The sequence below is a fragment of the Streptomyces sp. NPDC003023 genome, assembly GCF_042888225.1.
Lineage (GTDB): Bacteria > Actinomycetota > Actinomycetes > Streptomycetales > Streptomycetaceae > Streptomyces.
This window is the reverse complement of sequence record NZ_JBIAPL010000003.1, coordinates 290542-691161: the sequence shown is the minus strand read 5'-3', so window position 1 is coordinate 691161 and position 400620 is coordinate 290542. Positions and strand designations below refer to the sequence as shown.

Sequence of the window (400620 nt, the reverse complement as noted above, 5' to 3'; positions counted from 1 at the left end):
AGGCTCCCAGTAGACGACTGGGTTGATAGGCCGGATATGGAAGCCCTGTAAGGGGTGGAGTTGACCGGTACTAATAGGCCGAGGGCTTGTCCTCAGTTGCTCGCGTCCACTGTGTTAGTTCTGAAGTAACGAACTCGCCCGATCCCTGTTGTGGGGGTTGCCGGCTGGTAGTTCGGACATCTTCATAGAGTTTCGGTGGTCATTGCGTTAGGGAAACGCCCGGTTACATTCCGAACCCGGAAGCTAAGCCTTTCAGCGCCGATGGTACTGCAGGGGGGACCCTGTGGGAGAGTAGGACGCCGCCGAACAATCATTGTGGGAAAGCCCCGCACCTCTGGTGCGGGGCTTTCCTGCGTTCAGGGCATTCTCCGTCGATTAGGGTCGACCGCATGCGCTATGACCTCGTCATCTTCGACAACGACGGTGTGCTCGTCGACAGCGAGCCGATCTCCAACACCATCCTGGCCGGCTATCTCACCGAGCTGGGCCACCCCACCTCGTACGAGGAGTCCCTGCGCGACTACATGGGTGCCGCCGTCCACCGGGTGCACGACGTCATACTCGAGCGGACCGGTCAGTCCCTGCCCGCGGATTTCGACGACACCTTCCACGCTCGTGTCTTCGCCGCTTTCGAGCGGGAGTTGACCGCCGTCACCGGAGTGACCGAAGTGCTGGAGAAGCTCCGGGCGGATGCCGTTCCCTACTGCGTCGCGTCCTCCGGGAGCCACGAGCGCATCCGCGTCGGGCATCGCAGGACAGGGCTGGACCACTGGTTCACCGAGGGCATCGTCTTCAGCGCCCAGGACGTCGGCAAGGGCAAGCCGGCACCCGACCTCTTCCTCCACGCCGCGGAGCGCATGGGTGTGGCACCCGACCGATGCGTCGTCGTGGAGGACAGTCGCCTCGGGGTGCAGGCCGCGCAGGCCGCCGGCATGGATGTCTACGGCTTCACGGCCATGACCGCCGAGGCCGAACTCGACGGTGCCCGCGGCTTTTTCGCATCAATGGAGGAGCTGCCCGCGCTGCTCGTGTGATCTGTCTACCGCACAGTAGGACCCGGGCTTACGCTGTGCCGCCATGACAGATCCGCGGTTGCGCCACGGACGGGCCTCGCTGGCGTTCAGCTTCTTCTCGCAGGGCGTCGCGTTCGCTCTGCTGGTGACCCGCATCCCCGCCGTCCAGGAGCGGTACGGGATGTCCGACGCCCTGCTGCCGCTGTTCCTCGCGGCCGTACCCGTGCTGGCCGGAGCGGGAAGCGTGCTCACCGAGCGGGTCGTGCGCCGGGCTCCGGCGAGCGCGGTGCTTCGCTGGTCCCAGCCCGTGGTGCTGCTGTCGCTGCTCGCCGTCGCGGCCGGGGACGAACTGTGGCAGGTGGCCGTCGCCCTCGGCGTGTTCGGTCTCTCCGTCGGTGCGCTCGACGCCTCGATGAACATGCTGGGCGTCAGCCTTCAACGCTCCTACGGCCGCAGCATCATGCTCGGCTTCCACGCGGCGTACAGCCTCGGCGGCATCATCGGCGCCTCGCTCGCCTGGGCGGGCGCGCACTGGGACCTGGCACTCGTCGTCTCCTACCTGCCCGTCGTCGTGGTGCTCGCGCCGGCGGCGCTGGCGGGCAGCCGCTGGTACGTGGACGGGGACGGTGACACCGCCCGCGACGGCGACAACGACAACGACGGGGACGCGGCCGACGCCAACGTGGCGTTCCGGCTGCTGCTGCCGCTCTGCCTGGTGATGACGTTCGCGTACATCGGGGACTCGACCGTCTCCAACTGGAGCGCGAAGTACCTCACGGACGTCCTCGGCAGCTCCGAGGAACTGGCGACCGTCCCCTACAACGCCTACATGGTGACGACCCTGGTCGGCCGGGCCGTCGGCGACCTGGGGGTGCGGCGCTTCGGAGCCGTCGCCGTCGTCAGATGCGGGGCGGTGCTGGCGGCGGCCGGGTTCGCCGTGGTGGCGGTGGCGCCAGGGGCGTGGGTCGGGATGCTCGGGTTCACGCTCCTGGGGCTCGGGTTGTGCGTGATCGTGCCGCAGACCTTCGCGGCGGCGGGCCGCCTGTTCCCGGGCGCGCGCCGCAGTGATGCCGCGGTGGCCCGGCTCAATGTCTTCAACTACGTCGGCTTCCTCGTCGGGTCGCCGCTGGTCGGTGCGCTCGGCGACGCCTGGAGCTACCGGGGCGCGATGCTCGTGCCCATGGCGCTGGTCCTGCTGACGCTGGTGTATGCCAGGTCGTTCGGCGAAGGCGGCGCCCGATACGGTGACGGGCATGAGCGGCCGCGGGTTGTTGATGTGGGACGAGGCGGTGACGAAGTATGACTTCGGACCGAGCCATCCGATGGATCCGGTACGGCTCGCGCTGACCATGGGGTTGGTGCGGGCGTACGGGCTGGACCGGGCGATGAACGTGGTCGCCGCGAAGCCCGCCGGGTCGTCGACCCTACGGCTCGTGCACCGTGAGGACTACGTCGACGCCGTACGCGCGGCTTCCGCCGACCCGGCAGCCGCCGACCAGTCGTACGGCCTCGGCACCGTCGACGACCCGGCGTTCGCCGGGATGCACGAGGCTTCGGCACTCATCGCCGGACAGTCCGTCGGAGCGGCCGAGGCGGTGTGGCGCACAGACGTCGCGCACGCGGTGAACTTCGCGGGCGGGCTGCATCACGCGATGCCCGGCGGCGCCGCCGGATTCTGCATCTACAACGACGCGTCACTGGCGATCGCCCGGCTTCTGGAGCTCGGCGCGGAACGTGTCGCGTACGTCGACGTGGACGTCCACCACGGAGACGGCGTCCAAGCGGCGTTCTGGGACGACCCGAGGGTCCTGACCGTGTCGATTCACGAACACCCACGGACCCTGTTCCCGCAGACCGGCTGGCCGGAGGAGACCGGTGCGGCCGACGCGGCGGAGGGCTCGGCGGTGAACGTGGCCCTGCCGGCGGGAACGGGTGACGAGGGGTGGCTGAGGGCCTTCCACGCGGTCGTACCGGAGCTGCTGGCCGACTTCCAACCCCAGGTGCTGGTGACCCAGCACGGGGCGGACACGCACTTCGAGGACCCGTTGGCGCACCTGGCGGTGTCCCTGGACGCGCAGCGAGCGGTTCAGGAGGCATGCCACGCGCTGGCCCACGAACATGTGGAAGGCGGCCGCTGGGTGGCGCTCGGCGGCGGGGGTTACGCGGTGGTGGACGTGGTGCCCCGGTCGTGGACGCACCTGGTGGGCATCGCCGCGCACCAGCCGGTCGAGCCCGAGTCGGTGGTTCCGCCGTCGTGGCGGGACGAGGTGTACGCGAGAACGCGGCAGTCGGCACCGATGCGGATGACGGACGGCCGGTGGCCGGTCGCATGGCGGGGCTGGGAAGAGGGCTACGACCCTGCCGACCGGCTGGACCAGGCCGTGCTGGCGACCAGGCGGTCGGTGTTCCCGCTGAGGGGACTGCTGGCGTAGAGCGCATTGCGCCTTACGCCAACCGTGCGGGTTCTTCGTCGTTTTCGCGTGCCGGTCCTCCGGGTGCGCCAGCATCGGCAGGGTGTTGAGCATCCAGGCGCTGCGGGCGCATCTGCTGGCATCCCGGCTCGCCGGCGACGTCGCCACTTCCCGTGAGACGAGTCTGCGCAGCTATCGGGCCTTCGTCGCGCGCGATCCGCGGGTCACGATCGGGCTCGACCCCCAGTGGGCCTGGAGCGTGCGCGACGTGGTCGCGCTCATGGCCGACAAATGCGGGGTCTCGGCCGATCCGGAGCATGTGACCGGCGCGGACGTCATCGATCCGGAGCGGACGCTGGCCGGACTCGACGCGTTCGCGGAACGGCTCGGCACGGTGGCCGCACAGGGCGGATCCGTACTGTTCGGAACCGGGCATCCGCACCGGCTGCTCGGGTTCTACGCCGACCTGGCAGACGCCGTGTCGGCGGCGGGGTGTTCCGTACTCACACCCACGCAGGGGCGATGTGTCGACATAACGACCCGGTTCGGCGTACGCACGTACCGCCTCGACCATGTGCGGGGAGTGGCGCTGCTCCGCGAACCGGGGACGGGTGGCGCGGGTGTCCACAGCCATTCCCCGCTACCGGTCAGGGTCGCGCTCCGGGCGGCCGTGGACGCAGGCGAGCCGCTGCCGGACCTGGTGGTGGGCGATCACGGCTGGGTCTGCGGAGCAGGTCAACTGGGTATCGAGGCCATCGGGCTGGCCGACACCGACGATCCCGCGCTGTTCGTCGGAGAGGCCGAAGGGCAGGTGTCGGTCGCGGTTCCGCTTGACGACGCCGTACGGTCCGATTTCTACCGGCCGTTGACACGCTATGTGCTCAATCGGGCGTGTCTGTCACGGTAGGCACGGGATCGCTGCTCCTCTTCCCCACTCGTATCACCCGCCCCTAGTCTGGGCAGTGAGCGCACAGCGACGAAGAGTCACCGGAGGGGAAGCCGGTGCGCGTCGGGTGCGGAAGGTACAGGTGGGTCATGGCTGCTGGCAGCGAGAGGCCTCTCAACGAGGTCAAGTTTCTTACCGTGGCGGAGGTTGCCTCGGTGATGCGGGTGTCGAAGATGACGGTGTACCGCTTGGTGCACAGCGGTCATCTGCCGGCGATCCGGGTGGGGAGGTCCTTCCGGGTACCGGAGCAAGCGGTTCACGAGTATCTCCGCGAATCCTTCGTGGGGGTGGAATCCGCGTAACGGAGGGTGGACGGTTCCCCTCGGATTACGTCCCTCACTCGGCGGCAGGTAGGCTAGGCCGACGTAGGTCGTGTGGGCCCAGACGCCCCGCACCAGTGAAGAGAAGTGAGCGAGGGTAGTCGTGGGCTCTGTTATCAAGAAGCGGCGTAAGCGGATGGCCAAGAAGAAGCACCGCAAGCTGCTCAAGCGCACCCGCGTTCAGCGTCGCAACAAGAAGTAAGCGGCAGCTGTACGTGTTGTCTCGGCCCCTCCACCGGCACGGTGGAGGGGCCGAGGTGCTCCCGGGCCGGCGCGGCGAGCGGTGGCGAAAGTCCGTCGCGCGGTCATCACAGCGCAACAGTGACGCGCTACGGTGACGCCAGGTTTCTACGGAAGGCGCTGATCTTGGGCAAGGTCGTGCTCGTCACCGGAGCGGCCCGCCAGCTCGGTGGCCGCCTCGTACGGCGTATCCAGCGGGATCCCGAGGTGGACCGGGTGATCGCGGTCGACGCCGTGGGGCCCGGACACCATCTGGGCGGTGCCGAGTTCGTACGCGCCGACATCCGGCGGCCCGCCATCGCGAGAGTCCTCGCCGAGCACGCGGTCGACACCGTGGTGCACATGGACGTCACAGGCACCCCGCTGGGAGCGGGCGGCCGTACGGCGGTCAAGGAGACCAACGTCATCGGCACCATGCAGCTGCTCGGCGCCTGCCAGAAATCGCCGACCGTGAAGCGGCTGGTGATCAAGTCCAGTACCAGCGTGTACGGCTCCGCCCCGCGCGATCCGGCGGTCTTCACGGAGACCACCCCGCCCAAGTCGCTGCCGAGCGGTGGCTTCGCGAAGGACGCGGTCGAGGTCGAGGGGTACGTGCGCGGCTTCGCCCGGCGCAGGCCCGACGTGGCGGTATGCGTGCTGCGGTTCGCGAACATCCTCGGGCCCTGTGCCGACTCGCCGCTCGCCGAGTTCTTCTCCCTGCCGGTGATGCCGACCGTCTTCGGGTACGACCCCCGGCTGCAGTTCGTCCACGAGGACGACGTCATCGACGTGCTGCGGATCGCCCTGCACGAACCACGTCGCGGCACGCTCAACAGTGGCACCTTCAACATCGCCGGGGACGGCGTGCTGACGCTCTCGCAGTGCTCGCGCAGGCTGGGGCGGCCCACGATGCCCGTGCTGCTGCCCGCGGTCACGTGGGTGGGCTCCGCCCTGCGGACCGTGGGCATCACCGACTTCTCGCCCGAGCAGATCCGGCTGCTGACGCACGGGCGGGTGGTGAGCACCGTACAGATGCGCGAGACACTGGGGTTCCGGCCCAAGTACACGACCGCGGAGACGTTCGCGGACTTCGCGCGCAGCCGTGGGCCCGGTCTGCTGCCGCCGGAGGCGCTCGCCAAGGCCGTGGACCAGGTCGCGGCGGCCCTGCCGTTCGGGGACGGTGCCCCCGGCGATGGCGTGGGCGACGGCGATGGTGGCGGCGACGTGGCCACCCAGACGACGCACAGCAGCGGACAGCCCGGATAAGGAGCGCAGCCGACGATGGCGGACGCCAAGGTCATTCCGTTCGACGACGACCGGTCGCGCGGCGGCGGCGCTCAGCGCCCGGCGCGGCGGCGCTCCGCGTCCGGAGGTCGCCGCAAGGCAGAGCCCGCGGTGGTGGGGGAGGCTGTTGTGAGCCCGCTGCCGGGGCAGCAGGGTGGCGAACCCGAGGTGCTCGCGGCATCCGAGGGGCCGGCGGCCGCGGAGCCGTCAGGGACGGCTGCAGCCGCCGCCCCGGCAGAGGAGACGCCCGGTGAGGGCGGCAGCGGATGGGACCGGAGGATCGCCGGGGGACTCGCGTTCCTGCGGCGCCGGATCACCGGAGACTACGAGGTCGACGAGTTCGGTTACGACGCGGAGCTCACCGACCAGGTCCTGATGTCGATGCTGCGGCCGATGTACCAGAAGTACTTCCGGGTCGAGGTGAAGGGCATCGAGAACATCCCGTCGGAAGGCGGGGCGCTCGTGGTGGCCAACCACTCGGGGACGCTGCCGCTGGACGGGCTGATGATGCAGGTCGCCGTTCACGACAACCACCCTGCGGGCCGTCATCTGCGGCTGCTGGCCGCGGATCTGGTCTTCATGCTGCCGGTGGTCAACGAACTGGCCCGCAAGGCCGGCCACACCCTGGCGTGCGCGGAGGACGCCGAAAGGCTTCTGCAGCGCGGCGAGGTCGTGGGCGTGATGCCGGAGGGCTTCAAGGGCATCGGCAAGCCGTTCGGTGAACGCTACAAGCTCCAGCGCTTCGGGCGCGGTGGTTTCGTGTCGACCGCCCTGCGGGCCGGTGCGCCCATCGTGCCGTGCTCGATCGTCGGCGCCGAGGAGATCTACCCGATGATCGGCAACGCGAAGACGCTGGCGCGGTTGCTGGGCTTCCCGTACTTCCCGATCACCCCGACCTTTCCGTGGCTCGGACCGCTGGGCGCGGTGCCGCTGCCGACGAAGTGGACGATCCAGTTCGGGGAGCCGATCGCGACGGACGGCTATCCGCCGGAGGCCGCGGAGGACCCGATGCTGATGTTCAACCTCACCGACCAGGTGCGGGAACAGATCCAGCACACGCTCTACAAACTGCTGGTGCAGCGCCGCTCCGTCTTCTTCTAGGGGGCGCATGCGTGAGGGTTGGGCCCCGGGCAGGGGCCCAACCCTCACACATGCCGTGCCGCCGTCGACCCGGCCGTCGCGCTAGTCGTCGTCCTCGGCTTCGAAGCCGAGGCCCGGGAGGATCCCCGGAAGCAGCGGCGGAATGGTGACCTCCGGGACCGACGGATCGGAGACCTTGCCAGACGGGGACGGGTTCGTGGCGTCCTCCGGCGGGTCGAGCAGGCCGCCGGTGTTGCCACCGAGCAGTCCGTCGTCCTGCGAACTCGTGCTGGACCCGGAGGGACTGGGCGTGCTGCTCCCGCCCGGGTACCCTTCACCGCCGCCCGGCGTGCCGGGTGCCGTACGGCCCGGATCCGTGCTGCGGTCCGAACCCTGCGATGCGCCGGGACCCTGTGAACCGCGGTTCTTCTCAGGAGCCTGCGGCAGCATCGACTCGAGTGGGCCGACCTGCTCGTCTATGGCGTCGAAGGCGGAGTCGACCTCGTCGCCGACGTCGGTCAGCTGGGCGGGAAGCCGGTCGCGCAGTCCGTCCCACGCGTCGCGGTGCGAGCGGGAGAACGAGTTGAGCGCGGCCATCGGGGCGAGTGAGCCGTCCCGCTCGTACGCGGCACTGAGCAGGCGGTGACCTTCGGTGACGTCGTGCCGCATGCCGGTGAGCGTGCGGCGGACCTCGCCCAGGGACTCGTGGTCCAAGGTGCCGACGCGGCCCCGCTCCATCAGGCGGCGGGCCTCGCTCAGGCGCGTCGACGCCTGGTCGAGATAGAGCTCGCCGCGGTCGGTGTCCTCGTCCGCAAGGCCGAGTTTGAAGTCCTCCATGCCGCGCTTCAGCCCGTACAGCGAGTCACCGGGGAGGGCGTCGGAACTGGCAGCGGCCACCCCGCCGAAGGCTCCCGCCGCCACCCCCACGGTCAGTCCGCCGGCCGCGAGCCCTTTCGACCAGCGGGAACGCGGTCGCAACTTCCGGAGCGGGGACGCCCGGTGGGCGCCGCGGCCGGAGGCCCGCTGCTCGGGCACCGTAGGGCCCGCGGACGCACCCCCTCTGCCCTCTTGCAGCAGCGATTCCATGGCCGCCACGAGCTGCGCCCGCTGCACCACCTTGACCTCGGGGTCCATCTCAGGTTTCGGCAACTCGCCGAGACCGTGAGCCAGGGTCAACAGCCGCTCGTGTTCGGGCGGTTCGACGGACTCGACCGATTCGTCGGGCTGTTCGGCCGCCTGGTTCTCCAAGGCCTGGGCGAAGGCGTTCGCCCGCCGGTGCGCCGATACGTTCGCGATCACTGGCGGCACCTCCTCTCGTCATGACGATCGACTCCCCTGGGTGTCTGGAGGGTTGCACACCTTGAGCACATCCACACGAACGAGTGAGTGGCTGCGGGCATGGCGTGTCCAGAGGGAGCCTGCATCCCGCACAACGAGCGGCGCGGCACTTGGGTTACGCGCGAAAGATGATCGGACCAGTGCGTCATCGAGGCGTCACCGATTGTGAGTTGGATTCGGGTTCCGGCGGGTGGTGCGCGGACGGTGCGGGGACTTCGCGACGGTGGGACTTCGCGACGGTGGGACTTCGCGACGGTGGGACTTCGGGGACGGGGATCTTCGGGACGGGGATCTTCGGGACGGGAGACGGTCGTGGAACCGAACGGTCGTGAACCGGCTCAGCGCGCGTCGTCGGGCAGAAGCCGGGCGAGGGTGCGGACCGCCCGGTACTGCAGGGTCTTGATCGCGCCCTCGTTCTTGCCCATCGCCCTGGCCGTCTCGGCGACGGACAGGCCCTGCAGGAAGCGGAGCGTGACGCACTCCTGCTGCTGTGGGTTGAGTCTGCGGACGGCCTCGAGCAGTGCGGCGTTGGAGAGGGACTCAAGTACGGAGTCCTCCGGACTGCGCTCCACCTCGTTGGCGTCGAGCATCTCCCCCGTGGTCACTTCCAGGCGGAAGCGGCTCGACTTGAAGTGGTCGGCGACCAGGTTGCGGGCGATCGTGACCAGCCAGGCGCCGAAGTCGCGGCCCTGCCAGGTGAAGGTGGAGATACGGCGCAGGGCGCGCAGGAAGGTCTCACTGGTGAGGTCCTCCGCCGTCGCCTTCCCGCCGACGCGGTAGTAGATGTAGCGGTAGACGGTGTCGCTGTACTGGTCGTACAGCCGGCCGAAGGCCTCGGCCTCGCCCGCTTGCGCGCGCTCGACCAGATCCATCATGCGGGCGCTGTCGCTGTCGGCGGCGGGCCGGCGGGTGGCGGCGTGGGCGCCGGAACCGCCGCGGCCCGCTCTTCTGCCGGCAGCCCGTCCGTCGACCGATCGCCGCCCCTCGTCGACGGCACTGCTCGCCGGCCCCTTTTGCAGGCCGTCGGTCAGGGCATAGCAGGGGGCGGTCGGACCGCCGGCAAGGCGGGGGGTGGCGAATGCGGGGACGGCGTACGCGGCGGGGACAAGGCCGCGCAAGTGGTCGAGGACCGCTGCGCGCAGCGTAGCCAGGCCCGAGGCGTCAACCCCGACGTGTGGGTACACGGGACTCCCAGAGGCAGAGCTTCCATCACGAGCAGTGCGGGACCGTTCACCCGTCGTGGGGACCGGTGGGGTCCGTCATGCGTCTGAGGAGAATAACGCTTCGTACAGGCAGCGCTACACCCAGTTGCTCAAATCGTCGTTTCCGTCGCTTCTCTTACGTCTACGCGACGCATTCAGTCGCACATTGTGAGCAGTTATTGATCGAATCAAGTCGTGATCTGTCTTGTCGGACGGTGCGTTGTGCCAGGACCGTGACAAGAGGACTGGCCGGGGGCTCGGCAGGGCAAGACCTGCGGATTGCCGGCCGACACGCGCGGGATCACATGTTCGGGAGCGGGCGGGGCCTCTGGCGGGGAGTTCGGGGCCGTCAACGGCGGCGGCGGTGGAGCGCGACCGCGGCGGCGGTACCGCCCGCCAGTGCGCCCACTCCGGCCGCGGCGGGGATGCCGACCTTGGCCGCCTTGCGGCCCGTGCGGTAGTCCCGCAGGCGCCAGTCCAGTCGCCGGGCGTGCTTGCGCAGCTTGGTGTCCGGGTTGATCGCGTAGGGATGGCCGACGAGCGACAGCATGGGGATGTCGTTGTGGCTGTCGCTGTACGCGGCGCAGCGGGACAGGTCCAGGTCCTCCGCGACCGCCAGGGCGCGCACCGCCTCGGCCTTCGCCGGGCCGTGCAGCGGTTCGCCGACGAGCTTGCCCGTGTAGACGCCGTCGACGGATTCGGCGACGGTGCCGAGGGCCCCGGTCAGCCCGAGGCGGCGGGCGATGATCGTCGCCGTCTCGACGGGGGCCGCCGTCACCAGCCAGACCTTCTGGCCGGCGTCGAGGTGCGCCTGGGCGAGCGCGCGGGTGCCGGGCCAGATGCGGTCGGCCATGTACTCGTCGTAGATCTCCTCGCCGATGCTCATCAGTTCGGAGACGCGGTGGCCCTGGACGATGGAGAGAGCGCTTTCCCGCGCGTCCTGCATGTGCTCCGGGTCCTCGACCCCGGCGAGCCGGAACCACGCCTGCTGCCAGGCGAACCTGGCCAGTTCGCGGCGCTGGAAGAACTTCCGTTTGTACAGGCCCCGGCCGAAGTGGAAGATCGCGGCGCCCTGCATGACCGTGTTGTCGAGGTCGAAGAAGGCGGCGGCGCGTTCGTCGCCCGCGACGGGGAACTCCGGTTCCACGGCAGGGGCGGTGACGTCCTGCGCCTCGAGCGCCTCGATCGTCTGCGAGGACTTGCGTGCTGCCTCGGCTGCTGCCTCGCCCGCGAGCACGCTGCGTGCCGTGGCGGAGCGCCTGCGCGGGGTGAGCCATCCCAGTGCGGCCATGTCGTGAGCATAGCCAGTCTGTTCGGTACTTCCCGACCCGCCGGGATGCCATGACGTGAACTCTCCGCGTCCGGGCTGTTGCGTGAGCCGGAGACAATGGGCTCATGAGTCCCCTGCTGCGCCGTGCGAAGAAGAACCCCGCCGAACGTACGGTCACCCTCATCGGGAAGCCCGGGTGCCATCTCTGCGACGACGCGCGCGAGGTGGTCAGGGAGGTGTGCGCCGAGGCGGGCGCCTCCTTCGAGGAGAGGGACATCAATGAGGACAGTGAGCTGCACCGTGCCTACTGGGAGCAGATCCCCGTGGTGCTGATCGACGGCGAGCAGCACACCTTCTGGAAGGTGGACGCCGGTCGGCTGCGCCGCGCGCTGGGCCTGTAGGGCTCCGCCGCGGCTCTATCGGGACGCGGAGGGGACAGGGCACAGTAGGCGGAATCAGGCGGGCCCGGGGGCGTATCGAGAGGAGTGTGTCCGGCTTTGCACCCTTCGGCACCCCAACGGTCACGAAGCGCTCACGGTTCCGCGGTTCGGCCGCCGAATCGCGTGACCCCGGTCACTTTGGACGGACAAAGCGGACACCATCTTTGTGCACGCGTTCACAAAGACATAGCCTGCTGTCGACGGGGCGGTCATGAAGCACCTGGCCGCCTGCAGCCTCGCTCATCCCCCAGGAGCACCGTGGCAACTGGCCGAAATCACCGACCGGCGACCCGTAGCCGAGGAATCCCCGAGGCCACCGTCGCCCGACTCCCGCTGTATCTGCGGGCTCTGACCGCGCTGTCCGAGCGGTCCGTACCCACGGTCTCCTCCGAGGAACTCGCGGCCGCGGCCGGCGTCAACTCCGCGAAGCTGCGCAAGGACTTCTCCTACCTCGGCTCCTACGGGACCCGCGGCGTCGGCTACGACGTGGAGTATCTCGTCTACCAGATCTCCCGTGAACTGGGTCTGACCCAGGACTGGCCGGTTGTGATCGTAGGAATCGGTAATCTCGGTGCCGCGCTCGCCAACTACGGCGGCTTCGCCTCCCGTGGTTTCCGGGTCGCCGCACTGATCGACGCGGACCCGGCAATGGCCGGAAAGCCCGTCGCCGGCATCCCGGTCCAGCACACGGACGAGCTCGAGAAGATCATCAGCGACAACGGGGTGTCGATCGGTGTCATCTCCACGCCCGCAGGTGCCGCTCAGCAGGTCTGCGAGCGTCTGATCGCCGCGGGCGTCACGTCCATCCTCAACTTCGCCCCCACCGTGCTGTCGGTGCCCGACGGGGTCGACGTACGCAAGGTCGACCTCTCGATCGAGCTGCAGATCCTCGCCTTCCACGAGCAGCGCAAGGCCGGCGAGGAGGCCGACGCCTCGACCCGCAAGGGCCCCGAGGGCGACATCTCCGCGGTGATGCCGGCATGAGTCTCCTGGTCGTGGGCCTGAGCCACCGCAGCGCCCCCGTGAGCGTCCTGGAGCGGGCGTCGCTGCCCGCCGACGCGCGGATCAAGCTGCTTCAGGACACCCTCGCCGCGGAACCCGCCACCGAGGCCACGGTCCTGGCCACGTGCAACCGCATCGAGCTGTACGCGGACGTGGACAAGTTCCACGCCGGCGTCGCCGAGCTCTCCACGCTGCTCGCCCAGCACAGCGGCGTGGGTCTCGAGGAGCTCACCCCGTATCTCTACGTGCACTACGAGGACCGGGCCGTCCACCACCTCTTCTCGGTGGCCTGCGGCCTGGACTCGATGGTCGTCGGCGAGGGGCAGATCCTCGGGCAGATCAAGGACGCCCTGGCGCTCGGGCAGGAACTGCACACCGCCGGACGGCTGATCAACGACCTCTTCCAGCAGGCACTGCGGGTCGGCAAGCGCGCGCACAGCGAGACCGGGATCGACCGGGCCGGGCAGTCGCTCGTCACCTTCGGTCTCGAACAGCTCGCCGCGGGCACGCCGGTCGAGACCTGGGCGCGGGACAAGCGGGCGCTGGTGATCGGCGCCGGCTCGATGTCCTCCCTCGCCGCCACCACCCTGGCCCGCCTGGGCGTACGCGAACTCGTCGTCGCCAACCGGACCGAGGAGCGCGCGGAGCGGCTGGCCGCGGTGCTGTCCGAGTCGGGCGGCGTCAGGGCGCACGCCGTGAGCATGTCCGAGGTGCCCGCCGAGCTGGCCCTGGCCGATGTGGCGGTCTCGTGCACCGGCGCGACGGGACTCGTGCTGACGGCCGAGTCGGTGGCGGCGGCGCTCACGGAGCACGTGGTGCCGGGAGCGCCCGCCGGCGCGGACCTGAGGGCTCCCGAGGGCAGTGTCGTCGCACGGCTGGCCGCCGCGGCGGCCCGTGACGGCCGCGTGGCCGAACTTCCGGGCGGCGCGGACGACCTGGCCGGCCTGCCCGGTGTGGACCGGGCGGGCGGGCCGGACGCCGGCCAGGCCCGTGGCGGAGACGTCGCGGGGGCGGTCCCCGGATCCGCAGGTGCGAACGTTGCCCAAGGCGCCGAGAGCGCCGAGAGCGCCGTGCGCGACGACGTGATCGACGCGACCGGACCGGCCGGCTTCGCGGACGGCGAGTGCCCCGTCGGGCTCGACGACTCCCTCGTGCAGCACGGTGCCTGGGTCGACAACGGTGCCCGCGCCCCGCGCGGCGCCGACCGCACGGTCACCGCGCACGGCAACGGGCCGGTACGGCTCGCGCTGCTCGACCTGGCCATGCCCCGTGACATCGACGCCGCCGTCCACCGCCTCGCGGGAGTACGGCTCGTCGACATCGAGTCCCTCGCGGAGGCCTCGGCCGACGCGCCCATGGCCGCCGACGTGGACATGGTCCGCTCGATCGTCTCGGACGAGGTCGCCGCGTTCGGCGCCGCCCAGCGCGCCGCGCACATCACGCCGACGGTGGTCGCCCTGCGCACCATGGCCGCCGATGTGGTCGCCGGTGAAATGGCGCGCCTCGAGGGGCGGCTGACCGGGCTCGACGAGAAGCAGCGGGCCGAGATCACCCAGACGGTGCGCCGCGTGGTGGACAAGCTCCTGCACGCGCCCACCGTGCGGGTCAAGCAGCTGGCCGGAGAACCCGGCGGCGCCGGGTACGCGGACGCGCTGCGGACCCTCTTCGACCTCGACCCGGAGACGGTCGCCTCCGTCAGCCGGGCCGACCTGAATGACGCAGACGTCAAGAACCGAGGGCGAGTATGACCGAGAGGGCACTGAGGCTCGGAACCCGGCGCAGCAAGCTGGCCATGGCCCAGTCCGGGCAAGTGGCGGAGGCGGTGCGCCGCGTGACCGGCCGCGACGTCGAGCTCGTCGAGATCACCACGTACGGGGACGTGTCCCGTGAGCATCTGGCGCAGATCGGCGGCACCGGCGTGTTCGTCGCCGCGCTCCGCGAGGCGCTGGCGCGCGGGGAGGTCGACTTCGCCGTTCACTCGCTGAAGGACCTGCCGACGACGCAGCCCGACGAGCTGGCGCTCGCGGCCGTGCCCAAGCGCGAGGACCCGCGGGACGTGCTGATCGCGCGCGACGGCCTGACCTTCGAGCAGCTGCCGAACGGCGCGCGGATCGGGACCGGTTCGCCGCGCCGGATGGCGCAGCTGAACGCGTACGCCCGCACCCACGGCCTGACCATCGAGACGGTGCCGATCCGCGGCAACGTCGACACCCGCATCGGTTTCGTCCGTGACGGGGAGCTCGACGCCGTCGTACTCGCCGCGGCCGGACTCAACCGGCTCGGCAGGACCGACGAGGTGACCGACTTCCTGTCGGTGGACTTCGTTCTGCCCGCCCCCGGCCAGGGGGCACTGGCGATCGAGTGCAGGGCCGGGGCCGACGGCCACGATGCTGCACTTGTCGCCTCGCTCGCCGAGCTCGACGACCCGCACACGCGGGCCGCCGTGACCGCCGAGCGTGTCCTGCTCGCCGCCCTGGAGGCCGGCTGCTCCGCACCTGTGGGTGCGCTGGCCGACCTGTTGGGCGACGGCCAGGCTGTCACCGAGATGCGCCTGCGCGGCGTCGTCGGCACGACCGACGGCTCGACGCTGGTGCAGTTGTCCACCACCGGCCCCGTACCCACGTCGCACGACGACGCGGCGGCGCTCGGACGCGAACTCGCGGACGAGATGCTCGCCAAGGGTGCGGCCGGTCTTATGGGGGAGCGAGCACTTTGAGCCCCACCACCTCGAACCGTCCACCCCTCCCGGCACACGGACAAGGGCACGTCACCTTCCTGGGCGCCGGTCCCGGCGATCCCGGTCTGCTGACTCTGCGCGCCGTCGAGGCGCTCGCGGGCGCCGACGTGCTGATCGCGGAACCGCATGTGCTCGACGTCGTACGCGGGCATGCGCGGCCCAACGTGAGCACGCCTGCGCTGACGGTTGTTGACGAGGCGTCAACAACCGCCGGAATCCCCGTACTCAGGGATGCGGCCAATCTTGTCATGGAGGCCGCGCGCGGCGGCAAGCGGGTCGTCCGTGCCGTGACCGGCGATCCGGGCCTGGACACCGACGCAGGTCAGGAGATGCTCGCGTGCGCCGGCGAAGGGATTCCCTTCGAGGTCGTGCCGGGTGTCGCCACCGCGGTGGGCGTGCCCGCCTATGCCGGCATCCCGCTCCGTGACGAGAACGGCACGGACGTCAGGTTCATCGACGCCCGGACCGCCTCCGACCGGTGCTGGACCGAGGTCGGCGCGAGCGACGGCACGGTCGTCGTCTCCACCACGCTGGAGACCGTCGCCGTCGCGGCGGGCGAACTGGTCGCGGCCGGCCGCAAGCCGGACACCCCGCTGACCGTCACCGTCGCCGGTACCACCACCCGGCAGCGGACGTGGACGGCGACGCTGGGCACGATCGCGCAGACCCTGAAGCAGGCGAAGGTGCTGCCGTCGCCCGACGGCCACCAGCCGGTCATAGCCGTGGTCGGCGAGCGCACCTCCGCCGCCCGGCGCGACCAGCTCGCGTGGTTCGAGTCCAAGCCGCTGTTCGGCTGGAAGGTGCTCGTTCCGCGTACGAAGGAGCAGGCCGCCTCCCTCTCCGACCAGCTCCGCTCCTACGGCGCGGTGCCGCACGAGGTCCCGACCATCGCCGTCGAGCCGCCGCGCACGCCGCAGCAGATGGAGCGCGCGGTCAAGGGTCTGGTCACCGGCCGTTACGAGTGGATCGCCTTCACCTCGGTCAACGCGGTGAAGGCGGTGCGGGAGAAGTTCGAGGAGTACGGGCTCGACGCGCGTGCCTTCGCCGGGATCAAGGTCGCGGCGGTCGGCGAGCAGACGGCCGCGGCGCTCGTGGACTTCGGTGTGAAGCCGGACCTGATGCCGAGCGGCGAGCAGTCCGCGGCGGGTCTTCTCGAGGACTGGCCGCCCTACGACCCGGTCTTCGACCCGATCGACAGGGTCTTCCTCCCGCGTGCCGACATCGCCACGGAGACGCTGGTCGCGGGGCTCATCGAGCTCGGCTGGGAGGTCGACGACGTCACCGCCTACCGGACGGTGCGCGCCTCGCCGCCGCCGGCCGACACCCGTGAGGCGATCAAGGGCGGCGGGTTCGACGCGGTGCTCTTCACCTCGTCCTCGACGGTGCGGAACCTGGTCGGCATCGCGGGCAAGCCGCACAACGTGACCGTGATCGCGTGCATCGGCCCGGCGACCGCGAAGACGGCGGAGGAGCACGGGCTGCGGGTGGACGTGCTGTCGCCTGAGCCGTCCGTGCACCGGCTGGCCGAGGCGCTCGCCGACTTCGGCGCGGCACGGCGGGCGGCGGCGGTCGAGGCGGGCGAGCAGGTGACCCGCCCGTCGGAGCGGCGCCCCGGCGGACGCCGACGCCGTACGACGACCTGAGCCGAAGTGCTTGCGGAGGCGGGGCGGACGGGTGTTTCCCGTCCGCCCCGCCTCCGTCGTGTTCGACAGGCCGGGCCGGTGGGCGTACACCGGAAGCAGAGCTGCCGCCTGGGTGAACGAGTGGGTGACCGTCATGAGCGCCGAGACGTCGCGCGTCGATCCGTCCAACGCCGAGCAGGCACTCGCGTGGGACGGTGACGAGGGCGCCTACTGGGCCGCGCACCATGACGAGTTCGACCGTGCGATCCGCGCGTACCAGCGGCCGTTCCTCGACGCCGCCGCCCTGCACCGCGGCGAGCGTGTCCTCGACATCGGCTGCGGCAACGGGGTGACGTCCCGTGCCGCTGCCCGGCTCACCGTCGGCGGGCCGGTGCTCGGCGTCGACCTGTCGGGCGCGATGCTGCGGTTCGCCCGGCAGGAGGCCGCGCGCGAGGGGCTCGACAGCGTCCGCCACGAGCAGGCCGACGCCCAGACGTGCCCCTTCCCCGAGGCGTCCTTCGACGTGGCGATCAGCCGTGCCGGGGCCATGTTCTTCTCCGATCCGGTGGCGGCCTTCCGCAACATCGCCCGCGCGCTGCGGCCCGGCGGCCGGCTGGTGCTGCTGGTGTGGCAGGGCCTGGAACGCAACGAGTGGTTCCGGTCGCTCGCGAACGCGGCCGCGGCCGGCCGCGAGCTGCCCCTGCCGCAGCCGGGTGCGCCAGGACCCTTCGCCATGGCCGACCCCGACGTCGTGAGGGAGAGACTCACCGCCGCCGGGTTCGAGGAGCCGGAGGTGACCGGGCTGGAGCGGCCGATGAACTTCGGGCGGGACGCCGAGCAGGCGTACGCCTTCGTCTCCGGGATGCTCGCCCGGCTGGTCGAGGACCTCGACGAGGCGGGCCGTGCGCGGGCCCTGGCCGGTCTGCGGGCGGACATCGAGGCGCACGCGACGCCGGAGGGTGTGCTCTACACCTCGGCGACCTGGATCGTCACCGCGACCCGGCCGTAGAGACCGGGCACCGACGGGCCCTGCCGGACCGGACCGGACGGGAGCGGGACCGGCCCGGCCCCTCACCGCCCCGGCCCGCCCCGCCCCGCTCCGTCGCCGACGGGCTGTCGGTATTCGCACCCTTGCGGCGGGCGTAGCGTGGCATGCATGACTGTGTACGGATCCTTTCCCGGTGCGCGGCCGCGGCGGCTGCGGGTGAATCCTGCGATGCGGCGCATGGTCGCCGAGACCCGGCTGCATCCGGCCGATCTGATCCTGCCCGCGTTCGTGCGCGAGGGGATCAGCGAGCCCGTGCCGATCCAGGCCATGCCGGGCGTCGTCCAGCACACCCGTGACACGCTCCGGAAGGCCGCCGTCGAGGCGTGTGAGGCCGGCGTCGCGGGGATCATGCTCTTCGGCGTGCCCGAGGACGCCAAGAAGGACGGGCTCGGCACCGCCGGCACGGACCCGGACGGCATCCTCCAGGTCGCCATCCGCGACGTCCGCGCCGAGGTCGGCGACGAACTCGTGATCATGTCGGACCTCTGCCTGGACGAGTACACCGACCACGGGCACTGCGGTGTTCTCGCCGAGGACGGCCGGGTCGACAACGACGCCACGCTGGAACGTTATGCCGAGATGGCCCAGGTCCAGGCGGACGCCGGCGTCCACGTCGTCGGCCCGAGCGGCATGATGGACGGTCAGGTCGGCGTGGTCCGGGACGCGCTGGACACCATCGGCAAGGAGGACGTGTCGATCCTCGCCTACACCGCGAAGTACTCCTCCGCCTTCTACGGCCCCTTCCGCGAGGCCGTCGGTTCGTCGCTGAAGGGCGACCGCAAGACCTACCAGCAGGACTCGGCCAATGTGCGGGAGTCGATGCGGGAGCTGGCGCTCGACCTGGAGGAGGGCGCGGACATGGTGATGGTCAAGCCCGCGGGCCCCTACCTCGACATCCTGGCGCGCGTCGCGGACGAGGTGGACGTGCCGGTCGCGGCCTACCAGATCAGCGGCGAGTACGCGATGGTCGAGGCGGCGGCGGAGAAGGGCTGGATCAACCGCGAGGCGGCGATCGCCGAGACGCTGATCGGCATCAAGCGGGCGGGCGCGAGCATGATCCTCACCTACTGGGCGACCGAGGTCGCACGCGGCCTCTGACACGTGGAACGTGGGAGGAGCGGGCCCCTACCAGGCCCGCTTTTCAGTTGCTTCACGCTAGCGCGTCACTACTGAGAACCGGGGTTCTCAGTAGTGACGCGCTTTGCGCGCTTCCCATGCGGGGAAGATCGCGCTACATTGAACTCATCGCGGTGATGGGGCATCAGCTCACTCATCACGGCCAGAACAGTGATGCCCTGTACCGCCCAATCTGCGTGGGCGGTACAGGGCGATCACCAGGCTCTACCCCGGGCTGTGTGCTGTGCGGTGAAGCAAGCGGTGACAGGACTCCAAGGCATACCCCGGCAGATTAACACGCCTGCCGGTGCGACGAAAGGGCGGGGCCGATGACGAGGAACGGTGACGAAGAGCAGTTAGTGGCGGCCATCTCGCCGGAGCGGTTCCAGCCGTTCCTGGACGCCTGTGGCGGGGACACCGTGATGGCACTGCGGCTGTACGCCTGGGACGGGGAGGCGGCTCGTGCCCTGCACAGCCCTCTGCGTGACCTGGAAGTCAGCCTGCGCAACCAACTGCACCGCCAGCTGAGCGGCAAGTTCCAGCAGGCCGACTGGTGGAACCTCTCGCGGGCCCGGCCCAACGACTACGGAATGGGCGAGGTGCGCCGGGCCGAGGACGACCTGGCGGAGCGCGGCCGGCGGTTCGGTCCGAGCGATGTCGTCGCAAAGCTGCCCTTCGGCTTCTGGGTGGCCCTGCTCAGCAGGGGCGGCAGTGGCAACTACGAAATGAAGTACTGGTACCCGTCACTGCGGCACTGCTTCCGCGGCCATGGGCGGGACGCGCTGTACCAGCGGTTCAACAAGATGCGGACCCTGCGCAACCGCATCGCGCACCACGAGCGCATCGAGCACCGCCACCTGGAGCAGGACTTCCGGACGGCCGTCGACCTGATACGTCTGGTCGCCCCCGAACTCGCGTCCCGCCACGAGAAGTACAGCCAGGTCCCCACGGTCCTGGCCCGCAAGTCCCGGGTCCTGTCGGGTGAGGAGGAGGTCGTGCTGTGACCGAGCAGCGGCGGTACGAGCCGGTGACCCTCGGCGAGATCAAGGAGCTCGCCGGGGTCGGCCGGCCCACGGTGAGCAACTGGCGACGTCGGCACGACTCGTTCCCGCAGCCGGTCGGCGGCAGCGACAGCAGGCCGCTGTTCGACGCCGACGAAATCGCACAGTGGCTCGACACCCGGCCGGTGCCGGACGCCGAACTTGGCCTTGACGGCACGCTCCCCACGTACGGCGAACGCTTCCGGGACGGGCTTCGCCTGCGCCGCATGGTCGCGCTCGCACACGAGGAGCGGGATGTCGACGACCTGCTCGTACGGGCGATGGCCGTGGCGGCGATGGAAGGCGAAGGCGGTGGCACCCACATCGAGTTCCTCTACGACGGGCTGCTCCACGACTACGACCGCGCCGGACCTCAACTCGTAGGCATCGTCGAGGAGCTCATCGAGGAGCAGGACAGCGCCGGCGCGGCGGCCGACACCATCCTCGGTCTCGCCGGCCGACTGCAGTCCGACTTGGCGATGGACGAGACGCCGGCTGCAGTGGCGGAACTGATCGCCGCCCTCTCGAATCCCCTCCTGCACGGGCCGGAGCCGCATGCCGTCGTCAATCTGTGTGCCGGGACGGGGGAGGTGCTGTTCGCCATCGGAGACGTGGACGCGGTGGGCGACGCGGTGGCGGTCGAGCCCGACCCGCTTCGACGCCGACTGCTGGCCTACCGACTCCTCGCGCATTGGACGGCCGACCAGGTGGCGGTGTGCGCGGACGTGACGGAGTTGTCCGGCCTGCGCCCTCAAGGACAACAACTGGCGGAGGACATCGAGACCAGGGAGGCGCAGCCGTGGGGATTCCCGGCGGCGGACCTCGTCGTCGCCGACCCGCCGTACGCCTCCGGTGAGCGTGAGAACGACGAACACGGCCCGCTCAGCTGGGCCACGGAGGCCGTGAGCAGGCTCGCCGCCGACGGGCTGGGACTCGTCGTCGTACCTGCCTGGACGCTGTCCCGGCCTCGCGGCGGCACGCCGACGGCCAACGTCCGGATGCGGGAGGACCTGTTCCGGTCCGGCGTCGTCCAGGCGATCGTCCAACTCCCGCGCCGCATCCACACGTATCGGACCGGCGCCGAGCACGCCCTGCTCGTCCTGCGGGGCTCCGGCGGCGGGGCCACGGACGGCCGGGCCCTGCTCGTCGACGCGGACCGGCTGGCGCGGCGGGTCGGCCGTGACTGGGTGCGCCATGTCGTCGGCCTCCTCGGCAGCGACGACACACCCGTGGCCCAGGAGGCGCAGCGACTTGCCGTCGAGGCACCGGGCCGTGGCGTTCCGCATCTTCTGGACGGTCGTTCCGTGCTTCCCGCCCATCGGCTGGCCGTGCCGGAGAAAAGGTTCGGCCACATCACGGCCACGATGGAGGCGCGGAAGAACGCGTTCATCGTGCTGCCGCAGCTGAAGCAGTGGATCGGCGGACTCGGCATCGCCGGACGTGATCCGAAGGCCGGCCACCACAGGGTGGACGCGCAGTTCAAGGCCGGTCAGCTGCGGCCGCTGCCGGGGCACCGCATCGCCGGGTACGACATCGGCGACGCGGGGGTACCGGTCATCGGCCGTGAGGAGATGCTCGGCGCACTGCCGATCGGCGCACGACGCATCATGCCCGAGCGACTGGCCGACTACCCGCAGGCGAAACTGACCGACAAGGGCGACGTACTGCTGCTCACCGAGCACGGTGTGCACGCCCAGGTGGACGACGCGGGTGGCTGCGTACTGCTGGCCCCGGTGCAGGGCGTGCAGATCACGGCCTACCGGAAGTACCTGGCCGAGCTGGCGGCGGGAGGGCGGGTACGTCCGGAGACGCTGTGGATGCGCCCGTACACCTTGGCCGCGCTGCTGTCCGCCCCCCGCAACCAGCAGCGGACCAGCGGCTCCCTGGTGCGGCGGGTCAGCGTACGGGACATGGACCTGCCCCAGTTGTCCCCGCAGGAGGTCGCCGAACTTGAGGCCGTCCTCGTCGAGACCGAACGGCACCGGGCCGAGGTGCGGCGGCAACTGGCCGCGCTCGACACCCTCGCCGAACAGCTGGCGGCCGGTGTCGCCGACGGTGAGCTGCTCGTACGGGGGCGGTCCGACGGCCGCACCTGACCCGACCACCGACGATCCCCGCCCGGCAGGGCGGACCACGAGAGAAGCGAGACCCGCAGTGCCACCACGGAAGAAGTCCGCACCCGAGGACATGAAGACGATCCTCTGGAAGTCGGCCGACAAGCTGCGCGGCAGTCTGGACGCCGCGTCCTACAAGCATTTCGTGCTCGGTCTCGTCTTCCTCAAGTACGTCTCGGCCGCGATGAGCGAGAAGCGCGTGCAGCTGGAGGCCGAGCTGCGTGAGGAGGGCGGCTGGAGCGAGGAGGACATCCTCGTCACCCTGGAGGAACGCCGTGAGTACACCGGCGCGGGCATCTTCTACGTGCCGCAGAGCGCCCGCTGGGAGACGGTCCTGGAGCGGGCCGGCGCGTCGGTCGAGGGCGAGACACTCGGCGAGGCGATCGACGCGGCGATGCGCGCGATCGAGGCGCAGAACCCGGCGCTGAAGAAGACCCTGCCCAAGATCTACGCCAGTGGGCGCGTCGACGAGGAGCGCCTTTCGGGTCTGGTCCGGCTGCTCGACCGCCTCGCCTTCCAGGAGCAGTTGGGCGAGGACGGAAAGCGCAAGGGCGCCCGGGACATCATGGGCGAGGTCTACGAGTACTTCCTCGCCGAGTTCGCCCTCAAGGAGGGCCGCAAGGGCGGCGAGTACTTCACCCCGGAGAGCGTGGTCCAGCTGCTGGTGGAGGTGCTGGAGCCGCAGCAGGGCGAGCGGGTGTACGACCCGGCGTGCGGGTCTGGCGGCATGTTCGTCCAGGCGGAGAAGTTCATCGAGTCGCACGGCGGCAACCCGCTCAACGTCTCCGTCTTCGGCCAGGAACTCAACCAGACCACCTGGCAGCTCGCCCACATGAACCTCGCCATCCACGGCGTCGAGGCCAACCTCGGCGACGAGCCGGCCGACACGTTCCGCAACGACCAGCACGGGGATCTGAAAGCGGACGTGGTGATGGCCAACCCGCCCTTCAACATCTCCGACTGGGGCGGAGAGCTGCTGGGAATGGACCGGCGGTGGGTCTACGGCACCCCGCCGGTCACCAACGCGAACTACGCCTGGCTCCAGCACATGATCAGCAAGCTCGCGCCGAGCGGGCGCGCGGGAGTCGTCCTCGCCAACGGTTCGATGAGCAGCAAGCAGTCCGGCGAGGGCGACATCAGGCGCGGCATGGTCGAGGACGACCTGGTGATGTGCATGATCGCCCTGCCGGGCCAGCTGTTCCGGTCCACGCAGATCCCGGCGTGCCTGTGGTTCCTCGCGGAGGGCAAGGGCAAGCACTCGGAGTGGGTGCAGGGGCGCAAGGGCGAGGTCCTGTTCATCGACGCGCGCGAGTTCGGCGAGATGAAGAACCGCACGCTGCGGGAGCTGACGGAGGCGGAGATCGTCGGCCGTATCGGCGACACGGTGCGCGCGTGGCGCGGCAAGGAGGGCACCGGCACGTACGAGGACGTGCCGGGCTTCTGCGCGAGCGTCGCGCTGGAGGCCATCGCGGAGCACGACTACGTGCTCACACCGGGTCGGTACGTCGGCTCGGCGGAGGCCGAGATCGACCCGGACGCGGAGCCGGTGGAGGCGAAGATCGCCCGGCTGACGGGGCTGCTGCGGGAGCAGTTCGCGGAGTCGGAGCGGCTGGCGAAGGTCGTGGACGAGCAGTTGGGGAGGGTGTGATGGGGGAGTGGCGGACGGTTCGTTTTAGGTCCCTCGGGGACGGAGGTCGAGGGGACTTCTCGCTCGGCCCTTTCGGGTCGAAGGTCACTACGCACGACTACGTGACAGCGGGCGTCCCCTTTGTTCGGGGAGTAAATCTGGGTGCTGGGCGGTTTGTGGATCGAGACTTTGTGTTCATCTCTGAGGCCTTGGCGGATGAGCTCGATTCGGCGACCGTGCGACCTGGCGAGCTGATTTTCACGAGGAAGGGGACGATTGGCCAGGTTTCTGTGATCCCTCAGAATCCTCGTTTTCCGCGGTACGTGATCTCGTCGAGTCAAATGAAGGCTCGCCTCGATCGGGACAGGGCCGTGCCGGGCTTCTACTACTTTTGGTTCCGCTCTCCGCAAGGGCAGCGCGCACTGCTGGCAAATGCGTCACAGGTCGGTGTACCCAGCATTGCGAATTCGCTTGCGACGTTGAGAGACGTGCTGGTCCCGTTCCCGGCCCGAGCGGAACAGCAGGCCATCGCCGAGGTGCTTGGCGCGCTGGACGACAAGATCGCGCTCAACGAGCAGATCGCGGCCACCGCACGCTCACTCTGCCGCGCCACCATGGAAGCCGTCTGGCACGCTGAGCGCATCACTTCCCTGACTGATCGCGATGCGGCCCTCCCTGCTGAGTGGCAGCGCACCAACCTTGGCCGGCTCTGCGCCGCAGGCGGTGGTGCAATCCAGACCGGGCCGTTCGGTAGTCAGCTCCACGCCGCCGACTACGTTGAGTCCGGAATTCCGAGCGTCATGCCGCAGAACATCGGCGACAACGTCATTTCAGAAGACGGGATCGCCAGGATCACGGCCGTGGATGCGCAGCGCTTGTCCAAGTACCTCTTGGCTGAGGGAGACATCGTGTACTCCCGGCGAGGCGACGTGAAGCGCCGCGCGCTCGTGCGCAGCTACGAGGAGGGATGGCTCTGCGGCACCGGCTGTCTGCGTGTGCGAGTCGGAACAGCCGCGAGTCCGTTGTTCATCAGCTACTACCTCGGTGAGCCTGAGATTCAGGACTGGATCGCGCAACACGCGGTGGGTGCCACTATGCCCAACCTGAACACCTCGATCCTCGGAGAGGTCCCCGTCGTCCTGCCGCCAGAGCCGGTGACGGAGGCAACCCGTGTACGCCTGGCGGGGCTCGATGCCGCAGCGGCGCACGTGACACACGAGAACCGCACCCTCGCCGAGCTGCGCGACACCCTCCTCCCGCAGCTCGTCACAGGGAAACTCCGCGTCAAGGACGCCACCCGCCTCGTCGAGGAGGTCGTATGAGCAGTGGCAGCAGCCCCGGCCCCGGCCCCAGCCACAGACAGCCGCCGCCACCCCACCCGCCCGGTGAGCCCCCCGTCGACCGGCTCACCGAGTGGGAGCTCGAAGCTCACGCGCTCGGGCTGCTCGCCGAGTACGGGTGGCTGCATGTGCCCGGGGCCGAACTGGGCCCCGCGTACAACGTCCGTGCGGACTGGAGCGACCTCGTCCTGCGGCCCAACCTCCGCAAGGCGATCCTGCGTCGCTACCCCCGCCTGCCCGAGAGCGCCGCGGACGACGTCGTCGCCGAGCTGCTGACGCAGCTCACGCAGAACGACCTGCGCGAGAACCAGCGTTTCTACGAGTACCTGACCACCGGCGTGTCCGTCGCGCACGACGACCCCGCCACGGGCGAGACGCTCCACACCGTCGTCCGGCCCGTCGACTTCGGCGATCCACACGGCAACGAGCTGATCGCCGCCAGCCAGGTGCGTGTCAAGAGCGTCAAGGACCGGACGTTCATATTCGACATCGTCCTGTACGTGAACGGCCTCCCGCTGGCCGTCGCCGAGTTGAAGAAGGCCGACAGCAACGACGACGCCCGCGCCGCCTACGATCAGATCCAGGGCTACCGCCGCGAGCTGAAGCAGACCGGCGCCTTCGGCACGATCCTCGTCGCGCTCGTCTCCAACGGTGTCACGGCCCGCGTCGGCACCCCGTTCACGCCCTGGCAGCACATGGCCCCGTGGAACGCCGACGAGGACGACGTCATGCTGCGCAAGCACCAGCGCGGCGACGGACGGGCGCTGGAGCGCATGATCTACGGCGCCTTCGAACCGGCCCGGTTCCTCGACCTGATCGCCCACTTCCTCTCCTACTCGGCCGAGAAGTCGGGAGGTGACGTCGACACGGTCAAGCTGGCCAAGGCTCACCAGTACATCGCCGTGAACGAAGCGGTCCGCGCCACCGAGTCCGCGATCGCGACCGACGGCCGGGCCGGTGTCGTCTGGCACACGCAGGGCGCCGGCAAGAGCGAGGAGATGCTCTTCTACGTCGGCAAGGCGTCCTCCACCCCCGAGCTGGCCGGCCCCACCTTCGTTGTCCTCACCGACCGGATCGACCTCGACAGCCAGCTCTTCAACACCTTCGCCGCCAGCGCCACGCTCCGCCGCAGGATCAGCGGCGAGCCCGTCCAGGCCATCGACACCCCGCAGTTGCGCGACCTGCTCAACACCCCCGACGCCAACGGCGGTGTCGTCTTCGCCACGCTCCAGAAGTTCCGCCTCACCGAGGCGGAACGCTCCGCCGGGGCCCGGCATCCGCAGATCTCACCGCGCCGCGACGTGATCGTCGTCATCGACGAGGCGCACCGCAGCCACTACGACTTCATCGACGGCTACGCCCGCAATCTCCGCGACGCCCTCCCGAACGCCACCTTCATCGCCTTCACCGGCACCCCCATCAACAACGCCACGGGCAGCACCGAGGGGGTCTTCGGCGAGAACATCCACACCTACGACCTCACGCAGGCCGTCGACGACGGCGCGACCGTCCCCGTCTACTACGAGCCGCATCTCGTCAAGGTGGACCTGATCAAGGACGCCGACCTGGACGAGCTCGACGCCCGCGCCGAGGGCCTCGTCGAGGGGCTGACGGACGAGGAGCGGAGGCAGGCCCGCCGGCTGTTCGGCCAGTACGAGGACCTGATCGGCTCCAAGGCCCGCATCCGGGAACTCGTGGGCGCGCTGCTGGAGCACTGGGACGCCCGCAGCGCCGAGATGCGCAAGCTGACCGCCCGGCCCGACAAGCCGGGGCACACGGGCAAGGGCATGGTGGTCTGCGCGTCGCGTGCGATTGCTGCCCGCGTGTTCGAGGAGGTGATCCGCCGCCGTCCCGACTGGGCCGGCGAACGGAACCCGAAGTCGGGCCTGCTGACCGACGACACCGGACGCGTACGCGTCGTGTTCACCGGCAGCCCGGCACGGGACACCGAAGAGGTCGCCGACTACGTCCGGACCCCCGACCAGCTCAAGGACATCCAGAAGCGGGTCGTCGATCCGGACGACCCGCTGGAGCTGATCATCGTCCAGTCGCTGTGGCTGACCGGCTTCGACGCACCGCCCCTGCACACCCTGTACCTGGACAAGCGGATGCGGGGCGCGGCCCTCATGCAGGCGATCGCGCGGGTGAACCGCACCTGGCCCGGCAAGACGGCCGGCCTGGTCGTCGACTTCCAGGGGGTCATACGGGAGATCAAGGAAGCGCTCGCCGAGTACTCGAAGGAGGACCAGGACGACCGGATGCTGGGCGCGGACCTGGCCGGGGCGGTCCAGCTTGTCCGGGAGAGCCACCAGCGCCTGGAAGACCTGCTGCACGGGTGCCCGTGGCGCAGGGTCCTGGCGAGCGGCAGGGGCCAGGCGTACCGCGAGGCGGTGACGGAGGTGCTGGAGTTCCTGATCGTGCCCGAGCCGGGTCTCGATCCCGACCAGGCCACGCGGAAGGAGCTGTTCCAGCACTACGCGAACAAGCTCCGCCAGGCGTTCGCGCTCTGCCCGACCGACGCCCGGGTGCAGGACCTGCTGCCCGACATCCGGTTCTTCGAGACGGTGCGCAACGCGCGGGAGCGGCACACGGCCGAGGAGCGCGCCCTGGAGGGCGCGACCAGCGCGGTGGACGTCAAGCTGCTGATCGAACAGCTCAACGCGTCCGTCGTGGCGGCCGACGGCGTCGTCGACATCTACGACGCGGCCGGTCTGACCAAGCCGGACCTGTCCCACCTCGACGAATCGATGCTGCGTGACCTCCAGAACTCCAAGCACCCGAATCTCGCCATCGAGGCGCTGAGGCGTCAGCTGGTGAAGGACATCAAGGCCGCCCACCCGCACAACCTGACCCGGCAGGAGAGCTTCACCAACCGGATGAAGGCCGCCATGAACCGCTACACCAACGGTCTGCTGACGGCGGCCGAGTTCATGAAGTTCCTGGTCGACCTGGCGCGTGACGTGGCGGCCGACCGGGGACGCGCACGGGACCTCGGGCTCACGGACGACGAACTCGCCTTCTACGACGCGCTGGCCGCCGACCCGTCGGCCGTTGAGCAGATGGACGACTCACTCCTCGCGAAGATCGCACACGAGCTGTACGAGCAGATCAGCAAGGACGTGACGGTCGACTGGAAGCTCAAGGAGCAGGCCAGGGACCGGATCATGGCACGCGTGCTGAGGCTGCTGCGCAAGTACGGCTACCCGCCGGACAAGCAGCCCGCGGCGATCGAGCGCGTGCTGAAGCAGGCGGAGGAGATGGCGGAGTCGCTGGCGTGACCCCGCCGGCCGTCAGCCCACGTGCGCGGTGAAGGCCGTCCAGGCGGCCGGTGCGAGGCTGAGCACCGGGCCGCCGGCGTCCTTGGAGTCGCGGACGTGGATCGCGGCGGGGTGGGTGGCGACCTCGACGCACGCGCCGCCTTCGCTGCCGCTGTGGGTCGACTTGCCCCAGTCGTAGGCCACTTCGAGGCACTGGCCGCCCTCACTACCGCTGTAGCTGGACTTGAACCACTTCAGTGCGGTGCTCATTACTCTCCCAGCAGCCGGTCCAACAGACCCTTGCTGTCCTCCGGGTTGAGGGCCTGTGTCCGCAGCATCGCATACTTCCGCGCCAGGATGCTGACCTCGTCCGGGTCGGAGATTAGCTGGCTGCCGCGCTGACTCTCGGTGTAGCCGAGGAGCTGATGGTCCAGGGTCTCCAGCAGCGTGAAGGGGCCGTCCAGCCCCGCATGGCTGGTGCGGCCGAACGGCATCACCTGGAGCGAGACACCCGGCAGTTCGGCGCACGCCCGCAGGTGGCGCACCTGCTCCTCGTACACCTCGTCCCCGCCCAAGCGGTCCATGAGGATGGCCTCCCACATCACGAAGCTGATTGTCGGCGGCCGGGTCCGCGCCAGGATCTCCTGGCGGGCCACGCGGGCGGCGACCTGTGCCTCGATCTCGTCCGCGTTGAACGCGGGCACGCGGCTGCGGAAGACCCCGCGTGCGTACCGCTCCGTCTGGAGCAGACCGGGCACGACCTGGTTGTCGTACCAGGACAGTGCGATCGCATCCCGCTCCAGGTCCATGTACTCCTCCGCCCACGCCGGGATCAGGTCCACCTCCGGCAGGTGCTCCAGCGCCACCGACAGCGCGCCCTTAGTGTCGAGGCGGTCGTCGAATCTCTGAGCGAGGTCCGGCTTGAGCGGGCGGCGGCCCTGTTCGACGGAGGCGACGGTCTCTTCACCGAGGTTGAACTCGGCGGCGAGCTCACGCTGGGTGAGGCCCGCGGCCTCGCGGAAGCGGGCCAGCTGGCGGCCGACCATCCGCACGGCGGTCGCGTTCTTGCGAGGGCTTCTCCTGGGGTGCATACCCGTGCAACTCCCCGGGCCGGTCCGTACGTTACGCCTCCACCGCCCGTACAAATCAAATGTACGGCTCGACGAAGTGCCGCACGTCGCTGACTCGACGCGACGCTCGTCGCCGTGGACAAGACCATGCGACACGAGGACCTGCGCGAACTGTTCTGCCGCCGCGAACGCCGATCGGTGCGCACAGCCCGCGAGTTCGTCCGCGACGCGCTGACCGCCTGGAGCTGGGACGCGCGGGCCGGCGACGTCACGCTGTGCGTGAGTGAGCTCGCGACGAACGCGCTGGTGCACGGTGTGCCGCCGGGGCGCGGATACCTGCTGCGGCTCTGGCTGTACGAGCAGGGGAGCGCGCTCCGCGTCGAGGTGCACGACAGCGGAGACGGGAAGCCGCGCCTGCGGGACCCGGACGGCGAGTCGGGGCGCGGCCTGCTGCTGGTGGACGCGCTGGCCGATCGGTGGGGGGTGGGGCCGCGCGCACCCGGCAAGGTGGTGTGGTGCGAATTCGAGCGGCATAGGCCATTTGCTTCATCCTCCCGTTTCCGTTCCGGGACTCATGAATGACCTGCTGACCTGGGGAGATGCGGCTTCGCCGGGCCCGGGGGCGGGGTGATGCGGACGTGTCGTTGCCGGTGATCGCGGCGAGTGTGGTGCACGGCACAGATTGGCCAATCTCCCGGGACTTCTCCGGGACGGTGCTCGTGTGGAGGAGAGAAGGATGCGGTTTTCCCGGATAGCGACAGGAGCCGGCGTCGCCGGCATGGTGCTGGCCTTGTCGCCGGCAGTGGCGTGGGCGGGCGGTGCGCCGGACGGAGGCGGGCCGACGAACGTGCGGGTGAGTCCGTCGCAGGTCCATCAGGGCGCGACGCTGTCCGTGACGGCGAGCGGCTGTACGAACGGCGGTACGGTCACCTCGGCGGCGTTCCCCGCCGTGCGACTGCCCGCAGGGGCCACGACGACGACCACGGCACGCGTGAACAACACGGCCACCCCCGGAGCGGCGACCCTGACCGTGACGTGCTCGGGCCGCAGTGCCCACGCGGGCTTCACGGTGCTCAAGGGGACGGCGACGCAAGGTGGTCTGGGCGGCTCCCAGCCCTCCGGCACGGCGGAGACGGTCATCGGCACCGCCATGGCTGCCGGGGCTTTGGCCGCCGGGGCGTTCGTCGTCGTCCGACGGCGTCGTCGCGTCGGCGTTCACGGCTGACGACGCCCTTCCGACAGGTGCGGGCGGTGAACCGTGGGACGAGCACGGTTCACCGCCCGCACCGTCGTGTTCCCGCACTACGGACAGGACCAGCCGTACCCGTCTGCGCCGCCCCACCGGGCGAGCCCGGACATGGTGCGGCCGCGGCCGGGGGCGACGTCTCCCCGGTCCGCGGCCCGTTCAGCGGTGGCCGGACCTCAGCAGTAGAGGTTCCCGCCGGTCGGCACGCCCAGTATCTGGGCGAACTGCTGGTACTTGCTGACCCGGCTCTGGACCTGTGCCGGGTTCTTGCCGTCGCACTCCAGGGAGCCGTTGATGGAGCGGATCGTGTGACCGAAGCCGGCCTGGTTGACCATGGCGTTGTGGCCGGTCATCGTGCCGGGACCGTTCTGGGTGTTCCAGTACCAGAGGCCGGTCTTCCAGGCCACGGCCGCGTCGTTCTGGACGAGCCAGGGGTTGTTCAGCAGATCGATGCCGAGGGCGTCACCGGCGGCCTTGTAGTTGAAGTTCCAGCTGAGCTGGATCGGTCCCTTGCCGTAGTAGGCGGCCTGACCGGCCGGGCAGCCGTACGGCCGGCTCCAGTCGCAGTAGTGCGGGTAGTTGGCGGTGTTCTGTTCGACGATGTGGACCAGGCCGCCGGTCTCGTGGCTGACGTTCGCGAGGAAGGCCGCGGCCTCCTGCTTCTTCACCGTGTCGCTGCCGGTGTTGGCGAAGGCCGGGTAGGCGCTCAGGGCCGCCTTGAGGCCGCTGTAGGTGTAGAAGGAATTCCGGTTCGGGAACATCTGGTTGAACTGGGACTCACTGACCACGAAGCCGGTGGGGGACGGAGTGCCGCCGCCACCGCAGTTGTAGGGGTCCCAGTACCAGGTGCTGATGGTGGGGCTGTAGCCCGGATTGTCGTGTTCGGCTATGTAGTAGGAACCGTTGTACTTGACAACGTTGCCAGCCGTGTACCAGGCGCCTTGCTGCCAGTTGGGGGCGGTGTCGCAGGGCGAGGCGGCCGACGCGGAGGCCGTCAGGCCGACGGCTAGGCCGGCGGCCACGAACAGGGAGGTGAGCAGGGCCATCAGGCGGGTTCTCAGCACTCGATCACTCCTTCTGAGCGCAACGGCCCTGCCCGGGAGGGCAGTTGCTCTCCGGGGCCAGGCCGCGGTGGGGGGCTGTGGGCACACTCAAGCGCGCTTGACGTGATCGAGTCAAGGTATAGACCAATGAGACTTGCGGGTAGGTTCGCGGCGGAGGCCGTCGGCAGGGCGCGGTATGCCGCGCGTCCCCGGGGTGAGGGTTCGCGATCAGCGGCCGTGCGGAGCACCCTTGAAGTGGTAACGCCGGAGGTGATTCCGTCATGCAGACACTCGTCGGATGGCACATCGAGATGGAGTTCAAGGAAGAGGGCGACCGCACCCGGGCGGCCGCCATGGTGCGGCTCGGTGACGGTACGGAGTACCGCGGTCACGGAAACGCGAACCGTCACAGGTCCGACGAACCGCAGATGCTGGTCGGCGAGGAGATCGCGGGCGCGCGCGCCCTGATGGACCTCGCCTCCCAGCTGCTGCAGAAGGCCCACACGGAGATCGACGACGCCGCGGGCAGGCCGTCGCACGAGATCCGTTGAACGGCCGCCCCGTGCTCACGGGGCGGCCGGTTCGTCGCCCGGGATGCCGGTACCCGGGACGTCAGTGCATGAGGGCGTCTTCCATGGAGCCCTGCCAGTAGCTGACGGTCGTGGACGTGTCGGTGTACGTGTCGGCCGGCAGGCTGATCACGGCCGGTGCGTCGTCGGTCGAGCCGGAGCCGCTGCGCGGAGCGAAGCCGACGGCGAGCTTCGCGGCCGTGCGGCCGTCGTCCCCGCTGCCGTCCGCCGCCGCCAGCATGATCGAGGCGTAGGCCGACTCGCCCGGGGCGAGGGTGACGACGGCCTGCGGTTTGCTGTCGACGTCGACGGCGGTGGCGGCCTGCCCGTCGTCGAAGCGGAGCAGCGGCGCGTGGTACGCGTTGCAGGCCTTGGAGCCCGTGTTGGTCATGGTGAGCAGCGCGTGGTTGATGGGACGGCGCACCGTGCTGTAGGTGACCTTCACGTCCGCGCCGCAGGCTGCCGTGACCGGGCCCGGGTCCTCGGCCCCGCCGCCGCCCGTGCCGGCGGCGGAGCCGCCGTTTCCGGCGTCTTCTCCCTTGCCCTTGCCGGCACCGGCCGGCTTGTCGGTCGGCGTGCTCGCGGGTTCGGCCGGGTCCGAAGTCGGCTTCGTGGTGGAGTCCTTGGCCGGCTTCTGTGCGGTCGGCGCGCTCGTGGAGGGGGCGGCGCCCTCGTCACGGGCGCCGTCGTCGCTCTGGCAGGCGGTGAGCGAGAGGGCCGCGATCAGGGCCGTGGCGGCGACGGACGTGCTGCGGATCAGGTTGGTGCGCATGGTGGTGGTTCTCCCCGTTCGGATGGTCGTGCTCGGTCTTGCCGGGTCGTGCCTTGCGGCGTGTTCACAGGTTGGGCGGGGGTGGATTCCGGCCGCAACGCCTGCCGGACCATTGGGGATGCCGGAACGGCTGTGAGTACCCTGACCTGGGCGGAAAGCCCTTGCCTGGAACGCCGTTCCGGGACGCGGCACCGGGACGACGTGGGGGGAGAACCGCAGTGGCGACGACGCCGGAGGCCGAGCAGCTCGCAGGTGTGCTGCGGCAGTTGAAGGATCGCTCCGGGCTCAGCTACGGAGCGCTGGCGGGCAAGCTGCACGTCAGCACGTCGACGCTGCACCGGTACTGCAACGGTGACGCCGTTCCCGCCGAGTTCGCCCCCGTCGAGCGGCTGGCTCGGCTGTGCGGTGCGGGGCGCGAGGAGATGGTCGATCTGCACCGGCGGTGGATCCTCGCGGACGAGGCCCGCCGGCGTGGACGCGCGGGCGCGGAGACGGCCACGGCGGGGACGGCCACGGCGGGGACGGCCACGGCGGGGACGGCCACGGCGGGGACCTCGGAGACGTCTTCGGCGGCGGACGCGGGCGCGGCACCGGAGACCGTTTCCGGGACGGTCGGTACGGCGGACGCGACTGCCCCGACTGCCCCGACTGCCTCGCCTGCCGCGACTGCCTCGCCTGCCGCGCCGGAAGAGCTCGGACCTCCGCCTGTCACCGCCCCCGGCACCGGGGAGGGCCCCCGCCGCAAGCGCCTCGTCGTGGCCCTGGCCGCGGCCGCCGTCGTCGTCCTCGCCGTCCCGGTGGCCGTCGTCGCGAGCGACACCGGTGACTCCCGTGATCCGGACGCGAGGACCGGCGGGTCGGCCGGAGCCGTCGCGCCGACCGGGGAAACCCGGTCCCCTTCCGCCTCCCGCACCGGCTCCGCCTCACCCTCGGCGAGTGCCTCACCCGGCACCGGCGCGGATCCGAGTGCCTCCCGCCCGGGCGCGGCCCCCTCCGCGGCGGCGTCGCGTGCCGGCGAGACCTCCGCCGGGACCGGCGGTGTGCCGCTGCGCGTGGGGATCAGTTCGTACAACTGGGCCGCGCCGTGCGGGCAGTACTACCTCCTCGGCAAGAAGCCGGGCACGGTCCCCCCGCAGCCCGCCCCGCAGGACCATCGGACCTGGGCACGCGTGCTCGGCGGCGTCGACGCCGGCCGTATGCAGCTCCAGCTGACCGCCACCGGGAGGACCGAGGACTCGGTGGTCATCACCGACGTGCACGTGCGGACCGTCTCCCGGGAGAAGCCGCTCGAGTGGGACGCCTACTCCATGGGTGAGGGGTGCGGCAGCGGTGTCACTCCGCAGACCTTCGACGTGGACCTCGACGCGGGCCGCCCCGTCGCGACGCCCGTCGCGGGTACGGACGGCGACCTGATCGTGCCCGCCAAGGACTTCCCGTACAAGGTGGCGTCGAACGATCCGCAGGTCCTCAACTTCGACGTGCACACCGAGGAACACCACGTCGGCTGGTACCTGGAGGTCGCGTGGAGCAGTGGTGACCGGCGCGGGACCGTCCGCGTCGACGACGACGGCAGGCCGTTCCGTACCAGTGCCGTGGAAGGCCGTCCCATGCACGACTACTGGCCGGACAAGGGCGAGTGGGTGGCTCGCTGACTCGTCCGGCCAGTGCGCGAACGGTGTGTTCGCGGGTGCAGGTGTGATCAGAGGCGCTCGGGCGTCCGGATGCCCAGCAGCGCCATGCCCTGGTGGAGCGTGCGTCCGGTGAGGTCGACCAGGAAGAGGCGGTTCTCCACGACCTCCGGCGAGTTGTCCGGGCTGAGCACGTGGCACTGGTCGTAGAACGTGGTCAGGTGCGACGCCAGCTGGTACAGGTACGCGGCCAGTTTGTGCGGCTCGTACGAGCCGGCCACCTCGGCCAGCACCTCGGCGAACCGGTCGAGGTGCAGACCCAGCGCCCGCTCCGCCGGGGCGAGCGGCAGCTCGCTGTGCGCGGCGGGACGCCGCTCGCCGGCGTTGCGCTTGATCGACTGGATACGGGCGTACGCGTACTGGAGGTAGACGGACGTGTCGCCGTTCAGCGACACCATCTGGTCCAGGTCGAACTTGTAGTCGCGCACCGCGGACGTCGACAGGTCGGCGTACTTCACCGCGCCGATGCCCACGTACCGGCCGTTCTCGGCGACCTCCTGGTCGGTGAGGCCGACCTTCTCCCGCTTCTCGGCGACGACGGCCGTCGCCCGGTCGATCGCCTCGTCCAGCAGGTCGACCAGCCGCACCGTCTCGCCCTCACGGGTCTTGAACGGCTTGCCGTCCTTGCCGAGCACCGTGCCGAACGCCAGCTGGACGGCCTTGACCTCGTCGCTCAGCCAACCGGCCCGTCGGGCGGTCTCGAAGACCATCTTGAAGTGCAGGGACTGGCGGGCGTCCACGACGTACACAAGGGTGTCGGCGTCGAGGTTCCGCACCCGGTCGCGGATCGCGGAGAGGTCGGTGGCGGCGTACCCGTAACCGCCGTTGGACTTCTTCACGATCAGCGGCACCGGGTTGCCGTCCGGGCCCAGCACATCGTCGAAGAAGACGCACAGCGCGCCCTCGGAACGCACGGCGACGCCGGAGTCCTCGAGGATGCGGCAGGTCTCCTCGAGCATGTCGTTGTACCCGGACTCGCCGACGACGTCGGGGTCGCGGATCTCCATGTCGAGCTTGTCGAAGACCGAGTAGAAGTAGATCTTCGACTCGTCCACGAACTTCTGCCACAGCGCGAGAGTCTCCTCGTCGCCGGACTGGAGCTGCACCACACGGTCGCGGGAGCGCGCCTTGAACTCCTCGTCGGAGTCGAACAGCACGCGCGCGGCCTTGTAGAGGCGGTTGAGGTTGGACATCGCCTCCTCGCCGGAGACGCCCTCCTTGTGGTCCAGCTCGTGCGGGTGCTCGATCAGGAACTGGATGAGCATGCCGAACTGGGTGCCCCAGTCGCCGATGTGGTGGCGCCGGATCACCTTCTCGCCCGCGAACTCCAGGATCTGCACCATCGCGTCACCGATCACGGCGGACCGCAGATGGCCGACGTGCATCTCCTTGGCCACGTTCGGCTGGGCGTAGTCGATGACCGTGGTGCCCGGGTTCTGCGCGTACGGGACGCCGAGACGGTCGTCGGCGGCACGGGCGGCCAGCGTCTCGGTGATCGCCTTGTCGGTGATCGTGAGGTTCAGGAAGCCGGGGCCGGAGACCTCGATGTCCTTCAGCACGTCGTTCGCCGGGATGGCCTCGACGACCTTGGCGGCCAGCTCCCGCGGGTTGCCCTTGAGCTTCTTCGCGAGCGCCAGGATGCCGTTGGCCTGGAAGTCGGCCCGGTCGCTTCGTCGCAGCAGGGGGTCGACGGCGCCGGCCTCCGGCAGGGCTGCCGTCAGGGCGTCCGCGAGACGCTGCTGCACGTTCGAAGCGAGGGAAGGGACCGAGGCCATGAGCTTCCGTTCCTGTCAGGGGGCTGTTGCGGTTGTCAAGTATCCCATGGAGAAGCAAACCGTTTCCCGGAAGAATGGCCGGGGACGGGCAACCCCGGAGGAACACCCTCCGTCTGGGAGAATGGCCGGGAGCTCCACCCAGCTTTCGAGAAAGAAGGACGTGCCGACCGTGGCTCAGAGCAGCACCGAGACCGACTGGGTCTCCCGTTTCGCGGACGAGGTCATCGCCGAGTCGGAGCGACGTGCGCCTGGCAAACCGGTCGTGGTCGCCTCCGGACTGTCCCCCTCCGGCCCCATCCACCTGGGCAATCTCCGTGAGGTCATGACCCCGCACCTGGTGGCGGACGAGATCCGGCGGCGTGGCCACGAGGTCCGCCACCTCATCTCGTGGGACGACTACGACCGCTACCGCAAGGTGCCGGCCGGTATCGAGGGCATCGACGAGTCCTGGGCCGAGCACATCGGCAAGCCGCTGACCTCCGTCCCGGCGCCCGCCGGTTCCTCGTACCCGAACTGGGCCGAGCACTTCAAGGCCGCGATGACCGCGGCGCTGGACGAGCTCGGTGTCGAGTACGACGGGATCAGCCAGACCGAGCAGTACACGGCGGGCACCTACCGCGAGCAGATCCTGCACGCGATGAGGCACCGCGGCGACATCGACGCGATCCTCGACCAGTACCGCACGAAGAAGGCACCCGCGAAGAAGTCGCAGAAGCCGGTCGACGAGGCCGAGCTCGAGGCGGCGGAGGGTTCCGGCGCGGCCGCGGAGGACGACGGCAGCGGCGGCGCGGGCGGGTACTACCCGTACAAGCCCTACTGCGGGCAGTGCGGGAAGGACCTGACCACCGTCACCTCGTACGACGACGGGACCACCGAACTCGCCTACACCTGCACGGCGTGCGGGTTCGGCGAGACCGTCAGGCTGAGCGAGTTCAACCGCGGCAAGCTGGTCTGGAAGGTCGACTGGCCGATGCGCTGGGCGTACGAGGGCGTGATCTTCGAGCCGAGCGGTGTCGACCACTCGTCGCCGGGCTCGTCGTTCGTCGTCGGCGGGCAGATCGTGCGCGAGGTGTTCGACGGCGTCCAGCCGATCGGCCCGATGTACGCGTTCGTCGGCATCAGCGGCATGGCCAAGATGTCCTCCTCGCGAGGCGGCGTGCCGACCCCGGCCGACGCGCTGAAGATCATGGAGGCGCCGCTGCTGCGCTGGCTGTACGCCCGTCGCAGGCCCAACCAGTCCTTCAAGATCGCTTTCGACCAGGAGATCCAGCGGCTCTACGACGAGTGGGACAAGCTCGCGGGCAAGGTCGAGGACGGCAGCGTGCTGCCGGCCGACGCGGCCGCGTACTCGCGAGCCGTCCGCACCGCCGCGGGTGAGCTGCCGCGGACGCCGCGCCCGCTGCCGTACCGCACGCTCGCCTCGGTCGTCGACATCACCGGCGGCCACGACGAGCAGACCCTGCGCATCCTCAGCGACCTCGACCCGGCGAACCCGCTGACCTCGCTGGACGAGGCCCGGCCGCGGCTCGACCGGGCCGAGAACTGGATCACCACCCAGGTCCCGGCCGACGCGCGGACCGTGGTCCGCTCGGAGCCGGACACCGAGCTTCTCGCCTCGCTGGACGACCAGGGACGCGAGTCGCTCCGCCTGCTGGTGCAGGGCCTGGACACGCACTGGTCGCTGGACGGGCTGACCACGCTCGTCTACGGCGTGCCGAAGGTCATGGCGGGCCTGGAACCGGATGCCAAGCCGACGCCGGAACTGAAGATCGCCCAGCGCTCGTTCTTCGCCCTGCTCTACCGTCTGCTGGTCAGCCGTGAGACCGGCCCGCGGCTGCCCACGCTGCTGCTCGCGGTGGGGGCGGACCGGGTGCGGAAGCTGCTGGCCGCCTGACTCTCGCGGACTGCGGAGGGCCTCACCCGACACGCGACGCGGGTGAGGCCCTCCGTCCGTTCGCCGTCCGGGACAGCCCTCAGGCGATGTGGTCGTCCATCAGTTCGCCGTTGAGCCGGGCGGTGAATCGGTCCATGTAGTGGTTCACCTCGCGGGCCTGCATACGAAGTCCGTACGCGGCCTCGACGTTTCCGGCGAAGGCGCCGGGCGTCGGCATGCCCTCACCTTCTATCGAGTGCCGGAACACCTGGTACAGGTCGTCTTCCGAAGGCAGGGCTTCCTTCACACCCTCACCGAGCGGCCGGGTACCGCCCGCTCCGTTCGGCACCTGGAACTGCGGCTCCGGCTCCGGAACCGGCACCGGAGCCTCGGGCTCCGCCGGCTCCTGCTCGGGCTCTGTACGGCGCTGCCGCGGCATCGGGATCTGCTGCGGCTGCTCGGCGTACCAGGACTGGTGCTCCTGCTGCGGCTCGTACACCGGCAACTCGTAGTTCGGGTCGTACTCGCCGTGGTACTCGGTCTTCTGAGGGGTGGAGAACCACTGGCTCTGCGCGTCCTCGGCGGCCGCGACCGGGACCGCGACCGGTTCATCGGCCCGGGACGCTCGGGACTCCAGTTCCGGCTGGGCCGCGATCGGGGCCGGGGGCAGCAGAACGGGCTCGATGCCGGCGGCCGCCAGGCCCGCCGGGGCCGTCTCGGCCAGCGGTACGCCAAACTTCGCCAGCCGCAGCGGCATCAGTGCCTCGACCGGGGCCTTGCGCCGCCACGAGCGGCCGAAACGTGCCTGCAGACGGGCCTGGTAGATGAGCCGGTCCTGCTCGAGCTTGATCACCTGCTCGTAGCTGCGCAGCTCCCACAGCTTCATCCGGCGCCACAACTTGAACGTGGGGACGGGGGAGAGCAGCCAGCGGGTGAGACGCACGCCCTCCATGTGCTTGTCGGCCGTGATGTCCGCGATCCGGCCCACGGCGTGCCTGGCGGCCTCGACGGAGACCACGAAGAGGATCGGGATCACCGCGTGCATGCCGACGCCGAGCGGGTCGGGCCACGCCGCGGCGCCGTTGAACGCGATCGTCGCGAAGGTCAGCAGCCAGGCCGTCTGACGCAGCAGCGGAAACGGTATTCGCATCCACGTCAGCAGCAGGTCGAGCGCCAGCAGCACACAGATGCCGGCGTCGATACCGATGGGGAAGACCAGGGAGAAGCTGCCGAAGCCCTTCTGCTCCGCGAGCTCGCGCACGGCGGCGTACGACCCCGCGAAACCGATCGCCGCGATGATCAACGCACCCGCGACAACGATCCCGATGAGCACTCGGTGTGTTCGTGTCAGCTGCATCGCGGCCACCCGCGACCCTCCCCAATTCCTGAACCGGATGAAGAACCGGACTCCCGAACCGGCGGGCACAGCCTGGCACATGCCACCGGACTCGGACCGTCCGGGCTCCCGGTGTTATGCAGTTGTGTACTACTTGTTGGCGGTGGCGACCGAGGCCACGGCCTCCTTCGCCGCCTTGAGGGCGTCCTCCGTCAGATCGGCGACCGAGGGGTTCTTGGCGCCCGCGTAACCCGTGCCGTTGTAGGTGAGGGTGACCACGCCGTTCTCCGTGCGGGCCACGATCACGGCGTACACGAAGTCCTCTTCGGTCTTGCGCAGCTGGTAGTTGACCGTCGTCGCCTCGTTGCCGATACCCGCGGCGGCAGCGGTTTTGACGTCCTTGGCGCCCTCGGTCGCCTTGGCCTTCGCGATCTCCTTCGCGTACGAGTCCTTGGCGCGCTGCTCGGCGCTGACGGCGAGCGAGGCGTCGGAGTCGTAGCGGAGGAAGGAGACGTCGAGCCAGCGGTACTGCGAGCCCTTCACGCCGTTGTCGTCCAGGCCGTTCCAGGAGCAGCTGCCGCGTCGCGTGACGTCCGACGACTTGCCGGAGTCGCCGTTCTTGGACTTCACGCTGGGCACCAGGGACTCGATCGTCTTCTCCGTGATCGAGTCGCACGGGCTCGGCAGCTTGCTGAACTTGGCGGGCGCGACGGTCGGGGACTTCTTCGCCTCGGGGGTGGGCGAGGCGGTGGCTGAGTCCTCGGACTTGCTGTCGGAGTCCGATGAGCAACCTGCGACGACGAGCATCACCGGGACGGCGGCGCAGGCGAGTATGCGGGTGAGTCGCGGGGCTGAACGGTGCATGGTTCCTTCAGTCGGTCGTTCGGTCGGTCCGTCGGCGCGCCGGTCGGCGGCCTGTCGGCCAGGCCACCGTACGCGGACACGGCACGTCGGTGGGCCGGACCGCTGTACGAGGGCGTGGGTCACTGCCGGTGCCGCAGCCGCTCACTCGTCGAACTGCTCCGCCAGCTTTCTGGCCAGACTCTGCGCCTTGTCCTGCAGTTCCTTGCTGTCGGGGACCTCCGACATCAGGGCCGGCTGCTCGCCGTAGACGATGGTGACGATCACATTGGATGTGCGGAACACCACGCTCACCGTGCGGCGCTGAGCCGTGGAGCCGGCACTGCCGAGCACATCGTCGAGGAACGCCGCGTCGCCGAGTCCTTCGAGCGTCCTGGGCTGGAGCCCGTCCTGCGAGGTCCCGGAGGACGGGCCGGTGGAAGTGGAGCCCGCCGCGGACCCGGTCGCCGACGTGGACAGGGGCGAAGGGGCGGCGCCGGCCGCGGCGTCCGCTCCGGCGCCTGGCTGGGGCAGGCCTTTCTCGCCCGCGCCGCCGGGGCTTGGCGTGGCGGACGGCGAGACGCCGTCCTCCTGGTCCGGTTCCTCCTCGGGCGCCTTCGGGGGCACGGTGGCGATCGGGACGGACGCGGAGGCCTGCTTCTGCGCGAAGACCTCCTGCGCACGGTCGTCGTCGCTCACCGCCGGGTCGTAGGACACGACACGTTCGAAGTCGACCCGCAGCTGGTGCGAGGCGTCCGGGGAGTCGCCCTGCCAGCTGCACGCGACCCGGCGGTCCGTGTCGTAGGTGACCGCGGCGGTGCCGCGCAGCACCTTCTGCTGCTGTTCCTCGGGCAGAGTGACGGTGCCGGGCAGCAGATCCCTGAGGGTGGAACGCCCGACGGCCCCGCAGGGTTCGAGGAGCGTGCGGTACTTGCCGGGGGGCGCCGCGGATGCCTTGGCCCCGTTGGCCTTGGCGTCGATGTCGGAGCCCTCTGTGCCGTTGCCGGCGGTGCAGCCGGTGACGAGCGCCGCGAGAAGCGCCGCCGCGACGGGCACGTACGCCTTTCGTTGCACGCCCGGGCTCCCTTCTGTCTGTGCTCCGCGCCGCTTCCGCGGCGAAAACTGGTTGCCGCCGGTCGGAGGCCGATGGACACAATGTCTATCGCACACGCTGCCGTGGCCGCCGGTCTGCCGAGTCATTCGCGGAATTGATCACGGATTTTGCTTTTCAAGTCATTTCGGGGGAATCGAGTAGTCATGTCTTACGTGGAGATGCCGGGCGCCAAGGTCCCGATCCGGATGTGGACCGATCCCGCGACCGTCGAGGACGTCGCGATGCAGCAGCTGCGGAACGTGGCCACGCTGCCGTGGATCAAGGGCCTCGCCGTGATGCCGGACGTCCACTACGGCAAGGGCGCCACCGTCGGCTCGGTCATCGCGATGCACGGTGCGGTCTGCCCGGCAGCCGTCGGTGTCGACATCGGCTGCGGAATGTCGGCGGTGAAGACGTCGCTCACCGCGAACGACCTGCCGGGAGACCTCTCGCGGCTCCGCTCCAGGATCGAGCAGGCCATCCCGGTCGGGCGCGGCATGCACGACGAGATGGTCGACCCGGAGCGGGTGTTCGGTCTCCAGGCCGGGGGCTGGGACGGATTCTGGGACCGGTTCGACGATGTGGCGGACGCGGTCAAGTTCCGCCGCGAGCGGGCGACGAAGCAGATGGGGTCACTGGGCGGCGGAAACCACTTCGTGGAGGTCTGCGTCGACACCACCGATGCGGTGTGGCTCATGCTGCACTCCGGGTCGCGGAACATCGGTAAGGAACTCGCCGAGTACCACATCGGTGAGGCGCAGAAGCTGCCGCACAACCAGGGCCTGGTCGACCGCGACCTCGCGGTGTTCGTCTCGGACACTCCGCAGATGGCGGCCTACCGCAACGACCTCTTCTGGGCACAGGAGTACGCGAAGTACAACCGCGCGGTCATGATGGGGCTCCTCAAGGAAGTGGTCCGCAAGGAGTTCAGGAAGGCCAAGGTCGCCTTTGAGCACGAGATCAGCTGCCACCACAACTACGTGGCGGAGGAGCGGTACGAGGGCATGGACCTGCTGGTCACCCGCAAGGGCGCGATCCGTGCCGGCAGCGGTGACTACGGGATCATTCCGGGCTCCATGGGAACCGGTTCGTACATCGTGAAGGGCCTCGGCAACGCGGCGTCCTTCAACTCGGCGTCGCACGGAGCGGGCCGGAAGATGAGCCGCAACGCGGCGAAGCGGCGATTCTCGACGCGGGACCTGGAGGAGCAGACGCGGGGCGTGGAGTGCCGCAAGGACTCCGGTGTCGTGGACGAGATCCCGGGTGCGTACAAGCCGATCGAGAAGGTCATCGACCAGCAGCGGGATCTGGTCGAGGTGGTCGCGAAGCTGAAGCAGGTCGTCTGCGTGAAGGGCTGAGCGGCCGGCCTCCGCGCGCCTCTCCACCAGGGTCCCGGACCGACGGTCCGGGACCTTCCGCGTCGCCCGCCTGCTTCAGGCGGGCAGCGACTTGTGGAAGAACGTCGTCGGGCGCAGCGCGCCGGAGGGGTCGGCGGCGTAGTCGGGGACCGTGCCGAGAGGGGTCCAGCCCGCGGCGCGGTAGAGGTGCTCGGCCGCGCTGCCGGTCTGGGTGTCCAGCATGAGCAGGGTGCGGCCGCCGGTGCGGGCGAAGTGCTCCGCGGTGGCGAGGAGACGACGGGCGGTGCCGCGGCCGCGCGCGGTGCGGTGCACGAGGAGCTTGGCGATCTCCGCGCGGTGGCGGCCGTTGGGTGAGGTCTCGCATCTGAGCTGGACGGTGCCGGTGAACCGGTCGCCGTCGTGGGCAACCCACAGGACGACACGTTCGTCGGTCAGCTCGGTCGCGAGGGACGCCCACCAGGCGGTGGCCTGTTCGGCGGTGAGGGACGCGGTGAAGCCCACCGATGCCCCGTCGTCAACGGCGTCGAGGAGGAGCGTGGCGAGGCCGTCGGACGCGGTGGGCAGATCCCCGGCCGTGAGGCGGCTGATGGTGATGTCGTCGCTCATCACAGCTCCCTGTGCACCTTCGAGTTGGACGCCTGCGCCCGCGGGCGGACCACGAGCAGGTCGATGTTGACGTGGGGCGGGCGGCTGACCGCCCAGGTGATGGTGTCGGCGACGTCGTCGGCGGTCAGCGGCTCCGCCACGCCCGCGTAGACCTTGGCGGCCTTCTCGGTGTCGCCCCGGAAGCGGGTGGTGGCGAACTCGTCCGTCTTGACCATGCCGGGGGCGACCTCGATCACGCGGACCGGAGTGCCGACGATCTCCAGGCGGAGGGTCTCGGCGAGGACGTGCTCGCCGTGCTTGGCCGCGACGTAACCGCCGCCGCCTTCGTAGGTGCCGAAGCCCGCGGTGGAGGAGAGGATCACGACGGTGCCGTTGCCGCTCGCGGTCAGGGCGGGGAGCAGCGCCTGGGTGAGGTTGAGCGTGCCGATGACGTTGACCTCGTACATGCGGCGCCAGTCGGCGGGGTCCCCGGTGGCGACGGGGTCGGCGCCGAGCGCGCCGCCGGCGTTGTTCACGAGGACGTCGCAGCGGTCGAGGGACGTGGCGAAGGAGTCCACGGCCGGGCGGTCGGTCACATCGAGGGCTCGAGCGGTGGCGCTGTGTCCGGCGGCGGTGAGTTCGGCGGCGAGCGCTTCGATGCGGTCCTTGCGACGTGCGGTGAGGACGACGTGGTAGCCGGCGGCGGCCAGTTGCCGCCCGGTTGCCGCGCCGATGCCGCTGCTGGCTCCGGTGACGACGGCGACAGGGGTCCCAGCGGTGGTCATGTCGTAGCTCCTCGCGCGTGTGATCGATGTTGATCGGCGTGCGGCCAGGATAGATCGACCGTGTGCGCCGGAACCGGCTGCCTGCAGGCCCGGACCGGGGCGAACCGGCGGCCTCCGGTCGCGCCTGCGCGGTGCGGGCCCTGTGGGCCCTGCGGGCCCTGCTGGCACTGCCGGTCACCCACGGGCACCGCGATCGGAGGCCCAGGCGATGTAGCCGTCGGGGCGGACCAGGAGCGTCGTTCGCCGGTCCGTCGTCCAGTGGGCGCGTATGACGCGGCCGGGGGCCGCCGGGGCTTCGGGCACGGGCCCGGAGGGGCCCACGAGCACGAACTCGCCGTTGCGGAGCAGTTCGTGGAGCCGCCCCTGTGCGAGCCGCAGATCGGGGGCGCGCCGGCCGGTGAGGCGATGGGAGCCGCGTGGCCCGCCGTACGAGATGCCGATACCCGAGATCAGGCCGATCGCCTTGGCGGAGGCGGGCCGGACCGAGCTCAGCAGACGGGCCGCGAGTGAGCGGGCCGCCCGCTGGAGCGGAGTGCGCGCCATGGCGAGGCGCACGATCGCGCCGCTGCTGCGCAGGACCGCCGCGCCGACCGGATGGCGCTCCGACTCGTAGGTGTCGAGCAGTGCTTCGGGGTCGGGGGCACGGCCCTGAATGACCGAGACGAGCTTCCAGGAGAGGTTGGCCGCGTCCTGCAGACCGGTGTTCATGCCCTGGCCGCCGGCCGGTGAGTGGACGTGCGCCGCGTCGCCTGCGAGGAGGACGCGTCCCTTGCGGTACGAGGGGGCCTGGCGCTCGTCGCTGTGGAAGCGGGAGATCCAGCGGGCGTCGTGCATCCCGAAGTCGGTGCCGAGCGCGAGGCGGGCGATCTCGCGCACCTCGTCGAGGTCGACGGGCTCGCTGTCGGGCACCTGGCGGCTGCGGTTCCAGCCCATGACCCGGTACCAGCCGTCGCCGAAGGGGGCGATGAACGCGAAGGCGTCGCCGACACCGTTGGCCGTGAGGAGGTTCGCGGGCTCGTCGGCGAGCTTCACGTCGGCGAGCACGATGGACCTGATCACGGCGGTGCCGGGAAACGGCATGCCCATCGCATCGCGCACCGTGCTCCGCACCCCGTCGGCGCCCACCGCGTACCTGGCGCGGAGGGTGGCGTGCGTGCCGGAGGCGTCCCGGAAGCGGGCGGTGACGGAGCCGCCCGACTGATCAAGGCCCGTGAGCTCCGCCCCGTGGCGGAAGACGGCGCCGGCGGCCAGGGCGCGTCGCTCCAGCAGCTTCTCCACCTCGTACTGAGGGGTGATGAGGAGGAACGGGAAGCGGGACGGCAGCCGGGACAGGTCGAGGGACAGGCGGCGGAACAGCCGCAGACCGGTGACCTCCGTGCCCGTCTTCACCAACTCGTCCGCCAAGCCGCGGGAGTCGAGGAGCTCCAGGGTGCGGGCGTGCACTCCGAAGGCACGGGTGAGGTTGCCGGCCTCGCGAGGGCGGCGCTCCAGGACCGTGACCCCGACGCCCGCGGAGGCGAGATCGCCGGCGAGGAGCAGCCCGGTGGGGCCGGCGCCGACCACGACGACGTCGGTGTCGAAGCGGGACTCCGGGGCCGGGCCGGTGCCGGTCTCGGCGCGGGCGCGGGCGGCAGGGGTGGGGGCGGAGTCGGGGTGGCGGGGGTCCGTGCTTCCGGTGCTGGGCGTGCCGGTCATGGCTGCCTCCTGGATCCGGGCGCTCGAAGGTCTGCGCCGTTGGTCAACGGTTGTTGGTCAACGCTTGTTGGCAATTCTGGATCCAAAGGCCCTGGTGTGTCAACACCTGTTGGCATACAGTTGTTGGCATGACGACGGAAGCACCGACGGGACCCCGCCGCTCCGATGCCACGAGGGCCGCGATCCTGGAAGCCGCACGCGAGCGCTTCGCGACCGACGGGTACGAACGCGCCACCATCCGCGCGATCGCCCGCGACGCGGGAATCGACCCCTCGATGGTCATGCGCTACTACGGGAACAAGGAGGGCCTCTTCGCCGCCGCCTCCGAGTTCGATCTGCGCCTGCCGGAGCTGGGCGCCCTCCCCGCACGGCACGCCGGTGCCGTCCTCGTCTCCCACTTCCTCGACCGCTGGGAGCAGGACGACGTGCTGACGGCGCTGCTGCGCGCGGCCGTCACCCAGGGCGCGGCCGCCGAGCGCGCCCGCGCGATCTTCCGCGACCAGCTGGGCCCCGTCGCCATGGCGCTCTGCCCCGACCCCGCTCAGGCGCCGCGACGGGCCGCGCTCATCGCCTCGCAGATACTCGGCATGGCGATGGCCCGGTACGTCCTGCGGCTTCCGCCCGCCGTGGAGATGACGCGGGAGGAGATCGTCAGCTGGCTGGCACCGACGGTGCAGCGCTATCTGACGGAGGAACGGCCCTGAGCGACGGCCGCCTGGCCGTGCTCCCGGGCCGTGCTGTCGGGACCTATGCCGGGACCTGATGCCTGGCTCGCGGCAGCCGGGACTTGATGCCTGGCTCCGCGGCAGCCGGGACATGACGCCGCCCCGCGCCGCCCGCGGCGGCGCGCCGCCGGGCTCTGGCGGCAGCCCGCCCGGCTGTTCTACGCGCCGGTGGAGCGGAGCGCGTCGGCGACGATGGCCTCGAGGCGCGAGTGGTGGGCCCCGCGCCAGTAGACCCGGCCGCACGCCGTGCACTGGGCGAAGACGTCGTACGTACGCTGCGTGCCCTGTTGCAGCTGCTCCTGCACGGAGTCCTTGTCCGCCTCCTTGAGCGGGCCGTTGCACGCGGTGCAGCGTGTCCAGGGTGCGAGCGCCGGCGCGAACCGCTCCAGCACGTCCCGCAGTTGTTCGTCGGGCCGGTCGCTGTAGATGTAGGCCCCGGCCCACAGCTCCCGGCGCCGCAGCAGCCCGCGGTCGCGGGAGAGCAGCACGCGCCGCTCCCTCGCCGAGTAGGTGGCGAGCGCCGGGTCGCCGATGTCCTCGTTCTCGTACGCCGCGTCGACGCCGAGCAGACGCAGCCGCCGGGCAAGCGTGCCGAGGTGGACGTCGAGGAGGAAACGGAGGGGCGCGCCGGGGATCCGCTGAGGGCGGTCCACTCCGCACACCTCGACGTGCTCCCCGTCGCCCGGGATGTGGGAGACAGACACCTGGCTGCCGTCGACCAGCAGCGTGCCCGCCTCGGTGAGCGGCACACCCAGCGACTCGACGACATGGCCGAGCGTCGACGAGCCGTCCGTGGCCAGCGGCCTGCGCCCCTGGCGGTAGTCCGACGGGACGAAGAGTCGCAGCTCGGGGGCGACGTCGATGGTGATCTCCGGTCCGTTCACAGGCCAAGCATGTCATCGCGGGCCACGGACGGGCCAGGCGTTTGTGCCCGCCCGCGACGGCCGCGGACCGAAGACTCCGCAGCCCTCTGCCCGAGCCGGCCGCGGCGGCTCAGTCCCGCACCGGCCCCAGGTCGAGGCACCAGTCGTTCGAGCGCAGCAGGTTGCCCGGCGGGTACTCGAAGTCGCACTCTCCGACGAGGAAGAAGCCCGCCTTCCTGCACACCGAGTTCGACGGCCCGTTGGAGACGGAGGGGAAGGCGTGCAGGAAGCGGTGCCTGCGTTCGGCCCTCGCGGCCTCGATCACCGCCAGCGTCCCGGCCGTCGCGATGCCGCGGCCCTGGAACCCGGGCAGGACGCTCCAGCCCGTCTCGTAGACCCGCTCGTCCTCCCAGCTCTGCTCCCAGAAGCCGACGGTCCCCGCCGCCTCGCCGCTTCTCCCGTCGCCACCGTCCAGGACCACGCGGAACATCCGGCCGCGTCCGGTGCGGTCGGCGCTCAGGGCGACGTACCGCCGATGGCGGTCGAGGAGTTGTTCCTCCGTCTCAGGGCCGCCGAGGTGGTCCATCAGCTCCGGCGCGTTCGCCGCGCGGAGCAGGCCGAGATCACCCTCCGACCAGGGCTCGATTCGTACCTGGATCGCTTCACCGTCCATGTCCGCACTGTAGGGCGGGGGACCGACAGCTGCCCGGCCGTGCGCCTACCGTTCGGCCCTGGCGTATGCCGACGGGGGTACGCCCACCGTCGCGGTGAAGTCCCTGACGAGGTGCGCCTGGTCGCTGTAGCCGAGCTCCGCGGCGAGCCCGGCCCAGTCGACGCCGCCGCCCGGTCCGCCGGTCTCCTCCGCGCGTTCCAGCGCCTCGTGGATGCGGTGGCGCAGGATGACCCACTTGGGGCCCACGCCGACGTACGCATGGAACAGGCGTTGCAGCGATCGGACCGACACGCCCTCCGCGTCGGCGAGTTCGGAGACGCGCCGCAGGGAGCGGTCGTCACGGATCCGGCCGACGAGCTCCGTCGCGTACGCCGCCTGCCGGTCGGGCTGCGGGTCGAGGCCCAGCAGGAAGGCGTCCAGGGCCGCGACCCGTGCGTCCTCCTCCTCCGGGTCGACGATCGCCCGTACGGCCCGGCTCAGCTCCGTCCCCGGCGCGTCCCGCAGGAGTACGTCCCCGAGGGGAAGCCGCCGGCCCGTCCAGTCGGACACCGCCCGTCCCGGCGCGAACGGCCGGAAGCCGCCGGGCCGGAACTTGGCCCCGCAGACCCGTCCCCGTCCGGAGAGCTTCTGGGTGAACAGGTCGAGCCCGATGCCCGCGACCTCCGCCCAGGCGGGCTCGTCGCCGTACTGCTGGAACACCACGTTCACCGACGGGTGCGGCACTACATGGGAGGCGTACGGCTCGGTCAGGTCCCAGTCGATGAGCCAGTAGTTGTCGACATACGGACCCAGCGCCGGAGCGGGCTCACGGCGGCGGAAGCGGACCCGGGCGAAGAGCTCACGGGCATCCACGATCCCCCTGGTGTCACGCCGTGGACCGGTCATGTTCCGATTTTAGGACCGCCGGACCGGGGCGGCGGGCGGTGGGCGGCGGGCGGTGTCGCGTTTCTTCAAGACGTCGTCCCGGCGGCCCTGCCTACGGTGGCTCCATGACGAAGCCCCTCAGCGAATTGCTCGCGACAGCGGCGGAGCGCTCGGTTCCGGTGGTGCGCGGCATCTCCGACGAGCAGCTCGGCCACCCCACTCCGTGCTCGGAGTACGACGTGAAGGCAGTCGCCGACCACCTCTTCCAGGTGGTGGTCAACTTCCAGGCGCTCGCTGCGAAGCAGGACGCCGACTTCTCCGCCGCACCAGACCGCGTCGGCCACGGAGACTGGCGCACGGCCTTCGCCGACGAGACGGCCGCGCTCGTGCGGGCCTGGGCGGCGCCCGGCGCGGAAGAGGGCACCTCGGGCACGATGGGGATGCCGGCCGGCCTCGTCGGCCGTATGGCACTCGGCGATCTGACCGTGCATGCCTGGGACCTCGCCCGCGCCACCGGGCAGCAGTACACGCCCGACCCGATCGTGGTCGGCGACGTCCTCGTGGCCTTCGGCGAGCTGGCTCCCACGGGTCGCAGGATGGGTGCGTTCGGAGCGGAGTTCCCGCTGCCGGCCGACGGCGTGGGGGCGTCCGACTTCGACCGCCTGCTGGCCGTGACCGGCCGCGATCCCGGATGGCGGGGCCCTCTGGGAGTCCCGTCCTGATCGCCTCGGCTGTCGTGCCCGGCCGTTCGGCGCCGTCCGGCGCGCCCGGACGAGTGCCGAGGACGCGCCGCCATGCCGTCGGCGAGCGAACGCCCTGACGGGGCATGGCGCTTGGGTCGGACAGTGACGGGTGATGAGCCTCAGAGGATCGGCGGGCGGCCCAGCCGTGTCATACGCCATACGGTGCGCCACCTCATCGGCTTGCGTGGGCCGCACGGCGTCCGCGCACCCTCGACGAAACCGCCCCACCATGCCTTCAGCCCCGTCATGGACCGCATCCGCACCATGGAGAGAAGGATCCACACGCCGAGGTAGACGGGGATCAAAGGCACCGGCAGTCGCCGCCGGGCCAGCCAGACGCGGTTCCTGGCGGTGTACCGGTAGTGCGCCGCGTGCCGGGCGGGAGACGTCCTGGGATGCTGGAGAACGAGCTCGGGCTCGTAGAGGATCTTCCATCCGGCATCAAGCGCACGCCATGCCAGGTCGGACTCCTCGTGCCCGAAGAAGAACTCCGCCGGCCACAGACCGGTCTGCCGGAGCATGGGCATCGAGAAGGCATGGCCCCCGCCGAGGAAGGCGGTCACCGGGCCGCGGCGCATCGGATCGTCCGCACGCAGCCGGGGCACCCAGCGGCGTTCCGTGTGCCCGTGTTCGTCGGCGACCCTGAAGCCGACGATCCCCAGCTTCGGGTCCTTCGCGAACAGCTGCTGGACCTTGCGGAACACGTCGTCGGCGATGAGCAGGCCGTCGTCGTCCAGCTCGATGACGACATCGACCTCGCCCGACTCGCGCAGCGTCCGCAGACCGACGTTGCGGCCGCCGGGGCAGCCCAGGTTCTCCTCGAGCGGGATCCTGGTCGCGTCCGTCGCGACGTCGGTCAGGGGCGTCGCATTGCCGACCAGCACCACCTGTGCCGCAGGGACGTCCTGCTTCTCCACCGAAGCGAGCAGAGCCTCCAGCTCCCGTGGGCGGGTGCCCATGGTCACGATGACGACTCCGATACGCGGCAACGACATAGCAGCGAACTCCAGTTGTCGGAAGGGTGTCGATGCTAGTGCCCCGCCGGCAGACCCTGCCCTGTCGCACGGCCCTGTCGCACGGCCCGGCCGTTCACGGCCCGACGCACACCTCCCGCCGTGCTGTCACGCGTCAGCAGGCGAGTTGGGTGTCCGGAGGCCGGAATCACGAGGAGGCCGGCCCCGTGAGCCCCGCCCTTGCCGGCGCCTGCCCGGACCGGGCGCCGGTGGTCCTGTCCGGTCGGAGCACTCCTTGACGCCGCCGGGTGCGCCGTAAGGGAACCGTCATGTCCTCTGGGGCCCGCGGGCGCCGGCCGTCTCCTTGAATGGAAGTCGACAGCGGGTTCGTTCGAAGGAGACGGTCATGGGACGTGTACGCGGGGCGCTGGGCAGACCGGTGGGTGTCGTGGTGGTGATGCTGACCGTCGTGGTGGTGGCGGTGGGCCTGTACTGGTTCCAGCCGTGGAAGCTCTGGCAGGACGAGACCGTGGACGAGGCGGTGCCCGGCGCGGTGGCGGCCTCGGCGGCGCCCGCGACCGGGCCGGCTTCGAGTGCGTCGCCCTCCCCCGAGCCGCAGGGTCCGCAGACGCTCGCGGGCGGCGAGCTGATCAGCCACGAGCACACGACCTCCGGGTCCGTCCGGCTGCTGCGTCTGCCCGACGGCTCCCACGCTCTGCGGCTGGAGAACCTGGACACGAGCAACGGCCCCGATCTGCGGGTCTGGTTGACCGACGCGCCCGTCAAGGAGGGCAAGGCCGGCTGGCACGTCTTCGACGACGGCGAGTACGTCAGCCTCGGCAAGCTCAAGGGCAACAAGGGCGATCAGAACTACGTGCTGCCCGCCGGCGTCGACCCGACCCGCTTCAGCAGCGTGAGCATCTGGTGCGACCGGTTCGACGTGTCCTTCGGCGCGGCGGAGCTCAGCCGCACCTGAGCGGCGCAGCGGCGGCGAACGGCCGGGGAGGCGACACGCGGTGGGCGGAAGGGAGTTCGAGCGGTCGGATCAGGGCCAGACCAGGCAGTACGGCTGGTGCCCCGCCTCGTGCAGACGATGGCTGAAATCTTGCCATTCGTGGAGCAGTTGGTAGACGTTGAACGCGTCCCGCGGCCCTCCGCGGTCCGGGACCGTCGACCATATGAAGGCCGCCGCGCCCACCGACTCCTCGCCGATCCCCCGCAGCGGGTCGACCACGGTCATGGGCAGCCTCACCACCGCGTAGTCGGGGTGCAGCACCACGAGCTCCAGCGGCGGAACCTTGTTCAGGGGCATGCCCTGAATGCCGGTGAGCACCATCGCGGCTATGGTCTCCGGCTTGATCTTGGTGAACATCCCGCCCATGCCGAGCTCGTCGCCCCCGAGTTCCTCGGGGCGCATGGAGATCGGCACCCGCGCGGCAGTGGCTCCGTCGGGCGCGCCGAAATACTTGTAGGTCACCCCCACTCGGCCGCTCCTGCCTCCCACGGGCTCATCCGCTTCGCCTCGCCGGTGCTTTCCGCGCCGAGCGGGCTCAGGACCCAGGTCGTCGGTCCCCTCGCCCAGTTCGCCACCGCGATGCATATCTCCACCCGACCACTCGCAGCCCCTGCCGCGCAACCCGATCATCGTGACAGTGACCTCCCCCACGAACGTGCGGTGAAACACCTGTCCGCAGATATGTCCGAGCCTCTGAGACCATGGATTCCGTGAGCTTTCCCTATGACGCCCCAGTTTCGCAGACGCTTTTCGACCGCGCGTCCCTCGTGACGCCCGGCGGCGTGAACTCTCCCGTCCGTGCCTTCCGTGCTGTGGGCGGTACGCCCCGGTTCATGGTGTCCGGTACCGGTCCGTACCTCACCGATGCCGACGGGCGCGAATATGTCGACCTCGTCTGCTCGTGGGGGCCGATGATCCTCGGGCACTCCCACCCGGCCGTCATCGAGGCGGTGCAGGCGGCCGTCGCGCGCGGCACCTCGTTCGGTACGCCCGGCGAGGGTGAGGTCGCCCTCGCCGAGGAGATCGTGTCCCGTGTCGGGCCCGTCGAGCAGGTCCGGCTGGTCTCCAGCGGCACCGAGGCGACGATGTCCGCGATCCGTCTGGCCCGCGGTTTCACCGGCAGGCCCAAGATCATCAAGTTCGCCGGCTGCTACCACGGACACGTGGACGCACTGCTGGCCGCGGCCGGGTCCGGTGTCGCGACGTTCGGACTGCCCGACACGCCCGGCGTGACGGGTGCGCAGGCCGGTGACACGATCGTGCTGCCGTACAACGACCTGGAGGCGGTGCACGCCGCGTTCCACGCCAACGCCGGCGACATCGCCTGTGTGATCACCGAGGCGTCGCCCGGCAACATGGGCGTCGTCCCGCCCCGGCCCGGCTTCAACGAGGGGCTCAAGGCCGCCTGTGCGCAGAACGGCGCGCTGTACATCTCCGACGAGGTGATGACCGGGTTCCGTACGTCGAAGGCCGGCTGGTACGGCGTCGACGGTGTCGCGCCCGACCTGATGACCTTCGGGAAGGTCATGGGCGGCGGTTTCCCCGCCGCGGCGTTCGGCGGCCGCAAGGACGTCATGGCGCACCTCGCTCCGGCCGGCCCGGTCTACCAGGCGGGCACGCTCTCCGGTAACCCGGTGGCCACCGCCGCGGGCCTCGCGCAGCTCAGGCTCCTCGACGACGCCGCGTACGACAAGGTGAACGCGGTCTCCAAGGAGATCCAGGGCCTCGTGACCGGCGCGCTGGCCAAGGAGGGAGTCGCGCACCGCCTGCAGACGGCGAGCAACATGTTCTCGGTGTTCTTCACGGCGACCGAGGTCAGGGACTACGACGACGCCAAGAAGCAGGAAGCCTTCCGCTTCAACGCGTTCTTCCACTCGATGCTCTCCCAGGGCGTCTACCTGCCGCCGTCCGCCTTCGAGTCCTGGTTCGTCTCCACGGCCCACGACGACGCGGCGATCGAGCGGATCGCCGCCGCGCTGCCCGCCGCGGCGCGCGCCGCAGCGGAGGCCACCGCATGAGCGACGACATGCAGAGCGACAGGCAGAGCGGCATGCGGAGTGGCATGCAGAGCGACATGCGGAGTGGCATGCCGAGCGGTGGCGCGGAGCGCAGCGCCCTCGACGAGGCGGTGGACCGCGCCGCCGAGGCGAGTGCCGACGTCCGGCGCGAGGCCGACGGCGGCGAGATCACCGTCGTGCATCTGATGCGCCACGGCGAGGTGCACAACCCCGACGGGGTCCTCTACGGCCGTCGCAGCGGCTACCACCTGTCCGAACTCGGGCGGCAGATGGCCGACAGGGTGGCCGAGCACCTCGCCGGCCGCGACATCACGCACGTCGTCGCCTCCCCGCTGGAGCGTGCGCAGGAGACGGCCACGCCGATCGCCAAGTCGCACGGCCTCACCCTCGGCACGGACGAGCGGCTGATCGAGGCGGCCAACGTCTTCGAGGGCAAGGCGTTCGGCGTCGGTGACGGCGCGCTGCGCAGGCCGGGCAACTGGAAGCACCTGACGAATCCGTTCCGGCCGTCGTGGGGCGAGCCGTACGCGGAGCAGGTCGCACGGATGATGGCGGCGCTGGACGCGGCGCGGGACGCGGCACGCGGACACGAGGCGGTCTGCGTCAGTCATCAGCTGCCGATCTGGACCGTCCGCAGTTTCGTGGAGAAGCGCAGGCTGTGGCACGACCCGCGGCGCCGGCAGTGCACGCTCGCCTCGTTGACCACGTTCACGTATCAGGGCAACAGGATTGTCTCCGTGGGCTACACGGAGCCGGCCCGGGATCTCGTTCCGGCTCATCTCCTGGCGGGTGCCAAGCCCGTCAAGGGAAAGAGCAAGGCATTCGGCGCATAGCCGGTCCGTGATCATTTCAAGCTCGTTCGCTGACGTTCAAGAAAAATAAGCAGAAGTCCCCGGAACCTCTTTGTTCCGACGCGCATCTCAACTTGTGCCGGTTTGCTGTGCCGGTTTCAACAGCTCTCCTGACCAAGAGAGCGCGGATGGGGACGATATGCGGGACATCAGTCGAAGGGGTCTGCTCGGAGCGGGACTTGGGGCCGCGGCCGCGATCGGGGTGGCGGGCTGCGGCTCGGGCGGCCCGGGCGGAGACGGGCACGCCGACCCGGCCGGCGGGGGTGGCGGCCCGGACAAGAGTGGTCACAAGCCCTCACCGTCGAAGCCTCCCGGCCGGCTGATCGGGGACGGCTCCACGTCCGACACCGGCAAGCAGCCGCACCAGCCGCCGAAGCCCGTCCCGCTCGAACCGGGGCAGACGCCCCCGCAATTCGTGGTCTTCTCCTGGGACGGGGCGGGCGAGGTCGGCAACGGCCTCTTCCCCCGATTCCTCGAACTCGCCAGGAACCACGGCGCGGGAATGACCTTCTTCCTCTCCGGGAACTACCTCCTGCCCGAATCGAAGAAGACGCTCTACCGACCGCCCAACAATCCGATCGGTGCGTCCGACATCGGTTATCTCACCGACGACCACATCAAGGACACGCTGAAACACATACGCCAGGCGTGGTTGGACGGCCATGAGATAGCCACCCACTTCAACGGGCATTTCTGCGGGGGCCGCGGATCGGTCGCCGAATGGACCTCCGCGGACTGGCGCAACGAGATCGACCAGGCTGTGAAGTTCGTCACCGAATGGCGCACCAACAGCGGCTGGCACGACATCGACCCGCTTCCTTTCGACTACCGCAAGGAACTCGTCGGCGCCCGCACCCCGTGTCTGCTCGGCCAGGACAATCTGCTGCCTGCGGCGAAGCAGCTCGGCTGGCGCTACGACGCCAGCTCACCCGGCGGCCGCCAGACGTGGCCGGACAAGAAGCTCGGCATCTGGGACCTGCCGCTCCAGGCCGTCCCCTTCCCCGGCCACAGCTTCGAAGTCCTCTCCATGGACTACAACATGCTCGCCAACCAGTCGAAGAATTCGACCAACGGCATGCCTTCCCGTTATCCGGGGTGGAAGGAACAGGCGAGGGACGCGTATCTCGCGGGATTCAATCGGGCCTACGAGTCCAATCGCGCCCCCTTCTTCATAGGCAACCACTTCGAACAGTGGAACGGCGGCATCTACATGGACGCCGTGGAGGAAGCACTCAAGGGCATGGCCGACAAGAAGGACGTACGGCTGGTGTCCTTCCGGCAGTTCTGCGACTGGCTCGACGCACAGGATCCCCAGGTGCTCGCCAAGCTGCGAACCCTTGGCGTCGGCCAGGCGCCGGCGGGCGGTTGGAACACATTCTTTAAGGCGGCTTGACAACGGCCTCAAACGGGCACGCAGGGGGGCGCGGAAGATCACGGAAGACGCCATGCGAAACTTTTCACATGAGCCGTAGCCGTGCCCCCCGCGCCGCCCTGCTGACCGCCGTGTTCGCCGTCGGTGCGCTCACCCTGTCCGCCTGCGGTGAAGGCGGCAGGTCCGGTGGTGGCGGCGACACCAACTTCGTCACCGGCACCGGCGGCATCGCCACCGTCGCCAAGGGGGAGCGCCAGGCTCCCAACAAGCTCGCGGGCGAAACGCTCGAGGGCGAGCAGCTCGACATCGCCGACCTCAAGGGCAAGGTCGTGGTGATGAACGTCTGGGGATCATGGTGCGCGCCGTGCCGCGCGGAGGCCCCCCACTTCTCCGAGGTCGCCAAGGAGACCGCGGGAAAGGGCGTGGAGTTCGTCGGCATCAATACCCGCGACACCAACAAGGCGTCGGCCATCGCCTTCGAAGAGGATTACGGCATCGAGTATCCGAGCCTCTACGACCCGATCGGGAAACTGATCGTCAACGGTTTCCCCAAGGGCAGTCTCAATCCGCAGGCCATTCCCTCCACGATCGTCCTCGACCGTGAGGGAAAGATCGCCGCGCGTTCCCTCAAGGCGCTCGACGCCGAGGAGCTCCACAAGATGATCGACCCGTTGATCGCGGAGAAGTGATCCCGTGGAAATCCTCGCCGCGACGCCCGGGGTGAACGAGACGATCATGGGGGGCGCGCTGCTCGTCGCGCTGCCCATCGCCGTGCTCGCCGGACTCGTCTCCTTCTTCTCGCCGTGTGTGCTGCCGCTCGTACCGGGCTACCTCTCGTACGTCACCGGGGTCGGCGGCGCCGACCTGGCAGAAGCCCGGCGCGGCCGGATGGTCGGCGGCGCGTCCCTCTTCGTCCTCGGCTTCACGGTCGTCTTCGTGTCCGGAGGCGCCCTTTTCGGCTACTTCGGCAGCACCCTCCAGGGGCAGCGCGAGATCCTCTCCAAGGTCCTCGGCGCCCTGATGATCCTGCTGGGCGTGTTCTTCATGGGCCTGATGCCCTGGCTCACCCAGCGCGAGTTCCGCTTCCACAAGCGCCCCACGGCCGGCCTCGCCGGCGCTCCGCTGCTCGGCGCGCTGTTCGGCATCGGCTGGACCCCCTGCCTCGGCCCGACCATCGCCTCCGTGAACACCCTCGCCTTCAGCGAGGCGACCGCGGGCCGCGGAGCCGTGCTGATGGTCGCCTACTGCCTCGGCCTCGGTGTGCCCTTCGTGATCGCCGCGATCGCCTTCCGCAAGGCGCTCGGTGCGTTCGGCTGGGTCAAGCGCCACTATGCATGGGTGATGCGGATCGGCGGCGGCATGATGATCGTGACCGGTCTGCTGCTGCTCACAGGTGCGTGGGACACCCTGGTGCAGCAGATGCAGGGATGGTCCGACGGCTTCACGGTGGGGATCTGAGTTCATGAGCAAGACCGAAGAGCGCGACCTCGGCGACGCCGGGGCGCAGCTGTCCACCGCCCCGACGGAGTCCCCCGCGGACCAGGTGATCGGCGGACCCACGCTCGGTGTCATCGGCTGGCTGCGCTGGTTCTGGCGACAGCTGACCTCCATGAGGGTCGCGCTGATCCTGCTGTTCCTTCTCTCGCTCGGTTCCATTCCGGGCTCGCTGATCCCGCAGAACAGCGTGGACGAGCTCAAGGTGGAGGCGTTCAAGAAGCAGCACGACGTCCTGACGCCGATCTACGAGAAGCTGCAGCTGTTCAACGTCTACAGCTCGGTGTGGTTCTCCGCGATCTACATCCTGCTGTTCGTCTCGCTCATCGGCTGCATCGTGCCCCGCAGCTGGCAGTTCGTCGGGCAGCTGCGCAGCCGGCCGCCGGGCGCGCCCAAGCGGCTGACCCGCCTGCCCGCCTACACCACCTGGCGTACCGGGACGGAGCCGGAGCAGGTGCGGCGGGCCGCGCTCGAGATACTGCGAAAGCGCCGCTTCCGGGCCCACACGGCGGACGACGCCGTCGCTGCGGAGAAGGGCTTCCTGCGCGAGGCGGGGAACCTTGTCTTCCATGTGTCGCTGATCGTGATCCTCGTGGCGTTCGCACTCGGGGTCCTCTTCAAGTCCGAGGGCGGCAAGCTCGTCGTCGAGGGCGACGGCTTCTCCAACACGCTCACCCAGTACGACGACTTCAAGTCGGGGTCGCTGTTCACGACCGACGAGCTCTCGCCCTTCAGCTTCACCCTCGACAGTTTCACCGGGACGTACGAGAAGAACGGCCCGCAGCGGGGCACCCCGCGGACCTTCGAGGCGGCCGTGACCTGGTCCAGGGGCGACGGGGCCGAGCAGAAGTCGGTCATCGAGGTCAACAAGCCGCTCGAGGTCGACGGGACCAAGGTCTACCTGCTGGAGCACGGCTACGCTCCCGTCGTGACCGTCAGGGACGGCAAGGGCAAGGTCGTGTTCAACGGCGCCGTGCCGCTGCTGCCCATCGACGCCAACGTCTCGTCCACCGGCGCGATCAAGGTGATGGACGGCTACCGGGACAAGAACGGGAAGAAGGACCAGCTCGGTTTCGCCGCGTTCTTCGTACCGACCTACGGCGGCGAGAACAGCGGCCAGATGTTCTCCCAGTTCCCCGGGCTCGAGTACCCCGCACTCAGCCTCGGCGCCTTCCACGGCAGCCTCGGCGTCGACGCCGGTCTGCCGCAGAACGTGTACCAGCTCGACACCGGCAAGATGGAGCAGTTCAAGGACGCCGAAGGCAACAGGCTCACCGAGCGCCTGCTGCCCGGCGAGACCATGAAGCTCCCGGACGGCGCGGGCTCCATCACCTTCGAGAACGAGGTGAAGGAGTGGGCGAGCTTCCAGATCTCCCAGCAGCCCGGCAACGGCTGGGCGCTCACCGGCGCGGTCGCCGCCATCACCGGCCTGATCGGCTCGCTGTTCATCCAGCGCCGCCGGATCTGGGTGCGTGCCGTGCGCGGCGCGGACGGCGTCACCGTCGTGGAGATGGCCGGGCTAGGCCGAGCCGAGTCGTCGAAGCTCCCCGAGGAGCTCGCCGAACTGGCCGCCACCCTCAATGCACAGGCGCCGACGGCGTCTGAACCCGTAGAAGTTCCTGCCGAAGGGGCTGAGAAGTGACTCTCGCCGCCGCAACCAACGCGAACCTGGCGGAGATCAGCAACTACCTGATCTATTCGTCGATGGCCGTCTACACGCTGGCCTTCTTCGCGCACATCGCCGAGTGGACCCTCGGCAGCCGCAGCAAGGTGGCCCGTACGGCCGCCGCGCTGACCGCCCCGGCCGGCCAGGACACCGCGGCCGAGGCCCCGAAGATCCAGGTGAGGACGGCCGGCGGCACCGCCGTGCTGGACAAGCCGAAGGTCGTCACCCGTGCCGCGAGCGGCGCCCGCGACGTCCCCGACGGCCCCGGAGCGCACGGCGGCACCGAGAAGGGCGACCTCTACGGCCGGATCGCGGTCTCGCTGACCGCGCTCGCCTTCCTGCTGGAGGCGGTCGGTGTCGTCACCCGTGCCCTGTCGGTGCAGCGTGCGCCGTGGGGCAACATGTACGAGTTCTCCACGACCTTCTCCACGGTCGTCGTGGGCGTGTACCTGGCGCTGCTCCTCGCCAAGAAGAACGTCCGCTGGGCCGGTCTGCCGCTGGTCACCACCGTGCTGCTGGATCTCGGGATCGCGGTCACCTGGCTCTACACCGAGAGCGACCAGCTGGTTCCCGCCCTGGACTCCTACTGGCTCTGGATCCATGTCTCCACCGCGATCTTCTGCGGCGCGGTCTTCTACCTGGGCGCCGTCGGCACGGTGCTGTACCTGTTCCGCGACTCCTACGAGAGCAAGCTCGCCAAGGGCGGCAAGCCCGGCCGCTTCGCCACCTCGGTCCTGGAACGGCTGCCCGCCTCCGCCTCCCTCGACAAGTTCTCCTACCGGGTCAACGCGGCGGTCTTCCCGCTGTGGACGTTCACGATCATCGCGGGCGCGATCTGGGCCGGTGACGCGTGGGGCCGCTACTGGGGCTGGGACGCCAAGGAGGTCTGGTCGTTCATCACCTGGGTCGCCTACGCCGCCTACCTGCACGCCCGCGCCACCGCCGGCTGGAAGGGCCGCAAGGCCGCCTACCTGGCCCTGATCGCCTTCGCCTGCTGGCTGTTCAACTACTACGGCGTGAACATCTTCGTGAACAGCCTGCACTCGTACGCGGGCGTGGAGTGAGCCGGCGGTATTGCCCGGTGAGCTAGCGCCCGCGCCGCCCAGGGGTGAGGCTGGATACATGAGTGACGTGATCCCCGACGGCACCGCGGAGACCCGGCACGACGGCATCCGCGTGCTGCGGTACGAGCTGCGCCTGCCGTATCCGGTGATCCGGGTGTGGGCCGCCGTCGCCACCCCGGAGGGGCTGCCGACCTGGCTCTGCGCCGCCGACATACTCGAACCGAGAGTCGGCGGCGCGATCGCGCTCCGCTGGCTCAACGCGGACGCGAAGGGCCACCACACCGTCGCGGAGGGCCGGGTCACCGCGTGGGACCTGGAGCGGGTCGCCGAGTACACGGTCTCCGTCCACGGCCGGATCCGCTTCCACCTCGAGCCGCACGGCGACAACGGCACCGTGCTCCGTTTCACCAACGAACTGCGCTGCGACGACGAGGTGCTGCTGGACTGCCTGGCCGGCTGGCACAACCACTTCGAACTGCTCGTGGACGCCCTGGAGGGCCGTCCCACGACCGACTGGGAGACCTGGACGCCGGCCCGCCGGCAGCAGCTGAGGGACGCGTACGGGGCCGCGTGACGCTCAGGCCCCGATGTCCTCCTGCCAGAGCTCCGGCCTGGCCGCGACGAAGTCGCGCATCATCGCCCGGCATCCGGCGTCGTCCAGCACCACGATCTCCACGCCGTGCGCGGCCAGCCAGTCATGACCGCCGTGGAAGGTCTCCGCCTCGCCGATCACCACTCGCGAGATACCGAACTGGCGCACCAGCCCGCTGCAGTACCAGCACGGCGAGAGCGTCGTCACCATCGTCGTGCCGCGGTACGACCGCTGCCGTCCGGCGGCCCGGAACGCGGCGGTCTCGGCGTGCGCCGAGGGGTCGCCGTCCTGGACACGGCGGTTGTGGCCACGGCCGAGGAGTGTGCCGTCCGCGCCGTACAGGGCGGCGCCGATCGGGATGCCGCCCTCCGCGAGACCGGCCCCCGCCTCCGCCACGGCCGTCGCCAGCCATGCGTCGTACCCTCCGTGCGTCATCCGCTTCCTTCGGGTCAGGGCTTCTCGTTCTCGCCGTCCTGGTCGCGCTTCTTCAGCTCTTCCTCGCGGCGGCGCAGGTCCGCCTCCCAGTCCTTGAGGACCTTCTCGTCCTTCTTGTTCTCGTCCTTGAGGGACTTCAGAAAGTCCGGGTTGTCGTCCGGGGCGACCCACTGCGTGCGGTGGTTGCGGTGCCACTCCGACGGTGTGCGGCCGCCGGCCGGGGCGTGCCGCATCTTGCCGGCGGCGAACCAGACGATCGGGCCGACGATCCAGAAGAGCAGGATGATGAACACCCAGGCGAGCTTGGGAAGGTGCTTCGCCTCGTCCTCGGGGGTGTTGAGGCAGTCGACGAACGCGTAGATCGTCAGCGCCAGCGGCAGGATGTACATCAGTGCCCTGAGCATGTGGGACAGCCCCCTGGAGACATAGGTGGGGCGGCGTTTCCCCTGCCCCGGTGACGGGGCCAGGGTAGCGGGTGACCGATACTTGACCCCATGGCTTACGACGATCTTCGCTCCCTGCTCCGGGCGCTGGAGCGCGAGGGCGACCTCAAGCGCATCAAGGCCGAAGTCGACCCGCACCTAGAGGTCGGCGAGATCGTCGACCGGGTGAACAAGGCAGGCGGCCCGGCGCTGCTCTTCGAGAACGTGCGCGGCTCCGCGATGCCGCTCGCGATGAACGTGTTCGGCACCGACCGCAGGCTGCTGAAGTCGCTGGGCCTGAAGTCGTACGCGGAGATCAGCGAGAAGATCGGCGGGCTGCTCAAGCCGGAGCTTCCGCACGGTTTCGTCGGGGTGCGCGAGGCGTTCGGCAAGCTCGGTTCGATGGTGCACGTGCCGCCGAAGAAGGTGAAGGACGCGCCCGTGCAGGAGGTCGTCCTGCGCGGCGACGACGTCGACCTCGACCAGCTGCCCGCGCTGTTCACCTGGCCCGACGACGGCGGCTCCTTCTTCAACCTGGGCCTCACGCACACCAAGCACCCGGAGTCGGGCGTGCGCAACCTCGGCCTGTACCGGCTCCAGCGGCACGACCGGCGCACCATCGGCATGCACTGGCAGATCCACAAGGACAGCCGCAACCACTACGCCGTCGCCGCGGAGCGCGGCGAGCGGCTGCCGGTCGCGATCGCCTTCGGCTGCCCGCCTGCCGTGACGTACGCCTCCACCGCCCCGCTGCCCGGTGACATCGACGAGTACCTCTTCGCCGGCTTCGTCGCGGGCAAGCGGATCGAGATGGTCGACTGCAAGACCGTGCCGCTGCAGGTGCCGGCGAACGCGGAGGTCGTGCTGGAGGGCTGGCTCGAGCCGGGGGAGATGCTGCCGGAGGGCCCCTTCGGCGACCACACCGGTTTCTACACGCCGCAGGAGCCGTTCCCGGCGCTGACCATCGACTGCGTCACGATGCGCAAGCGGCCGCTGCTGCAGTCGATCGTGGTGGGCCGCCCGCCGACGGAGGACGGGCCGCTGGGGCGGGCGACGGAGAGGTTCTTCCTCCCCCTCCTCAAGATCATCGTGCCGGACATCGTGGACTACCACCTGCCGGAGTCGGGTGGTTTCCACAACTGCGCGATCGTCTCGATCGACAAGAAGTACCCCAAGCACGCGCAGAAGGTCATGCATGCCATCTGGGGCGCGCACATGATGTCCCTTACCAAGCTGATCGTGGTGGTGGACAAGGACTGCGACGTCCACGACCTGCACGAGGTCTCGTGGCGCGCGCTCGGCAACACCGACTACGCCCGCGACCTCACCGTGGTCGAGGGCCCGGTCGACCATCTCGACCATGCCTCCTACCAGCAGTTCTGGGGCGGCAAGGCGGGTATCGACGCGACGAAGAAGCTGCCGGAGGAGGGGTACACCCGCGACGGCGGCTGGCCGGACATGGTCGTGTCGGATCCGCAGACGGCTGCCAAGGTCGACCGTCGCTGGAAGGAGTACGGCCTGTGAGCCCCGTCGCGGGCGGCCCGGCCCTCTTCATCGGCACCGACACCGACTACGTGGCCCTGGTGCGGCCCGAGCTCGACCCGGCGGACCCGGGCGTCCGGCTGGCCGCCGAGCAGGCGGGTGTCACACCCGAGGAGTTCGCGGGCTCCGGTGACACCTGGACGGTCCTGTTCGAGCACGACGGTGAGGGCGACGGCTTCGAGCTGCCCGGTGTGCGCGACGCGGAGCCCGCCGGTTTCGCTGAGCGGCTGCGGGCCGAGCTGTCTGCGGCGTCCGGGCCGTTCACGGTGGACGGCGGCGCCGTCCTGAGTCTGGACGCCCGCCCGGCCGGCGAGGACGGGTACGCCTTCACGGCGCACATCACCCCGCCCGACGACGCCGCGACGCGGCTCACCGTGGCGACGGGACCGCTGCCCGTCGCCGGGCTGCTGGCCGACCTCGACGCGTTCCTCGGGAGCCTCGCATGATGACGACCGCCGACGGGGTCGTGGACTCCGGTCCCGCTCCCCGGCCGACGGGGAAGGTGAAGGCCTTCCTCCGTCTGGTGATGATCGAGCACTCGGTGTTCGCCCTGCCGTTCGCCTACATCGCCTCGCTCACCGCGATGTTCCAGCTGGACCGGAGCATCCACTGGCTCGACCTGCTGCTGGTCACCGTCGCGATGGTGGGGCTGCGGACCTTCGCGATGGCCTGCAACCGGATCATCGACCGCGAGATCGACGCGCGTAATCCGCGTACGGCGGGACGGGAGCTGGTCACCGGCGCGGTGTCCGTCCGCTCGGCGTGGACCGGCGCGCTCGTCGCCCTGCTCGTGTTCCTCGGCGCGGCGGCGCTGCTGAACCCGCTGTGCCTGGCGCTGGCGCCGGTCGCCGTGGTGCCGATGGTCGTCTACCCGTACGGCAAGCGGTTCACGAACTTCCCGCACGCGATCCTCGGACTGGCCCAGGCGATGGGCCCCGTCGGGGCGTGGATCGCGGTCACGGGGGAGTGGTCGTGGGACGCGGTCATCCTGGGTCTCGCGGTCGGTGTGTGGATCGGCGGCTTCGACCTGATCTTCGCCTGCCAGGACGTCCAGGCCGACCGTGCCCACGGCGTGAAGTCGGTCCCGGCACGGTTCGGCATCCCGGCGGCGCTGCACGGGGCGCGTGCCTCGCACGTCGTGACGACCGGTCTGCTGGTCTGGTACGCGCTGGCCACGGACGCGGGGTTGTTCTTCTGGGCGGGGCTGGTGATCGTCGTGGCGGCGTTCCTCTACGAGCACACGATCGTCCGGCCGCACGATCTTTCGCGTCTGAACAGGGCGTTCTTCACCGTCAACGGGTTCATCGGCATGGCCCTGTTCGTGTGCGCGCTGCTCGATCTCGTGGTGCGGGGTCTGACCGTCTGACCGTCTCTACTGCTCGGCGGCCGTCCGGGCAGCTCGGCCGCCCGGCCCGGGCGCCCGTTGCTTCACGCGTCAGCGGCGCGACGGCGGAAGAGGAACGCCGCGGCGATGCCCGCGAGCAGACCGAAGAGGTGGCCCTGCCAGCTGACGCCGGTGTCGGACGGGGATATGCCGAGCAGGATCGAGCTGCCCCAGACCGCGCCGACGAGCAGCCCGACACCCACCTCCAGCAGTTTCCGCTCGACGAAGCCGCGCACCACCAGGAAGCCGAAGAGGCCGAAGACGAGGCCCGACGCACCCGCCGTGTTGGCGTCGGAGGGGGAGAAGAGCCACACTCCGACGCCGGACACCACGATGATCATCAGTGACACCGCGAGGAACCGGCGGATGCCGCCGAGCGCGGCGAGGAAGCCGAATATCAGGAGCGGGGCGCTGTTCGCCGCGACATGGGCGAAGCCGAAGTGCATGAAGGCCGAGGGGACCACGTCCACCAGCTCGCCCGGTTCACGGGACACGACCCCGTAGGAGTCGAGGGCGTGTGCCGTCGCCACGTCGACCGCTTCGAGCGCCCACAGCAGCGCGACCCAGGCGGCCATCAGCTTGATCGCGGCCCCGGCCCGGTCCGATCTGTTCCAACCACCGACTTCCGGCAGTGTCATCGTGGCCCCCTGCGGTCTGCGTACGCCTCTCCCGGGGAACGACCGGCGCACCTTACTCAGTTCCGCCCGCACGCCGCCGGATAGGCTCAACGGTGTGGAGCAGCGAGAAATGAACAGTCGTCGGCCGTGGGTCGTGGGGGTGTCAGGTGCTTCCGGCACGCCGTACGCGGCCGCCGTGCTGCGCGGGTTGCTGGCCGCCGGGGAGAGTGTCGACCTGGTGATCAGCAGGGCGTCACGGCTGACGCTGCTCGACGAGACCGGGATCGGCTTCCGGGACGCGCACTGGCAGGACGACCTGCGGCAGTGGCTGGCCCGCGGAGCCGACGGGAAGCCGGACAGCTTCGAGGTCGATGTGACGGACGTGCGGCACTGGGCGGCCGGAGACCTCGCCGCCGGGCCGTCGTCGGGGTCGTACCCGGTCAAGGGGATGCTGATCGTGCCGGCGTCGACCGCCTGCGTGGCGGGTGTGGCGCTGGGGCTCTCGAAGGATCTGCTGCAGCGTGCGGCGAGCGTGACGCTCAAGGAGCGGCGCCCTCTGGTGGTCGCCGTACGGGAGACCCCCCTGAACGGGCAGACGCTGAAGCACCTGGTCGCGCTGGACGAGGCGGGCGCGGTGGTGCTGCCCGCCTCTCCGGCGTTCTACGCGGGTGCGACGCACATCCAGGATCTGGTGGACTTCGTCGCGGGGCGGGTGCTCGACGCGGCAGGGGTGCCGCATCGGCTGTACCGCCGTTGGGAGGGGGAGCTGGGTGGTGGCTCCGGAGGCGACTAGCGCCGCTTGTCCACACGGGGGGCGCGGGTCCGGTCGACCTTGTGGGCGGCGGAGGGCAGGTGGGCACGCGAGCGGTTGGCCAGCTCCTGCAGCTGTCGCATGTGGGCGTGGGCCATCTCGATCGTGTACACGGTGAGTGTCATCTCCTGTATGGATCGTGATCCTGTGGGATCAACTGTGATCGTTTAAGTAAATCGCAGGGTGTCGTCCCTGCATGCCTTAGATTCTACACGTAAACTTGCGGTATCGCTGAATAATGGAAGGCTTGAGTCTATGGACGCCGTGGATAGGCAGCTCATCCAGGCCCTGCGCGAGAACGGCAGGGCTTCGTACGCCGAGCTCGGCCGGCTCGTGGGGCTCTCCGGTCCCTCCGTCACCGACCGCATCAACCGCCTGGAGGCGGCGGGCGTCATCACCGGGTACCGCGCCACCGTCGACGCGGCCTCGCTCGGCCTCGGAGTCACCGCACTGATCGGCATCTCGCTCTCCGACGCCGCCGACCACGAGGACGTGGCCCGCAGGCTGAAGGACCTCGCCGAGATCGAGGACTGCTGGTTCATCGCGGGTGACGACTCGTTCATGCTCAAGGTGCGAGCGGACAACGTGGACGGCCTGGAGAAGACGATCCGCCGGCTCTCCGGGACGCGCGGGGTCTCCCGTACCCGCACCACCATCGTGCTGTCCACCAAGTGGGAGAACCGGGTCGGCGACCTGCCGGAAGAGGGCTAGGGATACCTTTGGTGGAGCCCGATTGGTAGACGTATGGGAGGCGGCCCGAAGTGGACGCAGGACTCAAGCGCGAGCTCGAGGAGAAGGTCCGGGCCGGTGAGCGGCTGACGCGTGAGGACGGCATCGCCCTCTACGAGTCGGACGACCTGGCATGGCTGGGCGGACTCGCCCACGAGGTGCGCACCCGCAAGAACGGCGACGTCGTCCACTTCAACGTCAACCGCCATCTCAACATGACCAACGTGTGCACCGCGTCGTGCGCGTACTGCTCGTTCCAGCGCAAGCCGGGTGAGAAGGACGCCTACACCATGCGCATCGAGGAGGCCGTCCGCCTCGCCAAGGCGATGGAGGGCGAGAACCTCACCGAGCTGCACATCGTCAACGGGCTCCACCCCAACCTCCCCTGGCGCTACTACCCGCGCTCGCTCTCGGAGCTCAAGAAGGCCCTCCCCGAGGTGTCGTTGAAGGCCTTCACCGCCACCGAGATCCATCACTTCGAGACGATCTCCGGGATGTCGGCGTCCGACATCCTCGACGAGCTGATCGAAGCCGGTCTGGAGTCGCTGACCGGTGGCGGCGCCGAGATCTTCGACTGGGAGGTCCGGCAGCACATCGTCGACCACCGCACCCACTGGGAGGACTGGTCGCGCATCCACCGCCTCGCGCACGAGAAGGGTCTCAAGACCCCGTGCACGATGCTGTACGGGCACATCGAGGAGCCCCGGCACCGGGTGGACCACGTGCTGCGGCTGCGTGAGCTGCAGGACGAGACCGGCGGCTTCCAGGTCTTCATCCCGCTGCGCTACCAGCACGACTTCGTGGACGTGCAGGACGGCAAGGTGCGCAACAGGCTCCAGGCGCGCACCACGATGGCGACCGGCGCGGAGGCGCTGAAGACCTTCGCCGTCTCGCGGCTGCTCTTCGACAACGTGCCGCACGTCAAGGTCTTCTGGGTGATGCACGGCGTGCAGACCGCCCAGCTGGCCCTCCAGCACGGTGCCGACGACATGGACGGCTCGGTCGTCGAGTACAAGATCACGCACGACGCGGACAACTACGGCACGCCGAACAAGCTGACCCGCGACGATCTGCTCGACCTGATCCGCGACGCCGGTTTCCGCCCCGTGGAGCGCAACACCCGCTACGAGATCATCCGCGAGTACCCGGGCCCGGACGCCGACCGCCGCGAGTCGCCGCAGCCCATGCGCCTCTGAACCCCGCGGGACGGACCCGTCTCGCTCTGCGGAACCCCGGCTCCGGCCGGGGTTCTCGTTTTCTAGGCTGGGCCCATGGCTCTCACCTTCGAACTCGACCCGCGGGGCGGAGACGACCTTCGCGACGGCGTCATCGCGCTCTGGCAGGACGTCAGCAACGCGGGTGGCGCCGTCGGCTTCGTGCCGCCGGTGACGGCCGACGAGATCCGGCCCGAGTGGCGCAAGCACCTCACCGCCATCGCGGAGGGCCGGATGCGCCTCCTCGTCGGCCGCGACGAGGACGGCGTGATCGCCGCCACGGCCTTCCTCGCGCACAACACCCACCGGCTGATGACCCACTGGATCTGGCTCTACACGGTGATGGTCCACCCCAGGTACCAGGGCAAGGGCTACGGACGCGACCTCATGGCCGCCGCCGCGGACGCCGCCCGCGGGCTGGAGGGCATCGAGGCGATACGGCTCACCTGCCGCGGCGGCACCGGCGCCGACCGCTTCTACTCCGCCTGCGGATACAAGGAGGTCGGCCGGGTACCGGGCGCGATCCGGGTGGCCGACGGCGACGACCGCGACGACGTCATCATGCTGCTGCCCCTTGCCTAGCCGGAATCCGCGGCGTGCTTCACTGGACGGGCACCCACGTCTTACCCAAGGAAGAAGGCCCGTCGTGTCAGCAAGGTCGAGCGCCGCGATCCGGTACACCGCGATGCGCCTGGCGATCTTCGTCGGCTGTTTCGTCGTCGTGGCCGGACTGGTCCAGATCGGAGCCCTGCCCAAGGGCCTCGGCGACTCCAACTTCGTCTGGGTCGTGCTGCTCGCACTCGTGCTCTCGGCGCCGCTCAGCTTCGTGCTGCTGCGCAAGCAGCGTGACGCGATGTCCGAGCAGATCGTCGACAGGGTCGACAGCGCCAAGGCACGCCTCGAGGCCAACCGCAGGCAGGAGGACGGCGCCGCCGGCTGAGGCCTCTCGTTCGGATCAGGCCCCACGCCCCTGCGGGCGTGGGGGACTTTTGGTTCGGATCGCGCCGGATCCGAACGCAGAACCCGCCGCCCAGGGCCTGGGGAGGCCCGTGCGAGGCCCGCGCGAGGCACGCGCGAGGCACAGGCTCAAAGGGGAACTTTGAGCTTGCATAAGTTCAAGTGTTAACGTGTTCGTGTGAAGACAGCAGTGCGCCACCACGACGCCGCGAGCCTCCTGCTCGTGGCGCGCCTGCATGTCGACCTCTGCCGCTGTACATCCGCGGTCTGTTGCCGGTAGCCCTTCGCGCAACGGCATCACACTGCGGCACCGCGCCTTCGCGCGCCCGGGCGCCGCACACCGTCCCCTGTACTTCCCCACACGCCACCTTGGAGTGCGTCCGTGTCCGCGACCACCGCGTCCACCCCTGCCGGAGAGCAGTCCGGTTCCGGTTCCCGAATACCCAAGATCCCCTTCTGGGCCCAGATCGCCGCCGGTCTGGTCCTCGGTGTCCTGCTCGGCTGGCTCGCCCGCAGCCAGGACATCGGCTGGCTGAAGGACACCCTCGACCAGGTCGGCTCGATCTTCGTCCAGCTGCTGAAGCTGGCCGTCGCGCCGCTCGTCTTCTTCGCGATCCTGGTCTCGATCACCAACCTGCGCAAGGTCAACAACGCCGCACGGCTGGCCTCCCGCACGCTGCTCTGGTTCATGATCACATCGCTGATCGCGGTGGCCCTCGGCCTCGTCATCGGCCTGCTCACGGACCCGGGTGCGGGCACCGGACTCACGCCCAAGGACGGCAAGGCGCCGGAGAACGCCGGATCCTGGATCGACTTCCTCACCGGCATCGTCCCCACGGACGTCATCACGCCGTTCACCGAGCTCGAAGTGCTCCAGATCGTCTTCATGGCCGCCGTCGCCGGCATCGCGGCCCTCAAGCTCGGTGACCGCGCCAAGCCGATCCTCGCGCTGAGCGAGTCGGTGCTCGAGCTGCTGCAGAAGGCGCTGTGGTGGGTCATCCGCCTCGCGCCCATCGGCACCGTCGGCCTCATCGGCTTCGCCATCGCCGACTACGGCTGGGACCTGATCGGCAAGTACGCCACTTTCACCGCGGACGTGTACATCGGCTGCGCGCTGGTGCTCTTCGGTGTCTACCCGCTGCTGCTGGTGACCGTCGCCAAGGTGAACCCCGTCCAGTTCTTCAAGGGCGCCTGGCCCGCGATCCAGCTGGCGTTCGTCTCCCGCTCCTCGGTCGGCACCATGCCGGTCACCCAGAAGGTCACCGAGCGTCTCGGCGTCCCGAAGGACTACGCCAGCTTCGCCGTCCCGTTCGGCGCGACCACCAAGATGGACGGCTGCGCCGCCATCTACCCGGCGCTCGCCGCGATCTTCATCGCGCAGATCTTCGACGTGCAGCTCGGGATCCAGGACTACCTGCTGATCGCCTTCGTCTCGGTCGTCGGCTCCGCCGCCACGGCAGGTCTGACCGGTGCGACGGTCATGCTGACGCTGACCCTGTCCACGCTGGGCCTCCCGCTCGAGGGTGTCGGCCTGTTGATGGCGATCGACCCGATCCTGGACATGATGCGCACGGCCACGAACGTCGCGGGGCAGGCGCTGGTTCCGGTCATCGTCGCGGCGCGTGAGCGGATCCTGGACCGTGACGCCTACAACTCCGCGACGTCCTCGCCGATCGACGACCTCGACGCGGACGCCGGCACGGCATCGGCCGGGCAGAAGACGGCCGTACCGGTCCCTGCGTAACGCCTCAGCAGAACCACAGGACTCGTGGGCCTCTCCCGTCGGCGGGAGAGGCCCGCTGTCGTCGGTGCCCTCATACGGCCGAGACCCGTCGCGTCCGGTTGACCCCGTCACGCTGGGTGGACCTTAATGGCGGCCCATGAACGCCGTCACGACGCAGTCACCTGCCAGGGTCGTAGTCTTACTGCTGAGTAAGGAAACGGGGCGGGAGGAACACTGACAATGAGTGCTGTGAAGGGCGTGAGGGCCAAACGCATGCCGCGCGCGGTGCGCGAGCAGCAGATGATGGACGCCGCCGTGCAGACCTTCGGGCAGCGCGGCTACCGGTCGGCCTCGATGGACGAGATCGCGGAGCTGGCGGGCGTCTCCAAGCCCTTGGTGTACCTCTACCTGAACTCCAAGGAAGAGCTCTTCACGGCCTGCATCCGGCGTGAGGCGCAGCGCCTCACCGAGGCCGTGCAGGCGGCGATCCAGCCGGGGCTGACGGCCGACCAGCAGATGTGGGCCGGGCTCGAGGCGTTCTTCCGGCACACCCAGGAGAACCCGGACGGCTGGTCGGTGCTGCACCGCCAGGCGCGCACGCACGGTGAGCCCTTCGCGGCCGAGGTCTCCAAGATGCGGGAGGACATCGCCGCCTTCGTGACCGTGCTGATCGGCGCGGCGGCCCGCCAGGGGGTGCCCCCGGCGCCGGGGGCGGCGGGCTCGAACCGGAGCGCGGAGCTGGCCGACCGCGACATCGAGGGGCTGGCCCAGGCGCTCGTCGGGGCCGCCGAGTCGCTCGCGGGGTGGGCGAACGACGCCGGCGGCCTCTCCGCGAAGGAGGCCGCGGGCCTCCTGATGAACTTCGCCTGGACGGGCCTGGGCAACCTCATGCAGGGCGAGCGCTGGTCCCCCCGCTGACGGCCTCCCCGCTGACTGCCTCCCCGGTGAGGTGCACGCGGTCGGCGCCGCGCAGCTCGAAGGCGGTGCCTTCCGCGGTGGTCCGCGCGGCGTAGGTGACATCGGCGGGCAGCAGTACGGGCGCCTTGAACTCGGCCCGTGCCCGGTCCGCCGGCCCGGCGGTCCGCTCCGCCTCCGCCAGGCAGCGGGCGAACGTCCACATGCCGTGGGCGATCGCGCGCGGAAAGCCGAAGAGCTTCGCCGTGAGCGGGTGCAGATGGATGGGGTTGCGGTCGCCGGACGCCGCTCCGTAGCGGCGGCCGAGGTCGCCGGGGACCTCCCACCGGGCCACCGCGGGCAGCGGCGCGGTCCCGGCTGGGGAACTCTCCCGCGGCCCGTCGTCGGTGGTGCGGTGGCGGGCCAGATAGGAACTGCGGGACTCCCAGACCAGCTCGCCCTCCAGTCTCGCCTCCGTGACCACGACCACCTCGGTCCCGCGCCGGTGGGCGACCAACCGCTCCGCGTAAACCGCCAGTTCGGGCCGGTCGTCCCGCACCAGGACCCGGCCGTGCCGGGCGATCCCGATACGGGTGTGGACCAGGCCGAGGAGCGGCAGCGGGAAGGCGCGGTCGGCCATCAGCCGCATGGCGAGTGGGAATCCGAGGATGTGCGGGTACGGGAGGGGCAGCGCATCGCCCGCGGGGAATCCGCAGATGCCGGAGTACGCCGAGAGCCGGGCGTCGTCGGTACGGGCGGCGGGCAGCACCAGCCGGGTGCCGGGGAGCGCCGCCCCGGCGTGCACCCCGCGCTTCAGCGGGGAGAGGGCCGCGCCGCGTGCCAGCAGCGGGGCGAGCGAGGGGGTCTTCGTCAGCGTGGTGGTGGGCACGGTCACGCGCCCAGCAGGCTCTGGCCGCAGACGCGCAGGACCTGTCCGTTGACGGGGCCGGAGGACGGGTGGGCCAGGTAGGCCGTGGCCTCTGCGACGTCGGAGGGGAGGCCGCCCTGGGCGAGGGAGTTCATGCGGCGTCCGGCCTCGCGGATGAACAGGGGGACGGCGGCGGTCATCCTCGTCTCGATGAAGCCGGGGGCGACGGCGTTGACGGTGACGCCGTGCGCGGCCGCGGCCCGCGGGGCGAGCGAGCGGACCAGTCCGATGATCCCGGCCTTGCTCGCCGCGTAGTTGGTCTGGCCGGTGTTGCCCGCGATCCCGGCGATGGAGGCCGTGGCGACGATCCGGCCGCCGCGGCGGATTGCGCCGGTCTTCAGCAGGGCGTCCGTGGTGTCGAGGACCGCGGCGAGATTGACGTCGATCACCGAACTCCACCGGTCGGCGGGCATGTTGACGAGCCTGCGGTCGCGGGTGATGCCCGCGTTGTGCACGAGGACGTCCAAGTGGCTGTCGGGGAGCGCGGAGGCGATGTGGTAGGCGGCGTCGTCCGCGGTGATGTCGAGCGGCAGGGCGGTCGCCTCCAGCCGGTCGGCGGTGCGTACGAGATCGGCCTGCGCCTGGGGGACGTCCAGGCAGATGACATGGGCTCCGTCGCGGGCGAGGATCTCGGCGACGGACGCGCCGATGCCGCGGGCGGCTCCGGTGACGAGGGCGGTACGGCCGGCGAGCGGGCGGGCGGGGTCGGCGGGCGGGGTCGGCTCGGAGTCGGTCAGCTCGATGACCTGGCCGCTGACGTACGCGGACTTGGGCGAGAGGAGGAAGCGCAGTGTGGACTCGGCGGCGGCCGGTGACGGGGCGCTCAGCCGGACCAGGTTGACGGTGCGCCCGCGGCCGATCTCCTTGCCGAGGGACCGGACGAAGCCCTCGAGCGCCTGCTGGGCCGCGGCCTGGTGGTGGTCGTCGGCGGAGGGACGGGCGCCGAGGACGACGACGCGGCCGCTTTCCGCGACGTCGCGGACCACCGGGTGCAGCGCGGCGTGCACCTCCGCCAGTTCGGCGGCGGAGGCGACGCCGGTCGCGTCGAGCAGGACCGCGGCGGGGCGTTCCGCGGGATCGGTCACCGTCTGCCCGGTGACGGGCAGCGGGCCTTCGAGCCCGGACACGCCTGCGGTCAGCACCAGCAGCGGACCCTGGAGGGAGGGGTGCTCAGGGCTCCAGCGGCGCAGCGGCGCGGGCTGGGGGAGGCCGAGCCGGCCGGCGAGGAAACGGCCCGGCGCTGTGCCGGTGAAGTTCAGATAGCGGTCGGCCATTGTCCTGACTCCCTGCTCGGTCGTAGATTTACTCTTGAGTAAGGTTACTCAAGAGTCAGGAGCTGGTCGAGATGTTGCCGATGTTGCCTCGGAGGGTTGCGGTGATCGGCGGCAGCCGTATCCCCTTCGCCCGGTCCGACGGCCCCTACGCCACCGCCTCCAACCAGGCGATGCTCGGCGCCGCGCTCGACGGCCTCGTCGAGCGCTACGGCCTGCGCGGGCCCGGCGCCGTCGGCGAGTTCGTGGCGGGCGCGGTCCTCAAGCACAGCCGGGACTTCAACCTCGCCCGCGAGACGGTGCTGGGATCCGGGCTCGACCCGAGGACCCCCGCGTACGACATCCAGCAGGCTTGCGGCACCGGCCTGCAGGCCGTCATCGCCGTCGCCAACAAGATCGCGGTCGGCGCGATCGAGAGCGGCGTCGCGGGCGGCGCGGACACCACGAGCGACGCGCCGCTCGGCGTCAACGACGAGCTCCGGAGGATCCTGCTCGAGGCACGTCGGGCCAAGGGCAGCGGCGCACGGATCAGGGCCCTCTCCCGGATACGCCCCCGGCACCTCGTACCCGACATCCCGCAGAACGCGGAGCCGCGCACCGGCCTGTCCATGGGCGAGCACGCGGCGATCACCGCCGCGAAGTGGGGCATCGGCCGCGAGGAGCAGGACCTGCTGGCGGCGACCAGCCACCAGCGGCTCGCCGCCGCGTACGAACGGGGCTTCCTCGACGACCTCGTCGTCCCCTACCGGGGCCTCGAGCGGGACCAGAACCTCCGCCCCGGATCGACGGTCGAGAAACTCGCCACGCTCAGGACGGTGTACGGCAACGACCGGCCGGGCGCGACGATGACCGCCGGCAACTCGACGCCGCTCACCGACGGCGCCGCGACCGTGCTGCTGGCGAGCGAGGAGTGGGCCGAGCAGCACGGCTTCACACCGCTCGCCCACCTCACCGCCTACGAGACCGGTGCCGTGGACCATGTGAACGGCGACCGGGCCGACGGCGACGACGGTCTGCTGATGGCCCCCGCGTACGCCGTGCCGCGGATGCTGCAGCGGGCCGGGCTCACCATCGAGGACTTCGACCTGGTCGAGATCCACGAGGCGTTCGCCTCCCAGGTGCTCGCGACGCTCGCCGCCTGGGAGAAACAGGGCCTCGCGCCCGTCGACCGGGAGCGGCTGAACGTCGCCGGGTCCTCACTGGCCACGGGTCACCCCTTCGCCGCCACCGGCGCCCGGATCGTCGCCACCCTGGCCAAGCTGCTCGCGGAACGCGAGGGACCGGCCCGTGGGCTGGTCTCCATCTGCGCGGCGGGCGGACTGGGCGTCACCGCGATCCTCGAAAGCCCCTGAGCCCTCCCACGCACCATGCCGGCCACACCCTGACCCATGACGAGGAGCCGCACGTGTCAGTCGATCTGGTTGTTCCCGCCGGTGCGCCCACGCCGGTGGCACCGCACAAGAAGCAGGTGGACGGCGTGGTGAGGGAGGTGTCCGTACCGGCGCTCGTGCAGCCCGTCACGGACGGTTCGCTCGCCGACATCCCCTTCGACAACGCCCGCGAGGCGCCCGGGGACGCGGTCCTCAGCCGCAAGGACGCCGACGGCGTCTGGCAGGACGTGACCGCGGCCCAATTCGCCGAGGACGTCCTCGCCGTGGCGAAGGGGCTGATCGCCGAGGGCCTCGAGCCCGGCGACCGCGTCGCGATCATGTCGCGTACGACGTACGAGTGGACGCTTCTCGACTTCGCGGCCTGGGCCGCCGGGCTCGTCACCGTCCCGATCTACCCGACGTCGTCCGCCTTCCAGGCCCGCTGGATCCTCGAGAACTCCGGCGCCGTCGCCTGTGTCGTCGAGAGCGCCGCCCAGGCCAGGATGGTCAGCCAGGAACGCAGGCAACTGCCCGGCCTGGCCCACCTGTGGGAGTTCGACACGGCCGCCGTGGCACGACTGCGGAAGGCCGGTGAGAAGGCCGGCGTCCCCGACGCGGTCGTCACCGCCCGCAGGGCGGGGCTCACGCCCGACACCGTCGCGACCCTGATCTACACCTCCGGCACCACCGGCCGGCCCAAGGGCTGCGTGCTCACCCACGCCAACTTCTTCGCGGAGGTCGACAACGCGATCGAGTTGCTGCACCCCGTCTTCAAGTCCGTCAGCAAGGAACCCGCCTCCACTCTTCTCTTCCTGCCCCTGTCGCATGTCTTCGGACGCATGGTCGCCATCGGCTGCCTGCGCGCCCGGGTGCGGCTCGGGCACGCCCCGTCCATCCAGACGGACGACCTGCTGGCGGACATGGCCGGCTTCCGGCCGACGTTCCTGCTGGCCATCCCGTACGTACTGGAGAAGGTCTTCAACACCGGCCGCGCCACCGCGGAGAAGATGGGCCGGGCCTCCTCCTTCGACCGGGCCGCGAAGATCGCTCAGCGGTACGGGCAGGCGGTCGAGGCCGCCCAGCACGGCACCGGCCCCGGGCCCTCCCTCGGGCTGCGGGCGGCGCGTGCGCTGTACGACCCGCTGGTCTACCGGCGCATCCGCGCGGCCCTCGGCGGAAAGGTCCGCTACGCCATCTGCGGCGGCTCCCCCCTGGGCCGCCGGCTCGCCTCCTTCTACGCGGGCGCCGGTATCCAGGTCTTCGAGGGGTACGGCCTCACGGAGACCACGGCGGCGTCCACGGTGACCCCGCCGCTGCTGCCCCGGCTCGGGACGGTCGGCTGGCCGATGCCGGGCACGGGGGTGCGCATCGCCGAGGACGGCGAGGTGCTGTTGCGCGGCGGGCAGGTCTGCGGCGGCTACTGGGACGCCGAGAACGGAGCGGCCGTCCCGCTGACGGACGAGGAGGGCTGGCTGCCCACGGGTGACCTCGGGGCGCTCGACGAGGACGGCTATCTGACGATCACCGGCCGCAAGAAGGACATCATCATCACCTCCGGCGGCAAGAACGTCGCCCCCGCCCCGCTCGAGGACTGGCTGCGTGCCCACCCGTTGGTGTCCCAGTGCATGGTCGTCGGGGACAACCGCTCGTACATCACGGCCCTGCTCACGCTCGAGCAGGACGGGCTCGACCACTGGCGGCGGATGAAGAAGAAGGTGCATCTGCCGCTGGCCGACCTGGTGAAGGACGAGGAACTCCTCGGCGCGTTGCAGCGCGCGGTCGACGAGGCGAACCGCCTGGTGTCGCGGGCGGAGTCGATCCGCCGCTTCACGGTGCTGACGGCGGACTTCACGGAGGAGAGCGGCCATCTGACGCCGTCCCTGAAGCTGAAGCGCTCCGCGATCGCCCGTGACTTCGAGGCGGACATCGAGGCCCTCTACGACGGCCGGCGCGGCTAGGGTCTTTCGTTTGGATCAGGCCGGATCAGCGAGCGGGGTCTGGTGCCGTGCATCGACAACGCAGCGAGGTGCGGTGCCAGGGCACGCGAGCCCGGCAAGATCCGAACAAGAGGCCCTGGGGTCCCTCCGCCCGGGGCGCCCGCAAAGGCAGGAGCCCCGTCCCGTACGACCGTACGGGACGGGGCTCCTTGGGTACTGCGAGTCGTGCGCGATCGCCGACCCTGGCTGACTAGGCCGGGGTGACGTTCTCCGCCTGCGGGCCCTTCGGACCCTGGGTGACGTCGAAGTTCACGACCTGGTTCTCCTCGAGGGAGCGGAACCCGGACGCGTTGATCGCGGAGTAGTGGACGAAGACATCCGGGCCGCCGCCGTCCTGGGCGATGAAGCCGAAGCCCTTTTCAGCGTTGAACCACTTGACGGTTCCGGTAGCCATAAGCCCTCCTATGGGCCAAAGGGTTGCCCTGCTCCAGAACCTGCAAGAAGTCTGAAAACTACAAAAGCCTGCGGGTTACATGCTCCGCAGGCTCTGTACTGCAAGGGAAACCAAACTGCAACTTGCGTCGAGCCTAGCACGCAGCGTGTGGGCAGCGGTAGAGGTAAAGATCACTTCACCCGGACGTTTGACTGATCCCCCTCCGAGCTGACGAAGCCCAGCTCGGAGGGGGCGCGCCGGAGGGTCGTGGAGCCCCGGCGCGGGGCGGACGCGGCATCGGGTCTAGCCTCACGATGTGGACAGTCTTGGAGAAAGCACAGCATCCGACCTCCGTCGCAGCCGGCCGCGTGTCGGGCACATCCAGTTCCTGAACTGCCTTCCCCTTTACTGGGGGCTCGCCAGGACCGGAACTCTCCTCGATCTCGAACTGACGAAGGACACGCCGGAGAAGCTCAGTGAGCGGCTTGTCAGGGGCGAACTCGACATCGCGCCCGTCACGCTGGTGGAATTCCTGCGAAATGCAGATGAACTCGTCGCCTTTCCCGACCTCGCGGTCGGATGCGACGGCCCGGTGATGTCCTGCGTGATCGTCTCGCAGCTTCCGCTGGAACAGCTCGACAACGCACGGGTCGCGCTCGGCTCCACCTCCCGCACCTCCGTACGGCTCGCCCAGCTGCTGCTCGGCGAGCGGTACAAGGTCACCCCCGACTACTTCACGTGCCCGCCCGACCTCGGCGTGATGATGCAGGAGGCCGACGCGGCCGTCCTCATCGGTGATGCCGCGCTGCGGGCGTCCCTGCACGACGCTCCCCGACTCGGCCTCCAGGTCCACGACCTCGGCCAGATGTGGAAGGAGTGGACGGGCCTGCCGTTCGTGTTCGCCGTCTGGGCGGCCCGCAAGGACTACCTGGCCCGCGAGCCGGCCGTGGTGCACACCGTGCACGAGGCGTTCCTCGCCTCGCGTGACCTGTCCCTCGACGAGGTCGCCAAGGTCGCCGAGCAGGCGGCGCGCTGGGAGGCCTTCGACGCGGAGCTCCTGGAGCGCTACTTCACCACGCTGGACTTCCGCTTCGGCCCCGACCAACTCGAGGGCGTCCGGGAATTCGCCCGCAGAACCGGCCCGACGACCGGCTTCCCGGCGGATGTGAAGGTCGAACTCCTCGGACACGAAACCCGTCGGAACAGCCCTTAGTCTGAAGCCCTGACCGGCGGGGCGGGCCGAACGGGGGGAGTTCAGATGCAGGCACAGGCACTGGAACCGGGGGAGCCGCGCAGCATCGGCGCGTACCGGTTGCTCGGCAGACTCGGTGCGGGCGGTATGGGCCGTGTCTATCTCGGGCGCAGCGCGGGCGGTCGGACGGTCGCGGTCAAGGTCGTCCATCCCCACTTCGCCCTGGACAACGAGTTCCGGGCCCGGTTCCGGCGCGAGGTGGAGGCGGCGCGCCGGGTCGGGGGCGAGTGGACGGCGCCGGTGCTGGACGCGGACCCGGACGCGGCCCAGCCGTGGGTGGCGACCGGTTACGTCGCCGGACCTGCCCTGGCCGACGCGGTCGCCGAGCACGGGCCACTGCCCGACCGCTCGGCACGGGTGCTGGGGCGGGGACTCGCCCAGGCTCTGACGGCGGTGCACGGGGTGGGCCTGGTGCACCGTGACGTGAAGCCTTCCAACGTGCTGCTGACCCTGGAGGGTCCGCGGCTGATCGACTTCGGCATCGTGCGTGCCACGGACGGGACGGCGTCGCTCACCTCCACCGGGGCGTCCGTCGGATCGCCCGGCTACATGGCCCCGGAGCAGATCCTCGGCAGACGCGTCACCGGTGCGGCCGACGTCTTCTCGCTCGGTGCGACCCTGGCGTACGCCGCGACCGGTGAGGCCCCCTTCCCCGGAGACTCCTCCGCCGCGCTGCTCTACAAGGTGGTGCACGACGAGCCGGAGCTGGGGTCGCTCCGGGGCGACCTGCGGGAACTCGTCGCCGACTGCCTGGCCAAGGACCCCGCCGCACGGCCCGCCCCCGACGACATCGCGGCCAGACTCCTGCCCGAGGGGGTGGCCGGCGAGGGGTGGCTGCCGACGGCCATGGTCGAGCGGATCAGCCGGGCGGCGGTGGCGCTGCTGCATCTGGAGTCCTCGCCCGTGGGCGACGGGCCCGGTCCGGCACTGTCGGGGCCCGTTGACTTCAGCAGCCCCGCGGTCGGTGTGTTCGGCCCGCCTCTTTCCGGGACACCTGCCGCTCCGGAACCCCCGCGGCATCAGCCGTTCGGGCCGAGCGTCGCCGGGCCGGGAGCGTCGGGTCCGTCCGGCCCCTCGGGCCAGTCCGGCGGCCCCGGTCCGTCCGGCCCCTCGAGCCCATCGGGTCTCTCCAATCCCTCCAATCCGTCCGGCACCTTTGGCACGCCGGGTCCGGTCGGCCTGTCCGGTCCGGCCGGCGTCTCCCCCTCCGCCGGTCCGTCCAGTGGCCACGCCCCCTGTGCGAACGGTGTCTCGCCGACGGCCGGCCCTGTCCGGCGCGGACGCCAGATCAGCTGCGCCCTGGCGTTGGCGGTGGCCGGCGCAGTCGCCGCCGTGGCCGTCGGCAGCGTCTTCCTCCTCGAGTGGTTGCCCGGCAGAACAGACACGGGCAAAGGCGGCTCCGAGGCGGTCGGTTCGCCGTCGGGTGACAACGGGAGCGGCGGCTCCGGCGCGACGCGGCAACCGGCGGGCGGCGCCGGAGGCGCCGAGTCGCCGACCGGCTCCCCCGGCAGGGGCGCCACGGTTCCTCCGGCCTTCATCGGCACCTGGACAGGTGACGTGGAAGCGCCGACCACGTATTCGGAACACGTCCTCACCCTCGAGTTCACGGCCGGAAAGCAGAACGAGGAGGTCGCGCGCTCGACCGACCACCTCGTCCTGACGGGCGTCGCCGAGGCCAAGTGCCACGCCCTCGGCAAGCTCGTCTCGGCCACCGACACGTCCGTGCGCGTCGAGGAGCGCCTGGACCCGTACCGACCGAGCACGCCCGGTCAGTGCCAGGTGAGCAACACCGTCTGGGTGTTCACCCTCCAGGAGGACGGCACCCTGCGCTACGAACCCGAAGGCGCTGCGCCGGGACGGCAGTCGGGGACGCTCACCAGGACCGCTGGCTGAGGGCGGAGTCCCTCGCGGCGGACACCCTAGGCTGAGGTGCGACCGGCGCAGAAGGCCGAACGGGGGAGTTCAGATGCATCCGTTGGATGTGGGCGAGCCGCGCGAGATCGGGCCGTACCGGTTGCTCGGCAGACTCGGTGCGGGCGGTATGGGCCGTGTCTATCTCGGGCGCAGCGCGGGCGGTCGGACGGTCGCGGTCAAGGTCGTCCATCCGCACTTCGCGCTCGACGACGAGTTCCGGGCCCGGTTCCGGCGTGAGGTGGAGGCGGCGCGCCGGGTCGGGGGCGAGTGGACGGCGCCGGTGCTGGACGCGGACCCGGACGCGGCCCAGCCGTGGGTGGCGACCGGTTACGTCGCCGGACCCGCCCTCTCCCAGGCGGTCGTGGAGCACGGGCCGTTGCCCGTCCACTCGGTACGGGATCTGGGGGCCGGGCTCGCGAAGGCGCTCACCGTGGTGCACGGGCTGAGCCTGGTGCACCGTGACGTGAAGCCTTCCAACGTGCTGCTGACCCTGGAGGGTCCGCGGCTGATCGACTTCGGCATCGCCCGTGCCACCGACGGCACGGCGTCGCTCACCTCCACCGGGGTCTCCGTCGGATCGCCCGGCTACATGGCCCCGGAGCAGATCCTCGGCAAGGGCGTCACCGGCGCGGCCGACATCTTCTCGCTGGGTGCCGTCCTCGCGTACGCGGCGACCGGAACCGCGCCCTTCCCGGGCGACTCGTCGGCCGCGCTGCTCTACAAGGTGGTGCACGAGGAGCCCGAACTGGGCTCACTGGACGGCGAACTGCGGGACCTGGTCGCCGCGTGTCTGGCCAAGGACCCGGCGGCGCGGCCGGTCCCCGGCGAGATCGCGGACCGGCTGGCCGACGCTCCGCCGCAGGGTGCCGTCGGCCGGCTGCCGGGACCGCTGGTCGAGGAGATCAGCCGGGCGGCGGTCGAGCTGCTGCACCTGGAGTCCTCGTCGCCGGAGCCCGCGTCCTCAACCGCCCCGGAGTCCGGGCCCACGGCGTCGTCCGGGCCCTCGTCCGGGCCCTCGTCCGGGCCCTCGTCCGAGAACCCGTCCGCGCTCGCGGCCCCCTCACCCAATGCGTCCGGCCCCGTCGCGTTCAGCAGCCCGGCCGTCGGAGCCTTCGGCCCGCCCGTGGAACCGGGGACACCGGGGCAGGCCCCCGCGACGTGGGGTCCGCCTGCGGCGCCCGACGCCCCGACCGGTACGGCGTCCACCCCGCGGAAGGGACTCACGGTCTCGGCGTCCGGCGGCAGTCCCGGCGGCCCCGGCCGCCCCGGCCGCAGGATCAGCTGCACCCTCGCGCTCACGGTCGCGGGCGCCCTCGCCGCCGTCACCGTAGGCGGCGGGGTCATCCTCGACATGTGGGGGAACGGCGGTGCCGGCGCCGACAAGGGCGACGCCGGCGCGCAACCCCCGCCCGCAGCGACGGCCTCCACGTCACCGCCCGGTGCCGAAGGGCCCGAGCAGGTCGACGAGGTGCCCAAGGGATTCGTCGGCACCTGGACCGGTCCGGCGACCGAGCGGAGCGGCCTGCCGCACGGCACCCTGACGGTCACCGTCACCGAGGGCAGGAAGGGCGAGGACGTCGTCCGTACGACCACTTCGCTCTCGATGTTCGGCGTCACCGTCGAGTGCCACGGCGTGGGCAGGCTCGCAGCCGGCAGCACCACCGGGAAACTGAGGATCGAGGAACGCACGGACACGGAACGGCCCTCGAAGGGCCAGTGCACCGGGGGCGAGGCCCGATTGGACCTCACGCTCGCCGGTGACGGCACGCTGCGGTACCAGTCCCACGAGGATGCCGCGGGCCGTCCCACCGCGACGCTCACGAAGAAGCCCGGCTGACGGCCCGGCCGAGGCGGTGGCGTAGCCTGGATCGGTCCGTAGCTCCACCGTAAAACCGCCGAAGGGTGACGCCCGGTGACCGAGAAGGCCGATCTTCAGCCCGTCCTGGACCGTGCCGCCGAAGGCGGGCGGATCACGCCGGAGGAAGCGCTCGAGCTCTACCGTTCCGCACCGCTGCACGCCCTCGGCGCCGCGGCGGACGCGGTGCGGCGCCGTCGGTACGCCGGCAGCGAGCACATCGCGACGTACATCGTCGAGCGCAACATCAACTACACCAACGTGTGTGTCACGGCCTGCAAGTTCTGCGCCTTCTACGCACCGCCGAAGGACACCGCGAAGGGCTGGACCCGCGACCTCGACGACATCCTGCGCCGCTGCGCGGAGACCGTCGAACTCGGCGGCACCCAGATCATGTTCCAGGGCGGCCACCACCCGGACTACGGAGTCGAGTACTACGAGGAGCACTTCGCGGCCATCAGGAAGGAGTTCCCCCAGCTGGTGATCCACTCGCTCGGCGCGTCCGAGGTGGATCACATGGCACGGATCTCCAAGGTGTCCGTCGAAGAGGCGATCACGCGCATCCACGCCGCCGGCCTCGACTCGTTCGCGGGCGCCGGTGCCGAGCTCCTGCCCGAGCGGCCGCGCAAGGCGATCGCCCCGCTCAAGGAGTCCGGCGAGCGGTGGCTGGAGATCATGGAGATCGCGCACAACCTGGGTGTGGAGTCCACGTCCACGATGCTGATGGGCACCGGCGAGACGAACGCCGAGCGCATCGAGCACCTGCGCATGATCCGCGACGTGCAGGACCGCACGGGCGGCTTCCGCGCCTTCATCCCTTACACGTACCAGCCGGAGAACAACCACCTCAAGGGCCGTACGCAGGCCACGCTCTTCGAGTACCTCCGCATGATCGCGATCGCCCGGCTCTTCCTCGACAACGTCGCGCACATCCAGGGCTCCTGGCTGACCACCGGCAAGGAGGTCGGCCAGTTGTCGCTGCACTACGGTGCGGACGACCTCGGCTCGATCATGCTCGAGGAGAACGTCGTCTCCTCCGCGGGCGCCAGGCACCGCTCCAACCGCATGGAGATCATCGACCTGATCCGCAAGGCGGGCCGCGTCCCCGCGCAGCGGACCACGACGTACGAGCACATCGTCGTGCACGACGACCCGGCGGACGACCCGGTCGACGAGCGCGTCGCCTCGCACATCTCGTCCACGGCGATCGAGGGCGGTACGGCCCACCCCGAGCTGAAGCTGCTCCCGGCGAACTGACGCGACGGTGCTCACGATCCACGTCGCAGAGGCGTCGCCGGAGCTCGCCGTCCTCGTCGACGGCGCGCAGATCGCCGCCGTCGGCCCGTACGAGGACCTCGCCGCCGTCCGCCCGCAGGCGCGGGTGCGGCGGTGGCCCGGCATCCTCACTCCCGGCCTGCTCAACCCCTACGGTCCCGAGCTCCTCGAGGGCACCTATCACCCCGACCCGCGCGAGGCGGCCGAGTTCGGCACCGAGCCGATCACCGGGGAGCGCGCGCAGGCTCTCTTCCGGGCCGACGAATCGCGGCGGGGCGCCTCCGCGCGCCGGGGAGTCCAGCGGCTGCTCGCGCACGGGACGGTCGCCATCGCGGGCGAGCTGCGCGGCCGGCCCGCCGTCGACGCCGTACGGCGGGCCGGGATCGCCGTGGGCGGACGCCCGGCGAATCTGCGAGGGCCCGTCTCCTTCTCTCCCGTGCCGCTGATCCTGCTGCCGGCACCGGCCCCGGGCGGCCCCGCCCGGTTCGCCGTGTTCGACGTGCCGGACCGGGCCGAGCTGGTGCGGCAGGGGGCGTCGACCTGCGTGGCCACGGTCATCGGCGGCCGCCTGGTCCACCGGAGCAGATAGCGACGCCCCGGCCGCCGGCCACCCGCCCGGGACCGACTTCTGCTTCTCCTCCGTCGGCTGTTCGTCCGCGATCCGGACCAGGTCGAGGAAGGCCAGGGGGCCGGCGGCAACGGGTCGTTGGTCAGCGGAGCCGAGATGATCGACGTACGTGGTCCGGTGCAACCTGTGCTGGTTCGCCCGAGCGAATGCCTCGGAGTCCTGCTCGTTGCCGGGGGCATCGGCCCGCCCCTCCGGGGTCGTGATGATCCGCTGCACGCTTTCAACGCTCTCTGAGCGCCCGCGCCGGGAAACGGTCGCACACGACATGCACGGGCCGGTCGCGGGGCGCGCGGGAACCCGGGTCGGAGCACGGGCAGGGCCGGGTTGCACAATGGGTCCGTGACCCGAGCATCCCTGGAAAAGCAGCCGCACGAAGTCGCCTCGATGTTCGACGACGTGGCGGCGAACTACGACCTCACCAACGACGTGCTCTCGCTCGGCCAGGACCGCCGCTGGCGCAAGGAGGTCGCGAAGGCCGTGGATGCCCGCCCCGCGGAGAAGGTCCTCGACCTCGCCGCCGGTACCGGCACCTCGTCGCTGCCCTTCACCGCCGCCGGAGCGTACGTCGTGCCCTGCGACTTCTCCCTCGGCATGCTGCGCGAGGGCAAGAAGCGCAACCCCTGGCTCCCGCTCACCGCCGGCGACGCGACGAGGCTGCCGTTCGCCGACGACGTCTTCGACGCGGTGACGATCTCCTTCGGGCTGCGCAACGTGCAGGACACGGACGCGGCACTGCGCGAACTGCACCGGGTGACCAAGCCCGGCGGGCGCGTCGTGATCTGCGAGTTCTCCCACCCGACGTGGGCGCCGTTCCGGACCGTGTACGAGGAGTACCTGATGCGGGCGCTGCCTCCGGTGGCACGCGCGGTCTCGTCCAACCCGGACGCGTACGTCTACCTCGCCGAGTCGATCCAGAGCTGGCCGGACCAGCCCGCACTGGCCGGCCGCCTCCAGCAGGCCGGCTGGTCCAAGGTCGCGTGGCGCAACCTCTCCGGCGGCATCGTGGCGCTGCACCGCGGCACCAAGCCTCGCTGAGCACCCGGGTCATGGAGCTGCACGCGGTCGCCGTGGACTACCAGGCGGTCCTGGAGCAGATCGCCGCCGATGTCGCGCCGTTGATCGGCAGCGGCACGCCTGCCGAGTACATTCCGGCGCTCGCCGGCGTCGACCCGAGCCGCTTCGGCATGGCCGTCGCCGACGTCGGCGGCAAGGTGTACGGAGTGGGGGACTGGCAACACCCCTTCTCCGTACAGTCGATCACCAAGGTGTTCACCCTCGCGCTGGCCCTCGCGCAGGGTGACGACCTGTGGGAACGCGTCGGCCGCGAACCCTCCGGCAACCCGTTCAACTCGCTGGTGCAGCTGGAGTACGAGAACGGCATCCCGCGCAACCCGTTCATCAACGCGGGCGCCCTCGTCGTCACCGACCGGCTGCAGACCCTGACCGGTGACGCGAGCAGCGAACTTCTGGAGTTCCTGCGGCAGGAGAGCGGCAACCCGAACCTGGCCTTCGATCCCGAGGTCGCGGAGTCGGAGTCCGCGCACGGCGACCGCAATGCCGCACTCGCCCACTTCATGGCCTCGTACGGGAACATCGGCAACCCCGTGCCGACGCTGCTGGACCACTACTTCTGGCAGTGCTCGATCGAGATGAGCTGTGCCGATCTGACGCTCGCGGCCCGCTTCCTGGCCCGGCACGGACTGCGTGCCGACGGCTCGCGGCTGCTCACGCGCAGCGAGGCCAAGCAGGTCAACGCCGTGATGCTGACCTGTGGCACCTACGACGCGGCCGGTGAGTTCGCCTACCGGGTGGGGCTGCCCGGCAAGAGCGGTGTCGGGGGCGGGATCGTTGCGGTCGTGCCGGGCCGGTGCACGCTGTGCGTGTGGAGCCCCGGACTGGACGCGCGGGGCAACTCGGTGGCGGGAGTGGCGGCGCTGGACCGTTTCACGACGCTCACCGGTCTCTCCGTGTTCTGACGCCACCCCAGCTGGGCGCTGCGGAAGCCGAGTTGACGGGAACCGGCGGCCGGTGAAGATGAGTCAGTTGTCTACGACCGTTTACAACGCCCCTGTCTTCCCGCACGGCCTCCCCTGTTCTCCGGTCTCGTCCCCTGCTCTTTCGGAGTCTCTCCATGGCGTCGTACTGCCCGCACTGCGGCACACCGTCCCCGGACGATGCGCGATTCTGCATGAAATGCGGGAAGGAGCGGCTGCCCGAAGTGCCGGCGGCGCCACCGGCACCGCCGCCGTCAGCGACCCCGGCGGCCCCCGTGATGCCGACGGCCCCGCCTCCACCGGCGTACGGTCCCGGCCCCGCACAGCCGTCGCCCGTCGGCGCCTACCTCGGCCGGGCCTTCCGGGGCGACTGGCTGTCGTCCGCCAAGGCCGCGCTCTGGCCGGCCGGACTGCTGCTCGTGCTCGCGATCGCGCTGGCCTTTCCGACCTACGGCCAGGGCGACGAGGTCGTTGTCGGCTGGAGCGACCGGCTGCGCATCGCGCTGGCGCTGCTGCTGCAGGGTGTCGGCGGCAGCCTCGAACTGAAGGTGGCGGGACCCTCGCAGTACGGCCCCGGCGGTTCCGGCTCGGGGTACGGCTCCGGCTCGGGGTACGGCTCCGGCTCCGGGTACGGCGGGGCCTACGGTGGCTCCTACGGCTCCGACATGGACGAGTTCGCGCAGGGAGCGGCGCAGCTCTCCGTCGTACCGCTGACGGTGACGGCCCTGCTGATCGCGGCGCTCTGGTTCGGCGCGCGGCTGCTGCGGTCGCGCGGCGAGGGCATGGAGGCCGCCGTACGCGTCTCCGTCCTGGTCACGGGCTTGGTGCTGGTCCTCGGTCTGTTCGCGCAGCCGGAGATCGAGGGGGTGCGGGTCTCCTCCGCACCCGTGCTCGCCGCTCTCGGCGCGCTCGCGATCTCGTTCGTCGTCACGGCCTGGGTGCTGGGGCGTGACCTGCTCGCGGCCCGGATCGCCGGGCGGCCGGCAGCCGTGTCCACGGTCCGCGCACTCGGTACGGCAGCCGGCGTGCTGGGTGTGGTGGTCGGGTTGTGCTCGCTGGTCGGATTCATCGTGTTCGCCAACACGGACGACGTGGACGGCACGGCTCTGCTGTTCGCCCTGCCGATCCTGCCCAACGTCGGGTTCGCGGTTCTCGGGCTGAGCTGGGGCGTGCCCGTGGAGTACACCTTCCGGGGCGGCAGCGGCTGGGGCTCCGGAGTGGAGAGCGGCAGCGTCGGACTCGGCGAGATCTCCGACGAGTGGGGCGGCGGTGCCGTGGCCGGTGTGCTGGCGCTGGGCGTCGTGTGTGCTCTGGCCATCGGCCTGTGGACGGCCCGCCGCTCGGCCGACCGTCGTGAGCAGGTGCTGGCCGGGGCGTTCGCGCTGGGGCTCCTGCTGGTGTTCACCGGACTCAGCGGGGTCACCACGGACGCGGCGGGCGGCGTCGCCGACATCGGCGCCCTGGGCAGGGCCGAGATCGCCCCGAGCGTTCCGGACGCCCTGCTGTTCGGTCTGCTGTGGGTGGGCGGAGCGCTGCTGCTCGGCCCGGTGCTGCTGCGGGTCGCGGGCGGAGGGGCGGCGACGGCCGCGGCCGCGCCGCCCGTGCCGCCGCCTGTGTGGCCGGTCGCGGGTCAGCCGCCCACGGCTCCCGCCGGTCCCGACCAGGTGGCGGGCACCGCGCCCGCGGCTCCCGCCGGTCCCGACCAGGTGGCGGGCACCCCGCCCGCGCCGCCCGCCACGGAGCCCGTCGCCGGCCCGGCCCCCGCCGTGACCGTACCCACGCCCACCGCCGTCGACGGCGGAGCCGCGGCGTACGTTCCCGGGCCGTACGCGCCGCCGCCCCCGCCTCCCGGCACATACGACGAGCCTGCCGCCGACGGGGGCCGCAGGCGGCGGGTCCTGGTGTGGACGGCCACCCTCGTCGCCGCGTTCGTCATCGGCGGCGGGGCGACGGCAGGCGTCCTGATGCTTCAGAACAAGGACGACAAGGCCGACCCGTCGGTCGAGGTCGTCGAGAAGCCCGGTACCGACGCGAAGGGATCCGCGCAGCCCTCGGCCCCCTCCTCCCAGTCCTCGCCGTCGCCGTCACCCACCGCGCCGCCGGCCGCCTCCCCGACGCCCTCGCCCCGTGACGCCGGGCCGTCGGACGGCACCGACCCCGGGCTCCCCGCCGGTTTCGTGCTCAAGCAGGACCCCGCCGGGTTCTCCATCGGGGTGAGGGAGGGCTGGTCACGTCGCCAGGTCGGCAGCCAGATCTTCTATGAGGCCCCCACCGGCGGGGACTACGTCCAGGTCGGGATCGTCAGGAACACCCCGATGAGTTCGTACGAGAACTTCGCCGGCCTCGAGCAGAAGCACCTGGCGAACAGCGGCAGCGACTACGAGCGGGTCCGCATGGAGGAGAACACGTACCAGGGACGGCCGGGCGCGATCTGGGAGTTCACGCACATTCCCGAGCCCGACGAGAGCGACCGCCGGCGCCACGTCATCGACCAGGCGTTCGTCGCCGCCGACGGCACGGAGTACGCGATCCTCGCCGCCGGACCCGCCGACGAGTGGGACCCGGTCGAGGACACGGTGTTCTCCACGGCCGTCAGCACGTTCAGGCTGGGCTGAGCCCGCTCAGCTCCAGCCGGAAGCAGTACCCCTGTTGCTTCGACGGAGTCGTGAAGGTCTCGGCCAGCTCCATGCCGAGCCGCCGGGTCACGGCGATGGACCGCTCGTTCTTCGAGTGCACCATCGCCACGACCCGCTCCACCCCCGCCGCCCGTACCCGCTCCAGCGTGGTGCGGGCGGCGGCGGTCGCATAGCCCTTGCCCCATGCGGAACGGGCCAGCCGCCAGCCGATCTCGATCTCGCCGACGGGGCCGAAGTCCTTGTGCGGCCAGGGCTGGGCGCCGGTGAAGCCGATGACGCCGCCCTCCTCGTCGAGCATCGTCCACAGGCAGAAGCCGTACTCCGCGTCATGCCTGCGCTGGCGCGCGGTGAGCTCCTCGTAGACGGACAGTTCGGCCGCTGCTCCGCCGTGGAACTCCATGACGTCCGGGTCGTCGAACACGCGGTGCCATGCGACGGCGTCCTCGTCCGTGGGCACCCGGAGCTGTATGACGGGAAGCGGCCTGCTGGTCATAGACGGAGCCCTTCGGTCGGTTGATCGGTACGCCACCTTAGACTGCACAAGACTGCACCTGTCGTGTGCCGTTCGGTACGCAATATCGACAGCGCCCCATCGAATCCTCGGGAGAAGCCGCCGTGACCGAAGCCCTCACCGAGCACACTGCCGATGTGATCGTCGTCGGGGCGGGCCCGGCCGGCTCCACCACCGCGTATTACCTGGCCAAGGCCGGGCTGGACGTGCTGCTGCTGGAGAAGACCGCCTTCCCGCGCGAGAAGGTCTGCGGTGACGGCCTCACCCCCCGCGCCACCAAGCAGCTCGTCTCGATGGGGATCGACATCTCGGAAGAGGCCGGCTGGCTGCGCAACAAGGGCCTGCGGATCATCGGCGGCGGTGTGCGGCTCCAGCTGGACTGGCCGGATCTCGCCTCCTACCCGGACTACGGTCTGGTCCGCAAGCGCGACGACTTCGACGAGCAGTTGGCGAGGCAGGCGCAGAAGGCGGGTGCCCGCCTCTACGAGCGCTGCAACGTGGGCGCGCCGGTCATCGACGACCGCACGGGCCGGATCACCGGTGTGCACGCCAAGCTCGGCGAGGAGAAGACCCCGGTCACCTTCCAAGCCCCGCTCGTCGTCGCCGCCGACGGCAACTCCTCCCGGATCTCGCTGGCCATGGGCCTGCACCGGCGCGAGGACCGTCCGATGGGCGTGGCCGTCCGCACGTACTTCACCTCGCCGCGCCACGACGACGACTACCTCGAGTCGTGGCTGGAGCTGTGGGACCGCCGTGGCCCGGGCGAGGACCGGCTGCTGCCCGGTTACGGCTGGATCTTCGGCATGGGCGACGGCACCTCCAACGTCGGCCTGGGTGTGCTCAACACCTCCGCCTCCTTCAAGGAGCTGGACTGGCGCGAGGTCCTCAAGGCCTGGTGCGCCTCGATGCCGGAGGACTGGGGCTACACGCCGGAGAACATGACCGGCCCGATCCGCGGGGCGGCCCTGCCGATGGCGTTCAACCGCCAGCCCCACTACACACGCGGGCTGCTGCTGGTCGGCGACGCCGGCGGCCTGGTCAACCCGTTCAACGGCGAGGGCATCGCGTACGCGATGGAGTCCGGCCAGATCGCGGCCGAGGTCATCGTCCAGGCCCACGCCCGCCGGACGCCTTCCCAGCGCGAACTCGCCCTGCACCGCTACCCGAAGGTCCTCAAGGACACCTACGGCGGCTACTACACGCTGGGCCGCGCGTTCGTGAAGCTGATCGGCAACCCGAAGGTCATGAAGATCGCGACCCAGCGGGGTCTGACCCACCCGATGCTGATGAAGTTCACGCTCAAGATGCTGGCCAACCTGACCGACCCGTCGGGCGGCGACGCGATGGACCGCATCATCAACGGCCTGTCCAAGGTCGCGCCGAAGGCCTGAGGTCCGGCATGCCGCCGGGCGGCGTGCGGATGCGTCCGGCGCTGCCCGGCGACGCCGAGGCACTGTGCGCGGCACACGTGGACAACCGGGACCATCTCGCACCCTGGGAGCCGCGCCGCGCCGAGGAGTTCTTCACGGTCGACGGCCAGGCCCGCCGCATCGACGGCGCCTGGCGCGACCACCGCCTGTTCCAGCGCATCCTGCACGACCGGCCCCCGCACCTCTGACAGCGGCGCCCCGGCGTCAACGTCCCTTCGCCACCGGGGCAGGCGACGCGCCGTCGCGGGCGGCCGTGGGCGGCCCGTCCAGGTGACGGACGGGCCGCCCGCCGCTCCGGGGCCGGTGCGAGGATGGGCGCTCGCGGGGATACGGGGAGGCTCATGATGTCCGGGCGGTCCGGTCTGCTCAAGGACGCGTCGCTCACGGCGGTCACCGCCGGGATCGTCGCCACCGTCGTCTCGTACGCGGGACCGCTCGCCCTGGTCCTCGCAGCGGCCGACGCCGCCGGGCTCACCGCCGTACAGACCTCCTCCTGGGTCTGGGCGATCTCCATCGGCGCGGGACTCACCTGCATCGGGCTCAGCTGGTGGAGCCGCGCGCCCGTCATCACCGCGTTCTCCACGCCGGGCGTCGCCATCCTGGTCACGGCCCTGCCGCAGCACGGCTACGCGGAGGCGATCGGCGCGTTCCTCGTGGCCGGGCTGGCGGCCACGCTTCTGACCGTCACCGGGGTGTTCGCCAGGGTGCTGGCCAAGATCCCCGAGGGCGTCGTCTCCGCGATGCTCGCGGGGATCCTCTTCTCCTTCGGCGTCGACATCTTCACCTCGCTGCACGCATCGCCCCTGTCGGCGGGGTCGATGCTCGTCGCGTATCTCCTCGCTCGCCGCTTCGTCCCCACGTACGCGGTGGTGGCGGCGCTCGTCGTCGGTGTCGCCGTCGCGGCCGTGACCGGCGGGCTGGGCGTCGACGTACCGGGCCCCGGCTTCGCCGTCCCGAACTTCACGGCACCGGAGTTCTCGGCAGGTGCGCTCGTCGGCATCGGTGTCCCGCTGCTGGTGGCGACGCTCGCCGGCCAGTACGCCCCGGGCCTGGCGGTCCTGCACGCGTCCGGCTACCGGCCCGACGCCAGGGTGGTGTGCGGGGCGACGGGCGTCGCCTCCGTGCTGCTGGCCCCGTTCGGCTCGCACGCGCTCAACCCGGCGGCCATCACCGCCGCGATCTGCACCGGCCCGGACGCGCACCGGGATCCGTCCCGGCGCTGGGTGGCCGGGGTCGCCTGCGGTGCCGGCTATCTCGTCGTCGGCTGCTTCGGCTCGACGCTGGTGGCCCTCTTCACCGGGTTGCCCGAAGCGCTCGTCCTCACTCTCGCCGGGGTCGCCCTGCTCGGATCGCTGGCAGGAAGCCTGGCCCGGACGGTCGCGGACGACGCGAGCCGCGAGGTCTCCGTGCTCACCTTCCTCGCCACCGCGTCCGGTGTGACCGTCGCCGGGATCGGCTCCCCCTTCTGGGGTCTGCTCGTGGGCGTCGGCGCCCATCTGCTGCTCGGCGGCGGCCGCTCGGGCAGCGGCCCGTCCGGCCCGGAACGTCAGGTCGCTGCGGGCGGCGTCCCGGACAAGGACCGGGCGGCGGAGCGCCGGCCGTAGGGCTCGTCGCGACGGCGCCGCCGTCCGCGAGGGGCGTGGCACGAACTCGACGCGAGGGAGAGCACGCCCCGGCCGGATGAGGGCGCGGACCGTCTTCGGTCACGGGCGCCGGGCGGCTGCCCGGCGCCGACGCGTATGCGGGAAGGCCGCCGCCCCCTGGGGAGCGACGGCCCTTCGTGGCACAGAGGCACTCGGACGACCGAGTGCTGAGGGAATGTCAGAGGACGCGGACCGCGCCGCTCGCCGGGTAGCCGGACAGGTCCTGGATGACGACGCCCTTGCTGGGGTTGGCGGCGTCGAGGTACTGGCCGTCGCCGATGTAGACGCCCGTGTGGTAGGCCGAACCGGCGCCGCCCCAGTAGAGGATGTCGCCGATCTGCAGGTTCGACGTTCCCACCTGGGTGCCGGCCACCGACTGGTCCTGGGAGACGCGGGGCAGGTCGATGCCGACCTGACGGTAGGCGGCCTGGACCAGGCTGGAGCAGTCCCAGGCGTTGGGGCCGGTGGCGCCCATGATGTACGCGTCGCCGAGCTGCGCCTTGAGGAAGGCGACCACGGTCGCGGCGCTGCCGGTGGCGGAGCTGCCCGCGGAGCTGTAGGCGGAGAGCGAGGTGCGCTCGGAGTCGCGGGACGCGCGCTCCTGGGCGGCGGCCTCGGCGCGCTTCTTCGCCTCTTCCTTCTCCTTGGCCTCGGCCTCGCGGTCCGCCTCGGCCTTGGCCGTCCTGGCGTCCTTCGCGGCCTTGGCCGCGGCGGCGTCCTCCTGTGCCTGCAGCTGCGCCTGGAGTTCGAGGTCCAGGGCGACCTGCTGCGTGGCTTCGGCGGACTGCGCGACCGCGTTGATGGCGTCGGCCGTGAGAAGGGGCATCTCGATGGTCTCGGTCACCGGCTCGGCATTCGCCGGCCCGGCGGCACCTGCCACCGCGATGGTGCTGAGGAAGCCACCGGCAACTCCGGCCCGTATCGCCAGTTTCGAGGCGCTGCGGCGGGGCTTCCGGTGGCTGGGTATGTGAGCGGTGTGGGACATGAGTACAACCGCTATCAGGGCTTGACGGTTCCCTTCAAGAAACGTGTGTTGCGCCACAGTTACGACCGGAACCACTGAATCCGCTCCGCATGGACCCTTATTGACGCCGTAACGGGCAAAACGGTCAGGGGTGATCCGGCCCGTGATCACGGTCTTTCCGTAAAAGGTCCGAATTGCCGCAGGCTTACCACCCCTTTACGTCGTTGGCCAAGCCCGCTTTTGTTGAACTCTTGAGGGAGTGGCGCAGGTCACAGAACGGTCAACGTCCGGGCGTCCGGGAGGTCGTGAACCCGCGCCCGGGTCCACCGCGATCCGCCAGATCCCACTGCCGGGTGACCCCGCGTCCAATATCACCCGATGCGGTCCATCTCCAATTTGCGTGTACCTAACACCACTTGATATTGGGCCACGCCTCCGACCAGCGGTGACGGCTCCAGATGTCACGTCTGGTGATCACCCGGGAGCTTCGCGTACGAAGATCACCGCTCATCCGGCTTCATGATCCTTCGTCGGGTGGTGGAGATCACAAACTCCATGACCGACCCCGTGTCGCAGATCACAGACCGACAGGCATAGGATGCGGGGCAAACGGGCTTGTGAACTGCCTCACATGGACACGATCTTCGAGGCGGCGAGGCGGACGGCCCGGTGCGGTCCAACGGTCAGAGACGACTGGAAGGAGCGAGGAGGGTGAATGCTTACGCGCCCATCCTTGTGCTCGGCGCCCTCGGGGCAGGGTTTGCGATCTTCTCCGTGGTCATGGCCACGCTTATCGGTCCCAAGCGGTACAACCGGGCAAAGCTCGAAGCGTACGAGTGCGGCATCGAGCCCACTCCTACGCCCGCCGGAGGCGGACGCTTCCCGATCAAGTACTACCTGACGGCGATGCTCTTCATCATTTTCGACATCGAGATCGTCTTCCTCTATCCCTGGGCCGTCACCTTCGACGCCCTGGGGATCTTCGGGCTCGTGGAGATGCTGCTCTTCGTGCTCACCGTCTTCGTCGCCTACGCGTATGTGTGGCGGCGCGGCGGCCTGGAATGGGACTGAGGGGCTGAGGGGCACACCATGGGAATCGAAGAGAAGCTGCCGAGCGGTTTCGTACTCACGACCGTCGAACAGGCCGCGGGCTGGGTGCGCAAGTCATCCGTCTTCCCCGCGACCTTCGGCCTGGCCTGCTGCGCCATCGAGATGATGACGACCGGCGCCGGGCGGTACGACCTGGCCCGCTTCGGCATGGAGGTCTTCCGCGGCTCGCCGCGCCAGGCGGACCTGATGATCGTGGCCGGCCGGGTGAGCCAGAAGATGGCGCCCGTCCTGCGCCAGGTCTACGACCAGATGCCCAACCCCAAGTGGGTCATCTCCATGGGCGTTTGCGCGTCATCGGGCGGAATGTTCAACAATTACGCGATTGTGCAGGGTGTTGATCATATTGTCCCCGTTGATATCTATCTGCCGGGCTGCCCGCCGCGCCCCGAGATGCTGATGGACGCGATTCTCAAGCTCCACCAGAAGATCCAGAGCTCCAAGCTCGGCGTGAACGCGGAGGAAGCGGCCCGCGAGGCGGAGGAGGCGGCCCTCAAGGCGCTCCCGACGATCGAGATGAAGGGGCTGCTGCGATGACGGACCAGCCGAACCCGGAGAAGGAGCTCTCGGAGCAGAACCTTCCCGGGCAGCGCGGTGAGCACGGCGAGGAGATCCGCGTCCAGCGCGGCATGTTCGGCGCCAACAACGGAGGCGACACGTCCGGTTACGGAGGGCTCGTACGCTCCGTACGCCTGCCGGGGGCGGCCTCACGACCGTACGGCGGCTGGTTCGACGAGGTCGCCGACGAGCTCGAGGGCGCGCTGGAGGAGCAGGGACTCGTCCCGGAGAACGCCTTGGAGAAGACGGTCGTCGACCGCGGCGAACTCACCTTCCACGTCGCCCGCGAGCACCTGCCGCAGGTTGCCAAAACCCTTCGCGACGACCCGGCGCTGCGCTTCGAACTCTGCACCGGCGTGAGCGGGGTGCACTACCTGGAGGACAAGGGCCGCGAGCTGCACGCCGTATACCACCTGCGCTCGCTCACCCACGGCCGTCTGATCCGGCTCGAGGTCTCGGCCCCCGACAGCGACCCGCACGTCCCGTCGCTGGTGTCGGTCTATCCGACGAACGACTGGCACGAGCGCGAGACCTACGACTTCTTCGGTCTCGTCTTCGACGGCCACCCCGCCCTCACCCGGATCATGATGCCGGACGACTGGCAGGGCTTCCCGCAGCGCAAGGACTATCCGCTCGGCGGTATCGCCGTCGAGTACAAGGGCGCCCAGATCCCGGCTCCGGACCAGCGGAGGTCGTACTCGTGAGCTCCCACCCGTCGCCCGACCACCGCCCCGCAATGACTCCCTCCGGGAGGCTGTGATGAGTACCGCATCCGCACGCGAGACCACAGAGGGACCCGTCTACACGGTCACCGGTGGCGACTGGGACGAGGTCGTCCAGTCCGCGGCCAAGGCCGACGACGAGCGCATCGTCGTCAACATGGGCCCGCAGCACCCGTCCACGCACGGCGTGCTCCGGCTGATCCTGGAGATCGACGGCGAGACCGTCACCGAGGCCCGCTGCGGCATCGGCTACCTCCACACCGGCATCGAGAAGAACCTCGAGTACCGGACCTGGACGCAGGGCACCACGTTCGTCACGCGCATGGATTACCTGACGCCGTTCTTCAACGAGACGGCGTACTGCCTGGGCGTGGAGCGGCTGCTCGGCATCGAGGACCAGATCCCGGACCGGGCGACGATCATCCGCGTCCTGCTGATGGAGCTCAACCGGCTCTCGTCGCACCTCGTGTGCATCGCCACCGGCGGTATGGAGCTCGGCGCCACCACGATCATGATCTACGGATTCCGTGATCGTGAACTCATTCTCGACATCTACGAGCTGATCACCGGCCTGCGCATGAACCACGCGTACATCAGGCCCGGCGGACTCGCCCAGGACCTGCCGCCGGGCGCGGTCGACCAGCTCCGCGAGTTCGTGAAGACCATGAAGAAGAACCTGCCGGAGTACGACAAGCTCGCCACCGGCAACCCGATCTTCAAGGCCCGTATGCAGGACGTCGGCTACCTGGACCTGACCGGATGCATGGCGCTGGGCGCCACCGGACCGGTCCTGCGCTCCGCGGGCCTCGCCCACGACCTGCGCAAGACCGACCCGTACTGCGGCTACGAGACGTACGACTTCGACGTACCGACCGCCGACACCTGCGACTCGTACGGCCGCTTCCTCATCCGTCTCGAGGAGATGCGGCAGTCGCTGAGGATCGTCGAGCAGTGCCTGGACCGGCTGGAGCCGGGCCCGGTGATGGTCGCCGACAAGAAGATCGCCTGGCCCGCGCAGCTCGCGCTCGGCCCCGACGGCCTCGGCAACTCCCTCGACCACATCAAGAAGATCATGGGCACCTCCATGGAGGCCCTGATCCACCACTTCAAGCTGGTGACCGAGGGATTCCGGGTGCCGGCCGGGCAGACGTACGCCGCGATCGAGTCCCCCAAGGGCGAGCTCGGCGTCCATGTCGTCTCCGACGGCGGGACCCGGCCCTTCCGGGTCCACTTCCGCGACCCCTCGTTCACCAACCTGCAGGCCATGGCGGCCATGTGCGAAGGCGGCCAGGTCGCCGACGTCATCGTCGCCGTCGCGTCCATCGACCCCGTGATGGGAGGCGTCGACCGATGACGGACGTATCGCTGGGCATGCCGCAACTGCCCGCGCCGGACTACCCGGCCGATGTGCGCGCGAGGCTGGAGGCGGACGCGAAGGAGATCATCGCCCGCTACCCCGGCAGCCGGTCCGCCCTGCTGCCGCTGCTGCACCTGGTGCAGTCGGAAGAGGGCCATGTGACCCGTACGGGCATGCGGTTCTGCGCCGAGATGCTCGACCTCACGACGGCGGAGGTCACCGCGGTCGCCACCTTCTACACCATGTACCGGCGCAGGCCCTCCGGCGACTACCAGGTCGGCGTCTGCACCAACACGCTGTGCGCGGTGATGGGCGGCGACGCGATCTTCGAGGAGCTGAAGGAGCACCTCGGCGTCGGCAACAACGAGACGACCGAGGACGGCAAGGTCACCCTCGAGCACATCGAGTGCAACGCGGCCTGCGACTTCGCGCCCGTCGTGATGGTCAACTGGGAGTTCTTCGACAACCAGACGCCCGAATCGGCGAAGAAGCTCGTCGACGACCTGCGGTCCGGCGAAGAGGTCAGGCCCACCCGCGGCGCGCCCCTGTGCACCTACAAGGAGACCGCCCGCATCCTGGCCGGCTTCCCCGACGAGCGTCCCGGCGCGGTCGAGGCCACCGGCGGAGCCGGGCCCGCCTCGCTGATCGGCCTGCGGCTCGCCAAGGGCGAGACCGCCCCCGCACGGGTGGTCCACCCGCGCGGCGAGGCACCCCGGAACCGTCCCCAGCCGGGCTCCGAACACCTGAGCTCGCACGACGCACCGCAGCAGACCTCGGCGTCCGACCCGGACAACCCGGCCGGACCTGTAGCCGAGGAGGGGGAGTGATGACCTTGTCCACCGAGTACAGCGGCGGCTCCCGGCCGGAGGTCGGAGGAGAGGGCAGCCCGGAAAAGCTCCTCGCCCCGGTCCTGTCGGCCTTCTGGGACGAACCGGAGTCGTGGACGCTGGAGACCTACCGCAGGCACGAGGGCTACGAGGGCCTGCGCAAAGCGCTCGCCATGTCGCCCGACGACCTGATCGCCTACGTCAAGGACTCCGGTCTGCGGGGCCGCGGAGGCGCGGGATTCCCCACCGGCATGAAGTGGCAGTTCATTCCGCAGGGTGACGGCAAGCCGCACTATCTCGTCGTCAACGCCGACGAGTCGGAGCCGGGCACCTGCAAGGACATCCCCCTTCTGTTCGCCAATCCGCACTCCCTCATCGAGGGAATCGTGATCGCCTGCTACGCGATCCGGTCCAGTCACGCCTTCATCTATCTGCGCGGTGAAGTCGTCCCCGTGCTGCGGCGGTTGCACGAGGCGGTGCGCGAGGCGTACGAGGCGGGGTTCCTCGGCAAGGACATCCTGGGCAGCGGACTCGACCTCGAGCTCATCGTGCACGCGGGCGCGGGCGCGTACATCTGCGGTGAGGAGACGGCGCTGCTGGACTCCCTGGAGGGCCGTCGCGGCCAGCCCCGGCTCAGGCCCCCCTTCCCCGCGGTCGCCGGTCTGTACGCGTGCCCCACTGTGGTGAACAACGTCGAGTCCATCGCCTCGGTTCCCGCGATCCTGAACAAGGGCAAGGACTGGTTCAAGTCGATGGGCAGCGAGAAGTCCCCCGGCTTCACGCTCTACTCGCTCAGCGGCCACGTCGCGAGCCCCGGCCAGTACGAGGCACCGCTCGGCATCACACTGCGCCAACTGCTCGACATGAGCGGCGGCATGCGGCCCGGCCACCGGCTGAAGTTCTGGACGCCCGGCGGCTCCTCGACCCCCATGTTCACCGACGAACACCTCGACGTCCCCCTGGACTACGAGGGCGTGGGCGCGGCCGGTTCGATGCTCGGCACCAAGGCACTCCAGTGCTTCGACGAGACGACCTGCGTGGTGCGGGCCGTCACCCGCTGGACCGAGTTCTACGCGCACGAGTCCTGCGGCAAGTGCACGCCGTGCCGCGAAGGCACCTACTGGCTGGTCCAGTTGCTGCGGGCCATCGAAAACGGAGCCGGCACCCTTGCCGACCTCGACAAGCTGAACGACATCGCCGACAACATCAACGGCAAGTCCTTCTGCGCCCTCGGCGACGGCGCCGCGTCCCCGATCTTCTCCTCGCTCAAGTACTTCCGCGACGAGTACGAGCAGCACATCACCGGCAACGGCTGCCCCTTCGACCCCGCCAGGTCGACTCTCTGGGCGGACCGGCACGACAAGAACACGGAGGTGAACGCATGACGGTCACGACGTCTGCCCCCTCCGGGGGCTCGGAGGCCTCCGTACCGCCGGAGGACCTAATCTCGCTGACGATCGACGGCATCGAGATCTCCGTCCCCAAGGGGACGCTGGTCATCCGCGCCGCCGAGATGCTCGGGATCGAGATTCCGCGCTTCTGCGACCACCCGCTCCTCGACCCGGCCGGCGCCTGTCGCCAGTGCATCGTCGAGGTGGAGGGCCAGCGCAAGCCGATGGCCTCGTGCACCATCACCTGCACGGACGGCATGGTCGTCAAGTCGCAGCTCACCTCGCCCGTCGCCGAGAAGGCGCAGCAGGGCGTGATGGAGCTGCTGCTGATCAACCACCCGCTGGACTGCCCGGTCTGCGACAAGGGCGGCGAGTGCCCGCTGCAGAACCAGGCCGTCTCGCACGGCCACGCCGACTCCCGTTTCGAGGGGAAGAAGCGCACCTACGAGAAGCCGGTACCGATTTCCACCCAGGTGCTGCTCGACCGTGAGCGGTGCGTGCTCTGCGCGCGCTGCACCCGCTTCTCCAACCAGGTCGCCGGCGACCCGATGATCGAACTGATCGAGCGCGGTGCGCTCCAGCAGGTCGGCACCGGCGAGGGCGACCCGTTCGAGTCGTACTTCTCCGGCAACACCATCCAGATCTGCCCGGTCGGCGCGCTGACCTCGGCCGCGTACCGGTTCCGCTCCCGTCCGTTCGACCTCGTCTCCTCGCCTTCCGTGTGCGAGCACTGCTCGGGCGGCTGCGCGAGCCGCACCGATCACCGCCGCGGCAAGGTCATGCGGCGCCTGGCCGCCGAGGACCCGGAGGTCAACGAGGAGTGGATGTGCGACAAGGGGCGCTTCGGCTTCCGCTACGCCCAGCAGCGCGACCGGCTCACCACACCGCTCGTCCGCAACGATGAGGGCGTGCTGGAGCCGGCGAGCTGGCCGGAGGCGCTGGAGGCGGCGGCCCGCGGCCTCGTCAGGGGGCGCACCGGTGTCCTCACCGGCGGCAGGCTGACCGTCGAGGACGCCTACGCGTACGCCAAGTTCGCCCGGGTCGCCCTCGACACCAACGACGTCGACTTCCGCGCCCGGCAGCACTCCGCGGAAGAGGCCGACTTCCTGGCCGCGCGGGTCGCGGGACTGGGCCAGGACCTCTCCGGTACAGGAGTCACGTACACCGCGCTGGAGAACGCCCCGGCCGTGCTGCTCGCCGGGTTCGAGTCGGAGGAGGAGGCCCCCGGCGTCTTCCTGCGGCTGCGCAAGGCTCACCGCAAGCACGGACAGCGCACCTTCTCCCTCGCCACCCACGCCACTCGCGGCCTGCAGAAGGCGGGCGGCACCCTGCTGCCCGCCGCCCCCGGCACCGAGACCGAGTGGCTGAACGCGCTCGCCTCGCGGACCGGACTCGACGAGGACGGCACGAAGGCCGCGGAGGCGCTGCGCGCCGACGGCGCGGTGATCCTGGTGGGCGAACGGCTCGCCGCGGTGCCCGGCGGCCTCACCGCCGCGGTACGCACCGCGGCCGCCACCGGCGCGCAGCTGGTGTGGATCCCGCGCCGTGCCGGTGAGCGGGGAGCCGTGGAGGCGGGGGCGCTGCCTTCGCTGCTGCCCGGCGGCCGCCCGGCGACCGACCCGCGGGCCCGCGAGGAGACCGCGGAGGTCTGGCGCGTACGGGAACTCCCGCACCGCTACGGCCGCGACACCGGCCAGATCGTGGAGGCCGCGGCCACCGGCGAACTGGGCGCGCTGCTCGTCGCGGGTGTCGAGGTCGCGGACCTGCCCGATCCGGCGCGCGCCCGTGAGGCGCTCGACTCGGTCGGCTTCCTGGTGTCGCTGGAGCTTCGCCCGAGCGAGGTCACCGACCGGGCGGACGTGGTCTTCCCGGTGGCGGCCGTCGCCGAGAAGCCCGGCACCTTCCTCAACTGGGAGGGACGGGCCCGGATGTTCGAGGCGGCGCTCAAGCCCGAGCAGATGACCCGCAGTCTCGCGCCGACGGACGCGCGGGTGCTGCACATGCTCGCCGACACCCTCGACGTGCACTTCGGACTGCCGGACCTCAAGTCCGTACGCAGGGAACTGGAACGGCTCGGCAGCTGGGACGGCCCTCGGTCCGCGGACCCGGCCGAGACCGCGAAGCCGCTGCCCCGGCCGGGCGACGGCGAGGCGGTCCTCGCCGGCCACCGGCTGCTGCTCGACCACGGCCTGCTGCAGCAGGGCGACGAGGCGCTGGCCGGCACCCGGCACGCCGCGGTCGCCAGGCTGTCGGCGGCCACCGCGGCGGAGACCGGCGTCGAGGACGGCGACGAGCTGGAGGTCTTCGGACCGGCCGGCTCGGTACGACTGCCGCTCCAGGTCAGCGAGATGCCCGACCGGGTGGTGTGGCTGCCGATGAACTCCGTCGGCGGCGGCGTCACCGCTGACACCGGCGCCCGGCCGGGCGAGTTGGTCCGCATTGCCGCGGCGGCGGACGCGACCGCCCCGGCGACGCCGGAGGTGCGGTCATGACCGCCCGTGACCCCGGTCGGGCCGCGGTCGCGCGCATGCGCGGCGCCGCGCGACCGACCGGGTCCCCGACCCCCGCCGGCCTGCCGGGCGCAGCCCCGGCCACCCCCGCATCGGAGGTGCGCGCATGACCACGCTGGCTCATGTCGCCCAAGCACAGCGCAGCGTCCTGGCCCTTGAGGACCTGTCGATGTTCGGACGCGACCCGTGGTGGCTCGTCGTCATCAAGGCCGTGTTCTGCTTCGCCTTCCTGATGGTGACCGTGCTGTTCTCCATCGTGTGGGAGCGCAAGGTCGTCGCCTGGATGCAGCTGCGCATCGGCCCCAACCGGCACGGCCCCTGGGGCCTGCTCCAGTCGCTCGCCGACGGCGTCAAACTGATGCTGAAGGAAGACGTGATCGTCAAGCGGGCGGACAAGATCGTCTACGTCCTCGCCCCGATCATCGCGGCCATCCCGGCCTTCATGGCGATCGCGGTCATCCCCTTCGGCCCGCCCGGCAACGAGGTCTCGATCTTCGGCCAGCGCACCACGATGCAGCTGACCGACCTGCCGATCGCGATGCTGTACATCCTCGCGGTCGCCTCCGTCGGCATCTACGGCATCGTGCTCGCCGGCTGGTCGTCCGGCTCCACGTACCCGCTGCTCGGCGGACTGCGCGCCTGCGCACAGATGATCTCGTACGAGATCGCGATGGGCGCCGCCTTCGCCTCCGTCTTCCTCTACTCCGGGTCGATGTCGACCTCGGCGATCGTCGAGGCGCAGGCCGACCGCTGGTTCGTCATCCTGCTGCCGGTCTCCTTCATCATCTACGTCGTCACGATGGTCGGAGAGACCAACCGTGCGCCGTTCGACATGCCGGAGTCCGAGGGCGACCTGGTCGGCGGCTTCAACACCGAGTACAGCTCCATCAAGTTCGCGATGTTCATGCTGGCGGAGTACGTCAACATGGTCACCGTCTCCGCCGTCTCGGTCACCCTCTTCCTCGGCGGCTGGCGGGCCCCGTACCCGATCTCGACCTTCTGGGAGGGCGCGAACCACGGCTGGTGGCCGATGCTCTGGTTCGTCCTCAAGGTCCAGCTGCTGCTGTTCTTCTTCATCTGGCTGCGCGGCACGCTGCCCCGCGTCCGCTACGACCAGCTGATGAAGCTCGGCTGGAAGGTCCTGATCCCGGTCTCCGTCGTCTGGCTGATGCTGGTGGCGACCGTGCGTGCGCTGCGGAACGAGAACTACGACTTCCAGCAGATCGTGCTGTACGTAGGTGGCGCGGTGATCGCGGTGCTGCTGCTCTCGTTCGTCGCGGACGTCTTCCGCGGCAAGAAGGAGAAGGAGCAGGAGGCCGCCGGCCCGCCGCCGGCCGCGTTCGACCCGATGGCCGGCGGTTTCCCCGTACCGCCGCTGCCCGGGCAGGAGTTGCCACCGGTGCCGCGCCGGCAGCCGAGGCGTGAGCGCGAACTGATTGTCAGTGGTGGGCCCAATACTGACAGTGACGGTCCTCGGGACGGAAAGGAGGCTGACGGTGTCTGAGGAATCCCAGAACAAGGAATCCGAGAGCAAGTTCCTGAATCCGGTTGCCGGCTTCGGCGTGACCTTCAAGGCCATGTTCAAGAAGCGGCTGACCGAGCAGTACCCGGAGCAGCAGAAGGTCACGGCGCCGCGCTTCCACGGCCGGCACCAGCTCAACCGCCATCCGGACGGGCTCGAGAAGTGCGTCGGTTGCGAGCTGTGCGCCTGGGCCTGCCCGGCGGACGCGATCTACGTGGAGGGCGCGGACAACACCGAGGAGGAGCGTTACTCCCCGGGCGAGCGATACGGCCGCGTCTACCAGATCAACTACGCCCGCTGCATCCTGTGCGGCCTGTGCATCGAGGCGTGCCCCACGCGCGCGCTGACCATGACCAACGAGTTCGAACTGGCAGACAGCAGCCGCGAGAACCTCATCTACACCAAGGAGCAGCTGCTCGCGGGCCTCGACGACTACATGGTCGACTCGCCGCACGCGATCTACCCCGGTATGGACGAACAGGACTACTACCGGGGCCTGGTCACGGAGGCCGCCCCCGGCACGGTCCGGCAGGTCGCCGTCTCCAGGGGTGAGCAGGTGCAGGAGGGCGAGTCCACGTTCGGCAAGGACGAGCCGGCGTCGAAGAAGGTGATCGGCGCATGAGCACGCTCGCCGCCTACTCCACCTCGACGGGCGAGGCCGTCCAGTTCTGGGTGCTCGGCACCGTCGCCGTCATCGGGGCGCTCTGCACGATCCTGATGAGGAAGGCAGTGCACAGCGCGCTGTGCCTGGCCGGCACCATGATCGTCCTGGCCGTCTTCTACCTCGCCAACGGCGCGTACTTCCTCGGTGTCGTCCAGATCGTCGTCTACACCGGCGCGATCATGATGCTGTTCCTCTTCGTCGTCATGCTGGTCGGGGTCACCGCCGCCGACTCGCTCAAGGAGACGCTGAAGGGCCAGCGCTGGCTGGCAGTGGCCTGCGGACTCGGCTTCGGCATCCTGCTGATCGCCGGCATCGGCAACGCCTCGCTGAAGAACTTCAACGGACTGGGCGCCGCCAACTCCGCCAACGGCGGGAACGTCGAGGGCCTCGCCGCGCTCATCTTCACCAAGTACGTCTTCGCCTTCGAGATCACCGGCGCGCTGCTGATCACCGCGGCCGTCGGCGCGATGGTGCTCACCCACCGGGAGCGCACCGAGCGGGCCCTGACCCAGCGTGAGCTGTCCGAGCAGCGTGTGCGCGAGGGCAAGCACCTGCCGCCGCTTCCCGCCCCCGGCGTGTACGCCCGGCACAACGCGGTGGACATCGCCGGCCTGCTGCCGGACGGCACCCCGTCCGAGCTCACCGTCAGCCGGACGCTGCGCCGGCGCGGTCAGATCCGCGACGTGTCGACCGAGGCGCTGAACGACCTGAAGGCCCTCGAGCAGCGTTCCGAGGAGCGCCTCGGACGCGACGGCGACACCCGCGACGGCGACACCCGCGGCGGCGACACCCACGACGGGAACACCCGCGACCGGGACGGACAGGAGGCCAAGCGGTGAATCCGGTCAACTACCTCTATCTCGCCGCCCTGCTGTTCACCATCGGCGCGGCGGGAGTCCTGATCCGGCGGAACGCGATCGTGGTGTTCATGTGCGTCGAGCTGATGCTCAACGCGTGCAACCTCGCGTTCGTCGCCTTCTCCCGTATGCACGGCAACCTCGACGGCCAGATCATCGCGTTCTTCACGATGGTCGTCGCCGCCGCCGAGGTCGTGGTCGGGCTCGCGATCATCGTGTCGCTGTTCCGCTCCCGCCACTCGGCCTCGGTCGACGACGCCAGCCTGATGAAGCTGTAAGGGGTCGGAAGAATCGTGGAGAACCTGATTGCGCTGCTCGTCGCGGCGCCACTGCTCGGGGCGGCGGTCCTGCTCTGCGGCGGGCGCCGCCTCGACAAGACCGGGCACTGGCTCGGCACCCTGCTGGCGGCCGCGTCCTTCGTCGTCGGCGCCGTGCTGTTCGTGGACATGCTGGGCAAGGGTGCGGAGGAACGCGCTCTGCACCAGAGGCTGTTCAGCTGGGTCCCCGTCGAGGGCTTCCAGGCGGACATCGCCTTCCAGCTCGACCAGCTGTCGATGACCTTCGTCCTGCTGATCACCGGTGTGGGCTCCCTGATCCACATCTACTCGATCGGTTACATGGAGCACGACGAGCGGCGCCGCCGCTTCTTCGGCTACCTCAACCTCTTCCTCGCGGCGATGCTCCTGCTGGTCCTCGCCGACAACTACCTGCTGCTGTACATGGGCTGGGAGGGCGTCGGTCTGGCGTCCTACCTGCTCATCGGGTTCTGGCAGCACAAGCCCAGTGCGGCGACCGCGGCGAAGAAGGCCTTCCTCGTCAACCGCGTCGGCGACATGGGCCTGTCGATCGCGATCATGCTGATGTTCACCACCTTCGGCACCTTCGCCTTCGGCCCGGTGCTGGAGTCCACGGGCGAGACCTCGGAGGGCATGCTGACGGCCATCGGCCTGATGCTGCTGCTGGCCGCGTGCGGCAAGTCGGCCCAGGTGCCGCTCCAGTCCTGGCTCGGTGACGCGATGGAGGGCCCGACCCCGGTCTCGGCCCTGATCCACGCGGCCACCATGGTCACCGCGGGCGTCTATCTCATCGTCCGCTCCGGGGCGATCTTCAACGCCGCACCGGACGCGCAGCTCGCGGTCGTCATTGTCGGCGCGGTCACGCTCCTGTTCGGTGCGATCGTCGGTTGCGCGAAGGACGACATCAAGAAGGCGCTGGCCGGTTCGACGATGTCGCAGATCGGCTACATGATCCTGGCGGCCGGTCTCGGCCCGATCGGATACGCCTTCGCGATCATGCACCTGGTGACGCACGGCTTCTTCAAGGCCGGGCTCTTCCTCGGCGCCGGTTCGGTCATGCACGGCATGAACGACGAGGTGGACATGAGGAAGTACGGCGGTCTGCGCAAATACATGCCGATCACCTTCGTCACCTTCGGCCTCGGCTACCTGGCGATCATCGGCTTCCCGGGCCTGTCCGGTTTCTGGTCCAAGGACAAGATCATCGAGGCGGCCTTCGCCTACGACGACGGCATCCGCGGCTGGATCTTCGGCGGGGTGGCGCTGCTCGGCGCGGGCATCACCGCGTTCTACATGACCCGGGTGATGATCATGACCTTCTTCGGCGAGAAGCGCTGGCAGCCGGCGCCGGACCCGGAGAAGGCCGCGAGCGTCGAACCGGGCGCGCAGGCGCACCCCGGCGAGATGCCCCACCCGCACGAGTCGCCCAGGTCCATGACGATCCCCATGATCGTGCTGGCCTTCGGATCGGTCTTCGCCGGCGGTCTGTTCAGCCTGAACGAGGCGTTCGTGACATGGCTGGAGCCGGTCACACAGTTCGAGCACCCGCACCCGGTGATGAGCGTCCCGGCCATCACGGCCTCGACGGTCGTCGTGCTGCTCATCGGCGTGGCCATCGCCTGGCTGATGTACGGACGCAAGCCGGTCCCGGTCACCGCACCGCGCGGTTCGCTGCTCACCCGGGCGGCCCGCCGCGATCTCCTCCAGGACGATTTCAACCACGTGGTCCTGGTCCGCGGGGGCGAGCACCTCACCCGGTCCCTGGTCTACGTGGACCACACCCTGGTCGACGGAGTGGTGAACGGGACGGCCGCCTCGTTCGGCGGGCTCTCCGGCCGGCTGCGCAAACTGCAGAACGGCTACGCCCGCACCTACGCGGTCTCGATGTTCGGCGGTACGGCGATCCTGATCGCCGCGACCCTGTTGATGAGGGGGGTCTGAGCCATGTCCGCAGTAAGCACAGGGTTCCCGATCCTGACGGCCACAGCGGTGCTCCCGGCGGTGGGCGCCATCGCCGTCGCCGCCGTTCCCGCCGCGAGGAGGGCCGCCGCCAAGTGGCTGGCGCTGCTCGTCTCGCTCGCCACGCTCGTCCTCGCCGTGATCGTGCTCGTACGTTTCGAGCCCGGCGGCGACCGCTACCAGCTCACCGAGTCCCATTCCTGGATCGCCGACTTCGGCGTCCGGTACGAGCTCGGGGTGGACGGCATCGGGGTCGTGATGGTGGCGCTGACCGCGCTGCTGATCCCGTTCGTCATCCTGGCCGGCTGGCACGACGCCGACCCGCTGGAGGCGCAACCGTCGGCGGGTTCGCGCTGGCGGCCGACCCAGGGCTTCTTCGCCCTGATCCTCATGGTCGAGGCGATGGTGATCCTCTCGTTCGAGGCCACCGACGTCTTCCTCTTCTACATCCTGTTCGAAGCCATGCTCATCCCGATGTACTTCCTCATCGGCGGCTTCGGCGACCGCGCGCACGCGGGCACCGACGAGAACGCGGCAGCCCAACGCTCTTACGCGGCCGTGAAGTTCCTGCTCTACAACCTGGCCGGCGGGCTCATCATGCTGGCCGCCGTCATCGGGCTCTACGTGGTCGCCGGGAGCTTCTCGCTCTCCGAGATCGCCGAGGCCCGGGCGAGCGGCGAGCTGGAGATGGCGACCACCACGGAACGTCTGCTCTTCCTGGGCTTCTTCTTCGCCTTCGCGATCAAGGCGCCGCTGTGGCCGCTGCACACCTGGCTGCCCAACGCGATGGGTGAGGCGACCGCCCCGGTGGCCGTGCTGATCACCGCGGTCGTGGACAAGGTCGGCACCTTCGCGATGCTGCGCTTCTGTCTCCAGCTGTTCCCGGAGGCCTCGAAGTGGGCCACCCCGGTGATCATCGTGCTGGCGCTGGTCAGCATCGTCTACGGCGCGCTGCTCGCCGTCGGCCAGCGCGACATCAAGCGTCTGATCGCCTACGCGTCGGTCTCCCACTTCGGCTTCATCGTCCTGGGCATCTTCGCGATGACCAGCCAGGGCCAGGCCGGTGCGACGCTCTACATGGTCAACCACGGACTGTCCACGGCGGCGCTGATGCTGGTGGCCGGCTTCCTGATCTCGCGGCGCGGCTCGCGGCTCATCGCCGACTACGGCGGTGTGCAGAAGGTCGCCCCGGTGCTCGCGGGCACCTTCCTCATCGGCGGTCTCGCCACCCTCTCGATGCCGGGTCTCGCACCCTTCGTCAGCGAATTCCTGGTCCTGGTCGGCACGTTCGCCGCCTATCCGGTGGCCGGCATCATCGCGACGATCGGAATCGTGCTCGCCGCGCTCTACACCCTGGTCCTCTATCAGCGGACGATGACCGGCCCGGTGAAGGCCGAGGTGCGGAGCATGCCGGACCTCAGGGTGCGTGAGCTGGCCGTCGTGGCTCCGCTGATCGCACTGCTGCTCTTCCTCGGTGTCTTCCCGAAGCCGCTGACGGAGATCATCGATCCGGCCGTGGAGCACACAATGTCCGACGTACAGAAGCAGGACCCCCGGCCCGATGTGGAGGCGGCCAAGTGAGCGCAACAGCTGTCCACAGCCTGTGGACAAAGGCTGCGGAGGTCGAGCCGCTCCGCGAGATCCCGACGCCCCACATCGAGTACGCACAGCTCGCACCGGTGCTGATCGTCGTCGGTGCGGCCGTCCTGGGCATCCTGGCGGAGGCCTTCGTCCCCCGCAGGGCCCGGTATCACACGCAGGTGTTCCTCACCGTCGTCGCGCTCGCGGCCGCCTTCGCGGCGGTCGTCGGGCTCGCCGCCGGCGGATACGCCACCACGGAGAAGCAGATCGCGGCGATGGGAGCCATCGCCGTCGACGGTCCGGCGCTGTTCCTGCAGGGGACGATCCTGCTGGCCTCGATCGTCTCGGTGTTCACCTTCGCGGAGCGCAGGCTGGACCCCCAAGCGCACGGCAACCGCGTCGACTCGTTCGCCGCGGAGGCCGCCGCCGTACCGGGCAGCGAGCACGAGAAGGCCGCGGTCAAGGCCGGGTTCACCACCACCGAGGTGTTCCCGCTCGCGCTCTTCGCCATCGCCGGCATGCTGGTCTTCCCCGCTGCCAACGATCTGCTGACGCTGTTCATCGCGCTCGAGGTCTTCTCCCTCCCGCTCTACCTCCTGTGCGCGGTGGCCCGCCGCAAGCGGCTCATGTCGCAGGAGGCGGCGGTGAAGTACTTCCTGCTGGGCGCCTTCTCCTCCGCGTTCCTGCTGTTCGGCATCGCCCTGGTCTACGGCTACGCGGGCTCCGTCTCGTACGCCCGGATCGCAGACGTCGTCGAGGGCAGTGTCCGCACCATCGACCCGGCACTCGCCGACACCATGGGCAACGACGCGCTGCTGCTGATCGGTGGCGCGATGATCCTCATGGGCCTGCTGTTCAAGGTCGGCGCGGTCCCGTTCCACATGTGGACGCCCGACGTCTACCAGGGCGCACCGACCCCGATCACCGGCTTCATGGCCGCGGCCACCAAGGTCGCCGCGTTCGGCGCGCTGCTGCGACTGCTGTACGTGGCGCTGCCGGGTCTCACCTGGGACTGGCGGCCGGTCATGTGGGGCGTCGCGATCGTCACCATGCTGGGCGGTGCGATCGTCGCCATCACCCAGACCGACGTCAAGCGCCTGCTGGCGTACTCCTCCATCGCGCACGCCGGCTTCATCCTGGCCGGTGTGATCGCGGCGACGCCCGAGGGCGTCTCGTCCGTCCTCTTCTACCTGCTCGTGTACTCCTTCGTGACGATCGGCGCGTTCGCCGTCGTCACGCTGGTGCGCGACGCGGGCGGTGAGGCGACCCACCTCTCCAAGTGGGCCGGTCTCGGGCGGCGTTCGCCGCTGGTGGCGGCTGTCTTCGCGGTGTTCCTGCTGTCGTTCGCCGGCATTCCGCTGACGTCCGGTTTCGCCGGCAAGTTCGCGGTCTTCAAGGCGGCGGCCGACGGCGGCGCGGCCGCGCTGGTCGTGGTGGGTGTGATCTCGTCCGCGATCGCCGCGTTCTTCTACATCCGGGTCATCGTGCTGATGTTCTTCAGCGAGCCGAAGCCGGAGGGGCCCACGGTCGCCGTCCCCTCCCCGCTGACCATGACGACGATCGGTGTCGGCGTGGCGGTGACCCTGGTGCTCGGCGTCGCCCCCCAGTACTTCCTGGACCTGGCGAGCCAGGCGGGGGTGTTCGTGCGCTGACCGGGCGTGCGGCGAGAAGGTCCGGCGTCTCCTCGGGGGAGGGGCCGGACCTTCGTCGTTCCTACAGCTCGCGCGACCGCCTGCGCTTGGGGACGATCTCGGTCAGATCGAGGTCGAAGGGGAACGGCACGTCGACCTTGAGCCGGTCGCGGAAGATCCCCGTGCCGACGTACTGGCCGGTGTTCGGCTCCAGTTCGAAGACGTACACGACGGCGCGGCCGTTGTCGTTCTCCACGCGCCAGTAGGCCGGGATGCCCGCCCGCGCGTACTTCAGGGGCTTGGTCTCCCGGTCCAGGGACTCCGACTCCTGGGAGACGACCTCGATCGCGAGGCGCACGGTCTCGGCCGGGAAGCGGGTCTGGCCGGCGTCCTGGATGACGTGCTCGGGCACGACGATCACATCGGGCTCGGGTCGGTTCTGGCGGTCCACGTCGATGGTGAACTCACGGACGACCTCGAAGTCCTCCGGTGCCAGCGACTGCAGCTGCCACTTGAAGAAATCCACCGTGCGCTCGTGGAAAAGTGTCTGCGGACTCACGAAGACGAGGCTCCCGTCGATCAGCTCCGTGTGCGGAGGCAGGTGGGGAAGCCTGTCCAGGTCGTCAGCGAGCCAGCCGCCCACGGGCGGGACCGGCCAGTCGGCCTTCTGTGCCCTCGGTTCCACGCTCATCAGTGCTCCCATGAGACGGAGTCTCGCGTTCACGTCCAGCGTATCCGGCGGAAAGGGATCAACACCTCGCGCACGTGTGAACGAATCACCTCGTATTGACGCGACCCCCGATCGACCCCACCTGTTCCGCGCCGGCGCGAGCCGTGCCATGGTGATGATGATTGGTCTGGACCTGTCATTTCGCGCAGAGAGGAGCCGGCCCGTGCGCGGCACCACGGTTCCACCGGGGACGGCACCCTGCCCCGCCCCGAGTGAGGGCGTACCGCCCATGCACCGCCTCGAGGTGCCGATGCCCAACGCCATGCCCTTCGCCATCGGCACCTTCGACACCATCGGCCCGATGTCCCGCGCCGACTTCCCGCACCGCCACACCTTCTACGAGATCGTCCACGTCACCGCCGGCACCGGCGCCCATGTCGTGGACCTCTGCCGCTGGGAGCTGCGCCCACCCCACCTCGGAGTCGTCACGCCCGGCCGGATCCACCACTGGGAAGGTGCGAGGGGACTGGACGGATCCGTCGTCCTGTTCACCGAGGACTTCCTGCTCGACCACCCCGGCGACCGGGAACTGCTGCGGCGGCTGGGGGAGCGGCCGTGGCGGGACCTCGACGGACCGACCCACGAGCGGACCGGACGGCTGATCGCCGACCTCGACGACGAGTACCGCACCGGCGCCGACGGGTTCGCGACCGTGCTGCGGGCACTGCTCCACATCCTCGTCGTACGCGCCTCCCGGCTTCCGGAGCCCGCCCCGGCCCGCCCGCCCAGCCGGCCCGGCACGGTCGCGGAGGAGTTCGTACGGCTGATCGCCCGTAACGACCCCGCCCTGTGGTCGGTTCGAGCCTGCGCGGACCGGATCGGGGTCAGCGGCGGCTATCTCGCGGAGGCGGTCAGGGCGGCGACCGGGCGGACGCCCGGCCAGTTGGTCCGTGAGGCCCGCACCCACGAGGCCAAGCGGCTCCTGGCCAGGACGGACCTCTCGGTGCGGCAGGTGGCGGGCCGCGTCGGACTCGCCGATCCCGCGTATTTCTGCCGCTTCTTCCGCCGCGAGACCGGTGTGAGCCCGGGGGACTTCCGGCGGGGCGGGGACGTGTCAGGAGCCAATCACCACGAACACCGGATCCAGTCCATCGCCCGGCCGCGTCCGCCTGCGTAGGTTCGTTGCCGATCCCCCACGCCCCACGAAGGAGCAGGCATGGACGGCGCCACCGGCACGAACGGGGAACACCCCGAGGAGATCACAGCAGGCACACAGACCCCCGGCCCCAGCCGCAAGACGCTGCTGCGTGCGGCGCTCGCCGCGTCGGTGGCCGCGCCCGTCGCCCTGATGGGCTTCCCCGCACTCGCGCGCACCGCCTCGGCGACCGGTGGGTCGCCGGCCCTGACACCCGAGTGCGACGACGGCGACGACCCGACACCACCGCAGATGGAGGGCCCGTACTTCAAGCCCCACTCGCCACGGCGTTCCTCGCTGCTGGAGCCGAACACGCCGGGCACCCGCCTGACCGTGACCGGCTACGTCTTCGGACTGGCCTGTCTCCCCCTGAGCGGGGTCCTGCTCGACTTCTGGCAGGCGGACGTCAACGGCGCCTACGACAACGTGGGCTTCCGCTTCCGCGGGCACCAGTTCACCGACGCCAAGGGCGCGTTCACGCTCACCACGATCGTGCCGGGTCTCTACCCGGGCCGCACACGGCACATCCACGTCAAGGCGCAGGCCCCCGGCCGGCCCGTGCTCACCACGCAGCTCTACTTCCCGGGAGAGCCCCGCAACAGCACCGACTCGCTCTTCGATCCGAGGCTGCTGATGACCGTGCGCGACAGCGGCGGCGCCAAGGAGGCGGCGTTCGACTTCGTGCTGAACGTGCCGCAGAACCCGGGGCCGGGCCCGACCGGAAGCCCCACCACCCCGCCGCCGGGCGGTACATGGGCGGTGGGCACGACCTACGCCTCCGGCGCGCGGGTCACTCATGGCGGAGGCGCCTACGTGTGCCTCCAGAGCCATGTGGCCCAGCCGGGCTGGGAGCCACCGTCGGTCCCGGCGCTCTGGCGGGCCGAGTGACCACGGCGGGGCGCGGCTGAGGGGGCCGCGCGAAGGCCCGGCACCCCTGGAAACCGCCGAGCCGGGGGAGCCGGGCCTTCATGGTGAAGAGGTGCGATCAGCGTGCGGGGACGATCCGCCCGGTGACCTCGCCCAGCCCGACACGGACCCCGTCCGCGCCAGGAGCCCACGCGGTCAGGGTGACCACGTCGCCGTCCTCGAGGAACGTCCGCTTGCCCTCCGGCAGTTCGAAGGCGTCGCGACCGTTCCAGGTGAGCTCCAGCAGCGAACCGCGCTGGTTCACCTCGGGGCCGCTGACGGTGCCGGAGCCGTACAGGTCGCCGGTGCGCAGGGAGGCCCCGTTGACGGTCATGTGCGCCAACTGCTGGGCGGCGGTCCAGTACATCGTGGCGAACGGAGGCTCCGCCACGACCTGGCCGTTGATCGCCACCGAGATCCGTACGTCGAAGCCGCCGGGCTCCTCGTCCTGTGAGTCGTCCAGGTAGGGGAGGAGGTCGAAGTCACGGGCGGGCGGCGCGGTCCTGGCCGCGTCCAGCGCCTCCAGCGGGGTCACCCACGCGGAGACGGACGTGGCGAAGGACTTGCCGAGGAAAGGGCCGAGCGGCACGTACTCCCAGGCCTGGATGTCGCGCGCCGACCAGTCGTTGAGCAGGAACAGCCCGAAGACGTGGTCGCGGAAGTCGCCGAGAGCCACCGGGGTGCCGAGCTCGGAGGGCGTGCCGACGAGGAAACCGACCTCGGCCTCGATGTCGAGCTTCACGGAAGGACCGAACACCGGAGCGGCGTCGGTGGGCGCCTTCCGCTGCCCGGAGGGGCGCACGACGTCGGTGCCGGAGACGACGACCGTGCCGGACCGGCCGTGGTAGCCGATCGGCAGGTGCTTCCAGTTGGGGGTGAGCGCATCGCCGTCCGGGCGGAAGATCCGGCCCACGTTGGTGGCGTGGTGCTCGCTGGCGTAGAAGTCGACGTAGTCCGCCACCTCGTACGGCAGGTGCATCGTCACGGCGCCCAGCGGGTGCAGCAGCGGCTCTATGTCGGGCCGGTGCGCCGGCACCGTGACCCACGCGGTGATCGCCCGGCGGACGTCACGCCAAGCGGTGCGCCCGGCGGCCAGCAGGGGATTGAGGTTCGGCTGCGCCAGCAGGCCGGCGTAGGGGGAGCCGAGCGCGAGCGCGGCGGCCCCGGCGTCGAGCACATGGTTCCCGATACGGACGCCGAGCCGTCGACGGTCCGGTTCGTCGGCCGTGGTGAAGACGCCGTACGGAAGGTTGTGCGGGCCGAAGGGATCGCCCTCGGCGAGATCGAGCGGGCTCTGCTCGGGCATCGGTGCTTGCCTCGCTTTCCACGGATGTGGATGACACGTTACGTGCCCACCCGGTGGTCACGGCACTGCGCCCGGCGAGTGATCCCGCACGCCCGTCCGCAAGATGCGCTTCTCCCAGGTGCGATGGAACACGATCTCCTCGCCGGCCCGGCACACCAGCTCGTCGGAGGTGGTGAAGTGCGTCGCGTCGCATCCGATTTCGGAGCGCGTCTCGACGCGCACGTCCCACGACAGCTCCGGCCGGTGCAGCCGGATCGCCCACTCGGAGCGGGCCCGGGCGGAGAGCGGGTCAGCCTCCTCGACCGTGTACGTCTCGTGACTCTCCTGCGTGTACTCCAGACCGTCGGGATGGACGTGCGTACCACCGCGGTCGGGCGTCGCCTCCAGCGTCCAGCGGCCGGCCTGGACGTCACGGGTGAGCAGCAGCCGGGGCCGCTGCTCGTCCAGCGTCTGCGGGACGGCGACCGCGGGCGGCGCGGAGTGTTCCGGCTCCGGGAAGCCGATCCTCTCGTCGGTCGGTTCGCGCACCGGCAGCTCGAGCCGGGATCCGGCCGGGTCCAGGGTGAAGCCCGCCGGGGTCGGACGCGGCCAGATCCAGGGCCAGTACGCGGAGGAGACCGCGAGCCTGATGCGGTGTCCGGGGGCGAAGACATGAGCCGCCACGGAGAGCTCGAACGTCACGTCCTCCGTCGTGCCGGGAGGCCACGGTTCCGCCCGCTCCGGACCCCGGCGGGCCGCGAGATCCAGCGCCCCGCGCGTCACGAGGGTGGCCGCACCGTCGGGGGCGATGTCGCAGAGCCGGGCCACGGCGACTGCGCCCGGTCCGGCGGGCCGCAGCCGCACGGTCACCCTGGGGCGGCCCAGGACGTCGATCGGGTCCGCGCCGACGGGAAACTCGAAGCACGCCGACCGCGCGTCCTCCTCGCGCTGGTCGGGCGGCAGCTCGGCGCCGCGGCCGACCGGCAGGTAGCGGCCCGCGTCCGTCCCCGTGTGCTGCGGCGAGTCGACGACGACCGGCCCGCCGCCCAGTGCGTACGGGACGACGGTGACGTGCGGGGAGGGCCAGGCGGGCTCGGCGGCCCACCGGCCCCGGGACGGCTCGGCCGCCCCCAGCCGGCAGCGCAGCAACGGCTCCGGCAGAACGCCCGTGTCCCGCTCCTTGAGCCAGTGGTCCCACCAGCGGAGGGTCTCCTGGAGAAAGCCGATCGCCTGCCAGTCTCCTCCCTGCTCCGGGGGCCGGTCGGGGTACTGGCGCGGCCACGGCCCGATCAGCCCGCGCACCCGCTCCGCCGGGAGCCGCTCGACCAGCCGGAGGACCGTGTCCCGGCACGGGCCGTGCAGGCCGCTCACCGCCAGTACGGCGGCTCGCACCGCCGCGGTGTCGTCGCTGATGCCGGCGCTCCGCCAGAAATCGTCACGCAGCCGATGGTCCAGCCAGGTGTGCACGACGGGAGTGAGTGCCGCCAGCCGCGCCGTCCACACCGAGAGCCATTCGTCGCCCGTGTGGAGCGGATCCGGGGGCCTGGCCGCGAGCGCCAGCCTGCCCGCCGCCCGGGAGTGCAGCCCCTGCGCCGCGGTGGCTCCGCCGATGTACGGTCCGTCGTTGTCGTAGGGGTCGTCCGTCGCGTCCACCACGACCACGGCCCTCAGCGGCTCCGGAGCGAGTGCCGCGATCTGCAGCGCGCTGCGGCCGCCGCGGCCGATCCCGAACATGCCGATGCGGCCGGTGCACCACGGCTGCCGGGACAGCCACTCGATCACCGCGACGCCGTCGGCGAGCTCGACCGCGTCGTAGTCGCCGCCCGGGACACCCTCGCTGTTCCCGTGCCCGCGCACGTCGACCCGCACCGAGGCGTAGCCGTGGCCCGCGTACCAGGGGTGGCGCTCGCCGTCGCGGACGGCCGTCACGTCGGTGAGCCGGTGCGGGTCGTACTCGAGCAGCGCGGGCACGGGGTCCGCGGTGTCCGGCCGCCACACCCGTGCGTACAGCAGAGTGCGGTCGGGCAGCGGGACACGGAGATCCTCGCGGACCGTCTCGTACGGGAAATCGGTGCGGATGCGCATGTGGGGACCTCTGCGGGCGCGTGAGGGGAGGTGGCTCGACGGTAACCAGCGAATGCCGCATTTATCGCCATTGAGGCTGATCGCGAACATACCGGCGGCGGCGGGAAGGCGCTCTCGGTGATCGAAAGGCGACCGGATACGCTGACTTGAGTGAATCCAGCGACACATCGACAATCCGTGTGATCGTCAGCAGACAGGAGATCTCCTCGTGACCGTCGTCGAGCCGTTCGGGCTGAGCGTGCGGGACCAGGCTCTTGAGGCCGATGTCCGGTCCGGGTTGTCGGCCGTCGAGGCAGGCCTGCTGGATGCCACGAAGAGTGAGGTCCCCTTCATCACGGAGGCCGCCCAGCACCTGGTCCGGGCGGGCGGGAAGCGTTTCCGTCCGCTGCTGGTGATGCTCGCGGCCCAGTTCGGTGACCCGTACGCGCCGGGAATCGTGCCCTCCGCCGTGGTCGTCGAGCTCACCCACCTGGCGACGCTGTACCACGACGACGTCATGGACGAGGCGGACGTGCGGCGCGGAGTGCCGAGCGCCAACTCCCGCTGGGACAACTCGGTCGCGGTGCTGACCGGTGACTTCCTGTTCGCCCGCGCCTCGCACATCCTGGCCGACCTCGGACCGGAGGCCGTACGCATCCAGGCGGAGGCGTTCGAGCGGCTGGTGACCGGCCAGATCCTGGAGACGGCGGGCCCCCGCGACGGCCGCGACCCGGTGGACCACTACCTCGACGTGATGGCGGGCAAGACCGGTTCGCTCGTCGCCGTGTCCGTACGGTTCGGCGCGATGATGGCCGGCGCCGACGACCGTGTCGTGGGCACTCTCACCCAGTACGGCGAGCGGCTCGGCGTCGCCTTCCAGCTCGCCGACGACGTGCTCGACATCGCCTCCGACTCGCACGAGTCCGGCAAGACCCCCGGCACCGACCTGCGCGAGGGCGTCGCGACGCTGCCGGTGCTGCGGCTGCGCGCCATGGCGGAGGCCGAGGGCAGGCAGGAGGACCTCGACCTCGTGGCCCTCTTGGAGAGCGACCTGACGGACGACGGCCGGCACGCCGAGGCGCTGCGCCGGCTGCGTGAGCACCCGGCGCTCGAGCAGGCCCGCGGGGACACCGTGCGGTACGCGCAGGAGGCGCGGGCGATGCTCGCCCCGCTGCCGGACTGCTCGGCGAAGGCCGCGCTGGAGGAACTGTGCGACGCGGTGGTCCACCGCGCCGGCTGAGTGCCCTGGTCCCTTACGGGTCGGGGGAGTTGCCGCGGGTCCTTCTCATCCCAGAGGGGTACGCCAAGTTGCGCCCGGGGTCTGACGCTTCCCGGCTCCTCATTTGGTCATATGGATGTCACCACCCCTGACCAAACCACGGAGGTAGGGCACACCATGGCACCGAACGACAGCGCACAGACCACCGAAGAGGCCAAGGACCTCGCAGCGGGACGTCGCAGGGCTGCCCGTTACATCGTCCCGGTCGCGGTGGCCGGGGTGGCGGCGGCGACCATCGGGCTCGTCCCGGCGCTCGCTGCCTCCGGTGACCCGGATCTGCCGAAGATCAGCGCGCAGCAACTCATCGAGAAGATGGCCGCGTCGGACACCGAGCAGTTCTCCGGCACGGTGAAGATCAGCACCGACCTCGGGCTGCCGTCCCTGGACGCGTTCGCCGGCGCGATGGGAGCCGACAGCGGCGAGGGATCGTCCGCCGACCCGCAGTCCAAGCTCACCGAGCTCGCTACGGGCACCCACACCCTGCGGGTCGCGGCCGACGGCCCCGACCGGCAGAAGGTGTCCATCCTCCAGGACTCGTCCGAGTACAGCCTCATCCACAACGGCGACGAGATGTGGGGCTACGACAGCGCCTCGAACGAGGTCTTCCACGCCGAGGAAGACGCACAGCGCGACGGCAGGGACGGCAAGGGCGGCGACCGGGCCCCCGAGGACCTGCCGAAGGATCTTCCGACCACGCCCAAGGACCTTGCCGACGAGGTGCTGAAGGCCGCCGGTGACACGACGTCCATCACTGTCGGCGGCACCTCCCAGGTGGCGGGCCGGGACGCGTACAAGCTCGTCGTCAAGCCCAAGCAGGCCGGCTCGACGATCGGGTCGATCACCGTCGCGGTGGACGCGGAGAACGGTGTGCCGCTCAAGTTCACGCTCACGCCGAGCAGCGGCGGCAAGGCGGTGATCGACGCGGGCTTCACCAAGGTCGACTTCTCCAGGCCGGCCGCCTCGACCTTCGACTTCACCCCGCCCAAGGGCGCCAAGGTGACCGAGGCCGGCGAGCTGGAGCACGGCGAGTCCGAGCACGGCCGGGGCCACGAGAAGGCCCCCGAGGAGTTCAAGGGCCTCGAGAGCATGGGCGGCCTCAATGTGATCGGCGAGGGCTGGACGTCCATCGCGAAGATCGAGGGGCCCGCGGGCGAGGGAACCGGCGGCCCTAAGGGCGGCGAGGGCGACGTCCCGGCGGAGGCGCAGCAGTTCCTCGACGCACTGGGCGACAAGGTCGAGGGGAAGTTCGGCTCCGGCACGGTCTTCAAGACGCGCCTGGTCAACGCCCTGATGACGGACGACGGCACGGTCTACGTCGGCGCCGTCACCAAGGACGCCCTCGTGAAGGCCGCGAACGAGGCCAAGTAGCACGAGGCCGAGTAAGCCGAGTAATAGGCCAAGTGGTACGAGGCCGAGGAGTACGGGCCGGGTGACGAGCCCGGCCGGTACACGCGGCCGACCGCACGACGACCGGCCCCGGCGTCCGCCGACCGGTCACCCTCCGCCCCGTCGTACGCTCCTCACGACGGGGCGGAGGACCGCACGACGACCGGACGAGCACGAACGGGGGCGAGCCGATGACCGCCGTCATCGAGACACACGGGCTCACCAAGCGCTACCGGGGCGGACCGCCGGCCGTCGACCGGCTCGATCTCAGCGTGCCGGCCGGCAGCGTCTTCGGTTTCCTGGGGCCGAACGGGTCCGGCAAGACCACCACGATCCGCATGCTGCTGGGTCTCATCGAGCCGACCGCCGGCCGCGCCACCGTCCTCGGCCGGCCCATGCCCCGCTTCGCGGGCACCGTGCTCCCACAGGTGGGCGCCCTGATCGAGGGACCGGCGCTGTACGGGTTCCTCAACGGCCGGGACAACCTGCTGCGCTTCGACTCGGCCGACCCGGCCGCCGATCCGCGCACCCGCAAGGCCCGTGTCGCGGCCGCGCTGGAGCGGGTCGGCCTCACACAGGCGGCCGGCAAGAAGGCGAGGGCGTACTCCCTCGGTATGAAGCAGCGACTCGGCCTGGCCGCCGCTCTGCTGCAGCCGAGGGAGCTGCTGGTGCTGGACGAGCCCACGAACGGTCTCGACCCGCAGGGCATGCGCGAGATCCGCGCCCTGGTGCGGGAACTCGCCGCGGACGGCGCGACGGTCTTCCTCTCCTCGCACCTGCTGGACGAGATCGAGCAGGTGTGCACGCACGCCGCGGTGATGACCCGGGGCAGGCTGATCACCCAGGGCCCGGTCGCCGAACTCGCGGCGGCCACCCGGGGACGGCTCGCCGTGCTCACCCCGGACGCGGCCGACGCGGCCCGGATCCTGAAGGAGCACGGCCTGTCAGGGATCACCCTGGACGGGGAGCGGGTGAGTGCCGAACCGCCGTCGGACGAGCAGGACCTCGCGGAGCTCAACGCCGCGCTGGTGCACGGTGGAGTACGGGTACGGGGCTTCGGGGTGGAACGCGCCTCGCTGGAGGACGCGTTCGTGGCGCTGACCGGGGAGGGTTTCGATGTCGCGGGCTGACACATCGATCACGGGGGCCCCGGAGCCGGCCGTCCCGCGCCCGCCCGGGCCGCTGCGACTGCTCGGCCTGTTCCGTTCCGAGCTGACGCTCACCTTCCGACGCTGGCGCACGCTCGCCCTGCTCGGGGTGCTGGCCGCCGTCCCGGTGCTGATCGGCATCGCCGTGAGGATCGAGACGAGTGACGGCGGCACGGCGGGCGGCGGTGGCGGCCCCGACGGCGGTGCTGGGCCCGCGTTCGTCGCCCAGATCACCAACAACGGGCTGTTCCTGGTCTTCGCCGCCCTTGCCGCGACCCTGCCGGTCTTCCTGCCGATGGCCGTCGGAGTCGTCGCCGGAGACGCCGTCGCGGGCGAGGCGAGCGCCGGAACCCTGCGCTATCTGCTGGTCGCCCCCGCCGGGCGTACCAGGTTGCTGCTGGCCAAGTTCACCGCAGTCTGCGCCTTCTGCCTGGCCGCGACCCTGGTGGTGGCCGTGTCGGCGCTCGCGGTGGGAGCGTTGTTCTTCCCGCTCGGCGAGGTCACGACCATCTCGGGCACTCCCGTACCGTTCGCGGAAGGGTTGTGGCGTGCCGTGCTGATCGCGGCGGTCGTCGCGGCCTCACTGGTGGGGCTGGCCGCGGTCGGTCTGTTCGTGTCGACCCTCACGGGCAGCGGCGTCGCGGCGATGGCGACCACCGTGGGGCTGCTGATCACGGTGCAGATCCTGGACTCGATCCCGCAGCTGGACGGAGTCCACCCGTATCTCTTCTCGCACTACTGGATGTCGTTCTCGGATCTGATGCGGGAACCACTCCTGTGGGACGAGGTCCTGAAGAACCTCGGTCTGCAGGCCGTGTACGCGGCAGTGTTCGGCTCCGCGGCCTGGGCCCGCTTCACCACGAAGGACATCACGGCCTGAGGCGGCGGCCGCCGGGGTCACGCGCGGCCGCCGCCGCGCGTGACCCCGCCCGCTGCTAGAAGGTCAGCTTCCAGCTGTCGATGTAGCCCGTGTCGTAGCGGGCCACGTCCTGGACGCGCAGCTTCCAGTCGCCGTTCGCCGTCTCGGTGGACGTGTCCACGGTGTACGTGGTCACGACGTTGTCCGCCGAGTCGCTGCTGCTCGAGTTCTTCAACCGGTACGCGGTGCCGTCCGGGGCGACCAGGTCGATGACCAGGTCACCGCGCCAGGTGTGCTTGATGTCCACGCCGACCTTGAGCGCGGCAGAGGAGTTCCCGCTGCGGCCGGAGACGGACACGGTCGAGGTGACGGCGGCTCCGGCGTCCGGCACCGCGACGTCGGCGGTGTTCTCGTAGAGATCACCGGGCGGTTCCGTCGTGCCCGCGGAGAGCGTCCAGATCGCGTGGGCGATCGCGTCGCTGTTGCGGTCCAGCGCGGTGTCGTTGATGTTCGACGTGGTGTCGCACGAGGAGTGGTAGCAGCGGTCGAACGCCTGACCTGCCGTACCGCCCCACTTCTGGGCCTGGGCGCTGGTCTTCGTACGGCCGGCGCCGGTGAACAGACCGCCGACCGGTATGCCGACGTTCTTGAACGACGCGTGGTCGGAGCGTCCGTCGCCCTCGGTCTCGATCTCGGTGGGGACGCCGAGACCGGCGAAGTAGTCCTTGAAGGTCTGCTCGATCGTCGGGTCGTCGTCGTAGACGAAGTAGCCCGGATTCGGGGAGCCGATCATGTCGAAGTTCAGATACCCCGCGAGCTTTGAACGCTCCGTGGAGGGCAGGTTGTTCACGTAGTGCTTCGAGCCGACCAGGCCCAGCTCCTCCGCGCCCCACCATCCGAAGCGCAGGTGCTTCGTGGGCTGGAGCTGCGCTCGGGAGACCGCGAGCGCCGTCTCGAGCACGGCGGCCGACCCGGAGCCGTTGTCGTTGATCCCGGCGCCCGAGCTGACCGAGTCGAGGTGGGCGCCGGCCATCACCGTGCGGTTGACGTCGCCGCCGGGCCAGTCGGCTATCAGGTTGTAGCCGGTGGCACCGCTGGTGGTGAACTGCTGGACCGACGTGGTGAATCCGGCGGCGTCGAGCTTGGCCTTCACGTAGTCGATCGACGCCTTGTAACCGGGTCTGCCGTGGGCGCGGTTGCCGCCGTTGGCACCGGCGATGGACTGGAGCTGGTTCAGGTGCGCCTTGACGTTGGCGAGCGGTATGTCGGGCGCCGCGAACGCCGGTACCGGCGCGGCCGGTCTTGCCGCCGGTGCGGCGGATGCCGCGGGCGCGGCGGACGCGAGCAGCCCGGCCAGGGCGATCGCGGCGGCCGTGGCGGCACGTCTGGGAACGGAGAGGTTCATGTGGGGGCTCCGGATTCCGTACGGGGATGGGACGGAACGTGCAGGACGCCCCGGGTCGGCTGTTCCCGGGGCGCTGGAGCTTGCTTGCCGCACGCGATACGTGCGTGTGTGCGTTGTGCGTGCTGATGTTCAGTGACGGCCTGACACGGCGTCAAGGGCGGGAATCGGTCATGTCCGTTCGCATTGCGGACGTCATTGCACGCAGAACTCGTTGCCTTCCGGATCCGTCATCACGACCCACCGGCCGCCCGGCTCGTCCACCCGGCGCAGCACCGCCGCCCCCAGTGCCTCCAGCCGGACGGTCTCCGCTTCCATCTCCCCGGGAGCCGAGTGCAGGTCGATGTGGAGCCGGTTCTTCCCCGTCTTCGGCTCCGGCACCCGCTGGAACAGCACACGGCGGCCCAGTCCCGCACCGCTTCGCTCGTCATGGGCGTCGTCCGGATGCCGGACCGCGGCCAGATCACGCCACGCCCTTCGGCCGTGCCTCTCCACGGTCAGCTCCTCGGGTGCCGCCTTCTGCGCGAGGAGCTGCTCGATCAGTGGGCTGTTGTCCTCGACCAGGTATCCGAGCGCCTCGGCCCAGAAGTCGGCCTGGGCGTGCGGGTCCGCGGCGTCGATCACGAGCTTCCAGTGCAGTGTCATGGAAACCGGTTATAGTGGTTACATGATGTGCGCCGCAAGGGACACGCCGGGTCTGCTGCTCGAACCGCCGTCCGGGGGCTCGTTCCGCTTCGATCCGGGCGCGCTGTGCCTGGAACTGCTCCCCACCGGAGGCCCCGGCGGGCTCGCCGCGTACGAGGTGCTGCACGACCCGCCCGCACTGCTGCGCTGGATTGCCGACAGCCGGCTGCCCGCCGGTCTGCGTCTCCCGGTGGACGACGCGGAGGTGGCGGCCGCCCGGGAACTGCGGAACGCCCTGTGGGGCCTGGCCGGCGCCAGGGCACACGGCGCCGACGCACCCGCCGCGGATGTGGTCGTGGTCAACGCGGCGGCCGCCGCGCCCGCCCTCGTGGCGCGCATCGGCGCACGAGGAGCCCGGGAGTGGGCGCCTGACGCGACGGTGTCGCAGTTGCTGTCGACCGTCGCCCGGGACGCCGTGGAACTCTTCACCGGCGCTTACGCGCACCGCGTCCGTGAATGCGGCTCCCACGACTGCCGGCTGCTGTTCGTCGACACCTCGCGCCCCGGCCGCCGCCGCTGGTGCTCGATGGAGCGGTGCGGCAACCGCAGCAAGGTCCGGGCGCACCGTGCCCGCCACTCGGAGGCGGACGAGCAATGACAACCGGCCCGCGAAGGCCTCTACGGGAGAGCGGGACCTCGTCGGCGAGGCGCTCGGGGCGGGCCGGCGCACGGCGCGGCCGCTGATCCACGGGGGCGGTCTGCGACGGAAGTCACGTCTTGGGGTGGCTGTTCCACGTTTACGGTGTAGGGATGGACGCACTGCCCCACAGCGGGCCGCCCGGCTGCCCGCTGGTCGGCGTAACCGCCACGTACATGCCCCGGCTCTCGGAGTTCTCCTTCGAGCCGGGGCTTGTCGCTGCCGTCGATCAGCATGCGGCGGCGGTGCGCGATGCGCTCGTGCCGCTCGTGCCCGCTCCTCGCCGGCCGGACCAGGCCCCCCGGGAGGAGCCGTACGGCATGGTGCGGCGCGAGGACCTCGCGGACTACGTTCTCGGGTTCACCGACTGGCTGTCGGAGATCGACTGGTCGGAACCGGTCGGCTACGACTTCGCCACCCTGCGGCTCACCGCCGTCTGCTGGCTGATCCGCGAGCACGACCTGCTCGCCCACTGAACTTCCGGAGCCGCGCGCTCCGGTGGTCACATGGGGTCGTGGTCACATGGGGTCGCGTCCGTTGCCCATGGGTGGGCCCTCGCCCATGTTCCGTCCGCGGCCCGTGTCGCGTCCGCGTCCCATGTCGTGGCTGCCGCTCTCGCCGCGCGTCCGTCCGCCGCTCTGGCCCATGCCCGGTCGCGTCGCCTGACGCTCGGAGGCGGGCTGACCCGATTCGGCGTCGGATCGGCCGCGCTGGTAGGCGGAGACGTTCGACTTGGCGCGGCCCGACTCGGCCTCCGCCGTGGCGAGCCAGCGCTCCCAGCGTTCCCGCATGGGGCCGATGAGGCCGCCGCCGACACCGACGATCATGATGCCGGAGATGGCGGCGAGTACCGCCCACAGGACCGGACCGGTGACGGAGGTCGCGATCTGGGCCTGGCTGAGCGCCGCGATGGCGCCGAGGGCCACGATGAAGGCCCAGGCGATCGTGCCCAGGGTCCGGCCGTAGGAGGTCCCGGCCAGGGCGCCCTGGATGATGTCGCGGACACCGCGGGCGATGGCCATGGCCACGACGACGATGACGCAGGCGACGATCGCCTTCGGGATCCAGGCGACGGCCGAGTTGATCATGTTGCTGACCGGGTTGGGGCCGAAGACGCCGAAGGCCAGCTGCAGGACGATCAGCAGAATCGCGTAGTAGAGGATCTTGACGAGGATGCCGGTGGCGTCGTACTTCGAGTTGCGCAGGGTGTTCGAGACGCCGCTGCGTTCGGACATCCGCTCGAAGCCGATCTTGCGCAGCAGCTTGTCGGCGACCTTGGCGAGCGCCTTGGCGATGAACCAGCCGATGAGGAGGATCGCCAGGAAGGCGATGAACTTCGGCACGAACGTGACAACGCTTTTGAACGCGTCACTCAAGCCTTGACCGAAGTCGACCGATAGCGCGAGGGGTTGCTGCATCACGCACTCACTCCGCTCTGTGGGCTACCTCGGTCCTGGTGACCGGGGCCTGGACTTCCGGTGGTAACACCGGTCTGCAGGCACCGGCCTGCGCCCAGGTGCGGAGCTGAGCCGTTCGAGTGGACATTGGGCCCTGATGGACGTGTCCCGGCCGTGGAGCGCGGCCGGGACCGTGTAGGAGCGCTCAGCGCTCAGCGCTCAGGCCACGGGGCCGTCGGCGGTCGCGGCGGCCACCGTGCCGGCCTGCCCGGTGGCTGCCGGCGGTGCGCCCGTGCCGGCCTGTCCGGTGGCTGCCGGCGGCGCGCCTGCGGCCGCGGCCTGCGCGGCCAGCCGCAGGGCCTGGGCCTTGCTGCGGCGTGCGGTGCGCAGTGCGTCCCAGGTCAGGCAGGTCAGGGCCAGCCACACCAGGGCGAAGCCCGCCCAGCGCTCAGCGGGCATGGCCTCGCGGAAGTAGAGGATGCCGAGCAGGAACTGGAACACCGGGGCGAGGTACTGCAGCAGCCCCAGGGTGGAGAGCGGCACCCGTATCGCCGCCGCACCGAAGCAGACCAGCGGCACGGCCGTCACCAGACCGGTCGCGGCGAGCAGCACCGCGTGCCCGGCTCCGTGCGAGCCGAAGGTGGCCGAGCCGTCCGCGCCCAGCCAGACCAGGAACGCCAGCGCCGGGAGGAACTGGATGGCGGTCTCCGCCGCGAGGGACTCCAGGCCTCCGATGTTGACCTTCTTCTTGACCAGGCCGTACGTGGCGAAGGAGAAGGCCAGCGTCAGCGAGATCCAGGGCGGCTGCCCGTAGCCGATCGCGAGCACCAGGACCGCGGCGAAGCCGATGCCGACGGCCGCCCACTGAGCCGGGCGGAGCCGTTCCTTCAGGAGCAGCACGCCCATCGCGATGGTGACCAGCGGATTGATGAAGTAGCCCAGTGAGGCCTCGACGACATGGCCCGAGTTCACGGACCAGATGTAGACGCCCCAGTTGATGGTGATCACCGTGGCGGCGACGGCGACGAGCCCCAGCTTCCGCGGTTGCCGGACCAGCTCCCGCAGCCAGTCCCAGCGCCTCAGCACCAGGAGGGCGACGGCCACGATCGCCAGCGACCAGACCATCCGGTGGGCAAGGATCTCCACGGCACCGGACGGCTTGAGCAGCGGCCAGAAAAGGGGGACCAGTCCCCACATCCCGTAGGCACCGATCCCGTACAGCAGCCCTGCCCGCTGTTCGTTCTCCGACTTCACTGACCCTCCTGCCCTGCGCGCGCGTTTCTTCAAGGTACGCCCGGGAGGGGGCCGATGTCATGCCCGTATCGCAATACGGTCATGACCGATCATGCTCGGCCCGTGCGGTCGCGGAGATGGCCTCTGAACAGCATCGAGGGGAGGCCGGAGCCTCCCCTCGATGCGATGCGATGCCGGTCCGGTCCGGCGCCCGGCGTCAGCCGACGACGGTCCAGGTGTCGTTGCCTGCGAGCAGGGCGGCGAGGTCGCCCTTGCCGTTCTGTTCGACGGCCGTGTCGAGCTGGTCGGCCATGAGGGTGTCGTAGACGGGGCGCTCGACGCTGCGGAGCACACCGATCGGCGTGTGGTGCAGCGTGTCCGCGTCGGCCAGCCGGGACAGCGCGAAGGCCGTGGTCGGGGACGAGGCGTGCGCGTCGTGGACCAGGATCCGCGACTCGTTCTCGGGTGTGACCGCCACGACCTCGAGGTCACCGGTGGCCGGGTCGCGCACGACGCCCTTGGCCCCTGCTCCGGAGCCGGCGGCCGCCCCGAAGCGGATGGGCTGCCCGTGCTCGAGGCGGATGACCGCCTCCTGCGCCTGGTCCTTGTCCTTGAGGACCTCGAAGGCACCGTCGTTGAAGATGTTGCAGTTCTGGTAGATCTCCACCAGCGCCGTGCCCTGGTGCTCCGAGGCCTGGCGCAGCACCTCTGTGAGGTGCTTGCGGTCCGAGTCGACGGTGCGTGCCACGAACGAGGCCTCCGCGCCGATCGCGAGCGACACCGGGTTGAACGGGGCGTCGAGGGAACCCATCGGCGTCGACTTGGTGATCTTGCCGACCTCGGAGGTGGGGCTGTACTGGCCCTTGGTGAGTCCGTAGATGCGGTTGTTGAACAGCAGGATCTTCAGGTTGACGTTGCGGCGCAGCGCGTGGATCAGGTGGTTGCCGCCGATGGACAGCGCGTCCCCGTCACCCGTGACCACCCACACCGACAGATCACGGCGGGAGGAGGCGAGCCCGGTGGCGATGGCGGGCGCGCGGCCGTGAATGGAGTGCATCCCGTAGGTGTTCATGTAGTACGGGAAGCGGGAGGAGCAGCCGATACCGGAGACGAAGACGATGTTCTCCTTCGCCAGGCCCAGCTCGGGCATGAAGCCCTGCACCGCGGCCAGGACCGCGTAGTCGCCGCAGCCGGGGCACCAGCGCACTTCCTGGTCGGACTTGAAGTCCTTCATCGACTGCTTGGCCTCGGCCTTGGGCACGAGCTTGAGCGCCTCACTCATCGATGGCCTCCTTGAGCGCTGCGGCGAGTTGCTCCGCCTTGAACGGCATGCCGTTGACCTGGTTGAAGGAGCGTGCGTCGACCAGGTACTTCGCCCGGATCAGGGTGGCGAGCTGGCCGAGGTTCATCTCGGGCACGACGACCTTGTCGTACTGCCCCAGTACCGTGCCGAGGTTCTTCGGGAACGGGTTCAGATGGCGCAGATGGGCCTGCGCGATCGGAAGGCCCGCGGCGCGCAGTCGGCGTACGGCGGCCGTGATCGGCCCGTATGTGGAGCCCCAGCCCAGCACGAGCGTCCGCGCCCCGTCGGGGTCGTCGACGTCGGCGTCCGGCACCTCGATGCCGTCGATCTTGGCCTGGCGGATGCGCACCATGAAGTCGTGGTTGGCCGGGTCGTAGGAGATGTTGCCCGTGCCGTCCTGCTTCTCGATGCCGCCGATACGGTGCTCGAGGCCCGGCGTGCCCGGCACGGCCCAGGGGCGGGCCAGGGTCTGCGGGTCGCGCTTGTAGGGCCAGAACACCTCGGTGCCGTCGGCCAGTTCGTGGTTGGGTCCGCTCGCGAACTGCACCCGCAGGTCCGGCAGCTCGTCGATGTCCGGGACCCGCCACGGCTCGGAGCCGTTGGCGAGGTAGCCGTCGGAGAGCAGGAACACCGGCGTGCGGTAGGTCAGCGCGATCCTCGCCGCGTCGAGTGCGGCGTCGAAGCAGTCGGCGGGGGTGCGCGGCGCGACGACCGGCACCGGCGCCTCACCGTTGCGGCCGTACATGGCCTGCAGCAGATCCGCCTGCTCCGTCTTGGTCGGCAGACCGGTCGAGGGGCCGCCGCGCTGGATGTCCACGACCAGCAGCGGCAGCTCGAGCGAGACCGCGAGACCGATGGTCTCCGACTTGAGAGCCACACCGGGCCCGGAGGTAGTGGTGACCGCGAGGGAGCCGCCGAACGCCGCGCCCAGCGCCGCGCCGATCCCGGCGATCTCGTCCTCCGCCTGGAAGGTCCGCACACCGAAGTTCTTGTGCTTCGACAGCTCGTGCAGGATGTCGGAGGCCGGGGTGATCGGGTAAGAGCCCAGGTAGAGCGGCAGGTCCGCCTGCCTGCCCGCGGCGATCAGACCGTACGACAGGGCCAGGTTCCCGGAGATGTTGCGGTACGTGCCGGTCGGGAACGCCGCGCTCGCCGGGGCGACCTCGTAGGAGACCGCGAAGTCCTCCGTCGTCTCGCCGAAGTTCCACCCGGCGCGGAAGGCCGCGATGTTCGCCTCGGCGATGTTCGGCTTCTTGGCGAACTTCTGCCGCAGGAAGCTCTCCGTGCCCTCCGTGGGGCGGTGGTACATCCAGCTCAGCAGGCCCAGCGCGAACATGTTCTTGCTGCGCTCGGCCTCCTTGCGGGACAGACCGAAATCCTTGAGCGCCTCGATCGTCAGAGTCGTCAGCGGCACCGGGTGGACCCGGTAGCCGTCCAGCGACCCGTCCTCCAGGGGGGAGGCGTCGTACCCGACCTTCGCCATGGCACGCTTCGCGAACTCGTCGGTGTTCACGATGATCTCGCCACCGCGCGGCACATCGGCGACATTCGCCTTCAGGGCGGCCGGATTCATCGCGACCAGCACGTTCGGCGCGTCGCCCGGGGTGAGGATGTCGTGGTCGGCGAAGTGCAGCTGGAAGCTGGAGACGCCGGGCAGGGTGCCTGCGGGCGCCCGGATCTCGGCGGGGAAGTTCGGAAGTGTGGAGAGGTCGTTGCCGAACGACGCCGTCTCCGAGGTGAACCTGTCACCCGTGAGCTGCATACCGTCACCGGAGTCACCCGCGAAACGGATGATCACCCGGTCCAGGCGGCGGATCTCCTTGGCGCCGGCGCGTCTGCGCTGCTCGCCGACGAGGGTCTCGTCGGACCCGTTGACCTCATCGGCCTGCTCGGCCGGCCTGCTGACCTGGCTGGTCACTGAACTGGACCTCCCTCGAGGCGGTTCCTCGGGCCCGACCGGCCCACCGGCCGACCCACAGGCAACCCTACGACGGTAAGGGTCGCCTTCCCCGGACCGCTCACATGTCGGACGTCCTGAGGCGACGCCGCGACGCCCTCTTTCGTCATGTTTTCCCTGCCCTCATGGCCTTCCGGACGGCCTTCCGGACGGCCTCCTGGGAAGTCGCTCCCCGCTCATTCTTCGGTTCCCGAGCTACCGCGTGGCTCGAGCGCCACCGGAGTGCCGTGTGACCTGTCCGGCGGTGTCCTCCCGGCCGGTGCCCGGCTCCACGCCGGGTCACGAGTTCAGATAGGTCAGCACCGCGAGCACGCGCCGGTGGTCCCCCTCGCTGGGGGACAGACCGAGCTTCAGAAAGATGTTGCTGACGTGCTTCTCCACCGCGCCGTCGCTCACCACGAGCTGCTTGGCGACCGCCGAGTTCGTCCGGCCCTCCGCCATCAGGCCCAGCACCTCGCGCTCGCGAGGGGTGAGGCCCGCGAGCACATCCTGCTTGCGGCTGCGGCCCAGCAGCTGCGCCACGACCTCCGGGTCCAGGGCCGTACCGCCCTGCGCGACCCGCACCACGGCGTCCACGAACTCACGCACTTCCGCCACCCGGTCCTTGAGCAGATAGCCCACTCCGCGACTGCTGCCGGCAAGCAGTTCCGTGGCGTACTGCTCCTCCACGTACTGGGAGAGGACCAGCACCCCGACCGAGGGATGGTCCCGGCGCAACTGCACGGCCGCTCGCACACCCTCGTCCGTGTGCGTCGGCGGCATCCGTACGTCCGCGACCACGACGTCCGGCAGCGCATCCTGCGCCGCGAGGTCGTCGACCGTCTTGAGCAGGGCCTGCGCGTCCCCCACCCCGGCGACCACATCGTGCCCCCGGTCGGTCAGCAACCGGGTCAGGCCCTCCCGAAGCAGTACGGAATCCTCGGCGATGACCACTCGCACTCTGTCCTCCACAGTCCCGCAGCCCCCTGTTGATGTGCCACCCGACCCCTGCGCGCTCGCTCCAGCATCCCAGGATCGGGGCGCGTGCGGGGCTGTGCCGCGGATTTCCCCCGGTCACCGCATCGGGGGACGCAGGAAAGGACGAGAGGGTTGCCGCAGCCGGGCTGCCTCGCGGGGTTCCGGCACCGCCGGCCCGTGGGGCCGGACCGCTGTCAGCCGCGCCAGGGGAGCTCCGCGGTCACGGTCGTCGGACCGCCGGCAGGCGAGTCGACGGCGAGGATTCCGTCCACCGCGCCGAGTCGTTCCGCGAGGCCGGCGAGACCACTGCCGGTCGTCTGGTCGGCGCCGCCCCTGCCGTCGTCCGTGACCTGGAGCATCAGCCGGTCCTGCGAGCGCCACACATCGACGGAGGCGCGGGTGGCCCGCGCGTGCTTGCTCACGTTCTGCAGCAGCTCGGAGACGGTGAAGTAGGCGATGCCCTCGATCGCCGCCGCCGGACGACGGTCGAGATCGACCTCCACCGACACGGGAACGGCGCACCGCGAGGCGACGGAGGAGAGGGCGGCGTCCAGTCCCCGGTCGGTGAGCACCGCGGGGTGGATACCGCGGGCCAGGTCACGCAGTTCCTGCAGCGCCACCTTCACCTCGCCGTGCGCCTCGTCCACCATCCGTGCGGCTGCCTCCGGGTCCTCGGCCAGCTTCTCCTTCGCCAGACCGAGATCCATCGCCAGGGCCACCAGCCGGGCCTGCGCGCCGTCGTGCAGGTCGCGTTCGATACGGCGCAGATCCGCCGCCGCGGTGTCCACGACGACCCCGCGGTCCGACTCCAGCTCCACGACGCGGGACGCCAGCCGGGACGGTCCGAGCAGTCCGCTCACCATCAGCCGGTCGACACCGGTCAGAGCACGCATGACCCAAGGGGTGGTGATCGTGAGGAGCAGCCCGACGGCGCTGGTCACGGCGATCTCGAAGGGGGTGTCGAGATAGAAGTTGTGCGCCCCGTCCCCGTACAGCTGCAGACCGTCCACGCCGCCCCACATCGGGAAGACCCACTGCCACAAGGGGTACGCCAGCAGGGACCAGCCGGTCACCCACAGGGTCACGGACACGCAGAAACCGAACACGGCCCAGGGGAAGTGGAGAAAGGCGTACAGAAGGTGGCGCCACGACGCCCCGCTCTTGAGCGTGCCGGCCATCCACGCGGCGACGCCGTTCGTCTTCGCGCCCCTGGCGGCCCGCACCGGTTCGGGCGCGGCGACGTCCACCCCGAGCAGCGCCCGCGCCCGAGCGCGCTCCAGCGCCCCGAAGCCGCGCAGAGCCGACAGGGACAGCGCGAACACCGGAACGCCCAGGAACGTGACCAGCAGGCCGGCGCCGAGCGAGGTCATGGTGACCGCGAACACGAAGGCGGCGGTCGCGATCGGCATGCTCAGCACCAGATAGCCGAACTCCCGCCAGGCGCGGCCCTCGAAGGGGGCGCGCAGCACAGGAGGGAAGAAGTGCTTCCGGCCTGCCGGGGAACCGTGTCCGTGTCCGTATCCGTGTCCGTATTCCGTGGCCATCGAAGTCGTCCGTTCTGGGATGCGGGCTGTCATGACCCAAGCGTGCTGTGGCCGCCCGTAGCGCACCATGAGGCCGGTATCCGTCTCTGCGGGGGGTTTTCCCCACCATGCCGAGGCGTCGGGGTCGGCTGTGCCGGCGGGCGTTGCCGCCGATTCGTGCCAGGGGTGGTCGGCGGCGGGGAGGAGCGGTCACCGTCGCTGCCTCGGTGCCGCGGGTGAGGGAAGCCGGCCGGTCACCGGGTTTTGCCCCAGCCCCTCGACCTCCCGGACAGTCGTATGTCCGCCGGGAGGCGTCCCCGTACGGGCTGAAGGATCAGCTTCGCCGCCGTCCACGGAGCGCCGCACGCCCGCCAGGGGCGCCGCCCTGCGCCAGGGGGAGAAGCAGCACGCCGCGCAGCGGCGGCCGGGGACGCGGCGCACCGCTCCGGCCGCGGCACGCTCGCTCAGCGCGCTTCTTGTCCCTCGCGCTCACGCCACGGCAGCTCCGCCGTGACGGTCGTCGGACCGCCCGTCGGCGAGTCGACGACGAAGTGCCCGTCGACCGCCTTCAGCCGCTCGGCGAGGCCGGCGAGACCGCTGCCGCCGTCGAGCGAGGCCCCGCCCTTGCCGTTGTCCGTGACCTGGAGCATCAGCCGGTCCTGCGAGCGCCACACATCGACGGAGGCGCGGGTGGCCCGCGCGTGCTTGCTCACGTTCTGCAGCAGCTCGGAGACGGTGAAGTAGGCGATGCCCTCGATCGCCGCCGCGGGCCGTGAGTCGCCGAGCTCCACGTTCACCGTGACCGGAGCGGTACAGCGGGACGCCACGGAGGAGAGGGCGGCGTCCAGTCCGCGGTCGGTGAGCACCGCGGGGTGGATGCCGCGGGCCAGGTCGCGCAGTTCCTGCAGCGCGAGCTTCACCTCGCCGTGCGCCTCGCCCACCATCGCGGCCGCCGCGTCCGGATCCTCGAGGAGCTTCTCCTTGGCGAGGCCGAGCCCCATCGCCAGTGCGACCAGCCGGGCCTGCGCGCCGTCGTGGAGGTCGCGTTCGATGCGGCGCAGGTCGGCCGCGGCGGTGTCCACGACGACTCCGCGGTCCGACTCCAGTTCGGCGATGCGCCGTTCCAACTCGTCGGAGGGCGACAGCAGGCCCCACACCATGGCGCGGTCCGCGTTGGACAGCCCTCGTGCGATGAAGGGGAGCACGGGCCAGAGCACGAACAGGCCGACCGTCATGACCGTGAAGGTGACGATTCCCCAGGGCAGCCGGATGACCGAGTACAGCACCGTGCGCCAGCCCACCGGATCCTTCAGACGGGACCAGACCGACACGATCAGGCCGTCGCCGCGGCCCCGGCCGGGCAGCGGACTCGGCTCGTCGATCCGTACGCCGAGCAGGGCCCGCGCCCGTGCCCTCTCCGCTCGCCCGATCAGGCGGGCGCCCATGAGCGCGAGGGCGAGCAGGGGCAGGCCGACCACCGTCACGGTGAGTCCGGCGCTGGTGGTGATCGTGACCGTCACGTAGACGAATCCGAGCAATGCGGCCGGCAGATTGCCGAGCAGGTGCGCGATCTCCTTCCAGGTGTGGCGGCCGAAGGCGAAGCGCGCGGGTGGCGGCCGGTCGTTGTCGGGTGCGGTGATGCTCGCGGTCATGCGGGCCAGCCTGCCGGGCCGGACCGCCGCACGCCATGGGGTGGATGGGTGGGGGTCGGTAGGGATAACCCCACCCGGGGACGGCCCGAAGCGTGACACGACTGCTTACGCTCGCTTTAGCAGGGCCTAGACTCCCGTGCGTACAGATCGTGCGCAGTGATTGTCGAACGAGGCGACAAGGCACCGGCGACGCCACGCAACGCCAGGTAACGCCAGGGCAAAGCCAGGTAACGCCAGGCAGCGACAACGCAACGCCACGCGACGACAAGGTCGACTGGGTCAGGGAGCGAGGAGACGGACGTGCCGGAACCGACCGTGGTCGTGTTCGCGACGGACTACTTCCAGAGCTACTCCGTCGTCGGGCTCCTCGCGGTGATCGGCGTGCTGTTCGTGGCCGTCGCCTTCGCCGCCGGCCGGCTGTTGCGGCCGGTCGTGCCGACACCGGAGAAACTGCTCACCTACGAGTGCGGTGTCGACCCGGTGGGTGAGGGCTGGGCACACACCCAGGTCCGCTACTACGTCTACGCCTTTCTGTATGTGATCTTCGCGGTCGACTCGATCTTCCTCTTCCCGTGGGCGACGGTGTTCGCCGCCGACGGCTATGGCGCGACGACCCTCGTGGAGATGTTCATCTTCCTCGGCTTCCTCGCCGTGGGACTGCTCTACGCATGGAAGAAGGGGGTCCTGACATGGACGTGACCCCGACCCCGGAGCTCCTGCCGGAGCCACGGCGACTGGGCGCGCTCGCGCGTCTGGCACCGGAACCGATGAAGGTGGTCCTCAACTGGGGCCGCCGCTACAGCCTCTGGGTCTTCAACTTCGGACTCGCCTGCTGCGCCATCGAGTTCATCGCGGCGTCGATGGCACGGCACGACTTCATCCGGCTCGGCGTGATCCCCTTCGCACCGGGGCCCCGCCAGGCGGACCTCATGATCGTGTCCGGCACGGTGACGGACAAGATGGCTCCCGCGGTGAAGCGGCTGTACGAGCAGATGCCCGAGCCGAAGTACGTCATCTCCTTCGGCGCCTGCTCGAACTGCGGCGGCCCGTACTGGGACTCGTACTCGGTCACCAAGGGCGTCGACCAGATCATCCCGGTGGACGTCTACGTACCCGGCTGCCCGCCCCGCCCCGAGGCACTGCTCCAGGGGATTCTCAAGCTTCAGGAGAAGATCGCGCGAGAGTCGCTCGGCGAGCGCTACGGGCACGGTGGCGACGCCGGCCGCGCCACGAGCACTTCCCCTGCGGCACTGCGGAGCGGCCTGGTCGCACCACCGCCGCCCGCTCCTTCGGGTACGGAGGAGGAGCGGTGAACGCGAACCCCTACGACCGGCTTCCCGACGCCGTCACCGAGATCTTCGGCGAGGAGGCGACGGCGGAGCGGACGTACGAAGTGCTCACCGTCGACGTGCCCGTCGGCTCCTGGATCGCGGCCCTGGAGATCGCCCGCGACAAGCTGGGATGCACGTATTTCGACTGGCTCAGTGCCGTCGACGAGCCGGGCACCGGTTTCCGGGTGTGCGCGCACGTCGTCTCGCTGGAGAACCGCGCGGTGCGACGGCTGCTGGTGCGCACGACCGTTCCACACGCTGCTCCCTCACTGCCCTCGGCCGTCGACGTCTACGCGGGCGCGGGCTGGCACGAGCGCGAGACCCACGAGATGTTCGGCGTCGACTTCACCGGGCACCCCAACCAGCTTCCCCTGCTGCTGCCGGACGGCTTCGAGGGGCACCCGCTGCGCAAGGACTTCGTACTGGCAGCGCGTGTCGCCAAGGCGTGGCCGGGCGCGAAGGAGCCGGGGGAGTCCGAGCACGGTGGCCCCAAGCGGCGGCAGATGCTGCCGCCCGGTGTTCCCGACCCGAACGAGTGGGGCCCCCTCAAGGGCCAGCTCCCGCCCGCCCCCGCCCGGCCCGCCCGCGGGGCGCGCGCGGGTGCCGGCTCGGGCGCCGCAGGCGCAGCGGGCGCGGGTGAGCGGCCGGTCCGCCGCACCCGCACCGCCTCCGAAGGCTCCGCCAGCCAGGCGGAGACGCCCACACCGCGCCGCTCGCGCAGCGCGAGCGAGGGTTCGGCGTCCCAGGCACAGGCAGAGGCCCGGTCACAGGCCCAGGTTCAGGCCGAGGCCGCCGCGCCTACCGGCGCACCGCGCCGCTCGCGCTCCGCGAGTGAGGGTTCTGCGTCGCAGGCACAGGCCGGCACGCCGTCCGGGCCGTCCGGGGCCACGGACGCGGTGCAGGAACCGGCTCGCTCCCGCAGCACCGACGCGCCGTGGCACCACGCCCGACCGGCCTTCGGCGACGCCGACACCCCCGCCGGACAGCCGGCGCCCGAGGCCACCCCCGGCCCGGCAGAGCCGGCTCCGGACGCATCGGCACCGGCACCGGCACCGGGTCCCGCCGCACCAGCGTCTGCTCCGGATGCGCCGCCTACGGACACCGGCACTCCCGACACCGCCGACGAGCCCGCTCCCGAGAGCGACACCTCAGGACCCGAGACCTCCGCTCCAAAGACTCCAGGACCCGAGACCTCTGGACCCGAGACCTCTGGACCCGAGACTTCGGAACCCGGGACTTCAGAACCCGCGACCCCACGGCCCGCGCCCGGATCCGACGACGGACCGGACACCGCGCCCGACCGACCCACCGGAGGCGAGCCCGCGTGAACGACGCACTGGACATCGCACTCCGGCTCGTCGTGGTGTTCGCCGTGTTCCTCGTCCTCCCCCTTGTCATCGGGCAGACCGAGCACAAGGTGATGGCCCACATGCAGGGCCGCCTCGGCCCGATGTACGCCGGTGGCTTCCACGGGTGGGCGCAGCTCGTCGCCGACGGTGTGAAGTTCGCGCAGAAGGAGGACGTGGTGCCGGCGCAGGCCGACCGCCGTGTCTTCCAACTCGCTCCCGCCGTGGCGCTTCTGCCCTACCTCCTCGTACTCGTGGCGATCCCGATCGGACCGAGCGAGGGCGCGGTCGGCCAGGTCGTCGACGCCGGTATCTTCTTCGTCCTCGCCGTCATGGGCGTCGGGGTGCTCGGCTCGCTCATGGCCGGCTGGGCGTCGGCCAACAAGTTCTCCCTGCTCGGCGGTCTGCGTACGGCAGCCCAGCTGCTCGCGTACGAGCTGCCGATGCTGCTGACCGCCGCCTCCGTCGCCATGGCGGCGGGGACGGTGTCACTGCCCGGCATTCTGAACGCCTTCGAGTGGTGGTGGCTGCCCTGGCAGATCGTCGGCGCGATCGTCTTCTTCGTCGCCGGTCTCGCCGAGCTGCAACGCCCGCCGTTCGACATGCCCGTCGCCGATTCCGAGATCATCTTCGGCGCCTACACCGAGTACACGGGGCTGCGGTTCGCTCTGTTCCTGCTGGCCGAGTACGCGGGCATCGTCGTCCTGTGCGGTCTGACCACCGTCCTGTTCCTCGGCGGCTGGCACGGCCCGTTCGGCGAGGACGGCCTCGGCTGGGTGTGGACCCTGCTCAAGACGGCCGTGCTCGCGTTCATCGTCATCTGGCTGCGCGTGACCTATCCCCGGATGCGCGAGGACCAGCTGCAGAAGCTCGCCTGGACCGTCCTCATCCCGCTCGCCCTCGCCCAGATCGCCCTCACCGGCATCGTCAAGGTGGTGATCTAGCCGTGTCCCCGATCCCCGGATCCGGTCTTGCCAAGGGCCTGGCCGTCACCCTGCGGACGATGACGAAGAAGACCGTCACCGCCCAGTACCCCGACGTCCAGCCCGAACTCCCGCCCCGCACCCGCGGTGTGATCGGTCTGTTCGAGGAGAACTGCACGGTCTGCATGCTCTGCGCCCGCGAGTGCCCCGACTGGTGCATCTACATCGACTCCCACAAGGAGACGATGCCGGCGGCGGCACCCGGTGGCCGCGAACGCAGCCGTAACGTCCTCGACCGGTTCGCCATCGACTTCTCCCTCTGCATGTACTGCGGTATCTGCATCGAGGTGTGCCCCTTCGACGCGCTGTTCTGGTCGCCCGAGTTCGAGTACGCGGAGACGGACATCCGCGAGCTCACCCACGAGCGCGACAAGCTCCGCGAGTGGATGTGGACCGTTCCCGCACCGCCTGCGCTGGACCCCGGCGCGGAGGAGCCGAAGGAACTGGGCGCGGCCCGCAAGGCGGCCGACAAACTGGCAGCCGCGCAGGCGGCGGAGAACGCCCCCCTGGCCGGCGGCGACAGCCCGGAGCCCGAAGACGGCCCGGCCTCGGCCCAGGGAGGCCCGGCATGACGCTCGCCGCAGCCGCGACGCACGGCTTCCTCTCCCCGACGGGCGTCGAGATCGCCTTCCTGCTCGTGGGCATCGCCACCCTCGGCGCGGCCCTCATCACCGTCACGACCAGGCAGCTCGTGCACGCCGCCCTCTGGCTGGTCGTGGCGCTCGGTGGCCTTGCCGTCGAGTACCTCCTGCTCACCGCGGAGTTCATCGCGTGGGTGCAGGTCCTGATCTATGTCGGTTCCGTCGTCGTCCTCCTTCTGTTCGGTCTGATGCTCACCAGGGCGCCCATCGGCCGCTCGCCCGACGCCGACTCGGGCAACCGGTGGGTCGCCCTCGCGGTGGCGGCAGCCGCCGCGGCGTCCCTGGTGTGGGTCGTCGTCGACGCCTTCCGCACCACCTGGATCGACCTGGACGGTCCGGCCCAGGGCTCCACCAAGGTGTCCGGCGAGATCCTCTTCCGGCACTGGGTGCTGCCGTTCGAGGCGCTCTCCGTGCTGCTGCTCGCCGCGCTCATCGGCGCGATCGTCCTGTCCCGCAGGGACGAGGACGCACCGGCCCCGGACCGAGGGGCCCGAGAAACCCGAGCGGCCCGAGAGGGGACCAGCTGATGCACCTCGCCTATCCCGCCGTGCTGGCCGTGCTCCTCTTCAGCGTCGGGCTTTACGGGGTGCTCGCACGCCGCAACGCGATCCTCGTCCTGATGTCCGTCGAGCTGATGCTCAACGCCGTCAACCTCAACCTGGTCGCCTTCGACGTCTGGCTGCGCGACACCCTGCACGCCGGCCAGGCGCTCACCCTCTTCGTCATCGCCATCGCGGCCGCCGAGATCGGCATCGGTCTGGCGATCGTGCTGATGGTGTACCGCAACCGAGGCAGCTCCGACGTCGACCGCCTGCGCGACACCGCGGAGACGCCGCACGGCGACGACCGCCCCCGCTCGGACACCGACGGCGAAACACCCGCAGACCGCGAGGAGAAGGCCGAGGCCACCGCGTGACCACCACGACCCTCGCCGTCCTCGTCCCCCTCCTTCCGTTCCTCGGCGCCGCGGCCGGGCTGCTGTTCGGCCGCACCGCACCCGGGTTCGTACGCCCGCTTGCCGTACTGCCGACGCTTGCCGCGGCCGCCCTCGCCGTACTCGTAGCCGTACGTCAGGACGGCGACAAGGCGATCGACGCCTCCACGCGGCTCACCCCGACAGGTTCGGTCCCGATCGACCTCGCGATCCATCTCGACGGATTCGCGGTCCTCGCCGCCGTCCTCGTCGGGGTCGTCGCCTCCTGCGTACAGATCTACTCGACGGGCTATCTCCGCGACGACCCGCGCTATCCCTCGTACGCCGCCCTCGTCTCGCTGTTCACCTCCGCCATGCTGCTCGTCGTCTACTCCGGCGATCTGATGGTGCTGCTGGTCGGCTGGGAGATCATGGGCATCTGCTCGTACTTCCTCGTCGGCCACTACTGGGAGACGCCCGAGGCACGTGCCGCCTCCCTCAAGGCCTTCCTGGTCACCAAGCTCGGTTATGTCCCCTTCCTGATCGGTCTGTTCGCGCTCGCGGCCGACGCGGGTACTTTCCGGATCACCGGGATCCTCGGAGCGGTCGCCGCCGACGCCATCGAGCACCCCACCCTCATCGCGCTGCTGCTCCTCGCCGGAGTGGCCGGCAAGTCGGCGCAGTTCCCGCTGCACACCTGGCTGCCCGACGCGATGGCGGGCCCCACCCCCGTCTCCGCGCTGATCCACGCAGCGACGATGGTCGCCGCCGGTATCTACTTCGTGGCCCGGCTCCTTCCGCTGTTCGCGGCGTCCGCGGCTGCCATGACCGCGCTCGCCGTGATGGCGGCCGTCACGATGGTCGGCTCGGCACTCGCCGCCCTCGCGCAGGACGACATCAAGCGTGTCCTCGCCTACTCGACCATCGGCCAGCTCGGCTACATGTCCGGCGCCCTGGCCGCAGGCGACCGCGGGGCCGCCGTCTTCCACCTCCTGTCCCACGGTGCGTTCAAGGCGCTGCTGTTCCTCGCCGCCGGTGCGGTCATCCACGCCGCCGGGACCAACTCGCTCGCCGCCATGTCCCGTATGAGCGGCCTCGCCAAGCGCATCCCCGACGCGTACTGGACGATGACCGTCGCTCTGCTCGCGCTCGCCGCGATCCCTCCCTTCGCCGGTTTCTTCTCCAAGGAAGCCGTCCTCGTGGTCGCCGAGCACACCGCTCTCGGCGACTCCGCCGTCGCGCCCGCCGCGGCCGGCTGGCTCGTGCTCGTCGCCGCGCTGCTGACCGCCCTCCTGACCGCCGCCTACGCGATCCGGCTGTGGCTGCTGGCCTTCCGCGGCCGCGGCACCGAGGCGCCCGACCACGGCCGGCAACCCCTCGCGATGACCACGGTGCTGTGGGTCCTCGCCGTCCCCTCGCTCGCCTTCGGGCTGGCCGCCGGCAGCCTGCCCCGCTGGTTCGACGGCCACGACCTCACGCCCACGCTGACCACCGCCGTCCTGGGCACGGGGGTCGCACTCGTCGGCGGACTGATCACCTACGGAGCCTGGCGGCACGCCACCGCGGTCGCCGCCCGCCCTCCGATCGGCGCCGTCGCCGCGCACCCCGCCGCCGAACCGGCCGTCTCCGAGGCCGAGGCCATCGCCACCCACGTCCCTGCCTACGGCGACATCGCGGCCGCCCCCGATCCGGCCGACCCCGCGCGACTGCTGCTGGGCCCGTTCCACCGCCACGCGGCCGCGGGCTTCCACGTCGACGCCCTCTACACCGCGCTGTTCGTCCGCCCCGTCCGGGCAGCCGCCCGACTGGTCCGCTTCCTGGACCGCGAGGTCGTCGACACCTACGTACACGGTTCCGGCACCGGCATGCGCTGGCTCGGCACGGCCGTCCGACGCGCCCAGACCGGGAACGTCCAGACCTACCTGAGCGTGCTGCTCGCCGGCTCCGTGGTCCTCGCGATCGCTGCCGTCGTCCTTTCCAACGTCAACGCCGGATCGTGAGCCGTGATCGATATCAGCGAGTCCGTGATGCAGTTCCTTCTCGCGCTCATCGTCGTCGGCCCGCTGCTCGGGGCCGCCGCCGCTCTGCTGCCCGCCCCGCCCGGGCTGCGCGGCAGCAGCCCCGACCAAGCGGTACTGCGCCACGGCGTGACCGTCACCGGCGCGATCCTGGTCGCCGCGATCGTGCTCGCTCTCGGCTTCGACCACGACCACCCGTCCACGATGCAGGCCACGACCGACATCAGCTGGATCCCCGCACTCGACGTGCGGATCCACCTCGGCATCGACGGCATCTCGCTCCCCCTTCTGGTCCTTACGGCGCTGCTGACCTTCCTCTGCGCGCTCTACAGCTACTTCAAAATGCCTGCGGGCCCGTCCCCGAAGGCCTTCGTCGCCCTGCTGCTCGTCCTCGAGTCCGGCACGCTCGCGACCTTCGCCGTCCTCGACCTGCTGCTGTTCTTCCTGGCCTTCGAGATGGTGCTCATCCCGATGTACTTCCTCATCGCCCGCTGGGGCGGCGAGGCCAGGCAGCCCGCCGCCTGGAAGTTCATCCTCTACACGCTGCTCGGTTCCGTGGTCATGCTGCTCGGTCTGCTGCTCATCGGGCTGAAGGCCGGCACATTCGACATGGTGGCACTCGCCACTGACAACGGCCGCGGACTGACCACATCAGTGCAGGTCGTCGCCGTTCTCGCGATCGGTCTCGGCCTCGCCGTGAAGACGCCGATGTGGCCGCTGCACACCTGGCTGCCCGACGCCCACACCGCCGCCCCGACCGTCGGCTCGGTCCTCCTCGCCGGCGTACTGCTGAAGATGGGCACGTACGGGTTCGTCCGCATCGTCCTGCCCGTCGCACCCGACGGCATGCGGACCTTCGCGCCGTATCTGGCCGCGTTCGCCGTCGTCGGCATCATCTACGGCTCCCTCGCCTGCCTGGCCCTCGCACGGAGCGGCGCCGGCGGTGACCTGAAACGACTGATCGCGTACTCGTCGGTCGGCCACATGGGCTTCGTGCTGCTCGGCATCGCGACGATGACGCCGACCGGAGTGAACGGCGCGCTCTTCGCCAACATCGCCCACGGCCTCATCACCGGCCTGCTGTTCTTCCTGGTCGGAGCGATCAAGGACCGCTACGGCACCGCCGATCTCGACACCCTCGCGGGAGCCACGGGAGCAGCGCTGTACGGCCGGGCTCCCCGCCTCGGCGGCCTGCTCGCCTTCGCGGCGGTCGCCTCGCTCGGGCTGCCTGGGCTCGCCGGTTTCTGGGGCGAGATGCTCGCTCTGTTCGGGGCGTTCGACCCGGCCGACGGCCTCAGCCGCCCCGCGTTCCTGACCTTCATGGCGATCGGCGCGTTCGGCACCCTGCTCACGGCGGCCTATCTGCTGGTCGTGGTACGCCGCGTGTGCATGGGCGGCAGGCCGCAGGAAGGCGGGGACGAGCGGCGGGCCGAACCGTTCGCAGACGTCCGTGGGTACGAATTCGCCGCGTGGACGCCGCTCGTGGCCCTGACCGTCATCGCCGGACTGTGGCCCGCGGTCCTCCTCGGCCTGACCGACCCGGCCGTGCAGAAGCTCCTCGCAGGAGGCAAGTCGTGATCGTGGCAGCCGAGAGTGCCAGTCTCGTCCAGTCGGTCGACTGGGCGGCGATCGCGCCGCCCACCGTCACCGCGGCCGTCGCTCTGATCGTCCTGGTCGCCGATCTCTTCCTCGAAGACCGGCGCAAGCCCCTGCTCGGGGCGGTCGCCGTCGCCGGGCTCGTCGTCTCGATCGTCGCACTCGTACCGCTGCGCAACGGTGACCGCTCCACCTTCTGCCTGACCGACAACCCCGTGGCCTGCAGTTACACGGCCGACCACTTCACACTCGTCATCCAGTTCCTGGTGCTGGGCGGGGCGCTGCTGACCGCGCTGCTCTCCCTCTCCGACACCAGGGACAAGCTCCCGGCAGGCGAGTTCTGGTTCCTGCTGCTGTCATCCGCGGCGGGTGCGGCGCTGCTGCCCGCCTCCCGTGACCTCGCCACCCTCGTCGTGGCCCTCGAGGTCGCCTCTCTGCCGGCATTCGCGCTGGTCGGCCTCAGGCGCGGTGACCGTCTTTCCAGCGAAGCCGCCCTGAAGTTCTTCCTCTCATCCGTCACCGCGACGGCCGTGACGCTGCTCGGCGTCAGCTTCGTGTACGCGACCACGGGAACACTGCACCTGACGCAGGTCGCGGCCGGCCTCGAGGACGTCCCCGGCCAGTTGGACACACTCGCCAAGGCCGGCGTCGCACTGACCCTCGTCGGCTTCGCCTTCAAAACGGCCGCCGTCCCCTTCCACTTCTGGGTGCCGGACACCTACGTGGGTGCCCCGCTGCCCGTCGCCGGCTACCTCTCCGTGGTCGGCAAGGCCGTCGGATTCACCGGGCTCATCCTGGTGACCGTCATCGCCTTCCCGGGGTACGCCGACGTCTGGGGCCCGGCGATGGCCGTCCTCGCCGCCCTGACCATGACCGCGGGCAACGTCGCCGCGCTGCGCCAGGCACCGGCACGCGCGTGGAGCGCGGTACGTCTGCTCGCCTGGTCCTCGGTGGCCCAGGCCGGCTACCTGCTGGTGCCGATCGCCGCCGCCGCGTACTCCAGTGACCAGCAGATCGGTTCGACGGTCGCGTACGCCCTGATGTACGCCGTCGTGAACCTGGGCGCGTTCGCCGTGGCGGCCCTCGTCGCCCGGACACGGCCGCTCAACCGGATCGCCGACTACCGCGGCCTGTACGCCACCCGCCCGCTCACCGCACTGGCCATGGGCTTCTTCCTGCTCTGCCTCGCCGGGCTGCCGCCGGGCATCGTCGGCCTGTTCGCCAAGGTGACCGTGTTCTCCGCGGCCGTCGACGCGGGCCTCGGCTGGCTGGCCGTCGTCATGGGCATCAACGTCGTGATCGCCCTCTACTACTACCTGCAGTGGACGGCGACCCTCTTCCGTGCCCCCGAGGCGGCGGAAGCCGGCGAGCCGGTCGGCAGGAGGACACCCGCCCCGGTGACCGCTGCCGTGGCCCTGACCGCGGCCGGGGGTGTCGTCCTGTCGGGCTACCCCCAGCTGGTCCTGCGGTTCGCGGCGGACAGCCTCTTCTGAGCGGCGGTCGCTGCAGCTCACCCGAACGGCCCGGACCGTGGCCGCGGCAATCAAGGGAACCAGCGTCCTTCGCCTGGCGTTGACCAGTACAGAAGGGTCCACTGGACAGTGGAGAGCACCACCACGCAAAGGGTCCCCTGCCGCACCACTTGGAGGGCGTACCGTGCACCGCCGGCACAACGGGCTGAAGACCGCAGTACTCCTCGGGGGACTGTCCGCGCTGATCCTCGTCATCGGCAGCTTCTTCGGACGTACGGGGCTGATCGTCGCGCTCGTCGTGGCGCTCGGCACCAACGCGTACGCCTACTGGAACAGCGACAAGCTGGCGCTGCGGGCCATGCGTGCCCGCCCGGTCAGCGAGTTCGAGGCACCGGCGCTCTACCGCATGGTCCGCGAGCTCTCCACAGCGGCCCGCCAGCCCATGCCGCGCCTCTACATCTCTCCGACCCAGGCCCCCAACGCGTTCGCGACGGGCCGCAACCCGCGCAACGCGGCGGTCTGCTGCACCGAAGGGATCCTGCGCATTCTCGACGAGCGGGAGCTGCGGGGAGTCATCGGTCATGAGCTGAGCCACGTCTACAACCGGGACATCCTGATCTCGTCGGTCGCCGGAGCTCTTGCCTCCGTCGTGATGTTCCTGGTGAACTTCGCCTGGCTGATCCCCATCGGCCGCTCCGACGACGACGACGGCCCCGGCCTGATCGGCATGCTGCTGATCATGCTGCTCGGTCCTTTGGCGGCATCTGTGATCCAGCTCGCCGTCAGCCGCTCTCGCGAATTCGAGGCGGATGCCTCGGGCTCTCAGCTCACCGGAGACCCACTGGCCCTCGCGAGCGCACTGCGCAAGCTCGACGCCGGTACCAAGCAGCTTCCGCTGCCGCCGGAGCCACGACTGGAGACCGCGAGCCACATGATGATTGCCAACCCCTTCGGTCCCGGCCGCGGGTTGTCCAGGATGTTCTCGACCCACCCGCCCATGGCGGAACGAATCGCCCGACTCGAGCAGATGGCAGGTCCTCGCACGTGAAGACAATCCTGAACGTCATATGGCTGGTCCTGAGCGGCTTCTGGCTGTTCCTGGGATACCTGCTGGCGGGTGTCATTCTCTGTATCACCGTCATCGGCATCCCGTTCGGCCTCGCCTCGTTCCGGATCGGCGTCTACGCCCTCTGGCCGTTCGGCTACACGACCGCGGACCGGCGTGACTCCGGCGCACCGTCTCTGGTGGGCAACGTCCTGTGGGTCGTCCTGGCCGGTTGGTGGCTCGCACTCGGGCACATCGTCACAGGCATCGCCCTCTGCTTCACGATCATCGGAATCCCCTTCGGGATCGCGAACTTCAAGCTGATCCCGGTGTCCCTCATGCCGCTGGGCAGGGAGATCGTGAGGACCGATCAGCCGTTCACCGCGCGCTGATCAGGCCCGGCGGTGGCGGCCCTGCTCACCGGGCCGCTTCCTCGGGCTCCCGCTGCGGGCGCGGCTGACGCCGGTCAGCGGGCGAGCCGTATCCGCGTCCCGTACACCGCCGCGCCCACAGCCAGTACCGCCGCCCCGGAGACCACGGACGACAGCGGCAGCGAGAAGGCAAGTCCGAGGCAGCCCGCCATCCCGCAGGCGGCCGTCACCTTCACGGTCCAGGACACTCGAACGGGTGTATCGCCCCGTCGCCCGGAACTCAGGGTCCACGCCGAGGCGTTGGCGATTGTGTAGTAGACGAGCACTCCGAACGACGAGAAGCCGATCGCCCCGCGCAGGTCCGCGGTCGCCGCCACCACCGCGACGACGACCCCTACAGCGACCTCTGCGCGGTGCGGCACCTGGAACCGCGGATGGACGGCGGCCAGGGCACCCGGCAGATGGCCGTCACGAGCCATCGCGAGCGTGGTCCTCGACACGCCGAGAATCAGAGCGAGCAGCGACCCGAGCGCCGCCACGACAGCACCGACACCCACGACCGGCACCAGCCAGGAAGCACCGGCGGCCCGCACGGCATCCGCGAGCGGAGCCGTCGCCTGCCCGAGCTTCCCCGCACCGAGTACGGAAAGGACGGCGAAAGCGACGCACCCGTAGACGACCAGCGCGATGCCCAGGGCCAGCGGCACGGCCCGCGGGATCGTACGAGCCGGATCCCGCACCTCCTCACCCAGGGTCGTGATCCGCGCGTACCCGGCGAAGGCGAAGAACAACAGCCCCGCCGCCTGGAGAACTCCGGCCGCCGACGAGTCGTCGGCCGGCTCCAGCCGGCCGAACTCCGCGGACCCACTGCCCAGACAGACCACCACGACCGCCGCGAGAACCGCCAGCACCACCGACACGATCACCCGCGTCAGCAGAGCCGACTTCTGAATGCCCCCGTAGTTCACGGCAGTCAGCGCGACCACGGCGCCGACCGCCACCGCATGCGCCTGTCCCGGCCAGGCGTAGGCGCCGACCGTCAGCGCCATCGCCGCACACGAGGCCGTTTTTCCGACGATGAACGCCCAGCCGGCCAGACAACCCCAGAACTCGCCCAGCCGCTCCCGTCCGTACACGTAGGTGCCGCCCGACGCGGGATACAGGGCGGCGAGGCGAGCCGACGACATGGCATTGCAGTAGGCCACCGCCGCCGCAAGGGCAAGGCCGAGCAGCAGACCTGTCCCGGCTGCCCGGGCCGCCGGCCCCAGCGCGGCGAAGATCCCCGCCCCTACCATCGATCCCAGACCGATCACGACCGCGTCGAAAACTCCGAGCGACCGCCGCAACTCCCTCGTCATACGCCGCACCTTACTGATCACCGCAACCGTGCCCCGTGGGGGCGGCGTCTTCGACAACAACAACGTACGAAAGGCAGGTCACGGCATGACCATCGTCGGCTGGATCGTTCTCGGGCTGCTCGCCGGAGCCATAGCCAAGATCCTGCTGCCGGGCCGCGACCCCGGCGGCCTGGTCGGCACCACCCTGATAGGCGTCGCGGGGGCCTTCATCGGCGGCTGGGCCTCCGCCCGTTATCTGGACCGTGAGATCGCCAACGAGTTCTATGACGGACCCACCTGGATCGCGGCGATCGGCGGCGCGCTCGCCCTGCTGATCGTCTACCGGATCCTGTTCGGTCATTCCCGCTCGCGCTGAGCGCCGCGACGTCGGCCCGGCCGGGTCAGCCCGCCAGCCCGGTCTCGCGCAGGGTGATGTTCAGCCGTCCGCTGCGCATCCCGCTCGCGGGGTCGGCAGTGCCGGGAAACACCTTCGGCACGCCGTGGTAGGCGAACCGGGAGGCGCCACCGAAGACGAACAGGTCACCGGACTCCAACTCGACGTCCGTGTACGGGCGGCCGCGGGTCTCGGTGTTCCCGAACCGGAAAACGCACGCGTCGCCGATGCTCAGTGAGACCACCGGCGCACCGGACCGCTCCTCCTTGTCCCGGTGCATCCCCATCCGCGCCGCGCCGTCGTAGAAGTTGATCAGTGCGGTGTCGGGGGAGTACCCCTGATCCTCACCGTAGGCCTCGACCAGGGCCTCTCGCCCCAACTCCACGAGCCACGCTGGGAATGCGGCGACCGGTGCGCCGTTCACATCGTCGGCCGTCCTGGAGTACCGGTACGGCTGCCAGTGCCAGCCCACGCACACCGTCTGCACCGACATCACGCCCCCGCCGGGCAGGGCCGTGTGCCGGATCGGTACCGGCCCGCGGGCCCAGCCGCGGCACGCGTCCACCAGTTCGCGCCGGCGCTCCACCGGCAGCCACCCGGGCACGTGCACCGCGCCCGGGGCGACGACAGCGCGCTCCCGCGGGAACAGCGCCCGGCTCACGACGACGCTCCCGTCACGGCACCCGTACGCCTTCGAGCCCGAGGAGCCGGGCCTTCGACTCCAGACCGCCCGCGTATCCGCGCAGGGCGCCGTCGGCACCGATTACCCGGTGACAGGGCCGCACGACGAGCAGCGGATTCCGTCCGATCGCCGTGCCCACGGCCCGGACACCCACCGCGGAGGTACCGACCATCTCTGCGATCTCCTTGTACGTGGCCGTCCGTCCGTACGGAAGGTCCTCCAGCACCTTCCAGACACGGCGCTGAAAGGCGGTTCCGCCCTCCACGAACTCGATCTCGAACCGGGTCAGCGACCCCGCGAAATACGACGACAACTGGCGCCGGATCTCCTCGAAGGCCGCCGGATCGCGGCGCCAGCCGTCCTGAACGACAGCGCCGCCCTTCTGCCCCGGCAGCGAGAGCCAGGCCAAGGCGGTGCCGCCCTTCGCCGTGGCCGACTCCTGGCCGACCAGCAGCAACCCGCCCAGCGGGCTGTCGACGACGTCGTACACACTGCTCATGGCTCGCGTCCCTCCTTGCGCCGTCATTCCGTACCGCGAGACGTTCGGTCCGTCCCGCTCCTACGAGTCTGCGACCCGCGCGGCGAAGAAGCTGGCGGGTTTCGGACACCGCGCCTGGGGGGGCGTCTCCGGGACGCGAGGCGGGGCGGTGATCTTCGTTCCAGGTGGTGCGCCGGGCGCCGCACCCGGCCCGCACCGCGACTGCCAGTCTGCCCGAGAAGACCTCAACGGGTCCCCGCCCGAAAACCCCGCGGCCCTTCACCGGCGCGCCACCACTGAACCAGCGCAATGGCGCAGCGGGTCGGGTAGCGGTCCGGCGGCCATACTGCGGCCGATGAGGGCCGCCGTCAGACGGACGACGCACACCGGGTCGCGTACGTCGAGCCCCGTCAGTTCCGTGAGGCGACGCAGCCGGTAGTCCACGGTGTTCGGATGGACGTGCAGTGCCGTCGCCGTCCGCTTTCGGCTCTGACCGTGGGCCAAGTAGCCGGTCAGGGTCTCCAGCAGTTCCGGCGCCGCTTCCAGTGGGTCGAGGAGCCGCGCCAGACGATCCCGGGCGGGCCCTGGGCGGCTCAATTGCACACCTGGGTGTCCGCGTCAGCCGCTGCCGCGAAACGTCTGTTCACGCACCCGCCAGGCTCCCGGAAGCTTCCTGGGCGAGGTGGGAAACGGCGGCCCTGCTGCCCCGTTTCCCCCTCCTGAGACACTCCTGGCAACCTCGATCGAGTCGTGACCTCGAACGGAGAGTCCGGCGCCGCGCCACCGACGACTCGGATGTCGTGCCGACGGAGCACCGCGCCGGCCGCGGGCCTTCGCCGAGGCCGTCCTCGGCGACGCGCTCCCGCTGTGCCCTGTGAAGTCTGCTCAGTAACGTTCGTGCGGGCCGGGCGAGTTGATCACCGGTAGTTCACGAACTGCAGCGCGAAGTCGAAGTCCTGCCCCTTGAGCAGCGCCTGCACGGCCTGCAGGTCGTCCCGGCTCTTCGAGCTGACCCGCAGCTCTTCGCCCTGCACCTGCGCCTTGACGCCCTTGGGGCCCTCGTCGCGGATGATCTTGGCGACCTTCTTGGCGTTCTCCTGGGAGATGCCCTCCTCGATGGAGGCGAAGATCTTGTACTCCTTGCCGGAAAGCTGCGGTTCGCCGGCGTCCAGGACCTTCAGCGAGATGCCGCGCTTCACGAGCTTGGTCTGGAAGACGTCCAGGATCGCGTTGACACGGTCCTCGGAGTTCGCCTGCATCAGGATCTTCTCGCCGGACCAGGAGATCGAAGCACCGACGTTCTTGAAGTCGTAGCGCTGGGAGATCTCCTTGGCGGCCTGGTTGAGGGCGTTGTCGACCTCCTGCCGCTCGACCTTCGAGACGATGTCGAAACTGGAGTCGGCCATGTCCTGTGGCTCCTTGTATCGGGTGCGTGGAGGCGCGGCCCGATCACCCGAGCCGCTCGGCCAAGCCTAGCCACCCGCGCCCGTCCCGGGCGCTGATCAATCCAGTGGCGAAGCACCCCTGTGCATCAGGTATCGTTTACGTCGTTGCCACGGAGCGCCGCCTCAAAGCGGTCCTCGCGGGCGACATCCCATGGCGGTGTGCCCGAGTGGCCAATGGGAGCGGACTGTAAATCCGTCGGCTTAGCCTACCCAGGTTCGAATCCTGGCGCCGCCACGCGATAGATACGGCCCCTGATCTGCGGAAACGCGATCAGGGGCCGTTCTGCGTCGGCGGACCCTCCGGGCGGGCGAGCGGGCGAGACGGCTTGCGAACCCGATCAGTTCTCGTTGTTCGTCCTGGTGGGCAGTTCGGGCAGTTCGGGCAGGCCGGCGCGGGTGAGCTGTGTCGGGTCGAAGCCGGGAAGCATGGCGCGGGCGGTCAGGGCTTCGGCGAGCGCGGTGGCGTAGGCGGCACCCTCGCGGGCCACCTCGATCTGCGTACGCGACCGCATGGCCTCGACGCGCTCGAGGTGGCCGTGGTCCTCGCGCCTCTCGGTCATGCGTCGTTCGAAGCCGATGGTGTCGCGACGGTCGGTGCGCCAGTAGCGGGCAGCGAGTCCGTACGCGACGGCGGTCGCGAGCGCCCACAGCAGCAACGGCAGAACGAGACCGTCGGCGTATCCGGCGACCCCGGCGAGAGTGAGCCCGCCGGAGACGGCGAAGCACGTTCCGGCCAGGACTCCGTCACCGGCCCGGCCGAGGGAAGCGCAGGCACCGGCCCCTGCCGCCGCGGTGGCGAGGACGACCATCAGCGTGGCGTTGCCGACGGAGTGCTCGGCCCCGTTCGCGTTCCAGACGCGCCCGAGGACCAGCACGGTGGATGTGGCGAGGGCCGGGGCCGCCTTCGGGGCGAGGACGGCGAGCGGGTGACGGACGAGGACGGGCTGGTTCATCGCGGGCTCCTCAGCTGATCCGGTGGCTGGCCTCGATGACAGCGGTGGTGAGCCGGTGGACGGTCTTGGCCGCGCCGGTGGATGCGAGGAAGTACCCGAACGCTGCGGCGCGAAGGGCGGTACCCAGGTCGAAGCCGAAGCCGAAGCCGAAGCCGAAGCCGAAGCCGGGAACGGTCCGGCGCCCGCGGTGGAGCAGGGAGCAACAGGAGGCGGCACCGAAGCGGGGCGGGCGGTGACGGGCACGGCGGCAGGGCCGCGCATCGCCGATGACTCTGGTCTGCGGAAACGTTGACCGGAGGCCCGCCCAACGGCGGCGCCGTGACGTCAGTCGGCCAGGCGGAACGCGAGCTCGATCTCCCACTTGGACATGTCCGGCTCAACCCGGGGGTCGGTCCTTACGACTCGGTCCGGCAGGCCCAGTGCTCGACCCCGTCGACCACCGTCATGTCCCACTCCAGACCCTCCCGCGTCGCCCACTCCCGCATCGCGGTGACGACTCCGGAAAGCTGGTCCGGGTGGCCGAGGTGGGTGGCCGTCGCGTAGCGCCCGGAGGGGAGTACGGCCACGCCGATGTCTCCCTCGGGTTCCGGAGCGGCGACGACGGGTACGCCGGCCTCGACCACCGACTCGGCCGCCATGTCGAGGGTGTTGTAGCGGAAGAAGGGCGCCCCGGCGAGCTCCGCGCCCTTGCCCGCCAACCAGTTGACCAACTCGGGCAGCCGGTCGGCGATCCTGGCGAACGCGTCCATGCGGACGGAGCCGCGGATGTACGCGTAGACCTGTTCCTCGCGTTCGACGACCACCGGCCGGATTTCCTGTGTGTGACTGCTCATGAGCTCAAGGACCCTACGGGCGAAAGCGTTTCATCGGACCGGAACGCCGGTGCCGGCGTCGGTGTCAGTTTCCCGCGACGTCCTTCACCGCGACGGTGACCGGCGTCGACCCACTGACCAGTTCCAGCGTCAGCCCGGCCGTGGCCGATGTCTCCACCATCTCTGCGAGCACCGCCGCGACGTCGTCACGCGGCACCGGCCCGCGTCCCGTCGAGGCCTGCAACCGCACGAGACCGGTCCCCGCGTCACTGGTGAGCGCGCCGGGCCGGAGGATCGTCCACTCCAGGCTGGTGCGGGACCGTACGTAGTCGTCTGCCGCGCCCTTCGCCCGCAGGTAGGCGTCGAAGACCTCGTCGCCCTTGTGCTCGGCATCGGCGCCCATCGACGAGACGACGATGTACCGCCGTACGCCTGTCCGTTCGGCCGCGTCGGCGAAGAGCATCGCCGCGGCGCGGTCGACGGTGTCCTTCCGCTCGGTACCGCTGCCCGGGCCCGCGCCCGCGGCGAACACCGCGGCACCCGCGCCCTGCAGTACGGCGGCGACCTCCTCCACCGAAGCCGACTCCAGATCGAGGAGCACCGGTTCGGCGCCGGCGGCCCTCAGGTCGTCGCCCTGCTCCGGGTTGCGGATGATGCCCGCGACCTCGTGCCCGGCCGCCGAGAGCAGGCGCTCGAGTCGGAGTGCGATCTGACCGTGTCCTCCTGCGATGACAATGCGCATGCCTACGACGTTACGTCCGAAGCCCCCACCGTGCGCAGGCGACACAGCCCCCGACGGCTCGTCCTCGGCGCGCGGTCCCGTTCCGTGCACCCCGCTCAGGGGCGTCCGTTGTCATCCCGCTCGCGCCTGCGGCCGTCCTGCTCAGGCATGCTCCCACCCCCTCCGGAGGCTGCTCCCACCGCGTCAGGGATCGCTGTCCGGCCGTCCCTGGCGCGGCAGTTCGAAAGCGATGGCCGCCGAGTCGCAGTACTCGCGCACAGCGCTGGTACGCGCCACCACCCGCCCGCGGTGGATGACGATCCGGCTGTACGCGAGGGAGAGCACCCCCGAGATCCGTTCGCCGCGCACCGCCAGCAACTCCGCCGGGAACCCTGCTTCGACCCGCACCTCGGGCAGGCCCATCACCTCACGGGCGGTGCCGGCCACACATTCGTACGCGTCGGAGGGCCGCATCCCCGCCTGGGACGACAGGAGGTACGCCGCTTCCAGCGGATCCCCGCGGCCCACCGGGTTGCTCAGGTCGCGCAGTGCTCCGCTGCCCGCCGCGACCCGTACGCCCGCCGCCCGCAGCAGCCTGACCGGTGCGTTGCCGCGGTGCTCCACACCGGCGCAACCGCCCTGGGGGAGCGAGACGACGGTGACGCCCGCCGCCGCGAGCCGGTCGGCGGTACGGGAGGCGATGTCCCTGGGCAGCCGGGCGAGACCGGCCCCGGGGCCGATCGTGACGCCGGTCCGAAGTCCCCCGGCCATGACCGCCAGCCGCGCCAGCCGGGCCGGGTCGTCGCCGTGTGTGTGCAGGTCGACGGGGCAGCCGTACTCGGCGGCGATCTCCAGCACCGCCTCCACGTATCCCGTGGGGTCCGGGTCGGCGTCGGGGCAGCCGCCCACCACGCCGGCGCCCATCTTGAGCGCGTCCCGGAGGATGGCCAGCCCGTCCGCGCCCGCGACGCCCGTCAGCAGCCTGGGTACGGCGACGGCGGTCAGGTCGGCGAGCCCACGCAGCGAGCGGCGCGCCTGCAGCACCGCCTCGAGCGGTCCGAGGCCCTGTACGTCCCCGATCCTCACGTGCGAACGAAGCGCCGTCGCCCCGTGCCCCAACTGCAGCAGCGCGGCCTCGGTGGCACGCCGCTGAACGTCCGACGGGTCGTAGGAGACGGGCCCCGGTGCCTCCGCGCTGAGCGCCGTGTCGCCGTGGAGGTGCGGTTCGGCGGGGGCGGGGAGCAGGAGGAAGCCCGTCAGATCGACCCGGGCCGAGTGCGGCGGGAGGCTGCCCACGGTGCCGACCGCTTCGATGCGGTCGCCGCTGAGCCGTACGTCGACGATGCGGCCGTCCGCGAGCCTGGCGCCGCAGAGCAACAGCGCGGTGGTGTCCGCGGTGGCACCGTCGGGGGGCCGCGGCTGGCTGTCGGGCATCGCGCTCCTGCGTGGGGCGGTCGGGCTCGGACGGCGTTCACACTGCCCGGGCGGTGTGGGAGCCGTGGCGTGGGAGCCGGAAAGGATCACACAGCGTGTGACGAGCCTAGGGGCGCTCGCGGTGCGCTTCGAGGAGGAGCGAAATAGTCGTACCGGTGTGGCCGCAAGTGGCGTACGAGGCGGGCGGGGTGCGGGAGATGCCGCGCAGGTGGGGGGCGCGTGTTGTGCCGGTGACGGCCGGGAGACCGGTCGGTGATCGGGCCGTGGGAGAGGCCGGTGATCGGGCCGTGCGGAAGGCGGGCCGGGTGCGGGAAACGGATTTGGGCGATCGGCGGCGGACCGTGTAATGTCTTCATCGCTCGCCCCAATAGCTCAGTCGGTAGAGCGTCTCCATGGTAAGGAGAAGGTCTACGGTTCGATTCCGTATTGGGGCTCTGATGTTCGGTGATCCTCGCCTTCGGGCGAGGGGATCCGGCATCGCAGCGGTGTAGCTCAGTCGGTAGAGCAAGCGGCTCATAATCGCTGTGTCACCGGTTCAAGTCCGGTCACCGCTACACACAGTAGCCGATTGCGGGGTCGGTCCTCCGATCGGCTACTCTTTTATGCGCACCCACAGTTTCGACTGTGGATGAGCCCCATCCGTCCACCGTCCGTCCAAGGAGCACTCACGTGGCTGCCACCGACGTCCGCCCGAAGATCACGCTGGCCTGCGTGGAGTGCAAGGAGCGGAACTACATCACCAAGAAGAACCGGCGTAACAACCCGGACCGTCTTGAGATGAAGAAGCACTGCCCGCGCTGCAACTCGCACACGGCGCACCGCGAAACTCGCTGAATCAGGCTCGTGCACGAGGCCGCCCCCTCTGGGGGCGGCCTCGTGTCGTTTACCGTGCGGCCTCTTACGTCTGCCGTGCCGTCTTCTTTGTAGTGATCAGTTTCAGGAGGGAGCCAGTCCATGGCGCTCGACCAGTCGTTCGTGGGGCGGACTTATCCGCCCACCGCGCCGTACGAGGTGGGCCGGGAGAAGATCCGCGAGTTCGCCGCAGCGGTGGGTGACGCGAATCCCGCATACACGGACCAGGAGGCCGCCCGTGCGCTGGGTCACTCCGATGTGATCGCTCCGCCCACTTTTGTGTTCACGATCACCTTCAGGGCCTCCGGCCAGGTGGTCCAGGACCCGCAGTTGGGGCTGGACTACAGCCGTGTGGTGCACGGTGACCAGAAATTCGCGTACGTGCGTCCGGTGCGCGCGGGGGACCGGCTCTCCGTCACCTCGACGATCGAGGCCATCAAGTCCCTTGCCGGCAACGACATTCTGGACGTCCGCGGTGACGTGCACGACGAGAGTGGTGAGCTGGTCGTGACGGCGTGGATGAAGCTGGTGGCACGCGCCGCCGAGGAGGCGTGATGGCAGCGAAGATCTCTTACGCGGACGTCGAGGTCGGCACCGAGCTGCCGGCGCAGAGTTTTCCCGTCACCCGCGCCACGCTGGTGGAGTACGCGGGCGCGTCCGGCGACTTCAACCCGATCCACTGGAACGAGAAGTTCGCCACCGAGGTCGGCCTGCCGGACGTGATCGCGCACGGCATGTTCACCATGGCGGAGGCCGTGCGGGTCGTGACCGACTGGCTGGGCGACCCGGGTGCCGTCGTCGAGTACGGGGTCCGCTTCACCAAGCCCGTCGTCGTCCCGAACGACGACAAGGGCGCGCTCATCGAGGTGAGCGCCAAGGTGGCGGCGAAGATGGACGACAACCGCGTCCGGGTGGACCTTGTCGCGACCAGCGAGGGCCGGAAGGTGCTCGGCATGTCGCGCGCGGTCGTGCAGCTCGTCTGACGGTCACCACCGGTTGCCTAGGCCACCACCGGTTGCCATAGGCCGCCACCGGTCCCACGGGCCGCCGTCGGCCGCCATGTTCGACCGGCTGGCGGCAGGACGCCGACGATGCGGCCGAACGCCCGGTAAGGGGCGTCCTCCCGAGGGAGGGCGCCCCTTACGTACTTCCGTCGGATCCCTTGCGTACTTCCGTCGGATCCAGGACCACCCGGGTCCTTGACTTCATTAGTGATTGACCAATAACTTGAACCCATGGTCAGGATGAGCGCAGACGAGCGACGCGAGAGTGTGATCCGTGCCGCGATCGCCGAGTTCGCCCGCGCCGGGTACAACGGCACCTCCACCGCGGTCATCGCCAAGCGCGTCGGTGTCTCGCAGCCCTATCTCTTCCGCCTCTTCCCGAACAAGCAGGCCATCTTCCTCGCCGCGTCCTCGCGATGCCTCGCGGACACCAGGCGCGTCTTCGCGGAGGCGGCCGAGGGGTTGGAGGGCGAAGACGCCCTCACCGCGATGGCGGCCGCATATCAGCGCCTCATCGCGGACGACCCCGAGAAGCTGCTGATGCAGATGCAGATGTACGTCGCGGTGGCCGCGGCGGAGGCGACGGGCGACCACCGGTTCGGTGAGCAGGTCCGAGCCGGCTGGCTGGAGCTGTGGGACGAGACGCATCTGCATCTCGGTGCCGATGTCGGCGAGACCACGACCTTCCTGGCCTACGGCATGCTCGTCAACGTCCTTGTCTCGATGGGCTTCCCGGCCGACCATCGCATCTGGTCGGGCTTCTACGCCGCCGCGCGTCCCACCGAGGACTGAGGCCCGCGCGCGTGGGTGCGCGGGTGCGTTCCGCGCACTTCTTTATGCGTAAAAGTTAGTCATCAATAACTAACCTCAGGGGGAGCAGTGAACCAGAACCAGCAACCCGCACAGCGCGCCGGCGCCGTCTGGGTACTCGTCATCACCAGCGTCGCCGGCTTCATGGCGGCCCTGGACAACCTCGTCGTCACCACCGCCCTCCCTTCCATCCGCGAAGATCTGGGCGGAGCGCTGGAGGACCTCGAGTGGACAGTGAGCGCCTACACGCTCACCTTCGCGGTGCTGCTCATGCTCGGCGCGGCTCTGGGGGACCGCTTCGGCCGCCGCCGGCTGTTCATCGTGGGCCTGGCCGTCTTCACCGGGGCGTCCGCCGCTGCCGCCCTGGCGTCCGGCACAGACGCCCTGATCGCGGCCCGCGCCGCCCAGGGCGTCGGCGCGGCGATCATGATGCCGCTCACGCTGACGCTGCTCACCGCCGCCGTCCCCGCCGCCCGCCGCGGTGCCGTGCTCGGCGCCTTCAGTGCCGTGACCGGCGTCGCCGTCGCCACCGGCCCGCTCATCGGCGGCAGTCTCACCGAGCACTTCTCCTGGCAGTGGATCTTCTGGCTGAACGTCCCGATCGGCCTGCTGCTCCTGCCGCTCGCCCGGCTGCGCCTCGAGGAGTCGTACGCGCCGAACGCCCGGCTCGACGTGCCCGGCACCCTCCTGGTCAGCGGCGGTCTCTTCGGCATCGTCTACGCGCTGGTCAACGGCAACGGCGACGGCTGGAGCAGCCCCCGCATCCTGTTCTGCCTGATCGCGGGCTCCGTGATGCTGGTCGCCTTCGTCGGGCACGGCTCCACGGCGAAGAACCCCATGCTGCCGACGCGTCTCTTCCGCAGCCGCGCCTTCTTCGGGATCAACATCGCGAGCCTGCTGATGTTCCTGGGCATGTTCGGCTCGATCTTCCTGCTCAGCCAGTTCCTGCAGGGCGTCGCCGGCTACTCGCCCACCGAGGCGGGGTTGCGGATGCTGCCCTGGACGGGCATGTCGCTGCTCGTCGCACCGGTCGCCGGCGTTCTCTCCGACCGGATCGGCGGCCGCCCCGTCGTCACCGCGGGCCTGCTGCTCCAGGCGATCGGTCTGGCGCTCTTCGCCCTGGTCCTCGAACCGGGTGTCTCCTACGCGGCCCAGCTGCCCGCGCTCGTCATCAGCGGCGTCGGCATGGCGCTCTACTTCGCGCCCGCCGCCAGTGTGGTCATGTCCAGCGTCCGTACGTCCGAACAGGGCATCGCCTCCGGGGCGAACAACGCCCTGCGCGAGGTCGGCGGCGCACTCGGCATCGCGGTGCTCGGAGCGGTCTTCGCCGCCCGGGGCGGCTACGAGTCCCCAAAGGCGTTCTCCGACGGCACGGTCTCCGCGGTCTGGGTCGGAGCCGGGGCGCTCGCTCTCGCCGCCCTGGTCGCGCTGCTGATCCCCCAGGGACGATCCGTTCCCGAAGGCCCCCGGGCCGGGACCGGCACCGATTCCGTCGGGTCCGAGGAGGACCTGGCACCGGTCACGGTCTGACGCGCTCAGCCCCTCACGGGCCGTGGCCCCGCCGAAACGGTGGCGCCGCGGCCCGTACCCTTGTCCCGTGCAGGAACTTCACGACGCCCCCCTCGCCCCCCTGACCACCTTCCGGCTCGGCGGCCCCGCGACCCGACTCGTGGTGGCCACCACCGACGACGAGGTGATCGCCGTCGTACGCGAGGCGGACGAGACCGGCACGCCGCTGCTGATCATCGGCGGCGGCAGCAATCTGGTCATCGGCGACAAGGGCTTCGAGGGCACCGCGCTGCGCATCGCGACCCGCGGCTTCGAACTCGACGGGACCAGCCTCGAGCTGGCCGCCGGGGAGACCTGGAGCGACGCCGTCGCCCGCACCGTCGAGGCCGGCCTCGGCGGCGTCGAGTGCCTCGCCGGCATCCCCGGCTCCGCGGGCGCCACCCCGATCCAGAACGTCGGCGCCTACGGTCAGGAGGTCTCGTCGACGATCACCGAGGTTGTCGCGTACGACCGCCGCGGCGGCGAAACGGTGGTGCTGTCGAACGCCGAGTGCGAGTTCTCCTACCGCCACAGCCGTTTCAAGCAGGACCCCGAGCGCTACGTCGTGCTCCGCGTCCGCTTCGAGCTCGAGGACGCGGACGGCCTGTCCGCGCCCGTGAAGTACGCCGAGACCGCCCGGGTTCTCGGCATCGAGGCGGGCGACCGGGTACCGGCGGCCACCGCCCGCGAGACCGTGCTCGGTCTGCGCGCGGGCAAGGGCATGGTGCTCGACGCCGACGACCACGACACCTGGTCGGCCGGTTCCTTCTTCACCAACCCGATCCTGACCGCCGCGGAGTACGAGGCCTTCCTGACCCGCGTACGCGACCGGCTCGGCGACGGGGTCGCCCCGCCCGCCTTCCCGGCCGGTGACGGACGCACCAAGACCTCGGCCGCCTGGCTGATCGACAAGGCCGGCTTCACCAAGGGCTACGGCACCGGTCCCGCGCGCATCTCGACCAAGCACACGCTCGCCCTCACCAATCGGGGACAGGCCACCACCGAGGACCTGCTGGCCCTTGCCCGCGAGGTCGTGGCCGGCGTGCGGGAGGCCTTCGGGGTCTCGCTGGTCAACGAGCCGGTAATGGTGGGCGTTTCGCTCTGACCGGCGCCCTGGGCTACTCGGCCCGCCCCCGGCCCCGCCTGTAGGCGGGGCCTTTTCCATGTGCGTGGCGACTCGCCGCAAAAACGCGAGTTGGCAGGTTGATGCGCGTAGAGGCCACCGCCGGTCCGGACGGTCATACGCTCCCGGACGGCGCCCACGTTGACAGGTTCCGGTCATCCAGGGCGCTCCGCGGTGCGGGCTCGTGACGACCGGAGGCCCCCCGCCCCGGTGGTGCGGGAACCGGCCGCGGCCCCCGTCCTGATGAACAGACAGGAATGTCATGAACCTGTTCCGCAGAGCCTTCGCGGCCCTGGTCACCACACTGCTCCTGGCGGCCGCCACACTTCTCGCCGGCGCCACCCCCGCCGCCGCGGCGGCACCGCCCTACGTGGCGCTGGGCGACAGTTACTCCTCCGGCGTCGGCGCCGGGGACTACGGCGTCAGCGGTGACTGCAAGCGCAGCACCAACTCCTACCCCGCGCTGTGGGCGAGGGCCAACCTCCCCTCCTCCTTCGCCTTCCGTGCCTGCAGTGGAGCCACCAGCGTCGACGTGGTCAACAACCAGCTGTCGGCCCTGAACTCGGGCACCGGAGTGGTGAGCCTCAGCGCCGGAGGCAATGACATCGGCTTCGCCGACGTCATGAGCACCTGCGTGTTGCAGGGCGAGAGCGCCTGCATGTCCGCCATCTCCACCGCCCGCAGCAAGATCAGCTACACCCTGCCCGGCCGGCTCAACACCCTGTACTCCAAGATCAGGTCCAAGTCCCCGAACGCCAGGGTCGTGGTGCTCGGTTACCCGCGCATCTACCAGCTGGACGGCACCTGCATCGCCGGGCTCCGGGAGAGCGAGCGGGCGGCGCTGAACAGCGCGTCCGACCTGCTCAACTCGGTGATCTCCCAGCGCGCCGCCGCCTACGGCTTCCGCTTCGGCGATGTCCGTGGGGCCTTCGGCGGGCACGAGGTCTGCTCCGGCTCCGCATGGATCCACGGCCTGACCTTCCCGACGAGCAACTCCTACCACCCGAACAAGTCCGGTCACGCCTACGGCTACCTGCCGGTCTTCCGCAGCCGGCTCTGACCGACCCCACCGGGCCGGCCGCACCGCTGCCGGCCCGGTGGGCACGCGCGTCTACGGTCGCCCGGCGTACTCAGGGGCAGCAGTGCCCGGTTCGGCCTCCCGCGCAGAAGCGCAACGAGCCGCCCCGGCCGCAGTCCCGGCAGGCCGATGAGCCGGAAGGATGCGGACGTCAGGACCCGGCGCGTCTCGGTGCGGCGGTGCCCGCCGCTACCGCGACCGCCCCGTGAACCCGCCGAGGACGGGGCATCAGGCCGCCGGGTCGGCCAGCCAGTCGTCGATCCGGGCCAGCAGCTTCTCCCTGACCCCTTCCGGTGCCGCCGAGCCCCGCACCGACTGACGGGCCAGCTCCGCGAGTTCCGCGTCCGTGAAACCGTGGTGGCGGCGGGCCAGCTCGTACTGCGCCGCCAGACGGGATCCGAACAGCAGCGGATCGTCGGCTCCGAGCGCCATCGGGACACCGGCCTCGTACAGCGTGCGCAGGGGCACGTCCTCCGGCTTCTCGTAGACGCCGAGCGCCACGTTCGACGAGGGGCACACCTCGCAGGTGATGCCCCTCTCCGCGAGCTTGCGCAGCAGACGCGGGTCCTCCGCCGCCCGTACGCCGTGGCCGATCCGCGAGGCACGCAGGTCGTCCAGGCAGTCGCGTACGGACGCGGGACCGGTCAGCTCGCCGCCGTGCGGAGCCGCCAGCAGGCCGCCCTCACGAGCGATGGCGAAGGCGCGGTCGAAGTCGCGGGCCATACCGCGCCGTTCGTCGTTGGACAGTCCGAACCCGACGATGCCCCGGTCGGCGTAGCGCACCGCCAGCCTGGCGAGGGTGCGGGCGTCCAGCGGGTGCTTCATCCGGTTCGCCGCGACCAGGACGCGCATCCCGAGCCCGGTCTCCCGGGAAGCCGTGTCCACGGCGTCGAGGATGATCTCCAGCGCCGGGATCAGCCCGCCGAGCCGCGGCGCGTACGAGGTCGGGTCGACCTGGATCTCCAGCCAGCCGGAGCCGTCCCTGATGTCCTCCTCGGCCGCCTCACGCACCAGCCGCTGGATGTCCTCCGGATCACGCAGGCACGAGCGGGCCATGTCGTACAACCGCTGGAAGCGGAACCAGCCGCGCTCGTCCGTGGCGCGCAGTTTCGGGGGCTCGCCCCCGGTCAGCGCGTCCGGAAGGTGCACACCGTGCTTGTCGGCGAGCTCCAGCAGGGTGGTGGGCCGCATCGACCCGGTGAAGTGCAGATGAAGATGGGCTTTCGGCAGCAGGCTGACGTCTCGTACGTGCTCCATCGGGTGATCCTGCCCCAGGTGGGCGCCGCCCGGCAGGGGGTTTCCCCGATCGGACTGTCGTCCGAACGGAGAAACGGTCCCGCCGAAACGCCGGAGCGGCGCCCGCACCCCCACGAGGGGGGCGGACGCCGCTCGACGGAACCGCGGGCTGCTAGGCCTTGGCCTCTGCCAGCAGCTTCTGGATCCGGGACACGCCCTCCACCAGGTCCTCGTCGCCCAGCGCGTACGAGAGGCGCAGGTAGCCCGGCGTACCGAAGGCCTCACCCGGGACGACCGCGACCTCGACCTCGTCGAGGATCAGGGCCGCGAGCTCCACGGAGGACTGCGGCCGCCGGCCGCGGATCTCCTTGCCCAGCAGCTCCTTCACCGACGGGTACGCGTAGAACGCGCCCTCGGGGGTCGGGCAGAGCACACCATCGATCTCGTTGAGCATCCGCACGATCGTCCGGCGGCGGCGGTCGAAGGCCTCACGCATCTTGGCCACGGCGTCCAGGTCGCCGGAGACGGCGGCCAGGGCGGCGACCTGAGCCACGTTGGAGACGTTCGACGTGGCGTGCGACTGCAGGTTGGTCGCGGCCTTGACGACGTCCTTCGGGCCGATGATCCACCCCACGCGCCAGCCGGTCATCGCATACGTCTTGGCGACGCCGTTGACCACGACGCACTTCTCGCGCAGCGCAGGGACGAGAGCGGGCAGCGAGGTGAACTTCGCGTCGCCGTAGACCAGGTGCTCGTAGATCTCGTCGGTCAGCACCCACAGGCCGTGCTCGGCGGCCCACTCGCCGATCGCGAGGGCGTCCGCCTCGCTGTAGACGGCGCCGGTCGGGTTGGACGGGGAGACGAAGAGGACGACCTTGGTCTTCTCCGTGCGCGCCGCCTCCAGCTGCTCCACGGAGACGCGGTAGCCGGTGGTCTCGTCGGCCACGACCTCGACGGGGACGCCGCCCGCGAGCCTGATCGACTCGGGGTAGGTGGTCCAGTACGGCGCCGGGACGATGACCTCGTCACCCGGGTCGAGGATCGCGGCGAACGCCTCGTAGATCGCCTGCTTGCCGCCGTTGGTCACCAGGATCTGGGCGGGGTCCACCTCGTAGCCCGAGTCGCGGAGCGTCTTCTCGGCAATGGCCTTCTTCAGCTCGGGCAGACCGCCGGCCGGGGTGTAACGGTGGTACTTGGGATTGCGGCATGCCTCGACGGCGGCGTCGACGATGTAGTCGGGGGTCGGGAAGTCGGGCTCACCGGCGCCGAAGCCGATCACCGGACGTCCGGCGGCCTTGAGGGCCTTGGCCTTGGCGTCGACGGCGAGGGTCGCGGACTCGGAGATCGCGCCGATGCGCGCGGAGACCCGGCGCTCGGTGGGAGGGGTAGCAGCGCTCATGCGGCCCATGCTCCCAGACGGCAAACGGACGCGGCACACAGGTTTCGAGGAGCGGACAGAACCGGTCAACCACGGTCGGCGGGGTCGACAGGAAACGGACGGCGGGGCTTTGTGTTCGACGCCGGGCCTGGGAACACGTACACTCACTGGCTGTTGGCCCTCACCAGCCACGTCCGAGCCGGGCACTTAGTGCATCCGGACGGATGCGGTAGGTTGGGGAAGTCACAAAGGGTCGTAGCTCAATTGGTAGAGCACTGGTCTCCAAAACCAGCGGTTGGGGGTTCAAGTCCCTCCGGCCCTGCTACACACACTCCGCCGGACTGTGTGCGCATGTACGTACTTCACTGCACCGCCGTGCGGCTCAACCGGGCGCGGCACGGCCACGACCCGGGAATCAGGTGAGAGATCTTGACGGACGCCGTAGGCTCCATCGACATGCCTGATGCCGAGGACGAGACTCCTGAGTCGAAGAAGAAGGCCCGCAAGGGCGGCAAGCGCGGCAAGAAGGGCCCGCTCGGCCGTCTGGGACTCTTCTACCGCCAGATCGTCGCCGAGCTTCGCAAGGTTGTCTGGCCGACTCGCAACCAGCTGACGACGTACACCACAGTCGTGATCATCTTCGTTGTGATCATGATCGGTCTCGTGCTCGCGCTCGACTACGGCTTCCAGGAAGCCGTCAAGTACGTCTTCGGCTGATCCGCGGAGGGCGCCGTAATCGGCGCCCCTTTCGCATGTTCCACCCATCTGTATCCAGGAAGAAGCAGCCACCGTGTCTGACCCGAACCTGAACGACGCCGACCGTTCCGGCGAGAGCTTCGAGTCCGCCGAGGACGAGCTCGACATCGTCGCGGCGGCGGACGCAGTGGAGCCGGACCAGGCCGAGGCTGCCGACTCCGCGGCCGGCGAGCCGGCCGAGGAAGAGGCCCTGCACGTCGAGAGCGTCGACGAGGACGAGGCCGACGCCGAGACCGTCGACGACGAGGCGGACGCCGAGAACGTCGAGGACGCCGACGCGGAAGAGGCGGAAGAGGCCGAGGAGGAGCCGGCGGCCCCGGTCGACCCGGTCGCCGCTCTCCGCGACGAGCTTCGCGGCCTGCCTGGCGAGTGGTACGTCATCCACACCTACGCGGGCTACGAGAAGCGCGTGAAGGCCAACCTGGAGCAGCGCGCCGTCTCGCTGAACGTCGAGGACTTCATCTACCAGGCCGAGGTCCCCGAGGAAGAGATCGTCCAGATCAAGAACGGCGAGCGCAAGAACGTCCGGCAGAACAAGCTGCCCGGATACGTGCTCGTCCGCATGGATCTGACGAACGAGTCCTGGGGCGTCGTCCGCAACACCCCCGGCGTCACCGGCTTCGTGGGCAACGCCTACGACCCGTACCCGCTGACCCTGGACGAGATCGTCAAGATGCTCGCCCCGGAGGCCGAGGAGAAGGCCGCCCGCGAGGCCGCCGAGGCCGAGGGCAAGCCGGCTCCGGCCCGCAAGGTCGAGGTCCAGGTGCTGGACTTCGAGGTCGGCGACTCGGTCACCGTCACCGACGGACCGTTCGCGACGCTGCAGGCCACGATCAACGAGATCAACGCCGACTCGAAGAAGGTCAAGGGCCTCGTCGAGATCTTCGGCCGCGAGACTCCGGTCGAGCTGAGCTTCGACCAGATCCAGAAGAACTAGCGTCTCGGACGCAAGACTTCCGAACAGGTCAGACCGCCTCTCACAGGCTGTCTGACCTGCTCGGTTTTTGGCCGCACATGGATACCCGTTATCGTTGTGCGGTATGCCTCCATCCGGATGATCGGATGGCAGGCGGAAAACTCTCACTAGGACCCGGAGAGAGCAATGCCTCCCAAGAAGAAGAAGGTCACGGGGCTTATCAAGCTCCAGATCCAGGCCGGTGCGGCCAACCCGGCTCCGCCGGTCGGCCCCGCACTGGGCCAGCACGGCGTCAACATCATGGAGTTCTGCAAGGCCTACAACGCCGCGACCGAGTCGCAGCGTGGCATGGTCGTGCCGGTGGAGATCACGGTCTACGAGGACCGTTCCTTCACCTTCATCACCAAGACTCCGCCGGCCGCCAAGCTGATCCTCAAGGCCGCGGGTGTGGACAAGGGCTCCGGCGAGCCTCACAAGACCAAGGTCGCCAAGCTGACGGCTGCCCAGGTCCGCGAGATCGCCACGACGAAGCTCCCCGACCTGAACGCCAATGACCTCGACGCCGCGTCGAAGATCATTGCCGGCACCGCCCGTTCCATGGGCATCACGGTCGAGGGCTGACAGCCCCCTAGCAAGCCCCAGTGGTAGGACCAAGCGCTGGTCCGCACCACGACTCCACGCTCAACACATCAGGAGCAGAAGTGAAGCGCAGCAAGACTCTCCGCGCTGCGGACGCCAAGATCGACCGGGAGCGCAACTACGCCCCGCTCGAGGCCGTCCGTCTCGCCAAGGACACCGCCGGCACCAAGTTCGACGGCACCGTCGAGGTCGCCTTCCGTCTGGGCGTTGACCCGCGTAAGGCCGACCAGATGGTCCGTGGCACCGTCAACCTTCCGCACGGCACCGGCAAGACCGCCCGGGTCCTGGTCTTCGCGACCGGTGACCGTGCTGCGGCCGCGGAAGCCGCGGGCGCCGACATCGTCGGCTCCGACGAACTGATCGACGAGATCTCCAAGGGCAACCGCCTGAACGAGTTCGACGCGGTTGTCGCCACTCCGGACCTCATGGGCAAGGTCGGCCGTCTCGGTCGCGTGCTCGGTCCGCGTGGTCTGATGCCGAACCCGAAGACCGGCACCGTCACCATGGACGTCGCCAAGGCCGTCACCGAGATCAAGGGCGGCAAGATCGAGTTCCGTGTCGACAAGCACTCGAACCTGCACTTCATCATCGGCAAGGTCTCCTTCGACGAGACGAAGCTGGTCGAGAACTACGCGGCGGCGCTGGAGGAGATCCTCCGTCTGAAGCCGTCCGCCGCGAAGGGCCGCTACATCAAGAAGGCGACCATGGCCACGACGATGGGCCCCGGCATCCCGCTGGACTCCAACCGCACCCGCAACCTCCTCGTCGAGGAGGACCCGGCCGCGGTCTGAGCCTGACCGGCTCGCGTGCCTCTGACGGGCCCCGCAGACCTCTTCGAGGTCTGCGGGGCCCGTCGTCGTGGGCGGGCGCTCCTGGAGCCCGGTGCGGCCCGCACCGCGGCCGCGGCGGCCTTCGGGAGCGCGACCGCGAGGTGCGGGGACGGCGTGGGGCCGGTGGGTCGGCCGCCGTCGATGACCCGATTTGCCTGACGGGGAACCATTCCCGTACTCTTCCCCAGAAGCCAAAGACCGCTGGTCGTTGCCGTGCTCTCCTTCCGAGGGTCCGGTGGCCGAAGGATCCGCTCAGCAGCGGACGACCCGCGCAGGTGACTGTGGATGGTTCCCGGAAGCAATTCCGGTCGAGCTGAGCCCCGTGCGCCTGCGCCGGGGCGTTTCGTTTTGTTCAGCCCCTTCTGAGCGGTCCTCATCACCCGGAAGGAGGCCGACGCTCATGGCAAGGCCCGACAAGGCTGCCGCGGTAGCCGAGCTGACGGAGTCGTTCCGCAGCTCGAACGCCGCCGTGCTGACCGAGTACCGGGGTCTCACCGTGGCTCAGCTCAAGGAGCTGCGCCGTTCGCTCGGTGAGAACGCCCAGTACGCCGTGGTGAAGAACACGCTGACCAAGATTGCGGCCAACGAGGCCGGGATCAACTCGCTCGACGACCACTTCACTGGTCCGACGGCGGTTGCCTTCATCACCGGTGACCCGGTGGAGTCGGCGAAGGGTCTTCGTGACTTCGCCAAGGACAACCCGAACCTGATCATCAAGGGCGGTGTCCTTGACGGCAAGGCGCTGTCCGCCGATGAGATCAAGAAGCTTGCGGACCTCGAGTCCCGCGAGGTTCTGCTCGCCAAGCTGGCGGGCGCCATGAAGGGCAAGCAGTCCCAGGCTGCCGCGCTCTTCCAGGCGCTTCCCTCGAAGTTCGTCCGCACCGCGGAGGCGCTTCGTGCCAAGCAGGCCGAGCAGGGCGGTGCCGAGTAATTCGGCTCGCGCATTGACCGCCGCCTGAGGCGACGGTCGCAGCGGGCCGAACGTCAACGAAGTAACGCCGTCAGGCGAACGCCCGCCTCACATGTACACACGGCACCTGCCGAATGAGTGGAAGGACGCCATCATGGCGAAGCTGTCCCAGGACGACCTGCTTGCGCAGTTCGAGGAGATGACCCTCATCGAGCTCTCCGAGTTCGTGAAGGCCTTCGAGGAGAAGTTCGACGTCACCGCCGCCGCCCCGGTCGCCGTTGCCGCCGGTGGCGCCGCTGCCGCCCCGGCCGAGGCCGAGGCCGAGCAGGACGAGTTCGACGTCATCCTCACCGGTGCCGGCGAGAAGAAGATCCAGGTCATCAAGGTCGTGCGTGAGCTGACCTCCCTGGGTCTGAAGGAGGCCAAGGACCTCGTCGACGGCACCCCGAAGCCGGTCCTCGAGAAGGTCGCCAAGGAGGCCGCGGAGAAGGCTGCCGAGTCCCTCAAGGCCGCCGGCGCCTCCGTCGAGGTCAAGTGACCCCACGGAGTCCGCTGACTCCCGCGCTGTAACGCGCACACACTGAAGGGCGATCACCCAAGCGGGTGGTCGCCCTTCGGCGTGCTTCGGCGTGCCAGTGGAGGCTGCCTTGCTCTTCCCGCCTCGGGGAGTATGGTGATCTTCGCCGTGCGCCCCTCGCGGCGGCCGACGAGGACCCTGAGCAGCAGCTCAGGGCAGGGGGCCTTGACGAACTGCACGCAGCGCGCAATTCTCAGGACGCGTCGTCACAACGATCCACGTTCCGAGGCATGGATCGACGACGGAACGGGCAGTATCGATGTGCGCCTCACGGCGCATGGGGTTCGCAGCGGAGATGAGAAAAACGAGGGTCTCGAGGGTCTCGAAAACCCGCACTGGACATCAGTGTGCCAAGTGGCTACACTGACCCTTTGCGCTGCCTGTTAGCTGCCCTCTGCCCGTCACCAGGGGCATGCCCGTGTCTGAGCATCGGTTGAAGAGCATTCCCCAGCTGGGGTTTCTCCCGCCGTGAACAGCATGGGACCGGTACGCGCGTAGTGAGTCCGAGCCCTCGGAAGGACCCCCTCTTGGCCGCCTCGCGCAACGCCTCGACCGCGAATACGAACAACGGCGCCAGCACTGCCCCGCTGCGCATCTCCTTTGCAAAGATCAAGGAGCCCCTCGAGGTTCCGAACCTCCTCGCGCTGCAGACCGAGAGCTTTGACTGGCTGCTCGGCAATGCCGCATGGAAGGCTCGTGTCGAGGCGGCTCTCGAAAGCGGACAGGACGTCCCCACCAAGTCCGGTCTGGAAGAGATCTTCGAGGAGATCTCGCCGATCGAGGACTTCTCCGGGTCGATGTCGCTGACCTTCCGCGACCACCGTTTCGAGCCCCCGAAGAACTCGATCGACGAGTGCAAGGAGCGCGACTTCACGTTCGCTGCCCCGCTCTTCGTCACGGCCGAGTTCACCAACAACGAGACCGGCGAGATCAAGTCCCAGACGGTCTTCATGGGCGACTTCCCGCTCATGACCAACAAGGGCACCTTCGTCATCAACGGCACCGAGCGTGTCGTGGTGTCCCAGCTGGTCCGCTCGCCGGGTGTCTACTTCGACTCCTCCATCGACAAGACGTCCGACAAGGACATCTTCACCGCCAAGATCATCCCGTCCCGGGGTGCCTGGCTCGAGATGGAGATCGACAAGCGCGACATGGTCGGTGTCCGCATCGACCGCAAGCGCAAGCAGTCCGTCACCGTCCTCCTGAAGGCTCTCGGCTGGACCACCGAGCAGATCCTCGAGGAGTTCGGCGAGTACGAGTCGATGCGCGCCACCCTGGAGAAGGACCACACCCAGGGCCAGGACGACGCGCTGCTCGACATCTACCGCAAGCTGCGTCCGGGCGAGCCCCCGACGCGCGAGGCCGCTCAGACGCTGCTCGAGAACCTCTACTTCAACCCGAAGCGCTACGACCTCGCCAAGGTCGGCCGCTACAAGGTGAACAAGAAGCTCGGCGCGGAAGAGCCGCTGGACGCCGGCGTGCTCACCACCGACGACGTCATCGCCACGATCAAGTACCTGGTCAAGCTGCACGCCGGCGAGACCGAGACGGTGGGCGAGTCCGGCACCCAGATCGTCGTCGAGACCGACGACATCGACCACTTCGGCAACCGTCGTCTGCGCAACGTCGGCGAGCTCATCCAGAACCAGGTCCGTACGGGTCTGGCTCGTATGGAGCGCGTCGTGCGTGAGCGGATGACGACCCAGGACGTCGAGGCGATCACGCCGCAGACCCTGATCAACATCCGGCCGGTCGTCGCCTCCATCAAGGAGTTCTTCGGCACCAGCCAGCTGTCGCAGTTCATGGACCAGAACAACCCGCTGTCGGGTCTCACCCACAAGCGCCGTCTGTCGGCTCTTGGCCCGGGTGGTCTCTCCCGCGAGCGGGCCGGCTTCGAGGTCCGTGACGTGCACCCGTCGCACTACGGCCGCATGTGCCCGATCGAGACCCCCGAAGGCCCGAACATCGGTCTGATCGGCTCGCTCGCCTCCTACGGCCGGGTCAACGCGTTCGGTTTCGTCGAGACCCCGTACCGCAAGGTCACCGACGGCCAGGTCACCGACGAGGTCGACTACCTGACCGCCGACGAGGAGGACCGCTTCGTCATCGCCCAGGCGAACGCGACCCTGAACGACGAGCTTCGTTTCACCGAGGCCCGCGTGCTGGTCCGCCGTCGTGGCGGCGAGGTCGACTACGTCCCGCCGACCGAGGTCGACTACATGGACGTCTCGCCGCGCCAGATGGTGTCGGTCGCGACGGCCATGATCCCGTTCCTCGAGCACGACGACGCCAACCGTGCCCTCATGGGCGCGAACATGATGCGTCAGGCCGTTCCGCTCATCAAGGCGGAGGCCCCGCTCGTCGGCACCGGCATGGAGTACCGCTGTGCCACCGACGCCGGTGACGTCATCAAGGCGGAGAAGGACGGTGTGATCCAGGAGGTCTCTGCCGACTACGTCACCGTCGCCAACGACGACGGCACGTACACCACGTACCGCATCGCGAAGTTCTCCCGCTCCAACCAGGGCACCTCGGTCAACCAGAAGGTTGTCGTCGCCGAGGGCGACCGCGTCATCGAGGGTCAGGTCCTCGCCGACGGCCCCGCCACCGAGAACGGTGAGATGGCGCTCGGCAAGAACCTGCTCGTGGCGTTCATGCCGTGGGAGGGTCACAACTACGAGGACGCGATCATCCTGTCGCAGCGCCTCGTGCAGGACGACGTCCTCTCCTCGATCCACATCGAGGAGCACGAGGTCGACGCCCGTGACACCAAGCTCGGCCCCGAGGAGATCACCCGGGACATCCCGAACGTCTCCGAGGAGGTCCTGGCGGACCTCGACGAGCGCGGCATCATCCGTATCGGTGCCGAGGTCGTCGCCGGCGACATCCTGGTCGGCAAGGTCACGCCCAAGGGCGAGACCGAGCTGACCCCGGAGGAGCGCCTGCTCCGCGCGATCTTCGGTGAGAAGGCGCGCGAGGTCCGTGACACCTCGCTGAAGGTGCCGCACGGCGAGACCGGCAAGGTCATCGGTGTGCGCGTCTTCGACCGCGAGGAGGGCGACGAGCTTCCCCCGGGCGTCAACCAGCTGGTCCGCGTGTACGTGGCCCAGAAGCGCAAGATCACCGACGGTGACAAGCTCGCCGGCCGTCACGGCAACAAGGGCGTCATCTCGAAGATCCTCCCGATCGAGGACATGCCGTTCCTGGAGGACGGCACCCCGGTCGACATCATCCTCAACCCGCTCGGTGTCCCGTCCCGAATGAACCCGGGACAGGTCCTCGAGATCCACCTCGGCTGGCTCGCCAGCCGCGGCTGGGACGTCTCCGGGCTGGCCGACGACTGGGCCCAGCGTCTGCAGGCCATCGGCGCCGACCAGGTCGCCCCCGGCACCAACGTCGCGACCCCGGTCTTCGACGGTGCCCGCGAGGACGAGATCGCCGGCCTCTTCGAGGCCACGATCCCGAACCGTGACGGCGACCGCCTGGTCCAGTCGTCCGGCAAGGCGAACCTGTTCGACGGCCGCTCCGGCGAGCCGTTCCCGGACCCGATCTCGGTCGGGTACATGTACATCCTCAAGCTCCACCACCTGGTCGACGACAAGCTCCACGCCCGTTCGACCGGCCCGTACTCGATGATCACCCAGCAGCCGCTGGGTGGTAAGGCCCAGTTCGGTGGCCAGCGATTCGGTGAGATGGAGGTGTGGGCACTGGAGGCGTACGGCGCCGCCTACGCCCTCCAGGAGCTGCTGACGATCAAGTCCGACGACGTGACCGGCCGCGTGAAGGTCTACGAGGCCATCGTCAAGGGCGAGAACATCCCCGAGCCCGGCATTCCCGAGTCCTTCAAGGTGCTCATCAAGGAAATGCAGTCGCTCTGCCTCAATGTGGAGGTGCTCTCCTCGGACGGTATGTCCATCGAGATGCGCGACACGGACGAGGACGTCTTCCGCGCTGCGGAGGAGCTCGGTATCGACCTGTCCCGGCGCGAGCCGAGCAGCGTCGAAGAGGTCTGACGGGCCTGGCGGGGGCTTCCCACAAAGGAGCCCCCGCCATCCCCGGGACCGTTCAGACCATGATGAAGCGCCTTTTTTCTCGCTAACGCGAGGGGCACAACCCCGAAAGAGGGATTGACGCACAGTGCTCGACGTCAACTTCTTCGACGAGCTGCGGATCGGCCTCGCCACCGCGGACGACATCCGGACCTGGTCCCACGGCGAAGTCAAGAAGCCGGAGACCATCAACTACCGCACGCTCAAGCCCGAGAAGGACGGACTCTTCTGCGAGAAGATCTTCGGTCCGACCCGGGACTGGGAGTGCTACTGCGGCAAGTACAAGCGTGTCCGCTTCAAGGGCATCATCTGTGAGCGCTGTGGCGTCGAGGTCACCCGCGCCAAGGTGCGTCGTGAGCGGATGGGCCACATCGAGCTGGCCGCTCCCGTCACCCACATCTGGTACTTCAAGGGCGTCCCGTCGCGTCTGGGCTACCTGCTGGACCTGGCGCCGAAGGACCTCGAGAAGGTCATCTACTTCGCCGCGTACATGATCACGTTCGTGGACGAGGAGCGCCGCACGCGTGACCTGCCCTCGCTGGAGGCCCACGTCTCCGTCGAGCGTCAGCAGGTCGAGAACCGCCGCGACGCGGACCTCGAGGCCCGTGCCAAGAAGCTCGAGACCGACCTGGCCGAGCTCGAGGCCGAGGGCGCCAAGGCCGATGTGCGCCGCAAGGTGCGCGAGGGCGCCGAGCGTGAGATGAAGCAGCTGCGCGACCGCGCCCAGCGCGAGATCGACCGTCTCGACGAGGTGTGGAACCGCTTCAAGAACCTCAAGGTCCAGGACCTCGAGGGCGACGAGCTGCTCTACCGCGAGCTGCGTGACCGCTTCGGCACGTACTTCGACGGCTCGATGGGTGCCGCGGCGCTGCAGAAGCGCCTGGAGTCCTTCGACCTCGAGGAGGAGGCCGAGCGTCTCCGCGAGATCATCCGCACCGGCAAGGGCCAGAAGAAGACCCGTGCGCTCAAGCGCCTCAAGGTCGTCTCCGCGTTCCTGCAGACGTCCAACAGCCCCAAGGGCATGGTGCTCGACTGCGTGCCGGTCATCCCGCCGGACCTGCGTCCGATGGTGCAGCTGGACGGTGGCCGCTTCGCGACCTCCGACCTGAACGACCTGTACCGCCGCGTGATCAACCGCAACAACCGTCTGAAGCGTCTGCTCGACCTCGGTGCCCCCGAGATCATCGTGAACAACGAGAAGCGGATGCTCCAGGAGGCGGTCGACGCCCTCTTCGACAACGGCCGTCGTGGTCGCCCGGTCACGGGCCCCGGCAACCGTCCGCTGAAGTCCCTCAGCGACATGCTGAAGGGCAAGCAGGGTCGCTTCCGTCAGAACCTGCTCGGCAAGCGTGTCGACTACTCGGCGCGTTCCGTGATCGTCGTCGGTCCGCAGCTGAAGCTGCACCAGTGCGGTCTGCCCAAGGCCATGGCGCTGGAGCTCTTCAAGCCGTTCGTGATGAAGCGTCTGGTCGACCTGAACCACGCGCAGAACATCAAGTCGGCCAAGCGCATGGTCGAGCGTGGCCGCACCGTGGTGTACGACGTCCTCGAAGAGGTCATCGCCGAGCACCCGGTGCTGCTGAACCGTGCGCCCACGCTGCACCGCCTCGGCATCCAGGCCTTCGAGCCGCAGCTGGTCGAGGGCAAGGCCATCCAGATCCACCCGCTCGTCTGCACCGCGTTCAACGCGGACTTCGACGGTGACCAGATGGCCGTGCACCTGCCGCTGTCCGCGGAGGCGCAGGCCGAGGCCCGCATCCTGATGCTGTCCTCGAACAACATCCTCAAGCCGGCCGACGGCCGTCCGGTCACCATGCCGACCCAGGACATGGTGCTGGGCCTCTTCTTCCTGACCACGGACGAGGAGGAGCGCAAGGTCATCGGTGACGGCCGCTCCTTCGGTTCCACCGCAGAGGCGATCATGGCGTTCGACGCCCGGGAGCTGTCGCTCCAGGCGAAGATCGACATCCGCTTCCCGGTCGGCACCATCCCGCCGCGCGGCTGGACCCCGCCGGCTCAGGATGGAGCGGACGACGGCGTCGGGGAAGGCGAGTGGCAGCAGGGGGACTCGTTCCGTCTGCGCACCACCCTGGGCCGCGCGCTCTTCAACGAGCTGCTGCCCGAGGACTACCCGTTCGTCGACTACACGGTGGGCAAGAAGCAGCTCTCCGAGATCGTCAACGACCTGGCCGAGCGCTACCCCAAGGTCATCGTGGCGGCGACGCTCGACAACCTGAAGGCGGCGGGCTTCTTCTGGGCGACCCGTTCCGGTGTCACCGTGGCCATCTCCGACATCGTGGTGCCCGACGCCAAGAAGGCGATCGTCAAGGGCTACGAGGAGCAGGACGAGCGGGTCCAGAAGCAGTACGAGCGCGGTCTGATCACCAAGGAAGAGCGCACTCAGGAGCTCATCGCGATCTGGACCAAGGCGACCAACGAGGTTGCCGAGGCCATGAACGCGAACTTCCCGAAGACCAACCCCGTCTCCATGATGGTCAACTCGGGTGCTCGCGGAAACATGATGCAGATGCGTCAGATCGCCGGTATGCGTGGTCTGGTGTCGAACGCCAAGAACGAGACCATCCCGCGTCCGATCAAGGCGTCCTTCCGTGAGGGCCTGTCCGTGCTGGAGTACTTCATCTCCACGCACGGTGCCCGTAAGGGTCTGGCGGACACCGCCCTGCGTACCGCCGACTCGGGTTACCTCACCCGTCGTCTGGTGGACGTCTCGCAGGACGTCATCATCCGCGAGGAGGACTGCGGCACCGACCGCGGCCTCAAGCTCAAGATCGCGGAGCGTGGCGCCGACGGCAGCCTGCGCAAGACCGAGGACGTCGAGACCTCCGTCTACGCCCGGATGCTCGCCGAGGACGTCGTCGTCGAGGGCAAGGTCATCGCGCCTGCCAACGTCGACCTCGGTGACGTGCTCATCGACGCGCTCGTCGCGGCCGGTGTCGAGGAGGTCAAGACCCGCTCGGTCCTGACCTGTGAGTCCGCGGTCGGCACCTGTGCCTACTGCTACGGCCGTTCGCTGGCCACCGGCAAGCTGGTCGACATCGGTGAGGCGGTCGGCATCATCGCCGCCCAGTCCATCGGTGAGCCCGGCACGCAGCTGACGATGCGTACCTTCCACACCGGTGGTGTGGCCGGTGACGACATCACCCAGGGTCTGCCCCGTGTCGTCGAGCTCTTCGAGGCTCGTACGCCCAAGGGTGTCGCCCCGATCTCGGAGGCGGCCGGCCGCGTCCGTATCGAGGAGACCGAGAAGACCAAGAAGCTCGTCGTCACCCCGGACGACGGCAGCGACGAGACGGCGTTCCCGATCTCCAAGCGTGCCCGTCTGCTGGTCGGCGAGGGCGACCACGTCGAGGTGGGCCAGAAGCTCACCGTGGGTGCCACCAACCCGCACGACGTGCTGCGGATCCTCGGTCAGCGCGCGGTCCAGGTCCACCTGGTCGGCGAGGTCCAGAAGGTCTACAACTCGCAGGGTGTGTCGATCCACGACAAGCACATCGAGATCATCATCCGGCAGATGCTGCGCCGTGTGACGATCATCGAGTCCGGCGACGCGGAGCTGCTGCCGGGCGAGCTCGTCGAGCGCTCGAAGTTCGAGACCGAGAACCGTCGTGTGGTCACCGAGGGCGGTCACCCCGCCTCCGGCCGTCCGCAGCTGATGGGTATCACCAAGGCCTCGCTGGCGACCGAGTCCTGGCTGTCGGCGGCGTCCTTCCAGGAGACGACCAGGGTTCTGACGGACGCGGCGATCAACGCCAAGTCCGACTCCCTGATCGGCCTCAAGGAGAACGTCATCATCGGTAAGCTCATCCCGGCCGGTACGGGCCTGTCCCGCTACCGCAACATCCGGGTCGAGCCGACCGAGGAGGCCAAGGCCGCGATGTACTCGGCCGTCGGCTACGACGACATCGACTACTCGCCGTTCGGCACGGGCTCCGGCCAGGCCGTTCCGCTGGAGGACTACGACTACGGTCCGTACAACCAGTAAGGCGTACGTCAACGCCGCAGGGCGGTCACCCCTAAGGGGGTGGCCGCCCTGCGGCGTTCTCCGGGGTTGTACGCGGCACAGGGGCCACCGGCCCGCCGGCGCGGGTGACCCGGTCTCGAGCGAGCCGCGCAGCCGTTCCGACTCGTCGGCGCCGACCGGTGCGCTGTGGCGTCGACCTGGATTACGGCGATCATCAGGTACAACGTGACGGTCGCTCCGTCTCGGCCTCTGTGAGATTTCTTCCGGAACTGTCCGCCTTTCCTAGTTTCAGTTCTCCTGAATATCGGCGAATTCGCTTCTACCGGCGTGAGCGGCGGTAGGCCGGCAATTCTGGGCAACGTCCGCCGCATTCCTGGGCCTGCCGTCCCGGTAATGTATGGAGAGCCCCGGAGTGCAATTGCTCGTGTGGCAGCTGAATGCAATTTTCGGCGCACTTTTCCTTATGCGGGAGTTGCGCTTCTTCTGGTACTCCCCGACCGAGCGGCGACCCTGGGGAGTCGCGTGTACCGGTCGACGGTCTCCTGTGAGGGCGGCCGTATCGTGCTGGTGCCGGGCTCTGCCGCCGCCTTCGCGCGCCCCCCGCGGCCGGAAACAGAGGGGTGGCGCGCCGTGTCGGACGCTCTCGCCACGGGATGCGCCGCATGCTTCCCGCTCCTCGTGAGGGCTCCCTCCCCGGGCTGCGGAATGGCGGTCCGTGTGGATTTCCCGCCGGGCGCTTCCGGTGTCCGGAGGTTCTTCTCGATTCGCGGAAGCGGCACAGCAGAATCCTGTGGGGGTGAGGGTGAATTCGGCCGGTGTGTGCGACGGAGGAATTCCGCCCGTGGCACCCTGCGAGAGGTCGCGCTGATCGCTGTTCTCGCGTCGAGGGCGGGCCCCGGCGTGATCCATCGGTCGTCCGGGGCGACGGTGGCCCGCGACGCGCCGGGTCCCGGCGTTCGCCGAGGTCGGCCGGGCCGTCCTGCGCGTGGGCATTTGTTTTGACCGGAGTGGATACGGTAGGTACGCTCAGACCTTGTGCCTGGGGTGTGCCTGGGCTCCTGTGCGTGTCCTCAACCGCATGGCGAGTCAGATATCGGCCACCGCAATCTGCGCTCCTTCCGCCTGTCGGCGGGGGTCTGCAGCATTCGACACACCCGACCGCGTGGGTCGGCGATGTTCCAGGTTAGCTTCACTGACGGCACACAGAAACCGGAGAAGTAGTGCCTACGATCCAGCAGCTGGTCCGGAAGGGCCGGCAGGACAAGGTCGAGAAGAACAAGACGCCCGCACTCGAGGGTTCCCCTCAGCGTCGTGGCGTCTGCACGCGTGTGTTCACGACCACCCCGAAGAAGCCGAACTCGGCCCTCCGTAAGGTCGCGCGTGTGCGTCTGACCTCCGGCATCGAGGTCACGGCCTACATCCCGGGTGAGGGACACAACCTGCAGGAGCACTCCATCGTGCTCGTGCGTGGCGGCCGTGTGAAGGACCTGCCTGGTGTTCGTTACAAGATCATCCGCGGTTCGCTCGACACCCAGGGTGTCAAGAACCGCAAGCAGGCCCGCAGCCGCTACGGCGCCAAGAAGGAGAAGTAAGAATGCCTCGTAAGGGCCCCGCCCCGAAGCGCCCGGTCATCATCGACCCGGTTTACGGTTCTCCTCTGGTGACCTCGCTCATCAACAAGATCCTGCTCAACGGCAAGCGTTCCACTGCCGAGCGGATCGTCTACGGCGCCATGGAAGGCCTCCGCGAGAAGACCGGCGCCGACCCGGTCATCACGCTGAAGCGCGCCCTCGAGAACGTCAAGCCCTCTCTCGAGGTCAAGTCCCGCCGTGTCGGTGGCGCCACCTACCAGGTGCCGATCGAGGTCAAGCCCGGTCGCGCCGCCACCCTCGCGCTCCGCTGGGTCGTGGGTTACTCCCGCGCCCGTCGTGAGAAGACCATGACCGAGCGCCTCATGAACGAACTGCTCGACGCCTCCAACGGCCTCGGCGCTTCGGTCAAGAAGCGTGAGGACACGCACAAGATGGCCGAGTCCAACAAGGCCTTCGCGCACTACCGCTGGTAGTCGCTACCCACATCGAGACCGAGAGAAGATTGAGCCTTATGGCCACCACTTCGCTTGACCTGGCCAAGGTCCGCAACATCGGGATCATGGCCCACATCGACGCGGGCAAGACGACGACCACCGAGCGCATCCTGTTCTACACCGGTGTGAGCTACAAGATCGGTGAGGTCCACGACGGCGCTGCCACGATGGACTGGATGGAGCAGGAGCAGGAGCGCGGCATCACGATCACGTCCGCCGCGACGACCTGCCACTGGCCGCTCGACGACGTCGATCACACCATCAACATCATCGACACCCCGGGTCACGTCGACTTCACCGTCGAGGTGGAGCGTTCGCTCCGCGTCCTCGACGGCGCTGTCACGGTGTTCGACGGTGTCGCCGGTGTCGAGCCGCAGTCCGAGACCGTCTGGCGTCAGGCGGACCGCTACGGCGTGCCGCGTATCTGCTTCGTCAACAAGCTCGACCGCACCGGTGCCGAGTTCCACCGCTGTGTCGACATGATCGTGAACCGCCTCGGCGCGACCCCGATCGTGATGCAGCTGCCGATCGGCGCCGAAGCGGACTTCAAGGGCGTCGTCGACCTGGTTCGCATGAAGGCGTACATCTACTCCGCCGAGGCGACCAAGGGCGAGATGTACGACACCGTCGACATCCCGGCCACGCACGCCGAGGCCGCCGAGGAGTGGCGCGGCAAGCTGGTCGAGACCGTCGCGGAGAACGACGAAGAGATCATGGAGCTGTACCTCGAGGGCACCGAGCCCACCGAGGAGCAGCTGTTCGCCGCGATCCGTCGTATCACCATCGCGTCCGGCAAGGGCGGCGACACCACGGTCACTCCGGTGTTCTGCGGTACCGCGTTCAAGAACAAGGGCGTGCAGCCCCTGCTCGACGCCGTCGTGCGCTACCTTCCGTCCCCCCTGGACGTCGAGGCCATCGAGGGCCACGACGTCAAGGACCCGGAGACGGTCGTCTCGCGCAAGCCGTCCGAGAGCGAGCCGCTGTCGGCCCTCGCGTTCAAGATCGCGAGCGACCCGCACCTCGGCAAGCTCACCTTCATCCGGGTCTACTCGGGTCGCCTGGAGGCCGGCACCTCGGTGCTGAACTCCGTCAAGGGCAAGAAGGAGCGCATCGGCAAGATCTACCGCATGCACGCGAACAAGCGTGAGGAGATCGAGTCGGTGGGCGCCGGCGACATCGTCGCCGTGATGGGCCTGAAGCAGACCACCACCGGTGAGACGCTGTGCGACGAGAAGAACCCGGTGATCCTGGAGTCCATGGACTTCCCGGCGCCGGTCATCCAGGTCGCGATCGAGCCCAAGTCCAAGGGTGACCAGGAGAAGCTGGGTGTCGCCATCCAGCGTCTCGCGGAGGAGGACCCCTCCTTCCAGGTTCACTCGGACGAGGAGACCGGCCAGACCATCATCGGTGGTATGGGCGAGCTTCACCTCGACGTCCTCGTCGACCGTATGCGTCGCGAGTTCAAGGTCGAGGCGAACGTCGGTAAGCCGCAGGTCGCGTACCGTGAGACGATCCGCAAGACCGTCGAGCGTCACGACTACACGCACAAGAAGCAGACCGGTGGTACCGGTCAGTTCGCCAAGGTGCAGATCGCGATCGAGCCCATCGAGGGCGGCGAGGCGTCGTACGAGTTCGTGAACAAGGTCACCGGTGGCCGTATCCCGCGGGAGTACATCCCGTCGGTGGACGCCGGTGCGCAGGAGGCCATGCAGTTCGGCATCCTGGCCGGGTACGAGATGACGGGCGTCCGCGTCATTCTTCTCGACGGTGGCTACCACGAGGTCGACTCCTCCGAGCTCGCGTTCAAGATCGCCGGCTCGCAGGCCTTCAAGGAGGCCGCGCGCAAGGCTTCTCCCGTGCTGCTCGAGCCGATGATGTCCGTCGAGGTCACCACGCCCGAGGACTACATGGGTGAGGTCATCGGCGACATCAACTCCCGCCGTGGTCAGATTCAGGCCATGGAGGAGCGCAGCGGCGCTCGCGTCGTGAAGGGCCTCGTGCCCCTCTCGGAGATGTTCGGCTACGTCGGAGACCTCCGCAGCAAGACCTCGGGTCGCGCAAGCTACTCGATGCAGTTCGACTCCTACGCCGAGGTTCCCCGGAACGTCGCCGAGGAGATCATCGCGAAGGCCAAGGGCGAGTAACTCTTCCGAGTTCACGCTTTAGGCTTGTCACCGGAGTCCCGAGGGCATTCCAGCCGTTTCGCAAGAATGCGACCGGAATGCCCCGGGCCCCGGCCATCCAGCAAAGATCACCTGGCGCCGATGAGTAAGGCGTACAGAACCACTCCACAGGAGGACCCCAGTGGCGAAGGCGAAGTTCGAGCGGACTAAGCCGCACGTCAACATCGGCACCATCGGTCACATCGACCACGGTAAGACGACCCTCACGGCCGCCATTACCAAGGTGCTGCACGACGCGTACCCGGACCTGAACGAGGCCTCGGCCTTCGACCAGATCGACAAGGCTCCTGAGGAGCGCCAGCGCGGTATCACCATCTCCATCGCGCACGTCGAGTACCAGACCGAGTCGCGTCACTACGCCCACGTCGACTGCCCCGGTCACGCGGACTACATCAAGAACATGATCACGGGTGCGGCGCAGATGGACGGCGCCATCCTCGTGGTCGCGGCCACCGACGGCCCGATGCCGCAGACCAAGGAGCACGTGCTCCTGGCCCGCCAGGTCGGCGTTCCGTACATCGTCGTCGCCCTGAACAAGGCCGACATGGTGGACGACGAGGAGATCCTGGAGCTCGTCGAGCTCGAGGTGCGTGAGCTCCTCTCCGAGTACGAGTTCCCGGGCGACGACCTGCCGGTCGTCAAGGTCTCGGCGCTCAAGGCGCTCGAGGGCGACAAGGAGTGGGGCCAGTCGGTCCTGAACCTGATGGCCGCCGTCGACGAGGCGATCCCGCAGCCCGAGCGTGACGTCGACAAGCCGTTCCTGATGCCGATCGAGGACGTCTTCACGATCACCGGTCGTGGCACCGTTGTCACCGGTCGTATCGAGCGTGGTGTCCTCAAGGTCAACGAGACCGTCGACATCGTCGGTATCAAGCAGGAGAAGACCACCACCACGGTCACCGGCATCGAGATGTTCCGCAAGCTGCTCGACGAGGGCCAGGCGGGCGAGAACGTCGGTCTGCTCCTCCGTGGCATCAAGCGCGAGGACGTCGAGCGCGGCCAGGTCATCATCAAGCCGGGTTCGGTCACGCCGCACACCAGCTTCGAGGCCCAGGCCTACATCCTGTCGAAGGACGAGGGTGGCCGTCACACCCCCTTCTTCAACAACTACCGCCCGCAGTTCTACTTCCGTACCACGGACGTGACCGGCGTCGTGACCCTCCCCGAGGGCACCGAGATGGTCATGCCGGGCGACAACACCACCATGTCCGTCGAGCTGATCCAGCCCGTCGCCATGGAGGAGGGCCTCAAGTTCGCCATCCGTGAGGGTGGCCGGACCGTGGGCGCCGGCCAGGTCACCAAGATCAACAAGTAATTGTTGCTCTGACCTGGTAGCTCGCTGAGCTGCAAGAAGGGCCCCGCACCGTCAGGTGCGGGGCCCTTCGTCATGCCGGTGTCGCTCGTCAGGCCCCGGCCCACGGCTGAGGGCGCTGATCTCGCGCCGTTCCTGTCGCCTCAGCCCGCCACCGCATCCGTGCCGGGCGACCAGGTCCACGGATGCGCGTCCGGACCGAGCCCGACGACGGTGGGTCCGGCCGGGGTCAGCGCCGGCACCGGGGTGTCCAGCGCCAAGGGCCCCGCCGTACGTGTCAGCACCCGTCCGCCGTGCCGCAACTGGACCCAGCCCTGAAGGTCGAGGCCCACCAGAACAGCGCCGTCGCCCTCCGGCGCGCCCGCCGCGGCGACCCGTCCGTACCCGTCGAAGAGGATGTCCGGCAGCCGGCCGCCGTCGGCACGGACTCGGGTCAGTGCCGCGGAGGCACTGCCGCGGGAGTCCCTCTCGAAGGTCCGCCTCCAAGGCCGTTCCGTGCGGTAGAGCAGTTGCACGGAGCCGTCGGCCTCCGCCAGCGCGGCGGGTGTGCCCACGGCGGCCGGCAACTGACCGCCCGGCCGGTGGACGAGCGGGCGACCGGGTGCGTCCTGCGTCCAGTGGTGAACGGTGTCGAAGCCCGCGCCGAACACATGGATCCGGCCCGCCGCGTCCACGACGGTAGACAGCCCGTCCTGCACCGCGCCGTGTCCGTCGAGCGCCCGCCAGTCGCTCCAGCCGCCGTCCGCCTCGCGGATCCGTGTGCTGACGCCGTTGTCCGCGTTGCGCACGAACAGATGCACCCGCCCGTCGGGGGCGGTGACGGCCACCGGGACGCCGATGCGACGACCGCGGTCGTCGTCGCGTTCCGGGTTGCCGAGTCCCCGCCACGCGAGGAAGGGGCCGCCCGGAGAGCGCTGCTCCAGCAGCGCGATCTCCCTGGCGTTGTCCCCTCCGTGGCCGCTGATCGCCACGAAGCGCAGGGCGAGGAGGAGCTGACGGCCGTCCCCGAGCGCCGTGGCGCCCAGCGTGGGTGCGAGGGGGCCGCCGCCGAGGTCCGAGGGCGGCTCCCACCGGCCGCTGCCCCGCTCGGTCTCCCGCCAGCGCACCGCGCGCAGCCCCAGCACCCCGTACACCGTGAGCCGGCCGTCCGGTCCGGTCGCGACGACCGTGCGCGGGCCGGGATGGCGGTGGTGGGTGGAGCGCACCCAGCCCTTCGTGTTCGTCAGGGGCCTGCCGCCGCCGACGTTGTAGTCGCCGCATCCGCCGCTGTTGCCGCAGCTCCAGCCCGGGTCGCCGCCGTACGGCACCAGATGCGCGGCCTTCTCACGCAGCACCGGGTCCGGCAGGTTCTTCGGCCAGTGACGGTTGTAGTAGCCGCGGAACGAGGTGGCCACGAACGCCGGTATCTCTCCGCCGTCGCGGGCCGACTCGGCCACCCAGCGGATCATCGCGGCCCAGCTGAACGACGCCACCGCGGTGTGGTCCCCGTGATCCGAGTAGCCGTGCTGCTCGCTGTCCGCCCTGCGGGTGGCCTCGTCGCTGTACTGGATGTCGGGGTCCGGGTCGAGGGTCTGCACGACGGTCGGCCGGTAGCGGTCCATCAGCCCGACGAGTACGCCGACGAGCCGGTCGTACCCGTAGCTGTCGATCCTGCGCACCGGGGAGTCGGAGGCGACGACCGTCGGCAGCTCCAGTACCCGGTCCCGCCACAGGCTCGGCAGGCCGGGCCGGTGGTTGCGCGGGGTGTGCATGGCGAGGTTGAGGAAGATCAGGTCCACCCGGCGGGCTCCGGCGGCGAGGCTGTTGATCTCGGCGCGGCGGTCTCCGCGCAGGGACATGACGCCGGTTTGCCAGGTGGTGAACTTGTCGAGCCCGAGCAGGGTCGCGTAGGCCTGGCGCAGGCCCTGGTGGCGGGCGGAGGAGTAGGCGCTCCTGTCCGCGGCGGGGCGTGGCCGCCCCGGCACCTTGTTGACGCCGTTGGCCTCGCCCGCTGTGACGTACACGCAGACGAGGGGGACGCCGGAGTCCAGCATCCGCCGGGTGTCGGGGTTCATGAAGTACAGATCGTCGTCGGGGTGCGCGAGGATCTGCATCAGCACGGCGTGCCGGGAGGCCGCTATCGGGATACCGGGCGCGGGATCCGCGGCAGGGCCGGTGCGCCGGGGCGCGGGCACGGAACACGCGGTGAGCGCGGCGGCCGACGCTGTCGCGGCCAGGGCGGTCATGGCGGCGACGACGCTGCGCCGCCCGGGCCGGGCCACGGGCGGGCGTATTCGTGCCGCGTGCTCCGGTTCGGGCCGTACCAATGCTGCGGCATCCTGCCCAGTCGCGCCGGCCGGGACCGGCGCGGCTCTGCTGTCCACTTGTGATGCTCCGTCCGCTTCCCCCGCAGCGGCCGGGCCGTGCCCCCGTCTGCGTACCGTCCTGCCCCCGGTCGGCGGCCGTGCCGGCCGGAACCGGGGCCGCGGTCAGTGAGACGGACGACGGATGCCAGGGGTTGCCCGGAAGTTCGCACTTTGTTCGATCCGAGACCGGGCCCCGGGACCGGGCCCCGAGACCGGGCCCCGAGGTGGGGGCCGCGGAGGCCTCCAGGGCGGGGCCCGGCCGCGGATTCGAAGAGCGGCGGCGCGGCGGGGCGGTCGGGTCAGGAGGGAGACGGGATCTCGCCGCAGTCCGCGAGGGAGACCGTCGTGCCGCTCAGGCCCCTGAGCCACGGGGCGGCGATCTCGGCGAGCCGGGTGGCGTCGGGCGGAGTGGACCCGAGGCCGACGGCGTAGCGGAGGGGGTCCGTCGTGAACGGGCGGGGCCAGGCGTGGACACCCGGTGCGGTCAGTGCCGTCAGCAGCGCCCGCATCCGGCCCCGGACCGGGCCCTGATCGCCGGGAGCCACGGTCACGACCGCCCAGGCGGCATGACGGCGGTGCAACGGGGGAGGGGCGAGCAGCGGTTCGTCGGGCGCCCCGGACTCCAGGAGCTCCCAGGCCCGGAACAGTTCCTGGGTGATCAGGTCCCTCATGCCCGCCGTGACCTGGTCGGAACAGGGACGCACCGGCTCGGTCGGGGTCATGATCGTGACCGGTAGACCGGTGGCCTCGGTTCCGCCCACCGGCTGCCGCCAGTCCCAGGCCGCCCAGGTCGCGAAGAAGTGGCGGAGCAGTTCCTCCGGCGGCAGGTCACCGGCCTCGCGGACGGTACGGGCCGCGAGCACGGACCAGGCGATGCCCGGCAGACCGCCGAACGGGGCCGAGTCCAGGCCGCGGGCCCTGGCCCACGCCTTGACCTGTCCGGTCAGCCGGGCGAACACCTCGCTCCGGCCGGGCACCGACGCGAGCACCTCGTTCGCGTCGCTGACGGCGCTGAGCGCGACAGCGGACGCTTCGCCGAGTTCGGCGCGGCGGCCGACGGCCTCGCCGGGGTCGACCGTGCCCGTGGCGACGACGACCAGGTCGACGCCCAGCCCTTCGAAGTCGAACCGCAGGCCGGGCACGCGTGCGCCGGTCACCTCCCGTACGTTCCGGGCGTCGGGCAGGGCCGCGCAGAGGCGCTGCCGCACGTCGGCCGGTGCCGGGGCGCCGGGCAGCGCCGCCACCAGGTCCAGGTCCGCGCCGGGCAGCGCACAGCCTGTCCGACGGGAGCCGACGATGTGCACCGCTCCCTCGGGGAACGCGTTCGCCACGCGCCCGGCGACCCGGCCGGTGAGCTCTGTCCCGGTGACGGACAGGGCGCCCGGCAGGGAGTCCGTCGGGCCGTCGACCGCGGGCGCCACGGACTCCGGCACCCATCGCACCTCGCCCGTCCCCAGTGCCACCGTGGCCCGTACCCGCATCGGTTCTTCGCCGCGGCGGGAGAGGAGGGCCAGCTCGCCCACCTGGGCGGTCAGCGGTCGCAGGCGTGCCGAGCACTCCTCGGTCAGCGCGTGCGGATCCCGTGTACGCCCCAGGCTGAGGTGCGGCGTGAAGCCCTCCCGGCGGCCACGGCACCGGGGGAACCGCTGCTCCAGGGCGTGCCGCAGCTCCTGCCACGGCCGATCGCCGTCCGCCGCGGGGTCGAGCCAGACCGTGGCGTCCTCGCGACGGCCGAAGCTGTGCACGCCCTGGAGCCGGGCGGCGAACGGGGCGACCGCGGACGCCGCCTCCGCCAGCAGCCCAGCCGCGGCCTCGAAATCGGACTCCGGTACGAAGCCGAAGAGCACGTTGACGTGCGGCGGCCAGCGGTGGATCTGCGGGTCGTGGTCCCGGCGGACGTCCTGGAGCGGCGGCCACAGCTCGGCGGGCGGGATCCACGCCACGGCGGTACGGGCCGTCGGCCGTGCGTCGAGGGCCCGGCTCCCCTCGTGCACCGGTCCGAGCCCGACCTCCACGCCGTAGTGGTCGGAGACGTACAGCCCGTCGGGGCCGGGTGTGTCTCCGAGCAGGGCCGCCGAGTCAGTGACGAGCCCGTCCGCCCGCAGCAGCACGCGGTCCAGTCGCGAGGCCCGCCCGGTGAGGGACGAGACGGCGGCCAGCGGATTGACCCGTGGGTCGAACGTCGGCGTCGCGTCGGCAGGGCCGTGCGCCTCGCTCCACGCGTCGCGCATCCCGAGCGTCGTCTGCGGCGCGTCCGTGCCGTCGTTGAAGTCCCCGACGAGGATCACGTCCCCGTCCAGCCCCGCCAATCCCTCCGCGATCCGGGCCAGTTCGGTCTCCCGCCGGGCCGCGCCGTCGTCCGAGTGGTCACTGCTGAGGTGCGTCGCCGCGACCGTCACCGGCCCGCCGGCCGTCTCGACGACGACCGCGGTCACCGCCTTGTGCGGGCCGAGGGCGTGGTGGCCCGCTTCCCGGACCGGGAGCCGGCTGAGCAGCAGCAACCCGCACTCGTCGACGTCCCGCCCGGCCGGGTCGGTCGCGAGCGTGTACCCGTCGCGCACCCACGGCGTCCGCAGCAGCATCCCGAGCAGCTCGGGCTCGACCTCCTGGAGCGCGATGACGTCCGCGTCGGCGTCCCGCAGGGCGTCGATCAGCAGCGGGCGGCGCAGCGCGGTGTCGATGCGGTCGGAGTCGTAGCGGTCCCACAGGGTGTTCCAGGTCAGCACGCGCAAGGCCCCCGCGACCCCCTTGGCGGTGTGTGCGGGCACCCAGCCGTCCCGCTCCCACGCGTACGGCGTCCTCGCCGTGAAGAACGGGGCCCGCAGCCGCCGCGCCAGACGCACCCGGCCGGCCTGCGTGTCGTCGATGCGGTCCACGCCCGTCGCCCGGTCCCACACGAGCTCGCCGTCCGCCTCGTAGAAGAGCACCCGGTGCCAGGGGATGTCGCCGCCCGGAGTGAACGCCGACAGCGGCATCCGTTTGGGCGCCGCCTCGCGGCGGCGCACGCCGATCACGAAGCGGGCCGGGTCGAAGCGCGCGTCCCAGCGGACCCGGTGGTAGATCTCCTCGCTGGTACGCACGGCTACGCCTCCTCCTCCACGGTCCCGCTCCGCCCGATGTACCAGGTGCGGTGCGCCTGGCCCGGATACGGCGGGACGAACCGGTGCAGCTGGGCGGTCAGCACGTCCGCCGGCACGGGATGCTCGCGCGTCGCGTTGCGCCGCAGCAGCTCGTCCTCGCCGACCAGCACCACGGCGTGGGTGGTCAGCGCGTCGCGCCGGTGGGCCACCGCGTGGACCAGGGACCGCTGTTGCGGGTTCAGCGACGTGGCGTCCCACACCACGGTCCCGCCGGCGGCCAGGGCGCTGTCAAGCCTGTCGAGCCCCGCGCGCAGGACCTCTCCGTTGGCTTTCTGGTCGGCGCGCGAGCCGCGGCCCCCGCGGATGTCGTCGAGCGAGATGTACGCGTCGGTTCCGACGAGAGCGCGTGCGAAGGTGCTCTTTCCGCTGCCGGACGGGCCCACCATGTGGATCAGCCGCGGGAAGTCGCCCTCCCGCCACCGCCAGGTCGCCGCGACGGCCTCCTCGACGGACGCGATCCGCCCGTCCGCGTATGCCCGGCGGGCCTCGCCGACGCAGCGGGCGGCCGCGTCGGGCCCGAGGCCGGCGAAGGCCTCCCACAGCCCGTCGAGCGCCCCGATCTCCTCGGCGTGCAGCGCGGACCAGGCCACCTGGTCCCGCGCCTGAGCGGTGCACGCCGTCGCCGCGGCGACGGCGTGCAGCACATCGAGATCGACGGCGCAGGACATCCTCACCAGGCCCGCCCGGCGTTTGTCGTCCGGGTACGGGCGGTGCAGCCCCGCCTGCAGTCCGACCAGGTCGGCGACGCGCCGGGCGAGCGGCAGCCCGAGCGCCGGGGCCAGCCCCGGCGCGAGCGCGGCGCGCCGTTCGCGGTGCGTCAGCGCGGCCATCACGCCGGCGAGCCGGTCGTCCCCTGTCCGCCCGCCCGTGTCCAGCCGCGCCACGGCCTCGGTGTCCCCGTCGCCCAGCGCCCGCGCGTCGACGGGCGCCCCGGACCGTACGTCCCACAGGGCGGCGCCCGGTCCGATCCCGTTCTCGACGACGGCCGCGTGCATCCAGTGCGTATCGGTCCGCACATGACAGGGCCGCACCCACTTGGCGACCCGCTGCCCGAACTCCTCAGCCATGAAGCCGTCGGCGGTCCGGACGACGTAGCCCTCCTGCCGCTCCGGGTCCTGCTTCAGTCCCCGCAGCGCCCGCTCGTCGAAGACACCCCGCCACAGCACGCGCGGTACCGGGATCCCGATGTCCCGCAGAAAGCGGACGGTCCGGTCCCAGTCGAGGCACCAGCCGAGCTCGTCCCATACGGAGAACCCGTAGAAGTAGCTTTCCAGCTCCTCGTAGGCGATCGAGTGGCGGGCGAACATGTTCTCCCCGCACACCCGCCAGCCTTCGGGCAGGGCGTGCCCGATCCGGCCCTGCAACGCCTTGACCCATGTGCGGGACGGATGATGGGCCGAGTCGAGGGAGCGGGCGTGCAGTCCGTCCCGGTACAGAGTGGTGTTCTCGCCGTCGAGCTTCTCGGTGACGACCACCTCGCGGCCGCGCAGCCCGCCCAGGTCGGTGACCCGGACATCGTCCGAGGTCGCGCCGGGCGACCACGGCAGATGCCGGGTCCTCGGATAGTGCGTGCGCATGGTGTTCGAGCCCCCGTGTCGATGACGTGCCCGGTCACTGTAGGAGCGCGGGACGAGGGGGATCGACCCAATATCGCGGGCCCGGAGGCCGCGGTACCGGCGGCGGCTCGCGAGGTCCCGGCCGCGACCCCTGCGACCGCGGTGAGGATCTGGTCGGCCTCGGCAGCGACTGCGGCACCCGTCACTCGTACTCGACTCGTCGCGACTGCGGCCCCGTCACTCGTACCCGACTCGCCGCGACTGCGGCACCGTCACTCGTACCCGACACGCCGCGGAACCCCGGCGTCCGCGTGCCGGGGTTTGACGCGCAACGCCCTCGGGGTAATCTTCTCGGCTCGATTGGCCAGGGCCAGGGCCCGTGTGGCAGACTGTCCGGGTTGCTCGGTTGAGTGCCAATGCTGCACGCCTCCCGCCGGGAGGACCGGAAGCGAGTCCCACAGTACTCGTCGACCCCTCGGGTCGGACGTACGGGAATCTTCCGGGAAGTGTCAGCGGGGTACCGGCCAGGCACTCGGCGGGAGCTCTTCCCCCGACACGCGGCCGTAGGCCGCACCCCCTTGGTTGGGAAATCCTTCGGGAGATCTTCGTAGAGGGAGTGCGACACGCCCGACCGCGTGGGTCGGAGAAGAGAGCAGGACCAACCGAGTTCCAGAGCGTTTCACTAGACAAAGGACTACTGAGTAGCCATGGCGGGACAGAAGATCCGCATCCGGCTCAAGGCCTACGACCACGAGGTCATCGACTCCTCGGCGAAGAAGATCGTCGAGACGGTGACCCGCACTGGTGCGTCGGTCGCAGGCCCGGTGCCGCTGCCCACTGAGAAGAACGTGTACTGCGTCATCAAGTCGCCGCACAAGTACAAGGACTCGCGCGAGCACTTCGAGATGCGCACGCACAAGCGCCTGATCGACATTCTCGACCCGACGCCCAAGACCGTTGACTCGTTGATGCGCCTGGACCTTCCGGCCGGCGTCGACATCGAGATCAAGCTCTGAGAGGCGCGGAAGAGATGGCAAAGCAGATCAAGGGCGTCCTGGGCGAGAAGCTCGGCATGACCCAGGTCTGGGACGAGAACAACCGTGTCGTCCCGGTGACCGTCGTCAAGGCCGGGCCCTGTGTCGTTACCCAGGTCCGTACGAATGACATCGACGGCTACGAGTCGGTCCAGATCGCCTTCGGCGAGATCGACCCTCGCAAGGTGAACAAGCCCCTCAAGGGTCACTTCGCCAAGGCCGACGTGACCCCCCGCCGCCACCTGGTGGAGCTCCGCACCCCTGACGCCAGCGAGTACACGCTGGGCCAGGAGATCACTGCCGAGGTGTTCGAGTCCGGCGTCAAGGTCGACGTCACGGGCAAGAGCAAGGGCAAGGGCTTCGCCGGTGTCATGAAGCGTCACAACTTCAAGGGCCTCGGCGCCGGTCACGGCACCCAGCGCAAGCACCGCTCTCCCGGCTCCATCGGTGGCTGCGCCACCCCGGGCCGTGTGTTCAAGGGCCTCCGCATGGCGGGCCGCATGGGCAACGAGCGGGTCACCACCCAGAACCTGACCGTTCACGCCGTTGACGCGGAGAAGGGCCTGCTCCTCATCAAGGGCGCAGTTCCTGGTCCGAACGGCGGCCTGGTCCTGGTCCGCACTGCGGCCAAGGGGGCCTGAGGACTATGAGCACCATTGACATTCTGTCGCCCGCAGGCGACAAGTCCGGGACCGTAGAGCTCCCGGCCGAGATCTTCGACGCCAAGGTCAGCATCCCGCTGATCCACCAGGTCGTCGTCGCGCAGCTGGCCGCTGCCCGTCAGGGCACGCACAAGGTCAAGCGTCGTGGCGAGGTCCGCGGTGGTGGCAAGAAGCCTTACCGCCAGAAGGGCACCGGCCGCGCCCGTCAGGGTTCGACCCGTGCGCCTCAGTTCGCCGGCGGTGGCGTCGTTCACGGCCCCACCCCGCGTGACTACTCGCAGCGGACCCCGAAGAAGATGAAGGCCGCCGCCCTGCGCGGTGCCCTCACCGACCGGGCCCGCAACTCCCGTATCCACGTCGTCACCGGCGTGGTCGAGGGCGAGGTCTCCACCAAGGCCGCGAAGACCCTGCTGGGCAGGATCAGCGAGCGCAAGCACGTGCTCCTGGTCGTCGAGCGGGCCGACGAGGCCGCGTGGCTCTCCGCCCGCAACCTGCCCCAGGTGCACCTCCTGGAGCCGGGCCAGCTGAACACGTACGACGTGCTCGTCTCGGACGACGTGGTCTTCACCCAGGCCGCCTTCGAGTCCTTCGTGTCCGGCCCCAAGGCCGCCAACGACACCGAAGGGAGCGAGGCCTGATGTCCGAGGCCACGATCACCAGCAAGACCTTCACGGACCCGCGCGACATTCTCGTCAAGCCGGTTGTGTCCGAGAAGAGCTACGCCCTGCTGGACGAGAACAAGTACACGTTCATCGTCGCGCCCGGCTCGAACAAGACCCAGATCAAGCAGGCCGTCGAGGCGGTCTTCTCGGTCAAGGTCACCGGGGTCAACACGATCAACCGTCAGGGCAAGCGCAAGCGCACCCGCACCGGTTTCGGCAAGCGCGCCAACACCAAGCGCGCCATCGTGACCCTTGCCGAGGGCGACCGTATCGACATCTTCGGCGGTCCGACCGCCTGACGGCGGTCGTGATCGTCCAGATTTCGGAATAGTTTCCGAGGACTGAGAGACAATGGGTATCCGCAAGTACAAGCCGACGACTCCGGGCCGTCGTGGCTCCAGCGTCGCCGACTTCGTCGAGATCACGCGGTCCACGCCGGAGAAGTCGCTGGTCCGCCCTCTCCACAGCAAGGGTGGCCGTAACAACACCGGTCGTGTGACCGTCCGTCACCAGGGCGGTGGCCACAAGCGCGCCTACCGCGTGATCGACTTCCGTCGTCACGACAAGGACGGCGTGCCGGCCAAGGTCGCTCACATCGAGTACGACCCGAACCGCACCGCGCGCATCGCGCTCCTGCACTACGCAGACGGCGAGAAGCGCTACATCATCGCCCCCCGCGGCCTGAGCCAGGGCGACCGGGTCGAGAACGGCCCTGGCGCCGACATCAAGCCCGGCAACAACCTGGCGCTGCGCAACATCCCGGTCGGTACGACCATCCACGCCATCGAGCTGCGGCCCGGCGGCGGTGCGAAGTTCGCCCGTTCCGCGGGTGCCTCCGTGCAGCTGCTGGCGAAGGAGGGCCAGATGGCCCACCTGCGTATGCCGTCCGGCGAGATCCGCCTGGTCGACGTCCGCTGCCGCGCCACCATCGGCGAGGTCGGCAACGCCGAGCAGTCGAACATCAACTGGGGCAAGGCCGGCCGTCTGCGCTGGAAGGGCGTTCGCCCGACCGTCCGCGGTGTCGCGATGAACCCGGTTGACCACCCGCACGGTGGTGGTGAGGGCAAGACCTCCGGTGGTCGCCACCCGGTCTCCCCGTGGGGTCAGAAGGAGGGTCGTACTCGTTCGCCGAAGAAGGCTTCGAACAAGTACATCGTCCGCCGCCGCAAGACGAACAAGAAGCGCTAGGAGCGGGTTTAGATGCCGCGCAGTCTCAAGAAGGGGCCCTTCGTCGACGACCACCTGATCAAGAAGGTGGACGTACAGAACGAAGCCGGCACCAAGAACGTCATCAAGACCTGGTCCCGTCGCTCGATGATCGTCCCGGCCATGCTGGGCCACACGATCGCGGTGCACAACGGCAAGATCCACGTCCCGGTGTTCGTCACCGAGTCGATGGTCGGCCACAAGCTCGGTGAGTTCTCGCCGACTCGCACCTTCCGCGGCCACGTCAAGGACGACCGGAAGTCGAAGCGCCGCTAACGCGGGGTGGAACGACTATGACTTACACCGAAGGGACAACCATGGAAGCCAGGGCCCAGGCGCGGTACATCCGCGTCACGCCCATGAAGGCCCGCCGCGTGGTGGACCTCATCCGTGGCATGGATGCCACGGAGGCTCAGGCGGTCCTGCGTTTCGCCCCGCAGGCCGCGAGCGTGCCGGTCGGCAAGGTGCTGGACAGCGCCATTGCCAACGCCGCACACAACTACGACCACACCGACGCCTCTTCGCTGGTCATCAGCGAGGCGTACGTGGATGAGGGCCCGACCCTGAAGCGGTTCCGTCCGCGTGCTCAGGGCCGTGCCTACCGGATCCGTAAGCGGACCAGCCACATCACCGTGGTCGTCAGCAGCAAGGAAGGAACCCGGTAATGGGCCAGAAGGTAAACCCGCACGGGTTCCGGCTCGGTATCACCACGGACTTCAAGTCCCGTTGGTACGCCGACAAGCTGTACAAGGACTACGTCAAGGAAGACGTCGCCATTCGTCGCATGATGACGAAGGGCATGGAGCGTGCCGGTATCTCGAAGGTTGAGATCGAGCGCACCCGCGACCGCGTCCGCGTTGACATCCACACCGCCCGCCCGGGCATCGTCATCGGCCGCCGTGGCGCCGAGGCCGACCGCATCCGTGGCGAGCTGGAGAAGCTGACCGGCAAGCAGGTCCAGCTGAACATCCTCGAGGTCAAGAACCCCGAGGTCGACGCTCAGCTGGTGGCCCAGGCCGTCGCCGAGCAGCTCTCCTCCCGCGTCTCCTTCCGTCGTGCCATGCGCAAGAGCATGCAGAGCTCGATGAAGGCCGGCGCCAAGGGCATCAAGATCCAGTGCGGCGGCCGTCTCGGCGGCGCCGAGATGTCCCGCTCGGAGTTCTACCGCGAGGGCCGTGTGCCCCTGCACACGCTCCGCGCGAACGTCGACTACGGCTTCTTCGAGGCCAAGACGACCTTCGGCCGTATCGGTGTGAAGGTCTGGATCTACAAGGGCGACGTCAAGAACATCGCCGAGGTCCGCGCCGAGAACGCCGCCGCCCGCGCCGGCAACCGTCCGGCCCGTGGCGGTGCTGACCGCCCGGCCGGCCGCGGTGGCCGTGGTGGCGAGCGTGGTGGCGGTCGCGGCCGCAAGCCGCAGCAGTCCGCGCCGGCAGCCGAGGCCCCCAAGGCCGACGCTCCCGCCGCCGCTGCTCCGGCTGAGAGCACCGGAACGGAGGCCTGACCGAAATGCTGATCCCCCGTAGGGTCAAGCACCGCAAGCAGCACCACCCCAAGCGCCGCGGTATGGCCAAGGGTGGTACGACGGTTGCGTTCGGCGAGTACGGCATCCAGGCCATGACTCCGGCGTACGTGACCAACCGCCAGATCGAGGCGGCTCGTATCGCGATGACCCGCCACATCAAGCGTGGCGGCAAGGTCTGGATCAACATCTACCCGGACCGCCCGCTGACCAAGAAGCCGGCCGAGACCCGCATGGGTTCCGGTAAGGGTTCGCCGGAGTGGTGGGTCGCGAACGTCCACCCGGGCCGGGTCATGTTCGAGCTGTCCTACCCGAACGAGAAGATCGCACGTGAGGCTCTGACTCGCGCGGCTCACAAGCTGCCGATGAAGTGCCGGATCGTCAAGCGCGAGGCAGGTGAAGCGTGATGTCGGCCGGTACCAAGGCGTCCGAGCTGCGCGAACTGGGCGACGAGGAGCTTGTTGCCAAGCTCCGCGAGGCCAAGGAAGAGCTGTTCAACCTCCGCTTCCAGGCGGCGACCGGTCAGCTCGAGAACCACGGCCGGCTGAAGGCCGTCCGCAAGGACATCGCGCGGATCTACACCCTGATGCGTGAGCGCGAGCTGGGCATCGAGACGGTGGAGAGCGCCTGATGAGCGAGAGCAACGTGACTGAGAACAAGGAAGCCCGCGGATTCCGCAAGACCCGTGAGGGTCTGGTCGTCAGCGACAAGATGGACAAGACCGTCGTCGTCGCCGTCGAGGACCGTGTGAAGCACGCGCTGTACGGCAAGGTCATCCGCCGTACGGAGAAGCTCAAGGCGCACGACGAGCAGAACGCCGCGGGCATCGGCGACCGTGTCCTCCTCATGGAGACCCGGCCGCTGTCCGCGACGAAGCGCTGGCGCGTCGTCGAGATCCTCGAGAAGGCCAAGTAATCGCTTGAAGGGGTAACCCTTCGAGTTCGTTCCGCCAGGCTCGGTGGGGGACTCGCCTCGCAGGAGGAGAGCCCCCGCCGGGAACCGGCAGACAATCAGGAGATAGACGTGATCCAGCAGGAGTCGCGACTGCGCGTCGCCGACAACACTGGTGCCAAGGAGATCCTTTGCATCCGTGTTCTCGGTGGCTCGGGTCGCCGCTACGCGGGCATCGGTGACGTCATCGTCGCCACCGTCAAGGACGCGATCCCCGGTGGCAACGTGAAGAAGGGTGACGTCGTCAAGGCCGTCATCGTTCGCACCGTCAAGGAGCGTCGTCGTCAGGACGGCTCGTACATCCGCTTCGACGAGAACGCCGCTGTCATTCTCAAGAACGACGGCGACCCTCGCGGCACCCGTATCTTCGGCCCCGTGGGCCGTGAGCTGCGCGAGAAGAAGTTCATGAAGATCATCTCGCTCGCGCCGGAGGTGCTGTAAGCATGAAGATCAAGAAGGGCGACCTGGTTCAGGTCATCACCGGCAAGGACAAGGGCAAGCAGGGCAAGGTCCTCGCGGCCTTCCCCCGCGAGGACCGCGTCCTGGTCGAGGGTGTCAACCGGGTCAAGAAGCACACCAAGGCCGGCCAGACCGCTCGTGGTTCGCAGACCGGTGGCATCGTCACGACCGAGGCCCCCATTCACGTGAGCAATGTTCAGCTCGTCGTGGAGAAGGACGGCAAGAAGGTCGTGACCCGCGTCGGTTTCCGCTTCGACGACGAGGGCAACAAGATCCGCGTTGCCAAGCGGACGGGTGAGGACATCTGATGGCTACCACCACCACTCCGCGTCTGAAGACGAAGTACCGCGAGGAGATCGCGGGCAAGCTGCGTGAGGAGTTCTCCTACGAGAACGTCATGCAGGTTCCCGGCCTCGTCAAGATCGTGGTCAACATGGGTGTGGGCGACGCCGCCCGCGACTCCAAGCTGATCGACGGCGCGATTCGCGACCTCACCACGATCACCGGTCAGAAGCCGGCCGTCACCAAGGCCCGTAAGTCCATCGCGCAGTTCAAGCTGCGTGAGGGCCAGCCGATCGGTGCCCACGTCACGCTCCGTGGCGACCGCATGTGGGAGTTCCTGGACCGCACCCTGTCGCTCGCGCTTCCGCGCATCCGCGACTTCCGTGGTCTGTCCCCCAAGCAGTTCGACGGCCGTGGCAACTACACCTTCGGTCTCACGGAGCAGGTCATGTTCCACGAGATCGACCAGGACAAGATCGACCGCGTCCGGGGTATGGACATCACCGTGGTCACCACGGCGACCAACGACGACGAGGGCCGTGCCCTTCTGCGTCACCTCGGCTTCCCGTTCAAGGAGGCGTAAGCGAGATGGCGAAGAAGGCTCTCATTGCCAAGGCTGCTCGTAAGCCCAAGTTCGGTGTGCGCGCGTACACCCGCTGCCAGCGCTGCGGCCGTCCGCACTCCGTGTACCGCAAGTTCGGCCTCTGCCGCGTGTGCCTTCGTGAGATGGCTCACCGTGGCGAGCTGCCGGGCGTGACCAAGAGCTCCTGGTAGTCCCCTCAATCGGGACAACCGGAGTCTCTCGGTAAGTAAAGGGTCTGCAGAGGCCCCTCTCCGCATGCCGTAGGCTTGTGGGGTTGGGCCTCTGCGCCCTACCGACTTACTACGCCGTAGGTCCCCGCGCCGCACCCGTCCCGCCCCTGTGTGGGGAGAGGGATGGCGCATACAGGAAACCCCGGCGAGAGAGGCCGAAGGCCAATTCATGACCATGACTGATCCGATCGCAGACATGCTCACGCGTCTGCGTAACGCGAACTCGGCATACCACGACTCCGTGACGATGCCGCACAGCAAGATCAAGTCTCACATCGCGGAGATCCTCCAGCAGGAGGGCTTCATCACCGGCTGGAAGGTCGAGGACGCCGAGGTCGGCAAGAACCTCGTCCTCGAGCTCAAGTTCGGTCCGAACCGTGAGCGCTCCATCGCGGGCATCAAGCGGATCTCGAAGCCGGGCCTGCGGGTCTACGCGAAGTCCACCAACCTGCCGAAGGTCCTCGGCGGCCTGGGCGTGGCGATCATCTCCACGTCCCACGGTCTCCTGACCGGTCAGCAGGCAGGCAAGAAGGGCGTAGGTGGGGAAGTCCTCGCCTACGTCTGGTAGTCGGGAACGGAGGAATAGCTAATGTCGCGTATTGGCAAGCTGCCTATCCAGGTTCCCGCCGGTGTGGACGTCACCATCGACGGCCGCACGGTCATCGTGAAGGGTTCCAAGGGCACCCTCACGCACACCGTCGCCGCGCCGATCGAGATTGTTAAGGGCGAGGAGGGCGTGCTCAACGTCACCCGTCCCAACGACGAGCGTCAGAACAAGGCCCTTCACGGCCTGTCCCGCACGCTGGTGGCGAACATGATCACCGGTGTGACCCAGGGATACACGAAGGCGCTCGAGATCAGCGGTGTCGGTTACCGCGTCGCCGCGAAGGGCTCCAACCTGGAGTTCCAGCTCGGTTACAGCCACCCGATCCTGGTGGAGGCGCCCGAGGGCATCTCCTTCAAGGTCGAGTCGCCGACCAAGTTCTCGGTCGAGGGCATCGACAAGCAGAAGGTCGGCGAGGTCGCCGCGAACATCCGTAAGCTGCGCAAGCCCGACCCGTACAAGGCCAAGGGCGTGAAGTACGCGGGCGAGGTTATCCGCCGCAAGGTCGGAAAGGCGGGTAAGTAAGCCATGGCATACGGTGTGAAGATCGCCAAGGGTGACGCGTACAAGCGCGCCGCCATCAAGCGCCGCCACATCCGCGTCCGCAAGCACGTCTCCGGTACGCCGGAGCGTCCGCGCCTGGTCGTGACGCGTTCCAACCGCCACATCGTGGCCCAGGTCATCGACGACATCGCGGGCCACACGCTCGCTTCGGCGTCGACCCTGGACACCTCGATCCGTGGTGGCGAGGGCGACAAGAGCGCCCAGGCCCAGCAGGTCGGTTCCCTGGTCGCCGAGCGCGCCAAGGCCGCCGGCGTCGAGGCCGTCGTGTTCGACCGTGGTGGCAACAGGTACGCCGGGCGCATTGCCGCTCTGGCTGACGCCGCCCGCGAGGCCGGGCTGAAGTTCTGAGCCCCGGTTCCGGGACTAACGGACGTAACAGAGAGAGGTAAATCCAATGGCTGGACCCCAGCGCCGCGGAAGCGGTGCCGGTGGCGGCGAGCGGCGGGACCGGAAGGGTCGCGACGGTGGCGCAGCTGCCGCCGAGAAGACCGCGTACGTTGAGCGCGTTGTCGCGATCAACCGCGTCGCCAAGGTTGTCAAGGGTGGTCGTCGCTTCAGCTTCACCGCGCTCGTCGTGGTGGGTGACGGTGACGGCACCGTAGGCGTCGGTTACGGCAAGGCCAAGGAGGTGCCGGCCGCCATCGCCAAGGGTGTTGAGGAGGCCAAGAAGCACTTCTTCAAGGTCCCCCGTATCCAGGGCACCATCCCTCACCCGATCCAGGGTGAGAAGGCTGCCGGCGTCGTTCTGCTCAAGCCCGCCGCCCCCGGTACCGGTGTTATCGCCGGTGGCCCGGTGCGTGCCGTGCTCGAGTGCGCGGGCGTGCACGACATCCTGTCGAAGTCGCTCGGCTCGGACAACGCGATCAACATCGTGCACGCGACCGTGGCGGCCCTCAAGGGCCTGCAGCGTCCCGAGGAGATCGCGGCTCGCCGTGGTCTGCCCCTCGAGGACGTCGCCCCCGCGGCTCTGCTCCGTGCGCGTGCGGGAGCGGGTGCGTAATGGCCCGCCTCAAGATCACGCAGACGAAGTCGTACATCGGCAGCAAGCAGAACCACCGTGACACCCTGCGTTCGCTCGGGCTCAAGCGCCTGAACGACGTGGTCGTCAAGGAGGACCGCCCCGAGTTCCGCGGAATGGTTCACACCGTCCGCCACCTCGTGACGGTCGAGGAGGTCGACTGACATGGCGGAGAACAACCCGCTGAAGGTCCACAACCTCCGTCCCGCCCCGGGCGCCAAGACCGCCAAGACCCGTGTTGGTCGTGGTGAGGCGTCGAAGGGTAAGACGGCTGGTCGTGGTACCAAGGGCACCAAGGCTCGTTACCAGGTTCCGGAGCGCTTCGAGGGTGGGCAGATGCCCCTCCACATGCGTCTCCCGAAGCTCAAGGGCTTCAAGAACCCGTTCCGCACCGAGTACCAGGTCGTGAACCTGGACAAGCTCGCGGCCCTGTACCCGCAGGGTGGCGAGGTCACCGTTGCCGACCTGGTCGACAAGGGTGCCGTGCGCAAGAACAGCCTCGTCAAGGTCCTGGGCCAGGGCGAGATCTCCGTGGCGCTGCAGGTGACGGTCGACTCCGTCTCCGGCTCCGCCAAGGAGAAGATTGCCGCCGCCGGCGGCACCGTCACCGAGCTCGTCTGAGACGACTTGATGGCTTGAACATCCAACCGGGGATGCCTCTCATATGGGGCATCCCCGGTTGGTCGTTCCTTGGCGGGCACGGTCGCCGGTAAGGTGTCGTGCGTTGTTAACTTCAGCCCGGTGTGCCTACTGGCGTGCCGTGCGGATTTTGCCTGATACGTATTCGTCGATCCTCAATACCGTCACCTCTGACGCAGTAGCGCGGGGGTCGCAGGAGGCACCGTGCTCACCGCGTTCGCCCGGGCGTTCAAGACGCCCGACCTGCGCAAGAAGCTGCTCTTCACACTGGGCATCATCGTTCTGTACCGGCTCGGGTCCCACATCCCGGTTCCCGGTGTCAGTTACCAGAACGTCCAGATCTGTGTCGACGCGGCCACGAAGGGCAATAACAGCCTGTTCGGGCTGGTGAACATGTTCAGCGGCGGAGCGCTGCTGCAGATCACCATCTTCGCGCTCGGCATCATGCCGTACATCACGGCGAGCATCATCCTGCAGCTGCTCACCGTGGTCATTCCGCGGTTGGAGGCCCTCAAGAAGGAGGGTCAGTCCGGTACCGCGAAGATCACCCAGTACACGCGTTACCTGACCGTCGCGCTCGCCGTACTGCAGGGCACCGGCCTGGTCGCCACCGCCCGGAGCGGCGCGCTCTTCGCGAGCTGCCCGGTCGGCAACGAGATCGTCCCGGACCGTTCCATCTTCACCACCATCGTGATGGTGGTCACCATGACCGCCGGTACGGCCGCCGTCATGTGGCTCGGTGAGCTCATCACCGACCGCGGCATCGGCAACGGCATGTCGATCCTGATGTTCATCTCGATCGCCGCCGGCTTCCCGGGTGCCCTGTGGGCCATCAAGGAGAGCGGCAAGCTCGCGCAGGGCTGGATCGAGTTCGGCACGGTCATCCTGATCGGCTTCGTGATGGTGGCGCTCGTCGTCTTCGTCGAGCAGGCCCAGCGGCGGATCCCCGTGCAGTACGCGAAGCGCATGATCGGCCGCAGGTCCTACGGCGGTACGTCCACTTACATCCCGCTCAAGGTGAACCAGGCGGGTGTGATTCCCGTCATCTTCGCCTCGTCGCTGCTCTACATCCCGGCGCTCGTCGCGCAGTTCTCGAACTCGCAGTCCGGCTGGAAAACCTGGATCGAAGCCCACTTCGTCAAGGGTGACCACCCCTACTACATCGTCACGTACTTCCTCCTGATCGTGTTCTTCGCCTTCTTCTATGTGGCGATCTCGTTCAACCCCGAGGAAGTCGCGGACAACATGAAGAAGTATGGTGGCTTCATCCCGGGTATCCGGGCAGGTCGACCGACTGCCGAGTATCTGAGCTACGTGCTCAACAGGATCACTTGGCCGGGCTCGCTGTACCTGGGTCTGATTGCTCTTGTCCCGACGATGGCGTTGGCAGGCTTCGGAGGCGCGAACCAGAACTTCCCGTTCGGCGGGACGAGCATCCTCATCATCGTGGGTGTGGGTCTGGAGACCGTGAAGCAGATCGAGAGCCAGCTCCAGCAGCGTAATTACGAAGGGTTCCTCCGCTGATGCGAATCGTCCTCGTCGGACCGCCCGGTGCCGGGAAGGGAACGCAGGCCGCGTACCTTGCCAAGAACCTGTCGATCCCGCACATCTCCACGGGCGACCTCTTCCGCGCCAACATCTCTCAGGGCACCGAGCTGGGCAAGCAGGCCAAGGCGTACATGGACGCCGGCAACCTGGTCCCGGACGAGGTGACCATCGGGATGGCCAAGGACCGGATGTCGCAGCAGGACGCCGTCGCCGGTTTCCTGCTGGACGGCTTCCCGCGCAACGTGGGCCAGGCCGAGGCGCTCGACGAGATGCTCAAGGGCGAGGGTGTCCAACTGGACGCCGTTCTCGACCTGGAGGTCCCCGAGGACGAGGTGGTCAAGCGGATCGCCGGCCGTCGCGTCTGCCGCAACAACAGCGCGCACGTCTTCCACGTGACGTACTCCCCGGCGAAGTCCGAGGGCGTCTGCGACGAGTGCGGCGGTGAGCTGTACCAGCGTGACGACGACTCCGAGGAGACCGTCCGCAAGCGGCTCGAGGTCTACCACACGCAGACCGAGCCGATCATCGACTACTACCGGGCCCAGGGCCTCGTGGTCACCATCTCCGCGCTGGGCAAGGTCACCGACGTGACCGCCCGTGCGATGGAGGCGCTCAAGGTGGACAAGGCCGCACAGGCCTGAGTACCTGCCCCCGCAGGAGTCCGACAGTCACGGCCGCGGTGTCCTTGGGACGCCGCGGCCGTATTGTTGACAAGCCCCGAGAAGAACCCTCGTCAAGAAAGGCGCCCGCCGTAATGGTGCAGATCAAGACCCCCGAGCAGATCGCGAAGATGCGCGAGGCGGGACTGGTCGTCGCCGCCATCCACGCGGCGACGCGCGAGGTCGCGGTGCCCGGCGCCACGACGAAGGACCTCGACGAGGTCGCCCGCAAGGTGATCGCCGACCACGGTGCGAAGTCGAACTTCCTCGGCTACGGCGGTTTCCCCGCCACCATCTGCACCTCGGTCAACGAGGTCGTCGTCCACGGCATCCCCGACGACAAGACCGTCCTCAAGGACGGCGACATCATCTCCATCGACTGCGGCGCGATCATCGACGGCTGGCACGGAGATGCCGCCTACACGGCCTTCGTGGGCACTGGCCACGCTCCGGAGCTGATCGAGCTCTCCAGGGTGACGGAGGAGTCGATGTGGGCCGGCATCGCCGCGATGAAGAGCGGCAACCGGCTCGTCGACGTCTCCCGTGCCATCGAGACGTACATCCGCCGCCAGCCGCGTCCCGCGACCGGTAAGTACGGGATCATCGAGGACTACGGCGGCCACGGCATCGGCACCGAGATGCACATGGACCCGCACCTGCTGAACTACGTGTCGCGCAAGCGCGGCCGCGGTCCCAAGCTGGTGCCCGGCTTCTGCCTGGCCATCGAGCCGATGGTCTCGCTCGGTACGCCGCACACGGAGGTCCTCTCCGACGACTGGACCGTCATCACCACCGACGGCACCTGGTCGTCCCACTGGGAGCACTCCGTCGCGCTGACGGAGGACGGACCGCTGGTGCTGACCGCCCCCGACGGCGGCAGGGCCAAGCTGGCGGAGCTCGGTGTGACGGCGGCGCCCGACCCTTCCGCTCGGCCCTGACGGCCGGCGGGAGACCCCTGTTGCTCAACGATCTACGTGGACGGGCAGACTTGGCGGATTCGTCTTTTGGATGCCCCTGACGTAGACTGATGCGTCGGCTCTCGTGTATCCGTGTGTCCGCACACGGTTGCGGGAGTCGATCAAGGTAGCCGATTCGAAAGGCGAAGCGTGGCCAAGAAGCAAGGTGCCATCGAAATCGAGGGCACCGTGATCGAGTCCCTCCCGAACGCCATGTTCAAGGTGGAGCTCCAGAACGGTCACAAGGTCCTCGCGCACATCTCCGGCAAGATGCGGATGCACTACATCCGAATCCTTCCGGACGACCGGGTCGTGGTGGAGCTCTCTCCGTACGACCTGACGCGTGGCCGGATCGTCTACCGGTACAAGTAGATCTTGTCGCACCCCCTGTGCGGGGTGCTGACACTGACCCGGAGAACCTCACATCCCATGAAGGTCAAGCCGAGCGTCAAGAAGATCTGCGACAAGTGCAAGGTGATCCGCCGTCACGGCCGGGTCATGGTCATCTGCGACAACCTGCGCCACAAGCAGCGCCAGGGCTGACGCACGACCACCTGCATTCGCAGTTCGCGCGACGCAAGTAATCACGTACATACGCAGAGCCCGCCTGACCACGGTCGGCGACACCCCCGGTGGAGGCCGGGGACCTGGTCCGTACCTCCCTCTCTTGTCCAAGGGGCGGCGGCCACGGAACGGCTCTGCGGAAGACCTCCGAATACATCAGGAGCCATGAATGGCACGCCTTGAAGGCGTTGACCTCCCGCGCGACAAGCGCATCGAGGTCGCCCTCACCTACGTTTTCGGCATCGGCCGCACCCGGTCCCAGGAGACCCTCGCCGCCACCGGTGTCGACCCGAACACCCGCGTTCGTGACCTCGCCGAAGAGGACCTGGTCAAGATCCGCGAGTACGTGGACGTCAACTTCCAGACCGAAGGTGACCTCCGCCGCGACATCCAGGCCAACATCCGCCGCAAGGTCGAGATCGGCTGCTACCAGGGTCTGCGTCACCGCCGCGGCCTGCCGGTCCACGGCCAGCGCACGAGCACGAACGCGCGTACCCGCAAGGGCCCGCGTCGCGCCATCGCCGGTAAGAAGAAGCCGGGCAAGAAGTAGTCCACAGCGGACGACTGTCCACGGTCTTCGCTGTAGGACCGACCACCTCCCGTAGGAGTTATAGATGCCCCCCAAGGGTCGTCAGGGCGCTGCCAAGAAGGTGCGCCGCAAGGAAAAGAAGAACGTCGCTCACGGCCACGCGCACATCAAGAGCACGTTCAACAACACGATCGTGTCCATCACGGACCCGACCGGCAACGTGATCTCCTGGGCCTCCGCCGGCCACGTCGGCTTCAAGGGCTCGCGCAAGTCCACCCCCTTCGCCGCGCAGATGGCCGCCGAGTCGGCCGCCCGCCGCGCGCAGGAGCACGGCATGCGCAAGGTCGACGTCTTCGTCAAGGGTCCCGGCTCCGGCCGTGAGACCGCGATCCGCTCCCTCCAGGCCACCGGCCTCGAGGTCGGCTCGATCCAGGACGTCACCCCCACGCCGCACAACGGCTGCCGTCCGCCGAAGCGCCGCCGCGTCTGACGCACGGCGCGGATCGGCTCCCTGCTGGGGGTCCGGGGGTTACTCCCCGGGTGTCGCAGTACGGCTGCCGTCCGCCCAAGCGGAGGCGCGTCTGACCTCAGGTGCGTGACGCATCTGGGTCGACGTAGGGATTTCGGGCGGTACATCCCATGTGGGACGTACCGCCCGTACCCTGTATCAGAGGACGTCAAATAGCGGGCGTCCACGACTGAAGGAAACACACCATGCTTATCGCTCAGCGCCCCTCGCTGACCGAAGAGGTTGTTGACGAGTACCGCTCGCGGTTCGTCATCGAGCCCCTGGAGCCGGGATTCGGCTACACGCTCGGCAACTCCCTCCGCCGTACGCTCCTCTCCTCGATCCCGGGTGCGGCTGTCACGTCCATCCGCATCGACGGAGTCCTGCACGAGTTCACCACCGTGCCGGGCGTCAAGGAGGACGTCACCGACCTCATCCTGAACATCAAGCAGCTGGTCGTCTCCTCGGAGCACGACGAGCCGGTCGTGATGTACCTGCGCAAGCAGGGCCCCGGCCTGGTCACCGCTGCTGACATCGCCCCGCCGGCCGGTGTCGAGGTGCACAACCCCGACCTGGTGCTCGCCACGCTCAACGGCAAGGGCAAGCTGGAGATGGAGCTGACCGTCGAGCGCGGTCGCGGCTACGTCTCCGCCGTGCAGAACAAGCAGGTGGGCCAGGAGATCGGCCGTATCCCGGTCGACTCCATCTACTCGCCGGTCCTCAAGGTCACCTACAAGGTCGAGGCGACCCGAGTCGAGCAGCGCACCGACTTCGACAAGCTGATCGTCGACGTCGAGACCAAGCAGGCCATGCGCCCGCGTGACGCCATGGCGTCCGCCGGTAAGACCCTGGTCGAGCTGTTCGGTCTGGCCCGCGAGCTCAACATCGACGCCGAGGGCATCGACATGGGCCCGTCCCCGACGGACGCCGCCCTCGCCGCCGACCTGGCGCTGCCGATCGAGGAGCTCGAGCTCACCGTTCGTTCGTACAACTGCCTCAAGCGTGAGGGCATCCACTCCGTGGGTGAGCTCGTGGCACGCTCCGAGGCCGACCTGCTCGACATCCGCAACTTCGGTGCGAAGTCGATCGACGAGGTCAAGGCGAAGCTGGCCGGCATGGGCCTGGCCCTCAAGGACAGCCCGCCCGGATTCGACCCGACCGCCGCCGCCGACGCCTTCGGCGCCGACGACGACGCGGACGCGGGCTTCGTCGAGACCGAGCAGTACTGAGTCTGTGCCGGGCCCCCGGGCCCGGCCCCCACTTCCGGCGGGCGTCCGCCCGCCGGTAACTGACACCGGTACCTGATACGGCCGGTGCAGATCACTAGGAGAAACCCATGCCGCGTCCCACCAAGGGAGCCCGTTTCGGTGGCAGCGCCGCTCACGAGAAGCTTCTTCTCGCGAACCTGGCGAAGTCGCTGTTCGAGCACGGCCGCATCACCACGACCGAGGCCAAGGCCCGCCGCCTGCGTCCGGTCGCCGAGCGCCTGATCACCAAGGCCAAGAAGGGCGACATCCACAACCGTCGTCTGGTGCTGCAGACGATCACGGACAAGGGCATCGTGCACACGCTCTTCACCGAGATCGCCCCGCGTTACGCGGAGCGTCCGGGTGGCTACACCCGCATCACCAAGATCGGCAACCGTCGTGGCGACAACGCCCCGATGGCTGTGATCGAGCTCGTCGAAGGCGAGATCGCGAAGAAGGCGACCGTCGCCGAGGCCGAGGCCGCCACCAAGCGTGCGGTCAAGGAGTCCGACGAGGCCAAGGCCGCCGAGGACACCAAGGCCGACGAGGCTGCCGAGGCTCCGGCCGAGGAGTCGAAGGACGCCTGAACCGCGTTCTGAAGGCTGATGGGCGGGCCCGTATCCCCTCGGGGATGCGGGCCCGCTCTGCTTGAGAGGATGGATCGCGTGAGCGACGAGGTGGAGCCCGGTTTCGTACGGGTGCGGCTGGACCTTTCGTACGACGGCAGGGACTTCTCCGGCTGGGCCAAGCAGGCCCGCGGGCAGCGGACCGTGCAGGGCGACATCGAGGACGCGCTGCGCACGGTGACGCGCTCTCGGACGACGTACGAGCTGACGGTCGCCGGCCGTACGGACGCCGGGGTGCACGCGCGTGGGCAGGTGGCGCACGTGGACCTGCCGGTGGAGCTGTGGGCCGAGCACCGGGAGAAGCTGCTCAAGCGGCTGGCCGGGCGACTGTCGCGCGATGTCCGCATCTGGAGCATTGCTGAGGCGCCGCCCGGGTTCAACGCCCGTTTCTCCGCGATCTGGCGCCGGTACGCGTACCGGGTGACCGACGCTCCCGGTGGTGTCGATCCCCTGCTTCGGGGCCATGTCCTGTGGCACGACTGGCCGTTGGACGTCGAGGCCATGAACACCGCCGCCGCCGGTCTCGTGGGCGAACACGACTTCGCCGCGTACTGCAAGAAGCGCGAGGGCGCCACCACCATCCGTACCCTGCAGCAGCTGTCCTGGGAGCGGGACGCGTCCGGGGTCGTCACGGCGACCGTGAAGGCCGACGCCTTCTGCCACAACATGGTGCGTTCGCTGGTCGGCGCGCTGCTGTTCGTGGGCGACGGGCACCGGCCCGTGGAGTGGCCGGCGAAGGTGCTGGCGGCCGGCGTGCGCGACTCGGCCGTCCATGTCGTACGACCGCACGGGCTCACGCTGGAGGAAGTCGGCTACCCGGCCGACGAGTTGCTGGCCGCCCGCAACAAGGAGGCCCGCAACAGGCGTTCGCTGCCCTCCGCCGCCCCGGCCTTGCCGCTACTGGGCGGGTGCGGTGGCTGCGGCTGACGCCTGGGCCTCGCCGCGGCGCACGATCTGACGGAACGTGAACTCGCCCAGGTCGTCGCCCGTCCGGAAGGCCTTGGTGTCGTCCTTGGTGACGGACTTGGCCGAGGTGTAGCCGGTCGTCGTGAAGTAGGCGTAGCGGCCGTAGGAGTTGAAGGTGGTGCGGCAGACCGGGCCGCCCTTGCAGAACGCGGGCACGCCCGCGCCCGGCAGCGGGACCACACTGCCCGACGCCTTCGACACCACCTGCTTCGCCTTCGCCTCGTTCTCGAAGGTGGCGACGGCGACCGTGACGGCGATGCCGTCCTTGCTGTAGGTGGCCCGGAAGACCTGCTCGCAGCCGTTGGTCCGCAGAACGCCGGCGAGGGCGCCCTTGACGGCGGACCCGCAGTCGCCGGTGCGGGCCAGCTCCCCCTTGCTGTAGACGCGGTCACCCATCGTCAGCTTCTTGCCGGGGAACAGCGTCTCCGCGCTCAGCGGGAGCGTGTCCTTCTTCCGGTCCGAGACGAAGTCCTTCGGGTTCGGCGGCGGCAGCGGGACCACGGAGGAGAAGGACGGCTCCGGCTCCGTGGTGTTCTGCGGCAGGTTCGGCGGCGCGGGGAGCTGACTGCTGTTCTTGTCGGAGCCGCTGTTCCCGCCGTCGCCGTTGGACGAGACGATCGCGGTGGCGACGGCGCCGGCCACCAGCGCCGTGGCGAGTGCGCCGCCGCCGACCATCAGCCAGCGCCTGCGGCGGGTACGGGTGGCGGAGGCATCGGCGAGCGCGGCCCAGTCGGGCGTGCCGGCGTCACTCCCCGACCTGTCGCCGAACGGGTCGAAGGAGTCCTGGCCGAACGGCGCCCGCCCCTGTCCGTACTGGTCCTGGCCGTACTGGTTCTGTCCGTACTGGCCCTGGTTGTACGGGTTCTGGTCCTGTCCGCCGGAACCCCACTGAGGTCCCCCCTGCCCAAAGCTCATGCCGCGCATCCTAAACCGGTTGGGCACAGGCGGTCTCGGCGGTCAGAATCAGCCCCATGGGACATGTAGAGGCCGCGCATCTCGAGTACTACCTGCCGGACGGGCGCCCGCTGCTGGCGGACGCATCCTTCCGGGTCGGCGAGGGCGCGGTCGCGGCGCTGGTGGGGGCCAACGGCGCCGGCAAGACCACGTTGCTGCGGCTGATCGCGGGGGAGCTCCAGCCGCACGGCGGGTCGGTGACCGTCAGCGGCGGGCTCGGGGTGATGCGGCAGTTCGTCGGCTCCGTCCGGGACGAGCGCACCGTTCGGGATCTGCTGGTGTCGGTGGCGCAGCCGCGGATCAGGGAGGCGGCGGCCGCGGTCGACGCCGCGGAGCACGCGATCCTGACAGGGGGCACCTCCCGCGCCGGAACGGCTGCGGGGGCGGATGACGAGTCCGCGCAGATGCGGTACGCGCAGGCGCTGAGCGACTGGGCCGAGGCACGCGGGTACGAGGCGGAGAACGTCTGGGACATGTGCACCACGGCGGCGCTGGGTGTGCCGTACGAGAAGGCCCAGTGGCGCGAGGTGCGGACGCTGTCGGGAGGAGAGCAGAAGCGGCTCGTACTCGAGGCGCTGCTGCGCGGCCCCGACGAGGTGCTGCTGCTCGACGAGCCGGACAACTACCTGGACGTGCCGGGGAAGCGGTGGCTGGAGGACCGGTTGAAGGAGACCCGTAAGACGGTCCTCTTCGTCTCCCACGACCGGGAACTGCTGGCCAGGGCGGCGGAGCGGATCGTGGCCGTGGAGCCGGGGCCCGCGGGTTCCGACGTGTGGGTGCACGGAGGGGGTTTCGCCACCTTCCACGAGGCACGGCGGGAGCGTTTCGCGCGTTTCGAGGAGCTCAAGCGTCGCTGGGACGAGGAGCACGCCCGGCTGAAGGCGCTGGTCCTGCGGCTGCGGCAGCAGGCGGCGAACAGCCCCGACATGGCGTCGCGGTACCGGGCGATGCAGACGCGCTTCAAGAAGTTCGAGGACGCCGGGCCGCCGCCGGAGCCGCCGCGCGAGCAGGACATCAGGATGCGGCTGAGGGGCGGGCGGACCGGAGTGCGGGCGCTGACCTGCACCGGGCTGGAGCTCACCGGCCTGATGAAGCCGTTCTCCCTGGAGGTCTTCTACGGGGAGCGGGTGGCGGTCCTCGGCTCCAACGGCTCGGGCAAGTCGCACTTCCTGCGACTGCTGGCGGGGGACGAGGTGGCGCACTCGGGGCAGTGGAAACTCGGCGCGCGGGTGGTGCCCGGCCACTTCGCCCAGACCCACGCCCATCCCGAGCTGCTGGGCCGCACTCTGGTCGACATCCTGTGGACGGAGCACGCGAAGGACCGGGGCGGGGCGATGTCGGTCCTGCGGCGGTACGAGCTGGAGCGCCAGGGGGACCAGCCGTTCGAGAAGCTGTCGGGCGGACAGCAGGCACGTTTCCAGATCCTGCTGCTGGAGCTGGCGGGGACCACCGCGCTGCTGCTGGACGAGCCGACGGACAACCTGGACCTGGAGTCGGCGCAGGCGCTGCAGGAGGCCCTGGAGGCGTACGACGGCACGGTGCTGGCCGTGACGCACGACCGATGGTTCGCCCGCTCCTTCGACCGGTACCTCGTCTTCGGCTCGGACGGGGTGGTCCGGGAGACTCCGGGGCCGGTGTGGGACGAGCGCAGGGTGGAGCGGGCGCGGTAGAAGCGGTGCGAGGGCGACGGTGACGGTGCCCGGCGAGGCAGGGGCGGTGCGGGGCGGCGATCGGCCCCGCGCGGCGGCTCCGGCGCTGCCCGGCAGGGCGGGGCGCGGTGCCCGGGCGCGAGGGCCGGCGGCAGGCACCGAACCCCTGTTTTGACCCGCCAGGGGGCACACGGGTATTCTGCTGGTTCGTTATGCGTATTGGCTTGCTCTATCTCACGTGAGGGGCCCTTACGCCGGTCCACCGGGCCGATGACCAGCGGCAGGCATTCGGGTTGCGTCCCCGCGTGCCGCCATGGCTGTCGTGATCGTCCGGGTGGCCTTGTCAGGACCACACTCACTGAAGAAGCGAAGGCTACGACCGTGCGTACGTACAGCCCCAAGCCCGGCGATGTCACGCGCCAGTGGCACATCATCGACGCGCAGGACATCGTCCTGGGCCGTCTGGCGACTACGGCAGCGAACCTCCTCCGGGGCAAGCACAAGCCGACCTATGCCCCGCACATGGACATGGGTGACTTCGTCATCATCATCAACGCCGAGAAGGTTCACCTCTCCGGCAACAAGAAGACTCAGAAGATGGCGTACCGCCACTCCGGTTACCCGGGCGGTCTGCGTTCCGTGCGCTACGACGAGCTTCTTGCCAAGAGCCCCGAGAAGGCCGTCGAGAAGGCCATCAAGGGCATGATCCCCAAGAACACCCTGGGCCGTCAGATGCTCTCGAAGCTGAAGGTCTACGCGGGCGAGAACCACCCGCACGCTGCCCAGCAGCCGGTCCCGTTCGAGATCACCCAGGTCGCGCAGTAATTCCGGCCACCCCCTAAGACGAAAAGAAATCTGAGGAGAATCGTGGCCGAGACCACTGCAGAGACCCCCGTCGAGGGCGAAGAGACCTACGCGGAGGTCACCACCTTCGAGTCGGACGCCCCGCTCGAGGGTGAGTACACCTCCGAGTCCGTGGCGTCCCGCTTCGGCGACCCGCAGCCGGCGGCCGGCCTGGGCCGTCGCAAGAACGCCATCGCCCGCGTCCGGATCGTTCCGGGCACCGGCAAGTGGAAGATCAACGGTCGCACCCTCGAGGACTACTTCCCGAACAAGGTGCACCAGCAGGAAGTCAACGAGCCCTTCAAGGTGCTCGAGCTCGACAACCGCTACGACGTCATCGCCCGGATCTCCGGTGGCGGCGTCTCCGGCCAGGCCGGCGCCCTGCGCCTCGGTGTGGCCCGCGCGCTGAACGAGGCCGACGTGGACAACAACCGCGGCGCCCTCAAGAAGGCCGGCTTCCTCTCCCGCGACGACCGTGCGGTCGAGCGCAAGAAGGCCGGTCTCAAGAAGGCCCGTAAGGCCCCGCAGTACAGCAAGCGCTAAATCGCACGCTGGCCTGCAGACAACCTGTACGGCTTTTCGTTCGCCCCGGCGGCACTCCGTGCTGCCGGGGCGTTCGTCTATCGACTGCCTCGGGCGTACAACGGTTCGAGCATTCAGCATTCTCGGAGGACAACAGTGGGACGACTCTTCGGTACGGACGGTGTACGCGGCATCGCCAACGCGGACCTGACGGCGGAGCTCGCGCTCGGTCTGTCGGTCGCGGCGGCACACGTGCTCGCGGAAGCGGGTACGTTCGCGGGCCATCGCCCGATCGCGGTGGTCGGTCGTGACCCCCGCGCATCCGGAGAGTTCCTGGAAGCCGCCGTCGTGGCCGGCCTGGCGAGCGCCGGCGTCGACGTGCTGCGCGTCGGCGTGTTGCCGACCCCCGCTGTGGCGTACCTCACCGGTTCGCTCGGCGCGGACCTCGGTGTCATGCTCTCGGCGAGCCACAACGCCATGCCGGACAACGGCATCAAGTTCTTCGCCCGCGGCGGCCACAAGCTGGCCGACGAGCTCGAGGACCGTATCGAGCAGGTCTACGAGCAGCACCGGACCGGCGAGCCGTGGGAGCGGCCGACGGGCGCCGGCGTCGGCCGGGTGACCGACTACGACGAGGGCTTCGACAAGTACGTCGCCCACCTCATCGCCGTACTGCCGAACCGTCTCGACGGCCTGAAGGTCGTCCTCGACGAGGCGCACGGCGCCGCCTCCCGCGTCTCGCCGGAGGCGTTCGCGCGGGCCGGGGCCGAGGTCGTCACGATCGGCGCGGAGCCGGACGGCCTCAACATCAACGACGGCTGCGGCTCGACCCACCTGGACATGCTGAAGGCCGCTGTCGTCGAACACGGCGCCGCCCTCGGCATCGCGCACGACGGCGACGCGGACCGCTGCCTCGCCGTGGACGCGCAGGGCAACGAGATCGACGGCGACCAGATCCTCGCCGTGCTGGCGCTCGCCATGCGCGAGGCGGGAACCCTGCGCGGCAACACCGTCGTCGCCACGGTCATGTCCAACCTGGGCTTCAAGCTGGCCATGGAGCGCGAGGGCGTCGAGCTGGTGCAGACGGCGGTCGGCGACCGCTACGTCCTCGAAGCCATGAAGGAGCACGGTTTCGGGCTCGGCGGCGAGCAGTCCGGCCATGTGATCGTGCTCGACCACGCCACGACCGGCGACGGCACGCTGACCGGCCTGATGCTGGCCGCGCGGGTCACCGCGACCGGCCGGTCGCTGGCCGAGCTGGCCGGTGTGATGGAGCGCCTGCCGCAGGTCCTCATCAACGTGCCGGACGTGGACAAGTCCCGGGTGCGGACGTCGGCGGAGCTGTCGCACGCGGTCGGCGAGGCCGAGCGCGAGCTGGGCGCGACCGGCCGTGTGCTGCTGCGGCCCTCGGGCACGGAGCCGCTGGTGCGGGTCATGGTCGAGGCCGCCGACCTCGAGCAGGCGCGCAGCGTCGCGGGACGGCTGGCCGACGTGGTGAAGTCCGCGCTGGGCTGAGTGTGATCCGGTACGGGGCGCCCGACCGGGTGCCCCGTACCCCGGGCCCTACGCGGAGAGCTCCCGGGTGCGCCGGCTCTGCCGCCTCCAGAACCACTTCTGGACCAGCAGCGTCAGCGTCCCCGCCAGGACGATGCCCAGCAGGTTGAGCAGCAGCTGCTCCGTCGAGCCCCACGCCTGCCGGTACGAGCCGTAGCCGAGGGCGACCGCGGCGTTCGCGGCCGCCGGGACGGTCGTCACCGAGATCGCGACGCCGACCAGCGCGCCCGACTTCGCCGACGTCAGCGACAGCATGCCCGCCGCGCCGGCGAGCAGGGCGACGATGAACGAGAACCGGTCCGGGTTGTAGACGAAGGCCGTGTTCGGCCGGTCGGCCTGCAGCAGCGACTCCTTGAACAGCCCGGCGGCGTCCATGAAGAGGCTGAAGCCGACCGTCACCACCATCGCCACGGCGAACCCCGCGACCAGGGCCACCAGCGACCTCAGCGCCAGGCGCGGGGCCCGCCGCACGGCCGCCGTGCAGAATCCCGCCAGCGGGCCGAATTCCGGGCCGACCGCCATCGCGCCCACGATCAGGATCGCGTTGTCCAGCACCACGCCGCAGGCCGCGAGCATGGTCGCCAGGGTCAGGAAGGCGAGATAGCTGACGCTGAGCGTGGACTCCTCGTGCGTCGCGTCCGACAACTGCTCCCACAGCACCGCGTCCGAGCCCGCGCCCGGTGCGTCCTTCTCGGCCTTGTCCGCCCGGTGCGACAGCGACAGGTCGATGTTCTCCACGGTGATCGCACCGCACTCGTCGATGCCGAGTCCGCGCAGTTCGGCGAGCAGCTCGTCGCCCGCCTCGCGCGCCACGTCGCACGTCACCACGTCGCCCCGCGGATCACGGGCCGCGCCCACGACGACCGTGAGGTGCGTCGTGCCGACCGTCTTCTCGAGCAGACCGACCACGTCCGCGGTGCGGTCGGCCGGGGTGATCAACCGCAGATGCAGCACGCCGGGGCTCCTAGAGTTTGCGCAGCGACAGCCGCTGCACCTTGTGGTCCGGGCCCTTGCGCAGCACCAGTGTGGCGCGGCCGCGCGTGGGCGCCACGTTCTCCAGCAGGTTGGGCTTGTTGATGGTCCGCCACATGGTGCGGGCGTAGTCGAGCGCCTCCTCCTCCGAGACCTGGGTGTACTTGCGGAAGTACGAGAACGGGTTCTGGAAGGCCGTCTCGCGCAGCTTGCGGAAGCGGTTGAGGTACCAGGTCTCGATGTCCTCGGGCCGCGCGTCGACGTACACGCTGAAGTCGAAGTAGTCGGCGAGACCGACCCTGGTCCGGCCGTCCTTGCCGGGCAGCGCGGGCTGCAGGACGTTGAGCCCCTCGACGATCAGGATGTCCGGGCGGCGCACCGTGAGGCGCTCGTCCGGGACGATGTCGTAGATCAGATGGGAGTAGACGGGTGCGGTGACCTCGTCCTTGCCGGCCTTGATGTCGGCGACGAAGCGGGTCAGCGCCCGGCGGTCGTACGACTCGGGGAAGCCCTTGCGCGACATCAGCCCGCGGGCCTGCAGCTCCTTCATCGGCAGCAGGAAGCCGTCGGTGGTCACGAGCTCCACCCGCGGGTGCTCCGGCCAGCGAGCGAGGAGGGCCTGGAGGAGCCGCGCGACGGTGGACTTGCCGACGGCGACCGAGCCGGCCACCCCTATGACGAAGGGCGTGCCCCGCTGCTCCCCGTGTCCGTTGCCCGCGTCGCCGAGGAACGTGTTGAGGGCGCCGCGCAGACCGGCGGAGGCCTGGACGTAGAGATTGAGCAGCCGGGACAGCGGCAGGTAGACGTCGCGCACCTCGTCGAGGTCGATGACGTCGCCGAGCCCGCGCAGCTGCTCGACCTCCTCGGCGCTCAGCGGCAGCGGCGTTCTCTCGCGCAGGGCGCTCCACTCCGCGCGGGTGAGGTCGACGTACGGCGTCGACGCGTGCTCGGCCCGGCGCTGGGTGCTTCGTGGCGGCGAAGTGATCACAGGGACATTGTCGTGCGTGCGGCTCGGTTATGGGTCGTGTGCTCGGTCACGCGGGGGCGGGCCCGCGTGGTGGAAGGACGGTGGCGTGCGGCACGGTGCGGGCGGTGATCCAGGAGCGCTGCTCTCTGATCACGCGGCCGTCACGATCGGACGCCGCCCTCAGTTTTGTGATCAACAAGTGTGGGATTGGCGGATATCGTTCGTCCAGCAGCAGCGATACGGGTCGGCCAGGCGTGAGCCGCCGTCCCGGGAGGGGTCGCTGCGCATCACACGAGGAAGTACGCACCATGCGAAGCACTGCTGTACGCCGTACCGCTCTGGCCGCCGCCGCGGCGTCACTGGTTCTGCTCGTCACCGCCTGCGGGGGCGAGGGTTCCACCGGGGGGAAGAAGGACGACGCCAAGGCCAAGGAGTCCGCGGCCGCCGAACCCGCGGCGGCCAAGGCGCTGACCGCGGCCGAGCTGGACAAGATCGCGATCGCCCAGGGCGACGTCAAGGCGCACAAGATCGCGAAGGCCGGGCCGCAGGACGACATCGCGGCCAAGGACGTCAAGACGGACAAGCCGGAGTGCGAGCCGGTGGCCCGTGCGGTGGCCGGTGTGCCCATGGGGGAGCCGGCCGCGACGGTGAAGCGCAGGGCGACCGCCGAGCCCGACGTGAAGGGCGCGGCCGAGGACGGTGCGATTGAGGGCCTCTTCGACGTCACCACGTCGCTGGTCGCGCTCTCGTCCTACGAGGGCAAGGGCGCGGCTGACGCCTTCTCGGCGCTCAAGTCCGCGGGCACCGCCTGCGCCGACGGATTCACCGTGACGATGGTCGGCATGGAGCAGAAGGTCCTGAAGCTGACCGAGGCGAAGGTCTCGGGCGGTGACGAGGCCGTGGCGTGGACGATGACGGCCGAGCAGGACGGCGAGAAGGTGCCGTTCAACCTGGCGATGGTGCGCAAGGGCGGCACGGTCGTGTCGTTCTCGTCGTACAACCTCACGGCTCCCGAGGGCGTCCTCCCGCTGCCGACCGCCGTCATCGACGCGCAGGTGACCAAGCTCGGATGACCCGGCCGCAGGGCGCGGACCTGCCCGTCCGCGCCCCTGGCCGTAGGCTGCCGACATGTGCGGAATCGTGGGTTACGTCGGCGGACAGTCGGCGCTCGATGTGGTCATCGCCGGGCTGAAACGGCTCGAGTACCGCGGCTACGACTCGGCCGGAGTCGCGGTACTCGCCGACGGGGGGCTCGCCGCGGCGAAGAAGGCGGGCAAGCTCGTCAATCTGGAGAAGGAACTGGTCGAGCGGCCGCTGCCGAGCGGTTCCACCGCCGTCGGCCACACCCGCTGGGCCACGCACGGCGGACCCACCGACGCCAACGCGCATCCCCACCTGGACAACGCGGGCCGCGTCGCCGTCGTGCACAACGGCATCATCGAGAACTTCGCCGCCCTGCGCGCCGAGCTCACCGAACGCGGGCACGACCTGGAGTCGGAGACGGACACCGAGGTCGTCGCCCATCTGCTCGCGGAGGCGTTCTCCTCCAGCGGGGACCTCGCCGAGTCGATGCGCATGGTGTGCCGGCAGCTCGAAGGCGCGTTCACCCTGGTCGCCGTCCACGCGGACGAGCCGGACGTGGTGGTCGGCGCCCGGCGGAACTCCCCGCTGGTGGTGGGCGTCGGCGACGGCGAGTACTTCCTGGCGTCGGACGTGGCCGCGTTCATCGCCCACACACGGTCCGCCATCGAGCTCGGCCAGGACCAGGTCGTGGAACTCCGCCGCGACGGTGTGACGGTCACCGGCTTCGACGGGGAGCCCGCGGACGTGCGGTCCTACCACGTGGACTGGGACGCCTCCGCGGCCGAGAAGGACGGCTACGACTACTTCATGCTGAAGGAGATCGCCGAGCAGCCCAAGGCGGTCGCCGACACGCTTCTCGGGCGCATCGACGCTTCGGGGTCGCTGACCCTCGACGAGGTGCGCATCCCGCAGGCCGTGCTGCGAGAGGCCGACAAGGTCGTCATCGTCGCCTGCGGGACGGCCTTCCACGCGGGCCTCATCGCCAAGTACGCCATCGAGCACTGGACCCGTATCCCGTGCGAGGTCGAGCTGGCGAGCGAGTTCCGCTACCGGGACCCCATCCTGGACCAGCGGACGCTGGTGATCGCCATCTCCCAGTCCGGCGAGACCATGGACACCCTGATGGCGCTCCGCCACGCACGTGAGCAGGGCGCCAGGGTCCTCGCGATCTGCAACACCAACGGGTCGACGATTCCCCGTGAGTCCGACGCCGTGCTCTACACGCACGCCGGTCCCGAGGTCGCGGTCGCGTCCACGAAGGCGTTCCTGACCCAGCTGGTCGCCTGCTACCTGGTGGCGCTCTACCTGGGGCAGGTCCGCGGCACCAAGTGGGCGGACGAGATCCGGGCCGTCGTGCGGGACCTGGCGCGGATCTCCGGTCAGGTCGACCGGGTACTGGAGACGATGGAACCGGTGCGGGAGCTGGCGCGCTCCCTGGTGGACAAGAACACGGTGCTGTTCCTGGGGCGCCATGTGGGCTACCCCGTGGCACTGGAAGGCGCGCTGAAGCTCAAGGAGCTCGCGTACATGCACGCGGAGGGGTTCGCGGCGGGTGAGCTCAAGCACGGACCGATCGCGCTGATCGAGCAGGACCTGCCGGTGGTGGTCGTGGTGCCGTCGCCGCGCGGCCGCTCGGTGCTGCACGACAAGATCGTGTCGAACATCCAGGAGATCCGGGCACGCGGCGCCCGGACGATCGTGATCGCGGAGGAGGGGGACGAGGCGGTCGTGCCGTACGCCGACCATCTGGTCCGTATCCCGGCGACGCCGGTGCTGCTCCAGCCGATGGTCGCGGCGGTGCCGTTGCAGGTCTTCGCCTGCGAGCTGGCGACGGCCCGCGGCAACGAGGTGGACCAGCCGCGGAACCTGGCCAAATCCGTGACGGTGGAATGAGGGGCGAATGATCATCGGGGTGGGGATCGACGTGGCGGAGGTCGAGCGGTTCGCCGCGTCCATGAGACGGACGCCGGGTATGGCCGAGAGGCTCTTCCTGCGGCAGGAGTTGCTGCTCCCGAGCGGTGAACAGCGTGGGTACGCCTCGCTCGCGGCACGGTTCGCCGCGAAGGAGGCCCTCGCCAAGGCGCTCGGCGCGCCGGCGGGTCTGCTGTGGACGGACGCGGAGGTGTACGTGGAGGAGTCGGGCCGCCCGCTGCTCCGCGTCCACGGCACGGTCGCGGCGCGGGCGGCCGAACTGGGCGTCCGCTCCTGGCACGTGTCGCTCAGTCACGACGCGGGCATCGCGTCCGCCGTGGTCGTCGCCGAGGGATAGCCCGGCCGGACCCGCGGGTGCGGCTGCGGGTACGGGTGCGCCGCCGCGGGCTGGGGCAGACTCGGGGACATGCGTACTGCGTACAGCGTGGAGACCGTGAGGCACGCCGAGGCACAGCTCATGGCCCGTCTGCCGGAGGGCGCGCTGATGCAGCGTGCCGCCGCCGGGCTGGCCGCGGCCTGTGCCGGGTTGCTGGGGAGGGTGTACGGCGCGCGGGTCGTGCTGCTCGTCGGAAGCGGCGACAACGGCGGCGACGCCCTCTACGCGGGCGCCCGGCTCGCCCGCCGCGGCGCCGGTGTCGTCGCCGTACCGCTCGCGCGCGACCGCGTCCACCGCGGCGGTCTCGCGGCGCTGCTCGCCGCCGGCGGGCATGTCGCCGACGACCCGTTCGAGGTGCTCGCCTCCGCCGACCTGGTGCTCGACGGGATCACCGGCATCGGCGGCCACGGCGGGCTGCGCCCGGATGCCGTCCCCGTCGCTAGGGCCGCCCGCGGCTCGAACGCGGTGGTGGTGGCCGTCGACCTGCCCAGCGGCGTCGAGGCGGACACCGGCCAGGTGCGGGGCGAGGCGCTGCGCGCGGACGCGACCGTCACGTTCGGGACGTACAAGCCGGCGCTGCTCGTCGACCCGGCCAAGGAGTACGCGGGCACCGTACGGCTGGTGGGCATCGGCCTGGACGACCACCTGCCGTCCCTGCCGGAGCTGGAGGCGCTGCAACACACGGACCTGGCACAGCTGTTGCCGGTGCCCGCGGCGGAGAGCGACAAGTACCGGCGGGGTGTCGTCGGTGTCGTCGCCGGGTCCGCCCGCTATCCGGGCGCGGCCGTGCTCGCCGTGGCGGGCGCGCTCCGCGGCGGCTCCGGGGCCGTGCGGTACGTTGGACCGGCGGCCGACGCGGTGATCGCCCGCTTCCCCGAGACCCTGGTGCACACCGGCCCCCCGGGCAGGGCCGGCCGCGTCCAGGCCTGGGTCGTCGGCCCGGGGCTGGGCGACGACGCGGACGCGGTACAGGAGGTGCTCGCCTCCGACGTGCCCGTGCTCGTCGACGCGGACGGGCTGCGCCTGCTGGACGCCGCGGCCGTACGGGACAGGGCAGCGCCCACCCTGCTGACCCCGCACGCGGGGGAGGCGGCGGCGCTGCTCGGAGTGGGACGGCAGGCGGTGGAGGCCGCCCGGCTCGACTCCGTACGGGAACTGGCCGCGCGTTTCGGGGCCACGGTGCTGCTCAAGGGCTCGACGACGCTGGTCGCCGCGCCCGACCGGGAGCGTGCGCCGGTCCGGGTCAACCCGATGGGCACGCCGTGGCTGGCGACAGCCGGCAGCGGCGACGTCCTGTCCGGGCTGGCCGGTTCGCTGCTTGCCGCCGGGCTCGGCGCGCGTGACGCGGGTTCGGCGGCCGCCTACCTGCACGGCCTGGCGGCCCGTCACGCGGCCGCGCAGGGCGCGCCGATCACGGCGGCGGAGGTGGCGGCCGCGCTGCCCGCCGCGTGGCGGGACGTGCGCGCGGGCTGACACCGGTGTCCCCGCGTCCGGCCCGTGCGCCTCGGTACGCTCCGGGCGCCTCGGTGCGCTCCGCGTTCCGGTCCGTGCGTGTGCCGCCCCAGGCCGCGGATCCTGCTCCACGCGCCCGTCCGGTGCCGACGCAGCCCCCGAGGCCCGGTCCGTGCTCGTGCTTCGGCGGGGCCCGACGGTCCTGGGCCGCGCTCGGCCTTTCGGCGAGTCCCCGGGCCCTGGTCTGCGCGCCCGTCCGGTGACCGGCGGGGGAGCCGGGCTCACGATGCCCGGTCGCATGTCGGCGACAGCCGGTCCCCGACGCCGGTCCCGACAGCCGGTCCCCGACGCCGGGCGCGGGGGCCGGCGTGGAGACCGGCGAGGAGGCCGGGCAGCCATCGGGAGCGCGTCGCTGAAGCAGTCGATCGCGACGGCCGAGCGGCGTGTCGTCCGGTCCCCGGCGCCCCGCGCCGTGACGCACGCGACCGCCTGCCGTACGGATCGGGTGGCAAGGCTCTGAGAGACTGGGCGCGATGAGCAACACAGCACCGACCAGCCGAACCGCACCACTGCGCGCACGTGCCGAGATCGACCTCGCGGCCCTGCGCGCCAACGTGCGTGCCCTGCGTGCCCGCGCTCCGCGCTCCGCGCTGATGGCTGTGGTCAAGTCGGACGCGTACGGTCACGGCATGGTTGCCTGCGCCCGCGCGGCGCTCGAGGCGGGCGCCACCTGGCTCGGTACGGCCACCCCCCACGAGGCGCTCGCGCTGCGCGAGCGCGGCATCGGGGGCCGGATCATGTGCTGGCTGTGGACGCCCGGCGGTCCCTGGCGCGAGGGCATCGAGGCGGACCTCGACATGTCGGTGAGCGGCATGTGGGCACTCGAGGAGGTCACCGCGGCGGCCAGGGAGACCGGCCGCACCGCGCGCGTCCAGCTGAAGGCCGACACCGGTCTCGGCCGCAACGGCTGCCAGCCCGCCGACTGGCCCGAACTGGTGGCCGCCGCACGCGCCGCGGAGGACGAGGGGCTCGTCGAGGTCACCGGGCTGTGGTCGCACTTCGCCTGTGCCGACGAGCCGGGGCACCCCTCGATCGCCTCCCAGCTCAGTGTCTTCCACGACATGCTCGACCACGCGGAGAAGGCCGGCATCGAGCCCGAGGTCCGCCACATGGCCAACTCCCCGGCGACGCTCACGGTCCCGGAAGCGCACTTCGACCTCGTGCGGACCGGCATCGCCATGTACGGCATCTCGCCCAGCCCGGAGCTGGGCACCTCCGCCGACTTCGGGCTGCGCCCCGTGATGACGCTCGCGGCGTCCGTCGCGCTCGTCAAGCACGTCCCCGGGGGCCATGGGGTCAGCTACGGCCACCACTACGTCACGGACGGCGAGACGACCCTCGGCCTGATCCCCGTCGGCTACGCGGACGGCATCCCGCGTCACGCGTCCGGCCGCGGACCGGTCCTGGTGGCGGGCGAGTGGCGGCGGGTCGCCGGACGGGTCGCGATGGACCAGTTCGTCGTGGATCTCGGCGGGCAGAAGATCCCGGAGGGCTCCGAAGCGGTTCTGTTCGGTCCGGGCGACCGGGGCGAGCCGAGCGCGGAGGACTGGGCGCAGGCCGCGGACACCATCGCGTACGAGATCGTCACGCGCATCGGTGCCCGCGTTCCGCGCGTCTACATGAACGAGGACTCCGCACCACACCCCCACGACTAGGAGAGCGGCACGGTGAGCGAGACCGGTACGGGGGACGTGGCCGAGGCCGCGGTCGAGGCCGCGGCGGCGGTGGCGTCCGGCAACTGGCGCCGCGCGGGCTTCGCGGGCGCGGCAATAGGCGTGGTCGCGGCGGGCGCCGCCGCGGGAGTGGCCCTCGAGCGGCTCACCGTCGGCCGCGGCATGCGGAGGAAGGCCCGCCTCGCGCTCGACGCGTCGGGCCCGTACGGCGCACTGCGCGGCACACCGGGCAAGGCCCTCGCCGACGACGGCACGGCGCTCTACTACGAGGTCGACGACCTCGACCCGGAGGCCGCCGCGCCGCGCCGCCGCCGGCTCTTCGGGCGCAAGGCGCCGGCCCCGGTGACCGTCGTCTTCAGCCACGGCTACTGCCTCAGCCAGGACTCGTGGCACTTCCAGCGCGCCGCGCTGCGCGGCCTGGTCCGCACCGTGCACTGGGACCAGCGCAGCCACGGCCGCTCCGGCCGGGGCGCGGCGCAGGCCGGGTCCGGCGGTGTGCCGGTCACCATCGACCAGCTGGGCCGGGACCTGAAGGCCGTCATCGACGCGGCGGCGCCCGAGGGGCCGCTGGTGCTGGTCGGCCACTCCATGGGCGGCATGACGATGATGGCGCTCGCGGCGCACTACCCGGAGCTGATCCGGGAGCGCGTCGTCGGGGTCGCGTTCGTCGGCACCTCGTCGGGGAGACTCGGCGAGGTCAGCTACGGGCTGCCGGTCGCCGGGGTGAACGCCGTACGGCGGGTCCTGCCGGGTGTGCTGCGCGCCCTGGGTTCGCAGGCCGAACTGGTCGAACGGGGCCGCAGAGCCACCGCCGACCTGTTCGCGGGGCTCATCAAGCGGTATTCGTTCTCCTCGAAGGACGTGGACCCGGCGGTGGCCCGGTTCGCCGAGCGGATGATCGAGTCGACGCCGATCGACGTGGTCGCCGAGTTCTATCCGGCCTTCGCCGAGCACGACAAGGCGGAGGCGCTAGCCGCCTTCCAGGAGCTGCCGGTTCTCGTCCTCGCGGGTGACAAGGACCTGGTCACGCCGAGCACGCACAGCGAGGCGATCGCGGACGTGCTGCGAGGCGCGGAGCTGGTCATCGTGCCGGACGCCGGGCACCTGGTGATGCTCGAGCACCCCGAGGCCGTGACCGACCGGCTGGCGGACCTTCTGGTGCGGGCCGGGGCGGTGCCGGCAGCGGCTACCGTTGGGCGTTATGGAAGCACCGCACAGCCCGGCGGCTGAGGCCGTCACGTCCGTACGTCGCTCGGTGGATTCGCCCGAGGAGATGCAGGACCTGGGGCGCAGCCTCGCGAAGCTGCTGCGCCCCGGCGACCTGGTGATGCTCACCGGTGAACTCGGCGCAGGCAAGACGACCCTGACCCGCGGCCTGGGCGAGGGCCTCGGCGTACGCGGCGCGGTCACCTCCCCGACGTTCGTCATCGCCCGCGTCCACCCGTCTCTCACCGGCGGCCCGGCACTGGTGCACGTCGACGCGTACCGGCTGGGCGGTGGCCTCGACGAGATGGAGGATCTCGACCTCGACGTGTCCCTGCCGGAGTCGGTGGTGGTCGTGGAGTGGGGCGACGGGAAGGTCGAGGACCTCTCGGAGGACCGTCTGCACGTGGTCATCGACCGGGTGGTGGGCGACACCGACGACGACCGCCGCGAGGTGACGCTCGTCGGGTACGGCCTCCGCTGGGCGGACGCCGCCCTGGTCTGAGGGCTCGCTTTTCCCCTGCGTGTTCCCCCGGACGTGCGCTTTTTGGTGTCACGACGCCCCGCGTCGCGGACACCGGCCCCTGGCCGTCCTTCGCCGTCGCCGCGTGACGCCGTGTATTCCGACAAGTCGTCGGGAAAGTGTTGCGCCCGCGACGCCCCCCGTGATGACATGGTACCGAGACCTGGTTAGGTCTACCTAACCTCGCCTGCCCCCGGAGCCCCAGGAGGCGTCCATGCCGGCATCGGAGCGCGAAGCGCAGTCACGACAGCAGCCGTCCAAGCCCACGCCCCCGCCGCCGGTCGCCGTGTCGATGCGGGATCTGCTGGCGTCGTGCGCCGCGGCCAGCGCCGTGTCGACACCGCCGCGCAGGAACGAGACGCACCGCGACGCGGCCTGATTCGTACGCACCGCGACGCGGCCTGATTCGTACGGGGTCGTACGCACGTACCCGTAAGGGTGGGCCGTGGTGTTACGGAACCACGACCACCTTGGAGCCGATCGTGGCGAAGACCCACATCGCGTCGCCGTCGGCCCGCTTCATCCGCACGCCGCCCGTCTTCTTCGTCGGGTCGGGGCTGGCCATCGAACCGTCGACGGCGGCACTGAAACCGATGGCCACACCGTCCTCGCTCGCGAAGCGCACCACGTGCTCGACCGGTACGCCGTCGGAGCCCGGCACGCTGCCCGACCGTGAGGTCACCGTGTAGGAACCGGGACCGGGGCTGACCGTGGACGGCATGACCGTGAAGGTCCGGGTGACCTTCTCGTTCGCGGCCACGAGCCACACCCGCCGGTCACCGAGCGCGTACACGACTCGTACTCCCGTGCCGGATTCCGCGGGAACCGCGAGGGGGTCCGCGGGCTTCGCGGAGGGCGTGGCACCCGGAGTCGTCGCGGACGGGGAGGTGCCCGGCCGCTTCGAGGCGGCGAGATCGGCGGGGACGTTCGCCGAGGCCTGGTAGGCGAGGAAGCCGACGGCGGCCAGCGCGGCCGCCGTGAGCCCGGCCACGATTCCCGAGCTGCTCCGTGCCACCCTGCCCACCTCTCGGATCCGAAAATCTGTACTCGGTGTGACGGTAGCACCGCGGCTCCGTTCGACGGGGCCGCCATGGCCTCCCCGCCGGAGCCGTAGGCTGTTTGCGTGCTCTTGCTCGCCATGGATACCGCCACGCCCGCCGTCACCGCCGCCCTCCACGACGGCTCCTCCGTCATCGCCGAGTCCAGCCGCGTGGACGCCCGCCGGCACGGGGAGCTGCTGCTCCCCGCCGTCGACCGGGTGCTGGCCGAGGCAGGGACGGGCCTCGACTCCGTCACCGGCATCGTGGTCGGCGTCGGCCCGGGACCGTACACGGGCCTGCGGGTCGGACTGGTCACCGCCGCCACGTTCGCGTCGGCGCTCGGCATCCCCGTCCACGGGGTGTGCACGCTGGACGGTCTCGCCTACGCGGCCGGGCTCGACGAGCCCTTCGTGGTGGCCACCGACGCGCGCCGCAAAGAGGTCTACTGGGCGCGGTACGCCGATGCCCGCAGCCGGGTGACCGACGCGGCCGTGGACCGCCCCGCCGAGATCGCGGAGGACGTCGCGGGGCTGCCGGCCGTCGGCGCGGGCGCGCTTCTGTACCCGCAGACCTTCCCCGACGTCCGCGGCCCCGAGCACGTGAGCGCCGCCGCGCTCGCCGCGCTGGCGGCCCAGAGGCTGGAGGCCGGCGAGGAGTTCCTGCCGCCGCAGCCGCTGTACCTGCGTCGTCCGGACGCGCAGGTCCCGAAGAACTACAAGGTGGTCACCCCGAAGTGAGCGCCGCCCACCCTCCTTTGGAGCCGTGCCCAGGAGGTGCCCCCACCGACCGGTCCTCCTCATCGACACCGCCGCGCGGCGGTCGTCCGGCACTGCGTGAGATGCGCTGGTGGGATCTGGAGCCGGTGCTGGAGCTCGAACGCGAGCTGTTCCCCGAGGACGCCTGGTCGCCCGGCATGTTCTGGTCCGAACTCGCGCACGCCCGCGGCCCGCAGGCCACCCGCCGCTACGTGGTGGCCGAGGACGGCGACGGCGGAATCGTCGGCTACGCGGGCCTGGCGGCCGCCGGCGGTCTCGGCGACGTCCAGACCATCGCCGTCGACCGAGGCCAGTGGGGCACCGGGCTCGGCTCCCGGCTGCTCACCGACCTCCTCCAGCACGCCACCGCCTTCGAGTGCGACGAGGTACTCCTCGAAGTGCGGGTGGACAACACCAGGGCCCAGAAGCTGTACGAGCGTTTCGGTTTCGAGCCCATCGGATTCCGCCGCGGCTACTACCAGCCCGGCAACATCGACGCCCTCGTCATGCGACTGACCGTACAAGGAACAGAGACTCACTGATGGCTGACGAACCGCTCGTACTCGGCATCGAGACCTCCTGCGACGAGACCGGCGTCGGCATCGTCCGCGGCACGACCCTGCTCGCCGACGCGATCGCCTCCAGCGTCGACACGCACGCCCGCTTCGGCGGCGTCGTGCCCGAGATCGCCTCGCGCGCCCACCTGGAGGCGATGGTGCCCACCATCGAGCGCGCGCTGAAGGACGCGGGGGTGAGCGCACGCGACCTCGACGGCATCGCGGTCACGGCGGGCCCCGGCCTCGCGGGTGCGCTGCTGGTCGGCGTCTCGGCGGCCAAGGCGTACGCCTACGCCCTGAACAAGCCGCTGTACGGGGTGAACCACCTCGCCTCCCACATCTGCGTCGACCAGCTCGAGCACGGCCCGCTGCCCGAGCCGACGATGGCGCTGCTGGTCTCCGGCGGCCACTCGTCGCTCCTGCTCGCGCCCGACATCACGGCCGACGTACGGCCCATGGGGGCGACGATCGACGACGCGGCCGGCGAGGCCTTCGACAAGATCGCACGCGTACTGGACCTCGGCTTCCCCGGCGGCCCGGTGATCGACCGGCTGGCCAAGGAGGGCGACCCGGCCGCGATCGCGTTCCCGCGCGGGCTGAGCGGCTCCAGGGACCCGGCGTACGACTTCTCCTTCTCCGGCCTCAAGACGGCCGTGGCGCGCTGGATCGAGGCGAAGCGCGCCGCGGGCGAGGACGTGCCGGTGCGTGACGTGGCGGCTTCCTTCCAGGAGGCGGTCGTCGACGTGCTGACGCGGAAGGCGGTGCGCGCCTGCAAGGACGAGGGCGTCGACCACCTGATGATCGGCGGCGGTGTGGCGGCCAACTCCCGGCTGAGGGCCCTGGCCCTGGAGCGGTGCGAACGGGCCGGCATCCGGCTCAGGGTGCCGCGGCCCAAGCTGTGCACGGACAACGGCGCGATGGTCGCGGCGCTGGGCGCGGAGATGGTCGCCCGCGGCAGGCCCGCCTCCGACTGGGAGCTGTCGGCGGACTCGTCGCTTCCGGTGACGGACACGCATGTGCCGGGTGCGCACGACCACGACCATGTGCACGAGGTCAGCAAGGACAATCTGTACTCATGACCGTCGTCGCCCTGATGTGGGAGGCCCGCGCCGTGCGGGACCGCGGCGCGGAGCTGTTGGAGTGGGCCCGCGTGCAGCAGCTCGGGCGCGAGCCGCTGCGCCGGGAGACGTTGCGGGCCGGTGGGGACCGGGTGCTGGTCATCACCTGGTGGGAGGCGCCGGGGACGGACGCCGACCTGCCCGAACTGCCCGAGCCGGCCGCCGATCTGATCACCCGGCCGGTGCACCGCTGGCGTTTCGAATCGCTCGGCGAATAATTCTCGGAAAAACTTCGGCGAGTGTGTCGAACGGGCCGTCGCCCGTTCGACGCAAGGGTGAGAGGCGGGGAACGGCCCCGTACTCACGAGCCGAGGAGTCACCATGCCGCGCTTCCTTTCGATGATCCGTATCGAGGAGAACCAGATCCCCGAGGGCGACTTCCCCAAGGACTTCGAGGAGCGGATGGGCAAGCTGCTCGAGGAGATCACCAAGGCCGGGGTCATGCTGGACACGGCCGGCCTCACTCCCACCGCTGACGGCACCCGCGTGCACTGGTCCGAGGGCAGGATCTCGTACACCGACGGGCCGTTCACCGAGACCAAGGAGGTCGTCGGCGGTTACGCGCTCATGCAGTGCAAGGACAAGGCGGAGGCCCGCGAATGGGCCAAGCGGTTCCTGGAGATCCACCCCCCGGAGTGGAAGGTCACCTGCGAGCTCCGGCAGATCATGGAGGGCTGACCGGGTCGCGCTTGCCCGCCGTCCGTCCCGGCTGCTCTGATGGGTGGCCGTGACGGCAGCAGGAGCGACCGCAATGGTCGAAGCGGTGTTCAGGATCGAATCCGCGCGGATCATCGCAGGTGTCGCCCGCATCGTGCGGGACGTGGGCATCGCAGAGGAACTCGCGCAGGACGCTCTGGTCGCCGCGCTGGAGCAGTGGCCAGAGGCGGGCGTCCCCGACAAACCGGGGGCCTGGCTCATGGCCACCGCCAAGCATCGCGCGATCGACCTCGTACGCCGCAAGGAGACCTACGCCCGCAAGCTGGCCGAGGTGGGGCGGGCGCTCGAGGACGTCGCGCCGCCGGTCGAGCCGTCCGACCCGGACGACATCGACGACGACCTGCTGCGGCTCATCTTCACCGCCTGCCACCCGGTGCTCTCCACCGAGGCCCGTATCGCGCTCACCCTGAAACTGCTCGGCGGTCTGACCACCGAGGAGATCGCCCGGGCCTTCCTCGCCGCCGAGTCCACGGTGGCGCAGCGCATCGTCCGTGCCAAGCGCTCCCTCGCGAAGGCGGGCGTCGGCTTCGAGGTGCCGTACGGCGCGGACCGCGCGTCCCGGCTCGGGTCCGTGCTGGACGTGATCTACCTGATCTTCAACGAGGGTTACTCGGCGACCGCCGGCGACGACCTGGTCCGCCCCGCGCTGTGCGAGGACGCGCTCCGGCTGGCGCGGGTGCTGGCGGGGCTGATGCCCGGCGAGTCGGAAGTGCACGGCCTGGAAGCCCTGCTGGAGATCCAGGCGTCCCGGATCCCGGCCCGTACCGGACCCTCCGGCGAACCGGTGCTGCTCGCCGACCAGAACCGCACCAAGTGGAACCGGCTGCTCGTCCGCCGGGGCGCCTTGGCACTGCACCGCGCGGGCGGGGGGCCTTACGGCCCGTATGCCGTGCAGGCCGCGATCGCCGCCTGCCACGCGCAGGCCGTGCGGTACGAGGACACGGACTGGGCGATGATCGCCGCACTGTACGGGCAGTTGACGGCCCTGGCCCCGTCCCCGGTGGTGGAGCTGAACCGGGCGGTGGCCGTCTCGATGGCCGACGGCCCGGCGGCCGGCCTGGCACTGGCCGACGCACTCGTCGACGAACCGGCCCTCAAGGACTACCACTTGCTGCCGAGCGTACGAGGGGACCTGCTGGCCAGGCTCGGCCGACGGGAGGAGGCCCGCGCGGAGTTCGAGCGGGCCGCCTCGCTGACCCGTAACGCCCGCGAGCGCGAACTGCTTCTGGCCCGGGCCGCAAACCCCGGCCGGTAGCCTCGTCGGCATGCCTCGCCGCACCCTCCCGCCCCCGCCTCCGCCTGCCGGGATACGGGCCTGGCCCGACGACGAGGCGCTGCTCGCCGACCGGCGGCGGGCGATGGGCGAACTCCTGCGGCTGAGCCTCGATCCGATACGGCTGATGCTGCTGACGGCTGACGGCTGACGGCTGACGGCTGACGGCTGACGGCTGACGGCTGCCGGGTTCGCGGTCGGGTGGTTGATCTTCGGGGTGGCGCTGCGGACGTTCGAGGAGGAGCCGGACGTCTTCAGCCACTTCTTCGGCGCGGTCACCGGCGCCGTCGGTCTCGCCTGCATGATTCCGACGGGACTGGTCGTCGGCCTCGGCATCGCCCGTGACGCGGAGGTGCGTGGGCGGTTGCGGGAGTGGAGCGCGCTGGCCCGCGATCCGGCCGGCGACGCCCGCCATGCCGCGCCGGCCCTGAGTCTGTTCTGGTTCCTGCCGTCGTTCCTGCTGTGCGCGTGCGGCCTGTGGCTCTCCTTCACGGTCCCGGCGGGCGCCCGGCCGGGCGAGGACACCCTGGCCGAGGTCGCGGTGCTGATGGGGCTGGGGATGATCCTCTGGGGCACGGGCCTGATCGGCGTCGTGAAGGCGGTGGTCCACTACCGGTGGCGCTCCGGCTGATGTCGCGTCCCACGCCATCGGCCGCGGTACGGGGCGGCGCCCACCGCTGACGCGCCGCTCCCGTGCGGGCGGGTGCGGCCCCCGGTGCGCCGACCGCGGTTTCCGCGGCGTCCGTCGGCCGCTCCTGAGACGTCCGCCGCCGCTACGCCGGTCGGCCGATGAGCATCGTGGGGGCGCCTGCCACTCGGGTCAGGAAGACCGTCGCCGCGTTCCGGCCCTGGGGCTTGACCTTGCGGCGGACCTCCTCCGGCTCGACCGCCGAGCCGCGCTTCTTCACCGTGAGGTTGCCGACCTCGCGCTCCCGCAGCAGCGCCTTCAACTTCTTCATGTTGAAGGGCAGTTCGTCGGTGATCTCGTAGGCAGTGGCGTAGGGCGTCCGGCGGAGTTCGTCGGAGGTGATGTACGCGATCGTCTCGTCGAGCAGCCCGCCCGACACGTCCTGCGCGACCTCCGCGACCAGGTGGGCGCGGATCACGGCGCCGTCCGGCTCGTAGAGGTAGCGGCCGGCCTTGCGCACCGGCGGGTTCGGCAGGGCGCGGCCGGTCAGGGTGTGCGGGCCGGGGAGCAGCGTCGCGCGGACCGCCGAGCCGGCCGTACCGAACCAGAGCACCGCCTCCTTCACGTCGCCGCCGTCCGAGATCCACTCCGCCTCCGCGTCCTTGGGGACGGCCTCGTGGGGAATGCCCGGGGCGACCTTCAGGGCGGCGTGCGGGCGGGTGCGGGCAGCGCCGACGGCCCACGACAGCGGCGGCGAGTAGGCCTCCGGGTCGAAGACGCGGCCCCGCCCGCCGCGGCGGGCGGGGTCCACGAACACCGCGTCGTACGGGGCGGTGTCGATGTCCGTGACGTCCGCGCAGCGGACCTCGATCAGACCGGACAGCCCCAGCGCCTCCGCGTTCGCGCGCGCGACTTCCGCCGTGAGCGGGTCGCGGTCGACGGCCAGCACCGTGATCCCGGCCCTGGCGAGTGCGATCGCGTCGCCGCCGATGCCGCTGCACAGGTCCGCCACGCTGCCGACGCCGAGGGCGGTGAAGCGCGCGGCCCGGTGGGTGGCGACCGAGCGGCGGGTGGACTGCTCGACGCCGTTCGGGGTGAAGAACATCCGGCCGGCGTCCTCCTCGCCGAACTTCGCGGCCGCCCGCTGTCTCAGGCGTGCCTGTCCGAGGGCCGCGGAGACCAGGTGCGCCGGGTGCTCGCGGCGCAGGCGGGTGGCGACGGCCAGTTCCCGCGCGGGGTCGTAGGAGGCGAGTGAGGCCAGCAGCGCTCTGCCTTCATCGGTACGGAGTGCGGAGAAGGCGGCGAGCGGGTCGAGGTCGTTCACCGGCCCATTGTGGGCCAGCCGGGGGATGGTGCGCTCTCGGTGGCGGTGTCGGGCCGGTGAGCGGGCGGGGCGCTGACAGGATGCGTCGCCATGCAGCTAGTACGACAAAAGGGAAAATTGAGAGCGTATCGGGTCCGTGCGGTCCTGGCCGCCCTCGTCGTCGCCGCCCTCGGCTCGGGCTGTGCGGCCGAGGGGCCCTCGGGAACCGCCGGCCCCGGCACACCCGCCGGATCCGCCGCCGGGAACCCGGCTGGGCAGGGCCCGCAGGCCGGGCAGGCGGAGAAGGCCGAGCGGGCGAAGCGGCCGGGGGCGGAGAAGCCGGAGGCACGTGGTGCGGCCGGGCCCGCCGAGGCGCTGTCCGCCTACGCGGACAAGGTCAGGAGCGCTCAGAAGGCCCGCGCCGCCGCCGCGAAGAAGTGGGGGCTCGACAAGGTCCCGCTCGCCGCACCCCCGCCCCCCGCCGTGAAGCCGAAGATCACCACGCGCAAGGGGTTCGAGGTGGAGGGCGGGGAGGACCTGCCGCCCGTCTTCACCACCGTCCCGACGAAGGAGAAGATCGTCTTCCTGACGATCGACGACGGCGCGGAGAAGGACCCCGAACTGCTTCGGATGATGTCCGAACTGCGGATCCCGTACAGCGCGTTCCTGAGCGACTACGTCATCAAGGACGACTACGGCTACTTCGAGAAGATGCGGGACCGTGGGGTGGCACTGCACAACCACACGCTCAAGCACCCCTACCTGCCGGGGCTTTCGTACGCCGCGCAGAAGCGTGAGATCTGCGGTCAGCAGGACAGGCTGGAGAAGCGGTACGGCACCCGGCCCCGGCTGCTGCGCCCGCCGTACGGCAACTACAACGGGGACACCCTGCGCGTCGCCAAGGCGTGCGGGATCGAGGCCGTGCCGCTGTGGGCCGCCGAGGCGTTCCCCGACCACATGGAGTGGCGGGAGTGGGACAGGGACCTGCACCCGGGCGACATCATCCTCACCCACTTCCGCGGCAAGGAGGACTGGAAGGGCACCATGCCGGACATGATCCGCCGGGTGATGAAGACGGTGACGGACAAGGGATACGCGGTGGCCAGGCTGGAGGACTACGTCTGACCGGGGCCCGCGGAGCGGAACCGCGGGGGCGGTTCCGGCGTTGTCCGTACCGGGATCCTTCGGCCCTTCGGGGCGCCACATTGGCACTCCGCTTGACCGAGTGCTAATCGCAGTCATAGTCTCGGCTCTGGCACTCACCAAGTGAGAGTGCCAACACAGCGACGGGCAGGTCCGGCACCCGCGACGACGGATCGACCTGGTCGCCACCTCAGATCAGTTAACCCCGTGATCTCCGAAGGGGGAGGTCGGATCGTGACGACCGCCAGCTCCAAGGTTGCCATCAAGCCGCTCGAGGACCGCATTGTGGTCCAGCCGCTCGACGCCGAGCAGACCACGGCCTCAGGCCTGGTCATTCCGGACACTGCCAAGGAGAAGCCCCAGGAGGGCGTCGTCCTGGCCGTGGGCCCGGGCCGCTTCGAGAACGGCGAGCGCCTGCCGCTCGACGTGAAGACCGGCGACATCGTGCTGTACAGCAAGTACGGCGGCACCGAAGTGAAGTACAGCGGCGAGGAGTACCTCGTCCTCTCGGCTCGCGACGTGCTCGCGATCGTCGAGAAGTAAACACCTGCTTCACCTGCATTGCTTTGAGCTGCGCCCCTGGTCACCCCGCGGATTGCCGGGCGGCGAGGGGCGCGGTTCTTTGAACACGACTTTCCGAGAGGGCTGAACCGCTCCCATGGCGAAGATCCTGAAGTTCGACGAGGACGCCCGTCGCGCCCTCGAGCGCGGCGTCAACAAGCTTGCCGACACGGTCAAGGTGACGATCGGCCCTCGCGGTCGCAACGTCGTCATCGACAAGAAGTTCGGCGCTCCCACCATCACCAACGACGGTGTCACCATCGCCCGCGAGGTCGAGGTCGAGGACCCGTACGAGAACCTGGGCGCCCAGCTGGTGAAGGAGGTGGCGACCAAGACCAACGACATCGCGGGTGACGGTACGACCACCGCCACCGTGCTCGCCCAGGCGCTGGTCCGCGAGGGCCTGCGCAACGTCGCCGCCGGCGCCTCCCCGGCCGCCCTGAAGAAGGGCATCGACGCCGCGGTCAAGGCCGTCTCCGACGAGCTGCTCGCGACCGCCCGTCCGATCGAGGACAAGACCGACATCGCCGCCGTCGCCGCGCTCTCCGCGCAGGACCAGCAGGTCGGCGAGCTCATCGCCGAGGCGATGGACAAGGTCGGCAAGGACGGTGTCATCACCGTCGAGGAGTCCAACACCTTCGGCCTGGAGCTGGACTTCACCGAGGGCATGGCCTTCGACAAGGGCTACCTGTCCCCGTACATGGTGACCGACCAGGAGCGTATGGAGGCCGTCCTCGACGACCCGTACATCCTGATCCACCAGGGCAAGATCGCCTCCATCCAGGACATGCTGCCGCTGCTGGAGAAGGTCATCCAGGCCGGTGGCTCCAAGCCGCTGCTGATCATCGCCGAGGACGTCGAGGGCGAGGCCCTCTCCACCCTGGTCGTGAACAAGATCCGCGGCACCTTCAACGCGGTCGCCGTCAAGGCCCCCGGCTTCGGTGACCGCCGCAAGGCGATGCTCGGTGACATGGCCACCCTCACGGGTGCCACCGTCATCGCCGAGGAGGTCGGCCTCAAGCTCGACCAGGCCGGTCTGGACGTGCTGGGCACCGCCCGCCGCGTGACCATCACCAAGGACGACACCACCATCGTCGACGGTGGCGGCAAGTCCGAGGACGTCGCCGGCCGGGTCAACCAGATCAAGGCCGAGATCGAGTCCACCGACTCCGACTGGGACCGCGAGAAGCTCCAGGAGCGCCTCGCGAAGCTGGCCGGCGGCGTGTGCGTGATCAAGGTCGGCGCCGCCACCGAGGTGGAGCTCAAGGAGAAGAAGCACCGTCTCGAGGACGCCATCTCCGCGACCCGCGCCGCGGTCGAGGAGGGCATCGTCTCCGGCGGTGGCTCCGCGCTCGTCCACGCCGTGAAGGTGCTCGAGGGCAACCTGGGCAAGGAGGGCGACGAGGCCACCGGTGTCGCCGTCGTCCGCCGCGCCGCGGTCGAGCCGCTGCGCTGGATCGCCGAGAACGCCGGCCTCGAGGGCTACGTCATCACCTCCAAGGTCGCCGAGCTCAAGGCGGGCGAGGGCTTCAACGCCGCCACCGGCGAGTACGGCGACCTGGTCAAGGCCGGCGTCATCGACCCGGTCAAGGTCACCCGCTCCGCTCTGGAGAACGCCGCCTCCATCGCCTCCCTGCTGCTCACGACCGAGACCCTGGTCGTCGAGAAGCCGGCCGAGGAAGAGGGCGACGCGGGTCACGGCCACGGTCACGGCCACAGCCACTGACGCGACAAGCGCCCGGAAGGCCCCGTTCCCGCACCTGTGCGGGAACGGGGCCTTCCCCGTTCCCGTGCGGGCCGTGGGTGGCTACCTGGCGCCGAGCTGCCGCATCAGGCGCATCAGGTCCATGTGCCACCAGCCTTCCTTGATCTTCGCGTCCTCGAAGCGGAAGATCGTCGTGCCGGTCATGGTGCACTGCTCGCCGGTGGCTGGGATGCCCTGGAAGTCGCCGTTGTGCTTGCCGTTCCAGGTCCACAGCGTCACCACGTCGTCGCCCTCGGTGATCTGCCGGTCGAGCTCGAAGGTGAAGTCGAAGGCGCCGCGCCACATGGTGAGGTCGCGGCGGATGACGTCCGTGCCGGTCTCGGCATCCTCCTCGTTGGCGATGTCGTGGTCGACGTAGTCGGCCGCGAACACCTCGCCGATCGCTTCCAGGTTTCCCCCGGAGGCGATCTCGTGGAAGAAGCGGCGGGCGGTCGCCGCGTTGAGCTGTTCCTCGCGGACCACGTCGAGGTCGGTGAACGAGGGCATGCCGTCGCAGAGAGCCACCATCTCCTGGAACATCTTGTCCGTCTCCGGGAGATGCGAGTTCTTCATCGCCTCTTCGTACGAGGGGAACTCGACGATCTCGACGTAGTGGTTGCCGTCGGTGCGGTCCTTTCCGGTGAGGGCGTGGCCGGTGGTCCGCTTGCCCTTCGTCTGTTCGACCCATTTGTCCATGACCGCGTTCATGTCGTCGAATCTGGCGGTCTTGTAGTCGATGATCTGCACGAACTTCATGACGCCTCCCGAGCCGTGGCGGCCCCCGAGTGGGATACGTCCATCCTAGTGAGGCAGGTCGTATTTCGTACGGTATGTCGGTTACTGCGGCCCGTACTTCCGGCCCGTCCTCGACGTGAGCCCGCCGAGCAGCCCGCGCGGCGCCAGCTTCACCACGCCCATCAGAGCCTTGTAGCGCGGGTCGGGGATGGAGAGCGCCTTGCCCCTGGCCAGGTCCGCGAGCGCCGACGCCACCAGCTTGTCCGCGTCCAGCCACATCCAGCCCGGAATGTTGTCCGTGCCCATCCCGGCCCGCTGATGGAACTCGGTCCGTACGAATCCGGGGCACAACGCCATCAGACGCACCCCTGTCCCCGCCAGGTCCCTGGCCACGCCCTGGGTGAACTGCACGACCCATGACTTCGACGCGCCGTAGGTGCCGCGCGGCACGAACGCGGCCACCGACGCCACGTTCACCACGCCGCCTCGGCCGCGCTCGCGCATCGACCCCGTCGCGGCCGCGGTCAGCCGCAGCACCGCCTCGCAGTGGACCTTCAGCATCGTCAGCTCGTCGGCCATGGACACTTCCAGGAAGCGCCCCTTGTTCCCGAAGCCCGCGTTGTTGATCAGCAGGTCGACGGGGTGGGTGCGGTCGGCGAGGCGCTGCTCGACCGAGGCGATACCGCTCTCCTGCGACAGGTCCGCGGTCAGTACCTCCGCCTCGATGCCGTGGCCGTCGTGCAGTTCGGTGGCCTGCTCCTGCAGCCGCTTGGTGTCCCGGGCCACCAGAACCAGGTTGTGGCCGTCGGCCGCCAGTCGTCGTGCGAAGGCGGCGCCGATGCCCGCGGTCGCTCCCGTGATCAGTGCAGTCGTCATAGGCGCACGGTAATGCCCGCGTGCGAGTGCGGCGTACGCACCGTCCCCGCCCGACGGCCCGCTCCACCGGCGCGAACTGCCGGGTTCCGCGGGCCCGGTGGAGTGCGTGGCGAGCCGTGCGGGCCTGCCGCCGGGCACGAACACCGTGCTCCTGGCACCGGACAGTTCCCGCGGCGGCCGCCGGCCGTTCACTTCGAGCACCCTGAACCGCGCGCCGCGTGCGTGCGGTTGCGCGGTTCGTCGCCGCCGGCGCGCTCATGGCCCCGGTCTCCGGGCGCGCGCCGGGCGACCGTCCCCGCACCACCTGCGGGCGGTCTGCGGGCGGCGGCGCTACGCGCTGTCGCGGGAGACCACGGCCAGTCCGGTCGCGGTGCCGTACTTGGCGACGTACTCGCGGGCGTCCTTCAGCAACTCGGAGTGGAGCGCCTCACCGGCGGCGAGCACCTTGGGCAGCAGCGTCCGCTCGGTCGTCTCCGCCCTGAACGCCATCTCCACCGTCACGTCGTGCTCCGGCCGGTGCACGATCTCGACGGGGTCCCCCGACCGGATCTCGCCCGGCTCGATCACCCGCAGGTACGCGCCGGTCGCTCCGTTCTGTGTGAAGCGCCTGACCCAGCCCTTCTCTCCGAGCCGGCCCGCGAACGTGCGGCAGGGGACGCGACCGGAGGTGATCTCCAGCACCAGCGAGTCGCCGACGCGCCACCGCTCACCGATCTTGGCGCCGGTGATGTCGATGCCGCTGGTCGTGAGGTTCTCGCCGAAGACGCCGTTGTCGAGCGGACGACCCAACTCCTGCTCCCAGGCGTCGAGATCCTCGCGGGCGAAGGCGTAGACGGCCTGGTCGGTCCCGCCGTGGTGGCGCAGGTCGCAGACGGCATCGCCGGACAGCCCGCTCGCCCCCTGGCCCTTGGGGCCGGGGTCCGTCACCCGCACGGGCCCGTCCACCGGACGCTTGTCGATTCCGGTCATGCCGCTCGGCGAGTCGGTGTACGTGGCGGCCTTCGGTCGTCCCACATTCACGGTCAGAAGCTTCATGGCACGCACGCTAACCGACCACGCCTCAAAGCAACCAGCCGATAAACGCAACCCACCCCAAGTACCCCTTATGCTTGAGGTGTGATCGAAGCACGCCACCTCCGCGTCCTGCGCGCCGTCGCCGTCACCGGATCGTTCTCCGCGGCCGCCCGTGAACTGGGCTGCACCCAGCCCGCCGTCAGCCAGCAGATGAAGGCGCTCGAGACGTCCGCGGGCACTCCGCTGCTGATCCGTACCGGCCGCGAGATGCGGCTGACCCAGGCCGGCGAAGCGCTGGTCCGCCATGCGACAGGAATTCTCGCCGGGCTCACCGCGGCGGAGGAGGAGGTCGCGGCCATCGCCGGGCTGCGGGCGGGCCGGGTGCGTCTCGTCTCGTTCCCCAGCGGCAGCTCCACACTGGTGCCCACCGCACTCGCCGCCCTGCGCGCCGCCCACCCCGGCACCCGTGTCTCCCTGGTCGACGCCGAACCGCCGCGCTCGGTGGAGATGCTGCGCGACGGCGACTGCGACGTGGCGCTCGCCTTCCGGTACGACGCGGTCGGGGCGGAGTCCGAGTGGGACGACCTGGTCGTACGGCCCCTGCTCACCGACCGGCTCGTGGGGCTCGTGCCCGACGGCCACCGCCTCGCGGACGCGGACGCGGTCGCCATCGGCGACCTCGCGGAGGAGCCGTGGATCGCGGGGTGTCCGCGCTGCCGCCGTCAGCTCGTGGACGTCTGCGAGGAGGCGGGGTTCACCCCGCGGATCGACTTCGCCACCGACGACTACCCGGCGGTGATCGGGCTGGTCGGGGCGGGGCTCGGCGTGGCCGTGCTGCCGGAATTGGCGCTGGAGTCGGTTCGCCCCAAGGGTGCCCGGCTCGTGGCGGTGGAGCCGGCGGTCCACCGGGAGATCGTCGCCCTCACGTTGCCCGATTTGGCCCAGGTTCCGGCGGTCTCCGCGACCCTGACGCAGCTGGCCCGCGCGGCCTCCCGCTGACGGCGCGGCGCGCCGAACGACCCCGCGGAGCGGAAGCTTCCTGCCCGCGGAGAGCATGCGGCTCGAGTCCCGGCGGGCCGGGGTGCTAGTGCCCCTCCCGGCAAGTTTGCCCTGTCGCGTCGCCCGGCACGCACCCTCTCCCCATAGCCCCTCGGGCATGGGAGGTGCCCGCACCGTTGGCCAGAAGCCCTGGTAGCTCCGCTACAAGGACTTGCCGCCTTGCGATCGCACGCACTGGACGACGCTCCTTCACGGGCAGACATTGTCGGTCGGGGTGCGGGCGGTGCGGATGCCCGCCGGTCGCGCCCCGGCGGGTGGAGGTGGCCGGGCGATCGGGGTGCCGTCGGTGGGAACGCCCGGCGGGCCGGGTGCTTGTGCGGTCGGGTGTACCCGGCGGGTCGGGTGCCCGTGCGTCGGGGTGCCCGGACGTCGAGGGGGCGGCGGCCGGCGGTCGTCGGTGTCCGGCATCCGTGCGGTGCCGGTTCGGAGGGGCCCGAGGCCGCCCCCGCGCGGGGCGGCCGGATCGTCACCGGACCCGGCCGTGGCCCCGCAAGCTGAGGTGAGGGAACGTTTCTTCGGTTGGTGCGTACGGTGCGCGCGTCAGCTGCGTACCGCACCGCCCGCGCTCGTCGCGGGGATCAGCCGGTGGCGTGCTCGGCCCATGAGCTCCTCGCGCTCGTCCTCCGTCAGCCCGCCCCAGACGCCGTACGGTTCGCGGACGGCCAAGGCGTGCGCCGCGCACTCCGCCCGCACCGGACACCGCATGCAGACCTCCTTCGCCGAGTTCTCGCGCGCGCTGCGCGCCGCGCCTCGCTCGCCTTCCGGATGGAAGAAGAGCGAGCTGTCGACCCCACGGCATGCCGCGAGGAGCTGCCAGTCCCACAGATCGGCGTTGGGTCCGGGAAGGCGAGAGAAATCTGCCATGGCGCATGTCCCCTTGAAACCGTGCTGGGTGGATACAGGACCAGGTCGGAACGGGCAGGACGCCGACCGGACGTGCGCCGGATCCGGCACCAGCACCGTGCCAACGACCGTACATCTGCTGTGTAAGTAGATGTAAATATGACTCATTGCGAATCTAGCCATAGACACCGGAAAAAGGGAAGAAAAGCCGCTGAATGGGGCAGGGTGAGCGCGTGGAGAGCACGGGTGCTCCACCCGTCACACGTGAAACATCGGCGCTGCCGACGGCAACCCGCCGCCCTCTTCCGGCCCGCCCGGCAGCCGCTCACGCACGGTTTTCGACCCCCTTACGCAGCGTGCCGAAGTGCTGCGTGCGACCCGTAACTCTTTCGAGTGACCGTCGTTGAGAGTGCGAGGCGGTTGAAAGAACAAGCTCTCGGGCACATGTCCGACAGCGTTCAACCGCACAGGTGAAGAAACGTACCCAGCCTGGAGGCTCAAGGTGACGCGCAACAGCTGCGAGAGCCACGGAGGTCAGTCATGACATCCGTCCTCGTCTGCGACGACTCCCCGCTTGCCCGAGAGGCGCTCCGCCGCGCGGTCGCGACCGTGCCCGGCGTCGAGCGCGTGACGACCGCGGCCAACGGCGAGGAAGTCCTCCGCCGCTGGGGCGCGGATCGTTCGGACCTGATTCTGATGGACGTACGCATGCCCGGACTGGGCGGCGTCGAGACCGTGCGCCGGTTGCTCTCCGCGGACCCCGGTGCCCGGATCATCATGCTGACCGTGGCCGAGGACCTCGACGGCGTGGCACTCGCCGTCGCCGCCGGCGCCCGCGGCTATCTGCACAAGGACGCCTCACGCGCCGAACTGCGCGCGACGGTGACCCAGGCGCTCGCCGATCCCACATGGCGGCTGGCTCCGCGACGGCTGCGCTCGGCCGAGATGGGCGCCGCGCCCACACTCACCGCGCGCGAGATCCAGGTCCTCGAGGGCATGAGTCACGGCCGGTCCAACGCGGAGATCGGGCGTGAGCTCTTCCTGTCGGAGGACACCGTGAAGACGCACGCCAGGCGGCTGTTCAAGAAGCTCGGCGCCTCGGACCGCGCGCACGCCGTGGCACTCGGATTCCGCTGGGGTCTGGTCCGCTGAGGACCGTACGAATGGGACAGCACGGGGGTGACGGATGCCTGAGGGCATCCGTTTCCCGCGCTATGCCGCATCCTTGAGGGTGTGGAGTTCCTCGGGGACGAGTCGGTCGAGCGGGAGGGGAGGGCGCAGCGGATGAGTTCCGGCGCACCTGCTCATAACGCTTCGGTGCACAACACGGGACGCGGTGCCACGGACGGCCACGGGCCAAGGCACCATGGACCGATGCGTGACGACGAGACGGCGACCGCCCAGGGGGCCATCGGTGCACTCGTGCACCTCGCCGTCGACGGCGACGAGCAGGCGACGCACGACCTGCTGGCGCACGTCCATCCGCTCGCGCTGCGGTTCTGCCGCTCGCGCCTCAGCCGGCTCCCCGGCGACGCGCGCCACTTCGTCGAGGACCTCGCGCAGGAGGTCTGTGTCGCGGTGCTGATGGCGCTGCCGCGCTACAAGGACACCGGACGGCCCTTCGAGGCCTTCGTGTTCGCCATCGCCTCCCACAAGGTCGCCGACCTGCAGCGCGCGGCGATGCGTCATCCGGGCTCGACTGCCGTGCCGTCCGACGAGATGCCCGAGCGGCCGGACGACTCGCTCGGCCCCGAGGAGCGGGCGCTGCTCAGCGACGACGCGGAGTGGGCCAAGAAGCTGCTCGCCAATCTCCCGGAGAACCAGCGTGAGCTGCTGGTGCTCAGGGTCGCCGTGGGACTGACCGCGGAGGAGACCGGGCAGATGCTGGGGATGTCCCCGGGGGCCGTCCGGGTCGCGCAGCACCGTGCGCTCAGTCGGCTGCGGGCGCTGGCCGAGCAGTGAACCGGTGAGCCGAGCGGTGAACCGGTGAGCGGCCGGTTCCGTATGACTGTCGTGTGAACCTACAAAGCTGCTCATCGATCTTGATCGTGGAATGAGACGGCTGCTGGGGCCGTTAGCATGGACATTCGCAGGGATCAAGGCCATTTGGGGAAGGTGTCATGACCAACGTCGACGGAGTGCCCGAGAAATTCGCGACACTCGGGCTGACCTACGACGATGTGCTGCTGCTGCCGGGAGCCTCCGACATGGCGCCCGACCAGATCGACACCTCCTCGTACATCTCGAAGAACGTGCGGGTGAACATCCCGCTGCTGTCCGCCGCCATGGACAAGGTGACCGAGGCGCGCATGGCCATCGCCATGGCGCGGCAGGGCGGCGCCGGTGTGCTGCACCGCAACCTCTCCATCGCCGACCAGGCCAACCAGGTCGACCTGGTCAAGCGTTCCGAGTCCGGCATGGTGAGCGACCCGATCACCGTGCACCCGGACGCGACCCTCGCAGAGGCCGACCAGCTGTGCGCCAAGTTCCGCATCAGCGGCGTGCCGGTCACCGACCCGGCGGGCAAGCTGCTCGGCATCGTCACCAACCGTGACATGGCCTTCGAGTCGGACCGTGCGCGCCAGGTGCGCGAGGTCATGACCCCGATGCCGCTGGTCACGGGCAAGGTCGGCATCTCCGGCGTGGACGCCATGGAGCTGCTGCGCCGCCACAAGATCGAGAAGCTTCCGCTGGTCGACGAGGCGGGCATCCTCAAGGGTCTGATCACGGTCAAGGACTTCGTCAAGGCCGAGAAGTACCCGAACGCGGCGAAGGACAAGGACGGCCGGCTGCTCGTCGGCGCGGCCGTCGGCGTGGCGGGCGACGCCTACGAGCGGGCCCAGGCGCTGATCGCGGCGGGTGTCGACTTCATCGTCGTCGACACCGCCCACGGCCACTCCCGGCTGGTCGGCGACATGGTCGCCAAGATCAAGTCGAACGCCACCGGTGTCGACGTCATCGGCGGCAACATCGCCACGAGGGACGGCGCCCAGGCGCTGATCGACGCCGGTGTCGACGGCATCAAGGTCGGTGTCGGGCCCGGCTCCATCTGCACCACGCGCGTGGTCGCCGGCATCGGCGTCCCGCAGGTCACCGCCATCTACGAGGCATCGCTCGCCGCCAAGGCGGCCGGTGTCCCGGTCATCGGCGACGGCGGCCTGCAGTACTCGGGCGACATCGCCAAGGCGCTGGTCGCCGGCGCGGACACGGTCATGCTCGGCTCGCTGCTCGCGGGCTGCGAGGAGTCCCCCGGTGAGCTGATGTTCATCAACGGCAAGCAGTTCAAGTCGTACCGCGGCATGGGCTCGCTGGGCGCGATGCAGTCCCGTGGTGAGCAGCGCTCCTTCTCGAAGGACCGCTACTTCCAGGAGGGCGTCGCCTCCGACGAGAAGCTGGTGCCCGAGGGCATCGAGGGCCAGGTGCCCTACCGCGGCCCGCTCTCCGCGGTCGTCCACCAGCTGACCGGCGGTCTGCGCCAGTCGATGTTCTACGTCGGCGGGCGCACCGTGCCGGAGCTCCAGGACAACGGCCGGTTCGTGCGGATCACCTCCGCGGGGCTCAAGGAGAGTCACCCGCACGACATCCAGATGACGGTCGAGGCGCCGAACTACAGCAGGAAGTAGTTCCCGCACGTTGCCAGGGGCGGTCCCGGGGTTGCCGGGGCCGCCCCTCGTGTGTGCGTCGGGGATACTGGTAGGGCCCAGGCGCAGATGCAGAAGGAAAGGCCACACACGTGACTGAGATCGAGATCGGGCGCGGCAAGCGCGGCCGCCGGGCGTACGCGTTCGACGACATCGCCGTCGTGCCGAGCCGGCGCACGCGGGACCCGAAGGAGGTCTCGATCGCCTGGCAGATCGATGCCTACCGCTTCGAGCTGCCCTTCCTGGCCGCCCCGATGGACTCCGTGGTCTCCCCGCAGACCGCCATCCGCATCGGTGAGATGGGCGGTCTGGGCGTACTGAACCTCGAGGGCCTGTGGACCCGCTACGAGGACCCGCAGCCGCTGCTCGACGAGATCGCCGAGATGGACGAGGCGAGCGCCACCCGCCGCCTTCAGGAGATCTACGCGGCCCCCATCAAGGAGGAGCTGATCGGACAGCGCATCAAGGAGGTGCGCGACTCCGGTGTCGTCACCGCCGCCGCGCTCTCCCCGCAGCGCACCGCGCAGTTCTCGAAGGCCGTCGTCGACGCAGGAGTCGACATCTTCGTCATCCGCGGCACGACGGTCTCCGCCGAGCACGTCTCCGGCGCCGCCGAGCCGCTGAACCTCAAGCAGTTCATCTACGAGCTCGACGTGCCGGTCATCGTCGGCGGCTGCGCCACGTACACCGCGGCCCTGCACCTGATGCGCACCGGTGCGGCGGGTGTCCTGGTGGGCTTCGGCGGCGGCGCCGCGCACACCACCCGTAACGTGCTGGGCATCCAGGTCCCGATGGCGACCGCCGTCGCGGACGTGGCCGCGGCCCGCCGCGACTACATGGACGAGTCCGGCGGCCGGTACGTCCACGTCATCGCGGACGGAGGCGTCGGCTGGTCCGGCGACCTGCCCAAGGCGATCGCGTGCGGCGCCGACGCCGTGATGATCGGCTCGCCGCTGGCCCGCGCCACCGACGCGCCGGGCAAGGGCCACCACTGGGGCATGGAGGCCGTCCACGAGGACGTGCCGCGCGGCAAGCTGGTCGACCTGGGCATCGTGGGCACCACGGAGGAGATCCTCACCGGGCCCTCGCACATTCCCGACGGTTCGATGAACTTCTTCGGTGCGCTGCGCCGGGCGATGGCGACGACGGGCTACAGCGAGCTCAAGGAGTTCCAGCGCGTCGAGGTGACGGTGGCGGACTCCCAGCACAGCCGCTGACCACCGGCCGCACATGGGGAAGGGCCCGGCATTTCAATGCCGGGCCCTTCCCCATGTGTGCCGCGACCGTCAGGCGTTGGCCTTCTTGGCGCCGCCGAAAGCGGTGACCGCTGCGATGGCGAGGAAGACGTACGTCATGCCGTCCGCGGACTCCTTCCACGCCTGCGTGATCAGGCTGAACTGGTCGATGAACAGGTCCGTGAAGGACAGGCCCAGCTCCTCCGCGCCGATCATCGCGATACCGACCAGCTGGCCCAGGTACACGGCGCCGACGCCGAGCAGGGCGCTCAGAACGGCCAGGACCGGGTTGGGGCCGCCGACCTTGGCGGCGGCGAAACCGATCAGGAAGCCGACACCGACGGCCGCGTAACCGATCTCGGCCTCGATGGCCCCGGCGATCGCGCCGTAGACGCCGGCGGTCACCAGGGCGGTGACGACGGCGACGACGATGCCGAGTCCCAGGTTGTTGCGCACCGGGGCCGGCGGCGGGGCGGGTGCGTACTGGTCGCCACCGGCGAACGGGTTGCCGGACGACGGCGGGACGGGCTGACTCATGGCGGAACTCCCCCTGGGATCGATCGCGTCGCACGATCGTGCGAGCGGCGGTCCCGGACACTAGCAGCCCAGTCCGGCGGAGCGACATTCGGTTATATGACCGTTGTAAGGGCGGTGTACGGACGCCGGATGAACGTCAGAGACGGTGTGCCGCGCCGGCCGGTGTCGCTCCCCTTGTGTCCAGCAGGAGTTGGGCCTTCACGGCCAGCCCCTGGAGGTCGTAGGTGCGGTGGTTCTGCACGAGCACGGTGAGGTCCGCGGCGGCGGCCGCCTCGTACAGGGAGTCGGCGCGCGGGACGGGGAGTTCACCCACGCGCCAGTCGTGGACATAAGGGTCGTGGTAGCTCACGGACGCGCCGAGCCCCATCAGACGGCGGGCGATCTCGGTGGCCGTGGAGCCCTGCGGATCGGCGAGGTCGGGTTTGTAGGTGACGCCGAGGAGAAGGACGCGGGCGCCGCGGGCCGACTTGCCGTGCTCGTTGAGGAGGGTGGCGCAGCGGCGGACCACGTACTGCGGCATCCGGGCGTTGATCTCCTGGGCGAGGCCGACCATCCGCAGAGGGCGGCCGGCGGCGTGGCCGGGGTCGAGGGGTACGCCGTGGCCGCCGACGCCGGGGCCCGGACGGAAGGCCTGGAAGCCGAACGGCTTGGTCTCCGCGCAGCGGATGACGTCCCACAGGTCGACGCCGAGGTCGTGGCAGAGCACCGACATCTCGTTGACCAGGGCGATGTTGACGTGCCGGAAGTTCGTCTCGAGGACCTTGACGGTCTCGGCCTCGCGCAGACCGCGGGCGCGGACCACCTTGTCGGTCAGACGGGCGTAGAAGGCGGCGGCGGACTCGGTGCAGGCGGGCGTGAGACCTCCGATGACCTTCGGCGTGTTGGCGTATCCGTGCGTACGGCGGCCGGGGTCGGTTCGGCTGGGGGAGTAGGCGAGGTGGAAGTCCCGGCCGGCGCGCAGTCCCGAGCCCTCTTCGAGGAGCGGGCGGAGGAAGGTCTCCGTGGTGCCGGGCTCGACCGCCGACTCGAGCAGCACGGTGGTGTGGGGCCGCAGCCGGGACGCGAGGGCCCGTGCGGCGTCGGCGAGGGGCGCCAGGTCCAGGGTGCCGTCCGCGCCCACCGGGGTGGGTGCGCAGATCACGGCGGTGCGTACGCGGCCGAGTTCGGCCGGGTCTGTGACGTTGCGGAAGCCGCTGGAGAGCATGCGCCGAATGTCGGCGGGGGTCACTCCCGCGGCGGGTTCGGAGAGCTGGCGTGGGTCGGGGTCGTAGCCGATGGTTTCGATGCCTGAGGCCACGGCGGCCTGGGCGAGCGGCAGACCGAGGTGGCCGAGTCCGATGACGGCGAGATCTGCGGGCATGGCTGTGGCCGTCCTTCCCGTAGCCGATGGGGACAGTGGGCGCAAGCCCTGTGGGCAGAACGGGCGGGCGCAATGTCAGACTAGGCGTAAATATGACCGTTCTGTCGGATTGTGGGCTTCTGGCTGTCCGAGTGTTATCCACAGGCGGTGGCTGAAGTCGGCGACTGCGGACAGAATCGACGTGTGAGTTCGACGTTCTGAGACCGACCGCAGGAATCGCACGGGGGCGACGGGAGGCAACAGTGAGGACAGCGACACTGGGACCCGCGGAGCGCGCTGAAGCGCTCGCCGGGATGGCCGAGCGCGAGCTGGATGTGCTGGTGGTGGGCGCCGGCGTGGTCGGGGCCGGCACCGTGCTCGACGCCGCGACGCGAGGGCTGTCGACGGGTCTCGTGGAGGCGCGCGACTGGGCGTCGGGCACCTCGAGCCGGTCGAGCAAGCTGATCCACGGTGGCCTGCGCTATCTGGAGATGCTCGACTTCGCCCTGGTCAGAGAGGCGCTCAAGGAGCGTGGGCTGCTCCTGGAGCGGCTGGCCCCGCACCTGGTGAAGCCTGTGCCGTTCCTCTATCCGCTCCAGCACAAGGGCTGGGAGCGGCTGTACGCGGGCTCGGGCGTCGCGTTGTACGACGCGATGTCGGTGTCCTCCGGCCACGGCCGCGGGCTGCCGGTCCACCGGCACCTGTCCCGCCGGCGCGCACTGCGGGTCGCGCCCGCGCTGAAGAAGGACGCCTTGGTCGGCGCCCTGCAGTACTACGACGCCCAGATGGACGACGCCCGCTTTGTGACGACACTGGTGCGCACCGCGGCGAGCTACGGCGCCCAGGTCGCCAGCCGGGCGAGGGTGGTCGGCTTCCTGCGGGAGGGTGAACGGGTCGTCGGGGCCCGGGTGCTCGATGTCGAGGCCGGCGGCGAGTACGAGATCCGCGCCCGTCAGATCGTCAACGCCACCGGGGTGTGGACGGACGACACCCAGGCGCTGATCGGGGAGCGCGGCCAGTTCCATGTACGGGCCTCCAAGGGCATCCACCTGGTGGTGCCGAAGGACCGCATCCACTCCACCACCGGTCTGATCCTGCGGACGGAGAAGTCGGTGCTGTTCGTCATCCCCTGGGGCCGGCACTGGATCGTCGGCACCACCGACACCGGCTGGGACCTGGACAAGGCGCATCCGGCCGCCTCCAGCGCCGACATCGACTACCTGCTGGAGCACGTCAATTCGGTGCTGGCCGTCCCGCTCACCCGGGACGACGTCCAAGGGGTGTACGCGGGACTGCGGCCACTGCTCGCCGGCGAGTCGGACGCCACCAGCAAACTCTCGCGCGAGCACACCGTGGCGCACCCCGTGCCCGGCCTCGTGGTCGTGGCGGGAGGCAAGTACACGACGTACCGGGTGATGGCGAAGGACGCGGTGGACGCCGCGGTGCACGGTCTCGACCAGCGGGTCGCCGCATGCGTCACGGAGGACACGCCCCTGCTCGGCGCGGAGGGGTACCGCGCCCTGTGGAACGCGAGAGCGCGGATCGCCGCGCGTACGGGACTGCATGTCGTGCGCGTCGAGCACCTGTTGAACCGTTACGGGGCGCTGACCGAGGAACTGCTCGCCCTCATCGCGGAGAACCCGACGCTCGGAGATCCCATCGGCGGCGCCGACGACTATCTGCGGGCCGAGATCGTCTACGCCGCGTCCCACGAGGGAGCCCGCCACCTGGACGACGTACTGACACGGCGCACCCGCATCTCGATCGAGACGTTCGACCGGGGGACGCGCAGCGCCCGTGAGTGCGCCGAGTTGATGGCTCCGGTGCTGGGCTGGGAGAAGGCCCAGATCGAGAAGGAGGTCGAGCACTACGAGAAGCGGGTCGAGGCGGAGCGCGAGTCGCAGCGGCAGCCGGACGACCTGACGGCGGACGCGGCGCGGCTGGGGGCACCCGAGATCGTGCCGCTCTGACCCACACGCCGCCGGCTCTGCCCGCGGGCCCTGAGTTTCCCTCGCGGGCGGTGACCGGCCCGGTCTCCGTCGGACCCCGACCCGGCGGAAACCGGATCCGGGCGGGTGTACCGGGAACCGCGGCGGCCCGCCGACTGTCATAGGGGTGGGCCCGACGGTGCGTGACGGCATGCTGGGCGGGGCGTCCCAAGTGTGCCCGGCGCGCCGCATGCTGGACCCGGACGACGTGCCGGTCCCGGGGTGAGGGACAATGGGCGCTCTGCCAGGGCGGGTTACCGCATCGCGCGAGAAGCGTCAGGCGCGGGCGAAGATCAGGGATCGCAGAGGGGACTCATGTCGGAGGCTGAGCAGTCGCGGGAGCCCCTGCGGGGGGCCGGTTCCACCGGTACGGACGCCGGTTCCGCCTCGGGTCCGGCGGCCTCGGGGACGGCAGCGGCCCCGAAGGCGGTGCGCGAGGGCACGGACGCCGTGACCGGTGCGGATGCCACGGGTGCCAGGAGTGCGCGGTCCCTGGAGTCCGGCGTGCCGGACGCGCCGCGTGGCGGCGACGGGGCCGGCGGCTCCGTCGGTGCCGGTGCGGGCGACGACGGGAGCCCTGCCGCAGGTGCCGGGGAAGGCCGTCCTGCCGACGCGCTGGTGACGGGTGCTCAGGACAGCGGGGTGCGCAGCGCCGGGGCCGCCTCGGCACCGGTCGACAAGGTGCCCTCCCCGCGTACACCGGTCGCCGGCACACCGGTCGCCGGCACACCGGTCTCCGGCACGGCGGATGACGTGGTCAGCCCGGTCGAGGACACCGCCCCGGCCGGTGCCACCGGACCGGGCGCGGAGGCTGCCGCGGTGGCGACGACCGGAGGCGCCGCGGGCAAGCCGGCCGCGGTGACCGGTGCCAAGCCCGCCGACGGCCGAGGCGCCGCGGCGAAGGCCGGCCCGGTGGACCAGCCGCCGGTCCGCGCCGGACGCCCGGAGGCCAAGGGCCGCGGCGCCACGGACACCGAGGGACGGCTGCTCGCCGGGCGCTACCGTCTCGGCGGCGTCCTCGGCCGAGGCGGCATGGGCACGGTGTGGCGCGCGGTCGACGAGACCCTCGGCCGCACTGTCGCCGTCAAGGAACTGCGCTTCCCCAACAGCATCGACGACGACGAGAAGCGCCGGCTCATCACGCGCACCCTGCGCGAGGCGAAGGCGATCGCCCGCATCCGCAACAACAGTGCCGTGACCGTCTACGACGTCGTCGACGAGGACGACCGCCCGTGGATCGTGATGGAGCTCGTCGAGGGCAAGTCCCTGGCAGAGGTCATCAGGGAGGACGGCACGCTCACACCGCGCAGGGCCGCGGAGGTCGGCCTGGCGATCCTCGACGTGCTGCGCTCCGCGCACCGCGAGGGCATCCTGCACCGCGACGTGAAGCCGTCCAACGTGCTCATCGGCCGCGACGACCGCGTCGTGCTCACCGACTTCGGCATCGCGCAGGTCGAGGGCGACCCGTCGATCACGTCGACCGGCATGCTCGTCGGCGCACCCTCGTACATCTCGCCCGAGCGTGCCCGCGGCCACAAGCCCGGCCCCGCCGCGGACCTCTGGTCGCTCGGCGGCCTGCTCTACGCGAGCGTCGAGGGGTGCCCGCCGTACGACAAGGGGTCCGCGATCGCGACCCTGACCGCCGTGATGACCGAGCCGCTCGACCCGCCCAAGAACGCGGGCGGGCTGGAGGAGGTCATCTACGGTCTGCTCGCCAAGGACCCGGCTCAGCGGCTGGACGACGCAGGCGCCCGCGCTCTGCTCACCCGGGTGGTGAACGCGCCGGAGGTGCCGGAGCGTCCCGTGGAGCCCGAGCCGTCGCCGGAGGCGACCCGCGCCATACTGCTGCCCCCCGTGCCTCCGGAGGTTCCGCCGAGGCCGGAGGCCAGGCCGAAGGACCCGAGCGCCGACCGGCTGCGCAGCGCCCTGCGGTCCGTGCGCAACGCGGCCGCGGCCGCCGCGAAGACGGAGTCGAAGCCGGCGCCCGCGCCGGACGCGCCTGCTCGGCGGCCCGTGCCGGTGCGCGCACCCCTCACCGATGTGGTGCCCCGCCGGACGCTGGTGGTCATCGCCGTCGTCGCGGTGCTCGCCGTGCTGTCCACCGTGCTCGTCTTCGCCCTCGGCGGTGACGAGGACCCGGGGAACAAGGGCAAGGCCAAGGGCGACACCTCCGCCTCCGCCGGTACCGGGGAGGACGAGAGCTCCGCCGGTACGGGCAGCGACGCCAGTCCGGACAGCGGAGCGGGCACCGGCAAGGACGAGGGCAAGGGCGACCAGGGCGCAGGCACCGGCAGTCCGGACGGTCAGCCGTCGGGTGACACCGGCGGTGACGGTTCGGTCGGCGGGGTCGAGCTGCCTGCCGGATACGTGATGGTCTCCAACGACCGCTGGCACTTCACCATGGCCATGCCCAAGGCCTTCAGGCTGACGGGTGTCGCCGGGCAGAACTCGGGCGGGAAGTTCAGCGTCGACGGTGGAACGCCCCGCGTCCAGGTCGACTTCAACGACAGCCCGAAGGACGACGCCGCGGCAGCATGGTCCGCGGCGGTCCTCGGTGTGCGTGCCACGAGCAACGGCTACAAGCACCTCGGCATAAGGACGGTCGGCTACAACGGCTACCCGACCGTCGCGGACTGGCAGTTCGAGCGCAAAGAGGACGGCCGGCGGGTACGTGTCCTCAACAGGGGCTTCAAGGTCGACGCGAAGCGCGGCTACTCGATCATGATCACATGCCGGGTGGGCGAATGGGACGGCGACGCCTGCCGGACCCTGCGTGAGACGGCGTTCGCCACGTTCAGCCCCAAGGACTGACCGAGGGCACGTATCGTGAGAGGTCGCGGACGGTACGCAGCCACAAGGGGCCGCTGAGCGACCGGAATTGACGGCTTCGTGCGTTGTTCCGGTTCCGACCGGGAACAGCGCGCTGGTGGGGAGGCGTCGTGGACGACTATGCGGGAAGGGTGCTCGCCGACCGCTACCGCCTGCCCTTGCCGCCCTCCGAGGAGTGCGAGTTCGCGGAGACCCGGGCGTTCGACACCTACAGCGGGCACGAAGTCCTCATACGGCAGGTCCCGTTGCCCGAGGTCGTGGACGCAGAGGTGCTCGACGCGGACGGGCTCGCCGGGGCGGCGGTGCCGACACGGGCCCAGGGCGGCCGGGCCGGCAGGGGCGGCACGACGCGGCGGCCCTCGGATCCGGCCGTGCTGCGCGCCGTCGAGGCGGCCCAGGCGGCCGCGCGGATCCCCGACCACCCGCGGCTGGACCAGGTCTTCGACGTCTTCGCGGAGGACGGCTCGCTGTGGATAGTCAGCGAGCGGGTCGAGGCCCGGCCGCTGGCGGCAATGCTCGCGGAGAAGCCGCTCAGCCCCTACCGGGCCGCCGAGATCGCGTCCGACGTGCTGACCGCCCTGCGCGTCCTGCACGCCCACGGCTGGACCCACCGCAACATCACCGTGCGCACGGTGCTGGTCTGCGAGGACGGGCGGGTGGTGCTGACCGGGCTGGCGTCGGGAGCGGCGGAGGAGGCACTGTGCGGATACGCGACCGTGCCGGAGCCCGAGGCGGAGGACGACGAAGAGGACGGGACCGGACGGGACGACGGCCGCTGGTCCGACGGCAGTCGCGGGCCGGGACAGGGGCCCGCTGCCGAGCAGCAGTTCGACGAGTACGCGACCGGCCGCACCGGACTGCCCCGGCAGAGCGGACCGTCCACCGGCGTGCCTGACGTGCGCGCCGCCCGCGCGGGAGCGATCGCGGCGTACCGCGCCGGGGCGCGTGCCGGGGCGCGGACGGGCGAGGACCGGGCACACGGCGAGGACGCCGGTGTCGGTGACCGCCCGGAGCGCAGCGGTCTGGACCCCGACTGGTGGGCCCGCCGTCCCGAGGAGGGGCGCCGGGGCCTGCTGGGCCTCGGGGCCCGTGACGAGGACGACGACGCGGACTTCGACGACCTGGGTCTCGACGGCCCGCCGTACGACGCCGACGACACCGGCCACGAGATCCCGTACGGCGGTCTCCAGCAGGGCGGCGATCCGCACACGGAGGGCCGGTACGACGACGGCCGGTACGACGACGACCCGTACGGCGCCGACCCGTACGGCGCCGACCCGTACGACGGCGACGGCGGACGGGACCGCGGCCACGGGTCGGGCCACGAGTCGGACCACGGGTCCGGCCGGGGGCCGGACCGCCCCGAGCCGCTCCGGCTGGCGGGCACCTGGCACGACGCGCCGTTCACCGGCCGTGAGGGCCCCGGTTCCCTGCCCGCGGGCGGCGGCGGATTCGGTGCCACGGCCCCCCGTCCCGCGCTGCCCGGTGCGCGCGGCCACGACCCGTACCGTGACGACCCCTACGGTGTGCGCCGGGAGCCGCCCGCCCTGCCCGCCGCCCGTGCGGACAGCGGTCCGGCCGGCGCGGGCACGCCCGGCGGCGCCGGGAACCGGTCGTACGGCGGGCAGCGCCCCGCCCTCCCCCCGGCACGCACCGAGAGCGCCGCCGGAGGCAGTTGGCACCGCGGCGGCGACGCCCTGCGTGCCGACGCCCGGCGCAGTCCGGTACCGGCGGCAGGCGCGAAGCCGGCGGCCGGCTGGGACGACGCCGTCGTCGTCGGCGGCGACGCGTACCGGGGTCCGGCCACGCCGCTGGCGGCCGAGCGCGCGCGCCAGGCGCGGATCGCGGTCGTCGGTGCCGTCACCGAGCGGTGGGCTCCGGAGCAGGCCGGGCCGGTCCACGAGAACTGGCAGCTGGCCGCTCCCGTCGGCCCGTCGACCGATCTGTGGGCGCTGGGGGCGCTGCTCTACCGCGCCGTGCAGGGCCATGCGCCCTACCCGGAGGAGAGCGCCGCCGAACTCGTCCAGCTGGTGTGCGCGGAGCCGCCCGCCTTCGCCGAGGAGTGCGGCCCGCTGCGGCCGGTCGTCGAGTCGTTGCTGCGCCAGGACCCCACGGAACGACCGGACTTCGAGGAACTGCGCGGCTGGCTGCGTTCCCTCGTGAGGTCGGCGCCCGAGCCGGAGGCAGGTACGGACGTCGTCCCGCTGCCGGCCGGCGCGGTCGACGCCTCACGGCTCCCGATCGTGCGCCGCCGGGGCGAGCTCGTCCGCAGGCGCCGGGCGGTCGCGGCCGACGTGGCTCACGGCCGCCACCGCCACAAGAGGCCCAAGGGACGGGAGCGGAGCCGGGACCGTGTCCGTGCCGAAGCCGCCCCGCCCAGGCGGGCGTACGAGGAGCCGTACGAGGTGCCGCCGCGCGACACGGCGTACCGGCAGTCGTACAAGAGCACGGGACGCGGGCCGCGCGCGCTCGGCCGTACGCTCCTGCTGCTGATCCTGCTCGCCCTGGTGGCCGCCATCACCTACGCGGTGATGTTCATGCCCGGGGCCGACGAGCAACAGCGGTCGCAGCAGGGCGGGAACACCGGCGCGCGGCCGTCGGCGGGTGGACCGAGTCCGGGCCGTACGGGCGGTGAGGACGGCACGGCCCCCTCCGCCTCCGGTACGCCCGGGTCCCAGCAGCCGCAGACCTCCGCCCCGGCCGGTGACCTGCCGGAGGGATACGTGCTCCGGAACGACCCGGAGGGCTTCCAGATCGCCGTCGACAAGGGCTGGCAGCGACGGCCGATCAACGATGCCGGCCAAGTCCGCTACACCGGCGGCGACTTCACCCTCATCGTCGTACCGGGCCGGGACACCGTGCAGGCGGGCGGTGACGATCCGATGGTCTATCAGCGGGACAAGGAGCCGGAGCTCCAGCCCTTCCGTGACTCGTCCTGGGCCAGTGCGAGCGGTCTGCGCCGCATCGAGGTTGGCGGACGGACCATGGCGGAGGGGCAGTTCACCTGGCAGGACAGCAATGGACGCGAGGTGTACGTGCGCAACCTCGCGCTGCCCGTCGAAGGCGTCTATCACGTGGTCCAGGTGATCGGCCCGGAAACACAGCGTGACAAAGTGACCGAGATCTTCGATCAGGCCACGGCCAGTTACCGCGCCACCCGCTGAGTGCGCACCCGCGCACGCAACGCGCATCACAGTGCGGTCACTTGAGGCATCCGAGGTTCCGTGGTCGTACATCCCCTCCGTAACCTGTCATTCCAAGGAACGGGGCGGGGTACGTGGATCAGACTCACAGCACGGGCAGCGGTCTCCTGCTCGCCGGACGTTACCGGCTGGGCGAGGCCATCGGCCGTGGCGGCATGGGCAAGGTGTGGCGCGCTCATGACGAGGTGTTGCACAGAGTGGTCGCCGTCAAGGAGTTGACGGCAGGGCTGTACGTGTCGGAGGCCGACCGGGCGGTCCTGCACGCCCGCACCCAGAACGAGGCCCGCGCCGCCGCGCGCATCAGCCACCCCGGTGTCGTCACCGTCCACGACGTGCTCGAGCACGACGCACGTCCCTGGATCGTCATGCAGTACGTCGACGGTCCCTCGCTCGCGGACGCCGCCAAGGAACCCGGGCGCATCGACGAGAAGGAGGCGGCCCGGATCGGGCTGCACGTACTGCGGGCGCTCGGTGCCGCGCACGCCGCCGGGGTCCTGCACCGTGACATCAAGCCGGCCAATGTGCTGCTCAACGGCGACGGCAGGGCGCTGATCACGGACTTCGGGATCGCGGCCATCGAGGGTGACTCGACGATCACCAGGACCGGCGAGATCGTCGGTTCGATCGACTATCTCGCGCCGGAGCGGGTCAGAGGCCATGACCCCGGTCCCGCGTCCGACCTGTGGTCGCTTGGCGCGACGCTGTACACGGCGGTGGAGGGCCGGTCGCCGTTCCGGCGCTCGTCGCCGCTGTCGACCATGCAGGCCGTGGTCGACGAGGAGCCGCCCGCCCCGGTGCTGGCCGGACGGCTCGGGCCGGTCATCCTCGAGCTGCTGCGCAAGGATCCGGCGGCGCGGCCCTCTGCCGCGGAGGCGGAACGGATGCTGACCGAGGCCATGGAGGGGCGTGGGCCCGCTGCAGGCGGCGGGAACCAGGTGCCGACGCGGCGGCTGCCGCTGCCGGCCTCCGGGCCCGGTGACCGCGCGGCGAGCACGACGCACATGACGGCCACGGCCACGGCCGACGCAGCCGGCGGGGCCGGTGGTCCTGGACCTGCGGGAAGCACGGGAGGCGGGGGAAGCCCCATGCCCTCGCCCGACGCGCGCCGCCGAGGCCGCCGCGTACGCACGGTCCTGGTCGCCGTTCTCGCGGCGGCCCTACTCGGAGGCGGCGCCGGTCTCGTGACGCAGTACCTGAAGGACGACGGACGCGGCGGCGGCGCGCGGTCCGCGCAGGAGCCCGACGGCGCCGATGAGACCGGGAAGCCGGACCCGTCGGGCGTTCCGCAGGGCTGGCGACGGGTCGAGGACCCCGAGGGCTTCAGTCTCTGGGTGCCCGACGACTGGCGGCGTCAGACGGACGGCAACCAGATCGACTACACGCCGGACAACGGCCGGCATCGCATCCGCATCAGCGTCGATCCCGCGCCCGACCACGAGAACCCCTACATGCACATGCTCGACATGGAGAAGAGCCTCGAGACGAGGCTGCCGGAATACCGTCGGCTGCAGTTGCACCCCAACACCTTCAGGGACCAGACCCTCTCCGCGCTCTGGGAGTTCACCTGGACGGAGAGCAAGGAGCACCCCGGACCCAGGCGGGCGATCGACCAGATGTACTACGAGGACGACGGCACGGAGTACGCCCTCTACATGTCGGGGCCCGCGGACGACTGGACGACGACACGTGAGCAGTTCGACATCATGTTGCGTGGATGGCGCCCTGCGGGCACCGGATAGCCCCTGATCAGGACTTATGTGCCAGTGATCGCTGGCATGGTCGTGCGGACATGGTGAAAAGGTGTTACCGACGGGTACCCAAAGTGCCGCTCCCCGCCTACTCTCACCCCCATGACGGACTCGCAGGCCACCGCGGCCGCCCTCGGCACCAACCCGACAGCCGCCGCGCCCGCCGGCGCGCGTACCGCGGCCGACGTGGTGACCCCCGATCTCGTCGCCCGGCTGACCAAGGGCGTCGCCGGATCCGGACGTACCGCCAACCACACACCGTTCACCGGTGATCAGCTGGCCGAACTGCCCGAGTCCACCCCGCAGGACGTTGCCACGGCTTTCGAGCGCGCCCGCGCCGCCCAGGCCGCCTGGGCCGCCACCCCCGTCCGCGCCCGCGCCGCCGTCCTGCTCCGTTTCCACGACCTGGTCCTGCAGCGCCAGGCGGAGGTCCTCGACCTCATCCAGCTGGAGACCGGCAAGGCGCGCCTGCACGCGCACGAGGAGGTGCAGGCGGTCGCCGTCGCCGCCCGCCACTACGGGCGCAAGGCCCCCTCGTACCTGAAGCCGAAGCGGCACACCGGCGTGGTCCCCGTCCTCACCAAGACGACCGAACTGCGCCACCCGCGCGGCGTCGTGGGGCAGATCGCGCCCTGGAACTACCCGCTGGAACTGTCCGTCGGTGACGCGCTGCCGGCCTTCGTCACCGGGAACGCCGTCGTGATGAAGCCCGACACGGAGACGGCGCTGACCGCCCTGTGGGCGCGTGACCTGCTGATCGAGGCGGGCCTGCCCGCGGAAGTCTTCCAGGTCGTCATCGGGGACGGGCCGGTCGTCGGGCCCGAGGTCGTCAAGCACGCCGACTACGTCTCCTTCACCGGCTCCACCCGCACCGGCCGCGAGGTGGCGCAGGGCGCCGCCGCCCGCCTGGTCGGCGTGTCCCTCGAACTCGGCGGCAAGAACGCCATGCTGGTGCTGCGCGACGCCGACGTGGAGAAGGCCGCCGCCGGTGCCGTCCGTGCCTGCTTCTCCTCCGCCGGTCAGCTGTGCATCTCCATCGAGCGGCTGTACGTCCACGAGTCGGTCGCGGACGAGTTCGTGGAGCGCTTCGCCGCCCGCACGAAGGCCATGCGGCTGGGCAACTCGCTGGCCTACGGCGCCGACATGGGCTCCCTCGTGGGCGAGCGCCAGCTCGAGACCGTCACCCGCCATGTCGAGGAGGCCGTCGCCAAGGGCGCCAGGCTCGTCGCCGGCGGCGTCGCCCGCCCCGACATCGGCCCCCTCTTCTACGAGCCCACCATCCTCGACGGTGTCGAGGCGCCGATGGCCGTGTGCACGGAGGAGACCTTCGGCCCGGTCGTGTCCGTCTACCGCTTCAAGGACGAGGACGACGTCGTCGCCCAGGCCAACGCCACTCCGTACGGCCTCAACTCCAGCGTGTGGACCAAGGACGCCCGGCGTGGTCACGCCGTCGCCACGAAGCTCCGGACCGGCACCGTCAACATCAACGAGGGCTACGCGCCGGCGTACGGCAGCGTCCAGTCCCCGATGGGCGGCATGAAGGATTCGGGACTCAGCCGGCGCCACGGCTCCGAGGGCATCCTCAAGTACACGGAGGCGCAGACCGTGGCCCAGCAGCGACTGCTGCCGCTCGCCCCGTCGTTCGGAATGGACGACGAGAAGTACGCGGCCTTCATGAGCATCAGCCTCAAGGCGATGAAGGCACTGCGCCTTCGCTGACCCCCCTTCACCCGCAGGCCCGTTGACGAGGAGAGCCATGTCCGAGGTACCCCCTGCCCGAAATCAGGAAGCGGGCGACGGCGACGGCCGTTACGACTACGACGTGATCGTCGTGGGTTCCGGCTTCGGAGGCTCCGTCTCGGCACTCCGCCTGACCGAGAAGGGCTACCGGGTCGGCGTGCTGGAGGCGGGCCGGCGCTTCACCCGCGAGTCCCTGCCGAAGAACTCCTGGGACCTGCGCAACTACCTCTGGGCTCCCGCCCTGGGGCTGTTCGGGATCCAGCGCATCCATCTGCTCGGCAATGTGATGGTGCTGGCGGGAGCGGGTGTCGGCGGCGGTTCGCTCAACTACGCCAACACGCTCTACGTGCCGCCCGCGCCGTTCTTCAACGACCCGCAGTGGAAGGACATCACGGACTGGCAGGACGAGCTGAAGCCCTACTACGACCAGGCGCGGCGCATGCTCGGCGTGCGGCTCAACCCGACGATGACCCCCTCCGACGTCCATCTGAAGGCGACCGCGGAGGCGATGGGTGTCGGAGACAGCTTCCACATGGCGCCTGTCGGAGTGTTCTTCGGGGACGGGGAGGACGCCGACGGCACGGTGAGGGCCAGGCCGGGCGAGGAGGTCGCCGACCCGTACTTCGGTGGGGCCGGTCCCGCCCGTAAGGCGTGCAGCGAGTGCGGCGAGTGCATGACGGGCTGCCGGCACGGCGCGAAGAACACCCTCAACGAGAACTACCTGTACCTCGCGGAGAAGGCGGGCGCCGTCGTCCACCCGATGACCTCCGTCGTCACCGTCACAGAGGACTCGCAGGGCGGATTCGCCGTGGCGACGGTGCCCAGTGACAACAGGCGCAGGGGCAAGGGGCGTACGTTCACGGCCCGCCGGGTCGTCGTCGCCGCGGGTACGTACGGCACGCAGACGCTGCTGCACCGGATGAAGGACGGCGGGCTGCTGCCGCGGCTGTCCGCCCGGCTCGGCGAGCTGACCCGCACCAACTCGGAGGCGCTGGTCGGCGCCCAGACCGACAACCGGCGTTACCGCAAGCGCCACGGGGCCGAGAAGGTCGACTTCACCAGAGGCGTCGCCATCACCTCCTCGATCCACCCGGACGAGAACACCCACATCGAGCCGGTCCGCTACGGCCGGGGCTCGAACGCCATGGGCGGCATGACCGTCCTCCAGGTGCCGTACCGGGTGAAGGGACGGGTCGCCGGCTGGGTCGGAAACATGGCGAAGCACCCCTGGCTCGCGGTCCGCGCGCTCTCCAACCGGCGCTGGTCGGAGCGGACCATCATCGGCCTGGTCATGCAGTCCCTCGACAACTCGCTGACCACGTACCGCAAGACGAAGGGCATCGGCAAGGGCCTGCTCACCGCCCGGCAGGGGCACGGGGCCCCGAACCCCGAGCAGATTCCCGAGGCCACGCGCGCCGCGTCGCTGCTCGCGGAGGAGATCAACGGCTTCCCCGGCTCCAACATCGGCGAGCTGATGGGGACCCCGCTCACGGCGCACTTCCTCGGCGGCTGTCCGATCGGTGACTCCGCTCGGACCGGCGTCATCGACCCGTACCACCGGCTGTACGGCCATCCCGGCATCTCGGTCGTGGACGGCGCGGCGGTCTCGGCGAACCTGGGCGTCAATCCGTCGCTGACGATCACGGCGCAGGCGGAGCGGGCGATGTCGTTCTGGCCGAACAAGGGCGAGGAGGACCCGCGGCCCGCTCAGGAGGTGGAGTACCGGCGGCTGTCCCCGGTGGCGCCGAAGTCCCCGGCGGTCCCGGCGGAGGCGTTCGGTGCTCTGAAGCTGCCGTTCCTGGGGATGCCGGCGGTCCCGCCGAAGAAGTGACACAGGGACTCTCGTGCGGATCACGCCTGATCCGCACGACAGTCCCCGACCTCACCACACACGAAGGCCGCTGCACCCCCCTCCGAGTGCAGCGGCCTTGGTGGCTCTACGGGCCTGAGCGTCACGCGGTACGCGGTGGTGTCACCACGGCGGGGTGCGAACACATGAGGGCGTCGTTACGCAACCAATGACCTGTGACCAGAGGGATTGGTTGCACGCCGACTCACAGAATTTTTATGTGACCTGCGCCATACCGCGTGTCCGGTCACCGGACGCGCGGCAGGGCCCCGCGGACAGTGGTCCACGAGGCCCTGCCGGTTTGGGCACCGACGCAGGGCAGCACCGGTGCCGGGCGCGGCGCCGGGGGTTGCGCCGCGTCGCGGGAGGCCGCCGATCCGGCGCACGCGCGGCGCGCACGGATGGCCGGGGCCGTTGGCAATTGTGGTTGCGCAGAGGGGACCTGCTGCGTACTGCTCTGGTGCACGGGTCGCGGCGGGCCCACCGTTTCGACCGGATGCGGTCGGCGCCGGGCGTCCCCGGAACCGACCGCTCTTGGGGCGACCGGGCTGCTGTCCCCTGCCGACCGGTCACGCGCGCTGGAGCGAGGTCCCACGACGTACCTGCAGTACGTCACACGCTCCAGCGGAGCCACGCGTGGTTACTTCAAGGCCGCCCCTGGCTGGCACGGACAACGGGACCAACGAAGACGGGACGGCTGCGTCACGCGCCGTACGGGTGAGGATGCGACCGAACGCAGATACGCAGGAGGACACGGACCGGGCCCCGGGGTGCGCGGCCCCGCCCGGCGCGGGTCAGATCCGGCCGCGGCACAGCTCCAGCATCGTCATCGCGATCGACGTGCCCGGCTTGCCGAGGGCGTCCCTGTAGTGGGCCAGCACCTCCATCTCGCGTGCCAGGTTCACCCGGCGCCCGCCCGACGCGATGCGGGCGTCCTGGATGACGGCGGACACGGCCATCCGTTCCTGGATGAGGCCGATGATCCGGTCGTCGAGCGCGTCGATGCGCTCGCGGCACCCGGTGATCACGGTGGCGGCCCGGTCGGTGCGGGCGCCGGTCTTCTCGGTCTCGGTGACGGACATCTCATGGGCTCCTATGTCGGGTTCTGCCGGAGCCACGGGCCGGTGCGGCCCGGAAAAGCCGAAGCGCCCCGGGCCTTGAAGGCCCGGGGCGCCTGGGAAGTCGCTTGTCAGCAGATCAAGCAGCACGACCATGGCAGCCGGACGGGCCGGTGCCATAGGTAAAGACGAAGGTCAGCTGCTTGTGCATGCGGTCAGTATGGACCGTCCCCCGACACGGGGGCCAAACCGGGTTCGGATGGTGAGACGAGAGGGCTCCACCGGCGCGCCGGTAGAATCGACAAGCAGACCCTTTTCCCCGCCCCGCCGGAAGGCCGCCCCAGTGCCAGCAGCACCCTCCGCCGCCCCCGACGTCGTACTCGTTGTCGACTTCGGAGCGCAGTACGCCCAGCTCATCGCCCGCCGCGTCCGTGAGGCCCGGGTCTACAGCGAGATCGTGCCGTCCACCATGCCGGTGGCCGAGATGCTGGCCAAGAACCCGAAGGCGATCATCCTTTCCGGCGGCCCCTCGTCGGTGTACGCGGAGGGCGCCCCGCGCCTGGACCGCGCGATCTTCGAGGCCGGGGTCCCGGTCCTCGGCATGTGCTACGGCTTCCAGCTGATGGCGACGACGCTCGGCGGCACCGTCGACAACACCGGCGCCAGGGAGTACGGCCGTACCCAGCTGCACGTCACCAAGTCCGGCTCGACCCTCTTCGAGGGCACCCCGGACGAGCAGCCGGTGTGGATGTCGCACGGCGACGCCTGCTCCGCCGCCCCCGAGGGCTTCGCGGTCACCGCTTCCACGGACGTCGTGCCGGTCGCCGCATTCGAGAACGACGAGAAGAAGCTGTACGGCGTGCAGCACCACCCCGAGGTGATGCACTCCACCTACGGCCAGCAGGTGCTCGAGCACTTCCTCTACCGCGGCGCCGGTATCCAGCCCAACTGGACCACGGGCAACGTCATCGAGGAGCAGGTCGACGCGATCCGCGCCCAGGTCGGCACCAGGCGTGCCATCTGCGGGCTGTCCGGCGGCGTGGACTCCGCCGTCGCCGCGGCTCTCGTGCAGAAGGCCATCGGATCCCAGCTGACCTGCGTCTACGTGGACCACGGTCTGATGCGCAAGGGCGAGACCGAGCAGGTCGAGAAGGACTTCGTCGCGGCCACGGGCGTGCAGCTCAAGGTCGTCGACGCGGAGCAGCGCTTCCTGGAGGCGCTGGCCGGGGTCTGTGACCCCGAGGAGAAGCGGAAGATCATCGGCCGCGAGTTCATCCGTGTCTTCGAGCAGGCGCAGGCCGAGATCGTGGCCGAGGCCGAGCACGGCGAGGACGTCGCCTTCCTGGTGCAGGGCACGCTCTACCCGGACGTCGTGGAGTCCGGCGGCGGCACCGGCACCGCCAACATCAAGTCGCACCACAACGTGGGCGGTCTGCCCGAGGACCTCGAGTTCGAGCTCGTCGAGCCGCTGCGCCAGCTGTTCAAGGACGAGGTCCGCATGGTCGGCCAGGAGCTCGGCCTGCCGGACGAGATCGTCCAGCGGCAGCCGTTCCCCGGCCCGGGGCTCGGCATCCGGATCGTCGGCGAGGTCACCAAGGAGCGCCTGGACCTGCTGCGCGAGGCCGACGCGATCGCCCGCGAGGAACTCACCGCGGCCGGCCTGGACCGCGACATCTGGCAGTGCCCGGTGGTGCTGCTCGCCGACGTCCGCAGCGTCGGCGTCCAGGGCGACGGCCGGACCTACGGCCACCCGATCGTGCTGCGCCCCGTCTCGTCCGAGGACGCGATGACGGCGGACTGGACGCGGATGCCGTACGACGTGCTGGCCAGGATCTCGACCCGGATCACCAACGAGGTCGCGGACGTGAACCGCGTGGTCCTCGACGTGACGAGCAAGCCGCCGGGCACCATCGAGTGGGAGTGATCCTCCCCGCAGCTCCGACACCGGCGCCGTCGCTCGTTCACCGAGCGGCGGCGTCGCCGTTCTCGCCGTCCCCGCACACCTCTTCTGTCACAGACTGTGCCGCTAGCCTGGTGAGTGGCGCGGCCGCGCCGTACGTATGGTCGGTCGACGGGTCAACTGAAGGCGGGACCAGCGATGACACACACGCATCGGGCGGCATCGGGCCACGGAACGCCCGATGACGGGCCACATGGCCTGCGGCAGCACGCGGGGCGGTACGCACTCCTGCCGCTGCGCGTCTTCCTCGGCGTGACGTTCGTCTACGCGGGCCTCGACAAGCTCACCGACAGCGCGTTCATGTCGGCGACCGGCACCGGCTCCATCGGTGAGCTGATGAGCAGCGTGCGCGACACGTCGGCGATCCCGTCCCTGGTCGACCTGGCGCTGAAGAACCCGGAGGGCTTCGGATACGCGATCGCGTTCGGGGAACTGGCCGTGGGCGTCGGCACCCTGCTCGGACTGCTGACCAGGCTCGCCGCCCTCGGTGGTGCGCTGATCTCGCTCAGCCTGTGGCTGACGGTGAGCTGGCAGACCGATCCCTACTACTACGGCAACGATCTCCCGTACATGTTCTGCTGGGTACCCCTGGTGCTTGCCGGTGCGCCGTACTGGTCCCTGGACACCATGATCAGGCACAGACGCCACGAGCACGGCCAGGGGGACATGAACAGCGGAAACAGGCATGAGGAAGGCCCCTGACCGGTGAGCCAGGGGCCCCGCATGTGGCCTTGCGGACTTCGCGTCCGGCGGGCCGAATCCGCAGGGCCACGAAGCGGGAGTACCTGCGCTTCAGTCCGCCGCGGCCGCTGAGTCTGTCGACTGCGGGTCGGGGGGAGCCGCCTCTCCTCAGGTGGCTCCCCCCCCCCACACACACCATGGCTGCTCAGAGGCAGTGCGGTTCAGCCACCGGCGACGACACCGAAGAAGTAGGTGTTGGCGGCCGACTTGCATGCCGCGCGATCGGCGGGGGTGTGGCGGACGGGCCAGCCAGGCGTGTCGCAGATCGTGTTGAGGTCCTGGAGAAAGACTTGGTCGATGTGCTGCTTTCCGGTCGGGCTGTTGCGGAATGCCTCCTCACCGAACAGGTCCCTGTAATTGCGGTACCCGAAGTCGTGCCGGACACAGGCCAGGGTGAAGTCGTAACCGCCGAGGCCGTTCGGGGCCGGGGAGTTGCAGATGTTGCTCGTCCACCTGAACTCGTAAGGGTCGAGCTTGCCTGTGCGGTGCGCACCGAGTGCCGCATACCACGCGTCCCTGGCTTCAGGGCCGAACTGGATGAGGCTGTTCAGACGAGCGATCTTCTCCTCGCGGGTAGCCGGGGCGGCCGGGCCCCGTAGGTCGAGCCACTGGTCGTTCTCCCCGTTGCCGTTGTACTTCTGGACGGAGCGGCGGTCGGGGGCGAGCCGGTAGAGGTCGTGGCCGCTGGTGGTGAAGGCAGCGGCGGGGCCGCTGACGCGGTTCCACTGGTGGGGTTTGCCGCCGTACTTGTAGAGATCGTGGGTGTCACGGTTGACGGCGTAGAGGGTGTTGCTGCTGAAGATGTGTTCGGCGCGTTCGCCGACGGGCATCCAGTGGCCCTTCTTCGGATCGCGCTCGAAGATGGTGCCGTCGGGGCTCAGCCCGTAGACGTTCTTGCCGGTCACGGCGAATGTGACGCCGGGGCCGCCGGCCTTGGTCCACTTCTCGGGCTTGCCGCCGTAGTTGTAGAGCTCGCCGGTTTCCCGGTTGGTGGCGTACAGGGCGTTGCCTGAAGCGTGGCCGAGCCACATGTGCTTGGCGGGGCCGAGGTAGATGTCCTTGGCCGGGCCGCCGATCTTGTTCCAGACGTCGCCCTTCCCGGTGTACTCCCAGACTCCGCTGCCGTCGGGGCTGATGCCGTAGAGCTTCTCGTCGGCGGAGACGAAGGTGGAACCGGGGCCGCCGATGCGGTCCCAGCGTTCACCGTTGTACTTGTGGATGCTGCCGGTGGACGGATCGGTCGCGTACACGGTGGCACCGCCGCCGTAGAGCTTGGTGGCGCCTCCCCACACCCTCTTCCAGCCGTCCTGGTGGGGAGACCATTCGTAGACGCCCCGGTGGTCGGCGGACAGGCCGTAGACGCCCTGGCCCGTTGCGACGATCTGTTCCAGCTCGAGTGGCGCCACCGAGTCGTGGATGCTGCCCGGCTGGTTCGAGGAGGCGGCGTTCGCGGCGGCGCCCAGGGCCAGGACTCCGACGACCAGCAGGCACAGCATGCGGAACGCGCCGTGGAATCTGCGCCACACGGTGACGGCCCGCCGGGGTTTCCGCGGGTCGAGCATGGGCTCGATGGGGTTCATTTGTGGTCCCTTCCGTGGTGGTTCGGACGAGTGCCGAAGCGGGGGGTCACGGAGCGAGCGGGCCGCCGACGCGGACCCAGGCGTTGGGCCGGCCGGTGTAGACGTGGACCCCGCTGTGGTCGGGGCTCGCGCCGTAGAGCCGGTTGGCGGTGGCGGCGAAGTCGGCGCCGGGCCCGCCGATGCGGGTCCATGTCCTGCGGGCGGGGTTGTACTGGTGGATGTCGCCGCCGTGGGAGTTGGTGGCGTAGAGGGTGTTGGCGTTGGTGTGGATGCGGCTGGTGCGGCCGCGGACTTTCACCCATGTGTCGCCCGTGCCGGTGTACTCGTACACGGCCGAGTGGTCGGGGGAGATGGCGTACAGGCGGCTGGTGGTAGCGGCGAAGCTCGTTCCGGTTCCGTGGGCCGAGGACTTGGTGAGGGGCACCGGAGTCGGTGCGGCGGGGAGGGCAGGGGACGGCGGAGCGGCACGCTTGCTGGGCGTCGGGGCAGGAGCCGGCTTGGCGGGCCGAGCCGGTGTGGTGTGGGCCGGTGCGATGGGAGCCGGCGGGGCGACGAGCTTCTTGTACCGCAGCGGGATGTACAGCGTGCGCGGGTGGCCGGCGATGCGGCTGTCGTGGATGTTCGCGCTGTCCTTGCGCGCTGGCCGGCCGCTGCGGCTCTCGCTGTAGTAGACGAAGTCGCCCTTGGCCCGGTCGGTCCAGCCGCCGAACAAGATGGCGTGGGCTGCCGGGTAGTTGAGGGCGTCACCGGCCTCCAGCTGGGAGAAGCCGGGAAGCCTGTCCGCGACACCGGGCAGTGTCCGGGTCGTGAGGCTGTCCTTGAGTTGCCAGGCCATGGAGACGAACCCGGAGCAGTCCTGCCGGTAGTGCTCGCCGGTCGCGTCGTCCTTCCACGCGTGCGACTGGCTGTAGGGGACGGCCTCCTCGACCCAGTGCTTTGCGCGGGCGATGACCTGGTCGCGGGTGACCGGGGCGCCCGGGGTGGCGGTCCGGCCGAGTGTCCCGGTCGTGGACGGGGGTCGGTTGTCGGGCTTGCTGTCGGCCTGGGCCGGGACGACGGCCAGGCCCACGGCCATGACCAGTCCCGATACGACCGCGAGGCACTTGGGCCTGCGGATGAAGTTTCCGTTCACGGTGTCCCTTCGCTGTAGTGCTCTCCGCCGTCCTGGTTGATGGAAGCGGTGGAACACCACGCTGGAACCTGGTCTGATTATCCGTAGGGGTGGAACGGGATCAGTACAGGTCAGAGGGCTGGAAGACAGCGGACAACCGCGAACTTGTGCGAACTTGCGCAGCCGCACCGGCTGCCGAAGGGGGAGAGATGAAGCGATCGGGGCGTCTTCCGGGGCCGTTGAAGGGCCGTACGGCCGAGGTCAACGCCCTCGCGCAGTTCCTGCGGGAACTGACCGAGGAGTTAACGGTGAGCGGGCTGGAGGAGCGGTACCGGCTGAGCCGGAGCGTGTGGAGCGAGTACCGCTCAGGCCTGAAGATCATCCCGCTGTCCCGTCTCACCCCGGTCGTCGAGGACCGCTTCCCGCGCGACGCCCGGACACGAGCAGAGCAACTCCGCAAAGCCCGCCGCCTCCACACTGAGGCGGTGGCATCGATGGCAGCCCTGGCACCGGCCCCCGGCCCGGTCTCTTCGGCCCCGAGTACTTCCACACCGCCTCCGGCTGCTGCTGCCCCGGACCCCGGCCGGGAGCCGGACCACGAGCCGTCGCCCGGCGAAGCGCAGGCCGCTCCGCCTCGCGAGGTCCGTCAAGAGGACGACAACACCTCCGGGTTGTCCGCGGACAACGTGCCGACCTCGCAGGATCCCGCGTCGGCAAAGGCCGCACCGGCTCCGCCGCCGGCCGCGTCCCGGCGACGCACGGACCGGTTCGGACGTTGGCGGACCCCGGCCCAGTGGGCGGCCCTCGCGGCCCTCGTCGCTGTTCTCGCCATTGTCAACGGCGAGGACCGGGGAAACGACACGGCCGACATCGCCGCTCCGTCCGAACTCGGGCCCGGTCAGGTTCAGGGCGGCGGGCCGTCGACCAGCAGCGAGCCGGTGCCGACCGGGCCGATGACCCCGGACCCGTCCGAGCCCACCGCCTCTGAGCCCGCTGCTTCTCAGGCCGCCCCGCCCGTCGCCCCGTCGGCACCTCCGGCCGCCACCCCGCAGCCGTCCGCCGACGGCATCGGTGAGCAGGCGCAGGGCATCCCCGTCGGCGGGCCGGTGCGGATCGTGAACCGGAATAGCGGATTCTGCCTGGCGGTGCCAGGAGCGAGCACCGAAGTCGTCGACCTCAACCAGTTCGGGTGCGGGAACTACCCCGACCACTTCTGGCGCCTGGAGCCCGTGGGACGTGGCGCCGGGTCCCTGTACCGGGTCGTCAACGACAACAGCGGCTTCTGCGCGGCCGTCCCCGCCGCGGACAAGGCATCGGGCGTCGTGGTCAACCAGTACCCGTGCGGTGACTACCCCGACCATCTGTGGCGGCTCGACCGCGACGGCGCCGACGAAGCCGGCCGGTCGCTGTACCGGATCGCCAACGACAACAGCGGTCTGTGCATGACGGTCGCCGGGGCGGACACCCGGCAGGCCGCGGCCGTCGTCCAGGCCCCTTGCGGGAGCCGACCCGAGCGGCAGTGGCGGCTGACCGCCCGCTGACCGGCCATAGCCCGTGCACACCTGCGGGGCTGATCCGCCCCTCTCCGCTCTCCGGGACCGGTGCGAGACTGCACGCCACGTGGCCGCACCAGACACCCAGCCGCTGGGACCGGTCTCGCCCGTCGGCCCCACGCGTGCCGGCCTGAGCATCCTTGGCCACCCCTGTCACCTGGCATCCAAGGTGCCGCCTCTCGTCGACGCAGGCCATGCAGTCCCGCAACTGCCGTTCCGGAGAGGTGGACGCGTCGGTCTCGCAGCTGATCCCGAAGGCGATCAGTACCCGCACCGTCTGCATGAGCGGCGGCCCTGTAACAGCAGTACGCCAGTGACCTCGCCTACCTGATGGCGTGGCTGCCGCTGGTACTGGCGGGCGCTTCCCTGTTCTCCCTCGACGCGATGATCGCGGCACGGCGGCGGCGTACGCCGTAGTGCAGCGCGGCCACCGTGCCCGCCACGAAAAGGCCGCAGAAGAGGAGAGGGAACGCCACCCACCAGGGGGTGTGCCAGGCGCCGCCGGCGTCACCGCCGTAGAGCAGGGCCGTGGCCAGTACGCACAGCCCTGCGAGCGCCCTCGCCGGGCGGAAGCCGTGCAGGAACGCCCGGCCGGAATCACGACCGGAATCACGGCCGAGGCCACGGCCGTTCCCACGTCCCGACTCATGACTTGGCACGGGTCACCTCCACCTGTCCGATGCCCACTTCCAGCCTCAGCTCCAGCGTGCCCGCCTCCTTCGCCCCGGCGGGCGGTCGCAGCGTGCGCAGGCGGTCCTGGCCCGGGCCGACGTCGATGTCCTCCGGGGTCTCCCCCGGAAGCCTGATGTCGCCGACGCCCACTTCGACGTCGAGCTTCACCGTCGCGTCCTTCGGGAGCACGACCACGAGCCGGCCCGCCCCGATCTCCGCCCCGGTCGACACCACCTCGCCCGCCGGAACGGCGAGTGAGGACAGATCGAGCGTGCCGACTCCGGTGCCCAGTTCGTGGAACGGATCGACGGCCGCGACCGACACCGGTCGCCAGGTCTTCTCGCCCCAGCTCGTGCTGATGTCCTTGGGCAGCGCCGACGCACCCGCGAGCAGTCCCGCGGTGACCAGCGTGAGCAGGATCGTGCCGAAGCCCGTGCGCCCCAGCAGGGAGCTGACCAGCAGGCCCAGGCCGAACACCGCCAGCGCGGCGACCAGTCCGATCTGCAGGGCCGTTCCCAGCGGCTGTTCCGCCCAGCTGAGCCCGGTCCCGAGACCGCCCGCCAGCAGCGCGAGGAGGAGGACCGGTCCTCCGATGCCCCGGGGCCCCCGGCTCTGCCGCGGCACGGGCAGCGGCGCGACGGGACCCCTCGCCTCGCCCTCGACCTCCGCGATCGCCGAGTCGGGCCCCCACAGATAGCCCGTCGCCACCGGCCCCGTCGTGCCGTCCTTGACGATCGGGTCCCGCCACCAGGAAGGGCGTTCGGGAACGGGCGGCGCCTTCGTCTCCGGCGGGGCCTCCGCGACCGCGTGCGCCGTCGCGGCGTCCATCGGCGCGCCGTCGGTCGTGACGAGCCGACGGCGCTGGGACCACACGGCCGCGCCGGCGACGGCCAGCGACAGCAGAGCGGCAAAGAAGAGCGTGCCGCCGTTGCCGAGCATCGAGAGGAAGATCCCGCACCCGATCAGGGCGAGCAGCACGGCGGTCAGCGACGCGCCGTCCACCCGGCCCGACAGCAGCCGCCGGACCTCGTTCTCCTCGTCGTCGTCCGACGGGAGCAGCAGCCAGGCGAACCCGTAGAAGATCAGTCCGATGCCACCGGTCACCGAGAGCACGCCGACGGCGATCCGGAAGATCACCGGGTCCACGTCGCAGTGGCGGCCCAGCCCGCCGCACACACCGGCCACCACCTTGTGGCGGGGCGAGCGGCGCAGCTGGAGCGTCTCGGGGGGCGGGACGGTCGGCTGCTCTGTCATGTGTCCATGGTGACGGGCCGCGCGGTGCGACGGGACCCCGGCCGACCCTGGTGGTTCCCTGATATCCGGCACACGGACCACCGGGGGATCCGGGGGCCGTTTAAGGGACGACCCTGATACCGCGCCCCGTCCCCGCGTGTGACGATCGGTACATGCCAGTCGCCACTTCCAGAGCCACCGGCTCCTCCCGCGTCCCCCCGCCGGAGGAGCCGGCTCTGCGCAAGCTGTACCGCAGCGCCGACGGGCGGATGCTGGGTGGCGTGGCGCGCGGCCTGGCAGGACATCTGGGGCTGCCCGTGGTCTGGGTGCGCCTCGTCTTCCTCGGGCTGTTCCTGGCCGACGGCCTCGGCGCGGTGCTCTACGCGGTCTTCTGGATCGTCGTGCCGCTCGGCGTCGGCGGCAGGGCCGCGGAACCACGCTCGGTGTTCGAGACCACGCCCGACGGCCGCCGCCGGCTGCGCAAGCCGGACAAGGGCCAGCTCTTCGCCGTCGCCGCACTGCTCTTCGGCGCCGCGGTCTTCGTCGGCAACGTCGACCTGCGGGGCAGCAACCGCTACGTGTGGCCCACCCTGCTCATCGGCGCGGGCGTCGTCCTGGTGTGGCGGCAGGCGGACAACGCCCGCCGCGCCCGCTGGACCGAGGTCGGCCGCCGCCGCCGGCTGCTCCAGCTGGCCCGGGCGCTGGCGGGTGTCGCCCTCGTCGGCGTGGGACTGACCGTCTTCATGGTGGTGCGCGGCTCCGCGGCCCAGTTGGGCAACGTGCTGACCGCCGCCGTCGCCGTCATCGCGGGCGTCGCGCTGCTCGCGGGCCCCTGGCTGGTGCGGATGACGCAGGATCTCTCAGAGGAGCGGACCATGCGCATCCGGGCCCAGGAACGGGCCGAGGTCGCCGCGCACGTCCACGACTCCGTACTGCACACGCTCACCCTGATCCAGCGGAACGCCGACGACGCGGGCGAGGTCCGCAGGCTCGCCCGCGCACAGGAGCGGGAGCTGCGAAACTGGCTCTACAAGCCGGAGGGCACCGGCAAGGAAGAGGACCAGGAGCCCGACACCCTGGCGGAGGCGGTCAAGAGGACGGCCGCCGAGGTCGAGGACAAGCACGGGGTACCGCTCGAGGTCGTCGTGGTCGGCGACTGCCCGCTCGACGAGAAGCTGGCCGCCCAGATGCAGGCCGCACGCGAGGCCATGGTCAACGCGGCCAAGTACGGTGGCGCGGGAGGGGCGGTGCAGGTGTTCGCGGAGGTGGAGGGCCGTACGGTCTTCGTGTCCGTGAGGGACCGCGGGCCGGGCTTCGACCCGGACGCGGTACCGGAGGACCGGATGGGCGTCAGAGAATCGATCATCGGCCGTATGCAGCGCAACGGCGGGACGGCGCGGCTGCGCTCCGTGCCCGGGGACGGCACGGAAGTGGAGCTCGAGATGGAGAGGGCGGACGGATGACCGAGGCCGCAGAACAGACCATGGAGCGACGGGTGCGGGTCGTGCTCGTCGACGACCACCGGATGTTCCGCACCGGTGTCCAGGCGGAGATCGGGCAGACCGAGCGCACCGGGGTCGAGGTCGTCGGCGAGGCCGCCGACGTCGACCAGGCGGTCACGGTGATCACGGCGACCCGGCCGGAGGTCGTCCTGCTCGACGTGCACCTGCCCGGTGGCGGCGGGGTCGAGGTGCTGCGCCGCTGCGCCGCGTTGATGGGGTCGGCGGAGAATCCGGTGCGCTTCCTCGCGTTGTCGGTCTCCGACGCCGCGGAGGACGTGATCGGCGTGATCCGGGGCGGCGCCCGCGGCTACGTCACCAAGACGATCACCGGCGCGGACCTGGTCGACTCGGTCTTCCGGGTGCAGGACGGCGACGCGGTGTTCTCGCCGCGGCTGGCGGGGTTCGTACTGGACGCGTTCGCCTCGACGGACGCGCCGCCGGTCGACGAGGACCTGGACCGGCTGACCCAGCGGGAGCGGGAGGTGCTGCGGCTGATCGCGCGCGGATACGCGTACAAGGAGATCGCCAAGCAGCTGTTCATCTCGGTGAAGACCGTGGAGTCGCACGTGTCCGCGGTGCTGCGCAAGCTGCAGCTGTCCAACCGGCACGAGCTGACCCGGTGGGCGACGGCCCGCCGCCTGGTGTGACGGGCCGTCATCCTGCCTACGTGAGGGACATGTCGGTCTTGTTGCCGACGCGGGTGTAGCCGATGGCGGCGTAGACGCGTTCGACGTCCGCGTCGCCGGGTTCCAGCCAGACCGTTCGGCAGCCCCGGTCGAAGGCCCGGGCCGTCAGGTACGCGGAGAGTGCGGCGCCGATGCCCCTGCGGCGGTGGGAGGCGGCGACCGCGAGACCGGTCAGCTCGCTCAGGCCGTCCACCGGGATCGAGCAGCTGCCGGCGGCGACCGGGGTGCCGTCCGTCGTGTCCGTGGCGAGGACCGCGACGCCGCCGCCCTCCGTGACCTTGCGCAGGCCCCCGATCTCGCCCTCGGTCGCCTCGCCCTCCATCCCGTACCCGGCATGCTGCACACCGGCCGCGGCACGGTAACCGGCCTCGTCCGACAGCACGGTGAAGGCGATGCCCGGCACCTGCGGCGGCGTCAGCAGCGCCTGGGGCGGGCAGGCGAGCAGCGGGGCGCGGCGCTCGACCGTGAAACCGGCCTCCAGCAGGGCCGGTTCGAGGCCGGGTGCGCAGGACGGCAGGAACTCCAGGCGCGGCAGCCGCTCCCGTTCACGGAACACCTCGATCAGGGCCTTGATCTCGTCGGCGGTCGGCGAGGCGCCGTGGTCCGGCACGGCGTAGTTGACCGGCGGGATCGGCCAGTCGGCGTCGTAGCGCACGGTGAAGGGGCCGACGCGTACATGGCCGGGGGAGCGGAGTGCGAGTGCGCGCACATAGTTCTGGACGTCGAGGTCCACGTACGTCTCCTGCTGGTCGGGCGTCTGGGACGGACCCCGGGATGGTGGCACCGCGGGGGGCGCGGGGCAAGCCGGTTTCGGCCCGGGCCGAACGGACGTCACGCGGGCCGGGTGGCTCCGGCGAACGGCATCCGGTCGATCGGCGCGACCCGTACCGGCGCTCCGGGGCGCGGGGCGTGGATCATCTGTCCGCCGCCGATGTAGAGGCCGACGTGTGTGACGCCGGAGTAGAAGAACACCAGGTCGCCCGGCGCGAGCCGGGAACGCGGAATGCGCTCGCCCGCGTTGATCTGGGTGTACGTGGTGCGCGGCAGTGAGACCCCGGCGGAGCGCCAGGCCGCCTGGGTGAGGCCCGAGCAGTCGTAGGACCCGGGACCGGTCGCACCCCACACGTAGGGCCGGCCCAGCGCTCCGTACGCATAGGCGACGGCCTGGGCGGCCCGGCTGCCTGGGGCCTTGAGCGGACCGCGGGGAGTGCCGGCGCGGTCGGCGTGGGCGGCGCCGTTCGACGGCGCACCGTCGTACGCGGCGCGCTGCTCGGCCGTCAGCTCGGCCAGCAGGCGCTCGGCGGCCGCGAGTCTGTCCCGGACCGTGGTCCTGTGCCGGGCGAGTTCCGTCCGGTGGGCCTCGAGCGCGGTGATCCTCTCGCCGGCCTCCGCCTTGAGCCGCGCCAGTTCCATCAGCTGCCGGTGCACACCGGCGATCGCGGCCGCCTGCCGTGCGCCGGTCCGTTCGGCGAGTGCGGCGCGCTCCAGGTACTCCTCCGGGTCGGAGGTGAGGGCGAGACGCAGGCCGGGGTCCATGCCGCCGTCCCGGTACTGGGCGGTGGCGATCGAACCGAGGGCGTTGCGGGAGGCGTTCAGCCGTTCCGTCCTGCGGGCCGACTCGTCGCGCAGCGCGTCCAGCGACCCGCGGGCGCTCGCCTCCTGCTCCTTGGCGCCGTTGTACTTGTCGGTGGCGGCCTCGGCCTCCTGGTACAGGGTGTCGACCCTGGCCTTGATCTGGGCGGGAGTGAGGCGGGGTTCGGCGTGGCCCGTGCTCTCGAGGACGGTGCCGCTCGCGGCGCCGGCGAGCACGACGGTGACCGCGGTACGGGCGGCCGGCCCGCCGAACGGGCGCTGTCTGGGTTTCCGGTGCGCTGCCACGAGGGCTTCCACGTCCTTCCGTCGTCCCTGCCGCCGCGGCTTGTGCGTGTCCGGCGGCGGGCCGCACAGGGGAGCGGCCCGCCGCCGGATCTCCCGGCGGTGGCGGCCGAGTGCCGTCCGGCTGCACAACGGCGGGTGGGGATTCGGCCACCTGGGGCAGGACGCTAAACCTCGCGGTCACGAGGCCGGGGCAGAAGGACCGTGAATCACCGAAGTTGGACATTCGGGAACGGTTGGTGAACGGTCGTCCGGCGTCGCGGGGCCGCATCGGCGCCGGGGTCCGACCGATCCGGCCGAACCGACCCACCTGCCCAACAGGCGGTGATATGGGGAGGGTTAGGCTCCGGCCATGGACGTACTGATCAATGTCTTCGTCGCACTGCACATCATCGGCATCGCCTCGCTGCTGGGCGGGTTCCTGACCCAGATGAAGGCGATGGGCGAGGGCACGGCCCGCTTCAGCCCCGCGATGCTGCACGGTGCGCTGACCATGCTGCTCACGGGCATGGTGCTGGTGGGGCTGAACCAGGCGGACGACCAGACGGTGAACAACCTCAAGATCGGCGTCAAGCTGGCGGTCCTGGTGGTGATCCTCGGCCTGGTGTACGTCAAGCGGGACGAGGAGAAGATCGACAAGGCGCTGTTCGGCGCGGTGGGCGGTCTGACGGTGGTCAACATCTTCATTGCGACGCTCTGGACCTGACCGCCGCCCGGGCATGACGGCGTCCGGGCATGACGGCGTCCGGGCATGACGGTGCCCGGGCGGTCGAGCCGCCCGGGCACCGTGACGTCCGGGTCAGGCGGGGCGGACGCTGCCGTAGATCGGCATGTAGTAGATCGACTCCTCGCGGACGTTCGCACCCGGCTTGGGGGCGTGGATCATTTTGCCGTCGCCGATGTAGATGCCGACGTGGCTGATGTCGTCGTAGAAGAACACCAGGTCGCCGGGGAGCAGCTCAGCCGTCTGGACGCGGGTGCCGACCTTCACCTGGTCCCAGGTGGTGCGCGGCAGGTCCACGCCCGCCGCCTTCCACGCGGCCTGGGTGAGGCCGGAGCAGTCGTAGGAGCTGGGCCCCGTCGCGCCCCAGACGTACGGCTTGCCGATCTGGGCGCGGGCGAACGCGAGGACCTTGTCGGCCTTGGCGGCGTACGTGCCGTCGTCCGTGCCGGTGCCGGTGCCCGGCTGCGTGGTGCCCGTTTCGGGAGTGGTCTCGCGCTCCTGACGCTGCCGCTCGGCCTCCGCCCTGGCGCGGGCCTCCGCCTCGGCCTTCTCCTCGGCCTTGCGGCGGGCCTCCTCCTCCTTCTTCCGCTCGATCGCGGCGAGCCGGGCCTTCTCCTCCGCCGTCAGCTTCGACAGCAGGGTGCGTGCCTCCGCGAGCTTGGCCTGCACGGTCTGCTTGCTGGTGCGCAGCGCCTCCTGGGAGGCCGTGAGGGACTCGAGGCGCTTCGTCGCCTCCGCACGCTGCTTGGCGGCCGCCGCCCGCTCCGTCTCGTACGCGGTGACGGCGGTGCGCTGCTGGTCCGTCATCCGGTCCATCAACTGCGTCTGGTCGAAGTACGCCTGCGGACTGTCCGCGAACATCAGTGCCGCGGTGGGCGTGACGGAGCCGGTGCGGTACTGGGCGGCGGCGTAGCTGCCGAGGGCGCGACGGGTCTCGTTCAGCTGCTCGGCGCGCTTGGCCGTCTCGTCCAGCAGCCGGTCCACCTCCTGGCGCTTCTCGGCGGTGGCTTCCTTGGCCTTGTTGAACTCCTGCGTGGCGCTGCCCGCCTGCCGGTACAGGTCGTCGACCTTCTTCTGCACCTCTTCGATGCTGGGCTTCGGCTCGGCGGGCGCGGCGGTGGCGCTCTGTGACGAGAGCAGAGTCACACCCGCTAGGGCTGCCGTGGTGAACCCGACGGCGGGGGAGGGCTTTGCGGTTCGGCTGCGGGTCCTGCGATGCGACGCCAAGGCCGGCATCTCCTTCTTCCGTGGACCGCCTACCGGGTTAGCTGTCGGGTTCGGGCGAACGGAAGACGCCCTACGGACCTCGCTGAGCGCGGTCCGATTCACCCCGGTTCTGCATGGTGGGTCCCCGGTTCCGAACTCCGTTGGAGGGAGGCCGGATTCGGCGCAGGCCGCCCGTCTCGACGTGGTTCGCCGGGAGGGGTACGGGCCGCCTGGTCGAGCACGCTAGCCAACTCGTGTATCTGCTGTGAAGGTTGATGTTCGATATGTCCGATACATTTTCGTGACCTTTTTCCGTGGGCGGCCCGCGAGCGGCAGCCGGTCGCCTGGTGGATTCGTCCCGTCACGTACCGTGGCCCGCCCACGGGTGTCCCGGTGCGGCCACGGATTGTCGGTCCGGCCGCCTAGACTCGTTAAGCGATGAGCAGCCTCTTTGACGACAGCTTCCTGGCGGACCTCCGGCCCGACGCGGACGAGCCCCCGCCGCCCCCCGAGGAATCGGCACCGGAGCAGCTTCCGGACGACCTCTTCCAGGGTGCGTTCGACGTGCCTCCGGCCCGTGACGGCTACTACCGGGACGGCGCGCCGCGCCCCGTCGTGGACCCGGCCGCGCTGCTGGAGGGGCTGAACGAGCAGCAGCGTGCCGCCGTCGTGCACACAGGGTCACCGTTGCTCATCGTGGCCGGGGCCGGCTCCGGCAAGACCCGGGTGCTCACGCACCGTATCGCCCACCTGCTGGGGACCCGCCACGTCCACCCCGGCCAGATACTGGCGATCACCTTCACCAACAAGGCCGCCGGCGAGATGAAGGAGCGCGTCGAGCAGCTGGTGGGTCCCCGTGCGAACGCGATGTGGGTCATGACCTTCCACAGCGCGTGCGTGCGCATCCTGCGGCGCGAGTCGAAGAAGCTGGGCTTCACCTCGTCGTTCTCGATCTACGACGCGGCCGACTCGAAGCGGCTGATGTCGCTGGTCTGCCGTGATCTCGACCTGGACCCGAAGAAGTTCCCCCCGAAGTCCTTCAGTGCCAAGATCTCCAACCTGAAGAACGAGCTGATCGACGAGGAGACCTACGCCGACCAGGCTCTCGGGGCCGGCGGCTCCGGGGGAGGGTTCGAGAAGACGCTGGCCGAGGCGTACCGGATGTACCAGGCGAGGCTGCGCGAGGCCAACGCCCTGGACTTCGACGACATCATCATGACGACGGTCCATCTGCTCCAGGCGTTCCCGGACGTCGCCGAGCACTACCGGCGCCGCTTCCGGCACGTCCTCGTCGACGAGTACCAGGACACCAACCACGCCCAGTACACGCTCGTGCGCGAGCTGGTGGGCACGGGTTACGAGGACCTGGACCCGGCCGAGCTGTGCGTCGTCGGTGACGCCGACCAGTCGATCTACGCCTTCCGCGGCGCGACCATCCGCAACATCCTCCAGTTCGAGGAGGACTACCCGGACGCCACCACGATCCTGCTGGAGCAGAACTACCGCTCCACCCAGACGATCCTGTCGGCCGCCAACGCCGTCATCGAGCGCAACGAGTCCCGCCGCCCCAAGAACCTGTGGACGAACGCGGGCGAGGGCGCGCAGATCACCGGCTACGTCGCGGACACCGAGCACGACGAGGCCCAGTTCGTCGCCGACGAGATCGACCGGCTCACCGACCAGGGCGAGGCGAAAGCCGGTGACGTCGCCGTCTTCTACCGCACGAACGCCCAGTCGCGCGTGTTCGAGGAGATCTTCATCCGCGTCGGCCTGCCCTACAAGGTCGTCGGCGGTGTCCGCTTCTACGAGCGCAAGGAGGTCCGCGATGTGCTGGCCTACCTGCGCGTTCTCGCCAACCCCGAGGACAACGTCCCGCTGCGCCGCATCCTGAACGTGCCCAAACGCGGCATCGGCGAGCGCGCGGAGGCGATGATCGACGCGCTCGCACTCCGGGAGAGGATCACCTTCCCGCAGGCCCTGCGGCGCGTCGACGAGGCGTACGGCATGGCGGCCCGCTCGGCGAACGCGGTCAAGCGGTTCAACGTGCTGATGGAAGAGCTGCGCACCATCGTCGACTCGGGTGCCGGCCCCGCGGTCGTGCTCGAGGCGGTTCTGGAGCGGACGGGCTACCTCGCCGAGCTGCAGGCGTCCACGGACCCGCAGGACGAGACCCGTATCGAGAACCTCCAGGAACTGGCTGCCGTGGCGCTCGAGTTCGAGCAGGACCGCGGTGAGGAGGAGGGCACGGGCACGCTCGCGGAGTTCCTGGAGAAGGTCGCGCTCGTCGCCGACTCCGACCAGATCCCCGACGAGGACGCGGAGGGAACCGGTGTCATCACGCTGATGACACTGCACACCGCCAAGGGCCTCGAATTCCCCGTCGTGTTCCTCACCGGCATGGAGGACGGCGTCTTCCCGCACATGCGGGCGCTCGGACAGACCAAGGAGCTCGAGGAGGAGCGGCGCCTGGCCTACGTCGGCATCACCCGCGCCCGCGAACGGCTCTATCTGACCCGCTCGTCGATGCGCAGCGCATGGGGCCAGCCCTCGTACAACCCGCCGTCGCGCTTCCTCGAGGAGATCCCCGGTCAGCACCTGACCTGGAAGCGCACGGGCCCGATGGCCGCGCCCGCCGGGCCGACGTCCAAGATCGCGTCCTCGCTCTCCTCGTCCCGCTCGCGCGGCGGTGCCTCGGGCTTCGCCACGCGGCGTACGAGCGACAAGCCGGTGATCTCCCTGGTGGTGGGCGACCGGGTCACCCACGACCAGTTCGGTCTGGGCACCGTGGTCGAGGTGAAGGGCATGGGCTCCGAGGCCCAGGCGACGATCGACTTCGGGGACGAGAAGCCCAAGCGGCTGCTGCTGCGGTACGCCCCGGTCGAGAAGCTCTGACGGCGAAAGCCGGCCCCTTCGGGGGCCGGCTCACGTCGGTAGGACTTCTGCTGCCTGCCGCTCGGCAGGCTACGTGGGGTCGAGGCCGTGGCTGCGAAGCCAGGGCAGCGGGTCGATGGCCGCGCCGCCGCCGGGCCGGACCTCGAAGTGCAGGTGCGGGCCCGTGGAGTTGCCGGAGTTGCCCGAGTAGGCGATCACGTCACCGGCCTTGACCGTACCCGAGCGGATCTTGGTGCTGCTCAGGTGGCAGTACCAGGTCTCCGTGCCGTCGGCCGCGGTCACGATGGCCATGTTGCCGTAGGCGCCGTTCCACTGGGTGCGGACGGTGCCGTCCGTCGCCGCCATGACCTCGGTGCCGTACTGGACGGGGAAGTCGATACCGGTGTGCAGTGACATCCAGTTGACGCCGGACTGACCGTAGCGCGCGCTGAGCTGGTGCAGCTTCACCGGCAGCATGAACTTGGGGCGCAGCGCCTCACGGCGGGCGGCCTCCTCCTCGCGCTTCTTCTTCTCCGCGGCCTGACGCGCCTTGAGATCGATGCGTTCCTGGGTGCGGGAGGCGCGGTCGCCGAAGTCACGGGCGTCGGCGCTGAGCGCGGCGAGCTGGGTGTCCATGGCGTTGTTCGCCTCGACCGGCTTCACGGAAGCGGGGTCGGGGGCCGCCACGTTGCTCTTGTCGTCCTGCGGCTCGCTGCCGAGGCCGCTGACCGACGCGGCGGCGACACCTGCGACGCCCATCACGCAGGCGGAGGGCACGGCGACGGTGAGGAGCGCCGAGCGCCTGGCCGGTGTACGGCGGCGGCCACGGCTTCCGCCGGCGCGGCGAACCGGCCGGGGAACGACGGGGGTGGCGGGCACGACCGGTACGGCGTCCATGGTCCGGGTCAGTGCGTCATGATCGGACTCGGCGCCGTCCTGCGGGGGTTCGGAGTCGCTCTCGGCTGCCGCCTCGTGCTCGGGACGGTACTCCGCGTACTCCGCGTACTCCGAGATCTGGCCGTCGTGCGCGCCCTCTGCCTCGAAGTCCGTTCCCGTCTCGGCCTGCGGCTGCGCCTCGAAGGCGTAGGCGTCCTCGTACGTGCCGTTCGTCCCGTAGGCGTCGTTCGTCTCGTACGTGCCGTATGTCTCGTGCTGCTCGTACTCGGTGGCCTGGGTGAACCCCTGCTCCGGAGCGAACTGTTGCGGGACGAGGCCGTCCGGCGTGGCGGAGTTCCACGCCGTGGCGTCGTACGTGCCGCTGTCGAAGGTGCCGGGTGCCCATTGGCCGGTCGCGTCATGGGTGAAGGTCGCCGCGGCCGTCTCGTACTGGCCGGTCCCGCCCGCCTCGTTCCACGCGCCGGCGTCCCACTGGCCGGTGGTGTCGTACTGCGCGTACTGCTGCTGGGGCTCGTACGACTGCTGTTCGTACTGCTCGTACTGTTCGAACTGCTGAGCCTGCTGCGGCTGTTGGGCCTGCTGCGCCGATGCGTAGCCGTCGTAACCGACGGTCCCGTGGGCACCGGTGTCCCATTGGGACGAGTCGTACTGGCCGCTGTGCCCCGCTTCGTAACTGCCCGGCATGGCGCCGAAGAGCGGGTCCGAGTCGTAGCTGCCGGTGGCATAGCCGTCGTACCCGGCGTGGGCGTGCTGGTCGTTCACCAACTTCTCTCTCGCCTCGGCAGCAGGACCTGATTCTGCGGGTCCGCCTGTTTGCACGGGGGGTCCCGGGGGGAAGCAGTGGCGCGACTGTACCCGGCGGTACGCGACGGCGACAATCTTCGGCGGGATCTACGCAATCAGGAAACGGGCATTCAGTCGCGTTTCGGCGGTCCAAGGGCGGAGCTTTGGCCCTACGTTCGAGAAGTGTTCGAAGATTTGGCGGCGATCGGTCACTTCAAGCGACGGAAGCGGCCCCGGAGGAAGAGTCCGCCTCCGACACGCCCGACTCGAGGGCGTCGCGGATGCCGTCGGCCACCGCGGGGTGAACCGGCAGTGCGAGATGGCCGATTCCGCTCACTTGCACGTTCTGTACGAGTAGGTCTGGATGGTCGAGGCGGGCCGTCTCGACCGGCACCATGATCCGGTCCAGATCGCTCCAGAAGCTGACGAACCGGGTGCGGCAGCCGGGTGCCGGCAGACGCAGCTCCGCGATCACCGACGAGTCCGGACGCATCTGCCGCACGATCGGGTGCGCGCTCGCGAGCCTGGCGACGGTCGTGCCGCGGTGCGGCGTGCCGAGCGTCACCAGGGTGCGGACGCGGCGGTCCCCGCCGAGCCGCTGGACGTAGTAGCGGGCGATCAGACCGCCGAGACTGTGCCCGACGATGTCGACCTGGTGCCTGCCGGTGCGCGCGCAGATCTCCTCTATGTGGCGGCCGAGGAGATCCGCCGCGGCACGGATGTCGCAAGTGAGCGGTGAGTAGTTGAGGCACTCGACGTGATGGGGGCCCTGCCGGGCGAGGGCCCGGCGGAGCAGTACGAACACGGAGCGGTTGTCGACGAAGCCGTGCAGCAGGACCGTCGGCACGACCGCCGCACCCTTCCCCAGGCCCGGTCCGCGAACGGCGCGGGAGCGGCGCTCGGGGGTGAGCCCGGTGGGATACAGGAGCAGATGCCCGGCGAGGATCACCAGCTCCAGCGCCGTGGCCCGCAACAGCGCGGCGGGCAACTGCGGAACGAAGGGCAGGGTCCTGAGAAAAGGCAGAGCCTTCACGTCGACCTCCCGTCGGCACGGCGGGGGCGGCTCTCCCCGCGTGCCCTCATGGGAAGCGCGCGCGCCCGCGGACGGTGCGGTCGTCTCTCCACGGTGTCGGTGCCGCACCACCGTGCCGTGCGGCTGGCGGCACGGTGGTACGACGACCTGTTGTGGACCTGCGGCGACTCCCCGCGCGACGCTGCCTGCGGGGGCCGCGCGGGGGGCGTGCGCGATGCCTGTAGCGGGTACGACGCTCAGCGAAAAATGTCCCAGGTGTGATTTCCCCCTCCCCGCGCACCGCGAAACGGCCGCTTGCGGGATGCTGGAGATAACGTTCGTTCACTCTCCGCGCCTCCGTACGGGTCGCGGGGACCCAGGAGGCAGTGATGGGTGTGACTGGTCCGATCCGCGTGGTGGTGGCCAAGCCGGGTCTCGACGGCCACGACCGCGGCGCCAAGGTCATCGCGCGGGCGCTGCGCGACGCCGGCATGGAGGTCATCTACACCGGGCTCCACCAGACGCCCGAGCAGATCGTCGACACGGCGATTCAGGAGGATGCCGACGCGATCGGCCTCTCGATCCTCTCCGGCGCGCACAACACGCTCTTCGCCAAGGTCATCGAGCTCCTGAAGGACCGCGACGCGGAGGACATCAAGGTCTTCGGCGGCGGGATCATCCCGGAGGCGGACATCGCGCCGCTGAAGGACAAGGGCGTCGCGGAGATCTTCACACCGGGCGCGACGACGACGTCGATCGTGGCCTGGGTCAACGCGAACGTCCGCGTGCCGGCGTAACCGGGCGGAGCCCGGTCTTTGCGTGTCTCGGGCCGGGCCCGGTCGTGTTGCTTGGCGTCTTCCGGGCGTGGCCCGGTCGGGTCTCGGGCGTTGCCCGGTCCGTGTTGCTTGGTGTCCGGGTGCCGCTCCGGGGGGCATGTCCGGGACTGCTTTCCCGAACCTGCCTCCCCCTAGGCTCACGACGCCTTACGTCCCGAACACGCCCCCTGCGCGTCCCCCTCCCCCGGCCCACGCCCCCGCCGGAGCGCCGGTGCAGGCGCCTGCCCCGTACCCCGGCAGCGGATCTACCTGCGGGTGGGCCGGCCCCCGGTGACGGGACTGTCAGCCTGTCAGGACTGGCGGGCCGTCCCTGTGCCTGGGCGGCACCCGTGGCCCGTTGAGGGCGCGTCACCCCGCACCCAGCGGCGACGGGTTCGCTCACGCGGGCGGGGCGGGAGCCGATGGGCCGGCGAGGGGCCCCTCCCGATACCCGGCACGGGCCTTGGGAACGACCAGGACTGGCACGGGGCCCACCGGCGGGAGGGGGGCGGGGGCGGAGGAGGGGGGTGAGCGGACGTAGAGCGTCGTAAGCCTAGGGGGACGCAGGCTCGGGAAAGCAGTCCGCGATCCCCCCTCCGCAGCCACCGACCCCCGCGCCACCCACAACCCGACCGCGCCCCACCGGCGCGCACCGCAGCCACCGACCCCCGCACCACCCACACACCCCATCGGAACAACCGCGCCGCTACGGCGCGAGTTCGGCGTGCATCGTCGCGCGCAGACGCAACGTGGAGACCAGCCGCTGGAACGCCTCCGACCAGTACCCTCCCGCCCCCGGTGACGCGTCCTCCTGCTCGTCCGGCGTCGCCGTGAGAGCCTCCAGCCGCCCGGCCTCGTCGGGGGACAGGCAGCGTTCCGCGAGCCCCATGACACCGCTGAAGCTCCACGGGTAGCTGCCGGCGTCGCGGGCGATGTCGAGCGCGTCGACGACGGCCCGGCCCAGCGGCTCCGCCCACGGCACCTCGCACACGCCGAGCAGCTGGAACGCCTCGGACAGGCCGTGCGCGGCTATGAACCGGGCGACCCATGAGGCGCGTTCCCCGTCCGGCAGGGTCGCGAGGAGTTTGGACCGCTCGGCCGGCGACGTCGTGCCCGGCCCGGTCGACGGTGGCGCGGCCGGCGGCCCGAGGAGGGCGCGGGACCAGTCGGCGTTGTGCTGGCGGACCGCCGCCCGGCACCATGCGGCGTGCAGTTCGTCCGCCCAGTCGTCGGACACCGGCAGTGCGACGATCTCGTCGGCCGAGCGCCCGCCGAGCCGGTCCCGCCACACGGACAGGGGGGCGGCCTCGACCAGTTGACCGAGCCACCACGACCGTTCGCCGCGTCCTGCCGGGGGGTTCGGCACGATGCCGTCCCGTTGCATGTCCGCGTCGCATTCGTGCGGCGCCTCCACGACGATCACCGGCTGCGCGTCGCCGCTGCGGTCCATCGCGACGCAGGACGCGGCACGTCCGGCCATTCGTCCGGCGAGGGTGGAGTGCGGCAGGGCGGAGAGGAGTTCGGCCGCTGTGGACCGGACGTTGCGGCTGCGGTCGGACAGTGCCTGCTCGAGGAACGGCTCGTCGTCGTCGGACAGTTCGGCCCGGAGTGAATCGAGGAACATCAGCCGGTCCTCCGCACGCTCCGTGGACCAGGTGGAGCCGAGCAGTCGCAGCGCCGCGCCGGCGTCGTGGGCGCGCACAGCCGCGAGCAGTGCGACGCGTTCCGCGAACAGTCCCTCGTCCCAGAGCTTTCGCACGGCGTCTTCGTCCTCGGGCCGTGGCATGGCGGACCCCCGGGATCCGCCGCGCAGGGCGAACTTCCACTCGGGGTTGAGCCGGGCGAGCCAGATTCCGCGCGGTCCGGCGAACGCCAGGGCCTGCGGACGCAGGTCCGTACGCGCGCGAGCCGCGTCCAGCAGCGCGGGGAGCGCGGATTCCGGAGCCCGGTAGCCGTGCTCGTCGGCGGCGGCGAGCCATTGGGGGAGCAGTTCGGTCAGGTCGGGGGCGGTGCCGCGTCTGCCTGCCGATCCCGAGGGTCCGGATCGGTCGGCCAGCAGTTGGGCGAGGCGTCGCCGAGCGGGCGCCGGCAGGGCGCGGCGCGCATCGTGGGGCGCGGGCTCGGGCGGTGTGCCGCCGGCTGCCCGCGTCGCGGGAAGCAGCCCCGCCCGGCGCCGCACGGTGTGCAGCGCGGCCGCGTCGAGCAGGGCGACGGCCGGCTCCTTGCCGGCGGGTGTCGTGCCGGCCGGCGGCGTCCGGCGGTCGGTGCCGAGCAGGGCCGAGGTGACGAGCTCTTCCCACGGCGAGGTACGAGCGGTGCTGGTCATGAATCCCCCAGTGTTCAGATCAGCGGGACTGTCTCCGACATGTCCCCGGGCCAGGCGGTCAGCGGCACGAAGCCTCGGTGGCCGAACTCACCGAAGACCGTGAGAGGCCGGCCTCCGGCGAGCGCGACGAGCTTCCACAGCCCCGGACGGCCGAGTGCGACGGCGGCGACGGGCAGGGCGTCGCCGTCGGCGTCCACGAGCTGCCAGCCGTCCCCGTCGGGCACGGGTGTCACGTCGGTGAGCGTGACCGGCCAGGAATCCAGCCAGGGGTCGTCGCGCAGGGCCCGTCCGTAGGCGTCGACCGCCGATGCGCACGGCCCGCCCGGTGGTGGCGTGTCGATGGCGACCGGCGGGGTGAACTGCTCGCCCAGCTCTCCGCGCGGCCGGCTGCCCTCGTACGCGGTGATCTCGGCGTCGATCATCAGCCCCACGGGCAGGGCCGACTGCGGCGGGCGGCCCGCCGCGCCGAACGAGAGCAGCAACGCGGCTTGTCGTGACCGGCGCCCGTACAGCCAGATGCGGCGGGTGGTGAGCTTGCCGTCGGAGGAGTCGTACTGAGCGAGGACGAGCCACTGGTCCCGGACGGCGGGGCCCCGCGCGGGCGAGGGGAGCCCGACCCGGGTGCGGACGGTTGCGGCCAGCGGCTCCGGCAGCCGTTCGCGCGCCAGCCAGGCGGAGTCCAGCAGATGGACCATGGAGCACTCCTCCAGCAGCCGGACCGGCCAGCCGGTCCCGGAGCCGACGACGGCCCCCAACTCGCGGACGCGCGTGGCGAGTCCCGGAGCCTGGGCGTCGACCATCCGGGCGGCGGTCTCCTCCCACAGGCCGTACCCGGACTGTTCGGCGGCGGCGAGGCCGCCCCGCAGCAGGTCGGCGAGCCGCTGTTCCAGCTCGGTGGCGCCCGCCGTGATTCGCTCCGCGCGGCGCTCGGCACGCCGTCCGGCGGCTTCCGGGTCGACGCTCTTCGCGGCCGTGCCGGAGCCGGTGTTCGCCCCTTCCTTGCCGGCGGCGCGGTCCCTGCGTCCGGACAGCCATTCCTCCGCCCAGTCCGGCACGGAGTCGCAGTCCCCCACGGTCCGCTCGTCGGACGCCCAGAGCAGCAGCAGGCCCAGCGCGTGCTTGCACGGGAATTTCCGGCTGGGACAACTGCACTTGTAGGCCGGGCCGGTGATGTCGATCACGGTCCGGTAGGGCTTGCTTCCGCTTCCTTTGCACAGGCCCCACACGGCCCCCGACTCGTCGCAGCCCGCGGACGACCAGGGGCCCGCCGCGCCCAGCTTGCTTCCTGCCCTGCGTGACGCCTCGTCAGGCGCGAGTGACAGCACCTGCTCCGTGGCCCATCGGGCCCGCTGAGTCATGATGCGCGACTCCGTTCCCCCGTTTGTCAGAAGCATGGGAACGACGCTACGACCGACCACTGACAATCGTCCCGGCCGGGCGAATTCCCCGACGTCATAACGCTGTTGGCTCCGCCCTGCCTTTGCTGCGTTGAGTTCGACGGTAAATCAGGGTTTTCGGGGGGATATTCCATGAAGCGCTCGACCCGCACGGCGCTCCGCGGCGCCATGGCCGCCGGCCTCGTCGCCGCTCTGGCCCTCGCCCTCGGCGCGTGTTCCGACGACGTGGTCGAGCAGGTCGACCAGGCGGTCGACGAGACGTACGAGGTGACGTACGAGGTCACCGGCAGCAGCGTCGAGTCGATCCAGTTCCACGGCGGTGGCGGCGATGCGCTGAACCCGAGGACCGAGACGGTGGAAGGGCCGACCCTGCCGTGGAGGAAGACCGTCACGCTGCGCGGCATCATGCCCGCGGCCGTGATGCCGGTCGCCGCCGACCCCGCCGGCGCCGAGGTCGTCTGCCGGATCACGCACAAGGGCAAGGTTCTCGCCGAGGAGAACGGCGAAGGCCTGGTGACGTCGGGCGGTTGTGTGGCGGAGTCCCCGGTCGGCGGCTGACGCCTTTCGAGTACCCCGCATTCCACTGCTGACCTGCGCTCATGTCGCCCGGCAGGGTCGACTGTCAGTGGCATGGTGCACGGTGGATCCCACATCAGGTCGACGATCTGGAGGGGGATCCATGACCGTGTCAGAAACCGCCGCGGCAACGGGGGGCGAGGCCCTGCGGCCCCACGCGGAGGACGCGTTCGCCGACGAACTGAGCGCGCTCGCGGCTGCCGACGACCGGCCCCGCCCGGTCAACTGGCGGCTGTCGCCGTGGGCTGTCTCCACCTACCTGCTCGGCGGCACGCTCACCGACGGCACGGTGATCACGCCGAAGTACGTGGGGCCCCGGCGGATCGTCGAGGTCGCCGTCACCACGCTCGCCACCGACCGCGCACTCCTGCTCCTCGGTGTGCCCGGCACCGCGAAGACATGGGTCTCCGAGCATTTGGCCGCGGCCGTCAGCGGGGACTCCACCCTCCTTGTGCAGGGCACCGCCGGCACGCCGGAAGAGGCCATCCGTTACGGCTGGAACTACGCGCAACTGCTGGCGCACGGCCCGAGCCGGGACGCGCTGGTGCCGAGCCCTGTCATGCGCGCCATGTCCGACGGGATGACCGCGCGGGTCGAGGAGCTGACCCGCATCCCGGCGGATGTGCAGGACACGCTCATCACGATCCTGTCCGAGAAGACGCTGCCCGTCCCCGAGCTGGGGCAGGAGGTGCAGGCCGTACGCGGCTTCAACCTCATCGCCACCGCCAACGACCGCGACCGCGGGGTCAACGACCTTTCCAGCGCCCTGCGAAGGCGTTTCAACACCGTCGTACTGCCGCTGCCCCGGACAGCGGACGACGAAGTGGACATCGTGTCCCGGCGCGTTGACCAGATAGGGCGCTCGCTCGATCTGCCGGCCGCCCCGGAGGGCCTCGAGGAGATCCGCCGCGTCGTCACCGTCTTCCGTGAGCTGCGCGACGGCGTGTCCACCGACGGCCGCACGAAGATCAAGTCCCCTTCGGGGACGCTGTCGACGGCCGAGGCGATCTCCGTCGTCACGGGCGGTCTCGCCCTGGCCGCGCACTTCGGTGACGGCGTGCTGCGACCGGGGGACGTGGCGGCGGGGATCCTCGGCGCGGTCGTGCGTGACCCGGCGGCCGACCGGGTCGTCTGGCAGGAGTACCTGGAGACCGTGGTGCGCGAGCGGGACGGCTGGAAGGACTTCTACCGCGCCTGCCGCGAGGTGAGCGCATGACAGGCCCGCTCCTGCTCGGGGTCCGCCACCACGGGCCCGGCTCGGCCCGGGCGGTGCGGGCCGCGCTGGAGGCGGCGGCGCCCGCGGCCGTGCTGATCGAGGGCCCACCGGAGGGTGACGCCCTGCTGCCGCTGGCCGCGGACGAGCAGATGCGGCCGCCGGTCGCTCTCCTCGCACACGCCACGGACGACCCCGGCAGAGCCGCGTTCTGGCCGATGGCGGAGTTCTCCCCCGAGTGGGTGGCGATCCGATGGGCGCTGGCCAACGGCGCGGCCGTGCGCTTCATCGACCTGCCCGCGGCGCACTCGCTCGCGCTGACCGAGGAGGACCTCCCCGAACCGGGGGACGGCGGCGCGGATACGCCCGATCTGCGCATCGACCCGATCGCGGTGCTCGCGGAGACCGCCGGATACGACGACCCGGAGCGCTGGTGGGAGGACGTCGTCGAGCTCCGGACCACACCGCCGGCCGACGGCCCTGGCCATGCCGCGGCCCCGGAGAGCGACACCGCCCGGACGGATCCGTTCGCGCCGTTCGCGGCTCTCGAGGAGGCCATGACGGCCCTGCGGGAGGCGTACGGCCACGGCGGGCACGACCGCGACCTCGCCCGTGAGGCCTATATGCGGCTCCAGTTGCGGGCAGCCGGGAAGGAGTTCGGGGGCGACGCCGTCGCCGTCGTCTGCGGCGCGTGGCACGTCCCGGCCCTCCGGGCCAGGACGACCGTCACCGCAGACAGGGCCTGCCTCAAGGGGCTGCCCAAGGTCAGGACGGAGATGACGTGGGTCCCGTGGACCCACCGCAGACTGGCCCGCCGCTCCGGCTACGGCGCGGGCATCGATTCGCCCGGCTGGTACGGGCACCTCTTCGGCGCGGCCGACCGGCCCGTCGAACGCTGGATGACCAAGGTGGCGCGGCTGCTGAGGGACGAGGACCGGATGGTGTCCTCCGCCCACGTCATCGAGGCGGTCCGGCTCGCCGAGACCCTGGCGGTGATGCGGGGCCGGCCGCTCGCGGGGCTGTCCGAGACCCTCGACGCCGTGCGGGCCGTGATGTGCGACGGCTCCGACGTGCCGCTCGACCTCGTCAGGGACCGGCTCGTTGTCGGCGACGCTCTCGGCGAGGTGCCCGACACGGCCCCCGCCGTACCGCTGCAGCGCGATCTGGCACGGCAGCAGCGCAGCCTGCGGCTCAAGCCGGAGGCGCTCGAGCGCGAGCTGGAACTCGACCTGCGCAAGGAGAATGACGCCGCCAGGAGCAGGCTGCTGCACCGGCTGCGGCTGCTCACGGTCGCCTGGGGCGAGCCGGCCGCGGGCCGGGGGAGCACCGGTACGTTCCGGGAGAGCTGGCGGCTCCGCTGGGAGCCCGAGCTGGCCGTGAAAGTGGCGGAGGCCGGTGTCTGGGGAACCACGGTGCTCTCCGCGGCGACCGCCAAGGCCGAGGCGAGGGCGGCATCCGCGACGGCTCTCGCGGAGGTGACCGAACTGGCCGAGCAGTGCCTCCTGGCCGATCTGCCCGACGCTCTGCCCACGGTGATGCGTGCTCTCGCGGACCGGGCCGCCCTCGACGCCGACGTGGGCCACCTCGCGAAGGCGCTGCCGGCGCTGGCCCGCTCGCTTCGCTACGGCGATGTGCGCGCCACCGACACGGCCGCGCTGGGGGAGGTCGCCACGGGGCTCGCCGAGCGGATCTGCGTCGGCCTGCCGCCCGCCTGTACCGGGCTCGACGCGGACGGGGCGGCCGAGATGCGCGGTCACATCGACGGTGTGCACGCCGCCGTCGGGCTGTTGCCGGACGCCCACGGCACGGGCGGGCGCTGGCGGTCCGCACTGCACGCGCTGGCGGGCCGGGACTCCGTCCCCGGGGTGATCCGGGGCCGTGCGGCACGTCTCCTCCTCGACGAGGGGCACCTCGAGGAGGAGGAGGCCGCGAGACTGATGGCTCTCGCGCTCTCCGCCGGCACCGAGCCGGCCCAGGCGGCAGCCTGGATTGAGGGCTTCGTCGGAGGAGCCGCCGGGGGCGGACTGCTGCTGGTCCACGACGAGCGTCTGCTCGGGCTTGTCGACTCGTGGCTCACCGGCGTGCCGCCGGAAGCCTTCACCGATGTGCTGCCGCTGCTGCGCCGCACCTTCTCCGCGTACGAGCCGGGGGTCCGCCGCACGCTGGGCGAACTGGTACGGCGCGGGCCGGGGGCGTCGGCCGGACCGGCGGGGACGGACGCCGGGGCCCTCGGTTTCGGGGCCGGACTCGACACCACGCGCGCGGACGCGGTGCTTCCGGTGCTGCGGCTGCTGCTCGGCATCGACGACAACGACCTTGTGGGGGTGACCCGATGACCGCGAGCACGAACCCGAACCCGAACCCGAGCACGAACCCGAGCACCAGCACGTCCACGACCGCCGGTGTGGACGACGAGCGGCTGCGACGGTGGCGGCTGGTGCTGGGCGGCGAGCCCGGCGCCGACGGCACCGGCCGTACGCTCACCGGCACGGACGCGGCGATGGACGGGGCGCTCAGCTCCCTCTACGGCAAGGGCTCCGGCAGCACGGGACGCGGCGGCAGCAGGTCGGCGGGGCTCGGCGCCTCCGCGCCGTCCGTCGCCCGCTGGCTGGGTGACATCCGCACGTACTTCCCGAGTTCCGTCGTCCAGGTCATGCAGCGCGACGCGATCGACCGGCTCGGCCTCTCCGCGCTGCTGCTGGAGCCCGAGATGCTGGAGGCCGTCGAGGCCGACGTACACCTCGTCGGCACTCTGCTCTCGCTCCACAAGGCGATGCCGGAGACGACGAAGGAGACTGCCCGCGCTGTCGTCCGCAAGGTCGTCGACGAACTGGAGAAGAAACTCGCCACCCGCACCCGGTCGACGCTGAGCGGGGCGCTCGACCGATCGGCGAGGATCTGCAGGCCGCGTCACCGCGACATCGACTGGGACCGCACGATCCGGGCCAACCTCAAGAACTTCCTCCCGGAGTTCGGCACCGTCGTCCCCGAACGTCTCATCGGATACGGCCGCGCCTCCCAGGCCGTGAAGAAGGAAGTGGTGCTCTGCATCGATCAGTCAGGGTCGATGGCGGCGTCCGTCGTCTACGCGTCGGTCTTCGGCGCGGTGCTCGCCTCGATGCGTTCCATCGCCACCCGCCTCGTCGTCTTCGACACGGCGGTCGTCGACCTCACCGACCATCTCGACGACCCTGTGGACGTCCTCTTCGGCACCCAGCTCGGCGGCGGAACCGACATCAACAGGGCGTTGGCGTACTGCCAGTCGCAGATCACCCGTCCCGCCGACACCGTCGTCGTACTGATCAGCGACCTCTACGAAGGCGGAATCCGCGACGAGATGCTCAAAAGGGTCGCCGCCATGAAGGCCTCGGGAGTGCAGTTCGTCACTCTGCTCGCGCTCTCCGACGAGGGTTCTCCCGCCTACGACCGCGAGCACGCGGCCGCTCTCGCGGCTCTCGGAGCACCGGCGTTCGCCTGTACACCGGACCTTTTCCCCGACGTCATGGCCGCGGCCATCGAGAAGAGGCCGCTGCCCATACCGGACACGGCGGCTCATCGGTGACGGGTCGTGACATGGTGACCCATCGGTAACATGCAGGTCGCCGACGCGGTCGACCTGTCGCTCGGCGCGGACACCACCGATGGCGCGGAGACCCGTGTCCAGATGGACGACCGGGACGTCGCCGGCCTCGCGCTGGAGCACCGGCTGCCCTCGGCCGACGTCGAGGACGTGACGTCCGACGCCCAGGAGCAGGCCCGCCAGTACGTCGAGGCCGAGCTCCCCTCCTGCGAGCTCCCCTCGTACGAGGTACCCGCAGCCCCCGAGGCGCAGCTGCCGTCCGTGGACGCCCCGGCTGTCGACGCCGACGCCGGCATCGACTGCCTCCTCGGCCCTCTCTCCGCCTTCGCGCACGAGCTCCAGCAGGTTCCCTCCGGCGCCTAGGCCCGCGCCCAGGGCGCGGTCGTTGCCTCCGGCCCGATCGTCGACGAGGCCTCGGCCGCCGTACTGCCGCCCGTCGAGGCGACCGCCGTGGCCGGCGCGCGGCCGGTCGCGGCTCAGGCCGCCGACGACGCGGGCGTCCTCGCCCAGGGCGCCGTCGCCGACGTGCGGCCGTTCGCGGACGGTGTCGTCGGCCACGCCCAGCCGTTCGCCGGCGGCGTGGTCTCCGAGGTGCAGCCGTTCGCGACGGGTGTCGCGGGCGAGGCACGGCCCTTCGCGGCCGGCGTGGTCTCCGAGGTCCAGTCGCTGGTCGACACCGTGGCCGGCCACATCCAGCCGCTCGTCCAGGGGGTGGGCCACAGCGCCACCGGTCCGGCCTACGGCGTGACCGGCCAGGTGGACCCGTTCGCCGCGGGCGTGGTCTCCGAGGTGCGGCCGTTCGTGCAGGACATTGCGACGAACGTCACGGGTGATGTCGTGCCGCTCGCCGGCAACGCCGTTGCCGGTGCGCAGGGCCTCGTCTCCGACGTGACCCCGAGCTACCTGCCGTACGGCATCTGATCAGCGGCCCGGGCGGGCGCCCGCCGGGTGTCCGACCAGGTGACCGGCCATACGGGTGGGATGTCTCCGCGACCCCGGGGGGCGTCCCGCCCGTCCCGTTCGGCGGCGCCCTCGACGGTCGGCAGGGCACGCGGCCGGATGCGCTCTGTGACCGTAATCACCGCTCAGGTGTGATCTGCGATTTAGGGGCGCACGTCCGGCGGGGATAACCTGCCAGGCGGACATGCCGCGCCCACGGACACCGTGTGTGCCTTCCTTGTGACAGAGCTCGTCACGTTGCCCTTCGCGGCACTGCCCACGCAGACAACGAACCGCGATCATCAGAAAAGGGACGGACGCGCGTGGACCTGTTCGAGTACCAGGCGAGGGACCTCTTCGCCAAGCACGGTGTACCGGTGCTGGCCGGTGAAGTCATCGACACGCCTGAGGCGGCGCGCGAGGCGACCGAGCGTCTGGGCGGCCGTTCGGTCGTCAAGGCCCAGGTCAAGGTCGGCGGCCGTGGCAAGGCCGGCGGCGTGAAGCTGGCCGCCACTCCGGACGAGGCCGTCGCTCGCGCGACGGACATCCTCGGGCTGGACATCAAGGGCCACACGGTCCACAAGGTGATGATCGCGGAGACCGCTCCGGAAATCGCCGAGGAGTACTACGTCTCGTACCTCCTCGACCGCACCAACCGCACCTTCCTCGCCATGGCGTCCGTCCAGGGCGGCATGGACATCGAGGAGGTCGCGGAGAAGACCCCCGAGGCCCTCGCGAAGGTCCCGGTCGACGCCAACGAGGGCGTCACCATCGAGAAGGCCCGCGAGATCGTCGCCCAGGCGAAGTTCCCGGCCGAGGTCGCGGAGAAGGTCGCCGAGGTCCTGGTGACCCTGTGGAAGACCTTCATCGCGGAGGACGCGCTCCTCGTCGAGGTCAACCCGCTCGCGAAGGTCGCCAGCGGCGACATCCTCGCCCTCGACGGCAAGGTCTCCCTCGACGAGAACGCCGAGTTCCGTCAGCCGGGCCACGAGGAGTTCGTGGACCACGCCGCAGCCAACCCGCTCGAGGCTGCCGCCAAGGCCAAGAACCTCAACTACGTCAAGCTCGAGGGCGAGGTCGGCATCATCGGTAACGGTGCCGGTCTGGTCATGTCGACCCTGGACGTCGTCGCCTACGCCGGTGAGAACCACGGCGGCGTGAAGCCGGCCAACTTCCTCGACATCGGTGGCGGCGCGTCCGCCCAGGTGATGGCGAACGGTCTGGAGATCATCCTCGGCGACCCGGACGTCAAGTCCGTCTTCGTCAACGTCTTCGGTGGCATCACCGCCTGCGACGAGGTCGCCAACGGCATCGTCCAGGCCCTGGCCCTGCTCGCCGAGAAGGGCGAAGAGGTCACCAAGCCGCTCGTCGTGCGCCTCGACGGCAACAACGCGGAGCTGGGTCGCAAGATCCTCTCCGACGCCAACCACCCGCTGGTCCAGCGCGTGGACACCATGGACGGCGCGGCCGACAAGGCCGCCGAGCTCGCCGCTGCGGCCAAGTAAGGGAAGAGGGACTGTAGAACCATGGCTATCTTCCTGAACAAGGACAGCAAGGTCATCGTCCAGGGCATGACCGGCGCCACCGGCATGAAGCACACCAAGCTCATGCTGGGTGACGGCACCAACATCGTCGGCGGCGTGAACCCGCGCAAGGCCGGCACGTCCGTCGACTTCGACGGCACCGAGGTACCGGTCTTCGGCTCCGTCGCCGAGGCGATGGAGAAGACGGGCGCCGACGTCTCCGTCCTCTTCGTGCCGCCGGCCTTCGCCAAGGCCGCCGTGGTCGAGGCCATCGACGCCGAGATCCCCCTCGCGGTCGTCATCACCGAGGGCATCGCCGTGCACGACTCCGCCGCCTTCTGGGCGTACGCGAAGTCCAAGGGCAACAAGACCCGCATCATCGGCCCGAACTGCCCCGGTCTCATCACGCCGGGCCAGTCCAACGCCGGCATCATCCCGGGCGACATCACCAAGCCCGGCCGCATCGGTCTCGTGTCCAAGTCCGGCACGCTGACCTACCAGATGATGTACGAGCTCCGTGACATCGGCTTCTCCTCCGCCGTCGGCATCGGTGGCGACCCGGTCATCGGTACGACGCACATCGACGCGCTCGCCGCGTTCGAGGCCGACCCCGACACCGACCTGATCGTCATGATCGGTGAGATCGGCGGCGACGCCGAGGAGCGTGCGGCCGACTTCATCAAGGCCAACGTCACCAAGCCGGTCGTCGGTTACGTCGCCGGCTTCACCGCGCCCGAGGGCAAGACCATGGGCCACGCGGGCGCCATCGTCTCCGGCTCCTCCGGCACGGCCGCGGCCAAGAAGGAGGCCCTCGAGGCCGCGGGCGTCAAGGTCGGCAAGACGCCGACCGAGACGGCCAAGCTGGCGCGCGCCATCCTCGCCGGCTGACCTTCCGCAGTACGTGTGTGGGCCCGTCCCGGGTGACCGGGGCGGGCCCACGCGTGCGTCTGAGCCTGGGGCAGTCGGCAGTCGGCAGTCGGTGTGGCCGGTGGTCGGCAGCCGGTGTCAGTGCGGCACCGGCACGAGGCGACCGGGCCCGCCTGCGGGTTCGGCGCGCAGGGTGTCGCGCAGTTCCTTGTCCCGCTCGGTCAGCAGCGGCGGGCCGTGCAGCGGCGGGGGCGCCCATTCGACGGGCCGGGCGGGGGACATCGGCGGCTGGTACTGCCGGGGGGCCGTGACCAGGGTGAAGGACGTCGCCGCCGCGATGAGGGCGGTCGTCGTGACGACGGCCCGTGTCCACGTCCGGGCGCGGCGCTCGCAGCCGCGACGCACGGTGGACGGCGGCCTCAGGGACGCGGCCGCCGCCCCGTCGCCCGCCGACGAGCGAAGCCGCGACCGCAGCACGCCGGGGTCCCCGAGTTCGGGGAGCAGTTCGGCCACGGCGGCGCGGGCGTGCACCAGCCGGTTCGCGGCGGCCGGGGTGCTGGCCTCCGTCTCGGCCGCGGTCTCCGGCAGGCCGAGCCCCAGACCGTCGTGGAGCAGCAGCGTGCGGCGGTATGCCGTCGGGAGTTCCTGCAGCGCCGCGAGCAGGGTGCGCAGGGGCTCCGCCTCGGGGAGCTCGTCCGGGTACCGGTGTGCGGGAAGCAGCCGGTGCCACGGGGACACGGCGTGCTCGTACGCGACCGCCCGCACCCAGCCGGCCGGGTCCCGGTCCACGGCGACCTCCGGCCAGCGTTGCCAGGCGAGTTGGAACGCCCGCTCGACCGATTCGTGGGACAGCCTCCGGCGGCCGGTGAGCAGGTAGGTCTGGCGTACGAGACCGGGGGCGGCCGCCTCGTACAGCGCGTCGAACGCCTCCGGAGCACCGAACGTCTCCTGTGCACCGGACGCTTCCTCCACCTCAGGAACTTCCTCAGCGCGGGGCGTCCCCTTAGTGCTGGGGGCTTCCTCCGCGCCGGGCGAAGGGCCGGTCTCGGGGGAGGGTGTGCGGTTCGCCGAGCCCGGCCCTTCGGCGCGGGTCGGGTTCTGCGGTTCACCGGCGGCCGCCCCGGCCTCCTCGGCCTCCTCGGCCGCCCCGGCCTCCCCGGCGGGCGCGGTGAACGAGGCCAGCAGCTTGGCGTAGGCCTCGCGTTTGCGTCCCCTCGGATCGTTGCGCCCGGTCTCCCAGGACCGGACCGTCGCCCGCGTGACGCCGATGGACCGGGCCACATCGGCTTCGGAGAGCGAGCGGGCCTCCCGGAGGCGGCGTCGTTCCTTCGGGGGCGGCAGGGGAGACCGGGTGGCGCTCGCGGTCATGTGGCGCCCCCTGCGGCTGTGCACTGGTCGAAAAAGCACATAAACGTATCTTGAGCGACACATCGGCCATTCTCCCGTTACACGGATAAAGCGCGTGTCGTTGGCAGCATGGCCGCGTGACCCAAGTGACCGAACAGAGCTCCTCGATGCCGCAAGCCCCGGTCCCCGTGCAGGGCGGCACGTCGGTCGCGCTGGTCGCGTCGTTCGTGCGCGGCGCGACGGCGGCCGGACTCGGGCTCGGCCTGATCGCCGTGCTCGTGACCCTCATGTGGATCAGCTCGCCCTTCCCGGACAGCTCCCCGGCCGACGCCCTGCACGTGGCGGCCGCGCTGTGGCTGCTCGGGCACGGGACGGAGCTCGTACGGGCCGACACGCTCTCCGGAGCTCCCGCGCCGATGGGGGTCGTGCCGCTGCTCCTCGTCGCCCTGCCGCTCTGGCTGGCCCACCGGGCGGCACGCGACGCCCTGGAACCCGTACCGGGCCGTCCTCGACCGTCCGCCTGGGGAGCCCCGACGATGGTGGCCAGCGGGTACGTGATGGTGGGAGCGCCGGTCGTGCTCTACGTCGCAGGCGGCTCGTTCGCCGCCGACCCGCTGAGCGCGCTGGTCCATCTGCCGCTGGTGACGCTCCTCGCGGCGGCCTCCGGGGCCTGGACCGCCGGCGGTCGACCGCTGGGCCCGCTGCCGGAGTGGGTGCCGCGGCGCCTGCGGGTGGCCCTCGCCCGCACCCGGGTCGCCGCTGCGCTGCGGTCCTCCGCGGCGGGCGCGCTGGCGCTGGTCGGTGGTGGTGCCGTCCTGGTCGTGACGGCGTTGATCTGGCAGGGGCGGGCGGCCCAGGAGTCGCTCCTGGGCCTGTCGGGGGAGTGGCCCGGCCCGGTCGCACTGGTACTGCTGGCCCTGGCGCTGCTGCCGAACGCGGCGGTCTGGGGAGCGGCCTACGGACTCGGACCCGGGTTCGCCCTGGGCACGGGTGCGACGGCCACACCGCTCGCCCTCACCGGCACGCCCGCGCTGCCCGACTTCCCGCTGCTCACGGCGGTGCCCGGGCAGGGGCCGGGCACGCCGCTGCACTGGGCGGCGGCCGCGGTGCCGGTGGCCGCCGCCGTGGTGGTCGCCTGGTTGACGGTGGGAGTGGCAGCCCCCAAGTACGGGGAACGCGAGACGGCGTGGGGGGCCGGTGAGACCGCGCTGACGGTTCTGCTCGCCGCGCTCGGCTGTGCGGGGCTGGTCGCGTTGCTGGCCACCGCGTCGGGCGGCCCGCTCGGGACGGGCCGCCTCGCCGAGTTCGGGCCGGTCTGGTGGTCCACCGGGGCCGCGGCGCTGGTCTGGACGGCCGGCCTGGGGATCCCGCTGGCGCTGACCCTGCGGGCATGGCGGCTGCGGACGCCGGGCCGGTGGCGGGGGCTGTTGCGCCGTGACCACGGCGAGACCGTGGACGGGTCTGCGGGCATGGCGGCGGGCGGGGCGGCGGAGCGGTCGGCGGCCGTGGTGTCCGGGACCGCGGTCGAGCAGGCGCCGTCGGACGCCGGTCTCCCCGCGGGCCTCGGCCCCGGCCCCGAAGCCGGTCCCGCCGCCGGTGGGGACGCGGCTCTCGGTGCGGATCTCGGCCTCGAGGACGAGTCGGAGGCGTACGACTTCCTGCCCATGGACACATGGGCGGAACGCGGGCCCCGCAAGGACCGCTGGGCCGCGTTGAGGGAGTCCTCGGGCGGGCTGATGCCGGACTTCCCGCCGGGCCGGCTGCCGGAGCCGGAGCCGGAGCCGGATTCGGAGTCGGGCTCCGTCACGGAGCCGCAGCCCGAGCCGTCACCGGCACCGGAGCCGCAGCCCGAGTCGTCGGCACCCGAGTCGTCGGCACCCAAGCCGTCGGCACCCGAGCCGGGCGGGCACTCAGAGGGCCACCAGGGCCGCCCGCCCGCAGAGGACACCGCCCCGTGACACGGGCGCGCGGCGCCCGTGCCGGCTACTCCTTGACGCCGAGCACGCCCCGCAGCGGCTCGGGGAGCTCTTCGTTGCAGGCGAGCTGGCCCGACTTGGTCAGCGCGTCGTTCACGCAGGTGTAGTAGTCGCGGTAGACCAGCTGGGCCGTGAACGACGCGGCCACGATCATCAGCGCGATGCTCGCCATCACCAGGCCGCTCACCGCCGCCGTGATCTGCGGTCGGCTCGAGGAGGCTGCGGCGGACGCCGGCGCGTGCGCCGGAGGCGGTGGGGCGTTCGGCGGGGTGCCGCCCGTGGTCAGGGCATCCGCGGACACCCGGTGCTGAGGCTTGGCCCGCAGGGAGCTGATGCTCCAGTACAGCGCCAGCGCACCGAGCAGCAGAGCGATCTCGGGGAAGTCGAACAGCGCGAAGAAGAACGCCCACATTCCCGACAGCAGGGCGTACCGTGCCCGCCGCTGGGCCGGGTCGGTCGGGTCCCAGCGCAGACCGCCGGGACCACCGGGGCCGCCGCTTCCCTCTGGGCCGTTCTGACCGGGCCCGGGTCCGGGACGGCCGCCGAAGCCGCCGCCCGAGGAGCGGCCGGGCTGGCGGCTGCTCCACTGGCTGCCCCAGCCCGACCCGGAGCCCCGCTCCGGGCCGTCCTGGCCCGACTGGCCGTCCCCGTCGGACGAGTCGTTGTCCGACGACGGGCGGCGCGGCTGCCACGGCTGGTCCGGCCTGCCGTCAGGCGGCGGTGCGAAGGGGTTGTTGTCGTCCGTGGACTGGCGCTCCCGCGGCAACAGGAGGTCCGTACGGCGGCGTCGGTCCGGCATCTGGTGAACGTCTTCCCCTCGTCATGCCTGTGATCGGGCCCGTCTGCGCGCGGGCCCTGTCCCCAGACGCTACCTTCCGGCCACGCCCCCGTCCCGTGGGGGCCGTTCTGTGTGCCGGTATCGTTGCTGACGGTCGGCGCATTCGTAGAGTTCCCCGTATCGCGGGATGCCATTCGTTTGTACGACCGCACAAAGCCGCACCGTAACGCGAAAAGAGTCCCTCCGTGGCTGCCGCCCGCCTCGTCGTCCTGGTCTCCGGATCGGGGACGAACCTTCAGGCCCTGCTCGACGCGATCGCCGCCGATCCCGACGGGTTCGGGGCGGAAATCGTCGCCGTCGGCGCGGATCGCGGCGACATCGCCGGTCTGGAGCGCGCGGAGCGCGCCGGGCTGCCGACCTTCGTCCGCAGGGTGAAGGACTTCGCCGACCGCGCGGCGTGGGACGCGGCCCTGGCCGAGGCAACCGCGGCGTACGAGCCGGACCTCGTCGTCTCGGCCGGATTCATGAAGATCCTGGGGAAGGAATTCCTCGCACGGTTCGGGGGCCGCACCGTCAACACGCACCCCGCGCTGCTGCCCGCTTTCCCCGGTGCCCACGGAGTGCGGGACGCACTCGCGTACGGCGTGAAGGCCACCGGATGCACCGTCCACTTCGTCGACGACGGCGTCGACACCGGCCCGATCATCGCCCAGGGCGTGGTCGAGGTGCGGGACTCGGACGACGAAGACGCTCTCCATGAGCGCATCAAGGAAGTCGAGCGATCACTGCTCGTCGAGGTCGTGGGGCGTCTCGCCCGGCACGGCTACCGCATTGAGGGACGAAAGGTTCATGTCGGTGAATAACTCGGCCAATCCGGGTACCAAGCCCATCCGTCGCGCACTGATCAGCGTCTACGACAAGACGGGTCTTGAGGAGCTTGCCCGCGGGCTGCACGAGGCCGGCGTCGAGCTCGTGTCCACCGGCTCGACCGCCTCGAGGATCGCCGCCGCCGGGGTCCCCGTGACCAAGGTCGAGGAGCTGACCGGCTTCCCCGAGTGCCTGGACGGCCGGGTCAAGACCCTGCACCCCAGGGTCCACGCCGGCATCCTCGCCGACCTGCGGCTGGACGCGCACCGTGAGCAGCTGGCCGAGCTGGGCGTGGAGCCGTTCGACCTGGTCGTGGTGAACCTGTACCCGTTCAAGGAGACCGTCGCCTCCGGCGCGAGCCCCGACGAGTGCGTGGAGCAGATCGACATCGGAGGCCCGTCGATGGTCCGCGCCGCAGCCAAGAACCACCCGTCCGTGGCGGTCGTCACCGACCCGGGCGCGTACGCCGCGGTCCTGCGGGCGGTCAGGGAGGGCGGCTTCACGCTGGAGCTGCGCAAGCGGTTCGCGGCCAAGGCCTTCCAGCACACGGCCGCGTACGACGTGGCCGTCGCCTCCTGGTTCGCGTCCTCGTACGCGCCCGCCGACGAGAGCGACTTCCCCGACTTCCTGGGCGCCACCTGGGAGCGGGAGAACGTGCTGCGCTACGGCGAGAACCCGCACCAGGGCGCCGCGCTCTACGTCTCCGGCAGCGGCGGCCTCGCGCAGGCCGAGCAGCTGCACGGCAAGGAGATGTCCTACAACAACTACACGGACACCGACGCCGCACGCCGGGCCGCGTACGACCACTCCGAGCCGTGCGTGGCGATCATCAAGCACGCCAACCCGTGCGGCATCGCGATCGGCGCGGACGTCGCGGAGGCGCACCGCAAGGCGCACGCCTGCGACCCGCTGTCGGCGTTCGGCGGCGTCATCGCCGTCAACCGTCCGGTGTCGGTGGCGATGGCCGAGCAGGTCGCCGAGATCTTCACCGAGGTCATCGTCGCCCCCGGCTACGAGGACGGCGCGGTCGAGGTCCTGGCCAGGAAGAAGAACATCCGTGTGCTGCGGGCCGACGGCGCCCCGGCGAACCCGGTCGAGGTCAAGCCCATCGACGGCGGCGCGCTGCTCCAGGTCGCCGACCGTCTTCAGGCCGACGGCGACGACCCGGCCGAGTGGACGCTCGCGACGGGTGAGGCGCTGGACGCCGAGCAGCTCGCCGAGCTGGCCTTCGCCTGGAAGGCCTGCCGCGCGGTCAAGTCCAACGCCATCCTGCTCGCGAAGGACGGTGCCTCCGTCGGCGTCGGCATGGGCCAGGTCAACCGCGTCGACTCCGCGAAGCTGGCGGTCGAGCGGGCCGGCGAGGAGCGGGCCCAGGGCTCGTACGCTGCCTCCGACGCGTTCTTCCCGTTCCCCGACGGCCTGGAGATCCTGACCGCCGCGGGCGTCAAGGCCGTGGTCCAGCCCGGCGGTTCGGTCCGCGACGAGCTGGTCGTCGAGGCGGCGAAGAAGGCCGGCGTGACGATGTACTTCACCGGGACGCGGCACTTCTTCCACTGAGCCGTGCCGGTACGACGGCGGCCCGCCGGTCGAGGGACCGGCGGGCCGCGCGCGTTCGGATCAGGTCAGGAACCGGCTGCAGCTGCCGCTGCTCACCCACTTGTGGGAGCTGATGTTGTTGTTCGCCGACGAGCCGTCGCTGAAGGTGTTGTCCCCCAGGCTGTCGGCGTACTTCTCGCCGCGGGTCAGGCAGCCGTGACCACCGCCGTAACCGGAGTGCCGGTAGAACTTGACGGTGTCGTAGGTGTCCGCGACGCCGGTGTTCATGATCGACGTGGCGTCGTCGTTGTCGCCGCCCTGGAAGGGGCCCGATCCGTCGCTCCAGTTGGAGTCGTTGCCCTGGCTGTAGCCGAGCCGTGTGTCGCAGTAGGTGTAGTCCCAGGCCCACATGTTCCCGTCGCCCGCGTGGCTGTTGTACCAGTCGGCACAGCCGGCCGCCTGCACACCTGCCTCCGCGGTCGCCGCCGCCTGGGCGGACGTGCCGGTCAGGATGCTTCCGAGTGCGGCCAGCCCGAGGGCCGCCGCTGCGATGCGTGTCTTCGCCATTGCTGTTTCTCCTCGTGTTCGTCCGCCTCCGTGGACACGGAGACGTGGTGGCTCCACGGCCTGTGCCGGGAGGTCAGGGTCGTGAACCGGTGATCTGCTCGGCGCGTGCCAGCGCGGCACGTTCCATCCGGTCGCGGGTGTCGAGCTCCTCGCCGTACCGGTCACGGAGTCCGTCGCGGTACTCGTTCTCCAGCGCGCGGGCGGCCACCGCGAAGCCGGTGTCGCGGGCACACGTCGCCTCGTCGACCGCGAGACGCACCTCGACCGCGAACGCCTGTTTCTCGGCGAGCCCTTCGGTGAGACCGGGCACTGCCGCGCGGGCCGCCTGCGGGTCTGGGTAGGGCCGGTTCCTGTCGCGCATGCACCGCGACCACTTGGCGAGGGCGGCGACGAACCGCTTGTCGCGCAGGAGGTCCGGCACGTACAGGGGGGTGAGGTTGCCGGCGACCCTGCTGGCGCGGAACCAGTTCTCGCGGTCGCCGTAGAGCCGCTCCTCGGCCTTGGCCTCGCAGCCACCGACCGCCTTGCTGATCGTGCCTCCGCCGGGGATCTCGACGGACATCTCGGGCGTACCCGGAGGGCCGACGAGCGCCGCGAGGTACTGCCGGAGCCGCGCCTTCGACAGCTTCTCGCGGTGTCCGAGATTGGGATCCGACGTGCGGGCGGCAAGGGCACGCGACTCCAGCCGGCTGCCGTAGCCGTGCTCGGCGGCCCACTCAGGGGCGTCGAGCACGTAGCCCCCTCCACGGCTCTCCTCGGCACTCGGCACAGCCGCGACCCAGTACCGAAAGCCTTGCCGACGCATGCACTCCTGGACCACCAGCTGCTCGGCGTGGCGGATCCTGGCACGGTCGTGGTCGGAGATCTCGCCCTGCTGCCCCCCGGGAACCCCCGGTGCGGCAGCCGCCCTCGGTGCGCCGGTGTCCGGACCGCACCCGGTCACGGCCATCGACAACGCCGCGGCGACCGTGCACACGGCGAGCAACCTGCGCTTCATGTCATTCCCCCCGGTGCGCCGCCATCTTCGGCGGCGCAACAACACCTTCCCGCCCGGGGTGGTTCAGGGGTACCTCGTACTTCCTAGGTGTGCCGACGGGGCGGCGGGGTCCAGCAGTCGACTGCCCAGGTGTGCGATTTGATGACGACCTCCGAGGCGAGGTTCCGGCGTTCGCGGTTGGCGACGCAACCTGCCCGGTCGATCAGCTTCCGCTCCGTGTAGTAGATGACGTCCACGAACTCGGTGCCCATGGTGGCGTCGTGCCCGTTGTTGTAGACCGAGCGCGGAGCGCGGGCGGCCGCCCACGCACACGGCACGGCGCCTGCGGCCCAGTCGTGTCCGTCGCTCACCCAGCTGCACATCTCGCCATGGCCGTCCTCCTCGGAGAAGAAGCAGACGGCACCGCTCACGCAACGGTCATAGCCGTCCCGGGCCGCCGCTCCGCCCGGTCCGCCGTACGCGTCGAGCGCGAGGACGAGCCCCGCGATTCCGGCGGCCGCCGCGGCTGCCGCGACCGCCGTGACCGCACGGACCGGTACACGCCGCCGGCCGCGCCTCGAGCGGCGTGGGCGCACGGCACTGCCCGCCGCGGCCGCCTCGGCGCGCCGCAGCAGCGACGGCGCGTCGTGCACGGCACGCTCCTCGTGCGTACGGGCCAGGCAGTCCGTGACGATCTCCCGCCACGGTCCCTGGAGTTCGGGGGACGGTCGCAGTTCCTCGTCGCCGCGGGCGTAGCGCACCGCAGCGTCCCTGCGTGCGCCGGGAGTGCCGCCGGGCAGCGGGAACGAACCGGTCAGGACGAGATGCGCGAGCACTCCGAACGCCCAGATGTCCGCGGTCGGCCTGATCCGCATGCCGCGGTCACCGACCTCGGACCAGACGAGTTCCGGCGGTGTGTAGTCGGCGGTCGAGAAGGCGGGCGCGTACGCGTGCGTGCCCTCGAGTTCGGAGGCCAGGTTGAAGTCGCCCAGCCTGGCGGTGCCGTCCGCCATCAGCAGGACGTTGCCCGGCTTGAGGTCGCCGTGCACCCAGCCGGCGGCGTGCAGTTGCTGGAGGCCCTCGCAGACCTGGGCCAGCAGAGCGGGCCCGTTCTCCGGCGGTCCGGAACCGTCCAGCAGTGTGTCGAGCGAACCGCGCGCCTCCTCCAGTACGAGCACGGCCGCGCCGTCGAGCTGCGGATGCGCCGCGTCGTCCACCGTGAGCGCGTCGTACATCCGGATCAGGCGAGGGGAACGCAGCTTGCGAAGCAGGGCGACCTCGCGCTCCGCGAGCTCCTTGAGATGGCGCAGCTGCCGTGGTGTGTGCGTGCCGGTCGGCAGGAACTTCAGCGCGGCACGGGCCGGTTCGACGCCGGGCTCCTCGTGCCGGGCGGCGTACACGTTGCCGAACGCCCCCGCTCCGAGCTGCTCCTCGACGATCCAGGGGCCGATCCGGTAGCCGGGCGGCACGGAGGCTACGGCGTACTGCTGCCGCCCGCTCATCGGACCGTGCCGGCGACCGGGGCGCTCAGTGCTCCGAGGTCGTGCTCGCGCACGAGGTCGAAGCGCAGCGCGAGGGAGACGAGTGCCTCCTTCTTGCCGTTGAGCCGTGGGCCCGGTTCGCCGGAGTCGGGCCCCGGTTTGAGCCGCAGCTTCACCGCCAGATAGTCGATGTTCCACTGCACGGCGGCACGGTTCGCCGCAGGCCACAGCGGGCGCAGCCGTTCGACGACCTGCTCGACGGTGGGCAGGGGTGCGTACGGCGCGCCGCGCAGCCGTGGCTCGCACAACGCCGCCAGCACGGTGAAGTACCGCTTGGACCGGTCGAGGGGAAACGCGAGCGCGGTCGAACCCGCGCCGCCGCGCCCCGTCGACTCGCGCGGGTCCGCTCCGTCCGCCGGATCGGCGTAGTCGTGCCGCGGTGCCCATACGTCGAAGCTGATCAGTTCGGTCCCCGCCGGCAGCACGATCCGGGAGAACTCGAACGGCATGGGCGCGCACAGCCGCCCTGGCGCGATCTTGATGTGTTCGCCCGCTCCCTCGGGGTTCTCGACGGCATAGGTCGCCGTACGGCTGAGGTTGCTGAGCGACCAGTACGTGCCCACCGCGGAGATCTCGCCCGCGGTCCGCGAGACGCCGTCGTGCGGTATGACCAGCAGGGGCGCCGCCCCGGCTGATGTCCCCCGGCCGAAGCGGAGGTGCTCTCCCGGCGCCAGTCGGAGCTTTTCGCACGGGGCCATGCCCGGCCCCGGCACCACGATGATGGTGTACATGGACTGTTCCCTTCCCCCAAGGTGCCGCCGTGAGGGTAGGGAACTCCGATAAACGTTTGTTTGACGCAACTGACCGGTGCGGCGCGGAACCGCGCGGCGCCGCACCGTCCGGCTGTCAGGCCGTCAGCATTCGCCGCGCCAGTGGAAGCGGTCGATCGTACGGCCGCCTACGGGGAAGTTCCCGCGCCCCTCGTCCCAGCCGTAGTGGAGGCACTGGCTGCCGCCCTCCTTGAAGTACACCTGCACATGGTCGTAACCGGGTTGCGGGTTGCCGTTGTTGTAGTACGACTTACGGAGGCCGCAGTCGCTCGCGGGCTCGTCGCCGGCCGACCTGCAGACCGAGCCGGTGCCGTCGGCGCCCGAGTAGAAGCAGACGTAGCCCGCCGGGCAGTTCTGCCAGGCCGGTGTGTCCGAGCAGTTCCGGCTGGTCACGCTCGGCCACTCCTTGCCGGTGCCCGTGTACTCGACGCCGTCGAAGTGCACCGGCACGCGGTGGCGTTCGTCGGTGAAGTCTCCCGAGGCCAGATAGCGCTGCTCGTAGTGCAGGTGTGCCCAGCCGGAGGCGCCGGTCGTGCCGATGCGTCCGATCTGCGTGGACGGCTGCACCGCCTGGCCCTTGCGGACGTAGGTGCTCGGCGCGTCCTTGAGGTGGTAGTACGCCGTGAACCAGCCGTTGCCGTGGCTGACCTGGATGGTGTTGCCCGAGCCGTTGTCCCAGTAGGTGGCGGACACAGTGCCCGCGGCGGAGGCGAGGACCGGTTTGCCGTCCGAGCCCGTGTTGTTCTCGACGACGATGTCCAGGGCGGGGTTGTGACCGGAGTCGTATGTGTTCAGCTGCCAGGTCGTGCCGCACGGGAACGGCATCTGGAACAGCGGCTTGGCGGCGGCCGCCGTGTCGACGGCTCGGTCCGCCTCCTGGCCGGCCGCGGCGGACGCCGTCGCGCCGAGAAGCCCGAGAGCCGCGAGCCCTGCGACCAGGGCGGCCCGCAGCCGGCCCGGTCGGCCGGTGCGTGTCCGTTTGCGCGAGTACTGCAGCATGATCCCCCCTGCGGACGACGGGGCGCCGCCTCCCTGGACGGCACCGGCACACATGCTGGACGCGTGGGGTCGGCCCGGCCACCTCGTATGTGCGAGGGCGGCGGCGCGCCCGCCGCCGTCACCGTGCCGGAGCGGCGCCCGGGAACGGCCGAAGGCCGTGCTCCCGCCGGGGCGGGAACACGGCCTTCGAAGCGGCAGCGCAGCGGGACTTACGCGCGCTGACGGTTGAACCAGGCGCCACCGTCGGACTTGCCGACGAACACGGCGATGAGGATCGCGAGAACGGTGTGCACCAGGCCCACCAGGACGAACGGGTAGATACCGAGCACCGCGGTGATGATGCCGAACACCATGGCGGCGACGCGGATGCCGTTGCCGCCGCTGCCGAACTTGGCACCGAGGACGATGGCGAACACACCCCATCCGAGGATGAGCAGCGTGATGAACCACACCGCGCCGACGGACATGTCGGCGATCTGCTGGAACTGCAGGTCGTCCTTGAGCGCCGGGTCGTCCTTCGCCTCGCTGAGGCCGATGGCTCCCAGTGCGGCGAAGATCGCGCCGATCACCTGGAAGCCGGCGATGATGAACAGCATCACGCGCGCCGCCTTGACACCGCCCGGCATCTCCTGCGGGCCGGTCGGGTAACCGCCGCCGTACGGCTGCACCGGCGGGGCCTGGGGGTAGCCGTAGCCGGGCTGCTGGCCCTGCTGCTGACCGTAGCCGGGCTGCTGGCCCTGCTGGCCGTAGGGATTGTTCGGGTCGCCGAAGCTCATGGCGGGTTCCTCCGTGTGTAATGCGGGGACAACGCGGTCCGAGCGGAGGAACTGCACGACTTTTACTGATTTGCCCCCCGGCACTGCCCGCGGCACTGCGCGGCTCATCGTCGTCTGCAAGCCGACTTTTTGTCCAGCCGGTATCCGTATGTGTTGTGCAAGTGCAACCTGTTGGCCATCCGCCCGTCGAGACGCGCACGGGGCGGATTGGAACCGGGGCGGGTGAATCCGCGAGGATGGGGGTATGACTGCCCAGATTCTCGATGGCAAGGCCACCGCAGCCGCGATCAAGTCCGACCTGACCGCCCGCGTGGCGGCCCTCAAGGAGCAGGGCGTCACGCCCGGCCTCGGGACCCTGCTCGTCGGGGACGACCCGGGAAGCCGCTGGTACGTGGGCGGCAAGCACCGTGACTGCGCGCAGGTCGGCATCGCCTCGATCCAGCGCGAACTGCCCGAGACCGCAACGCAGGAAGAGATCGAGGCGGTCGTACGGGAGCTCAACGAGAACCCCGAGTGCACCGGCTACATCGTCCAACTGCCGCTTCCCAAGGGCATCGACGCAAACAGGGTCCTCGAACTGATGGATCCGGCCAAGGACGCGGACGGACTGCACCCGGTGAGTCTCGGCCGGCTGGTGCTGGGCATCGAGGGGCCGCTGCCGTGCACCCCCTACGGCATCGTCCAGCTGCTGCGCCACCACGGGGTGGAGATCAAGGGCGCGAACGTCGTGGTCGTCGGGCGCGGCATCACCATCGGGCGGCCGATGCCGCTGGTGCTGACGCGCAGGTCCGAGAACGCGACGGTGACGCAGTGCCACACCGGTACGCGTGACCTCTCCGCCCACCTGCGCCAGGCCGACATCATCGTCGCGGCGGCCGGTGTCCCGCACCTGATCCGGCCCGAGGACGTCAAGCCGGGCGCGGCCGTGCTCGATGTCGGCGTCAGCCGTGACGAGAACGGCAAGATCGTCGGTGACGTCCACCCGGGCGTCGCGGAGGTGGCCGGCTGGGTCGCCCCGAACCCCGGCGGTGTCGGTCCGATGACGCGGGCGCAGCTGCTGGTGAACGTGGTCGAGGCGGCCGAGCGCGCGGCGTCCGCCGAGCCCGCGGTCTGACGGGTGGCTGACCCCATGGACGTACGCGCGGACAGCAACGCCGCCTCCGGCTCCCGCGACACGGGCCGGCCGACGGGCGACGAGCCGGACGCCGCCGGCGCGGACTCCGGGGCCGACACCAGCGGGGCGAGCCGCGCCGGGGACGAGGCGCGGGCCGACGAGACGCGCACAGACGAGGCGCAAACAGGCGAGGCGGCCCGTACCGCTTCCGCTTCCGCTTCCGCTTCCGTTTCCGACGACGGTTCCGCTTCCGAAGGCGATTCGGGTTCCGGCGACGAGGGCGCTTCCGGTGACGGTGACGGTGACGGTGCCGGGGTCACGGAGGCGGCCGGGTCGGGGAGCGGGGCAGAGGAGGGCGAGGGCACGGGCGACGGCGCGGGTGGCTCACCGGCCGGTTCCCGGCGTCCGCCCGCCGTCACCCGTGACACCGCGCGGCCCGAGGGCGGCGGCCGCGCCGCATCCGGGGACGCGCCCGCACCGGCCCGGCAGTGGCCACTGCTGAGCGTGCTCTCGCTCACGGGCATCGGCCTGCTGATCGTCGGCACCAACACCTTCGCCGACGCCTTCCGTGTCGGCGCGATCCTGGTCGGCGCCGCTCTGCTCCTCGGTGCCGTGCTGCGCCGTGTCACGCCGTCCGTCGGCATGCTCGCGGTCCGCTCCCGTTTCACGGACATGATCACGTACGGCGTTCTCGGCTCGGTGATCGTGCTGCTCGCCCTCATGGCTCAGCCGGAGCCCTGGTTGGACGTTCCGTTCCTGGAGGACGCGGTTCACTTCACCGTGCGATAGCGGGCCGAGTGGGTCTGCGCGGGACGGGTCGGGGGAGCGCGGCGACGGCCGGGCTTCCCCTGCCGGGAGTGTTGGGTGCAAGCTGGAATCGAGACCGCCTCGCGTCCCGGGAGCGGGCTCCGAACACGCGGTCTCGCTGCTTCGAGTGGGCTTCCCCGGCTCGGCAGGAGGTAAGCGAGATGACTGAGCAGGTCACCACCGGTACACGTTGGCGTCTGGCCGGTGATTGGTTCGATGTGTGCAAGTGCGCCATACCCTGCCCCTGCACGTTCGCGCAGGCCCCGACGTACGGCGACTGCGAAGGCGTGCTGGCCTGGCACATCCGGGAAGGCACCTTCGGTGAGGTGCGTCTCGACGATCTCAACGTCCTGATGGTCGCATCCTTCACGGGCAACCCCTGGGCCGGCACCCACACCGACCCGTACGCCGCGGTCTTCTTCGACGAACGGGCCGACGAGCAGCAGCGCGGAGCCCTCGGGGCCATCTTCGGTGGTGAGGCGGGCGGATGGCCGGCGCAGTTCGGGGAGATGTTCCACCCCGAGATGCGCGGCATGGAGTTCGCCCCCGTCCATGTGGAGGTCGACGAGGACCTCGCCACCTGGCGGGCCGAGATTCCCGGCCGGGTCACGGCTGTCGCCGAGGCACTCACCGGCCCGACGACTCCGGACGGCGCACGCGTCCAGGTCCACAACGCTCCGGGTGCCGAGGTCGGTCCCGGTCAAGTGGCCACATGGGGACGGGCCACCACCGACCGTGCCGACGCCTTCGGCTTCTCCTGGGAACGCTCGGGGAAGTCGAGCAAGCACTTCCCATTCGACTGGAGCGGTCCTGACTGACGAATCGGGCGGCCCGGCGGGAGAGTCCTCGGTGCCGGAGAAATCCGGCCGGGACGCGACGCCGGGCCCCTGCCGCTCCTCAAGGTCAGGCGCGATCTTCGGAACCAGGGGTGTCACATGCCGTCCATCGACGGCATCGCCCCCCGCAGCCCCGGCAGCAGCCAGTCCAGGAACGGTGCGAGCACGGCCAGCACGAGAAACGCGACGCCCACGACCCTGGTGAGCAGCGGGCCACGGGACCACAGCTTCTCCACGAAGATCACCACGGCCAGTACGGCCATCGCCGCCACGTTCATGACTCCGAGCGGGATGAGCACGACCATCAGTCCCGCACAGCAGCCGACGCAGTAGGCGCCGTGATGGACGCCCACGCGCAGGTCGCGGGCCGGTTGTCGGAACCCGGCGTACTGCACCAGCTGGCTCATCGGGTCGCGGCAGTGCCGCAGACAGACGTATTTCAGCGGGCCGAGCTGATACAGGCCCGCGAGCAGGAAGGCCGCCGCGCCGATCCAGCGTCCCGCGGCCGGACGGTCGTTCACCATGTCGCCGGTGAGGGCCAGGGCCGTGTAGGCGAGCAGTCCGAACGCGGTCCATACCAGCAGATACCCGACCACGAACTCGACGGTGCGCATGGTCCGCGCCCAGCCGGAGGACTGCCGCCCGATCCCCCGCACCCACGTGATCGCCACCGGCGCCATGGACGGCAGCATCATGGCCGCCATCATCGTCACCCAGAGCAGCAGGAACAGTGGCAGCGCCATCCCCATGGTCCCGGGCTCGACCCCCATGCCCCGGGCCTGCCCGATCGTCAGTGCCCAGGCAGGCACCGCGATCAGTACGACCAGGAACCATGCGGCTGCGAGGTCTCGCGCCGGCAGCAGGCCTCCGCCCGCTCCGGTCGGCGCGGGCGACCGGGCGGATGCGAAGGCGGAAATCCGTCTGGGACGCATCGGCTTGTACTCCTGCGGGGGTGATTCCAGGACAGCACGCATGCGTAAGTGGCGCTACCGCGCACGGCTCCGCGGACCAGGCGGCGCTGTGATCGGCCGGCTCCGGCGGGGCCCGTGATGCGAGGACGGCGCCCGTCCTCTCCCCCGAGGGAGGACGGGCGCCGTCGTGATTCCAGGGTCATGCACGCGCCAAGGGCCTTCAAGGGACGGCTGTGGCCTGTGGCACGGAAGTGACCATTCCGCCACGGTGTGATCGTCGTGCTACGGATGCGAGACCGGCCCCGGATCCGTCGCCCAGCGGTTGCACGGGGGGTATACAAAGCACATTCGGGGGACAAGGGGGAATTGCCGATGCCTCGTTGGAAGGAATTGCCCGAGGAACTGGACCCGGAGGTCCGCGAGTTCACAAGCCAGTTGCGCGGGCTCGTCGACCGCAGCGGACTGAGCATCGCGGCCGTCTCGGACCGCACCGGGTACAGCAAGACGTCCTGGGAGCGGTATCTCAACGGCAGGCTTCTCGCGCCCAAGGGCGCAGCCGTCGCTCTCGCCGAGGTGACCGGCACGCACACCGGCCATGTGACCACCATGTGGGAGCTCGCGGAGCGTGCCTGGGGCCGTGCCGAGATGCGCCACGACATGACGATGGAAGCAATACGGATAGCCCAGGCCCGTGAGGCACTCGGCGGCAGCGGGGACGCCGCCCCGGACGGATTCGACGGACAGAGCTCGACCGGCTCCGGCTCCGGCTCCGGCTCCGGCTCCGATTCCGATTCCGGCTCCGACTCCGGCTCGGGTTCGCGTTCCGGTTCCGGCTCGGCCTCGGCGGGTGGTCCCACCGCGGCCCCCGGCTCCGCGGGCGCCGGGTACGGCGACCGGCCCGCCGCCGGTGGCGGGCCCGCGCCCTCGGGCAATTCATGGGCGCACGTGAAGGAGTCGCCGTACTGCCCCGCCACGTACGCCGCCGCCCCCGGCCCCGCCCCCGCCCCCGGCCCCGCCCCCGCCCCCGTGCCGGGCTCGCGCCCGCAGTACCAGGGCGGCGGACCGCCAGGACCGCCCGGACCGGCGTCGCAAGGCGCCCAGGGAGCGCCGGCCGCCCGCCCGGGCGGATGCCGCGGCAGGACGCCGTTCGTCGTCGCGGCTGTCGTGAGCGTGCTGATCGTCGCCGCCGGCGGATGGTTCATGGTCAACGGTGAGAGCGGTGACGGACGCCGGGACCGCGTCACGCCGTCGCCTTCCGCGACGGCCGCCACCAGCCGCCCTCCGCTCCCGGCCGGCGTGAAGTGCAACGGCGCCGACTGCGCGGGCCAGGACCCGGAGCTCATGGGGTGCGGCGGCGAGTACGCCGAGACCGTTTCCACGACGGCCGTGGGCCAGGCGGTGATCGAGGTCCGCCACAGCGAGGTGTGCGGTGCAGGCTGGGCCCGTATCACCCGGGCACTGCCCGGTGACGAGGTCCGGATCGTCGTCGGCGGCAAGGCCCGTGAAGCGGCCCTCGTCGACGACGACGACGCGTACACGCCGATGGCGGCGGCGTCCGACCCGGCCGAAACGAAGGCCTGCGCCACGCTCAAGACGGGCACGGAGGGCTGCACTTCCGCACGGTGACACACCCCTGTGGCGCGGCGTGGTGAGCCGCGCCACAAGGGGCAGGGGATTGACCCGCGTCCGGGTCGGATAGCCTGACCGCTGGAAATCTCTTCACGTCAAGATTCAGCCCGGGCGTGGACGAGAGGTCCCGCACGAGGGGCACCGTTGCCCACCGCCAGCTGTCTTACGGAGATCGCCATGACCCGCACTCCCGTCAACGTCACCGTGACCGGCGCGGCCGGCCAGATCGGCTACGCGCTGCTCTTCCGCATCGCCTCCGGCCACCTGCTCGGCGCGGATGTGCCGGTCAAGCTGCGCCTTCTCGAGATCCCGCAGGGCCTCAAGGCCGCCGAGGGCACCGCCATGGAGCTGGACGACTGCGCCTTCCCGCTGCTCAAGGGCATCGAGATCACCGACGACCCGAACGTCGGCTTCGACGGCGCCAACGTCGCTCTCCTCGTCGGCGCCCGCCCCCGCACCAAGGGCATGGAGCGCGGCGACCTGCTGTCCGCCAACGGCGGCATCTTCAAGCCGCAGGGCAAGGCCATCAACGACAACGCCGCGGACGACATCCGTGTCCTCGTCGTCGGCAACCCGGCCAACACCAACGCCCTGATCGCCCAGGCCGCGGCCCCGGACGTACCGGCCGAGCGCTTCACGGCCATGACCCGCCTGGACCACAACCGCGCGATCTCGCAGCTGGCCGCCAAGACCGGCGCCGCCGTCTCCGACATCAAGCGCCTCACCATCTGGGGCAACCACTCCGCGACCCAGTACCCGGACATCTTCCACGCGGAGATCGCCGGCAAGAACGCCGCCGAGACGGTCAACGACGAGGCGTGGCTGGCCGACACCTTCATCCCGACCGTCGCCAAGCGCGGCGCGGCGATCATCGAGGCCCGTGGCGCGTCCTCCGCCGCCTCCGCGGCCAACGCCGCGATCGACCACGTCCACACCTGGGTCAACGGCACCGCCGAGGGCGACTGGACCTCCATGGGCATCCCGTCGGACGGCTCCTACGGCGTCCCGGAGGGCCTGATCTCCTCGTTCCCCGTCACCTGCAAGGACGGCAAGTACGAGATCGTCCAGGGCCTGGACATCAACGAGTTCTCGCGCACGCGCATCGACGCGTCCGTGCAGGAGCTCGCCGAGGAGCGCGCCGCGGTGCGCGAGCTCGGCCTCATCTGAGTCGTTCCGTTCCGTACGCCCCGGCCGCTGTCTGCGGCCGGGGCGTACGGCGTTTCTGGGCGCCGGGCGCCGGGCGACGGGCCACGGCGGCGGCCGGAGACGGGTTCGACGCGTTCAGCGGGTCGGCGGGTCGGCGGGTCGGCGGGTCGGCGGAAAAATTGAACGTGTTCGGGAACTGAAGCGGGGCGTTTCCCAGTCTCGGGTCACATGCGCGTGATGATGATCCTCCCGGCTCTGACCGAAGCGACCAGTCCGCTCTTCCGCCCCATCAAGTACTCGCTGTTCCCGCCCCTCGGCCTCGCGACCCTCGCCGGGTACCTCGACGACACGGACGAGGTGACGCTCTACGACGAGCACGTCGAACGCATCGACATCGAGTCCCTGCCCAGCCCCGACCTGCTCGTCCTGCAGCCGTACATCACCTCCGCCCGGCGCAGCTACGAGATAGCCGACCACTTCCGGGCGCGCGGCGTGCACGTGGCGATGGGCGGGCTGCACGTCACCTCACTGCCCGACGAGGCCGCGCAGCACGCCGACACGATCTTCACCGGGCCGGGGGAGGAGCAGTGGCCCCTGTTCCTGAAGGACTTCCGGGACGGGGCGGCCGCCCGCCGCTACGACTCCACCGCGCGGCGCACCCTCGTCGGCGTGCCTCCGGTCCGCCGGGACCTGATCAAACGGCACCTCTATCTCGTCCCCAACTCGATCGTCGTCTCGCGCGGTTGCCCGCACCACTGCGACTTCTGCTACAAGGACGCGTTCTTCGAGGGCGGCAAGTCCTTCTACACGCAGACCGTCGACGACGCGCTCTCCGAGATCGACCGGCTGCCGGGCAGGCACCTGTACTTCCTCGACGACCATCTGCTGGGCAACCGCCGTTTCGCGGAGTCCCTGTTCGACGGCATGAAGGGGATGGGGCGGCTCTGGCAGGCCGCCGGAACGGTCAACTCGGTGCTGCAGCCGAACCTGCTGGAGCGTGCCGTGGACGCGGGGCTGCGCAGTCTCTTCGTCGGCTTCGAGACGGTCAACGACGCGAACCTCGCCGAGCGCCGAAAGAACCAGAACATCGGCAAGGACTACGACGCGGCGGTCCGCCGCCTCCACGACGCGGGCGTGATGGTCAACGCCAGTTTCGTCTTCGGCCTCGACCAGGACGGTCCCGACGTCTTCGACCGCACCGTGGAATGGGCCGTCGAGCAGGGCATCGAGACGGCGACGTTCCACATCATGACGCCGTATCCGTCCACCGGACTGTGGAAGCAGATGGAGGCCGAGGACCGGATCGTGCACCGCGACTGGGACCTGTACGACACCCGCCATGTCGTCCACCGCCCCAAGGGCATGACGGCGGAGCAACTGGAGGCGGGTTACTGGCGCGCGTACCGCGACTTCTACCGCTGGTCCAACATCTGGCGCGGCGCCGCCGCCCAGCCCGGCACGCACGAACGCCTGCGGCACCTCGCCTACGCGGGCGGCTGGAAGAAGTTCGAGCCCGCCTGGGACGCGCTGATCCGCTCCAGGCGCACGGTCCGGGCGATGCCGATGCTGGAGCGCACGCTGGCCGCCTTCGGAGGGCGCCGGGCCGGGTGAACGGTCACCCGCCCCCCGACCCCCGACCGGCGCCCACCGGTCTCCGGCCCCCGACCGGCGCCCACCGGTCTCCGGCCCCCGACCAGCGGCCGCCCGGCCCCCGCTCACCGGCCGTCGATCGCGGGCCGCCCGTCCGCTCAGCGGCGGCCCGAAGGGTCCGGCGGGGCGGTCCGCATCCAGTGGCCGTCGGTCGTCCAGCCGAGAAGGCGTCGCGCCCGGCCTCCGTCGGCTGTGCCGTCCGCGGCGAAGTGTCCCCCCGCGGCGGCCAGGCGCAGCCCCGCCGTGGCGGGGCCGAGACGGGCGCCGACGTGCCAGGGGTGGCGGGCGACCTCCTCGTCCAGCTGTCCGAGCACCCGGTCCCGCTGTTCCGTGTCGCACAGCGACAGGTGGAAGAGCATCTGGCGCCAGGCGTACGCCGCGTCCTTGATCGTGCCCAGCGGACGGGGATGGTTGTGCACGCGGGCGGTCAGGCGGCACACGGTGACGAAGCAGCGGCGGGCCAGTTCGTCCCAGCCGGGCTCCGGTGCGACACCGATGCGGTGGACCAGTGTGGCGAGGTTGTGGGTGGTGAGAATCTGCGCCTGCTCGATGATCTTTCCGTTCGCGGCGACGGACCACGAAGCACCGCCGCCGGCCCGCTCCGCGCACAGGGCCGTGAGGCCGGGGGACGTCCGGGCCCCGTAGGAACGGTTCAGCGCCTCGCTCGCCTCGGTGATCGCCATGTTCCGGATCGCGGCGTAGTCGATCCCGTAGTAGCGCTCGTACAGCGTGCCGCGCAGCAACTCGGCCGCGTCCCTGGCGGCACGGAGGAACTTGGGGCCGAAGGTCCCCATGAAGATGTCGGCGGCCAGCTCCTCGACCAGGGGTGCTCCCGTGTCGGCCTGGCGGGCCAGCACGCCGAACTCCCGGACGAGCGGATTGGGCAGGACGGTGCCCGGAAACGCCTGGACGGCCAGTTCGCCGAGTCGGCGCAGTGCCGTCAGCGCGGGCTCCTCCGCCGCCGGACCGTCCGCGCGGTGCGCTGCGGCCGCCCGGACCCAGGGCAACTCGTCGACCCGCACCTGCTGCTCCAGATTCAGGAGGAGCAGCGAGCGACGGGTGCGGAACGCGCGGTAGTTCGCGGCCATCAGCGTCCGCAGCGACTCGCCCCGGTAGCTCTGCCCGGTGGTGGCGGCGACCTGCTGCGGCACCAGCTCCGCCAGCACCTCGGCCGACGGCACGACCCCCCGCTCCACGAGCGTGCCGAGCGGTGCGCTCAGCGAGCCCTCGACGACCTGCCGGATCGCCGGCGGGATCGTCGCACCGGCACGGAGTCCGGTCTCCCGGTGCTCCCGCTCGGTCACCGGGGCGACGAGCGGAGCGATGTCGGTCGCGCCGGACTCCTGCGGCAGGACCGCGAGACGGCCCACCACCACCTGTGCGACGGCATGGTGGGAGGGCAGCGCGGCATGGCGGGCCTGCTCCTCGCGCAGCGCGGAGTGGCGCTCGGAGCCGGGCAGGCCGCGCTTGCGGACCATGGACGTGACGGCGTGCCGCAGCAGCCCGAGCCGGCGTGCGTCCAACGGACGTCCGGCCACGGCCTCCTCGAGCGCGCCACGCAGAATGCCCAGGTTCTCCCGGCGGTCGCGGTGCTTCCCGCACAGGTCGTGCTCCACCGCAAGCCGGCGGTAGCGGCGCAGAAGTTTTGCACCGCGCTCGTTCCAGCCGGGGTCGGGGACCGCGCTGCCGACCGCCTCTCCGGGTTCGGCCGTCTCCAGCCAATGGGCGAGCAGTTCGTCCGCGAACGGACGCCAGACGGTCAGCGCCTCCCGTTGGGCCTCGACCGCCCGGTTCGGCCCACGGCGGATCAGCGTCACGACCGCGTCGCCCACGGTGCGGCGGTGCACGGCCGTCACGTCCGGCGCGGGCCGGTCGGCGGGCCGGGGTGTGAAGCGCAGGTCGGCGGCGAACGGGGCCAGTTCCGTGACGAGTTCGAGGGCGGCGTCCGTCTCCCCCTCGCGTACCAGCCAGGCCACCGTCAGAAGGGCCGCCTCCTCCGGCACGGCCACCTCGTAGCAACCGCTGTCCAGCAGCTCCCACAGCTCGGCGAGACCGGTCTCCGTGAGGCTGTGGGCGAACAGCGCCGCACGCTCCTGCGGCACACCCGCACGGTGCGCGGCTTCGGCCTCGTAAGGCAGGAGCGGGCCTGCGGCGCTCGCGCGGCCCGTGGCGAAACCGCCGTGCAGGACCTCGAGGGTGACCCAGGAGGGCAATCCTGCCGCCGGGCTGCGTGAACCGATGCGCAGTCGGCCGTCGGCCATCTTGGTGAGCACGGCACGCCAGCCCTTCGCCCTGGTCTCGGCCCGGCGGCGGGTTTCGGCGTCCTCGTGGAGCACCGCGGTCGTGCGGGCCCTGGCCAACCGGCTCCAGGCGTACGCCGACGACGCGGTGATCGGCTGCTGCTGCTCAGCGTTCTCGTTCATAAGCCGACGTGGCGGGTTCCGCCCCCGCGCCCTCCGGGTAGGAAGCCCGGCGCTCTGCTGCTGAGCTACACGTCGATGGCCCGAAACTAGCCACCCGACGGGACGCCGGGCAACGCCATTTCGCCCGCCGGCAGCAGGCCTCAGCCCGCGACCGCGACCGACGTCGCCACCGTGACCGCGACCATCGCCGCCTGCATGTTGCGGATCGCCTCCCGGACGCTCGCGCCCGCCCACTGGCCGTCGGCGATCTCCGTCATCCTCGGGGTGATCTGCTTGCGGGGGACGTCGGGGAAGGCGAGCCGGTGCAGCTTCGCACAGTGGATCAGGGCGACCAGGCCGGCCGTGCGGTCGTCCGGGGCGGCGTCATGGAGGACGACCGCGGACAGGCGCTCACGCAGTTCGCGCTCGGTCGAGCCGTCCGCCTCCGGGTAGCGCTTCACCGGGAAGAGACCGAGGACCTTGTGCTCCTCCTCCGCCACCAGGCCCCGTTCGCGCAGGCTGCCGATCGTGGCGCCCACGGCCTTGGAATGGTCCTTGGCCAGCCAGTCCGTGATCTTCGGCGGCTTGTTCCTCCTGCCCGCCCAGGAGGCGAGCTGCTCCAGGCGGCCGTCGAGGAGCGCGGTGCCGGTGGGTGTCGTGTCCGGGATCCGGATCCGTCCGTCCTCGACCGAGACGCGGTCCGCCAGGACGAGATCGAGCAGGATGCCGCCCGCAACGGCCCACCCCGCGGACTGCCGGTCCTTGGCCGCCCCGGACTCGTCGTCCAGCGACAGCAGCATGATCTCCTCGCCCAGCGTGACCGTCATGCCCGTTCCCCTCGTCCGGTTGTCCATGATCGGTAGGACGGGCGGGCCGTCCGGCCGGTTCCTTCGGGACGGCCCGGGCCGGGGGTGAAGCAGGATGGGCGCATGTCTTCGACCGTCGCGGCCCATGACGCCCCTGGCACCGTCCACCTGGCCACGGACACCGGGCAGAACTTCCTGGCCGTCTCCGGGACCCTGCTCCTCGGCCTGCTGGTCCTGTCGTCGCTGTGCGCGTACCTCTTCCCGGCGTTCGCGGCCCGAGGCCGTTTCGCCGCGCCGACCCGTGCCGGGACGCTGCGGGACGTGGCCCTGATGTGTGTGGCGGCGGCGGCCGCGATCCATCTGTTCGGCGTCCTGTGCTACATCCGCCTCGAGAACCAGTGGTACACCTGCGGGCCGCAGCGGTTCGGGCACTCCTCGTCGAAGGACCGGCCGGATCTGGAGTACATGCAGGAGAGCCTGTTCCCGGTGCGCTCGGTCTGCCGATGGTCGGACGGGTACACGTACGACTTCGTGCCCGCCTTCGTGAACCCGGCGATCGCGGCCCTGCTGGTCCTCGCCGCCGTGGCGGCGGGCGTGGCCCTCGGCCACGCGGGGACTCGGCGGGGCCGGGGTACGGGAGAACGGGGGAGCAGCGCTCCTGTTCCCGGTGGACGAAGCCGGCCGTGAGTCGTGAGGCCCGCACCAGCGGGAAGCCGGAAGCGCGCACGCGCTTTCTCCCGAGGGGCCGGCCCACGCGGCACCGGCGTCACGCGGACGCCGGCGCCCCCGTGTTGACGTGCACGGAGGCTATGCGGTCGAGGTCGTCGAACAGGACCTCGATCGTGCCGCCGTCCGGGAGGCCCGCGCTCAGACGGTCCTCCGCGTGGCGCTGCGGCAGGTCGTGGTGGCCGAAGTAGCCGGCGACCACACGGCGGGCGGAGCCGCCGACGAGGCCGGCGCCGGTGAGCAGAACGCGCGGCAGGGCGATGGCGTCGGGTTCGGCGCGGGGGACCTGCGGATCGTCGGCGACCATGTACGCGCGGCCGTCGGCGCTCGCCTGCACGCCGATGTACCCGGTGGCGCCGAGCACGCCCATCGCCGTGAACGCGAGGGTCTCGGCGGCGCGGCGGGGGTCGTCGTGCATGGCGAGGGGGACCAGTTCCTCGGTGAACTCAGGCAGCCCGTGTGCGTGGCCGTGGCCGCGGAGCCGCTCGGCCGCCGCGACCACCGGTGAGCCCGCGAAGCCGGGGTTGGCCCAGGCCCACAGCCACGACTGCTCGTTGACGTCGAAGGTGCCGAGGAGCGAGATCCTCAGCTCCCGTCCGGACTGCCGGTACAGGCACTGATCGAGGTCGGCGCTCCACTCGCCCACGGGCATGAACTCGTTGAATCGCTCGAGCTGTTCGGCGCCCCAGGCGGCGTGCTGCTCGGTGAGACGGACGAACGGGTCGCTGAAGGTCGTGGCCATGATCCAAGCCTAAGGGCCCGGGTGAGGACGCCCGCGGCCGCGGGCCGAGCCTCAGGAGATCTGCCAGACGGCCATGGTGGGACGCTGGGCCGACGGCTTTCCCACGGAGGCGTCGTTCGTCGCCTCGAGATTGCCTCAGGTCGATTCGTAGTCGATTCGTACGTGAGCTCTGCCGCCAGTTCTCCGCCGCGGCTGACCCTGATCTCGTCGATGTCCAGTTTCCCGTCCTCGTAGGTGCCGGATCGGCGCCGGCGTCCGCTTCGACCTCGTCCCGCGCCGCAGAGGAGTGCAGCCACGCTCCCGTGACAGTGCCCGTGGCGGTGATGATCGCGGCTACGACAGCGCAGACGGCACCGAGGAACGCGATTTTCTGTGCGCTGCGTCGAGAGCGCGGAACCAGGTGCGCAACCGCCTCAGCGCTCCGCTTCTCGGCGAGGTACGTGCAGGTCCGGGCGGGCCGGGATTCGGTGGCCCGGATTCATGGGCGGCGGGCCGTTGGTCGTCATATGCCACCCGCTTCGCGCGTGAGCCGAGTCACTTTCCGTGAATCGTTGCGCATGGTTTTTCGGCTTCCGGGCAGGCGGCCAGATCGCTGGGTCAGGTGACCAGTTGGAACAAAACGGGAATGAAGGGCAAAACGCAACGTGTCGGCAGTACAGCAGACCATCCACGCGGGCGGAGAGTGGCGCTTCGCCGTCTCCGGCGCCACGCGCGACATCATCGACCCCGTGGACGGGAGCGTCTTCGCCGTCGTGGCCGAGGGCGGCGTCGTCGACACCGATGAGGCCGTCGCCTGCGCCCGTGCCGCGTTCGACGACGGTACGTGGCCCCGTACCCCGGTCGCCGAGCGGGCCGCCCTGCTGCGCCGCGTCGCAGCCCTCCTGGAACGTGACCGCGAGAAGATCGGCGCTCTGGAGAGCCAGGACGCCGGGAAGACGCTGGAAGAGGGCCGCGTGGACGTCGACTGCGTGCGCGACGCCTTCGTCTACTTCGCCGACCTCGTCATGAACGAGAGCGGCGGGCGGGTCGTCGACGCCGGGTCCGACGACATCCACAGCGTGGTGGTGCATGAGCCGGTCGGGGTGTGCGGACTGATCACACCGTGGAACTACCCACTCCTCCAAGCGAGTTGGAAGATTGCCCCGGCCCTCGCCGCGGGCAATACTTTTGTGATCAAGCCCAGCGAGATCACGCCGCTGACCACCGTCGCCCTGATCGAGCTGCTGATCGAGGCCGGACTGCCCCCGGGCGCGGCGAACATCGTGACCGGCCCCGGCGACCAGGTCGGCGCGCGGCTGGCGGAACACCCCGACGTGGACCTGGTCTCCTTCACCGGCGGGCTCGTCAGCGGCACGAAGGTCGCCCGCGCCGCCGCCGACAGCGTCAAGAAGGTCGCCCTCGAACTCGGCGGCAAGAACCCGAACGTCGTCTTCGCCGACGCCTGCACCACCCCCGAGGGCTTCGACACGGCCGTCGACCAGGCCCTGAACGCCGCGTTCATCCACAGCGGCCAGGTCTGCTCCGCCGGTTCCCGGCTCATCGTCGAGGAGTCGCTGCGCGAGCGGTTCGTCGCCGAACTGGCCCGCAGGGCGGAGAGGATCCGTCTCGGCCGCGGCACCGACAAGGGCGTCGAGTGCGGCCCGCTCGTCTCCGCGCGGCAGCTCGCCAGGACCGAGGACTTCGTCGCCTCCGCACTCGCGGAAGGCGCTGTCCTGCGCGCCGGCGGCGAGAAGCCCGAGGGGCCCGGCTACTTCTACCGGCCCACCGTCCTCGACCACTGCCACCGCTCCATGCGCGTGGTACGCGAGGAGATCTTCGGCCCGGTCCTGACCGTCGAGACCTTCCGCACGGAGGACGAGGCCCTGGCCCTCGCCAACGACACCGAGTACGGCCTCGCCGGCGGCGTCTGGACGGCCGACGCGGGACGCGCCCGGCGGATGGCCCGGCTGATGCGCCACGGCACCGTGTGGATCAACGACTTCCACCCCTACCTGCCGCAGGCGGAGTGGGGCGGCTTCGGCAAGTCCGGCACCGGTCGCGAACTGGGGCCCACCGGCCTGGCCGAGTACCGCGAGGCCAAGCACATCTACCAGAACCTCGCCCCGCGCCCCGTGCGCTGGTTCGCGGGCTGAGCAGGGGAAACGCACCATGACCGACCACATTCACGAGTACGACTACGTCGTCGTCGGGGGCGGCACCGCCGGCTCGGTGATCGCTTCCCGCCTCACCGAGGACCCCGCCGTCACCGTCGCCGTCATCGAGGGCGGCCCCAGCGACGTCGACCGCGACGACGTGCTGACCCTGCGGCGCTGGATGGGCCTGCTCGGCGGCGAACTCGACTACGACTACCCGACCACGGAGCAGCCCCGCGGCAACTCGCACATCCGGCACAGCCGCGCCCGCGTGCTCGGCGGCTGCTCGTCGCACAACACCCTCATCGCGTTCAAGCCGCTGCCGTCCGACTGGGACGAGTGGGCCGAGGCGGGCGCCGACGGCTGGGACGCCGCGGCGATGGACCCGTACTTCGCGAAACTGCGCAACAACATCGTCCCCGTCGACGAGGCCGACCGGAACGCGATCGCCCGCGACTTCGTGGACGCCGCACAGGCCGCGCTCGACGTGCCGCGCGTCGAGGGCTTCAACAAGCAGCCGTTCCACGAGGGCGTCGGCTTCTTCGACCTCGCCTACCACCCGGAGAACAACAAGCGCTCCTCCGCCTCCGTCGCCTACCTGCACCCCTTCCTCGACCGGCCGAACCTGCACATCGCGCTGGAGACCTGGGCGTACCGCCTGGAGCTGGAAGGAACGCGGGCGACGGGCGTGCGCGTACGCGCGAAGGACGGCGAGGAGCGCCTCGTACGGGCGCGCCGCGAGGTGCTGGTGTGCGCGGGCGCCGTCGACACGCCCCGACTGCTGATGCACTCCGGCATCGGACCGCGCGCCGACCTGGAGAGGCTCGGCATACCCGTCGTCCACGACCTGCCGGGCGTCGGCGAGAACCTGCTCGACCACCCCGAGTCGGTCATCGTCTGGGAGACCCACGGGCCCATCCCCGAGAACTCCGCGATGGACAGCGACGCCGGACTCTTCGTACGGCGGGACCCCGAGTCCGAGGGCCCCGACCTGATGTTCCACTTCTACCAGATCCCCTTCACCGACAACCCCGAGCGGCTCGGCTACGAACGCCCCGCGCACGGCGTGTCGATGACCCCGAACATCCCCAAGCCCCGCAGCCGCGGCCGGCTCTACCTGACCAGCGCCGACCCCGAGGTCAAGCCCGCGCTGGACTTCCGGTACTTCACCGACGAGGACGACTACGACGGCCGCACCCTCGTCGACGGGATCAGGATCGCGCGCGAGATCGCTGCGCGGGAACCGCTCGCGGGATGGCTGAAGCGCGAGGTCTGCCCGGGGCCCGAGGTCACCTCCGACGAGGACATCAGCGAGTACGCGCGCAAGGTCGCGCACACCGTCTACCACCCGGCCGGAACCTGCCGGATGGGCGCCGTCGGCGACGAACTCGCCGTTGTCGCACCGGACTTGAAGATCCGGGGCCTCGAAGGCGTCCGGATCGCCGACGCGTCCGTCTTCCCGACGATGACGGCCGTCAATCCGATGATCGGTGTCCTCATGGTCGGCGAGAAGTGCGCCGACCTGCTGGGCGCGGAAGCCGACGAGAGGGGCGGGAACCGATGAAGTCAGATCCCACGAAGCAGACAGAGCCGACGCAGTCGCAGTCGCAGCCGCAGTCGGTCACCAGGGCGCCGGACGCGAACGTGCCGGACGCCGACGTGTCGGTCACGAGGGCGTCCGACGCCGGCGTGCCGGACATGCCGGTTCCGGCCGTGAAGGCCGGCGGACCGGGCGACGCCGCCGACGACCCACAGCCGCCCGTCTTCTCCGTCCGCGACCTGTGGAAGGTCTTCGGACCGAAGGCCGCCAAGGTCCCGGCCGACCCGGAACTCGCCGCGCTCGACCCCGTCGAACTGCGCGAACGCACCGGCTGCACCGCCGCCGTGCGCGACGTCTCCTTCGACGTCCGCAAGGGCGAGGTGTTCGTCGTCATGGGCCTGTCCGGCTCCGGCAAGTCGACGCTGGTGCGCTGCCTCACCCGGCTGATCGAGCCGACGTCCGGATCGATCGGGATCGACGGCGAGGACGTGCTCTCCATGGACACCACGCGGCTGCGCGAACTGCGCCGCCACCGTGCGTCCATGGTCTTCCAGCACTTCGGTCTGCTGCCGCACCGCTCGGTCCTCGACAACGTCGCCTACGGCCTCGAGATCCAGGGCATGGGCAGGGCCGCGCGCCGCTCGCGCGCCGCCGAAGTCGTCGCGAAGGTCGGCCTGGAGGGCCTGGAACACCGCAGGCCCGGCCAGCTCTCCGGCGGTCAGCAGCAGCGCGTCGGGCTGGCGCGCGCCCTCGCCGTCGACCCCGAGGTGCTGCTCTTCGACGAGCCGTTCAGCGCGCTCGACCCGCTGATCCGCCGCGACATGCAGGAAGAGGTCGTACGGCTGCACCGTGAGGAGGGCCGCACGATGGTCTTCATCACCCACGACCTGAGCGAGGCGCTCAAGCTGGGCGACCGCATCGCCCTGATGCGCGACGGCCGGATCGTTCAGCTCGGCACCCCGGAGGAGATCGTGGGCGCCCCCGCCGACGACTACGTACGGGACTTCGTCCGCGACGTGCCGCGTGAGCAGGTCATGACCGTGCGCACCGCCATGCGCCCGGCCGACGGCGACGAGGGCGAGGCCGGCCCCGCGCTGGCCCCCGGCGCGACCGTCTTCGAGGCGATCGAGGCCGTGGCCCGTACCGGACAGACCGCCCGAGTCGTCGAGAACGGCCGCTGTCTGGGCGTCGTCGGCCATGCCGACCTGCTGGGGGTCGTGGCGGGCACGACCACTGCCAAGGGGGTGGCCGCGTGATCCGCGGACCGCATCCGACTCCGCGCCGGCCCGACGACGGGCGGTGGCCCCGATGACCGCTGCCGTGTCCGCGCCCGCCGCGGAGAAGAAGGCCGTCACCGGCCCGTCGCTGCGAGACGTCCTGCGCCATCCCGTCAAGAGCAAGCTGCTGGCGCTCGCCGTGCTCGCGGCGGTCCTCGTGCCCGCCGGGATCACGCTGTGGGGCAGCGGCACCTGGCCGGCGGCCCTGCACATCGACATCTCCGGGCCGCTCGACGACGCCAACCGGTGGGTGATCGACAACCGGGACTCCCACCCGCTCTTCCTGTACTTCCTGCTGCACCTGTCCAACACCGCCACCGACGCGGTCGGCGGCGTGTACGACGTGCTGCACTCGATGGGCTGGGTCGGGGTGCTCGCCGTCGGTGTCCTCGTCGCGTGGCGCGCCGCCGGACTCGGCCGCGGCGGCCTCAGGGTCGCCGCGACCGCCTTCGGCGCGTTCGCGCTGTGCGGCCTCCTGGGCATGTGGGACGCCACACTGCTGACCATCGCGCTGATGGTCGTCGCCGTGGCACTGGCCGCCCTGGTCGGTGTGCTGATCGGCCTGGCGGCCGGCCTGTCCGACCGGATCAACCGCGCGCTGCGCCCGGTGCTCGACACGATGCAGGTCCTGCCGGCCTTCGCGTACCTGCTGCCGTTCGTGCTGGTCTTCGGCACCGGCACACCGGCCGCGCTGTTCTGCACCGTCATCTACGCCGCCCCGCCCATGGCCCGCCTCACGGCTCTCGGACTGCGCGGCGCCGACCCCTCGGTGCTCGAGGCGTCCGCCTCGCTCGGCGCGAGCCCGTGGCAGCGGCTGCGGACCGCCCGGCTGCCGCTCGCCCGCCGGCAGATGCTGCTCGGCCTCAACCAGACGATCATGATGGCGCTGTCGATGGTCGTCATCGCCGCGCTCGTCGGCGCCGGCGGCCTCGGTGAAGAGGTGTACTCGGCGCTCTCCACCGTCGATGTCGGCAAGGCGCTCACCGCCGGTATCCCGATCGTGCTGATCGCCATCTGGCTGGACCGTACGACGGCGGCGGCCGGCGACCGCATCGGCGGCAGCGTCCCGGGCGGCGGACTGCTGCACGGCCGCTCCGGCTGGGCCCTGGTCGCGGCGGGTGTCGCCGCGGCCGTGTCGGCCCGCTTCCTGATCGGCGGTGCGTGGCCCGAGGCCTGGACGTTCGACATCTCCACGCCCGTGAACAAGGCACAGAGCTGGATCACCGAGCACTTCTCGTCCGGCATCCCGGTGCTCGGCGGCACCGAGGTCTGGTCGGAGCAGTTCACCGTGTGGATTCTCAACCCGCTGCGTGACGGCCTGCTCTGGCTGCCCTGGTGGTCGGTCCTGCTGATCGTGGCGGCCCTGGCCTGGCTGGTCGGCACCTGGGCGACCGCGCTGACGGCCACCCTCGCCATGTCGGCGATCGGCGTGCTCGGCGTGTGGACGAAGTCCCTGAACACGCTCTCGCAGGTGCTGGCCGCGCTGGTCGTCACACTGGCCCTCGGCGTGCTCGCGGGCATCGTGTGTGCCCGCGCGGGGCGCCTCGAGCGCTTGCTGCGGCCCGTTCTCGACGCCATGCAGACGATGCCGCAGTTCGTCTACCTCATCCCGGTCGTGGCGCTCTTCGGAGTCACCAGGGCCTCGGCGATCATCGCCGCCGTCGTGTACGCCCTGCCCGCGGTCGTACGCATCACCGCGCAGGGCCTGCGCGAGGTCGACCCGGCGGCCATGGAGGCGGCGCGCTCACTCGGCGCCTCGACCAGGCAGCAGCTCTTCCAGGTCCAGTTGCCGCTCGCCCGGCCGGCGCTTCAACTCGCCGTCAACCAGGGCGTCGTACTGGTCCTCGCCGTGGTCGTCGTCGGCGCGCTCGTCGGCGGCGGGGCGCTCGGCTACGACGTGGTCAAGGGCCTGTCCCGCGGCGAGATGGGTCTCGGCATGACCGCCGGTCTGGCGATCGTCTGCCTCGGCCTGGTCCTCGACAGGGTCACGCAGCCCGCCGCCCGCAAGCACAACCGACCGTGACCCACCCCAGACCCACCACCGACGTCCCCGTCACGAACAGCAGGAGCACCATCATGATCATGCGAAACCGCACCAGAGCCGTCCGTACCGCCACCGCCGTCGTCGGTGCCCTGGGCGTCCTGACGCTCAGCGCGTGCAGCGCCGCGGAAACCGGCAAGAGCCAGGACGCGGCCGGCGGTGACAAGACCGTGAAGCTGACCGTTCCCTCCTGGGTCGGCGCGCAGGCCAACACGGCAGTCGCCGAGTACATCCTCGAGAAGGAGCTCGGCTACACGGTCAAGTCCCAGCAGATGGGCGAGGTGCTCGCCTGGGACGCGCTCTCCAAGGGCGACGTCGACGCGATCATGGAGGACTGGGGACACCCCAAGGAGGAGAAGCGGTACGTCGACGACAAGAAGACCGTCGTCAAGGGCGGCGACCTCGGTGTCACCGGCCACATCGGCTGGTTCGTGCCCAAGTACTTCGCCGACGCGCACCCCGACGTGACGGACTGGAAGAACCTCGACAAGTACGCCAAGGAGTTCGCGACCGCCGAGAGCGGCGGCAAGGGCGAGATCCTCGAGGGCTCCCCGGACTACGTCACCAACGACGACGCGATCATCAAGAACCTCGGCCTGAACCTCAAGACCAACTACGCGGGTTCCGAGGCGGCGCAGATCACGGCCATCAAGAAGTACGTGAAGGAGAAGAAGCCCTTCCTCACCTACTGGTGGACGCCGCAGTGGCTCAACGCCGAGGTCGAGCTCGTCGAGGTCAAGCTCCCGGAGTACAAGGAGGGCTGCGACGCCGACCCGAAGAAGATCGCCTGCGCCTACCCGAACACTCCGCTGCAGAAGTTCCTCAACGCCGACTTCGCGAAGAACGGCGGGGACGCCGCCGAGTTCCTGAAGAACTTCAAGTGGTCGACCGAGCAGCAGAACGAGGTCGCGCAGATGATCGCCGGGGAGAAGATGTCGCCCGGGGCCGCGGCCGAGAAGTGGGTCGAGGCCAACGAGTCGACGTGGAAGGCCTGGTTGCCGAAGAAGTAGGGCCCGGACCGGGTCCAGGTCGTGCCCGGGGACGTGGGCCCGACCTGGACCCCGGCCCGGCGGCCCGGTTCCGGAGGGGCGCGGCGGCGGCCCGGTTCCGGAGGGCCACGGCTGCGGCGGCCCGGGGCTTTGACCCGGGCCGCCGCTCCGTCACGCCCCGCCGCGCGGCGACTCTGCGGCCCGAGCCGCCTTCGCCAGGTCCACCGCCGCCTTGAGGCTCAGTCCCGGCGCCGCCTCCCGCAGGGCCTTGATCGCGGAGACCGAGTCCGCGGGGCCCTGCACACCCGCCGCGTCGAGACGCTGACGTACCCAGTGCGCCCGCAGTTCCTCGTACGTCGCGGCCGACGCGTCCTCCACGATCTCCAGGGCCAGTTCGAGTCCCGGCCGGTCCTCGGGGGCGGCCCGGTCCAGGGCGGCTCGGACAGCGGCCGTGATGGCGTCCGCGTCGCGCACCACGACGACCGGCAGTTCCTGCTTCGTGAGTCCGAACATGAACCGATCGTCACTGCTGACGACCGGCCCCCACAACGCAGTTGAGCGCCTTCAGAGCTTCCCGGCCGCCGCTGGTCCGCGCAGCCCGGCCGCGATGCCGGCGACCGCGCTCTGCGCCAGGCGCTGCAGCCCGGGGCCGAAGGTGATCCGGGTCGCGCCCAGGCGGCCCAATTCGGCCACGGGCGGGTCCGACGCCGGTGCCCACACGTTGACAGGGGCGTCCGTCGCCGCACGCAGCAGCGGCAGTTGCCCGTACGGAACGGTGATCGGGTACACGCAGTCCGCGCCCGCCCAGGCGTACAGCCGGATGCGTTCGACCGCCCGCGCCGGATCGCCCACCCCGCGCAGGAACGTGTCGACGCGGGCGTTCACGAACAGCGCGTCACCCGCTTCCGCGCACACCTCCGCCAGCCAGTCGGCATGCCGGAGCGGATCCCTCAGCACGCCGGTCGCCGCGTCGCTGTCCTCCAGGTTGCAGCCCACCGCTCCCGTTTCCAGGATCCGGGCCACCAGTTCCTTCGGCGGCAGACCGTAGCCGCCCTCGACGTCCGCGCTCACCGGGACGTCGACGGCCCGCGCGATACGCGCGACGGCGGCGAACATCTCGTCCGCCGGGGTCCTGCCGTCCTCATGGCCCAGCGACGCGGCGACCCCCGCGCTCGGCGTCGCGAGGGCGGGAAAACCCGCGTCGGCGAAGGCGCGGGCACTCGCCGCGTCCCACGGGCCGGGCAGTACCAGCGGATCGGCGGCCTCCCGGCCGTGGTGAAGCGCGCGGAACACCTGCGCCTTCGCGGTCATCGTGCTCCCCTCAGTGCTTGCGCGAGCCGGGCGTGTAGTGGCCGGGAACCATCCGGGAGGACACGCCGAAGCGGTTCCAGGCGTTGATGACCGTGATCGCGGAGACCAGGTGGGCCAGTTCCGTCTCGTCGAAGTGCTTCGCGGCCTTCGCGAAGACCTCGTCGGGCACGAAACCGTCGGTGAGCACCGTCACCGCCTCGGTCAGCTCGATCGCCGCGATCTCCTTCTCCGTGTAGAAGTGCTGCGACTCCTCCCAGGCGCTGAGCTGCACGATCCGCTCCACGGACTCGCCGGCGGCCAGCGCGTCCTTGCTGTGCATGTCGAGGCAGAAGGCGCAGTGGTTGATCTGGGAGGCGCGGATCTTCACGAGCTCGAGCAGCGTCGGGTCCAGGTGCTTACGCGACGCCTGGTCCAGCCTGACCATGGCCTTGTAGACATCAGGGGCGAGTTCCGCCCACGGAAGACGGGGAGTGTGCTCGGGGGCGTTGGCCTCGTTCGTGGTCGTCATGGATACGACCGTAAGGGGAGCGTGGCGCAGGGATAAGGTCCACTTTCATGACCGAATCATGGGCCACTTTCGGTGCCGACCTCCATCTCGAGCTACGCGGGTCCGGGCTGCGGCAGGGCCTGATGGACGCACTGCGGGAGGCGGTCCGTACGGGCAGGCTGGCACCGGGCGTCCGCCTTCCGTCGTCCCGCTCGCTCGCCGCGGACCTCGGAGTGGCCCGGAACACCGTGGCCGACGCGTACGCCGAGCTGGTGGCCGAGGGCTGGCTGACCGCCCGGCAGGGCTCCGGCACACGGGTCGCCCAGCGGTCGGAGCCGCGCAAGGCCGCCGGCGGCACGATCAGGTCGCACCCGCCGCGCGTGCGCCCCGCCTACAGCCTGATGCCGGGCAACCCCGATCTCGCCGCCTTCCCCCGTGCTCAATGGCTGAAGGCCGCACGGAGGGCGCTCGGCGCCGCTCCTCACGAGGCGTTCGGCTACGGCGATCCGCGCGGCCGCGTAGAACTGCGGACCGCGCTGGCCGACTACCTGGCCCGGACGCGCGGTGTGTACGCGGACCCCGGACGCATCGTGATCTGTTCGGGCTTCGTGCACGGGCTGATGCTGATGGGGAAGGTGCTGCGACAGCGGCGGGTGCGGGCGGTGGCCGTCGAGTCGTACGGACTCGACGTGCACTGGAACCTGCTCACCGAAGCGGGCCTGCGCATCCCGGCGCTTCCGTTCGACGCACTGGGCACCGACACCAGGCCGCTGGCCCAGGGGGCGGCCGAAGGAGCACAGGAGGGGGCGGCCGAGGGAGCGGAGGAGGGAGCGGAGGAGGGGGCGGCCGAGGGGGCGGCCGAGGGGACGGGCAGGCGCGGCGGCGAGGCCGCGGTCGGCGGTGGGCTGCGGGGCGTCGGCGCGGTGCTGATGACACCCGCCCACCAGTTCCCCCTCGGGATGCCGCTGCACCCCGACCGGCGCGCCGCGGTCGTCGACTGGGCGCGCAGAACCGGGGGCGTGATCCTCGAGGACGACTACGACGGAGAGTTCCGCTACGACCGCCAGCCCGTCGGCGCGCTCCAGGGCCTGGACCCCGAACGCGTCGTGTACCTCGGCACGGCGAGCAAGTCGCTGGCCCCCGGACTGCGACTGGCGTGGATGGTGCTGCCGCAGGAGCTGGTGGGCGAGGTGCTCGAGGCCAAGGGCGATGTCGACTGGGTGTCGAGTGCCCTGGACCAGCTCACCCTGGCGGAGTTCATCGCGTCGGGCGCCTACGACCGGCATGTACGGGGAATGCGGCTGCGTTACCGGCGCCGGCGCGACCAGCTGGTGCGACGGCTGGCCGAACACGCCCCCGGAATCCGGGTGAGCGGCATCGCCGCGGGGCTGCACGCGGTCCTCGAACTGCCGCCCGGCACCGAGGGGGCCGCGGTCCGGGCGGCGGCGTGGCAAGGGCTGGCCGTGGAGACCGCGGGGCGTTTCCGGCATCCTGACGTCCCGCCGGGCCGGGACGCACTCGTCGTCGGCTACGCCACTCCGTCGGACAGCGCCTGGTCGGGCGCGCTGGACGCGCTGTGCCGGGCACTGGGCTGAGGCCGGGGGAGAGCAGCGCCCGGCCCTGCCGGTTCAGCCCACGTCGGCGGCCAGTACGGTGCGGATCCGGTCGAGGCCCCAGTCCAAATCCTCCTTGCTGATCATCAGCGGTGGGGCGATCCGGATCGTCGGCCCGCGGGTGTCCTTCACCAGCACCCCGTGGTCCACCAGCTTCTCCGAGACCTCCCGGCCGGTGCCGAGACGCGGCGCGACGTCCACACCGGCCCACAGCCCTCGTCCGCGCACCTCGGTCACCGTGCCGTCGCCGACCAGCAGGCCCAGTTCACGGTGGAGATGGTCACCCAGTTCGGCCGAGCGCTGCTGGAACTCGCCGGTGCGCAGCATCGCCATCACCTCCAGGGCGACGGCGCAGGCGAGCGGGTTCCCGCCGAACGTCGAACCGTGCTCACCCGGCCGGTGGACACCGAGCACCTCCGCGGACGACACCACGGCGGACACCGGCACCACCCCGCCGCCCAGCGCCTTGCCCAGTACGTACATGTCCGGCACCACGCCCTCGTGCTCGCACGCGAACGTCCTCCCGGTCCGGCCCAGCCCGGACTGGATCTCGTCCGCGACGAACAGCACGTCCCGCTCCCGGGTGATCTCGCGGACTCCGGCGAGGTAGCCGGCCGGCGGGACGTGCACCCCCGCCTCGCCCTGCACGGGCTCCAGCAGAACGGCCACCGTGTTCTCCGTGACCGCCGCGTCCAGCGCGGTCAGGTCCCCGTAGGGCACGATCTCGAAGCCGGGCGTGTACGGACCGTGGTCGGCCCGTGCCTCCGGGTCGGTCGAGAAGCTGATCAGCGTGGTCGTACGGCCGTGGAAGTTGTTCGACGCCACCACGATCTTGGCCATGTTGTCCGGCACCCGCTTGACCCGGTAGCCCCACTTGCGGGCTGTCTTGACCGCTGTCTCCACCGCCTCCGCGCCCGTGTTCATCGGCAGGACCGCCTCCATGCCGCACAGCTGGGCGAGCTGTGCGCAGAAGTCACCGAACCGGTCGTGGTGGAAGGCGCGGGAGGTCAGCGTGACCCGTTCCAGCTGTGCCCTGGCCGCGTCGATCAGCCGGCGGTTGCCGTGTCCGAAATTGAGCGCCGAGTACCCGGCGAGCAGATCGAGGAATCGGCGGCCCTCGACGTCCGTCATCCAGGCGCCCTCCGCCGTGGCGACGACGACCGGCAACGGGTGGTAGTTGTGCGCGCTGTGCGCCTCGGCGGAGGCGAAGGCTGACGTGGTGTTCCGCACGGGTCCTCCGATCGTCGTCCGGGCCTGCAGCAGGGCGGAGGGGTCGTGAACCACCGCCCTGCTTCCATCGTCGCGCTTCCGCCGCGTGACGCCACGGCTCGCGGTGTGGACGGAACGGCGCGGGCCCGGACGGAGAACGCGGCCCCCTCCGGACCCCGCTCGAGGGCCCCTTCCCGCGTCCTCACACCTTTCGTGCACCGGAGGCCGGAGATCGGTTCCGCACCTGAGAGAATGGTGTGCATGGCCTCTGACCGACCCCGTGTGCTCTCCGGAATCCAGCCCACCGCAGGCTCGTTCCACCTCGGCAACTACCTCGGTGCCGTCCGCCAGTGGGTGGCGCTGCAGGAGTCCCACGACGCGTTCTACATGGTCGTGGACCTGCATGCGATCACGATCCCGCAGGACCCCGCCGAGCTGCGTGCGAACATCCGCCTCGCGGCCGCTCAGCTGCTCGCCGCCGGCCTCGACCCCGAGCGCTGCACCCTCTTCGTGCAGAGCCATGTGCCCGAGCACGCGCAGCTCGCCTGGGTCATGAACTGCTTCACCGGTTTCGGCGAGGCCTCCCGTATGACGCAGTTCAAGGACAAGTCCGCGAAGCAGGGTGCCGACCGGGCCTCCGTGGGCCTGTTCACGTACCCGATCCTCCAGGTCGCGGACATCCTGCTGTACCAGGCGAACGAGGTGCCGGTCGGTGAGGACCAGCGCCAGCACATCGAGCTCACCCGGGATCTCGCGGAGCGTTTCAACGGCCGCTTCGGCAGTACGTTCACCGTTCCGAAGCCGCACATCCTGAAGGATGTCGCCAAGATCTACGACCTCCAGGACCCCTCGGTCAAGATGAGCAAGTCGGCCTCCACGCCCAAGGGTGTGATCAACCTGCTCGAGGAGCCGAAGGCCACCGCGAAGAAGGTGAAGAGCGCGGTCACCGACACGGACACGGTGATCCGCTTCGACGCGGAGGAGAAGCCGGGCGTCAGCAACCTGCTGACCATCTACTCCACCCTCACGGGGTCGACGATCGCCGATCTGGAGCAGAAGTACGAGGGCAAGGGTTACGGTGCGCTCAAGACCGACCTCGCCGAGGTGATGGTCGACTTCGTCACACCCTTCCGGACCCGTACACAGGAATACCTGGACGACACGGAGACGCTGGACTCGATCCTGGCGAAGGGCGCGGAGAAGGCGCGCGCGGTCGCCGCGGAGACGCTGGCGGACACGTACGACAAGTTGGGATTCGTACCCGCGAAGCACTGAGCCGGAAAGAGTCCGAGGGCCCGTGACCAAGGACTCTGGCCACACCGAGGGTGCAGCCGCCACACTGGCGGCTGCACACCCGCTCACCGCCCGCCCCGACAACTGAGGAGAACGACGTGGGGACCGTAACGCTCGGCGTTTCGATCGCGGTCCCGGAGCCCTACGGCAGCCTGCTCCAGGAGCGGCGCGCGGGCTTCGGGGATCCCGCCGCGCACGGCATCCCCACCCACGTCACCCTCCTGCCGCCCACCGAGGTCGACTCCACCCTGCTCCCGGCCGTGGAGGCGCATCTCACGGCCGTCGCGGCGGCCGGCCGGCCCTTCCCCATGCGACTGTCCGGCACGGGCACCTTCCGGCCGCTGTCGCCCGTCGTCTTCGTCCAGGTCGTCGAGGGCGGTGCGGCCTGCACCTGGCTGCAGAAGCGCGTACGGGACACGTCCGGGCCGCTCGTCCGCGAGCTGCAGTTCCCGTACCACCCCCATGTGACGGTCGCCCACGGCATCTCGGAAGAGGCCATGGACCGGGCGTACGAGGAGCTGTCCGAGTACGGGGCGGCGTGGACCTGTGCCTCCTTCGCGCTCTACGAGCAGGGTGCGGACGCCGTGTGGCGCAAGCTCAGCACGTACGCCTTCGGCGGGGGCATCTCCGGCGTCCCCACCCAGGGCGCCCCGGTCGACGAGCACGCCTCCAGCCTCTGAGCGGCGGCTCCGGTCACCGCGCACGGCGGTGGGGCGTCCCCCGGCGTGCCGACGGGGCTGCGGCGCACCTCGGCGGGTAGGCGTACCGCATGGACTGGCTGATCAAGATTCCCGTCGTCGGCCCGCTGGTGCGGCGGCTGATGCGCACCCACGCCTGGCGTTCGTACGAGACGCTCGACCGGGTCCACTGGACGCGCCTCGCCGCAGCCGTCACGTTCCTCAGTTTCCTGGCGCTCTTCCCGCTGATCACCGTCGCCGCCGCCGTCGTCGCCGGCGCGCTCGACCAGCAGGCGCTGGACGAGCTGGACGAGAAGCTGTCCGCCCAGGTCCCCGGTATCTCCGATCAGCTCGACATCGACGCCTTGGTCGCCAACGCGGGCACCGTGGGGGTCGTCGCCGGTGCGCTGCTGCTCCTGACGGGCGTCGGCTGGGTCGGCTCGATGCGGGAGTGCCTGCGGGCCGTGTGGGAGCGCGACGACGAGGACGAGGGCAATCCGGTCGTCCGCAAGATCAAGGACGTGGGGGTGCTGGCCGGTCTCGGCGGCATCGGCCTGGCCTCGTTCGCCGCCTCCGCCCTGGGTTCGACGGCCGTCGGCTGGACCGCGGACCGGCTGGGCCTCGAGGACGGCGGGGTGGGCGGCGTGCTCCTGCAGATCGCCGCCCTCGCGGTTGGTGTGCTCGCGAACTTCCTGATTCTGCTCTACGTGCTGACCCTGCTGCCGGGGGTCCAGCCGCCGCGCCGCCGTCTGCTCGTGGCGGCGCTGATCGGCGCTGTCGGATTCGAACTGCTCAAGCTGCTGCTCGGCGGCTACATCAGCGGGGTCGCCTCGAGGAGCATGTACGGCGCGTTCGGCGTCCCGATCGCGCTGCTGCTGTGGATCAACTTCACTGCGAAGCTGCTGCTGTTCAGTGCCGCGTGGACGGCGACACCGAGCAGTGACCAGAAGCCCGCGGACGGAGAGCCAGTGGACGGAGAGCCGACGGGCGGAGAGTCCGCGGACAGGAAACCCGCGGACGCGGAGCCCGCCGACGGAAGGCCCGCCGACGGAAAGTCCGCCGGCGGAAAGGCCTTCGACGCGAGGTCCGCTACGGACGCGGCTCGCGGCGCGACCGGTCCGGCAGCGGCCACCGGCGCCTGATCAGGAACGCTCCCGCTGCCAGCAGCACGAGAACGCTGCCGACGACGCCCAGCGCGATTCCCACGCCGCTCGAGCCGGTCTGGGAGGCGGCGACGGGCTTCACCGGCCCGTCCTTGTCCTTCTCGCCCTCCTTCACCGGCTGCGGGGACTGCTGCGGCTGCGCCGACTTCGGCGGCACCAGTTCACCCACCGGGGTCACCTTGCCGGATGCGGCGAAGCCCCAGTCGAGCAGTCTGCCCGCCTCTTTGTAGACCGCCTGGCTCTCGCCCGACTCCGGGTTCATGACGGTGACGAGCAGCACCTTGCCGTTGCGCTCCGCGACCCCGGTGAACGTGGATCCGGCCTGTGTCGTGCTGCCGTTCTTCACACCGGCGAGGCCCTGGTACGGGGCGACGCCGATCGAGCCGGTCATCAGCCTGTTGGTGTTCTGGATCTTGAAGGTTCCGCGCTTCTTGCCCTTCTTCTGCTCGCCGGGGAAGTCGGCGCTCACCGTGGAGCAGTACTCGCGGAAGTCCTTCTTCTGCAGGCCGCTGCGGGCGATCAGGGTGAGGTCGTACGCGGACGACACCTGGCGGGGGGCGTCGTAACCGTCGGGGGAGACGACCGTGGTGTCGAGCGCCTGCAGTTCCTCGGCGTGCTTCTGCATGTCGATGACGGTCTGGTCGATGCCGTTGTTCATCGCCGCCAGGACGTGGACGGCGTCGTTGCCGGAGCGCAGGAAGACCCCGAGCCACAGGTCGTGGACCGTGTAGGTGTGGTTCTCCTTGATGCCGACCAGGCTGCTGCCCGCGCCGACGCCGGCGAGTTCCTCCGGGGCGACCTTGTGGACGGTCGTCTTCGGAAGCCGTGGCAGCAGGGTGTCCGCGAAGAGCATCTTCAGTGTCGACGCCGGAGGGAGCCGCCAGTGCGCGTTGTGGGCGGCGAGCACCTGTCCGCTCTCGGCGTCCGCGACGATCCAGGACCGTCCGGTGACGTCCTTGGGCAGCACGGGCGCACCAGGGCCGAGCCGGACCTGTGTGCCCGGCTTGGCGAGCTGCGCACCGCCGACCGAGGACATGATCGCCGGAGGTCGCGGCTTCTTCTTGCCCGGGTTGTCGTCCTGTGTGGCCGCGAACGCGGGGGCAGCGGTCATCGCGGGCAGCAGCGCGGCGACGAGGACCGCGAGCGCGGCCCTTCGCGCGGTGGTTTTCAGAGCAGACACGGACGAGAACGTACAGGGCCCCGTTGAAAATATGGAGATCGGCCCGCTGTCCGGCGTGGACTGACGCCGGGACAGCCCACCCCGAGGAACCCGGTCGGCGGACGGCCGCGATACTTGCTTCATGAAGCTCAGCCGCTCCGTCTCCTGGTTCCTGCTCGCGTTCGGGGTGTGGAGCTGGTTCATCTGGATCACTTTCGTCAAGAACCTGTGGCAGGACGGCAGCGGGCTCGCCTTCGACGACGCGGGTGACCCCACCGGCTACTTCTGGGTCCATCTGCTGCTCGCCGTCACGTCCTTTGTTCTGGGGACGGTCGTCGGGGTCATCGGGTTGCGTGGCGTGCGGGCGTTGCGCCGTGAGCGCGGCTAGGGAACAGGGAACAGGGAGCGGATCGTGGCGGCAGTCGTCGTACTCGTGATCATTCTGGTCGTCGCGCTGCTCGCGGGCGTGCACTGGTACGTGTGGCGGAGGCTCGTCCGCGACACGACCGCGCCGGGCGGCACCGGCCGCAGGGTCGGCACGGCAGCGATCTGGGTGCTGCCCGTGCTGTCCTTCGCGGCACTCGCGTCGGGCCGGTCCGGAGCACCCTTCTGGCTGGAGCAGATCCTGGCGTGGCCGGGCTATCTCTGGCTGGCGGTGCTGCTCTACCTCGTCCTGGCACTCCTCGTCGGCGAGGCGGTACGCGCCCTGCTGCGCCGCGCCCTCGACCGCAGGGCCGCTCGGGCGGATCACCCGATCGAGCGCCCCGCCCCCGACGACTCGGCGGCGTCCGGTGGCGGCCCCGCTCCGTCGGGGCCCGCCGTCCGGGCAGGGGCCGGTGCCACCGAGGACGGGCTCGGTCCGGCGGGTACGGCGGTCGCCGTCGACCACGCTCCGCCGTCCGCCCCCGCCGGGGCGGTGGCGGACGAAGCCCCGGCCGTGGCCGTGGCCACGGGCGTCGCGGACGCCGCGGTCCCGGCAGGGACGGCCGGCACGGGCGGGGCCGGTGTCGAAGCCGGGCCCGCTCCTGGCGCCGGCGTCGCGCCGACGGGCCGGGCAGGCGTCTCGCGGCGGATGTTCGTGTCGCGGATCGTCGGCGGGGCCGCCGCCACCGCCGCGCTCGGCACGGTCGGGAACGGCGCCTACGGCGTGCTCCGCGGCCCCCGGGTCGAGCGGGTCACCGTCCCGCTCGCCAAGCTCCCCCGCGCCGCCCACGGCCTGCGCATCGCCGTCGTCAGCGACATCCATCTCGGGCCGATACTCGGCCGGGCGCACACCCAGCGCATAGTGGACTCGATCAACGCCACTCAGCCCGACCTCGTCGCCGTCGTCGGCGACCTCGTCGACGGGTCGGTCGCCGACCTCGGGTCCGCGGCCGAGCCGCTCGCGCAGCTCCGTTCCCGTCACGGATCCTTCTTCGTGACGGGCAACCACGAGTACTTCTCCGGTGCCGACGAGTGGGTCGAGCACGTCCGCGAGCTGGGCCTGCGGCCGCTGCGCAACGAACGGGTCGAGATCGCCGGCGGGTTCGACCTCGCGGGCGTCGACGACGTGGCCGGTGAGGACGAGGGCCAGGGCCCCGACTTCGTACGCGCTCTCGGCGACCGCGACCGCTCCCGTGCCGCCGTGCTCCTCGCGCACCAGCCGGTCGTCATCGACGACGCGGTCCGCCACGGCGTGGACCTCCAGCTCTCCGGGCACACCCACGGCGGCCAGCTCTGGCCCGGCAACCACCTGGCCGAGCTCGCCAACCCCACCGTCGCGGGACTGGAGCGCTACGGCGACACCCAGTTGTACGTGTCCCGCGGCGCGGGCGCGTGGGGTCCGCCGGTACGGGTCGGGGCGCCCTCCGACATCACCGTCGTACAACTGGCGTCGCGTCAGGCGTGACCGCCGCCCGCGGCCCCGGGGTTCCCCGGGGCCGTGAAGCCCTTGTCAGGCCTTCTTGCGCGCGGCCACGGTCTCAGCCATGCCGGGCAGGAAGTCCGTGAACAGCTCGTGCACTTCGCGGACGAGCGGCCGCAGCACCCGGAAGCGCGAGAGAGCCACGCCCCGGGCGGTCAGCCGGGCGCCGCGTTCGGCCAGGCGCCTGGTGCGTTCGCTGTTCTCGGAGCGGTCGAAGACCCAGTACAGGACCAGGCCCATCTGGGAGAGCCACATCAACTCGGGGAGGATGTCGCGTAGTTCCTCCGCCACCTTCGACTTCGAGCCGGCCAGTGCCTCCCGGTGGACATCGATGGCCGCCTCGCGGGCGTGCTCCGATTCGGGAGAGAAGGGGCTGAGAGGGCTCTCCGGGTCGGCGGCGTTCTTGAAGAACTGGGCCGCGAACTCGTGGTACGGCGCGGCGATGTCCAGCCACGCGGTCAGCACCCCGGCCATCCGGGACTCGAGGTCGGTCTCCTTGTCCAGCACGGGCCGGACCGCCGCCTGGTGTTCTGCGGCGATCCGGTCGTAGAAGCCCTGGACGAGGTGTTCCTTGGAGCCGAAGTAGTAGTACGCGTTCCCGACCGAGACGCCGGCCTCTTTGGCGATGGCCCGCATCGTCGTCTTGTCGTAGCCGCGCTCCTGGAAGAGGCGCAGCGCCGTCTCGAGGATGAGCGTGCGGGTCTGCTCGCTCTTGGGGGCCTTCGCGTCCGTCGGGTCGTTCGCTTCAGTCACGGTGTCCGAGCCTAGTCGGGTACGGAGCAGCGGTCGTCACAGGGAGTGGCGTCCACAGTCCCGGTGCCCCTCATGGCCCCCGTGCCTCCCGCGGCCGTGCCCCCCGTGCCCCCCGTGCCCTCCACGGCCTCCGTGATCGCCGCCGCGGCACCGGCCCCCGTCGCCTCCCGGTACTTCGCCGCCGCGAGCATGGTGACCCGTACGAAGGGTGCGCCGGCCGGGGTGGCGAGCCAGTGGGCCCTGGGCCGGTGCTCGGCCAGTGCCCAGAGGCACACGATCCAGGCGGCCTGACCCGAGTAGATCTGGCCCCGGTCGCCGATGACGGTGATCTCGCGCCTGGTGCGCGCGTGGTCGAGTTCGGGATACCTGCGCCGCGCCTCGGCCGATCCCGCGGGCACCAGCCGCAGCGGCACGAGCTGCGGTTGTCGCAGCAGCCAGCTCCTCAGGTGCACGCACAGGGAGCACTCGGCGTCGTAGAGGACGGTCAGTTCCCGCAGGGCGGTGCCCATCGTCGTCATGCTCCGGTGGGGCCGCCGGCGGGCGCGGTCCACGGGCCCGTCGGCGCCTGCCGCGTCCAGCCCTGGGGGCCGACCGGCGGGGTCTGCTCGCGCTCCATCGCTCCACGACGGCGGATCTTGTTGAGTACGTAGACGTTGCCGAGGTGCATGATGCCGAGGACCAGCAGGACGACTCCGATCTTGACCGACAGGGCCTCGAGGAGTCCGCGGGCCTCCGTGACCGCGTCGGCGCTCTTGAGGTAGAGCGCGACGAATCCGAGGTTCACGAGGTAGAAGCCGACCACCAGGAGGTGGTTGACGGCCTCCGCGAGCTTCTCGTTCCCCTTGAGCACGTCGGCGAGGAAGATCCGTCCGTTCTTGCTGAGCGTGCGCGCGACCCAGACGGTGAGTCCGACGCTGATCGCCAGGTAGGCGACGTAGGTGACAACAGTGAGGTCCATGCCCCACCCCTCCCCTTGAACGTGTTCAAAACCTTGCGAGCATGACTCTAGACCTACTTTTGAACATGTTCAAGCGAGGGAAAGGGGAGGCGTCGCCCAGTGCGCGCCGTCTAAGGTCTGGCGGATGACCCTCTCTTATGACCAGGCCGGACACGGCCCCGCCGTTGTCCTTCTCCACTCCGCGGTGTGCGACCGGCGGATGTGGGACGGGCAGTGGCAGTCGCTCGTGGACGCCGGATACCGGGTGGTGCGCTGCGACTTCCGCGGCTACGGCACCACGCCGGTGGCCGAGCACCCCTACACGGACGCCGACGACGTCCTCGGGCTGATGGACGCCCTCGGCATCGAACAGGCCGCCCTGGTCGGATCCTCGTTCGGCGGCCGGGTCGCCCTGCTCGCGGCGGCGAGCAGCCCGCACCGGGTGAACGCGCTCGCGCTGCTGTGCGCCGCCCCGCTGCCCGGGCAGGAGCAGAGCCCCGAACTCAGCGCCTTCGACGTCCGCGAGAACGAGCTCTTCGAGGCGGGAGACCTGGCGGGCGCCGCGGCGTTGAACGTGGACACCTGGCTCGGCCCCGACGCCGACGAGGCGGTCAGGGAAGCCGTGCTCGAAATGCAGCTCCACGCCTTCGAGGTGCAGACGGCGGCGGAGGAGGCCGTCGAGAACGAGGGGGCGTCGTACGTCCTGTCCGGTGGGCGGATCGCCGAACCACCGGAGTTCTCGAAGTTCGAGTCCCCCTGCCTCGCCGTGTCCGGCGCCCACGACCTCCCGGACTTCCGCCGGGCGGCGGCCAGCCTCCCGGGTCTCCTGCCGAACGCCCGTCACCTCGAGCTGCCCTGGGCCGGTCACCTCCCGGGCATGGAGCGGCCGGCGGAGATCACCGCCCTGCTGACGGGTTTCCTGGCCGGCCGCCAGCTCGCGGACAGCGGCAACCGCGCCTGAACCTCACGGCGGTCGGGCAGGTGCCGAGCCACCGGGCCGGGGCCCGAACGTGGTTCGGCCATGCTCGTCCACAGGGGGATGGGATACGGTCACCGCCGTGGATGACATCGACCGTGAACTCGTCGCGCTGCTCCAGCAGGACGCCACCCGTCCGTACGCGGCGCTGGCCAAGGCCGTCGGCCTGTCGGCGGGCGCCGCGCACGAGCGGGTACGGAAGCTGCGTGAACGAGGCGTCATCAGGCGCACCACGGTGGACGTCGACCCGGCCGCTCTGGGCCGCGGCGTACTCGCCTTCGTCATGGTCGAGTCCTCGGCCTGGATGGGGAACTCGGCGGACGCGTTCGCCGCGATCCCCGAGATCCAGGAGGCCCATGTCATCGCCGGCAGCGCCTCGGTCCTCGTGAAGGTCCGCACGGCCACCACCGAGCAGCTTCAGGACGTGCTGAGGCGGCTGTACGCCATCGAGGGCGTCAGCGGCACCCAGGCGACCGTCGCGCTGGAGACGTTCTTCGAGCGGCCCGTCTCCCCGGTGGGGACTCTCCCGTGACCTGACTGTCAGTGGGGCGCTCTACTGTTAGATCATGGCAATCGTGACCTTCGTCGACGAGACGACATCGGGTGCACGGCAAGACGCCCTGAGCCTTCCCGTCGCGGAAGGACGCCTGACGTTGCGGGAGTTGATTCGCCGTCGGGTCTTCGAGGAGACCGGGGAGAGAGCGGAGACCGGGGAGAGAGCGGAGACCGGGGAGGGCGCGGAGGAGGCCCAAGCCGGGCCCCGTCGCCGAGGACCCGGGGCATCTGCCGTTCGAGGGTGACCGGATGATCTCCGTGATCCTCAGCAAGGCGCTGCTGCTGGCCCGTGACACGGAGGTGACCGACCCGACGATCCTGAGCCGGCTGTGAGGACGGGCGGCGTGCGCCGGAGCCCGACGTGACGTCGGACGTGCCGGCGCGGCCCGCGCGTCCCGGCACGACTGCCTACATGCTGCTCACCGAGCGCGCGTAGTTGATCTGGCCCATGACCATCTGGAAGGTCTCGGGACCCTGCGCCGGGATCATCGTCGAGTGGTGCTTGCCACCGCTCGTCACCGTGACCTGGATGAAGCCCGTGGTGGTCTTCTCCTTCATCAGCAGGAAGAGCAGGCCCAGCAGACAGAAGATGAAGAACACGACCGCGAGCACGATGGCGTGCGTCGGCAGCTTCTCCTCGGTGCGGGACATGTCCATCGCGTTCCACACGGCGCCCTTGAGCGGCATGGTGCCGGCCGGGGTGACGATCGAGTCCGACATCACCGTGATGTCACCGATCGACACGAGGGGCGTGCCGCCCATCGGGGCGGGCGGACCGGTGAACGGCACGGGGACGCCCGCGGGCTGCGTCTGGGAGTAGGCCGGCGTCTGATCCTGCGGATAGCCGTACCCCGGCGCGGAGCCCGGGTAGCCGTAGGCGGGCGTGCTGCCGGGCGACGGCTGGTCGGGGCCCCACTGGTACTCGGGCTCCCCGTCCTTGTACGGATTGGGTGTCGTCATGTTCTCGTCCCCGCTTTCCCACTGCGTCAGATCAGACGTTCCCCGATCCTGCCAGGTGCGCCCCCGGTCGGTGAAGCCCGTACGGAGATACGGGCAAGGGCCCCTGCCCCGCAGCGGGGGGCAAGGGCCCTTGACGCCGTGTCACGTCACATGACGTTACGCGACCTCAGAAGCGGCGTGTGATGAGCGCGCGCTTCACTTCCTGGATCGCCTTGGTGACCTCGATACCGCGCGGGCAGGCGTCCGTGCAGTTGAACGTGGTGCGGCAACGCCACACACCGTCCTTGTCGTTGAGGATCTCGAGCCGCTGCTCACCGGCCTCGTCGCGCGAGTCGAAGATGAAACGGTGCGCGTTGACGATGGCCGCCGGGCCGAAGTACTGGCCGTCGTTCCAGAACACCGGGCACGAGGACGTGCACGCGGCGCACAGGATGCACTTGGTGGTGTCGTCGAAGCGCTCGCGGTCCTCGGCGGTCTGCAGGCGCTCGCGCGTCGGCTCGTTCCCGTTGGTGATGAGGAACGGCATGACGTCGCGGTACGCCTGGAAGAACGGCTCCATGTCCACGACCAGGTCCTTGAGGACCGTCAGGCCCTTGATGGCCTCGACCGTGATGGGCTTCTCCGGGTTGATGTCCTTGATCAGCGTCTTGCAGGCGAGCCTGTTCTTGCCGTTGATCCGCATCGCGTCGGAGCCGCAGATGCCGTGCGCGCACGAGCGGCGGAAGGTGAGCGAGCCGTCGACGTCCCACTTGATCTTGTGGAGGGCGTCGAGCACGCGCTCCTTGGGGTCGATCTCGATCTGGAAGTCCTCCCAGACCGCGTGCTCCGACACCTCGGGGTTGAAGCGGCGGATCCGGAAGGTGGCCGTGATGTAGGGGGAGTCGGCGAAGCCGGCCTCCGCCTTGTCCTTGTCCAGGGTCGGGGTAGCCATCAGTACTTACGCTCCATCGGCTGGTAGCGGGTCTGGACGACCGGCTTGTAGTCGAGACGGATCGACTCGGAGCCGTCGTCGCCCACCTCGCGGTACGCCATGGTGTGGCGCATGAAGTTGACGTCGTCGCGGTTCGGGAAGTCCTCGCGGTAGTGACCGCCGCGGGACTCCTTGCGGGCCAGCGCGGAGACGGCCATGACCTCGGCCAGGTCGAGCAGGTTGCCCAGCTCGACGGCCTCCAGAAGGTCCGTGTTGAACCGCTTGCCCTTGTCCTGGACGGACACGTTCCGGTAGCGCTCGCGCAGCTCGGCGATCTTCTCGACCGCGGTCTTGATCGTCTGCTCGGTGCGGAACACCATGACGTTCGCGTCCATGGTCTCCTGCAGCTCGCGGCGCAGCTCGGCGACCCGCTCGCTGCCGGTGGAGTTGCGCAGCCGCTCGACCTGCTCCTCGACGAGGGAGGCCGGGTTCTCGGGAAGCTCGACGTAGTCGTTCTTCGCGGAGTACTCGGCGGCCGCGATGCCGGCACGACGTCCGAAGACGTTGATGTCCAGCAGCGAGTTGGTGCCGAGGCGGTTGGCGCCGTGCACGGAGACACAGGCGACCTCGCCGGCGGCGTACAGGCCGGGCACGACGGTGGTGTTGTCGCGCAGGACCTCACCCTCGACGTTGGTCGGGATGCCGCCCATGGCGTAGTGCGCGGTCGGCTGGATCGGGATCGGGTCCGTGTAGGGCTCGATACCGAGGTACGTACGCGCGAACTCGGTGATGTCCGGGAGCTTGGCGTCCAGCTGCTCCGGCGGCAGGTGGGTGAGGTCCAGGTAGACGTGGTCGCCCTCGGGACCGCAGCCGCGGCCCTCGCGGATCTCCGTGTAGATGGAGCGCGAGACGACGTCACGGGACGCGAGGTCCTTCATGACCGGCGCGTACTTCTCCATGAAGCGCTCGCCGTCCTTGTTGCGGAGGATGCCGCCCTCACCGCGGGCGCCCTCCGTCAGCAGGATGCCCATGCGCCAGATGCCCGTCGGGTGGAACTGGAAGAACTCCATGTCCTCCAGCGGCAGGCCGCGCCGGTAGCAGGCGGCCTGGCCGTCACCGGTCAGGGTGTGCGCGTTGGAGGTCACCTTGAAGAACTTGCCGGTGCCGCCGGACGCGTAGATCACGGCCTTCGCCTGGAAGACGTGGATCTCGCCGGTGGCCAGCTCGTAGGCGACGACACCGGCCGACTTCTTGACGCCGTCGACCTCGGTGATCAGCTGGTCCAGGACGTAGAACTCGTTGAAGAACTCCACGCCCTCCTTGACGCAGTTCTGGTACAGCGTCTGGAGGATCATGTGGCCGGTGCGGTCCGCGGCGTAGCAGGACCGGCGGACCGGGGCCTCGCCGTGGTTGCGGGAGTGGCCGCCGAAGCGGCGCTGGTCGATGGTGCCGTCCGGGGTCCGGTTGAACGGCAGGCCCATCTTCTCCAGGTCGAGGACGGCGTCGATGGCCTCCTTCGCCAGGATCTCGGCGGCGTCCTGGTCGACCAGGTAGTCACCGCCCTTGACCGTGTCGAAGGTGTGCCACTCCCAGTTGTCCTCCTCCACGTTGGCGAGCGCGGCGGCCATGCCGCCCTGCGCGGCGCCCGTGTGGGAGCGGGTGGGGTAGAGCTTCGTCAGCACGGCGGTGCGGCTGCGCTTCGTCGCCTCGATGGCGGCGCGCATGCCGGCGCCGCCGGCGCCGACGATGACGGTGTCGTACTTGTGGATCTTCATGGGTGGATTACCTCAGCCCCGTGCCTAGCGGATGTTCGGGTCGAAGGTGAAGATCACCAGCGTGCCCAGAAGGATGGTGAACACCGTGGCGGTGTACAGCAGGCCCTTGAGCCACAGGCGCGTGTTCGGACGCTCCGCGTAGTCGTTGATGACGGTGCGGAGGCCGTTGGCGCCGTGCAGCATGGCAAGCCACAGCATCAGCAGGTCCCAGGTCTGCCAGAACGGGGACGCCCAGCGGCCGGCCACGAAGGCGAAGCCGATCTTGGAGACGCCGCCGTCGAGCACCAGCTGGATCAGCAGGTGGCCGATGACCAGGACGACGAGGACCACACCGGACAGGCGCATGAACAGCCATGCGGCCATCTCGAAGTTGCCGCGGGTCGAGCGCGGGGTCTTCTTGGTGCGCTTGCGCGGGGCCTCGATGAGCGGGGCCGGGTTGTCCACGTCGTAGACGTGGGAGCCCTCGACGGGGCCGATCGCGGAAGTGGTGTCAGCGGACATTTCTGGCCTCAGCTCCCGAAGACGTCGCGGACGGCGTGGCCGAGCACGGGGTAGAGGGCGCCGACCATCAGTACCAGCCAGATGGCCATGACCGACCAGAGCATCTGCTTCTGGTAGCGCGGGCCCTTGGACCAGAAGTCCACGGCGATGACACGCAGGCCGTTGAGCGCGTGGAAGAGAATCGCGGCGACGAGGCCGTATTCGAGAAGCGCGACGATCGGCGTCTTGTAGGTGGCGACGACCTCGTCGTACGCCTCGGGGGAGACGCGGACGAGAGCGGTGTCCAGCACGTGTACGAACAGGAAGAAGAAGATGAGGACGCCGGTGACTCGATGAGCCACCCAGGACCACATTCCTTCCCGGCCGCGGTACAGCGTTCCAGCCGGCACGGAAGAACCCTCCGGGAGCGGGGATTGGGGCCATGCCGGCTTGTGGGTGTCGGTCTGGCCCGGCCGGGTACGGTCCACCGGCCCCGGCCATCGTAGCGACGTGTTGTCGGTTCGTTCGCGCGGGGGCCGCCGGTGTGATCAAACAGGCAATCAATCAGCCACGGACGGACTAAGTGACGGCCTCCGTGACGCCGGTTTCCGGATGGTTGGCCACTGCATGTGCCAGTCGGGATCGCACGAGGGCGCGCATTTCCTCCGCGGAGATGGCCCGCTCCTCGTCCGGTTCGTGGGACAGTCTGCTCCGGATACCGGCGAGTACCTGGTCCAGGTACTCGTCGGGCCGGTATGTGTCGAGGCAGATGACGAACGCATGTCCGAATCGGCTCTCGTAGGCGGCGTGGGCCGCCGCGAGTGCGGTGTGGGCGGCCTGCGGGGCGCTCGGCGGCAGTCCCGTGGAGGACTCGCCCGCCAGCACTTCGTGCATGTCGCCGGGGCTCAGGTCGTATCCGGCCTCGTCGCAGGCGGCGAGCAGGGACTCGAGATCCGGGTAGGGGCGGTGCGCGGCGACACGCCGGGCCCAGTGGTGGCTGCCGCAGCAGGCGAGAACGATCGCCTCCGCTGCGGGGGCGGGGGCGCTGTTGAAGTGCTCCAGCCCCGGGTCCGCGCGACGCTGGGACGGTATGGCAGCGGCGGCGCCGCCCCGCGCGTGGTGGAGTGTCGGCGGTCGCTCCGGGAGGCCGGCGTGGGATTCGCTGGACAGCGGGGACTCCTCGAGCGGGACAGGCGCGACGGGCAGGCGACGGGAAGGGAGAGAAGGGTGTGTCGTAACGCTATCGACATGGACGCGGAGCTGTCCGACGAATGCGCGAATTTCACCCGGACGGGAGAGTTTGACCGTAGGTAATGAACGCAGGAGGGGGTGTTTCGACAGGTTCAATCGCTTATGGGAGGTATCAGAACGATGTGGTTCTCTCGCAGGATTCGGCTGAGCGGTGCGATAGCCGCCTCGGCCGCCGTCTTTTCCATGACGCTCGCCGGCTGCTCCGACGAAGGCGCCCCGGACTCGGGCAGCGCGCCACCCGACCAGGCGGGAACCACCTCGCGGGCCGCCGCCCCCAGCGCGACCCCCAGCCCCACCCGTAGCTATCCGCTCTCCGAGGAGCCCGCGACGATCCCCTCGGTCCGCACCCACCAGGCCGCCCGCGGCCCCGGCTGGACCCGGACCGACGGCAGCGGTGTCGTCGTCGCCAAGGGCAGTGAGGCGCTGTCCGACGAGGGCAGGCTGCTCGCCCAGGAGCTGAGGCTCACCTACCGGGGGGCGGTCGCCGCCAAGGCCGGCGACGTGGAGCTCGCACTCGCCGGGGACGGCGCGGCCGAGTCGTACACACTGACCACCAGCGGCGGCCGGGTGAGGATCACCGGGCCGGACGAGGCCGGCGTCTTCTACGGCACCCGGACCCTGAAGCAGTCGGTCCGCTCGGGCGGGTCGATGCCGGAAGGTGTCGTACGGGACCGGCCGGACCGCCCCCAGCGGGGGCTGAACCTCGACATCGCGCGCAAGCACTTCACGGCGGAGTGGATCGAGGACCGGCTGCGCGAGATGGCCGATCTCAAGCTCAACCAGCTCGGTCTGCACTTCTCCGACGACCAGGCCTTCCGCATCGAGTCGGACTCGCACCCCGAGGTGGTCTCGGAGCAGCACCTCACCAAGGACGAGGTCCGCGGGATCCTGGCGCTCGCCGACCGTCTCCACATCACGGTCTTCGGCGAGATCGACTCCCCGGGACACCTCGGCGCGGTCCTGCGGGCGCATCCGCAGCTGCAGCTCCGCAACACCCAGGGCGTGCCCCGGCAGGGCGCGATCGACATCTCGAAGCCGGACTCGGCCCGGATCGTCGACGATCTGCTGCGCGAGTACACGGCACTCTTCAACGGCTCCTGGTTCCACGTCGGCGCGGACGAGTACCAGGCGCTGACGGTGAGGAACCCGGCCGCGTCCTACCCGCAGCTGGCCCGGGCGGCCGGTCAGAAGCACGGCGCCGGGGCGACCATCGAGGACCTGGCCGAGGGCTGGCTGAACGACCGCGCCGCGGTCGTCCGCGAGGCGAAGAAGACTCCCAAGGCCTGGAACGACGGCTTCTTCAGCGGCGGTCAGGTCGCCGCCGACAAGAGCATCGAGGTCGAGTACTGGACCGGCAAGGAGATCGGGGCCCGCGCGCCGGAGGAGTATTTGGCCGAAGGGCGGCGGGTGGTGAACCTCAACGACGAGTTCCTCTACTACGTGCTCGGCGAGCCCAACCAGTTCACGTATCCGACGGGCCGCCGCATATACGAGCAGTGGACACCGCTGGTGCTGCGCGGCACGAAGCCGGTGCCGGAGAAGTACTCGGCCCAGATCCTGGGCGGCCGCTTCGCGGTCTGGTGCGACCTGGCGAACTCCCAGACCCAGGACCAGGTCGCGGCCGGTATTCGCCGGCCGTTGCAGGCGACGGCCCAGAAGCTGTGGGACCCGCGGCAGCCGGAGCGGAGCTGGCAGTCGTTCGACTCGCTGGCGCGGAAGCTGGGCTGACGGACGGTGCCCGGCCGGGATGCCGGCCGGGCACCGGGCGGCTCACGGCCGCCGGGCCGACGGTCGCGGTGTGAGTCCGCCCGGGGGCGTGCGGGCTCACACCGCGGTCACGTCAGGAAGGGTCAACAGCGCCTGGCGCGGGCCCCGTTCCCGTGAATGGAAGGTAACAGAGGTGTGGCGCAAATGTGTCCGAACAATTTGGACCGGTGGTAACGTTCCGGCCACGGAGTGACGTAATCACGCCAGCGGACGCAGTAGGGACAGGTACAAGGGCAAGTACTTCGTCCGCGACGGAAGGCGTCGGCATGACCTCCAAGAGCCTGAAGGAACTCATCGCACAGGCCGATGAGCGTGGCCTGGCCGCGAGCGGACTCGCGTGCCTCGACCGCTGTCTGCCGCTGCTCCTGACGGAGGACGACGCCCTGCGCCCGCTCTGGGCGGGCCTGGCCGGCGGTGAGGAGCACTGGGCCGGCGAACTCGCGGCAGCGAGGCAGGCCATGGAGAACACCTCGCTCGACGACGCGGACGCCGCCCTGGTGCGCGGAATGCTCGGCGCGGCCCCCTCCGACTGGGCCGCCGAGGCGCTGCGCGAGTGGACGGACGGCTGTTCCGCCGCCGCCCTCGAGGTGCATCGCCGCTTCGACATGGGCGACTGCGCGCCCGAGACCCTCGAGCGCTGCCGGGAGGGCGACGCGGAGGGCGCCGGGCCGCTGGTGGCCGGGGAGTTGCGGCGTCAGGTGCAGATTCTCGAGATCCTCGCGGAACCGCCCGGCGGCAACGGACTGCGCCACGCCCTCGAGGTGTCGACGGAGGGACGCCGGATCCTCCGTGCGGCGGTCTCGCGCCGGGCACGCGTCACGGGCTGACCGGCCTGCGGAGTCGACCGGCCTGCGGAATCGACCGGCCTGCGGATCGACCGGCCTGCGGATCGACCGGCGTACGGATCGACCGACGTACGGATCGACCGACGTACGGATTTCCGGCATGTGGGCTGACGGGCCGACGCGGTCGACCGGCCCACGGGTTGACCTGCGTGGTTGCCGCCCCCGGCGTACGGGTTGACCGGCGTGGCGGCCACCCGCGGCGCGAGCACGACAGCCGCGAGGGCCGACGCGACCACGACGACGTCCAGAATCCGCATGTCGGTGACGGCGGCACCCCTCGTATCAAAGCCGGACCGGGCCACGGACCACTGGAGGACCACGAGCACCGGCCGTGCGCGGCCGCCGGCCCGCGGTGGGCGGGAGAGCGGCCGCGCGGTTCGGTCAGCCGCGGAAGACCGACGCACCGGCAGTCCGCCGGATCTCCGGCAGCGCCGAGTAGAGCGTGGCACCGGGGCACAGCGTGGCGAAGCCGTCGCGGTGGCCGGAAATGGTGTTCAGCGTGGCCTGCTCACCGGTCTTGTAGACACCGGTGTCACCGGCCGCGGTGAGCGTCACCTTCGCCTCCGGGTCGACGCCGTGCAGGCCGAGCTTCCAGGCGGAGATGTCGGCGATGGCCTGCTTGGCCGCGGTGGTCGGCGTGCCGCCGTCCTCGTAGTTGCCGAGGAGCGAGACGCCGGACGAGTAGCCGTTGAAGCCGTAGGTGTGGGCGCCGCGGACGGGCTTGTCGGTGCCGCCGGCGCGACCCTCGAAGACCGTTCCGCACTTGTCCACGAAGAAGTTGTAGCCGATGTCGTTCCAGCCGTTGGTCTTCACGTGGTACGTGAGGATCGCCCGGATGATGGCCGGCGACTCGGCGCAGTCGTAGTCGTTCGTACCGGCCGTGTGGTGGACGAACACCGCGTCGACCTTGTCCAGGTAGGACGGCGGGTCGGCGACGAGTGACTCGTCCGCGCCCCACTCGGCCCGGCTGACGATCGCCGGCACGGTGGGCGTCGTCGGTGCCGTCGACATGGCCGGGGCGGGCTCCTGCGTCGGCGGCTGTGTGGACTGCGTGGCCGTCGGCTCCCCGGTCGGGGGCGTGGGCTGGGGTGTGGGCTCGTCGCTCGGGGCGGGGGAACTCGGCTCGCCGGTCGGCTGCTGGGATTCCTGCGGCGGCTGTGTGGACTGCGTGGCCGTCGGCTCCCCGGTCGGGGGCGTGGGCTGGGGCGTGGGCTCGTCGCTCGGGGCCGGGGAGCTCGGCTCGCCGGTGGTCGGTACCGGCGTCGGGGCCTCGGAGGACGCCGACGCCGTGGGCGCCGTCGGCTCCCCAGTGACCGGGGCGGTCCCGGTGGGCTCCGGCGACGACGCGGTCGGCGCGGGGGCGGTGCTCGGCGGGGTGTCCCCGTCGGGGGCGGAGGCGCTCGGGTCGGCGGTCTCCGTCTTCCCGGGCCTGGCGGACGACTTGCCCTTCCCGCCCCCGCCGCCCTGACCCCTGCCGCCCTTCGTCTCGCCCGGGTCGATCATGTCCAGGCGCAGCGCGTCCGGTACGGCGGTCTCCTTGCCACCGGCCACGACGCGGGCCTCGACGGCGTCGGACGGCCCGACCCACAGCGGCTCAGAGGCACCGCGGACACCGGAGGCGTCGCCCTCGTCCGTCTCCGGGGCCCGGATGTCGAAGTCGAGGTCGTGCCAGTCGGTCCATGTGCCGCTGTCCGCACTGCGGGTGCGTATCTGCGCGGTCCCCTCGAAGTCGTCGGCGCTGTCCTCCCAGGAGACGCCGACGAGCGAGAAGAGCTGTGTCTCCGTGCGCGGCAGATCCCGCTTCTTCGCGTCCTTGCCGTCCAGCGCCAGCGTGTGGGCCCGCGCGGGACGGGAGTCGTCCCGCGCGCCGGTGCTCCCGGAACCCCCGGTGACGGCCATGGCCGTCACCCCGCTGCCCGCCAGCACCACGGCTCCCGCTGCCAGCCAGATCGCCTTCTTCGACATGCTCGCCCGCCGTGCGCGGGTACCTCTCGGACTCATGTCCATCCCTCGTGAAGTTCGTACGTGCTGGTCAGTTGTCTTCCGCGGGCAGTTCGCCCGCGCAGGTGGCACGGCCGAACTCGCCCATGGCGGTCGCGCGTTGGACGTGCTTGCCGCGGATCGCGAGTGTGCAGGCCGCCTGGCCGCCCTTCTCGCCCAGGACGATGGCGACGGTCGGGGCCTGGCCGAGCGGCACCTCGACGGTCTGTTTCCAGGGCAGTTCGGCGTCCCGGACGACGGTCGCCGCGCCGTCCTCGCTCTGGGCGAGGTACGAGATCTCGACCGGGCCCTGGCCTGTGACCTCGTACGTCACCGCGGCGGTCGGCACGGCAGGGGGCCGCGGCTTCTCTTCGGTGTTCAGCATGCCGTAGCCGACGAGGCCGCCGCAGGCGAGCAGCAGGACGGCGGCGATCACCACCCCGGCGCGCCCGCCGCCCGTGCTCTTCTCCGAGCCGTCGTTCCCCGTCTCGCCGCTCGTGGATTCCTGGTCGGCCGCCTTGCCGTCGGTTGCTTCCGTATCCACCTTCACGGTCTCGCCGCTCACGGTTTCCGCGTGCGTTGTTCGCGCGTCGGATGTTTCCGTGTCGGGTGTTTCGGTGCCGGCCGTTTCCGCGCTCGCCGTATCCGAACGCGGCGTCGTCTCTTCGGACTCCGGCTCTGCTCCGGGATCGACCTTCGGCCCGGTCTCCGGATCTGTGCTTTGTTCGGATTCCTTGGATGGCATGAAAAGGCCCGGCTTTCGGTGAGTCGGCTGAATCGGCAGAGGTGGAACCGGGCGGTTATACACCACGCCCGACGCGCCGCGCGAGCGAATGGATAAAAGGGGCGAACCATCGCCTCCGGGTTGCGCTGTCCGGAATGTCCTGTGGGTTGACGCGGGCATGATCCCGTGGGCCATAATCCGCTGCCGAGCCCCGTGAGCTGGTCTTTTATCGCCATGGGATGCGGCGCAGCAATGTCCAGGCCGGGCGGAACCTTCCGCTCCGGCTCGTTCGGCGTGCCCGTTTCACGTTCGGTGGTCCGGGCCGCCGGTACCGAAAGGTAGAGGCGTGAAAGTTCCATACAGGAGATATCTCTCCTGTCTGGTCGCCGCGGCGGTGGCAGGTACCCTGCTGCCGCAGATTGCTTATGCGGCTCCATCGTCCGCATCACAACAGGACGGCGACAAGGGGTTTGTCGATACCGTCGCCGGCTGGTTCGAGGACGACGGTGAGAAGAGCGAAGAACCACCGTCCTACGGAAGCCGCGGAATAGCCGACCGGCAGAAGCTCGCCAAGGGCAAGAACGACCCGCAGGCGAAGCGGGTCAAGGAGCTGACCTCCCGCCGGACGTCCACAGCGCGGTTCTGGCAGCTCTCCGACGGGCGGGTCGAGGCGGAGCTGTCCGCCGCGCCGACCTCGTACGAGGACCAGGCGTCGAAGTCCTGGAAGGACATCGACACCCGGGTCCGGGCGAACAAGGCCCACGGTTTCGAGTTCGCCAACACGGCGAACACGGGCCGTAGCTGGTTCGGCTCCGACCCGGAGAAGCTGCTGCGCTTCGAGGCCGGCGACGGCGGAAGGTCGGTCACCCTCGGTCTCGAGGGAGCGGGCAGCCGCCTGAAGCCGGAGGTGAACGGCGCCACCGTCACCTACAAGGGTGCGGCCGGCGGCGCCGACCTGTCGTATGTGGTCGGCCCCGGCCGGGTGAAGGAGAACATCACCCTGGCCCAGCGGCCCGCCGGTCCGGTGAAGTACACCTTCACCCTGGACACGGAGGGACTGACGCCGAAGGCCCGCGAGGACGGGTCGATCGCGTTCTTCGGCGAGCTGCCGAACACCCCGGTGCTGGTCATCCCGGCCCCCTACATGACGGACGCCAAGAAGTCGGCGTCGTCGCCGTACGGGTACGAGTACAGCGCGTCCGTGACGCAGAAGCTCACCCGTGACGGGGACGGCTGGAAGCTCACCGTCACACCGGACGCGAAGTGGCTGGCGGCCAAGGAGCGCCAGTATCCGGTGGTGATCGACCCGACGATCACCATCGCGCCGTCGCCGTCCGGTTCGCAGGACACGATGGTCCTGTCCGACTCCGCCTCGACGAACTTCAACTCGTCGTGGAAGCTGTCCGTGGGCAAGACCACCAGCAGCGCGCAGGCGCGGTCGCTGCTGAAGTTCCCGCTGGACGAGATCCCGGCCGGGGTGAAGGTCGACGGCGCCCGGCTGGGCGTCTACTTCGACCAGTCGCACACCACCAACGGCAACGACGTCACCATCGAGGCGCACCGGGCGACCGGGGCGTGGGACGAGTCGACGGCGACCTGGTCCAACACGTCCGGCCTCGTCGGCGAGCTGTCCGGCACCAGCGTCCAGGTCGACGACGGCGACGCGGGCACCACGGCCGCCACCGGCTCCTGGCCCACGTCCGGGTCCACGCTGACGCAGTACGCGGTCGGCCAGGACTACCGCTACAACAAGGACGCGGTCGCCGGGGACAAGTACACCTGGCAGCCGAAGGTCACCGACACCGCGACCTACCGGGTCGACGTGCACTACGTGGCGGCGACCGACCGGGCGACCAACGCGCCGTACACGGTGACCCACCGCGACGGCACGCAGACCTTCACCGTCGACCAGAGCGCCGGCACCAACGGTGTGTGGACCTCGCTGAACGGCGGCGCGCAGCTGCCCTTCAACAAGGGCACCGTCGGCAAGATCGTCCTCGGTGACGGGCCTGCCTCCACCACGACCGCTGTTCTCGCGGACGCCGTCCGCCTGGTGAATCCCGCCCAGATCGTGAAGAACACGGGTGAGTACAACCAGTGGCACGAGTTCCCGGTCGCCGACACCGTCCAGCAGTGGGTGAACGGCACCGCGAACCACGGCTTCGTCCTCAAGGCGAAGGACGAGTCGTCCACCGGCCCGCTCGGCGGTCCCCGCTACGAGGCCGGTGACGGCTACTACGGTGGCGAGACCTCGTCGATCCCGCGCCTGACCGTCACCTACGGCCGCGTCGGCACCGCGCTCGACTCGCCGACCGTCGTGCACTCCACCGGCCCCGAGCTCCACTGGCCCGCCTACAAGAACACATCCGGTGACACGGGTGCGGACATCGTCGAGTACCAGCTGCACCGCTCCACGCAGCAGGGCTTCACCCCGTCCGCGGCGACGCTGATCGCGCCGATCGACAAGGCGGCCACCGCCTACACCGACACCACCGCGGTCCCCACCCCGGACTCGAGCTCGAGCGAGATCGGGAAGTCGTACTTCTATCAGATCGCGGTCAAGACCGCGGACGGCGATCTGCTCGGGTCACCGACCCGCGTCGTCGGCATCCCCAAGGCCGGCCGCACGATGAAGATCATCCAGGGCAGCCAGGGCGGCGTCACCGACACCACCCTCTCCTCGCAGCAGCCGACCACCAACCAGGACACCATCCAGTCCTGGGGCACCGGCCAGAAGTGGCTGAGCGTCGGCAACAACTCCGGCACCTACGGCAAGACGCGTGCGGTACTGAAGTTCCCCACCAGCGACATCCCGGCCACCGCCACGGTCCTCAACAACCGGATGTACATGTGGGGCGCCGAGACCACCACCGGCAGCACCGGAGCGATCTACGAACTCCACGCCCTGACACGCGATTTCGCCGAAGCCAGCGCCACCTGGAACAACGCCGCCTCCACCACCGCCTGGACCAGCCCCGGCGGTGACATGAACGCCGCGGTGTCCGACACGGTCGCGAACATGTCCGACGTCGGCCGTCACTGGTGGGACGCGACCAGCTTGATGCAGAGCTGGGTCAAGACCCCCACCGGCAACAAGGGCGTCGCCGTCAAGCTGAAGGACGAGTCGTCCACCGGCCCGCAGGAGCGCACCCTGTTCCTGTCGGCCGAGGCCGCGGACCCGCAGCTGCGCCCGTACATGCAGGTCATCTACGTCGACTCGACCACCCAGTCGACCTATTACGCGCCGACCACTCCGTCGCGGATGACGCCGAACACCACCTACACGGTGGAGTTCACGGTCACCAACACCACCTCCTCGGCGTGGGCCGCGGGTGAGCGGGAGCTCTCCTACACCTGGAAGCTGCCCGACGGCACGGACGTGACAACCGGCGGCAACCAGCTCAAGACGGCGATCCCGGCGCTGCTGCCGGGCAAGTCGGCCACCATCCAGGCCAAGGTCGCCACCCCGATCAACTCGGACTCCGGCAACAAGCGGAACGAGTACGTCCTCGGCTGGGACGTCCGCAAGATCTCCGACGGCAGCTGGCTGTCCGCCGGCACGAGTGGTATCCCTCCGCTGAAGCAGAACGTGGCGGTCGAGGACCCCACCTCCAACCAGCTCGGCCTGGAGAAGTTCTACTCCTACACCGGCAAGAACACCGGTGCCGGCTCCACCGTGATGAACAACCTGGCGGCGGGCAACAGCGTCTGGCAGTACAACGCGTTCACCAACCCGGGCCGTGGCCTGAGCACCTTCGCCCGGTTCGCCTACAACTCGCAGGACACCTCCGACACGGTCGCCGGTCACGGCTGGTCGTTCCAGGCGGCCGGGCCGATCCGGCTCGGCGCGCCGCTGGACTTCCACCCGAACCCGAATCCGACGGAGATCCGTCTCCCGGACGGCGACGGCACCACGCATGCCTTCCGCAAGCAGGAGGACGGCACGTGGAACGCCCCGGCGGGCGTCCACTACAAGGCCGAGATGAAGTCGGGCCTGGACTGCAAGCCGACCAAGGACCCGGTTCCGGACGCCTGGACGCTCACGCGCCCCGACGGAACGCGTTTCCTCTTCGGCTGCGACGGCTACATGACGTCCACGGTCGACAGGAACGGCAACACGCAGACGTTCACTTACGAGGAGCGCAAGTCCAACAACAAGCCGACCAAGTTCCTCAAGTACATCACCGACCCGGCCGGCCGCCAGTCGCTCACTGTCGACTACTACAACAAGGGTGACGACAGCTACGAGTACATCGACGACACGGGCACGAAGGCCACGGGCTCGAACCTGACCAACTCCAGGATCTACGACCACGTGAAGTCCATGACGGACATCTCCGGTCGCAAGATCGCCTTCTACTACACGGAGAAGGGCCTGCTGGGCCAGTTCACCGACGGTGTGGGCTCCAGCCAGCCGAAGGACTTCCGGTTCACCTACGACGCCACGCAGGGGAACAAGAACGTCAAGCTGGTCAAGGCCACTGACCCGCGCGGCAACGCGACCTCCCTGGCGTACTACGCGCCGCAGGCCGGGGACGACCCGAAGTACCACTGGTGGACCAAGACGGTCACCGACCGTCTCAGCGGTGTGACCGGGTTCACGTACGCGGCCAACGCCACGAACCCGAAGTTCACCGACACCAAGGTGACGGACGCGGAGTCGCACGTCACCTCATACGTGGCGGACGACTTCGGCCGTCCGGTGCAGACGACGAACGCCAAGTCCGAGACCACGAAGACGTCGTGGGACGCGGACAACAACGTCACGTATCTGGAGGAGGCCAACGGCGCGAAGACCGCGTACTGCCATGACCAGAAGACGGGCTACCCGCTTTGGCAGCGTGACGCGGAGAACAATAGGGCGGGCGTCCCGCCGGCGTCGGACTGCGCGCCGGGCACCTTCCCGGCGAACTCCACGCAGTACACGTACCAGACCCGCGCCGACGGCTTCGCCGCCGACCTGTCCACGAAGACCTCTCCGGAGGGTCGTAAGTGGCAGTTCGGCTATGACCAGTTCGGCAACCAGAAGACGGTCACCGACCCCAAGGGAGTCGCCACCACCACGGCGGGTGACTACACCACCTCGTACGAGTACGACACCTACGGCCATCTGACCAAGGTGACCGACGCCAACGGCAATCCGACCACCAACAGCGACTTCGGCCCGACCGGGTACCCGGCGAAGATCACCGACGCGCTGAACAAGTCCACGTCGTTCGTCTACGACGAGCGCGGCCAGGTCACCCAGGTCACCGACGCGCTGGACAAGACCAGCACGCAGACGTACGACACGTTCGGACGACCGCTGGTGAGCAAGGTGCCGAAGGACCAGGCGGCGGGCGTCTACATCACCACCCCGGCACCGGTCTACGACGCCAACGACAACATCACGGAGTCGACGTCACCGACGAACGCGGTGTCCAAGGCGGCGTACGACCCGATGGACCAGGTGACGTCGGCGACCGCGCCGGCGAACAACCTGACCGCAGAGCGCAAGACGGCCTACACCTACGACAAGGTCGGCAACCTCAGGACGACGACCGAGCCGAAGGGCGTGGCGACCACCGCGGACGCCACGGACTACGTCACCACCAACAACTACGACGCGATCTACCAGCTCACGTCGGTGGTGAACGCCAAGAACGACAAGATCTCCTACGAGTACGACAACGTCGGCAATGCCGTCACGGTGATCGACCCGAAGAAGAACGCGACGGCCGACACCACCGACTACACCGGCAAGACGGAGTACGACTTCAACCACCGGCCGTTCAAGCAGATCGACGCGGCCGGCAAGTTCACCACCACGCAGTACGACAAGGACTCGATCGTCGTCGCGACGATCGACCAGGAGGGGAACAAGACCCAGACAGTCCCCGACGAGCGGGGCATGACCTTCGAGGTCAAGGTGCCGTACGACGGCACCACAGTGCGTACCACCCGCTTCCACTACGACCAGGTGGGCAACACCACCAAGGTCGAGACGCCGCGGGGCACCGCCACCACCGGCACGGACGTGGACTTCGCGGCCCGTACCGAGTACGACAAGCTCAACCGGCCGGTCAAGCAGTTCCAGCCGTACGACCCGGCGGACTCCGAGCACAACAAGGCGGATGTCTACACCGAAACGGTGTACGACGAGGTAGGCCGGGTCAAGAAGACGTCGCTGCCGCCCGCGGGTGACCCGGCGCGCATCGACACCGACTACACCTACTTCGACAACGGCTGGATCAAGACCTCCACCGACGCGTGGAACATCAAGACGGCCTACGACTACAACAACGTCGGTCAGCAGAAGCAGCGGACCCTGACCGGTGACAACGGCACGTCCACGCGGACCATGGGCTGGTCGCACTACCCCGACGGATCCCTGAAGGGCCGCACGGACGCCGCCGGAGATCCCTCCACGGACAGGTCGTACGCCTACGAATACGACCTCAACGGCAACACGCTCACGATCGGTGAAACGGTCGGCAGCACCACGAGCACGCCGTACACGATGGCCTACACCGGTCTGAACCAGGTGGACAAGGTCACCGAGGCGCTCACCGGCCAGGAGCCGAGGACCACCTCCTACACCTACGACGCCGGCGGCCAGCTCGACACCGTCAGCCATCCCCAGCAGAACTCGAAGTACGAGTACGACCTGCGCAACCTGCTCAAGAAGGTCACGGCCAGCCAGGTACCGACCGACCCTCAGCCGGACATCACGCAGTTCACGTACACGGATCGCGGTCTGCGCGCCACGCTCACCAAGGGCAACGGCAACACCGTCGATTACACCTACTACGCGAACAGCGCCGTCAAGACCAGCACCGAGAAGAACCTCTCAGGCGCGCTGGTCTCGTCGCACGGCTACGAGTACGACGCCAACGGCAACAAGAGCAAGGACACGGCGTCGCTGCTGAGCGGTGACGGCGACGGGCTCCGGAACTCCGTGACCAACTACACCTACGACCCGGTCGACCGGATCAAGGAGTTGGACAAGACCGGCAACAAGCCGCGGACGGAGCAGTACTGGCACGACGACAACTCCAACGTCACCAAACAGCTCTTCCTCCAGAAATCGGATCTGACCGAGTTCTACTACAACAAGAACCGACTGAGCTCCTCCTCGAACCTGGTCGACTCCTCGGCCATCTACGACTACGACACCTTCGGCCGGATGAAGTCCGTCACCGAAAACGGTGGCGCGGCCGTCGAGACGAACACCTTCGACGGCTTCGACCGGCTCATCGGCACGGTCCGCAAGGCGGGCGACAAGACCAACACCACCGCCTACCGCTACGACGCGCTCGACCGCACGGTCGAGAAGCGGATCAACGACGCCGTCACCTACGAGTACAACTACCTGGGCCTCGACAGTGAGGTACTGAGCGAGGAGCTCGACGGAACCCTTGCCAGGACCTACCAGTTCGGCCTGGGAGGAGAACGCCTCTCCCAGCTGAACCACTTGAACGGCGAGAGCGGCTACTACGGCTACAACAGCCACGGTGACGTCGAGACGTTCACCTCGTACACCAACACTCCCACGTCCACCTACGCCTACAGCGCATATGGCCAGGACGTGAGGGACGAATGGACCGGCCTGGACAGCATTACGGCGCCGGACGACGAGGGGACCAACCCCTACCGCTTCAACGGCAAGCGCTGGAACGCCCAGTCGGGGACGTACGACATGGGCTTCCGGGACTACAGCCCGGAGCACAACCGGTTCATCAGCCGCGACTCGTACGCCGGTGCCGCGGCCGACATGAGCCTGGGCGCCGGGGCCGCCAACAGCAACCGTTACGGCTTCGCCGGCGGCAACCCGGTCAACAACGTCGACCGGGACGGGCACGAGTCCTGCGACGCCGGCTGCCAGGCACGCAGCCAGTACCGCATGGACGGCGCCCCGGTCATCCCCGACCCGGAGAAGCTCGAGTTCAACGTCCAGTACCACGACGGCTCCACGGGCCTCGAGAACTGGGTGGACCCCTGGGGCATCTTCAAGGAACTGTCCGGATTCTCCGATGTCGAGGGGTGCACGAACTCCCCGTCGGCCATGCAGTGCACGATGGCTGCGGCTGCGGCATTCCCTGTTGCAGGGAAATTCCTGAAGGGTGCCAAGTACCTTGACGATGCTGCCGAGACTGCAGCAGGGGCCAAGAAACTGGCTGATGCCATCCACGAGCAGATCCCAAGCGCGTTTGCGCGCGAGGTCTTCAGGACGACTGCAGTGACAGCAGCCCGGACATCTGACGATTCGCTGGTCTATGTGGTCACAGGCGCAGGCCGGGGGTTGGAGAAGGCGCAACTCGACTACATCGACTCGTTGAAGCGCAAGGACATCATCGTCGCGACCAATATGGACGCAGCCCATGCAGAAGCGACGGCCGCCCACTACATGGCATCGAACGGGCTGACCCCAGTCGCTGGTGGCGTGTCGCGGAACGCCTGCGATCCTGACGGCTGCGCGGACTTCCTCAGTCAAGTGGGCGCGCAGATGGCAGGGCCAGTTACCATTGGCACGAAAGCGAAGATCCCAGGGCAGTCCATGTACGTCTGGAACGACCACGAGGCATGGACGAACTTCCTGGCAACGATGGGCTATCGGTGACTGACACGGTGAATCAGCCAGACTGGCGGGATGACGAAACGCTGTCAGCCCAGATCCGCGCCATGACTCGGCAGCAGCGACACCAGGCCGCGTACCTGGCCCTGCGCAGATTGCAGGCGCCGTTGCTCGACATCGCGATGCCCGTAGAGTGGGGAGTAGATTCCGCAGCTCTCACTTCCGTGCTCCGCGAGGGAGCGACGCGACTGGATGGCGAGGTCAATGAGGACCTTGGACATGCAATCGCAGAGCTCTGTTCCGCACCCTTGTTTGAGTCCGAGATCGAGCCTGAATTCGCCGAGAGCTTCCAGTTGGAAGTCATCAACGGCTGGCTCATGCTCGGAGAATCCTTGGGGGAGATGAGCGAGGTTCAAACCGATAGGGCCATCAGCCTTGCACGAGAGATGGCCGTATACCTCGACTCATACATGGAGGGCTCACTCACCGTGGTCGAGGGGGATGAGCTTCGTGAGCGCTACCTTGCTCGCGTCGCAGACAACCTTCGCGTCTACGGGATGGGCTATTTCGGCACGAGGAACCTTGAGATCGAGGGTGCCTGCCATGCGGCCATCCTTGCTGTTCCAGCAAGCGAGGGTCTGCTCGGTTCTGCGGTTGGTCATCAGATGGAGGCCACCTGCGACGAATACAGCAGCCAGATCTCGTCAGCCCTGAGGGCGTTCACTCAGTGAGATCCTGCGAATGAAATCAACTGAGGTCCCATCGATCAGATCGATGGGACCTCAGCCTCGATACCAGGGCGACGTACGGGTACTCGGCGTACGGTTCCGACGACGAGAAGCAGTTCACCGGCGCGGACAAGCCGGACGCTGCGAACCCGGAGAAGGAGCAGTACAACGACTTCCGGTACAACGCGGCGCGTCACGACGACGGTTCCGGCACCTACGACATGGGCTTCAGGAACTACGACCCGGGTCTGAACCGGTTCCTCACCCGTGACATGTACGGCGGCGCGCCGGCCGACATTGGCCTGGCGATGGACCCGTACACGGGCAACCCGCGCGTGCCCGCACGGCGAATTGCCGTGCGGGCACGCGCGCATAAAGTGGATCGACCTGTCACCAATTGAACTGAATTGAATTGCGCAATGAGTGGCTTGGGTAACTACTTCGGAACCCTTGTTGAGATAGCCGGATGCGATCGCCTTGAATGGCCTGTTACGGCTCTGGCGGGGCGGGCAATAACGGCCTATGCGAATTCTCAGGTGTGGATGATCGAGACGGGGAAAAACGCAACTGGTCCGTTTCGTCTGGCGGATTTGGCGGAAGATTTCGAGGAAGCCGTTGAAAGTGTTATGAGTCTTTGGTGGGACTACCGCAACGAAGTCGTTGATGCCGCCTTCTTTTCTGTCGAATTCGAGAGGGCTGTGATCAAAATGGAGCGTTGGCCGGATGCGTAGATGGGCAAGCGTGATCCGGCTGGAATCGGATCCTGAGACATACGCCGCCGGATTACCGCAGCCATAAGAGCGGTGATCCGGCGGCCCTCATTTGGGCCGACGGGGAAGGCGACCAAGTCCTACCGGTACAGCCCGTGAGGTCAGAAGCTGTTGCCGGTAGAAGCGGCGGCCGCGGCTCGGTCAAGGCGTTGGTCAAGCTGGTGCCCCGTTGGAGTTCCGTAGCAAGCCGCTCTTCCCGCGTTCGCAGATCCGGATGATCCGGTGGGCGCGGGCCGCGGTCAGGTCGTGGCACCGGCCTGGCAAGGCTGGCGAAATCCACAGCACCTGCCCGGTCGGGTCGGTCACGACCTTCACGTTTACGCCGTGGCGTCGGTGCTTGTGCGAGTAGTCGGCCCGGCCGTCGCCCACGCGGTCGCACTCGGCGAGCGTCCCGTCGAGCAGTACGTAGCGGCGGTCAACCGGGCACTGGCCACGTCCAGGGCCCCCGTCGATCAGACTGTCGCCGTGGTGCGCGCAGACACTGCTGATTCCGGGTGTCCTGCCGCATCCTATGGGTGCGGCAGGCCACCCGGTGATTTACGACCTCATGGATGGATGAAAATGAACCTTGCTGCGAAATTCAGTGACGACACCATCGTCAGGCTGGGATTTGCCCCATTCATGCTGATGCTTCGCCTTCTGGTCCTGACCAACTACAAGGGGATTATCGAGAAGTTTTATTTCAAGAGCCAGGGAAGGGAAGCCACCCCTTTCTGGATCATCCTTTTTCGTATAGGTGGATCCTTTTGGGTGATCGCTGCAGTCACCTTGCTCATCGGGGTCTGGTGACGGCTGCACGACTTCGACCTCGATTCGTCTGTGACGTGATCAGTCTGGCTGGTTTGACCTCGATTCTTCTGCGGTCCGACCGTGTGAGGTGATCCGGTGGTTTGCCCGGGTTCGTCTTGCCGGTGCGGACGTGGGGCCGTCGCATGAGCTGCGGTGACGCCGGGTTCAACGGGCCCGAGGGAGTGGTGCGGCTCCTCCTTCCTGGTCTTCGTTGGGGCGGGGTCCGGTCGTCAGGTGACGGCGGAAAGCTTCGTCGCGTGGTGCCAGGCGGTGGTGAACGCCGACGCCCAGGGCCAGGTGCGGTCGAGGTGGAGGGTGCGGCGGCGGGCGTGGGCGGTGAGACGGGCGGGGAGGTGGTACAGCTTCATGCGGATCGTTTCCGGCTTGGTTGATTTCCCTCGGAACGCTGTCACTGATCGTCCTCCGCTGGTCCACCATCCCGGAGCTGCTCCCCTGAGCCTGGACCCACCGCCGCATGACCGGAATTGTGCCGTGGTCTATTCACTCGATCGCCCTCCGCTGCCATCGGGGTACCGAGATCATGAGTTGGCGGTCGGGCTCGACAAGGTTGCCCAGGTGGGCGTCCTGGCCCTCGCGGAGGACGGCAACTTCGCGTCGAAGGGTTCGATGGACCGCGGAGTGGTCGAGTACATGCTCCTCGGTCACTCGAGGGAGTTCATGGCCGGCTCGGAAATTCCCATCGAACTTGTCCGCCAGGCGGTCAAGGAATTTCTGGGCAACGGCGGTCGGATTCCAATCTGCATCGAATGGCAGGAGGAGGAATTCTGAGCGCCCGGTAGCAACAGTCGGGCGACCCCCGGCCCGGCGTAGCGAACGGCAAGAGCCGTCCCGCCGGCTTCGTGCGGGTGGGCCTCAGCGAGGATGCCCTCGACGAGGCCCACCCGTGTTCTGGGTTGTGGTGACCCCGGCGAGGGTGTTCCTCTTGCCGACGAGGCGCCTTCCCCGGCGCTCCCCGAATCCGGCAGGTTCTGCGGCGATGTCTGCACGATGGGGCTGATGCCGCAGGTCGTCGACGCCGTCCGGCCGCTGCCGGTCCTCGCCTCCGGCGGCATCGCCGACGGCCGGGGCATCGCCGCGGCACCGGCCCTGGGGGGCGAGGGCGTGAACATCGGCACCCGGTTCCTGGTCGACGCACCGGCACTGGGGCGAGGACGGATACCTACGTCCACGACGACATCGCCGACGTCATCGGCCAGACGGTCAAGGGCAGCAGCACCACGTACGACTTGCGCCGGATTCCCTGAGCGACGCCCTTCCGTGCTGACACGATCCAGCCATGGGAAACATCTACGACTACTACGCGGCCACCGGCGACAGGCAGGCCATCGCACTCTTCGAAGAGGACTGCATGGAGGACCCATTCGGTACGCTCGGCCTCAAAGGGGCGGACCCTTACCTGCTCCTCGGGACCGTCGAAGCCCATCTGACAGGAGTATCCGAGGAGCAAGTGGAAGCTGACCCCCGCTTCTGCGAACTGCTCAACGACCCCGGTCACGACGGGCCCTGGCTCGTCTCGCTCACGGACACCCTCCGCGACGCCCTCGCAGCGGCCACCCCGGAGCGCCTGCTGGCAACCGCCAAAGCATGGATCCGCACGGACGACGGTGACGGGCAGGACCCAGGGCTCCTGGCCGACTTCCTCGAACGCCTCGGCGAACTCGCCCGCGACGCCGGGCCGCGACGACGCCTGTACTGCGGCATGTCCCTGTAGGGAACCGCACATCGGGAACAACGGCGTGCATGAAATCTTCGCGATGGCCGATCGGCTGACAGACGCTGATGTCCGGATGGCCGTGCGCCTCTCCGGAAAGAACGACGAGTCGGAAAGGGTTGTTGTTCAGAGGCGCAACCGATGACGGTGTGAGGGGTCCACAGGCGGTAGCCGACGGGCGTCCTCATCGTCTCCGAGGGCACCTTGCCGGGACTGGCGTTCGGGCGGGTGGAAGAGGTGCGCCACCTGCGGTGGCCTTGCGGAGGTGGAGCTTCTGTCATCCGTTGAGGGGGCTGGTGACCCTCGACCGCAGCCAGTGTCCTGGCCTGTGCCCGCCGGCTCGCCGCGATCGCCGAGCGGATCAGCGATGCAACCACGTGCGCCTGCCGGGTCGTCGGGCGCAGCGACAACGGACCGGGCGTCCTGACGTTGGCCGTTCGCAGCTTTGAGGTCTTGTTCCGTGCCCGCCGTCCGCCGGTCTGGCAGCGCCCGGACCGTTGGGCGGGGCGGACGTCAGGCAGGGGTGCCGAGCGGTGGGTGCTCGAGCACGCGGGGCTTGTACTCGACCAGTTGGATGCGGCCGTCGAAGGTGCGGTGCTCGGTCATCTCCAGGGCGACGTCCGGATAGCCGTCGTAGATGCGTTCTTGGCCCGTGGCTCCGGTGATGACCGGGAACATCACGACCCGGAAGCGGTCGACGAGGCCGGCGCGTAGCAGGGACCGGCACAGGCTGAGGCTGCCGATCGTGCTCAGGAGCCCCGAGCCGCTCGACTTCATGGCGCGGACCGCCTCGACGGCGTCGTCGCGGACGAGCTTGGAATTGGCCCAGGTCAGTGGCTCCTCGAGTGAGGAGGAGAACACCACCTTGGACGCTTGCGTGAGTTCGTCCACGGACGCCTCTTCCTCGGGCCTGAACTCGTCCTGGCCATCGGGGACATCGCCTGCGGCGAAGCCCGACATCAGGCGGTAGGTGTTCGCGCCCATCAGGTAGGTGGCCTTGGGTTGCTCGCCGAGCCATGCGAGGTACTCCGGACCTTCGAGGCCCCAGAACCCGGGCCATCCCTCTCCCGATGCGCAGCCGTCGAGGGAGGTGATGAAGTCGACCAGAAGTTCCGGCATGGTGCGCCCTTTCGTTGCCTGGGGTGTCACGAGCTTGGACCCGCCGGGAGCCGCAAACTCATCGGACGCGCTGTGGAGCGACGAGAGAACCCGTTTTGCCGCAGCCGATCAGGTCGCCGCAGCGGCGCTGCTTCGGAGGCCCCTGCTTCATCGACTGGCCGCAGGGGCAGTCGGCCGGTCCACCGCCACATACCGGCACTTGTCAGGGCGTACTACGGGTGCGGACTGTGACGGGCCCGGAGCGCGGGCCAGTCACGGCTCGGCCACCACCACCGCGCCCATGACGAGGACGCCGAACTCGAAGCCGCCGTGGCGCCTACGGCCCCATCGCCCCGACTCGGTGGTCACTCCGGGGCCCACCGTCACGGTCGTGACGTCGGCCTCGTCGCCGGTGATCCTGAAGACGGCCGTCTTCGTGAACGCCTCGCCGTCGTAACCGGCTTCGATCACGACTGTGAAGGTCCGACCCGGTGTTGGTTCCAGCACCGCGGTCCGGAGGTCGTAGAGTTCCACCTGCCCGGCTGCCTCGCTGTCAGGGGTGGGTATCGTTCCGTGGGCGCCGTCGGCGAAGATACGGGCGATGCCGGACCGGTCGTGCCCGTCCTTTCTCCACGAGCGCCAGACGTCGTCGCGGGGGTGGGAGCCGATGATCAGGGTGTGGTCGGACTTTCGGGGCATCTGGTCGACTCCTCGGCGCTCATCAACGGCTGTGGCTGGTTGTCAGGCGGCCAAGGCGGCTCCGACGGCTGCGGCGGCTCTCGTGGAAGGGGTGCCGCACACGGACATCATGCTGGCCCGAAGGATCAGGAGCACCCTGTTGCGCGGCGCGTGCGCGGTTGCCCTGTACGCCGTCGCGTTGTGCGCGCTCGCGCTCGCCCTGCCCGCCATGGGCGCGCGGACGACTCCCACCAGCGATCCCGACACGGCGGCCGGCGCCTTCTTCTGCCTGGTCGCGTCCGCGGTTTTCCTCGCCGCGACAGCCGTGGTGGCCCGCAGGTGGCGCGGCGCCCTGGTGCTGTGCCTCGTGCATCTGGGGCTGATGGTGGCCGTCTGGACGCAGGTGCCGAGCCCTTTCGGCTCTCCGTACGCTCCGTGAGCCGTCGACCGGGGGACGGCTGTGTCAGTGCCTCTCCATAGTCTGGGGACGACTCGCCTGCCAAGGGGTGGGCGGCGCGCGTGGACGTGGGCAGCGGGCGGATCTTCCCGCCTCGCGCCGGATGCTCCCGGCGCGCGGCGGGTTGCGCGAGATATGTCACGTTGGTCCGCCGGTTTGACCGTCGTATGTTTGTGCGGATAAAGCTTTCCTGGACAGGGTGGGGCGTGTTACGGCTCCGATCGGCCAGGGGGGACCCGTTCCGTGGGCCGGTGGCGGGGCGACCGGTCAGCCACCCGTACGAAGTCGTTGTCGGCCCGCCGCACCGCAGGGTGTCGGCGCAGCGCCGCACAGCCAGGGAGAAAGGTCTGCCGTGGGTCGGCAAGCACCCCGTCGGCGCAGGTCGGCCCAGTCCGCAGGGGGCGGTCGGAGACGCCGTGAACCCGCGGGCGGCCGCAGACGGGCGGGCAGCCGCGGACGTGCGGGCAGCCGTGGCGCGGCCCGCGGCGTGGCGATCGGCATATGCGTACTCGCGACCCTGGGCGGGGGAGCGGCTGTCGCGCACTGGCAGGACACCCGTAGCGATTCGGCGGCCGAGTACACCGCCCGTCCGCTCGTGGCCGAACCGGACGCCGGGGTGTCCGGGGGCAGCAGCTCCGGCCCGTCTCTCAAGAGCAGCCCGTCCCCGAAGGCCAGTCCGTCGCCGTCACCCTCGCCGTCGCCGTCTGCGGAGAAGGAGAAGCTGATCGCCGTTCCCGCGACCGGCCCCGGCACGTTCACCACGGCCGACGCGGCGGGCGCGGCCGTCGGCGCCGGCGGCAAGGTGATGCGTTACAAGGTGCTGGTCGAGGACGGCATCGACATCAGCGCGCGCGAGGCGGCGGCCGAGGTCTCCGCGATCCTCGGCGACGAGCGTGGCTGGACCCGGGACGGTGTGCACTCGTTCCGGCTGGTGAGTTCCGGCTCGTACGACCTGGCGGTGAAGATTTCGACGCCGGGTACGGTCGACCGGATCTGCGGGGCCGCCGGGCTGCAGACCAGGGGCGAGGTGAACTGCCGCGTCGGGGAGAACGTGGTCGTCAACCTCAAGCGCTGGGTGCACGGTTCACCGGAGTTCGACGGGCCCATCGGCGAGTACCGGGCGCTGATCATCAACCACGAGGTCGGCCACGGCATCGGCCGGGGCCATGAGACCTGCCCCGGGCCGGGCGAACCCGCCCCGGCGATGATGCAGCAGATCAAGGGTTTGAAGGGCTGCGTCGCCAATGCCTGGCCCTACACCCGGTCGGGGGACTACATCGGCGGTCCCGCGGTTCCGTGATCCGCCGGACGACGCGGCGGACGCGGCGGATCTGCCGGACACGGCGGACGCGGCGGATCTGCCGGACGCGGCGGACGCGGCGGATCTGCCGGACGCGGCGGACGCGGCGGTGCTGCGGAAGTGTTCCGTGCGGGCCTCGTCAGGTTCCGGCCGGTGGATGCCGTTCCCGGGCCGTCCGCCCGGAAGCCGGCACCGTTCCGGCCGTTCGGCCGCCGGGGGTTCAGTCGGCACCGTTCCGGCCGGCCCGGCGTCGTTCCGGCCGAGGTGGTCCGTCGAGCCGGAACGGCATTGTCATGTTCGCGTCGTGTCGCTAGCGTGACCGCGGCACGCGCCCGTCCCCGTCGCCGGGCCGCGTGCCCCGCCCTTCCCCCCACCCCCACAGGGAGACGCCCATGCGTCGGAGAAGTCCTGCCCTGCTCGCCCTGGCCGCGCTGTTCGCCGCCGGGCTCGCCGCCCTCCCCGCCGGTCCGGCGTCCGCCGAGCCGCCCCCGCGCACCGAACTGCGGGAGGTGTACTCGCCGGACGGCTCCATCACCCGCAAGCGCATACCCGCGCAGGCACAACCCGCCCCGAACGCACGGGAGTTCGCGGCGGCCGCGGCGGCCGAGGTGATCCCCATCCAGGACACCGGCCCGTCCTCCGACCGGTTCGACATGGTCATCGTCGGCGACGGCTACACGGCCGCCGAGTCGGCGACGCTGCGGCGCCACGCCGAGGAGCAGTGGGCCCAGATCGCGGCCACCGAGCCGTGGAGCAGGCATCGCGGGTCCGTCAACGTCTGGCTGGTGGGCGTCGTCTCCCCGCAGTCCGGCGTGGACCACGACCCCTACCAGGGCATCTACCGTGACACCGCACTCGACATGGGCTTCTACTGCGGCGGCATCGAGCGGCTGCTCTGTCTGAACGTGTCGAAGGCCGAGGCGTACGCCGCGCAGGCGCCGGGCGTGGACGCGATCCTGGCCGTCGGCAACACCACCAAGTACGGCGGCGCGGGCTACACGAGCCTGGCCACCGTGGCGGGCGGCAACGAGGCCGCCGCTCGGATCGCCATCCATGAACTCGGCCACTCGGTGGGCGGGCTTCAGGACGAGTACTACACCCCCGGCACGACCTACACCGGCGGTGAACCGTCCGCGCCGAACGTCACCCGCGACAGCTCCGGTGCCAAGTGGGCCTCCTACCTGGGCCGTCAGACACCCGACGGCGGCACCATCAGCACGTTCCAGGGCGGTGCGCAGTACGAGTACGGGATCTACCGGCCTTCGCAGGACTCGCTGATGCGCAACATCAACAAGCCCTTCAACCTCATCGGCCTCGACGTCATGGACCGCGCCATCGCCGCGCACATCTCCGACGGAGACGGCGGCGACCCCGGCACGGGCTGCACACCCCACGAGTACACCCGCACCGGCAGTCTCTCGGCGGGGGGTTACGAGTACCAGCCCGACGGCAACTACTTCCAGGCCGCCGCCGGCACCCACCGGGCCTGCCTCGACGGCCCGGACGGCAGCGGCTTCACCCTCGAGCTGATGCGCTGGAACGGCAGCAGCTGGCAGACGGTCGCCACGGGCGGTACAGCCGGCGGACTCACCTACCAGGGCAGCGCCGGCTACTACCTCTACCGGGTCCGCGCCGCATCCGGCTCCGGCGCCTACACGCTGGGGTACGACATCCCCTGACTCACGGTGCAGCCGTCCGGTGGGCGCTCGGGGCGGCTGCACCCCGCCGCCCCGCGCACGGAGCCAGGGCCCGTCGTCGGACAGACGGGCCCTGGCTCCATCAGCTGCCAGGACGCTGCGGGGACGCGGCCGGACACAGGCGCGGCAAGGGCCGGGAGCGGGCCGGGAGCGGGCCGGGAGCGGGCCGGGAGCGGGCCGGGAGCGGGCCGGAAGAGGCCCGGGAAGCACATGCGCGGCAGAACGCGGACGAACGTCCCGTGACGCCAATATCCCTTTATGGGAAATCCGTTGACGCGTCATCACCTCACTGATCCATAATGCGCGCGCCGCAGCTGCGAGTGTGCGGGTGCGGCATTGCTTCAGGCCCGCCGAAAACCGTCGGCGGGCTCGTTCGGCATGCCGATTTCCCGTGTACGGAGGTCCTTTTCGTGTACGGGGTCCGGCCCGCCGATGCGGAAAGGTATTGAGGTGAAAATCCCCTACGGGAGATATATCTCCTGTTTGGTGGTGTCGGCGGTGGCGGGAACGCTGCTGCCGCAGGTCGCGTATGCGGCCCCACCGTCCGCGTCCGAAAAGGGCGACGGCAAGGGCGTCATCGACACGATAGCGGGCTGGTTCTCGGACGAGGACGAGGACGGGGCAGGCGACGCCGCGAAGCCGCCGGTCGGCGGCAGGCTGGAGATTCCCAGCCGCGAGAAGCTTCCGAAGGGCGAGAAGCTGCCCCCCGCGCAGCGGGTCAAGGAGCTGACCGAGCGGCGTACGCCGCAGGCGCGGTTCTGGCAGATGTCGGACGGGCAGGTGCAGGCCGAGCTGTCGGCGGAGCCCGTGGACTACCGGGCAGGGAAGTCCTGGAAGCCGATCGACACCACGGTCACCGCGACCGACGCGAAGGGCTTCGGCTTCGCCAACACGTCCAACACCGCCCGCAGCTGGTTCGGTGCGGACGCCTCCGACGGCCGGTTGCTGAAGTTCCAGGCCGGCGCGGACGGACCGGCGGTCACCCTCGGGCTCGAGGGCGCGGCCAAGGGCGTCGTGCCGACGGCCAAGGGCGACACCGTCGTCTACAAGGACGTGGCGCCGGGCGGCGCGGACCTGGAGTACCGGGTCGGCCCTGGGCGGGTGAAGGAGAACATCGTGCTCGCCGAGGCCCCTTCGGGCCCGGTGTCGTACACCTTCACCCTCGATGCGGGCGGTCTGACGCCCAAGGCGCGCAAGGACGGCTCGATCGCGTTGTTCGGCGAGCTGCCGAACACGCCCGTCATGGTGATTCCCGCCGCCTTCATGACCGACGCGAAGAAGTCGGCGTCGTCGCCGTACGGGTACGAGTACAGCACCCAGGTGCGCCAGCAGCTGGTCCGTGACGGCAAGGGCTGGAAGATCCGGGTCACGCCGGACGCGAAGTGGCTGGCGGCGAAGCAGCGCCAGTACCCGGTGAGGATCGATCCGACGATCACGATCACTCCGGACGCGTCGGCCTCGCAGGACACCATGGTCCTGTCCGACCAGCCGGGCGTGAACTTCAACAACAGTTGGAAGCTGTCGGCGGGCAAGACGGACACCGGCATCTCGCGGTCGCTGATCAAGTTCCCGCTGGACGAGATCCCGGCCGGTACGAAGATCGACGCCGCGCGGCTGGAGATGTACTTCGACCAGTCGCACACCACCAACGGCAACGACGTCACGATGGAGGCGCACCGGGCGACCGGGGCGTGGGACGAGTCGACGGCGACCTGGTCCAACACCAGTGCACTGGTCGGCGAGCTGTCCGGCACGACCGTGCAGGTCGATGACGGCGACACGGGCACGGCGGCGGTCGGCGAGTGGCCGAGGGGCACCACGACCGGCGGTGCCGCGACCAACGACGACTACGCGTACAACAAGAACACCGCCACGGGTGAGTCGTACACCTGGCAGCCGCGGATCCACGAGACGGCGAGCTACCGGGTCGACGTGCACTACCCGGCCGCGTCGGACGCGGCGACCGCCGCGCCGTACACGGTGACGCACCGGGACGGCACGAACAGCTACACCGTCAACCAGACCGGCACCGGCGGTGTCTGGAAGACGCTGGACGCGACGCAGCGCTACTTCTCCAAGGGCAACGCGGGCAAGATCGTCCTCGGTGACACGGGCAGCTCCACCACCCGTACCCTGGCCGACTCCATCCGCCTGGTGAACCCCGCCCAGATCGTGAAGAACAAGGGCGAGTACAACCAGTGGCACAGGTTCCCGGTCACCGACACCGTCCAGAAGTGGGTCTCGGGCACGGCCGCCAACCACGGCTTCGTGCTCCAGGCCAAGGACGACACGCTGGCCGGCACACCGACCGGCGGTCCCCGCTACGAGGCCGGTGACGGCTACTACGGCGGCGAGACCTCGTCCCTGCCGCGCCTGACCGTCACCTACGGCACCGTCGGCACCGAGCTGAACTCGCCGACCGTGGTGCACTCGACGGGCCCGGAACTGTCCTGGGCGGCGTACGCCAACTCCACGGGCGACACGGGCCTGGACATCGTCGAGTACCAGCTGCACCGCTCCACGCAGCAGGTGTTCACGCCGTCGGCGGCGACGTTGATCGCGCCGATCGACAAGGCCGTGACCGCCTACACGGACACCACGGCGGTGCCGACCCCCGACTCGTCCTCGGCCGAGATCGGGAAGTCGTACTTCTACCAGCTGGCGGTCAAGACGCAAAGCGGTCAGCTGCTCGGGTCACCGACGCGTGTGGTGGGCATTCCCAAGGCCGGCCGGACGATGAGGATCATCCAGGGCAGCCAGGGCGGCGTCACCGACACCACGCTCTCCTCGCAGCAGCCCACGACGAACCAGGACACCATCCAGTCCTGGGGCGTGGGCCAGAAGTGGCTGAGTGTCGGCAACAACTCGGGCACCTACGGCAAGACGCGTGCGGTGCTCAAGTTCCCCACCACCGGCATTCCGACCACCGCGACGGTGCTCGAGAACAAGATGTACATGTGGGGCGCGGAGACCACCACCGGGACCAACGGTGCGATCTACGAACTCCACCCGATGACCCGGGACTTCACCGAGACCCAGGCCACCTGGAACAACGCGAACTCCACGACCGCGTGGACCACGGCGGGCGGTGACATGTCCGCCACCGTCTCCGACACCGTGGCGAACATGTCCGACGTCGGGCGTCACTGGTGGGACGCGACCAGCTTGATGCAGAGCTGGGTCAAGACCCCCACCGGCAACAAGGGCGTCGCCGTCAAGCTGAAGGACGAGTCGTCCACCGGCCCGCAGGAGCGCACGCTGTTCCTGTCCGCCGAGGCCGCGGACCCGCAGCTGCGCCCGTACATGCAGGTCATCTACGTGGACTCCACGACGGAGGACACGTACTACGCGCCCACGACCCCGTCGCGGATGACGCCGAACACCACGTACACGGTGGAGTTCACGGTCACCAACACCACGTCCAGCGCGTGGGCGGCGGGTGAGCGGGAGCTGTCCTACACCTGGAAGCTCCCCGACGGCACGGACGTGACGACCGGCGGCAATCAGCTGGAGACGGCGATCCCGGCGCTGCTGCCGGGCAAGTCGGCCACGATCCAGGCCAAGGTCGCGACCCCGATCAACTCGGACTCGGGCAACAAGCGGAACGAGTACGTGCTGGGCTGGGACGTCCGCAAGATCGCCGACGGCAGCTGGTTGTCCGCCGGTACCGGTGGCATCCCGCCGCTGAAGCAGAACGTCGCCGTGGAGGACCCCACCTCCAACCAGCTGGGCATGGAGAAGTTCTACTCCTACACCGGCAAGAACACCGGCGCCGGCTCGACGGTCATGAACAACCTGGCCTCGGGCAACAGCGTCTGGCAGTACAACGCGTTCACCAACCCGGGACGCGGGCTGAGCACCTTCGCCCGGTTCGCCTACAACTCCCAGGACACCTCGGACACGGTCGCCGGCCACGGCTGGTCGATGCAGGCCGCCGGCCCCATCCGGCTCGGCGCGCCGCTGGACTTCCACCCCAACCCGAACCCGACAGAGATCCGTCTCCCGGACGGTGACGGCACCACGCACGTCTTCCGCAAACAGGAGGACGGCACCTGGAAGGCCCCGGCGGGCGTCCACTACAAGGTCACGATGAAGTCGGGCCTGGACTGCAAGCCGACCAAGGACCCGGTCCCGGACGCCTGGACGCTCACCCGCCCCGACGGCACCCGCTTCCTCTTCGGCTGTGACGGCTACATGACGTCGACCGTGGACCGGAACGGGAACACACAGAAGTTCACGTACGAGGAGCGGAAGTCCAACAACAAGCCGACCAAGTTCCTCAAGTACATCACCGACCCGGCCGGCCGTCAGTCGCTCACCGTCGACTACTACAACAAGGGTGACGACAGCTACGAGTACATCGACGACACGGGCGCGAAGGTCACCGGCTCGAACCTGACCAACTCCAAGATCTACGACCACGTGAAGTCCATGACGGACATCTCGGGCCGCACGATCGCCTTCTACTACACGGACAAGGGCCTCCTGGCCCGGTTCACCGACGGTGTGGGCTCGTCGCAGCCCAAGGTGTTCAAGTTCACCTACGACGCCACGCAGGGGAACAAGAACGTCAAGCTGGTCAAGGTCACCGACCCGCGCGGCAACTCGACCGGCATGGCGTACTACGCGCCGCAGACCGGCGACGACCCGAAGTACCACTGGTGGAGCAAGACGATCACCGACCGTCTGAACCACAACACCGGCTTCACGTACAAGGTGAACGCCGCGAACCCGAAGTTCACCGACACCAAGGTCACCGACGCCGAGTCGCGCGCCACCGACTACGTGCTGGACGACTTCGGGCGGCAGGTGCAGATCACCAACGCCAAGTCGGAGACCACCAAGCTCAACTGGGACGCGGACAACAACGTCACCTATCTGGAGGAGCCGAACGGCGCCAAGTCCGCGTACTGCTACGACCCCAAGACCGGTTTCCCGCTGCGCGAGTGGGACCCCGAGACGACCAAGTCCTGGTCGTCCGAGCAGCTGCTGGCCACGTACTTCTGCGACCCGGCCAACGACGGCGCTCTGCCGGGCTCCACGAAGTACACCTACCAGACCCGCGTGGACGGATTCGCGGCCGACCTGTTCACCAAGACCTCGCCCGAGGGCCGCAAGTGGCAGTTCGGCTACGACACCTTCGGCAACCTGACGACGGTCACCGACCCCAAGGGTGTCTCCACCGCGACGGCCGGTGACTACACGTCCTCGTACGAGTACGACGCCCACGGTCAGCCGACCAAGGACATCGACGCCAACGGCAACGTGACCCTCAACGCGGGCTACGACCCCAACGGGTACCCGAGGACGATCACCGACGCCGAGGGCCACGTCACCGAATACGTCTACGACGAGCGCGGTCAGGTCACCCAGGTCGACCAGGTGCTCTCGACCGAGAGCCGGAAGCTCACCACCACGCAGACGTACGACGTCTTCGGCCGTCCGCTGGTGAGGAAGGCGCCCAAGGACCAGAAGGCCGGCGTCTTCATCACCTCCCCGGCCCCGGTGTACGACGCGAACGACAACGTCACCCGGTCGACCTCGCCCGCGGGCGCCGTCTCCCAGGCGGTGTACGACGCGGCGGACCAGGTCTCCGAGGCGACCGACCCGGACAACAACACCACCGGACGCCGGACGGTCTACACCTACGACACGGTCGGCAATCTCAGGACCACGACCGAGCCGAAGGGCGTCGCCACCACCTCGGACGCCACCGACTACGTCACCACCAACAACTACGACGCCGTCTACCAGCTCGCCGACGTCGTCAACGCCAAGGGCGACAAGGTCAGCTACGAGTACGACAACGTCGGCAACGTGGTCACGGTCACAGACCCCAAGAAGAACGCCACCGCCGACACGACCGACTTCACCACGAAGACGGCCTACGACCTGAACCACCGTGTGATCCGCGTCACCGACGCGGCCGGCAAGTACACCACCCGGACCTACGACAAGGACTCCCTGGTCAAGGAGGTGACCGACCGGGAGCGCAACAAGAGCGAGATGTTCTACGACGAGCGTGGCAAGGCCGTCGAGAAGCGGGTGCCGTACGAGGGCACCACGATCCGCACCACCAGGACCGAGTACGACGAGGTCGGCAACGTCGTCAAGGTGATCACCCCGCGTGGTGTGAACACGACGGGCACGGCGGACGACTTCGTCCACCGCACCGAGTTCGACAAGCTCAACCGGCCGGTCAAGCAGTTCCAGCCGTACGACCCGGCCGACAGCCGCCACAACGACCCGAACGTGTACACGCTCACCGTGTACGACGAGGTCGGACGGGTGAAGAAGGTCTCCGCCCCGCCGTCCGACGGTGAGACGGCGCGCAACGACACCGACTACACCTACTTCGACAACGGGCAGGTCCGTACCTCGACCGACCCGTGGGACATCCGCACGGCGTACGAGTACGACGACGACGGCCGCCAGACGAAGCGCACGCTGACGTCGGCGGGTGGCACCGCTACCCGGGTCCAGAACACCGCCTACTGGCCGGACGGGTCGCTGAAGACCCGTACCGACGCGCCGTCGGCGGGGACCGAGCGCAAGTCCTTCGCGTACGCCTACGACGTCAACGGCAACACGACGTCGATCGACGACACCTCGTTCGGTGCCAAGGTCGACGCGTACACGATGACCTACACCGGGCAGAACCAGGTCCTGAAGGTCACGGAGGCGCTCACCGGGCAGGAGAAGAAGGCCACCTCCTACACCTACGACGTCAACGGCCTGGTCGAGAGCGTCACCCACAACGACCAGTTCTCGCAGTACGTGTACGACCTGCGGGACCTGGTCAAGACGGTGAAGGTCGGCAAGTCCGCCTCGGACACCAGCCTGCACGTGACGGACTACACCTACACGGACCGCGGGCAGACGCTGAAGGAGACCAAGGCCAACGGCAACACGGTCGACTTCACGTACTTCCTCAACGGCGCCGAGAAGTCCCAGACCGAGAAGAAGTCGAACGGCACCCTCGTCTCCTCGCACACCTACGCCTACGACGCCAACGGCAACCGGGCGCAGGACGTCGCGAAGAAGATGAACGCCGACGACCACGCGGCGTACCTCGAGTCGAGCTCCGCGTACACCTACGACCCGGTCGACCGGATCCGGCAGGTCACCAAGACCGGCAACGGCGCCGGTACCGAGAGCTACGTCCACGACGACAACGCCAATGTGATCCGCTCGACCGTCAGAGGCACCGAGACGGTCTACGGGTACGACAGGAACCGGCTGACCCGCGCCACCACGGGCGGTGTCACGGCCGAGTACAACTACGACGCCTTCGGCCGGCTCGACACCGTCACCTCGCTCGGCAAGACGGTCGAGGACAGCGACTACGACGGCTTCGACCACGTGGTCAAGCACACCAAGCTGCAGGGCGACGGCACGTCGAAGGTCACCACCTATGCCTTCGACCCGCTGGACCGCACGTCGACCAAGACCGCGGACGGCAAGACCACCGAGTACAACTACCTCGGCACGAGCAGTGAGGTGCTGAGCGAGTCGGTGGCCGGCGCGGTCACCAAGTCCTACCAGTACTCGCCGTGGGGCGAGCGGCTCTCGCAGCTCAAGCACAACACCGGCGGGACCGAGGAACTCGGTGTCTTCGGCTACAACGGCCACGCCGACACCGAGACCATCACCGACGCCGCCGGCGACACCAAGGCGACCTACGGCTACACGGTCTACGGGTCGGACGACAAGTCCGAGTTCACCGGCATCGACAAGCCCGACACCGCCCAGCCCGACAAGGAGGCGTACAACCCCTACCGCTTCAACTCCAAGCGCTGGGACGCCGCGTCCGGCACGTACGACATGGGCTTCCGCGACTACAGCCCCGGTCTGAACCGCTTCACCACCCGGGACATGTACAACGGCGCCCTGGACGACATGCGGCTCGGTTCCGATCCCTTCACCGGGAACCGGTACGCCTTCGGTGGCGGCAACCCGGTCAGCAACGTCGAACTCGACGGCCACTGCTTCGGCATCGACTGGTGCGAGGACGCCGCGGACGCCATCGGGGACAAGGCCCACGGGTTGTACATGGGCACCGGTGAGGTGTTCTACGGGCTGGTCTCGAACGTGCCGCACACGGCGGAGTACTTCGCCTGGCCGTTCGACAGCGACTGCCGCAACGGCGGCGGTCCGGGAAGCCCGGGCTGCGACTACGGCAACCAGTTCGACAACTGGGCGGCGGGCCACGGCTACAACACGGACAAGTGGACGTACACCCTGCCGAGCATGGTCGCCGACCTGGTGACCAGGAAGCCGAGTCCGGCCAAGCCGGGCCCGGGCTCGATGCCGCAGAAGAAGAAGCCGGCGCCGAAGCCTCAGCCCGCGCCCGAGAGGCCCAAGCGGCAGAAGGAGCCGGGTGAGGGCACGTCGCTCTTCCGGGCGCCGCACGCCGGCCAGAAGGCCGCCACCAAGAACGGCCTCGTCGTCTCCGCCCACGGGCAGCACGGACGGCACGAGGGAACGGCCTATGTCGGCGGCAGCCGCGGGGTGGCCGAGCAGTACGCCGGTCAGCCCGGCTACGAGAACGGCTACTGGGAATACGTGATGAAGCCGGAGTTCGAGGCGGAGTTCCCGGCCTCGCAGTACCGGCAGCGGCACGAGAATTCCCGAGGGGCCGTGGAATACGAGTGGGTGATCCCACAGAAGGACATTCCCCGGTTCAACTCGATGATCGAGAATTCCTACTGGACTGGTTACGAGAAGGGATTCTGACGATGCAGGTCAAAAGCGGGCAGAGCTCCGGGCCGGACGCCCTCGTGTCCGGAACGGTCGTGCGCGGCGTGGTGGAGTCCGTGTTCCCCACCGGCGCGATGATCGACCTCGGCGGTGTGCACGGACTGCTGAGCACGGCGAACATGTCGTGGCGGCCGTTCTCGAGCAGTGAGGAGATCGTCCACGTCGGGCAGGAACTGTCCGTGATGGTTCTCGGCGTCGGTGAGATCTCCGGTGACGTGACGCTGTCACTGAAGGATCTGCACGACGATCCGCTGCGGGCCTACGCCCGGGACTCCTTCATGGAGCCCGTCGTGGGCCGGGTGGTCAAGTTCATCGAGCCGGGGGCGTTCGTCAGGGTCCGCGAGGACTTCGACGGGCTGCTTCCGGAGTCCGAGTTCGGCGATGTGCCGCCCGAGGTGGGCGACGAGGTGACGGTCGCCGCCGTGGAGGTGAACGTCCACACCCGCCGGGTGCTGTTCGTCAGGGCGGAATCCCTGAAGGAATGATCGCCCTCCGATGAACCAGCGGCGGCCCGCGCTCCGGATCCGGAGCGCGGGCCGCTCGCCGTTCGGGCGCTGCCGTCCGTCACACGGTGGCGGCCGGCTAGAGGGACGTGACGAACGCGGTCCAGGCGGGGGCCGGGACGGTGAGGACCGGCCCGTTCGGCACCTTGGAGTCGCGGACGGGGACGACGCCGGTGTGGGCGTCGCACACCTCGACGCAATTGCCGCCGTCGCCGTTGCTGTACGTGGACTTGCGCCAGGCTGCCGCGCCGGGGAAAGCCTCGGCGACCTCGACGCAGTCTCCGCCGCTGCCGTTGCTGTACGAGCTCTTGCGCCAGACGGCGGTGGTCAAGTCAATCCCGTTGCTTGCCATTTCGAACATCCTCAGCCGCTTCCTCGATCAGGGCGAGGGACGCCTCCGGTGGCAGTGCGGCGGCCCTGAGCCAATCGTAAGACCGGCGGTACTCCTTCACGAGGGCCGGATCGTCGATGGTGTCCCCGCTGTGCAGCGCCTCGGTGTAGACCAGAGCAGGAGCGTCGGGGAAGGTCATGACCTTGGCCGTGCCCAGCATGAAGGGGTGCGGTCCGCAGTTCCACGGAAGGATCTGGGGAACGATCCGATGCCGTCGGGCCAGCGCCGCGATGCGTTCCAGCTGCTCGGCCGTCTGCCCCGGCGGAAGGATCGGCTGGCGCAGCAGCGACTCGGACAGGATCGCCCAGTACATCGGGGACTTGTGGTTGTCCTCGAAGAGACGGGCGCGCGCCAGCCGGGCGCTGACCTTCTCCTCCACCTCCTCGTCCGGTGCCAGCGGATGCGTCGCCCGCACCACCGCCCGCGCGTAGGCGTCGGTCTGGAGCAGGCCCGGGATCAGGGTCGGGCACCACTCCTCGATGGTCTCCGCGTGCTTCTCGGCCTCCAGCACCCGCTCGAAGTAGCTCGCGTGACCCCGCCGTTTCGCCCTTCGCACGTCCTCGCAGCGCCGCCGGAAGAAGCCGTCCGTAGCGAGCACCTTGTCCACGTGCTCGGCCAGTTCCGCCGGCATCCGGCGCGTACCGCGTTCGATCTCGCTGAGGTGGCTCGGGCCGTAGAAGCTGCCCTCGACCAGCTGCTGGAGGGTGAGACCCGCCTCCTCCCGTTTCCAGCGCAACTCGCTGCCGTAGAAGGTCGGAACGCTCGCCGATCCGTCGATGTCCTTGCGCTGTCCCATCGCCCACCGTCCCTGGTGCCGTGTACCGCCCGCTTCCCGGCGTTCCCCGGCCGCTACCAACCGCACCGCGCATACGTGCAGTTCAGGGCGGGGAGTCCGAACCTCTTTCACGCTACGTCGCCCGGCGTCACGCTGTGAGCGGTTCGTCACACAACGCACTGGAAGGTGTGAACCCACCCATGTACGACCACTCCGAAGCCGACGACTGCGCCGAGGAGCTGCGGGCCGTCCTCGCCGAGCACGGCATCACACTCCCGTCGCTCCGCGTCGACCTGCCGACCTTCGCCTCCCGCTACCCGGCCCGGCCGCTGATCTCCCTCGGCAACTGCAATCTGCTGACCGCCCGGTCGCTGGTCGCCGCTCTCCGCAAGGGAGCCGCGTGATGGGCCGGCCACCCCTGACGCTGGACCTCCTCGCGACCCCGGCCGCCGTTTCCGGTGTACGCCGTGCCCTTGGCGACCACGCCGCCGATGTCCGACTGTGCGCGAGTGAGCTCGTGACCAACGTGATCCGTCACGTCGGGGAGGGTGTTCCCGTCACCGTCCGCGTACGTGACGACCAGGGCCGTACAAGGCTCGAGGTCACCGACCCCGACCCCCGTGCCCTGCCCCTCCTGTGCGGGACGGCCGCCGCCGACGACGAGTCGGGTCGGGGCCTGGCCCTGCTCGACGCGCTGGCTCTGCGATGGGGCGTGGCCCAGGGGCCCGGCAGCAAGACCGTGTGGTGCGAGTTGGCGACGTCGCCGTCAGAGGGCGAGCGCGGCGGACACCCGGACCAGCCGGTCGGGCGGCAGTGCGAAGCGGTTGGCGGGATTGCGCAACGAGTAGCAGCCGTCGCTGACCCGGGCCCCGTCGTCACGGGTGATCCAGGTGGAGGTTCCCGCCGGGCCCTGGCTCTCCAGGAGCGCAGCGGCGGCCGCTTCGGGGTCGTCGGCGCCGACGAGGGCACGTAGGGCGGACGTCAGCCGCTCGACCGCGACGTCCGGCACGTCGTTGTCGCCCAGCGCCGGCAGCAGGAGCAGCAGACGCGCGTCGGGGTCGGTGGTCGAGCCGCCCGCGAGACCGTTGTCCACGGCCGCCGCCAGTTCGGGCCAGGACAGTGCGGGACCCATGAAGTGGCCGTCGTCCTGGGCGAGGTGTTCGGCGCGGTCCCAGTCGGGGTGATGCAGCAGGTAGTCGGTGCCCGAGTCGTCCTCGAAGGTGCGGAGCACGACGTACAGACGATGACCACCCGTCAGGGGGACGGTGAACGCCGGCCAGTCGGCACGCTGGTGCAGCACGTGCTGGAACTCGCAGGCGGCGTCGTGATCCGCGCCGAGGAGCGACTCGGCCGCCTCCTCGCTGCTCTGCGCACAGGAGACGAGATGCCCGAGCCAGAACAGCCGCTCGTCGAGGAGTTCGGGACGGTGGGTGAGAGGGCCGCCGTCGTAGCCGGGTATCCGGGCGGGGACCACGTCCGCGCTGTTCGTCACGGGGCCATCATGCCGCGCCCCGCCGACACCGCCTGTCAGCGGCGTCCGCTTCAATGGCCGCCATGGACGAGCGGGACGAACTCCACCTGGACGAACTTCTGTCGGCGGTGCACCGGGTGGCCGCGCCCGGCACGGGTGACCTGGTGTGCGATCTGCCGGGGCACCCGGCGGGGCACATGTGCCTGGCGCCCGCGCCGGAGATCGGCCTCCCCGAACTCCAGGAGGCGCTCGGCGGACGGTACGGGCAACCGCGCAACCTCGCCATGGACGGCTGCGCCGACCGGACCGTCACGGCGCGGACCGGGCTCCCGCTGCTGACCCCGTTCGGCGAGCGGATCGTCGAGATGCGCGGATGGCCGTACGCGGACCGGTGGATCGGATGCGGCAGCGCACGGGTGGACGACGACATCCGGCTCGTGGCGCTGGTGGCCGAACGGCCCGATCCGGCGGCGGACATGGCGGAACTGACGTCCTGGGTCGACGGGGTCGTGGCCGTGACCGGGTGGGAGACGAGCCAGGTGCGCACGGTCGACTGGGCGGCGGTGGAGACCCGGCTCGGGACGGCGCTGCCGAGCGACTACAAGCAGTTGGCCGGGATCTTCGGCCCGGGTGAGTTCGACGGCTTCTTCGCACTTCACGCACCCGACGCCCCCTTCCGCAGCGCGGACGTCGTCCGGCACACCGAGTGGCTGGGGGAGTGGGCCAGGACGAGCCGCAGTGGCCTGTGGGAGCCGTACGAGGTGTATCCGGAGCCCGGTGGGCTGCTCCAGTGGGGGAGCACGGAGCAGGCCCACGGGTTCTACTGGCTCACCGGGGATCCGGATCCCGACAGGTGGCCCGTCCTCGCGACGGACGACGCCTGCGACCGGTGGGAGCGTTTCGACGGTTCGACCGCGGAGTACGTGTACCGGATGCTCACGCGGCGGGACCATCCCTTCTCCATGGCCCGCTATTTCGACACCCACTGGTTCCAGAGCTACGAGAGCGACTCCCAGCCGTGACGGCGCTCCGTGACGGCGCTCCGTGACGGTGCTCCGGGACAGGGTGCCGGGAATGTCCGCCGGGATGATCACGGGCCCAGTGCTGCTGTACAGTCCGCGCCCCCGTCGTGACGTAAGGAATCGCCCATGAGAACGCGCCCCAGACGCATCGCTGTGCTCGCCCTTCCGCTCGCGCTCACGCTGGGCGCGTGCGGCGCGGAGGCGGAGGAGCCGGCCGGGGCGGCAAACCCCGATGTGACGGCGTCGTCCCCGGCGGCCGAGCCGTCCGCGGCGCCCGAGACCGCGGAGGACTTCCTCGGCCTCGCCGAGAAGGCGATGGAGGCGGAGTCCGTCTGGTCCTTCTCCGTGAAGGGCGAGGAAGGGCTGACGCTCCAGGGACAGAAGAGCGCCGCGACCTACCAGGGCACCGTACGGCGAGGCATGGAGACGGCGACGCTGCACACGCAGGGCGTCAGCACCAGCAGCAAGGGCAGGAAGAAGACCGAGGAGCTGTACGTCGAAGGCGACGCGGGCTACCTGAAGGAAGGCTCGGCCGACTGGAAGTCCGTGTCCCCCGCCGACCCCGAGATGCGCAACAAGGCCGACGATCCGGTCGCCGCCATCCACGAGTTCCGTGGCTACGCGCAGGCCGTCGGCGGTGATGTGAAGGTCACGGAGACGGGGGACGGCACGGTCGAACTCCGCGTGAAGAGCGGTGAGCAGAAGCTGAGCGCCGTCCTGGACCGGCAGTGGGCGAAGAAGGCGAAGCGCGAGTTCGACCCCACGGGCGCACAACTCAAAGAGCAGGGCGTCCGGTTCCAGGACGAGGAGTTGACACTCTCCGGTCTGGAGGAGGTGCTGGTCCTGGACGCCAAGACGTACCGGATCAAGAGCCACCGCCTCGAGTTCGGCTTCCTGATCCCGTACAGCGGCGGGGACATCTTCTTCGAGCAGCGGGTCGACGAGGAGAACCAGGGGCCGCTCGACGAGAAGATCGCGCGCCCGGCAGGCGTGCGCTAGCCGTTCGGCCAGTCGCCGTCGAGGGCCTCGTGCAGGCCCTCGACGGCTTTTTCGTCGCGCCCCCGGACCTGCGCACACTCGCCGCCCGAGTCGCGGACGAGCACGCCGTCGTCGTCGCCGAGGGGAACGTCCGGCCAGTGCGCGGCGAATCTCCGACAGCGAGACCCCGGCCGGGCCGTCGTCCGCGGGTGAGGCCGACCCTCGTGCCCTCCGAGGGTTTTCCCCGTATCAGCGCCATCTGCGGGCTGCCTACTGTCTGCCCACCGGATGTCTTGAGGTTCTCCGGCTGAAGGGCTCGTGATCCCCGCCTCCCCGAATGGGGACTCACGGCCCTTGAGCGTGCAGGCCGACCAGTTCCCGACGGACGCCGGTTGTCGAACAGGGGACGTCGCACAACGATGCGGCGTCTCGCGCTGTCCCCCCACCTCCGAGCGCTCCCGAAGGGACCCCGCGTGACCAGTTCCGCCAGGCGAAGGCTGATATCCGTCGCGGCCGCGTGCGCCGCCATCGCCGCCGCGCCCGCCGTTTCCTCGGTGGCCGTCGCCGCCCCGAGCCAGTCGCCCGCCCCCGCCGCCGTGGCCCACGACCCGCTCGTCCCGCCCGTGCAGATGCCGGCCGAGCGCATCGTCGTCGGCTACAAGTCCAAGGCGCAGGAAGCCGCTTCGGACCGGGCCGCCGCGACCGACGCGGCCGGAAAGGCCCGGGCCGCGGACGAGAGGCTCACCTTCGAGCGCCGGCTCGGCACCGGCGGTGCCGTCTTCCACCTGGGTGGCAAGCGCTCCAAGGCCGAAGTCGCGGACCTGCTGGCCGAGTTCAAGGCCGACCCGGACGTCGCCTACGCCGAGGCGGAGACCTTCGCCCAGGCGATGGCCACGCCCACGGACCCCCGCTACGGCGAGCAGTGGGACCTCTTCGAGCCCACCGGCGGCATGAACCTTCCCGCCGCCTGGGACCGCACCGCCGGCTCCGGCGTCACCGTCGCCGTCCTGGACACCGGCTACGTGGCCCACTCCGACCTCGCCGCGAACATCGTCCCCGGCTACGACTTCATCTCCAACGCCACCCGCGCCCGTGACGGCGACGGCCGCGACGGCGACGCCTCGGACCAGGGTGACTGGAACGCCGCCGGCGAGTGCGGCACCGACTCCAGGGCGAGCACCTCCTCCTGGCACGGCACACACGTCGCCGGCACGGTCGGAGCCGTCGCCGGCAACGCCAAGGGCGTCGTCGGCGTCGCCCATGGCGCGGACGTCCAGCCGGTGCGCGTGCTCGGCAAGTGCGGAGGCAGCTCCCTCGACATCGCCGACGCCATCATCTGGGCCTCCGGCGGCTACGTCCCCGGCGTGCCCGCCAACCCGACGCCCGCCAAGGTCATCAACATGAGCCTGGGCGGTGCGAGCCTGTGTTCGAGTACCTACCAGAACGCGATCGACAAGGCGGTCTCGCGCGGCACCTCCGTCGTCGTCTCGGCCGGCAACAGCAACAAGAACGCCGCCCTGTTCGTCCCCGCGGGCTGCGGCAACGTGATCACCGTCGCCGCCACCAACCGCACCGGTGACCGTGCCTTCTACTCCAACTGGGGCGAGGTCATCGACATCTCGGCCCCCGGCGGTGAGACGCGCCGCGCCACCGACACCCCGGGCACCGTCACCACGCCCGAGAACGGCATCCTCTCCACGCTGAACACCGGCACCTCCGTGCCGAGCACCGAGTCGTACAAGCCGTACCAGGGCACCAGCATGTCCGCCCCGCACATCGCCGGTCTCGCCGCGCTGATGGTCTCCGCGAAGCCCGGCATCACTCCCGCCGAGGTCGAGGACGCGCTCTGGGACAACGCCCGCCCGCTGCCCGGCTCCTGCCCCGAGGGCTGCGGCCCCGGCATCGCCGACGCGGCGCGTACGGTCGCGGCGGTCGCCGGCGGCACCGACACCGGCGGCAACGTGTACACGAACACCACCCGGTACGCGATCCCCGACAACGCGTCGACCGGGATCGTCTCCGCCATCGACGTGACCGGCCGCTCCGGCGCGGCCCCGGCGGCCCTCCAGGTGAGTGTGGACATCACCCACACCTACCGCGGTGACGTGGTCATCGAGCTGATCGCCCCCGACGGCACGGTCCGCAGGCTCAAGGACATCGCCAACGACAGCGCCGACGACATCAGGACGACCTACACGGTCGACGCCTCGACGGAGTCGGCGTCCGGCACCTGGAAGCTGCGTGTCAGCGACCGGATCGCGGGGGACACCGGCTCCCTCAACAAGTGGAGCCTGACCTTCTGACGGCAGTGACCTTGTGACAGTGACCTTCCGACCAGCCGGCCCGTCCAGGGCCGGCGCCAGTACGGCACGGCTCCCGGCGGAGGCGGTGCCGTACCGCCCGGCCGGGCGGGGACCATCGCCCCCGCCCGGCCGGGGCGACCTCTCCCGGCGGGGGCGCGGGAGAGGGCGCGGCCTCCTCCTCCGTACGACTCACGACCTCGGTCCAGCTTTGACCGCGCACCGCACACGCGCGACAGCCGGACCGCCCCGGGCCGCCGGCGAGCGGCCCCGGTGGGCCTGCCACGCGGACACGCGGGCAGGCCCACCGCCATTCCCGGCACCGGCCCCGCACCGGCGCCGCTTTCCGCCGGCGCTCCCTCTCCCTCTCCCTCTCCCTCTCCCTCTCCCTCTCCTTCTCCTTCTCCCTCTCCCGCTCCCGCTGCCGCGCCCCGAACGTGACCAAGACCGCGTATCCCGGCAGGTCCGTCCGCCGCCACCGCTTCGTATCCTCGCCGGGTCGGCCCACGGCCCCCGCGCGACCCGGTTCCAGGATGGTGCACCATGACGCTCAACCCGCACACCGCGGACCCGGTCGGACGGGACGGGCTGCTGCGCCGCACGGAGGAAACGCTCGCGGAGCGCGGCCGGGTCGTCCTCGTCGGAGCCGCGGGCGTCGGCAGGACCACGGTCGCGGCGGCCCTCGCCGCGCGGGCGCTGCGCCGTGGGGAGACGGTGCTGAGCGTGGCCCCGGAGGCCATGGACCACGCACTGCACGGCGCCGCGCTCACCGGTCTGCTCGGCGCGATGCCGGACGCCTTCGTCGCCGACCTCCCGGCGCCCCAACGACTCGCTGTGAACGTGGCGTTGCGCCGCGAGGTGCCGCCGCCCGAGGGCGCCGACCCGCTCGCCCTGCGTACGGCCGTGACCACCCTGCTGCGCGCACTGGGTGAGAAGGGACCGGTGCTCCTCGTCGTCGACGACGCGCAGCGCATGGACGTCGAAAGCGCCGCCGTCCTGCGTGCCGCGCTGCACCTCGCACCGTCCCAGGTGCGCGCCGTCCTCGTCGAGCCACTGCACGGCGGCGGCCGCGAGGAGGGCGAGGATCCCGGTGTCCTCGCCGGGCTGGGCGGCCCCGACGTCGTCATCGTCCCCCCGCTGGACGTCGACGAGATCGCCGAACTCCTCGTGAGCCACGGCCTCGCGCACCGCCTCGCCGGGCGCATCCACCAGGCCAGCGGCGGCAATGTCCGGCTCGCGCTGACCCTCGGCCGCTCCCTGCGCATCACCCGCCGGGTCGTCCACCACGCCGACGGGCTGCCGCTGACCGGGCAGGTCCGTCTCGCGGCCCGCCGTATGCTCGCGCAGGTCTCCGCACCCGTCCGGGACACCCTGCTGCTCGCCGCTCTCGCGCACCGCCCCACCGCGGCTCTGCTGCGCGGCGCCGGCCGGCCCGCCGACACCGAACTCGCCGACGCGGAACTCGCCGGTCTCATCAGCCTCGGCGAGGACGGCGCGGTCACCTTCACCGCCGGGGTCCTCAGCGCCACCCTGACCGCAGAGGCCGACCCGCGGGTGCGCGCCGCGGGACATCGCGCGCTGGCCGCCGCCGTGCACGACCCCGTCCAGGCCGTACGGCACGAGGCGTTCGCCGACCCGCGGCGCCAGGACGAGGCCCTCGCCGCGAAGCTCACCTCCGCCGCGGCCACCGCCCGTTCGCGCGGCGACCGCGCGGTGGCCGCCGAACTCGGCCTGCTGGCCGCCGAACGCACCCCGGCCGCCGCCCCGGCGGCCTCCCTGGAACGGCTGGTCACCGCGGCACAGGACGCCGCCCGGGCCGGCCGGGCCGACCTCGCCCGCCGCGCCGCCAACGCGATCCTGACCCGCGAGCCCGGCCCGCGGGAACGGGTACTCGCCCGGCTCGCCGTCTTCGACACCGCCGGCCAGGGCCTCGCCGAACTCGACGAGGACTACGCCCGCGCGGAGCGCGACGCGGGCGACGACATCGAACTGCGCGCCGCCGTCAGGCTCCGTCTGGCCTGGCGCCACATGCTCGCCGACGGCGACCTGCGCGCCGCCGGCGAGGCGGCCGCCGACGCGGCCGGACTCGCGGCCCGGGCGGGCGACACCGCCACCGCCGCGATGGCCCTCACTCTGCGCGCCCGCATCGAACGCTCCCTCGGCGACGCCGTCGCCGAGGACACCCTGGCCCGCGCCTGCGCCCTGGAGGCCGAGGCCGGCGCGTCGGCCGGCAGGCTCAACCCGGCGGGCATCCTCACCATCCGCCACGCCGTCTTCGACGACCGGCTGCACGAGGCCCGCGGCCGGCTCACCGCGCTGCTGCCCGCCGTGGAGCGCGGCGGGACCGCCGAGGACGTCATCGAGGTGTGCCGCACCCTCGCCGAGGTGCAGGCCCGCCTCGGTCAGTGCACCCAGGCCCTCGGGCACGCCCGCCGCTCCCTCGAAGTCACCCTGGAGGCAGGTCTGTCGCCGGGACCGGCCTGGTACGTCTCGGCGCTCGCCCAGACCGCGGGCGGTTCCTTCACGCGGGCGGAGAACTACGCCAGGCGCGGCATCCAGGCCTCGGAGGAGGAACGCGACCAGGTCTTCCTCGCCCGCAACCACTACGCCCTCGGCCGTCTGAGGCTGATCACCGGTGACGTCACCGGCGCCCTGCGCAGCCTGCGGTGCGTCCAGGATCTGCTGAGCGCCCAGCAGGTCGTCGACCCCTCCGTACTGCGCTGGCACGAGGAACTGGCCCTCGCCCTCGTCGGCGCGGACGAGACAGCGGAAGCGGCCCGGATCCTCGAGACGGCACGCCCGGTGGCCGAACGCCTCGGCCGCACGACCGTCCTCATCGGTCTCGACAGGGCGGACGCCGTCCGTCTGGCCGCGGACGGAGACCCGCACACCGCCGCGGGCCTCCTCACTGATGCGGCCGCCCGCTTCGCAGAGGCCGACCTGCCGCTGGAACAGGGCCGCACCCTGCTCCACCTCGCCCGGGTGGAGCGCCGCCTGCGCCGCCGGGCCCCCGCCCAGGCCGCCCTGCGCTGCGCCGGGGAGATCTTCGCCCGGTTCGGCGCCAGGCCGTGGCTCGCCCTCACCACCGCCGAACCCGCCGTCCCGCGCGGCGAACGCCGCGCCGCGGCGGGGGAGTCACCGGCGGCGTCGTCGCCTCTCACCGAGGCGGAGCTGCGCCTGGCCCGGCTGGTCTGCGAAGGCGCCAGCAACCAGGAGGCCGCCGCCCGGATGTTCCTCAGCGTCAAGACCGTCGAGGCCCGGCTCACCCGTATCTACCAGAAGCTCGGTGTCCGTTCCCGGGCCCGGCTCGCGGCGGCTCTGCGACGGTCGTAGCCGGCTTCGGCGCGGATTTCTCCGAGCGGCCCGTCACGTTTCCCCGCCGCCGCGGGTCATACGGGTGACCGAGCACCGCACACGCCGCCCGATGGGAGCACCCACATGTCCACCGCCCATGCAGTCGTCACCCTGATCGCCGCCGCCATGGTCGGCTTCTCCGCCGTCTCGGTCTTCCAGCGCGCCAAGTGGGTCGTGGAGCCGATGGCCGACTACGGCGTGCCCATGTCCTGGCTCCCCTGGCTCGGTACGGCCAAGGCGGCGGGCGCGGCCGGGCTGGTCGTCGGCCTGTTCGTGCCGGTGATCGGCGCCGCGGCCGGGATCGGCCTGGTGCTGTACTTCACCGGGGCCGTGGTGACCGTGATCCGGGCGCGCCGGCCGGCGCACATCCCGTTCCCGCTGATCTACGCGGCCCCGGTGGTCGCCGCACTGGCACTGGCGGCCGCGTCCTGACCCGTGCCGGTCAGAACCAGAAGGCCTTCGCCACGGCGTGCCCCGATGCGGAGGCGCGTTCGTAGAAGGTGCGCAGGGCGCTGTGGAGCCCGCCGTAGTGCCGGCGGATCTCGTCGGCGTCCCAGCCGGGGCCGTACGCGGCGCACAGCTCTGCCCCGGCCGAGTCCCACAGCATCTCGAACGCGACGCCCGAGAGGAAGCCGGCTGCTCGTGCGGTCCCGGCCGGGTCCAGTACGGCGAAGGGGGCCTCGGGGCCGGCCGGGTCGTGGAGGATCCGGCCGCCGAAGACCGGAAGCTCCCATGCGCCGTCCCGCCCCTCGGGCGACCGGGCGCCGGCCGCGAGCAGGTCGTTCAGGGAGAGGAAGTCCTTCTCGACCGACTCGGCGACACCCCCGGCCTGCTCGGCCCGCAGGACGTCCGGGTCCCGGCCCGCGGCCATGAAGTCGACCAGCCGGGCATGGTCGAAGCCCTCGATCTCGGACGCCGGCACGGCACGCAGGTGCATGTGGAAGCTCACGGCCCGGGACGGTATCGGGGACCTGCGACAACGGCGTCCGCCGCGGCCCGGTCTGGGCCGCGGCGGACTCTCCCGTGGGGGGCGGGGATCAGCCCAGGTCGACGCGCTCGCCCGTGTGCTCCACGACGGTGACCGTGGAGCCCGAGGTGGAGGTCCAGGTCGAGCGCGGAGTGAAGTGGCCCGCGGTCAGGTCGTCCTGGGTGACGACGTGGTACGGGAAGCCGCAGGTGTACGAGGCGTTCGCCGCGAGGGTGCGGTAGCGGCAGTTGCGGGTGTGGGTCCTCGGGTCGAGGTCCTCGAGGTTGCCGCTCGGCACGACCGTGGTGGTGGCGTCCGAGACGTTGGTGACGGTGTAGCTGAAGACCAGCCTGTCGCCGACCTGGTAACCGTCCGTCCGCGGGTTGGTGAGCTTGCCGCCGGTGACGAGGATGCGGCCCGGCGTGAGCTCCTCCTCCGTCTTCGGCACCTCGACGGTGACGGTGCTCCGCGAGGTGCGGCCCTTGTCGTCGGTGAGCGTGAACGTCACGGGGTACGCGCCGCCGCGGGCGCTCGCCGGGACGGTGACGGTGCCCGGGACGGTCGCGGAGGCGTCGGGCAGGATCCGGCCCGGTGCCGTCACGTCGTACGACCAGCCGGCCGGCACCGTGAGGGCGAGGTCCCGCACCTGCAGCGTGGCGCCGGACTGGTTGGTGACCGTGGCCTCGAACGACTGCGTGGTGCCGCGCTCGACGGAGATGCCGGCGGCGGTGACGGGTGCGGCGACACCGTTCAGCCAGGCCAGGTTGAACTGGGCGAACCGGATGCCGCCGTTGCCCCCGTCGGGCTCGTACAGCAGGCCGATGTTGCCGTTCGGCAGCGTCGCGAGCGTCGAGTAGGCCATGCCGCCCGGTTGGAAGACGCGGCTGACCGGCCAGGTCTCACCGTCGTCGAAGCTCATCCGGATGGTGCCGTTCACGCGCTGACTGGTGGAGCCGGCGTTGGAGAACAGCAGCACCTTGGCCCGGTCGGAGCCTTCAGGCGCGTTCGGATAGGCGCGGACGACGGCGGCGTTGTTCGTCGGGTCCGGCAGCTCGCGGTCGATCGTCACCTCGCCGTAGGTGACGCCGCCGTCCTCGGAGACGGTGACCTTGCGGTAACCGGAGCGGTGCGAGTCGCGGGAGTTGAGCATCACGCGGCCGTCGGAGAGCTCCACGGTCTTGTTCTCGTCCATGCCGACGCCGACCGGCTTTCCGGCCTTCCAGCTCTTGCCGTGGTCGTCGGAGTAGACGGACACGGCCTGGAAGGCCCCGGCGGCGTTGATGATCGTGAACTGCTGGATCAGACGTCCGGCGTGTTCGCCGTACTTCAGCTGGATGCCCTGGCCGGAGGCGGCGAACCGGGACCGCCAGCCGAGGTCGGGCGTGATGTCCGCGGTGATTACCTCGTGCTCCCAGGTGCGGCCGTCGTCGTGGGAGACGCTGACCTCGGCGTGCAGCACATTGCGGTCGTCGGGGTCGACGCCGGGCCGGGAGCTGCCGAAGCCCTTGTCGAAGGACTTCACATGGAAGTTGAAGATGTCGCCGGTGTGGCGGTCGGTGATGTAGCTCGGGTCGGAGTAACCCGTGATGGGTGCCGCGACCTCGCCCTGGTGGACGTACGTCTGCTCGCCCCAGGTACTGCCGCCGTCGGTGGAGCGGCGCTGGAGGACCGAGTTGGGGCCGGGCGCGTCCATCGCGGACGGCCGGCCGTCGTAGGAGGCGAGGATGTCGCCGCTGTCGGTGACGGCCAGAGCCGGGATGCGGTAGTTGGGGAAACCGCCTTCGCCGTTGGTCGCCAGCTGCTGTTCCGCGTAGAAGGGCTCGCCCGCCTGCGGAGGTGTGGCGTCGAAGTCGGATGCCGGCTCGGCCGTGGCGGCCGAGGCGACGGGGGCCATTCCCGTCAGCGTCACGGCGGCGCAGAGCCCGGTCAGGCCCGCTCTCCAGCGGACCCTGCGGAAGGAGGAAGAAGAGGGCACGACGGTCCTTTCGTTCAGGGAGGCATGAGCCGCCCGCCCGATGCCGCGGAGCATATGACGTCTGATGTCTTCAGGGAAGGGGTCGGGGCCGGGTCCGGATCGATGCGTCCGCGAGCGGCACGCGCGGGCGTTCGGGTGGTATGGCGGCAATGTCCGCCGCCTGGATTTCACCCCGTACCGCGTTGTATAACCGGCCCGCCTCGCGAGCGCGGCCCCGCCCCGCCGCGCCGTTCCGACGAGTCAAGGATCTTCCTGTGCTGCGCTCCTCCCGAAAGTTCTCGTCCGTCCTGGCCGTGGCCGGTGCGATGTCGTTGTTGTCGGCCTGCGGAGGGAGCGAGGAGCCGGCCGACGCCGCCGCGTCCGTCGCGCCGGGTGCCGTGGCCGAGGCGGCCGACGAAGCCGGTTCGTCCGCGTCGCCGAGCGTCTCCGCGTCGGCGTCCCCCTCGGCCTCCGCCTCGCCGTCCCCGTCCGTCTCCGCGTCCGCGTCCGCCAAGGCCTCCGCGGGCGCGTCCCCCAAGACGACTGCCGGCGGCTCCGGCGGCTCCGGCGGTTCCGGTCAGGGCGGCGGCTCGGGAAGCGGCGGTACGGACGACGCGGCCGCGCCCGCCGCGCCGGACTTCCCCGTACCCGTCGAGGTCGGCAACGCCACCCAGATCATCACGGTCGAGGCCAGCGGCTCGTACGCCACGGTCACCGCCTGGCAGAAGGGCTCGTCCGGCTGGAAGGCGCAGTTCTCCAGCAGTGCCGGCCGGGTCGGCTCGAACGGCGTCGTGCCCGGCTCGACGCGCAAGCAGAGCACGTACACCACGCCGTCCGGCACCTACACGATCACCGAGGGCTTCGGCGTGGAGTCCAGCGGCACCGCCGTGCCGTACACGAAGGTCAACGACAGCCACTGGTGGGTCCAGGACCCGGAGTCGAAGTTCTACAACCAGATGCACACCGCGGAGGGCGCGGACTTCCCGCTCACCGAGTCCGGTGAGCGCGGCAGCGAGCACCTGATCAACTACCCGACCCAGTACGCCAAGGCGCTCGTCATCAACTTCAACCGCTGGCCGGCCGTGCCGGGCCGCGGGGCGGGCATCTTCCTGCACGTCAACGGCAAGGGTGCGACCGCGGGTTGTGTGTCCGTGCCGCGGGCGACGATGGACAAGTTCATGGGATGGGTCAAGCCCTCCGCCAACCCGCGCATCGCCATCGGCTGACGACGGATCGGCCCAAGGGGCCCAGGAGCCGCACGGCTCGTGGGCCCGGGGCCGGCTCCGCGGAAACCCGCACAGGCCCCGGACATGAAGGACGACCGGGGCCGCCACCCCCCACAGGAGAGGCCCCGGTCGTCTTCCGTACGGGGTCCCAGTGGCACCCCGTACTACTCTCAGCGCCGAGAGTGCTGTTTCTGTCACACCGCGCTGAGTGGCAAAGTTGTTGCAAGTTGTACGAGGCGTGGACGCAGGACCGTAAAACCACGTAGCGTGCTGATTCGCGCAGGATGGCGTGGCAGTGGTGACCAGCTGCGATTCCGGAACGACAGGTAGAGGTAGTGCTGGGGGACGACGCGGAGCTGACCACCGCTGTGCTCGCGGCTCAGGACGGGGACGAAGGCGCCTTCCGTACTGTGTACCGCGCCGTGCATCCGCGGTTGCTCGGTTATGTGCGCACTCTGGTCGGCGAGGCCGACGCCGAGGACGTCACCTCGGAGGCCTGGCTGCAGATCGCGCGAGACCTCGACCGGTTCAGCGGGGACGCGGACCGGTTTCGCGGCTGGGCCGCGCGGATCGCCCGCAACCGGGCGCTCGATCACATCAGGATGAGGGGCCGCCGGCCCGCCGTCGGAGGCGACGAGACGGAGCTGACCGGCCGGCCCGCCACGTCCGACACCGTTGACGAGGCGATGGAGTCCATCTCCACCAGCAGCACCATGGCGCTCATCGCGCAGCTGCCGCAGGACCAGGCGGAGGCCGTCGTGCTCAGGGTCGTGGTCGGTCTCGACGCGAAGAGCGCGGCCAAGGCACTCGGAAAGCGCCCCGGCGCCGTACGGACCGCGGCGCACCGTGGCTTGAAACGGCTGGCGGAACTGCTGGGAGCCGACGGCGTGGCCGCCCTGGAAGACACCGAAGAAGCAGCCTCGGAACCGAGTCGCCGGGGCGGGGAGGGCCCCGCGGAATCGACTCCGGAGCTCGGCGGACTGCCCGCCCAGCGAGGCACCCGTCCCGGTGCCGCGACACCGGCCGGTGTGACGCATTCACGTCTGCGGACGCAGAAGGACATGTGATGGCCGACGAGCGGTACGAGTGGCTTGACAGGGACGCGGCAGAGCGACTGCTGCGCGGCAAGCCTGTCGAGACCGCTGACGAGCGTGCCCGGATCGAGGCCGCACGCCTCGCCGCGGCGCTCGACAGCGCGGCCGACCCCGGTCACCGCTGCGGCGACGGCGATCTGCCCGGCGAGGCGGCCGCGATGGCCGCGTACCGCAAGGCACGGGCCGACGGCGCGGCAGCGGCCGGGACCTCGCTCACGACCGTACGCGTCACCCGCGGGGCCCGCGCCGGCCACCACGCCCGCGCAGGCCGAGGCGTGGGATTCGCCCGCCCCCTGCGGTTCGGGATCGCGGCCGCTCTCGCGGGCTGCGCCATCGGCGGCGTGGCCGTCGCCACCGGCGGCGGCATGCTCCCCTCCTTCGGCGACGACGGGCCGACACCCGGGACCTCCGTCTCGGCGGCGGCGACCCCGGGCGCGGTGGCGCCGACGTCACCGCACGGCGACGGCACGGGAAACCCCTCGAAGTCCCCGGGCGCCACCGGCGCACCGTCGTTCGTACCGCCGGGACAGGGCAGCGCGAGCCCGACGCCCGGTGATCCGGGGCCGACCACCTCCGGCGGTCCGTCCGGCGACGGGTCCGCCACGCCGGGCATCGAGGACCCGACCCAGGACGCCGACGTGTACCGCAAGTCCGTCGAGGCCTGCCGCGACTACCGCAGCGGACGTATCGACCCTGAACGCAGGCGCCGCCTCGAGGTCGCTGCCAAGGGACCCGAACAGGTCGAGCGGTTCTGCGACGAACTGCTGGGCCCGGGCACCCGGGGAGGCGGCACGGGCGACGACGGTGAGGACGGAGGGAAGAACTCCGGCGGCTCCGGCGACGACCGTGACTCCGGCGATCTGGACGACGTCCCGGACGTGTCCCTCACCCCTCCCGTCTCCTGGTCCGCCGACCCCGAGGCGTCGACGACTTCGACGGAGTCGGCTTACGCGCTCTGACCTGCGCTTTCCATGGTGCGCGGCGCAGGGTGTGACGTTTTTCGGAGCTACGGCGCAGTAGATAGTGAGCCGACTGGTCATCGGCGGCGCAATGAGCCGGGGTTCCCCCCGTACCTACGGCTCAGCGCACATGGCGCGGGCGGGACACGTTCCCCCGGTCCCGCCCGCGCCCTTTTCCCTCCCCGCAGCCCGTCACCAGTAGACGACGACCTTGTCGCCGGTCCGCACCTGGTCGAACAGCGCCGCGACGGCCTTCTTGTCCCGTACGTTGACGCAGCCGTGCGAAGCCCCGTTGTAACCGCGGGCGGCGAAGTCCGACGAGTAGTGCACCGCCTGGCCGCCGCTGAAGAACATCGCGTACGGCATGGGCGTGTCGTAGATCGTCGACACGTGGTCGCGGGACTTCCAGCCGACGTTGAACACGCCTTCACGGGTCGGGGTGTACTGCGAGCCGAAGCGCACGTCCATCGTCGACAGCACCTTGCCGTCGATCATCCAGGACAGCGTGCGGGTGGTCTTGCTGATGCACATCACCCGGCCCGTCATACAGCGCTGGTCCAGCTTCGCCTTCGGCTTCTTGACGTCCTTGCCGTCCAGTTCGGCTCGGGTCGGCTTCGTCGTCATGCCGAGCAGCCGCTCCCAGGTGACGGTGTCCGTGCTGCCCGTCGTGGGCAGGCCGCGCTTGCCCTGGAAGCCCTTGACGGACGTGGTGGTGACCGGCCCGTAGGTGCCGGTCGGCTTGTCGTCGAACCAGCCGATCTGCGCCAGTCGGGCCTGGAGTTCGCGCACCTGCTCGCCCTTGGAGCCCGGGGCCATCAGCACCTTCGGCGCGGGCTTCTCGGTGGACGGCGTCGGGGACGGCGTCTTCGACGGCTCGGCCGACTCCGACTCCGAGGGTGACGGCGAAGCCGACGCGGACGGCGACGCCGTCGCGCTCGGACTGCCGGTGGTGGTCGGTGCGTCGGTCGCGGCCTCGGCCTTGCACCCGGCCGTCACCGCGGCCACGAGCACGGCTGCCGCGGCGGCCGACGTTCTCATCCCGGTGGCTTTCCTGAACATGTCGCCCCCACTTGTCTCGTCCCCATGAGTCCCTGTGCCTGATGAGACAAATTCCCGTCCTGCCCGGTTGCGCGATCCCGCGCATCATGGGGGTAACGGTTCGGGGACGGACACGCCACGAGCCGTGCACGGCGCGGGTCTGTGAGCAAGGTCCCAGGGCGTGGCTCTCCACCCGCCGCAGGGCCGCCGATACAGTCCGTCGCAGCAGTTGTTACCTGTCAGTAGGCCCAGCGGGAGGCACAGTCACATGGCGCGCGAGTCCGAGTCGGGACTGCCCATCGAGCCGGTGTACGGACCGGCCGACCAGGAAGGCTGGGACCCGGCTCAGAAGCTGGGCGAGCCCGGCGCGTACCCCTTCACCCGCGGTGTGTACCCGTCGATGTACACGGGACGGCCGTGGACGATGCGCCAGTACGCCGGTTTCGGCACGGCGGTCGAGTCCAACGCCCGCTACAAGGAGCTCATCGCCCACGGCACGACGGGTCTCTCCGTCGCCTTCGACCTGCCGACCCAGATGGGCCACGACTCCGACGCCCCCCTCGCGCACGGCGAGGTCGGCAAGGTCGGTGTCGCCATCGACTCGATCGACGACATGCGGGTGCTGTTCGGCGGGATCCCGCTGGACAAGGTCTCCACGTCGATGACGATCAACGCCCCCGCCGCCCTTCTGCTCCTCCTCTACCAACTCGTCGGCGAGGAGCAGGGCGTGCCGGCGGACAAGCTCACCGGCACCATCCAGAACGACGTCCTCAAGGAGTACATCGCCCGCGGCACGTACATCTTCCCGCCCAAGCCGTCGCTGCGGCTGATCGCGGACATCTTCAAGTACTGCAGGGCCGAGATCCCCAAGTGGAACACGATCTCGATCTCCGGCTACCACATGGCGGAGGCCGGCGCCTCGCCCGCGCAGGAGATCGCGTTCACCCTCGCCGACGGCATCGAGTACGTCCGCACCGCCGTCGCCGCCGGCATGGACGTCGACGACTTCGCGCCCCGGCTGTCCTTCTTCTTCGTCGCCCGGACGACCATCCTCGAAGAGGTCGCCAAGTTCCGTGCGGCCCGCCGCATCTGGGCCCGGGTGATGAAGGAGGAGTTCGGCGCCAGGAACCCGAAGTCGCTGATGCTGCGCTTCCACACACAGACCGCGGGCGTGCAGCTCACCGCACAGCAGCCGGAGGTGAACCTGGTGCGCGTCGCCGTGCAGGGTCTCGCGGCGGTGCTCGGCGGCACCCAGTCGCTGCACACCAACTCCTTCGACGAGGCGATCGCCCTGCCGACGGACAAGTCCGCCCGGCTGGCGCTGCGCACGCAGCAGGTACTGGCCTACGAGACCGACGTCACCGCGACCGTCGACCCCTTCGCGGGCTCGTACGTGGTGGAGAGGATGACCGACGACGTCGAGGCGGCGGCGCTGGCACTCATGGAACGCGTAGAGGACCTCGGCGGCGCGGTCGACGCGATCGAGCGCGGCTTCCAGAAGGGCGAGATCGAGCGCAGCGCCTACCGCATCGCCCAGGAGACCGACTCCGGCGAACGCGTCGTCGTCGGCGTCAACCGCTTCACGCTGGACGCCGAGGAGCCGTACGAGCCGCTGCGCGTCGACCCCGCGATCGAGGCGCAGCAGGCGGAGCGGCTGGCGAGGCTGCGCGCGGAGCGGGACCAGGCGGCGGTGGACGCGGCGCTCGCGGAGCTGAAGAAGGCGGCGGAGGGCACGGACAACGTCCTCTATCCGATGAAGGACGCGCTGAAGGCGCGCGCCACCGTGGGTGAGGTCTGCGACGCGCTGCGCGAGGTGTGGGGCACGTACGTCCCGACCGACGCGTTCTGAGACGGATCGTTGTGAGACGAATGGGCGGAGTGTCGCACCCGTGTGCGACACTCCGCCCATGCTGGGTGTCACAGATCTGCCGACCTACCTCGCCGGCCTCGTTCTGATCGTTCTGCTGCCGGGTCCCAACTCGCTGTACGTGCTCTCGGTCGCCGCCCGCCGAGGTGTGCGCACGGGCTACCGCGCGGCCGCGGGTGTGTGGTGCGGCGATACCGTCCTGATGGTGCTGTCGGCGGCGGGCGTCGCCTCGCTGCTCCAGGCCAACGCGCTGCTGTTCGGCATCGTGAAGTACGCGGGCGCCGGCTATCTGACGTGGCTGGCGATCGGGATGCTGCGCGCCGCCTGGTCGATGTGGCGGACACGGCGTGAGCTCGTGACCGAGCGGACGGAGGCCCTCGACCCGGCCGCGACGGCGGCGGAGCGGCCCTTCCGGCGGGCGTTCGTGATCAGCCTGCTCAACCCGAAGGCGATCCTGTTCTTCATCGCCTTCTTCGTGCAGTTCGTCGATCCGGCGTACGCCTACCCGGCACTGTCGTTCACGGTGCTCGGCGTGCTGGCGCAGCTGGCGAGTTTCCTGTACCTGACGCTGCTGATCTTCACCGGCACGCACCTGGCGGCGGCGTTCCGTCGTCGCAGGCGGCTGTCGGCGGGTGCCACCTCTGCGGCGGGGGCGCTGTTCCTGGGCTTCGCGGTGAAGCTGTCGCTGAGCGGTACGTGACGCCGCCGGGCCGGGATCCCGGCCCGCTCACCGGCGCCCAAATCTTTGAACATGTTCAATAATGGCCTCCGTACGCCGTGATCATCGCGCGAAGGACGGCCGGAGATGAGCAACCCCAAGCCCTGGAGAAGGACACGGGCCCTCGGCGCCCTCTACGTCGGCCTTGTCGCCGTCGCCGCCGTGGTCTCCGAGTTCGCAGGGCGCCCTGAGGCCCTGAGCTTCGTGCTGGCCCTCGCGACCTTCCCGGGCGGAGCCGTTCTCGTCGTGCTGGTCCTCCTCTCGGCGGCGCTGTCCGGCGCCGCCGAGAGCGGCCAGGAGGACCCGGGTGTCAGTCTGCTCGCCCCGCTGCTCCATGCCGGCGGTGCGCTGCTGAACTTCCTGATGCTGTGGGGCGCCGTCGTTTTCGCCCGCCACTTCCTGCACGAGGCCCGCCGGTCCCGCTGACGAACGCCTCCACCTTGCGGGCTCCTTCGCCGGCGAACGCTCCGGCCGGCGGTCGTTCCCGCCGATGGATGCTCGGGCCGGCGGTCGTTCCTGCCGATGGTTGCTCGGGCCGGTGGGCGTTCCCGCCGATGGAGGGTGTCGCGGCGCGGGCCGATACCGACGCCCGCGCCGCAGGACTGGTACCGCGCCCGCGCCGCAGGACCGGTCCCCGCGTCAGTTCAGCGCCGCCACCCGCTTGAGCACCCGCTTGAGCCGCCGTCCCCGCCGCACCACGCGGCGTACCGCCTGACCGCGGGGGACCGGGACGCCGCCCGGCAGCCCCAGGACGGTCAGGCGCCGGCGCTTGAAGTAGCGCGCCGTGCGCCCGTCGAGGCTGGTGCGCAGGAAGCGCTCCGCGGCCGGCCGCAGATCCGGCCGCAGCTGCGGCTGCATCGCGAAGCCGACCGCCGCGACCAGCCCGGCGAGCCGCTCGCCGGCCTCCGCCGGCGCACGCGCCTCGCCCTCCGTCAGATCGGGCAGCAGCGCGTCGGCGATCGTCAGCGGCACCCGGTTGCTGTTCTGGTACGGCGTGAGCCGGTCCATGAGCGGCTCCGTGCCGACCCGGGCGACCGGGATCCCGTAGAAGGCGCCCGCGGTGAAGAGCGCGGTGGAGAAGCACCCCGCCACCAGCGCCGGGCGCATCTGCCTGAACAGCACCTCCGCGAGCAGCGGCCGTTCCAGCACGGTCAGCTCCACGCCCAGCGACTGGGCCTCACGCTCCAGCGTCCGTGCCCACGCCGCCGGGGCGGTGGGGTGCGGCTTGAAGACGATCCGCCGGTGGCCCAGCTCGGCAGCGCCCCGCAGCATGCGGACGTGCAGTTCCTCCTCCTCCTTCGGCGAGAGGATGTCCAGCGCCGCGAGGTACTGACCCAGCAGCAGCGCCGGGCCCTCCGCGACGCCCTCGCAGGCGTCGGGCACGGCGTCGGAGAGCTCACCGACGACCTTGACGAACGCCTCCGTCGGCACGAGCTGCGGCTCCACCCCGAACTCCGCGAGGAGCAGCGGCTTCAGGCCGGGCACCAGATCCAGGTGCAGCAGCCGCCGTACGCGTTCGCCGACCAGCGGGTCGATCTTGTTGCGCGTGGGGCCGTAGCTCATCAGCCCGTCCGCGTACACGTCGAGCGCCGCGTCGGGGAAGAGCTGCGCGATCGCCAGCGCCGGGTTGACCTGGATGGACTCGACGGCGAGTTCGATCCGGTCGTCGCCGAGGTTCCACAGCTGCCGCAGATAACGCTCCCACAGCGGCACGTCGTCGCCGCGCGGAGCCCAGCCACCCGGATGGAACGGCGAGATGGTCTCGTTCCAGGACAGCACCCCGTCGAAGCGGTCACGCAGCCGCTCGAAGCCGGCCATGTCGTCGAGCGCCGGTGTCGTCTCCGGGATCGCCGCGTTGTTGGAGACCAGCAGCAGCCGGCGGTCGGCGTCGGTGAACGCGCCGCTGTCGATCGCCGCGGCCAGCGTGGCGGCCCCGAAGAGAGAGGAGGCGAAGAAGATCTGTGTCGTGGCCATCAGGCTGCCGCCTCCACCGAGAGAGGAGCCGGGCGCCTGCGCACCCTGCGCAGCCGTGAGGCGCGCTCGGCGTCCATCGAGTCGAGCGCCTCCTTCAACACGTCCTGCGGCATGCGCTTCAGCGCGGCCGCGCTCATTGTGCGCAATTTCCGTGCCACGGCCGGTTCGTACCTTTCGATGGATCCCAGGTGATGGGAAATGAGGGCGCAGTAAGTGCGGACCGCCTTCGGCAGCAGTTTTTCCGCGTCGACGTCACTCGCCGTTTCCTCGATCACCTGGTCGAATGCCTTGATGAAATCGAGCTGCCGGATGTCGCCGATCTGGGTGAGGGAGGAGGCGACCCCCCGGCGGTAGAAAATTCCCAACTGGCTGATGACGGCGAACGAGTCGGCCTCGCGGTGGAGCCGCCAGATCCACGGCCGGTCCTCCGCGGTGCGCAGACCGTGCGTGAAGTGCAGCAGCCCGCGGTCCACGAGGCGCCGGTGGTACATCCCGGCCCAGGCGTACGGATAGTCCACGGCGGTCGAACGGTCGGCGGGCAGAATCGCGTCGCGCGGCCGCAGCACCTCGCCGCGCCGGCCGACGGGCACCCGGTGCACCGAGCGGGCACGACCGGTGCACTGCACATGATCGGTACGGACGAAGTCGCAGCCGAGGTCCTCCATGGCGGCCAGCAGGCGCTCGAAGTGGCCGGGCGCCAGCCAGTCGTCGCCGTCGAGGAAGGCGAGGTACTCGCCGCTCGCGGCGTCCAGACCGGTGTTGCGGGCGGTGGCCAGCCCACCGTTCTGTTCGTGTCTGACCAGTACCGCGCCCGGCAGCTCACGCTCCGCACGCTCCAGGATCTCCGGAGTGCCGTCGGTCGAACGATCGTCGACGAGCACGAACTCGAAGTCGGCGCGGGCGTTCGCCCTCAGGCTTCGAAGTGTGTCGGGGGCATATGTCTGCACGTTGTAGAACGGCACGATGACGGAGAGCTTAACCACCCGCGTGAGGCTAGGCGGACGCCCGGCATTCGCGTCGACGCGCACAAGGATGTCAGGTGAACGGAGAGCGGCGAGCTTGTTAACCCACCCGTTCGCCGACCCGATTCGCCGTCCGTAGACGCTCTGTTAACCGTTTGTTGCAGCCGAGTTGGGCCGTGAAACGAAATGCCTTTCTAACGTCCCAGACGTGCCAACAAGTACCAGCGAGGCCGTACGGGTAGCCGTACTCGCCGACTCCGACACCCGGTGGAAATGGGGTGCGCTCACCGCGCGCCGCATCGCACCGAGCACCTCCGTGGA

At 70.3% G+C, this 400620-nt stretch carries 362 protein-coding genes, 5 tRNA genes, 2 rRNA genes, 5 pseudogenes and 1 riboswitch (1 of these 375 only partly in view); of the genes and pseudogenes, 256 read left to right on the top strand and 118 right to left on the bottom strand.

The genetic code is table 11. The features are described 5' to 3' along the window. From ACFYV1_RS15000 to ACFYV1_RS14955, 10 genes are all read left to right on the top strand, one after another. Positions 1 to 94 (top strand): 23S ribosomal RNA (locus ACFYV1_RS15000); the annotation flags it as partial. 97 nt (positions 95 to 191) lie between these two features. Further along, positions 192 to 308 (top strand): 5S ribosomal RNA (rrf, locus tag ACFYV1_RS14995). Between the two features lie 81 nt (positions 309 to 389). Continuing rightward, entirely contained in the window at positions 390 to 1034 is a 645-nt protein-coding gene (locus tag ACFYV1_RS14990; RefSeq protein WP_389395866.1) for an HAD family hydrolase, read from the top strand. 43 nt (positions 1035 to 1077) lie between these two features. Beyond that, the gene (locus ACFYV1_RS14985; RefSeq protein WP_389395865.1) at positions 1078 to 2316 is read left to right on the top strand and encodes an MFS transporter; all 1239 of its coding nucleotides are present in this window, start codon (positions 1078 to 1080) and stop codon (positions 2314 to 2316) included. Then, positions 2267 to 3445 (top strand): acetoin utilization protein AcuC, encoded by a 1179-nt coding sequence (locus tag ACFYV1_RS14980; protein WP_389395864.1) that lies wholly within the window; start codon positions 2267 to 2269, stop codon positions 3443 to 3445. Before ACFYV1_RS14985 ends, ACFYV1_RS14980 begins: the two co-directional genes overlap by 50 nt. 82 nt (positions 3446 to 3527) lie before the next feature. Further along, complete coding sequence (locus ACFYV1_RS14975; protein ID WP_389395863.1) at positions 3528 to 4331, top strand: phosphatase; 804 nt, start codon at positions 3528 to 3530, stop codon at positions 4329 to 4331. 128 nt (positions 4332 to 4459) lie between these two features. Further along, positions 4460 to 4672 (top strand): helix-turn-helix domain-containing protein, encoded by a 213-nt coding sequence (locus tag ACFYV1_RS14970; protein WP_014046653.1) that lies wholly within the window; start codon positions 4460 to 4462, stop codon positions 4670 to 4672. A gap of 121 nt (positions 4673 to 4793) precedes the next feature. Next, positions 4794 to 4892 (top strand): 30S ribosomal protein bS22, encoded by a 99-nt coding sequence (locus ACFYV1_RS14965; RefSeq protein ID WP_003948845.1) that lies wholly within the window; start codon positions 4794 to 4796, stop codon positions 4890 to 4892. 164 nt (positions 4893 to 5056) lie between these two features. Next, positions 5057 to 6175 carry an NAD-dependent epimerase/dehydratase family protein gene (locus ACFYV1_RS14960; protein ID WP_389395862.1) on the top strand — a complete coding sequence of 373 codons (1119 nt, stop codon included), beginning with the start codon at positions 5057 to 5059 and terminating at the stop codon, positions 6173 to 6175. Positions 6176 to 6190: 15 nt separating this feature from the next. Then, positions 6191 to 7294 (top strand): lysophospholipid acyltransferase family protein, encoded by a 1104-nt coding sequence (locus ACFYV1_RS14955; protein WP_389395861.1) that lies wholly within the window; start codon positions 6191 to 6193, stop codon positions 7292 to 7294. Positions 7295 to 7375: 81 nt separating this feature from the next. On the opposite strand, the gene ACFYV1_RS14950 is transcribed toward ACFYV1_RS14955, so the two are convergent. The 3 genes from ACFYV1_RS14950 to ACFYV1_RS14940 form a co-directional block, all read right to left on the bottom strand. Beyond that, on the bottom strand, positions 7376 to 8572 hold the full coding sequence (locus tag ACFYV1_RS14950) for a DUF5667 domain-containing protein (RefSeq protein WP_389395860.1): 1197 nt from the start codon (positions 8570 to 8572) through the stop codon (positions 7376 to 7378). A 377-nt stretch (positions 8573 to 8949) separates the two neighbouring features. Then, positions 8950 to 9795, bottom strand: a complete 846-nt coding sequence (locus tag ACFYV1_RS14945; protein ID WP_389395859.1) for an ECF subfamily RNA polymerase sigma factor, BldN family — start codon at positions 9793 to 9795, stop codon at positions 8950 to 8952. A gap of 367 nt (positions 9796 to 10162) precedes the next feature. Then, positions 10163 to 11104, bottom strand: a complete 942-nt coding sequence (locus ACFYV1_RS14940; protein ID WP_389395858.1) for an HAD family hydrolase — start codon at positions 11102 to 11104, stop codon at positions 10163 to 10165. A 104-nt stretch (positions 11105 to 11208) separates the two neighbouring features. Between ACFYV1_RS14940 and ACFYV1_RS14935 the strand changes: the two genes are divergently transcribed. The 12 genes from ACFYV1_RS14935 (at position 11209) to ACFYV1_RS14880 (ending at position 28447) form a co-directional block, all read left to right on the top strand. Next, positions 11209 to 11484 (top strand): glutaredoxin family protein, encoded by a 276-nt coding sequence (locus ACFYV1_RS14935; protein WP_389395857.1) that lies wholly within the window; start codon positions 11209 to 11211, stop codon positions 11482 to 11484. Positions 11485 to 11781: 297 nt separating this feature from the next. Further along, positions 11782 to 12507, top strand: coding sequence for a redox-sensing transcriptional repressor Rex (locus tag ACFYV1_RS14930; protein WP_389395856.1), 726 nt, complete (start codon positions 11782 to 11784; stop codon positions 12505 to 12507). Continuing rightward, positions 12504 to 14273: a glutamyl-tRNA reductase gene (locus ACFYV1_RS14925; RefSeq protein ID WP_389395855.1), complete on the top strand. Its 1770-nt coding sequence runs from the start codon at positions 12504 to 12506 to the stop codon at positions 14271 to 14273. Before ACFYV1_RS14930 ends, ACFYV1_RS14925 begins: the two co-directional genes overlap by 4 nt. Continuing rightward, positions 14270 to 15241 carry a hydroxymethylbilane synthase gene (gene hemC, locus ACFYV1_RS14920; protein ID WP_389395854.1) on the top strand — a complete coding sequence of 324 codons (972 nt, stop codon included), beginning with the start codon at positions 14270 to 14272 and terminating at the stop codon, positions 15239 to 15241. Before ACFYV1_RS14925 ends, hemC begins: the two co-directional genes overlap by 4 nt. Then, positions 15238 to 16905 carry a uroporphyrinogen-III synthase gene (locus ACFYV1_RS14915; protein ID WP_389395853.1) on the top strand — a complete coding sequence of 556 codons (1668 nt, stop codon included), beginning with the start codon at positions 15238 to 15240 and terminating at the stop codon, positions 16903 to 16905. Before hemC ends, ACFYV1_RS14915 begins: the two co-directional genes overlap by 4 nt. A 133-nt stretch (positions 16906 to 17038) precedes the next feature. Next, on the top strand, positions 17039 to 17893 hold the full coding sequence (locus ACFYV1_RS14910) for a class I SAM-dependent methyltransferase (RefSeq protein WP_389395852.1): 855 nt from the start codon (positions 17039 to 17041) through the stop codon (positions 17891 to 17893). Positions 17894 to 18040: 147 nt separating this feature from the next. Further along, a complete protein-coding gene (gene hemB / locus ACFYV1_RS14905; protein WP_389395851.1) occupies positions 18041 to 19030 on the top strand; it encodes a porphobilinogen synthase in 990 nt (329 codons plus the stop codon). A gap of 347 nt (positions 19031 to 19377) precedes the next feature. Next, on the top strand, positions 19378 to 20052 hold the full coding sequence (locus tag ACFYV1_RS14900; protein WP_389395850.1) for a hypothetical protein: 675 nt from the start codon (positions 19378 to 19380) through the stop codon (positions 20050 to 20052). After that, positions 20049 to 22184 (top strand): hypothetical protein, encoded by a 2136-nt coding sequence (locus ACFYV1_RS14895; RefSeq protein ID WP_389395849.1) that lies wholly within the window; start codon positions 20049 to 20051, stop codon positions 22182 to 22184. Before ACFYV1_RS14900 ends, ACFYV1_RS14895 begins: the two co-directional genes overlap by 4 nt. A 58-nt stretch (positions 22185 to 22242) precedes the next feature. Continuing rightward, positions 22243 to 23850, top strand: a complete 1608-nt coding sequence (locus ACFYV1_RS14890) for a type I restriction-modification system subunit M (protein WP_389395848.1) — start codon at positions 22243 to 22245, stop codon at positions 23848 to 23850. 170 nt (positions 23851 to 24020) lie between these two features. Beyond that, positions 24021 to 25151, top strand: coding sequence for a restriction endonuclease subunit S (locus ACFYV1_RS14885; protein WP_389395847.1), 1131 nt, complete (start codon positions 24021 to 24023; stop codon positions 25149 to 25151). Next, positions 25148 to 28447, top strand: coding sequence for a type I restriction endonuclease subunit R (locus tag ACFYV1_RS14880; protein ID WP_389395846.1), 3300 nt, complete (start codon positions 25148 to 25150; stop codon positions 28445 to 28447). Before ACFYV1_RS14885 ends, ACFYV1_RS14880 begins: the two co-directional genes overlap by 4 nt. Before the next feature lie 12 nt (positions 28448 to 28459). Here the strand turns inward: ACFYV1_RS14880 and ACFYV1_RS14875 are convergent, their stop codons facing one another. Together ACFYV1_RS14875 and ACFYV1_RS14870 are read right to left on the bottom strand one after the other, a co-directional pair. Beyond that, complete coding sequence (locus tag ACFYV1_RS14875) at positions 28460 to 28696, bottom strand: DUF397 domain-containing protein (RefSeq protein ID WP_389395845.1); 237 nt, start codon at positions 28694 to 28696, stop codon at positions 28460 to 28462. Next, on the bottom strand, positions 28696 to 29517 hold the full coding sequence (locus ACFYV1_RS14870) for a Scr1 family TA system antitoxin-like transcriptional regulator (RefSeq protein ID WP_389395844.1): 822 nt from the start codon (positions 29515 to 29517) through the stop codon (positions 28696 to 28698). Before ACFYV1_RS14870 ends, ACFYV1_RS14875 begins: the two co-directional genes overlap by 1 nt. Positions 29518 to 29631: 114 nt before the next feature. Between ACFYV1_RS14870 and ACFYV1_RS14865 the strand changes: the two genes are divergently transcribed. Together ACFYV1_RS14865 and ACFYV1_RS14860 are read left to right on the top strand one after the other, a co-directional pair. Beyond that, a complete protein-coding gene (locus ACFYV1_RS14865; protein WP_389395843.1) occupies positions 29632 to 30078 on the top strand; it encodes an ATP-binding protein in 447 nt (148 codons plus the stop codon). 154 nt (positions 30079 to 30232) lie between these two features. After that, on the top strand, positions 30233 to 30721 hold the full coding sequence (locus tag ACFYV1_RS14860) for a hypothetical protein (RefSeq protein ID WP_389395842.1): 489 nt from the start codon (positions 30233 to 30235) through the stop codon (positions 30719 to 30721). Positions 30722 to 30918: 197 nt separating this feature from the next. Here ACFYV1_RS14860 and ACFYV1_RS14855 read toward each other — a convergent pair whose 3' ends face one another. Further along, positions 30919 to 31788, bottom strand: coding sequence for a glycoside hydrolase family 19 protein (locus ACFYV1_RS14855; RefSeq protein WP_389395895.1), 870 nt, complete (start codon positions 31786 to 31788; stop codon positions 30919 to 30921). 278 nt (positions 31789 to 32066) lie between these two features. Between ACFYV1_RS14855 and ACFYV1_RS14850 the strand changes: the two genes are divergently transcribed. Beyond that, positions 32067 to 32336, top strand: a complete 270-nt coding sequence (locus tag ACFYV1_RS14850; RefSeq protein WP_389395841.1) for a DUF1876 domain-containing protein — start codon at positions 32067 to 32069, stop codon at positions 32334 to 32336. Positions 32337 to 32397: 61 nt separating this feature from the next. On the opposite strand, the gene ACFYV1_RS14845 is transcribed toward ACFYV1_RS14850, so the two are convergent. Continuing rightward, positions 32398 to 33126 carry a DUF4232 domain-containing protein gene (locus ACFYV1_RS14845; protein WP_389395840.1) on the bottom strand — a complete coding sequence of 243 codons (729 nt, stop codon included), beginning with the start codon at positions 33124 to 33126 and terminating at the stop codon, positions 32398 to 32400. A 218-nt stretch (positions 33127 to 33344) separates the two neighbouring features. Between ACFYV1_RS14845 and ACFYV1_RS14840 the strand changes: the two genes are divergently transcribed. Continuing rightward, positions 33345 to 34778, top strand: a complete 1434-nt coding sequence (locus tag ACFYV1_RS14840; protein WP_389395839.1) for a helix-turn-helix domain-containing protein — start codon at positions 33345 to 33347, stop codon at positions 34776 to 34778. 47 nt (positions 34779 to 34825) lie between these two features. Here ACFYV1_RS14840 and argS read toward each other — a convergent pair whose 3' ends face one another. After that, complete coding sequence (gene argS, locus ACFYV1_RS14835; protein WP_389395838.1) at positions 34826 to 36589, bottom strand: arginine--tRNA ligase; 1764 nt, start codon at positions 36587 to 36589, stop codon at positions 34826 to 34828. A 160-nt stretch (positions 36590 to 36749) separates the two neighbouring features. On the opposite strand from argS, the gene lysS reads away from it, so the two are divergent. Continuing rightward, a complete protein-coding gene (lysS, locus tag ACFYV1_RS14830; RefSeq protein ID WP_389395837.1) occupies positions 36750 to 38483 on the top strand; it encodes a lysine--tRNA ligase in 1734 nt (577 codons plus the stop codon). Positions 38484 to 38562: 79 nt separating this feature from the next. On the opposite strand, the gene ACFYV1_RS14825 is transcribed toward lysS, so the two are convergent. The 3 genes from ACFYV1_RS14825 to ACFYV1_RS14815 form a co-directional block, all read right to left on the bottom strand. Then, positions 38563 to 39819 (bottom strand): DUF2637 domain-containing protein, encoded by a 1257-nt coding sequence (locus ACFYV1_RS14825; RefSeq protein ID WP_389395836.1) that lies wholly within the window; start codon positions 39817 to 39819, stop codon positions 38563 to 38565. Between the two features lie 129 nt (positions 39820 to 39948). After that, positions 39949 to 40662, bottom strand: a complete 714-nt coding sequence (locus ACFYV1_RS14820) for a DUF3558 domain-containing protein (protein WP_389395835.1) — start codon at positions 40660 to 40662, stop codon at positions 39949 to 39951. 141 nt (positions 40663 to 40803) lie between these two features. Further along, on the bottom strand, positions 40804 to 41712 hold the full coding sequence (locus ACFYV1_RS14815; protein ID WP_389395834.1) for a DUF3558 domain-containing protein: 909 nt from the start codon (positions 41710 to 41712) through the stop codon (positions 40804 to 40806). 183 nt (positions 41713 to 41895) lie between these two features. Between ACFYV1_RS14815 and ACFYV1_RS14810 the strand changes: the two genes are divergently transcribed. After that, positions 41896 to 43089, top strand: coding sequence for an RtcB family protein (locus ACFYV1_RS14810; RefSeq protein ID WP_389395833.1), 1194 nt, complete (start codon positions 41896 to 41898; stop codon positions 43087 to 43089). A 75-nt stretch (positions 43090 to 43164) separates the two neighbouring features. Here ACFYV1_RS14810 and ACFYV1_RS14805 read toward each other — a convergent pair whose 3' ends face one another. The 3 genes from ACFYV1_RS14805 to ACFYV1_RS14795 all read right to left on the bottom strand — a co-directional run bounded on the left by ACFYV1_RS14805 (position 43165) and on the right by ACFYV1_RS14795 (position 46154). Then, entirely contained in the window at positions 43165 to 43695 is a 531-nt protein-coding gene (locus tag ACFYV1_RS14805) for a GNAT family N-acetyltransferase (RefSeq protein ID WP_389395832.1), read from the bottom strand. After that, the gene (locus tag ACFYV1_RS14800; RefSeq protein WP_389395831.1) at positions 43695 to 44459 is read right to left on the bottom strand and encodes an SDR family NAD(P)-dependent oxidoreductase; all 765 of its coding nucleotides are present in this window, start codon (positions 44457 to 44459) and stop codon (positions 43695 to 43697) included. The genes ACFYV1_RS14805 and ACFYV1_RS14800 overlap by 1 nt, the downstream gene beginning before the upstream one ends. Before the next feature lie 174 nt (positions 44460 to 44633). Continuing rightward, complete coding sequence (locus ACFYV1_RS14795) at positions 44634 to 46154, bottom strand: FAD-dependent monooxygenase (RefSeq protein ID WP_389395830.1); 1521 nt, start codon at positions 46152 to 46154, stop codon at positions 44634 to 44636. Positions 46155 to 46282: 128 nt separating this feature from the next. Here ACFYV1_RS14795 and ACFYV1_RS14790 point away from each other — a divergent pair, with 128 nt between their 5' ends. Then, positions 46283 to 46858, top strand: coding sequence for a TetR family transcriptional regulator (locus ACFYV1_RS14790; RefSeq protein ID WP_389395829.1), 576 nt, complete (start codon positions 46283 to 46285; stop codon positions 46856 to 46858). A 179-nt stretch (positions 46859 to 47037) separates the two neighbouring features. Here the strand turns inward: ACFYV1_RS14790 and ACFYV1_RS14785 are convergent, their stop codons facing one another. The 3 genes from ACFYV1_RS14785 to ACFYV1_RS14775 form a co-directional block, all read right to left on the bottom strand. Continuing rightward, positions 47038 to 47763, bottom strand: a complete 726-nt coding sequence (locus ACFYV1_RS14785; protein ID WP_389395828.1) for a Mut7-C RNAse domain-containing protein — start codon at positions 47761 to 47763, stop codon at positions 47038 to 47040. A gap of 109 nt (positions 47764 to 47872) precedes the next feature. Then, a complete protein-coding gene (locus ACFYV1_RS14780; RefSeq protein ID WP_389395827.1) occupies positions 47873 to 48415 on the bottom strand; it encodes a GNAT family N-acetyltransferase in 543 nt (180 codons plus the stop codon). Positions 48416 to 48460: 45 nt separating this feature from the next. Further along, positions 48461 to 49300 carry a DUF6597 domain-containing transcriptional factor gene (locus ACFYV1_RS14775; RefSeq protein ID WP_389395826.1) on the bottom strand — a complete coding sequence of 280 codons (840 nt, stop codon included), beginning with the start codon at positions 49298 to 49300 and terminating at the stop codon, positions 48461 to 48463. 104 nt (positions 49301 to 49404) lie between these two features. On the opposite strand from ACFYV1_RS14775, the gene ACFYV1_RS14770 reads away from it, so the two are divergent. Then, positions 49405 to 50001 (top strand): TIGR03086 family metal-binding protein, encoded by a 597-nt coding sequence (locus ACFYV1_RS14770; RefSeq protein WP_389395825.1) that lies wholly within the window; start codon positions 49405 to 49407, stop codon positions 49999 to 50001. A 140-nt stretch (positions 50002 to 50141) separates the two neighbouring features. Here the strand turns inward: ACFYV1_RS14770 and ACFYV1_RS14765 are convergent, their stop codons facing one another. Next, entirely contained in the window at positions 50142 to 51017 is an 876-nt protein-coding gene (locus ACFYV1_RS14765; RefSeq protein ID WP_389395824.1) for a glycosyltransferase family 2 protein, read from the bottom strand. Positions 51018 to 51381: 364 nt separating this feature from the next. Here ACFYV1_RS14765 and ACFYV1_RS14760 point away from each other — a divergent pair, with 364 nt between their 5' ends. Continuing rightward, a complete protein-coding gene (locus ACFYV1_RS14760; protein WP_389395823.1) occupies positions 51382 to 51951 on the top strand; it encodes a DM13 domain-containing protein in 570 nt (189 codons plus the stop codon). 69 nt (positions 51952 to 52020) lie between these two features. On the opposite strand, the gene ACFYV1_RS14755 is transcribed toward ACFYV1_RS14760, so the two are convergent. Next, a complete protein-coding gene (locus ACFYV1_RS14755; protein WP_389395822.1) occupies positions 52021 to 52575 on the bottom strand; it encodes a hypothetical protein in 555 nt (184 codons plus the stop codon). A 116-nt stretch (positions 52576 to 52691) separates the two neighbouring features. Here ACFYV1_RS14755 and hemL point away from each other — a divergent pair, with 116 nt between their 5' ends. The 8 genes from hemL to ACFYV1_RS14715 all read left to right on the top strand — a co-directional run bounded on the left by hemL (position 52692) and on the right by ACFYV1_RS14715 (position 61029). Next, positions 52692 to 54008, top strand: coding sequence for a glutamate-1-semialdehyde 2,1-aminomutase (gene hemL, locus ACFYV1_RS14750; protein ID WP_389395821.1), 1317 nt, complete (start codon positions 52692 to 52694; stop codon positions 54006 to 54008). A 185-nt stretch (positions 54009 to 54193) separates the two neighbouring features. Then, positions 54194 to 54841, top strand: coding sequence for a histidine phosphatase family protein (locus ACFYV1_RS14745; protein ID WP_389395894.1), 648 nt, complete (start codon positions 54194 to 54196; stop codon positions 54839 to 54841). A gap of 157 nt (positions 54842 to 54998) precedes the next feature. After that, complete coding sequence (locus tag ACFYV1_RS14740) at positions 54999 to 56252, top strand: hypothetical protein (protein WP_389395820.1); 1254 nt, start codon at positions 54999 to 55001, stop codon at positions 56250 to 56252. A gap of 68 nt (positions 56253 to 56320) precedes the next feature. Beyond that, positions 56321 to 56920: a TlpA family protein disulfide reductase gene (locus ACFYV1_RS14735; RefSeq protein ID WP_389395819.1), complete on the top strand. Its 600-nt coding sequence runs from the start codon at positions 56321 to 56323 to the stop codon at positions 56918 to 56920. Between the two features lie 46 nt (positions 56921 to 56966). Then, entirely contained in the window at positions 56967 to 57689 is a 723-nt protein-coding gene (locus tag ACFYV1_RS14730; RefSeq protein ID WP_389395893.1) for a cytochrome c biogenesis CcdA family protein, read from the top strand. Positions 57690 to 57693: 4 nt separating this feature from the next. Continuing rightward, positions 57694 to 59367 (top strand): cytochrome c biogenesis protein ResB, encoded by a 1674-nt coding sequence (locus tag ACFYV1_RS14725; protein WP_389395818.1) that lies wholly within the window; start codon positions 57694 to 57696, stop codon positions 59365 to 59367. Next, complete coding sequence (gene ccsB, locus ACFYV1_RS14720; protein WP_389395817.1) at positions 59364 to 60455, top strand: c-type cytochrome biogenesis protein CcsB; 1092 nt, start codon at positions 59364 to 59366, stop codon at positions 60453 to 60455. The genes ACFYV1_RS14725 and ccsB overlap by 4 nt, the downstream gene beginning before the upstream one ends. A 58-nt stretch (positions 60456 to 60513) precedes the next feature. Continuing rightward, on the top strand, positions 60514 to 61029 hold the full coding sequence (locus ACFYV1_RS14715) for an SRPBCC domain-containing protein (protein ID WP_389395816.1): 516 nt from the start codon (positions 60514 to 60516) through the stop codon (positions 61027 to 61029). A gap of 3 nt (positions 61030 to 61032) precedes the next feature. Here the strand turns inward: ACFYV1_RS14715 and ACFYV1_RS14710 are convergent, their stop codons facing one another. Together ACFYV1_RS14710 and ACFYV1_RS14705 are read right to left on the bottom strand one after the other, a co-directional pair. Then, positions 61033 to 61482 carry a nucleoside deaminase gene (locus ACFYV1_RS14710; RefSeq protein WP_389395815.1) on the bottom strand — a complete coding sequence of 150 codons (450 nt, stop codon included), beginning with the start codon at positions 61480 to 61482 and terminating at the stop codon, positions 61033 to 61035. A gap of 14 nt (positions 61483 to 61496) precedes the next feature. Further along, positions 61497 to 61886: a PLD nuclease N-terminal domain-containing protein gene (locus ACFYV1_RS14705; RefSeq protein ID WP_389395814.1), complete on the bottom strand. Its 390-nt coding sequence runs from the start codon at positions 61884 to 61886 to the stop codon at positions 61497 to 61499. Between the two features lie 90 nt (positions 61887 to 61976). Here ACFYV1_RS14705 and ACFYV1_RS14700 point away from each other — a divergent pair, with 90 nt between their 5' ends. Genes ACFYV1_RS14700 through mqnP form a run of 3 tightly spaced genes read left to right on the top strand, consistent with a single transcriptional unit; the run spans position 61977 to position 64812 of the window. Continuing rightward, the gene (locus ACFYV1_RS14700; RefSeq protein ID WP_389395813.1) at positions 61977 to 63428 is read left to right on the top strand and encodes a menaquinone biosynthesis decarboxylase; all 1452 of its coding nucleotides are present in this window, start codon (positions 61977 to 61979) and stop codon (positions 63426 to 63428) included. After that, positions 63425 to 63892 (top strand): hypothetical protein, encoded by a 468-nt coding sequence (locus tag ACFYV1_RS14695; protein ID WP_389395812.1) that lies wholly within the window; start codon positions 63425 to 63427, stop codon positions 63890 to 63892. The genes ACFYV1_RS14700 and ACFYV1_RS14695 overlap by 4 nt, the downstream gene beginning before the upstream one ends. Then, on the top strand, positions 63889 to 64812 hold the full coding sequence (mqnP, locus tag ACFYV1_RS14690; protein ID WP_389395811.1) for a menaquinone biosynthesis prenyltransferase MqnP: 924 nt from the start codon (positions 63889 to 63891) through the stop codon (positions 64810 to 64812). Before ACFYV1_RS14695 ends, mqnP begins: the two co-directional genes overlap by 4 nt. Positions 64813 to 64874: 62 nt before the next feature. On the opposite strand, the gene ACFYV1_RS14685 is transcribed toward mqnP, so the two are convergent. After that, positions 64875 to 65468 (bottom strand): rhomboid family intramembrane serine protease, encoded by a 594-nt coding sequence (locus ACFYV1_RS14685; protein WP_389395810.1) that lies wholly within the window; start codon positions 65466 to 65468, stop codon positions 64875 to 64877. A 109-nt stretch (positions 65469 to 65577) separates the two neighbouring features. Here ACFYV1_RS14685 and ACFYV1_RS14680 point away from each other — a divergent pair, with 109 nt between their 5' ends. Continuing rightward, positions 65578 to 66240: a UbiX family flavin prenyltransferase gene (locus tag ACFYV1_RS14680; protein WP_389395892.1), complete on the top strand. Its 663-nt coding sequence runs from the start codon at positions 65578 to 65580 to the stop codon at positions 66238 to 66240. Here ACFYV1_RS14680 and ACFYV1_RS14675 read toward each other — a convergent pair. Beyond that, the gene (locus ACFYV1_RS14675) at positions 66237 to 66383 is read right to left on the bottom strand and encodes a hypothetical protein (protein ID WP_389395809.1); all 147 of its coding nucleotides are present in this window, start codon (positions 66381 to 66383) and stop codon (positions 66237 to 66239) included. The two genes, ACFYV1_RS14680 and ACFYV1_RS14675, sit on opposite strands and share 4 nt — an antisense overlap. A gap of 130 nt (positions 66384 to 66513) precedes the next feature. Here ACFYV1_RS14675 and ACFYV1_RS14670 point away from each other — a divergent pair, with 130 nt between their 5' ends. The 7 genes from ACFYV1_RS14670 (at position 66514) to ACFYV1_RS14640 (ending at position 71799) form a co-directional block, all read left to right on the top strand. Continuing rightward, on the top strand, positions 66514 to 66969 hold the full coding sequence (locus ACFYV1_RS14670; protein WP_100108510.1) for an Lrp/AsnC family transcriptional regulator: 456 nt from the start codon (positions 66514 to 66516) through the stop codon (positions 66967 to 66969). Between the two features lie 50 nt (positions 66970 to 67019). Beyond that, complete coding sequence (mqnE, locus tag ACFYV1_RS14665) at positions 67020 to 68183, top strand: aminofutalosine synthase MqnE (RefSeq protein WP_389395808.1); 1164 nt, start codon at positions 67020 to 67022, stop codon at positions 68181 to 68183. Positions 68184 to 68258: 75 nt separating this feature from the next. Next, on the top strand, positions 68259 to 68783 hold the full coding sequence (locus tag ACFYV1_RS14660; RefSeq protein ID WP_389395807.1) for a GNAT family N-acetyltransferase: 525 nt from the start codon (positions 68259 to 68261) through the stop codon (positions 68781 to 68783). Between the two features lie 103 nt (positions 68784 to 68886). Continuing rightward, entirely contained in the window at positions 68887 to 69141 is a 255-nt protein-coding gene (locus tag ACFYV1_RS14655; RefSeq protein ID WP_389395891.1) for a DUF4229 domain-containing protein, read from the top strand. Between the two features lie 207 nt (positions 69142 to 69348). Further along, the gene (locus ACFYV1_RS14650) at positions 69349 to 69438 is read left to right on the top strand and encodes a putative leader peptide (protein ID WP_389395890.1); all 90 of its coding nucleotides are present in this window, start codon (positions 69349 to 69351) and stop codon (positions 69436 to 69438) included. A gap of 102 nt (positions 69439 to 69540) precedes the next feature. Next, the gene (locus tag ACFYV1_RS14645; protein ID WP_389395806.1) at positions 69541 to 70902 is read left to right on the top strand and encodes a dicarboxylate/amino acid:cation symporter; all 1362 of its coding nucleotides are present in this window, start codon (positions 69541 to 69543) and stop codon (positions 70900 to 70902) included. Between the two features lie 219 nt (positions 70903 to 71121). Further along, complete coding sequence (locus ACFYV1_RS14640) at positions 71122 to 71799, top strand: TetR/AcrR family transcriptional regulator (RefSeq protein ID WP_389395805.1); 678 nt, start codon at positions 71122 to 71124, stop codon at positions 71797 to 71799. Here ACFYV1_RS14640 and ACFYV1_RS14635 read toward each other — a convergent pair. Then, positions 71768 to 72670 carry a MaoC/PaaZ C-terminal domain-containing protein gene (locus tag ACFYV1_RS14635; RefSeq protein ID WP_389395804.1) on the bottom strand — a complete coding sequence of 301 codons (903 nt, stop codon included), beginning with the start codon at positions 72668 to 72670 and terminating at the stop codon, positions 71768 to 71770. The two genes, ACFYV1_RS14640 and ACFYV1_RS14635, sit on opposite strands and share 32 nt — an antisense overlap. After that, entirely contained in the window at positions 72667 to 73977 is a 1311-nt protein-coding gene (locus ACFYV1_RS14630) for a 3-oxoacyl-ACP reductase (protein ID WP_389395803.1), read from the bottom strand. The genes ACFYV1_RS14635 and ACFYV1_RS14630 overlap by 4 nt, the downstream gene beginning before the upstream one ends. A 71-nt stretch (positions 73978 to 74048) precedes the next feature. On the opposite strand from ACFYV1_RS14630, the gene ACFYV1_RS14625 reads away from it, so the two are divergent. Together ACFYV1_RS14625 and ACFYV1_RS14620 are read left to right on the top strand one after the other, a co-directional pair. Next, positions 74049 to 75326 carry an acetyl-CoA C-acetyltransferase gene (locus ACFYV1_RS14625; protein WP_389395802.1) on the top strand — a complete coding sequence of 426 codons (1278 nt, stop codon included), beginning with the start codon at positions 74049 to 74051 and terminating at the stop codon, positions 75324 to 75326. Between the two features lie 53 nt (positions 75327 to 75379). Continuing rightward, entirely contained in the window at positions 75380 to 77302 is a 1923-nt protein-coding gene (locus ACFYV1_RS14620; RefSeq protein WP_389395801.1) for an AMP-dependent synthetase/ligase, read from the top strand. 229 nt (positions 77303 to 77531) lie between these two features. On the opposite strand, the gene ACFYV1_RS14615 is transcribed toward ACFYV1_RS14620, so the two are convergent. Further along, on the bottom strand, positions 77532 to 77735 hold the full coding sequence (locus ACFYV1_RS14615) for a cold-shock protein (RefSeq protein ID WP_003967102.1): 204 nt from the start codon (positions 77733 to 77735) through the stop codon (positions 77532 to 77534). 295 nt (positions 77736 to 78030) lie between these two features. Between ACFYV1_RS14615 and ACFYV1_RS14610 the strand changes: the two genes are divergently transcribed. The 9 genes and pseudogenes from ACFYV1_RS14610 (at position 78031) to ACFYV1_RS14570 (ending at position 89247) form a co-directional block, all read left to right on the top strand. After that, entirely contained in the window at positions 78031 to 78927 is an 897-nt protein-coding gene (locus tag ACFYV1_RS14610; protein ID WP_389395800.1) for a menaquinone biosynthetic enzyme MqnA/MqnD family protein, read from the top strand. Between the two features lie 45 nt (positions 78928 to 78972). Then, complete coding sequence (locus ACFYV1_RS14605; protein WP_389395799.1) at positions 78973 to 80859, top strand: protein kinase; 1887 nt, start codon at positions 78973 to 78975, stop codon at positions 80857 to 80859. Between the two features lie 73 nt (positions 80860 to 80932). Next, positions 80933 to 82717: a protein kinase gene (locus tag ACFYV1_RS14600; protein WP_389395798.1), complete on the top strand. Its 1785-nt coding sequence runs from the start codon at positions 80933 to 80935 to the stop codon at positions 82715 to 82717. A 75-nt stretch (positions 82718 to 82792) separates the two neighbouring features. Continuing rightward, entirely contained in the window at positions 82793 to 83992 is a 1200-nt protein-coding gene (gene mqnC / locus ACFYV1_RS14595; protein WP_389395797.1) for a cyclic dehypoxanthinyl futalosine synthase, read from the top strand. A 7-nt stretch (positions 83993 to 83999) separates the two neighbouring features. Next, positions 84000 to 84599 (top strand): hypothetical protein, encoded by a 600-nt coding sequence (locus ACFYV1_RS14590; protein ID WP_389395796.1) that lies wholly within the window; start codon positions 84000 to 84002, stop codon positions 84597 to 84599. A 378-nt stretch (positions 84600 to 84977) separates the two neighbouring features. Then, positions 84978 to 85673, top strand: a complete 696-nt coding sequence (locus tag ACFYV1_RS14585; RefSeq protein ID WP_389395795.1) for a demethylmenaquinone methyltransferase — start codon at positions 84978 to 84980, stop codon at positions 85671 to 85673. Between the two features lie 32 nt (positions 85674 to 85705). Then, positions 85706 to 86614, top strand: a complete 909-nt coding sequence (locus ACFYV1_RS14580) for a glutaminase (RefSeq protein ID WP_389395889.1) — start codon at positions 85706 to 85708, stop codon at positions 86612 to 86614. Positions 86615 to 86769: 155 nt separating this feature from the next. Continuing rightward, positions 86770 to 86838: pseudogene (locus tag ACFYV1_RS14575) on the top strand (zinc-ribbon domain-containing protein); the annotation flags it as partial. A 72-nt stretch (positions 86839 to 86910) separates the two neighbouring features. Then, positions 86911 to 89247: a hypothetical protein gene (locus ACFYV1_RS14570; protein ID WP_389395897.1), complete on the top strand. Its 2337-nt coding sequence runs from the start codon at positions 86911 to 86913 to the stop codon at positions 89245 to 89247. Here ACFYV1_RS14570 and ACFYV1_RS14565 read toward each other — a convergent pair. Beyond that, entirely contained in the window at positions 89234 to 89761 is a 528-nt protein-coding gene (locus tag ACFYV1_RS14565; RefSeq protein WP_389395794.1) for a GNAT family N-acetyltransferase, read from the bottom strand. The two genes, ACFYV1_RS14570 and ACFYV1_RS14565, sit on opposite strands and share 14 nt — an antisense overlap. A 122-nt stretch (positions 89762 to 89883) precedes the next feature. Here ACFYV1_RS14565 and ACFYV1_RS14560 point away from each other — a divergent pair, with 122 nt between their 5' ends. From ACFYV1_RS14560 to ACFYV1_RS14550, 3 genes are all read left to right on the top strand, one after another. Then, a complete protein-coding gene (locus tag ACFYV1_RS14560; RefSeq protein WP_389395793.1) occupies positions 89884 to 91170 on the top strand; it encodes a geranylgeranyl reductase family protein in 1287 nt (428 codons plus the stop codon). Between the two features lie 8 nt (positions 91171 to 91178). Next, on the top strand, positions 91179 to 91397 hold the full coding sequence (locus ACFYV1_RS14555; protein WP_389395792.1) for a hypothetical protein: 219 nt from the start codon (positions 91179 to 91181) through the stop codon (positions 91395 to 91397). 153 nt (positions 91398 to 91550) lie between these two features. Continuing rightward, a complete protein-coding gene (locus tag ACFYV1_RS14550) occupies positions 91551 to 92813 on the top strand; it encodes a benzoate/H(+) symporter BenE family transporter (RefSeq protein ID WP_389395791.1) in 1263 nt (420 codons plus the stop codon). Positions 92814 to 93030: 217 nt separating this feature from the next. Here the strand turns inward: ACFYV1_RS14550 and ACFYV1_RS14545 are convergent, their stop codons facing one another. Continuing rightward, positions 93031 to 93837: a C40 family peptidase gene (locus tag ACFYV1_RS14545; RefSeq protein WP_389395790.1), complete on the bottom strand. Its 807-nt coding sequence runs from the start codon at positions 93835 to 93837 to the stop codon at positions 93031 to 93033. A gap of 690 nt (positions 93838 to 94527) precedes the next feature. Between ACFYV1_RS14545 and ACFYV1_RS14540 the strand changes: the two genes are divergently transcribed. The 14 genes from ACFYV1_RS14540 to nuoN all read left to right on the top strand — a co-directional run bounded on the left by ACFYV1_RS14540 (position 94528) and on the right by nuoN (position 110819). Next, positions 94528 to 94887: an NADH-quinone oxidoreductase subunit A gene (locus ACFYV1_RS14540; RefSeq protein WP_003974383.1), complete on the top strand. Its 360-nt coding sequence runs from the start codon at positions 94528 to 94530 to the stop codon at positions 94885 to 94887. Positions 94888 to 94905: 18 nt separating this feature from the next. Then, complete coding sequence (locus ACFYV1_RS14535; RefSeq protein WP_389395789.1) at positions 94906 to 95460, top strand: NuoB/complex I 20 kDa subunit family protein; 555 nt, start codon at positions 94906 to 94908, stop codon at positions 95458 to 95460. Beyond that, positions 95457 to 96185: an NADH-quinone oxidoreductase subunit C gene (locus tag ACFYV1_RS14530; protein ID WP_389395788.1), complete on the top strand. Its 729-nt coding sequence runs from the start codon at positions 95457 to 95459 to the stop codon at positions 96183 to 96185. The genes ACFYV1_RS14535 and ACFYV1_RS14530 overlap by 4 nt, the downstream gene beginning before the upstream one ends. 55 nt (positions 96186 to 96240) lie before the next feature. Continuing rightward, the gene (locus ACFYV1_RS14525) at positions 96241 to 97557 is read left to right on the top strand and encodes an NADH-quinone oxidoreductase subunit D (protein ID WP_389395787.1); all 1317 of its coding nucleotides are present in this window, start codon (positions 96241 to 96243) and stop codon (positions 97555 to 97557) included. Beyond that, positions 97554 to 98387, top strand: a complete 834-nt coding sequence (gene nuoE, locus ACFYV1_RS14520; RefSeq protein WP_389395786.1) for an NADH-quinone oxidoreductase subunit NuoE — start codon at positions 97554 to 97556, stop codon at positions 98385 to 98387. The genes ACFYV1_RS14525 and nuoE overlap by 4 nt, the downstream gene beginning before the upstream one ends. After that, positions 98387 to 99772, top strand: coding sequence for an NADH-quinone oxidoreductase subunit NuoF (gene nuoF, locus ACFYV1_RS14515; RefSeq protein ID WP_389395785.1), 1386 nt, complete (start codon positions 98387 to 98389; stop codon positions 99770 to 99772). Before nuoE ends, nuoF begins: the two co-directional genes overlap by 1 nt. Continuing rightward, complete coding sequence (locus ACFYV1_RS14510) at positions 99769 to 102270, top strand: NADH-quinone oxidoreductase subunit G (protein WP_389395784.1); 2502 nt, start codon at positions 99769 to 99771, stop codon at positions 102268 to 102270. The genes nuoF and ACFYV1_RS14510 overlap by 4 nt, the downstream gene beginning before the upstream one ends. A 124-nt stretch (positions 102271 to 102394) precedes the next feature. Further along, positions 102395 to 103792 carry an NADH-quinone oxidoreductase subunit NuoH gene (nuoH, locus tag ACFYV1_RS14505; protein ID WP_389395783.1) on the top strand — a complete coding sequence of 466 codons (1398 nt, stop codon included), beginning with the start codon at positions 102395 to 102397 and terminating at the stop codon, positions 103790 to 103792. Then, positions 103785 to 104432 carry an NADH-quinone oxidoreductase subunit NuoI gene (gene nuoI, locus ACFYV1_RS14500; protein ID WP_389395782.1) on the top strand — a complete coding sequence of 216 codons (648 nt, stop codon included), beginning with the start codon at positions 103785 to 103787 and terminating at the stop codon, positions 104430 to 104432. The genes nuoH and nuoI overlap by 8 nt, the downstream gene beginning before the upstream one ends. Continuing rightward, positions 104429 to 105313 (top strand): NADH-quinone oxidoreductase subunit J, encoded by an 885-nt coding sequence (locus ACFYV1_RS14495; protein WP_389395781.1) that lies wholly within the window; start codon positions 104429 to 104431, stop codon positions 105311 to 105313. Before nuoI ends, ACFYV1_RS14495 begins: the two co-directional genes overlap by 4 nt. Next, positions 105310 to 105609: an NADH-quinone oxidoreductase subunit NuoK gene (gene nuoK, locus ACFYV1_RS14490; protein ID WP_069927518.1), complete on the top strand. Its 300-nt coding sequence runs from the start codon at positions 105310 to 105312 to the stop codon at positions 105607 to 105609. Before ACFYV1_RS14495 ends, nuoK (ACFYV1_RS14490) begins: the two co-directional genes overlap by 4 nt. Positions 105610 to 105624: 15 nt before the next feature. Beyond that, on the top strand, positions 105625 to 107568 hold the full coding sequence (gene nuoL / locus ACFYV1_RS14485; RefSeq protein ID WP_389395780.1) for an NADH-quinone oxidoreductase subunit L: 1944 nt from the start codon (positions 105625 to 105627) through the stop codon (positions 107566 to 107568). 3 nt (positions 107569 to 107571) lie between these two features. Further along, positions 107572 to 109167 carry an NADH-quinone oxidoreductase subunit M gene (locus tag ACFYV1_RS14480; protein ID WP_389395779.1) on the top strand — a complete coding sequence of 532 codons (1596 nt, stop codon included), beginning with the start codon at positions 107572 to 107574 and terminating at the stop codon, positions 109165 to 109167. After that, on the top strand, positions 109164 to 110819 hold the full coding sequence (gene nuoN / locus ACFYV1_RS14475; protein WP_389395778.1) for an NADH-quinone oxidoreductase subunit NuoN: 1656 nt from the start codon (positions 109164 to 109166) through the stop codon (positions 110817 to 110819). Before ACFYV1_RS14480 ends, nuoN begins: the two co-directional genes overlap by 4 nt. A 61-nt stretch (positions 110820 to 110880) precedes the next feature. On the opposite strand, the gene ACFYV1_RS14470 is transcribed toward nuoN, so the two are convergent. Then, positions 110881 to 111489: a Uma2 family endonuclease gene (locus tag ACFYV1_RS14470; protein WP_389395888.1), complete on the bottom strand. Its 609-nt coding sequence runs from the start codon at positions 111487 to 111489 to the stop codon at positions 110881 to 110883. A gap of 202 nt (positions 111490 to 111691) precedes the next feature. On the opposite strand from ACFYV1_RS14470, the gene ACFYV1_RS14465 reads away from it, so the two are divergent. Next, entirely contained in the window at positions 111692 to 112645 is a 954-nt protein-coding gene (locus ACFYV1_RS14465; protein WP_389395777.1) for an AraC family transcriptional regulator, read from the top strand. A gap of 39 nt (positions 112646 to 112684) precedes the next feature. Beyond that, positions 112685 to 113551, top strand: coding sequence for a carbohydrate-binding protein (locus tag ACFYV1_RS14460; protein ID WP_389395776.1), 867 nt, complete (start codon positions 112685 to 112687; stop codon positions 113549 to 113551). A gap of 97 nt (positions 113552 to 113648) precedes the next feature. Here ACFYV1_RS14460 and fahA read toward each other — a convergent pair whose 3' ends face one another. Together fahA and ACFYV1_RS14450 are read right to left on the bottom strand one after the other, a co-directional pair. Beyond that, positions 113649 to 114875 (bottom strand): fumarylacetoacetase, encoded by a 1227-nt coding sequence (gene fahA / locus ACFYV1_RS14455; protein WP_389395775.1) that lies wholly within the window; start codon positions 114873 to 114875, stop codon positions 113649 to 113651. 57 nt (positions 114876 to 114932) lie between these two features. Next, a complete protein-coding gene (locus ACFYV1_RS14450) occupies positions 114933 to 116939 on the bottom strand; it encodes a CocE/NonD family hydrolase (RefSeq protein ID WP_389395774.1) in 2007 nt (668 codons plus the stop codon). Positions 116940 to 117147: 208 nt separating this feature from the next. Between ACFYV1_RS14450 and ACFYV1_RS14445 the strand changes: the two genes are divergently transcribed. The 4 genes from ACFYV1_RS14445 to ACFYV1_RS14430 all read left to right on the top strand — a co-directional run bounded on the left by ACFYV1_RS14445 (position 117148) and on the right by ACFYV1_RS14430 (position 121611). Then, the gene (locus ACFYV1_RS14445; RefSeq protein WP_389395773.1) at positions 117148 to 118158 is read left to right on the top strand and encodes a polyprenyl synthetase family protein; all 1011 of its coding nucleotides are present in this window, start codon (positions 117148 to 117150) and stop codon (positions 118156 to 118158) included. Positions 118159 to 118314: 156 nt separating this feature from the next. After that, the gene (locus tag ACFYV1_RS14440) at positions 118315 to 119565 is read left to right on the top strand and encodes an outer membrane lipoprotein carrier protein LolA (protein WP_389395772.1); all 1251 of its coding nucleotides are present in this window, start codon (positions 118315 to 118317) and stop codon (positions 119563 to 119565) included. Between the two features lie 209 nt (positions 119566 to 119774). Then, complete coding sequence (locus ACFYV1_RS14435) at positions 119775 to 120713, top strand: ABC transporter ATP-binding protein (protein ID WP_389395771.1); 939 nt, start codon at positions 119775 to 119777, stop codon at positions 120711 to 120713. Next, positions 120700 to 121611 (top strand): ABC transporter permease, encoded by a 912-nt coding sequence (locus ACFYV1_RS14430; RefSeq protein ID WP_389395770.1) that lies wholly within the window; start codon positions 120700 to 120702, stop codon positions 121609 to 121611. The genes ACFYV1_RS14435 and ACFYV1_RS14430 overlap by 14 nt, the downstream gene beginning before the upstream one ends. A 55-nt stretch (positions 121612 to 121666) precedes the next feature. Here ACFYV1_RS14430 and ACFYV1_RS14425 read toward each other — a convergent pair whose 3' ends face one another. Both ACFYV1_RS14425 and ACFYV1_RS14420 read right to left on the bottom strand, forming a co-directional pair. After that, a complete protein-coding gene (locus ACFYV1_RS14425; RefSeq protein WP_389395769.1) occupies positions 121667 to 122995 on the bottom strand; it encodes a M28 family peptidase in 1329 nt (442 codons plus the stop codon). A gap of 192 nt (positions 122996 to 123187) precedes the next feature. Further along, positions 123188 to 123637: a VOC family protein gene (locus ACFYV1_RS14420; protein ID WP_389395768.1), complete on the bottom strand. Its 450-nt coding sequence runs from the start codon at positions 123635 to 123637 to the stop codon at positions 123188 to 123190. A 22-nt stretch (positions 123638 to 123659) separates the two neighbouring features. Here ACFYV1_RS14420 and ACFYV1_RS14415 point away from each other — a divergent pair, with 22 nt between their 5' ends. Further along, positions 123660 to 124274, top strand: a complete 615-nt coding sequence (locus ACFYV1_RS14415) for a CGNR zinc finger domain-containing protein (protein WP_389395767.1) — start codon at positions 123660 to 123662, stop codon at positions 124272 to 124274. Between the two features lie 152 nt (positions 124275 to 124426). Beyond that, entirely contained in the window at positions 124427 to 124789 is a 363-nt protein-coding gene (locus ACFYV1_RS14410) for a DUF6401 family natural product biosynthesis protein (protein ID WP_389395766.1), read from the top strand. 42 nt (positions 124790 to 124831) lie between these two features. On the opposite strand, the gene ACFYV1_RS14405 is transcribed toward ACFYV1_RS14410, so the two are convergent. The 7 genes from ACFYV1_RS14405 to ACFYV1_RS14375 all read right to left on the bottom strand — a co-directional run bounded on the left by ACFYV1_RS14405 (position 124832) and on the right by ACFYV1_RS14375 (position 134335). Next, the gene (locus ACFYV1_RS14405) at positions 124832 to 125731 is read right to left on the bottom strand and encodes a hypothetical protein (protein ID WP_389395765.1); all 900 of its coding nucleotides are present in this window, start codon (positions 125729 to 125731) and stop codon (positions 124832 to 124834) included. A 198-nt stretch (positions 125732 to 125929) separates the two neighbouring features. Further along, positions 125930 to 126964 (bottom strand): EamA family transporter RarD, encoded by a 1035-nt coding sequence (gene rarD / locus ACFYV1_RS14400; protein ID WP_389395764.1) that lies wholly within the window; start codon positions 126962 to 126964, stop codon positions 125930 to 125932. Positions 126965 to 127160: 196 nt separating this feature from the next. Beyond that, positions 127161 to 128225, bottom strand: a complete 1065-nt coding sequence (locus tag ACFYV1_RS14395) for a 2-oxoacid:ferredoxin oxidoreductase subunit beta (protein WP_389395763.1) — start codon at positions 128223 to 128225, stop codon at positions 127161 to 127163. After that, positions 128218 to 130164, bottom strand: a complete 1947-nt coding sequence (locus ACFYV1_RS14390; RefSeq protein ID WP_389395762.1) for a 2-oxoacid:acceptor oxidoreductase subunit alpha — start codon at positions 130162 to 130164, stop codon at positions 128218 to 128220. The genes ACFYV1_RS14395 and ACFYV1_RS14390 overlap by 8 nt, the downstream gene beginning before the upstream one ends. Before the next feature lie 318 nt (positions 130165 to 130482). Then, on the bottom strand, positions 130483 to 131142 hold the full coding sequence (locus tag ACFYV1_RS14385) for a response regulator (RefSeq protein WP_389395761.1): 660 nt from the start codon (positions 131140 to 131142) through the stop codon (positions 130483 to 130485). Between the two features lie 212 nt (positions 131143 to 131354). After that, complete coding sequence (locus tag ACFYV1_RS14380) at positions 131355 to 132704, bottom strand: sensor histidine kinase (RefSeq protein ID WP_389395760.1); 1350 nt, start codon at positions 132702 to 132704, stop codon at positions 131355 to 131357. 443 nt (positions 132705 to 133147) lie between these two features. Then, positions 133148 to 134335 (bottom strand): sensor histidine kinase, encoded by a 1188-nt coding sequence (locus tag ACFYV1_RS14375; RefSeq protein ID WP_389395759.1) that lies wholly within the window; start codon positions 134333 to 134335, stop codon positions 133148 to 133150. 300 nt (positions 134336 to 134635) lie between these two features. Between ACFYV1_RS14375 and ACFYV1_RS14370 the strand changes: the two genes are divergently transcribed. The 12 genes from ACFYV1_RS14370 to ACFYV1_RS14315 all read left to right on the top strand — a co-directional run bounded on the left by ACFYV1_RS14370 (position 134636) and on the right by ACFYV1_RS14315 (position 146072). Next, the gene (locus ACFYV1_RS14370) at positions 134636 to 135034 is read left to right on the top strand and encodes an NADH-quinone oxidoreductase subunit A (RefSeq protein WP_389395758.1); all 399 of its coding nucleotides are present in this window, start codon (positions 134636 to 134638) and stop codon (positions 135032 to 135034) included. Then, positions 135025 to 135648 (top strand): NADH-quinone oxidoreductase subunit B, encoded by a 624-nt coding sequence (locus ACFYV1_RS14365; RefSeq protein ID WP_389395757.1) that lies wholly within the window; start codon positions 135025 to 135027, stop codon positions 135646 to 135648. Before ACFYV1_RS14370 ends, ACFYV1_RS14365 begins: the two co-directional genes overlap by 10 nt. Further along, a complete protein-coding gene (locus ACFYV1_RS14360; protein ID WP_389395756.1) occupies positions 135645 to 136994 on the top strand; it encodes an NADH-quinone oxidoreductase subunit C in 1350 nt (449 codons plus the stop codon). The genes ACFYV1_RS14365 and ACFYV1_RS14360 overlap by 4 nt, the downstream gene beginning before the upstream one ends. After that, positions 136991 to 137956: an NADH-quinone oxidoreductase subunit H gene (locus ACFYV1_RS14355; protein WP_389395755.1), complete on the top strand. Its 966-nt coding sequence runs from the start codon at positions 136991 to 136993 to the stop codon at positions 137954 to 137956. The genes ACFYV1_RS14360 and ACFYV1_RS14355 overlap by 4 nt, the downstream gene beginning before the upstream one ends. 2 nt (positions 137957 to 137958) lie before the next feature. After that, positions 137959 to 138567: a NuoI/complex I 23 kDa subunit family protein gene (locus ACFYV1_RS14350; RefSeq protein WP_389395754.1), complete on the top strand. Its 609-nt coding sequence runs from the start codon at positions 137959 to 137961 to the stop codon at positions 138565 to 138567. Then, a complete protein-coding gene (locus ACFYV1_RS14345; RefSeq protein WP_389395753.1) occupies positions 138564 to 139163 on the top strand; it encodes an NADH-quinone oxidoreductase subunit J in 600 nt (199 codons plus the stop codon). The genes ACFYV1_RS14350 and ACFYV1_RS14345 overlap by 4 nt, the downstream gene beginning before the upstream one ends. Beyond that, positions 139163 to 139552: an NADH-quinone oxidoreductase subunit NuoK gene (nuoK, locus tag ACFYV1_RS14340; RefSeq protein WP_389395752.1), complete on the top strand. Its 390-nt coding sequence runs from the start codon at positions 139163 to 139165 to the stop codon at positions 139550 to 139552. The genes ACFYV1_RS14345 and nuoK (ACFYV1_RS14340) overlap by 1 nt, the downstream gene beginning before the upstream one ends. Beyond that, the gene (locus tag ACFYV1_RS14335; protein WP_389395751.1) at positions 139549 to 141549 is read left to right on the top strand and encodes an NADH-quinone oxidoreductase subunit L; all 2001 of its coding nucleotides are present in this window, start codon (positions 139549 to 139551) and stop codon (positions 141547 to 141549) included. The genes nuoK (ACFYV1_RS14340) and ACFYV1_RS14335 overlap by 4 nt, the downstream gene beginning before the upstream one ends. Positions 141550 to 141552: 3 nt before the next feature. Next, complete coding sequence (locus ACFYV1_RS14330) at positions 141553 to 143145, top strand: NADH-quinone oxidoreductase subunit M (RefSeq protein ID WP_389395750.1); 1593 nt, start codon at positions 141553 to 141555, stop codon at positions 143143 to 143145. Further along, a complete protein-coding gene (locus ACFYV1_RS14325) occupies positions 143142 to 144656 on the top strand; it encodes an NADH-quinone oxidoreductase subunit N (protein WP_389395749.1) in 1515 nt (504 codons plus the stop codon). The genes ACFYV1_RS14330 and ACFYV1_RS14325 overlap by 4 nt, the downstream gene beginning before the upstream one ends. Positions 144657 to 144819: 163 nt before the next feature. Further along, the gene (gene htpX, locus ACFYV1_RS14320; RefSeq protein WP_389395748.1) at positions 144820 to 145683 is read left to right on the top strand and encodes a zinc metalloprotease HtpX; all 864 of its coding nucleotides are present in this window, start codon (positions 144820 to 144822) and stop codon (positions 145681 to 145683) included. After that, entirely contained in the window at positions 145680 to 146072 is a 393-nt protein-coding gene (locus tag ACFYV1_RS14315) for a YccF domain-containing protein (protein WP_389395747.1), read from the top strand. Before htpX ends, ACFYV1_RS14315 begins: the two co-directional genes overlap by 4 nt. A gap of 74 nt (positions 146073 to 146146) precedes the next feature. Here ACFYV1_RS14315 and ACFYV1_RS14310 read toward each other — a convergent pair whose 3' ends face one another. Beyond that, positions 146147 to 147409: an APC family permease gene (locus ACFYV1_RS14310; protein WP_389395746.1), complete on the bottom strand. Its 1263-nt coding sequence runs from the start codon at positions 147407 to 147409 to the stop codon at positions 146147 to 146149. Positions 147410 to 147494: 85 nt separating this feature from the next. Between ACFYV1_RS14310 and ACFYV1_RS14305 the strand changes: the two genes are divergently transcribed. Beyond that, entirely contained in the window at positions 147495 to 147764 is a 270-nt protein-coding gene (locus ACFYV1_RS14305) for a GlsB/YeaQ/YmgE family stress response membrane protein (protein ID WP_389395745.1), read from the top strand. Positions 147765 to 147789: 25 nt separating this feature from the next. Here the strand turns inward: ACFYV1_RS14305 and ACFYV1_RS14300 are convergent, their stop codons facing one another. The 4 genes from ACFYV1_RS14300 to ACFYV1_RS14285 all read right to left on the bottom strand — a co-directional run bounded on the left by ACFYV1_RS14300 (position 147790) and on the right by ACFYV1_RS14285 (position 150348). Beyond that, positions 147790 to 148443 carry an alpha-ketoglutarate-dependent dioxygenase AlkB family protein gene (locus ACFYV1_RS14300; RefSeq protein ID WP_389395744.1) on the bottom strand — a complete coding sequence of 218 codons (654 nt, stop codon included), beginning with the start codon at positions 148441 to 148443 and terminating at the stop codon, positions 147790 to 147792. Between the two features lie 13 nt (positions 148444 to 148456). Next, positions 148457 to 148963: a methylated-DNA--[protein]-cysteine S-methyltransferase gene (locus ACFYV1_RS14295; RefSeq protein ID WP_389395743.1), complete on the bottom strand. Its 507-nt coding sequence runs from the start codon at positions 148961 to 148963 to the stop codon at positions 148457 to 148459. Between the two features lie 258 nt (positions 148964 to 149221). After that, a complete protein-coding gene (locus tag ACFYV1_RS14290; RefSeq protein WP_389395742.1) occupies positions 149222 to 149539 on the bottom strand; it encodes a PucR family transcriptional regulator in 318 nt (105 codons plus the stop codon). A gap of 320 nt (positions 149540 to 149859) precedes the next feature. Then, a complete protein-coding gene (locus tag ACFYV1_RS14285; RefSeq protein WP_389395741.1) occupies positions 149860 to 150348 on the bottom strand; it encodes a YajQ family cyclic di-GMP-binding protein in 489 nt (162 codons plus the stop codon). 192 nt (positions 150349 to 150540) lie between these two features. Here ACFYV1_RS14285 and ACFYV1_RS14280 point away from each other — a divergent pair. Next, positions 150541 to 150622, top strand: a tRNA-Tyr gene (locus ACFYV1_RS14280). A gap of 103 nt (positions 150623 to 150725) precedes the next feature. On the opposite strand, the gene ACFYV1_RS14275 is transcribed toward ACFYV1_RS14280, so the two are convergent. Beyond that, a complete protein-coding gene (locus ACFYV1_RS14275) occupies positions 150726 to 151340 on the bottom strand; it encodes a hypothetical protein (RefSeq protein ID WP_389395740.1) in 615 nt (204 codons plus the stop codon). 22 nt (positions 151341 to 151362) lie between these two features. Between ACFYV1_RS14275 and ACFYV1_RS14270 the strand changes: the two genes are divergently transcribed. Further along, positions 151363 to 151632, top strand: a complete 270-nt coding sequence (locus tag ACFYV1_RS14270) for a hypothetical protein (RefSeq protein ID WP_389395739.1) — start codon at positions 151363 to 151365, stop codon at positions 151630 to 151632. Positions 151633 to 151735: 103 nt separating this feature from the next. Here the strand turns inward: ACFYV1_RS14270 and ACFYV1_RS14265 are convergent, their stop codons facing one another. The 3 genes from ACFYV1_RS14265 to ACFYV1_RS14255 form a co-directional block, all read right to left on the bottom strand. After that, positions 151736 to 152173: a GyrI-like domain-containing protein gene (locus ACFYV1_RS14265; protein ID WP_389395738.1), complete on the bottom strand. Its 438-nt coding sequence runs from the start codon at positions 152171 to 152173 to the stop codon at positions 151736 to 151738. Positions 152174 to 152237: 64 nt separating this feature from the next. Beyond that, on the bottom strand, positions 152238 to 152894 hold the full coding sequence (locus ACFYV1_RS14260) for an NAD(P)H-binding protein (protein ID WP_389395737.1): 657 nt from the start codon (positions 152892 to 152894) through the stop codon (positions 152238 to 152240). 183 nt (positions 152895 to 153077) lie between these two features. Beyond that, on the bottom strand, positions 153078 to 154307 hold the full coding sequence (locus ACFYV1_RS14255; RefSeq protein ID WP_389395736.1) for an amidohydrolase family protein: 1230 nt from the start codon (positions 154305 to 154307) through the stop codon (positions 153078 to 153080). Between the two features lie 361 nt (positions 154308 to 154668). Here ACFYV1_RS14255 and ACFYV1_RS14250 point away from each other — a divergent pair. From ACFYV1_RS14250 to ACFYV1_RS14210, 9 genes are all read left to right on the top strand, one after another. Continuing rightward, positions 154669 to 154741: transfer RNA gene (locus ACFYV1_RS14250), tRNA-Thr, on the top strand. 47 nt (positions 154742 to 154788) lie between these two features. Continuing rightward, positions 154789 to 154861: transfer RNA gene (locus ACFYV1_RS14245), tRNA-Met, on the top strand. A gap of 115 nt (positions 154862 to 154976) precedes the next feature. Then, positions 154977 to 155141 (top strand): 50S ribosomal protein L33, encoded by a 165-nt coding sequence (rpmG, locus tag ACFYV1_RS14240; protein ID WP_003956487.1) that lies wholly within the window; start codon positions 154977 to 154979, stop codon positions 155139 to 155141. Between the two features lie 120 nt (positions 155142 to 155261). After that, entirely contained in the window at positions 155262 to 155714 is a 453-nt protein-coding gene (locus ACFYV1_RS14235; RefSeq protein ID WP_389395735.1) for a MaoC family dehydratase N-terminal domain-containing protein, read from the top strand. Beyond that, positions 155714 to 156142 carry a MaoC family dehydratase gene (locus ACFYV1_RS14230; RefSeq protein ID WP_389395734.1) on the top strand — a complete coding sequence of 143 codons (429 nt, stop codon included), beginning with the start codon at positions 155714 to 155716 and terminating at the stop codon, positions 156140 to 156142. Before ACFYV1_RS14235 ends, ACFYV1_RS14230 begins: the two co-directional genes overlap by 1 nt. Before the next feature lie 252 nt (positions 156143 to 156394). Beyond that, entirely contained in the window at positions 156395 to 156955 is a 561-nt protein-coding gene (locus ACFYV1_RS14225; protein WP_389395733.1) for a TetR/AcrR family transcriptional regulator, read from the top strand. An 87-nt stretch (positions 156956 to 157042) separates the two neighbouring features. Continuing rightward, positions 157043 to 158503, top strand: a complete 1461-nt coding sequence (locus tag ACFYV1_RS14220) for an MFS transporter (protein WP_389395732.1) — start codon at positions 157043 to 157045, stop codon at positions 158501 to 158503. Between the two features lie 67 nt (positions 158504 to 158570). Further along, entirely contained in the window at positions 158571 to 159626 is a 1056-nt protein-coding gene (locus tag ACFYV1_RS14215) for a UDP-N-acetylmuramate dehydrogenase (RefSeq protein ID WP_389395731.1), read from the top strand. Positions 159627 to 159906: 280 nt separating this feature from the next. Continuing rightward, positions 159907 to 160704 carry an SGNH/GDSL hydrolase family protein gene (locus tag ACFYV1_RS14210; RefSeq protein ID WP_389395730.1) on the top strand — a complete coding sequence of 266 codons (798 nt, stop codon included), beginning with the start codon at positions 159907 to 159909 and terminating at the stop codon, positions 160702 to 160704. Between the two features lie 246 nt (positions 160705 to 160950). Here ACFYV1_RS14210 and ACFYV1_RS14205 read toward each other — a convergent pair whose 3' ends face one another. After that, on the bottom strand, positions 160951 to 161979 hold the full coding sequence (locus ACFYV1_RS14205) for an adenosine deaminase (protein WP_389395729.1): 1029 nt from the start codon (positions 161977 to 161979) through the stop codon (positions 160951 to 160953). Positions 161980 to 162130: 151 nt separating this feature from the next. Continuing rightward, positions 162131 to 163357: a pyridoxal phosphate-dependent aminotransferase gene (locus ACFYV1_RS14200; protein WP_389395728.1), complete on the bottom strand. Its 1227-nt coding sequence runs from the start codon at positions 163355 to 163357 to the stop codon at positions 162131 to 162133. Between the two features lie 228 nt (positions 163358 to 163585). Here ACFYV1_RS14200 and ACFYV1_RS14195 point away from each other — a divergent pair. From ACFYV1_RS14195 to tuf, 13 genes are all read left to right on the top strand, one after another. Then, positions 163586 to 163658, top strand: a tRNA-Trp gene (locus tag ACFYV1_RS14195). Between the two features lie 107 nt (positions 163659 to 163765). Continuing rightward, positions 163766 to 164053, top strand: a complete 288-nt coding sequence (secE, locus tag ACFYV1_RS14190; RefSeq protein WP_389395727.1) for a preprotein translocase subunit SecE — start codon at positions 163766 to 163768, stop codon at positions 164051 to 164053. A 73-nt stretch (positions 164054 to 164126) separates the two neighbouring features. Next, entirely contained in the window at positions 164127 to 165029 is a 903-nt protein-coding gene (nusG, locus tag ACFYV1_RS14185) for a transcription termination/antitermination protein NusG (protein ID WP_389395726.1), read from the top strand. A 165-nt stretch (positions 165030 to 165194) separates the two neighbouring features. Beyond that, the gene (rplK, locus tag ACFYV1_RS14180; RefSeq protein ID WP_005313632.1) at positions 165195 to 165629 is read left to right on the top strand and encodes a 50S ribosomal protein L11; all 435 of its coding nucleotides are present in this window, start codon (positions 165195 to 165197) and stop codon (positions 165627 to 165629) included. 80 nt (positions 165630 to 165709) lie between these two features. After that, on the top strand, positions 165710 to 166438 hold the full coding sequence (gene rplA / locus ACFYV1_RS14175; protein WP_389395725.1) for a 50S ribosomal protein L1: 729 nt from the start codon (positions 165710 to 165712) through the stop codon (positions 166436 to 166438). A gap of 439 nt (positions 166439 to 166877) precedes the next feature. Next, positions 166878 to 167408 carry a 50S ribosomal protein L10 gene (gene rplJ, locus ACFYV1_RS14170; protein ID WP_389395724.1) on the top strand — a complete coding sequence of 177 codons (531 nt, stop codon included), beginning with the start codon at positions 166878 to 166880 and terminating at the stop codon, positions 167406 to 167408. 133 nt (positions 167409 to 167541) lie between these two features. Continuing rightward, entirely contained in the window at positions 167542 to 167925 is a 384-nt protein-coding gene (rplL, locus tag ACFYV1_RS14165; RefSeq protein WP_142214215.1) for a 50S ribosomal protein L7/L12, read from the top strand. Positions 167926 to 168491: 566 nt separating this feature from the next. Then, the gene (gene rpoB / locus ACFYV1_RS14160; protein ID WP_389395723.1) at positions 168492 to 171977 is read left to right on the top strand and encodes a DNA-directed RNA polymerase subunit beta; all 3486 of its coding nucleotides are present in this window, start codon (positions 168492 to 168494) and stop codon (positions 171975 to 171977) included. A 124-nt stretch (positions 171978 to 172101) separates the two neighbouring features. Further along, positions 172102 to 176016 carry a DNA-directed RNA polymerase subunit beta' gene (locus tag ACFYV1_RS14155; RefSeq protein WP_389395722.1) on the top strand — a complete coding sequence of 1305 codons (3915 nt, stop codon included), beginning with the start codon at positions 172102 to 172104 and terminating at the stop codon, positions 176014 to 176016. A gap of 1199 nt (positions 176017 to 177215) precedes the next feature. Continuing rightward, positions 177216 to 177587, top strand: coding sequence for a 30S ribosomal protein S12 (gene rpsL / locus ACFYV1_RS14150; RefSeq protein ID WP_003948652.1), 372 nt, complete (start codon positions 177216 to 177218; stop codon positions 177585 to 177587). A gap of 2 nt (positions 177588 to 177589) precedes the next feature. Further along, entirely contained in the window at positions 177590 to 178060 is a 471-nt protein-coding gene (gene rpsG, locus ACFYV1_RS14145) for a 30S ribosomal protein S7 (RefSeq protein WP_147987673.1), read from the top strand. A 38-nt stretch (positions 178061 to 178098) separates the two neighbouring features. Beyond that, positions 178099 to 180225 carry an elongation factor G gene (gene fusA, locus ACFYV1_RS14140; protein ID WP_389395721.1) on the top strand — a complete coding sequence of 709 codons (2127 nt, stop codon included), beginning with the start codon at positions 178099 to 178101 and terminating at the stop codon, positions 180223 to 180225. Between the two features lie 160 nt (positions 180226 to 180385). Next, positions 180386 to 181579, top strand: a complete 1194-nt coding sequence (gene tuf, locus ACFYV1_RS14135) for an elongation factor Tu (RefSeq protein ID WP_389395720.1) — start codon at positions 180386 to 180388, stop codon at positions 181577 to 181579. Between the two features lie 140 nt (positions 181580 to 181719). On the opposite strand, the gene ACFYV1_RS14130 is transcribed toward tuf, so the two are convergent. The 3 genes from ACFYV1_RS14130 to ACFYV1_RS14120 all read right to left on the bottom strand — a co-directional run bounded on the left by ACFYV1_RS14130 (position 181720) and on the right by ACFYV1_RS14120 (position 188638). After that, positions 181720 to 183801, bottom strand: a complete 2082-nt coding sequence (locus ACFYV1_RS14130; RefSeq protein ID WP_389395887.1) for a PIG-L family deacetylase — start codon at positions 183799 to 183801, stop codon at positions 181720 to 181722. A gap of 419 nt (positions 183802 to 184220) precedes the next feature. Continuing rightward, positions 184221 to 187001: a poly(A) polymerase gene (locus ACFYV1_RS14125; RefSeq protein ID WP_389395719.1), complete on the bottom strand. Its 2781-nt coding sequence runs from the start codon at positions 186999 to 187001 to the stop codon at positions 184221 to 184223. Positions 187002 to 187003: 2 nt separating this feature from the next. Continuing rightward, positions 187004 to 188638 (bottom strand): RNA ligase family protein, encoded by a 1635-nt coding sequence (locus ACFYV1_RS14120; RefSeq protein WP_389395718.1) that lies wholly within the window; start codon positions 188636 to 188638, stop codon positions 187004 to 187006. Between the two features lie 686 nt (positions 188639 to 189324). Between ACFYV1_RS14120 and rpsJ the strand changes: the two genes are divergently transcribed. The 31 genes from rpsJ (at position 189325) to truA (ending at position 206597) form a co-directional block, all read left to right on the top strand. Further along, entirely contained in the window at positions 189325 to 189633 is a 309-nt protein-coding gene (gene rpsJ, locus ACFYV1_RS14115) for a 30S ribosomal protein S10 (protein WP_003948644.1), read from the top strand. Between the two features lie 14 nt (positions 189634 to 189647). Continuing rightward, positions 189648 to 190292, top strand: coding sequence for a 50S ribosomal protein L3 (gene rplC / locus ACFYV1_RS14110; RefSeq protein WP_005313592.1), 645 nt, complete (start codon positions 189648 to 189650; stop codon positions 190290 to 190292). A gap of 5 nt (positions 190293 to 190297) precedes the next feature. Then, positions 190298 to 190951, top strand: a complete 654-nt coding sequence (gene rplD / locus ACFYV1_RS14105) for a 50S ribosomal protein L4 (protein WP_389395717.1) — start codon at positions 190298 to 190300, stop codon at positions 190949 to 190951. After that, positions 190951 to 191274 (top strand): 50S ribosomal protein L23, encoded by a 324-nt coding sequence (gene rplW / locus ACFYV1_RS14100; protein WP_100108604.1) that lies wholly within the window; start codon positions 190951 to 190953, stop codon positions 191272 to 191274. Before rplD ends, rplW begins: the two co-directional genes overlap by 1 nt. Before the next feature lie 52 nt (positions 191275 to 191326). Then, entirely contained in the window at positions 191327 to 192163 is an 837-nt protein-coding gene (gene rplB / locus ACFYV1_RS14095; protein WP_389395716.1) for a 50S ribosomal protein L2, read from the top strand. A gap of 12 nt (positions 192164 to 192175) precedes the next feature. Continuing rightward, positions 192176 to 192457 carry a 30S ribosomal protein S19 gene (gene rpsS, locus ACFYV1_RS14090; protein ID WP_030351437.1) on the top strand — a complete coding sequence of 94 codons (282 nt, stop codon included), beginning with the start codon at positions 192176 to 192178 and terminating at the stop codon, positions 192455 to 192457. A gap of 41 nt (positions 192458 to 192498) precedes the next feature. Then, positions 192499 to 192846, top strand: a complete 348-nt coding sequence (gene rplV, locus ACFYV1_RS14085; protein WP_004571827.1) for a 50S ribosomal protein L22 — start codon at positions 192499 to 192501, stop codon at positions 192844 to 192846. Next, positions 192846 to 193685, top strand: coding sequence for a 30S ribosomal protein S3 (gene rpsC, locus ACFYV1_RS14080; RefSeq protein ID WP_389395715.1), 840 nt, complete (start codon positions 192846 to 192848; stop codon positions 193683 to 193685). Before rplV ends, rpsC begins: the two co-directional genes overlap by 1 nt. A 5-nt stretch (positions 193686 to 193690) precedes the next feature. After that, positions 193691 to 194110, top strand: a complete 420-nt coding sequence (gene rplP, locus ACFYV1_RS14075) for a 50S ribosomal protein L16 (RefSeq protein ID WP_005313579.1) — start codon at positions 193691 to 193693, stop codon at positions 194108 to 194110. After that, the gene (gene rpmC, locus ACFYV1_RS14070) at positions 194110 to 194334 is read left to right on the top strand and encodes a 50S ribosomal protein L29 (protein ID WP_389395714.1); all 225 of its coding nucleotides are present in this window, start codon (positions 194110 to 194112) and stop codon (positions 194332 to 194334) included. The genes rplP and rpmC overlap by 1 nt, the downstream gene beginning before the upstream one ends. Continuing rightward, complete coding sequence (rpsQ, locus tag ACFYV1_RS14065; protein WP_389395713.1) at positions 194334 to 194618, top strand: 30S ribosomal protein S17; 285 nt, start codon at positions 194334 to 194336, stop codon at positions 194616 to 194618. Before rpmC ends, rpsQ begins: the two co-directional genes overlap by 1 nt. 108 nt (positions 194619 to 194726) lie before the next feature. Beyond that, positions 194727 to 195095: a 50S ribosomal protein L14 gene (gene rplN, locus ACFYV1_RS14060; protein WP_003956455.1), complete on the top strand. Its 369-nt coding sequence runs from the start codon at positions 194727 to 194729 to the stop codon at positions 195093 to 195095. A 2-nt stretch (positions 195096 to 195097) separates the two neighbouring features. Continuing rightward, positions 195098 to 195421: a 50S ribosomal protein L24 gene (gene rplX / locus ACFYV1_RS14055; RefSeq protein WP_389395712.1), complete on the top strand. Its 324-nt coding sequence runs from the start codon at positions 195098 to 195100 to the stop codon at positions 195419 to 195421. Beyond that, a complete protein-coding gene (gene rplE, locus ACFYV1_RS14050; protein ID WP_018847497.1) occupies positions 195421 to 195978 on the top strand; it encodes a 50S ribosomal protein L5 in 558 nt (185 codons plus the stop codon). The genes rplX and rplE overlap by 1 nt, the downstream gene beginning before the upstream one ends. Positions 195979 to 195983: 5 nt before the next feature. Further along, on the top strand, positions 195984 to 196169 hold the full coding sequence (locus ACFYV1_RS14045; RefSeq protein ID WP_003956452.1) for a type Z 30S ribosomal protein S14: 186 nt from the start codon (positions 195984 to 195986) through the stop codon (positions 196167 to 196169). Between the two features lie 208 nt (positions 196170 to 196377). After that, a complete protein-coding gene (rpsH, locus tag ACFYV1_RS14040; protein ID WP_015035585.1) occupies positions 196378 to 196776 on the top strand; it encodes a 30S ribosomal protein S8 in 399 nt (132 codons plus the stop codon). Between the two features lie 21 nt (positions 196777 to 196797). Further along, entirely contained in the window at positions 196798 to 197337 is a 540-nt protein-coding gene (gene rplF, locus ACFYV1_RS14035) for a 50S ribosomal protein L6 (RefSeq protein ID WP_389395711.1), read from the top strand. A gap of 3 nt (positions 197338 to 197340) precedes the next feature. Next, complete coding sequence (rplR, locus tag ACFYV1_RS14030) at positions 197341 to 197724, top strand: 50S ribosomal protein L18 (protein ID WP_389395710.1); 384 nt, start codon at positions 197341 to 197343, stop codon at positions 197722 to 197724. Positions 197725 to 197770: 46 nt separating this feature from the next. Then, positions 197771 to 198376 (top strand): 30S ribosomal protein S5, encoded by a 606-nt coding sequence (gene rpsE, locus ACFYV1_RS14025; protein WP_018847493.1) that lies wholly within the window; start codon positions 197771 to 197773, stop codon positions 198374 to 198376. Then, positions 198376 to 198558, top strand: a complete 183-nt coding sequence (gene rpmD / locus ACFYV1_RS14020; protein WP_005313525.1) for a 50S ribosomal protein L30 — start codon at positions 198376 to 198378, stop codon at positions 198556 to 198558. Before rpsE ends, rpmD begins: the two co-directional genes overlap by 1 nt. 1 nt (position 198559) lies before the next feature. Continuing rightward, entirely contained in the window at positions 198560 to 199015 is a 456-nt protein-coding gene (gene rplO, locus ACFYV1_RS14015) for a 50S ribosomal protein L15 (RefSeq protein ID WP_389395709.1), read from the top strand. A gap of 222 nt (positions 199016 to 199237) precedes the next feature. Beyond that, positions 199238 to 200557 carry a preprotein translocase subunit SecY gene (secY, locus tag ACFYV1_RS14010; protein WP_389395708.1) on the top strand — a complete coding sequence of 440 codons (1320 nt, stop codon included), beginning with the start codon at positions 199238 to 199240 and terminating at the stop codon, positions 200555 to 200557. Then, a complete protein-coding gene (locus ACFYV1_RS14005; protein WP_389395707.1) occupies positions 200557 to 201222 on the top strand; it encodes an adenylate kinase in 666 nt (221 codons plus the stop codon). The genes secY and ACFYV1_RS14005 overlap by 1 nt, the downstream gene beginning before the upstream one ends. Positions 201223 to 201335: 113 nt before the next feature. Continuing rightward, a complete protein-coding gene (map, locus tag ACFYV1_RS14000; protein ID WP_389395706.1) occupies positions 201336 to 202178 on the top strand; it encodes a type I methionyl aminopeptidase in 843 nt (280 codons plus the stop codon). A gap of 168 nt (positions 202179 to 202346) precedes the next feature. Continuing rightward, the gene (infA, locus tag ACFYV1_RS13995; RefSeq protein ID WP_003956442.1) at positions 202347 to 202568 is read left to right on the top strand and encodes a translation initiation factor IF-1; all 222 of its coding nucleotides are present in this window, start codon (positions 202347 to 202349) and stop codon (positions 202566 to 202568) included. A 57-nt stretch (positions 202569 to 202625) separates the two neighbouring features. Beyond that, complete coding sequence (rpmJ, locus tag ACFYV1_RS13990) at positions 202626 to 202739, top strand: 50S ribosomal protein L36 (RefSeq protein ID WP_003956441.1); 114 nt, start codon at positions 202626 to 202628, stop codon at positions 202737 to 202739. 190 nt (positions 202740 to 202929) lie between these two features. Next, positions 202930 to 203310 (top strand): 30S ribosomal protein S13, encoded by a 381-nt coding sequence (rpsM, locus tag ACFYV1_RS13985; protein WP_018847488.1) that lies wholly within the window; start codon positions 202930 to 202932, stop codon positions 203308 to 203310. A 64-nt stretch (positions 203311 to 203374) separates the two neighbouring features. Continuing rightward, a complete protein-coding gene (rpsK, locus tag ACFYV1_RS13980) occupies positions 203375 to 203779 on the top strand; it encodes a 30S ribosomal protein S11 (protein ID WP_003948617.1) in 405 nt (134 codons plus the stop codon). A gap of 224 nt (positions 203780 to 204003) precedes the next feature. Next, positions 204004 to 205026 carry a DNA-directed RNA polymerase subunit alpha gene (locus ACFYV1_RS13975; protein ID WP_003956430.1) on the top strand — a complete coding sequence of 341 codons (1023 nt, stop codon included), beginning with the start codon at positions 204004 to 204006 and terminating at the stop codon, positions 205024 to 205026. Positions 205027 to 205133: 107 nt separating this feature from the next. Beyond that, complete coding sequence (gene rplQ, locus ACFYV1_RS13970) at positions 205134 to 205631, top strand: 50S ribosomal protein L17 (RefSeq protein WP_389395705.1); 498 nt, start codon at positions 205134 to 205136, stop codon at positions 205629 to 205631. 78 nt (positions 205632 to 205709) lie between these two features. After that, a complete protein-coding gene (gene truA / locus ACFYV1_RS13965; RefSeq protein ID WP_389395704.1) occupies positions 205710 to 206597 on the top strand; it encodes a tRNA pseudouridine(38-40) synthase TruA in 888 nt (295 codons plus the stop codon). On the opposite strand, the gene ACFYV1_RS13960 is transcribed toward truA, so the two are convergent. After that, positions 206568 to 207551, bottom strand: a complete 984-nt coding sequence (locus ACFYV1_RS13960; RefSeq protein ID WP_389395703.1) for a hypothetical protein — start codon at positions 207549 to 207551, stop codon at positions 206568 to 206570. The two genes, truA and ACFYV1_RS13960, sit on opposite strands and share 30 nt — an antisense overlap. Before the next feature lie 56 nt (positions 207552 to 207607). Here ACFYV1_RS13960 and ACFYV1_RS13955 point away from each other — a divergent pair, with 56 nt between their 5' ends. The 4 genes from ACFYV1_RS13955 to glmM all read left to right on the top strand — a co-directional run bounded on the left by ACFYV1_RS13955 (position 207608) and on the right by glmM (position 212119). Further along, positions 207608 to 209260, top strand: coding sequence for an ABC-F family ATP-binding cassette domain-containing protein (locus ACFYV1_RS13955; protein ID WP_389395702.1), 1653 nt, complete (start codon positions 207608 to 207610; stop codon positions 209258 to 209260). A 360-nt stretch (positions 209261 to 209620) separates the two neighbouring features. Then, positions 209621 to 210064, top strand: coding sequence for a 50S ribosomal protein L13 (gene rplM, locus ACFYV1_RS13950; protein WP_389395701.1), 444 nt, complete (start codon positions 209621 to 209623; stop codon positions 210062 to 210064). Positions 210065 to 210106: 42 nt separating this feature from the next. After that, positions 210107 to 210625 carry a 30S ribosomal protein S9 gene (rpsI, locus tag ACFYV1_RS13945; RefSeq protein WP_389395700.1) on the top strand — a complete coding sequence of 173 codons (519 nt, stop codon included), beginning with the start codon at positions 210107 to 210109 and terminating at the stop codon, positions 210623 to 210625. 135 nt (positions 210626 to 210760) lie between these two features. Then, the gene (gene glmM, locus ACFYV1_RS13940) at positions 210761 to 212119 is read left to right on the top strand and encodes a phosphoglucosamine mutase (protein WP_389395699.1); all 1359 of its coding nucleotides are present in this window, start codon (positions 210761 to 210763) and stop codon (positions 212117 to 212119) included. 48 nt (positions 212120 to 212167) lie between these two features. Here the strand turns inward: glmM and ACFYV1_RS13935 are convergent, their stop codons facing one another. Further along, positions 212168 to 213112 carry a DUF389 domain-containing protein gene (locus ACFYV1_RS13935; protein WP_389395698.1) on the bottom strand — a complete coding sequence of 315 codons (945 nt, stop codon included), beginning with the start codon at positions 213110 to 213112 and terminating at the stop codon, positions 212168 to 212170. 10 nt (positions 213113 to 213122) lie between these two features. After that, positions 213123 to 214118 (bottom strand): type I pantothenate kinase, encoded by a 996-nt coding sequence (gene coaA / locus ACFYV1_RS13930; protein ID WP_389395697.1) that lies wholly within the window; start codon positions 214116 to 214118, stop codon positions 213123 to 213125. Between the two features lie 287 nt (positions 214119 to 214405). Between coaA and ACFYV1_RS13925 the strand changes: the two genes are divergently transcribed. From ACFYV1_RS13925 to ACFYV1_RS13890, 8 genes are all read left to right on the top strand, one after another. Further along, the gene (locus ACFYV1_RS13925; protein ID WP_389395696.1) at positions 214406 to 215170 is read left to right on the top strand and encodes a hypothetical protein; all 765 of its coding nucleotides are present in this window, start codon (positions 214406 to 214408) and stop codon (positions 215168 to 215170) included. A gap of 55 nt (positions 215171 to 215225) precedes the next feature. Then, positions 215226 to 217073: a glutamine--fructose-6-phosphate transaminase (isomerizing) gene (gene glmS / locus ACFYV1_RS13920; RefSeq protein WP_389395695.1), complete on the top strand. Its 1848-nt coding sequence runs from the start codon at positions 215226 to 215228 to the stop codon at positions 217071 to 217073. 7 nt (positions 217074 to 217080) lie between these two features. Beyond that, positions 217081 to 217449 (top strand): holo-ACP synthase, encoded by a 369-nt coding sequence (locus ACFYV1_RS13915; protein ID WP_389395694.1) that lies wholly within the window; start codon positions 217081 to 217083, stop codon positions 217447 to 217449. 69 nt (positions 217450 to 217518) lie between these two features. Beyond that, complete coding sequence (locus ACFYV1_RS13910) at positions 217519 to 218961, top strand: NAD(P)H-hydrate dehydratase (protein ID WP_389395693.1); 1443 nt, start codon at positions 217519 to 217521, stop codon at positions 218959 to 218961. A gap of 512 nt (positions 218962 to 219473) precedes the next feature. Next, entirely contained in the window at positions 219474 to 220655 is a 1182-nt protein-coding gene (gene alr / locus ACFYV1_RS13905; RefSeq protein ID WP_389395692.1) for an alanine racemase, read from the top strand. Positions 220656 to 220667: 12 nt separating this feature from the next. Next, complete coding sequence (locus tag ACFYV1_RS13900; RefSeq protein WP_389395691.1) at positions 220668 to 221903, top strand: alpha/beta fold hydrolase; 1236 nt, start codon at positions 220668 to 220670, stop codon at positions 221901 to 221903. Continuing rightward, positions 221875 to 222381, top strand: a complete 507-nt coding sequence (tsaE, locus tag ACFYV1_RS13895; RefSeq protein ID WP_389395690.1) for a tRNA (adenosine(37)-N6)-threonylcarbamoyltransferase complex ATPase subunit type 1 TsaE — start codon at positions 221875 to 221877, stop codon at positions 222379 to 222381. Before ACFYV1_RS13900 ends, tsaE begins: the two co-directional genes overlap by 29 nt. A 232-nt stretch (positions 222382 to 222613) precedes the next feature. Then, positions 222614 to 222778, top strand: coding sequence for a hypothetical protein (locus ACFYV1_RS13890; protein WP_389395689.1), 165 nt, complete (start codon positions 222614 to 222616; stop codon positions 222776 to 222778). 72 nt (positions 222779 to 222850) lie between these two features. On the opposite strand, the gene ACFYV1_RS13885 is transcribed toward ACFYV1_RS13890, so the two are convergent. Continuing rightward, complete coding sequence (locus tag ACFYV1_RS13885; protein WP_389395886.1) at positions 222851 to 223390, bottom strand: hypothetical protein; 540 nt, start codon at positions 223388 to 223390, stop codon at positions 222851 to 222853. 132 nt (positions 223391 to 223522) lie between these two features. On the opposite strand from ACFYV1_RS13885, the gene tsaB reads away from it, so the two are divergent. From tsaB to ACFYV1_RS13845, 8 genes are all read left to right on the top strand, one after another. Continuing rightward, on the top strand, positions 223523 to 224176 hold the full coding sequence (tsaB, locus tag ACFYV1_RS13880; RefSeq protein WP_389395688.1) for a tRNA (adenosine(37)-N6)-threonylcarbamoyltransferase complex dimerization subunit type 1 TsaB: 654 nt from the start codon (positions 223523 to 223525) through the stop codon (positions 224174 to 224176). 101 nt (positions 224177 to 224277) lie between these two features. Beyond that, positions 224278 to 224736, top strand: a complete 459-nt coding sequence (rimI, locus tag ACFYV1_RS13875; RefSeq protein WP_389395687.1) for a ribosomal protein S18-alanine N-acetyltransferase — start codon at positions 224278 to 224280, stop codon at positions 224734 to 224736. Continuing rightward, positions 224736 to 225830, top strand: coding sequence for a tRNA (adenosine(37)-N6)-threonylcarbamoyltransferase complex transferase subunit TsaD (gene tsaD, locus ACFYV1_RS13870; RefSeq protein ID WP_389395686.1), 1095 nt, complete (start codon positions 224736 to 224738; stop codon positions 225828 to 225830). Before rimI ends, tsaD begins: the two co-directional genes overlap by 1 nt. Beyond that, positions 225827 to 226087, top strand: coding sequence for a hypothetical protein (locus ACFYV1_RS13865; protein WP_389395685.1), 261 nt, complete (start codon positions 225827 to 225829; stop codon positions 226085 to 226087). The genes tsaD and ACFYV1_RS13865 overlap by 4 nt, the downstream gene beginning before the upstream one ends. Positions 226088 to 226190: 103 nt before the next feature. Beyond that, on the top strand, positions 226191 to 226547 hold the full coding sequence (locus ACFYV1_RS13860) for a YciI family protein (RefSeq protein WP_389395684.1): 357 nt from the start codon (positions 226191 to 226193) through the stop codon (positions 226545 to 226547). A gap of 73 nt (positions 226548 to 226620) precedes the next feature. Beyond that, complete coding sequence (locus ACFYV1_RS13855) at positions 226621 to 227841, top strand: RNA polymerase sigma factor (protein ID WP_389395683.1); 1221 nt, start codon at positions 226621 to 226623, stop codon at positions 227839 to 227841. A gap of 10 nt (positions 227842 to 227851) precedes the next feature. Further along, positions 227852 to 228010 carry a hypothetical protein gene (locus ACFYV1_RS13850; RefSeq protein ID WP_389395682.1) on the top strand — a complete coding sequence of 53 codons (159 nt, stop codon included), beginning with the start codon at positions 227852 to 227854 and terminating at the stop codon, positions 228008 to 228010. Positions 228011 to 228064: 54 nt separating this feature from the next. Beyond that, positions 228065 to 228490 (top strand): hypothetical protein, encoded by a 426-nt coding sequence (locus tag ACFYV1_RS13845; RefSeq protein WP_389395681.1) that lies wholly within the window; start codon positions 228065 to 228067, stop codon positions 228488 to 228490. Positions 228491 to 228632: 142 nt separating this feature from the next. On the opposite strand, the gene ACFYV1_RS13840 is transcribed toward ACFYV1_RS13845, so the two are convergent. Beyond that, a complete protein-coding gene (locus tag ACFYV1_RS13840) occupies positions 228633 to 229907 on the bottom strand; it encodes a methyltransferase domain-containing protein (RefSeq protein ID WP_389395885.1) in 1275 nt (424 codons plus the stop codon). On the opposite strand from ACFYV1_RS13840, the gene ACFYV1_RS13835 reads away from it, so the two are divergent. The 3 genes from ACFYV1_RS13835 (at position 229902) to groL (ending at position 233220) form a co-directional block, all read left to right on the top strand. Next, on the top strand, positions 229902 to 230915 hold the full coding sequence (locus tag ACFYV1_RS13835) for a polysaccharide deacetylase family protein (protein ID WP_389395680.1): 1014 nt from the start codon (positions 229902 to 229904) through the stop codon (positions 230913 to 230915). The two genes, ACFYV1_RS13840 and ACFYV1_RS13835, sit on opposite strands and share 6 nt — an antisense overlap. Before the next feature lie 252 nt (positions 230916 to 231167). Then, the gene (gene groES, locus ACFYV1_RS13830; RefSeq protein ID WP_005313390.1) at positions 231168 to 231476 is read left to right on the top strand and encodes a co-chaperone GroES; all 309 of its coding nucleotides are present in this window, start codon (positions 231168 to 231170) and stop codon (positions 231474 to 231476) included. A 115-nt stretch (positions 231477 to 231591) separates the two neighbouring features. Further along, positions 231592 to 233220: a chaperonin GroEL gene (groL, locus tag ACFYV1_RS13825; RefSeq protein WP_389395679.1), complete on the top strand. Its 1629-nt coding sequence runs from the start codon at positions 231592 to 231594 to the stop codon at positions 233218 to 233220. A gap of 81 nt (positions 233221 to 233301) precedes the next feature. Here the strand turns inward: groL and ACFYV1_RS13820 are convergent, their stop codons facing one another. The 3 genes from ACFYV1_RS13820 to ACFYV1_RS13810 form a co-directional block, all read right to left on the bottom strand. Next, entirely contained in the window at positions 233302 to 233994 is a 693-nt protein-coding gene (locus ACFYV1_RS13820) for an ester cyclase (RefSeq protein WP_389395678.1), read from the bottom strand. Between the two features lie 81 nt (positions 233995 to 234075). Further along, positions 234076 to 234849 (bottom strand): SDR family NAD(P)-dependent oxidoreductase, encoded by a 774-nt coding sequence (locus ACFYV1_RS13815; RefSeq protein ID WP_389395677.1) that lies wholly within the window; start codon positions 234847 to 234849, stop codon positions 234076 to 234078. A 330-nt stretch (positions 234850 to 235179) separates the two neighbouring features. Then, the gene (locus tag ACFYV1_RS13810; RefSeq protein WP_389395676.1) at positions 235180 to 235884 is read right to left on the bottom strand and encodes an MOSC domain-containing protein; all 705 of its coding nucleotides are present in this window, start codon (positions 235882 to 235884) and stop codon (positions 235180 to 235182) included. A gap of 81 nt (positions 235885 to 235965) precedes the next feature. Between ACFYV1_RS13810 and ACFYV1_RS13805 the strand changes: the two genes are divergently transcribed. Next, on the top strand, positions 235966 to 236862 hold the full coding sequence (locus tag ACFYV1_RS13805; protein WP_389395675.1) for a LysR family transcriptional regulator: 897 nt from the start codon (positions 235966 to 235968) through the stop codon (positions 236860 to 236862). A 600-nt stretch (positions 236863 to 237462) separates the two neighbouring features. On the opposite strand, the gene ACFYV1_RS13800 is transcribed toward ACFYV1_RS13805, so the two are convergent. Further along, positions 237463 to 237786 (bottom strand): WhiB family transcriptional regulator, encoded by a 324-nt coding sequence (locus ACFYV1_RS13800; RefSeq protein ID WP_389395674.1) that lies wholly within the window; start codon positions 237784 to 237786, stop codon positions 237463 to 237465. A 519-nt stretch (positions 237787 to 238305) separates the two neighbouring features. On the opposite strand from ACFYV1_RS13800, the gene ACFYV1_RS13795 reads away from it, so the two are divergent. The 4 genes from ACFYV1_RS13795 to ACFYV1_RS13780 all read left to right on the top strand — a co-directional run bounded on the left by ACFYV1_RS13795 (position 238306) and on the right by ACFYV1_RS13780 (position 242623). Then, the gene (locus ACFYV1_RS13795; RefSeq protein WP_003948568.1) at positions 238306 to 238917 is read left to right on the top strand and encodes a response regulator transcription factor; all 612 of its coding nucleotides are present in this window, start codon (positions 238306 to 238308) and stop codon (positions 238915 to 238917) included. Positions 238918 to 239139: 222 nt separating this feature from the next. Then, positions 239140 to 239727, top strand: a complete 588-nt coding sequence (locus tag ACFYV1_RS13790) for a sigma-70 family RNA polymerase sigma factor (RefSeq protein ID WP_389395673.1) — start codon at positions 239140 to 239142, stop codon at positions 239725 to 239727. Between the two features lie 158 nt (positions 239728 to 239885). Then, positions 239886 to 241388, top strand: a complete 1503-nt coding sequence (gene guaB, locus ACFYV1_RS13785; protein WP_389395672.1) for an IMP dehydrogenase — start codon at positions 239886 to 239888, stop codon at positions 241386 to 241388. Positions 241389 to 241498: 110 nt separating this feature from the next. Continuing rightward, complete coding sequence (locus ACFYV1_RS13780) at positions 241499 to 242623, top strand: GuaB3 family IMP dehydrogenase-related protein (protein WP_389395671.1); 1125 nt, start codon at positions 241499 to 241501, stop codon at positions 242621 to 242623. Positions 242624 to 242692: 69 nt separating this feature from the next. Here ACFYV1_RS13780 and ACFYV1_RS13775 read toward each other — a convergent pair whose 3' ends face one another. Both ACFYV1_RS13775 and ACFYV1_RS13770 read right to left on the bottom strand, forming a co-directional pair. Continuing rightward, positions 242693 to 243178, bottom strand: a complete 486-nt coding sequence (locus ACFYV1_RS13775) for a hypothetical protein (RefSeq protein WP_389395670.1) — start codon at positions 243176 to 243178, stop codon at positions 242693 to 242695. Positions 243179 to 243314: 136 nt separating this feature from the next. Next, complete coding sequence (locus ACFYV1_RS13770; RefSeq protein WP_389395669.1) at positions 243315 to 244538, bottom strand: nucleotide sugar dehydrogenase; 1224 nt, start codon at positions 244536 to 244538, stop codon at positions 243315 to 243317. Positions 244539 to 244780: 242 nt separating this feature from the next. Between ACFYV1_RS13770 and ACFYV1_RS13765 the strand changes: the two genes are divergently transcribed. From ACFYV1_RS13765 to ACFYV1_RS13740, 6 genes are all read left to right on the top strand, one after another. Then, positions 244781 to 246487 (top strand): glycerol-3-phosphate dehydrogenase/oxidase, encoded by a 1707-nt coding sequence (locus ACFYV1_RS13765; protein ID WP_389395668.1) that lies wholly within the window; start codon positions 244781 to 244783, stop codon positions 246485 to 246487. Between the two features lie 333 nt (positions 246488 to 246820). After that, positions 246821 to 249316 (top strand): protein kinase, encoded by a 2496-nt coding sequence (locus ACFYV1_RS13760; protein ID WP_389395667.1) that lies wholly within the window; start codon positions 246821 to 246823, stop codon positions 249314 to 249316. 128 nt (positions 249317 to 249444) lie between these two features. Beyond that, on the top strand, positions 249445 to 252498 hold the full coding sequence (locus ACFYV1_RS13755; RefSeq protein WP_389395666.1) for a protein kinase: 3054 nt from the start codon (positions 249445 to 249447) through the stop codon (positions 252496 to 252498). Positions 252499 to 252611: 113 nt separating this feature from the next. Beyond that, the gene (locus tag ACFYV1_RS13750; protein ID WP_389395665.1) at positions 252612 to 254276 is read left to right on the top strand and encodes a serine/threonine-protein kinase; all 1665 of its coding nucleotides are present in this window, start codon (positions 252612 to 252614) and stop codon (positions 254274 to 254276) included. Between the two features lie 111 nt (positions 254277 to 254387). Further along, positions 254388 to 256004 (top strand): succinic semialdehyde dehydrogenase, encoded by a 1617-nt coding sequence (locus ACFYV1_RS13745; protein ID WP_389395664.1) that lies wholly within the window; start codon positions 254388 to 254390, stop codon positions 256002 to 256004. Positions 256005 to 256041: 37 nt separating this feature from the next. Continuing rightward, complete coding sequence (locus ACFYV1_RS13740) at positions 256042 to 257856, top strand: GMC oxidoreductase (protein ID WP_389395663.1); 1815 nt, start codon at positions 256042 to 256044, stop codon at positions 257854 to 257856. A gap of 812 nt (positions 257857 to 258668) precedes the next feature. Here the strand turns inward: ACFYV1_RS13740 and ACFYV1_RS13735 are convergent. After that, positions 258669 to 258956 carry a chorismate mutase gene (locus ACFYV1_RS13735; protein ID WP_389395662.1) on the bottom strand — a complete coding sequence of 96 codons (288 nt, stop codon included), beginning with the start codon at positions 258954 to 258956 and terminating at the stop codon, positions 258669 to 258671. A 319-nt stretch (positions 258957 to 259275) separates the two neighbouring features. Between ACFYV1_RS13735 and guaA the strand changes: the two genes are divergently transcribed. Together guaA and ACFYV1_RS13725 are read left to right on the top strand one after the other, a co-directional pair. Then, positions 259276 to 260856: a glutamine-hydrolyzing GMP synthase gene (gene guaA, locus ACFYV1_RS13730; RefSeq protein ID WP_389395661.1), complete on the top strand. Its 1581-nt coding sequence runs from the start codon at positions 259276 to 259278 to the stop codon at positions 260854 to 260856. A 174-nt stretch (positions 260857 to 261030) separates the two neighbouring features. Then, positions 261031 to 261594, top strand: coding sequence for a DoxX family membrane protein (locus ACFYV1_RS13725; protein WP_389395660.1), 564 nt, complete (start codon positions 261031 to 261033; stop codon positions 261592 to 261594). A gap of 200 nt (positions 261595 to 261794) precedes the next feature. Here ACFYV1_RS13725 and ACFYV1_RS13720 read toward each other — a convergent pair whose 3' ends face one another. Together ACFYV1_RS13720 and ACFYV1_RS13715 are read right to left on the bottom strand one after the other, a co-directional pair. Then, positions 261795 to 263213, bottom strand: a complete 1419-nt coding sequence (locus ACFYV1_RS13720; protein WP_389395659.1) for a phospholipase A2 — start codon at positions 263211 to 263213, stop codon at positions 261795 to 261797. 46 nt (positions 263214 to 263259) lie between these two features. Continuing rightward, positions 263260 to 264345 carry a hypothetical protein gene (locus ACFYV1_RS13715; RefSeq protein WP_389395658.1) on the bottom strand — a complete coding sequence of 362 codons (1086 nt, stop codon included), beginning with the start codon at positions 264343 to 264345 and terminating at the stop codon, positions 263260 to 263262. A gap of 188 nt (positions 264346 to 264533) precedes the next feature. On the opposite strand from ACFYV1_RS13715, the gene ACFYV1_RS13710 reads away from it, so the two are divergent. Continuing rightward, positions 264534 to 265865 (top strand): RICIN domain-containing protein, encoded by a 1332-nt coding sequence (locus ACFYV1_RS13710; RefSeq protein ID WP_389395657.1) that lies wholly within the window; start codon positions 264534 to 264536, stop codon positions 265863 to 265865. A gap of 335 nt (positions 265866 to 266200) precedes the next feature. Here the strand turns inward: ACFYV1_RS13710 and ACFYV1_RS13705 are convergent, their stop codons facing one another. Together ACFYV1_RS13705 and ACFYV1_RS13700 are read right to left on the bottom strand one after the other, a co-directional pair. Next, positions 266201 to 266536: a hypothetical protein gene (locus ACFYV1_RS13705; protein ID WP_389395656.1), complete on the bottom strand. Its 336-nt coding sequence runs from the start codon at positions 266534 to 266536 to the stop codon at positions 266201 to 266203. Next, positions 266523 to 267803 carry a PspC domain-containing protein gene (locus tag ACFYV1_RS13700; RefSeq protein WP_389395655.1) on the bottom strand — a complete coding sequence of 427 codons (1281 nt, stop codon included), beginning with the start codon at positions 267801 to 267803 and terminating at the stop codon, positions 266523 to 266525. The genes ACFYV1_RS13705 and ACFYV1_RS13700 overlap by 14 nt, the downstream gene beginning before the upstream one ends. Before the next feature lie 152 nt (positions 267804 to 267955). On the opposite strand from ACFYV1_RS13700, the gene ACFYV1_RS13695 reads away from it, so the two are divergent. Together ACFYV1_RS13695 and ACFYV1_RS13690 are read left to right on the top strand one after the other, a co-directional pair. After that, positions 267956 to 269245 carry a PspC domain-containing protein gene (locus tag ACFYV1_RS13695; RefSeq protein ID WP_389395654.1) on the top strand — a complete coding sequence of 430 codons (1290 nt, stop codon included), beginning with the start codon at positions 267956 to 267958 and terminating at the stop codon, positions 269243 to 269245. After that, positions 269242 to 269931, top strand: a complete 690-nt coding sequence (locus tag ACFYV1_RS13690; protein ID WP_389395653.1) for a LuxR C-terminal-related transcriptional regulator — start codon at positions 269242 to 269244, stop codon at positions 269929 to 269931. The genes ACFYV1_RS13695 and ACFYV1_RS13690 overlap by 4 nt, the downstream gene beginning before the upstream one ends. Positions 269932 to 269947: 16 nt before the next feature. On the opposite strand, the gene ACFYV1_RS13685 is transcribed toward ACFYV1_RS13690, so the two are convergent. Then, entirely contained in the window at positions 269948 to 270703 is a 756-nt protein-coding gene (locus ACFYV1_RS13685; RefSeq protein ID WP_389395652.1) for a GNAT family N-acetyltransferase, read from the bottom strand. A 98-nt stretch (positions 270704 to 270801) separates the two neighbouring features. After that, positions 270802 to 271848 (bottom strand): NlpC/P60 family protein, encoded by a 1047-nt coding sequence (locus tag ACFYV1_RS13680; protein WP_389395651.1) that lies wholly within the window; start codon positions 271846 to 271848, stop codon positions 270802 to 270804. Between the two features lie 349 nt (positions 271849 to 272197). Between ACFYV1_RS13680 and ACFYV1_RS13675 the strand changes: the two genes are divergently transcribed. After that, entirely contained in the window at positions 272198 to 272551 is a 354-nt protein-coding gene (locus ACFYV1_RS13675) for a hypothetical protein (RefSeq protein WP_389395650.1), read from the top strand. A 93-nt stretch (positions 272552 to 272644) separates the two neighbouring features. On the opposite strand, the gene ACFYV1_RS13670 is transcribed toward ACFYV1_RS13675, so the two are convergent. Continuing rightward, entirely contained in the window at positions 272645 to 273805 is a 1161-nt protein-coding gene (locus ACFYV1_RS13670; protein ID WP_389395649.1) for an NlpC/P60 family protein, read from the bottom strand. A 1-nt stretch (position 273806) separates the two neighbouring features. Beyond that, positions 273807 to 273969: riboswitch (cyclic di-AMP (ydaO/yuaA leader) on the bottom strand. A gap of 244 nt (positions 273970 to 274213) precedes the next feature. Between ACFYV1_RS13670 and pcrA the strand changes: the two genes are divergently transcribed. After that, positions 274214 to 276667 (top strand): DNA helicase PcrA, encoded by a 2454-nt coding sequence (gene pcrA, locus ACFYV1_RS13665; RefSeq protein ID WP_389395648.1) that lies wholly within the window; start codon positions 274214 to 274216, stop codon positions 276665 to 276667. Positions 276668 to 276736: 69 nt separating this feature from the next. Here the strand turns inward: pcrA and ACFYV1_RS13660 are convergent, their stop codons facing one another. After that, a complete protein-coding gene (locus tag ACFYV1_RS13660; RefSeq protein WP_389395647.1) occupies positions 276737 to 278305 on the bottom strand; it encodes a M23 family metallopeptidase in 1569 nt (522 codons plus the stop codon). A gap of 235 nt (positions 278306 to 278540) precedes the next feature. Next, positions 278541 to 279359, bottom strand: a complete 819-nt coding sequence (locus tag ACFYV1_RS13655) for an esterase/lipase family protein (protein ID WP_389395646.1) — start codon at positions 279357 to 279359, stop codon at positions 278541 to 278543. Positions 279360 to 279727: 368 nt separating this feature from the next. Here ACFYV1_RS13655 and ACFYV1_RS13650 point away from each other — a divergent pair, with 368 nt between their 5' ends. Further along, positions 279728 to 280135, top strand: a complete 408-nt coding sequence (locus tag ACFYV1_RS13650; protein WP_389395645.1) for a cobalamin B12-binding domain-containing protein — start codon at positions 279728 to 279730, stop codon at positions 280133 to 280135. 724 nt (positions 280136 to 280859) lie between these two features. Here ACFYV1_RS13650 and ACFYV1_RS13645 read toward each other — a convergent pair. Continuing rightward, positions 280860 to 282479, bottom strand: a complete 1620-nt coding sequence (locus ACFYV1_RS13645) for a DUF5691 domain-containing protein (protein WP_389395644.1) — start codon at positions 282477 to 282479, stop codon at positions 280860 to 280862. 14 nt (positions 282480 to 282493) lie between these two features. Continuing rightward, the gene (locus tag ACFYV1_RS13640; RefSeq protein WP_389395643.1) at positions 282494 to 283873 is read right to left on the bottom strand and encodes an SWIM zinc finger family protein; all 1380 of its coding nucleotides are present in this window, start codon (positions 283871 to 283873) and stop codon (positions 282494 to 282496) included. Positions 283874 to 284008: 135 nt separating this feature from the next. Here ACFYV1_RS13640 and ACFYV1_RS13635 point away from each other — a divergent pair, with 135 nt between their 5' ends. From ACFYV1_RS13635 to sucD, 8 genes are all read left to right on the top strand, one after another. Next, positions 284009 to 284434 carry an MmpS family transport accessory protein gene (locus ACFYV1_RS13635; RefSeq protein WP_389395642.1) on the top strand — a complete coding sequence of 142 codons (426 nt, stop codon included), beginning with the start codon at positions 284009 to 284011 and terminating at the stop codon, positions 284432 to 284434. A gap of 121 nt (positions 284435 to 284555) precedes the next feature. Next, positions 284556 to 285668 carry an AAA family ATPase gene (locus ACFYV1_RS13630; protein ID WP_389395641.1) on the top strand — a complete coding sequence of 371 codons (1113 nt, stop codon included), beginning with the start codon at positions 284556 to 284558 and terminating at the stop codon, positions 285666 to 285668. Beyond that, positions 285665 to 288001 carry a DUF5682 family protein gene (locus tag ACFYV1_RS13625; RefSeq protein WP_389395640.1) on the top strand — a complete coding sequence of 779 codons (2337 nt, stop codon included), beginning with the start codon at positions 285665 to 285667 and terminating at the stop codon, positions 287999 to 288001. Before ACFYV1_RS13630 ends, ACFYV1_RS13625 begins: the two co-directional genes overlap by 4 nt. Next, positions 287998 to 289227: a VWA domain-containing protein gene (locus ACFYV1_RS13620; protein WP_389395639.1), complete on the top strand. Its 1230-nt coding sequence runs from the start codon at positions 287998 to 288000 to the stop codon at positions 289225 to 289227. The genes ACFYV1_RS13625 and ACFYV1_RS13620 overlap by 4 nt, the downstream gene beginning before the upstream one ends. A gap of 30 nt (positions 289228 to 289257) precedes the next feature. Beyond that, complete coding sequence (locus tag ACFYV1_RS13615) at positions 289258 to 289608, top strand: hypothetical protein (RefSeq protein ID WP_389395638.1); 351 nt, start codon at positions 289258 to 289260, stop codon at positions 289606 to 289608. 87 nt (positions 289609 to 289695) lie between these two features. Then, positions 289696 to 290166, top strand: coding sequence for a hypothetical protein (locus tag ACFYV1_RS13610; RefSeq protein WP_389395637.1), 471 nt, complete (start codon positions 289696 to 289698; stop codon positions 290164 to 290166). 341 nt (positions 290167 to 290507) lie between these two features. Further along, entirely contained in the window at positions 290508 to 291689 is a 1182-nt protein-coding gene (gene sucC, locus ACFYV1_RS13605; protein ID WP_389395636.1) for an ADP-forming succinate--CoA ligase subunit beta, read from the top strand. Positions 291690 to 291710: 21 nt separating this feature from the next. Further along, positions 291711 to 292595, top strand: a complete 885-nt coding sequence (sucD, locus tag ACFYV1_RS13600; RefSeq protein WP_053557004.1) for a succinate--CoA ligase subunit alpha — start codon at positions 291711 to 291713, stop codon at positions 292593 to 292595. Between the two features lie 117 nt (positions 292596 to 292712). On the opposite strand, the gene ACFYV1_RS13595 is transcribed toward sucD, so the two are convergent. Beyond that, the gene (locus tag ACFYV1_RS13595; protein ID WP_389395635.1) at positions 292713 to 293942 is read right to left on the bottom strand and encodes a sigma factor-like helix-turn-helix DNA-binding protein; all 1230 of its coding nucleotides are present in this window, start codon (positions 293940 to 293942) and stop codon (positions 292713 to 292715) included. A 116-nt stretch (positions 293943 to 294058) separates the two neighbouring features. Here ACFYV1_RS13595 and ACFYV1_RS13590 point away from each other — a divergent pair, with 116 nt between their 5' ends. Beyond that, on the top strand, positions 294059 to 295879 hold the full coding sequence (locus ACFYV1_RS13590; RefSeq protein WP_389395634.1) for a DUF6350 family protein: 1821 nt from the start codon (positions 294059 to 294061) through the stop codon (positions 295877 to 295879). Positions 295880 to 295904: 25 nt separating this feature from the next. Here ACFYV1_RS13590 and ACFYV1_RS13585 read toward each other — a convergent pair whose 3' ends face one another. Beyond that, positions 295905 to 296696, bottom strand: a complete 792-nt coding sequence (locus tag ACFYV1_RS13585; protein WP_389395633.1) for a hypothetical protein — start codon at positions 296694 to 296696, stop codon at positions 295905 to 295907. 224 nt (positions 296697 to 296920) lie between these two features. Between ACFYV1_RS13585 and purN the strand changes: the two genes are divergently transcribed. Together purN and purH are read left to right on the top strand one after the other, a co-directional pair. Further along, the gene (gene purN, locus ACFYV1_RS13580; RefSeq protein ID WP_389395632.1) at positions 296921 to 297538 is read left to right on the top strand and encodes a phosphoribosylglycinamide formyltransferase; all 618 of its coding nucleotides are present in this window, start codon (positions 296921 to 296923) and stop codon (positions 297536 to 297538) included. Beyond that, the gene (gene purH / locus ACFYV1_RS13575) at positions 297525 to 299099 is read left to right on the top strand and encodes a bifunctional phosphoribosylaminoimidazolecarboxamide formyltransferase/IMP cyclohydrolase (RefSeq protein ID WP_389395631.1); all 1575 of its coding nucleotides are present in this window, start codon (positions 297525 to 297527) and stop codon (positions 299097 to 299099) included. Before purN ends, purH begins: the two co-directional genes overlap by 14 nt. A gap of 60 nt (positions 299100 to 299159) precedes the next feature. On the opposite strand, the gene ACFYV1_RS13570 is transcribed toward purH, so the two are convergent. The 6 genes from ACFYV1_RS13570 to ACFYV1_RS13545 form a co-directional block, all read right to left on the bottom strand. Next, positions 299160 to 299645 (bottom strand): hypothetical protein, encoded by a 486-nt coding sequence (locus ACFYV1_RS13570; protein ID WP_389395630.1) that lies wholly within the window; start codon positions 299643 to 299645, stop codon positions 299160 to 299162. A gap of 73 nt (positions 299646 to 299718) precedes the next feature. Next, positions 299719 to 300642: a hypothetical protein gene (locus ACFYV1_RS13565; RefSeq protein WP_389395629.1), complete on the bottom strand. Its 924-nt coding sequence runs from the start codon at positions 300640 to 300642 to the stop codon at positions 299719 to 299721. Between the two features lie 83 nt (positions 300643 to 300725). Continuing rightward, complete coding sequence (locus tag ACFYV1_RS13560) at positions 300726 to 302123, bottom strand: serine/threonine-protein kinase (RefSeq protein WP_389395628.1); 1398 nt, start codon at positions 302121 to 302123, stop codon at positions 300726 to 300728. Next, the gene (locus ACFYV1_RS13555) at positions 302120 to 302893 is read right to left on the bottom strand and encodes an FHA domain-containing protein (RefSeq protein ID WP_389395627.1); all 774 of its coding nucleotides are present in this window, start codon (positions 302891 to 302893) and stop codon (positions 302120 to 302122) included. The genes ACFYV1_RS13560 and ACFYV1_RS13555 overlap by 4 nt, the downstream gene beginning before the upstream one ends. 123 nt (positions 302894 to 303016) lie before the next feature. Further along, positions 303017 to 303931: a peptidoglycan DD-metalloendopeptidase family protein gene (locus ACFYV1_RS13550; protein WP_389395626.1), complete on the bottom strand. Its 915-nt coding sequence runs from the start codon at positions 303929 to 303931 to the stop codon at positions 303017 to 303019. A gap of 209 nt (positions 303932 to 304140) precedes the next feature. After that, a complete protein-coding gene (locus ACFYV1_RS13545; protein WP_389395625.1) occupies positions 304141 to 304707 on the bottom strand; it encodes a hypothetical protein in 567 nt (188 codons plus the stop codon). Between the two features lie 244 nt (positions 304708 to 304951). Between ACFYV1_RS13545 and ACFYV1_RS13540 the strand changes: the two genes are divergently transcribed. The 3 genes from ACFYV1_RS13540 to ACFYV1_RS13530 all read left to right on the top strand — a co-directional run bounded on the left by ACFYV1_RS13540 (position 304952) and on the right by ACFYV1_RS13530 (position 307446). After that, positions 304952 to 305821, top strand: a complete 870-nt coding sequence (locus ACFYV1_RS13540) for a bifunctional methylenetetrahydrofolate dehydrogenase/methenyltetrahydrofolate cyclohydrolase (RefSeq protein ID WP_389395624.1) — start codon at positions 304952 to 304954, stop codon at positions 305819 to 305821. A 3-nt stretch (positions 305822 to 305824) separates the two neighbouring features. Continuing rightward, positions 305825 to 306610 (top strand): DUF3017 domain-containing protein, encoded by a 786-nt coding sequence (locus ACFYV1_RS13535; RefSeq protein WP_389395623.1) that lies wholly within the window; start codon positions 305825 to 305827, stop codon positions 306608 to 306610. A gap of 179 nt (positions 306611 to 306789) precedes the next feature. Further along, a complete protein-coding gene (locus ACFYV1_RS13530) occupies positions 306790 to 307446 on the top strand; it encodes a DUF1326 domain-containing protein (RefSeq protein ID WP_389395622.1) in 657 nt (218 codons plus the stop codon). Positions 307447 to 307559: 113 nt separating this feature from the next. On the opposite strand, the gene ACFYV1_RS13525 is transcribed toward ACFYV1_RS13530, so the two are convergent. After that, complete coding sequence (locus ACFYV1_RS13525; RefSeq protein ID WP_389395621.1) at positions 307560 to 308396, bottom strand: DUF2182 domain-containing protein; 837 nt, start codon at positions 308394 to 308396, stop codon at positions 307560 to 307562. 351 nt (positions 308397 to 308747) lie between these two features. Between ACFYV1_RS13525 and ACFYV1_RS13520 the strand changes: the two genes are divergently transcribed. From ACFYV1_RS13520 to ACFYV1_RS13510, 3 genes are all read left to right on the top strand, one after another. Beyond that, on the top strand, positions 308748 to 310001 hold the full coding sequence (locus tag ACFYV1_RS13520; RefSeq protein WP_389395620.1) for a helix-turn-helix domain-containing protein: 1254 nt from the start codon (positions 308748 to 308750) through the stop codon (positions 309999 to 310001). Positions 310002 to 310181: 180 nt separating this feature from the next. Continuing rightward, a complete protein-coding gene (locus ACFYV1_RS13515; RefSeq protein WP_389395619.1) occupies positions 310182 to 311171 on the top strand; it encodes a malate dehydrogenase in 990 nt (329 codons plus the stop codon). Positions 311172 to 311378: 207 nt separating this feature from the next. Next, the gene (locus ACFYV1_RS13510) at positions 311379 to 312761 is read left to right on the top strand and encodes a B12-binding domain-containing radical SAM protein (protein ID WP_389395618.1); all 1383 of its coding nucleotides are present in this window, start codon (positions 311379 to 311381) and stop codon (positions 312759 to 312761) included. 137 nt (positions 312762 to 312898) lie between these two features. Here ACFYV1_RS13510 and ACFYV1_RS13505 read toward each other — a convergent pair whose 3' ends face one another. The 3 genes from ACFYV1_RS13505 to ACFYV1_RS13495 form a co-directional block, all read right to left on the bottom strand. Beyond that, positions 312899 to 315223, bottom strand: a complete 2325-nt coding sequence (locus ACFYV1_RS13505) for a hypothetical protein (RefSeq protein WP_389395617.1) — start codon at positions 315221 to 315223, stop codon at positions 312899 to 312901. Between the two features lie 3 nt (positions 315224 to 315226). Beyond that, positions 315227 to 315298: transfer RNA gene (locus ACFYV1_RS13500), tRNA-Gly, on the bottom strand. Between the two features lie 65 nt (positions 315299 to 315363). Beyond that, positions 315364 to 316029 carry a GPP34 family phosphoprotein gene (locus tag ACFYV1_RS13495; protein ID WP_389395616.1) on the bottom strand — a complete coding sequence of 222 codons (666 nt, stop codon included), beginning with the start codon at positions 316027 to 316029 and terminating at the stop codon, positions 315364 to 315366. Between the two features lie 102 nt (positions 316030 to 316131). Here ACFYV1_RS13495 and ACFYV1_RS13490 point away from each other — a divergent pair, with 102 nt between their 5' ends. Beyond that, the gene (locus ACFYV1_RS13490) at positions 316132 to 316695 is read left to right on the top strand and encodes a hypothetical protein (protein ID WP_389395615.1); all 564 of its coding nucleotides are present in this window, start codon (positions 316132 to 316134) and stop codon (positions 316693 to 316695) included. Between the two features lie 79 nt (positions 316696 to 316774). Here the strand turns inward: ACFYV1_RS13490 and ACFYV1_RS13485 are convergent, their stop codons facing one another. Beyond that, entirely contained in the window at positions 316775 to 317476 is a 702-nt protein-coding gene (locus ACFYV1_RS13485; RefSeq protein WP_389395614.1) for a DUF6882 domain-containing protein, read from the bottom strand. A gap of 644 nt (positions 317477 to 318120) precedes the next feature. On the opposite strand from ACFYV1_RS13485, the gene ACFYV1_RS13480 reads away from it, so the two are divergent. The 5 genes from ACFYV1_RS13480 to ACFYV1_RS13460 all read left to right on the top strand — a co-directional run bounded on the left by ACFYV1_RS13480 (position 318121) and on the right by ACFYV1_RS13460 (position 325476). Continuing rightward, positions 318121 to 319608: an aldehyde dehydrogenase family protein gene (locus ACFYV1_RS13480; protein WP_389395613.1), complete on the top strand. Its 1488-nt coding sequence runs from the start codon at positions 318121 to 318123 to the stop codon at positions 319606 to 319608. A gap of 16 nt (positions 319609 to 319624) precedes the next feature. Beyond that, on the top strand, positions 319625 to 321172 hold the full coding sequence (locus ACFYV1_RS13475; RefSeq protein WP_389395612.1) for a GMC family oxidoreductase: 1548 nt from the start codon (positions 319625 to 319627) through the stop codon (positions 321170 to 321172). 134 nt (positions 321173 to 321306) lie between these two features. Continuing rightward, the gene (locus ACFYV1_RS13470; protein ID WP_389395884.1) at positions 321307 to 322404 is read left to right on the top strand and encodes a glycine betaine/L-proline ABC transporter ATP-binding protein; all 1098 of its coding nucleotides are present in this window, start codon (positions 321307 to 321309) and stop codon (positions 322402 to 322404) included. A 52-nt stretch (positions 322405 to 322456) separates the two neighbouring features. Continuing rightward, positions 322457 to 324448 (top strand): ABC transporter permease, encoded by a 1992-nt coding sequence (locus tag ACFYV1_RS13465; protein ID WP_389395611.1) that lies wholly within the window; start codon positions 322457 to 322459, stop codon positions 324446 to 324448. 59 nt (positions 324449 to 324507) lie between these two features. Next, complete coding sequence (locus ACFYV1_RS13460) at positions 324508 to 325476, top strand: ABC transporter substrate-binding protein (RefSeq protein WP_389395883.1); 969 nt, start codon at positions 324508 to 324510, stop codon at positions 325474 to 325476. Between the two features lie 150 nt (positions 325477 to 325626). Here ACFYV1_RS13460 and ACFYV1_RS13455 read toward each other — a convergent pair whose 3' ends face one another. The 3 genes from ACFYV1_RS13455 to ACFYV1_RS13445 are packed head-to-tail and all read right to left on the bottom strand — an operon-like array spanning position 325627 to position 327274. Continuing rightward, on the bottom strand, positions 325627 to 325968 hold the full coding sequence (locus ACFYV1_RS13455; RefSeq protein WP_389395610.1) for a hypothetical protein: 342 nt from the start codon (positions 325966 to 325968) through the stop codon (positions 325627 to 325629). Between the two features lie 51 nt (positions 325969 to 326019). Then, positions 326020 to 326766 carry an isocitrate lyase/phosphoenolpyruvate mutase family protein gene (locus tag ACFYV1_RS13450; RefSeq protein ID WP_389395609.1) on the bottom strand — a complete coding sequence of 249 codons (747 nt, stop codon included), beginning with the start codon at positions 326764 to 326766 and terminating at the stop codon, positions 326020 to 326022. A 10-nt stretch (positions 326767 to 326776) separates the two neighbouring features. Then, entirely contained in the window at positions 326777 to 327274 is a 498-nt protein-coding gene (locus tag ACFYV1_RS13445; protein ID WP_389395608.1) for a carboxymuconolactone decarboxylase family protein, read from the bottom strand. Between the two features lie 47 nt (positions 327275 to 327321). On the opposite strand from ACFYV1_RS13445, the gene ACFYV1_RS13440 reads away from it, so the two are divergent. Next, positions 327322 to 328848 (top strand): PLP-dependent aminotransferase family protein, encoded by a 1527-nt coding sequence (locus ACFYV1_RS13440; protein ID WP_389395607.1) that lies wholly within the window; start codon positions 327322 to 327324, stop codon positions 328846 to 328848. A gap of 33 nt (positions 328849 to 328881) precedes the next feature. Here ACFYV1_RS13440 and rocD read toward each other — a convergent pair whose 3' ends face one another. Then, complete coding sequence (gene rocD, locus ACFYV1_RS13435) at positions 328882 to 330096, bottom strand: ornithine--oxo-acid transaminase (protein WP_389395882.1); 1215 nt, start codon at positions 330094 to 330096, stop codon at positions 328882 to 328884. Positions 330097 to 330336: 240 nt separating this feature from the next. Between rocD and trpS the strand changes: the two genes are divergently transcribed. The 3 genes from trpS (at position 330337) to ACFYV1_RS13420 (ending at position 333187) form a co-directional block, all read left to right on the top strand. Beyond that, complete coding sequence (gene trpS / locus ACFYV1_RS13430; protein WP_389395606.1) at positions 330337 to 331350, top strand: tryptophan--tRNA ligase; 1014 nt, start codon at positions 330337 to 330339, stop codon at positions 331348 to 331350. 116 nt (positions 331351 to 331466) lie between these two features. Further along, positions 331467 to 332048 carry a 2'-5' RNA ligase family protein gene (locus ACFYV1_RS13425; protein WP_389395605.1) on the top strand — a complete coding sequence of 194 codons (582 nt, stop codon included), beginning with the start codon at positions 331467 to 331469 and terminating at the stop codon, positions 332046 to 332048. 89 nt (positions 332049 to 332137) lie between these two features. Then, a complete protein-coding gene (locus ACFYV1_RS13420) occupies positions 332138 to 333187 on the top strand; it encodes a YihY/virulence factor BrkB family protein (protein ID WP_389395604.1) in 1050 nt (349 codons plus the stop codon). Here the strand turns inward: ACFYV1_RS13420 and ACFYV1_RS13415 are convergent. After that, a complete protein-coding gene (locus ACFYV1_RS13415; protein WP_389395881.1) occupies positions 333135 to 334319 on the bottom strand; it encodes a D-alanyl-D-alanine carboxypeptidase in 1185 nt (394 codons plus the stop codon). The two genes, ACFYV1_RS13420 and ACFYV1_RS13415, sit on opposite strands and share 53 nt — an antisense overlap. 190 nt (positions 334320 to 334509) lie before the next feature. Between ACFYV1_RS13415 and ACFYV1_RS13410 the strand changes: the two genes are divergently transcribed. Together ACFYV1_RS13410 and ACFYV1_RS13405 are read left to right on the top strand one after the other, a co-directional pair. Next, positions 334510 to 334755, top strand: coding sequence for an SCO4848 family membrane protein (locus ACFYV1_RS13410; RefSeq protein ID WP_389395603.1), 246 nt, complete (start codon positions 334510 to 334512; stop codon positions 334753 to 334755). A gap of 24 nt (positions 334756 to 334779) precedes the next feature. Further along, on the top strand, positions 334780 to 336255 hold the full coding sequence (locus ACFYV1_RS13405) for a metallophosphoesterase (protein ID WP_389395602.1): 1476 nt from the start codon (positions 334780 to 334782) through the stop codon (positions 336253 to 336255). Between the two features lie 45 nt (positions 336256 to 336300). On the opposite strand, the gene ACFYV1_RS13400 is transcribed toward ACFYV1_RS13405, so the two are convergent. Genes ACFYV1_RS13400 through ACFYV1_RS13390 form a run of 3 tightly spaced genes read right to left on the bottom strand, consistent with a single transcriptional unit; the run spans position 336301 to position 337981 of the window. Then, a complete protein-coding gene (locus ACFYV1_RS13400) occupies positions 336301 to 337023 on the bottom strand; it encodes a TetR/AcrR family transcriptional regulator (protein WP_389395601.1) in 723 nt (240 codons plus the stop codon). A gap of 11 nt (positions 337024 to 337034) precedes the next feature. After that, a complete protein-coding gene (locus ACFYV1_RS13395; protein WP_389395600.1) occupies positions 337035 to 337541 on the bottom strand; it encodes a thiol-disulfide oxidoreductase DCC family protein in 507 nt (168 codons plus the stop codon). Then, positions 337538 to 337981: a hypothetical protein gene (locus ACFYV1_RS13390; RefSeq protein ID WP_389395599.1), complete on the bottom strand. Its 444-nt coding sequence runs from the start codon at positions 337979 to 337981 to the stop codon at positions 337538 to 337540. The genes ACFYV1_RS13395 and ACFYV1_RS13390 overlap by 4 nt, the downstream gene beginning before the upstream one ends. A 124-nt stretch (positions 337982 to 338105) precedes the next feature. On the opposite strand from ACFYV1_RS13390, the gene ACFYV1_RS13385 reads away from it, so the two are divergent. Both ACFYV1_RS13385 and ACFYV1_RS13380 read left to right on the top strand, forming a co-directional pair. Beyond that, complete coding sequence (locus ACFYV1_RS13385) at positions 338106 to 338921, top strand: alpha/beta fold hydrolase (protein WP_389395598.1); 816 nt, start codon at positions 338106 to 338108, stop codon at positions 338919 to 338921. 97 nt (positions 338922 to 339018) lie between these two features. Then, entirely contained in the window at positions 339019 to 339468 is a 450-nt protein-coding gene (locus ACFYV1_RS13380) for an Lrp/AsnC family transcriptional regulator (protein WP_389395597.1), read from the top strand. Between the two features lie 431 nt (positions 339469 to 339899). Here ACFYV1_RS13380 and ACFYV1_RS13375 read toward each other — a convergent pair whose 3' ends face one another. From ACFYV1_RS13375 to ACFYV1_RS13350, 6 genes are all read right to left on the bottom strand, one after another. After that, positions 339900 to 340451, bottom strand: coding sequence for a hypothetical protein (locus ACFYV1_RS13375; RefSeq protein ID WP_389395596.1), 552 nt, complete (start codon positions 340449 to 340451; stop codon positions 339900 to 339902). Positions 340452 to 340617: 166 nt separating this feature from the next. Continuing rightward, entirely contained in the window at positions 340618 to 341382 is a 765-nt protein-coding gene (locus ACFYV1_RS13370) for a succinate dehydrogenase iron-sulfur subunit (RefSeq protein ID WP_389395595.1), read from the bottom strand. After that, the gene (sdhA, locus tag ACFYV1_RS13365) at positions 341382 to 343136 is read right to left on the bottom strand and encodes a succinate dehydrogenase flavoprotein subunit (protein WP_389395594.1); all 1755 of its coding nucleotides are present in this window, start codon (positions 343134 to 343136) and stop codon (positions 341382 to 341384) included. The genes ACFYV1_RS13370 and sdhA overlap by 1 nt, the downstream gene beginning before the upstream one ends. A gap of 24 nt (positions 343137 to 343160) precedes the next feature. Further along, positions 343161 to 343637, bottom strand: coding sequence for a succinate dehydrogenase hydrophobic membrane anchor subunit (locus ACFYV1_RS13360; RefSeq protein WP_389395593.1), 477 nt, complete (start codon positions 343635 to 343637; stop codon positions 343161 to 343163). A gap of 8 nt (positions 343638 to 343645) precedes the next feature. Then, positions 343646 to 344026, bottom strand: a complete 381-nt coding sequence (sdhC, locus tag ACFYV1_RS13355) for a succinate dehydrogenase, cytochrome b556 subunit (RefSeq protein ID WP_389395592.1) — start codon at positions 344024 to 344026, stop codon at positions 343646 to 343648. A gap of 169 nt (positions 344027 to 344195) precedes the next feature. Continuing rightward, positions 344196 to 344786: a 2-oxo-4-hydroxy-4-carboxy-5-ureidoimidazoline decarboxylase gene (locus tag ACFYV1_RS13350; RefSeq protein ID WP_389395880.1), complete on the bottom strand. Its 591-nt coding sequence runs from the start codon at positions 344784 to 344786 to the stop codon at positions 344196 to 344198. A 201-nt stretch (positions 344787 to 344987) separates the two neighbouring features. Between ACFYV1_RS13350 and ACFYV1_RS13345 the strand changes: the two genes are divergently transcribed. Both ACFYV1_RS13345 and ACFYV1_RS13340 read left to right on the top strand, forming a co-directional pair. Beyond that, a complete protein-coding gene (locus tag ACFYV1_RS13345; protein WP_389395591.1) occupies positions 344988 to 346595 on the top strand; it encodes a family 20 glycosylhydrolase in 1608 nt (535 codons plus the stop codon). Positions 346596 to 346900: 305 nt separating this feature from the next. Next, a complete protein-coding gene (locus ACFYV1_RS13340) occupies positions 346901 to 347461 on the top strand; it encodes a hypothetical protein (RefSeq protein ID WP_389395590.1) in 561 nt (186 codons plus the stop codon). A gap of 399 nt (positions 347462 to 347860) precedes the next feature. Here the strand turns inward: ACFYV1_RS13340 and ACFYV1_RS13335 are convergent, their stop codons facing one another. Both ACFYV1_RS13335 and ACFYV1_RS13330 read right to left on the bottom strand, forming a co-directional pair. Beyond that, positions 347861 to 349480: an N-acetylmuramoyl-L-alanine amidase gene (locus tag ACFYV1_RS13335; protein WP_389395589.1), complete on the bottom strand. Its 1620-nt coding sequence runs from the start codon at positions 349478 to 349480 to the stop codon at positions 347861 to 347863. 31 nt (positions 349481 to 349511) lie between these two features. Then, the gene (locus ACFYV1_RS13330; protein ID WP_389395588.1) at positions 349512 to 350024 is read right to left on the bottom strand and encodes a hypothetical protein; all 513 of its coding nucleotides are present in this window, start codon (positions 350022 to 350024) and stop codon (positions 349512 to 349514) included. Between the two features lie 1510 nt (positions 350025 to 351534). Here ACFYV1_RS13330 and ACFYV1_RS13325 point away from each other — a divergent pair. From ACFYV1_RS13325 to ACFYV1_RS13310, 4 genes and pseudogenes are all read left to right on the top strand, one after another. After that, positions 351535 to 358782: a DNRLRE domain-containing protein gene (locus ACFYV1_RS13325; RefSeq protein ID WP_389395879.1), complete on the top strand. Its 7248-nt coding sequence runs from the start codon at positions 351535 to 351537 to the stop codon at positions 358780 to 358782. After that, a complete protein-coding gene (locus tag ACFYV1_RS13320; protein ID WP_389395587.1) occupies positions 358746 to 359468 on the top strand; it encodes a hypothetical protein in 723 nt (240 codons plus the stop codon). The genes ACFYV1_RS13325 and ACFYV1_RS13320 overlap by 37 nt, the downstream gene beginning before the upstream one ends. Before the next feature lie 59 nt (positions 359469 to 359527). Beyond that, positions 359528 to 359794 (top strand): annotated as a pseudogene (locus ACFYV1_RS13315) (RHS repeat-associated core domain-containing protein); the annotation flags it as partial. A gap of 99 nt (positions 359795 to 359893) precedes the next feature. Continuing rightward, on the top strand, positions 359894 to 360196 hold the full coding sequence (locus ACFYV1_RS13310) for a hypothetical protein (RefSeq protein ID WP_389395586.1): 303 nt from the start codon (positions 359894 to 359896) through the stop codon (positions 360194 to 360196). Between the two features lie 237 nt (positions 360197 to 360433). Here ACFYV1_RS13310 and ACFYV1_RS13305 read toward each other — a convergent pair. Continuing rightward, positions 360434 to 360643 (bottom strand): annotated as a pseudogene (locus tag ACFYV1_RS13305) (transposase family protein); the annotation flags it as partial. Between ACFYV1_RS13305 and ACFYV1_RS13300 the strand changes: the two are divergent. Further along, on the top strand, positions 360560 to 361024 hold the full coding sequence (locus tag ACFYV1_RS13300; protein ID WP_389395585.1) for a hypothetical protein: 465 nt from the start codon (positions 360560 to 360562) through the stop codon (positions 361022 to 361024). The pseudogene ACFYV1_RS13305 and the gene ACFYV1_RS13300 sit on opposite strands and share 84 nt — an antisense overlap. 230 nt (positions 361025 to 361254) lie before the next feature. On the opposite strand, the gene ACFYV1_RS13295 is transcribed toward ACFYV1_RS13300, so the two are convergent. Continuing rightward, positions 361255 to 361392, bottom strand: coding sequence for a hypothetical protein (locus ACFYV1_RS13295; protein ID WP_389395584.1), 138 nt, complete (start codon positions 361390 to 361392; stop codon positions 361255 to 361257). Positions 361393 to 361516: 124 nt separating this feature from the next. On the opposite strand from ACFYV1_RS13295, the gene ACFYV1_RS13290 reads away from it, so the two are divergent. The 3 genes and pseudogenes from ACFYV1_RS13290 (at position 361517) to ACFYV1_RS13280 (ending at position 362756) form a co-directional block, all read left to right on the top strand. Then, on the top strand, positions 361517 to 361813 hold the full coding sequence (locus ACFYV1_RS13290; RefSeq protein WP_389395583.1) for an Imm1 family immunity protein: 297 nt from the start codon (positions 361517 to 361519) through the stop codon (positions 361811 to 361813). Positions 361814 to 361906: 93 nt separating this feature from the next. After that, positions 361907 to 362161: pseudogene (locus ACFYV1_RS13285) on the top strand (nitronate monooxygenase); the annotation flags it as partial. A gap of 160 nt (positions 362162 to 362321) precedes the next feature. Continuing rightward, the gene (locus tag ACFYV1_RS13280) at positions 362322 to 362756 is read left to right on the top strand and encodes a hypothetical protein (RefSeq protein WP_389395896.1); all 435 of its coding nucleotides are present in this window, start codon (positions 362322 to 362324) and stop codon (positions 362754 to 362756) included. Between the two features lie 513 nt (positions 362757 to 363269). On the opposite strand, the gene ACFYV1_RS13275 is transcribed toward ACFYV1_RS13280, so the two are convergent. After that, positions 363270 to 363875: a dihydrofolate reductase family protein gene (locus ACFYV1_RS13275; RefSeq protein ID WP_389395582.1), complete on the bottom strand. Its 606-nt coding sequence runs from the start codon at positions 363873 to 363875 to the stop codon at positions 363270 to 363272. Between the two features lie 252 nt (positions 363876 to 364127). Further along, a complete protein-coding gene (locus tag ACFYV1_RS13270; protein WP_389395581.1) occupies positions 364128 to 364553 on the bottom strand; it encodes a hypothetical protein in 426 nt (141 codons plus the stop codon). 109 nt (positions 364554 to 364662) lie between these two features. On the opposite strand from ACFYV1_RS13270, the gene ACFYV1_RS13265 reads away from it, so the two are divergent. The 5 genes from ACFYV1_RS13265 (at position 364663) to ACFYV1_RS13245 (ending at position 377231) form a co-directional block, all read left to right on the top strand. Beyond that, positions 364663 to 364971 (top strand): hypothetical protein, encoded by a 309-nt coding sequence (locus tag ACFYV1_RS13265; RefSeq protein WP_389395580.1) that lies wholly within the window; start codon positions 364663 to 364665, stop codon positions 364969 to 364971. Positions 364972 to 365341: 370 nt separating this feature from the next. Continuing rightward, on the top strand, positions 365342 to 366289 hold the full coding sequence (locus ACFYV1_RS13260; protein ID WP_389395579.1) for a DUF3152 domain-containing protein: 948 nt from the start codon (positions 365342 to 365344) through the stop codon (positions 366287 to 366289). Positions 366290 to 366681: 392 nt separating this feature from the next. Next, positions 366682 to 367968: a M64 family metallopeptidase gene (locus tag ACFYV1_RS13255; protein ID WP_389395578.1), complete on the top strand. Its 1287-nt coding sequence runs from the start codon at positions 366682 to 366684 to the stop codon at positions 367966 to 367968. A gap of 450 nt (positions 367969 to 368418) precedes the next feature. Next, complete coding sequence (locus ACFYV1_RS13250) at positions 368419 to 376722, top strand: DNRLRE domain-containing protein (RefSeq protein WP_389395577.1); 8304 nt, start codon at positions 368419 to 368421, stop codon at positions 376720 to 376722. Positions 376723 to 376724: 2 nt separating this feature from the next. Then, positions 376725 to 377231: a S1 RNA-binding domain-containing protein gene (locus ACFYV1_RS13245; protein ID WP_389395576.1), complete on the top strand. Its 507-nt coding sequence runs from the start codon at positions 376725 to 376727 to the stop codon at positions 377229 to 377231. Between the two features lie 97 nt (positions 377232 to 377328). Here ACFYV1_RS13245 and ACFYV1_RS13240 read toward each other — a convergent pair whose 3' ends face one another. Both ACFYV1_RS13240 and ACFYV1_RS13235 read right to left on the bottom strand, forming a co-directional pair. Further along, positions 377329 to 377601: a DUF397 domain-containing protein gene (locus ACFYV1_RS13240; protein WP_389395575.1), complete on the bottom strand. Its 273-nt coding sequence runs from the start codon at positions 377599 to 377601 to the stop codon at positions 377329 to 377331. Then, positions 377582 to 378436 carry a helix-turn-helix transcriptional regulator gene (locus ACFYV1_RS13235; protein ID WP_389395574.1) on the bottom strand — a complete coding sequence of 285 codons (855 nt, stop codon included), beginning with the start codon at positions 378434 to 378436 and terminating at the stop codon, positions 377582 to 377584. Before ACFYV1_RS13235 ends, ACFYV1_RS13240 begins: the two co-directional genes overlap by 20 nt. Before the next feature lie 179 nt (positions 378437 to 378615). Between ACFYV1_RS13235 and ACFYV1_RS13230 the strand changes: the two genes are divergently transcribed. Together ACFYV1_RS13230 and ACFYV1_RS13225 are read left to right on the top strand one after the other, a co-directional pair. Further along, on the top strand, positions 378616 to 378819 hold the full coding sequence (locus ACFYV1_RS13230; protein WP_389395573.1) for a hypothetical protein: 204 nt from the start codon (positions 378616 to 378618) through the stop codon (positions 378817 to 378819). Further along, a pseudogene (locus ACFYV1_RS13225) lies at positions 378819 to 379100 on the top strand (ATP-binding protein); the annotation flags it as partial. The gene ACFYV1_RS13230 and the pseudogene ACFYV1_RS13225, both read left to right, overlap by 1 nt. Positions 379101 to 379181: 81 nt before the next feature. Here the strand turns inward: ACFYV1_RS13225 and ACFYV1_RS13220 are convergent. Further along, positions 379182 to 379907, bottom strand: a complete 726-nt coding sequence (locus ACFYV1_RS13220; RefSeq protein ID WP_389395572.1) for a hypothetical protein — start codon at positions 379905 to 379907, stop codon at positions 379182 to 379184. 62 nt (positions 379908 to 379969) lie between these two features. Between ACFYV1_RS13220 and ACFYV1_RS13215 the strand changes: the two genes are divergently transcribed. The 5 genes from ACFYV1_RS13215 to ACFYV1_RS13195 all read left to right on the top strand — a co-directional run bounded on the left by ACFYV1_RS13215 (position 379970) and on the right by ACFYV1_RS13195 (position 387972). Further along, positions 379970 to 380908 carry a hypothetical protein gene (locus ACFYV1_RS13215; protein ID WP_389395571.1) on the top strand — a complete coding sequence of 313 codons (939 nt, stop codon included), beginning with the start codon at positions 379970 to 379972 and terminating at the stop codon, positions 380906 to 380908. Between the two features lie 126 nt (positions 380909 to 381034). Next, entirely contained in the window at positions 381035 to 381907 is an 873-nt protein-coding gene (locus ACFYV1_RS13210; RefSeq protein WP_389395570.1) for a hypothetical protein, read from the top strand. Between the two features lie 398 nt (positions 381908 to 382305). Continuing rightward, positions 382306 to 384189 carry a S8 family serine peptidase gene (locus tag ACFYV1_RS13205; protein ID WP_389395569.1) on the top strand — a complete coding sequence of 628 codons (1884 nt, stop codon included), beginning with the start codon at positions 382306 to 382308 and terminating at the stop codon, positions 384187 to 384189. Positions 384190 to 384729: 540 nt separating this feature from the next. Continuing rightward, positions 384730 to 387519: an AAA family ATPase gene (locus ACFYV1_RS13200; RefSeq protein WP_389395568.1), complete on the top strand. Its 2790-nt coding sequence runs from the start codon at positions 384730 to 384732 to the stop codon at positions 387517 to 387519. A gap of 105 nt (positions 387520 to 387624) precedes the next feature. After that, positions 387625 to 387972 (top strand): DoxX family protein, encoded by a 348-nt coding sequence (locus ACFYV1_RS13195; RefSeq protein WP_389395567.1) that lies wholly within the window; start codon positions 387625 to 387627, stop codon positions 387970 to 387972. A 10-nt stretch (positions 387973 to 387982) separates the two neighbouring features. Here ACFYV1_RS13195 and ACFYV1_RS13190 read toward each other — a convergent pair whose 3' ends face one another. Together ACFYV1_RS13190 and ACFYV1_RS13185 are read right to left on the bottom strand one after the other, a co-directional pair. Then, positions 387983 to 388489 (bottom strand): DUF1877 family protein, encoded by a 507-nt coding sequence (locus tag ACFYV1_RS13190; RefSeq protein ID WP_389395566.1) that lies wholly within the window; start codon positions 388487 to 388489, stop codon positions 387983 to 387985. An 88-nt stretch (positions 388490 to 388577) separates the two neighbouring features. Further along, the gene (locus ACFYV1_RS13185) at positions 388578 to 390482 is read right to left on the bottom strand and encodes an exo-alpha-sialidase (RefSeq protein WP_389395565.1); all 1905 of its coding nucleotides are present in this window, start codon (positions 390480 to 390482) and stop codon (positions 388578 to 388580) included. A 254-nt stretch (positions 390483 to 390736) separates the two neighbouring features. On the opposite strand from ACFYV1_RS13185, the gene ACFYV1_RS13180 reads away from it, so the two are divergent. The 3 genes from ACFYV1_RS13180 (at position 390737) to ACFYV1_RS13170 (ending at position 393740) form a co-directional block, all read left to right on the top strand. Beyond that, positions 390737 to 391687 (top strand): L,D-transpeptidase family protein, encoded by a 951-nt coding sequence (locus ACFYV1_RS13180; RefSeq protein ID WP_389395564.1) that lies wholly within the window; start codon positions 390737 to 390739, stop codon positions 391685 to 391687. 335 nt (positions 391688 to 392022) lie between these two features. After that, complete coding sequence (locus ACFYV1_RS13175) at positions 392023 to 392754, top strand: RNA polymerase sigma factor (RefSeq protein WP_389395563.1); 732 nt, start codon at positions 392023 to 392025, stop codon at positions 392752 to 392754. Further along, the gene (locus tag ACFYV1_RS13170; protein ID WP_389395562.1) at positions 392754 to 393740 is read left to right on the top strand and encodes a hypothetical protein; all 987 of its coding nucleotides are present in this window, start codon (positions 392754 to 392756) and stop codon (positions 393738 to 393740) included. The genes ACFYV1_RS13175 and ACFYV1_RS13170 overlap by 1 nt, the downstream gene beginning before the upstream one ends. Positions 393741 to 393932: 192 nt before the next feature. On the opposite strand, the gene ACFYV1_RS13165 is transcribed toward ACFYV1_RS13170, so the two are convergent. Beyond that, on the bottom strand, positions 393933 to 394778 hold the full coding sequence (locus ACFYV1_RS13165; protein WP_389395561.1) for a L,D-transpeptidase family protein: 846 nt from the start codon (positions 394776 to 394778) through the stop codon (positions 393933 to 393935). A 268-nt stretch (positions 394779 to 395046) separates the two neighbouring features. Here ACFYV1_RS13165 and ACFYV1_RS13160 point away from each other — a divergent pair, with 268 nt between their 5' ends. From ACFYV1_RS13160 to ACFYV1_RS13150, 3 genes are all read left to right on the top strand, one after another. Beyond that, positions 395047 to 396627 (top strand): methylmalonyl-CoA mutase, encoded by a 1581-nt coding sequence (locus ACFYV1_RS13160; protein WP_389395560.1) that lies wholly within the window; start codon positions 395047 to 395049, stop codon positions 396625 to 396627. Positions 396628 to 396685: 58 nt separating this feature from the next. Next, the gene (gene leuE / locus ACFYV1_RS13155; protein ID WP_389395559.1) at positions 396686 to 397345 is read left to right on the top strand and encodes a leucine efflux protein LeuE; all 660 of its coding nucleotides are present in this window, start codon (positions 396686 to 396688) and stop codon (positions 397343 to 397345) included. A 105-nt stretch (positions 397346 to 397450) separates the two neighbouring features. Continuing rightward, a complete protein-coding gene (locus tag ACFYV1_RS13150) occupies positions 397451 to 397789 on the top strand; it encodes a hypothetical protein (RefSeq protein WP_389395558.1) in 339 nt (112 codons plus the stop codon). A 213-nt stretch (positions 397790 to 398002) separates the two neighbouring features. Here ACFYV1_RS13150 and ACFYV1_RS13145 read toward each other — a convergent pair whose 3' ends face one another. Continuing rightward, positions 398003 to 399337 carry an alpha-2,8-polysialyltransferase family protein gene (locus ACFYV1_RS13145; RefSeq protein ID WP_389395557.1) on the bottom strand — a complete coding sequence of 445 codons (1335 nt, stop codon included), beginning with the start codon at positions 399335 to 399337 and terminating at the stop codon, positions 398003 to 398005. Continuing rightward, a complete protein-coding gene (locus ACFYV1_RS13140) occupies positions 399337 to 400320 on the bottom strand; it encodes a glycosyltransferase family 2 protein (RefSeq protein ID WP_389395556.1) in 984 nt (327 codons plus the stop codon). Before ACFYV1_RS13140 ends, ACFYV1_RS13145 begins: the two co-directional genes overlap by 1 nt. A gap of 187 nt (positions 400321 to 400507) precedes the next feature. Here ACFYV1_RS13140 and ACFYV1_RS13135 point away from each other — a divergent pair, with 187 nt between their 5' ends. Then, positions 400508 to 400620: the start of a DUF6716 putative glycosyltransferase gene (locus ACFYV1_RS13135; protein WP_389395555.1), read on the top strand. 1234 nt of this gene lie beyond the right edge of the window; 113 of the gene's 1347 nt are visible here — the first part of the coding sequence; the start codon lies at positions 400508 to 400510; the stop codon falls past the right edge of the window.

Excerpts from the sequence above, each read along its gene's own strand:
- ACFYV1_RS14990 (WP_389395866.1), top strand. The coding sequence starts at position 390 with ATGCGCTATGACCTCGTCATCTTCGACAACGACGGTGTGCTCGTCGAC.
- ACFYV1_RS14985 (WP_389395865.1), top strand. The coding sequence starts at position 1,078 with ATGACAGATCCGCGGTTGCGCCACGGACGGGCCTCGCTGGCGTTCAGC.
- ACFYV1_RS14980 (WP_389395864.1), top strand. The coding sequence starts at position 2,267 with ATGAGCGGCCGCGGGTTGTTGATGTGGGACGAGGCGGTGACGAAGTAT.
- ACFYV1_RS14970 (WP_014046653.1), top strand. The coding sequence starts at position 4,460 with ATGGCTGCTGGCAGCGAGAGGCCTCTCAACGAGGTCAAGTTTCTTACC.
- ACFYV1_RS14955 (WP_389395861.1), top strand. The coding sequence starts at position 6,191 with ATGGCGGACGCCAAGGTCATTCCGTTCGACGACGACCGGTCGCGCGGC.
- ACFYV1_RS14940 (WP_389395858.1), bottom strand. The coding sequence starts at position 11,104 with ATGGCCGCACTGGGATGGCTCACCCCGCGCAGGCGCTCCGCCACGGCA.
- ACFYV1_RS14935 (WP_389395857.1), top strand. The coding sequence starts at position 11,209 with ATGAGTCCCCTGCTGCGCCGTGCGAAGAAGAACCCCGCCGAACGTACG.
- ACFYV1_RS14925 (WP_389395855.1), top strand. The coding sequence starts at position 12,504 with ATGAGTCTCCTGGTCGTGGGCCTGAGCCACCGCAGCGCCCCCGTGAGC.
- hemC (WP_389395854.1), top strand. The coding sequence starts at position 14,270 with ATGACCGAGAGGGCACTGAGGCTCGGAACCCGGCGCAGCAAGCTGGCC.
- ACFYV1_RS14910 (WP_389395852.1), top strand. The coding sequence starts at position 17,039 with ATGAGCGCCGAGACGTCGCGCGTCGATCCGTCCAACGCCGAGCAGGCA.
- hemB (WP_389395851.1), top strand. The coding sequence starts at position 18,041 with ATGACTGTGTACGGATCCTTTCCCGGTGCGCGGCCGCGGCGGCTGCGG.
- ACFYV1_RS14900 (WP_389395850.1), top strand. The coding sequence starts at position 19,378 with ATGACGAGGAACGGTGACGAAGAGCAGTTAGTGGCGGCCATCTCGCCG.
- ACFYV1_RS14880 (WP_389395846.1), top strand. The coding sequence starts at position 25,148 with ATGAGCAGTGGCAGCAGCCCCGGCCCCGGCCCCAGCCACAGACAGCCG.
- ACFYV1_RS14875 (WP_389395845.1), bottom strand. The coding sequence starts at position 28,696 with ATGAGCACCGCACTGAAGTGGTTCAAGTCCAGCTACAGCGGTAGTGAG.
- ACFYV1_RS14870 (WP_389395844.1), bottom strand. The coding sequence starts at position 29,517 with ATGCACCCCAGGAGAAGCCCTCGCAAGAACGCGACCGCCGTGCGGATG.
- ACFYV1_RS14860 (WP_389395842.1), top strand. The coding sequence starts at position 30,233 with ATGCGGTTTTCCCGGATAGCGACAGGAGCCGGCGTCGCCGGCATGGTG.
- ACFYV1_RS14855 (WP_389395895.1), bottom strand. The coding sequence starts at position 31,788 with ATGGCCCTGCTCACCTCCCTGTTCGTGGCCGCCGGCCTAGCCGTCGGC.
- ACFYV1_RS14850 (WP_389395841.1), top strand. The coding sequence starts at position 32,067 with ATGCAGACACTCGTCGGATGGCACATCGAGATGGAGTTCAAGGAAGAG.
- ACFYV1_RS14845 (WP_389395840.1), bottom strand. The coding sequence starts at position 33,126 with ATGCGCACCAACCTGATCCGCAGCACGTCCGTCGCCGCCACGGCCCTG.
- argS (WP_389395838.1), bottom strand. The coding sequence starts at position 36,589 with ATGGCCTCGGTCCCTTCCCTCGCTTCGAACGTGCAGCAGCGTCTCGCG.
- ACFYV1_RS14825 (WP_389395836.1), bottom strand. The coding sequence starts at position 39,819 with ATGCAGCTGACACGAACACACCGAGTGCTCATCGGGATCGTTGTCGCG.
- ACFYV1_RS14820 (WP_389395835.1), bottom strand. The coding sequence starts at position 40,662 with ATGCACCGTTCAGCCCCGCGACTCACCCGCATACTCGCCTGCGCCGCC.
- ACFYV1_RS14810 (WP_389395833.1), top strand. The coding sequence starts at position 41,896 with ATGTCTTACGTGGAGATGCCGGGCGCCAAGGTCCCGATCCGGATGTGG.
- ACFYV1_RS14805 (WP_389395832.1), bottom strand. The coding sequence starts at position 43,695 with ATGAGCGACGACATCACCATCAGCCGCCTCACGGCCGGGGATCTGCCC.
- ACFYV1_RS14800 (WP_389395831.1), bottom strand. The coding sequence starts at position 44,459 with ATGACCACCGCTGGGACCCCTGTCGCCGTCGTCACCGGAGCCAGCAGC.
- ACFYV1_RS14795 (WP_389395830.1), bottom strand. The coding sequence starts at position 46,154 with ATGACCGGCACGCCCAGCACCGGAAGCACGGACCCCCGCCACCCCGAC.
- ACFYV1_RS14790 (WP_389395829.1), top strand. The coding sequence starts at position 46,283 with ATGACGACGGAAGCACCGACGGGACCCCGCCGCTCCGATGCCACGAGG.
- ACFYV1_RS14780 (WP_389395827.1), bottom strand. The coding sequence starts at position 48,415 with ATGGACGGTGAAGCGATCCAGGTACGAATCGAGCCCTGGTCGGAGGGT.
- ACFYV1_RS14775 (WP_389395826.1), bottom strand. The coding sequence starts at position 49,300 with ATGACCGGTCCACGGCGTGACACCAGGGGGATCGTGGATGCCCGTGAG.
- ACFYV1_RS14770 (WP_389395825.1), top strand. The coding sequence starts at position 49,405 with ATGACGAAGCCCCTCAGCGAATTGCTCGCGACAGCGGCGGAGCGCTCG.
- ACFYV1_RS14765 (WP_389395824.1), bottom strand. The coding sequence starts at position 51,017 with ATGTCGTTGCCGCGTATCGGAGTCGTCATCGTGACCATGGGCACCCGC.
- ACFYV1_RS14760 (WP_389395823.1), top strand. The coding sequence starts at position 51,382 with ATGGGACGTGTACGCGGGGCGCTGGGCAGACCGGTGGGTGTCGTGGTG.
- ACFYV1_RS14755 (WP_389395822.1), bottom strand. The coding sequence starts at position 52,575 with ATGCATCGCGGTGGCGAACTGGGCGAGGGGACCGACGACCTGGGTCCT.
- hemL (WP_389395821.1), top strand. The coding sequence starts at position 52,692 with ATGGATTCCGTGAGCTTTCCCTATGACGCCCCAGTTTCGCAGACGCTT.
- ACFYV1_RS14745 (WP_389395894.1), top strand. The coding sequence starts at position 54,194 with ATGCGCCACGGCGAGGTGCACAACCCCGACGGGGTCCTCTACGGCCGT.
- ACFYV1_RS14740 (WP_389395820.1), top strand. The coding sequence starts at position 54,999 with ATGCGGGACATCAGTCGAAGGGGTCTGCTCGGAGCGGGACTTGGGGCC.
- ACFYV1_RS14735 (WP_389395819.1), top strand. The coding sequence starts at position 56,321 with ATGAGCCGTAGCCGTGCCCCCCGCGCCGCCCTGCTGACCGCCGTGTTC.
- ACFYV1_RS14730 (WP_389395893.1), top strand. The coding sequence starts at position 56,967 with ATGGGGGGCGCGCTGCTCGTCGCGCTGCCCATCGCCGTGCTCGCCGGA.
- ACFYV1_RS14725 (WP_389395818.1), top strand. The coding sequence starts at position 57,694 with ATGAGCAAGACCGAAGAGCGCGACCTCGGCGACGCCGGGGCGCAGCTG.
- ACFYV1_RS14715 (WP_389395816.1), top strand. The coding sequence starts at position 60,514 with ATGAGTGACGTGATCCCCGACGGCACCGCGGAGACCCGGCACGACGGC.
- ACFYV1_RS14710 (WP_389395815.1), bottom strand. The coding sequence starts at position 61,482 with ATGACGCACGGAGGGTACGACGCATGGCTGGCGACGGCCGTGGCGGAG.
- ACFYV1_RS14705 (WP_389395814.1), bottom strand. The coding sequence starts at position 61,886 with ATGCTCAGGGCACTGATGTACATCCTGCCGCTGGCGCTGACGATCTAC.
- ACFYV1_RS14700 (WP_389395813.1), top strand. The coding sequence starts at position 61,977 with ATGGCTTACGACGATCTTCGCTCCCTGCTCCGGGCGCTGGAGCGCGAG.
- mqnP (WP_389395811.1), top strand. The coding sequence starts at position 63,889 with ATGATGACGACCGCCGACGGGGTCGTGGACTCCGGTCCCGCTCCCCGG.
- ACFYV1_RS14685 (WP_389395810.1), bottom strand. The coding sequence starts at position 65,468 with ATGACACTGCCGGAAGTCGGTGGTTGGAACAGATCGGACCGGGCCGGG.
- ACFYV1_RS14680 (WP_389395892.1), top strand. The coding sequence starts at position 65,578 with ATGAACAGTCGTCGGCCGTGGGTCGTGGGGGTGTCAGGTGCTTCCGGC.
- ACFYV1_RS14675 (WP_389395809.1), bottom strand. The coding sequence starts at position 66,383 with ATGACACTCACCGTGTACACGATCGAGATGGCCCACGCCCACATGCGA.
- ACFYV1_RS14670 (WP_100108510.1), top strand. The coding sequence starts at position 66,514 with ATGGACGCCGTGGATAGGCAGCTCATCCAGGCCCTGCGCGAGAACGGC.
- ACFYV1_RS14660 (WP_389395807.1), top strand. The coding sequence starts at position 68,259 with ATGGCTCTCACCTTCGAACTCGACCCGCGGGGCGGAGACGACCTTCGC.
- ACFYV1_RS14655 (WP_389395891.1), top strand. The coding sequence starts at position 68,887 with ATGCGCCTGGCGATCTTCGTCGGCTGTTTCGTCGTCGTGGCCGGACTG.
- ACFYV1_RS14640 (WP_389395805.1), top strand. The coding sequence starts at position 71,122 with ATGAGTGCTGTGAAGGGCGTGAGGGCCAAACGCATGCCGCGCGCGGTG.
- ACFYV1_RS14630 (WP_389395803.1), bottom strand. The coding sequence starts at position 73,977 with ATGGCCGACCGCTATCTGAACTTCACCGGCACAGCGCCGGGCCGTTTC.
- ACFYV1_RS14625 (WP_389395802.1), top strand. The coding sequence starts at position 74,049 with ATGTTGCCGATGTTGCCTCGGAGGGTTGCGGTGATCGGCGGCAGCCGT.
- ACFYV1_RS14615 (WP_003967102.1), bottom strand. The coding sequence starts at position 77,735 with ATGGCTACCGGAACCGTCAAGTGGTTCAACGCTGAAAAGGGCTTCGGC.
- ACFYV1_RS14605 (WP_389395799.1), top strand. The coding sequence starts at position 78,973 with ATGCAGGCACAGGCACTGGAACCGGGGGAGCCGCGCAGCATCGGCGCG.
- ACFYV1_RS14600 (WP_389395798.1), top strand. The coding sequence starts at position 80,933 with ATGCATCCGTTGGATGTGGGCGAGCCGCGCGAGATCGGGCCGTACCGG.
- ACFYV1_RS14570 (WP_389395897.1), top strand. The coding sequence starts at position 86,911 with ATGCCGACGGCCCCGCCTCCACCGGCGTACGGTCCCGGCCCCGCACAG.
- ACFYV1_RS14565 (WP_389395794.1), bottom strand. The coding sequence starts at position 89,761 with ATGACCAGCAGGCCGCTTCCCGTCATACAGCTCCGGGTGCCCACGGAC.
- ACFYV1_RS14555 (WP_389395792.1), top strand. The coding sequence starts at position 91,179 with ATGCCGCCGGGCGGCGTGCGGATGCGTCCGGCGCTGCCCGGCGACGCC.
- ACFYV1_RS14550 (WP_389395791.1), top strand. The coding sequence starts at position 91,551 with ATGATGTCCGGGCGGTCCGGTCTGCTCAAGGACGCGTCGCTCACGGCG.
- ACFYV1_RS14545 (WP_389395790.1), bottom strand. The coding sequence starts at position 93,837 with ATGTCCCACACCGCTCACATACCCAGCCACCGGAAGCCCCGCCGCAGC.
- ACFYV1_RS14535 (WP_389395789.1), top strand. The coding sequence starts at position 94,906 with ATGGGAATCGAAGAGAAGCTGCCGAGCGGTTTCGTACTCACGACCGTC.
- ACFYV1_RS14530 (WP_389395788.1), top strand. The coding sequence starts at position 95,457 with ATGACGGACCAGCCGAACCCGGAGAAGGAGCTCTCGGAGCAGAACCTT.
- ACFYV1_RS14525 (WP_389395787.1), top strand. The coding sequence starts at position 96,241 with ATGAGTACCGCATCCGCACGCGAGACCACAGAGGGACCCGTCTACACG.
- nuoE (WP_389395786.1), top strand. The coding sequence starts at position 97,554 with ATGACGGACGTATCGCTGGGCATGCCGCAACTGCCCGCGCCGGACTAC.
- nuoF (WP_389395785.1), top strand. The coding sequence starts at position 98,387 with ATGACCTTGTCCACCGAGTACAGCGGCGGCTCCCGGCCGGAGGTCGGA.
- ACFYV1_RS14510 (WP_389395784.1), top strand. The coding sequence starts at position 99,769 with ATGACGGTCACGACGTCTGCCCCCTCCGGGGGCTCGGAGGCCTCCGTA.
- nuoH (WP_389395783.1), top strand. The coding sequence starts at position 102,395 with ATGACCACGCTGGCTCATGTCGCCCAAGCACAGCGCAGCGTCCTGGCC.
- ACFYV1_RS14495 (WP_389395781.1), top strand. The coding sequence starts at position 104,429 with ATGAGCACGCTCGCCGCCTACTCCACCTCGACGGGCGAGGCCGTCCAG.
- ACFYV1_RS14480 (WP_389395779.1), top strand. The coding sequence starts at position 107,572 with ATGTCCGCAGTAAGCACAGGGTTCCCGATCCTGACGGCCACAGCGGTG.
- ACFYV1_RS14470 (WP_389395888.1), bottom strand. The coding sequence starts at position 111,489 with ATGAGCGTGGAACCGAGGGCACAGAAGGCCGACTGGCCGGTCCCGCCC.
- ACFYV1_RS14460 (WP_389395776.1), top strand. The coding sequence starts at position 112,685 with ATGGACGGCGCCACCGGCACGAACGGGGAACACCCCGAGGAGATCACA.
- fahA (WP_389395775.1), bottom strand. The coding sequence starts at position 114,875 with ATGCCCGAGCAGAGCCCGCTCGATCTCGCCGAGGGCGATCCCTTCGGC.
- ACFYV1_RS14450 (WP_389395774.1), bottom strand. The coding sequence starts at position 116,939 with ATGCGCATCCGCACCGATTTCCCGTACGAGACGGTCCGCGAGGATCTC.
- ACFYV1_RS14440 (WP_389395772.1), top strand. The coding sequence starts at position 118,315 with ATGGCACCGAACGACAGCGCACAGACCACCGAAGAGGCCAAGGACCTC.
- ACFYV1_RS14435 (WP_389395771.1), top strand. The coding sequence starts at position 119,775 with ATGACCGCCGTCATCGAGACACACGGGCTCACCAAGCGCTACCGGGGC.
- ACFYV1_RS14430 (WP_389395770.1), top strand. The coding sequence starts at position 120,700 with ATGTCGCGGGCTGACACATCGATCACGGGGGCCCCGGAGCCGGCCGTC.
- ACFYV1_RS14425 (WP_389395769.1), bottom strand. The coding sequence starts at position 122,995 with ATGAACCTCTCCGTTCCCAGACGTGCCGCCACGGCCGCCGCGATCGCC.
- ACFYV1_RS14420 (WP_389395768.1), bottom strand. The coding sequence starts at position 123,637 with ATGACACTGCACTGGAAGCTCGTGATCGACGCCGCGGACCCGCACGCC.
- ACFYV1_RS14415 (WP_389395767.1), top strand. The coding sequence starts at position 123,660 with ATGATGTGCGCCGCAAGGGACACGCCGGGTCTGCTGCTCGAACCGCCG.
- ACFYV1_RS14410 (WP_389395766.1), top strand. The coding sequence starts at position 124,427 with ATGGACGCACTGCCCCACAGCGGGCCGCCCGGCTGCCCGCTGGTCGGC.
- ACFYV1_RS14405 (WP_389395765.1), bottom strand. The coding sequence starts at position 125,731 with ATGCAGCAACCCCTCGCGCTATCGGTCGACTTCGGTCAAGGCTTGAGT.
- ACFYV1_RS14395 (WP_389395763.1), bottom strand. The coding sequence starts at position 128,225 with ATGAGTGAGGCGCTCAAGCTCGTGCCCAAGGCCGAGGCCAAGCAGTCG.
- ACFYV1_RS14380 (WP_389395760.1), bottom strand. The coding sequence starts at position 132,704 with ATGGCCACGGAATACGGACACGGATACGGACACGGACACGGTTCCCCG.
- ACFYV1_RS14375 (WP_389395759.1), bottom strand. The coding sequence starts at position 134,335 with ATGACCGCGAGCATCACCGCACCCGACAACGACCGGCCGCCACCCGCG.
- ACFYV1_RS14365 (WP_389395757.1), top strand. The coding sequence starts at position 135,025 with ATGGACGTGACCCCGACCCCGGAGCTCCTGCCGGAGCCACGGCGACTG.
- ACFYV1_RS14345 (WP_389395753.1), top strand. The coding sequence starts at position 138,564 with ATGACGCTCGCCGCAGCCGCGACGCACGGCTTCCTCTCCCCGACGGGC.
- nuoK (WP_389395752.1), top strand. The coding sequence starts at position 139,163 with ATGCACCTCGCCTATCCCGCCGTGCTGGCCGTGCTCCTCTTCAGCGTC.
- ACFYV1_RS14310 (WP_389395746.1), bottom strand. The coding sequence starts at position 147,409 with ATGACGAGGGAGTTGCGGCGGTCGCTCGGAGTTTTCGACGCGGTCGTG.
- ACFYV1_RS14305 (WP_389395745.1), top strand. The coding sequence starts at position 147,495 with ATGACCATCGTCGGCTGGATCGTTCTCGGGCTGCTCGCCGGAGCCATA.
- ACFYV1_RS14295 (WP_389395743.1), bottom strand. The coding sequence starts at position 148,963 with ATGAGCAGTGTGTACGACGTCGTCGACAGCCCGCTGGGCGGGTTGCTG.
- ACFYV1_RS14285 (WP_389395741.1), bottom strand. The coding sequence starts at position 150,348 with ATGGCCGACTCCAGTTTCGACATCGTCTCGAAGGTCGAGCGGCAGGAG.
- ACFYV1_RS14275 (WP_389395740.1), bottom strand. The coding sequence starts at position 151,340 with ATGAACCAGCCCGTCCTCGTCCGTCACCCGCTCGCCGTCCTCGCCCCG.
- ACFYV1_RS14265 (WP_389395738.1), bottom strand. The coding sequence starts at position 152,173 with ATGAGCAGTCACACACAGGAAATCCGGCCGGTGGTCGTCGAACGCGAG.
- ACFYV1_RS14260 (WP_389395737.1), bottom strand. The coding sequence starts at position 152,894 with ATGCGCATTGTCATCGCAGGAGGACACGGTCAGATCGCACTCCGACTC.
- ACFYV1_RS14255 (WP_389395736.1), bottom strand. The coding sequence starts at position 154,307 with ATGCCCGACAGCCAGCCGCGGCCCCCCGACGGTGCCACCGCGGACACC.
- ACFYV1_RS14235 (WP_389395735.1), top strand. The coding sequence starts at position 155,262 with ATGGCGCTCGACCAGTCGTTCGTGGGGCGGACTTATCCGCCCACCGCG.
- ACFYV1_RS14230 (WP_389395734.1), top strand. The coding sequence starts at position 155,714 with ATGGCAGCGAAGATCTCTTACGCGGACGTCGAGGTCGGCACCGAGCTG.
- ACFYV1_RS14225 (WP_389395733.1), top strand. The coding sequence starts at position 156,395 with ATGGTCAGGATGAGCGCAGACGAGCGACGCGAGAGTGTGATCCGTGCC.
- ACFYV1_RS14210 (WP_389395730.1), top strand. The coding sequence starts at position 159,907 with ATGAACCTGTTCCGCAGAGCCTTCGCGGCCCTGGTCACCACACTGCTC.
- ACFYV1_RS14205 (WP_389395729.1), bottom strand. The coding sequence starts at position 161,979 with ATGGAGCACGTACGAGACGTCAGCCTGCTGCCGAAAGCCCATCTTCAT.
- ACFYV1_RS14200 (WP_389395728.1), bottom strand. The coding sequence starts at position 163,357 with ATGAGCGCTGCTACCCCTCCCACCGAGCGCCGGGTCTCCGCGCGCATC.
- rplK (WP_005313632.1), top strand. The coding sequence starts at position 165,195 with ATGCCTCCCAAGAAGAAGAAGGTCACGGGGCTTATCAAGCTCCAGATC.
- rplJ (WP_389395724.1), top strand. The coding sequence starts at position 166,878 with ATGGCAAGGCCCGACAAGGCTGCCGCGGTAGCCGAGCTGACGGAGTCG.
- rplL (WP_142214215.1), top strand. The coding sequence starts at position 167,542 with ATGGCGAAGCTGTCCCAGGACGACCTGCTTGCGCAGTTCGAGGAGATG.
- rpsG (WP_147987673.1), top strand. The coding sequence starts at position 177,590 with ATGCCTCGTAAGGGCCCCGCCCCGAAGCGCCCGGTCATCATCGACCCG.
- fusA (WP_389395721.1), top strand. The coding sequence starts at position 178,099 with ATGGCCACCACTTCGCTTGACCTGGCCAAGGTCCGCAACATCGGGATC.
- ACFYV1_RS14130 (WP_389395887.1), bottom strand. The coding sequence starts at position 183,801 with ATGACCGCCCTGGCCGCGACAGCGTCGGCCGCCGCGCTCACCGCGTGT.
- ACFYV1_RS14120 (WP_389395718.1), bottom strand. The coding sequence starts at position 188,638 with ATGCGCACGCACTATCCGAGGACCCGGCATCTGCCGTGGTCGCCCGGC.
- rpsJ (WP_003948644.1), top strand. The coding sequence starts at position 189,325 with ATGGCGGGACAGAAGATCCGCATCCGGCTCAAGGCCTACGACCACGAG.
- rplC (WP_005313592.1), top strand. The coding sequence starts at position 189,648 with ATGGCAAAGCAGATCAAGGGCGTCCTGGGCGAGAAGCTCGGCATGACC.
- rplD (WP_389395717.1), top strand. The coding sequence starts at position 190,298 with ATGAGCACCATTGACATTCTGTCGCCCGCAGGCGACAAGTCCGGGACC.
- rplW (WP_100108604.1), top strand. The coding sequence starts at position 190,951 with ATGTCCGAGGCCACGATCACCAGCAAGACCTTCACGGACCCGCGCGAC.
- rplB (WP_389395716.1), top strand. The coding sequence starts at position 191,327 with ATGGGTATCCGCAAGTACAAGCCGACGACTCCGGGCCGTCGTGGCTCC.
- rpsS (WP_030351437.1), top strand. The coding sequence starts at position 192,176 with ATGCCGCGCAGTCTCAAGAAGGGGCCCTTCGTCGACGACCACCTGATC.
- rplV (WP_004571827.1), top strand. The coding sequence starts at position 192,499 with ATGGAAGCCAGGGCCCAGGCGCGGTACATCCGCGTCACGCCCATGAAG.
- rpsC (WP_389395715.1), top strand. The coding sequence starts at position 192,846 with ATGGGCCAGAAGGTAAACCCGCACGGGTTCCGGCTCGGTATCACCACG.
- rplP (WP_005313579.1), top strand. The coding sequence starts at position 193,691 with ATGCTGATCCCCCGTAGGGTCAAGCACCGCAAGCAGCACCACCCCAAG.
- rpmC (WP_389395714.1), top strand. The coding sequence starts at position 194,110 with ATGTCGGCCGGTACCAAGGCGTCCGAGCTGCGCGAACTGGGCGACGAG.
- rpsQ (WP_389395713.1), top strand. The coding sequence starts at position 194,334 with ATGAGCGAGAGCAACGTGACTGAGAACAAGGAAGCCCGCGGATTCCGC.
- rplX (WP_389395712.1), top strand. The coding sequence starts at position 195,098 with ATGAAGATCAAGAAGGGCGACCTGGTTCAGGTCATCACCGGCAAGGAC.
- rplE (WP_018847497.1), top strand. The coding sequence starts at position 195,421 with ATGGCTACCACCACCACTCCGCGTCTGAAGACGAAGTACCGCGAGGAG.
- ACFYV1_RS14045 (WP_003956452.1), top strand. The coding sequence starts at position 195,984 with ATGGCGAAGAAGGCTCTCATTGCCAAGGCTGCTCGTAAGCCCAAGTTC.
- rpsH (WP_015035585.1), top strand. The coding sequence starts at position 196,378 with ATGACCATGACTGATCCGATCGCAGACATGCTCACGCGTCTGCGTAAC.
- rplF (WP_389395711.1), top strand. The coding sequence starts at position 196,798 with ATGTCGCGTATTGGCAAGCTGCCTATCCAGGTTCCCGCCGGTGTGGAC.
- rplR (WP_389395710.1), top strand. The coding sequence starts at position 197,341 with ATGGCATACGGTGTGAAGATCGCCAAGGGTGACGCGTACAAGCGCGCC.
- rpsE (WP_018847493.1), top strand. The coding sequence starts at position 197,771 with ATGGCTGGACCCCAGCGCCGCGGAAGCGGTGCCGGTGGCGGCGAGCGG.
- rpmD (WP_005313525.1), top strand. The coding sequence starts at position 198,376 with ATGGCCCGCCTCAAGATCACGCAGACGAAGTCGTACATCGGCAGCAAG.
- rplO (WP_389395709.1), top strand. The coding sequence starts at position 198,560 with ATGGCGGAGAACAACCCGCTGAAGGTCCACAACCTCCGTCCCGCCCCG.
- ACFYV1_RS14005 (WP_389395707.1), top strand. The coding sequence starts at position 200,557 with ATGCGAATCGTCCTCGTCGGACCGCCCGGTGCCGGGAAGGGAACGCAG.
- map (WP_389395706.1), top strand. The coding sequence starts at position 201,336 with ATGGTGCAGATCAAGACCCCCGAGCAGATCGCGAAGATGCGCGAGGCG.
- rpmJ (WP_003956441.1), top strand. The coding sequence starts at position 202,626 with ATGAAGGTCAAGCCGAGCGTCAAGAAGATCTGCGACAAGTGCAAGGTG.
- rpsM (WP_018847488.1), top strand. The coding sequence starts at position 202,930 with ATGGCACGCCTTGAAGGCGTTGACCTCCCGCGCGACAAGCGCATCGAG.
- rpsK (WP_003948617.1), top strand. The coding sequence starts at position 203,375 with ATGCCCCCCAAGGGTCGTCAGGGCGCTGCCAAGAAGGTGCGCCGCAAG.
- ACFYV1_RS13975 (WP_003956430.1), top strand. The coding sequence starts at position 204,004 with ATGCTTATCGCTCAGCGCCCCTCGCTGACCGAAGAGGTTGTTGACGAG.
- rplQ (WP_389395705.1), top strand. The coding sequence starts at position 205,134 with ATGCCGCGTCCCACCAAGGGAGCCCGTTTCGGTGGCAGCGCCGCTCAC.
- ACFYV1_RS13960 (WP_389395703.1), bottom strand. The coding sequence starts at position 207,551 with ATGAGCTTTGGGCAGGGGGGACCTCAGTGGGGTTCCGGCGGACAGGAC.
- ACFYV1_RS13955 (WP_389395702.1), top strand. The coding sequence starts at position 207,608 with ATGGGACATGTAGAGGCCGCGCATCTCGAGTACTACCTGCCGGACGGG.
- ACFYV1_RS13925 (WP_389395696.1), top strand. The coding sequence starts at position 214,406 with ATGCGAAGCACTGCTGTACGCCGTACCGCTCTGGCCGCCGCCGCGGCG.
- glmS (WP_389395695.1), top strand. The coding sequence starts at position 215,226 with ATGTGCGGAATCGTGGGTTACGTCGGCGGACAGTCGGCGCTCGATGTG.
- ACFYV1_RS13915 (WP_389395694.1), top strand. The coding sequence starts at position 217,081 with ATGATCATCGGGGTGGGGATCGACGTGGCGGAGGTCGAGCGGTTCGCC.
- ACFYV1_RS13910 (WP_389395693.1), top strand. The coding sequence starts at position 217,519 with ATGCGTACTGCGTACAGCGTGGAGACCGTGAGGCACGCCGAGGCACAG.
- alr (WP_389395692.1), top strand. The coding sequence starts at position 219,474 with ATGAGCAACACAGCACCGACCAGCCGAACCGCACCACTGCGCGCACGT.
- tsaE (WP_389395690.1), top strand. The coding sequence starts at position 221,875 with ATGGAAGCACCGCACAGCCCGGCGGCTGAGGCCGTCACGTCCGTACGT.
- ACFYV1_RS13890 (WP_389395689.1), top strand. The coding sequence starts at position 222,614 with ATGCCGGCATCGGAGCGCGAAGCGCAGTCACGACAGCAGCCGTCCAAG.
- rimI (WP_389395687.1), top strand. The coding sequence starts at position 224,278 with ATGCGCTGGTGGGATCTGGAGCCGGTGCTGGAGCTCGAACGCGAGCTG.
- tsaD (WP_389395686.1), top strand. The coding sequence starts at position 224,736 with ATGGCTGACGAACCGCTCGTACTCGGCATCGAGACCTCCTGCGACGAG.
- ACFYV1_RS13865 (WP_389395685.1), top strand. The coding sequence starts at position 225,827 with ATGACCGTCGTCGCCCTGATGTGGGAGGCCCGCGCCGTGCGGGACCGC.
- ACFYV1_RS13860 (WP_389395684.1), top strand. The coding sequence starts at position 226,191 with ATGCCGCGCTTCCTTTCGATGATCCGTATCGAGGAGAACCAGATCCCC.
- ACFYV1_RS13855 (WP_389395683.1), top strand. The coding sequence starts at position 226,621 with ATGGTCGAAGCGGTGTTCAGGATCGAATCCGCGCGGATCATCGCAGGT.
- ACFYV1_RS13850 (WP_389395682.1), top strand. The coding sequence starts at position 227,852 with ATGCCTCGCCGCACCCTCCCGCCCCCGCCTCCGCCTGCCGGGATACGG.
- ACFYV1_RS13835 (WP_389395680.1), top strand. The coding sequence starts at position 229,902 with ATGCAGCTAGTACGACAAAAGGGAAAATTGAGAGCGTATCGGGTCCGT.
- groL (WP_389395679.1), top strand. The coding sequence starts at position 231,592 with ATGGCGAAGATCCTGAAGTTCGACGAGGACGCCCGTCGCGCCCTCGAG.
- ACFYV1_RS13820 (WP_389395678.1), bottom strand. The coding sequence starts at position 233,994 with ATGAAGTTCGTGCAGATCATCGACTACAAGACCGCCAGATTCGACGAC.
- ACFYV1_RS13815 (WP_389395677.1), bottom strand. The coding sequence starts at position 234,849 with ATGACGACTGCACTGATCACGGGAGCGACCGCGGGCATCGGCGCCGCC.
- ACFYV1_RS13810 (WP_389395676.1), bottom strand. The coding sequence starts at position 235,884 with ATGAAGCTTCTGACCGTGAATGTGGGACGACCGAAGGCCGCCACGTAC.
- ACFYV1_RS13800 (WP_389395674.1), bottom strand. The coding sequence starts at position 237,786 with ATGGCAGATTTCTCTCGCCTTCCCGGACCCAACGCCGATCTGTGGGAC.
- ACFYV1_RS13795 (WP_003948568.1), top strand. The coding sequence starts at position 238,306 with ATGACATCCGTCCTCGTCTGCGACGACTCCCCGCTTGCCCGAGAGGCG.
- ACFYV1_RS13790 (WP_389395673.1), top strand. The coding sequence starts at position 239,140 with ATGCGTGACGACGAGACGGCGACCGCCCAGGGGGCCATCGGTGCACTC.
- guaB (WP_389395672.1), top strand. The coding sequence starts at position 239,886 with ATGACCAACGTCGACGGAGTGCCCGAGAAATTCGCGACACTCGGGCTG.
- ACFYV1_RS13775 (WP_389395670.1), bottom strand. The coding sequence starts at position 243,178 with ATGAGTCAGCCCGTCCCGCCGTCGTCCGGCAACCCGTTCGCCGGTGGC.
- ACFYV1_RS13770 (WP_389395669.1), bottom strand. The coding sequence starts at position 244,538 with ATGCCCGCAGATCTCGCCGTCATCGGACTCGGCCACCTCGGTCTGCCG.
- ACFYV1_RS13760 (WP_389395667.1), top strand. The coding sequence starts at position 246,821 with ATGTCGGAGGCTGAGCAGTCGCGGGAGCCCCTGCGGGGGGCCGGTTCC.
- ACFYV1_RS13745 (WP_389395664.1), top strand. The coding sequence starts at position 254,388 with ATGACGGACTCGCAGGCCACCGCGGCCGCCCTCGGCACCAACCCGACA.
- ACFYV1_RS13740 (WP_389395663.1), top strand. The coding sequence starts at position 256,042 with ATGTCCGAGGTACCCCCTGCCCGAAATCAGGAAGCGGGCGACGGCGAC.
- ACFYV1_RS13735 (WP_389395662.1), bottom strand. The coding sequence starts at position 258,956 with ATGTCCGTCACCGAGACCGAGAAGACCGGCGCCCGCACCGACCGGGCC.
- ACFYV1_RS13725 (WP_389395660.1), top strand. The coding sequence starts at position 261,031 with ATGACACACACGCATCGGGCGGCATCGGGCCACGGAACGCCCGATGAC.
- ACFYV1_RS13720 (WP_389395659.1), bottom strand. The coding sequence starts at position 263,213 with ATGAACCCCATCGAGCCCATGCTCGACCCGCGGAAACCCCGGCGGGCC.
- ACFYV1_RS13710 (WP_389395657.1), top strand. The coding sequence starts at position 264,534 with ATGAAGCGATCGGGGCGTCTTCCGGGGCCGTTGAAGGGCCGTACGGCC.
- ACFYV1_RS13700 (WP_389395655.1), bottom strand. The coding sequence starts at position 267,803 with ATGACAGAGCAGCCGACCGTCCCGCCCCCCGAGACGCTCCAGCTGCGC.
- ACFYV1_RS13695 (WP_389395654.1), top strand. The coding sequence starts at position 267,956 with ATGCCAGTCGCCACTTCCAGAGCCACCGGCTCCTCCCGCGTCCCCCCG.
- ACFYV1_RS13690 (WP_389395653.1), top strand. The coding sequence starts at position 269,242 with ATGACCGAGGCCGCAGAACAGACCATGGAGCGACGGGTGCGGGTCGTG.
- ACFYV1_RS13675 (WP_389395650.1), top strand. The coding sequence starts at position 272,198 with ATGGACGTACTGATCAATGTCTTCGTCGCACTGCACATCATCGGCATC.
- ACFYV1_RS13670 (WP_389395649.1), bottom strand. The coding sequence starts at position 273,805 with ATGCCGGCCTTGGCGTCGCATCGCAGGACCCGCAGCCGAACCGCAAAG.
- pcrA (WP_389395648.1), top strand. The coding sequence starts at position 274,214 with ATGAGCAGCCTCTTTGACGACAGCTTCCTGGCGGACCTCCGGCCCGAC.
- ACFYV1_RS13650 (WP_389395645.1), top strand. The coding sequence starts at position 279,728 with ATGGGTGTGACTGGTCCGATCCGCGTGGTGGTGGCCAAGCCGGGTCTC.
- ACFYV1_RS13645 (WP_389395644.1), bottom strand. The coding sequence starts at position 282,479 with ATGACCAGCACCGCTCGTACCTCGCCGTGGGAAGAGCTCGTCACCTCG.
- ACFYV1_RS13640 (WP_389395643.1), bottom strand. The coding sequence starts at position 283,873 with ATGCTTCTGACAAACGGGGGAACGGAGTCGCGCATCATGACTCAGCGG.
- ACFYV1_RS13635 (WP_389395642.1), top strand. The coding sequence starts at position 284,009 with ATGAAGCGCTCGACCCGCACGGCGCTCCGCGGCGCCATGGCCGCCGGC.
- ACFYV1_RS13630 (WP_389395641.1), top strand. The coding sequence starts at position 284,556 with ATGACCGTGTCAGAAACCGCCGCGGCAACGGGGGGCGAGGCCCTGCGG.
- ACFYV1_RS13625 (WP_389395640.1), top strand. The coding sequence starts at position 285,665 with ATGACAGGCCCGCTCCTGCTCGGGGTCCGCCACCACGGGCCCGGCTCG.
- ACFYV1_RS13620 (WP_389395639.1), top strand. The coding sequence starts at position 287,998 with ATGACCGCGAGCACGAACCCGAACCCGAACCCGAGCACGAACCCGAGC.
- ACFYV1_RS13615 (WP_389395638.1), top strand. The coding sequence starts at position 289,258 with ATGCAGGTCGCCGACGCGGTCGACCTGTCGCTCGGCGCGGACACCACC.
- sucD (WP_053557004.1), top strand. The coding sequence starts at position 291,711 with ATGGCTATCTTCCTGAACAAGGACAGCAAGGTCATCGTCCAGGGCATG.
- ACFYV1_RS13595 (WP_389395635.1), bottom strand. The coding sequence starts at position 293,942 with ATGACCGCGAGCGCCACCCGGTCTCCCCTGCCGCCCCCGAAGGAACGA.
- ACFYV1_RS13585 (WP_389395633.1), bottom strand. The coding sequence starts at position 296,696 with ATGCCGGACCGACGCCGCCGTACGGACCTCCTGTTGCCGCGGGAGCGC.
- purH (WP_389395631.1), top strand. The coding sequence starts at position 297,525 with ATGTCGGTGAATAACTCGGCCAATCCGGGTACCAAGCCCATCCGTCGC.
- ACFYV1_RS13570 (WP_389395630.1), bottom strand. The coding sequence starts at position 299,645 with ATGGCGAAGACACGCATCGCAGCGGCGGCCCTCGGGCTGGCCGCACTC.
- ACFYV1_RS13565 (WP_389395629.1), bottom strand. The coding sequence starts at position 300,642 with ATGAAGCGCAGGTTGCTCGCCGTGTGCACGGTCGCCGCGGCGTTGTCG.
- ACFYV1_RS13560 (WP_389395628.1), bottom strand. The coding sequence starts at position 302,123 with ATGAGCGGGCGGCAGCAGTACGCCGTAGCCTCCGTGCCGCCCGGCTAC.
- ACFYV1_RS13555 (WP_389395627.1), bottom strand. The coding sequence starts at position 302,893 with ATGTACACCATCATCGTGGTGCCGGGGCCGGGCATGGCCCCGTGCGAA.
- ACFYV1_RS13550 (WP_389395626.1), bottom strand. The coding sequence starts at position 303,931 with ATGCTGCAGTACTCGCGCAAACGGACACGCACCGGCCGACCGGGCCGG.
- ACFYV1_RS13545 (WP_389395625.1), bottom strand. The coding sequence starts at position 304,707 with ATGAGCTTCGGCGACCCGAACAATCCCTACGGCCAGCAGGGCCAGCAG.
- ACFYV1_RS13540 (WP_389395624.1), top strand. The coding sequence starts at position 304,952 with ATGACTGCCCAGATTCTCGATGGCAAGGCCACCGCAGCCGCGATCAAG.
- ACFYV1_RS13530 (WP_389395622.1), top strand. The coding sequence starts at position 306,790 with ATGACTGAGCAGGTCACCACCGGTACACGTTGGCGTCTGGCCGGTGAT.
- ACFYV1_RS13525 (WP_389395621.1), bottom strand. The coding sequence starts at position 308,396 with ATGCGTCCCAGACGGATTTCCGCCTTCGCATCCGCCCGGTCGCCCGCG.
- ACFYV1_RS13520 (WP_389395620.1), top strand. The coding sequence starts at position 308,748 with ATGCCTCGTTGGAAGGAATTGCCCGAGGAACTGGACCCGGAGGTCCGC.
- ACFYV1_RS13515 (WP_389395619.1), top strand. The coding sequence starts at position 310,182 with ATGACCCGCACTCCCGTCAACGTCACCGTGACCGGCGCGGCCGGCCAG.
- ACFYV1_RS13510 (WP_389395618.1), top strand. The coding sequence starts at position 311,379 with ATGCGCGTGATGATGATCCTCCCGGCTCTGACCGAAGCGACCAGTCCG.
- ACFYV1_RS13505 (WP_389395617.1), bottom strand. The coding sequence starts at position 315,223 with ATGAACGAGAACGCTGAGCAGCAGCAGCCGATCACCGCGTCGTCGGCG.
- ACFYV1_RS13495 (WP_389395616.1), bottom strand. The coding sequence starts at position 316,029 with ATGACGGTCACGCTGGGCGAGGAGATCATGCTGCTGTCGCTGGACGAC.
- ACFYV1_RS13490 (WP_389395615.1), top strand. The coding sequence starts at position 316,132 with ATGTCTTCGACCGTCGCGGCCCATGACGCCCCTGGCACCGTCCACCTG.
- ACFYV1_RS13485 (WP_389395614.1), bottom strand. The coding sequence starts at position 317,476 with ATGGCCACGACCTTCAGCGACCCGTTCGTCCGTCTCACCGAGCAGCAC.
- ACFYV1_RS13475 (WP_389395612.1), top strand. The coding sequence starts at position 319,625 with ATGACCGACCACATTCACGAGTACGACTACGTCGTCGTCGGGGGCGGC.
- ACFYV1_RS13470 (WP_389395884.1), top strand. The coding sequence starts at position 321,307 with ATGCCGGTTCCGGCCGTGAAGGCCGGCGGACCGGGCGACGCCGCCGAC.
- ACFYV1_RS13465 (WP_389395611.1), top strand. The coding sequence starts at position 322,457 with ATGACCGCTGCCGTGTCCGCGCCCGCCGCGGAGAAGAAGGCCGTCACC.
- ACFYV1_RS13460 (WP_389395883.1), top strand. The coding sequence starts at position 324,508 with ATGCGAAACCGCACCAGAGCCGTCCGTACCGCCACCGCCGTCGTCGGT.
- ACFYV1_RS13455 (WP_389395610.1), bottom strand. The coding sequence starts at position 325,968 with ATGTTCGGACTCACGAAGCAGGAACTGCCGGTCGTCGTGGTGCGCGAC.
- ACFYV1_RS13450 (WP_389395609.1), bottom strand. The coding sequence starts at position 326,766 with ATGACCGCGAAGGCGCAGGTGTTCCGCGCGCTTCACCACGGCCGGGAG.
- ACFYV1_RS13445 (WP_389395608.1), bottom strand. The coding sequence starts at position 327,274 with ATGACGACCACGAACGAGGCCAACGCCCCCGAGCACACTCCCCGTCTT.
- ACFYV1_RS13440 (WP_389395607.1), top strand. The coding sequence starts at position 327,322 with ATGACCGAATCATGGGCCACTTTCGGTGCCGACCTCCATCTCGAGCTA.
- trpS (WP_389395606.1), top strand. The coding sequence starts at position 330,337 with ATGGCCTCTGACCGACCCCGTGTGCTCTCCGGAATCCAGCCCACCGCA.
- ACFYV1_RS13420 (WP_389395604.1), top strand. The coding sequence starts at position 332,138 with ATGGACTGGCTGATCAAGATTCCCGTCGTCGGCCCGCTGGTGCGGCGG.
- ACFYV1_RS13415 (WP_389395881.1), bottom strand. The coding sequence starts at position 334,319 with ATGACCGCTGCCCCCGCGTTCGCGGCCACACAGGACGACAACCCGGGC.
- ACFYV1_RS13410 (WP_389395603.1), top strand. The coding sequence starts at position 334,510 with ATGAAGCTCAGCCGCTCCGTCTCCTGGTTCCTGCTCGCGTTCGGGGTG.
- ACFYV1_RS13395 (WP_389395600.1), bottom strand. The coding sequence starts at position 337,541 with ATGACGACGATGGGCACCGCCCTGCGGGAACTGACCGTCCTCTACGAC.
- ACFYV1_RS13390 (WP_389395599.1), bottom strand. The coding sequence starts at position 337,981 with ATGGACCTCACTGTTGTCACCTACGTCGCCTACCTGGCGATCAGCGTC.
- ACFYV1_RS13385 (WP_389395598.1), top strand. The coding sequence starts at position 338,106 with ATGACCCTCTCTTATGACCAGGCCGGACACGGCCCCGCCGTTGTCCTT.
- ACFYV1_RS13375 (WP_389395596.1), bottom strand. The coding sequence starts at position 340,451 with ATGACGACACCCAATCCGTACAAGGACGGGGAGCCCGAGTACCAGTGG.
- ACFYV1_RS13370 (WP_389395595.1), bottom strand. The coding sequence starts at position 341,382 with ATGGCTACCCCGACCCTGGACAAGGACAAGGCGGAGGCCGGCTTCGCC.
- sdhA (WP_389395594.1), bottom strand. The coding sequence starts at position 343,136 with ATGAAGATCCACAAGTACGACACCGTCATCGTCGGCGCCGGCGGCGCC.
- ACFYV1_RS13360 (WP_389395593.1), bottom strand. The coding sequence starts at position 343,637 with ATGTCCGCTGACACCACTTCCGCGATCGGCCCCGTCGAGGGCTCCCAC.
- ACFYV1_RS13345 (WP_389395591.1), top strand. The coding sequence starts at position 344,988 with ATGTGGTTCTCTCGCAGGATTCGGCTGAGCGGTGCGATAGCCGCCTCG.
- ACFYV1_RS13340 (WP_389395590.1), top strand. The coding sequence starts at position 346,901 with ATGACCTCCAAGAGCCTGAAGGAACTCATCGCACAGGCCGATGAGCGT.
- ACFYV1_RS13335 (WP_389395589.1), bottom strand. The coding sequence starts at position 349,480 with ATGAGTCCGAGAGGTACCCGCGCACGGCGGGCGAGCATGTCGAAGAAG.
- ACFYV1_RS13325 (WP_389395879.1), top strand. The coding sequence starts at position 351,535 with ATGGTCCTGTCCGACTCCGCCTCGACGAACTTCAACTCGTCGTGGAAG.
- ACFYV1_RS13320 (WP_389395587.1), top strand. The coding sequence starts at position 358,746 with ATGGACGAACTTCCTGGCAACGATGGGCTATCGGTGACTGACACGGTG.
- ACFYV1_RS13295 (WP_389395584.1), bottom strand. The coding sequence starts at position 361,392 with ATGAAGCTGTACCACCTCCCCGCCCGTCTCACCGCCCACGCCCGCCGC.
- ACFYV1_RS13280 (WP_389395896.1), top strand. The coding sequence starts at position 362,322 with ATGGGAAACATCTACGACTACTACGCGGCCACCGGCGACAGGCAGGCC.
- ACFYV1_RS13275 (WP_389395582.1), bottom strand. The coding sequence starts at position 363,875 with ATGCCGGAACTTCTGGTCGACTTCATCACCTCCCTCGACGGCTGCGCA.
- ACFYV1_RS13270 (WP_389395581.1), bottom strand. The coding sequence starts at position 364,553 with ATGCCCCGAAAGTCCGACCACACCCTGATCATCGGCTCCCACCCCCGC.
- ACFYV1_RS13265 (WP_389395580.1), top strand. The coding sequence starts at position 364,663 with ATGCTGGCCCGAAGGATCAGGAGCACCCTGTTGCGCGGCGCGTGCGCG.
- ACFYV1_RS13255 (WP_389395578.1), top strand. The coding sequence starts at position 366,682 with ATGCGTCGGAGAAGTCCTGCCCTGCTCGCCCTGGCCGCGCTGTTCGCC.
- ACFYV1_RS13250 (WP_389395577.1), top strand. The coding sequence starts at position 368,419 with ATGCGGAAAGGTATTGAGGTGAAAATCCCCTACGGGAGATATATCTCC.
- ACFYV1_RS13245 (WP_389395576.1), top strand. The coding sequence starts at position 376,725 with ATGCAGGTCAAAAGCGGGCAGAGCTCCGGGCCGGACGCCCTCGTGTCC.
- ACFYV1_RS13240 (WP_389395575.1), bottom strand. The coding sequence starts at position 377,601 with ATGGCAAGCAACGGGATTGACTTGACCACCGCCGTCTGGCGCAAGAGC.
- ACFYV1_RS13235 (WP_389395574.1), bottom strand. The coding sequence starts at position 378,436 with ATGGGACAGCGCAAGGACATCGACGGATCGGCGAGCGTTCCGACCTTC.
- ACFYV1_RS13230 (WP_389395573.1), top strand. The coding sequence starts at position 378,616 with ATGTACGACCACTCCGAAGCCGACGACTGCGCCGAGGAGCTGCGGGCC.
- ACFYV1_RS13215 (WP_389395571.1), top strand. The coding sequence starts at position 379,970 with ATGGACGAGCGGGACGAACTCCACCTGGACGAACTTCTGTCGGCGGTG.
- ACFYV1_RS13210 (WP_389395570.1), top strand. The coding sequence starts at position 381,035 with ATGAGAACGCGCCCCAGACGCATCGCTGTGCTCGCCCTTCCGCTCGCG.
- ACFYV1_RS13205 (WP_389395569.1), top strand. The coding sequence starts at position 382,306 with ATGCGGCGTCTCGCGCTGTCCCCCCACCTCCGAGCGCTCCCGAAGGGA.
- ACFYV1_RS13200 (WP_389395568.1), top strand. The coding sequence starts at position 384,730 with ATGACGCTCAACCCGCACACCGCGGACCCGGTCGGACGGGACGGGCTG.
- ACFYV1_RS13195 (WP_389395567.1), top strand. The coding sequence starts at position 387,625 with ATGTCCACCGCCCATGCAGTCGTCACCCTGATCGCCGCCGCCATGGTC.
- ACFYV1_RS13170 (WP_389395562.1), top strand. The coding sequence starts at position 392,754 with ATGGCCGACGAGCGGTACGAGTGGCTTGACAGGGACGCGGCAGAGCGA.
- ACFYV1_RS13165 (WP_389395561.1), bottom strand. The coding sequence starts at position 394,778 with ATGAGAACGTCGGCCGCCGCGGCAGCCGTGCTCGTGGCCGCGGTGACG.
- ACFYV1_RS13160 (WP_389395560.1), top strand. The coding sequence starts at position 395,047 with ATGGCGCGCGAGTCCGAGTCGGGACTGCCCATCGAGCCGGTGTACGGA.
- leuE (WP_389395559.1), top strand. The coding sequence starts at position 396,686 with ATGCTGGGTGTCACAGATCTGCCGACCTACCTCGCCGGCCTCGTTCTG.
- ACFYV1_RS13150 (WP_389395558.1), top strand. The coding sequence starts at position 397,451 with ATGAGCAACCCCAAGCCCTGGAGAAGGACACGGGCCCTCGGCGCCCTC.
- ACFYV1_RS13145 (WP_389395557.1), bottom strand. The coding sequence starts at position 399,337 with ATGGCCACGACACAGATCTTCTTCGCCTCCTCTCTCTTCGGGGCCGCC.